Source organism: Streptomyces sp. a15, from assembly GCF_059026085.1.
Genome location: NZ_JBWLKM010000001.1, coordinates 226,176 through 665,553, shown reverse-complemented (window position 1 = coordinate 665,553; position 439,378 = coordinate 226,176). Strand labels below are relative to the sequence as shown.

Annotated in this window: 387 protein-coding genes, 13 pseudogenes and 2 riboswitches (1 of these 402 running past the window's edge); of the genes and pseudogenes, 233 read left to right on the top strand and 167 right to left on the bottom strand. The window is 70.6% G+C overall.

Translation table 11 applies throughout. From position 1 onward, the window contains the following. From AC5P09_RS03035 to truA, 3 genes are all read left to right on the top strand, one after another. Window positions 1-198 (top strand): DNA-directed RNA polymerase subunit alpha C-terminal domain-containing protein (locus tag AC5P09_RS03035; protein WP_386714318.1); only part of this gene is annotated, 198 nt, incomplete at its 5' end. A 116-nt stretch (window positions 199-314) separates the two neighbouring features. Beyond that, complete coding sequence (gene rplQ, locus AC5P09_RS03030) at window positions 315-866, top strand: 50S ribosomal protein L17 (RefSeq protein WP_493872285.1); 552 nt, start codon at window positions 315-317, stop codon at window positions 864-866. 92 nt (window positions 867-958) lie between these two features. Further along, entirely contained in the window at window positions 959-1,822 is an 864-nt protein-coding gene (gene truA, locus AC5P09_RS03025; RefSeq protein ID WP_493872284.1) for a tRNA pseudouridine(38-40) synthase TruA, read from the top strand. A 117-nt stretch (window positions 1,823-1,939) separates the two neighbouring features. On the opposite strand, the gene AC5P09_RS03020 is transcribed toward truA, so the two are convergent. Further along, complete coding sequence (locus AC5P09_RS03020; protein WP_493872283.1) at window positions 1,940-2,824, bottom strand: hypothetical protein; 885 nt, start codon at window positions 2,822-2,824, stop codon at window positions 1,940-1,942. A gap of 847 nt (window positions 2,825-3,671) precedes the next feature. On the opposite strand from AC5P09_RS03020, the gene rplM reads away from it, so the two are divergent. The 3 genes from rplM to glmM all read left to right on the top strand — a co-directional run bounded on the left by rplM (window position 3,672) and on the right by glmM (window position 6,233). Continuing rightward, window positions 3,672-4,115 carry a 50S ribosomal protein L13 gene (rplM, locus tag AC5P09_RS03015; RefSeq protein WP_266434995.1) on the top strand — a complete coding sequence of 148 codons (444 nt, stop codon included), beginning with the start codon at window positions 3,672-3,674 and terminating at the stop codon, window positions 4,113-4,115. A gap of 41 nt (window positions 4,116-4,156) precedes the next feature. Beyond that, window positions 4,157-4,684, top strand: a complete 528-nt coding sequence (rpsI, locus tag AC5P09_RS03010; RefSeq protein ID WP_266434993.1) for a 30S ribosomal protein S9 — start codon at window positions 4,157-4,159, stop codon at window positions 4,682-4,684. A gap of 190 nt (window positions 4,685-4,874) precedes the next feature. After that, a complete protein-coding gene (gene glmM / locus AC5P09_RS03005) occupies window positions 4,875-6,233 on the top strand; it encodes a phosphoglucosamine mutase (protein ID WP_493872282.1) in 1,359 nt (452 codons plus the stop codon). A 135-nt stretch (window positions 6,234-6,368) separates the two neighbouring features. Here glmM and AC5P09_RS03000 read toward each other — a convergent pair whose 3' ends face one another. Then, the gene (locus tag AC5P09_RS03000) at window positions 6,369-7,304 is read right to left on the bottom strand and encodes a DUF389 domain-containing protein (protein WP_493872281.1); all 936 of its coding nucleotides are present in this window, start codon (window positions 7,302-7,304) and stop codon (window positions 6,369-6,371) included. A gap of 31 nt (window positions 7,305-7,335) precedes the next feature. Then, entirely contained in the window at window positions 7,336-8,304 is a 969-nt protein-coding gene (gene coaA / locus AC5P09_RS02995; RefSeq protein ID WP_266434987.1) for a type I pantothenate kinase, read from the bottom strand. 181 nt (window positions 8,305-8,485) lie between these two features. On the opposite strand from coaA, the gene AC5P09_RS02990 reads away from it, so the two are divergent. The 3 genes from AC5P09_RS02990 to glmS all read left to right on the top strand — a co-directional run bounded on the left by AC5P09_RS02990 (window position 8,486) and on the right by glmS (window position 12,257). Then, complete coding sequence (locus AC5P09_RS02990; protein WP_493872280.1) at window positions 8,486-9,493, top strand: ATP-binding cassette domain-containing protein; 1,008 nt, start codon at window positions 8,486-8,488, stop codon at window positions 9,491-9,493. Further along, entirely contained in the window at window positions 9,490-10,299 is an 810-nt protein-coding gene (locus tag AC5P09_RS02985) for an ABC transporter permease (protein WP_307676755.1), read from the top strand. Before AC5P09_RS02990 ends, AC5P09_RS02985 begins: the two co-directional genes overlap by 4 nt. A gap of 110 nt (window positions 10,300-10,409) precedes the next feature. Continuing rightward, on the top strand, window positions 10,410-12,257 hold the full coding sequence (gene glmS, locus AC5P09_RS02980) for a glutamine--fructose-6-phosphate transaminase (isomerizing) (protein WP_493872279.1): 1,848 nt from the start codon (window positions 10,410-10,412) through the stop codon (window positions 12,255-12,257). On the opposite strand, the gene AC5P09_RS02975 is transcribed toward glmS, so the two are convergent. After that, the gene (locus AC5P09_RS02975; protein ID WP_493872278.1) at window positions 12,218-12,439 is read right to left on the bottom strand and encodes a DUF397 domain-containing protein; all 222 of its coding nucleotides are present in this window, start codon (window positions 12,437-12,439) and stop codon (window positions 12,218-12,220) included. The genes glmS and AC5P09_RS02975 overlap by 40 nt on opposite strands. Before the next feature lie 7 nt (window positions 12,440-12,446). Then, window positions 12,447-13,298, bottom strand: a complete 852-nt coding sequence (locus AC5P09_RS02970) for a helix-turn-helix domain-containing protein (protein ID WP_493872277.1) — start codon at window positions 13,296-13,298, stop codon at window positions 12,447-12,449. A gap of 226 nt (window positions 13,299-13,524) precedes the next feature. On the opposite strand from AC5P09_RS02970, the gene AC5P09_RS02965 reads away from it, so the two are divergent. Further along, window positions 13,525-13,938: an ATP-binding protein gene (locus AC5P09_RS02965; protein WP_493872276.1), complete on the top strand. Its 414-nt coding sequence runs from the start codon at window positions 13,525-13,527 to the stop codon at window positions 13,936-13,938. Window positions 13,939-13,948: 10 nt separating this feature from the next. On the opposite strand, the gene AC5P09_RS02960 is transcribed toward AC5P09_RS02965, so the two are convergent. The 3 genes from AC5P09_RS02960 to AC5P09_RS02950 are packed head-to-tail and all read right to left on the bottom strand — an operon-like array spanning window position 13,949 to window position 18,542. Beyond that, on the bottom strand, window positions 13,949-14,812 hold the full coding sequence (locus AC5P09_RS02960; RefSeq protein ID WP_493872275.1) for an immunity 49 family protein: 864 nt from the start codon (window positions 14,810-14,812) through the stop codon (window positions 13,949-13,951). A gap of 27 nt (window positions 14,813-14,839) precedes the next feature. After that, window positions 14,840-15,700 (bottom strand): immunity 49 family protein, encoded by an 861-nt coding sequence (locus AC5P09_RS02955; protein ID WP_493872274.1) that lies wholly within the window; start codon window positions 15,698-15,700, stop codon window positions 14,840-14,842. Between the two features lie 13 nt (window positions 15,701-15,713). After that, complete coding sequence (locus AC5P09_RS02950; protein ID WP_493872273.1) at window positions 15,714-18,542, bottom strand: hypothetical protein; 2,829 nt, start codon at window positions 18,540-18,542, stop codon at window positions 15,714-15,716. 235 nt (window positions 18,543-18,777) lie between these two features. Here AC5P09_RS02950 and AC5P09_RS02945 point away from each other — a divergent pair, with 235 nt between their 5' ends. Then, window positions 18,778-19,149 (top strand): holo-ACP synthase, encoded by a 372-nt coding sequence (locus tag AC5P09_RS02945; RefSeq protein WP_266434963.1) that lies wholly within the window; start codon window positions 18,778-18,780, stop codon window positions 19,147-19,149. Between the two features lie 31 nt (window positions 19,150-19,180). Here AC5P09_RS02945 and AC5P09_RS02940 read toward each other — a convergent pair whose 3' ends face one another. Continuing rightward, a complete protein-coding gene (locus tag AC5P09_RS02940; RefSeq protein WP_493872272.1) occupies window positions 19,181-20,341 on the bottom strand; it encodes a hypothetical protein in 1,161 nt (386 codons plus the stop codon). A gap of 144 nt (window positions 20,342-20,485) precedes the next feature. On the opposite strand from AC5P09_RS02940, the gene AC5P09_RS02935 reads away from it, so the two are divergent. The 6 genes from AC5P09_RS02935 to AC5P09_RS02910 all read left to right on the top strand — a co-directional run bounded on the left by AC5P09_RS02935 (window position 20,486) and on the right by AC5P09_RS02910 (window position 26,526). Beyond that, entirely contained in the window at window positions 20,486-21,958 is a 1,473-nt protein-coding gene (locus AC5P09_RS02935) for an NAD(P)H-hydrate dehydratase (protein WP_493872271.1), read from the top strand. 274 nt (window positions 21,959-22,232) lie between these two features. Further along, the gene (locus AC5P09_RS02930) at window positions 22,233-23,129 is read left to right on the top strand and encodes a L,D-transpeptidase family protein (protein WP_493872270.1); all 897 of its coding nucleotides are present in this window, start codon (window positions 22,233-22,235) and stop codon (window positions 23,127-23,129) included. A 45-nt stretch (window positions 23,130-23,174) separates the two neighbouring features. Continuing rightward, the gene (alr, locus tag AC5P09_RS02925; protein ID WP_493872269.1) at window positions 23,175-24,335 is read left to right on the top strand and encodes an alanine racemase; all 1,161 of its coding nucleotides are present in this window, start codon (window positions 23,175-23,177) and stop codon (window positions 24,333-24,335) included. Between the two features lie 127 nt (window positions 24,336-24,462). After that, window positions 24,463-25,710, top strand: a complete 1,248-nt coding sequence (locus AC5P09_RS02920; RefSeq protein ID WP_493872268.1) for an alpha/beta fold hydrolase — start codon at window positions 24,463-24,465, stop codon at window positions 25,708-25,710. Further along, window positions 25,676-26,221, top strand: a complete 546-nt coding sequence (gene tsaE / locus AC5P09_RS02915; RefSeq protein ID WP_493872267.1) for a tRNA (adenosine(37)-N6)-threonylcarbamoyltransferase complex ATPase subunit type 1 TsaE — start codon at window positions 25,676-25,678, stop codon at window positions 26,219-26,221. The genes AC5P09_RS02920 and tsaE overlap by 35 nt, the downstream gene beginning before the upstream one ends. Before the next feature lie 134 nt (window positions 26,222-26,355). Next, window positions 26,356-26,526, top strand: a complete 171-nt coding sequence (locus AC5P09_RS02910; RefSeq protein ID WP_493872266.1) for a hypothetical protein — start codon at window positions 26,356-26,358, stop codon at window positions 26,524-26,526. A 32-nt stretch (window positions 26,527-26,558) separates the two neighbouring features. Here the strand turns inward: AC5P09_RS02910 and AC5P09_RS02905 are convergent, their stop codons facing one another. Next, window positions 26,559-27,113 (bottom strand): hypothetical protein, encoded by a 555-nt coding sequence (locus AC5P09_RS02905; RefSeq protein ID WP_493872265.1) that lies wholly within the window; start codon window positions 27,111-27,113, stop codon window positions 26,559-26,561. A gap of 113 nt (window positions 27,114-27,226) precedes the next feature. On the opposite strand from AC5P09_RS02905, the gene tsaB reads away from it, so the two are divergent. Genes tsaB through AC5P09_RS02885 form a run of 4 tightly spaced genes read left to right on the top strand, consistent with a single transcriptional unit; the run spans window position 27,227 to window position 29,730 of the window. Beyond that, window positions 27,227-27,883, top strand: a complete 657-nt coding sequence (tsaB, locus tag AC5P09_RS02900) for a tRNA (adenosine(37)-N6)-threonylcarbamoyltransferase complex dimerization subunit type 1 TsaB (RefSeq protein ID WP_493872264.1) — start codon at window positions 27,227-27,229, stop codon at window positions 27,881-27,883. A gap of 20 nt (window positions 27,884-27,903) precedes the next feature. Continuing rightward, window positions 27,904-28,401: a ribosomal protein S18-alanine N-acetyltransferase gene (gene rimI, locus AC5P09_RS02895; RefSeq protein WP_493872314.1), complete on the top strand. Its 498-nt coding sequence runs from the start codon at window positions 27,904-27,906 to the stop codon at window positions 28,399-28,401. Further along, window positions 28,394-29,479 (top strand): tRNA (adenosine(37)-N6)-threonylcarbamoyltransferase complex transferase subunit TsaD, encoded by a 1,086-nt coding sequence (tsaD, locus tag AC5P09_RS02890; protein WP_493872263.1) that lies wholly within the window; start codon window positions 28,394-28,396, stop codon window positions 29,477-29,479. The genes rimI and tsaD overlap by 8 nt, the downstream gene beginning before the upstream one ends. Then, window positions 29,476-29,730: a hypothetical protein gene (locus AC5P09_RS02885; protein ID WP_493872262.1), complete on the top strand. Its 255-nt coding sequence runs from the start codon at window positions 29,476-29,478 to the stop codon at window positions 29,728-29,730. Before tsaD ends, AC5P09_RS02885 begins: the two co-directional genes overlap by 4 nt. Window positions 29,731-29,776: 46 nt before the next feature. Here the strand turns inward: AC5P09_RS02885 and AC5P09_RS02880 are convergent, their stop codons facing one another. The 3 genes from AC5P09_RS02880 to AC5P09_RS02870 all read right to left on the bottom strand — a co-directional run bounded on the left by AC5P09_RS02880 (window position 29,777) and on the right by AC5P09_RS02870 (window position 32,929). Further along, the gene (locus AC5P09_RS02880; protein WP_493872261.1) at window positions 29,777-30,142 is read right to left on the bottom strand and encodes a DUF4253 domain-containing protein; all 366 of its coding nucleotides are present in this window, start codon (window positions 30,140-30,142) and stop codon (window positions 29,777-29,779) included. Between the two features lie 75 nt (window positions 30,143-30,217). After that, window positions 30,218-30,469 (bottom strand): hypothetical protein, encoded by a 252-nt coding sequence (locus AC5P09_RS02875; protein ID WP_493872260.1) that lies wholly within the window; start codon window positions 30,467-30,469, stop codon window positions 30,218-30,220. A gap of 129 nt (window positions 30,470-30,598) precedes the next feature. Next, window positions 30,599-32,929 (bottom strand): beta-xylosidase/alpha-l-arabinosidase, encoded by a 2,331-nt coding sequence (locus tag AC5P09_RS02870; RefSeq protein WP_493872259.1) that lies wholly within the window; start codon window positions 32,927-32,929, stop codon window positions 30,599-30,601. Between the two features lie 122 nt (window positions 32,930-33,051). Here AC5P09_RS02870 and AC5P09_RS02865 point away from each other — a divergent pair, with 122 nt between their 5' ends. The 3 genes from AC5P09_RS02865 (at window position 33,052) to AC5P09_RS02855 (ending at window position 36,721) form a co-directional block, all read left to right on the top strand. After that, the gene (locus AC5P09_RS02865) at window positions 33,052-34,119 is read left to right on the top strand and encodes a LacI family DNA-binding transcriptional regulator (protein WP_493872258.1); all 1,068 of its coding nucleotides are present in this window, start codon (window positions 33,052-33,054) and stop codon (window positions 34,117-34,119) included. Between the two features lie 91 nt (window positions 34,120-34,210). Beyond that, on the top strand, window positions 34,211-35,566 hold the full coding sequence (locus AC5P09_RS02860; protein WP_493872257.1) for a glycoside hydrolase family 10 protein: 1,356 nt from the start codon (window positions 34,211-34,213) through the stop codon (window positions 35,564-35,566). A gap of 93 nt (window positions 35,567-35,659) precedes the next feature. Next, window positions 35,660-36,721, top strand: coding sequence for an LCP family protein (locus tag AC5P09_RS02855; protein WP_493872256.1), 1,062 nt, complete (start codon window positions 35,660-35,662; stop codon window positions 36,719-36,721). Between the two features lie 13 nt (window positions 36,722-36,734). Here AC5P09_RS02855 and AC5P09_RS02850 read toward each other — a convergent pair whose 3' ends face one another. Continuing rightward, window positions 36,735-37,409 (bottom strand): TetR/AcrR family transcriptional regulator, encoded by a 675-nt coding sequence (locus AC5P09_RS02850; protein ID WP_493872255.1) that lies wholly within the window; start codon window positions 37,407-37,409, stop codon window positions 36,735-36,737. 113 nt (window positions 37,410-37,522) lie between these two features. Here AC5P09_RS02850 and AC5P09_RS02845 point away from each other — a divergent pair. From AC5P09_RS02845 to AC5P09_RS02830, 4 genes and pseudogenes are all read left to right on the top strand, one after another. Continuing rightward, window positions 37,523-39,058: pseudogene (locus AC5P09_RS02845) on the top strand (MFS transporter). Window positions 39,059-39,100: 42 nt separating this feature from the next. Then, window positions 39,101-39,457 carry a YciI family protein gene (locus AC5P09_RS02840; protein ID WP_266434923.1) on the top strand — a complete coding sequence of 119 codons (357 nt, stop codon included), beginning with the start codon at window positions 39,101-39,103 and terminating at the stop codon, window positions 39,455-39,457. A 179-nt stretch (window positions 39,458-39,636) separates the two neighbouring features. Next, entirely contained in the window at window positions 39,637-41,334 is a 1,698-nt protein-coding gene (locus AC5P09_RS02835; RefSeq protein WP_493872254.1) for a nuclease/transposase family protein, read from the top strand. 22 nt (window positions 41,335-41,356) lie between these two features. Then, entirely contained in the window at window positions 41,357-42,643 is a 1,287-nt protein-coding gene (locus AC5P09_RS02830) for an RNA polymerase sigma factor (protein ID WP_493872253.1), read from the top strand. Here AC5P09_RS02830 and AC5P09_RS02825 read toward each other — a convergent pair whose 3' ends face one another. Beyond that, window positions 42,644-43,810, bottom strand: a complete 1,167-nt coding sequence (locus AC5P09_RS02825; RefSeq protein ID WP_493872252.1) for a THUMP-like domain-containing protein — start codon at window positions 43,808-43,810, stop codon at window positions 42,644-42,646. 90 nt (window positions 43,811-43,900) lie between these two features. Here AC5P09_RS02825 and AC5P09_RS02820 point away from each other — a divergent pair, with 90 nt between their 5' ends. From AC5P09_RS02820 to groL, 4 genes are all read left to right on the top strand, one after another. After that, the gene (locus AC5P09_RS02820) at window positions 43,901-44,806 is read left to right on the top strand and encodes a polysaccharide deacetylase family protein (RefSeq protein WP_493872251.1); all 906 of its coding nucleotides are present in this window, start codon (window positions 43,901-43,903) and stop codon (window positions 44,804-44,806) included. Then, entirely contained in the window at window positions 44,803-45,804 is a 1,002-nt protein-coding gene (locus AC5P09_RS02815; RefSeq protein WP_493872250.1) for a polysaccharide deacetylase family protein, read from the top strand. Before AC5P09_RS02820 ends, AC5P09_RS02815 begins: the two co-directional genes overlap by 4 nt. 228 nt (window positions 45,805-46,032) lie before the next feature. Then, window positions 46,033-46,341, top strand: a complete 309-nt coding sequence (gene groES, locus AC5P09_RS02810; RefSeq protein WP_003998759.1) for a co-chaperone GroES — start codon at window positions 46,033-46,035, stop codon at window positions 46,339-46,341. Window positions 46,342-46,471: 130 nt separating this feature from the next. Then, window positions 46,472-48,097, top strand: a complete 1,626-nt coding sequence (groL, locus tag AC5P09_RS02805; RefSeq protein ID WP_493872249.1) for a chaperonin GroEL — start codon at window positions 46,472-46,474, stop codon at window positions 48,095-48,097. 110 nt (window positions 48,098-48,207) lie between these two features. Here the strand turns inward: groL and AC5P09_RS02800 are convergent, their stop codons facing one another. Further along, window positions 48,208-48,903, bottom strand: coding sequence for an ester cyclase (locus tag AC5P09_RS02800; RefSeq protein WP_493872248.1), 696 nt, complete (start codon window positions 48,901-48,903; stop codon window positions 48,208-48,210). Between the two features lie 95 nt (window positions 48,904-48,998). On the opposite strand from AC5P09_RS02800, the gene AC5P09_RS02795 reads away from it, so the two are divergent. Then, window positions 48,999-52,586 (top strand): hypothetical protein, encoded by a 3,588-nt coding sequence (locus AC5P09_RS02795; protein ID WP_493872247.1) that lies wholly within the window; start codon window positions 48,999-49,001, stop codon window positions 52,584-52,586. 6 nt (window positions 52,587-52,592) lie between these two features. Here AC5P09_RS02795 and AC5P09_RS02790 read toward each other — a convergent pair whose 3' ends face one another. Both AC5P09_RS02790 and AC5P09_RS02785 read right to left on the bottom strand, forming a co-directional pair. Further along, window positions 52,593-53,366, bottom strand: coding sequence for an SDR family NAD(P)-dependent oxidoreductase (locus tag AC5P09_RS02790; protein ID WP_493872246.1), 774 nt, complete (start codon window positions 53,364-53,366; stop codon window positions 52,593-52,595). A gap of 98 nt (window positions 53,367-53,464) precedes the next feature. Continuing rightward, window positions 53,465-54,133, bottom strand: a complete 669-nt coding sequence (locus tag AC5P09_RS02785) for an MOSC domain-containing protein (RefSeq protein WP_493872245.1) — start codon at window positions 54,131-54,133, stop codon at window positions 53,465-53,467. Window positions 54,134-54,213: 80 nt separating this feature from the next. Between AC5P09_RS02785 and AC5P09_RS02780 the strand changes: the two genes are divergently transcribed. Then, complete coding sequence (locus tag AC5P09_RS02780) at window positions 54,214-55,110, top strand: LysR family transcriptional regulator (RefSeq protein ID WP_493872244.1); 897 nt, start codon at window positions 54,214-54,216, stop codon at window positions 55,108-55,110. A gap of 71 nt (window positions 55,111-55,181) precedes the next feature. Here the strand turns inward: AC5P09_RS02780 and AC5P09_RS02775 are convergent, their stop codons facing one another. Next, a complete protein-coding gene (locus tag AC5P09_RS02775) occupies window positions 55,182-55,511 on the bottom strand; it encodes a WhiB family transcriptional regulator (protein WP_493872243.1) in 330 nt (109 codons plus the stop codon). A 381-nt stretch (window positions 55,512-55,892) separates the two neighbouring features. Between AC5P09_RS02775 and AC5P09_RS02770 the strand changes: the two genes are divergently transcribed. The 4 genes from AC5P09_RS02770 (at window position 55,893) to AC5P09_RS02755 (ending at window position 60,262) form a co-directional block, all read left to right on the top strand. Beyond that, complete coding sequence (locus AC5P09_RS02770; RefSeq protein ID WP_003948568.1) at window positions 55,893-56,504, top strand: response regulator transcription factor; 612 nt, start codon at window positions 55,893-55,895, stop codon at window positions 56,502-56,504. Window positions 56,505-56,770: 266 nt separating this feature from the next. Then, complete coding sequence (locus tag AC5P09_RS02765) at window positions 56,771-57,358, top strand: sigma-70 family RNA polymerase sigma factor (RefSeq protein WP_266434900.1); 588 nt, start codon at window positions 56,771-56,773, stop codon at window positions 57,356-57,358. A gap of 154 nt (window positions 57,359-57,512) precedes the next feature. After that, the gene (guaB, locus tag AC5P09_RS02760) at window positions 57,513-59,021 is read left to right on the top strand and encodes an IMP dehydrogenase (protein WP_493872242.1); all 1,509 of its coding nucleotides are present in this window, start codon (window positions 57,513-57,515) and stop codon (window positions 59,019-59,021) included. Between the two features lie 116 nt (window positions 59,022-59,137). Further along, window positions 59,138-60,262 (top strand): GuaB3 family IMP dehydrogenase-related protein, encoded by a 1,125-nt coding sequence (locus AC5P09_RS02755; RefSeq protein ID WP_217235175.1) that lies wholly within the window; start codon window positions 59,138-59,140, stop codon window positions 60,260-60,262. Window positions 60,263-60,903: 641 nt separating this feature from the next. Here AC5P09_RS02755 and AC5P09_RS02750 read toward each other — a convergent pair. Then, window positions 60,904-62,112 carry a nucleotide sugar dehydrogenase gene (locus tag AC5P09_RS02750; RefSeq protein ID WP_493872241.1) on the bottom strand — a complete coding sequence of 403 codons (1,209 nt, stop codon included), beginning with the start codon at window positions 62,110-62,112 and terminating at the stop codon, window positions 60,904-60,906. Window positions 62,113-62,405: 293 nt separating this feature from the next. Here AC5P09_RS02750 and AC5P09_RS02745 point away from each other — a divergent pair, with 293 nt between their 5' ends. Then, window positions 62,406-64,112, top strand: coding sequence for a glycerol-3-phosphate dehydrogenase/oxidase (locus AC5P09_RS02745; RefSeq protein ID WP_493872240.1), 1,707 nt, complete (start codon window positions 62,406-62,408; stop codon window positions 64,110-64,112). A 95-nt stretch (window positions 64,113-64,207) separates the two neighbouring features. On the opposite strand, the gene AC5P09_RS02740 is transcribed toward AC5P09_RS02745, so the two are convergent. Next, window positions 64,208-65,251: a serine hydrolase domain-containing protein gene (locus AC5P09_RS02740; protein ID WP_493872239.1), complete on the bottom strand. Its 1,044-nt coding sequence runs from the start codon at window positions 65,249-65,251 to the stop codon at window positions 64,208-64,210. 169 nt (window positions 65,252-65,420) lie between these two features. Between AC5P09_RS02740 and AC5P09_RS02735 the strand changes: the two genes are divergently transcribed. From AC5P09_RS02735 to AC5P09_RS02700, 8 genes are all read left to right on the top strand, one after another. Then, window positions 65,421-67,643 carry a serine/threonine-protein kinase gene (locus tag AC5P09_RS02735; RefSeq protein ID WP_493872313.1) on the top strand — a complete coding sequence of 741 codons (2,223 nt, stop codon included), beginning with the start codon at window positions 65,421-65,423 and terminating at the stop codon, window positions 67,641-67,643. 187 nt (window positions 67,644-67,830) lie between these two features. Beyond that, window positions 67,831-70,950 (top strand): serine/threonine kinase C-terminal domain-containing protein, encoded by a 3,120-nt coding sequence (locus AC5P09_RS02730; RefSeq protein ID WP_493872238.1) that lies wholly within the window; start codon window positions 67,831-67,833, stop codon window positions 70,948-70,950. A 177-nt stretch (window positions 70,951-71,127) separates the two neighbouring features. Continuing rightward, on the top strand, window positions 71,128-72,876 hold the full coding sequence (locus AC5P09_RS02725; RefSeq protein ID WP_493872237.1) for a serine/threonine-protein kinase: 1,749 nt from the start codon (window positions 71,128-71,130) through the stop codon (window positions 72,874-72,876). Window positions 72,877-72,945: 69 nt separating this feature from the next. Then, window positions 72,946-74,103, top strand: coding sequence for a serine/threonine-protein kinase (locus tag AC5P09_RS02720; protein WP_493872236.1), 1,158 nt, complete (start codon window positions 72,946-72,948; stop codon window positions 74,101-74,103). 111 nt (window positions 74,104-74,214) lie between these two features. After that, on the top strand, window positions 74,215-75,864 hold the full coding sequence (locus AC5P09_RS02715) for a serine/threonine-protein kinase (RefSeq protein WP_493872235.1): 1,650 nt from the start codon (window positions 74,215-74,217) through the stop codon (window positions 75,862-75,864). A gap of 727 nt (window positions 75,865-76,591) precedes the next feature. Next, a complete protein-coding gene (locus AC5P09_RS02710; protein ID WP_493872234.1) occupies window positions 76,592-78,337 on the top strand; it encodes a serine/threonine-protein kinase in 1,746 nt (581 codons plus the stop codon). A gap of 137 nt (window positions 78,338-78,474) precedes the next feature. After that, a complete protein-coding gene (locus tag AC5P09_RS02705; protein ID WP_493872233.1) occupies window positions 78,475-80,088 on the top strand; it encodes a succinic semialdehyde dehydrogenase in 1,614 nt (537 codons plus the stop codon). Between the two features lie 29 nt (window positions 80,089-80,117). Then, window positions 80,118-81,893 (top strand): GMC oxidoreductase, encoded by a 1,776-nt coding sequence (locus AC5P09_RS02700; protein WP_493872232.1) that lies wholly within the window; start codon window positions 80,118-80,120, stop codon window positions 81,891-81,893. Window positions 81,894-82,043: 150 nt separating this feature from the next. Here AC5P09_RS02700 and AC5P09_RS02695 read toward each other — a convergent pair whose 3' ends face one another. After that, the gene (locus tag AC5P09_RS02695; RefSeq protein WP_493872231.1) at window positions 82,044-83,099 is read right to left on the bottom strand and encodes an LAETG motif-containing sortase-dependent surface protein; all 1,056 of its coding nucleotides are present in this window, start codon (window positions 83,097-83,099) and stop codon (window positions 82,044-82,046) included. Window positions 83,100-83,328: 229 nt separating this feature from the next. On the opposite strand from AC5P09_RS02695, the gene AC5P09_RS02690 reads away from it, so the two are divergent. Further along, window positions 83,329-84,504 (top strand): hypothetical protein, encoded by a 1,176-nt coding sequence (locus AC5P09_RS02690; protein WP_493872230.1) that lies wholly within the window; start codon window positions 83,329-83,331, stop codon window positions 84,502-84,504. A gap of 605 nt (window positions 84,505-85,109) precedes the next feature. Here the strand turns inward: AC5P09_RS02690 and AC5P09_RS02685 are convergent. Further along, a complete protein-coding gene (locus AC5P09_RS02685; RefSeq protein WP_307676814.1) occupies window positions 85,110-85,391 on the bottom strand; it encodes a chorismate mutase in 282 nt (93 codons plus the stop codon). Between the two features lie 305 nt (window positions 85,392-85,696). Here AC5P09_RS02685 and guaA point away from each other — a divergent pair, with 305 nt between their 5' ends. After that, window positions 85,697-87,277 carry a glutamine-hydrolyzing GMP synthase gene (gene guaA / locus AC5P09_RS02680; protein ID WP_493872229.1) on the top strand — a complete coding sequence of 527 codons (1,581 nt, stop codon included), beginning with the start codon at window positions 85,697-85,699 and terminating at the stop codon, window positions 87,275-87,277. 18 nt (window positions 87,278-87,295) lie between these two features. On the opposite strand, the gene AC5P09_RS02675 is transcribed toward guaA, so the two are convergent. Continuing rightward, the gene (locus tag AC5P09_RS02675; protein WP_493872228.1) at window positions 87,296-87,763 is read right to left on the bottom strand and encodes a pyridoxamine 5'-phosphate oxidase family protein; all 468 of its coding nucleotides are present in this window, start codon (window positions 87,761-87,763) and stop codon (window positions 87,296-87,298) included. A gap of 142 nt (window positions 87,764-87,905) precedes the next feature. Between AC5P09_RS02675 and AC5P09_RS02670 the strand changes: the two genes are divergently transcribed. Further along, on the top strand, window positions 87,906-88,715 hold the full coding sequence (locus AC5P09_RS02670) for a class II aldolase/adducin family protein (RefSeq protein WP_383866138.1): 810 nt from the start codon (window positions 87,906-87,908) through the stop codon (window positions 88,713-88,715). Window positions 88,716-88,740: 25 nt separating this feature from the next. Here AC5P09_RS02670 and AC5P09_RS02665 read toward each other — a convergent pair whose 3' ends face one another. Beyond that, window positions 88,741-89,634, bottom strand: coding sequence for a DUF4429 domain-containing protein (locus AC5P09_RS02665; RefSeq protein ID WP_493872227.1), 894 nt, complete (start codon window positions 89,632-89,634; stop codon window positions 88,741-88,743). 154 nt (window positions 89,635-89,788) lie between these two features. Between AC5P09_RS02665 and AC5P09_RS02660 the strand changes: the two genes are divergently transcribed. Both AC5P09_RS02660 and AC5P09_RS02655 read left to right on the top strand, forming a co-directional pair. Further along, complete coding sequence (locus tag AC5P09_RS02660) at window positions 89,789-91,078, top strand: hypothetical protein (protein WP_493872226.1); 1,290 nt, start codon at window positions 89,789-89,791, stop codon at window positions 91,076-91,078. Window positions 91,079-91,303: 225 nt separating this feature from the next. Then, complete coding sequence (locus tag AC5P09_RS02655) at window positions 91,304-91,834, top strand: DoxX family protein (RefSeq protein ID WP_329337922.1); 531 nt, start codon at window positions 91,304-91,306, stop codon at window positions 91,832-91,834. Between the two features lie 120 nt (window positions 91,835-91,954). Here AC5P09_RS02655 and AC5P09_RS02650 read toward each other — a convergent pair whose 3' ends face one another. Both AC5P09_RS02650 and AC5P09_RS02645 read right to left on the bottom strand, forming a co-directional pair. After that, window positions 91,955-92,206, bottom strand: coding sequence for a hypothetical protein (locus AC5P09_RS02650; protein ID WP_493872225.1), 252 nt, complete (start codon window positions 92,204-92,206; stop codon window positions 91,955-91,957). Next, a complete protein-coding gene (locus AC5P09_RS02645) occupies window positions 92,193-93,695 on the bottom strand; it encodes a PspC domain-containing protein (protein WP_493872224.1) in 1,503 nt (500 codons plus the stop codon). Before AC5P09_RS02645 ends, AC5P09_RS02650 begins: the two co-directional genes overlap by 14 nt. Before the next feature lie 179 nt (window positions 93,696-93,874). On the opposite strand from AC5P09_RS02645, the gene AC5P09_RS02640 reads away from it, so the two are divergent. The 5 genes from AC5P09_RS02640 to AC5P09_RS02620 all read left to right on the top strand — a co-directional run bounded on the left by AC5P09_RS02640 (window position 93,875) and on the right by AC5P09_RS02620 (window position 97,480). After that, complete coding sequence (locus tag AC5P09_RS02640) at window positions 93,875-95,167, top strand: ATP-binding protein (protein WP_493872223.1); 1,293 nt, start codon at window positions 93,875-93,877, stop codon at window positions 95,165-95,167. Beyond that, complete coding sequence (locus tag AC5P09_RS02635; RefSeq protein ID WP_307676823.1) at window positions 95,164-95,880, top strand: LuxR C-terminal-related transcriptional regulator; 717 nt, start codon at window positions 95,164-95,166, stop codon at window positions 95,878-95,880. Before AC5P09_RS02640 ends, AC5P09_RS02635 begins: the two co-directional genes overlap by 4 nt. A 189-nt stretch (window positions 95,881-96,069) precedes the next feature. Beyond that, on the top strand, window positions 96,070-96,318 hold the full coding sequence (locus tag AC5P09_RS02630) for a DUF397 domain-containing protein (protein WP_493872222.1): 249 nt from the start codon (window positions 96,070-96,072) through the stop codon (window positions 96,316-96,318). Window positions 96,319-96,608: 290 nt separating this feature from the next. Further along, window positions 96,609-97,208: a hypothetical protein gene (locus AC5P09_RS02625; protein ID WP_493872221.1), complete on the top strand. Its 600-nt coding sequence runs from the start codon at window positions 96,609-96,611 to the stop codon at window positions 97,206-97,208. Further along, window positions 97,205-97,480, top strand: coding sequence for a PIN domain-containing protein (locus AC5P09_RS02620; protein ID WP_493872220.1), 276 nt, complete (start codon window positions 97,205-97,207; stop codon window positions 97,478-97,480). The genes AC5P09_RS02625 and AC5P09_RS02620 overlap by 4 nt, the downstream gene beginning before the upstream one ends. Window positions 97,481-97,505: 25 nt before the next feature. Here AC5P09_RS02620 and AC5P09_RS02615 read toward each other — a convergent pair whose 3' ends face one another. Then, window positions 97,506-98,570, bottom strand: coding sequence for a C40 family peptidase (locus tag AC5P09_RS02615; RefSeq protein WP_493872219.1), 1,065 nt, complete (start codon window positions 98,568-98,570; stop codon window positions 97,506-97,508). 528 nt (window positions 98,571-99,098) lie between these two features. Between AC5P09_RS02615 and AC5P09_RS02610 the strand changes: the two genes are divergently transcribed. Together AC5P09_RS02610 and AC5P09_RS02605 are read left to right on the top strand one after the other, a co-directional pair. Further along, entirely contained in the window at window positions 99,099-99,452 is a 354-nt protein-coding gene (locus tag AC5P09_RS02610; RefSeq protein WP_307676830.1) for a hypothetical protein, read from the top strand. 125 nt (window positions 99,453-99,577) lie between these two features. After that, a complete protein-coding gene (locus AC5P09_RS02605) occupies window positions 99,578-100,186 on the top strand; it encodes a hypothetical protein (RefSeq protein WP_493872218.1) in 609 nt (202 codons plus the stop codon). 34 nt (window positions 100,187-100,220) lie between these two features. Here AC5P09_RS02605 and AC5P09_RS02600 read toward each other — a convergent pair whose 3' ends face one another. Beyond that, window positions 100,221-101,393 (bottom strand): C40 family peptidase, encoded by a 1,173-nt coding sequence (locus AC5P09_RS02600; protein WP_493872217.1) that lies wholly within the window; start codon window positions 101,391-101,393, stop codon window positions 100,221-100,223. A gap of 8 nt (window positions 101,394-101,401) precedes the next feature. Further along, window positions 101,402-101,571, bottom strand: a riboswitch (cyclic di-AMP (ydaO/yuaA leader). 264 nt (window positions 101,572-101,835) lie between these two features. Between AC5P09_RS02600 and AC5P09_RS02595 the strand changes: the two genes are divergently transcribed. Further along, on the top strand, window positions 101,836-102,927 hold the full coding sequence (locus AC5P09_RS02595) for a ScyD/ScyE family protein (protein WP_493872216.1): 1,092 nt from the start codon (window positions 101,836-101,838) through the stop codon (window positions 102,925-102,927). A 94-nt stretch (window positions 102,928-103,021) separates the two neighbouring features. Beyond that, complete coding sequence (gene pcrA, locus AC5P09_RS02590) at window positions 103,022-105,505, top strand: DNA helicase PcrA (RefSeq protein ID WP_493872215.1); 2,484 nt, start codon at window positions 103,022-103,024, stop codon at window positions 105,503-105,505. A gap of 60 nt (window positions 105,506-105,565) precedes the next feature. Here pcrA and AC5P09_RS02585 read toward each other — a convergent pair whose 3' ends face one another. Both AC5P09_RS02585 and AC5P09_RS02580 read right to left on the bottom strand, forming a co-directional pair. Next, the gene (locus tag AC5P09_RS02585) at window positions 105,566-107,107 is read right to left on the bottom strand and encodes a M23 family metallopeptidase (protein WP_493872312.1); all 1,542 of its coding nucleotides are present in this window, start codon (window positions 107,105-107,107) and stop codon (window positions 105,566-105,568) included. 270 nt (window positions 107,108-107,377) lie between these two features. Next, window positions 107,378-108,262, bottom strand: coding sequence for a lipase family alpha/beta hydrolase (locus AC5P09_RS02580; protein WP_493872214.1), 885 nt, complete (start codon window positions 108,260-108,262; stop codon window positions 107,378-107,380). Between the two features lie 479 nt (window positions 108,263-108,741). Here AC5P09_RS02580 and icmB point away from each other — a divergent pair, with 479 nt between their 5' ends. Next, window positions 108,742-109,158 carry a coenzyme B12-dependent isobutyryl CoA mutase small subunit gene (icmB, locus tag AC5P09_RS02575; protein ID WP_493872213.1) on the top strand — a complete coding sequence of 139 codons (417 nt, stop codon included), beginning with the start codon at window positions 108,742-108,744 and terminating at the stop codon, window positions 109,156-109,158. A 155-nt stretch (window positions 109,159-109,313) separates the two neighbouring features. On the opposite strand, the gene AC5P09_RS02570 is transcribed toward icmB, so the two are convergent. Both AC5P09_RS02570 and AC5P09_RS02565 read right to left on the bottom strand, forming a co-directional pair. Then, window positions 109,314-110,936, bottom strand: a complete 1,623-nt coding sequence (locus AC5P09_RS02570; RefSeq protein ID WP_493872212.1) for a DUF5691 domain-containing protein — start codon at window positions 110,934-110,936, stop codon at window positions 109,314-109,316. Window positions 110,937-111,198: 262 nt separating this feature from the next. Then, window positions 111,199-112,554, bottom strand: coding sequence for an SWIM zinc finger family protein (locus AC5P09_RS02565; protein ID WP_493872211.1), 1,356 nt, complete (start codon window positions 112,552-112,554; stop codon window positions 111,199-111,201). A 145-nt stretch (window positions 112,555-112,699) separates the two neighbouring features. Here AC5P09_RS02565 and AC5P09_RS02560 point away from each other — a divergent pair, with 145 nt between their 5' ends. The 8 genes from AC5P09_RS02560 (at window position 112,700) to sucD (ending at window position 123,886) form a co-directional block, all read left to right on the top strand. Further along, window positions 112,700-113,830, top strand: coding sequence for an ATP-binding protein (locus AC5P09_RS02560; RefSeq protein ID WP_493872210.1), 1,131 nt, complete (start codon window positions 112,700-112,702; stop codon window positions 113,828-113,830). Between the two features lie 66 nt (window positions 113,831-113,896). Then, window positions 113,897-116,539 (top strand): DUF5682 family protein, encoded by a 2,643-nt coding sequence (locus tag AC5P09_RS02555; RefSeq protein ID WP_493872209.1) that lies wholly within the window; start codon window positions 113,897-113,899, stop codon window positions 116,537-116,539. Continuing rightward, entirely contained in the window at window positions 116,539-116,712 is a 174-nt protein-coding gene (locus AC5P09_RS02550; protein ID WP_493872208.1) for a hypothetical protein, read from the top strand. The genes AC5P09_RS02555 and AC5P09_RS02550 overlap by 1 nt, the downstream gene beginning before the upstream one ends. 46 nt (window positions 116,713-116,758) lie before the next feature. Continuing rightward, entirely contained in the window at window positions 116,759-117,931 is a 1,173-nt protein-coding gene (locus AC5P09_RS02545) for a VWA domain-containing protein (protein ID WP_493872207.1), read from the top strand. Window positions 117,932-118,134: 203 nt separating this feature from the next. After that, window positions 118,135-119,061, top strand: coding sequence for a hypothetical protein (locus AC5P09_RS02540; protein ID WP_493872206.1), 927 nt, complete (start codon window positions 118,135-118,137; stop codon window positions 119,059-119,061). Between the two features lie 149 nt (window positions 119,062-119,210). Further along, window positions 119,211-121,280, top strand: a complete 2,070-nt coding sequence (locus AC5P09_RS02535) for a hypothetical protein (RefSeq protein WP_493872205.1) — start codon at window positions 119,211-119,213, stop codon at window positions 121,278-121,280. Between the two features lie 521 nt (window positions 121,281-121,801). After that, window positions 121,802-122,980, top strand: coding sequence for an ADP-forming succinate--CoA ligase subunit beta (gene sucC / locus AC5P09_RS02530; protein ID WP_493872204.1), 1,179 nt, complete (start codon window positions 121,802-121,804; stop codon window positions 122,978-122,980). Between the two features lie 21 nt (window positions 122,981-123,001). Next, window positions 123,002-123,886, top strand: a complete 885-nt coding sequence (gene sucD, locus AC5P09_RS02525; RefSeq protein WP_493872203.1) for a succinate--CoA ligase subunit alpha — start codon at window positions 123,002-123,004, stop codon at window positions 123,884-123,886. Window positions 123,887-123,996: 110 nt separating this feature from the next. On the opposite strand, the gene AC5P09_RS02520 is transcribed toward sucD, so the two are convergent. Next, on the bottom strand, window positions 123,997-125,127 hold the full coding sequence (locus AC5P09_RS02520; protein WP_493872202.1) for a helix-turn-helix domain-containing protein: 1,131 nt from the start codon (window positions 125,125-125,127) through the stop codon (window positions 123,997-123,999). Window positions 125,128-125,223: 96 nt separating this feature from the next. On the opposite strand from AC5P09_RS02520, the gene AC5P09_RS02515 reads away from it, so the two are divergent. Beyond that, entirely contained in the window at window positions 125,224-126,918 is a 1,695-nt protein-coding gene (locus tag AC5P09_RS02515) for a cell division protein PerM (RefSeq protein WP_493872201.1), read from the top strand. Window positions 126,919-126,934: 16 nt separating this feature from the next. Here AC5P09_RS02515 and AC5P09_RS02510 read toward each other — a convergent pair whose 3' ends face one another. Next, complete coding sequence (locus tag AC5P09_RS02510; protein WP_493872200.1) at window positions 126,935-127,786, bottom strand: DUF4395 domain-containing protein; 852 nt, start codon at window positions 127,784-127,786, stop codon at window positions 126,935-126,937. Between the two features lie 288 nt (window positions 127,787-128,074). Here AC5P09_RS02510 and purN point away from each other — a divergent pair, with 288 nt between their 5' ends. Beyond that, a complete protein-coding gene (gene purN / locus AC5P09_RS02505) occupies window positions 128,075-128,713 on the top strand; it encodes a phosphoribosylglycinamide formyltransferase (protein WP_493872199.1) in 639 nt (212 codons plus the stop codon). Next, window positions 128,710-130,275, top strand: coding sequence for a bifunctional phosphoribosylaminoimidazolecarboxamide formyltransferase/IMP cyclohydrolase (gene purH / locus AC5P09_RS02500; RefSeq protein ID WP_493872198.1), 1,566 nt, complete (start codon window positions 128,710-128,712; stop codon window positions 130,273-130,275). The genes purN and purH overlap by 4 nt, the downstream gene beginning before the upstream one ends. Before the next feature lie 61 nt (window positions 130,276-130,336). Here the strand turns inward: purH and AC5P09_RS02495 are convergent, their stop codons facing one another. The 4 genes from AC5P09_RS02495 to AC5P09_RS02480 all read right to left on the bottom strand — a co-directional run bounded on the left by AC5P09_RS02495 (window position 130,337) and on the right by AC5P09_RS02480 (window position 136,355). Next, window positions 130,337-132,154: a protein kinase domain-containing protein gene (locus AC5P09_RS02495; protein ID WP_493872197.1), complete on the bottom strand. Its 1,818-nt coding sequence runs from the start codon at window positions 132,152-132,154 to the stop codon at window positions 130,337-130,339. Window positions 132,155-132,567: 413 nt separating this feature from the next. After that, window positions 132,568-133,182 (bottom strand): peptidoglycan-binding domain-containing protein, encoded by a 615-nt coding sequence (locus AC5P09_RS02490; protein WP_493872196.1) that lies wholly within the window; start codon window positions 133,180-133,182, stop codon window positions 132,568-132,570. A gap of 15 nt (window positions 133,183-133,197) precedes the next feature. Beyond that, window positions 133,198-133,875: a hypothetical protein gene (locus tag AC5P09_RS02485; protein WP_493872195.1), complete on the bottom strand. Its 678-nt coding sequence runs from the start codon at window positions 133,873-133,875 to the stop codon at window positions 133,198-133,200. Then, a complete protein-coding gene (locus AC5P09_RS02480) occupies window positions 133,872-136,355 on the bottom strand; it encodes a glycoside hydrolase domain-containing protein (protein WP_493872194.1) in 2,484 nt (827 codons plus the stop codon). Before AC5P09_RS02480 ends, AC5P09_RS02485 begins: the two co-directional genes overlap by 4 nt. 257 nt (window positions 136,356-136,612) lie before the next feature. Between AC5P09_RS02480 and AC5P09_RS02475 the strand changes: the two are divergent. From AC5P09_RS02475 to AC5P09_RS02465, 3 genes and pseudogenes are all read left to right on the top strand, one after another. After that, window positions 136,613-136,930, top strand: a pseudogene (locus AC5P09_RS02475) (helix-turn-helix domain-containing protein); the annotation flags it as partial. A gap of 138 nt (window positions 136,931-137,068) precedes the next feature. Beyond that, window positions 137,069-137,446: pseudogene (locus AC5P09_RS02470) on the top strand (DUF5753 domain-containing protein); the annotation flags it as partial. Then, complete coding sequence (locus tag AC5P09_RS02465; protein WP_493872193.1) at window positions 137,427-137,630, top strand: DUF397 domain-containing protein; 204 nt, start codon at window positions 137,427-137,429, stop codon at window positions 137,628-137,630. The pseudogene AC5P09_RS02470 and the gene AC5P09_RS02465, both read left to right, overlap by 20 nt. Here AC5P09_RS02465 and AC5P09_RS02460 read toward each other — a convergent pair. Beyond that, entirely contained in the window at window positions 137,627-138,049 is a 423-nt protein-coding gene (locus tag AC5P09_RS02460) for a hypothetical protein (RefSeq protein WP_493872192.1), read from the bottom strand. The two genes, AC5P09_RS02465 and AC5P09_RS02460, sit on opposite strands and share 4 nt — an antisense overlap. A gap of 259 nt (window positions 138,050-138,308) precedes the next feature. Between AC5P09_RS02460 and AC5P09_RS02455 the strand changes: the two genes are divergently transcribed. After that, a complete protein-coding gene (locus AC5P09_RS02455) occupies window positions 138,309-139,328 on the top strand; it encodes an ArsR family transcriptional regulator (RefSeq protein ID WP_493872191.1) in 1,020 nt (339 codons plus the stop codon). Between the two features lie 21 nt (window positions 139,329-139,349). Here AC5P09_RS02455 and AC5P09_RS02450 read toward each other — a convergent pair whose 3' ends face one another. The 5 genes from AC5P09_RS02450 to AC5P09_RS02430 all read right to left on the bottom strand — a co-directional run bounded on the left by AC5P09_RS02450 (window position 139,350) and on the right by AC5P09_RS02430 (window position 144,835). Further along, window positions 139,350-140,834 (bottom strand): protein kinase domain-containing protein, encoded by a 1,485-nt coding sequence (locus AC5P09_RS02450; RefSeq protein WP_493872190.1) that lies wholly within the window; start codon window positions 140,832-140,834, stop codon window positions 139,350-139,352. Further along, on the bottom strand, window positions 140,831-141,571 hold the full coding sequence (locus AC5P09_RS02445; protein ID WP_493872189.1) for an FHA domain-containing protein: 741 nt from the start codon (window positions 141,569-141,571) through the stop codon (window positions 140,831-140,833). The genes AC5P09_RS02450 and AC5P09_RS02445 overlap by 4 nt, the downstream gene beginning before the upstream one ends. Before the next feature lie 176 nt (window positions 141,572-141,747). Beyond that, window positions 141,748-143,322, bottom strand: a complete 1,575-nt coding sequence (locus AC5P09_RS02440) for a serine/threonine protein kinase (protein ID WP_493872188.1) — start codon at window positions 143,320-143,322, stop codon at window positions 141,748-141,750. Then, complete coding sequence (locus AC5P09_RS02435) at window positions 143,319-144,065, bottom strand: FHA domain-containing protein (protein ID WP_493872187.1); 747 nt, start codon at window positions 144,063-144,065, stop codon at window positions 143,319-143,321. The genes AC5P09_RS02440 and AC5P09_RS02435 overlap by 4 nt, the downstream gene beginning before the upstream one ends. A gap of 140 nt (window positions 144,066-144,205) precedes the next feature. Next, a complete protein-coding gene (locus AC5P09_RS02430) occupies window positions 144,206-144,835 on the bottom strand; it encodes an RDD family protein (RefSeq protein WP_493872186.1) in 630 nt (209 codons plus the stop codon). A gap of 266 nt (window positions 144,836-145,101) precedes the next feature. Between AC5P09_RS02430 and AC5P09_RS02425 the strand changes: the two genes are divergently transcribed. From AC5P09_RS02425 to AC5P09_RS02390, 8 genes are all read left to right on the top strand, one after another. Further along, window positions 145,102-145,956 carry a bifunctional methylenetetrahydrofolate dehydrogenase/methenyltetrahydrofolate cyclohydrolase gene (locus AC5P09_RS02425; RefSeq protein WP_493872185.1) on the top strand — a complete coding sequence of 285 codons (855 nt, stop codon included), beginning with the start codon at window positions 145,102-145,104 and terminating at the stop codon, window positions 145,954-145,956. 70 nt (window positions 145,957-146,026) lie between these two features. Next, window positions 146,027-146,467: a DUF3017 domain-containing protein gene (locus tag AC5P09_RS02420; protein ID WP_493872311.1), complete on the top strand. Its 441-nt coding sequence runs from the start codon at window positions 146,027-146,029 to the stop codon at window positions 146,465-146,467. A 289-nt stretch (window positions 146,468-146,756) separates the two neighbouring features. Continuing rightward, window positions 146,757-147,257: a helix-turn-helix domain-containing protein gene (locus AC5P09_RS02415; protein WP_493872184.1), complete on the top strand. Its 501-nt coding sequence runs from the start codon at window positions 146,757-146,759 to the stop codon at window positions 147,255-147,257. Window positions 147,258-147,581: 324 nt separating this feature from the next. Beyond that, a complete protein-coding gene (locus tag AC5P09_RS02410; protein ID WP_493872183.1) occupies window positions 147,582-148,874 on the top strand; it encodes a helix-turn-helix domain-containing protein in 1,293 nt (430 codons plus the stop codon). A 366-nt stretch (window positions 148,875-149,240) separates the two neighbouring features. Beyond that, window positions 149,241-150,230 (top strand): malate dehydrogenase, encoded by a 990-nt coding sequence (locus AC5P09_RS02405; RefSeq protein ID WP_493872182.1) that lies wholly within the window; start codon window positions 149,241-149,243, stop codon window positions 150,228-150,230. Window positions 150,231-150,441: 211 nt separating this feature from the next. Then, a complete protein-coding gene (locus tag AC5P09_RS02400; protein ID WP_493872181.1) occupies window positions 150,442-152,157 on the top strand; it encodes an AbeC-like domain-containing protein in 1,716 nt (571 codons plus the stop codon). Next, on the top strand, window positions 152,150-152,527 hold the full coding sequence (locus tag AC5P09_RS02395) for a hypothetical protein (protein WP_493872180.1): 378 nt from the start codon (window positions 152,150-152,152) through the stop codon (window positions 152,525-152,527). Before AC5P09_RS02400 ends, AC5P09_RS02395 begins: the two co-directional genes overlap by 8 nt. A gap of 2 nt (window positions 152,528-152,529) precedes the next feature. Then, window positions 152,530-153,462: a serine/threonine kinase C-terminal domain-containing protein gene (locus AC5P09_RS02390; protein ID WP_493872179.1), complete on the top strand. Its 933-nt coding sequence runs from the start codon at window positions 152,530-152,532 to the stop codon at window positions 153,460-153,462. A gap of 36 nt (window positions 153,463-153,498) precedes the next feature. Here the strand turns inward: AC5P09_RS02390 and AC5P09_RS02385 are convergent, their stop codons facing one another. Next, complete coding sequence (locus AC5P09_RS02385) at window positions 153,499-154,413, bottom strand: GNAT family N-acetyltransferase (RefSeq protein WP_493872178.1); 915 nt, start codon at window positions 154,411-154,413, stop codon at window positions 153,499-153,501. A gap of 421 nt (window positions 154,414-154,834) precedes the next feature. Here AC5P09_RS02385 and AC5P09_RS02380 point away from each other — a divergent pair, with 421 nt between their 5' ends. The 5 genes from AC5P09_RS02380 to AC5P09_RS02360 all read left to right on the top strand — a co-directional run bounded on the left by AC5P09_RS02380 (window position 154,835) and on the right by AC5P09_RS02360 (window position 161,941). After that, entirely contained in the window at window positions 154,835-156,355 is a 1,521-nt protein-coding gene (locus tag AC5P09_RS02380; protein ID WP_493872177.1) for an aldehyde dehydrogenase family protein, read from the top strand. Between the two features lie 88 nt (window positions 156,356-156,443). Beyond that, complete coding sequence (locus AC5P09_RS02375) at window positions 156,444-157,973, top strand: GMC family oxidoreductase (protein ID WP_493872176.1); 1,530 nt, start codon at window positions 156,444-156,446, stop codon at window positions 157,971-157,973. Next, complete coding sequence (locus AC5P09_RS02370; protein WP_493872175.1) at window positions 157,973-159,049, top strand: quaternary amine ABC transporter ATP-binding protein; 1,077 nt, start codon at window positions 157,973-157,975, stop codon at window positions 159,047-159,049. The genes AC5P09_RS02375 and AC5P09_RS02370 overlap by 1 nt, the downstream gene beginning before the upstream one ends. Continuing rightward, complete coding sequence (locus AC5P09_RS02365) at window positions 159,049-160,986, top strand: ABC transporter permease (RefSeq protein ID WP_493872174.1); 1,938 nt, start codon at window positions 159,049-159,051, stop codon at window positions 160,984-160,986. The genes AC5P09_RS02370 and AC5P09_RS02365 overlap by 1 nt, the downstream gene beginning before the upstream one ends. A gap of 1 nt (window position 160,987) precedes the next feature. Beyond that, complete coding sequence (locus tag AC5P09_RS02360; protein ID WP_493872173.1) at window positions 160,988-161,941, top strand: ABC transporter substrate-binding protein; 954 nt, start codon at window positions 160,988-160,990, stop codon at window positions 161,939-161,941. A gap of 3 nt (window positions 161,942-161,944) precedes the next feature. On the opposite strand, the gene AC5P09_RS02355 is transcribed toward AC5P09_RS02360, so the two are convergent. Further along, window positions 161,945-162,670 carry an isocitrate lyase/PEP mutase family protein gene (locus tag AC5P09_RS02355; protein ID WP_493872172.1) on the bottom strand — a complete coding sequence of 242 codons (726 nt, stop codon included), beginning with the start codon at window positions 162,668-162,670 and terminating at the stop codon, window positions 161,945-161,947. Continuing rightward, window positions 162,667-163,176, bottom strand: a complete 510-nt coding sequence (locus tag AC5P09_RS02350) for a carboxymuconolactone decarboxylase family protein (protein WP_493872171.1) — start codon at window positions 163,174-163,176, stop codon at window positions 162,667-162,669. Before AC5P09_RS02350 ends, AC5P09_RS02355 begins: the two co-directional genes overlap by 4 nt. 47 nt (window positions 163,177-163,223) lie before the next feature. On the opposite strand from AC5P09_RS02350, the gene pdxR reads away from it, so the two are divergent. Continuing rightward, entirely contained in the window at window positions 163,224-164,642 is a 1,419-nt protein-coding gene (gene pdxR, locus AC5P09_RS02345; protein WP_493872170.1) for a MocR-like pyridoxine biosynthesis transcription factor PdxR, read from the top strand. Window positions 164,643-164,676: 34 nt separating this feature from the next. On the opposite strand, the gene AC5P09_RS02340 is transcribed toward pdxR, so the two are convergent. Continuing rightward, window positions 164,677-165,960 (bottom strand): tetratricopeptide repeat protein, encoded by a 1,284-nt coding sequence (locus tag AC5P09_RS02340; protein WP_493872169.1) that lies wholly within the window; start codon window positions 165,958-165,960, stop codon window positions 164,677-164,679. A gap of 111 nt (window positions 165,961-166,071) precedes the next feature. On the opposite strand from AC5P09_RS02340, the pseudogene AC5P09_RS02335 reads away from it, so the two are divergent. Next, window positions 166,072-166,608, top strand: a pseudogene (locus tag AC5P09_RS02335) (ATP-binding protein); the annotation flags it as partial. A 1,930-nt stretch (window positions 166,609-168,538) separates the two neighbouring features. Continuing rightward, window positions 168,539-168,943 carry a response regulator transcription factor gene (locus AC5P09_RS02330; RefSeq protein ID WP_493872310.1) on the top strand — a complete coding sequence of 135 codons (405 nt, stop codon included), beginning with the start codon at window positions 168,539-168,541 and terminating at the stop codon, window positions 168,941-168,943. Window positions 168,944-169,395: 452 nt separating this feature from the next. Here the strand turns inward: AC5P09_RS02330 and AC5P09_RS02325 are convergent, their stop codons facing one another. Beyond that, window positions 169,396-170,298 (bottom strand): DMT family protein, encoded by a 903-nt coding sequence (locus AC5P09_RS02325; protein ID WP_493872309.1) that lies wholly within the window; start codon window positions 170,296-170,298, stop codon window positions 169,396-169,398. 136 nt (window positions 170,299-170,434) lie between these two features. Between AC5P09_RS02325 and AC5P09_RS02320 the strand changes: the two genes are divergently transcribed. Both AC5P09_RS02320 and AC5P09_RS02315 read left to right on the top strand, forming a co-directional pair. Then, complete coding sequence (locus AC5P09_RS02320) at window positions 170,435-170,830, top strand: hypothetical protein (RefSeq protein WP_493872168.1); 396 nt, start codon at window positions 170,435-170,437, stop codon at window positions 170,828-170,830. Between the two features lie 42 nt (window positions 170,831-170,872). Further along, window positions 170,873-172,063, top strand: coding sequence for a glutathionylspermidine synthase family protein (locus AC5P09_RS02315; protein ID WP_493872167.1), 1,191 nt, complete (start codon window positions 170,873-170,875; stop codon window positions 172,061-172,063). Window positions 172,064-172,088: 25 nt separating this feature from the next. Here AC5P09_RS02315 and rocD read toward each other — a convergent pair whose 3' ends face one another. Continuing rightward, window positions 172,089-173,285: an ornithine--oxo-acid transaminase gene (rocD, locus tag AC5P09_RS02310; RefSeq protein ID WP_493872308.1), complete on the bottom strand. Its 1,197-nt coding sequence runs from the start codon at window positions 173,283-173,285 to the stop codon at window positions 172,089-172,091. Window positions 173,286-173,386: 101 nt separating this feature from the next. Then, a riboswitch (ZMP/ZTP riboswitch) is annotated at window positions 173,387-173,485 on the top strand. A gap of 32 nt (window positions 173,486-173,517) precedes the next feature. Here rocD and AC5P09_RS02305 point away from each other — a divergent pair. Beyond that, window positions 173,518-174,966 (top strand): glycine hydroxymethyltransferase, encoded by a 1,449-nt coding sequence (locus AC5P09_RS02305; protein WP_493872166.1) that lies wholly within the window; start codon window positions 173,518-173,520, stop codon window positions 174,964-174,966. Between the two features lie 13 nt (window positions 174,967-174,979). Here AC5P09_RS02305 and AC5P09_RS02300 read toward each other — a convergent pair whose 3' ends face one another. The 4 genes from AC5P09_RS02300 to AC5P09_RS02285 form a co-directional block, all read right to left on the bottom strand. Beyond that, window positions 174,980-175,681, bottom strand: a complete 702-nt coding sequence (locus AC5P09_RS02300; protein ID WP_493872165.1) for a hypothetical protein — start codon at window positions 175,679-175,681, stop codon at window positions 174,980-174,982. A 357-nt stretch (window positions 175,682-176,038) separates the two neighbouring features. Continuing rightward, entirely contained in the window at window positions 176,039-176,749 is a 711-nt protein-coding gene (locus tag AC5P09_RS02295) for a hypothetical protein (RefSeq protein ID WP_493872164.1), read from the bottom strand. Window positions 176,750-176,923: 174 nt separating this feature from the next. Then, a complete protein-coding gene (locus tag AC5P09_RS02290) occupies window positions 176,924-177,883 on the bottom strand; it encodes a hypothetical protein (RefSeq protein WP_493872163.1) in 960 nt (319 codons plus the stop codon). Further along, on the bottom strand, window positions 177,870-178,430 hold the full coding sequence (locus tag AC5P09_RS02285) for an RNA polymerase sigma factor (protein ID WP_493872307.1): 561 nt from the start codon (window positions 178,428-178,430) through the stop codon (window positions 177,870-177,872). The genes AC5P09_RS02290 and AC5P09_RS02285 overlap by 14 nt, the downstream gene beginning before the upstream one ends. Before the next feature lie 217 nt (window positions 178,431-178,647). On the opposite strand from AC5P09_RS02285, the gene trpS reads away from it, so the two are divergent. Continuing rightward, entirely contained in the window at window positions 178,648-179,640 is a 993-nt protein-coding gene (trpS, locus tag AC5P09_RS02280) for a tryptophan--tRNA ligase (RefSeq protein ID WP_493872306.1), read from the top strand. A 154-nt stretch (window positions 179,641-179,794) separates the two neighbouring features. Further along, window positions 179,795-180,373, top strand: coding sequence for a 2'-5' RNA ligase family protein (locus AC5P09_RS02275; RefSeq protein ID WP_266434733.1), 579 nt, complete (start codon window positions 179,795-179,797; stop codon window positions 180,371-180,373). 47 nt (window positions 180,374-180,420) lie between these two features. On the opposite strand, the gene dprE2 is transcribed toward AC5P09_RS02275, so the two are convergent. Beyond that, window positions 180,421-181,176 carry a decaprenylphospho-beta-D-erythro-pentofuranosid-2-ulose 2-reductase gene (dprE2, locus tag AC5P09_RS02270; RefSeq protein ID WP_493872162.1) on the bottom strand — a complete coding sequence of 252 codons (756 nt, stop codon included), beginning with the start codon at window positions 181,174-181,176 and terminating at the stop codon, window positions 180,421-180,423. Window positions 181,177-181,214: 38 nt separating this feature from the next. Beyond that, complete coding sequence (gene dprE1 / locus AC5P09_RS02265; protein WP_493872161.1) at window positions 181,215-182,570, bottom strand: decaprenylphosphoryl-beta-D-ribose oxidase; 1,356 nt, start codon at window positions 182,568-182,570, stop codon at window positions 181,215-181,217. A 133-nt stretch (window positions 182,571-182,703) separates the two neighbouring features. On the opposite strand from dprE1, the gene AC5P09_RS02260 reads away from it, so the two are divergent. The 4 genes from AC5P09_RS02260 to AC5P09_RS02245 all read left to right on the top strand — a co-directional run bounded on the left by AC5P09_RS02260 (window position 182,704) and on the right by AC5P09_RS02245 (window position 185,771). Then, the gene (locus AC5P09_RS02260) at window positions 182,704-183,213 is read left to right on the top strand and encodes a phosphatase PAP2 family protein (RefSeq protein ID WP_493872160.1); all 510 of its coding nucleotides are present in this window, start codon (window positions 182,704-182,706) and stop codon (window positions 183,211-183,213) included. After that, entirely contained in the window at window positions 183,206-184,189 is a 984-nt protein-coding gene (locus AC5P09_RS02255) for a decaprenyl-phosphate phosphoribosyltransferase (protein WP_493872159.1), read from the top strand. The genes AC5P09_RS02260 and AC5P09_RS02255 overlap by 8 nt, the downstream gene beginning before the upstream one ends. A gap of 305 nt (window positions 184,190-184,494) precedes the next feature. Then, a complete protein-coding gene (locus tag AC5P09_RS02250; protein ID WP_493872305.1) occupies window positions 184,495-184,875 on the top strand; it encodes a GtrA family protein in 381 nt (126 codons plus the stop codon). Beyond that, window positions 184,863-185,771 carry a YihY/virulence factor BrkB family protein gene (locus AC5P09_RS02245; protein ID WP_493872158.1) on the top strand — a complete coding sequence of 303 codons (909 nt, stop codon included), beginning with the start codon at window positions 184,863-184,865 and terminating at the stop codon, window positions 185,769-185,771. Before AC5P09_RS02250 ends, AC5P09_RS02245 begins: the two co-directional genes overlap by 13 nt. Here AC5P09_RS02245 and AC5P09_RS02240 read toward each other — a convergent pair. Further along, a complete protein-coding gene (locus tag AC5P09_RS02240) occupies window positions 185,719-187,038 on the bottom strand; it encodes a D-alanyl-D-alanine carboxypeptidase family protein (protein ID WP_493872157.1) in 1,320 nt (439 codons plus the stop codon). The two genes, AC5P09_RS02245 and AC5P09_RS02240, sit on opposite strands and share 53 nt — an antisense overlap. Before the next feature lie 91 nt (window positions 187,039-187,129). Here AC5P09_RS02240 and AC5P09_RS02235 point away from each other — a divergent pair, with 91 nt between their 5' ends. The 5 genes from AC5P09_RS02235 to AC5P09_RS02215 all read left to right on the top strand — a co-directional run bounded on the left by AC5P09_RS02235 (window position 187,130) and on the right by AC5P09_RS02215 (window position 191,360). Further along, window positions 187,130-187,369 (top strand): SCO4848 family membrane protein, encoded by a 240-nt coding sequence (locus tag AC5P09_RS02235; protein ID WP_062702372.1) that lies wholly within the window; start codon window positions 187,130-187,132, stop codon window positions 187,367-187,369. Window positions 187,370-187,445: 76 nt separating this feature from the next. Continuing rightward, the gene (locus AC5P09_RS02230; protein ID WP_493872156.1) at window positions 187,446-188,705 is read left to right on the top strand and encodes a metallophosphoesterase; all 1,260 of its coding nucleotides are present in this window, start codon (window positions 187,446-187,448) and stop codon (window positions 188,703-188,705) included. A 38-nt stretch (window positions 188,706-188,743) separates the two neighbouring features. Continuing rightward, on the top strand, window positions 188,744-189,073 hold the full coding sequence (locus tag AC5P09_RS02225) for a hypothetical protein (RefSeq protein WP_493872155.1): 330 nt from the start codon (window positions 188,744-188,746) through the stop codon (window positions 189,071-189,073). Window positions 189,074-189,279: 206 nt separating this feature from the next. After that, a complete protein-coding gene (locus AC5P09_RS02220) occupies window positions 189,280-190,833 on the top strand; it encodes an ABC transporter substrate-binding protein (RefSeq protein ID WP_493872154.1) in 1,554 nt (517 codons plus the stop codon). Window positions 190,834-190,958: 125 nt separating this feature from the next. Next, window positions 190,959-191,360, top strand: a complete 402-nt coding sequence (locus AC5P09_RS02215; protein ID WP_493872153.1) for an ATP-binding protein — start codon at window positions 190,959-190,961, stop codon at window positions 191,358-191,360. 51 nt (window positions 191,361-191,411) lie between these two features. On the opposite strand, the gene AC5P09_RS02210 is transcribed toward AC5P09_RS02215, so the two are convergent. Both AC5P09_RS02210 and AC5P09_RS02205 read right to left on the bottom strand, forming a co-directional pair. Continuing rightward, complete coding sequence (locus tag AC5P09_RS02210; protein ID WP_493872152.1) at window positions 191,412-192,887, bottom strand: sensor histidine kinase; 1,476 nt, start codon at window positions 192,885-192,887, stop codon at window positions 191,412-191,414. After that, the gene (locus AC5P09_RS02205; RefSeq protein WP_493872151.1) at window positions 192,884-193,573 is read right to left on the bottom strand and encodes a response regulator transcription factor; all 690 of its coding nucleotides are present in this window, start codon (window positions 193,571-193,573) and stop codon (window positions 192,884-192,886) included. The genes AC5P09_RS02210 and AC5P09_RS02205 overlap by 4 nt, the downstream gene beginning before the upstream one ends. Window positions 193,574-193,737: 164 nt before the next feature. Between AC5P09_RS02205 and AC5P09_RS02200 the strand changes: the two genes are divergently transcribed. Continuing rightward, window positions 193,738-196,146, top strand: a complete 2,409-nt coding sequence (locus tag AC5P09_RS02200) for an MMPL family transporter (protein ID WP_493872304.1) — start codon at window positions 193,738-193,740, stop codon at window positions 196,144-196,146. Here the strand turns inward: AC5P09_RS02200 and AC5P09_RS02195 are convergent. The 5 genes from AC5P09_RS02195 to AC5P09_RS02175 form a co-directional block, all read right to left on the bottom strand. Further along, complete coding sequence (locus AC5P09_RS02195; protein ID WP_493872150.1) at window positions 196,139-196,747, bottom strand: Uma2 family endonuclease; 609 nt, start codon at window positions 196,745-196,747, stop codon at window positions 196,139-196,141. The genes AC5P09_RS02200 and AC5P09_RS02195 overlap by 8 nt on opposite strands. A gap of 91 nt (window positions 196,748-196,838) precedes the next feature. Beyond that, window positions 196,839-197,585: a TetR/AcrR family transcriptional regulator gene (locus AC5P09_RS02190; protein WP_493872149.1), complete on the bottom strand. Its 747-nt coding sequence runs from the start codon at window positions 197,583-197,585 to the stop codon at window positions 196,839-196,841. Window positions 197,586-197,596: 11 nt separating this feature from the next. After that, window positions 197,597-198,121: a thiol-disulfide oxidoreductase DCC family protein gene (locus AC5P09_RS02185; protein ID WP_493872148.1), complete on the bottom strand. Its 525-nt coding sequence runs from the start codon at window positions 198,119-198,121 to the stop codon at window positions 197,597-197,599. Next, window positions 198,118-198,513 (bottom strand): hypothetical protein, encoded by a 396-nt coding sequence (locus AC5P09_RS02180; protein ID WP_266434697.1) that lies wholly within the window; start codon window positions 198,511-198,513, stop codon window positions 198,118-198,120. Before AC5P09_RS02180 ends, AC5P09_RS02185 begins: the two co-directional genes overlap by 4 nt. Before the next feature lie 105 nt (window positions 198,514-198,618). Beyond that, window positions 198,619-199,029, bottom strand: a complete 411-nt coding sequence (locus AC5P09_RS02175; protein ID WP_493872147.1) for a VOC family protein — start codon at window positions 199,027-199,029, stop codon at window positions 198,619-198,621. A 252-nt stretch (window positions 199,030-199,281) separates the two neighbouring features. Between AC5P09_RS02175 and AC5P09_RS02170 the strand changes: the two genes are divergently transcribed. From AC5P09_RS02170 to AC5P09_RS02155, 4 genes are all read left to right on the top strand, one after another. Beyond that, entirely contained in the window at window positions 199,282-199,620 is a 339-nt protein-coding gene (locus AC5P09_RS02170) for a hypothetical protein (RefSeq protein WP_493872146.1), read from the top strand. Between the two features lie 55 nt (window positions 199,621-199,675). Continuing rightward, window positions 199,676-200,068, top strand: a complete 393-nt coding sequence (locus AC5P09_RS02165; RefSeq protein WP_493872145.1) for a hypothetical protein — start codon at window positions 199,676-199,678, stop codon at window positions 200,066-200,068. After that, window positions 200,068-202,524, top strand: coding sequence for a DUF4132 domain-containing protein (locus AC5P09_RS02160; RefSeq protein ID WP_493872144.1), 2,457 nt, complete (start codon window positions 200,068-200,070; stop codon window positions 202,522-202,524). The genes AC5P09_RS02165 and AC5P09_RS02160 overlap by 1 nt, the downstream gene beginning before the upstream one ends. A gap of 66 nt (window positions 202,525-202,590) precedes the next feature. Continuing rightward, window positions 202,591-203,508 (top strand): hypothetical protein, encoded by a 918-nt coding sequence (locus tag AC5P09_RS02155; protein WP_493872143.1) that lies wholly within the window; start codon window positions 202,591-202,593, stop codon window positions 203,506-203,508. Here AC5P09_RS02155 and AC5P09_RS02150 read toward each other — a convergent pair. From AC5P09_RS02150 to AC5P09_RS02120, 7 genes are all read right to left on the bottom strand, one after another. Further along, on the bottom strand, window positions 203,505-203,798 hold the full coding sequence (locus AC5P09_RS02150; RefSeq protein WP_493872142.1) for a hypothetical protein: 294 nt from the start codon (window positions 203,796-203,798) through the stop codon (window positions 203,505-203,507). The genes AC5P09_RS02155 and AC5P09_RS02150 overlap by 4 nt on opposite strands. Further along, entirely contained in the window at window positions 203,798-204,289 is a 492-nt protein-coding gene (locus tag AC5P09_RS02145; RefSeq protein WP_493872141.1) for a hypothetical protein, read from the bottom strand. The genes AC5P09_RS02150 and AC5P09_RS02145 overlap by 1 nt, the downstream gene beginning before the upstream one ends. A gap of 231 nt (window positions 204,290-204,520) precedes the next feature. Beyond that, on the bottom strand, window positions 204,521-205,300 hold the full coding sequence (locus AC5P09_RS02140) for a succinate dehydrogenase iron-sulfur subunit (protein WP_266434683.1): 780 nt from the start codon (window positions 205,298-205,300) through the stop codon (window positions 204,521-204,523). Continuing rightward, window positions 205,300-207,054, bottom strand: coding sequence for a succinate dehydrogenase flavoprotein subunit (gene sdhA, locus AC5P09_RS02135; protein WP_493872140.1), 1,755 nt, complete (start codon window positions 207,052-207,054; stop codon window positions 205,300-205,302). Before sdhA ends, AC5P09_RS02140 begins: the two co-directional genes overlap by 1 nt. Window positions 207,055-207,078: 24 nt before the next feature. Further along, window positions 207,079-207,561 (bottom strand): succinate dehydrogenase hydrophobic membrane anchor subunit, encoded by a 483-nt coding sequence (locus tag AC5P09_RS02130; protein ID WP_266434679.1) that lies wholly within the window; start codon window positions 207,559-207,561, stop codon window positions 207,079-207,081. 7 nt (window positions 207,562-207,568) lie between these two features. Beyond that, window positions 207,569-207,949 carry a succinate dehydrogenase, cytochrome b556 subunit gene (sdhC, locus tag AC5P09_RS02125; protein ID WP_266434677.1) on the bottom strand — a complete coding sequence of 127 codons (381 nt, stop codon included), beginning with the start codon at window positions 207,947-207,949 and terminating at the stop codon, window positions 207,569-207,571. A 191-nt stretch (window positions 207,950-208,140) separates the two neighbouring features. Beyond that, a complete protein-coding gene (locus tag AC5P09_RS02120) occupies window positions 208,141-208,719 on the bottom strand; it encodes a 2-oxo-4-hydroxy-4-carboxy-5-ureidoimidazoline decarboxylase (protein ID WP_493872139.1) in 579 nt (192 codons plus the stop codon). 198 nt (window positions 208,720-208,917) lie between these two features. Between AC5P09_RS02120 and AC5P09_RS02115 the strand changes: the two genes are divergently transcribed. The 3 genes from AC5P09_RS02115 (at window position 208,918) to AC5P09_RS02105 (ending at window position 211,828) form a co-directional block, all read left to right on the top strand. Then, complete coding sequence (locus tag AC5P09_RS02115; RefSeq protein ID WP_493872138.1) at window positions 208,918-210,534, top strand: beta-N-acetylhexosaminidase; 1,617 nt, start codon at window positions 208,918-208,920, stop codon at window positions 210,532-210,534. Between the two features lie 99 nt (window positions 210,535-210,633). Then, window positions 210,634-211,149, top strand: a complete 516-nt coding sequence (locus AC5P09_RS02110) for a hypothetical protein (protein WP_493872137.1) — start codon at window positions 210,634-210,636, stop codon at window positions 211,147-211,149. A gap of 76 nt (window positions 211,150-211,225) precedes the next feature. After that, window positions 211,226-211,828 (top strand): hypothetical protein, encoded by a 603-nt coding sequence (locus AC5P09_RS02105; RefSeq protein WP_493872136.1) that lies wholly within the window; start codon window positions 211,226-211,228, stop codon window positions 211,826-211,828. A gap of 6 nt (window positions 211,829-211,834) precedes the next feature. Here AC5P09_RS02105 and AC5P09_RS02100 read toward each other — a convergent pair whose 3' ends face one another. Then, entirely contained in the window at window positions 211,835-212,329 is a 495-nt protein-coding gene (locus AC5P09_RS02100; protein ID WP_493872135.1) for a DUF1877 family protein, read from the bottom strand. 198 nt (window positions 212,330-212,527) lie between these two features. On the opposite strand from AC5P09_RS02100, the gene AC5P09_RS02095 reads away from it, so the two are divergent. Then, window positions 212,528-212,914 carry a hypothetical protein gene (locus AC5P09_RS02095; protein WP_266434664.1) on the top strand — a complete coding sequence of 129 codons (387 nt, stop codon included), beginning with the start codon at window positions 212,528-212,530 and terminating at the stop codon, window positions 212,912-212,914. A gap of 65 nt (window positions 212,915-212,979) precedes the next feature. Here AC5P09_RS02095 and AC5P09_RS02090 read toward each other — a convergent pair whose 3' ends face one another. Beyond that, window positions 212,980-215,649, bottom strand: coding sequence for an FG-GAP-like repeat-containing protein (locus AC5P09_RS02090; protein ID WP_493872134.1), 2,670 nt, complete (start codon window positions 215,647-215,649; stop codon window positions 212,980-212,982). Between the two features lie 204 nt (window positions 215,650-215,853). Between AC5P09_RS02090 and AC5P09_RS02085 the strand changes: the two genes are divergently transcribed. From AC5P09_RS02085 to AC5P09_RS02065, 5 genes are all read left to right on the top strand, one after another. Then, window positions 215,854-216,297 carry a hypothetical protein gene (locus AC5P09_RS02085; RefSeq protein ID WP_493872133.1) on the top strand — a complete coding sequence of 148 codons (444 nt, stop codon included), beginning with the start codon at window positions 215,854-215,856 and terminating at the stop codon, window positions 216,295-216,297. Between the two features lie 181 nt (window positions 216,298-216,478). Beyond that, a complete protein-coding gene (locus AC5P09_RS02080) occupies window positions 216,479-217,108 on the top strand; it encodes an RNA polymerase sigma factor (RefSeq protein WP_493872132.1) in 630 nt (209 codons plus the stop codon). Beyond that, window positions 217,105-217,995: a hypothetical protein gene (locus AC5P09_RS02075; RefSeq protein ID WP_493872131.1), complete on the top strand. Its 891-nt coding sequence runs from the start codon at window positions 217,105-217,107 to the stop codon at window positions 217,993-217,995. The genes AC5P09_RS02080 and AC5P09_RS02075 overlap by 4 nt, the downstream gene beginning before the upstream one ends. Window positions 217,996-218,313: 318 nt before the next feature. Continuing rightward, window positions 218,314-218,976: an RNA polymerase sigma factor gene (locus AC5P09_RS02070; RefSeq protein WP_307676917.1), complete on the top strand. Its 663-nt coding sequence runs from the start codon at window positions 218,314-218,316 to the stop codon at window positions 218,974-218,976. Further along, window positions 218,976-220,076 carry a hypothetical protein gene (locus tag AC5P09_RS02065; RefSeq protein ID WP_493872130.1) on the top strand — a complete coding sequence of 367 codons (1,101 nt, stop codon included), beginning with the start codon at window positions 218,976-218,978 and terminating at the stop codon, window positions 220,074-220,076. Before AC5P09_RS02070 ends, AC5P09_RS02065 begins: the two co-directional genes overlap by 1 nt. A gap of 233 nt (window positions 220,077-220,309) precedes the next feature. Here the strand turns inward: AC5P09_RS02065 and AC5P09_RS02060 are convergent, their stop codons facing one another. Further along, complete coding sequence (locus AC5P09_RS02060; RefSeq protein ID WP_493872129.1) at window positions 220,310-221,128, bottom strand: L,D-transpeptidase family protein; 819 nt, start codon at window positions 221,126-221,128, stop codon at window positions 220,310-220,312. Between the two features lie 240 nt (window positions 221,129-221,368). Between AC5P09_RS02060 and AC5P09_RS02055 the strand changes: the two genes are divergently transcribed. Then, window positions 221,369-222,949: an acyl-CoA mutase large subunit family protein gene (locus tag AC5P09_RS02055; RefSeq protein WP_493872128.1), complete on the top strand. Its 1,581-nt coding sequence runs from the start codon at window positions 221,369-221,371 to the stop codon at window positions 222,947-222,949. Window positions 222,950-223,041: 92 nt separating this feature from the next. Beyond that, window positions 223,042-223,617, top strand: coding sequence for a Uma2 family endonuclease (locus AC5P09_RS02050; protein ID WP_493872127.1), 576 nt, complete (start codon window positions 223,042-223,044; stop codon window positions 223,615-223,617). A gap of 54 nt (window positions 223,618-223,671) precedes the next feature. Here AC5P09_RS02050 and AC5P09_RS02045 read toward each other — a convergent pair. After that, window positions 223,672-224,406, bottom strand: a pseudogene (locus AC5P09_RS02045) (FAD-dependent monooxygenase); the annotation flags it as partial. A gap of 85 nt (window positions 224,407-224,491) precedes the next feature. Further along, window positions 224,492-225,607, bottom strand: coding sequence for an acyltransferase family protein (locus tag AC5P09_RS02040; RefSeq protein WP_493872303.1), 1,116 nt, complete (start codon window positions 225,605-225,607; stop codon window positions 224,492-224,494). Between the two features lie 228 nt (window positions 225,608-225,835). Here AC5P09_RS02040 and AC5P09_RS02035 point away from each other — a divergent pair, with 228 nt between their 5' ends. Genes AC5P09_RS02035 through AC5P09_RS02025 form a run of 3 tightly spaced genes read left to right on the top strand, consistent with a single transcriptional unit; the run spans window position 225,836 to window position 229,796 of the window. After that, window positions 225,836-227,305 (top strand): glycosyltransferase family 29 protein, encoded by a 1,470-nt coding sequence (locus AC5P09_RS02035; protein ID WP_493872126.1) that lies wholly within the window; start codon window positions 225,836-225,838, stop codon window positions 227,303-227,305. Then, on the top strand, window positions 227,302-229,635 hold the full coding sequence (locus tag AC5P09_RS02030) for a glycosyltransferase (protein WP_493872125.1): 2,334 nt from the start codon (window positions 227,302-227,304) through the stop codon (window positions 229,633-229,635). Before AC5P09_RS02035 ends, AC5P09_RS02030 begins: the two co-directional genes overlap by 4 nt. A gap of 32 nt (window positions 229,636-229,667) precedes the next feature. Then, window positions 229,668-229,796, top strand: a complete 129-nt coding sequence (locus AC5P09_RS02025; RefSeq protein WP_493872124.1) for a hypothetical protein — start codon at window positions 229,668-229,670, stop codon at window positions 229,794-229,796. A 61-nt stretch (window positions 229,797-229,857) separates the two neighbouring features. On the opposite strand, the gene AC5P09_RS02020 is transcribed toward AC5P09_RS02025, so the two are convergent. Together AC5P09_RS02020 and AC5P09_RS02015 are read right to left on the bottom strand one after the other, a co-directional pair. Further along, window positions 229,858-230,043: a DUF397 domain-containing protein gene (locus tag AC5P09_RS02020; protein ID WP_493872123.1), complete on the bottom strand. Its 186-nt coding sequence runs from the start codon at window positions 230,041-230,043 to the stop codon at window positions 229,858-229,860. 8 nt (window positions 230,044-230,051) lie between these two features. Continuing rightward, complete coding sequence (locus tag AC5P09_RS02015; protein ID WP_493872122.1) at window positions 230,052-230,891, bottom strand: helix-turn-helix domain-containing protein; 840 nt, start codon at window positions 230,889-230,891, stop codon at window positions 230,052-230,054. Window positions 230,892-231,090: 199 nt separating this feature from the next. Here AC5P09_RS02015 and AC5P09_RS02010 point away from each other — a divergent pair, with 199 nt between their 5' ends. Continuing rightward, on the top strand, window positions 231,091-231,504 hold the full coding sequence (locus AC5P09_RS02010; protein WP_493872121.1) for an ATP-binding protein: 414 nt from the start codon (window positions 231,091-231,093) through the stop codon (window positions 231,502-231,504). 36 nt (window positions 231,505-231,540) lie between these two features. Continuing rightward, window positions 231,541-231,829, top strand: a pseudogene (locus tag AC5P09_RS02005) (hypothetical protein); the annotation flags it as partial. A gap of 64 nt (window positions 231,830-231,893) precedes the next feature. On the opposite strand, the gene AC5P09_RS02000 reads toward AC5P09_RS02005, so the two are convergent. Then, a complete protein-coding gene (locus AC5P09_RS02000; protein WP_493872120.1) occupies window positions 231,894-232,217 on the bottom strand; it encodes a hypothetical protein in 324 nt (107 codons plus the stop codon). A gap of 599 nt (window positions 232,218-232,816) precedes the next feature. Here AC5P09_RS02000 and AC5P09_RS01995 point away from each other — a divergent pair. The 3 genes from AC5P09_RS01995 (at window position 232,817) to AC5P09_RS01985 (ending at window position 244,172) form a co-directional block, all read left to right on the top strand. Next, on the top strand, window positions 232,817-237,193 hold the full coding sequence (locus AC5P09_RS01995; protein WP_493872119.1) for a LamG-like jellyroll fold domain-containing protein: 4,377 nt from the start codon (window positions 232,817-232,819) through the stop codon (window positions 237,191-237,193). A 530-nt stretch (window positions 237,194-237,723) separates the two neighbouring features. Continuing rightward, window positions 237,724-243,765 carry a polymorphic toxin type 17 domain-containing protein gene (locus AC5P09_RS01990; protein WP_493872302.1) on the top strand — a complete coding sequence of 2,014 codons (6,042 nt, stop codon included), beginning with the start codon at window positions 237,724-237,726 and terminating at the stop codon, window positions 243,763-243,765. Window positions 243,766-243,779: 14 nt separating this feature from the next. Next, window positions 243,780-244,172 carry a hypothetical protein gene (locus AC5P09_RS01985; RefSeq protein WP_493872118.1) on the top strand — a complete coding sequence of 131 codons (393 nt, stop codon included), beginning with the start codon at window positions 243,780-243,782 and terminating at the stop codon, window positions 244,170-244,172. A 455-nt stretch (window positions 244,173-244,627) separates the two neighbouring features. On the opposite strand, the gene AC5P09_RS01980 is transcribed toward AC5P09_RS01985, so the two are convergent. The 4 genes from AC5P09_RS01980 to AC5P09_RS01965 form a co-directional block, all read right to left on the bottom strand. Beyond that, window positions 244,628-246,322 carry a phospholipid carrier-dependent glycosyltransferase gene (locus AC5P09_RS01980; RefSeq protein WP_493872301.1) on the bottom strand — a complete coding sequence of 565 codons (1,695 nt, stop codon included), beginning with the start codon at window positions 246,320-246,322 and terminating at the stop codon, window positions 244,628-244,630. Window positions 246,323-246,345: 23 nt separating this feature from the next. Then, complete coding sequence (locus tag AC5P09_RS01975) at window positions 246,346-247,332, bottom strand: class I SAM-dependent methyltransferase (RefSeq protein ID WP_493872117.1); 987 nt, start codon at window positions 247,330-247,332, stop codon at window positions 246,346-246,348. A 137-nt stretch (window positions 247,333-247,469) separates the two neighbouring features. Continuing rightward, window positions 247,470-248,804, bottom strand: coding sequence for an alpha-2,8-polysialyltransferase family protein (locus AC5P09_RS01970; protein WP_493872116.1), 1,335 nt, complete (start codon window positions 248,802-248,804; stop codon window positions 247,470-247,472). Further along, window positions 248,804-249,790, bottom strand: a complete 987-nt coding sequence (locus tag AC5P09_RS01965; protein ID WP_493872115.1) for a glycosyltransferase family 2 protein — start codon at window positions 249,788-249,790, stop codon at window positions 248,804-248,806. The genes AC5P09_RS01970 and AC5P09_RS01965 overlap by 1 nt, the downstream gene beginning before the upstream one ends. Window positions 249,791-249,988: 198 nt before the next feature. Between AC5P09_RS01965 and AC5P09_RS01960 the strand changes: the two genes are divergently transcribed. From AC5P09_RS01960 to AC5P09_RS01945, 4 genes are read left to right on the top strand one after another with little or no spacing between them, the layout of a single operon-like run. Next, complete coding sequence (locus AC5P09_RS01960) at window positions 249,989-251,368, top strand: DUF6716 putative glycosyltransferase (protein WP_493872114.1); 1,380 nt, start codon at window positions 249,989-249,991, stop codon at window positions 251,366-251,368. 35 nt (window positions 251,369-251,403) lie between these two features. Next, window positions 251,404-252,657, top strand: coding sequence for a cytidylyltransferase domain-containing protein (locus AC5P09_RS01955; protein ID WP_493872113.1), 1,254 nt, complete (start codon window positions 251,404-251,406; stop codon window positions 252,655-252,657). 13 nt (window positions 252,658-252,670) lie between these two features. After that, complete coding sequence (locus AC5P09_RS01950) at window positions 252,671-253,609, top strand: N-acetylneuraminate synthase family protein (protein WP_493872112.1); 939 nt, start codon at window positions 252,671-252,673, stop codon at window positions 253,607-253,609. Between the two features lie 49 nt (window positions 253,610-253,658). Further along, window positions 253,659-254,723, top strand: a complete 1,065-nt coding sequence (locus AC5P09_RS01945) for a hypothetical protein (RefSeq protein ID WP_493872111.1) — start codon at window positions 253,659-253,661, stop codon at window positions 254,721-254,723. A gap of 6 nt (window positions 254,724-254,729) precedes the next feature. Here AC5P09_RS01945 and AC5P09_RS01940 read toward each other — a convergent pair whose 3' ends face one another. Both AC5P09_RS01940 and AC5P09_RS01935 read right to left on the bottom strand, forming a co-directional pair. Continuing rightward, window positions 254,730-255,392: a class I SAM-dependent DNA methyltransferase gene (locus AC5P09_RS01940; protein ID WP_493872110.1), complete on the bottom strand. Its 663-nt coding sequence runs from the start codon at window positions 255,390-255,392 to the stop codon at window positions 254,730-254,732. Window positions 255,393-255,482: 90 nt separating this feature from the next. Continuing rightward, entirely contained in the window at window positions 255,483-255,758 is a 276-nt protein-coding gene (locus tag AC5P09_RS01935; protein WP_493872109.1) for a hypothetical protein, read from the bottom strand. A 333-nt stretch (window positions 255,759-256,091) separates the two neighbouring features. Here AC5P09_RS01935 and AC5P09_RS01930 point away from each other — a divergent pair, with 333 nt between their 5' ends. The 9 genes from AC5P09_RS01930 to AC5P09_RS01890 all read left to right on the top strand — a co-directional run bounded on the left by AC5P09_RS01930 (window position 256,092) and on the right by AC5P09_RS01890 (window position 266,970). Then, window positions 256,092-257,324 carry a M20 family metallopeptidase gene (locus tag AC5P09_RS01930; RefSeq protein WP_493872108.1) on the top strand — a complete coding sequence of 411 codons (1,233 nt, stop codon included), beginning with the start codon at window positions 256,092-256,094 and terminating at the stop codon, window positions 257,322-257,324. A gap of 302 nt (window positions 257,325-257,626) precedes the next feature. Beyond that, window positions 257,627-258,679, top strand: coding sequence for a BMP family lipoprotein (locus AC5P09_RS01925; RefSeq protein ID WP_493872107.1), 1,053 nt, complete (start codon window positions 257,627-257,629; stop codon window positions 258,677-258,679). 372 nt (window positions 258,680-259,051) lie between these two features. Next, window positions 259,052-260,098, top strand: a complete 1,047-nt coding sequence (locus tag AC5P09_RS01920) for a BMP family lipoprotein (protein ID WP_493872106.1) — start codon at window positions 259,052-259,054, stop codon at window positions 260,096-260,098. 397 nt (window positions 260,099-260,495) lie between these two features. Next, window positions 260,496-262,100, top strand: a complete 1,605-nt coding sequence (locus AC5P09_RS01915) for an ABC transporter ATP-binding protein (protein WP_493872105.1) — start codon at window positions 260,496-260,498, stop codon at window positions 262,098-262,100. Next, window positions 262,100-263,224 (top strand): ABC transporter permease, encoded by a 1,125-nt coding sequence (locus AC5P09_RS01910; protein WP_493872104.1) that lies wholly within the window; start codon window positions 262,100-262,102, stop codon window positions 263,222-263,224. The genes AC5P09_RS01915 and AC5P09_RS01910 overlap by 1 nt, the downstream gene beginning before the upstream one ends. Then, entirely contained in the window at window positions 263,221-264,486 is a 1,266-nt protein-coding gene (locus AC5P09_RS01905) for an ABC transporter permease (protein ID WP_493872103.1), read from the top strand. Before AC5P09_RS01910 ends, AC5P09_RS01905 begins: the two co-directional genes overlap by 4 nt. Further along, window positions 264,483-264,875 (top strand): cytidine deaminase, encoded by a 393-nt coding sequence (locus tag AC5P09_RS01900; RefSeq protein WP_493872102.1) that lies wholly within the window; start codon window positions 264,483-264,485, stop codon window positions 264,873-264,875. Before AC5P09_RS01905 ends, AC5P09_RS01900 begins: the two co-directional genes overlap by 4 nt. 96 nt (window positions 264,876-264,971) lie before the next feature. After that, window positions 264,972-266,255 carry a thymidine phosphorylase gene (locus AC5P09_RS01895; protein WP_493872300.1) on the top strand — a complete coding sequence of 428 codons (1,284 nt, stop codon included), beginning with the start codon at window positions 264,972-264,974 and terminating at the stop codon, window positions 266,253-266,255. A gap of 121 nt (window positions 266,256-266,376) precedes the next feature. Next, window positions 266,377-266,970: a Uma2 family endonuclease gene (locus AC5P09_RS01890; RefSeq protein ID WP_493872101.1), complete on the top strand. Its 594-nt coding sequence runs from the start codon at window positions 266,377-266,379 to the stop codon at window positions 266,968-266,970. 6 nt (window positions 266,971-266,976) lie between these two features. Here AC5P09_RS01890 and AC5P09_RS01885 read toward each other — a convergent pair whose 3' ends face one another. Next, window positions 266,977-267,900 carry an AEC family transporter gene (locus AC5P09_RS01885; RefSeq protein ID WP_493872100.1) on the bottom strand — a complete coding sequence of 308 codons (924 nt, stop codon included), beginning with the start codon at window positions 267,898-267,900 and terminating at the stop codon, window positions 266,977-266,979. 184 nt (window positions 267,901-268,084) lie between these two features. Here AC5P09_RS01885 and AC5P09_RS01880 point away from each other — a divergent pair, with 184 nt between their 5' ends. Beyond that, window positions 268,085-268,429, top strand: coding sequence for an STAS domain-containing protein (locus AC5P09_RS01880; RefSeq protein ID WP_493872099.1), 345 nt, complete (start codon window positions 268,085-268,087; stop codon window positions 268,427-268,429). Here AC5P09_RS01880 and AC5P09_RS01875 read toward each other — a convergent pair. Together AC5P09_RS01875 and AC5P09_RS01870 are read right to left on the bottom strand one after the other, a co-directional pair. Next, window positions 268,313-269,323, bottom strand: a complete 1,011-nt coding sequence (locus tag AC5P09_RS01875; protein ID WP_493872098.1) for a sigma-70 family RNA polymerase sigma factor — start codon at window positions 269,321-269,323, stop codon at window positions 268,313-268,315. The genes AC5P09_RS01880 and AC5P09_RS01875 overlap by 117 nt on opposite strands. A gap of 230 nt (window positions 269,324-269,553) precedes the next feature. Continuing rightward, the gene (locus AC5P09_RS01870; RefSeq protein WP_493872097.1) at window positions 269,554-270,819 is read right to left on the bottom strand and encodes an MFS transporter; all 1,266 of its coding nucleotides are present in this window, start codon (window positions 270,817-270,819) and stop codon (window positions 269,554-269,556) included. Between the two features lie 63 nt (window positions 270,820-270,882). Here AC5P09_RS01870 and AC5P09_RS01865 point away from each other — a divergent pair, with 63 nt between their 5' ends. Further along, window positions 270,883-271,836, top strand: a complete 954-nt coding sequence (locus tag AC5P09_RS01865; protein ID WP_493872096.1) for a LysR family transcriptional regulator — start codon at window positions 270,883-270,885, stop codon at window positions 271,834-271,836. Between the two features lie 68 nt (window positions 271,837-271,904). Here AC5P09_RS01865 and AC5P09_RS01860 read toward each other — a convergent pair whose 3' ends face one another. Next, window positions 271,905-272,660, bottom strand: coding sequence for a prolyl oligopeptidase family serine peptidase (locus tag AC5P09_RS01860; protein ID WP_493872095.1), 756 nt, complete (start codon window positions 272,658-272,660; stop codon window positions 271,905-271,907). Window positions 272,661-272,773: 113 nt separating this feature from the next. Between AC5P09_RS01860 and AC5P09_RS01855 the strand changes: the two genes are divergently transcribed. Continuing rightward, window positions 272,774-273,946, top strand: a complete 1,173-nt coding sequence (locus AC5P09_RS01855; RefSeq protein ID WP_493872094.1) for an adenosine deaminase — start codon at window positions 272,774-272,776, stop codon at window positions 273,944-273,946. A gap of 139 nt (window positions 273,947-274,085) precedes the next feature. Continuing rightward, window positions 274,086-274,445, top strand: a complete 360-nt coding sequence (locus AC5P09_RS01850; RefSeq protein WP_493872093.1) for an ATP-binding protein — start codon at window positions 274,086-274,088, stop codon at window positions 274,443-274,445. A gap of 87 nt (window positions 274,446-274,532) precedes the next feature. Here AC5P09_RS01850 and AC5P09_RS01845 read toward each other — a convergent pair whose 3' ends face one another. From AC5P09_RS01845 to afsQ1, 5 genes are all read right to left on the bottom strand, one after another. Beyond that, window positions 274,533-274,736, bottom strand: coding sequence for a PspC domain-containing protein (locus AC5P09_RS01845; protein ID WP_266434556.1), 204 nt, complete (start codon window positions 274,734-274,736; stop codon window positions 274,533-274,535). A 93-nt stretch (window positions 274,737-274,829) separates the two neighbouring features. Further along, complete coding sequence (locus AC5P09_RS01840) at window positions 274,830-275,381, bottom strand: VanZ family protein (RefSeq protein WP_493872092.1); 552 nt, start codon at window positions 275,379-275,381, stop codon at window positions 274,830-274,832. 92 nt (window positions 275,382-275,473) lie between these two features. Beyond that, window positions 275,474-276,076 carry a hypothetical protein gene (locus AC5P09_RS01835; RefSeq protein ID WP_493872091.1) on the bottom strand — a complete coding sequence of 201 codons (603 nt, stop codon included), beginning with the start codon at window positions 276,074-276,076 and terminating at the stop codon, window positions 275,474-275,476. After that, a complete protein-coding gene (locus tag AC5P09_RS01830; RefSeq protein ID WP_493872090.1) occupies window positions 276,076-277,632 on the bottom strand; it encodes an ATP-binding protein in 1,557 nt (518 codons plus the stop codon). The genes AC5P09_RS01835 and AC5P09_RS01830 overlap by 1 nt, the downstream gene beginning before the upstream one ends. After that, the gene (gene afsQ1, locus AC5P09_RS01825) at window positions 277,629-278,306 is read right to left on the bottom strand and encodes a two-component system response regulator AfsQ1 (protein ID WP_161300939.1); all 678 of its coding nucleotides are present in this window, start codon (window positions 278,304-278,306) and stop codon (window positions 277,629-277,631) included. Before afsQ1 ends, AC5P09_RS01830 begins: the two co-directional genes overlap by 4 nt. A gap of 263 nt (window positions 278,307-278,569) precedes the next feature. On the opposite strand from afsQ1, the gene AC5P09_RS01820 reads away from it, so the two are divergent. Continuing rightward, window positions 278,570-279,337 (top strand): SigE family RNA polymerase sigma factor, encoded by a 768-nt coding sequence (locus AC5P09_RS01820; RefSeq protein WP_493872089.1) that lies wholly within the window; start codon window positions 278,570-278,572, stop codon window positions 279,335-279,337. Window positions 279,338-279,551: 214 nt separating this feature from the next. Here AC5P09_RS01820 and AC5P09_RS01815 read toward each other — a convergent pair whose 3' ends face one another. Beyond that, entirely contained in the window at window positions 279,552-280,262 is a 711-nt protein-coding gene (locus AC5P09_RS01815; RefSeq protein WP_493872088.1) for a uridine kinase family protein, read from the bottom strand. 70 nt (window positions 280,263-280,332) lie between these two features. Between AC5P09_RS01815 and AC5P09_RS01810 the strand changes: the two genes are divergently transcribed. Continuing rightward, a complete protein-coding gene (locus tag AC5P09_RS01810; protein WP_493872087.1) occupies window positions 280,333-280,737 on the top strand; it encodes a hypothetical protein in 405 nt (134 codons plus the stop codon). Window positions 280,738-280,815: 78 nt separating this feature from the next. Here AC5P09_RS01810 and AC5P09_RS01805 read toward each other — a convergent pair whose 3' ends face one another. Genes AC5P09_RS01805 through deoC form a run of 3 tightly spaced genes read right to left on the bottom strand, consistent with a single transcriptional unit; the run spans window position 280,816 to window position 284,100 of the window. After that, window positions 280,816-281,709, bottom strand: coding sequence for an aldehyde dehydrogenase family protein (locus tag AC5P09_RS01805; RefSeq protein WP_307676958.1), 894 nt, complete (start codon window positions 281,707-281,709; stop codon window positions 280,816-280,818). Then, the gene (locus AC5P09_RS01800; protein ID WP_493872086.1) at window positions 281,702-283,138 is read right to left on the bottom strand and encodes an aldehyde dehydrogenase family protein; all 1,437 of its coding nucleotides are present in this window, start codon (window positions 283,136-283,138) and stop codon (window positions 281,702-281,704) included. The genes AC5P09_RS01805 and AC5P09_RS01800 overlap by 8 nt, the downstream gene beginning before the upstream one ends. A gap of 5 nt (window positions 283,139-283,143) precedes the next feature. After that, complete coding sequence (deoC, locus tag AC5P09_RS01795; RefSeq protein ID WP_493872085.1) at window positions 283,144-284,100, bottom strand: deoxyribose-phosphate aldolase; 957 nt, start codon at window positions 284,098-284,100, stop codon at window positions 283,144-283,146. Between the two features lie 118 nt (window positions 284,101-284,218). Between deoC and AC5P09_RS01790 the strand changes: the two genes are divergently transcribed. Continuing rightward, window positions 284,219-284,917 (top strand): PH domain-containing protein, encoded by a 699-nt coding sequence (locus tag AC5P09_RS01790; RefSeq protein ID WP_493872084.1) that lies wholly within the window; start codon window positions 284,219-284,221, stop codon window positions 284,915-284,917. Between the two features lie 25 nt (window positions 284,918-284,942). Here the strand turns inward: AC5P09_RS01790 and AC5P09_RS01785 are convergent, their stop codons facing one another. From AC5P09_RS01785 to AC5P09_RS01770, 4 genes are all read right to left on the bottom strand, one after another. Then, window positions 284,943-285,200, bottom strand: coding sequence for a hypothetical protein (locus tag AC5P09_RS01785; RefSeq protein WP_493872083.1), 258 nt, complete (start codon window positions 285,198-285,200; stop codon window positions 284,943-284,945). A 523-nt stretch (window positions 285,201-285,723) separates the two neighbouring features. Then, the gene (locus AC5P09_RS01780) at window positions 285,724-287,355 is read right to left on the bottom strand and encodes a phospho-sugar mutase (RefSeq protein ID WP_493872082.1); all 1,632 of its coding nucleotides are present in this window, start codon (window positions 287,353-287,355) and stop codon (window positions 285,724-285,726) included. A gap of 320 nt (window positions 287,356-287,675) precedes the next feature. Next, window positions 287,676-288,500: a purine-nucleoside phosphorylase gene (locus tag AC5P09_RS01775; RefSeq protein WP_266434530.1), complete on the bottom strand. Its 825-nt coding sequence runs from the start codon at window positions 288,498-288,500 to the stop codon at window positions 287,676-287,678. Between the two features lie 128 nt (window positions 288,501-288,628). Beyond that, window positions 288,629-289,066 carry a gamma-glutamylcyclotransferase family protein gene (locus AC5P09_RS01770; protein ID WP_493872081.1) on the bottom strand — a complete coding sequence of 146 codons (438 nt, stop codon included), beginning with the start codon at window positions 289,064-289,066 and terminating at the stop codon, window positions 288,629-288,631. 106 nt (window positions 289,067-289,172) lie between these two features. Here AC5P09_RS01770 and AC5P09_RS01765 point away from each other — a divergent pair, with 106 nt between their 5' ends. From AC5P09_RS01765 to AC5P09_RS01755, 3 genes are all read left to right on the top strand, one after another. Next, window positions 289,173-290,621, top strand: coding sequence for an NAD(P)H-quinone dehydrogenase (locus tag AC5P09_RS01765; RefSeq protein ID WP_493872080.1), 1,449 nt, complete (start codon window positions 289,173-289,175; stop codon window positions 290,619-290,621). Window positions 290,622-290,787: 166 nt separating this feature from the next. Further along, window positions 290,788-291,753 (top strand): DeoR/GlpR family DNA-binding transcription regulator, encoded by a 966-nt coding sequence (locus AC5P09_RS01760; protein WP_266434524.1) that lies wholly within the window; start codon window positions 290,788-290,790, stop codon window positions 291,751-291,753. A 152-nt stretch (window positions 291,754-291,905) separates the two neighbouring features. After that, window positions 291,906-292,094: a hypothetical protein gene (locus AC5P09_RS01755; protein WP_493872079.1), complete on the top strand. Its 189-nt coding sequence runs from the start codon at window positions 291,906-291,908 to the stop codon at window positions 292,092-292,094. 232 nt (window positions 292,095-292,326) lie between these two features. Here AC5P09_RS01755 and AC5P09_RS01750 read toward each other — a convergent pair whose 3' ends face one another. Both AC5P09_RS01750 and AC5P09_RS01745 read right to left on the bottom strand, forming a co-directional pair. Then, window positions 292,327-292,728 carry a hypothetical protein gene (locus AC5P09_RS01750; RefSeq protein ID WP_493872078.1) on the bottom strand — a complete coding sequence of 134 codons (402 nt, stop codon included), beginning with the start codon at window positions 292,726-292,728 and terminating at the stop codon, window positions 292,327-292,329. Window positions 292,729-292,863: 135 nt separating this feature from the next. Further along, a complete protein-coding gene (locus AC5P09_RS01745; RefSeq protein WP_493872077.1) occupies window positions 292,864-294,636 on the bottom strand; it encodes an acetyl/propionyl/methylcrotonyl-CoA carboxylase subunit alpha in 1,773 nt (590 codons plus the stop codon). A 381-nt stretch (window positions 294,637-295,017) separates the two neighbouring features. On the opposite strand from AC5P09_RS01745, the gene AC5P09_RS01740 reads away from it, so the two are divergent. Then, window positions 295,018-295,509 (top strand): hypothetical protein, encoded by a 492-nt coding sequence (locus tag AC5P09_RS01740; RefSeq protein WP_493872076.1) that lies wholly within the window; start codon window positions 295,018-295,020, stop codon window positions 295,507-295,509. A gap of 13 nt (window positions 295,510-295,522) precedes the next feature. On the opposite strand, the gene AC5P09_RS01735 is transcribed toward AC5P09_RS01740, so the two are convergent. Both AC5P09_RS01735 and mmpB read right to left on the bottom strand, forming a co-directional pair. After that, window positions 295,523-296,143, bottom strand: coding sequence for a Maf family protein (locus tag AC5P09_RS01735; protein WP_493872075.1), 621 nt, complete (start codon window positions 296,141-296,143; stop codon window positions 295,523-295,525). 33 nt (window positions 296,144-296,176) lie between these two features. Next, window positions 296,177-296,305, bottom strand: coding sequence for a morphogenic membrane protein MmpB (gene mmpB, locus AC5P09_RS01730; RefSeq protein WP_266434514.1), 129 nt, complete (start codon window positions 296,303-296,305; stop codon window positions 296,177-296,179). Window positions 296,306-296,440: 135 nt separating this feature from the next. Between mmpB and AC5P09_RS01725 the strand changes: the two genes are divergently transcribed. After that, a complete protein-coding gene (locus tag AC5P09_RS01725) occupies window positions 296,441-297,565 on the top strand; it encodes an SGNH/GDSL hydrolase family protein (RefSeq protein ID WP_493872074.1) in 1,125 nt (374 codons plus the stop codon). Here the strand turns inward: AC5P09_RS01725 and AC5P09_RS01720 are convergent. Together AC5P09_RS01720 and AC5P09_RS01715 are read right to left on the bottom strand one after the other, a co-directional pair. After that, window positions 297,562-297,771, bottom strand: coding sequence for an acyl-CoA carboxylase epsilon subunit (locus tag AC5P09_RS01720; protein ID WP_307676968.1), 210 nt, complete (start codon window positions 297,769-297,771; stop codon window positions 297,562-297,564). The two genes, AC5P09_RS01725 and AC5P09_RS01720, sit on opposite strands and share 4 nt — an antisense overlap. 23 nt (window positions 297,772-297,794) lie before the next feature. Then, on the bottom strand, window positions 297,795-299,414 hold the full coding sequence (locus AC5P09_RS01715; protein WP_493872073.1) for an acyl-CoA carboxylase subunit beta: 1,620 nt from the start codon (window positions 299,412-299,414) through the stop codon (window positions 297,795-297,797). 252 nt (window positions 299,415-299,666) lie between these two features. Between AC5P09_RS01715 and AC5P09_RS01710 the strand changes: the two genes are divergently transcribed. Further along, window positions 299,667-300,560, top strand: a complete 894-nt coding sequence (locus AC5P09_RS01710; RefSeq protein WP_493872072.1) for a biotin--[acetyl-CoA-carboxylase] ligase — start codon at window positions 299,667-299,669, stop codon at window positions 300,558-300,560. Between the two features lie 124 nt (window positions 300,561-300,684). Next, window positions 300,685-301,815 carry an adenylate/guanylate cyclase domain-containing protein gene (locus AC5P09_RS01705; protein WP_493872071.1) on the top strand — a complete coding sequence of 377 codons (1,131 nt, stop codon included), beginning with the start codon at window positions 300,685-300,687 and terminating at the stop codon, window positions 301,813-301,815. Window positions 301,816-301,830: 15 nt separating this feature from the next. On the opposite strand, the gene AC5P09_RS01700 is transcribed toward AC5P09_RS01705, so the two are convergent. Next, window positions 301,831-302,466, bottom strand: a complete 636-nt coding sequence (locus AC5P09_RS01700; RefSeq protein ID WP_493872070.1) for a hypothetical protein — start codon at window positions 302,464-302,466, stop codon at window positions 301,831-301,833. A gap of 211 nt (window positions 302,467-302,677) precedes the next feature. On the opposite strand from AC5P09_RS01700, the gene AC5P09_RS01695 reads away from it, so the two are divergent. From AC5P09_RS01695 to hutH, 3 genes are all read left to right on the top strand, one after another. Continuing rightward, entirely contained in the window at window positions 302,678-303,496 is an 819-nt protein-coding gene (locus tag AC5P09_RS01695) for an enoyl-CoA hydratase/isomerase family protein (protein WP_493872069.1), read from the top strand. A gap of 149 nt (window positions 303,497-303,645) precedes the next feature. Further along, window positions 303,646-304,794, top strand: coding sequence for a GGDEF domain-containing protein (locus AC5P09_RS01690; RefSeq protein WP_493872068.1), 1,149 nt, complete (start codon window positions 303,646-303,648; stop codon window positions 304,792-304,794). An 82-nt stretch (window positions 304,795-304,876) separates the two neighbouring features. After that, window positions 304,877-306,415, top strand: a complete 1,539-nt coding sequence (gene hutH / locus AC5P09_RS01685; protein ID WP_493872299.1) for a histidine ammonia-lyase — start codon at window positions 304,877-304,879, stop codon at window positions 306,413-306,415. A gap of 62 nt (window positions 306,416-306,477) precedes the next feature. Here hutH and AC5P09_RS01680 read toward each other — a convergent pair whose 3' ends face one another. Then, the gene (locus tag AC5P09_RS01680; protein ID WP_493872067.1) at window positions 306,478-307,278 is read right to left on the bottom strand and encodes a hypothetical protein; all 801 of its coding nucleotides are present in this window, start codon (window positions 307,276-307,278) and stop codon (window positions 306,478-306,480) included. A 43-nt stretch (window positions 307,279-307,321) separates the two neighbouring features. Next, window positions 307,322-307,639 (bottom strand): LAETG motif-containing sortase-dependent surface protein, encoded by a 318-nt coding sequence (locus AC5P09_RS01675; RefSeq protein ID WP_266434495.1) that lies wholly within the window; start codon window positions 307,637-307,639, stop codon window positions 307,322-307,324. Between the two features lie 109 nt (window positions 307,640-307,748). On the opposite strand from AC5P09_RS01675, the gene AC5P09_RS01670 reads away from it, so the two are divergent. The 7 genes from AC5P09_RS01670 to AC5P09_RS01640 all read left to right on the top strand — a co-directional run bounded on the left by AC5P09_RS01670 (window position 307,749) and on the right by AC5P09_RS01640 (window position 318,702). Further along, entirely contained in the window at window positions 307,749-308,159 is a 411-nt protein-coding gene (locus tag AC5P09_RS01670; RefSeq protein WP_493872066.1) for a hypothetical protein, read from the top strand. A 220-nt stretch (window positions 308,160-308,379) separates the two neighbouring features. Next, window positions 308,380-309,633 (top strand): L,D-transpeptidase, encoded by a 1,254-nt coding sequence (locus tag AC5P09_RS01665; RefSeq protein WP_493872065.1) that lies wholly within the window; start codon window positions 308,380-308,382, stop codon window positions 309,631-309,633. 186 nt (window positions 309,634-309,819) lie between these two features. Then, a complete protein-coding gene (locus AC5P09_RS01660; protein WP_493872064.1) occupies window positions 309,820-311,283 on the top strand; it encodes an ABC transporter permease in 1,464 nt (487 codons plus the stop codon). 155 nt (window positions 311,284-311,438) lie between these two features. Beyond that, entirely contained in the window at window positions 311,439-312,122 is a 684-nt protein-coding gene (locus tag AC5P09_RS01655; RefSeq protein ID WP_493872063.1) for an ABC transporter ATP-binding protein, read from the top strand. Window positions 312,123-312,434: 312 nt separating this feature from the next. After that, complete coding sequence (locus AC5P09_RS01650) at window positions 312,435-315,674, top strand: S8 family peptidase (RefSeq protein ID WP_493872298.1); 3,240 nt, start codon at window positions 312,435-312,437, stop codon at window positions 315,672-315,674. A 140-nt stretch (window positions 315,675-315,814) separates the two neighbouring features. Further along, window positions 315,815-316,585: a group II truncated hemoglobin gene (locus tag AC5P09_RS01645; RefSeq protein ID WP_493872062.1), complete on the top strand. Its 771-nt coding sequence runs from the start codon at window positions 315,815-315,817 to the stop codon at window positions 316,583-316,585. A gap of 170 nt (window positions 316,586-316,755) precedes the next feature. Beyond that, window positions 316,756-318,702 (top strand): serine/threonine protein kinase, encoded by a 1,947-nt coding sequence (locus tag AC5P09_RS01640; RefSeq protein ID WP_493872061.1) that lies wholly within the window; start codon window positions 316,756-316,758, stop codon window positions 318,700-318,702. Between the two features lie 36 nt (window positions 318,703-318,738). Here AC5P09_RS01640 and AC5P09_RS01635 read toward each other — a convergent pair whose 3' ends face one another. Continuing rightward, a complete protein-coding gene (locus AC5P09_RS01635) occupies window positions 318,739-319,680 on the bottom strand; it encodes a helix-turn-helix domain-containing protein (protein WP_493872060.1) in 942 nt (313 codons plus the stop codon). A gap of 171 nt (window positions 319,681-319,851) precedes the next feature. Here AC5P09_RS01635 and AC5P09_RS01630 point away from each other — a divergent pair, with 171 nt between their 5' ends. Then, window positions 319,852-320,892, top strand: coding sequence for an NAD(P)-dependent alcohol dehydrogenase (locus AC5P09_RS01630; RefSeq protein WP_493872059.1), 1,041 nt, complete (start codon window positions 319,852-319,854; stop codon window positions 320,890-320,892). A 40-nt stretch (window positions 320,893-320,932) separates the two neighbouring features. Here the strand turns inward: AC5P09_RS01630 and AC5P09_RS01625 are convergent, their stop codons facing one another. The 3 genes from AC5P09_RS01625 to AC5P09_RS01615 all read right to left on the bottom strand — a co-directional run bounded on the left by AC5P09_RS01625 (window position 320,933) and on the right by AC5P09_RS01615 (window position 324,689). Continuing rightward, on the bottom strand, window positions 320,933-322,099 hold the full coding sequence (locus AC5P09_RS01625; RefSeq protein ID WP_493872297.1) for a FecCD family ABC transporter permease: 1,167 nt from the start codon (window positions 322,097-322,099) through the stop codon (window positions 320,933-320,935). Between the two features lie 527 nt (window positions 322,100-322,626). Further along, complete coding sequence (locus AC5P09_RS01620) at window positions 322,627-323,616, bottom strand: FecCD family ABC transporter permease (protein WP_493872058.1); 990 nt, start codon at window positions 323,614-323,616, stop codon at window positions 322,627-322,629. Next, window positions 323,613-324,689: an ABC transporter substrate-binding protein gene (locus tag AC5P09_RS01615; protein ID WP_493872057.1), complete on the bottom strand. Its 1,077-nt coding sequence runs from the start codon at window positions 324,687-324,689 to the stop codon at window positions 323,613-323,615. The genes AC5P09_RS01620 and AC5P09_RS01615 overlap by 4 nt, the downstream gene beginning before the upstream one ends. Window positions 324,690-324,867: 178 nt before the next feature. Between AC5P09_RS01615 and AC5P09_RS01610 the strand changes: the two genes are divergently transcribed. After that, the gene (locus tag AC5P09_RS01610) at window positions 324,868-325,251 is read left to right on the top strand and encodes a VOC family protein (protein WP_493872056.1); all 384 of its coding nucleotides are present in this window, start codon (window positions 324,868-324,870) and stop codon (window positions 325,249-325,251) included. 79 nt (window positions 325,252-325,330) lie between these two features. On the opposite strand, the gene AC5P09_RS01605 is transcribed toward AC5P09_RS01610, so the two are convergent. The 3 genes from AC5P09_RS01605 to AC5P09_RS01595 form a co-directional block, all read right to left on the bottom strand. After that, window positions 325,331-326,239 carry a trypsin-like serine protease gene (locus tag AC5P09_RS01605; RefSeq protein WP_493872055.1) on the bottom strand — a complete coding sequence of 303 codons (909 nt, stop codon included), beginning with the start codon at window positions 326,237-326,239 and terminating at the stop codon, window positions 325,331-325,333. Between the two features lie 145 nt (window positions 326,240-326,384). After that, complete coding sequence (locus AC5P09_RS01600) at window positions 326,385-327,491, bottom strand: serine hydrolase domain-containing protein (protein ID WP_493872054.1); 1,107 nt, start codon at window positions 327,489-327,491, stop codon at window positions 326,385-326,387. Window positions 327,492-327,549: 58 nt separating this feature from the next. After that, window positions 327,550-328,158: a DUF4291 domain-containing protein gene (locus tag AC5P09_RS01595; protein WP_493872053.1), complete on the bottom strand. Its 609-nt coding sequence runs from the start codon at window positions 328,156-328,158 to the stop codon at window positions 327,550-327,552. A 186-nt stretch (window positions 328,159-328,344) separates the two neighbouring features. On the opposite strand from AC5P09_RS01595, the gene msrA (AC5P09_RS01590) reads away from it, so the two are divergent. Further along, window positions 328,345-328,857: a peptide-methionine (S)-S-oxide reductase MsrA gene (msrA, locus tag AC5P09_RS01590; protein ID WP_493872052.1), complete on the top strand. Its 513-nt coding sequence runs from the start codon at window positions 328,345-328,347 to the stop codon at window positions 328,855-328,857. Between the two features lie 33 nt (window positions 328,858-328,890). Here the strand turns inward: msrA (AC5P09_RS01590) and AC5P09_RS01585 are convergent, their stop codons facing one another. The 5 genes from AC5P09_RS01585 to AC5P09_RS01565 all read right to left on the bottom strand — a co-directional run bounded on the left by AC5P09_RS01585 (window position 328,891) and on the right by AC5P09_RS01565 (window position 333,164). Then, a complete protein-coding gene (locus AC5P09_RS01585) occupies window positions 328,891-329,895 on the bottom strand; it encodes a MerR family transcriptional regulator (RefSeq protein WP_493872051.1) in 1,005 nt (334 codons plus the stop codon). A gap of 3 nt (window positions 329,896-329,898) precedes the next feature. Next, on the bottom strand, window positions 329,899-330,570 hold the full coding sequence (locus tag AC5P09_RS01580; protein ID WP_493872050.1) for a HEAT repeat domain-containing protein: 672 nt from the start codon (window positions 330,568-330,570) through the stop codon (window positions 329,899-329,901). A gap of 104 nt (window positions 330,571-330,674) precedes the next feature. Next, a complete protein-coding gene (locus tag AC5P09_RS01575) occupies window positions 330,675-331,271 on the bottom strand; it encodes a DUF3885 domain-containing protein (protein WP_493872049.1) in 597 nt (198 codons plus the stop codon). After that, the gene (gene msrA, locus AC5P09_RS01570) at window positions 331,268-331,933 is read right to left on the bottom strand and encodes a peptide-methionine (S)-S-oxide reductase MsrA (RefSeq protein ID WP_493872048.1); all 666 of its coding nucleotides are present in this window, start codon (window positions 331,931-331,933) and stop codon (window positions 331,268-331,270) included. The genes AC5P09_RS01575 and msrA (AC5P09_RS01570) overlap by 4 nt, the downstream gene beginning before the upstream one ends. A gap of 112 nt (window positions 331,934-332,045) precedes the next feature. Then, window positions 332,046-333,164, bottom strand: a complete 1,119-nt coding sequence (locus AC5P09_RS01565) for a hypothetical protein (protein WP_493872047.1) — start codon at window positions 333,162-333,164, stop codon at window positions 332,046-332,048. A 197-nt stretch (window positions 333,165-333,361) separates the two neighbouring features. On the opposite strand from AC5P09_RS01565, the gene AC5P09_RS01560 reads away from it, so the two are divergent. Next, window positions 333,362-334,516, top strand: coding sequence for a cystathionine gamma-synthase (locus AC5P09_RS01560; RefSeq protein WP_493872046.1), 1,155 nt, complete (start codon window positions 333,362-333,364; stop codon window positions 334,514-334,516). A gap of 30 nt (window positions 334,517-334,546) precedes the next feature. Here AC5P09_RS01560 and AC5P09_RS01555 read toward each other — a convergent pair whose 3' ends face one another. The 3 genes from AC5P09_RS01555 to AC5P09_RS01545 all read right to left on the bottom strand — a co-directional run bounded on the left by AC5P09_RS01555 (window position 334,547) and on the right by AC5P09_RS01545 (window position 336,004). Continuing rightward, a complete protein-coding gene (locus AC5P09_RS01555; RefSeq protein ID WP_493872045.1) occupies window positions 334,547-334,795 on the bottom strand; it encodes a hypothetical protein in 249 nt (82 codons plus the stop codon). Window positions 334,796-334,820: 25 nt separating this feature from the next. Beyond that, window positions 334,821-335,324, bottom strand: a complete 504-nt coding sequence (locus tag AC5P09_RS01550; protein WP_266434417.1) for a sigma factor-like helix-turn-helix DNA-binding protein — start codon at window positions 335,322-335,324, stop codon at window positions 334,821-334,823. A 179-nt stretch (window positions 335,325-335,503) separates the two neighbouring features. Beyond that, window positions 335,504-336,004: a MarR family winged helix-turn-helix transcriptional regulator gene (locus AC5P09_RS01545; protein ID WP_266448123.1), complete on the bottom strand. Its 501-nt coding sequence runs from the start codon at window positions 336,002-336,004 to the stop codon at window positions 335,504-335,506. A gap of 163 nt (window positions 336,005-336,167) precedes the next feature. Here AC5P09_RS01545 and ilvA point away from each other — a divergent pair, with 163 nt between their 5' ends. From ilvA to AC5P09_RS01530, 3 genes are all read left to right on the top strand, one after another. Continuing rightward, complete coding sequence (ilvA, locus tag AC5P09_RS01540; protein WP_493872044.1) at window positions 336,168-337,397, top strand: threonine ammonia-lyase; 1,230 nt, start codon at window positions 336,168-336,170, stop codon at window positions 337,395-337,397. A gap of 137 nt (window positions 337,398-337,534) precedes the next feature. Then, window positions 337,535-338,566 (top strand): ATP-binding cassette domain-containing protein, encoded by a 1,032-nt coding sequence (locus tag AC5P09_RS01535; protein WP_493872043.1) that lies wholly within the window; start codon window positions 337,535-337,537, stop codon window positions 338,564-338,566. Continuing rightward, window positions 338,563-339,408: an ABC transporter permease gene (locus AC5P09_RS01530; RefSeq protein WP_493872042.1), complete on the top strand. Its 846-nt coding sequence runs from the start codon at window positions 338,563-338,565 to the stop codon at window positions 339,406-339,408. The genes AC5P09_RS01535 and AC5P09_RS01530 overlap by 4 nt, the downstream gene beginning before the upstream one ends. A gap of 114 nt (window positions 339,409-339,522) precedes the next feature. On the opposite strand, the gene greA is transcribed toward AC5P09_RS01530, so the two are convergent. Further along, entirely contained in the window at window positions 339,523-340,023 is a 501-nt protein-coding gene (gene greA, locus AC5P09_RS01525; protein ID WP_266434409.1) for a transcription elongation factor GreA, read from the bottom strand. A 168-nt stretch (window positions 340,024-340,191) separates the two neighbouring features. Then, a complete protein-coding gene (locus tag AC5P09_RS01520) occupies window positions 340,192-340,590 on the bottom strand; it encodes a DUF4307 domain-containing protein (RefSeq protein WP_493872041.1) in 399 nt (132 codons plus the stop codon). Window positions 340,591-340,693: 103 nt separating this feature from the next. On the opposite strand from AC5P09_RS01520, the gene mca reads away from it, so the two are divergent. Next, the gene (mca, locus tag AC5P09_RS01515) at window positions 340,694-341,575 is read left to right on the top strand and encodes a mycothiol conjugate amidase Mca (RefSeq protein WP_493872040.1); all 882 of its coding nucleotides are present in this window, start codon (window positions 340,694-340,696) and stop codon (window positions 341,573-341,575) included. Beyond that, the gene (locus tag AC5P09_RS01510; protein WP_345560446.1) at window positions 341,568-341,834 is read left to right on the top strand and encodes a hypothetical protein; all 267 of its coding nucleotides are present in this window, start codon (window positions 341,568-341,570) and stop codon (window positions 341,832-341,834) included. The genes mca and AC5P09_RS01510 overlap by 8 nt, the downstream gene beginning before the upstream one ends. 25 nt (window positions 341,835-341,859) lie before the next feature. Here the strand turns inward: AC5P09_RS01510 and AC5P09_RS01505 are convergent, their stop codons facing one another. The 4 genes from AC5P09_RS01505 to AC5P09_RS01490 are packed head-to-tail and all read right to left on the bottom strand — an operon-like array spanning window position 341,860 to window position 350,734. Further along, a complete protein-coding gene (locus AC5P09_RS01505; protein WP_493872039.1) occupies window positions 341,860-342,999 on the bottom strand; it encodes a hypothetical protein in 1,140 nt (379 codons plus the stop codon). 32 nt (window positions 343,000-343,031) lie between these two features. After that, window positions 343,032-344,333, bottom strand: a complete 1,302-nt coding sequence (locus AC5P09_RS01500; protein ID WP_493872038.1) for a CHAT domain-containing protein — start codon at window positions 344,331-344,333, stop codon at window positions 343,032-343,034. Window positions 344,334-344,335: 2 nt separating this feature from the next. Further along, window positions 344,336-347,485 (bottom strand): AAA family ATPase, encoded by a 3,150-nt coding sequence (locus tag AC5P09_RS01495; RefSeq protein ID WP_493872296.1) that lies wholly within the window; start codon window positions 347,483-347,485, stop codon window positions 344,336-344,338. 48 nt (window positions 347,486-347,533) lie between these two features. Next, on the bottom strand, window positions 347,534-350,734 hold the full coding sequence (locus tag AC5P09_RS01490; RefSeq protein ID WP_493872037.1) for a tetratricopeptide repeat protein: 3,201 nt from the start codon (window positions 350,732-350,734) through the stop codon (window positions 347,534-347,536). 188 nt (window positions 350,735-350,922) lie between these two features. Here AC5P09_RS01490 and AC5P09_RS01485 point away from each other — a divergent pair, with 188 nt between their 5' ends. The 5 genes from AC5P09_RS01485 to AC5P09_RS01465 all read left to right on the top strand — a co-directional run bounded on the left by AC5P09_RS01485 (window position 350,923) and on the right by AC5P09_RS01465 (window position 359,668). Continuing rightward, window positions 350,923-352,953, top strand: a complete 2,031-nt coding sequence (locus tag AC5P09_RS01485; RefSeq protein ID WP_493872036.1) for a thioredoxin domain-containing protein — start codon at window positions 350,923-350,925, stop codon at window positions 352,951-352,953. A gap of 199 nt (window positions 352,954-353,152) precedes the next feature. Next, a complete protein-coding gene (locus tag AC5P09_RS01480) occupies window positions 353,153-354,421 on the top strand; it encodes a glycosyltransferase (RefSeq protein ID WP_493872035.1) in 1,269 nt (422 codons plus the stop codon). Beyond that, window positions 354,418-356,076: an ArnT family glycosyltransferase gene (locus AC5P09_RS01475; protein ID WP_493872034.1), complete on the top strand. Its 1,659-nt coding sequence runs from the start codon at window positions 354,418-354,420 to the stop codon at window positions 356,074-356,076. Before AC5P09_RS01480 ends, AC5P09_RS01475 begins: the two co-directional genes overlap by 4 nt. Continuing rightward, window positions 356,073-357,266, top strand: a complete 1,194-nt coding sequence (locus AC5P09_RS01470; RefSeq protein WP_493872033.1) for a glycosyltransferase — start codon at window positions 356,073-356,075, stop codon at window positions 357,264-357,266. Before AC5P09_RS01475 ends, AC5P09_RS01470 begins: the two co-directional genes overlap by 4 nt. Then, complete coding sequence (locus AC5P09_RS01465; protein WP_493872032.1) at window positions 357,263-359,668, top strand: galactose oxidase family protein; 2,406 nt, start codon at window positions 357,263-357,265, stop codon at window positions 359,666-359,668. Before AC5P09_RS01470 ends, AC5P09_RS01465 begins: the two co-directional genes overlap by 4 nt. A 6-nt stretch (window positions 359,669-359,674) precedes the next feature. Here the strand turns inward: AC5P09_RS01465 and AC5P09_RS01460 are convergent, their stop codons facing one another. The 4 genes from AC5P09_RS01460 to trhA form a co-directional block, all read right to left on the bottom strand. Continuing rightward, complete coding sequence (locus tag AC5P09_RS01460; protein WP_493872031.1) at window positions 359,675-360,409, bottom strand: Mut7-C RNAse domain-containing protein; 735 nt, start codon at window positions 360,407-360,409, stop codon at window positions 359,675-359,677. A gap of 33 nt (window positions 360,410-360,442) precedes the next feature. Further along, entirely contained in the window at window positions 360,443-361,072 is a 630-nt protein-coding gene (locus tag AC5P09_RS01455) for a TetR/AcrR family transcriptional regulator (protein WP_493872030.1), read from the bottom strand. Window positions 361,073-361,076: 4 nt separating this feature from the next. Beyond that, entirely contained in the window at window positions 361,077-362,636 is a 1,560-nt protein-coding gene (locus tag AC5P09_RS01450; RefSeq protein WP_493872029.1) for a DHA2 family efflux MFS transporter permease subunit, read from the bottom strand. Window positions 362,637-362,752: 116 nt separating this feature from the next. After that, a complete protein-coding gene (gene trhA / locus AC5P09_RS01445) occupies window positions 362,753-363,466 on the bottom strand; it encodes a PAQR family membrane homeostasis protein TrhA (RefSeq protein WP_493872028.1) in 714 nt (237 codons plus the stop codon). Between the two features lie 339 nt (window positions 363,467-363,805). Here trhA and AC5P09_RS01440 point away from each other — a divergent pair, with 339 nt between their 5' ends. Continuing rightward, the gene (locus tag AC5P09_RS01440; protein ID WP_493872027.1) at window positions 363,806-365,644 is read left to right on the top strand and encodes a phosphoenolpyruvate carboxykinase (GTP); all 1,839 of its coding nucleotides are present in this window, start codon (window positions 363,806-363,808) and stop codon (window positions 365,642-365,644) included. Window positions 365,645-365,846: 202 nt separating this feature from the next. Here AC5P09_RS01440 and AC5P09_RS01435 read toward each other — a convergent pair whose 3' ends face one another. The 6 genes and pseudogenes from AC5P09_RS01435 to AC5P09_RS01410 form a co-directional block, all read right to left on the bottom strand. Continuing rightward, window positions 365,847-366,449 carry a hypothetical protein gene (locus AC5P09_RS01435; RefSeq protein ID WP_493872026.1) on the bottom strand — a complete coding sequence of 201 codons (603 nt, stop codon included), beginning with the start codon at window positions 366,447-366,449 and terminating at the stop codon, window positions 365,847-365,849. Further along, window positions 366,436-367,107: pseudogene (locus AC5P09_RS01430) on the bottom strand (vWA domain-containing protein); the annotation flags it as partial. The gene AC5P09_RS01435 and the pseudogene AC5P09_RS01430, both read right to left, overlap by 14 nt. Continuing rightward, window positions 367,104-367,295 (bottom strand): annotated as a pseudogene (locus AC5P09_RS01425) (hypothetical protein); the annotation flags it as partial. The pseudogenes AC5P09_RS01425 and AC5P09_RS01430, both read right to left, overlap by 4 nt. 6 nt (window positions 367,296-367,301) lie before the next feature. Continuing rightward, window positions 367,302-368,879 carry an IS200/IS605 family accessory protein TnpB-related protein gene (locus tag AC5P09_RS01420; protein WP_493872025.1) on the bottom strand — a complete coding sequence of 526 codons (1,578 nt, stop codon included), beginning with the start codon at window positions 368,877-368,879 and terminating at the stop codon, window positions 367,302-367,304. Between the two features lie 420 nt (window positions 368,880-369,299). Then, complete coding sequence (locus tag AC5P09_RS01415) at window positions 369,300-369,719, bottom strand: SCO4983 family protein (RefSeq protein ID WP_493872024.1); 420 nt, start codon at window positions 369,717-369,719, stop codon at window positions 369,300-369,302. A 77-nt stretch (window positions 369,720-369,796) separates the two neighbouring features. Continuing rightward, a complete protein-coding gene (locus AC5P09_RS01410) occupies window positions 369,797-371,008 on the bottom strand; it encodes a pyridoxal phosphate-dependent aminotransferase (protein ID WP_493872023.1) in 1,212 nt (403 codons plus the stop codon). Window positions 371,009-371,134: 126 nt separating this feature from the next. On the opposite strand from AC5P09_RS01410, the gene AC5P09_RS01405 reads away from it, so the two are divergent. Next, window positions 371,135-371,881 (top strand): hypothetical protein, encoded by a 747-nt coding sequence (locus AC5P09_RS01405; protein ID WP_493872022.1) that lies wholly within the window; start codon window positions 371,135-371,137, stop codon window positions 371,879-371,881. A gap of 149 nt (window positions 371,882-372,030) precedes the next feature. Continuing rightward, window positions 372,031-372,435: pseudogene (locus AC5P09_RS01400) on the top strand (serine protease); the annotation flags it as partial. A gap of 102 nt (window positions 372,436-372,537) precedes the next feature. On the opposite strand, the gene tnpA reads toward AC5P09_RS01400, so the two are convergent. Further along, complete coding sequence (gene tnpA, locus AC5P09_RS01395; protein WP_493872021.1) at window positions 372,538-372,966, bottom strand: IS200/IS605 family transposase; 429 nt, start codon at window positions 372,964-372,966, stop codon at window positions 372,538-372,540. A gap of 23 nt (window positions 372,967-372,989) precedes the next feature. Between tnpA and AC5P09_RS01390 the strand changes: the two genes are divergently transcribed. Together AC5P09_RS01390 and AC5P09_RS01385 are read left to right on the top strand one after the other, a co-directional pair. Then, window positions 372,990-374,270 (top strand): RNA-guided endonuclease InsQ/TnpB family protein, encoded by a 1,281-nt coding sequence (locus tag AC5P09_RS01390; RefSeq protein WP_493872020.1) that lies wholly within the window; start codon window positions 372,990-372,992, stop codon window positions 374,268-374,270. 38 nt (window positions 374,271-374,308) lie between these two features. After that, a pseudogene (locus tag AC5P09_RS01385) lies at window positions 374,309-374,647 on the top strand (serine protease); the annotation flags it as partial. 43 nt (window positions 374,648-374,690) lie between these two features. Here AC5P09_RS01385 and AC5P09_RS01380 read toward each other — a convergent pair. Next, window positions 374,691-376,298: an N-acyl-D-amino-acid deacylase family protein gene (locus AC5P09_RS01380; RefSeq protein ID WP_493872019.1), complete on the bottom strand. Its 1,608-nt coding sequence runs from the start codon at window positions 376,296-376,298 to the stop codon at window positions 374,691-374,693. Between the two features lie 10 nt (window positions 376,299-376,308). Then, the gene (locus tag AC5P09_RS01375) at window positions 376,309-377,574 is read right to left on the bottom strand and encodes an amino acid deaminase (protein WP_493872018.1); all 1,266 of its coding nucleotides are present in this window, start codon (window positions 377,572-377,574) and stop codon (window positions 376,309-376,311) included. Window positions 377,575-377,711: 137 nt separating this feature from the next. Between AC5P09_RS01375 and AC5P09_RS01370 the strand changes: the two genes are divergently transcribed. The 6 genes from AC5P09_RS01370 (at window position 377,712) to AC5P09_RS01345 (ending at window position 383,154) form a co-directional block, all read left to right on the top strand. Next, on the top strand, window positions 377,712-378,932 hold the full coding sequence (locus AC5P09_RS01370) for a sugar kinase (protein ID WP_493872017.1): 1,221 nt from the start codon (window positions 377,712-377,714) through the stop codon (window positions 378,930-378,932). Further along, on the top strand, window positions 378,929-379,690 hold the full coding sequence (locus AC5P09_RS01365; protein ID WP_493872016.1) for an IclR family transcriptional regulator: 762 nt from the start codon (window positions 378,929-378,931) through the stop codon (window positions 379,688-379,690). The genes AC5P09_RS01370 and AC5P09_RS01365 overlap by 4 nt, the downstream gene beginning before the upstream one ends. Before the next feature lie 8 nt (window positions 379,691-379,698). Continuing rightward, a complete protein-coding gene (locus tag AC5P09_RS01360; protein WP_307677024.1) occupies window positions 379,699-380,109 on the top strand; it encodes a RidA family protein in 411 nt (136 codons plus the stop codon). Between the two features lie 147 nt (window positions 380,110-380,256). Then, complete coding sequence (locus tag AC5P09_RS01355) at window positions 380,257-381,735, top strand: GntP family permease (protein WP_493872015.1); 1,479 nt, start codon at window positions 380,257-380,259, stop codon at window positions 381,733-381,735. A gap of 159 nt (window positions 381,736-381,894) precedes the next feature. After that, a complete protein-coding gene (locus AC5P09_RS01350) occupies window positions 381,895-382,443 on the top strand; it encodes a hypothetical protein (protein WP_493872014.1) in 549 nt (182 codons plus the stop codon). Between the two features lie 78 nt (window positions 382,444-382,521). Further along, a complete protein-coding gene (locus AC5P09_RS01345) occupies window positions 382,522-383,154 on the top strand; it encodes a hypothetical protein (RefSeq protein ID WP_493872013.1) in 633 nt (210 codons plus the stop codon). Window positions 383,155-383,246: 92 nt separating this feature from the next. Here the strand turns inward: AC5P09_RS01345 and AC5P09_RS01340 are convergent, their stop codons facing one another. Beyond that, window positions 383,247-384,596 (bottom strand): M14 family metallopeptidase, encoded by a 1,350-nt coding sequence (locus AC5P09_RS01340; protein WP_493872012.1) that lies wholly within the window; start codon window positions 384,594-384,596, stop codon window positions 383,247-383,249. A gap of 311 nt (window positions 384,597-384,907) precedes the next feature. Here AC5P09_RS01340 and AC5P09_RS01335 point away from each other — a divergent pair, with 311 nt between their 5' ends. The 4 genes from AC5P09_RS01335 to AC5P09_RS01320 all read left to right on the top strand — a co-directional run bounded on the left by AC5P09_RS01335 (window position 384,908) and on the right by AC5P09_RS01320 (window position 390,692). Then, window positions 384,908-387,238, top strand: a complete 2,331-nt coding sequence (locus AC5P09_RS01335; protein WP_493872011.1) for an ATP-binding protein — start codon at window positions 384,908-384,910, stop codon at window positions 387,236-387,238. 467 nt (window positions 387,239-387,705) lie between these two features. Further along, complete coding sequence (locus AC5P09_RS01330; protein ID WP_493872010.1) at window positions 387,706-388,620, top strand: anti-sigma factor RsbA family regulatory protein; 915 nt, start codon at window positions 387,706-387,708, stop codon at window positions 388,618-388,620. Window positions 388,621-388,727: 107 nt separating this feature from the next. Continuing rightward, the gene (locus tag AC5P09_RS01325; protein WP_493872009.1) at window positions 388,728-389,210 is read left to right on the top strand and encodes an ATP-binding protein; all 483 of its coding nucleotides are present in this window, start codon (window positions 388,728-388,730) and stop codon (window positions 389,208-389,210) included. A 168-nt stretch (window positions 389,211-389,378) separates the two neighbouring features. Next, the gene (locus AC5P09_RS01320; protein ID WP_493872008.1) at window positions 389,379-390,692 is read left to right on the top strand and encodes an Nramp family divalent metal transporter; all 1,314 of its coding nucleotides are present in this window, start codon (window positions 389,379-389,381) and stop codon (window positions 390,690-390,692) included. A 4-nt stretch (window positions 390,693-390,696) separates the two neighbouring features. Here AC5P09_RS01320 and AC5P09_RS01315 read toward each other — a convergent pair whose 3' ends face one another. Both AC5P09_RS01315 and AC5P09_RS01310 read right to left on the bottom strand, forming a co-directional pair. Further along, window positions 390,697-391,968, bottom strand: coding sequence for a hypothetical protein (locus AC5P09_RS01315; RefSeq protein ID WP_493872007.1), 1,272 nt, complete (start codon window positions 391,966-391,968; stop codon window positions 390,697-390,699). Window positions 391,969-392,026: 58 nt separating this feature from the next. Next, window positions 392,027-392,536, bottom strand: coding sequence for a SigE family RNA polymerase sigma factor (locus tag AC5P09_RS01310; protein ID WP_493872006.1), 510 nt, complete (start codon window positions 392,534-392,536; stop codon window positions 392,027-392,029). 169 nt (window positions 392,537-392,705) lie between these two features. Between AC5P09_RS01310 and AC5P09_RS01305 the strand changes: the two genes are divergently transcribed. Beyond that, window positions 392,706-393,101, top strand: coding sequence for a hypothetical protein (locus AC5P09_RS01305; protein ID WP_493872005.1), 396 nt, complete (start codon window positions 392,706-392,708; stop codon window positions 393,099-393,101). A 30-nt stretch (window positions 393,102-393,131) separates the two neighbouring features. Here the strand turns inward: AC5P09_RS01305 and AC5P09_RS01300 are convergent, their stop codons facing one another. Both AC5P09_RS01300 and AC5P09_RS01295 read right to left on the bottom strand, forming a co-directional pair. Then, the gene (locus tag AC5P09_RS01300) at window positions 393,132-393,323 is read right to left on the bottom strand and encodes a hypothetical protein (protein ID WP_493872004.1); all 192 of its coding nucleotides are present in this window, start codon (window positions 393,321-393,323) and stop codon (window positions 393,132-393,134) included. An 11-nt stretch (window positions 393,324-393,334) separates the two neighbouring features. Continuing rightward, window positions 393,335-394,186, bottom strand: coding sequence for a helix-turn-helix domain-containing protein (locus AC5P09_RS01295; protein WP_493872003.1), 852 nt, complete (start codon window positions 394,184-394,186; stop codon window positions 393,335-393,337). Window positions 394,187-394,459: 273 nt separating this feature from the next. Here AC5P09_RS01295 and AC5P09_RS01290 point away from each other — a divergent pair, with 273 nt between their 5' ends. The 3 genes and pseudogenes from AC5P09_RS01290 to AC5P09_RS01280 all read left to right on the top strand — a co-directional run. Next, window positions 394,460-394,945: an ATP-binding protein gene (locus AC5P09_RS01290; protein WP_493872002.1), complete on the top strand. Its 486-nt coding sequence runs from the start codon at window positions 394,460-394,462 to the stop codon at window positions 394,943-394,945. A gap of 158 nt (window positions 394,946-395,103) precedes the next feature. Further along, window positions 395,104-395,403: pseudogene (locus tag AC5P09_RS01285) on the top strand (DUF7660 family protein); the annotation flags it as partial. A 3-nt stretch (window positions 395,404-395,406) separates the two neighbouring features. Next, window positions 395,407-395,574 (top strand): annotated as a pseudogene (locus AC5P09_RS01280) (IS3-like element ISRhosp5 family transposase); the annotation flags it as partial. A gap of 63 nt (window positions 395,575-395,637) precedes the next feature. Here AC5P09_RS01280 and AC5P09_RS01275 read toward each other — a convergent pair. Further along, entirely contained in the window at window positions 395,638-397,338 is a 1,701-nt protein-coding gene (locus tag AC5P09_RS01275; RefSeq protein ID WP_493872001.1) for a chitinase, read from the bottom strand. A gap of 324 nt (window positions 397,339-397,662) precedes the next feature. Between AC5P09_RS01275 and AC5P09_RS01270 the strand changes: the two genes are divergently transcribed. The 17 genes from AC5P09_RS01270 to AC5P09_RS01190 all read left to right on the top strand — a co-directional run bounded on the left by AC5P09_RS01270 (window position 397,663) and on the right by AC5P09_RS01190 (window position 410,108). Further along, window positions 397,663-398,583 carry a hypothetical protein gene (locus tag AC5P09_RS01270; protein ID WP_493872000.1) on the top strand — a complete coding sequence of 307 codons (921 nt, stop codon included), beginning with the start codon at window positions 397,663-397,665 and terminating at the stop codon, window positions 398,581-398,583. A 66-nt stretch (window positions 398,584-398,649) separates the two neighbouring features. After that, the gene (gene cpaB, locus AC5P09_RS01265; RefSeq protein WP_493871999.1) at window positions 398,650-399,357 is read left to right on the top strand and encodes a Flp pilus assembly protein CpaB; all 708 of its coding nucleotides are present in this window, start codon (window positions 398,650-398,652) and stop codon (window positions 399,355-399,357) included. 9 nt (window positions 399,358-399,366) lie between these two features. After that, window positions 399,367-400,626 (top strand): CpaE/TadZ family protein, encoded by a 1,260-nt coding sequence (locus tag AC5P09_RS01260; RefSeq protein WP_493871998.1) that lies wholly within the window; start codon window positions 399,367-399,369, stop codon window positions 400,624-400,626. A 2-nt stretch (window positions 400,627-400,628) separates the two neighbouring features. Continuing rightward, a complete protein-coding gene (locus AC5P09_RS01255; RefSeq protein WP_493871997.1) occupies window positions 400,629-401,024 on the top strand; it encodes a TadE/TadG family type IV pilus assembly protein in 396 nt (131 codons plus the stop codon). A 1-nt stretch (window position 401,025) separates the two neighbouring features. Next, the gene (locus tag AC5P09_RS01250; protein ID WP_493871996.1) at window positions 401,026-401,412 is read left to right on the top strand and encodes a TadE/TadG family type IV pilus assembly protein; all 387 of its coding nucleotides are present in this window, start codon (window positions 401,026-401,028) and stop codon (window positions 401,410-401,412) included. Between the two features lie 10 nt (window positions 401,413-401,422). Continuing rightward, window positions 401,423-402,760, top strand: coding sequence for a TadA family conjugal transfer-associated ATPase (locus AC5P09_RS01245; RefSeq protein WP_406495072.1), 1,338 nt, complete (start codon window positions 401,423-401,425; stop codon window positions 402,758-402,760). Between the two features lie 10 nt (window positions 402,761-402,770). Continuing rightward, the gene (locus AC5P09_RS01240) at window positions 402,771-403,715 is read left to right on the top strand and encodes a type II secretion system F family protein (RefSeq protein ID WP_493871995.1); all 945 of its coding nucleotides are present in this window, start codon (window positions 402,771-402,773) and stop codon (window positions 403,713-403,715) included. Between the two features lie 18 nt (window positions 403,716-403,733). After that, the gene (locus AC5P09_RS01235; protein ID WP_493872295.1) at window positions 403,734-404,621 is read left to right on the top strand and encodes a DUF5936 domain-containing protein; all 888 of its coding nucleotides are present in this window, start codon (window positions 403,734-403,736) and stop codon (window positions 404,619-404,621) included. Between the two features lie 4 nt (window positions 404,622-404,625). Further along, on the top strand, window positions 404,626-406,044 hold the full coding sequence (locus AC5P09_RS01230; RefSeq protein WP_493871994.1) for a sensor histidine kinase: 1,419 nt from the start codon (window positions 404,626-404,628) through the stop codon (window positions 406,042-406,044). 14 nt (window positions 406,045-406,058) lie between these two features. Then, window positions 406,059-406,829 (top strand): response regulator transcription factor, encoded by a 771-nt coding sequence (locus AC5P09_RS01225; RefSeq protein ID WP_493871993.1) that lies wholly within the window; start codon window positions 406,059-406,061, stop codon window positions 406,827-406,829. A gap of 100 nt (window positions 406,830-406,929) precedes the next feature. Then, on the top strand, window positions 406,930-407,127 hold the full coding sequence (locus AC5P09_RS01220; RefSeq protein ID WP_493872294.1) for a Flp family type IVb pilin: 198 nt from the start codon (window positions 406,930-406,932) through the stop codon (window positions 407,125-407,127). Further along, window positions 407,127-407,729, top strand: a complete 603-nt coding sequence (locus tag AC5P09_RS01215; protein WP_493871992.1) for a pilus assembly protein TadG-related protein — start codon at window positions 407,127-407,129, stop codon at window positions 407,727-407,729. The genes AC5P09_RS01220 and AC5P09_RS01215 overlap by 1 nt, the downstream gene beginning before the upstream one ends. A 32-nt stretch (window positions 407,730-407,761) precedes the next feature. Then, window positions 407,762-408,340 (top strand): hypothetical protein, encoded by a 579-nt coding sequence (locus AC5P09_RS01210; RefSeq protein WP_493871991.1) that lies wholly within the window; start codon window positions 407,762-407,764, stop codon window positions 408,338-408,340. Window positions 408,341-408,347: 7 nt separating this feature from the next. After that, window positions 408,348-408,980 (top strand): OmpA family protein, encoded by a 633-nt coding sequence (locus tag AC5P09_RS01205; protein ID WP_493871990.1) that lies wholly within the window; start codon window positions 408,348-408,350, stop codon window positions 408,978-408,980. A gap of 36 nt (window positions 408,981-409,016) precedes the next feature. Continuing rightward, the gene (locus AC5P09_RS01200) at window positions 409,017-409,298 is read left to right on the top strand and encodes an Arc family DNA-binding protein (protein ID WP_493871989.1); all 282 of its coding nucleotides are present in this window, start codon (window positions 409,017-409,019) and stop codon (window positions 409,296-409,298) included. 100 nt (window positions 409,299-409,398) lie between these two features. Continuing rightward, window positions 409,399-409,773, top strand: a complete 375-nt coding sequence (locus AC5P09_RS01195) for a type II toxin-antitoxin system RelE/ParE family toxin (protein ID WP_493871988.1) — start codon at window positions 409,399-409,401, stop codon at window positions 409,771-409,773. Beyond that, complete coding sequence (locus AC5P09_RS01190; protein ID WP_493871987.1) at window positions 409,770-410,108, top strand: helix-turn-helix domain-containing protein; 339 nt, start codon at window positions 409,770-409,772, stop codon at window positions 410,106-410,108. Before AC5P09_RS01195 ends, AC5P09_RS01190 begins: the two co-directional genes overlap by 4 nt. 98 nt (window positions 410,109-410,206) lie before the next feature. Here AC5P09_RS01190 and AC5P09_RS01185 read toward each other — a convergent pair whose 3' ends face one another. After that, window positions 410,207-410,398: a hypothetical protein gene (locus tag AC5P09_RS01185; RefSeq protein WP_493871986.1), complete on the bottom strand. Its 192-nt coding sequence runs from the start codon at window positions 410,396-410,398 to the stop codon at window positions 410,207-410,209. 12 nt (window positions 410,399-410,410) lie between these two features. After that, window positions 410,411-411,265 carry a helix-turn-helix domain-containing protein gene (locus AC5P09_RS01180; protein WP_493871985.1) on the bottom strand — a complete coding sequence of 285 codons (855 nt, stop codon included), beginning with the start codon at window positions 411,263-411,265 and terminating at the stop codon, window positions 410,411-410,413. Between the two features lie 276 nt (window positions 411,266-411,541). Here AC5P09_RS01180 and AC5P09_RS01175 point away from each other — a divergent pair, with 276 nt between their 5' ends. From AC5P09_RS01175 to AC5P09_RS01150, 6 genes are all read left to right on the top strand, one after another. Continuing rightward, window positions 411,542-412,036 (top strand): ATP-binding protein, encoded by a 495-nt coding sequence (locus tag AC5P09_RS01175; protein ID WP_493871984.1) that lies wholly within the window; start codon window positions 411,542-411,544, stop codon window positions 412,034-412,036. 93 nt (window positions 412,037-412,129) lie between these two features. Continuing rightward, on the top strand, window positions 412,130-412,924 hold the full coding sequence (locus AC5P09_RS01170) for a PrsW family glutamic-type intramembrane protease (protein WP_493871983.1): 795 nt from the start codon (window positions 412,130-412,132) through the stop codon (window positions 412,922-412,924). After that, complete coding sequence (locus AC5P09_RS01165; RefSeq protein ID WP_493871982.1) at window positions 412,888-414,228, top strand: hypothetical protein; 1,341 nt, start codon at window positions 412,888-412,890, stop codon at window positions 414,226-414,228. Before AC5P09_RS01170 ends, AC5P09_RS01165 begins: the two co-directional genes overlap by 37 nt. A gap of 6 nt (window positions 414,229-414,234) precedes the next feature. Beyond that, window positions 414,235-414,828, top strand: coding sequence for a hypothetical protein (locus tag AC5P09_RS01160; protein ID WP_493871981.1), 594 nt, complete (start codon window positions 414,235-414,237; stop codon window positions 414,826-414,828). A gap of 60 nt (window positions 414,829-414,888) precedes the next feature. Next, a complete protein-coding gene (locus AC5P09_RS01155; protein WP_493871980.1) occupies window positions 414,889-415,254 on the top strand; it encodes a hypothetical protein in 366 nt (121 codons plus the stop codon). Window positions 415,255-415,458: 204 nt separating this feature from the next. Further along, entirely contained in the window at window positions 415,459-416,457 is a 999-nt protein-coding gene (locus AC5P09_RS01150; RefSeq protein WP_493871979.1) for an alpha/beta hydrolase, read from the top strand. A 37-nt stretch (window positions 416,458-416,494) separates the two neighbouring features. On the opposite strand, the gene AC5P09_RS01145 is transcribed toward AC5P09_RS01150, so the two are convergent. After that, the gene (locus tag AC5P09_RS01145) at window positions 416,495-416,866 is read right to left on the bottom strand and encodes a DUF192 domain-containing protein (RefSeq protein WP_493871978.1); all 372 of its coding nucleotides are present in this window, start codon (window positions 416,864-416,866) and stop codon (window positions 416,495-416,497) included. Window positions 416,867-416,925: 59 nt separating this feature from the next. Here AC5P09_RS01145 and AC5P09_RS01140 point away from each other — a divergent pair, with 59 nt between their 5' ends. Next, window positions 416,926-417,144 carry a hypothetical protein gene (locus tag AC5P09_RS01140; RefSeq protein WP_493871977.1) on the top strand — a complete coding sequence of 73 codons (219 nt, stop codon included), beginning with the start codon at window positions 416,926-416,928 and terminating at the stop codon, window positions 417,142-417,144. 67 nt (window positions 417,145-417,211) lie between these two features. Here the strand turns inward: AC5P09_RS01140 and AC5P09_RS01135 are convergent, their stop codons facing one another. Further along, window positions 417,212-417,757, bottom strand: coding sequence for a DinB family protein (locus AC5P09_RS01135; protein WP_493871976.1), 546 nt, complete (start codon window positions 417,755-417,757; stop codon window positions 417,212-417,214). Between the two features lie 50 nt (window positions 417,758-417,807). Between AC5P09_RS01135 and AC5P09_RS01130 the strand changes: the two genes are divergently transcribed. Then, window positions 417,808-418,653, top strand: coding sequence for a methyltransferase domain-containing protein (locus AC5P09_RS01130; RefSeq protein ID WP_493871975.1), 846 nt, complete (start codon window positions 417,808-417,810; stop codon window positions 418,651-418,653). Window positions 418,654-418,669: 16 nt separating this feature from the next. Here AC5P09_RS01130 and AC5P09_RS01125 read toward each other — a convergent pair whose 3' ends face one another. After that, the gene (locus tag AC5P09_RS01125) at window positions 418,670-419,821 is read right to left on the bottom strand and encodes a winged helix DNA-binding domain-containing protein (RefSeq protein ID WP_493871974.1); all 1,152 of its coding nucleotides are present in this window, start codon (window positions 419,819-419,821) and stop codon (window positions 418,670-418,672) included. Between the two features lie 692 nt (window positions 419,822-420,513). Between AC5P09_RS01125 and AC5P09_RS01120 the strand changes: the two genes are divergently transcribed. From AC5P09_RS01120 to AC5P09_RS01100, 5 genes are all read left to right on the top strand, one after another. Next, on the top strand, window positions 420,514-421,287 hold the full coding sequence (locus tag AC5P09_RS01120) for an isoprenyl transferase (protein ID WP_266434295.1): 774 nt from the start codon (window positions 420,514-420,516) through the stop codon (window positions 421,285-421,287). A 349-nt stretch (window positions 421,288-421,636) separates the two neighbouring features. Continuing rightward, the gene (gene phoH2 / locus AC5P09_RS01115) at window positions 421,637-422,962 is read left to right on the top strand and encodes an RNA 5'-3' helicase PhoH2 (protein ID WP_266434293.1); all 1,326 of its coding nucleotides are present in this window, start codon (window positions 421,637-421,639) and stop codon (window positions 422,960-422,962) included. Between the two features lie 416 nt (window positions 422,963-423,378). Further along, the gene (locus AC5P09_RS01110) at window positions 423,379-424,068 is read left to right on the top strand and encodes an aggregation-promoting factor C-terminal-like domain-containing protein (protein WP_493871973.1); all 690 of its coding nucleotides are present in this window, start codon (window positions 423,379-423,381) and stop codon (window positions 424,066-424,068) included. A gap of 123 nt (window positions 424,069-424,191) precedes the next feature. Next, complete coding sequence (locus tag AC5P09_RS01105) at window positions 424,192-425,502, top strand: AI-2E family transporter (RefSeq protein WP_493871972.1); 1,311 nt, start codon at window positions 424,192-424,194, stop codon at window positions 425,500-425,502. 319 nt (window positions 425,503-425,821) lie between these two features. Next, window positions 425,822-426,202 carry a roadblock/LC7 domain-containing protein gene (locus AC5P09_RS01100; protein ID WP_493872293.1) on the top strand — a complete coding sequence of 127 codons (381 nt, stop codon included), beginning with the start codon at window positions 425,822-425,824 and terminating at the stop codon, window positions 426,200-426,202. Between the two features lie 22 nt (window positions 426,203-426,224). On the opposite strand, the gene AC5P09_RS01095 is transcribed toward AC5P09_RS01100, so the two are convergent. The 5 genes from AC5P09_RS01095 to AC5P09_RS01075 form a co-directional block, all read right to left on the bottom strand. Continuing rightward, window positions 426,225-428,564: an ABC transporter permease gene (locus AC5P09_RS01095; protein WP_493871971.1), complete on the bottom strand. Its 2,340-nt coding sequence runs from the start codon at window positions 428,562-428,564 to the stop codon at window positions 426,225-426,227. Further along, window positions 428,561-429,250: an ABC transporter ATP-binding protein gene (locus AC5P09_RS01090; RefSeq protein ID WP_493871970.1), complete on the bottom strand. Its 690-nt coding sequence runs from the start codon at window positions 429,248-429,250 to the stop codon at window positions 428,561-428,563. Before AC5P09_RS01090 ends, AC5P09_RS01095 begins: the two co-directional genes overlap by 4 nt. After that, window positions 429,247-429,771, bottom strand: coding sequence for a PadR family transcriptional regulator (locus tag AC5P09_RS01085; protein ID WP_307677065.1), 525 nt, complete (start codon window positions 429,769-429,771; stop codon window positions 429,247-429,249). Before AC5P09_RS01085 ends, AC5P09_RS01090 begins: the two co-directional genes overlap by 4 nt. Window positions 429,772-429,865: 94 nt before the next feature. Then, window positions 429,866-430,120, bottom strand: a complete 255-nt coding sequence (locus AC5P09_RS01080; protein ID WP_266434282.1) for a type II toxin-antitoxin system antitoxin — start codon at window positions 430,118-430,120, stop codon at window positions 429,866-429,868. Beyond that, window positions 430,117-431,052 carry an SPFH domain-containing protein gene (locus tag AC5P09_RS01075; RefSeq protein ID WP_493871969.1) on the bottom strand — a complete coding sequence of 312 codons (936 nt, stop codon included), beginning with the start codon at window positions 431,050-431,052 and terminating at the stop codon, window positions 430,117-430,119. Before AC5P09_RS01075 ends, AC5P09_RS01080 begins: the two co-directional genes overlap by 4 nt. Window positions 431,053-431,285: 233 nt before the next feature. Between AC5P09_RS01075 and AC5P09_RS01070 the strand changes: the two genes are divergently transcribed. Further along, window positions 431,286-433,589 (top strand): transglycosylase domain-containing protein, encoded by a 2,304-nt coding sequence (locus AC5P09_RS01070; RefSeq protein ID WP_493871968.1) that lies wholly within the window; start codon window positions 431,286-431,288, stop codon window positions 433,587-433,589. Between the two features lie 184 nt (window positions 433,590-433,773). On the opposite strand, the pseudogene AC5P09_RS01065 reads toward AC5P09_RS01070, so the two are convergent. After that, window positions 433,774-433,899, bottom strand: a pseudogene (locus tag AC5P09_RS01065) (ATP-binding protein); the annotation flags it as partial. A 539-nt stretch (window positions 433,900-434,438) separates the two neighbouring features. Here AC5P09_RS01065 and AC5P09_RS01060 point away from each other — a divergent pair. Then, complete coding sequence (locus AC5P09_RS01060) at window positions 434,439-435,002, top strand: hypothetical protein (RefSeq protein WP_493871967.1); 564 nt, start codon at window positions 434,439-434,441, stop codon at window positions 435,000-435,002. An 89-nt stretch (window positions 435,003-435,091) separates the two neighbouring features. Here the strand turns inward: AC5P09_RS01060 and AC5P09_RS01055 are convergent, their stop codons facing one another. From AC5P09_RS01055 to fomD, 4 genes are all read right to left on the bottom strand, one after another. Next, window positions 435,092-435,628, bottom strand: coding sequence for a hypothetical protein (locus tag AC5P09_RS01055; protein ID WP_493871966.1), 537 nt, complete (start codon window positions 435,626-435,628; stop codon window positions 435,092-435,094). 159 nt (window positions 435,629-435,787) lie between these two features. Continuing rightward, entirely contained in the window at window positions 435,788-436,261 is a 474-nt protein-coding gene (locus tag AC5P09_RS01050) for a hypothetical protein (protein ID WP_493871965.1), read from the bottom strand. A gap of 402 nt (window positions 436,262-436,663) precedes the next feature. Further along, a complete protein-coding gene (locus tag AC5P09_RS01045; RefSeq protein WP_493871964.1) occupies window positions 436,664-438,778 on the bottom strand; it encodes a SpoIIE family protein phosphatase in 2,115 nt (704 codons plus the stop codon). 295 nt (window positions 438,779-439,073) lie between these two features. Then, a protein-coding gene (fomD, locus tag AC5P09_RS01040) for a cytidylyl-2-hydroxypropylphosphonate hydrolase (protein WP_493871963.1) crosses the window boundary here: on the bottom strand, window positions 439,074-439,378 show its 3' end. The gene runs 391 nt beyond the window's last position; 305 of the gene's 696 nt are visible here — the last part of the coding sequence; its start codon lies beyond the right edge, outside the window; it ends in the stop codon at window positions 439,074-439,076.

The window sequence follows — 439,378 nt, the reverse complement described above, 5'->3', positions numbered from 1 at the left end:
GTGGCGCGTTCCGAGGCGGACCTGCTCGACATCCGCAACTTCGGTGCGAAGTCGATCGACGAGGTCAAGGCGAAGCTGGCCGGCATGGGCCTGGCCCTGAAGGACAGCCCGCCCGGATTCGACCCGACCGCCGCCGCCGACGCCTTCGGCGCCGACGACGACGTGGACGCGGGCTTCGTGGAGACCGAGCAGTACTGATCGGCACGACCTCCGGGGGTCTCGTAGAGGCCCTCGGATCTTCGACGGGCGACCGCCCGCTCGGATACTGACCCCGGTACCTGACACGGCCGGGGCAGACACCTAGGAGAAACACCATGCCGAAGCCCACCAAGGGTGCCCGTCTGGGCGGCAGTGCCGCGCACGAGAAGCTGCTTCTCGCGAACCTCGCGAAGTCGCTGTTCGAGCACGGCCGTATCACCACCACCGAGGCGAAGGCGCGCAAGCTGCGTCCGTACGCCGAGCGTCTGGTCACCAAGGCGAAGAAGGGCGACCTTCACAACCGCCGTCAGGTGCTCCAGGTGATCACGGACAAGAGCATCGTGCACACGCTCTTCACCGAGATCGGCCCGCGCTACGAGAACCGCCCGGGTGGCTACACCCGCATCACCAAGATCGGTAACCGCCGTGGCGACAACGCGCCCATGGCTGTCATCGAGCTGGTCGAGGCGCTGACGGTCGCTCAGCAGGCGACCGGCGAGGCCGAGGCCGCCACCCAGCGTGCCGCCAAGGACGCCGAGGCTGCCACCGAGGCTCCGGCCGCCGAGGAGACCAAGGTCGACGTGACCAAGGCCGACGAGGCTGTCGAGGACGCGGCTCCGGCCGAGCCCGCCGCGGAAGCGGCTGAGGACAAGGCCAAGGACGCCTGAGGTTGAACCCTCGCGTTGAGCGGGTCCGCCCCCTGCGGGGCGGGCCCGCTTTCACGTTTTTGAAAGCGATGCAGCGCTGAGAGGATCTAGGGGTGAGTGACGAAGTACAGCCCGGGTTCGTACGGGTGCGGATGGACCTCTCGTACGACGGGACCGCGTTCTCCGGGTGGGCCAAGCAGGCCGGGGGCCGGCGGACCGTGCAGGGGGAGATCGAGGACGCGCTGCGGACGGTGACGCGGTCGCGCGACACGGTGTTCGAGCTGACCGTGGCCGGGCGCACCGATGCCGGGGTGCACGCGCGCGGACAGGTCGCCCATGTCGATCTGCCTCGGGAGGTCTGGGCCGAGCAGCACGGGAAGCTGCTCAAGCGGCTCGCCGGGCGGCTGTCCAAGGACGTACGGGTGTGGGCCCTGAGGGAGGCGCCCAGCGGCTTCAACGCCCGCTTCTCCGCGGTCTGGCGGCGGTACGCCTATCGCGTGACCGACAACCCCGGCGGCGTCGACCCGCTTCTGCGGAGCCACGTGCTCTGGCACGACTGGCCCCTCGACGTAGACGCGATGAACGAGGCCGCAGGGCGGCTCCTCGGGGAGCACGACTTCGCCGCCTACTGCAAGAAGCGCGAAGGCGCGACCACCATTCGTACGCTCCAGCAGCTGAGCCTGGAGCGAGGGGCCGACGGGATCATCACCGCCACGGTCCGCGCCGACGCCTTCTGCCACAACATGGTGCGGTCGCTGATCGGGGCGCTGCTGTTCGTGGGGGACGGGCACCGTCCGCCCGACTGGCCGGGCAAGGTGCTCGCCGCCGGCGTACGGGACTCCGCCGTGCATGTCGTACGGCCGCACGGGCTGACGCTGGAGGAAGTCGGCTACCCGGCCGACGAGTTGCTGGCCGCGCGGAACATGGAGGCGCGGAACCGGCGGTCGCTGCCGTCGGGGGGCGGGTGCTGCGGCTAGTGCTCCGGCCGCGCAGGACGGCCGGCCGTCAGCCGGAGGGCACCGCACCCGTCCTGAACGTCTCCTGGGAATCCCGGTGACGGTGACGGTGTCGGGCCGGGTTCCGGGCAGGTCGCGTCACTCGTTGGCCGCTGCCGAAGCCTGGGCCTCGCCGCGTCGCCGGATCTGGCGGAACGTGAACTCGCCGAGGTCGTCGCCGGTGGTGAAGACGGCGGTGTCCTTCGTCGTCACGTCCTTGCCGTTGGTGAAGCCGGCGATCGTGAAGTAGGCGTAGCGGCCGTAGGAGTTGGTGGTCGAGCGGCAGACCGCGGAGTTGCAGAACTCCTTGACGCCGTCGCCGGCCAGGGACGCGACGATGCTCTTGGTGTCGGCGTCCTTCTTGGCCTTGAGTGCCTGTGCTTCGGTGTCGAAGACCGCCACGCCGACCGTGACCGCGACGCCGTCCTTGGTGTACGTGACGCGCATGAGGCGGGTGCAGTCGTTGTCGTTGAGGACCTTCACGAGGGTGCCCTTGGCCGCCGCGGCGCAGCTCTTGGTGTCGGCCGTCGCGCCCTTCTTGTAGACGGTCGAGCCCATGGTCAGCTGCGTGCCCGGGAACAGGATGTTCGGGCCGATCGGGGCCGTGTCCTTGTTCTTGCTGGACACGAACTCCTTCGGGTCCAGCGGCGGCGGGGCGCTGGTCGGCTCGAACGACGGCTCCGCGGTCCCGGTTCCGCTCGGAATGTCGGCACTGTTGGGAAGAGTGGACGGCCGGCCCGATCCCTCGGGGTCGCCGTCCGCCGACACCACGGCCATCGCCACGGCCGTGCCGATCGCCAGCGTGGCCAGTGCGCCGCCGCCGATGAACAGCAGCCGGCGCCGCTTGGCGCGCGTCTCGGAGGCCTCGGCGAGCGCGGCCCAGTCCGGGGCGCCGCCGGAGTCGCCGCCGTTCCACGGCTGCTGGGATTGTGGTGTCCAGGGATCCCACTGGGACTGGGGTCCCCCCTGCTGCCCATAGCTCATGAGCCGCATCTTAGACGGCGAAAGCGGTGCGCCGGTCCGCCTCAAGGGGCTCTGGAACACCTGGCGTTCGCTCGGTGAGCGAGCACAAAGGCGACATCTCCGGGTGGTTGGTGCGAAGGGTGACCCGGCAGCTGTGGGTGATGCCGGCAGCGGTACGGGGTGCCCTCGCGGCGCGTACGGCACCGCTGACCTCGGGCGGCGGGATGAGCGACGCCATCGTCGTCCGGGCCGCGCGCACCTGGCCGGGGGCGTGGGTCTGTGCCCTACGTCTCCATGACCTGATCCTCCTGTCCGACCGGACGGCGACCGCAGCTCTGGCCTGCCGCTCGTCCTGCTGCCGACGGGCCGAGGCCGGTGGGTGGCGGCGGGCGTGCTGGTCGGGCTCGCGGCGGCGATGCCGGTCCCAGCCCGTTGCGGCTGCCCGAGACGGCGGCGGCCCTGATGCCGTCGGGGGTTCGTCGTGCCCAGGCCGCCGTACGGGCTGTGGCTGGCATGCCCGTACCTCGGAGCGGTTCGGTGCAGGGCCTGGAGGATGCCGTCACGCTGTGTGCGCCGGTGTTCACGGTGGCGTACCCCGAGAGAACCCGGGGGTGTGTGGGGCGGGTAGAATCGGTTCGGACGGCTGCAGTCGCCTCGTTTTGACCCGTACGGGCCAGCGCAGGTATCCTGCTTCTTCGTTGTGTATTGGCTTGCTCATTCTCACGGGACGGGCCCTTACACCGGTCCACCGGGCCGATGACCAGCGACCCCACGCACGCGGTATGCGTCGCCGCCGTGGGCCCAGGCTGTCGTGATCGTTTCGGTGACCTTGTTTAGGACCATTCACTCGAAGCGAAGGCTACGAACCGTGCGTACGTACAGCCCCAAGCCCGGCGATGTGACGCGCCAGTGGCACGTCATCGACGCTCAGGACGTTGTCCTGGGTCGTCTCGCCACCACCGCCGCCACGCTTCTGCGGGGCAAGCACAAGCCGATCTACGCCCCTCACGTCGACACCGGTGACTTCGTCATCATCATCAACGCCGACAAGGTGCACCTCTCCGGCAACAAGCGGACCCAGAAGATGGCCTACCGCCACTCGGGCTACCCGGGTGGTCTGCGCTCCGTCCGTTACGACGAGCTGCTCGACAAGAACCCCGAGAAGGCCGTCGAGAAGGCCATCAAGGGCATGCTCCCCAAGAACACTCTGGGCCGTCAGATGCTCTCGAAGCTGAAGGTCTACAAGGGTGACCAGCACCCGCACGCCGCCCAGCAGCCGGTGCCGTTCGAGATCACCCAGGTCGCGCAGTAAGTCCGGCCACCCCTAAGACCGAACAGAATCTGAGGAGAATCGTGGCCGAGACCACCGTTGAGCAGCCGGTCGAAGAGACCGAGACCGAGCTCGTCGACATTGACAGCTACACCACCGAGTCCGAGGTCCCCGTCGAGGGTGAGTACACCTCGGAGTCCCTCGCAGGCCGCTTCGGCGACCCGCAGCCGGCCGCCGGCCTGGGCCGTCGCAAGAACGCCATCGCCCGCGTCCGGATCGTCCCGGGCTCCGGCAAGTGGAAGATCAACGGTCGCACCCTTGAGGACTACTTCCCCAACAAGGTGCACCAGCAGGAAGTCAACGAGCCCTTCAAGGTGCTCGAGCTCGAAGGCCGCTACGACGTCATCGCCCGCATCGCGGGTGGCGGTGTCTCCGGTCAGGCCGGTGCGCTCCGTCTCGGTGTCGCCCGCGCGCTGAACGAGGCCGACGTGGACAACAACCGCGGCGCCCTCAAGAAGGCCGGCTTCCTCCGTCGTGACGACCGTGCGGTCGAGCGCAAGAAGGCCGGTCTCAAGAAGGCCCGCAAGGCCCCGCAGTACAGCAAGCGCTAAGCTTCGCTGCCTGCTCGTACTCGCGGTACTACCAGCAGCAGTACGCAGTACGTCCGAACGCCCCGGCGGCACGCCACAGTGCCGTCGGGGCGTTCGTTTATCACAGCCATGGGCGTATAACGGCACAAGACGTTCAAGGGCTTGTGTGATCGCGTGATCTCCGAAAGTGACGCTTTATCCAGGAGGACAAGTGGGACGACTCTTCGGCACGGACGGCGTGCGCGGTGTCGCCAACGCGGATCTGACGGCCGAGATGGCGCTCGGCCTCTCCGTGGCCGCGGCGCACGTACTGGCCGAGGCGGGCACCTTCGAGGGCCATCGGCCGACGGCCGTGGTCGGACGGGACCCGCGCGCGTCCGGGGAGTTCCTGGAGGCCGCCGTGGTCGCGGGCCTCGCCAGCGCGGGCGTCGACGTCCTGAAGGTGGGCGTGCTGCCCACCCCGGCGGTCGCCTACCTCACGGCCGACCTCGGCGCCGACCTCGGTGTCATGCTCTCCGCCAGCCACAACGCCATGCCCGACAACGGCGTGAAGTTCCTCGCCCGCGGCGGGCACAAGCTCGACGACGAGCTCGAGGAGCGGATCGAGGCCGTCTACGAGGAGCACCGCACCGGCGCCCCCTGGGACCGGCCGACGGGCTCGGGAGTGGGGCGCGTGCGGACGTATGACGAAGGGGCCGAGAAGTACGTCTCCCACCTCGTCGGCGTTCTCCCGAACCGGCTCGACGGGCTGAAGATCGTCCTCGACGAGGCGCACGGCGCGGCCGCCCAGGTCTCGCCCGAGGCGTTCACCCGGGCCGGCGCCGAGGTCATCACCATCGGTGCCGACCCGACCGGGCTCAACATCAACGAGGGCTGCGGCTCCACCCACCTCGGCCTCCTCAAGGCCGCGGTCCTCGAGCACGGTGCCGCGTTCGGCATCGCGCACGACGGGGACGCCGACCGGTGCCTCGCCGTCGACCACACCGGTGAGGAGGTGGACGGCGACCAGATCATGGCCGTACTCGCGCTTGCGATGCGGGAGCGTTCCGCACTGCGCTCCGGCACCGTTGTCGCGACGGTCATGTCGAACCTCGGGTTCAAGCTGGCGCTGGAGCGGGAGGGGCTGAAGCTCATCCAGACGGCGGTGGGTGACCGGTATGTGCTCGAGGAGATGAAGGAGCACGGGTACGCGCTGGGAGGCGAGCAGTCCGGGCACGTGATCATCCTCGATCACGCGACCACCGGGGACGGCACGCTGACCGGGCTGCTGCTGGCCGCGCGGGTCGCGGAGAGCGGGCGGTCGTTGCGGGAGCTGGCGGCTGTGATGGAGCGGTTGCCGCAGGTGCTGATCAATGTGCCGGATGTTGATCGGTCTCGGGTCGGTACGTCTGCGGAGTTGGCGACGGCTGTTGCTGACGCGGAGCGGGAACTCGGGGCTACGGGGCGGGTGCTGTTGCGTCCCTCCGGGACCGAGCCGTTGGTTCGGGTGATGGTCGAGGCGGCTGATATTGATCAGGCTCGGTCTGTGGCCGGGCGGTTGGCCGATGCGGTGAAGTCGGCGCTGGGGTAGGTCTTTCCGGGTTCGGGGTGGGGGGTTCTGTGCTTTGCGGGCTGCGGCTGCGTCGTGGCTTGTCGCGCCCACGCGGCGGAGCCGCATATGGACAGAGCCCCGCGCCCCTGAGGGGCGTAGCCCAACTCCGGCGTTTCAGAGTGCCGTTCGCTTTCGCTGGGTGGACCAGAGCCACTTCTGGAGCAGCAGGGTCAGGGTGCCGGCCAGGATGATGCCCAAGAGGTTCAGCAGGAGCTGTTCCGAGGAGCGCCAGGCCTGGTTGGTGTCGCTGTAGATCAGGGCCACGGCCGCGTTGGCGGCTGCGGGGACCGTCGTCACCGAGATGGCCACGCCCACCAGGGCGCCGGACTTGGCGGAGGTCAGGGAGAGGGTGCCGGCGGCTCCGGCGAGGACGGCCACGACGAACGAGAACCAGTCCGGGGCGTAGATGAAGCCGGTGTTGGGGCGGTCGGCCTCCAACAGGTCCTTGGTGAACAGGCCGACGGCGTCCATGAAGAGGCTGAAGCCGACCGTCACCGCCATCGCCACCGCGAACCCCACCAGCAGGGCGATCAACGAGCGCAGTGCCAGGCGCGGCGCGCGCTGTACCGCGGCCGTGCAGATACCGGCCAGCGGGCCGAACTCCGGGCCGACCGCCATCGCGCCGACGATCAGGATCGCGTTGTCCAGGACCACACCGCAGGCCGCGATCATCGTGGCGAGTGTGATGAACGTGAGGTAGGTGATGGAGAGGGTCGACTCCTCGTGTGTCGCGTCCGTCAGGTGCTCCCACAGGACCGCGTCCGCGCCCTCGCCGGGTGCGTCGTCCTCGGCTCGGTCGGCGCGCTTGGACAGGGACAGGTCGATGTTCTCGACGGCGATGGAGCCGCAGTCCTCGAGGCCCAACCCCTGGAGTCCGGTGAGGAGTTCGTCTCCCGCCTCGCGGGCCACGTCGCACATCACCACGTCTCCGGCCGGGTCGCGGGCGGCGCCCGGCATGACGACGAGGTGGGCGGTGCCGACTGTCTCCTCGATCAGGCGCACCACTTCGTCGGTCTTGCCGGACGGGGTGATCAGACGCAGATGCAGCATGGGGTCTTTCTAACAGGCCCTGGTTACGGCGTCACAGCTTGCGCAGGCTCAGGCGCTGGACCTTGTGGTCCGGGCCCTTGCGGATGATGAGGGTGGCGCGGCCGCGGGTGGGGGCCACGTTCTCGATCAGGTTCGGACGGTTGATGGTCCGCCAGGTCGTGCGGGCGTAGTCGAGGGCCTCCTCCTCGGACACCTGGGTGTACTTGCGGAAGTACGAGGAGGGGTTCTGGAAGGCGGTCGCGCGCAGCTTCTTGAAGCGGTTGAGGTACCAGCGCTCGATGTCCTCGGCGCGGGCGTCGACGTACACGCTGAAGTCGAAGTAGTCGGCGAGACCGACCCGGGTGCGGCCGTCCTTGCCGGGCAGGGCGGGCTGGAGGACGTTCAGGCCCTCGACGATCAGGATGTCGGGGCGGCGGACCGTGAGCCGCTGGTCCGGGACGATGTCGTAGATGAGGTGGGAGTAGACCGGGGCCGTCACCTCGTCCTTGCCCGCCTTGATGTCGGCGACGAAACGGGTCAGGGCGCGGCGGTCGTACGACTCGGGGAAACCTTTCCGCGACATCAGGCCGCGGGCCTGGAGCTCCTTGGTGGGGAGCAGGAAGCCGTCGGTGGTGACCAGTTCGACGCGCGGGTGCTCGGGCCAGCGGGAGAGCAGGGCCTGGAGAAGGCGGGCGACCGTGGACTTTCCCACGGCGACCGAGCCGGCGACTCCTATGACGAACGGGGTGCCGGACTGGGAGCCCTGTTCGCCGAGGAAGGTGTTCAGGGCGCCGCGCAGGCCGTCGGTGGCCCCGATGTAGAGGTTCAGGAGCCGGGACAGCGGGAGGTAGATGTCCCGCACCTCGTCGAGGTCGATGACGTCGCCGAGGCCGCGCAGCTTCTCGACCTCCTCGGCGGTGAGCGGCAGCGGAGTCTTCTCGCGCAGCGCACTCCACTCGGCTCGGGTGAGGTCGACGTAGGGAGTCGCCTCCGGCCTGTGCCGGTGGGCGCTCCGGGGCATCGGGGGGACCGGAGAGATCACAGTCCATTGTTACGGGAGTACGAACGGATGGCGGGGTGGGGTCCGTCACGCATCAGGATTCGGGGCGAACCCGGGCAAGACGGGGAATGTCAGTGCCGTGCGTCACAGTTGTGGGAGAGGTGGGCCCAGGCCGGGGTCCACGAACCCCGAGGGGTGACCCATGACGTATGCGATTGAGGCGGAAGGCCTGGTCAAGCGGTTCAAGGAGACAGAGGCGCTGGCCGGGGTCGACCTGGGGGCCCGCAAGGGCTCGGTGCTCGGGCTGCTGGGTCCCAACGGCGCGGGGAAGACGACCGCGGTGCGGATCTTCGCGACGCTGCTCAGGCCCGACGCGGGCAGGGCCCACGTGGCCGGGCACGACGTGGTCCGCGAGGCCGGGGTCGTGCGCGCCATGATCGGGCTGACCGGGCAGTACGCGGCGGTGGACGAGAACCTGACCGGCACGGAGAATCTGCTGCTCATCGGCCGGTTGCTCGGTCTGCCGCGGCGGGAGGCCAAAGCGAGGGCGGGTGAGCTGCTGGAGCGTTTTCAGCTGACGGACGCGGCCGGGCGGGCCGTCAAGACCTTCTCCGGGGGCATGCGCAGGCGCCTGGACCTGGCGGCCAGCCTCGTGGGCCGGCCCAGCATCCTCTTCCTCGACGAACCGACCACCGGCCTGGACCCGCACAGCCGCGGTGAGCTGTGGAAGATGCTGCGGGGCCTGGTCGCGGACGGCGCGACGGCCTTGCTGACCACGCAGTATCTGAACGAGGCCGATGTGCTCGCCGACGACATCGTGGTGATCGACAAGGGCCGGGTGATCGCCGAGGGCACGCCGGACCAGCTGAAGTCGCAGGTCGGCGGCCAGGTGCTGCAACTGCGGCCGGTGCTGGCGCAGGACCTCACGCGGGTGCACGCGCTCGTCGCCCAGGCGGCCGGTCCGCAGACCCAGATAGAGGGCGAGACCATCACGGCGCCGGTGAAGGACCCCGAGCTGATGCCGGCCGTCGTGCGCACGCTCGACCGGGAGGGCATCTCGGTGGGCGAGCTGGCCCTGCGCCGCTCCTCGCTCGACGAGGTCTTCATGGCCCTGACCGGCCATCGCGCCGAACCCGGCGGGCCGGAGGGCAACGGCGGCGCGGCCGTCCGGGACGACAGCGAGAGGGAGAAGGCGGTGAGCCGGTCATGACCGCCACCACCATCACGGCGCCGGTCACCGAGTCCGGCCGTGTGCGGCCCCTCGACGGACTGCGGCAGACCTTCACCATGGCCTGGCGCAGCCTGGTCGCCGTCAAGCACAACCCGCTCGAGCTGGTCGACTACAGCATCACGCCGATCATGTTCGTGTTCCTCTTCACGTACGTACTGGGCGGGCAGATGGCCGGATCGCCCGAGGCGTATCTGAAGTACGCGCTGCCCGGGATCATCGTGCAGAACACCCTGTTCATGACCATGTACACGGCGATGGCGCTCAACACGGACCTCACCAAGGGCGTCTTCGACCGGCTGCGCAGCCTGCCGATAGCGCGGTCCGCGCCGCTGATCGGGCGGATCACCGCGGACCTGGCCAAGCATGTGTGGGCCCTGCTGCTGATGATCGGGCTCGGTCTGCTGCTCGGCTTCCGGATCACGGGCGGGCTCGACGGTTTCCTGCTCGGCACGCTGCTGGTGGTGGTGTTCGCCGCGGCCGTTTCGTGGAGCGCGGTGCTGATCGGGATGCTCGCCGGCGACGCGGAGAAGGTGCAGGCGTTCGCGTTCACGCTCATCTTCCCGATCACGTTCACCAGCAGCGCGTTCGTCGTCGTGGACACCATGCCCGGCTGGCTCCAGGCGTGGAGCGACGTCAACCCGGTCACCCATCTGTCCGACGCCTTCCGCGGGCTGCTGCTCGGTGGGCCGGTGGCGGAGCCGGTGCTGTGGTCGCTGGTGTGGGCGGCAGGTATCGCGCTCGTGTTCTATCCGCTGGCGATGAGGGCCTATCGGGCGAAGGTATGAGCTCTCGGAGGGTCTCGGAGGCTCTCGGAGGGTCCGTAAGCCGCTGAGAATTTCCGATTTCGGGCAGGAAGTGCTGAGTTCCGGCGGCTGTCGGCCCTTAGGCTGCGGCCATGTGCGGAATCGTGGGATACGTGGGGTCGCAGTCGGCGCTTGATGTCGTGATGGCCGGACTGAAGCGACTGGAGTACCGGGGGTACGACTCGGCAGGCGTCGCCGTGCTCGCGGACGGTGGGCTGGAGGCGGCCAAGAAGGCCGGGAAGCTGCTCAACCTTGAGAAGGAACTGGTCGACCGGCCGCTGCCGACCGGTGTCACGGGCATCGGGCACACACGATGGGCCACCCACGGAGGACCGACGGACGCGAACGCCCATCCGCACCTCGACAACGCGGGGCGGGTCGCGGTCGTCCACAACGGGATCATCGAGAACTTCGCCGCCCTGCGGGCCGAGTTGGAGGAGCGGGGGCATTCGCTGGGCTCCGAGACCGACACCGAGGTCGTCGCCCATCTGCTCGCCGAGGAGTTCTCCGTGACCTCCGATCTGGCGGAGTCGATGCGGCTGGTGTGCCGGCGGCTGGAGGGCGCGTTCACGCTGGTCGCGGTGCATGCGGACGAGCCGGATGTGGTGGTGGGGGCGCGTCGGAACTCACCGCTCGTGGTGGGCGTCGGAGACGGCGAGGCCTTTCTCGCCTCGGACGTCGCCGCGTTCATCGCCCACACGCGGTCGGCGATCGAGCTGGGCCAGGACCAGGTGGTGGAGCTGCGGCGGGACGGCGTGACGGTGACGGGCTTCGACGGTCGCCCGGCGGACGTGCGCTCGTATCACGTCGACTGGGACGCCTCGGCCGCCGAGAAGGGCGGCTACGACTACTTCATGCTCAAGGAGATCGCCGAGCAGCCGAAGGCGGTCGCCGACACGCTGCTGGGTCGCATCGACGCGTCCGGCTCGCTGACGCTGGACGAGGTCCGTATCTCCGCCGGTGAGCTGCGGGAGGTGGACAAGGTCGTCATCGTCGCGTGCGGCACGGCCTTCCACGCCGGGATGATCGCCAAGTACGCCATCGAGCACTGGACGCGGATTCCGTGCGAGGTCGAGCTGGCGAGCGAGTTCCGGTACCGGGATCCGATTCTGGATGCCCGGTCGTTGGTCATCGCCATCTCTCAGTCCGGCGAGACCATGGACACCTTGATGGCCCTACGGCACGCCCGCGAGCAGGGCTCCAAGGTGCTGGCCATCTGCAACACCAACGGGTCGACGATCCCCCGCGAGTCGGACGCGGTGCTCTACACGCATGCGGGGCCGGAGGTCGCCGTTGCTTCCACCAAGGCGTTTCTGACGCAGCTGGTGGCGTGTTATCTCGTCGCCCTGTATCTGGGGCAGGTGCGCGGCACCAAGTGGGGTGACGAGATCAGTGCCGTGATTCGCGACCTGTCGCACATCTCCGGTGAGGTCGACCGAGTGCTGGAGACCATGGAGCCGGTGCGGGCGCTGGCGCGGTCCTTGGCGGGGAAGGGGACGGTGCTGTTCCTTGGGCGGCACGTGGGGTATCCCGTGGCGCTCGAAGGTGCGTTGAAGCTCAAGGAACTCGCCTATATGCACGCCGAGGGCTTCGCCGCGGGTGAGTTGAAGCATGGGCCGATCGCCTTGATCGAGGACGACATGCCGGTGGTGGTCGTTGTGCCGTCGCCTCGGGGGCGGTCCGTACTCCACGACAAGATCGTGTCCAACATCCAGGAGATCCGGGCGCGGGGTGCGCGGACGATCGTCATCGCGGAGGAGGGGGACGAGGCGGTCGTGCCGTACGCCGATCACCTGATCCGGATTCCGGCTACGCCGACGCTGCTTCAGCCGCTGGTGGCGACCGTGCCCTTGCAGGTGTTCGCCTGTGAGCTGGCCACGGCTCGGGGCAACGACGTGGATCAGCCTCGGAACCTGGCGAAGTCGGTGACGGTGGAGTAGGGCAGCTTGAGTGCCTCGATGAAGGTGGTGAAGGCTCCGGCCGGGATGGTGAGGGGTGTCCTGGCCGGGGCCTTTGAATCGCGGATGGCTATGTGGGTGGGGCGCTTTGCTATCTCCACGCAGGCGTTGCCGTCGCCGCCGCCGGAGTAGGACGACTTCTGCCAGTGCTCGGGGGTGGTCATGGGTGCCTCACAGATCCTTCGCCAGCCTGTGGATGAAGTCACGCGATCGTGTGGGTTCGAGGGATACCTCCTCCACTCTACGGAAGTGTGTTCGGAATACGCCGAGCTTGGCTTCGGAGTCGATGAAGACCGTGCCATGCGGGGCGTCGCGGACCACGGTGTCCAGCTTTGGGACCGCGCCGCCCACGTACACCATGGCGCTGCCCAGATCCGCGAAGTCCTCCAGGTCGAAGGGGATGACCCGCACGGCGACGTGATCCGCTTCGGAGAGCTCCAGGATGCGGGCGAGCTGGAGCCGTGAGGTGGCACGACCGCCGACCTTGATACGCAGAGCCGCCTCATGGATCACGGCCTTGTACGGGACCGGCGGCGCGACCTCGAAGACGACGCGCCGCTGCATGCGATGCCGGACGCGCAAGTCGAGTTCGTCCGCCGGGAGTTCGGGGACGCGGCGGGAGAAGAGCGCCCGAGCGTAGTCCTCGGTCTGCAGCAGCCCCGGGATGTGGAGGAAGTCCACGTCCCATCGATAGGCGGCGTGGTACTCCAGCTCGGACAGATCCAGGAAAGAGGTGGGGAGCAGGCCGCGGTACTCCTCCCACCAGCCGCGTGTCCGATCGGTTGCCATCGCCACCAACGCCTCGACCAACTCGGCGTCCGTGCAGGCGTAGTGAGCGGCAATTCGGCGGACCCGCTCGCCGCTCACGCCGGCCGTGCCGAATTCGATCTGACTCACCTGGGCGGAATCCGTCCCGAGTGCGGTCGCCGCGTCCCGTCCCTTGAGCCCGGCGGCCTCGCGCAGTTTGCGCAGTTCGGCGCCTAGGCGCTCCTGCCGAGCGGTGGGCTGTCGTCTGCGTGGCACGGCTTCCTCCTTGCTTCCAACTGCCGTGAGGCAGCGACACGTTCGGGGGAGAGGTTATGGCAACGGCTTGCGCCGTACCAAATTGTGGCCCTACCGTCGGTGATGCGACGCACACGCTGCGAAACCCCGGGGTACCGGAAGCGCACCGCCCCGTCCTGCCATGACGGCCGCGGCACTGCCACCGCCCGGCGTCCTCAACTCCCCATCACCCGAACGGAGTTCACCCATGCCCGAAAACGAAGCCGAACCGTGGGAGTACTGCCTCTACATCCCGAACGACCTGCGCGCTGTCACCGTCAGCCGCCGTACCCTCCGCCTGATCCTCACCATGCACGGACTGATCGGCCTCGTGGACGTCGCCGAACTCCTCGCCGCCGAGTTGGTCTCCAATGCCGTACGGCATACCAAAGGCCCCGCCGCCCTCAGGGTGTGCTGGTCGGCGGGCGTCCTGCGGATCGGGGCGTGGGACGCCGACCCGGAGCCGCCCGAACCTCCGAGGTCACTGGACCAGGGTGCCGAGTCGGAGGAGGGGCGGGGGCTGGCGTTGGTGCGGGCGTGTGCCGACCTGTGGGGGTGGCATCCGCTGCCCAGGCACGGCAACCGCGGCAAGTTCGTGTGGTGCGAGCTTGCCGCGGCGTGAGCGCTTACGGTCAGTACTCGATCTCGCCGATCCAGGCGTAGTCCAGGAGCGCCTTCGGCAGGTACTCGGACTCGACCTCCACAGACAGGCCCTGGTCCCGGGCCAGACAGGCCATGGCCAGCGGACCGAGGGCTACCAGGCTGTCGGCGCTGGTCGCCCGGTCCTCGTCGGCGGTCCAGTACTCCTTGTGCCGGCGCAGCGCGTCACCCAGTGCCTTGTCGAACTCCGCGGAGTCCCGGCGGATGACGCGGTACAGGAGGATGAGCGGCGGGTACAGGACCTTCGCCATCAGATCCACGTCCGCGTACCGCAGGGCCTCCGGGGCGGTGCCGTCGACTGCCGCGACGAGCTTTTCGCCCACGTCCTGCCGGCCGAGCCAGAAGCTCTGCAGCGTCTCCACCCCGGAGTAGATGTACTCGTCGAACACGGCGCCGGAGTCACGCAGCAACGAGACGGGCACCTCGGCCAGGGCGCGCAGGCGGTCGCTGTCGCGGCAGATCATCGCCAGGTAGAAGGCGGTGACCCAGGTGCCCGCGTTCAGATGCGACTCGGGACCGGTGGCGGGCAGCGTGCGCTCCCGCTCCTTGATCCGGCAGGTGACGGTGGTGCCCTCGGGCGTGGTCGCCGCGGCGAACAGCGCGGACCCGGTCTGCATGGCGGTGACCCAGGCCTCCCAGGTCTCGAACTTCACCGCCTGCGGGTCGATCGCACAGTGCTGCTGCGCCAGGCTGAGCGCCGTGCTCAGCGCCTGGGGCCGCAGGACCGGCGAGTCGGCGAACTCGTCGACGATCCATCTCGCCGTCTCGCCGAGGGCGTCGAGAGTGTCCGGCACGTCGTCCGTCGGATACACGTGGCGGGGAACGGTCGTGGCCACGGACGCCTTCCTCCGGTTACGAACGGCTCAGGTGTCGAGCTCGCCGATCCAGGCTCCTTCGACCAGTGCTTGGGGGAGGTAGTCCGACCGAACCTCGGCCGGGAAGTCGGCGTCGTGCCCCAGGCACGCCATGGCCAGCGGGGCGAGTGCCAGGAGTCCCTCGCTGCTGGAAGCGCGGTCCTCGTCCGCGGTCCAGTACTCCTTGTGCCAGCGCACGGCATCGGCGAGTGTCGAGTTGAACTGCTCGCTGTCCTGGCGCAGGTAGCGGTAGAAGAGTTCGAGCGGAGGATAGAGGATCTTCAGCATGAGCTCGGGACTGGCGATCACAGCCGTCTCCGGCTTGGTCCCGTCGACCGCGGCAACCAGCTTTTCGCTCACATTGCCACGGTTGAGCCAGTAGCTCTGCAGGGCGTCGATCCAGTCGTAGATGTACTCGTCGTACTCCGCCCCCGACTCTCTGAGGAGGGAGATCGGAACAGCGCACAGTTGCGTCATCCGATCCTGCTCTCGGCAGATGACGGCGAGCCAGAAAGCCTTGAGCCAGTTTCCGGCATTCGCGCTGTACTGCGGACCTGAGGCGGGGATGGACCTCAATTTTCCGGCAATGCGCGCTTCGATGCGGCCGTCGGACGCAGTGGCTGAGGCGAACAGTGCGGAACCGACCTGCATCGCCGCCACCCACGCTCGCCAAGTCGGAGAGTACTCGGCCAACGGGTCGCGGAGGCATCGCGCTTCTGCTTCGGTGAGTGTCATGAGGAAAGCCTGATCGAAATTCCTCGCATCCGCCTCGAGTTCATCGATGGCCTCGACGGCTCCCTCGTGAAGAAGTTCGCACCATCCTTCGGCGTCATCGGCAGGAAAGTCGTGACGAGTTACGATCAGGGTCACCGTGCAGCTCCCTTTAGCTTATGTCGAAGTGTTTCATGGTGTAGCCGATATGGTGACCTGGATTCTCAGTCGCCTTGACGTATATGTAATCCAGTTTACCAGCAGCCAGCTGCTTCAGAAGCGTCTTCGCCAGCGCGGCCTCGTTGGGGCGCTTCAACATATCGCTGAGGGTTGCCACGACGTATTCACGCGTCCCTTGCTTGACGCGTACGCCACTCCCACCGCCATCCATTCCCTGCACTCGTCCCACGCCGTCACGGTCCTTGAGTTCACCGTTGGGCGCCTTGGATTCGACCAGCAGATGTCGGTCGCCGTTCTCGTATATTTGGTCGAATCGTCGATTTCCGGTACCCGGTGGCGTGACGTCGCGAGCCTCTGGGAAATTATCGGGTATCGCGTGGTATTTGACTACGTCCTCGCCATAGGTCTCGCTGGCGCGAGTGTTGTACTTGTCGGAACCGGATGCCTCCTGTGCCTCTTTAAGGGCGGTGGCATTCTCGGGCGACGGATCCTCCTTGAAGGCGCGCTCGGCGGTGTTCAGATCCATGGAGGCCCGCCTGTGGGCCGCCGAATCATCGAGATGGTCGATGTGGTCAGGGGGGACGGTGTCTCGAGTACCTTCAACAGGTTTGATCGGCTGGTACTTCTCGGGCGCCGCAGGGGGGCGGCCTTCCGGGTTGTACCATTCCCCCGAGTCATTCTGCTTCAGTCGGGTCAGCGGGTGACCGTTCTCGTCCTTTCCATAGATGCTCTTACGCGTACCGTCAGAGTCATAGTGCCGCTGCCGCCATTCCGGATCGGCGTTGGCCTTTTCCACTTGCTGCCGGCTGATCTCCTGCCGCTCGTCGGGGGTGAGCGGACGGTCCTGACCGGTTCCGTCACGGTCCGGGCTGGACCCCGTGTCGTCCGTGCCACGGGCTGTGTCATCCGCGCCCCCGGCCGCGTCGTCCGCACCGCGGGCCACGTCGTCGAGGCCGGCGGGGTGGACGCCACCCGTCGACGGGGGCTCGTGGGTGCCACCGCCGGTGCCCGGGCCGTCGTTGTGGGTGCCGCCGGTGCCCGGGCCGTCGTTGCGAGCGCCGCCGGTGCCTGGACCGTCGTTGCGAGCGCCGCCCGTGGAGGGGGTGTCATCGTTGCCCTGCCGGAGCGGGTCGTTCAGGTCGTTCCTGGGCATGTGGTCGCCCACCTGCCCACTGGGCGTGTGGCCTGCCGTGCCACCCGGGGTGGTGTCGGGGCGGCCCGCGGGCAGGTCGTCGCCGACGCGGCCGATGTCACCCAGGTTGGTGTCGAGGCTGTCGCCCAGGCGGACGTGCTGACCCGCCTGCTCGGCGGCGTTGGCGCCCGCGCCCACCAGCGCGGGCTCCCTGACCGGCGAGTCGACGCGCGGCAGTTCCGCACCGTCGGGGGGGCCGCCTGAGGCCGGTCGGTCGACGGTGTCCGTCGGGCCGGACGCTTTGGCATCCATCAGGACGTTGCCCTGTTCGTCCAGGATGTTGCCGTGGCGGTCGGAGAACAGCATCGGCTCGCCCTCGGGCGTGTTCAGCCGCTCCGCGCCGGCCGGCAGTACCGGGGCGTCGTCGGGCAGCTTGATGTTCCCGCCCGGCAGCTCCATCGCGCCCGCCGGGATCGCCGCCCCCTCCGGCAACCGCACCGTGCCGTCCGGGAGTTTGAGCGCGCCTTCCGGCAGCGTGATCGCGTTCTCCGGGAGGGCGGGGATGTCGATGTTGCCGACGCCCTTGAGCGCCGCGCTGATGTCGCCGATCTTCGACAGGCCCGCACCCGCGCCCTTGGCGATGTAGGTCATCGGGTCGATGACCTTCCCCGCCTTGCCCGCCGCCGACAGCACCTTCGCCACCGCACCGGCCTTGCCCGCACCCGCCACGCCGGCACCGGCGCCGCCCGTGAAGACGGTCGTCAGGACGTTGAAGGTGACCGCTCCGGCCGCACGGCCGGGGTTCCTGCCCCACTCGTCCCACGCCACCAGCGCCTTGCCCGTCTCCTTCATCGCCGTACGCGAATCACGGATCCAGGACGGCAACTTGTCGTCCGACAGCGTCCAGAACAGCGCGCCCGCACCCGGGATCGAGGAGATCACCAGACCGGTCGCCAGCTGCGCGAGGCCCTTCCACGCCTGGCCCATCGCGTCCCAGCCGCCGAAGCCCACCAGCGTGCCCAGACCCTTGATCGTGCCCCAGATGCCGTCCACGATCAGGCCGTCCCAGACGAACGACTTCACCCAGTGGCCGACCTCGTACCAGTGATGCTTCTCGTCGACCGGATCGCCCCACGGCACCTGGGCGTTCTTCATGTCCTCGGCGTTGAACCCGTACTGGTCCGTGCGCTCGGAGCCGTCCCCGGCGACCATCTGGGTGCCGCCCCACAACGCGGTGATCTTGTTGTGGGCGGTGCGTTCCGCCGCCCAGAACGCCGCCACCGTCGCGGTGATGTCGTCCCGGAGCTGGTTGTGCTCCTCGACCTTGTCGCCGTCGTACTCCCACTCGTCGTCGTCCTTGACGGAGTCGACGAACGTCGTCGCCTGGGTCTTCAGTCGCTCCAGCTTGTCGACGAGGGGCCGGATCTCGGTGGCGTAGGACGACAGGGCGGAGGACACCGTCTCGAGGTCGTCGGCGAACGCGTCCGCCCGGTCCTGGACCGGCTTCGTCGTCGCGAAGAGCTGCTCCGCCTCCGGGGCTGTGTAGTACGCCGACAGGCCCTGGAACTGGGAGTGGACGTCCCCGCCGGTCTTGCGGACGTTGCCCGCGTCCTTCTTCAGGTCCGCGTAGTCCGTCTCCAACTGCGGCAGATTGCCAGTGAACTGCGGTATCTCCCCCGGTTTGAGCACGCCGGCCCTCGCCCCCCGTTAATCCCAGACGTCGTCAACTCGAGCATCTGTATCAATGGACGTATCGCGTCCGCAATGCGGTTCCAGCGTAGGAGCTGAACCGCTGTTCCGGGAGGGGTGTTGCTGTTGCGAGAGGTGAGGGGGCTCCGACGTGTGTCAACGTTTGCGTCGGTGACGGCCGGCCGTCGGCAGTGACACGCGTGTCGGCCGAGGCGCCGGTCGTAGGGTGCTCCGCATGAGCATCATCGGGGTCGGGATCGACGTGGCCGAGATCGACCGCTTCGCGGCGGCGCTGGAGCGTACGCCCCACATGGCCCAGCGTCTGTTCCTGCAGAGCGAGTTGCTGCTGCCGAGCGGTGAGCGACGGGGTGTCGCCTCGCTCGCGGCGCGGTTCGCGGCGAAGGAGGCGCTCGCCAAGGCGCTGGGCGCCCCGGCGGGGCTGCACTGGACCGACGCCGAGGTCTACGTCGAGGACAGCGGGCAGCCGCGGCTGCGGGTGACGGGGACGGTGGCGGCGCGGGCGGCGGAACTCGGCGTGCGGTCCTGGCATGTGTCGCTGAGCCATGACGCGGGGGTGGCCTCGGCGGTCGTCGTCGCGGAAGGGTGACGACCGCCGGGGCGTCCTGCCGTACGGGCCGTCAGCAGATCGACTGGCTGCTGTTCACCAGGGTGTTGTTGCGGAACGTGGTGTTCGTGCCGCAGGGGCTTTCCCTGATCGCGGAGTTGGTCACCGTCAGGTTCTGGATGAGGATGTCCGAGTTGTTGGGGAACTCGGAGCGGGCCGCGAGGCGGATCTCGCCGCCGCCGGTGACCGTGCCGCTCTGGGCGGCGAGGTTCACGTTGTAGCAGTTCTCGATCAGGACCGCGTTGTTGCCGGTGTTGGAGAGGGTCACCCTGTCGATGACCGCGCCGCCGCTCTCCGACACGCAGAAGACACCGCGTCCGCCGCCGCGTGCGATGACCTCGCCGACGCGGATGTTGGTGGGGTAGCCGCTGCCGACCCGGCCGTTGCGGTTGGCCATGCGGAAGGCCGCGTAACCGGTGCCCGCGCCCGCGTTGTCCGCGTCGACCTTCGTGACCGTCGCGTTGATGGTCTGGTTCAGCAGCAGGCCCGACTCGCCGACGTTCCGCGCGGTGACCGTACCGACGGTCAGGCCGTCCACGCCGTACGTCTCGACCGCGTGGCTGGAGGCGCCGGAGACGTACGCGTTGTCGATGCGGACGTTGCGGGTCCACTGGCTGGTGTCGCCGCGGTTGTCGATGCGTACGCCGAGGCCCGCGGAGAGGCGCATGTCGAGCTGGCCGAGGACCACGTTCTGGACGTTGCGCAGGAAGATGCCGTAGAGCGGGCTGCCGGTGAGGTTGAGGTGCTGGACCTCGATGTCGCGGGTGCCGCGGGAGTACACCGGGGCCTGGTCGCCGGAGCCGGTGCCGGTGACGTTGATGGTGCCGCAGACGTCGAGGGCGGTGTAGCTCGGGAGCGAGATGCGCGAGCCCGCGGACATGGAGCCCGAGCCGCGCACGACGACCCGCTCCTTGGCGGTGCGGCCGGCCGTGAGGCTGTTGACCGCCGCCTGGACCGCCGCGCGCAGGTCGGTGCCGGTGTAGACGGTCGAGCTGCCGCGGCGGGCGGTCCAGGTGCTGCCGTTGAGGACGGCCTCGGCCTGGTAGGAGCCTTCGCCGCAGGCGGCGGCCGCGGCTGGTGAGGGGGCGGCGGTGGCCGGTGCGGTGAGGGTGCCGACTGCGGTCATGAGTGCGGCTGCGCCGGCGGCGGCGATGAGTGCGGCTCTGCGTCCCATGGGGATGCGTCCTCTCGGGGAACTCTCGTCGAATCGATTCGACTGAATCGATTCATCCGGTGGGGGCCGGTGAGTTTGGCAAAGGGGTGGCAAAGGGTCAATGCCTGTGACGAGGTTGGTGCGGTACGGGGGAGACTCGACGGCATGCGTACTGCGTACAGCGTGGAGACGGTCAGGACAGCCGAACGGGAGCTGATGGCACGGCTCCCCGACGGGGCGTTGATGCAGCGGGCGGCCGCCGGACTCGCCGCCGCCTGCGCGGACTTGCTGGGGCGGATCTACGGCAGCCGGGTCGTGCTGCTGGTCGGCAGCGGCGACAACGGCGGCGACGCGCTGTACGCCGGGGCCCGGCTGGCGCGTCGCGGAGCCGGGGTCACGGCGGTGCTGCTGGCGCCCGAACGGACCCACGCCGGTGGGCTTGCCGCGCTGCGGCGGGCCGGTGGCAGCGTGGCGCCGAGCAGGCAGGCGGACGGCATCCCGGCCTTCCTGCGTGCCGCCGCCGACCTGATCGACCGGGCCGACCTCGTCCTCGACGGGATCGTCGGCATCGGCGCCAAGGGGCCGCTGCGGCCGGACGCGGCGCCCCTCGCCGCGCTGGCCTCGCAGGCCCGGGCCGCCGTCGTCGCCGTCGACCTGCCGAGCGGCGTCGACCCCGACACCGGCGAGGTCGACGGCGAGGCGATCCGGGCCGACCTCACGGTCACCTTCGGGACGCACAAGCCGGGACTGCTGGTCGATCCGGGGCGGGAATACGCCGGTTCGGTCCGGCTCGTCGACATCGGGCTGTCGCTGCCCGGGGAGGCCGCGTTGGAGGCCTTGCAGCACGCGGACGTGGCGCGGTTGCTGCCGGTGCCGGGGGTCGAGAGCGACAAGTACCGGCGAGGGGTCGTCGGGATCGCCGCCGGTTCCGCGCGGTATCCGGGGGCCGCGGTGCTCGCGGTGTCGGGGGCGCTGCGGGGCGGGGCCGGGGCCGTGCGGTACGTCGGGCCCGCGGCGGATGCCGTCATCGCGCGCTTTCCCGAGACGTTGGTGTCGGACCGGGGGCCTCGGAAGGCCGGGCGGGTGCAGGCGTGGGTCGTCGGGCCCGGGGCCGGGGACGATGCGTCGGCGGTGGCGGATGTGCTGGCGGCGGAGGTGCCCGTGCTGATCGACGCGGACGGGCTGCGGCTGGCGGACGTGGATGCGGTGCGGGGGCGTGGCGCGCCGACGCTGATGACTCCGCATGCCGGGGAGGCCGCGGCGCTGCTGGGGGTTGCTCGGGAGGAGGTCGAGAGGGCTCGGCTGGATTCCGTGCGGGAGTTGGCGGGGCGGTACGGGGCGACCGTGCTGCTGAAGGGGTCGACGACGTTGGTGGCCGGGTCGGGGAGTGGGGCGGCGGCAGCGGTGCGGGTGAATGCGACGGGGACGTCCTGGCTGGCCACGGCGGGTAGCGGCGATGTGCTGTCGGGGCTGACGGGGTCTTTGCTGGCGGCGGGGTTGTCGGCGGTCGATGCGGGGAGCGTGGGGGCGTATCTGCATGGGCTGGCGGGGAGGTTGGCGGCGGACGGTGCGCCGGTCGGGGCGCATGATGTGGCGGCGGCTGTGCCTCGGGCGTGGCGGGATGTCGTGCGGGGGTGAAGGGTGCTCGGCGGTGGGGGTGGGCGTCGGGGTGGTTTCGCCCCCTCCGCCCCTTCCCGTCCCGTCCCCGGGGGCTGCGCGCCCCCAGACCCCCGCTTTCGGCCCTGAGGGCCTCGTCCTCAAACGCCGGACGGCTGAGAGATGCGGGCGGGCTGGGAGGTGCGGGCGGTGGATGGGAGAGCCGTGCGGGCTGAGAACACACGCGCTCGGCAATAAGGGTGACCCCACCGCGCGGCAGCGCCCTCGCGTTGTGTCCCCGCGATTCTCTGATCGCATGATCAGCAGACGTATCGCGCCTCGATGTCTTGCCGTGGTCCTCGCCGCAGCCGCAGCCGCCGTCCTCCCCGTCGGTACCGCCTCCGCCGAGCCGGTGCCGCCCGCTTCCGGGGCCGAGGGCGAGCTGGTGCCCGGGGTGGCGCCGGGGCCTGGGTATCAGCCGTGGCAGATCGACACGCCTGATCAGGCGTTGCCGCCGCGGGTGTATGAGCCCAGCGCAGAGGAAGACGCGGTGGAGCCTCGGAGTGCGGTGGCCGGGACGTACGACCTCGTCGAGTTCGTGCCGCTCGCTGATGCTGTCGCTCGGGTTACGTGCACCAAGTCCACCGGGCCGTATCAACGGCAGGTCGAGCGGTGGCTGAAGCGGACGGTGGACGGGAAGCAGTCGGCGGGGGACTGCAAGGCGATCCGGGCGTTCCAGGTCAAGGAGAAGATCAAGCCCGCGATCGGGTTCGCCGGGCCCGTCACCTGGGCGCGGATGCAGCTCATCTCCGCGAGGAAGAACCCGAATGTCGCCGAGAAGTGTCCGGTGCGCTCGTACCGGGTCGCTTGTGTCGATCTCACGCGGCAGCTGACCTGGGTGCAGAAGGGGAAGAAGGTCGTGTACGGGCCGGTGCCGATGAGGAGCGGGCGGGCGGGGTACCGGACCCGGGCCGGGTGGCACACGATCTACTGGCGGCACAAGAACCATGTGTCGACGCTCTACAACCAGCCCATGCCGTACTCCCAGTTCTTCAGCGGCGGGCAGGCCTTCCACGCCGTCTACGGCAGCATCTTCACCACGGTCGGCTCCATGGGCTGCGTCAACCTGCGCCTCGGCGACGCCCGCAAGCTGTGGGGAGTGCTGAAGAAGGGCGACCGGGTGTACGTGTGGGGGCACAGGCCGGGGACGTAGGCGTCCGGCGGTCCTGTCGGACCCCTCTGAGACACTGGGGGCGCGATGAATGAGACAGCACCTGCCCCGACCGCACCGCTGCGTGCCCGCGCCGAGATCGATCTGGCCGCGCTGCGGGCCAACGTGCGGACCCTGCGTGCCCGCGCGGCGGGGGCGGCCGTCATGGCCGTGGTGAAGTCCGACGGGTACGGGCACGGGGCCGTGCCGTGCGCTCGCGCGGCCGCGCAGGCGGGGGCGACCTGGCTGGGTACGGCCACGCCCGAGGAGGCCCTCCAGCTGCGGGCCGCCGGGCTGACCGGGCGCATCATGTGCTGGCTCTGGACGCCCGGCGGGCCCTGGCAGGCGGCCGTCGAGGCCGACCTGGACGTGTCCGTCAGCGGGATGTGGGCCCTCAGGGAGGTCACCGAGGCGGCTCGCCGCGCTCGTACTCCCGCGCGCGTGCAGCTCAAGGCCGACACCGGGCTGGGGCGGAACGGCTGTCAGCCGGGTGCGGACTGGGCCGAGCTCGTCCGGGAGGCACTGAAGGCCGAGGGCGAGGGGCTGGTCCGGATCACCGGGCTCTGGTCGCACTTCGCCTGCGCCGACGAACCCGGGCATCCCTCCATCACCGCCCAGCTCACCCGGTTCCGGGAGATGCTGGCGTACGCGGAGGGGCAGGGGGTGCGGCCCGAGGTGCGGCACATCGCCAACTCGCCCGCCACGCTCACGCTTCCCGAGGCCCGCTTCGACCTCGTACGGACCGGGATCGCGATCTACGGCATCTCGCCGAGCGCCGAGATCGGCGGCCCGGCCGACTTCGGCCTGCGGCCCGTGATGACGCTGTCGGCGTCCGTCGCACTCGTCAAGCAGGTGCCGGGCGGCCACGGCGTCAGTTACGGGCATCACTACGTCACGCCGGGCGAGACCACCCTCGGACTCGTGCCCGTCGGCTACGCGGACGGCATCCCGCGGCACGCCTCCGGGACCGGCCCGGTCCTGGTCGGCGGCAAGTGGCGCACGGTCGCCGGGCGGGTCGCGATGGACCAGTTCGTCGTCGATCTGGGCGGCGACGAGCCGGAACCGGGCGCGGAAGCCGTGCTGTTCGGGCCCGGCGACCGCGGGGAGCCCACCGCCGAGGACTGGGCCCAGGCGGCGGGGACCATCGCGTATGAGATCGTCACCCGGATCGGAACGCGCGTTCCCCGCGTCTATGTGAACGAGGAATGAGGAACGAGCCGGGTAACCGCAAGAGCGCGGAAGCACAGCCGGCCCGGCATCATCCAGCACCATCCGGCAACTCCTGTGTCATCCGGCGCAGCGAACCACCAGTCAGTCCGGCGAAGAGGAGCGGTACGTGAGCGAGAGCAGTGCGGAGGTCGTCGCGGACGCCGCCGCGGCCGTCGCCTCCGCCACGGGGGCGTCCGCCGGGTGGCGCCGGGCGACCGGCATCGCGGGCGCCGCCATAGGAGTGGTCGCCGCGGGCGCGGCCGCCGGAGTCGCCATAGAGCGGCTCACCGTCGGCCGCGGCATGCGCAAGAAGGCGCGGCTCGCGCTCGACTCGACCGGGCCGTACGGCGCGTTGCGCGGCATGCCCGGCAAGGCGTACGCCGACGACGGCACCGAGCTGTACTACGAGGTCGACGACCCGGAGCCGGAAGGCGGCTCGGCACCCCGGCGCAGACGGCTCTTCGGCCGCAAGGCGCCCCTGCCCGTCACCGTCGTCTTCAGCCACGGCTACTGCCTCAGCCAGGACTCCTGGCACTTCCAGCGCGCCGCCCTGCGGGGCGTCGTACGGACCGTGCACTGGGACCAGCGCAGCCACGGCCGGTCCGCGCGGGGCGTGGCCCAGGTGCAGGACGACGTGCCGGTCAGCATCGAGCAGCTCGGCCGCGACCTGAAGGCCGTCATCGACGCCGCCGTGCCGGAGGGGCCGATCGTGCTGGTCGGGCACTCGATGGGCGGCATGACCGTCATGGCCCTCGCCGACCAGTACCCCGAGCTGATCCGCGAGCGGGTGGTGGCGGCCGCCCTGGTCGGCACGTCGTCCGGGCGGCTCGGCGAGGTGAACTTCGGGCTGCCCGTCGCCGGCGTGAACGCCGTACGGCGGGTGCTGCCCGGCGTACTGAGGGCGCTGGGGCAGCAGGCCGCCCTGGTGGAGAAGGGCCGCCGGGCCACCGCCGACCTGTTCGCCGGGGTCATCAAGCGGTACTCCTTCGCCTCCCGGGACGTCGACCCGGCCGTCGTCCGGTTCGCCGAACGGATGATCGAGGGCACGCCGATCGACGTGGTCGCCGAGTACTACCCGGCGTTCAACGACCACGACAAGACCGAGGCCCTCGCCCTCTTCACGGACATGCCGGTGCTCGTGCTGGCCGGAGTGGGGGATCTCGTCACGCCCAGCGAGCACAGCGAGGCGATCGCCGACCTGCTGCCGGACGCCGAGCTGGTGCTCGTGCCGGACGCCGGGCACCTGGTCATGCTGGAACACCCGGAAGTGGTCACCGACCGCCTCGCCGACCTGCTCACCCGGGCGGGTGCCGTACCCGCAGGCGCTACCGTGAATGGTTATGGAAGCACCAGCAGCGCCGCACGACCCGGCTGACACCGAGCTGACCGTCACCTCCCCCGACCAGATGCGCGAGTTGGGGCGCCGCCTCGCCAAACTGCTGCGCGCCGGCGACCTCGTGATGCTCACCGGGGAGCTGGGCGCGGGCAAGACGACGCTGAGCCGGGGGCTCGGCGAGGGGCTCGGCGTCCGCGGGGCCGTGACGTCCCCGACCTTCGTGATCGCCCGTGTGCATCCGTCCCTCGGGGACGGGCCGCCGCTCGTGCACGTCGACGCGTACCGCCTGGGCGGCGGGCTCGACGAGATGGAGGACCTCGACCTCGATGTCTCGCTGCCCGAGTCCGTGATCGTCGTGGAGTGGGGCGAGGGAAAGGTCGAGGAGCTGACCGACGACCGGCTGGAGGTCGTCATCCACCGGACCGTCGGCACTGTGTCTTCCCGGGGGGCGACCCCCGGATCCCCCGAGACGGACGAGGTGCGGCACGTGACGCTGACCGGGCTGGGGGAGCGGTGGGCGGCGGTGGATCTGAGCGTGCTGTCGGCGTGACCGCACGGTTGATGAATGTTCCGACAAGACGTCGGCAAGATGTTGCGTTGCGCGTCTTCGGCGTGGTCACATGGTACCCAGTCCGTAGTTAGGTCTACCTAACTACGCCCGCCCCCGAACTTCAGGAGGCGTCCATGTCGGCCACCGAGAACAAGCCGGAGCCGCGGCCCTCCGCGGTCGTCGCCGGGGTGTCCATGCGCGATCTGCTGGCGTCCTGTGCGGCCGCGAGTGCTGTGTCCACGCCGCCGCGCCTGCCCGATCCCGAAGCGCTGCGGCCGCGGTCGGAGCACCGTAAGGCCGCCTAGCGGATCACGCGTCGGGCCGGCCGTAGGGCCGCCTAGCGGATCACGACGACCCTCACGCCGATCGTCGCGAACTTCCACATCGCGTCGCCGTCCGCCCGGGACTCCCGGACGCCGCCCGCCTTGACCGTCGGTGCGGGCGCCGGCGTGGAGCCGTCCACCGCCGCGCTGAAGCCGACCGGCACGCCGTTCACGGTGGTGAAGCGCACGACGTGCTCGACGGGGATGCCGTCGGTGCCGGTGATCCGGTTGGAGCGGGACGTGACGGCGTAGGTGCCCGGGGCCGGGTCGACGGTGCCGGGGGTGACCTTGAAGGTGCGGCTGACCTTGTCGCCCCGGCCGACCAGCCACACCCGGTCGCCGTCCACCGAGTACACGACCCGTTCACCCGTACCGGAGCGCTCGGGCAGCGCGGCGGGGTCCCGCAGGTCCCGGGGTGCCTTCGAGGCGGCCGCCGCGAGCGCGCCGTCGGCGTCGGGGCTGCCGAGGTCCGCGGGGGCGCCCGCCGAGGCCTGGTAGGCGAGGAAGCCGACCGTCGCCAGCGCCGTCACGGTGAGCCCGGCCACGATTCCCGAGCTGCTGCCTGCCACCGTCGTCCACCTCAGTCTTGTGTAGTACGTCCCGTTTTGCCGCGACGGTAGCAGCAGGTGACGGCCCGATCTGTACGGCCGTGCCCGAGGCGCAGGAGCCGTAGGCTGTTTGCGTGCTCTTGCTCGCTCTGGATACCGCCACCCCCGCCGTCACCGTCGCGCTGTACGACGGCACGGACGTCATCGCCTCGTCGAGTCAGGTGGACGCGCGCCGGCACGGTGAGCTGCTGCTGCCGGCCGTCGACCGTCTGCTCGCCGAGGCCGGTCTCACGCTGGACGCCGTCACCGGTGTCGTCGTCGGCATCGGCCCCGGTCCCTACACCGGGCTGCGTGTCGGCCTGATGACCGCGGACACCTTCGGGCTCGCCCTCGGTGTGCCCGTGCACGGCGTGTGCACGCTCGACGGCCTCGCGTACGCGGCCGACATCGAGAAGGGCCCGTTCGTCGTGGCGACCGACGCCCGGCGCAAGGAGGTCTACTGGGCGAAGTACGCCGACTCCCGCAGCCGCCTCACCGACCCTGCGGTCGACCGGCCCGCCGACATCGCCGACCGGGTCGCCGGACTGCCGGCCGTCGGCGCGGGCGCGCTGCTCTACCCGGACACCTTCCCGGTCGTGCACGAGCCCGAGCACGTGTCCGCCGCGGCGCTCGCGCGGCTGGCCGCCGAGAGACTGGCGGCGGGCGAGGAACTTCCCGCTCCGCGGCCGCTGTACCTGCGCCGCCCCGACGCCCAGGTCCCCAAGAACTACAAGGTGGTCACCCCCAAGTGACCGACACCGTGACCCGCACCATGACTCCTCGACTGCGCGAGATGCGCTGGTGGGACATCGACCCCGTGCTCGAACTGGAGCGGGACCTCTTCCCGGAGGACGCCTGGTCGCGGGGGATGTTCTGGTCGGAGCTGGCCCACTCCAGAGGGCCCGAGGCGACCCGGCGGTACGTCGTCGCCGAGGACACCGGCGGGCGGCTCGTCGGGTACGCGGGACTGGCCGCCTCCGGAGACCTGGCCGACGTACAGACGATCGCCGTCGCCCGCGACCACCAGGGCACCGGCCTCGGCAGCCGGCTGCTGACCGAGCTGCTGCGGGCCGCGACCACCTTCGAGTGCGCCGAAGTGATGCTGGAGTGCCGGGTGGACAATCTCCGCGCCCAGAAGCTCTACCAGCGCTTCGGGTTCGAGCCCATCGGTTTCCGACGCGGCTACTACCAGCCGGGCAATGTGGACGCCCTGGTGATGAAACTGACCGACCCTTCGACTTCCCTGCAAGGAACCGAGATCCATGGCTGACGAACCGCTCGTCCTCGGCATCGAGACCTCCTGTGACGAGACCGGCGTCGGCATCGTCCGGGGCACCACCCTGCTGGCCGACGCCATCGCCTCCAGCGTCGACGAGCACGCCCGCTTCGGCGGGGTCGTGCCGGAGGTGGCCTCCCGAGCCCACCTCGAGGCGATGGTGCCGACCATCGACCGTGCCCTGAAGGAAGCGGGGGTGAGCGCGAAGGACCTGGACGGCATCGCGGTCACCGCCGGTCCGGGGCTCGCCGGCGCCCTGCTCGTCGGGGTCTCGGCGGCGAAGGCGTACGCCTACGCGCTCGGCAAGCCGCTGTACGGCGTCAACCACCTGGCCTCGCACATCTGCGTGGACCAGCTGGAGCACGGGGCGCTGCCGGAGCCGACGATGGCGCTGCTGGTGAGCGGCGGCCACTCGTCCCTGCTGCTCTCCTCGGACATCACCTCCGACGTACGGCCCATGGGCGCGACCATCGACGACGCGGCGGGCGAGGCCTTCGACAAGATCGCGCGGGTGCTGAACCTGGGCTTCCCGGGCGGTCCGGTCATCGACCGGTACGCCAAGGAGGGCGACCCGTCGGCCATCGCGTTCCCGCGCGGTCTGACCGGGCCGCGCGACCCGGCGTACGACTTCTCCTTCTCCGGGCTGAAGACGGCCGTGGCCCGCTGGATCGAGGCGAAGCGGGCGGCGGGGGAGGAGGTGCCGGTGCGGGATGTGGCGGCGTCCTTCCAGGAGGCGGTGGTGGACGTGCTGACCCGCAAGGCGGTCCGGGCCTGTCGCGACGAGGGCGTCGACCACCTGATGATCGGCGGCGGCGTCGCCGCCAACTCCCGGCTGCGGGTGCTGGCCCAGGAACGCTGCGAGGCGGCCGGGATCCGGCTGCGGGTGCCACGGCCCAAGCTGTGCACGGACAACGGCGCGATGGTGGCGGCGCTGGGCGCGGAGATGGTGGCGCGGGGCCGGGCCGCGTCGAGCTGGGACCTGTCGGCGGACTCCTCGCTGCCGGTGACGGAGCCTCATGTGCCGGGGCACGACCATGTGCACGAGGTCAGCAAGGAGAACCTGTACTCGTGACGGTCGCGTTGATGTGGGAGGCGAAGGCGGCCGAGGGGCGGGGCGGGGAACTGCTCGCCTGGGCGCGGGCGCAGGACCTGGCCGAGGCCCCGCTGCGGCGGGAGACCTTCCGGGCGCCGGGGGACCGGGTGCTGGTCATCACCTGGTGGGATGCCGCGTACGACGCCGAGTTGCCCGAACTGCCGGAACCGGACGGCGGGTTGGTCACCCGGGCGGTGCATCGGTGGCGGTTCGAGTCGGTGGGCGACTGATCGGTGCGGGCCAGGCGTGGACGCCGGAACCATGTGCGCCGGGGGCTCAGTCCCACCAGAAGTACCAGTCCCGCCGTGTCATGAGCTCCTCCGGGTACGTGTCCATGTCGACGTCGGGATGGAGGAAGAAGACGTCGGGGCAGGCGAGGTAGTGCTCGGCGGCCAGGACCTGGGCCTCATGCAGGTCTCGCGGGGGCGTGGCGGCCGAGAGGCGCAGGCTGCCGTGTCCGAAGGCCACGACCCGGGCGCCGAAGCGGTCCTCCCAGGAGCGCAGTACCGCCGACAGCTCGTCCGCGCCGATGTGGTTCGCCCCGCCCGTCCAGTGGAGCGCGGCCGGTGCGTCGGAGGCCCGTTCGACCTGGACCAGTGCGAGGCAGTGGGCCAGGTTCTCCCGCACGACGGTGGTCGCCACCTCGGCCGCGCACGTGTCGGGGTCGCGCCCCGTCGTAGCCGGTGTCGCGAGGCCTGGCCACTGTGGGAAGTCCGGTCAGGAGTCGGGCTCCCACCGGCCGCGGAGATGCTCGGTGGCGTCCACCGGAGCGCCCCCTTCGTCCCCGTGGCCGTGCCAGTCCTCGCAGTACTCGAGGAGGACGGGGTACAGGCCGGTCCGGCCCCGCTCGGCGTAGAGGCGTCTCCACCACACGTCCGCGTCCGGCAGCTTGCCGTCGCTCATCCACACCAGGCGGCCTGATCGGCCGTACGAGTCGATGATCCGGCCCGGCGGCAGGGATTCCGGCAACGATGGGTCCTGGCCGGAATCTACGGCCCGCCACTGACAACGGCCCTATGCCTGTGGAGTCGGCTCGGCTCCCGTCGCGCGCCCGGGGTGCCGGTGGCCTCTGGCGCACCGGCACCCCGCAGCCGCGCGTCAGTCACCCGGGACGGCCGCCGACACCTCCGCCGACTCCGTCTCGCACTGCAGCCGGCGCTCCACGCCCAGTTCCCGCACCGGCCCGGTCAGCGTCAGCCGTGCCACATGCCGTACCTCCGTGCTGGACGCCCCCAACCGCAGCTCCAGTGCTCCCGGTTCGACCACGCGACGCCCTTGGCGGTCGGTGAACGCCGACAGGTCGGCGTGGAAGCGGAAGGTCACGCGGCTCGCCTCGCCCGGCTCCAACTCCAGCCGCCGGTAGCCGATCAGCCGTACGTCCGGTCGCGTGACGCTCGCCACCGGGTCGTGCAGATACAGCTGGACGACCTCGGCGCCGGCGCGCTCGCCCGTGTTGCGGACCGTGACCGACACGTCGTACGAACCGTCCGTGTCCACTTCCGTCTGCGGGCCGCCCGTGAAGTCCTCCCAGGTGAACGCCGTGTACGCACGCCCGTGCCCGAACGGGTACAGCGGCGTCGGGTCCAGGTTGCTGACGTCGGCCTTCAGGCCCAGCGGCGGCTGGAGGTACGTCCACGGCTGGCCGCCGGGGACGCGCGGGACGCTCACCGGGAGGCGGCCCGAGGGGTTCACGCGGCCCGACAGCACTCCCGCCACCGCCGGGCCGCCCTCCTCCCCCGGGAAGAACGCCTGGACGACGGCGGCGAGCCGGCCGTCCCAGCGGCCGAGCGCGTAGGGGCGGCCGGTCAGCAGGATCAGGACCACCGGGACGCCCGTCGCCACCAGTGCGTCCAGCAACTCGCCCTGGGCGCCGGGGATGTGCAGGTCCGACGCGTCGCAGCCCTCGCCCGAGGTGCCCCGGCCGAACAGGCCCGCCCGGTCGCCGAGCACGGCCACGCAGACGTCCGCCTCGGCCGTCCGGGCCACCGCCTCCTCGAAGCCCGAGGTGTCCGGGTCCGACACCCCGCAGCCCTCCGCGAACGTGACCTTCGCGTCCGGGAGTTCGGCCCGCAGCGACTCCAGCAGGGTGGGGATCTCCACACCCATCGGCACCTCGGGGTGGTGCGTGAGGACGTGGGACGGGAAGGAGTAGCAGCCGAGCATCGCCAGGGCGTCGTCGGCTCGCGGGCCGACCACCGCGATGCGGGTGTCCGGGGCCAGCGGCAGCAGGCCGTCCGGGTTGTCCAGCAGGACCACCGACTCCTCGGCCAGACGGCGGGCCAGGGCGCGGTTCGCCGCCGAGTCGAGGGTGATCCGCCCGGCCGGCTCCGGGTCCCAGCCCTCGTCCAGCAGGCCCAGTTCGCACTTCTGGAGCAGCACCCGGCGGGCCGCGCGGTCGATCAGGGACTCGGGGACCGAGCCCGCCCTGACCGCCTCCAGCAGTGGTGTGCCGTAGCACTTGAGCGTCGGCAGTTCCACGTCGACGCCCGCCTCCAGCGCCGCGTGCGCCGCCTCCGCCTCGGTCCCCGTCACCCGGTGCAGGGTCTGCAGGAAGCCGATGCCGAAGTAGTCGGAGACCACCGTGCCGGTGAACCCCCACTGCTCCCGCAGGAGTTCGGTCAACAGGCCGGTGTCCGCGTGGGCCGGGACGCCGTCCGTGTCGTTGTACGCCGCCATCACCGAACGGGCGCCTCCCTCGCGCAGGGCCAGCTCGAACGGCGGGAGCGTCACATCGGCGAACTCCCGGATCCCGGCCCGCACCGGGGCCTGGTTGCGGGCGCCCGCCGAGGAGGCGTACCCGGCGAAGTGCTTGAGCGTGGCGATGATCCCGGCCGATTCGAGGCCGCGGACGTAGGCGGCGCCGACCGTGCCGACCAGATACGGGTCCTCGCCGATGGTCTCCTCCACCCGGCCCCAGCGCAGATCCCGTACGACGTCCAGGACCGGGGCGAGGCCCTGGTGGACGCCGACCGAGCGGAGGTCCTGGCCGATGCGGCGGGCCATCTCCTCGACCAGCTCAGGGTCGAAGGTCGCACCCCAGGCCAGCGGGACGGGGTAGGCGGTGGCCTGCCAGGCCGTGAAACCGGCCAGGCACTCCTCGTGGGCGATCGCGGGGATGCCGAAGCGGCCGGCCTCGGCGATACGGCGCTGGGCGCGGGCCAGTGCCTGCGCGCCCAGCACCGGGTCCACAGGGGCCGTGCCGAAGGGGCGGGTGAGCTGGCCCAGGCCGTGGGTGATCAGCTCGTCCCAGTCGTACTCGGCGGTCATCTCGCGCTGGAGGGGCGCGACTTCGCCGCCGTCCGTCGCAGTGGCGCCCACCCACACGCCGTAGAGCTGGGCGGTCTTCTCCTCCAGGGTCATCCGGGAGAGGAGGTCGTCGACGCGGGCGGCGGCGGGCAGGGCGGGGTCACGCCAGGGCGCGGTGGTCATGAAACTCCTGTCGGGGTGAATGGCCCTCTCGCGAATGTTTCGAGATGTAAGTCGAATGTTTTGGGAACCTAGGCCGGTGCGAGGGGTTCGTCAAGAGGTCGCGCAGGGATACGATCGCCGCCATGACACCCCCGGAGCCCGCAGAAACCCGGACGACAAACCCGACGGCCGGACGGTCCGCACAGACCGCGACGCTCGCCGAGATCGCCCGCGAGGCCGGCGTTTCGGCGCCGACAGTTTCGAAGGTCCTGAACGGACGTGCCGATGTCGCCCCGGCGACCCGCAGCCGCGTGGAGGACCTGCTGCGCGCGCACGGCTATCGGCGCCGGCGTGCCGAGGCGAGCCGTTCGCCCCTGATCGACCTGGTCTTCCACGAGTTGGAGAGCGCCTGGGCGATGGAGGTCATCCGGGGTGTGGAGAACGTGGCGCGGGACGCCGGGCTGAGTGTGGTGCTGAGTGAGAGCGCCGGGCGGCTCACCCCCGGGCGGACCTGGGCCGACCAGGTCGCCGCCCGCCGTCCGCACGGCGTGGTCCTCGTGCTGTCCGGGCTCGACGAGTCCCAGCGCGCCCTGCTGGGCAGCCGCTCCATCCCGTTCGTGGTGATGGACCCGGCCGGCGATCCGGGCGCCGACGTGCCCTCGATCGGTGCCACCAACTGGCAGGGCGGCCTCGCCGCGACCCGGCATCTGGTCGAGCTCGGCCACACCCGCATCGGCGCGATCACCGGACCGTCCCGGATGATGTGCAGCCGCGCCCGTGTCGACGGCTACCGGGCCGCCCTGGAGACCGCCGGACTGCCGGTCGACCCCGAGCTGATCGCGGCCGGCGACTTCCACCACGAGGCCGGCTACCGGCGCGGTCTGGAACTGCTGCGCCGCCCGGACCGGCCCACCGCCGTCTTCGCCGGCAACGACCTCCAGGCGCTCGGGCTGTACGAGGCCGCGCGCGAGCTGGGGCTGCGCATCCCGGAGGACCTGAGCGTGGTCGGGTTCGACGATCTGCCGGTGGCGCCCTGGGTCGGGCCGCCGCTGACGACCGTACGACAGCCCCTGACGGAGATGGCCGAGGCGGCCGCCAAGCTGGTGCTCGACCTCGGGCGGGCGGAAGGGACCCCGGCCGCGACCAGGATCGAGCTGGCGACCAGCCTGGTGGTGCGGGCGAGTACAGGGGCGCCGCCGGACAGGCCTTAGTCGTGTTACTGCATTGACGGGTGTGGTGAGGCCCCTCACACTGCTCCGAAGGCAATCGGTTGCACCACCGAAACTTTCGGAGGCACCCGCAATGAGATCTCTGAGAACAGGCTTATCCCTGGCATCCCTGACCTCCCTGGTGAGTGGCGTCGCGATGCTCGGCGCGCTGCTGGTCACCGCCCCAGCCGCGCACGCCGCCGACGCGCCCCTGCGCGACCTCGCCGCCGCCAAGGGCAAGGTCATGGGCACAGCGGTCACCGGGTCCAAGCTGACCGGGACGTACGGCGAGATCGCCGCCCGCGAGTTCAACGCGCTGACCCCCGGCAACGCCATGAAGTGGGGCTCGGTCGAGCCGACCCGGGGCAGCTTCAACTGGACCGAGGCCGACCAGATCGTCGACTTCGCGGAGGCCAACGGGCAGCAGGTACGCGGCCACACCCTGGTCTGGCACAGCCAGAACCCGGGCTGGCTGACGAACGGCACCTGGACGCCGGCCCAGCTGAGCCAGCTGATGAACGACCACATCGCGTTGGAGGTCGGCCGCTACAAGGGCCGGCTGGCCACCTGGGATGTGGTCAACGAGCCGTTCAACGAGGACGGCACCTACCGCCAGACCCTCTGGTACAACGGCCTCGGCGCCGACTACATCGCCCAGGCCCTGACCGCCGCCCGCGCCGCCGACCCGGCCGCCAAGCTGTACATCAACGACTACAACGTCGAGGGCGTCAACGCGAAGAGCACCGCCCTGTACAACCTGGTCAAGTCCCTCAAGGAGCGCGGCGTCCCGATCGACGGGGTCGGACTCCAGGCCCACCTCATCGTCGGCCAGGTGCCGTCCACCCTCCAGCAGAACATCCAGCGCTTCGCCGACCTCGGCGTGGACGTGGCGATCACCGAGCTGGACATCCGGATGCAGCTGCCGTCGGACAGCGCGAAGCTGACCCAGCAGGCCGCCGACTACAAGGCGGTCGTCGGCGCCTGCGTGGCGGTGGCCCGGTGCGTCGGCGTCACGGTGTGGGGCTTCACCGACTCCGACTCCTGGATCCCGGACACCTTCCCGGGACAGGGCGCGGCGACGCCGTACGACGAGAACTACGCGCCGAAACCGGCGTACGAGGCGATCGCACAGGCGCTGGGCGGCAGCCAGTCGACCGAGGGTTGTACGGCGACGTACAGCGTGACCAGTCAGTGGAACACCGGCTTCACGGGGCAGGTGCGGATCGCCTGCTCCGGGGCCGCGCTGTCGTCGTGGAAGGCCGACTGGACGTACGGCGCGGGGCAGCGGATCACGCAGGCCTGGAACGCGACCTGCGCCCAGACGGGAACGGCGGTCAGCTGCTCCAACGCCTCCTACAACGGGACGGTGCCGGACGGCGGATCGGTGACCTTCGGGTTCAACGCGTCGTGGAGCGGGAGCAATCCGGTGCCGGTGGTGACACTGGGGTGAGACGGTCCTGAGAAGGTGAGAATCTCCGAAGAAAACCGTCTCCCACCCCCGTCCCTAACATTCTCCTAATAATTCGGACTTACGTTCCTCCCCGTGACCGGACGTGAAGAGAACGGCGACGAGGGCAGACGAAGAGGCCGGCGGTCTGGAGCGCTCAAGGCCGTCGGTCTCACCCTCGCGGGCGCACTGGTGCTGGGCGCCGCCGCGGCGGGCTGGGCCTACTGGCACCTCAACAGCAACATCAAGAGCGTCGACATCAACAGCGCGCTCGGCGACGACCGCCCGGCGAAGGCGGTGACGACGCCCACCCCGTCCGGTACCGCCTCGGCGTCCGCCGCCCCGCTGCCCACCAAGGCCCTGAACATCCTGGTCCTCGGCTCGGACTCGCGCAGCGGCGAGGAGAACCAGGCGCTCGGCGGCGGCGACAGCTCCGGCGCCCGGTCCGACACGGCGATGGTGGTGCACCTCGACGCGGGCCGTACGACGGCGACCGTGGTCAGCATCCCGCGCGACACGCTCGTCACCCGGCCGTCCTGCCCGCTGTCCTCCGGGGGGTCGACGGCGGTGGCGTACAACTCGATGTTCAACAGCGCGTACTCGGTGGGCGGTCCGGTGTGTGCGGTCAAGACGGTCGAGTCGATCACCGACGTCCGCATGGACCACTACATCGAGATCGACTTCGCCGGCTTCGCGAAGCTCGTGGACGCGCTCGGCGGGGTCACCGTCACCACGGACGAGGACATCGACGACGACGACAGCCACCTGAAGCTGAAGGCCGGCACCCACGAACTCGACGGCGAGCAGGCCCTCGCCCTCGCCCGCACCCGGCACGGCATAGGCGACGGCAGCGACCTCGGCCGCATAGGCCTCCAGCAGAAGCTGGTGAAGGCCCTGCTGGAACAGATCTCCTCGACGAACCTGCTGACCGACCCCGCCAAGCTCTACCGGGTCGCCGACGCCGTCACCGGCAGCCTCACCACGGACACCGGCCTGAACTCCCTGACCGAACTGATGCGCCTCGGCGAGAGCCTGCACGGCCTGTCGGCGGAACAGGTGACAACGGTGACGATGCCGGTGGTGCCGGCACCCTCGAACCAGGACCGGGTGGTGGCGGACGAGCCGGAGGCGGGCGAACTGTGGGAGTCGTTGCGCTGAACACGTGCAGGATCTAACGCCGCTCCCCCAGCAGCCCGTCCACCACCGCCGCCAACTGCTCCTGCACGTCGTACGTCCCCTTCAGGTCCTCCCAGCCGTCCGCCAGGGCGGCCATGCGCGGGAACCTGGCACTGTCCTCCTCGGTGAGGAACGTGGGGAAGAAGGGCCGGCGGTCGGGGGCGGCGGCGCGGCGGGCGTCGGCGCGCTGGAAGACGAGGGCGCCGTAGACGACGTACCAGAGGGTGCGGTAGGCGTGCAGGGCCTGTTGGGGCGTGAGGCCGCAGGCCATGGCCGAGTCGATGATCTCCTCGGGCATCCACAGGGCTTCCTTGTCGGTGAGGTCGCCGAGGCTCAGGACGTCGATGACCCACACCACCTCGCTCAGGATCGCGTGCATGTGGACGGCGGTGGCCAGGACGCGGTCGCGGGGGTCCGTGGGCAGGGCCGGGCGCGGGAAGGTCGCGGCCATGCCGCGCAGCGTGAGCAGCAGCAACTCGTCCTTGTCGCGCACGTGGTGGTAGAGCGCCATCGGGGTGGCGCCGACCTCCTTGGCGACGCGGCGCATGGAGACCGCCTCGACGCCCTCCTCCTGGATGATGCGCCGCGCCACGTCCACGATCTGCTCGGCGGCGATGCGCGGCGGGCGGCCGGCGGTTCGTTTGCGACCTGGGCTCGCGTTCTCTGTCACCCGGGCATTGTCTCCGGGCGCCGCCTCGGGGCTCTTTGCGGGGTTCTTTCGCGGGGTTCTTTTCGCGGAGCACGTCTGGCCAATTTGTGTACGCGTATATTAATCTGCCTGGCATGGTGAACTCCCCTACGCACGCCTCGCGTTGGTTACTGCCGGTGCTGCTCACCGTGCAGTTCCTGGTCTCCCTGGACATGTCCGTCGTCAACGTCGCGCTGCCCGACATCGGCCGCGGCCTCGGTTTCGACGCCGAGTCCCTGACCTAGGTCGTCAACGCGTACGCCCTCACCTTCGGCGGGCTGCTCATGCTCGGCGGACGGCTCGCCGACGTCGTCGGCCGCCGACGGATCCTGGTGGCCGGCTTCGTCGTCTTCGGGCTCGCGAGCCTGGTCGGCGGACTCGCCCAGACGCCGGGCCAGTTGATCGCGGCGCGGGCCGTACAGGGCGCGGGCGCCGCCGCCCTCGCGCCGGTCGCGCTCGCCCTCATCACCGTCACCTACCCGGCCGGTACGGCCCGTTCGCGCGCCCTCGGGCTGTGGGGCGCCTCCGGTGCGGCCGGCGGGGCCGTCGGCGTGCTCGCGGGCGGGCTGCTCACCGACTGGGCCGGCTGGCGGTCGGTCATGCTGGTCAACGTGCCGGTGGTGGTCGCGGTCCTGGCGGTCGTACGGTCCGCCGTGCCCGCCGATCAGAAGGGTGCCGCCCGGGCCCGCCCGCGCCTCGACGCCGTCGGCGCGCTGCTCGTCACCGCGGGGACCTCGCTGCTGGTCCTCGGCCTGGTGCGGACGGAGTCGTACGGCTGGACCGACTGGCGGACGACGGGCGTGCTGGGCGCCGCGGCCGTCCTGCTCGCCCTGTTCGCCGTGACGGAGACGCGCGTACGGCAGCCCCTGCTGCGCCTGGGACTCCTCGCCCAGGGGCCGGTGCTCGCCGCGAACGTCTTCGCGCTGCTGATGTCGGCGGGGCAGTTCGCCGCGTTCTACTTCACCTCCCTGTACATGCAGCAGGTGCTCGGCTACGGGCCGACGGCCGCCGGGAGCGCCTTCCTGCCGTTCTGCGTGGGCGTCGTGGCCGGCTCGGTGATCGCCGCCCGGACGGTGGGGAGGTTCGGATCCGGGACGCTGCTGCTCGTCGGCGGGCTGCTCGGGGCCGCCGGGATCGCCTGGTTCGCGGCGGCGGTGGCGGTGGACGGCGGATTCCTGCTGTCGATCCTCGGACCGTCGGCGGTCGCGAGCGTCGGCATCGGCATGTGCTTCGTGCCGCTCGGGACGGCCGCGACCATGGGGGTCGCGCCGGAGGAGACCGGCATGGCGTCCGGCCTGCTCAACAGTTCGCGGCAGGTGGGCGGGGCGATCGGGCTCGGCGTGCTGGTGACGGTCGCGGCGGGGGCGGGCGGAGAGGGGACCCAGGGGCTCGTCGACGGGTTCTCGGCGGCCTACTGGGTGGCCGCCGGGCTGCTGGCGGTGGCGGCGGTCGCGGCCGGTTCCCTGTACCGGATGGGCGCCCGGCCTGCGGAAACGCAGGACGACGTACAGGACGACGTACAGGACGTCGTACAGGACGTCGTACAGGACGTCGTACAGACGGAGAAAAATTCTTCGAAGACGTCCGTCGAGCATGTCGATCCGGGTGGCTCCCGTTCGACGCTGGGGTGAGAGGCCGGGAAGGACCCGGCCCGCACGGCACGAGGAGCCACCATGCCCCGCTATCTGTCGCTGGTGAAGGTCGACGAGAACACCGCGCCCGCCGAGGGCCCCAGCCCCGAGCTGATGCAGCGGATGGGCGAGCTGATCGAGGAGATGACCAAGGCCGGCGTCCTGCTGGACACCGCCGGGCTGACGCCGACCGCGCAGGGCAACCGGGTGCGGTGGGAGGGCGGGCAGCTGTCCGTCACGGACGGGCCGTTCACGGAGTCCAAGGAGGTCGTCGGCGGTTACGCGATCATCCAGGCCAAGGACAAGGCCGAGGCGATCGAGTGGACCAAGCGCTTCCTGAAGGTGCACGAGGAGCACTGGACGGTGACGTGCGAGGTGCGGGAGATCGCCGAGGGCTGACCTGCTTGGCGGCACGCCCCTCGGGTGAGCAGCCGTTGGTTGGGTTACAGGTCACAGTTGGCCGATGTGTCCCTCGTCCGGGTGAACGGAGCTGGTTCTTCGGATCGGGCGATCACGAGGAACGCATGATCGGTGGTGGTAGCTGAGTTCGGTGTGAGCGGGGAAAGGGGGAGTGGCTGGTGGCACGCAAACGCGGGAGGAAGCGGGAACTGCGCGTGCTGGCGGCTCCGTTCACCGTGGCTGCGCCGTCGGGCGCGCGGATCAGGGACCGGTTGCGCGTGGGGCCGGCCGATGAGGAGGTCCTGCGTCTGGTGGGCGTGCACCTGGGCCGCCACCAGCGGGCCGATCTGGCCGAGCGGGTCAGGGTCGGCCAGATCGCGGCGAAGGACACGAGGCGGGCGGAGCGGAAGAAGCAGCTCACTGCGGTGTCCTCGTCCCGCTGGGCTGGGGCGATGACCCGCGCCGGCGAGGACCAGTACCAGCTGTCAATGCGCTGCCTCTATGACGAGCGCTCAGGGCTGCGCCGGGCCATCGGCGCCATCGGCCGTCGTCTGGCCGCACCCTGCGGGACGAGGCCCAAGAACAGTGTGCGTGGCTACGCCGACCAGAACGAGCGGGCTCAGAAGCAACGCCGGCTGCAGGCGCTTGAGGCTCGGCTTGCCGTGGTGGAGGAACGGATCGCCGCCGGGCGGCCGTCCATCACGGTCGGCGGGCGCCGCCTGGCACGCGTGCGACACCATCTCGCCGATGCGCAGCTGACCGAGGCCGAGTGGCGTGAACGCTGGCAGGCCGAGCGGCTGTTCCTTACCGCGGACGGTGAGTCCGGTGCCCCGCACGGCAACTACACCATCACCGTCGACCCAACCGACGACACGGTGACCCTGGTGCTGCCAGAGCCGCTGCGACACCTGGCCAACGCATCCCGGGGCCGCTACCGGCTGGGCTGCACCGTACGGTTCTCACACCGGCGTGGCGAGTGGCTGGACCGCGTCACGGCCCACCGGGCCGTGCGCTACGACATCGTCCACGAGGCCGCCCGCGGCCGCTGGTACCTCGACGCATCCTGGGCCGCCTCCAAGACCGTGCCGCCCAGCCCGGACGACGTCAGGACGCGCGGTGCGCGGCTGCTCGGGGTCGACCTCAACGCCGACCACCTGGCCGCCTGTGTACTCGACGCGCACGGCAACCCAGTCGGCGAACCGGTCACGATCCCGCTGGACCTGACAGCCTCCGCGGCCACGCGGGACGGACGGCTGCGCGCCGCGATCACCCGGCTGATCACCCTCGCCCGCGAGCATGGGTGCGCGGGGATCGCGATCGAGGACCTGGGCTTCGCCGAAGCCCGTCAGGCAGGCCGGGAGACCATGGGCCGCGGCAGGCGCGGCAAGAGGTTCCGCAAGACGGTGGCGGGCATTCCCACCGCCCGCTTCCGGGAGCGGCTGCGCGGCATGGCCTACCACCGGGACCTGGTCGTCGTCGCGGTGGATCCGGCGTATACCAGCCGCTGGGGCGGGCAGCACTGGACCAAGCCCCTGCAGGACCAGTCCTCTCAGACCACGGTCACCCGGCATCACGCAGCCGGTGTGGCCATCGGACGGCGCGCCCTCGGGCACGGGATCCGGCGTCGGTCAGGTGTGACCGCCCACCACCGGAGGATGGTGGAGCGGAGAGCTACCGGCCAGGCCGCATCCGTACCGAGGGCGTGCGGGACCGCGAGCCCACCCAGGACAGCGGGCACGCCCAACCCGGGCGGCAAGACCCGACTGCGCCGAGGTGACCAGCTCACGCTGTTCCCCGACCCTCAAGACCGTTCGGAGGGTCACCGGACCACCTGTCCGGATCATGGTGAGTTGGCCAACGCTGGCCAACAACCCTAGGGGCGGTGTCTGATGGTGGGTTGTGACACCACAGCCCACCGCCGACCCGCGCGGAGCCGTAGAAGACCCGCGCGGAGCCGTCGAAACCGTCTTCCGTATCGAGTCGCCCCGGATCATCGCCGGCGTCGCCCGTATCGTCCGGGACGTCGGCATCGCCGAGGAACTGGCCCAGGACGCGCTGGTCGCGGCCCTGGAACAGTGGCCGCGCGACGGCGTCCCCGACAACCCGGGCGCCTGGCTCATGGCCACCGCCCGGCACCGCGCCGTCGACCTGATCCGGCGCCGGGAGAACTACGCCCGCAAGCTCGCCGAGATCGGCCGGGACCTGTCGGACGCGGCCCCGCCGGAGGAGCCCGCCGACCCCGAGGACATCGACGACGACCTGCTCCGCCTGGTCTTCACCGCCTGCCACCCGGTCCTGTCCGCCGAGTCCCGCACAGCCCTCACCCTTCGCCTGATCGGCGGCCTGACCACGGCCGAGATCGCCCGCGCGTTCCTGGTCCCGGAACCGACGGTCGCGCAACGCATCGTCCGCGCCAAGCGCACCCTCGCCACGAAGAACATCGCCTTCGAGGTGCCGTACGGCCCCGACCGCGAGGCCCGCCTCGGCTCCGTCCTCGACGTCATCTACCTGATCCACAACGAGGGTTACGCCGCCACCGCCGGCGACGACTGGCTGCGCCCGGGCCTGTGCGAGGACGCCCTGCGCCTGGCCCGCGTCCTGTCCGGCCTGATGCCGAAGGAACCGGAAGTCCACGCCCTGACCGCGCTGTTGGAGTTCCAGACCTCCCGATCGGCGGCGCGCACCGGCCCGTCCGGCGAACCCGTCCTCCTCAAGGACCAGAACCGCCGCCGCTGGAACCGCATGCTCATCGCCCGCGGCATCACCGCCCTCGGCCGCGCCGACGCCACCTCCACCGGCGCCCCGGGCCCGTACGCCCTCCAGGCCGCCATCGCCGCCTGCCACGCGATGGCGTACTCCTACGAGGAGACCGACTGGCGGACCATCACCACCCTGTACACCCTGCTCGCCGCCCGCGCCCCCTCCCCGGTCGTCGAACTCAACCGCGCGGTCGCCCTGTCGATGGCGGACGGTCCGGCCCCGGCGCTGGAGATCGTCGACGCCCTGGCCGCCGAACCGGCGCTGCGCGACTATCACCTGCTCCAGAGCGTGCGGGGCGATCTGCTGCTGCGGCTGGGCCGTACGGCGGAGGCGCGGGCCGAGTTCGTACGGGCGGCGGAGCTGACGCACAACACGCGGGAACGGGAGCTGCTGCTGAGGCGGGCGGCCGAGGCCGAGGCGTCCTGATCAGGCGGGGTGCCCGAGCAGCATGGTCGGCGCCCCCGCCACCCGCGTCAGGAACACGGTCGCCGAGTTCCGTCCGTGCTGCTTGGGGAGGGCCTTGCGGCGCAGCTCCTCCGGCTCCACCGCCGACCCCCGCTTCTTCACGGTCAGGATGCCGACCTCCCGCTCCCGCAGCAGGGCCTTCAACTTCTTGACGTTGAAGGGGAGCCGATCGGTGATCTCGTACGCGGAGGCGTACGGGGTCGGCCGCAGCTCGTCGGCCGTGATGTACGCGATGGTCTCGTCGACCAGCCCGCCGTCGAGGTCCTCGGCGACCTCGGCGACCAGATGGGCGCGGATGACGGCGCCGTCGGGCTCGTACAGGTACCGGCCGACGGACCGGACCCGGGGGTTCGGCAGGCCCCGGCCGAGGAGCGTGCGCGGACCCGGCAGCAGGGTCGCCCGTACGACGCCCGCACCGGTCCCGAACCACAGCACCGCCTCCTTCACGTCCCCGCCGTCCGAGATCCACTCGGCCTCCGCGTCGGCGGGCACGGCCTCGTGCGGGATGCCGGGGGCGACCTTCAGGGCGGCGTGCGGCGCTTTGAGGGCGGTCCCGATCGCCCAGGACAGCGGCGGTGAGTACGCCTCGGGGTCGAAGATCCGGCCGCGCCCGCCGCGCCTCGCCGGGTCGACGAACACGGCGTCGTAGCCGGCGGTGTCCACCTCCGTCACGTCCGCCTCCCGCACCTCGACGAGGTCGGCGAGGCCGAGCACGTCGGCGTTCGCCCGCGCCACCGCCACGGTCGCCGGGTCCCGGTCGACGGCGAGCACCCTGACTCCGGCCCGCGCGAGCGCGATCGCGTCCCCGCCGATCCCGCAGCACAGATCGGCCACGGACCGCACCCCCAGCGCCCGGAAGCGCTCCGCCCGGTACGTCGCCACGCTCGCCCGGGTCGACTGCTCGACCCCGTTCGGCGTGAAGAACATCCGCCCGGCGTCCTCGGCTCCGAACTTCGCCTCCGCCCGCTGCCGCAGCCGCGCCTGTCCGAGCGCCGCCGACACCAGGTCGGCGGGGTGCTCGCGGCGCAGCCGGGTGGCGACGGCGAGTTCGTCGGCGGGGGCGGTGCCGCGCACCGCGTCGAGGAGGGCGCGGCCCTCGGGGGTGAGGAGGGGAGCGAGGTCGTTCACCGGCTCATTGTGGGCCAGTCGGTGGATGGTCTGCCCGCGGTGGAGGTGTCGCCCCGGGTTCGCGGGGGCGTCCTGCGAGGATCCCGCACCATGCGAACAGTAGGACAAAATGACAAAAGTCGGTCATGCGTGACGCTGAGGGGCGGCATCGCCGTGCTCGCCGTGACTGCCCTCGTCTCCGGCTGTGCGCAGGGCGGTGACGGCTCCGACGTCGGGCCCGCCGCCGGCCAGCAAGGCGCGAAGGAGGGGCACGCGGCCGAGCTGCGCGCCGCGCACCAGGCCAGAGTGGCGGCGGCGAAACGCTGGGGCCTGAAGAAGGTCCCGCTCACACCCCCGCGCCCCCCTGCCGCCAAGCCGACGATCACCACCCGCAAGGGCTTCGAGGTGGACGGCCACGGCTACGACAGCCTCCCGCCGGTCTTCACCACCGTCCCCACCAAGCACAAGATCGTGTTCCTCACCATCGACGACGGGGCCGAGAAGGACCCGGCGTTCCTGCGGATGATGAGCGAGCTGAAGATCCCGTACACCGCCTTCCTCAGCGACTACCTGGTCAAGGGGGACTACGGCTACTTCAAGAAGATGCAGGCCGGCGGGGTCGTCCTCAACAACCACACCCTCCGTCACCCCTACCTGCCCGGGCTGTCGTACGCCCGCCAGAAGCGCGAGATCTGCGGCATGCAGAAGGTGATCGAGAAGCGCTACGGCAAGCGCCCCACCCTCTTCCGCCCGCCCTTCGGCAGCTACAACGAGGCCACCCTGCGCGCCGCCAAGTCCTGCGGCATCAAGTACGCGCCCCTGTGGAACGAGGAGGTCTTCGTCGACCGCTGGGAGTACCGCGAGTGGGACCGGAAGATCCGCCCCGGCGACATCGTCCTCAGCCACTTCCGGGGCCGACAGGACTGGAAGGGCACGATGCCCGACATGATCCGCCGCTTCCTGAACAAGGTCACGCGGGAGGGGTACGCCGTGGCCCGCCTGGAGGACTACCTGTGAGGTGGCGGGCACTGGCGTCCGGAGCCCTCACGGCGGCCCTCCTCGCCGGCTGCACGGCCCAGTCCGTCGATCCCGCCGAACGGCCGGGCGGGAAGGCGACCGAGGGCGTGGGGACGTACGGACCGAGCGGGGCGGGGTCGTACGGACCGAGCGGGGCGGGGTCGTACGCTCCGGAGGGCGCGAACTCCTACGCTCCCGAAGGCGTGGGCTCCTACGGTCCGGAGGACACGGGTTCGTACGGTCCGGAAGGCAGGGGCTCCTACGGCCCGGAGGGCGCGAACTCCTACGGTCCGGACGGCGCGAGCTCGTATGGTCCGGAAGGCGCGGGTGAGCGGCCGTACCGCCGCTGGGGGCTCGCGGCCCCACTGGCCCCGGCCCCGAAACCGGCCGCCAGGCCCCCCGCCGCGCGCCCGGGCCTGCCGCCTGTCGTCCACCACGTCCGAACCCGCGACCGGGTCGTCTTCCTCACCTACGACGACGGCGCCGAGAAGGACCCTCGGTTCGTCGACATGGTGCGTGAACTGCGGCTTCCGGTCAGCATGTTCCTCACGGACAGCGTCGTCGGCCCGGGATACGGCCACTTCGCGCGCCTCCAGTCGGTCGGCGCGAGCATCCAGAACCACACGCTCGACCATCCCGCCCTGCGCGGACTGCCGTATGCCGGCCAGCGCGCCGAGATCTGCGGCCAGCAGGACAAACTCCGCTCCCGCTTCGGTATCCGCCCCCGCCTCTTCCGCCCGCCCTACGGCACGTACGACACCACGACCCTGCGCGCCGCCGCCGACTGCGGCCTCTCGGCGGTCGTCCTGTGGCGGGCCTCGGCGGAGAACGGCGACCTGACCTTCACCGAGGGCGAGAGCCGCCTGCGCCCCGGCGACATCGTCTCGGTGCCCTCGCGCGAGCCGACCGGCGCCACGCTCGCCGAACGGACGACACGGCTGCTGCGGGAGATCCAGGGCAGGGGGCTGACGGTGGGGAGGCTGGAGGACTACCTCTAGGTCGGCCTCCGTGCGTGAACGCCAGCTGAAAACCTCACCGCCGCGCCGCACCGCATTGGCACTCCGCTTGACCGAGTGCTAATCACAGTCATAGTCTCGGGTCTGGCACTCCCCCCTGGAGAGTGCCAACTACGCGACGGGCAGGTCCGGCACCCGCGACGACGGATCGACCTGGTCGCCACCTCAGACAGTTAACCCCGTGAGATCTCCGAAGGGGGAGGTCGGATCGTGACGACCACCAGCTCCAAGGTTGCCATCAAGCCGCTCGAGGACCGCATTGTGGTCCAGCCGCTCGACGCCGAGCAGACCACCGCCTCTGGCCTGGTCATCCCGGACACTGCCAAGGAGAAGCCCCAGGAGGGCGTCGTCCTGGCCGTGGGCCCGGGCCGCTTCGAGAACGGCGAGCGTCTTCCGCTCGACGTCAAGACCGGCGACATCGTGCTGTACAGCAAGTACGGCGGCACCGAAGTGAAGTACAACGGCGAGGAATACCTCGTCCTCTCGGCTCGCGACGTTCTCGCGATCATCGAGAAGTAATTCACCTCGCTTCGCTTCACCGCGAAGCACATTGCTTGAGCTGCGCCCCTGGCCCCCCGCGATCACTCATGAGCCGGGCGCCGGGGGCGCGGCTAATTTCACCTAGATTTCCGAGAGGGCTCACGCTCCCATGGCGAAGATCCTGAAGTTCGACGAGGACGCCCGTCGCGCCCTCGAGCGCGGCGTCAACAAGCTCGCCGACACGGTCAAGGTGACGATCGGCCCCAAGGGCCGCAACGTCGTCATCGACAAGAAGTTCGGCGCCCCCACCATCACCAACGACGGCGTCACCATCGCCCGCGAGGTCGAGGTCGACGACCCGTACGAGAACCTCGGCGTCCAGCTGGTGAAGGAGGTGGCGACCAAGACCAACGACGTAGCGGGTGACGGTACGACCACCGCCACCGTGCTGGCCCAGGCGCTCGTCCGCGAGGGCCTGCGGAACGTCGCCGCGGGTGCCTCCCCGGCCGCCCTGAAGAAGGGCATCGACGCCGCGGTCAAGGCGATCTCCGAGGAACTCCTCGCGACCGCCCGCCCCATCGACGAGAAGTCCGACATCGCCGCCGTCGCCGGTCTGTCCGCCCAGGACAGCCAGGTCGGCGAGCTCATCGCCGAGGCGATGGACAAGGTCGGCAAGGACGGTGTCATCACCGTCGAGGAGTCCAACACCTTCGGTCTGGAGCTGGACTTCACCGAGGGCATGGCCTTCGACAAGGGCTACCTGTCTCCGTACATGGTGTCCGACCAGGAGCGTATGGAGGCCGTCCTCGACGACCCGTACATCCTCATCAACCAGGGCAAGATCTCCTCGATCCAGGATCTGCTGCCGCTGCTCGAGAAGGTCATCCAGGCGGGTGCCTCCAAGCCGCTGCTGATCATCGCCGAGGACGTCGAGGGCGAGGCCCTGTCGACCCTGGTCGTGAACAAGATCCGCGGCACCTTCAACGCGGTCGCGGTCAAGGCCCCCGGCTTCGGTGACCGCCGCAAGGCGATGCTGCAGGACCTGGCGGTCCTCACCGGCGCCACGGTCATCTCCGAGGAGGTCGGCCTCAAGCTCGACCAGGTCGGCCTGGACGTGCTCGGCTCCGCCCGCCGCGTCACGGTCACCAAGGACGACACGACCGTCGTCGACGGCGCCGGCGACTCGGCGGACGTCACGGGCCGCGTCAACCAGATCAAGGCCGAGATCGAGAACACCGACTCCGACTGGGACCGCGAGAAGCTCCAGGAGCGCCTCGCGAAGCTGGCCGGCGGCGTGTGCGTGATCAAGGTCGGCGCCGCCACCGAGGTGGAGCTGAAGGAGAAGAAGCACCGCCTGGAGGACGCCATCTCCGCGACCCGCGCCGCGGTCGAGGAGGGCATCGTCTCCGGTGGTGGCTCCGCGCTGGTCCACGCCGCCAAGGTGCTGGAGGGCGGCCTCGGCAAGACCGGCGACGAGGCCACCGGTGTCGCCGTCGTCCGCCGCGCGGTCGTCGAGCCGCTGCGCTGGATCGCGGAGAACGCGGGCCTCGAGGGCTACGTCATCACCGCCAAGGTCGCCGAGCTCGACAAGGGCCAGGGCTTCAACGCCGCGACCGGCGAGTACGGCGACCTGGTCAAGGCCGGCGTCATCGACCCGGTCAAGGTCACCCGCTCCGCCCTGGAGAACGCCGCCTCCATCGCCTCCCTCCTCCTCACGACCGAGACCCTGGTCGTCGAGAAGAAGGAAGAAGAGGAGCCGGCCGCCGGTGGCCACGGCCACGGCCACTCCCACTGAGGCACCAAGGGCACGCACGAAGAAGCCCCCGCTCCCTCTGAGGGAGCGGGGGCTTTCCCCTTCGCGGGTCACGGGGTGTGATGCGCCGGTCATGGGACGTGATGCGCGGGTCACGGGGTCTGAGCGACTGCCCCCAACTGCTCCAGCAGCCCGGCCCGGTCGTACTGCCACCATCCCTCGCAGATGCTTCCGTCCCGGAACCGGTGCCAGGTCGTCCCGGTCATCGTGACCTCCTGCCCGGTGGCCGCGATCCCCAGGAACTCGCCCGTATGCCGCCCGGTCCACGTCCACCGCGTGCACACCCGGTCGCCCTCGGCGACCTGGTCGTCCACCCGGAACGACAAGTCGAAGGACCGCCGCCAGCCGGCGTACTCCTCCCGCGCCCCGCGCAAGCCGAGGTCCTGCGGATTGGCGGGATCATGATCCACGTAGTCGTCCGTGAACCGCTCGAACATGGCCTCCGGCTCGCCCCGCCCTGCCTCCTCGAAGAACTCCCGCGCCACCCCACGGTTGAGCTGCTCGTCCCGCACCACGTCCAGATCGGTGAAGGTCGGCATCCCGTCGCACAGGGCGACCAGCTCCCGGAAGATCCGCTCGGTCTCGGGCAGATTGGAGTTCCGCATCGCCTCCTCGTACGACGGAAACTCCACGATCTCGACGAAGTGCGACGCGTCCGACAGATCCTTCCCGACCACCGCGTGCGTCGCGGTCCGTTTCCCCCGGGTCTGCTCGACCCACCTGTCCATCAGCCGGTTCATCTCGTCGAACCGACTGGTCCTGCAGTCGATGAGCTGTACAAAGGTCATGACACCACCTCCAGACCCCCCTGGGCCCGGCCGAACAGCACCATTCTCCCACCGTGACGCCCCGGCGCCTCCTGTCCGTTTGGCATCATGACGCCATGCGCTGGTGGGGGAAGCAGCGGTCGGTGGCCGCGGGCGGTGACATCGAGGTGGCCGTCACAGGCGACCACAACCGCATCCTGCTGGCCCCGCGCGTGCGCTCGTCGTACTGGGAGCAGGTCCGCCGCATCTCCCCGCCCGAACTGCTGGGCCGCGAGCGCGAGTTGGCCGACCTCGCCGTCTTCTGCACGGCGGACTCCGGCCCGGCGTACGCCTGGTGGCGCGCCGAGGCATGGGCGGGCAAGACGGCCCTCATGTCGTGGTTCGCGCTGCATCCGCCACCGGGTGTGCGGATCGTCCCGTTCTTCGTGACGGCGCGGCTGGGCGCGCAGAACGATGTGGTCGCGTACGTCGACGTCGTACTGGAACAGCTGGCCGAGCTGGCCGGCGAGAGCCTGCCCGCCCACCTGACCGAGTCCACCGGCGAGGCGCATCTCCTGTATCTGTACGGCGCGGCGGCTCACGCATGCGAGCAGCGCGGCGAACGCCTCGTCCTGCTGGTCGACGGCCTGGACGAGGACCGGGGCGTCACGACCGGCCCCGAGGCGCACAGCATCGCCAGCCTGCTGCCGGCCCACCCGCGGGCCGGGATGCGGGTCCTGGTCGCGGGCCGGCTCAACCCACCGCTGCCCGGTGACGTACCGGCGGACCATCCCCTGCGCGACCCGGGGATCGTCCGCACGCTGCCGCACTCCCCGTACGCCGAGGCGATCCGCACCGAGGCGGAACGCGAACTGAAGGAGCTGATCGAGGCCGGCGGTCTGGAGTACGACCTGCTGGCCCTGGTGACGGCCGCGGGCGGCGGCCTGACGGCCGAGGACCTCGCGGCGCTGACCGGGGCGGTGCCGTACCGGGTGCGGGACGTGCTGCGGACGCGGGCCGGGCGGACCTTCGGCGTGCGGGTCGACGTGTATCTGCTGGGCCATGAGGAACTGCAGATCCAGTCGCAGGAGATGCTCGGAGCCGCAGAGCTCGAGCGCTACCGGTGTCAGTTGGACGACTGGGCCGAAGCATGGCGGAAGCGGGGATGGCCGGAGAACACCCCGGAATATCTGCTGCGGGGGTATTTCCGCATGCTGAGCGCGGTGCGCAACCTCGCCCGGGTGGTCGACTGCGCGACGGACGCCGCTCGACACGACCGGATGCTCGACGTGACCGGTGGCGACGCCGCGGCACTCGTCGAGATCCGGATCGCCGAGGACCTCCTCATCGAGGCGGATGTGCCTGACCTGACGGACAGCGTCCGGCTGGCCGTCCGGCGCGAGGAACTCGACGCAAGGAACGCGGCACTGGACCGCACGCTGCCGTGGGCCTGGGCCGCTCTGGGACGCTTTCCTCGGGCGGAAGCCCTCGCGAACAGCATTCCCAGCCTGGACGACAGAGCACTCGCCCTGGTCGACGTGGCGGCTGAGTTCGTCGCATGCGGGGAGCACGAGAACGCGGTACGGCTGCTGCTGGACGCGGAGAGCACCGCCGGCCGATGCCCCTACAACATGGAGAACGAGCGGGATCTGGCCCTGGCGGCGACGAGCCGTGGCTGGGCGAACGTCGGTTTTCTCGAGCGCGCCGGGACACTGATCGCCTCCGTCGACGACACCGGCCTCCGGGCGCGGCTCCTGCAGGACATCGTTCGCGCGTCAGTCCGCTCAGGCGCCTTTGCCCAGGCCGAGGAACTGTGCTCGAACGAGCCGGATGCTCGCGTACGGGCCCTCGGGACAGCGGCGCTGGCGGCCGCTCATGCCGAGGCGGACAACGTGCGGGGGGCCGAGGACCTGGCCCGGAGCGCGGGACCGGAAGCGGCGGCCCTGGTGCTGGCGCACGTCGCGCGCGTCCTGCTGAGCTCCGAACGCTCCGGAAGCAGGGCGGCGGCCGACCGCGTGCTCGCCGCTCTCGACCAGGCTCTGCGCCCTGCTCCGCTGTTGACGGACGTGGCCAAGGCGCTCGCGCAGGCCGGTGAGACAGACCGCGCCCTGACGGCCGCTCTGCTGCACCACGACCCGGAGGACCGGGACCGGGCCCTGGCCGCGGTGGTTCGCGCCCGCGCGCTGTCGGGGGACCACGAAGGGGCGGCAGCCCTTGCCGAGGACATCGAGGATCGGGACGCCAAGGGGGCGGCGGACCGTGGCCTGGTCACCGGACTCGTGCAGGCAGGTGCTCATGGACGGGCCGAAGAGCTCGCCCGGCGCATGGAGCATCCGCAGTTCCGGGTGCTCGCGTTGTGCGAGGTCGTCCGCGCGCTGACCGACGAAGGAGAGTACGACCGGGCCGAGTCCGCAGCATCAGGAGGCACGCACGACGGCATCAACGACGACCCGATGGCCCTGGTGGTCGAGGCGCTGGCCCGCTCGGGGAACTTCGCACGAGCCCGGGAACTCGTCCCTTCCGTCAAGTTCACCGCGGGGTACTGCGCCCTGGTGCGGGGCGCGATCGCCACGGTGACGGACGCCAAATCCACGGAACGCGTCGCGGAGCTGGTGGCCGCGGCGGAGGCCGAACTGCGCGCGGACCCGGGTCACGGCGGCCTGGACGGTGTCCATGCGGCGAAGATGCTCGCCGAGGCGGGACACGTCAGCGCCGCACGCCGACTGCTGGACGGCGTCGAGGCCCGGTTGTTTCCGTCGTCCCGGCCCGGTGCGGATTTCCTGGATGACGTCGACCGGGAGATCTGGGCGGGGATGACGGCCGAAGCGCTGGCATGGGCGGGGGAGTTCGGCCGCGCCGAGAACCTGATGCGCCGTATCGAGTCACGACCTGCCGGATTCATCGCCCAGTTGGCATGCGTCGACAGACTCGCCGAGGCCGGGGAGTTCGACCGGGCCGAAGCCGTGGCGGACCGTGCGCAGCCGGACGGGCGCGACCTGCTGTGGTGCGACATCGTTGGGCCGGCCATGGCCGCCGATGAGACAGACAGAGCCGTGACGCTCGCCGAGAAGGTCGTCGCTCGGAGCTCCCGCGTGCGGTCCTGGGCCCGGATCGCCGCGGCCTTCGCCCGGGCGGGAGACCAGGAGCGGGGGATGGACGCCCTCATGGAGGCGTTGTCGCACTACGAGCCGGCGCCGGACACCTTCTGGGCGATCGCCGACGTGCTGAGCGCGTTCTGCCTGCTCGATGAGGATGAAGCTGCCGAGAATCTGCTCACCCAGATCACGGACGACGTCGAGCCCGCCCCCGGCTTCTTCAACGTGATCGCAGGCGTCCTGGTGGAAGTGGGGCAGAGTGACCGCGCGCAGGAGCTGATCGAGAGCCTGTCCGATCAGCGGGGCGGCGCTCACCGACAGATCGCGCTGGCACGGAAGTTGGTCGAAGCAGGTCAGCGCGACCGGGCGGAGCAGGTCGTCCGGAGCCTCTCGTCCCCTGACGCCGTGCCGAGTGACGAGACGGTCCGGTCCTGGATCACCCTCGCGCCCGCGGTCGACGGTGCCCAAGGCCGTCTGCTCCTCGCACGGGCGCTGCAGCATGACAGGATCCTGGATGTCCTGCCGGCCCTGGTACGGGTCGAAGAGCGGACCATTCCTGTTGTCATCGAGGCCCTGGGCGGACCGGCGGCTTGTGCAAGCTCGGTCAGGCCACAGGGCCTGTGCGAGTGACGGACCCTACTGCGGCCCGTACTTCCGCCCCGTCCGCGAACTGATCCCGCCCAGCAACCCCCGAGGCACCACCTTCACCACCCCCATCATCACCTTGTACCGAGGATCCGGAATCGACACGCTCTTCCCCCGCGCGAGGTCGTTGAGCGCCGCCGCCACCAGCTTGTCCGCGTCCAGCCACATCCACCCCGGGATGTTGTCCGTCCCCATACCGGCCCGCTGGTGGAATTCCGTCCGCACGAAGCCCGGGCAGAGCGCCATCAACCGCACCCCGCTGCCGGCCAGATCCTTCGCCGCCCCCTGGGTGAACTGCACGACCCACGCCTTGGACGCGCCGTACGTCCCGCGCGGTAGGAAGGCGGCCACCGACGCGACGTTGACGACGCCGCCGCGGCCCCGCTCGCGCATCGCCTCGGTCGCCGCCGAGGTCAGTCGGAGGACCGCCTCGCAGTGCACCTTGAGCATCATCAGCTCGTCGGCCATGGACACGTCGAGATAGCGGCCCTTGTTGCCGAAGCCCGCGTTGTTGACCAGCAGGTCGACGGGGTTTCTGCGGTCGGCCAGCCGGGCGGCGACCGTCTCGATGCCGTCGTCGGTGGCCAGGTCGGCGGTGACGACCTCCGCCTCGATGCCGTGCCGGTCGTGCAGTTCGGTCGCCTGTTCCCGCAGCCGCATGGTGTCGCGGGCGACCAGGACGAGGTTGTGCCCGTCCGCCGCCAGCCGTCGCGCGAAGGCGGCACCGATGCCCGCGGTGGAACCCGTGATGAGAGCCGTTGTCATGGCGCAAGGTTAATGACCCGGACTGTGCGCGTCCGCTCCCTGGACGGGGCCTTTTGGTGCCTGAAGGGCGGGCGAGCGGCAGCCACGCTGAGTGTTCGTCAGGCTCCGTGCTTCTGCACGTACTTCCGCGCCCACTCCCGCGCCTCCGAGTGCAGCGCCTCGCCCGCCGCCAGCAGCCGCGGCTGCAGGTACCGCTCGGTGGTGATCGCCCGGAACACCAGGGCCACCGTCACGTCGTGGTCGGGCCGGTGGACGATCTCGACGGGGTCCCCGGCACGGATCTCGCCCGGCTCGATCACCCGCAGGTACGCACCCGAGGCTCCCTTCTGCGTGAACCGCTTCACCCACCGCTGCTCACCCATGTGCCCCTGGAAGGTGAGGCACGGGATCCGCCCGCTGCTGACCTCCAGCACCACCTGCGACCCGACGCGCCAGCGCTCGCCGATCAGCGCGCCGGAGACGTCGATGCCCTCCGTCGTGAGGTTCTCCCCGAAGGCGCCGTTCGCGAGCGTGCGCCCCAGTTCGCGTTCCCAGTCGTCCAGGTCCTCGCGGGCCACCGCGTACACGGCCTGGTCGTTGCCGCCGTGATGCCGGGTGTCGCACACGGTGTCCCCGGCCAGCCCGCTGGCCCCGACGCCCTTGGGCCCGGGCGCGGCCACCTGCACGGGCTCGTCGGTCGGCCGCTTGTCTATGCCGGTCAGACCCTCCGGCTGGTCCGTGTACGGCACGGCCTTCGCGCGGCCGAGATTCACCGAGAGAAGCTTCATGAGCGCACGGTAGGCGAACCCTCCCCAAAGTGTCGACAGAGTTTTCTGCGAGAGCCCCAAGCTCCGCTTATGCTCAAGGGGTGATCGAGGCCCGTCATCTCCGCGTGCTGCGCGCCGTCGCCGCCACCGGCTCCTTCTCGGCGGCGGGGCGCGAACTGGGCTGCACCCAGCCCGCCGTCAGCCAGCAGATGAAGGCCCTGGAGGCGTCCGTCGGCACGCCCTTGCTGATCCGCAGCGGACGCGAGATGCGGCTGACCCAGGCCGGCGAGGCGCTGGTGCGGCATGCCGCCGGGATCCTCGCCGGGCTCACCGCGGCCGAGGAGGAGGTCGCCGCCATCGCGGGCCTGCGCGCCGGGCGGGTCCGGCTCGTCTCCTTTCCCAGCGGCAGCTCCACCCTCGTACCGACGGCGCTGGCGGCCCTGCGCGCCGAACACCCGGGGACTCGTGTCTCGCTGGAGGAGGCTGAACCGCCGCAGTCCGTCGCCCTGTTGCGCGAGGGCGACTGCGACCTGGCACTCGCCTTCCGGTACGAGGGGGCGGCGGGCGCCGAGGAGTGGGACGACCTCGTCGTACGGCCGCTGCTGACCGACCGGCTCGTCGCCCTCGTACCCGAGCGGCACCGGCTCGCGCGCGCGGAATCCGTCGCCATCGGCGAACTCGCCACGGAACCGTGGATCGCGGGCTGCCCGCGCTGCCGCGGCCAGCTCGTCGAGGTGTGCGAGAGCGCCGGCTTCACCCCCCGCATCGACTTCGCGACCGACGACTATCCGGCGGTGGTGGGCCTGGTGGGCGCCGGTCTGGGCGTCGCCGTCCTGCCCCAGCTCGCCGTCGAGTCCGTACGGCCGCGGGGTGCGCGCACGGTGACGCTGGAACCGGCGGTCCGGCGGGAGATCGTCGCGCTCACGCTGCCCGACCTGGCCCAGGTGCCGGCGGTGGCGGCGACGCTCGACCAACTGGCGCGCGCGGCCAACCGTTGACGCGGGGAAAAAATAGGGGCACGCCTGCGCGTGCCCATACTGCAGAAACGTTCCTTCAGTTGGTCAGTTGGTCAGTTGCTCGCAGGGCTGTCCCCGGCTGCCGCCGACGCCGACACCAGCCGGTGGCGGGCCCGCCCCATGAGCTCCTCGCGCTCGTCCTCGGTCAGCCCGCCCCAGACGCCGTACGGCTCTCTCACCGCCAGCGCGTGCGCCGCGCACTGCGCGCGGACCGGGCACCTCATGCAGACCTCCTTGGCCGAGTTCTCGCGAGCGCTCCGGGCCGCGCCACGCTCACCCTCCGGATGGAAGAAGAGCGAGCTGTCCACCCCGCGACAGGCAGCCAGGAGCTGCCAGTCCCACAGGTCCGCGTTCGGTCCGGGAAGGCGGGAGAAATCTGCCATTGCGTGACCCCTTGTAGCCGTTCTGGGCGGATACGGTGTCCACAACCGTACATCTACGATCTAAGGAGATGAAAATATGACTCATTGCGAATCTAGCCTCAGACACCAGCAAATGGGAAGAAATGGGTCTGAATGGGGCACGGCTTGTGGTGAAACGTTGTGGGTCCGCCGCACATGTCTGCACCGTGTCCGCGCCCTCACGTAGAGTGCCGAAGATGGCACACGGCCCCGTAACTCTTTCGAGTGACCGTCGTTGAGAGTGCGGAGGCGGTTGAAACAACAAGAGCTCGGGCAGGCGTCCGAGACGGTCGACCGCACAGGTGACGATTTCGTACCAGCCTGGAGGCTCAAGGTGACGTGCATCAGCTGCGGAGGACGGCCATGACATCCGTCCTCGTCTGCGACGACTCCCCGCTTGCCCGAGAGGCGCTCCGCCGCGCGGTCGCGACCGTGCCCGGCGTCGAGCGCGTGACGACCGCGGCCAACGGCGAGGAAGTCCTCCGCCGCTGGGGCGCCGACCGCTCGGACCTGATTCTGATGGACGTACGCATGCCCGGACTGGGCGGCGTCGAGACCGTCCGGCGGCTGCTGTCCGCCGACCCCGGAGCGCGCATCATCATGCTCACCGTCGCCGAGGATCTGGACGGCGTGGCGCTCGCGGTCGCCGCCGGCGCCCGCGGCTACCTGCACAAGGACGCCTCGCGCGCCGAGTTGCGCGCCACCGTGACGCAGGCCCTCGCCGACCCGACCTGGCGGCTGGCCCCGCGCCGGCTGCGCTCCGCCGAGATGGGCGCCGCGCCGACGCTCACCGCGCGCGAGATCCAGGTCCTCGAAGGCATGAGCCACGGCCGCTCGAACGCCGAGATCGGCCGCGAGCTGTTCCTCTCAGAGGACACCGTCAAGACCCACGCCCGACGGCTCTTCAAGAAGCTCGGCGCCTCGGACCGCGCGCACGCCGTGGCGCTCGGTTTCCGCTGGGGCCTGGTGCGCTAGGTCCCTCGCGTGGGTTGTAGCGGGGGTGCGGAAATCCCCGCCTACCTCATGGTGGGCGGGGGTGACGACAGGGCCCGCCGGGTGCCCGCTGCCCGTTTCGGCGCGGATGCCGCATCCTTGAGGGTGTGGAGTTCCTCGGGGACGAGTCGATCGAGCGGGAGGGGAGGGCGCAAGGGATGAGTTCCGGCGCACCTGCTCATAACGCTTCGGTGCACAACGACCAGGGCGATGCCACGCATCGGACGCCGCCAAGGCACCATGGACCGATGCGCGACGACGAGGCGGGCACTGCCCCAGGGGCGATCGGTGCGCTCGTCCACCGCGCCGTAGACGGGGACGAGCAGGCCACGCACGACCTGCTCGCCCATGTCCACCCCTTGGCGCTGCGCTATTGCCGTACCCGTCTGTCCCGTCTCCCGGGCGACGCCCGGCACTTCGTCGAGGACCTCGCCCAGGAAGTCTGCGTGGCGGTCCTCCTCGCTCTGCCGCGCTACCGGGACACCGGCCGCCCCTTCGAGGCGTTCGTCTTCGCCATCGCCGCGCACAAGGTCGCCGACCTGCAACGGGCGGCGATGCGGCACCCCGGCTCGACGGCCGTCCCCTCGAACGAGATGCCGGAACGGCCGGACGACTCGCTCGGCCCGGAAGAGCGGGCGCTGCTCAGCAGCGACGCCGAATGGGCCAAGAAGCTCCTGGCCAACCTGCCCGAGAACCAGCGGGAGCTGTTGCTGCTGCGGATCGCGGTGGGCCTCACGGCCGAGGAGACCGGCCAGATGTTGGGAATGTCACCCGGAGCGGTCCGGGTCGCCCAGCACCGCGCACTGAGCAGGCTGCGGGCGCTGGCCGAGCAGTAGCCCTCCGCCGGGCGCCGCCGCTGATGAACGGGCGTCCACCGGAGTCCGTACGAACATACGAAGCCCGGAGTCACCCGGCACCGTGGAATTCGGGAGGTGAGCTTCCCGTTAGCATGGACATCCGCACCGATCAAGGCCATTTGGGGAAGGTGTCATGACTGCCAACGTCGACGGAGTGCCCGGAAAATTCGCGACACTCGGGCTGACCTACGACGACGTGCTGCTGCTGCCGGGCCCGTCGGACATGGCACCCGACGAGATCGACACCGCCTCGTACGTCTCCAAGAACGTGCGGGTCAACATCCCGCTCCTGTCCGCCGCCATGGACAAGGTCACCGAGTCGCGCATGGCGATCGCGATGGCCCGCCAGGGCGGCGTCGGCGTTCTGCACCGCAACCTCTCCATCGAGGACCAGGCCAACCAGGTCGACCTGGTGAAGCGCTCCGAGTCCGGCATGGTGGCCGACCCGATCACGATTCACCCGGACGCCACGCTCGGCGAGGCCGACGCCCTGTGCGCCAAGTTCCGCATCAGCGGTGTCCCGGTGACCGACGGCAACAAGAAGCTGCTCGGCATCGTCACCAACCGCGACATGGCCTTCGAGACCGACCGCACCCGCCGGGTGCGCGAGGTCATGACGCCGATGCCGCTGGTCACCGGCAAGGTCGGCATCTCCGGTGTCGAGGCCATGGAGCTGCTGCGCAAGCACAAGATCGAGAAGCTTCCGCTGGTCGACGACGCGGGCGTCCTCAAGGGCCTGATCACGGTCAAGGACTTCGTGAAGGCGGAGAAGTACCCGAACGCCGCGAAGGACGGCGAGGGCCGTCTGCTGGTCGGCGCCGCGGTCGGCGTGGCCGGTGACGCCTTCGAGCGCGCCCAGGCCCTGATCGAGGCGGGCGCCGACTTCATCGTCGTCGACACCGCGCACGGCCACTCCCGCCTGGTCGGCGACATGGTCGCCAAGATCAAGTCGAACTCGACGGGCGTCGACGTCATCGGCGGCAACATCGCCACTCGTGACGGCGCCAAGGCGCTCATCGACGCGGGTGTCGACGGCATCAAGGTCGGCGTGGGCCCCGGCTCCATCTGTACGACCCGTGTCGTCGCCGGCATCGGCGTCCCGCAGGTCACCGCCATCTACGAGGCGGCCCTCGCCGCCAAGGAGGCCGGCGTCCCGGTCATCGGCGACGGCGGCCTGCAGTACTCCGGCGACATCGCCAAGGCCCTGGTCGCGGGTGCCGACACGGTGATGCTGGGCTCGCTGCTCGCGGGCTGCGAGGAGTCGCCGGGCGAGCTGATGTTCATCAACGGCAAGCAGTTCAAGTCGTACCGCGGCATGGGCTCGCTGGGTGCCATGCAGTCCCGCGGTGACCGCAAGTCCTTCTCCAAGGACCGCTACTTCCAGGAGGGCGTCGCCTCCGACGAGCAGCTCGTCCCCGAGGGCATCGAGGGCCAGGTGCCCTACCGCGGCCCGCTCTCCTCGGTCGTCCACCAGCTGGTCGGCGGCCTGCGCCAGTCGATGTTCTACGTCGGCGGCCGGACCGTCCCCGAGCTCCAGGACAACGGCCGGTTCGTCCGGATCACCTCCGCGGGCCTCAAGGAGAGCCACCCGCACGACATCCAGATGACCGTCGAGGCACCGAACTACAGCCGCAGCAAGTGACCCGCACGCGCGCGTGAAGCAGACCGAGGGCGGCTCCGGAGCATCCGGGGCCGCCCTTGTCGTACCCGTCGGCGATACTGGAAGACGCTGAAACGCATCAGGGAAAGGCCACACACGTGACTGAGATCGAGATCGGGCGCGGCAAGCGCGGCCGCCGGGCGTACGCCTTCGACGACATCGCCGTCGTCCCCAGCCGCCGTACGCGGGACCCGAAGGAGGTCTCGATCGCCTGGCAGATCGACGCCTACCGATTCGAGCTGCCGTTCCTGGCCGCCCCCATGGACTCGGTCGTCTCCCCGGCCACCGCGATCCGCATCGGTGAGCTCGGCGGCCTCGGCGTGCTGAACCTCGAGGGCCTGTGGACACGGCACGAGGACCCGCAGCCGCTGCTGGACGAGATCGTCGGCCTGCCGGTCGAGGCCGCGACCCGCCGCCTCCAGGAGATCTACGCCGCTCCCATCAAGGAGGAGCTGATCGGGCAGCGCCTCAAGGAGGTGCGCGACTCGGGCGTCGTCACCGCCGCCGCCCTCTCCCCGCAGCGCACCGCCGAGTTCTCCAAGGTGGTCGTGGACGCGGGCGTGGACATCTTCGTCATCCGCGGTACGACGGTCTCGGCGGAGCACGTCTCCGGTTCGCACGAGCCGCTGAACCTGAAGCAGTTCATCTACGAGCTCGATGTCCCGGTGATCGTCGGCGGCTGCGCCACGTACACCGCGGCCCTGCATCTGATGCGCACCGGCGCGGCCGGCGTCCTGGTCGGCTTCGGCGGCGGCGCGGCGCACACCACGCGCAACGTGCTGGGCATCCAGGTCCCGATGGCGACGGCGGTCGCGGACGTGGCGGCTGCCCGCCGTGACTACATGGACGAGTCCGGCGGCCGGTACGTGCACGTGATCGCCGACGGCGGTGTCGGCTGGTCCGGTGACCTGCCCAAGGCGATCGCCTGCGGCGCCGACGCGGTGATGATGGGCTCCCCGCTGGCCCGCGCCACGGACGCGCCCGGCAAGGGCCACCACTGGGGCATGGAGGCGGTGAACGAGGAGCTGCCGCGCGGCAAGAAGGTCGACCTCGGCACGGTCGGCACCCTCGAGGAGGTCCTCGCGGGCCCGTCCCACACCCCGGACGGCTCGATGAACTTCTTCGGGGCGCTGCGGCGGGCCATGGCCACGACCGGGTACAGCGAGCTGAAGGAGTTCCAGCGCGTTGAGGTGACGGTGGCGGATTCGGTGCATCGGCGGTAGTCGCCGTAGGACGGGAAGGGGCCGGTCGCCTGTATTCGGTGACCGGCCCCTTTTGCATGTCCGGGCGGGCCCGGGGGCGTGAGGTGCGGTGAGGGGGCGCACGGTTGCCTTCGGGGCGAATACGGGCCGGTCAGCGGGGTCGCGGGCGGTAGCGTCCCTGTCGGCGCCCCAGGTTTCTGGAGCGCCCCCTTCCAAGGACATCGTTCCGGACCCCGGCCGTCGGGGCCCGGCCCGAGTTCCAACGGACCGTCCACCGGGCTACTGGGCGGTGTCGTGGAAGGGGGCGCCCATGGGACGCCACCGCAAGCCCACTCGCTGGGATCGGATCCGTCTGTGGACGGTGAAGTGCCGGAGGAGGTGGATCTTGCGGATTTTCGGATGGTGAGCGGCCGCCCCCATGAGACCTAGGGGCGGACACCCGTGATCCATCAGGAGCCTGCCGCAGTGGCCACTGCGGTGGGCTCCACCCATTTCTGATGGTGGGCGGCCGCCCCCACGTAACCTAGGGGCGGACACCCGTGATCCATCAGGAGCCTGCCGCAGTAGCCGCTGCGGTGGGCTCCACCTGCTTCGTACGTTACCGGCGAGCCCTGCCGCACGCCACCAGCCCCCGGAGCCCGGTTCTCCCCGCGCGCCCCGCTTCACAACCGATGCGCCGCCCCCGTAGGCGTGGCCCCCCGCGTGTCCAGCAGCAGCTGGGCCTTCACGGACAGGCCCTGGAGGTCGTACGTGCGGTGCTGCTGGAGGAGGATCGTCAGGTCGGCGTCGGCGGCGGCCTCGTAGAGGGAGTCCGCGCGGGGCACCGGGCGGTCCAGGACGTTCCAGGACGGGATGTGCGGGTCGTGGTAGCTGACGGAGGCGCCGAGCTCCATCAGGCGGGTCGCGATCTCCTGGGCGGGCGTGGACTGCTGGTCGGCGAGGTCGGCCTTGTAAGTGACGCCGAGGAGGAGGACGCGGGCGCCGCGCGCCGACTTGCCGTGCTCGTTGAGGAGGGCGGCGGCGCGCTGGATGACGTATCGCGGCATCTGGTGGTTGACCTGCTGGGCGAGTTCGACCATGCGCAGGGTGCGGCCGGCCTGGGCGGTGAGGTCCTGGGGGACGGCGTGGCCGCCGACGCCGGGGCCGGGGCGGAAGGCCTGGAAGCCGAACGGCTTGGTCTCCGCGCAGCGGATGACGTCCCAGAGGTCGACGCCCAAGTCGTGGCACAGGACGGCCATTTCGTTGACGAGGGCGATGTTGACGTGCCGGTAGTTGGTCTCCAGGAGCTGCACGGTCTCCGCTTCGCGCGGTCCACGCGCGCGTACCACCTTGTCGGTGAGACGGCCGTAGAAGGCGGCGGCGGACTCGGTGCAGGCGGGAGTGAGGCCGCCGATCACCTTGGGGGTGGTGGCCGGGGTGAAGTCGCGGTTGCCGGGGTCGACGCGGCTGGGGGAGTAGGCGAGGTGGAAGTCGCGGCCCGCGCGCAGCCCGGAGCCTTCTTCGAGGAGAGGGCGCAGGAAGTCCTCCGTGGTGCCCGGCTGGACGGGCGACTCAAGGATGACCGTGGTGTGCGGGCGCAGGTGTGCGGCCAGGGTGCGGGCGGCCGCCTCCACCTGGGTGAGGTCGAGTCCGCCGTCCGCTCCCCGTGGGGTGGGGGAGCAGATGACGGCGGTGCGTACCCGGCCGAGTTCGGCGGGGGAGGTGGTCGGCCGGAAGCCCCCCGAGAGCATCCGGCGCAGTTCGGCGGGGCTGAGGGAGCCGGCCTCGGGGCCGGTGCGGTAGCCGAGCGTGGGGATGCCGGCGGCGACGGCGGCCTGGGCCAGGGGCAGTCCGTAGGGGCCGAGTCCGATCACGGCGAGATCTGCGGGCATGGCGTGGGCCGTCCTTCCCAGTAACCGAAGCGGGACAGGTGCGCAAGCCCTGTGGACAGGATGGGCGAGCGCAATGTCAGACTAGGAGTAAATATGACCGATATGCGGGATTGGTGGCGTGTGTCTTTGCGTCGGTCGGTGAGTGTTGTTCCGCGGGTCCGTGAAAGTTGTCCACAGGCTGGGGGCCACTGGTGGCTGAACTCGGGCAAGCCGGTCAGAATTTGGGCATGGGGGAAACGAACCGGGCCACTCCTCAGGGGTGACACCGGCACGACCGACAGCGGGAGGCAGCGGTGAGGACAGCGACACTGGGCCCGGCGCAACGCGCCGAGTCACTCGCATCAATGGCCGAGCGCGAGCTGGACGTGCTGGTGGTGGGCGCGGGAGTGGTCGGCGCGGGCACCGCGCTCGACGCCGTGACCCGGGGCCTGTCCGTCGGCCTGGTCGAGGCGCGTGACTGGGCGTCGGGCACGTCGAGCAGGTCCAGCAAGCTGATCCACGGCGGCCTGCGCTATCTGGAGATGCTCGACTTCGCCCTCGTCCGCGAGGCGCTGAAGGAGCGCGGCCTGCTGCTGGAGCGGCTCGCGCCGCATCTGGTCAAGCCGGTGCCCTTCCTGTACCCGCTTCAGCACCGGGGCTGGGAGCGGCTGTACGCCGGGTCGGGCGTCGCTCTCTACGACGGCATGTCGATGGCCCGCGGACACGGCCGGGGCCTGCCCGTACACCGGCATCTGAGCCGCCGTCACGCCCTGCGGGTCGCGCCCGCCTTGAAGAAGGACGCGCTGGTCGGCGCCTTGCAGTACTACGACGCCCAGATGGACGACGCCCGCTTCGTGGCGACCCTGGTGCGTACGGCGGCGGCCTACGGCGGGAAGGTCGCCAACCGCGCGCGCGTGACCGGATTCCTGCGCGAGGGCGAGCGTGTTGTCGGCGCCCGGGTGCAGGACGTCGAGGCGGGCGGGGAGTACGAGGTCCGCGCCAAGCAGGTCGTGAACGCGACCGGTGTGTGGACCGACGACACCCAGGCGATGGTGGGAGAGCGCGGGCAGTTCCACGTGCGGGCGTCCAAGGGCATCCACCTGGTCGTGCCCAAGGACCGGATCACCTCCTCGAGCGGCCTGATCCTGCGCACCGAGAAGTCCGTCCTGTTCGTCATCCCGTGGGGCCGCCACTGGATCATCGGTACGACGGACACCGACTGGGACCTCGACAAGGCCCACCCGGCCGCGTCCAGCGCCGACATCGACTACCTCCTCGAGCACGTCAACTCGGTGCTCTCGGTGCCGCTGACCAGGGACGACGTCCAGGGCGTGTACGCGGGCCTGAGGCCCCTGCTGGCCGGCGAGTCGGACGCCACCAGCAAGCTGTCGCGCGAACACACCGTGGCGCATCCGGCACCCGGGCTCGTGGTGGTGGCAGGCGGCAAGTACACGACGTACCGGGTGATGGCCAAGGACGCGGTGGACGAGGCGGTGCACGGGCTCGACATGCGCGTCGCCGAGTGCGTGACGGAGGACGTACCGCTGCTCGGCGCCGAGGGGTATCGGGCGCTGTGGAACGCGCGAGCGCGGATCGCCGCGCGGACAGGGCTTCACACGGTGCGCGTGGAACACCTGCTGAATCGGTACGGCGCGATGGCGGAGGAGGTGCTCGACCTCATCGCCTCGGACACCTCGCTCGGCGAACCCCTCCATGCGGCCGACGACTATCTGCGCGCCGAGATCGTGTACGCCGCCTCGCACGAGGGTGCGCGGCACCTGGACGACGTGCTGACCCGGCGCACCCGCATCTCCATCGAGACCTTCGACCGGGGCACCCGCAGCGCCCGCGAGGCCGCCGAACTGATGGCGCCGGTGCTCGGCTGGGACAAGGACCAGATCGAGCGCGAGGTCGAGCACTACGAGAAGCGGGTGGAGGCGGAGCGGGAGTCGCAGCGCCAGCCGGACGACCTGACGGCGGACGCGGCGCGGCTGGGGGCGCCGGACATCGTGCCGCTGTAGGGCTTCCGGCTGGGGTGACTGAGCCCCGGCCCACCGCGCCCATGTCACCCGAACGGGTGTCGCTAACCGGGATCTTCGTTCGGAACCCGGCCGTTCTACGAGGTGCGGGGGCAGAACTCGGCGGCGAGCAGCCGGGGTTCGAGGCCGGGATCTGCCATCGCCGTCGTGTTCACGCGGAAGGTGAGGACACGACGGCCGCCCACCGTGGCTGCGGTGCGCACGTAGCTGCCGGTGATGCGGCCGTTGTGCCCCCACACCGTCGTGCCGCACGGCAGCTTCACCGGGTAGAGGCCCATGCCGTACGAGCCGTGTGCGGTGCGGGTGTCGAGCATCTCGCGCAGCCAGTGCGGGGGCAGAAGCCGGCCGCCGAGCAGGGCGGCGTAGAAGCGGTCCAGGTCGGCGAGCGTGGTCACCAGCTCCCCCGCGGCGCCGGCCACCCGCGGGTCGAGTTCGGTGACGTCGGTTCCGTCGGCGGCGTAGGCGCGGCCGTGCGGGGAGGGGAGAGTCGGGCGAGAGCCAGGGAAGGAGGTGCCCGTCAGACCCAGCGGAGCGATGACGCGGCGCTCGGCCTCGGCGGCGTACGAGCGGCCGGTGACCTGCTTGACGACCAGGCCGAGCAGGACGTAGTTGGTGTTCGAGTAGGAGTAGCGGCCGGGGTCGGCCGGGGGATGGGTGAGTGCGATGCGTACGGCTTGAAGAGGGGCGACGGGGACGACGCCGCCGGTGTCCGCGGTGAAGTCGTACAGGCCGCTGGTGTGGGTGAGCAGGGCGCGCAGGGTCAGCGCGCGGCCGTCGTTGCCCGCTCCCCGCACCAGACCGGGCAGGTGCTGCTCCACGGTGTCGGACAGTTTCAGCCGGTGTTCGGCGGCCAGTTGCAGAACGACCGTCGCGATGAAGGTCTTCGTGATGCTGCCGGCCCGGAAGTGCTGAGCGCGGGCGATGCCCGGACCGCTCTGGACGTAACGGGTGCCCGTCTCCTCGCGGGCCAGCAGAGCCGCGGCGGGGGCGCCACCCCGTGTGACCAGCAGCGGAAGGACGGCGTCCGTGGGCGGGGCGGTGGGTGCCGAGGAGGCCGCGGAACCCAGGGCGAGCAGGACCAGGCACAGGGGCAGGGCCGACAGCGTCCGTAGCGGTGGCATCGCTCGTGTCCTCCCTTGTCGCGGCCCATCATGCAGGGCGGTGGAACAGGAGGTTCACCGGGGCACCGTGTGAAGGCCACAGGTGCGGTCAGGGGCACCCTGGGCGTTGGGCACTTGTCGGGTGAGGGACAATGGAGGCTCTGTCAGGGCGGGTTGCATGAGGGGACGCATGTCGGAGGCGGAGCGGGCGGGGACATCCCGTCAGGAGACTCGTCAGGACAACCACGAGCGTCTCCTCGCAGGGCGGTACCGGCTGGGAGGGGTGCTCGGCCGCGGTGGCATGGGCACGGTGTGGCGCGCCGAGGACGAGACCCTGGGGCGGACGGTCGCCGTCAAGGAGCTGCGGTTCCCGTCGAACATCGACGAGGACGAGAAGCGACGGCTGATCACGCGCACGCTGCGCGAGGCCAAGGCGATCGCGCGGATCCGCAACAAAAGCGCGGTGACGGTCTTCGACGTGGTCGACGAGGACGACCGGCCGTGGATCGTGATGGAGCTCGTCGAGGGCAAGTCGCTCGCCGAGGTCATCCGGGAGGACGGCCTGCTGGAGCCCAGGCGCGCCGCGGAGGTCGGTCTGGCGGTCCTCGACGTCCTGCGGTCCGCGCACCGCGAGGGCATCCTGCACCGTGACGTGAAGCCGTCGAACGTGCTGATCTCCGACGACGGCCGGGTCGTGCTCACCGACTTCGGCATCGCCCAGGTCGAGGGCGACCCGTCCATCACCTCGACCGGCATGCTCGTCGGCGCGCCCTCCTACATCTCCCCGGAGCGGGCCCGTGGGCACAAGCCGGGACCGGCGGCCGACCTGTGGTCGCTGGGCGGGCTGCTGTACGCGTCGGTCGAGGGGGCGCCGCCGTACGACAAGGGGTCGGCGATCGCGACCCTCACCGCGGTGATGACCGAGCCGCTGGAGGAGCCGAAGAACGCCGGGCCGTTGAAGGACGTCATCTACGGCCTGCTCAACAAGGATCCCGCCAAGCGGCTCGACGACGCGGGCGCGCGGGCGATGCTCAACGCCGTGATCCAGGCACCCGAGCCGAAGCCGGCCGAGCCGGAGCCGGCTCCGGACGCGACGAAGGTCGTGCCGCTGCCCCCGCAGCCCGACGAGCGGGCGGACCGGGGCAAGCGGGGCGAGGAGGCGGGCGAGCGGTTGCGCGGGGCCTTGCGCTCCGTGCGGAAGGCCGCCGGGGCGGCGGGTGCCGTGGCTTCCTCCGCGGCCGCGTCCCGGACCAAGTCCGAGGAGGGTACGGCCACTTCGGGCTCGGGTGGCAGCGGGACTGCTGGCCCCGGATCCGTTGGTGGTGCGTCGGGTACGTCGGGAGCCGGGGCGGGTGGCCGAACCGCCGGAACCGGGGCCGGTGGTGGTACGGCGAGCTCTGGGGCCGGTGGCGGTACGGGCGTTTCGGGTGCCGGTGCGGCCGGCTCCTCGGGGAACGCCGCGTCGAGTGGGGCGGCGGGCTCGGGCTCGGCGGCGGGCTCGGCTTCCGGTGGGGTGCCCGGTCCTCGGGACCGGAGTGCGCAGGGGGCCGGTGCGGCCGCGGCCGGCACGGGTGCCGACGCGTCGACGGGTGGGCGTAGTTCCGGGTGGCCCGTGATGACGCCGCCGGATCTGCCGCCGCGGCCCGTGCCGCGGGCGCCGCTCACCGATGTGGTGCCGCGGCGGACGCTGGTGATCATCGCGGTGGTCGTGGCGCTCGCCGTGATCGGCACCGTGCTGGCCCTCACCCTCGGTGACGACGAGGGCTCGGACGGGGCCAAGGGCACTGGCGGCAAGGTGTCGGCCAGTGCGAGCGCGAGTGCCGACACGAAGGAGGACGTGAGCGGCGGTACCCGTGCGGACGCCTCGGCGACCGAGTCCGCGGCGACGGGTCCGGGGGCCGGGAGCACGCAGAGTGCCGACGTGAGCGCGTCCGGGGGCAGTGGCTCGGGCGACGGCTCGTCCGGTTCCGGTGACGGCAACGCGGCGGAGACGACGTACAAGGGGAGTCAGGGGTACTCGATCGGGCTGCCCGCGGGGTGGAAGTTCCAGTTGACGGGGTCGGCGGGGGACCGTTTCACCGGGCCGGACGGACAGAAACTGCTCGTGGCCTGGACGTCCACGCCGCAGGGCGACCCGGTGGCGGACTGGAAGAGCCAGGAGCGCTACATGACGCGCTCCCAGTACAAGAGGATCCGAATAGCGGAGGTGGACTACCGCGGCTGGAACACGGCTGACTGGGAGTTCACCTACTCGGAGGGTGGCACGAAGTACCGGACGATCGACCGGGGGTTCGTCGTCAACGACCATCTCGGGTACGCGCTGATGTACACGGCGAAGGCTGCCGAGTGGAACACCGAACTGCGCAGGAGCACCTGGCAGACGCTGACGAACACGTTCCAGGCGAAGTCGTGAGGCGGCATGAGGGTGATCGACAACCTGTTCGGTTTCTTGTTTGAGGCGTGAGATCTCGAATCCCCTCTTTGCGAGTTGCCTCCGGCACGTATCGTGAGTGCTTGCGGACCGTACGCATCCAGGTTTGCGTACAGAACGGGCCGCGAGGCGAACGGAATTGACCAACCGGGCGGCCGGGGGAGGCAACGTGGACGACTATGCGGGTCGGGTGCTCGCCGACCGCTACCGCCTGCCGTTGCCACCCGCCGACGAGTACGAACTCACCGAGTCCCGCGCCTTCGACACCTACAGCGGGCAGGAAGTCCTGGTCCGGCAGGTGCCGTTGCCCGAGGTCGTCGAGGCGGAGGTGCTCGACGCGGAGGGTCTGCCGGACGGGTTCACGGCGCGGGATCCGCAGGCGGCCCGGGGGCGGGGGGCGCGGCGCGCTCCGACGGGTGCGGCGGCGCGGCGGCCGGCTGATCCGGCCGTACGGCGGGCCGTCGAGGCGGCTCAGGCGGCGGCCCGGATTCCCGATCACCCTCGGCTCGACCAGGTCTTCGACGTGTTCGCCGACGGCGGTTCGCTGTGGATAGTGAGCGAGTTCGTGCCCGCGCGGCCGCTCGCGGCGCTGCTCGCGGAGAAGCCGCTCACGCCGTACCGGGCGGCCGAGGTCGCCTCCGACGTCCTCATGGCACTGCGGGTGCTGCACGCGCACGGCTGGGTGCACCGGAACATCACCGCCCGCACCGTACTCGTCTGCGACGACGGCCGCGTGATGCTGACCGGCCTCGCGGTCGGAGCGGCGGAGGAAGCACTGTGCGGGTACGACCCGGTGCCGGCCGAGGCGGCGGAGTGGGGCGCCGAGGGCGGGGAGCTCGGTGACGCGGCGAAGGCCGGAGGGTCCCGTGGGCGTGGGGTGGCTGGGGGGCCCCGGGACGCGGGTGGAGTGGGGCGCGCGGGTCACGCCGGGGCCCCTGGGGCTGTTGGGGCTGCTGGGGCTCATGGGGCTGCCGGGGGGATCGGCGGGGTCGGCGGGTCCGGTGGTGGTCGTAGTGCCGGTGGCGGCCGTGGAGTCGGCGGAGCCGGTGTGGTTGCCCGGACCGATGGTGGCCGTGGAGTCGGCGGAGGCGGGCCCGTCGGGTCCGGTGGTGTCCGTGGGTCCGGTGGCACCCCTGGTGCCGGTGGTAGTGGGGGCTTCGGTGGCGTAGATCCCGAGGCTGCTCGGCGGGCCGCCATCGAGGCGCGGGAGGCCGAAGGGCTGCCGACGCCCGGAGCTGAGTCGGGGAGCGCGAACAGGTCGGGGACCTCGGCTGCGGTCGCCCGCAGAGATGCCGACGGCGGTACGGACATCAGGGCGGCGCGGGCGGGGGCGATCGCCGCCTATCGCGCCGGGGCGCGGGCCGCTGCCCGGGTGCAGGAGGCTCAGCAGAGCGGGCGGACGGCACTGCCCGGCGCCCGCCCCGTGCCCGAGGGCGACTCGGCCGCCGCACACGCCAACGGGGCGGCGGAGTCGCCGTACCTCGCGGCGAACGGTGGACAGCAGGCGCCGAACCCCGGCGCGGACGGTGCGCAGCAGCCTGCGTACGGTGCCGACAACGGGGGGGAGCAGCAGGCTCGCTACGACGCCGCGAACGGTGCGCAGCAGCCTCCGTACGGCGCCGCGAACGGTGCGCAGTACCCGCCCCACCCTGCCGCCAACGGGTCGGCGCAGGCGTCGTATCCGGGTGCGAGCGGGGTGCGGGAGTCGGGCGGGGGTGTGTCACCGGGGCAGATCGCGGACCCCTATGGGGTGCGGGCCTCGTCCTGGCATGGGGCCGCGCCTCGTGGCGGGGTCGGTGGGGTCAGCGCGCCGGCCGGTGCGACGCACGGTGGCGGTGCGTCGTCCGCCGGGGGTGTTTCGTCCGCGGGGCTCGGTGCGACCGCGGCCGGTGTACCGGCCCGGTCGGCTTACGGCGTTCCGGCCCCCGTCTCTCACGGCTCTCCTGCTCCCACGCTGTCCGGTGATTCCGCCCCCTCGCCCAGCCGTTGGGACGAGTTGGCCGCGGGGGCGCCCGTGCGGCGGGGGCCGGCCACCGCGTTGGCCGCCGAGCGGGCTCGGCACGCGCGGATGGCCGTGGTGGGGCCGGTGACGGAGCGATGGGCGCCGGAGCAGGCCGGACCCGTGCACGAGAACTGGCAGTTGGCGGCGCCGATCGGGCCGCAGACCGACCTGTGGGCGCTCGGGGCGTTGCTGTTCAGGGCCGTACAGGGGCATGCGCCGTATCCGGAGGAGTCGACGGCGGAGCTGGTGCAGTTGGTGTGCGCGGAGCCGCCCGCGTTCGCCGAGGAGTGCGGGCCGCTGAGGCCCGTCGTGGAGTCGCTGCTGCGGCAGGATCCGACCGAGCGGCTGGACTTCGAGGAACTGCGAGGCTGGCTGCGCTCGCTGGTGCGTTCGGCGCCCGAGCCGGAGGCCGGCGTGCACGTCGTCGCCGCACCACCCGCCGGCACCAGCCGGCTGCCCGTCATACGCCGTCGGGGCGAACTGGTGCGCAGGCGGCGGGCCGGGCTGCCCGCGACGAGCGCGCACGGACGGCACAAGCGGGCGCGCGAGGAGGCCCGTTCGCCGAGGAGCCTCGGGCGCACCCTGCTGCTGCTCATCATGCTGGTGCTGGCCGGGGCGATCGCGTACGCCATGTTCTTCATGCCGAAGGCGGACCCGGGCGACCAGGGCGCCGGGGACCGGGCCGGGGCCGCCGGTGGGGCGAGCAGTGCGCCCGAGCAGTCCCCGGAGGCGAGCAGCGAGCCGCGACCCGACCAGACGTCACCCGGGTCGTCCGAGGGCAGTCCCCCGACGTCCGCCGGTTCCACGCAGACCCAGACCGACGGGTCCGAGGTCGCCGACGGCTTCACCCTGCGCAAGGACACGGCGGGCTTCCAGGTCGCCGTCGCCAACGGCTGGGAGCGCACGGCGGAGAACGGGCGCGGGCAGATCGTGTACACGCACGGGAACTTCGAGCTGATCGTCGTACCGGGGCGGGACAGCGCGGCCGAGGACGGCAGCGATCCCATGGTGTACCAGCGGGAGAAGGAGCCCGAGCTGCAGCCCTACCGCGACTCCAGCTGGGCCACCGCGACCGGGCTGAAGACGATCCAGGTCGGCGGACGGACCATGGCCGAGGGGCAGTTCACCTGGACCGGCGACGACGGACGCGAGCTGTTCGTACGCAATCTCGCGATGCTCGTCGACGGGAAGTACCACGTGGTGCAGGTGCGCGGACCGGAGGCCGAGCGGGACGAGGTGACGCGGCTGTACGAGCAGGCGGCGGAGACCTATCAGGTCACCGGCTGAACTCCGGGCCACGAGGGGACGGCTGACGGACGCCTCCGGCTACCCGTTGGTTTACTTTCGCCTCTCGAAGCGACAACCGTCACAGTGCGGTCACCTTGACGCTTCCCTGGTTCCTTTCGGTGCTGACGGGTCCTTAGTCTGACCCTGTCAAGAGCATTGCGGGGCAACGTGAATCAGATGCAGGGGCAGCTCCTCGCGGGGCGTTACCGGCTCGCCGACTCGATAGGCAAGGGCGGCATGGGCCGGGTCTGGCGTGCCCATGACGAGGTGCTGCACCGGGCCGTCGCGATCAAGGAGCTGACCGCCGCGCTCTACGTCTCCGAGAGCGACCGGACCGTCCTCCTCGCCCGCACCCGTGCGGAGGCGCGCGCGGCCGCCCGGATCAACCACTCCGCCGTCGTCACCGTGCACGACGTGCTCGACCACGACGGCCGGCCGTGGATCGTGATGGAGCTGGTCGAGGGCCACTCGCTGGCCGACGCGGTCAAGGAGCAGGGACGGGTCGAGCCGCGGGAGGCCGCCCGTATCGGACTGTGGGTGCTGCGGGCGCTGCGCGCGGCGCACGCGGCCGGCGTCCTGCACCGCGACGTGAAGCCCGGCAACGTCCTGCTCGGCCGGGACGGCCGCGTCCTGCTCACCGACTTCGGCATCGCGCAGGTGGAGGGCGACACCGCGATCACCCGTACGGGAGAGATCGTCGGCTCGGTCGACTACCTCGCCCCCGAGCGGATCCGCGGCCACGACCCGGGAGCGTCCTCCGACCTGTGGGCGCTCGGCGCCACGCTGTACACGGCCGTCGAGGGCAGATCGCCGTTCCGCCGCACCACGCCCCTGACCACCATGCAGGCGGTCGTCGACGAGGAGCCGACCGAGCCTCGGCACGCCGGTCCGCTCGGGCCGGTCATCGCCGCCCTGCTGCACAAGGAACCCGCCCTGCGGCCCGACATGGCCGAGGCCGAGCAGATGCTCGCCGAGGCGGCGGAGGGGCGGCGGCCGAGCGCGGCACAGGCGTACGTGCCGACGCAGCACGTGGGGGTCGGGTCCCGATCCCCGTACGGGACGGGGCCCCACACCGGAGCGGGCGTCGGGGGGTACGGCGCGACGCACGGTGGGGTGTACGGCGGGACGCAAGGTGGCGCGCACGGTGGTGGGCAAGGTGGGGGGAGCACGCCGGTCACCGGGACGCCGTATCCCCCTGCGACCGGGGCGACCAGTGTGACGCCCGTCGGCGGACCGGCGCAGCCTGCCGCCGCCGCGCCGCCGGCCCCGTCCAAGCGCCGTCGGCTGCGCACCCTCGCCCTTGTCGTCGCCCTCGCCGCGATCATCGGCGGGAGCGCGGCGGTGTGGGTGCAGCGGTGGGACGAGGGGCGGCAGCAGGCGGCCGACGTCGGGGCGACCGCCGTGCCGAGCCCCGTCGACACCGGCACGGGTACGACAGCCCCGGAGGGCTCCGGTCCGGAGACCTGGGTCTCCGTCGACGACCCCGCGGGGTTCAGCCTCTCCCTGCCCAAGGGCTGGAAACGGTCGGTCTTCAGCAACAAGGGCGGCATCGAGCAGATCGACTACTCACCCGACGGCGGCAAGCACTTCGTCCGCATCGCCGTCGACGAGTCGCCGGACTTCAGCGACCCGTACGCGCACCAGATCGACCTGGAGGAGCAGATCCTGGATCTGGTCGACTACAAGCGGGTGACGCTGGAGAGGAACCTCTACCGCGACCGCGACGGCTCCCTGTGGGAGTACACGTGGACCGCGCAGGCCAAGGACGCGCCGTTCCCCGGGCCGCGCCGCGCGATCGAGGAGACGTACGTGGCCCGGGACGGTGTCGAGTACGCCATCTACATGTCGTCGCCGGCCAAGAGCTGGGCGAAGACGCGCAAGCAGTTCACGACGGTGCTGCAGGGGTGGCGGCCGGGGACCGGCTGACGGGCGCCCCTGAGGAATGGCCGGTCGCCGACCCGGAAGGGGTCCGTCCGGTGCGGCATCATGAGGCGCATGGGGACCGAGGGGGACAACGTCCGTGTGATCGCGGGCCGTTACCGGCTCGAGGAGCGGCTCGGGCGCGGTGGCATGGGGGTCGTCTGGCGGGCGACCGACCGGTTGCTCGGCCGGCAGGTGGCGGTCAAGGAACTCCCCCTGGACGACACGCTCTCCCAGGACCAGGCCCGTCGGCAGCGCGAAGGCACCCTGCGCGAGGCGCGTGCGGTCGCGCGGTTGGGCCACCCGCACATCATCGTCGTCCACGACGTGGTCGAGGACGACCAGCGCCCGTACATCGTCATGGAGTTGATCGACGGCGTCTCGCTCGCCGACCGGATCGCGGAGCACGGTCCGCTCGATGTCGCCGAGGCCGCCCGGATCGGCATCGCGCTGCTGGGCGCGCTGCGGGCCGCCCACGCGGCGGGGGTCCTGCACCGTGACCTCAAGCCGGCCAACGTCCTGCTGGAGGACGGCGTAGCCCGGGACGGCGTAGCCCAGGACGGCAGCGGCCGCGCCGGTCCCGGCCGGGTCGTCCTCACCGACTTCGGCGTCGCCCAGGTCGCCGGCGCCAGCACGCTCACCGAGACCGGGACCTTCGTCGGCTCGCCCGAGTACACCGCGCCCGAGCGGATCTCCGGGGCGGGGACCGGGCCCGCGTCCGACCTGTGGTCGCTGGGCGCGCTGCTGTGCACGGCCCTGAGCGGTGAATCGCCGTTCCGGCGCGACTCGTTGGGCGGCATCCTGCACGCCGTGGTCTCCGCGGACATACGGCCGCCCGCGCAGGCCGCGCCGATCCTGCCCGTCGTACGAGGGCTGCTGGAGCGGGATCCCCGGCGGCGGCTCGGTGCGGGGGAGGCGGAGCGGATGCTGCGGGACTTCCTGGACACGGGCCGTACGCCGGAAGGGGGCGGCGCGGGGGAGCGCCCCGCGTACTCCATACGCCGCGTCCTGGTCACGGCGATGCTGGTCACCGCGATGGCGGGGGCGGGCGTGTCGGCGGCAGCGCTGCTGATGGAGGGGGGCGGTGACGGGGGTGTGGTGCCTACGAGTTCGGCGCCGGAGGGGCCGGGGACCTCTGTCGGTACGCGTAGTAGGTCCCCCTCGCCCAGCCCTTCCGTCTCCACCTCCGCCGACGCCTCCGCAACCGTCTCCACTCCCACGAACCATGGATAAAGGCACGAACCATGGATAAAGGGGAGATAAGTAACAGCCTGCGTCACGGGTCTGTGACCGGAAAGCATCAGAGGTGGAAGCGGAAGCGCTTGGCGCGATATGGATGGACCCATGAGCAGCAACGGGGGAGCCCCTTACGGGTCCGAAGAGCCAACGAGTTTTGGTCTGCAACCGCCGAACCCGCACGCGGCGCTGCCGCACCCCGGCAACCCGTACGCGGCACCCACGCAAGTCGTGCCGCCGCAGGCCCTGCCCGCCCAGGATCCCGGCACCGGTCGCGTGATCGCCGGTCGTTACCGGTTGCTCGCCAAGCTGGGGCACGGGGGCATGGGGACGGTGTGGCGGGCCAAGGACGAGACGGTGGACCGCGAGGTCGCCGTCAAGGAGCCCCGGATACCGGACCATCTTCCCGAACGCGAACGCGCCAACGCCTTCGAGCGGATGCGCAGGGAGGCGCGTGCGGCGGCCCGGCTCGATCACCCCTCTGTCGTGAATGTGCACGATGTCGCGGTGGTGGACGGCCAGCCGTGGATCGTCATGGAGCTGGTGCAGGGCCGTTCGCTGGGCGACGCGTTGCAGGAGGGCACCCTCGGGGCCCGGGACGCGGCGAGAATCGGCCTCGAGGTGCTGGGCGCGCTGGAGGCCGCGCACGCCGCCGGCATCCTGCACCGTGACGTCAAGCCGGACAACGTCCTGCTCGGCCGGCACGACCGGGTCGTCCTCACCGACTTCGGCATCGCCCAGATCGAGGGCGAGACCAACCTGACCGACACCGGCGGCTTCGTCGGTTCGCCCGAATACATCGCCCCGGAGCGGGTGTTGGGCCAGCGCCCCGGTCCGTCCAGTGACCTGTGGTCCCTCGGCGTGGTCCTGTACGCGGCGACCGAGGGCGTCTCCCCGTTCCGCCGCAGCAACACCCCGGCGACCCTGCAGTCGGTCCTCAACGCGACACCCGCGCCGCCCGCCGCGGCGCAGGGCCCGCTCGCCGAGGCCATCAACGGCCTGCTCCAGAAGGACCCGGCCCGTCGCCCGACCGCCGCGCAGGTCCGCGACCTGCTGGAACGCACCGCGAACCCGCCCGCTCCCGCTCCCACCCAGGTCGTCCAGGTCACCGGTGGCGTGGCCACGGCGGCGGGCGGCATCCGGCTCGGCCGCAAGACCCTGCTCGGCCTCGGTGCCGCGGTCGTCGCGGCGGCGGTGGCGGCGTACCTGGTGATCGCGGATCCCTTCGCCGGGCCGCTGCCGGACGGCTGGAAGACGGAGCAGGTCAAGGACGTGGCCGCGACGCTGTCCGTGCCCAAGGGCTACAAGAAGTCCGTGCCCGACCGGGAGACCGGCAAGGGCCACTGGGTGACGTACACCGATGCGAGCGGCGCCATCTGGATCAGCCTGCGTCTCGAGAAGAAGGCCGAGGACACGAACAGCGAGATCGCCGGGTCCGCGGCCGCCGAGATGTACGACGACGACGGCGAGTTCAAGCAGAGCGGCAGCTACGAGCTGGACATGCCCGCCGAGAAGCTGAAGACCAAGCCTGACGAGACGACGTACCAGGGCAAGAAGGCCGCGGAGAACACCGTCGTCTACACCACCGACGACACCCAGAACCCCCGCCCGCGCGAGCTGCGGATCTTCTACTACAAGACCATCGCCGGCGACATGTACAAGCTCTCCGTCGGCTACCCGGGCAGGGGTGACTTCACGGAGCGCGGGCGCGAGGTGGCCGAGACGGCGATCGCCAACCTGGACGTCGGCAAGCTGTGAGCCGGTTTGCGCCAAGAGCTCGCCCCGGTTGCCGGTGATCGGCGCCGGGGAGGGTTCACCCCGCGTACATGCTCCGTCGACAATCCCTTCACCGGCTGCCGATGAGGGCCGATTTGATCCGTTCCTCAATTACTCACCGCGTGTGGCTGATTCCGTCCCCCAGCACTCTGCGGCGTCCTCGTCGATCAAGCCACTCTTGACGTGTACAGCTAAGGGCGGCTTAAAGTCCTCGCACTTTCTGTGACGGGTGTGACTCCTGGGTGGGGACTGTGGAGTCGGGGGGCGGGGGAAATGAGTGCGTCCAAGGGGCGTTCCGGCAGATCGAGCCGGACGCGTAGACCGTTGCTGGCGGCTGTCGCCGGAGCCGTCCTGGCAGGTGTCGTACAGCCTGCCGCGTTCGCACCGTCCGCAGCCAGAATTGAGGCGACGCTGAATCAACTCAGGGTTTGGCAGCTTGTCGAATCGGATGATGTGGATGAGGATCGACGGGCGCTGGAATTTATTGCCGCATGCATTGCGAAGACTTGGACGGCCGCCTTGTGTGCCGAATTTCCTGACCGGTCTTTCGACGTCCGGGTCATCGACTCCGAGGATGGGCCCGTCGTTACGTTCTCCTCTGGTCCGGAGTAGAAGGTGACCGCTTGCGAAACGGCGTGTCCTGACGACGCGTCCCGCGCACCACTGAGCCGCGTCGACAAGCGGCCACCCCGCACGGTACTCATGGGGCATGAGCAACGACGGTGACTCCGGAGGCGGCAAGGGCCGGATAGTCGGGGGGCGTTACCGGCTGGTCGAGCGGATCGGGTCCGGTGGGATGGGCACCGTGTGGCGGGCCGTCGACGAGCTGGTCGGGCGGGAGGTCGCCGTCAAGCAGCCGCGGCTGCCCGGGGATCCCGAGGACGAGAGTCACCAGCGGGCCGCCCACCGGCTCTACCGCGAGGCTCGCGCCGCCGCCCGCGTCGACCATCCCTCCGCCGTCACCATCCATGACGTCGTCGCGGAGGAAGCGGAGGAAGAGGACGGACTCCCATGGATCGTCATGGAGTTGGTCCGCGGCGAGTCCCTCCACGAAGTGCTCCAGCGCGGGCCGCTCGAACCCGCCGAGTCCGCCCGTATCGGCCTCGCCGTCCTCGGCGCCCTGCGTGCCGCGCACTCCGTCGGCATCGTGCACCGGGACGTCAAGCCCGCGAACGTCCTGCTCGGCCCGCACCATCGGGTCGTCCTCACGGACTTCGGCATCGCCCACATCCAGGGCGAGGAATCCCTCACCGTCAGCGGCGAGTTCGTCGGCTCGCTGGAGTTCATCGCACCCGAGCGGATGTCCGGCCGGGGCGGCCCCGCCGGCCCCGCCTCCGACCTGTGGTCGCTCGGTGTGCTGCTGTACGCCGCCGTGGAGGGCTGGTCCCCCTTCCGCCGTACGACCCTGGAGTCCACCCTCGCCGCGATCCTCGCCGCCGACACGCCGGAGCCCAAGCAGGCCGGTCCGCTCGGTCCGCTCGTCGTGCGGCTGCTGGACAAGGAGCCCGAGCGGCGCCCGGGCGCGGCGGAGGTCGCCGTGGCGCTGGAGGCGGTGGCGGAGGGGTGGCCGGTGCCGGGTCCCTCCGGGGTGGGGGAGCAGGACGCGTCGGGGCTCAGGGAACTGGCGGAGGACACCGGGACGATGGGGCTGGGGATGGCCGTACGGCCGCCTGACGCGACGCCCGAACCACCCGCACCTGAAGCATCCGCATCCGCATCGGCATCCGCACTCACAACTCTCGCACCCGCACCGGAAACCACCGCTGCCCCGAAGCCGGCCTTGAGGTCCAAGCGCCGCTGCCTCCGCCGCCCGGCCCCCGCCGCCCTGCTCGCCGCCCTCCTCGTCGGCGGCATATGGCTGGGCACGTCCACCTACTTCACGGAGACCGAGAGCGGCTCAGCCGCGGAACTGGCCCCCCGCCACAGCCCAAGCACTCCAACCTCCACCCCCACCCCCACCCCCACTCCCACTCCCACCGCCTCCTGGACAACCCACCGCGAGCCGGCCATGAACGCCACACTCGCCCTCCCCGCCGCCTACAAGGAGACCGCCCGCGAAGGCAGCGCAGACGACCCGCCCCGCTTCGTCGTCTACGACCTCGACGGCACCATCCAGCTCCGCCTCACCCAGTGGGACAAGGCCCCCCGATCCCCGATGGCCCAGGCGCAGGCGGCACAGGACACCTGGGGCAGCCGCAACGGGGACGCGAGCACACAGAAGACCCGCACCAGCTTCCACGGCTACGAGGCGGCGCTCGCGGACACCACGTACGACCGGGACGGGCGCCCCACCCGGGTCATGCAGCTGATGATCCGCACCAACGACAGCCGGATGTACGAGCTGCGCGTGGACATGCCCAAGGGAACGCCGGACGAGAAGAAGGGCACGGCCGTGTTCAAGTCGGCCCGTGGCCGCCTCGAGATCGGAAACGACGGAAGCGACGGAAGCAGCTGAGCTTCCGGCGGCAGCCACCGGCCAACGCCCTGATCAGCGCATTTCCTGCCAGCGACCACTGGCGCCGTGTGTGCACTCGGTGAATGCCGATTACCGGCGGGTACACAAAGCCTCCCCGGCGTCATACCCTGCGGCTCATGACCGACGCGCAGGCCCCGGCCAAGACCGGTACGAACCCCATCGCCCCCGCCCCCGAGGGCGCCCGCACCGCAGCGGACGTGGTCACCCCGGAGCTGGTCGCCCAGCTCACCAAGGGCGTGGCCGGCTCCGGCCGGACCGCGAGCCACACCCCGTTCACCGGCGAGAAGCTGGCGGACCTGCCCGAGTCCACGCCCGAGGACGTGCAGAAGGCCTTCGAGGCCGCGCGCAAGGCGCAGGCGGTGTGGGCGCAGACGCCGATACGGCAGCGTGCCGCCGTTCTGCTCCGCTTCCACGACCTGGTCCTCGAACGCCAGGCCGAGATCCTCGATCTGATCCAGCTGGAGACCGGCAAGGCCCGGCTGCACGCCCACGAGGAGGTGCAGGCCGTAGCCGTGGCGGCCCGGCACTACGGCCGCAGGGCCACCGCGTATCTGAAGCCGAAGCGGCACACCGGCGCCGTCCCGACGCTCACCAAGGTCACCGAACTGCGCCACCCGCGCGGCGTCGTCGGCCAGATCGTCCCCTGGAACTATCCCCTGGAGCTGTCGGTCGGCGACGCGATCCCCGCCTTCGTCGCGGGTAACGCGGTCGTCATGAAGCCGGACACGGAGACCTGCCTCACCGCGCTCTGGGCCCGTGATCTGCTCATCGAGGCCGGTCTGCCCGCCGACGTCTTCCAGGTCGTCGTCGGTGACGGCCCGGTCGTCGGCCCGGAGGTGGTCAGGCACGCCGACTACGTCTCCTTCACCGGCTCCACCCGCACCGGCCGCGAGGTCGCCCAGGCCGCCGCCGCCCGCCTGGTCGGCGTCTCCCTCGAACTCGGCGGCAAGAACGCCATGCTGGTCCTGGAGGACGCCGACATCGAGAAGGCGGCCGCGGGCGCGGTCCGCGCCTGCTTCTCCTCCGCGGGCCAGATCTGCATCTCCATCGAGCGGTTGTACGTCCACGAGTCGATCGCCGACGCGTTCGTGGAGCGCTTCGCCGCCCGCACGAAGGCGATGCGGCTCGGTACGTCCCTCGCCTACGGCGCCGACATGGGCTCCCTGGTCGGGGAACGCCAGCTGGAGACCGTCACGCGGCACGTCGAGGAGGCCGTCGCCAAGGGCGCGAAGGTCGTCGCCGGCGGGGTGGCCCGCCCGGACATCGGCCCGTACTTCTTCGAGCCGACCATCCTCGACGGCGTCGAGGCCCCGATGGCCGTCTGCGCGGAGGAGACCTTCGGCCCGGTCGTCTCCATCTACCGCTTCAAGACGGAGGACGAGGCGGTCGAGCGCGCCAACTCAACGGCGTACGGCCTGAATTCCTCCGTCTGGACGAAGGACGGCCGCCGCGGCCGCGACATCGCCGCCCGCCTGCGCACCGGCACGGTCAACGTCAACGAGGGCTACGCCGCCGCCTACGGCAGCCTCCAGTCCCCGATGGGCGGCATGAAGGACTCCGGCCTCGGCCGCCGGCACGGCTCCGAGGGCATCCTCAAGTACACCGAGGCCCAGACGGTGGCCCATCAGCGGCTGCTGCCCCTGGCCCCCTCGCTGGGGATGGACGACGAGAAGTACGCGCAGTTCATGAGCCGCAGTCTCCGCCTGATGAAGGCATTCCGGTTCCGCTAGACACCACCCGTTCTCAACGAGGAGAGCACGTGCCCCAGGACACCTACGACTACGACGTCATCGTCGTCGGATCAGGCTTCGGCGGCTCGGTAACCGCCCTCCGCCTGACGGAAAAGGGCTACACCGTAGGCGTCCTGGAGGCCGGCCGCCGCTTCACCCGCGAAACCCTCCCCAGGAACTCCTGGGACCTGAAGAACTACCTCTGGGCCCCCAGGCTCAACATGTACGGCATCCAGCGCATCCACCTGCTCGGCAACGTCATGGTCCTGGCCGGCGCAGGCGTCGGCGGCGGCTCCCTCAACTACGCCAACACCCTCTACGTACCGCCGAAGCCGTTCTTCGAGGACGCGCAGTGGCGGGACATCACCGACTGGCAGGAGGAGCTGGCGCCGTACTACGACCAGGCGCGGCGCATGCTCGGTGTACGCCTCAACCCGACGATGACCCCGTCCGACGTCCACCTCAAGGCGGCCGCCGAGCGGATGGGCGTGGGCGACAGCTTCCACATGGCGCCGGTCGGCGTGTTCTTCGGGGACGGCGAGGACGCGGACGGCGCCACGAAGGCCGAACCCGGTGAGGAGGTGGCCGACCCCTACTTCGGCGGCGCGGGCCCGGCCCGCAAGGCCTGCAACGAGTGCGGCGAGTGCATGACCGGCTGCCGGCACGGCGCGAAGAACACCCTCAACGAGAACTACCTGTACCTCGCCGAGAAGGCGGGCGCGGTCGTGCACCCGCTGACGACGGTCGTCTCGATCACGGACGACTCGCGGGGCGGCTACGCGATGGCAACGCTTCCGACCGACCGGAAGAAGGGCGAGGGCCGGACCTTCAGGGCCCGCCGGGTGGTCCTCGCGGCCGGCACTTACGGCACGCAGACCCTGCTGCACCGGATGAAGGCGGGCGGCCAACTGCCGTACCTGTCCGAGAAGCTGGGCGAGCTGACCCGTACCAACTCCGAGGCGCTGGTCGGCGCGCAGACCAGCGACCGCCGCTACCGCAAGGTGACGGGCGAGCGGAAGGTCGACTTCACGCGCGGGGTGGCCATCACCTCGTCCATCCACCCGGACGAGAACACCCACATCGAGCCGGTCCGCTACGGCAAGGGCTCCAACTCGATGGGCGGCCTGTCGATCCTCCAGGTCCCGTACGCCGAGGGCTCCTCCCGTGTGCTGGCCTGGCTGCGGAACGCGGCCCGCCACCCGGGACTGGTCCTGCGTTCCCTCTCCAACCGCCGCTGGTCGGAGCGGACCATCATCGGCCTGGTGATGCAGTCGCTGGACAACTCCCTGACGACGTACCTGAAACCGGACGGCGTGGGGAAGGGCCTGCTCACGGCCCGCCAGGGTCACGGCTCCCCGAACCCCAAGCAGATCAGGGCGGCCGCGGAGGGCGCGTCGGCGATCGCCGCCGAGATCAACGGCTTCGCCGGCTCCAACGTGGGCGAACTGATGGGCACCCCGCTCACCGCGCACTTCCTCGGCGGCTGCCCGATCGGGGCCTCCCGCGACACCGGCGTCATCGACCCGTACCACCGCCTCTACGGCCACCCCGGCATCTCGGTCGTCGACGGCTCCGCGGTCTCCGCCAACCTGGGAGTGAACCCCTCCCTCACCATCACCGCCCAGGCCGAGCGCGCGATGTCGTACTGGCCCAACAAGGGCGAGGCGGACCCGCGTCCGGCACAGGGCGAGACGTACGAACGCCTCAAGCCGGTCGAGCCCAAGTCCCCGGCGGTCCCGGCGGACGCCTTCGGCGCGCTGAAGCTGCCGTTCCTGGGGATACCGGCGGTGCCGCCGAAGAAGTAACCCGAGCGGACCGCCGTACACAGAAAGGCCGTACACAGGGAGGCCGTACACAGAGAGAAGGACCTGCACCCCCCTCCGAGCGCAGGTCCTTCTCTGTTTCTTGCGATGAGCCTTGCTGGGCCCTGTTGGGCCTATGGGGCTATGGGGCGCTTACGCCTCGACGCCGGCCTTCCGGCGGCGCACCACGAACACCGCGCCCGCACCGGCGACGACCGCGACGCCGCCCAGGAGGCCGATCATCGGCAGCGTGGAGCTGGAACCGGTCTCGGCGAGGGTGCCGGTGGCGGAGACCTCGTTGACGTCCGTGAGGTCCGTCTTGCCACCCTGCGGCTTGGCGTCGTTCGGGTCACCGGCGTCGGAGCCGGCGGCGAGGATGTCGAAGACGTAGACCCAGCCGTTCGGGTCGTCGGCGACCCAGCAGCCCTCGTCGTCCGCGTACTCGGCGAGACCGCCGGTCAGGCCGAGCGAGTCCGGCACCTTGCCGCTGACACTGAGCCGCAGCTTGTACGAGATCGACTGGCCCGCGCCGAGCGAGAACGAGGGGAACGTGCCGCCCTCGCCCGCGGCGTCCGCGATCGTGTCCCAGGAACCGGTGGACTTGTTGAAGACCTGGACCTTGATCTCGCCGGAGTAGTCCGCCGCGTCGTCCCAGCCGAACGCGGCGACGCCGATGAGCGGCTTGATGTCCTTGATCTCGTCGTCACCGTGGTTGGACACGTTGAACGCGAAGCCGGTCCACCCGCTGCCGGCGACGATCGTCTCGGGCAGCCCGGAAAGGCCGCTGCGGACGTCCTCGCTGAGCTCGGCGGTGCTGTTGCCGTCCTCGTCGACACAGAGCTCCGGGTCCTCGGGCGCGCTGGCGCTGGCGCTCGGCGAGGGGGAGGCGGCCGGGGAGCTCTCGCTGCCGGCCGGGGTGCTCGTGTCCGCGGCGGGGGAGCTGGTGTCCGCGGCCGGGCTGCTGGTGTCCGCGGCGGGGGAGCTGGTGTCCGCGGCCGGGCTGCTGGTGTCCGCGGCGGGGGAGCTCGTGTCCGTCGTGGGGCTGCTGGTGTCCGCGGCGGGAGAGCTGGCGTCCGTGGCCGGGCTGCTCGTCGTCGTGCTCGGAGTCTCGTCGCCGTCCGTCGCGAACGCGGTGGGGGCGGAGAGCAGGGCGAGCGGGGCTATGACGGCCGTCGCGGCCGCTGCGGCCATGGCGCGGCGAAGCTTCATGAAGACCTCGAAAATCCGGTGTGCCGCGGGCGGCAACACGCTTGGGAGGCCTCCGCGTGTGGGGCGCGGGTGTGGCCCTTGGTTCGCATGGTTTGATCCGCGAAGCCTGTGAATGGTTGCCCTCGCCCTCACAGGATTTTTATGTGACCTGGATCACCGGTCGGGCGGATTCGGAACTGACGTACGCTCAGCTGCTCGGGAATCCACTCGCAGAAAGGCGTCCGGCACCGTGGCCGACAGATCGTCCGAAGAGCCGAGATCCGGTTCGGGTGAGGGGGGCGACTCCAGTAACACCAGCAACTCCTCCTCCGTACCCGACGAGGTGTGGGAGAAGTTCGTCCAGGACAGCGAACGCGACATACATGCCGAGGCCCCGAAGGAGCCGTCCGCCCGCGCCCGCATGGTGACCGAGCGGCTGCGGCAGCAGGAGGCGCGGGGTGAGCTGCCCGAGGGCTGGCGCACGGGTCCGGCCTGGCAGGAGACGAACGGTCGTACCACCCGGCGCCGCCGGCTGTGGGCGGTCATCGGCATACCCGTCGCCGTCGCGGTTGCCGTCGTGGCGATGAAGCCGTCACTGCTCCCGGGCGACCCCTTCGGCACGGGGACACCGGACACCGCCGCCGCTTCCCCTCTGGGCGAGGAGACCGCGGCCCCGACCGCACCCCCGGCCGCCGCGGACGCCGAACCCCCCACTCTGGACGAGCCGTTCGCCGGTTCCCCGGCGCTGGAGTGGGCCGACGGTGCCGCCGGCATCGTCCTGCCGGAGGCGAAGGCGGTCGGCGGGATATCGAAGGACCGGGTCGGGACGGCGCTCCGGCTGACCAAGAAACTGCTGGTCGGAGCGAACCTGGACCCGAAGACGCTACGTGGCGAACGCCCCGACGCCGCCCTCGCGGTCCTCGACCCCAAGCAGCCGGAGTTCGTCGACGACCTGAACCGGTCCCTGCGCGCGCCCGACCAGGAGCACGACCCGCTGGACCTGCTCACCCGCTTCGACCCCGCCGAGGTGCGACTCGTCGGCGACGTGATCAAGACGCGCGGCCGGATGACGTTCGAGAAGGGCGACCAGGACGGGGTGGCCGTGCGCGCCGACTACACCTTCGTCTACCCGGTCGTCCGCACCGACGGTTCCACCGAGGTCACCCGCACCATCGTGCGCCGCGTCCTCGAAGTCGAGCTCCTCGACCCCACCCGCTATGTGTCCACCCCCGACCGCCTGAACGTCCTGCGCTACGACCGGGACGTCGGCAACACGGCCTGCGAGATCCACGACGGCTATCTGCACCCGCAGTTCTCCTCGGACACCGCCTCGGACGAACCGTCGAGCGGGCCGCTGGTGGACCCGTACGACCGCAGCCGCGAGATAGGGGCCGACGGGGAGTGCGGGACGGTGTCCCGCACCTGACGCCGGGCGCCGACGGCGGTCCGCTCGACGGCGGCCCGCTCGACGCCGGGCATGCGAAGGGCCCCGCAGGCCGAAGCCGCGGGGCCCTTCTCTCGTCAGCACCGACGTCAGGGCAGCGTCGGTGCCTGGGGAGCGGCGCCGGGGGGTTGCGCCGCTTGCCTGTGTGCTCCGGGTCGGCGCCCCGGCGCATGCGGGGCGCACGGTTGGTCTCGGCCTTTGGCAGTACGGCAGTGCACGTGAATGCAGTTGTCTAAGGGGGGACTTGGGGGCTTTTCAGGCATCGTGCTGGATGGATGCCGCCGCCGCAACCGTTTGAGCTCAGACCTGGACATTTTGACTCGGACATTTTGATGTGGATGTCCCGCCGGTCGGCTCCGGGCGTCCCCGGAGCCGACCGTTCTCTGGGTGACCGGACCAGCTGTCCCCTGCCGTCCGGTCACTTGTCCGGAGCGAGGTCCCACGACGCACAGCACGATCCGTACGTCTCATCGCTCCAGCGAGCCACGCGTGGTTCTTTCGGGCCCGCCCCTGGCTGGCACGGACACCACCACCAACGAAGGGCTTCGCGTCCCGGTCACGCGCCGTACGGGTGAGAGGTGGCGAACTCAGATACGACCCCGGCACAGTTCGAGGAGCGTCATCGCGAGGGACGTACCGGGCTTGCCCAGCGCGTCCCTGTAGTGGCTGAGGACGTCCATCTCACGGGAGAGGTTCACGCGCCGGCCGCCGGAGGAGATCCGCGCCTCCTGGATGACGGCGGACACGGCCATCCGTTCCTGGATCAGACCGATGATCCGGTCGTCCAGCGCGTCGATGCGCTCACGGGCGCCGGAGATCACATCGGCGGCCTCGGGGGTACGGGCGCCGGTCACGTCGGTGGCGGTCATGTCGGGGCTCCTCATTCGGTGTGATGGCGTGGGGACGGGTCGAGGTGCCCCGGAGCGACAGGACCCGGGAAACGACAGGCGCCCCGGGCCTTGTCGGCCCGGGGCGCCTGGGAAGTCGCTTGTCAGTAGCTCAAGCAGCACGACCATGGCAGCCGGCGGGCCGGGTGCCATAGGTAAAGAGGAAGGTCGGGTGCGTGAGCATGGGCCCCAGTATGCCACGGCTTCTTTTCCTCTGACCGAGGTCCCACGTCCACCCCGTTAGACTCGGTAACCACAGACCCCGCCCGACCGCCGGAAGGCACCCCGTGTCATCAGCGACCCCCGCTGCCACCGCCCCCGACACCGTCCTGGTCGTCGACTTCGGCGCGCAGTACGCCCAGCTCATCGCCCGTCGCGTCCGCGAGGCCCGGGTCTACAGCGAGATCGTGCCGAGCACCATGCCGGTGGCGGAGATGCTCGCCAAGAACCCGGCGGCGATCATCCTCTCCGGCGGCCCCTCCTCGGTGTACGCCGACGAGGCCCCCCGCCTCGACCGCGAGATCTTCGAGGCCGGCGTCCCCGTCTTCGGCATGTGCTACGGCTTCCAGCTGATGGCGCAGACCCTCGGCGGCACCGTCGACAACACCGGCGCCCGTGAGTACGGCCGTACGGAGCTGCACGTCTCCAGGTCGTCCTCCACCCTCTTCGAGGGCACCCCGGACGAGCAGTCGGTGTGGATGTCGCACGGCGACGCCTGCTCCGCCGCCCCCGAGGGCTTCTCCGTCACGGCCTCCACGGACGTCGTCCCGGTCGCGGCCTTCGAGAACGACGAGAAGAAGCTGTACGGCGTCCAGTACCACCCCGAGGTCATGCACTCCACGCACGGCCAGCTGGTGCTGGAGCACTTCCTGTACCGGGGCGCCGGCCTGACCCCGAACTGGACCACGGGCAACGTGATCGAGGAGCAGGTCGCAGCCATCCGTGAGCAGGTCGGCGACCGGCGTGCCATCTGCGGTCTGTCCGGCGGCGTGGACTCCGCCGTCGCCGCCGCCCTCGTCCAGAAGGCCATCGGCTCCCAGCTGACCTGCGTGTACGTCGACCACGGCCTGATGCGCAAGGGCGAGACCGAGCAGGTCGAGAAGGACTTCGTGGCCGCGACCGGCGTCCAGCTGAAGGTCGTGGACGCCGAGGAGCGGTTCCTGTCCGCTTTGAAGGGGATCTCCGACCCCGAGGAGAAGCGGAAGATCATCGGCCGGGAGTTCATCCGGGTCTTCGAGCAGGCGCAGGCGGAGATCATCGCCGACGAGGGTCCGGCGGTCGAGTTCCTCGTCCAGGGCACGCTGTACCCCGACGTGGTCGAGTCCGGTGGCGGTACGGGCACCGCCAACATCAAGTCCCACCACAACGTGGGCGGGCTGCCGGAGGACCTCGAGTTCCAGCTGATCGAGCCGCTGCGCAAGCTGTTCAAGGACGAGGTCCGGATGGTCGGCCAGGAGCTCGGCCTGCCGGAGGAGATCGTCCAGCGCCAGCCGTTCCCCGGCCCCGGCCTGGGTATCCGTATCGTCGGCGAGGTCACCAAGGAGCGGCTCGACCTGCTCCGTGACGCCGACGCCATCGCCCGCGAGGAGCTCACCGCGGCCGGCCTCGACCGCGACATCTGGCAGTGCCCGGTGGTCCTGCTCGCGGACGTCCGCAGCGTCGGCGTCCAGGGCGACGGCCGCACCTACGGCCACCCGATCGTCCTGCGGCCCGTCTCCTCCGAGGACGCCATGACGGCCGACTGGTCGCGACTGCCGTACGACGTCCTCGCCAAGATCTCGACGCGGATCACGAACGAGGTCGCGGACGTCAACCGCGTCGTCCTGGACGTGACGAGCAAGCCGCCGGGCACCATCGAGTGGGAGTGAGTCTCCCGTTCTTGAAGGTCAGGTCCGCTTGAGCGTGCGCACCGGCGCTCCCGGCTTCCAGACCTGGACGACCAGGTACGTGTCGTCCTCGATGTAGGTCCGTACGACCTCCGTCAGCTCGGTGCGGAAGAGGTGGAACGGCTCCGGCGGTTCCACCTCTTCGACGTATCCGGCCCTGGTCCGAGGATCGTCCACCTCGATCGCCCGTCCGCTGATCCGGACGTCGCCGCCGCCCATGCCGGTGCCGTCCCCGGGGTTCGCCTGGAGTGCGAACCGCGGGTCGCGGCGCAGGTCGAGCGCCTTGAGCGAGTCCGGCATCATGCCCAGCCACAGCTCACCGTTCAGGAAACGCACCTCCAGGCCGGTGGTGCGCGGCGACCCGTCCTTGCGGAGGGTCGCGAGGATGTGGTGGGTGTAGGCGCCGAAGCGTTCTTCGACGGTTTTCGCCAGGTCGGGTTCCGCGGAGGAGAAAGCTGCCCAGTCCATATCAGCCAGTCTTCCGCCGATACCCGACATCTTCTGTCGGGTATCGGCCGGGTGCGCCATCTTTACCCACCAGCGCTGTTCTCCTGCGCTGACCGACGGTAACTTCCGCCCCGTACACCCACCCAGTGCTGGAGGACGACACATGCACGGGACGCCCGAAGCCGGGCCCACTCCACCCCAGCCGCTCCCCACCGACCGGCTCCGGTTCGCCATGCCGCCGATGCACGAATCGGTCGACGACGAACGCCGGCACCGCAAGGAACGGCTCGCGGGCGCGCTGCGGATCTTCGGGCGGCTGGGCTTCGAGGACGGGGTCTCGGGGCACATCACCGCCCGTGATCCGGAGTACAGCGACTGTTTCTGGGTCAACCCGTTCGGGATGCCGTTCAAGCACGTCACCGTGAGCGACCTGGTCCTCGCCAACTCCGACGGCCAGGTGATCGAGGGCCGCTACCACGTCAACCAGGCGGCCTTCACCGTGCACGTCCAGGTGCACGCCGCCCGCCCCGACGTCGTCGCGGTCGCCCACTGTCACTCGGTGCACGGCCGGGCGCTGTCGGCCCTGGGCGACTTCCTGGACCCGATCACGCAGGAGAGCTGCGCGTTCTACGAGGACCACGCTCTCTACGACGCCTACACCGGCGTCGCCGTCGACGCCGACGAGGGCCGGCGCATCGCCACCGCCCTCGGTACTCGCAAGGCACTCGTGCTGCGCAACCACGGGCTGCTGACGGTCGGCGACTCGGTGGACGCGGCGGCCTGGTGGTTCCTGTCCCTGGAACGGTCCTGCCAGGTCCAGCTCACCGCGAAGGCGGCCGGACGGCCCGTCCTGATCGACCACAAGGCGGCGGTGGCCACCCGCGAGCAACTGGGCGGCGATCTGGTGGCGTGGATCAACTACCAGCCGATGTGGCAGGACATCAGCCGCAGCGAGCCCGATCTGCTGAGCTGACGCCTCAGAACCCTCCCGGATCCTCTCAGAATCCTCGTAGGACGGCGGCCTTCGTCATCGCGAACTCCTCGTCCGTGAGCACCCCGTCCCGGTGCAGCTCGCCCAGCTCCCGCAGTCGCCTCAGGAGGACGTCGTGATGGTCGGCCTGGGGCGGTACGGCCGCCGTCAGCGGGCGCCGGGCGGTCTGCTCGCCGTTCTCGACGGCGACACGGGTGGAGGGGTGCGGCAGGCGGGCCGTGACCGCGGTGGCGACGAGGGCCGTGAGCAGGTCGCGGCGGGCGCTGCCCCACAGGTCCAGGGCGTACGGGTCCTTCTCGGGCGGCAGCTTGGAGAAGGTCGTCTCGCGGGTCACGAAGCGCAGGAAGCCGTCCTCGTAACCGGAGTTGGGCAGCCACTCGACCTGGACGAGATCGCCGAGGTCGATGATGCGGGGGCCGGTCGCCCGCTTGACCCGGTCCGAGGTGTCCGCCCAGTCGATCCGCACCCGGGTGCCGTCGAAGGAGACCGTGCCGTCCGAGGAGCGGACCGAGACCGGGACCGGCGGGCCGGGCAGGAGGTAGGCCTTGGTCGGCTCCGTGGGGATCTGGTCCAGGAGCAGGGAGCGGCGGATCTCCTCGGCCACGTACTCGGCGACTCCCGCCCGGTCCACCTCCACCAGCAGCCGGTACGGATCGGCCGGGTCGGGCAGGCGGCCGCCCGTCGCGTGCAGGAGCGGGTCGGCGCCCTCGCGCAGCCGCATGCGCAGCCGGCCGCGCTTGCGTTCGGGCTCGAAGGCGACGCCCGAGATGGCCTCCAGGGGCACGGCGATCTCGCCGTACGTCTGCCGGAACAGCGGCACGGAGCGGTGGAGTCCCGGCGTGATCCTGACCGTGCTCCCGTCGAAGGCCCAGGTCCCGTCGCGCTGGATGATCTCGGCCATGGGGAAATTCTCGCAGCCGGGTCAACACGGCGAACCGGCCTTCCACCGCCCTGACCGGACCTGCCCCGCACGGGGCGTGTTGCGTAGGGCACAATTCGCTGTCATCGCACGTGAGTTGTGAGGCACAAAAAAGCGGGGAAGGCGGGCGTCGGGCGTGGCGGTGCAGGAGGCGAGACAGGGCGCGGACTCGGGCGCGCACGGGAGCACCCACGGAGGTGGCTGCACCTGCGGGGACTGTCCCCACGGGGCGCGGGCGGGACACCGTAGGGCGGTCGCCGAATTCCTGCTGAAGCGGGACGAGTTCGCGGCCGGGCAGGGGCTGCCGGCGGCGGTGGCCCACTCGGCCTCCGCCTCCCGCCAGTGGGTCTCGGAGGAACTCACCCAGTCCGCGGACCTCGTCGCCGAACGCGGCCGGGCCGAGGGCGAGGCCTGGCTGGCGCGACTGTGGCGGCGGACGGCGGTGGTGGTGTGGGCGCTGGTCGTCCTGCTCCTCCTCGTGCAGTCGCTCACGGCCATCGGCGCGGGCTGGACCTCCGCCCGAACCGCAGGACTGCTCGCCGCCCTGGTGGTGGCCGGCGTGCTGACGGCGGCCTCGTGGTTCCACCGGGCGCGTGGCGGCGCGCTGGCGCCGCTGATCGGCGAGGACAACCGCCTCTCCACGTCCCGGGCGGTCGCGGTCGGCTGGGTGCTGTTCGTCGCCTACGCCGTGCTCGTGCTCGTGGGCCGCCTCGCGGCCGCGTCCGAGCAGGCGGAGCGCGACGCGCTCCTCTCCGGGTTCGAACTCGCCCGGGCGGCGGGCGTGGTGACCGTCCTCGCCGTGGTGTGCGGGATCGCCGTCCTGGTACGGCGCGTGGTCGGGCTGCGGGTGCTGGGCCAGCGGCTGCAGAAGGTGCGGGCCGACCGGCCGAGGGCGGCTGACCTGCTCACGGACGACGCGGGCCGGGGCACCTTCGCCGACATCCAGTACGTCGTCATCAGCACCGTCGCCCTCCTGTTCGCCGCCGTACGGCTGGCCCGGCGCCCCGACCAGCTGCCGGACCTGCCCTGGGGCCTCGCGGTGGTGGTCCTGGTGTCCGCCGCGACCTACCTCGCCGGGAAGTACGCCGAGGGCGGGCGGCCGGTGATCCTCTCCGTCGTGCGCGCCCGGGAGGCCGGCGACCTGGACGGGCCGATCCGCACCGGCGACGACATCGAGATCCGCGGTGCCGGTTTCGTGCCGCCGGGGGCGCAGGGCGCGGACCGGCTGTCCCGGATGGTCGTACGCATCGGCCCGGTCAACGTGCACGTCCCCCTGGTCCCGGTGACCGGAGGCTTCAGCAACCCCACGGACGCCGTACTGACCGTGCCGGTCCCGGCCGATGTGGAGCCGGGCCGGGTGGAGGTGCAGGTGGTGACGGCGGCGGGCGTCGAGACGAACCGGTACGCGATCGACGTCACGGACTGATCCGTGCGGGTGTGCCATCCGTGGCCCTTTCGGTGTCGGTGTCGGTGTCAGTGTCGGTGTCTGTGTTGCTGTCGGTGTCGTGGGCATGGCCGCAGCCGGTCAAGTCGGAGAAACTGGTCGCGACAGGGATACAACCGGTCGCGTCGGGATTGAGCGGGGCCTCCCTGTCGTACGTATCGTCACCTGAGGGGTCACGGCACGGCGGGCGAGAGGCGGCTAGCAGCTATGACTCACGGCATTCGTACGGACATGCACTCCCCTTATGCGAACGGCGGCCCGGACTGGCGCGACACTGCCACCCGCTACGCACTCATTCCGCTCCGCGTCTTCCTCGGCGTCACCTTCATCTACGCCGGCCTGGACAAACTCACCGACAGCGCCTTCATGAGGGATTCCGGCTCCGGCTCGGTCGGCGACCTGATGCGCACCGTGCGCGACTCCTCCGCCATCCCGGAACTGGTCGACCTGTCCCTCAAGAACCCCGTGGGCTTCGGCTACGCCATCGCCTTCGGTGAACTCGCCGTCGGTATCGGCATCCTCATCGGCCTCCTCGCCCGGCTGGCCGCGGTCGGCGGCGCACTGATCTCGCTCAGCCTGTGGCTCACGGTGAGCTGGGCCACCGACCCGTACTACTACGGCAACGACCTCGCCTACCTCATGGCCTGGATCCCCCTCGTCCTCGCCGGCGCCCCTGTCTACTCCCTGGACGCAGCCCTACGGGCACGGCGACGACGGCGGTTCGGGGACTACCGGTAGCTCCCGTACGGAGCGTGGGGTGGTCGTGAGGTACCGGTAGCCCCGACAGGCGCAGGGCGCTGTTTCTGACGGGCGGGGCGGGGCGCGGACGCGGGCGGGGCGCTTGCCGGGCGGCCACCGTCAGCTCGGCCCCACCGGTTCCACCGGTTGCGGCCCGGCGGGCTTCGTACGGCCCACCGCGCGGCGTCTGCGTATGGCCCGGGTCAGGGCCCCGACCGCGCCGGCCAGGCAGAGGCCGACGACGACGACCGGGATGACCACGAACCACGGGGTCTCCCAGGCGCCGCCCGCGTCACCGGCGTAGATGACGCCCGCGAGGATCAGGAAGGACCCGGCGACCAGCTTCCCCGGCTGGAACTCATGACGCAGCACGGCTCACCTCCGCCTGTCCGATGCCGACCCTGAGATCGAGGTCCAGCGTGCCGGTGCCCGTGCCGCCGGTCGTCGGTGCCAGGGTCACCTCCTTGTGCTTGCCCGGTGCCACGTCCACGTCCTTCTCGTCGTCGCCCGGCAACTGGATGTCGCCCACCCCCACGTCGATGCTCAGCTTCACGGTCACGTCCGCGGGCACGATGATCAGCAGTCGGCCCATGCCCACGTCCGCCTCTGTGGCCACCGTCTGCCCCTTCTTCAGGTCCAGCCGGCTCAGGTCCAGGGTGCCGACTCCGGTGCCGACGTTGTAGTTCGGCTGGACGCCCGCCACCGTGGCGGGCCGCCAGTCCGTGCGCTCCCAGTGGGTGTTGATGTCCGCCGGCAGGGCCGCCGACCCGGCGAGCAGACCCGCCGTGACGATCGCCAGGAAGATCGACCCCGCGCCCGTGCGTCCCAGGAACGCGCTGACCGTTATCCCCAGGCCGAGGACGATGAGCGCGCAGGCCAGCCCGGTCTGCAGGCTGGTGCCGAGGGTGTGCTCCTCCCACGTCAGGCGGGTGCCGAGACCGCCCGCGAGCAGAGCGAGCAGGAACACCCACCCGCCGATCCAGCGGGGGCCGCGCGGTTTGGGCGGCGGGGCGTACGGCGTGCGTATGCTCTCGCGGCCGTGCCAGGAGGCGCCCAGGCCGATGTTGACCGCCGCCGAGATGTCCCGGACCCGGGAGTCCTCCGGGCCCCAGAGATAACCGGTGCCGCCCACATGTGTGCCGTCCTTGACGATGGGGTCGCGCCACCAGGATGGGTAGGCGATGGGGACCGGCGGTGCCTGGGCCTCCGGCGGGGCGTCGGCGACGGCCTGGGCGGCCAAAGGGTCGGTGTCGGGGGCACCGCGGTGCCGCGACCAGTACCCGGCGCCCGCGAGGAGCAGGGAGAGGACGACGGCGAAGGCCAGCACCCCGCCGTTGTTCAGCAGCGTCAGGAACACCCCGCAGCCGACCAGCGCGAACAGCACGGCCGTCAGCGCCTGGCCGTCCACGCGGCCCGTCAGCAGCTTGCGCACCTCGTTCTCGTCCTCGTCGGCATACGGGACGAAGAGCCACGCGAAGCCGTAGAAGATGAGGCCTATGCCGCCGGTCGCGGACAGCACCGCGAGGGTGATCCGGAAGATCACCGGATCCATGTCGCACTGCCGCCCCAGCCCGGCACACACCCCGGCGAGCATCTTGTACCGTCGCTCGCGCCGGTACTTGTGGGGCAGCTCGGCCGCGCCCGCCTCCGCCGCGGCGGCCTCTCCTTCTCCCTCCGCGCCCGCCCGCACGTGCGCGCGCGAGGCCGCGCCCGGGCCGGCCGGGGCGTCCGCGTGCGGCTCCGCCCCCGCGGCGGGTGCGGCATCCGCGGCGGGCACGGCATCCTGCGGCCCGGCGCCCGGTCGGGGACGCGGGCCGGAGCCGGGTCCCGGACCCGTCGCGGCGTGCTCGTGATCTGTCATGGCTCCATGGTGACTGCCGCGCCGCCGCCGCGGCAGTCGGAACGACCCTGGCCGGACCCTGATATCTGCCCTGAGCCGGCGCCGGGGAAGTGTTCGACGGACCCGCCCGCCGAAGATCAGGGGAGTCTCGGGGGACAACCCTGATGCCCGCGCCGTGCCGCCGTGTGAACATCGATGGCATGCCGGAAGCCGCAGCAGCGCCACTCGTCGAACCGCGGCCGCCGCGCAAGCTCTACCGCAGCAGTGACGGACGCTGGCTCGGTGGCGTGGCGCGGGGGCTCGCCGGACATCTCGGCCTGCCCGTGATCTGGGTGCGGCTCATGTTCGTCGGCCTGTTCCTGGCGGACGGCCTCGGCGCCCTGCTGTACGCCGCGTTCTGGTTCTTCGTTCCGCTCGGCGTCGGCGGCGTCGGCGGCCAGAAACCCCCGTCCCTCGTTGCCACCGAGACCTCGGCGGACGGCCGCCGCAGACTCGTCACGCGCCGGCCGGACAAGGGCCAGATCGTGGCCCTGCTCCTCATGGTCGTCGTGGCCATGGTCTTCGTCGGCAATGTGAACCTCGGCAACGGCGCCAAGGCCTACCTCTGGCCGGTCGTCCTCGTCGGCGCGGGCGTCGCCCTCGTCTGGCGCCAGGCGGACAACGCCCGCCGGGCCCGCTGGGTCGAGGCCGGCCGCCGCCGGCGCACACTCACCCTGCTGCGCGCTGTGGCCGGCGTCCTGCTGGTCACCGCCGGCGTCTCCGGCATCTTCGTCCTGCAGGGCTCCGCCGCCCACCTCGGCTCGGTCCTGCAGGCGGCCCTCGCGGTCCTCGTCGGCATAACGCTCCTGGCAGGTCCCTACCTGGTGCGCATGACCCAGGACCTCTCCGAGGAGCGCCTGATGCGCATCCGCGCCCAGGAGCGCGCCGAAGTCGCCGCCCATGTCCACGACTCGGTGCTGCACACCCTCACCTTGATCCAGCGCAACGCGGAGAGTCCGGCGGAGGTGCGCCGTCTCGCCCGCGCCCAGGAGCGCGACCTGCGCACCTGGCTGTACAAGCCCGAGGGCACCGGCAAGGACGAGGCCGACGAGCCCACCACCCTTGCCGACGCGGTGCGGCGCAACGCCGCGGAGGTCGAGGACAAGCACGGCGTCCCCATAGAGGTGGTCGTCGTCGGCGACTGCCCCCTCGACGAGAGAATCGGGCCACAGACGCAGGCCGCACGCGAAGCGATGGTGAACGCCGCCAAGTACGGTGGCGAGGGCGGCGCAGTCCAGGTCTACGCCGAAGTCGAGGGAAAGACGGTCTTCGTGTCCGTCCGGGACCGCGGCCCCGGCTTCGACCTCGACTCGATACCCGCCGACCGCATGGGCGTCAGAGAATCGATCATCGGCCGCATGGAGCGCAACGGCGGCACGGCGCGGCTGCGCGCGGTGCCGGACGGCGGCACGGAGGTCGAGCTGGAGATGGAGAGGGCGGAGAAGACGTCATGAGCGACCCGACCGAGGGAACCGGCACCGCGGAGACCTCCGGTGGTGAGGGCGGGCGCCACGTACGCGTGGTCCTCGTCGACGACCACCGCATGTTCCGTACGGGCGTCCAGGCCGAGATCGGCCAGACCGAGCAGACCGGCGTGGAGGTCGTCGGCGAGGCCGCCGACGTGGACCAGGCGGTCACCGTCATCACCGCGACCCGGCCCGAGGTGGTCCTCCTCGACGTCCACCTCCCGGGCGGCGGCGGCGTCGAAGTCCTGCGCCGCTGCGCCCCGTTGATGTCCGACGCCGAGCAGCCCGTCCGCTTCCTCGCCCTGTCCGTGTCGGACGCGGCGGAGGACGTGATCGGCGTGATCCGCGGCGGCGCGCGAGGCTACGTCACGAAGACGATCACAGGCGCCGACCTGATCAACTCCATCTTCCGAGTCCAGGAGGGCGACGCGGTCTTCTCCCCGAGGCTCGCCGGTTTCGTCCTGGACGCCTTCGCGTCGACGGACGCGCCCCCGGTGGACGAGGACCTCGACCGCCTCACCCAGCGGGAGCGGGAGGTGCTGCGGCTGATTGCACGCGGGTACGCGTACAAGGAGATCGCCAAGCAGCTCTTCATCTCGGTGAAGACAGTGGAATCCCATGTGTCGGCGGTGCTGCGGAAGTTGCAGCTCTCCAACCGCCATGAGCTGACTCGGTGGGCGACGGCGCGGAGGCTGGTGTAGGCGGCGGCACCTGGACAGGGAGTTCGAACCCGACCGTCTTCCGATCCCGTGGGGCCGGGGTTCCGCACCCCAGGTGTCCGCGAGTGCGGTCACCAGCGTGAGGCCCCGGCCGGACTCCTCGTCGGGGGAGGTGCAGGCGCTTGGCGTTGAGGAGTCTGCCAGGTTCATCAGGAAGATGGCGGAGGAGCTATGAGCGCCGAACTGACGTGGTTCAAGTCGAGCTATAGCGACTCAGAGGGGAGCGCTTGCCTCGAAGTCGCCTACGCCTGGCGCAAGTCCAGCTACAGCGACTCCCAGGGCGGCGCCTGCCTCGAAGTCGCCGCCTGCCCCCACACCATCCACGTCCGTGACTCGAAGCTCGGAGCTCGAAGCCCTCGCTTCGACGTCCCCGTCGACGTCTGGGCCGCCTTCATCGCGTACGCCGCCCGCGAGGCCTGAGCCCCGGGCTTCGGGTGCCGAGACCCGAGCTTTTTTCCAAGGAAGGGGCGGGAAGAACGAACCCACCCTCCTGCCCTCCCCGTGTGCCAACTGCCGCGCACACCTGCGCACATGACTTTTCGTGATCGGCTTGCGACACACCGTTGCGAACTTCTAGCGTTCGCGACAACAAACAACCCCGGTCGGGTGTTACCAGCACCCGCCGGGGTCTCACCCCAAGATCGAACGGACCCCGATCTCGTGGCTTACGAAACTCTAGCGCTGCCCTGTCCGCACCCGCAGTGCATCCCATGGCCAAGCCCGGTTACGGCAAACGCTCCGCCCCGGACCAGTTGCCGCCCCGCCCCGGCGACTTCGACCATCTCCCAGCCCGCGAGGTGTACCTCGCGAGCTTCCTCGACCAGCTCTGCGAACACGCGGCCATGGACGCCAAGACCATCGCCAAGGCGCAGCCCCTCTACGGCCAGCAGGCCGTCCGCTCGGGGCTCAACGAACTCGGCCGGGCCGGGCACCTGCGGCGCGTACGGCGTCGTATCCCGCCTGCCGAGGGCGAGACCGGCATGCGGTGGGTCTTCCTCACCTACTGGTCCCGCACCGCACGTGACGACGAATGGTGGGCCCGCTTCCTCGAAGGTGACGTGACGTACGAGTCGCTTGCCGAGGCGGCTCCAGTGGACGTACCCAAGGCCGTACCGTCACCGTCCGTCGCGGACGCCCGGCCCTCCACCGCCTACATCATCCTCGCCCGACTCGGTCTTCAGGACCCGCGCTTGGCGCTGTCCTCCGCCGACTGCGCCTCCCTTGAGTCGCTGGCTGCCGACTGGCTGGCCCGGGGTGTGACTTCCGACCACCTGTCCCGGATCCTCGTCGCCGGGCGCTGTACTCGGTGACCGTTCCGGCACTCTGCCTGGCCGAGGCGACGAGGAGTCGCCCGGGCGTCTCGGTCCACCTTGCCCAACTTGCCGCGGTGGAGGTGGCGTCGGTCGACCGGCTCGTCGCCGACACCATGGGGCGGATCGGCGCGACGTTCTTCCCCGGCCAGGGGTGGACGGCTCTGCATGGCGAGGTGGTGAGCATGGCGACCGGTTGGGAGGTGGCCACGACGGAACCCGAGGAGTATCACGGGCTCGGGGTCCTGGTGTTGCCCGTGACGCGAGAGTGAGGCAGCCTTCCGGCCGGCCGCCCCCTCACACCACCCGCGTAGCCCCCGCGAACGGCATTTCGCTGATCGGAGCAATCCGCACCGGCGCCGACGGGTTGGGCGCGTGGACCATCTGGCCGTTGCCGATGTACATGCCGACGTGGCTGATGGCGGAGTAGAAGAACACCAGGTCGCCGGGGAGTAGTTCGGAGCGGGAGACGCGCGTGCCGGTGTCGATCTGCGCGTAGGTGGTGCGGGGGAGGGAGATGCCGGCGGAGCGGTACGCGGCTTGCATGAGGCCCGAGCAGTCGAAGGCGTCCGGGCCGGTCGCGCCCCAGACGTAGGGGCTGCCGAGCTTGGAGTAGGCGTACGAGACGGCGGCCGCGGCGCGGGAGTTGGGGGCCTGAGCGGTGGCTGAGCCGGGGGTCGTCAGGCCGTCCCGGTCGGTCGTCGACGAGCGGGAGGCGCGGGCCGCGTCTCCCTCGCCGAGCCCTGCGCGCTGCTCCGTGGGCAGCTGGGACAGCAGCTGTCGGGCCGCGCCCAGCTTGCCGTTGATCGTCTTCTTGTGGCGTTTCAGCTCCGCCTGGCGGGACTGCAGTGAGGCGAGCTCGATGTGTGCGGCGCCGCGCAGCTGCTCGATCTCCCGGAGCTGTTCGCGGACGCGGGCCACGGACGAGGCCTGGCGGCTGCCGGCCCGTTCGGCGAACTCGGCGCCGTCCAGGTACTGGTCGGGGTCGTCGGAGAGGGCGAGTTGCAGGGCGGGGTCGAGGCCGCCGTCGCGGTACTGGGCGGCGGCCATGGAACCCAGCGCGTCCCGGGCCGAGTTGAGGGTTTCCGTCCTGCGTGCCGCCTCGTCCCGCAGGTTCGACAGCCGCGACTCGGTGGCCTCCGCCTTCTCCTTCGCGCCGTTGTACTTCTCGGTGGCGACCTCCGCCTCCTGGTACAGCTTGTCCACCTTCGCCTTGACCTGCGCCGGCGTGAGCTGAGGCTCGGCGTGTCCGGTCCCGTCGAAGCCGGTCGCGGTCGCCGCGCCCGCGAGGGCGATCGTCGCCGCCGTCCGGGCCTTGGTGCCGCTGACCGAGCGTTGCCGGGGCTTGCGGTGCGCTGCCACGTGGACTGCACGTCCTTTCGTACGACTCGTACGACCGCCCTGTCCGTACGAACGCCAAGCGGAGCGGACGTACGGCCACCCGGGGGCGGTCACGCGTCCGGCGACGACCCGCACAGGGGGAGCGGACCGCCGCCGGACCTTCTCGGCGGTGGTGGCCGACTGCCGCCCCTGGTCCGGGCGGCGGTGGGGAGCCGGTCACCTGAGGGAGGACGCTAAACCTGACCGTGACGGCGGGGTAACGCGATGTGCGGAAGTTCTCCGAGCTGACCACCGGGTGACCGTATGTGACCGTGATCCGCGGTCGGCCCCGTCGACTTCACGCAGAGCGATGACCGATGTGCCGAATCCGGACCAGCGAGGGCGGTCGGGTGCTATGGGCCGCATATATGCAAGATCTGCCGCGGCGAGGCGAGGTGAGGCGAGGCGAGGTGGGTGAGGCGAGGCAGGGGTCGGGGTCGGGGTCGGGAGAGGCGGTTGGGACGGGGCGGTGTCGGAGGGCGCCCGGGGGTCTGATTAGGCTCCGGCCTCATGGACGTACTCATCCATCTCTTCGTCGGCCTGCACATCATCGGCATCGCCTCGCTGCTCGGCGGCTTCCTCACCCAGATGAAGGCGATGGGCCAGGGCACCGCCCGCTTCGTCCCGGCGATGCTGCACGGCGCGCTGACGATGCTGGTCACGGGCGTCATCCTGGTCGGCCTCAACCAGGCCGACGACCAGTCCGTCAACAACATCAAGATCGGCGTGAAGCTGGCCCTGCTGATCGTGATCCTGGGGCTCGTCTACGTCCAGCGGGACGAGGAGACGGTGGACAAGCGGCTGTTCGGGCTGGTCGGCGCGCTGACCACGGCGAACATCTTCATCGCGGTGCTGTGGACCTGAGGGACCCGTCGCCGGCCCGGGCCGAGGTCACCGCGCCCACGGCGACGGTCTGAGTAGTTCCGCTCATGACAACCCGCGCTCCGAGCGGGGAAACTCTGCCCATGCCCTTCAGGCGATCAGCAGCCATGGCCGCAGCCGCTTCCCTCACGGCGATCACCATGACCGCGTGCGGCAGCCAAAAGGGCGGGGCAGCCGATGAGGCCGGCTCCGCGCAGTCGGGCAGCCCGACGCCTTCCTACCCGCCCCCGCCGAAGTGCGCGCAGCCGACCGAGACACCCACGGCGCTGCCTTCCTCACCCGTTCCGAGCACGTCGAGCACGTCGAGCACGTCGAGCCCGGACGGAGGCCGACCGGACGGGCCCGTCGACGCGCCCCCCAACTACGCCGACAACCACGCCTACCGCATGCGGGCGTCCCTGAGCGCGGAGCAGCAGGCCAGTGGGCAGGCGTCGGCCGAGCTCATCCTCACGGAGCTGGCGAAGGTCCGGGAGGAAGGCGGCTCCGGGGAGTTCGGCCGCTTCAGTGACCAGCGCGTGGCGGCGGCACTGCGGCGTGTCGGCTGCGGCGAGGAGCATGGCGTCTTCGTCGGGAACGGGTACTACGCCGTCTACACGGGCGTCGTGTGCGTGTCCGGGCGGGTGACGAAGGACGAGCTGACCAGCGAGGTGCACGGCGTCTACGCCGAGCCCCAGCCGGGAGCGGGGCCCTGTGTCGAGAACCAGGGAGGTCACTGACCAGGGCCCGCGCCCGCGTCCGGGCGGCGTCCTGTCAGGCCGGCCGCACCACGCTGTGGATCGACGACTCGCCGTCGTAGAAAATGGACTCCTCGCGGACGTACGCGCCCGGCTTCGGGGCGTGGATCATCATGCCGTTGCCGATGTAGAGGCCGACGTGGCTGATGTCGTCGTAGAAGAAGACCAGGTCACCGGGCTGGGCGGCGGAGACGGAGACCGTGGTGCCGGCCTTGACCTGGTCGTAGGTGACGCGCGGGATGTCGACGCCGGCGGCCTTCCAGGCGGCCTGGGTGAGGCCGGAGCAGTCGTAGGACTCGGGGCCGGTGGCGCCCCAGACGTACGGCTTGCCGATCTGGGCGCGGACGAAGGCGAGCGCCTTCTCGGCCTTGGTGGCGTACGAGGCGTCCGTGGCGGTGGACGAGTCGGTGGAGGAGGAAGAGCTCGACGAGCCGCTGCTCGCCTCCTGTTGAGCCGCCGCCTCCTCCCGGGCCTTCTGCTCCGCCGCCTGCTGCCGCGCCAGCTCGGCCGCCTTGGCCGCGGCCTCCTGCTGCTTCTTCCGCTCGATCGCCGCGAGCCGGGCCTTCTCCTCGGCGGTCAGCTGCGACAGCAGCGCGCGGGCGTCGGCGAGCTTAGTCTGCACCGTGGCCTTGGCGGTCTTGAGCTCGCCCTGTGACTTGGTGAGCGTCTGAAGGCTCTCGGTGGCCTCCTGGCGCTTCTTCATCGTCGCGGACTGCTCGGTGACGTAGTCGTCGACCGCGCCCTTCTGGCGGTTGGTCAGCCGGCCCATCAGCTGGGTCTGGTCGAAGTAGTCCTGCGGGGAGTCCGCGAGCAGGAAGGTCGCCGTGTCGGGGGCGGAGGCGCCGGTCCGGTACTGGGCGGCGGCGAAGGAACCGAGTTCCTCCCGCGCCTCGTTGAGGCTCTGGGTGCGCTGGGCGACGTCGTCGAGGAGGGTGTCCACGCGCTTGCGCTGCTTCGCGGTCTTCTCCTGGGCCGCGTTGTACTTGTCGGTCGCCGACTCCGCCTGCCGGTACAGGTCGTCGACCTTCTTCTCGACCTCTTCGAGGCTCGGTTTGTCGTCGGCCGACGGGGCGGCGTTGGCCGTCTGGGACAGCAGTGCCACGGAGGTGAGGGCGGCCGTGGCGAGGGCGGGGGTCCATATGCCTGCTACGCGCGTGCCCGAAGGGCGCGACTTGCGGTGCGACGCCAAGGGAGGCGACTCCTTCCACGTTCCGCCTACCGAGTTAGCTGTCGGGTTCGGGCGGGTGGTTAGGAAGGTTTGCCCTACGGCCTTTCCCTGGAAGGGAGTTCGGGCCGATTCACCCCAAGGTCGGTGGGTCCCCGGCTCCGGGCGCGCGGCGGCGCGTCGGACTCGGCGGAGGCCGTGCGGCCCGGCGACGTTCGCCGGTGGGTGTCGTACGGCCTGTCTGGCACGGTAGCCAACTGGTGTGGCCCCTGTGAAGGTTGATGTTCGATATGCCCGATACATTTTCGTGACCTTGGGTCAGGGCATGGCTCGCCGTGGTCGATCCGGAGGGATCTGCCACGACTTGTGCGTATTTTCTCCGGAGTGATGACGTCCGCCCGCTTCGGGGCGCTAGCTTCCACCCAGCCGCGGTCCGGTGCCGTGGCTGGGGAAGAGGGGCACGGCCATGACGAAACGCAGGACACTCGTCGCCACGGGACTCGCGACAGGAGTCGCACTCGCCGCCACCGCGGGCGTCGCGCCCGCCAGTGCGGGCCAGGGAGGCCAGGCGGGCGGCAAACCGGTCGTCCGGGTGATCGCGACCGGCCTCGACAACCCGCGCCAGCTCTCCTACGACCACGGCCGGCTGTACGTCGCCGAGGCCGGCCGGGGCGGCAAGAAGTGCATCGGGGAGGGACCCGAGGGCGAGACGTGCGTCGGCCTCACCTCCGCGCTCACCAAGGTCTACTGGGACGGGGGCGCGTGGAAGCACCACAGGGTGGTGAAGGGGCTGCCCTCGGGCGCCGCCCCGGACGGCGGCTTCGCGACCGGCCTCGACGGTGTCTCCGCCCTGCACGGCAAGGTCTGGGGCGTCGAGACGTACGCCCCGCCGGAGGCCGGAGTCCCGACGGCCCCGCCCTGGAACACCCTCGGCAAGCTGCTGCACCTCGAGCACGGCAAGGCGAGGATCGCCGCGGACATCTCGGCCGTCGAGTTCCGGCACAACCCGCACAAGGCGTCGCTGGAGTCCAACCCGTACGCCGTCCTCGCCCTCCCCGACGGCCGCAAGATCGTCGCGGACGCGGCCGGAAACGACCTGGTCGTCGTCTCGCCCGGCGGCAGGGTCCGCCCCTTCACGGTCTTCCCGGACCACGACGGCAACGAGTCCGTCCCCACCTCCCTCGCCCTCGGCCCCGACGGCACGCTCTACGTCGGCGAGCTGAACGGCGAGGCCGCCAAGCCCACCGCGCGGGTGTGGAAGGTCGACCCCCGGACCGGCAGGATCCTCGGTTGGAAGTCCGGCTTCGGCTCCATCGGCGGCCTGGCCTTCAACGACAAGGGCGACCTGTACGTCAGCCAGCTCTTCGCCGGCCGGGTGACGAAGGTCTCGCACGGCAAACGTACGAGCGTGAAGGTGCCGTTCCCGGCGGGCGTGGCCGTCGACCCGTACGACGGCAAGGTCTATGTCTCGGCCTGGTCGATCGCGGACCGCGACGGCACGATGCTGGAGGGCAGGAAGACACCGGGCGGCCAGCTCTGGAAGATCCTCGGCTTCTGAGCCCTTCCGGAGTCCTTCCGAGAACCCTTCGTACGGGGCGAAGTTCTTGGGGTGGCGGCGGGCTGTCAGTGGGGCGTCCTAGACTCGGAGAGCGATGAGCAGCCTCTTTGATGACAGCTTCCTGGCGAACCTCCAGGGCCCCCGGGCCCACGAGGAAGAACCCCCGCCGCCCGACGACGATCACGCACCGGAGCCCGTTCCGGACGATCTGTTCGGCGGGAAGTTCGACGTGCCGCCGGACCGGGACGCGTACTACCGCGACGGCGCCCCGCGCCCGGCGGTGGACCCGGCCGCGCTCCTGGACGGGCTGAACGAGAACCAGCGCGCCGCGGTCGTGCACCACGGCACCCCGCTGCTCATCGTGGCCGGCGCCGGCTCCGGCAAGACCCGCGTGCTCACCCACCGCATCGCCCACCTGCTCGGCGAGCGGAACGTGCATCCGGGCCAGATCCTCGCGATCACCTTCACCAACAAGGCCGCGGGCGAGATGAAGGAGCGCGTCGAGCACCTCGTCGGACCGCGCGCGAACGCGATGTGGGTGATGACCTTCCACAGCGCGTGCGTGCGCATCCTGCGGCGCGAGAGCAAGAAGCTCGGCTTCACCTCGTCCTTCTCGATCTACGACGCCGCCGACTCCAAGCGCCTGATGGCCCTGGTCTGCCGCGACCTGGACCTCGACCCCAAGCGCTTCCCGCCGAAGTCCTTCAGCGCGAAGATCAGCAACCTGAAGAACGAGCTGATCGACGAGGAGGACTTCGCCGCCCAGGCCACCGACGGCTTCGAGAAGACCCTCGCCCAGGCCTACGCCATGTACCAGTCACGACTGCGCGAGGCGAACGCCCTCGACTTCGACGACCTGATCATGACGACGGTCAACCTGCTGCGCGCCTTCCCGGACGTGGCCGAGCACTACCGCCGCCGCTTCCGGCACGTCCTCGTCGACGAGTACCAGGACACCAACCACGCCCAGTACGCACTGGTCCGGGAACTCGTCGGCACCTCCGAGCACCCGGTGGACGTCCCGCCCAGCGAGGACGACCTCCAGCCCGCCGAACTGTGCGTGGTGGGCGACGCCGACCAGTCGATCTACGCCTTCCGCGGCGCGACCATCCGCAACATCCTCCAGTTCGAGGAGGACTACCCGGACGCGACGACGATCCTCCTGGAGCAGAACTACCGCTCCACCCAGACGATCCTCACCGTCGCCAACGCCGTCATCGAGCGCAACGAGTCCCGCCGCCCCAAGAACCTGTGGACCAACGCGGGCGCGGGCGCGCGCATCACCGGCTATGTCGCCGACACCGAGCACGACGAGGCACAGTTCGTCGCCGACGAGATAGACCGCCTCACGGACGCGGGCGACGCGAAAGCGGGAGACGTCGCCGTCTTCTACCGCACGAACGCCCAGTCCCGTGTCTTCGAAGAGATCTTCATCCGTGTCGGCCTGCCCTACAAGGTCGTCGGCGGCGTCCGCTTCTACGAGCGCAAGGAGGTCCGGGACGTCCTGGCCTACCTGCGGGTGCTGTCCAACCCGGAGGACTCGGTACCGCTGCGCCGGATCCTGAACGTCCCCAAGCGCGGCATCGGCGACCGCGCCGAGGCGATGATCGACGCCCTGTCCCAGCGCGAGAAGATCAGCTTCCCGCAGGCGCTCAAGCGCGTCGACGAGGCGTACGGCATGGCCGCGCGCTCCACGAACGCCGTGAAGCGGTTCAACACGCTGATGGAGGACCTCCGTACGATCGCCGAGTCCGGCGCGAGCCCGGCGACCGTCCTGGAGGCGGTGCTCGAACGCACCGGCTACCTCGCCGAGTTGCAGGCCTCCACCGACCCGCAGGACGAGACCCGGATCGAGAACCTCCAGGAACTCGCCGCCGTGGCCCTGGAGTTCGAGCAGGAGACGGGAGAGGGCGAGGCGTCCGGCTCGCTCTCCGACTTCCTGGAGCGGGTGGCCCTGGTCGCCGACTCCGACCAGATCCCCGACGAGGACGAGGACGGCTCCGGAGTCATCACCCTGATGACCCTGCACACCGCCAAGGGCCTCGAGTTCCCGGTCGTCTTCCTGACCGGCATGGAGGACGGCGTCTTCCCGCACATGCGCGCCCTCGGCCAGGCCAAGGAGCTGGAGGAGGAGCGGCGCCTGGCCTACGTCGGCATCACGCGCGCGCGGGAACGGCTGTATCTGACGCGGTCCTCGATGCGCAGCGCGTGGGGGCAGCCGTCGTACAACCCGCCGTCGCGGTTCCTTGAGGAGATTCCGGCGCAGCACGTGGACTGGAAGCGGACGGGGGCGATGGCGCCGGTGTCCTCCGGTCCGGCGTCCGGGGTGGCGGCCTCGCTGTCGTCGTCCCGCTCCCGCTCGTCGGCCTCCGGCGCGTCCGGCTTCGCCACGCGCCGGACCTCGGAGAAGCCGACCGTGTCGCTGGCGGTCGGGGACCGGGTGACCCACGACCAGTTCGGGCTCGGCACGGTCGTGGGAGTGAAGGGCACGGGCGGCAACGCCGAGGCGACGATCGACTTCGGGGACGAGAAGCCGAAGCGGCTGTTGTTGCGCTACGCGCCGGTGGAGAAACTCTGACCGATGCTGTGAGCCCCTGCTCGACAGGGGCTCACTGAGGTCAGCAGGGGCTCACTGAGGTCAGGTGGGGTCGATCCCGTGGCTGCGCAGCCACGGCAGCGGGTCGATGGCCGAGCCACCCGCGGGCCGTACCTCGAAGTGCAGGTGCGGGCCGGTCGAGTTGCCGGAGTTGCCGGAGTACGCGATCGGGTCGCCGGCCTTGACGGTCGTACCGGAGGCGACGCGGTAGCTGGAGAGGTGGCAGTACCACGTCTCCGTGCCGTCCTTCTCGGTCACGATCATCATGTTGCCGTACGCGCTGTTCCACTGCGTCCGCACGGTGCCGTCGGTCGCGGCCATCACGGTCGTGCCGTAGGAGACCGGGAAGTCGATGCCCGTGTGCACGGACATCCAGTTGATGCCGGACTGGCCGAAGTAGGCGCTGAGCCCGTGCTCGGCGACCGGCAGCGCGTACTTGGGCCGCAGCCGCTCCTTGCGCGCTGCCTCCGCGGCGGCCTTCTTCTTCTCCGCGAGCTGCTGGGCCTTGAGGTCGATACGTTCCTGCGTACGGCTGGCCCGGTCGGCGAAGTCGTCGGCGCCGGCGGAAAGACTCTTAAGCTGGGTGTCCAGCTTGTTGTTCGCGGCGGACGGCTTCACGGCCGTCGCGTCCGACGCGGTCGTCGAGGTGTCGCTGCTGTCGTCGGCCAGGGCACTGACGGACGCGGCGGCGATCCCCGCGACGCCCATCACGCAGGCCGAGGGCACGGCCACCGTCAGCAGCGCGGAGCGCTTGGGGGGCGGACGGCGGCGGGAGCGGGAAGCACCGCGGGCGGCGGCGCGCGAGGACGGGGCGGGTGACCCGGCAGGTGCGGCTGCGGCTGCCGGGGTGACTTCTTCCTGGTCGTCGAGGAGAAGCGCGTCGGCTGCGGCGGGCATGGTGCCGGTGGCGGTCGACTCGGCGTCGTGGGAGGCGGTTTCGTCGTAGAGCTTGTCGTACGACTCGTTGTACGTCTCGCTGTGCGTCTCGTTGTGCGTGACCTGCTCGAAGGTGGCCGTCGCGTGCTGCTCGTACTCTTCGTGGCCGGTCGCGGAGGCGCCGCCGTCGGAGTTCCACTGCGTGGCGTCGTACGCGCCAGTGTCGCAGGCCTGCGAGCCCCATTCCCAGTGCTGGGTCTGGTCGGCCGGGGTGCCGGAATGGTCGGGCTGGAGCCAGGCGCTCGCGTCCCACTGGCCGCTGGCGTCGGGGCTGGTGGCCTGCGGCGGGATCGAGGACAGCTGCTGGTGGCCGGTGTTCCAGGCGGTGGTGTCGTACCCGCCGGTGTCGTAGGCGGCGTGGTGCTGGGCCGCGTACGCGTCGTAGTTCAGCGTCTGGTGACCGCCCGTCGACCAGGTCGAGGAGTCGTACGAGCCGGTGGAGTCGCCGGGCATGCAGCCGAAAAGGGGGTCGGCCTCGAAGGACGCGGTGGCGTGGGCGCCGGTGTCGAAAGCGGTGCCCGACGCCGGGTCGAAACCGGTGGCGTCATAGGTGCCGTACGTGGTGAAGTCGCCGTACTGGGCTTCCTGGGTGCCGTACGACGCGTAGGGCGCCGAGGCGGCTTCGGAAGCCGGAGCCGGGGTGGTCATGGTCCCCGACGAGTGACGGTCGTTCACCAACTTCTCTTTCGCCTCGACAACAGGGGCTGCCAGAGCAGTGCGGTGACTGTACCCGGCGGTATGCGGGCACGACAATCTTCGTCTGGTTTCGGGCGCGCAGGAAACGGGCATTCGGCCGTGTTTCGGGGGACGGCGGGCGTGGGTTTGGCCCTGTGTTCGAAGAGTGTTCGATGATGGTCGGCTTCCGTCGGACTGTCCACGGCTTGTCGAGGGGCTGTCCGCGGGCTGTGTCCGCCGCAATCACGCCACGGTCAGGCCGCCGGCGTGCCCCTCCGCCTCGGTCGCTGTCCGTGCCGTGTCGAGCACATCCCGTATTCCGTTCGCGACCGCGGGGTGCACGGGCAGGGCGAGATGCCCGACGCCGCTCACCCGGACGTTCTGCACGGTCAGGTCGGGGTGGTCGATGCAGGCGGTCTCCAGCGGGTCCATCAGGTGGTCGAGGTCGCTCCAGAAGCTGACGAAGTGCGTACGGCAGCCGGGTGCGGGCCGGGTCAGCTCCTCGAGCAGCTGCGAGCCGGGGCGCATCTGGCGCACGATCGGGTGCGCGTTCGCCAGCGGCACCACGCGGGTGCCGGAGTGCGGTGTGCCGAGTGTCACCAGTGTCCGGACGCGGAGGTCGCCGCCGAGCCGCTGCACGTAGTACCGCCCGATCAGCCCGCCGAGGCTGTGTCCGACGATGTCGACCTGCTCGCTGCCCGTGCGTTCGCAGATCTCCTCTATGTGCCGGCCGAGCAGCTCCGCCGCGGTGCGGATGTCGCAGGTCAGCGGTGAGTAGTTGAGCGACTCGATCTGCTGCCTGCCGTGCTGGGCGAGACTGCGGCGCAGCAGGACGAAGACCGAGCGGTTGTCTATGAAGCCGTGCAGCAGGACGACCGGGGGCTTGGCCTCCCTGGGCAGTTGGGGCGTGTCGGCGTCGTCCGGTGACGGAAGCGGGGGCACGGCGGCCCGGCGCTCCTGGGCGATGCCGGAGGGATAGAGGAGCAGGTGGCCCGCGAGGATCGCGATCTCCAGGGCGGTCGCCTTCAGGAGTGCCAGGGAGAGGCCCGCCAGTTTGCCCGGGAGCATGTCCGGGAGGAGTCGCTGGCAGAGCGGAAGAAAGGGCAGCACTGCCTTGGTGACCTTCATGGCCGACCTCCTGTCGGCACGCAGGGGGACGGCTCTGTCCCCCGGGTGCCCTCATGGGGAGGCGCGGTGGAGGTCCTCGACGGAGCGCGAGTGGGGCACGTGGGGTGAGGATGGTGCGCGGCGCCTGTTTCCGGAGTTGCCGATGGGGCTGCTGCCGGTGATGGTGCTGGTGTTGCGCCGATGACCTGACGAGATTCCCTGTCGGTGTGGCGACGAGGCTCCCCGCTGTCGTGCCTTACCTGCCCTGCGTGCCCTTCGTGCCCTCGTCGAAACGCCTCACCGCCGCGGCGCGCGGCCTGCGGCGCGGCGGTGAGGCGACCTCGTCGCGGCTCCCGAACGTGTCCCACCATGTGATTTCCCCCTCGGTATCCACCGCGAAACTGCCGGTTGCGGGATCCTGGCGATAACGTTCGTTCACTTTCCCGGCCGGTGCGGTACTTATCGGTACGGATGGATGTAGTCGCTTCATGGAGGCAGTGATGGGTGTGGCAGCCGGTCCGATCCGCGTGGTGGTGGCCAAGCCGGGGCTCGACGGCCACGATCGCGGGGCCAAGGTCATCGCGCGGGCGTTGCGCGACGCCGGAATGGAAGTGATCTACACGGGGCTCCACCAGACCCCGGAGCAGATCGTCGACACCGCGATCCAGGAGGACGCCGACGCGATCGGCCTCTCGATTCTGTCCGGGGCGCACAACACGCTCTTCGCGGCCGTGATCGCGCTCCTCAAGGAGCGGGAGGCGGAGGACATCCTGGTCTTCGGCGGCGGGATCATCCCCGAGGCGGACATCGCTCCGCTGAAGGAGAAGGGCGTCGCGGAGATCTTCACGCCGGGGGCGACGACGCAGTCGATCGTGGACTGGGTTCGGGCGAACGTGCGGCAGCCGGCAGGGGCGTAGGCCTCCGGCGGCTGAGCCGTGTTTCCGCCGCGGGTGGTCCAGGGTGACCTTCTCTGGGGGCTTCGCCCCCAGACCCCAGTCGGCCTGAACGGCCTCGTCCTCGAACGCCGGACGGGCTGTTTCCTGCAGACCCGCGCCCTCACGTCGCCCGTCCCCTAGGCCGCCCCCAACTCCTCGGCCATCGCGGCCCGCAACCGCAAGGTGGTCATCAGGCGCTGGAAGGCTTCCGCCCAGTACCCACCGGCCCCTGGACTGGCGTCCTCCGGTTCGTCCGGCACCGCCAGCAGCCCGTCGAGACGGCTCGCCTCGGAGGGGTCGAGGCAGCGTTCCGCCAGCCCCATCACTCCACTGAAACTCCATGGGTAACTCCCCGCATCCCGTGCGATGTTGAGCGCGTCCACCACGGCCCGGCCCAGCGGCCCGGCCCACGGCACGGCGCACACCCCGAGCAGCTGGAACGCCTCGGACAGACCGTGGACCGAGATGAATCCGGCCACCCACTCGGCCCGCTCCGCCGAGCCCAGCGTGCCGAGCAGCTTGGCGCGTTCGGCCAGTGACACCGCGCCGGGGCCGCCGGCCTCGGGTGCCGCGGGCGCCCCGAGCAGGGCCCGTGCCCACTCGGCGTCCCGCTGCCGCACCGCCGCCCGGCACCACGCCGCGTGCAGCTCGCTCTGCCAGTCGTCCGCTACCGGCAGAGCCACGATCTCCCGGGGGGTACGGCCGCCCAGCCGCGCCGACCACGTGGTGAGCGGCGTCGCTTCCACCAACTGGCCGAACCACCACGACCGTTCACCCCGGCCGGCCGGAGCCTTGGCCACCACGCCGTCGCGTTCCATGCTCGGGTCGCATTCGTGCGGCGCCTCGACCACGAGGGTCGGTGCGTTGCCCGTGTGATCGACGGCCACGCAGGCCCCGGCCCGCACCGCCATCCGGGCCGCGAGCGCGGAACCCGGCAGCGCCGACAGCAACTCGGCCGCCGTGGCCCGTACATTGCGGCTCCGGTCGGACAGCGCCTGCTCCAGGAACGGCTCGTCCTCCGCGGCCAGGCCCGTGCGCAGCGAGTCGAGGAACATCAGCCGGTCCTCGGCCCGCTCCGTCGCCCAGGTGGTCGCGATCAGCTCGCGTGCGGCGGCGGGCTCGCGGGCGCGTATCGCGGAGAGGAGGGCGACCCGCTCGGCGAACAGTCCCTCCTGCCACAGCTGGTGGATCTTGTCGGTGTCCTCGGAGGACGGCAGTGCCGCGCCCCCGCCCGGTGTCGCGCGCAGGGCGAACCGCCAGTCCGGGTTCAGCCGGGCCAGCCACATGGCACGCGGTCCCGCGAAGGCCAGCGCCGCCGGGCGCAGGTCCGTACGTCCCCGGGCCGCGTCCAGGAGGGCGGGCAGCATCTCGGGGGGTGCGGCGAAACCGCGGGTGTTCGCCGCCGCCAGCCACTGCGGCAGCAGCTCCATCAGGTCCGGTGCGGTACCTCGGCGGCCGCCGCCGCCGGTGCCGGGGCGGTCGGCCAGGAGCATCGCCAGCCTGCGGGCCGCCGGGGCGGGCAGGGGCGGGCGCGGGTCCCGGGCCGCCGGTTCAGGACGCCGGGCCGCCCGGCCGGGCCGCAGGCCGGCCCGCCGTCGTACGGCCTCCGTGGCCGCCGCGTCCAGCAGCGTCACCGGCGCCTCGCGGCCCGGCGCCGAGCCCGGCGGGGTGCGCCGCTCCGTGCCGAGCAGCGCCGCCGTGACGAGTTCCTCCCAGGCGCCCGGCGCGGGCGAGTCCGCAGGAGCGGAGGTCCTGTTCATTCGGTTCCTTTCCGTGCGGTGCCTGGAAGTGGTTGAAGACTCACTTGATGCGGGTGTCCCACGGGGCGGACCGCATGCCTGGATCGGGTGAGAAAGGGTGGATTGTCGGAGGTGGGTGCGTGGCCTGCGCCTGCCGGGAGCGGTGATGCGACATTCGTTGCGCCGAGTGCGCAACCGGTAACGGTGGGTGTCGTGCGGCAGTCGGGGTCCCGTCGGTCGTGGTCCCGTCGGTCGTGGTCCCGTCGGTCGTGGTCCCTTCGGGTCAGCACAGGGACACCGCCTCGCCCGGCCCCTCCGGCCATGCCGTCAGCGGGGTGAAGCCACGGTGGCCGCACTCGCCGAAGACCTTGACGGGTGCCCCGCCCGAGAGGGCGACGAGGCGCCACAGGCCCGGACGGGAGCGCGCTGCGGGGGTGAGCGGCAGTGCCTCGTCCCCGTCGGCGTCCGCCAGCTGCCAGGAGTCGCCGTCCGGGGCCGGGACGACCCGGTCCAGCGTCACCGGGACCGAGTCCAGCCAGGGATCGTCCCTGAGGGCCTCGCCGTAACGGTCGGCCGCCTGGGCCGGTGTCACTCCCGGCGGCCGGGTCGCCGCGGGAGCGGGCGGGGTGAACTGCTCGCCCAGGGCCGCTCGCGGTTGCCCGGCGCCCGGGTAGGCGGAGACCTCCGCGTCCAGGGCCAGACCAACCGGCAGCGCGAGCTCGGGCGCGCGGCCGGCGGCGCCATAAGAGAGGAGCAGCGCCGTACGGGCCGACTCGGCGCCGTACAGCCATATCCGGCGGGTCGTCAGTCGCGCGTCCGCCGTGTCGTACTGGGCGAGGACCAGCCAGCGGTCCCGCACTGGCGGGCCGTCCGCCGAGGCGGGCAGGCCGATGCGCGAACGGACCGTCGCCGCCAGGCCGTCCGGCAGCCGCTCCCGGCGCAGCCAGCCCTGGTCGAGGAGGTGGAGGAGAGCGCACTCCTCCAGCAGCCGCACCGGCCAGCCGGGACCGGACGACGGGATCGCCCCCAACTCCCGCACCCGCGCGGCCAGTCCGGAGGCCTGGGCGTCCACCATCCGGGCCGCCATCTCCTCCCACAGCCCGTACCCCGCCTGCTCCGCGCCCGCGAGGCCGCCGCGCAGCAGGTCCGCCAGCCGCTGCTCCAACTCCGTGGCGCCCGCGGTGATCCGCTCGGCCCGGCGCTCCGCCCTGCGCCGCGCCGCCTCCGGATCACCGGAACCCGACGAGGAACCGGCCGCACCCGCCGCCCGCTTCTCCGTCGCCCGCTGCCTTCTCCCCTCCATCCACTCCCCGGCCCAGTCCGGCGGCTGCGAGGACGGCACCACGCCGTCCTCGCCCGCCCAGAGCAGCAACAGCCCGAGCGCGTGCTTGCACGGGAACTTGCGGCTCGGACAACTGCACTTGTACGCCGGGCCGGACGCGTCCGCGATGTCGACGACCGTCTGATACGGCTTGCTGCCACTGCCCTTGCACAGCCCCCACACCATCCCCTCGCCGGAACTTCCCGCCTCGGACCACGGCCCGGCCGCACCGAGTTTGCTTCCCGCTTTGCGTGATGAGGCGTCAGGCGCCAGTGCCAGCACCTGATCCGCACTCCAGCGCACCCCCTGCTGAGTCATGACATCGAAGGTAGATCCCCCCACTGACAATCGGTCCGGCGAACGCCTTCGCCAGCACGTTTGCGCAGGTCAGATCGCGTTGTCAGTGCCGTGGTGCACGGTGGGTACCAGATCCGAACCGGCCGAGCTGGAGGGGGCCTCAGCCATGTCTGTGTCCGTGGAACCGATGTCTGTCGAAGTACCTGACGAGGCACCTGCCGTCGCGTTGCGGCCGCACGCCGAGGACGCCTTCGCCCATGAACTCGCCGCACTCGCCGCGCAGGACGACCGGCCGCGCCCAACCCGCTGGAAGCTGTCGCCGTGGGCCGTCGCCACGTATCTGCTCGGCGGCACCCTGCCCGACGGCACGGTGATCACACCGAAGTATGTCGGCCCGCGCCGGCTCGTCGAGGTCGCCGTCACCACCCTCGCCACCGACCGCGCCCTGCTCCTGCTCGGCGTGCCCGGCACCGCCAAGACCTGGGTGTCCGAGCATCTGGCGGCGGCGGTCAGCGGCGACTCGACGCTGCTGGTGCAGGGCACGGCCGGCACACCGGAGGAGGCGATCCGGTACGGCTGGAACTACGCGCAGTTGCTCGCGCACGGCCCCAGCCGCGACGCCCTCGTGCCCAGCCCGGTCATGCGGGCCATGGCGGAGGGGATGACGGCCCGGGTCGAGGAACTGACCCGCATCCCGGCCGACGTGCAGGACACGCTCATCACGATCCTGTCGGAGAAGACCCTGCCGATACCGGAACTGGGCCAGGAGGTGCAGGCGGTCCGCGGCTTCAACCTGATCGCGACCGCCAACGACCGCGACCGCGGGGTCAACGACCTGTCCAGCGCCCTGCGCCGCCGCTTCAACACGGTCGTGCTGCCACTGCCGGAGAGCGTCGAGGCCGAGGTCGACATCGTCTCGCGCCGCGTCGACCAGCTCGGCCGCTCCCTCGACCTGCCCGCCGCACCCGACGGCATGGACGAGATCCGCCGCGTCGTGACCGTCTTCCGCGAACTGCGCGACGGCGTCACGGCCGACGGCCGTACGAAGCTGAAGTCGCCGAGCGGCACCCTCTCGACGGCCGAGGCGATCTCCGTCGTCACCAACGGCCTCGCGCTGGCCGCCCACTTCGGCGACGGCGTGCTGCGGGCTGGTGACGTCGCCGCGGGCATCCTCGGCGCCGTCGTCCGCGATCCCGCGGCCGACCGGGTCATCTGGCAGGAGTACCTGGAGGCGGTCGTCCGCGAGCGCGACGGCTGGAAGGACTTCTACCGGGCCTGCCGGGAGGTGAGCGCGTGAGCGGCATGGGGCGAGGACACCGGGGCGACGACGATTCGGGGCGGACCCGGAGGCGAGGGGGACGGTGTGACAGGCACTGAGGGGGACGGGCACAGGGGGCCCGGAGCGGGGCCATTGCTGCTCGGGGTGCGGCATCACGGGCCCGGGTCCGCGCGGGCCGTGCGGGCGGCGCTGGCCGCGGCCCGGCCGCGGATCGTGCTGATCGAGGGGCCGCCCGAGGCCGACGCGCTGATCCCGCTCGCCGCGGACGAGGACATGCGGCCGCCGGTCGCGCTCCTCGCCCACGCCGTGGACGAGCCCGGCCGCTCGGCGTTCTGGCCGCTGGCCGAGTTCTCCCCGGAGTGGGTCGCGATCCGCTGGGCCCTGGAGCACGACGTCCCGGCCCGCTTCATCGACTTGCCGGCCACGCACACCTTGGCGTGGGGGAGGGACGAGCCGGGAGAGGGGGCGCAGGAACCCGTCGGCGGGGGTGACGGTGAGCCCTCGGCCCGGGCGTCCGGCGGGCCCTCGGGCGGGGAAGAGAGCGAGCCCTCGGAGGAGACGACCGGCGAGCTCCCGGCCGGGGGAGACGGTAAGCCCTCGGAGGGGAACGCGGACGAGCTCTCGGTCGGGGGAGACGGCGAGTTCGCGGCCGGGGGAGACGGTGACTCCGACAGTGACGCAGCCGGTCAGGCTGCTGACGGCGTCGACGTTCGGGTGGATCCGCTCGCGGTGCTTGCCGAGGCTGCCGGTTATGACGATCCGGAGCGCTGGTGGGAGGACGTCGTCGAGCACCGCGGGGTGGGCGAAGGGGACGCGTTCGCGCCCTTCGTCGCGCTCGAAGAGGCCATGGGGGCGCTGCGGGAGACCTACGGGAGCGGGGGCCACGACCGGGATCTCGTGCGGGAGGCGTACATGCGGCTCCAGCTACGGGCGGCACAGCGGGAGTTCGGGGACGGTGTGGCCGTGGTGTGCGGGGCCTGGCATGTGCCCGCGTTGCGGCAGAAGAGCGCCGTCGCCGCCGATCGGGCGCTGCTGAAGGGGCTGCCCAAGGTCAAGGCGGACATGACGTGGGTGCCGTGGACGTACCGCAGGTTGTCGCGCCACAGCGGGTACGGCGCGGGCATCGACTCGCCGGGCTGGTACGGGCATCTGTTCGGCGCGCCGGACCGGCCGGTCGAGCGGTGGCTGACGAAGGTGGCGGGCCTGCTGCGGGACGAGGACCGGCTCGTGTCCTCGGCGCACGTCATCGAGGCGGTGCGGCTGGCGGAGACGCTCGCCGCGATGCGCGGGCGCCCGCTGCCCGGCCTGAGCGAGACGACCGACGCCGTGCGGGCGGTGATGTGCGAGGGCTCGGACGTGCCATTGGCGTTGGTGCACGACCGGCTGGTCGTGGGGGACCTGCTGGGGGAGGTGCCGCGGGCGGCGCCCGCGGTGCCGTTGCAGCGGGACCTCGACCGGATCCAGCGCAGACTGCGGCTCAAGCCAGAGGCGCTGGAGCGGGAGTTGGAGCTCGACCTGCGCAAGGACAACGACGCGGAGCGCAGCAGGCTGCTGCACCGGCTGCGGCTGCTGGGCATCGGGTGGGGCGAGCCGGTGGCCTCGCGCGGGAGCACGGGCACGTTCCGGGAGACGTGGCGGCTGCGGTGGGAGCCGGAGCTGTCGGTGCGGGTCGCGGAGGCGGGGGTGTGGGGTACGACCGTGCTCGGCGCCGCGACCGCCAAGGCCGAGGCCGACGCCGTCTCCGCGCAGGGCCTCGCCGACGTCACCGCCCTCGCCGAGCGCTGCCTGCTGGCCGAACTGCCGGACGCGCTGCCCGTGGTGATGCGCGTCCTCGCCGACCGTGCGGCGCTCGACGCCGACGTCGGCCACCTCGCCCAGGCCCTGCCGGCCCTGGTCCGCTCCCTCCGCTACGGCGACGTACGCGGCACGGACACCGGCGCGCTGACCGAGGTCGCCGCGGGCCTCGCCGAACGGATCTTCGTCGGCCTGCCCCCGGCCTGCGCCGCACTCGACGCCGACGCGGCGGAGGACATGCGACGCCATGTCGACGCGGTGCACGGGGCGGTGGGGTTGCTGGGTGATGCGGTGTTGTCCGCGCAGGGCGCTGCCCGGGCTGACGGTGGACCTGACGACTCCGGCTCCGCCTCAACCGCCGCCCCCGCCCCCGCCCACGCCGATCTGCGCGAGCGCTGGTGCCGCGTGCTTCGGGTGTTGTCCGGGCGGGACACCGTGCCGGGCGTCGTACGGGGGCGGGCCGTGCGATTGCTGCTGGACGAGGGGGTGTTGGCGCAGGGCGAGGCGGCTCGGCTCATGGGGCTCGTGCTGTCGCCGGGGACGCCGCCGGGGGACGCGGCCGCGTGGATCGAGGGCTTCGTCGGCGGGGGCTCCGGGGGCGGAATGCTGCTTGTGCACGACGAGCGGCTGCTCGGGCTGGTCGACGCGTGGCTGACGGGCGTGCCGGCGGAGGCGTTCACGGATGTCCTGCCCCTGCTGCGGCGGACCTTCTCGGCGTATGAACCGGGGGTGCGTCGGACCCTGGGCGAGCTGGTCCGGCGCGGGCCGGGGCAGCGAGGGAGCGGCGCCGCTGCCGGGGTCGGCATACCCGGCTTCGCGGCCGACCTCGACAGCGAGCGCGCGGACGCGGTGCTGCCGGTGGTGCGGCTGCTGCTGGGGCTGGACGGCGACGCGGCGAGCGCCGACGACAACGACCTGGTGGGGGTGGCGTGATGGCGACCATGACGACCGACCGGCTGAGCGAGGCGACGACGATGACGAGGGACAGGGCCGAAGCGGTGGAGGCCGTCAGGGACGGCCACGGGTGCCGGGGGGAGAGCCGTCCGACGACGACCGTGCCGGTGATGCCGCTCTGGGAACGGCTTCGTACGGGGGCGCGCGGATGACGAACGGGTCGGTGGAGCGGGCCTGCGAGCACAGGGGAGTGGCGGGATGACGACGGAGCTGACGGAGCTGACCGACCCGGCGCAGGAGCGGCTGCGGCGCTGGCGGCTCGTCCTCGGGGGCGACGCGGCCGACGGCACCGGATGCGCGCTGTCCGGGCAGGACGCCGCGATGGACGGGGCGCTGGCCGCGCTCTACGGCAAGGCGGACAAGGGGCCCGCGGGGCGGGATCGTTCGGCGGGGCTCGGGGCGTCGGCGCCGGCCGTGGCCCGCTGGCTCGGGGACATCCGGACGTACTTCCCCTCCTCCGTCGTACAGATCATGCAGCGCGACGCCATCGACCGGCTCGGCCTGTCCACGCTGCTGCTGGAACCGGAGATGCTGGAGGCGGTGGAGGCCGACGTGCACCTCGTCGGCACGCTGCTCTCCCTCAACAAGGCGATGCCGGAGACCACGAAGGAGACGGCACGGGCGGTCGTGCGCAAGGTCGTCGAGGACCTGGAGAAGCGGCTGGCCAGCCGTACCCGGGCCACGCTCACCGGCGCCCTCGACCGCAGTGCGCGGATCAACCGGCCCCGCCACCACGACATCGACTGGAACCGCACGATCGCGGCCAACCTCAAGCACTACCTGCCGGAGTACGGGACGATCGTGCCGGAGCGGCTCATCGGGTACGGGCGGGCGTCCCAGTCCGTGAAGAAGGAAGTCATCCTCTGCATCGACCAGTCGGGGTCGATGGCGGCATCCGTCGTCTACGCGTCCGTGTTCGGGGCGGTGCTGGCGTCCATGCGGTCGATCAGCACGCGGCTCGTCGTCTTCGACACGGCGGTCGTCGACCTCACCGACCAGCTCGACGACCCGGTCGACGTCCTCTTCGGCACCCAGCTCGGCGGCGGCACCGACATCAACCGGGCGCTGGCGTACTGCCAGTCGCAGATCACGCGGCCCGCGGAGACGGTGGTCGTGCTGATCAGCGACCTCTACGAAGGGGGCATACGGAACGAGATGCTCAAGCGGGTCGCGGCGATGAAGGCGTCGGGGGTGCAGTTCGTGACGCTGCTGGCGCTGTCGGACGAGGGGGCGCCCGCGTACGACCGGGAACATGCCGCCGCGCTCGCAGGGCTGGGGGCGCCGGCCTTCGCCTGTACACCGGATCTGTTCCCGGAGGTGATGGCGGCGGCGATCGAGAAGCGGCCGTTGCCGATACCGGAGAGTGCGTGAGGGGGCGGGGAGCGTCGTGGCTCGCTGGTGATTTGTCGACCCGTTGACCTGCAATGTCGAGTTACTTGGGCAGGCAAACCGGACATGACTGTCCATCGGTAACAGGGGGCTTGCGCAACCTCGGGAGTCCCGTGCGAGTATCGACGCGCCCGTCGGCGGTGCGTCGCGCTCCGCTTGTTCCGCACGGGAGGACCTTCCCCCTCTTGACCTTGCCGGCCGTTCTTCCCGGTACCGCCCTGCGCATGATGCGTACGGCGGCCGGGCGGCGTGCGCTGCAAGTGGTCCTACTGGTGGGTGGGTTGTTCGCGCTCGGGCTCCTCTGGGGGGAGCAGGCGCATGCGGCGGACGGTGTGCTGTCGACGACGTCGACGAGTTCCGTGACGCGGTCCCTGACCTCGACGGCCTCGACGGCCTCGACGGCCTCAACCGCCTCCGTGGCTCCGACGACCTCCGCGCCCTCGGACGACGTCGTGTCGTCGGATTCGGCGCAGGGCGTCCGGTCGTTGGCGAAGAGTCAGGTCGTCCGGAGCGTGGACGTTCGCGTCGCGCAGCCGGTCGGTCGGCTCGTGGGCACCGTGGTCACAGGGCTGGCCGAGGCGGAGGCGAAGCGGCCGTCGCCGCCCGAGTCCTCCGAGCTGCCCAGCCTCCCGGATCTCTCGGACCTGCCCGGTCTCTCCGAGCTGCCTGGCCCGCCCGGTCTGCCCGCGCTTCCGGGGCAGACCTTGCCGGCGCCGGTCACGTCCACGCCGCAGTCGGGCTCGCCGGGCACGCCGTCGGCGACGAGCGGGCAGGGTACGGAGGGGCGTTCCGCCGCGGCGATGCCCCTGACGTACGGACCGCGGTTCGACGTCGGCGCCGCCGTGAGCGGCGGTGCGGAAGTGGCACACACCTCGGCGCATCGGGCCGGACCCGCCGGGCAGGCCCCCGTGCATCACGCGCCCCCCGGCGATCCGGGCGGCGTCCTGAGCGGCAAGTCGGCGGTCGACAACGGCACGCCGCGGCACGGCGACGCCCATGCCGTCACCGACAACAACCGGGCACCGCTGCGGCTCGTGGCCGGCGCCGCCGCCCGCGCCGTGGCGGACGGTACCCGGGACAGGCACCGGGACATTCCCGTATTCCCCGGTTAGAGCAGGCTCTTCCCCCGAGCCTCCGGAAGCCTCATCCGGCGCCGGAATGTCCCCAAAGCCTGCCCCAAGTCCCGAGGCTCCGAGAGTTCTTCGAACGAGTTCTCGCGCCTGCCTCGGCACTCCCGAGGATCTAAGGATCTGACGTACGCATGAACAAGAACATCCGCCGTTCCATCGTCATAGCCGCCGGCGTCACCGGCGCGTGGGCGCTCGGTTCCACCGTCGCCAGCGCGGACGAACTGCCCGCGTCCGCCCTCTCCGCGCCGGACGCCACCACCACCGACGCGACCACCGACGCGACCACCGACGCGACGACCGACGCGACGACCGGCCTCACCGACACCCTCGGCACGGTCACCGGCACGGTCGACGGCGTCGTCTCCGGCGTGCAGAACACCGTCTCCGGTGTCACGGCCGACGCCAGCACCGCAGACGCCACCGGCACCGCCCAGATCACGGCGTCCACCGACGCCGCAGACCAGGCCCGCCGCTACGTCGACGCGAAGGTCACCGCCCCGAAGGCGTCCAAGATCAAGGGTGCCGCGGCCATCCAGGGCGCGAAGGCCGCCCGCGCGGCCCAGGCCACCGCCGCCGCCACCACCACCACCGCCGCCGCCGCCACCATCCGGGCCACGGTCTCCGACGCGAGCGCTCTCAACGCTCCCGGCGCCCCCAGCGCCCCCCAACCCGAGATCGACTACCTCTTCGGCCCCCTCACCGCCTTCGCACCCGAGCTGGAGCAGGCCCTGGCCGCGGCCCAGACGCGGCTGCAGGGCGTGCAGTCCGCGGCGCGCTCCCAGGCGCAGGGCGTCGACGGCGTCGTACGGACGAAGGCGCAGCACACGGTCGCCGGCGCGGGCCGCACCGCGGCAGGCGTGACCCAGGCCGCGCACGCCACGGTCACCGGCGCCGAGAGCCGCGTCACCGGCGTTGCCGCCATCGCCCGCGGCGAGGCCACCACCGTCACGACCGCCGCCGACGCCACCGTCTCCTCCGTCCCGAGCCACATCACGGGCACGGTCGGCGGCGTCGAGCAGCACGTCGTCGGCACGGTCGCGAGCGTCCCCGGCACGGTCACCCCGGTCGTCGGGCAGACGGCGACCGCGGTCGTCCCGCCCGTGGCGACCGCCGCCGTCGACGGGGTCCAGCCGGTCGCCGGGAACGCGGTGGCGGGTGTCGGGCCGACGGCCGAGCGCGCCGTCGCCGGGGTCGCGCCCGTCGCCGGTCACGCGGTCGATGGCGTGCACCCGGTCGTCACCGGCACGGTCAACGGCGTGACGCCGCTCGTGGGCGGCGCCGTGGCCGGGGTCGAGCAGACCGCCGGGCACACCGTCGACGCCGCGACCGCGCTGGCGTACGGCGTCGTGGCCGATGTCCAGCCCGTCGCGGGCGGTGTCGTGTGGGGCGCGCAGCCGGTCGCCGAGGGCGCGGTCCAGGGCGTGCGGCCGGTCGTCGGCGGGGTCGTCGCGGACGTACCCCAGTACGCCGCGGCCACGGTCGCCGACGCCCGGTCGGTCGTGAACGGCGTCGCCACCGACGTCCCGCCGTACGCCACCGGCCTCGTCGGCCAGGTCGCCGGCGACACCACGGACGCCGTACTGCCCCCCGTCGCGAACACCGGCGTGCACGGCGTGGCGCCTGTCGCCGGGCAGGCCGTCGTGGACGCGAGCACGGTGGCGTACGGCGTCACCCAGGAGGTCCAGCCCTTCGCGTACGGCGTCGCCGGTGCCGTACCGCCCCTCGCGCAGGGCGTGAGCGGGCACGTGAGCGACCTCGGGTACGGCGTGGCCGGTCAGGTGCCGCCGTTCGCGCAGGGCGTCACCGGTGCCGTCCAGCCGGTCCTCGACACCGTCGTGGAGACCGTCCAGCCGGTCGTGCAGGGCGTCGGCGGCAGCGCCACCAGGCTGGCGTACGGCGTCACCCAGGACGTCCACCCCTTCGTGTACGGCGTCACCGGCGAGGTCACCCCGTTCGCGTACGGCGTCGCCGGTCAGGCCGGGTCCTTCGCTGAGGACCTGACCGGGACCGTCCGGGCCACCGCCGGCCCGCTCGCCGGTCACGCCGTCACCGGCGTCGGAGGCGTCGCCGAGTCGGTCACCCCGGGCTACGTGCAGGACGTACAGAACACGCAGGCCGCACAGAACGCGCAGCCCGCACAGAACGCGCAGCCCGCACAGAACCTGCACTACGGCAGCACGTACACCACGTACACAGTCTGACCCCGCCGTACCGGCGCCGTACCGGCGCCCGCGGCGGCCCTCGACAGAGCCGCCGTACGGCGCCCACCACCCGACCCCGTGAGGTCGCAGGACCCGGACGGCCGAAAGCCGTCGGTCTGTCCGGCCGAAGCCTCTCGGACGGGGCGGGGTGATCCCCATTGGGGTGGGGACCACCCGGCCCTGCGCCCCTCAGGGGCTGCTCAAGGGGCCTCACCGGGCCAACCCCAACCCGGTGAGGCCCTTCCCCGGCCCTTCCCCGACACCCGCCCAGTGCCTCACACGCGGCACGCCGTGCCAGTGAGCGCGGCATCATGTGACAGGTATCACCGCTCAGGTGTGACCCGCGATTTAGAGGCCCCCGGCAAGCAGCGATAACCTGCGAGACGGACATGCCGCGCGCTCGGACACCGTGTGCGCCTCCCTTGTGACTGACAGACGGCGGACGTCACGTTGCCCTCGCGGCACGCCCACGCAGAAAGCTGACCGTAGAGCGGCGAGAACACTGATAGGGACGGAAGCGCGTGGACCTGTTCGAGTACCAGGCGAGGGACCTCTTCGCCAAGCACGATGTACCGGTGCTGGCCGGTGAAGTCATCGACACGCCTGAGGCGGCCCGCGCAGCCACTGAGCGTCTTGGTGGCAAGTCCGTCGTCAAGGCCCAGGTGAAGGTCGGCGGCCGTGGCAAGGCCGGTGGCGTGAAGCTGGCCGCCAGCCCGGACGAGGCCGTCGCCCGCGCGACGGACATCCTCGGCATGGACATCAAGGGCCACACGGTCCACAAGGTGATGATCGCCGAGACGGCCCCGGAGATCCTGGAGGAGTACTACGTCTCCTTCCTCCTGGACCGCACCAACCGCACCTTCCTCTCCATCGCGTCCGTCGAGGGCGGCATGGAGATCGAGGAGGTGGCGGCCGAGCGCCCCGAGGCCGTGGCCAAGACGCCGATCGACGCCAACGAGGGCGTGACCCCCGAGAAGGCCCGCGAGATCGTCGAGGCCGCGAAGTTCCCGGCCGAGGTCGCCGACAAGGTCGTCAACGTCCTCGTCACGCTGTGGAAGACGTTCATCGAGGAGGACGCGCTCCTCGTCGAGGTCAACCCGCTGGCGAAGGTCGCCTCCGGTGACGTCATCGCCCTCGACGGCAAGGTCTCCCTGGACGAGAACGCGGACTTCCGCCACCCCGACCACGAGGAGCTCGTCGACCACGCCGCGGCCAACCCCCTCGAGGCCGCGGCCAAGGAGAAGAACCTCAACTACGTCAAGCTCGACGGCGAGGTCGGCATCATCGGCAACGGCGCGGGTCTCGTCATGAGCACCCTCGACGTCGTCGCGTACGCCGGTGAGGCCCACGGCGGCGTCAAGCCCGCCAACTTCCTCGACATCGGCGGCGGCGCCTCCGCCGCGGTCATGGCGAACGGCCTGGAGATCATCCTGGGCGACCCGGACGTCAAGTCCGTGTTCGTCAACGTCTTCGGCGGCATCACCGCCTGCGACGAGGTCGCCAACGGCATCGTGCAGGCGCTGCAGCTGCTCAAGGACAAGGGCGAGGAAGTCACCAAGCCTCTCGTCGTCCGCCTCGACGGCAACAACGCCGAGCTGGGTCGCAAGATCCTCTCCGACGCCAACCACCCGCTGGTCCAGCGCGTGGACACCATGGACGGCGCGGCCGACAAGGCCGCCGAGCTCGCGGCTGCGAAGTAAGGAAGAGGGACAGACACAGCCATGGCTATCTTCCTCAACAAGGACAGCAAGGTCATCGTCCAGGGCATGACCGGTGCCACGGGCATGAAGCACACCAAGCTCATGCTCGCGGACGGCACCAACATCGTCGGTGGCGTGAACCCCCGCAAGGCGGGCACGTCCGTCGACATCGACGGCACCGAGATCCCGGTCTTCGGCACGGTCGCCGAGGCGATCGAGAAGACGGGCGCCAACGTGTCCGTCCTCTTCGTGCCGCCGGCCTTCTCCAAGGCCGCCGTCGTCGAGGCGATCGACGCCGAGATCCCCCTCGCGGTCGTCATCACCGAGGGCATCGCGGTCCACGACTCGGCCGCGTTCTACGCGTACGCCGTGTCGAAGGGCAACAAGACGCGGATCATCGGCCCGAACTGCCCCGGTCTCATCACCCCGGGCCAGTCCAACGCCGGCATCATCCCGGGCGACATCACGAAGCCGGGCCGCATCGGCCTGGTCTCGAAGTCCGGCACGCTGACGTACCAGATGATGTACGAGCTGCGTGACATCGGCTTCTCGTCCGCCGTCGGCATCGGTGGCGACCCGGTCATCGGTACGACCCACATCGACGCGCTCGCCGCGTTCGAGGCCGACCCCGACACCGACCTGATCGTCATGATCGGCGAGATCGGCGGCGACGCCGAGGAGCGTGCGGCGGACTACATCGCGAAGAACGTGACGAAGCCGGTCGTCGGTTACGTGGCGGGCTTCACCGCGCCCGAGGGCAAGACCATGGGCCACGCCGGCGCCATCGTCTCCGGCTCCTCCGGCACGGCCGCCGCCAAGAAGGAGGCCCTCGAGGCCGCCGGCGTCAAGGTCGGCAAGACGCCGACCGAGACGGCGAAGCTGGCGCGGGCCATTCTCGGCAATTAAGTACAGCCTCGCCGGCTGAACCGAGCATCCTGAACCGAGCATCATGGAGAAGGGCCCGCATCCTCGACCGAGGACGCGGGCCCTTCCGCATGCTCAGCCCCTCTCTATGCTCAGCCTCTTTGCGGCACCAGCCGCTGCGGCCCGCTCACCGTCTCCTCCCGCAGCTTCGACCGCAGTTCGCGTTCCGCCTCCGACAGCGGCCCGGGCGCCACCCGGGGCGGCACCCCCTGCACCGTCTCGCCCGACGGCACCGGCGGCTCGTAGTGCCTGGGCGCCGTCCGCAGCGTCAGCGCCGTCGTCCCGATCAGGGCGACCGTGAAGGCGATGGCGGCCCGCGTCCAGAAGCGGGCCCTGCGCTCGCTGCCCGTCCGCACCACCGGCGGCCTGGCGGCCCGCAGCCGCTCCGTGGCGGCCAGTTCGGCCAGCCGCCGGGTGAGCTCCGCGGGGTCCGACAGCTCCGGCAGCCGCGCGGCGACCGCCTCCCGCGCGCGCAGCAGCCGGTTCGCGGCCGCCGGGGTGCTCGCCTCCGTCTCCGCCGCCGTCTCCGGCAGGTCGAGGCCGACACCGTCGTAGAGCAGGAGCGTGCGGCGGTGCGGCGGCGGGAGGTGCAGCAGTACGTCCATCAGCGCGCGGTCGGACGCGTCCGCGGGCGGCGCCTCGGGGTGGCGGTGGCGGGGGCGGAAGCGGTGCCAGGGGGAGAGGGCGTACTCGTACGCCGTCGCCCGCACCCAGCCCGCCGGATCCCGGTCGACCGCCACCTCGGGCCAGTGCTGCCAGGCGAGTTGAAAGGCTCGCTCGACCGACTCGCGGGCGAGCTCACGCCGGCCGGTGAGCAGAAAGGCCTGCCGTACGAGGGCGGGGGCGCAGAACGCGTACAGGGCGTCGAAGGCCTGAGCGGGCGTCAGGGGAGGCGCGGGGACGTCCGGTTCGGGCGCAGGCGCGGGGCTCGGTTCGGGCGTTGACGCGGGACTCGGTGCGGGGGGCGCCTCGGGCTCCGGTGCCGGAGGGGTCTTCGTCCGTACGGGGCTGTCGGCGGCGTCCCTCGCCAGCTCGGCTAGCAGCCTCGCGTACGCCTCCCGTCTCCGGCCGAGCGGTGTCGTACGGCCGTTCTCCCACTTACGTACCGTCTCGCGGGTGACGCCCACCCGTGCCGCGACCTGAGCCTGCGTCAACGACCTGGCCTCACGCAGGCGTCGGCGCTCCTTCGGCGGGGGGAGCGGGGTTGCAGGACTCTGCGTCACCGGGCGCCCCTTCGTGCGAAAAAGTACATAACCATATATTGAGCGACACTTCGGAGGTTCGCCTGTTACGACGAGAAAGCGCGTGTCGTTGGGAGCATGACGGGCGTGATCCAGATGACCGAACGCCGATCGCCGTTGACCTCCCTGCCCACCCGGTTGCGTGACCGGTCGCCCGGACTGGCCGCCGGCCTCCTCGGCGGTGCGGTCGCGGCCGGGCTGGGGCTCGGCTCGTTCGCCGTGCTCGTGATGGTGCTGTGGCTCAGCTCGCCGTACCCCGACAGCGGGCCCGACGGCGCGCTGCACGTCGCCGCGGCGCTGTGGCTGCTGGCCCACGGCGCCGAACTGGTCCGCACCGACACGCTCTCCGGCACCCCCGCGCCCGTCGGCGTCACCCCGCTGCTCCTCCTCGCGCTGCCGCTCTGGCTGGTGCACCGGGCGGCACGGGACGCGACCGACGGCGGTGAGGAGGAGGACGACGGGCCGGCGGCCGTCCCGGGGCGGATCTCCGTCCCGGCGCGGGCAGCTGTCTCGGCGCGGGCAGCTGTCTCGGGGCGGGCGGCTGTCTCGGGGCGGACGGTCTGGGCGGGCGTCGTCCTCGGCTATCTTGCCGTCGGCGCCGCCGCCGCGCTCTACGCGACGGGCGGCGAGCTGCGGCCGTCGTGGCTGTGGACGGGCGTGAGCATGCCGCTGGTCGTGACGGTGGCCGCGGGCACGGGGGTGTGGACGGCGTACGGCCGCCCACGCGCGATGCTGGACGAGGCGCTGATCCTGCTGCCGACCGGCCTGCGACGACTCGTCCTCGGCCCGGACGCGCGGGCCCGCCTCGGCATCGCCGCGCGGGCCGCGGGAGCGGGGACGGCGGTGCTCGTCGGTGGCGGGGCGGTGCTGCTGGCGGCGTCGCTGGTGTGGCACGGCGAGGCGGCCCGGGAGTCGTTCCTCCGGCTCACGGAGGGCTGGTCGGGCCGGTTCGCGGTCCTGCTGCTCTGCCTCACCCTGGTCCCGAACGCGGTGGTGTGGGCGGGGTCGTACGCCCTCGGCCCCGGCTTCACCCTCGGCGTCGGCCACGCCGTGACGCCGCTCGCGTCCGCCCCCACCCCGTTGCTCCCGCCGTTTCCGCTGCTGGCGGCGGTGCCGGACACCGGCACCGGAACGCCGCTGCACTGGGCGGCGGGGGTGGTGCCGGTGGTGGTCGGCGTGACGGTCGGGTGGTTCGTGGGCCGGGCGGCTGATGGGGGAGGAGGGAGCGCGGATGCCTGGTCGCCGGGGCGGACCGCCGGGACCGCCGGGCTGGCGGCCGTACTGTGCGCGGCCCAGGTCAGCGTCCTCGCGGGATTCGCGGGCGGGCCGCTCGGCGTCGGCACGCTGGCCCGGTTCGGGCCGGTGTGGTGGCAGACGGGGGCGGCGGCCCTGGTGTGGACCTCGGTGCTGGGTGTTCCTACCGCGCTGGGGCTGCGGGCGTGGCGGTGCCGGGGGCGCAAGGAGGGAGGGGGCCGGCAGGAAGGCGGGCAGGGCGAGGAGCGGGAGGCGACGATCGGGAAGCCGAGAGTGGCGGTGCCGATGGCCGACGACAGCACCTTCGAACCGTACGACTTCCTGCCCACCGAGGCCGCGCAACCGCTGTGGCACGACGACGACGCGGCACGCGAGGCGCGCTGGGCGGCGCTGAAGCAGGCGTCGGCGGAGCCGGAACCACCGGAGTCACGACTGGCGGAGTCACGACCGGCGGACTCCCGACCGGCGAAGTCACAACCATCGGCGCCACAGCCATCCGCGTCCCCCGACGCACTCTGACGAGCCACCGTCACCGTCAGCTATTGGCCCCCAGCACTCCCCGCAGCTCCTTGGGCAGAAGCTCTGCGCAGGTCTGCTTCGACTCGTTGGTGAGGGCGTCGTTCGTGCAGGTGTAGTAGTCGCTGTAGACCAGCTTCACGGTGAAGCCCGCGGCGACCAGGGCGATGGCCAGGGACGCCGTGACCAGGCCGCTCACCGCGGCGGTCCGCTGCGGGCGGCCGCTCTGCGGGTGCGCCGGGATGTTCGGGTCGGGGGCGGCGGGGGGCTTGGCGCGGAGGGCTGTGATGCCCCAGTACAGGGCCAGCGCACCGAGCATCAGCGCCACGTAGGGCCAGCTGAACAGTGCGAAGAAGAAGGCCCACATGCCGGACAGGAGGGCGTACCGCGCGCGTCGCTGGGCCGGGTCCGTCGGGTCCCAGCGCGGTCCCTGGCCCTGCCCGCCGCCGCCCGCCGGGCCCTCGGGACCGGCACCCGGGCGCTCGCCGAAGCCACCGGGGGAACGGCCGGGCTGCTGGTCGCTCCACTGACTGCCCCACGGGGCCGGGGCGCCACCGCCGGCACCCTCACCCTGCGAACCGTCGCCGCCCTCTTTGCCCTCTTGGCCCGCCGGGTGGTGGCGCGGCTGCCACGGCCGGTCCGGGGTGCCCTCCGGCGGCGGTGCGAACGGGTTTTCGTCCGGAGCCGGGGCCGAGCCAGGAGCCGGAGCCGGAGCCGGGCCGCCCTGCCCCTCCCCGTCCTGCTTGCCCGCGTCGCCCGAGGGCGCGTCGGGCGGTGAGGCGGGGCGCTCCCGCAGAAGCACACCGCTACGCTCCCCTCCCTGCGATGACTGCGGGGGGAGCGTAAGGAGTCGCAGACTGCGGTCCGGCATCAAGTGAGCGTCTTCCCCTAGGTGATACGGCTGTCTGTTAGGTGGTACGGCTGTCTGTCCTGAGCTGTCACAGAGAGAACGCACCGCACGACGACCGCGTTCCCGAGCCTGCTCGTCCCAGACGCTACCTTCCGGCCACGCCCCCGTCCCGTGGGGGCCGCCCGGTGTGCCGGTATCGTTGCTGACGGTCGGCCGCTTCGTAGACTTCCCCGTATCCCGGGGCGCGAAGCATTCGTATGAACACACGAGCCGCCCGCACAAGCCGCTCCCCCGAGAAAGGGCCCCACCGTGGCCGCCAAGCCCGTGGCCAAGCGCCTCGTCGTGCTGGTCTCCGGTTCCGGTACGAACCTGCAGGCGCTCATCGACGCCACCGCGGCCGCCGGCGCCGAGGCCTACGGCGCCGAGATCGTGGCCGTCGGTGCGGACCGCGCGGGCATCGAAGGACTGGCCCGCGCCGAGCGCGCCGGGATCCCCACCTTCGTCTGCCGGGTGAAGGACCACGCCACCCGCGACGAGTGGGACGCGGCCCTCGCCGGGGCGGTGGCCGCGTACGAGCCCGACCTTGTCGTGTCCGCCGGGTTCATGAAGATCGTGGGCAAGGAGTTCCTGGCCCGCTTCGGGGGGCGGTTCGTGAACACCCACCCCGCCCTCCTGCCCAGTTTCCCCGGCGCCCACGGCGTCCGCGACGCTCTCGCGTACGGCGCCAAGGTCACCGGCTGCACCGTCCACTTCGTCGACGACGGGGTCGACACCGGGCCGATCATCGCTCAGGGCGTGGTCGAGGTCCGGGACGAGGACTACGAGGACGAGGGTGCCGCTCTGCACGAGCGCATCAAGGAAGTCGAGCGAAGGCTGCTCGTCGATGTCGTGGGGCGGCTCTGCCGCAACGGCTATCGCATCGAGGGACGAAAGGTAGTTATCCAGTGACCGCCGAGAGCAACAAGCGGGCCATCCGACGGGCGCTCGTCAGCGTCTACGACAAGACGGGCCTCGAAGACCTCGCGCGCGGCCTGCACGAGGCGGGCGTGGAGCTCGTCTCCACCGGGTCGACCGCCTCCCGCATCGCCGCCGCCGGTGTCCCCGTCACCAAGGTCGAGGAGCTCACCGGCTTCCCCGAGTGCCTGGACGGCCGCGTCAAGACGCTGCACCCGAAGGTGCACGCGGGGATCCTCGCGGACCTCCGCCTGGAGGACCACCGGCGCCAGCTCGCCGAGCTGGGCGTGGAGCCGTTCGACCTGGTCGTGGTCAACCTCTACCCGTTCCGCGAGACGGTCGCCTCCGGCGCCTCCCCCGACGAGTGCGTGGAGCAGATCGACATCGGCGGCCCGTCGATGGTGCGCGCGGCGGCGAAGAACCACCCGTCGGTGGCGGTCGTCACCAGCCCGGCGCGGTACGCGGACGTCCTCGGGGCGGTCAAGGACGGCGGCTTCGACCTGTCCACCCGCAAGCGCCTGGCGGCGGAGGCCTTCCAGCACACGGCGTCGTACGACGTGGCGGTGGCGTCCTGGTTCGCCTCCTCCTACGCCCCTGTGGACGAGTCGCGGTTCCCCGACTTCCTGGGCGCGACCTGGGAGCGCAAGAACACCCTCCGCTACGGCGAGAACCCGCACCAGCCGGCCGCGCTCTACGTCGACGGCACGGGTGGCGGTCTGGCCGAGGCCGAGCAGCTGCACGGCAAGGAGATGTCGTACAACAACTACACGGACACGGACGCCGCCCGCCGTGCCGCGTACGACCACGACGAGCCCTGCGTCGCGATCATCAAGCACGCCAACCCCTGCGGTATCGCGATCGGTACGGACGTCGCCGAGGCACACCGCAAGGCGCACGCCTGCGACCCGCTGTCGGCGTTCGGCGGCGTGATCGCCGTCAACCGTCCGGTGTCGAAGGAGATGGCCGAGCAGGTCGCCGAGATCTTCACCGAGGTCATCGTCGCGCCCGACTACGAGGACGGCGCGCTCGAGGCCCTCGCCAAGAAGAAGAACATCCGCGTCCTGAAGGCCCCCGACGGCCCGTCCAACCCGGTCGAGCTCAAGCCGGTCGACGGCGGTGTCCTCCTCCAGGTCACCGACCGCCTCCAGGCCGACGGCGACGACCCGGCCAACTGGACCCTGGCGACGGGCGAGGCGCTGAGCGCGGAGGAGCTGTCCGACCTCGCCTTCGCGTGGAAGGCCTGCCGGGCGGTGAAGTCCAACGCGATCCTCCTCGCCAAGGACGGTGCCTCGGTCGGCGTCGGAATGGGCCAGGTCAACCGGGTCGACTCCTGCAAGCTGGCGGTCGAGCGGGCGGGCGAGGAGCGGGCGCGGGGCTCGTACGTCGCCTCAGACGCCTTCTTCCCCTTCCCCGACAACATCGACGTCCTGAGCGAGGCCGGGGTCAAGGCCATCGTCCAGCCCGGCGGCTCGGTCCGTGACGAACTCGTCGTCGAGGCCGCGGAGAAGGCGGGCATCACGATGTACTTCACTGGGACGCGGCACTTCTTCCACTGAGGGTGCCGGACGTGAACGAGCGAGGGCCCGCCGGTCGGTGACCGGCGGGCCCTCGTCCTGGTCACGTCGAACTGCGCAGTCCCGCCCAGGTATTGGGCCCCACGTCGCCGTCGACCTCCAGTCCCTTGTCGCTCTGGAACAGCCTGACCGCCGACACGGTGTCCTCGCCGAACTGGCCGTCCACGCCCGCGCCGCCGACGCTGTAGCCGCGCTTGGTGAGCATGCACTGCACCTGGACGACGCGTTGGCCCTTGTCGCCGTAGGTGGTGAGTTCGGTGCCGGAGTAGTAGGTGCACTGGGAGATCCAGGGCGGGGTGGCGGGCTTGGCCGCGGTCTTGGTGGGAGTGGGGGTCGGGGTGCTGCCGCCGTTGTTGCTCCCGCTGCCGCCGCCTCCGCTTCCGGAGGTGGCGGTCGGGTCGTCGTCGGGGGCGGGTTGTGCTCCGCCGGTGGATCCGGGCGGGGCGCTGTCGGCCTTCTCCGACTCCTCGTCCGTCACCTCCCCCTTCTCGCCGGTGGTCTCCGTCCCCTTGGTCGCAGAAGGCGAGCCGGAGGAACTGGGGGGAGCCGAGGCCGCTTCGGCGTCGGCGGAGGACGACGTGGAGGCCGTGGGAGAGGCGGAGGCGGTTTCGTCGAGGTCGGGGCGGGTGAGGAAGAAGGCGCCCGCGGCCACGGCGACCACCGCGATGCCGGCTGTGAGGGCGAGGAGAAGCGCCTTTCGCCTGCGTCGGCCGCCGTGCTCGCCGGAGGGGTGTGCGGAGGGCGCGTACTGCACGGGCGTCCCCGGACCGCCGTGCTGCCCCGGTGGTGTCGGCGGCGTCGGCGCCCCGTAGGCCGGGCCGGGCGCGGGAGCCGCCACCCCCCACGTCGGCGGACGGAAGTGCCCGGTGTCCTCGGCGGAGGCGTCTTCCAGCAGCTCACAGCCCTGCTGCCGGGAGAGCAGACGGGTGGCCAGCGGTTCCTGCCAGGGAGCGGCGCGGTCGTACCCGGCGGCCGTGGCCGCGTCGATCAGCTGCTGCGGGGTCGGCCGCCCGGCGGGGTCCTTTTCGAGGCAGGCGGCCAGCAGCGCGGCCAACGCGGGGTCGGCATCCGATAGTTCGGTCATGATCTCGGCCTTGGGCTGCTCGAAGGCGACCCGGTGCATCACGTCGACCCCCGTGCCATCCCCGAAGGGCGCGTGTCCGGTGGCGGCGTACACGAGCGAGCCCGCGAGCGAGAAGACGTCGGAGATCGAGTCGCAGCGGCCCTCGCGCAGGTACTCGGGTGACATGAACGCGGGCGTGCCGACCCGGTTGCCGGTGGTGGTGATCGCGCTGCTGTCGGCGGCCTGCGAGATGCCGAAGTCGATGACGTGGGCGCCCTGCGAAGACAGGACCACGTTGGACGGCTTGAGATCCCGGTGTACGACCCCGGCGGCGGCCAGCGCCGACAGCGCCTGCCCGAGCTCGGCCACCAGCCGCCACATCCCGGGCGGTTCCAGCGGACCGCACTCGCGGACGGCGTCGGCGAGGTTGAGGCCGGGCAGGTACTCGGTGGCCATCCACAGCAGCGAGTCCTCGAAGCCGCTGCCGAGCAGCCGCGGAGCGTGCGGCGCACCGACCCGCCCGTGCACCGCGGCCTCCCGCTCGAACCGCCGCCGGAAATCGGCGTTCTCGGCGTACTCGGGCCGGATCACCTTGACGGCGGCGAGCCCTGGGCTGTCGTCGGCAGGGCGGGCCAGATAGACCCGCCCCATGCCACCGCTGCCGAGCCGCCCGAGCGCGACGTACGGCCCGATGCGGCCGGGATCGGCGGGTTGCAGCGGGGTCGCGCCTGCCTGCTTCAGCGCGGCGTCACCGGACGCCGGGGTGTACGACGGCGTGGGGTGCCGTTCGTCTGTCATGGATCCCCCGTGTGCTGTTCTTCCTCAACGTCCTTATGCACCACTCCAGTTCTCGCGAGGCTATCGTGCCGGGACGGGGGAGTGGCCCAGAGGCGCCAGATATCCAGCCCGACGCCTGTGAGGGCGTCGGCGAGCACCTCATCGTTCACGGCGGTGCACTCGTACAACGGGGGAGACGGGGACAGGCCGCGGTGAGCACCGGAACCGTGCTCACCGCGGCCGTGCGTGGGGACTCTTTCCTGCCGCAGGTACCGCCAGGTCTTCGGGCCGACCGGTCCGTCCTCGACGAGTTCCGCGTCGCGATTGTCGTTGGCGTTCTACCCGATGTGACATGAGTACGTCGCGGCCTCGCCGGTACCGGTACCGGCGACGGCGCCGCTACAGGACGTGATTACGGTTCCGCCGAGTCACGATCACCAGGAACCGGTGACCCGGACGGTGTCCTGGTGGAACTGGATGCGGGTGCCCCCGCCGAACCAACGTCCGTGGGAACCTCGGTGCATGCCGGTGATGCGGTAGGCACCACCATCCGCCGGATCCGTGTACGAGTAGCTGTTGCCCCGCTCGAAGGAGACTGTGCCGTCACCGGTGGCGTCGTAGGTGGCTGTCTCACGCCATTCCAAGCCGTGCCACTCCATACGGTCGTCCGCCTCGCGCCAGGTGTCGTTGCCGACCCATCCGTCGGCGGTCAGGCCGTAGCGGGTCTGCCACTGCCTGGTGGCAGTGGCGGTGGCGGGACCGAACTGTCCGTCGATCCCGGACAGGCTGATGAGCCCCTCCGCGGCCAGAATGGACTGCCACATCAGCACGATGTCGGTGTTCGAGTCGGCGCATCCGTTGCACAGGGAGTGGCCGAGCTCCGAGAAATGGTCACCGAAGTCGTCCGTGAGGACCCCGTCCCCGTCCACGAACGTGGTGCCGTAGACCCCCGAGTTGGCCGGAACAGCGAGTGCCGGGGTGGCGGCCAGGACTGTCGACAAGCCTGCGGCAAGGAGGCCGAGGCCGAGCTTCCATCGTCTATTGGACATGACGTTTCCTTTCGCTCAGGGCGTGCTCTGGGCGTGCTTGAGTCGTCGTGCTTTCGCCCTCCGGGCGGGGGCCGCGGGATCTGCTACCGCGCCGGGTCCCTGGCCCGGCTTCAGTTCCCAGGTGCGAAACCTCTGCGTAAGACGGGCCAACTCCTTTGAGGATGGCGGCACGTCGATGTGGAAGTGGGACTGCTTCACCGGGTCCAGGTCACCGCCCCACCTCACGACGCCTTCGCAGTCGGCGAGTATGTCCCGCACGATGGCTTCCTGGTGGGGCCACAGACCATCCCCGCCGCCGAGGGGGAATGATCCCGTGTGCAGTGTGATCGCCGTTCCGGACAGATGGTTCGACTCGAAGCCGAGGTCCGACGTGCGGTCCGTGCTGTGGCCGATCACGGTGTCTGTTCCCTCGGTGAGGGGGAGAATTTCGTAGTGCCAGCGGCGTGCGATGTACAGCAGCACCGGGGCAGCGTCGGAATGCAGGGGGACGTTCTTTCCCGAGCCCGAGACGGTGAAGGTGGCGATGGCGTCGGAGGAGATGGCCCAGCCGTTGGCGGACTTGCTCCCCTTCGCGCCGGAGACCGCTCCTTGTACCGGTGCGGAGTACGCAGGGCTTGTGATACCCAGGCCGGCGAGAGCTGCGGCACCGGTGATTCCAGCCGCCCCACCGAGAAGTCGTCTGCGTGTGATCATGGTTGATTCGGCTCCGCTTTGAGGTCGGCTATGAGCTTGTCCGTGTACCCGCTGACGAAACTATCCAGTTCGCTTCCCGGGATCATCCCCGGAAGATTGCCGTCAAATATCAGATCTCTTCCGAGGATGAGATGTCCGATGTTCATGGCCAAGCTCGAGTCGATTCCCAGCAGGGCGTTCTTGACGCGAGTGGTCAGGGCAGCGCGCGTGCCACCGAAACGACCTGCGTACAAGGAGTTGAAGCGGCGCTGGCACAGGCGGAATTCGATGTCATTCAGGTTTGGCGTGAGGAAGTAGGTGCGCAGTGCCTGGGAAACTGTCAGGCTGCTCGAATCGTGCAGTCGGCTTGCGAGGTTGAAAGCGTCGGCGTCAGCCTTCCAGTCGTCGTCGCCGTAGGCGCTGGTGGTGTGAAGGTTGGCGAGGTAGCGCGAGCAGAACTCCTCGCCGCTCAAGTCGCTGTAGTCGTTGCGCCACTCGGCGTAGAAGGTGAGGAGGTCGCCGAGCCACCCGGTGCCGTCACCGATATCCGTGCGGTCGCCGGACTCGTAGTATTTGAGATGCCCTTGACAGGCCGCCAGTGTGTGTTCCATGTCCAACGGCAGGTGTGATACCGGGTCTCGAGGGCTGCGGAAAGGCGCCTCCAGCTTCAGACCTTTCCCTGCGGCGAAGTCGATGAAGTTCGTATCGATTCCCCCGAAGACATTCCACTGCTTGTCGTCGTACTTGTGCTGGCGGAAGAAGGTCAGGATGACGTTGCGGATGAGTTCCACATTGTCGGCGTTCGGGCCGTGGTACTCCCTGGCCGCATCCTCAAGAGCAGCGACGAAGCCCACCAGCTGGGATATTTCGTCGTAACGGCCATCCTGATCGAGTGCAGTGACCCCCGGGTCCGAGTCGATGCGCCAGACATTCCTGTCCAGCCCCATCGGGGCAATGATGCCGTCTGTGAAACCGTTGGGCGGGACCGCGTCGGGATCGTGCTGGAATATCTGGTTCATCGACCAGTTCACGGGCAGGGGGAAACCGAGATTTCCAGAGTATCCCCAGGACATGCCGGCGACGAACGACCAGCGGGCACCTGCCTCGAGCGAGACGCGCGAACACACGTTGCGTGTTCCGTAAACGCCGAACTGATAGCGACCTCCGAGCTCCCCCAGCGCGGTGCGGACTCCGTTGAAGTAGGGGATTACATTGCTGGTGATCTCGTGGTCCTGTGCGTCGTAGTCGACTGCGAAGTAGATACAGGAGCCGGGCGGTATGCCGTGCTCTCGCGCCTTGTTGTGGGCTGCTGTGCCCTGGGCGTAGCCACGTTCGTAGTCGAAGTTCCAGACCTGGGTCCCGTTGTACTGGAACAGCGGTACGAGTGCCAGCCCGGCGTCGACGATCCTCTTGGCCTCCCCGTCCTTCAGGGCTTTGCCGAGGTAGTACGGATCGCTCTCGTCCAGATGCTCGTCGAGGTACCGGCCTACTGCCTTGAATCCTTCGCTGCGCAGTGCCGTGGCACGATCCGGAGTGATCGCCTCGATCGTGTCGCTTGCTGTCGCGCTGCGGGAGCTGTCGCCCATGGAGACGAGGAGCTGTGCCCATGTCTGAAACGTCGCCACCCCGTGCACTGCGTTCTGGGTGAAATCCTGGAAAGCGCGCAGCCAGCCCTCGGTCTCCGTGGTTACCTTGTATCCGTTGCCGTCGGAGCGGATGCTGTCCCAGGGGAAGCGGATCTTGGAGTACCCGTCATAAGTCGGTGAGTTGAAATGGCATGCCGCGTGCAAAAGGTAGGCGAGATCTGACTGGTCGCCCGCTCGGAGGGCGTTTGCCGTGAGGCCGGCCTTCGTCTTCTCTCCGAAGTATCCGTTGATGTCCGCCGAGCTGATGCCGATCTCCCTTTGGATCGCCATCATCAGACCCTGCTGGGTAACCCGGTCGTAATTGCCGTCACAGGGCACGATCTCCATGGCCGGGATCCGGTACTGGTTCACATAGCGGGAGTTCAGGTACTGCTGGAAATGACGTGTGGTCGAGTTCCCGCCGGCGATCAGTCGGAACTGGTCCATCCGGAGCATGGACTTCGTGATCCGGGCCCACAGATCCGCGTCAGGGTTCGTGGTGAGGCTGTTCCTCTCGCCCCCCATGTCCTGGCCGAGCGCGAACAATGACGCTTCTGCCGTGCTGTCCCAGGTGTCGGGCGTGGCCGAGCCGTAGTAGCCCTTGCACCACAGGGCGAAGTTGTAGATCTGGACGATGTCCTTGTTCGTCTCCGCACCGGGTCTGAGGTTGCGCGCCTTGACCCTGGCGAACGTGCCCGGCCCGAAGTTCTGCGTGGTCGGTGAGATCCCCAGCTCGTGCTGGAGCCCCTGGGTGAGGCTGAGCACCGTGGCCCAGCCGGTACTGCCGTCTTCCGAGCATTTGATGTACCCGGTGGCCACGCCGGCGTAGGTCGCGTTCACCCACTTCTGGGCCGCGAGCACATTGGGATCGGCCATGGAATCGTCTCCTGGGGCTTTCGGATCCTGGGGCTTTCGGACATGTCCGGGGATTGTGCGCACTGCTGGGATCCAGGCGGTACCTGAAACCTTCCAGGGTCCAGGCGCTCCGGCGGTGGGGCACGGCGGGCGGTGCGGGGGTGGACCGTGCCGCCCGCTGTGTGCCGGAGAGAGCATCTGATGGGCGCGGAGCGGAGCGCCAGCGGGCTCCGGGGGGTGGGGTGATGATGGGACGGGGGCGGCTCTGAGCTGCGGGGATGTTGTCCCGGGTGGGGTTGGGGTGGGACGCGGGAGCGGTGATCGTCGGGGTCTGGCATCCTTGGGCGGCGCTTTTCGAACACGCATGGGGGGTGGACATGTCCCGGTGGAAGGACCTTCCGGAATCGCTTGATCCGCGGTTGCGGCAGCTGGTTGTGCAACTGCGTGAGCACAAGGACCGCAGCGGGTTGAGCATTGCGGCGCTCGCGTCCAGGACCGGGTTCGGGAAGTCCTCCTGGGACCGGTATCTGAACGGGCGGGTGCTTCCGCCGGAGGAGGCCGTCGAGGCGCTTGCGCGGGTGTGTGATGCGGAGGCCGCGCCGCTGCTGGAGCTGAGGGAGCTGGCGGTGGGGGCGGCGGGGTCGTCGGCGTCGGTGGACGGGGAGGGCGAGGGCATACGGGCGCCCGTCCCGCGTCAGCCCGTTCCCTGGGTGGCGATTCTGCTCTCCAGCGTTACCACGTCCTACTGGGTGATCCTGCCCGAGGTGTTGCTGCGCAACCCGATCATCTCGCCGGAGGAGATGGCCGTACAGCTGGAGAGCATCGCGGCGCTGGCGCGGCGGCGCCGGATCACCCCACAGATCCTTCCGTGGAACTGCGGACCACACCCGCTCATGCTGGGCACAGTCATGGTCATGTGCTTCCCGGCTGCCCCGCCCCTCGTCTACACGGAGTCGTCGTACAGCGGTGACACCATCGACGACCCGGCCCTCGTGAAGAGCTACCGCAAGGCATACGATCGGCTCAGGGCCGCCGCACTGCCGCCTGAGGCGTCCCTCGCCATGATCGAGGCAGCGGCAGAGGACTACCGAAATGGCAAGCAACCGGACTGACTTGAGCACTGCTGTGTGGCGCAAGAGCAGCTACAGCAACGGCGACGGCGGGAACTGCGTCGAGGTCGCTCACAACGTCCCCGGCACGGTCCCCGTCCGCGACTCCAAGACCCCCCAGGGCCCGGCGCTCGTGTTCCCCCACCACGCCTGGGCCCTGTTCCTCGACTCGCTCCGGACGTCTTAGTGTCCTGAGTCGGCGGCGGCCACGCAGGACACGGTCACGAGGTAGATGCCGACCCACCCGAGCAGGACGATGATGTCGTGCCGGCCGAACGACGGCATGGACGCGAGTTCCGCGTTCTCCGCGTTGGCCGGGTCCTGTGGGTCGTAGACGATCCTGATCTCCTCGCCGATCCGGGGGATACGCTCGCGTGTCTGGACGACGACGGTGTACTCCCCCTTGTGCTCGGGGGAGAGGCGGAAGCCGCATCGGACCCGTATCGGGCCGTCGCCCTCCGCGTTGAGGTGGTCGCGGCAGATCGCTGTCGTACGGCGGCCGTGTCTGCGAAGGCGCCGCTCGCGTTGCGACCGGTCGGCGAAGACCAGGGCGGTCAGGACGCCGAACACTCCGCAGAAGATGCCCCATTCCAGCAGCACTGTCATCCCCGCCGATCCAGCCGGCCCCGCGCTCCGGGGTGAAACCCCCGTACAGCCTCTTCCTCCGGGTCGGCGGACCCCGCCGTTCTCCGGGTGGTGCCTGCGGCCACAGCGGCGGAGGCGGAGAACGGCAGGACCCGAAACCCTTCAGGCGGCGTGGCGCATACGCGCCATGCCCGGTGCGCCAACTGTTGCCCACAGGCGCCGCGCCCGGCCATCCTGTTGCGGCTGAACGCAAAAGCTGAGTTCAACGGGGGAGAACGAGATGCTCCGCGTCCACTTCAGCGAAACCGACCTTGCCCGCACCCGGTTGTGTCCCGCGCCGGATCCGCTCTGGGACATCGCCGTCAGCCTGCACCGCCTGCAGACCCGGCAGGGCCGCTCGGCGTACGCGGAGTGGTACCGCACCACCCGCGGGCGGTTGCGGGAGCGGGGACTGGAGCGTGCGGTGCGGAGTGTGTTGCTGCCGCTCTTTCCGAGGGCCGCCTACTTTCCGGACTTCCTGACGCCCTTCCAGGCTGCCGGCGGGCTCGACGCCGGGCTGGATGCCATCCTGGCGACACCGTCCCGCCGGGTCCGCGAGGAAGTCGCCATCCTCGACCGGGTCGTCGGAGCGCCCCCGTGGGCCTCGCGGCTGGCCGAGTTGCCGGCCCGCAGGGAGTTGGTGCGGGTGCTGCGCGCCTATCACGACGCCGCCATCGCCCCGTACGGGGAACGGATCCACGCCCGCGTCGAAGCCGAGCGCGCGGCCCGCTGCCGCGGGCTCATGGACGGCGGTGTCGAGGGCATGCTCGCGGGGCTCGGCCCCTCGATGCGCTGGGAACGGCCCGTTCTGCACGTCGACTACCACCCCTCCGTGGACCGGGACTTACGGCTGGACGGCCGCGGCATGCTCCTCGTGCCGTCGTACTTCCTCCTGGAGCGTCCGATCACCTTCGCCGACCCCACCCTGCCGCCGGTGCTGGTCTATCCGCTGGTCCACGAACCGGCCGGGGCCGACGAGGGCGGTTCGCCCGCCGCGTCTCTGACCGCCCTGCTCGGGCGTGCCCGGGCCGCCGCCCTGAGCGCCGTCGTCGTCGGCGCCACGACCGGTGAGATCGCCCGTGCGGCAGGGGTGAGCGCGTCCTCGGCCAGCCGGCACGCCACCGCACTGCGCGACGCCGGACTCATCACCACCCAGCGGCGCGGCCCGACCGTGCTGCACACCCTGACCCCCGCGGGGGCGTCCCTGCTCCGGGCCGCCGCCGCGCGGAGGTCCGGCGGCGACGGCCGGACCTCCGCGTGAAGCAACGGGGTTCGGGAGGGCTCACCAGAACAACGACAGCAGTGTCCCCAGCAGCGGCTCGGACTCACACGTGTCGACCAGTTCGTGCGACCGCGGCGCGTAGGTGCCCGCCAGGTTGCCCATGCCGTTCACCTTGGTGCAGCCGGTCCGCTGGGCTTCCCGGCGGCGGTCGTAGCCGGCCGGGCTGAAGTCGGTGCCGCGGTAGTACGCCACGTCGTGACGCTCCCGCTGCTCCGAGATGTTGTTGACGATCGACCGGACCGGCCGCTCGGCGGCCCACCCGCAGGTCTTCCCGCCCGACTGCCAGTCCGGGTCGTCGCCCCGCCAACTGCACATCTCGCCGTTGCCGTTGTGCTCGCTGAAGAAGCAGAGGCTGTCCTCGGGGCAGCGGTGGTAGCCGTAGACCATCTCGCCGTCCGGTCCGGTGGGGAAGCGGGCCTCCCTCGCCAGGGTCGCGTACATGGGCGCGTCGGCCCCGTGGACGTACACGTATCCCGCGGTCGCCGTTCCCGCCGAAGCCAGCAGCACGGTCGCGAGCGCCGCCGCCAGCACCCGATGCCGGCGCCACGCGCGAGGCCGCAACCGCGGCAGGCGTGCCGAACGTGCCACGTCCGCGGCTCGCTGCACGCGATGCAGGAGTGTGGCCGTGCTGTGCGCGGCGCGCTCCTCGTGGGTACGCGCCAGACAGTCGGCGATGATCTCCCGCCAGACGGGCGGGAGTTCGGGGGACAGCCGGAGCTCCTCCGTGCCGCGTGCGTACCGCGTCGCGGCGTCGCAGCGGGCCTCCGTCGTGGCGCCCGGCAGCGGGAACGTTCCTGTCAGGACGACGTGGGCGAGGACGCCGAAGGCCCAGATGTCGGTGGAGGGACGGACCCGGGTGCCCCGCTCGTCCATTTCGGGCCAGAGGAGTTCCGGTGGTGCGTAGTCCGGGGTGGCGAAAGCAGGTGCGTACGCATGCGTGCCCTCCAGCTCCGCCGCCAGGTTGAAGTCGGCGAGCCGTACCGAACCGTCCGCCATCAGTAGGACGTTGGCCGGCTTCAGGTCCCCGTGCACCCAGCCCGCGTGGTGCAGTTGGTGCAGGCCCTCGCAGATCTGGGCGAGCAGGGCGGGCCCCGCCTCCGGCTTCGGGGTGTGGTCCAGTACGGCGTCCAGGGAGCCCTCGGCCTGCTCCAGTACGAGAACCGTGGCGCCGTCGAGTTCCGGGTGCTCGGCGTCGTCGACCGTCAGGGTGTCGTACATGCGGATCAGGTGGGGTGCGCGCAGCCGACGTAGCAACTCCACCTCGCGGTCGGCCAGTTCCCGCAGGTGGTGCAGCTGGCGCGGGGTCCGGGTGCCGGTGGGCAGGAACTTCAGGGCGGCCCGGCGGGGGAGGTCCGGCAGTGCGTCGCCGACGCGTCTGGCCGCGTAGACGGTGGCGAAGGCCCCGGACGCGAGAGGTTCGCGTATCTCCCAGGGGCCGATCCGGTACCCCTTCGGCACGGTGACGGCGTACGACTGCCCGGTCACCGGCCCACCCCGCTCGGAGCGGGGGCCAGCACCACCAGGTCGTCCTCGCGCACCAGGTCGAAGCGGAGGGCGAGGGAGACGAGGGACTCCTTCTTGCCGTTGACGCGCCGGCCGGGCTCGGCCGTGTCGGGGCCGGGCCGCAGGCGCAGCTTGAGGGCCAGGTAGTCGATGTTCCAGTAGACGGCGGAGCGGCTGACCGCCGGCCACACCGGGCGTAGGCGTTCCACCAGCTGGTCGACCGCCGGCAGCGGAACGTGCAGGTCGCCGCGCAGGCGGGGTTCGCACAGCGCGGTCAGGACCGCGAAGTACCGCTTGGTGCGGTCGAGAGTGAACGCCGGTGCGGTGACGGCCCCGGAGAGCGCGTGGCGGTCGACGCTGCGGAAGGTGTGGCGCGGTGCCCAGACGTCGAAGGTGAGCAGGTCGCCCGCGGCGGGCAGGACCACGCGCGCGAACTCGAACGGCACGGGCGCGTCCAGGCGGCCCGGCCCGACCTTGATGTGCTCGCCCGCGCCCTCCGGGTTCTCCACCACGTAGGTCTGGTCCGCGCTGAGGTTGCTCAGCAGCCAGAAGGTGCGGTGTGCGGTGATCTCGCCGGCGACCCGCGGCACTCCCTCGTGCCCGATGGTGAGGCCGCCGCCCTTCGCGGCCCTGCCGAAGGTGAGCTGCTCACCCGTGGCGATCCTGATCTGACCGTCCGGTCTCGTGCCGGCCGGCGGCACGACGATGACGCTGTACATGGATTCGTCCCCTCGCCCGATCCATGAGGGCCACCCTCCCCCAGTCCAACTAAGGGGAGACTAAGGGACGTTCCTGAGAGAGCACGAAGCATTGACCCTGATACGGCGCGTCTGGTGAAGGTTTTGGGGAGTGTGCGGGCGACCGTGCCGGCCGCGGTACCTCAGAACTCCCAGGGTCACGTCTTCCCCGGCGGCGTGTACTCCTTGAGGTAGTGGGCGACGCGGGTGGCGTAGGCACGGTACTTCGGGGGAACGCCACCCGCGGCGTTCACGACCTTGGTCGAGGTCCGGTAGGCGGCCGCCAGCAGCACCCGGCGGTCGCCGGACAACCCGGTCTGTTCCAGGCGCGGTTCCATGAAGCAGAGGTAGCGGCCCACGGCCGGGATGGACTCGGCGGGGGTGAGGGGAGGCCGTGGCGTCTCGGTCGCGGGGACGCCGTCCGCGCGGATGTACCAGCGCAGCAGGCTCGGGGTCCAGCGGGCGATGCCGTACTCGCCCTCCTCGCCCGCGGTGGGGTCGGACAGGTCGGCGTCGAAGTTGCTCTCCGCCTTCAGCAGCGCGGCGATCAGCGCGGGCGTGACCTCCGGCTGGACGCAGTCGTGGGCCGAGTCGACGATCAGCCGGCGGTAGGCCACCGGGACGCCCTTGTCGGTACGGAGTTCGGAGGCGCCGTAGGTGGCGGGCGTGACCTTCTCGGTCCCGGCGCCGGCCGTGCCCTTGCCGTCCGCGCCGGAGCCGGCCCAGCTGCTGATGCCGTAGCCGAGGACCGCGACCGCCGCGGTGGCGGCCGTGGCGGCCAGGACCGTCGTACGGCGGGAGCGGCGGCGGGGGAGCAGGGCCCGGGGCAGCCGGGGCGAGCGGCCGGTGCCCGCGGCCGCCTCGACCCGCCTCAGCAGGTCGTCGGTGGCGATGCGGTCCTCGTGCGTGCGGGTCAGGCACTGCCGGACGATCTCCCGCCAGCCGTCCGGCAGTTCGGGCGACAGCCGCAGCTCGTCGGTGCCGCGCGCGTAGGCGGCGGCCGCGTCACGGCGGGCCGTCGGGGTTCCGCCGGGCAGCGGGAAGGAGTCGGTGAGCAGCAGGTGTGCGAGCACACCGAACGCCCAGACGTCGGCCGACGGGCGGATCCTGCGGCCCCGTTCGCCGATCTCCGACCACAGGAGCTCCGGCGGGGTGTAGTCCGGGGTGGAGAAGGCGGGCGTGTAGGCGTGGGTGCCCTCCAGCTCCGCGGCCATGTTGAAGTCGGCGAGCCGGGCCGAACCGTCCTTCATCAACAGGACGTTGGCGGGTTTGAGATCACCGTGCACCCAGCCCGCCCGGTGCAGTTGGTGCAGCCCCTCGCAGATCTGCGCGAGCAGGGCGGGACCCGCGGGCGGGCGGGGGGAGGAGGCGAGCAGGGCGGACAGGGAGCCTTCCGCCTTCTCCAGTACGAGGACGGTGGCGCCGTCGAGACGGGGCCGGTCGGGGTCGTCGACGACGAGGGTGTCGTACATCCGGATCAGCCGCGGACGCCTGAGTCTGCGGTGCAACTCCACTTCCCGGTCGATCAGTTCCCGCAGGTGCGCGAGCTGGCGGGGGGTGCCGGTGCCGGTGGGCAGGAACTTCAGGGCCGCCGTCCTCGGCAGTTCCTCGCCGCCGTCCGTGCGACGCGCCTCGTACACGCTCCCGAACGCCCCCGTCGCGATCGGCTCGCGCACCTCCCAGACGCCGAGCCGGTACCCGCGGGGGACCTGCACGGCGTAGGGCTCGGTCACCGTGCCTCCCGGGCGGCCGGGGCCGCGAGGACGACCAGGTCTTCCTCCCGGACCAGGTCGAAGCGGAGCGCCAGCGAGACCAGCGACTCCTTCTTGCCGTTGAGGCGCGGACCCGTGTCCGCCGTCTCCGGGCCGGGCTTGAGGCGCAGCTTCACGGCCAGGTAGTCGATGTTCCACTGGACGGAGGTGCGGGACGCGGCCGGCCAGTTGGGGCGCAGCCGGTCCGCGACCTGGTCGACCGTGGGCAGCGCGGCGTGCGGTTCGCCGCGCAGCCGCGGTTCGCACAGGGCGGCCAGCACCGAGAAGTAGCGCTTGGTGCGGTCGACGGAGAAGGCGGGCGCGGTGGTGTCGCCGTCGAGTCCGGCCTCGGCGCGCAGATGGTCGTGGCGCGGCGCCCAGACGTCGAAGGCGAGCAGGTCGCCCGCGGCCGGCAGCACGATCCGCGAGAACTCGAACGGCACCGGCGCGTCCAGCCGGCCCGGCCCGACCTTGATGTGCTCGCCCGCGCCCTCCGGGTTCTCCACGACGTACGTCTGGTGGGCGCTGAGGTTGCTCAGCAGCCAGAAGGTGCTCTGCGCGGTGATCGCACCCGCCCTGCGGGACACCCCGTCGTGCGGAACGATCAGGTCGTTGTCGCCCGCGGCGCGGCCGAAGGCCAGCCGTTCGCCGGGCGCCAGCCGCAGCTGCGTGCGGTCCGGCTCGTCCTCCGTGGTCGGCGGAGGTACCACGATGATGCTGTACACGGTGCGTCTCCCCGTCCCCGCGTGTCTACGAGTCAGGGTGGGCGACGCCCAGGGGCCGTGTCACGACGTGACACGGCCCCTGGGAAAGGTTGGCGAGAAGGCGCCGTAGCGATCCGCCGTCAGTTGTGGTGAATCCGTGCTCAATTCGAGCGGATCACGATGGACGAGCAGACCTTGTCGGCGAACGTCTGACGCTTGGCGTCCCAGGCCGGCCACAGCCAGCCGAGGTAGCACGCCAGGCTGTCCAGGAAGTGCGCGAGCCGGCGCACGAAGGCCATGCCGACGCCGAGAGGCTGTCCGTCGCTCTCCCGCACCAGGCGGATGCCCAGCGCCTTCTTGCCGATCGTCTGGCCGGTGCGGCCCTCCTGGATCAGCATCCAGATCGCGATGCCGAAGAGGCCGAGGACGCCGATGATCGACAGGATGCCGGTCTGCGCGCTGATGTCGATGGCGACGAGGATGTACGGGACCATGAGGACGAGGCCATCCACCAGGGTGCCGAGGAACCGCTGTCCCCAGTTCGCGTACGACGGCGGCATGCCGTAACCCGGCTGCTGCGGGTAGCCGTAACCGGCCGGGGCCTGCGGCGCCTGCGGGTAGCCGTAGCCCTGCTGCGGCGGGACGCCCTGCGGGGCCTGCTGCGGGTAGCCGTAGGGCTGCTGCTGGCCGCCCTGCTGGGGATAGCCGTAACCCGGCTGCTGCGGCGGCTGCTGGGGGTTCTGGGGGTTCTGCGGCTGACCATAGGGGTTGTTGGGCGAGCCGAAACTCATGGCGGGATTCCTCCGTTGCGCAAACTGGGGACACTGCGGACTGTGCGGAGGAACGTCATGATCTGAGCGGTTCTCCCCCCGAACATCAACCGCGAGACTGCGCCCCACATGGTTCTAGGAGAGGCGAGTCGTTGTCCAGCCGCATTCGGTATGTGTTGTGCAAGTGCAACACAGCTGATCATGGGCGGGTTGCGGCGGACGGGCGCCGTGCTGTCCGGTGGCCCCCGGATTGGAACCGGGACCGGGTCATCCGCGAGGATGGGGGTATGACCGCCCAGATTCTCGATGGCAAGGCCACCGCAGCCGCGATCAAGTCCGATCTGACCGCCCGCGTGGCGGCGCTGAAGGAGAAGGGCGTCACGCCCGGCCTCGGCACGATCCTCGTCGGGGAGGACCCCGGCAGCCAGAAGTACGTCGCCGGCAAGCACCGCGACTGCGCCCAGGTGGGCTTCGCCTCCATCCAGCGCCAACTGCCGGCCACGGCGACGCAGGAGGAGATCGAGGCGGTCGTCCGCGAACTGAACGAGGACCCGGCCTGCACCGGCTACATCGTCCAGCTGCCGCTCCCCAAGGGCATCGACGAGAACCGGATCCTGGAGCTCATGGACCCGGACAAGGACGCCGACGGCCTGCACCCGATGAACCTCGGCCGCCTCGTCCTGAACGAGCCGGCCCCGCTGCCCTGCACCCCGAACGGCGTGCTGACCCTGCTGCGCCGCTACGGCGTCGAGATCAAGGGCGCCGAGGTCGTCGTCGTCGGCCGGGGCGTGACCATCGGCCGGCCGATGCCGCTGCTGCTGACCCGGCGCAGCGAGAACGCGACGGTGACCCAGTGCCACACGGGGACGCGTGATCTCGCCTCGCACTTGAAGCGCGCCGACATCATCGTCGCCGCCGCCGGTTCCGCCCACCTGATCCGCGCCGAGGACGTGAAGCCGGGCGCCGCCGTCCTCGACGTCGGTGTCTCCCGCAGCGCCGAGGGCAAGATCGTGGGCGACGTCCACCCGGACGTCGCCGAGGTGGCCGGCTTCATCTCCCCGAACCCGGGCGGCGTCGGCCCCATGACCCGGGCCCAGCTGCTCGTCAACGTGGTCGAGGCGGCGGAGCGCAGTGTCGGCTGACGGCAGGTCCGGCAAGGCAGGCACGTCCGGGAAGGCAGAGGACGCCGGGACCGTCGACGGCACCGACGAGATCGAGGTGCGGGACCCCGTCAGCGCTCCCGACGCCGAGGGGAAGCCGCGCCGGGCGACCCGTCGCTTCCCGCTGTTCACGCGGGACACCGCGCGCCCCGAGGGCGGCGGCCGGGCCGCACCGAGCGACGCCCCGGCACCCGCCCGGCAGTGGCCGGTCCTCGCCGTCCTGGCGATGGCCGGGCTCGGACTGTTGCTGACCGCCTTGGACCTGTTCCGCGTCGGCATTCTCCTGCTCGGCGTCGCCCTGCTCGGCGGCGGTGTGCTGCGCTGGCTGCTGCCGGACGTCGGCATGCTCGCGGTGCGCTCCCGCTTCACCGACATCGTCACGTACGGCGGGCTCGGACTCGTGATCGTCCTGCTGGCGATGATGGTGCAGCCGAATCCCTGGCTGGTGATCCCGTTCCTGAAGGACACGCTGCACTTCACGGTCAGCAGCTGACCGGGTTCAGCAGTTGACCCGGTTCAGCAGTTGACCGGTTTCGTACGGCTGCGGCCCGTCCCCTCCCCCGAGCAAGGACGGGCCGCCGCCGGGCACCAGACTCCTGCACGGTGAACCGCCTGTTCAATGGCTGTCAGTGCGCTGTGGCACGGAGGTGACCGTTCCGGCACGGTGTCCGCGCTGTGCCACAGTCGCGCCCGTCGCGGGAACCGATCAGCCCTCTGACGTCGTCACTCGCTCAGAAGCGAGGTCCCAAGAGGGCCCCAGGGGTCCCAAGGGGAGGTGGCCGATGGGCGGCTGGCAGCCGTTGCCGGACGATCTGCCGCCGGAGGTGCGGCACTTCGTGGAACAGCTGCGGCTCCTGAAGGACCGCACGGGACTCAGTCTGGTCGCCCTCGGCGCCCGGACCGCCTACAGCAAGTCCTCCTGGCACCGCTATCTCAACGCCACCCAGCCCCCGCCCCGGCAGGCCGTCGCCGCGCTGTGCCGGATCGCGGGCCTCGGCGGCACGGACGCCGAGCGCTTCGGCGTGCGCTGGGAACTGGCGGTCCAGGCGTGGCCCCGCCCCGCGACGGTGCCGGCCCCGTCCGCCGGGAGCGACGCGGGCGGCAGGGGGAGCGACGAGCACGGCGGGGGCGGCGAGTACGAGGACGATCCCACCCTGCCGTGGTGGGACGCGCCCCCCGAGCAGAGCGGTCGCGGGCGGAGCGGACGGCTGCTGCTGTCGGCCGTGCTGCTGCTCCTTGTGACGCTGCTGATCGGCGTCGTCGGGACCGTTGCGTTTGGGTGAGCCGAACACTTGCGTGACAGGCGGTATTTCCGGTGTGTGACACTCGTGTCGATGTATTGAGACGTTCGCGGATTTGACCCGAAGTCGTTCGACATGGGCGCTAGCGTGTCTCCTTCTGCCGTCGGCGTACTGGACCTCTGACCGGTGGGCGTGCAACGGTGCATGCCCGCGGCCACGATGCATCCGTGCGCCCCCACCCCGGGAACTGAGATCCTGACTGGGCGCATCCCTGTGGGTAGCCACAACGGGGACTCGGCAGAGGGCACCACGCATGGGGAAAAGCGGGGAACAACCAGCACAACCCGGGGGAAGAGGGGGGTAGCAATGCCTCGTTGGAAGGACTTGCCCGACGAGCTCGATCCGCAGGTCAGAGAGTTCGCGAGCCAAGTACGGCGGCTCGTGGACCGCAGCGGTCTGAGCGTCGCAGCGGTGGCCGACCGCACGGGCTACAGCAAGACGTCCTGGGAGCGTTATCTCAACGGCCGACTGCTCGCGCCCAAGGGCGCGATCGTCGCCCTGGCCGAGGTCACCGGCACCAATCCCATTCATCTGACGACCATGTGGGAGCTCGCCGAGCGCGCCTGGAGCCGCTCGGAGATGCGCCACGACATGACCATGGAGGCCATCCGGATCTCCCAGGCGCGTGCCGCACTGGGCGAGTTCGGCGCGCCCGCGGCGGACGTCAAGGGCAGCAGCAGGACGGCCCGCAAGAGCGGCAGCGCCACCGCCACGCCCGGAATCGCCGGACCGGCCGGTGTGGTCCCGTCGGTGCCGCCGCAGCCGACGGCACCGCAGGCGCGGGACTCGGCGGGCGACGTACGGGAGGTACTCCCTTCGAGTGGTGCCTCGGGCGGTTCGTCCGGCGGGTCTTCAGGGGGCTCCTCGGGTGCTTCTTCGAGTGGCGCCTCGGGCGGCAACTCGTGGGGGCTGTCGGGGTACCAGCGGCCGGCGCCGACCGGCGGTCGGGGGTCCGGTGCCAGTGCGGGGTCTCCGGCCTCCGCATCGGCTTCGGCTTCGGCTTCGGCTTCGGCCGACGGTCCCGTGCGGACTCCGGCGCCTTCGACCCCGTACGGCGAACCCCCGCAGGGTCCCCGTCCGGGCGGCGGGTCCTCCGGCGGGTCGGGCGGCAAGCGGCGGCTGACGATGTTCCTCGCGGGCGTCTTCGGCGTGCTCGTGGTGGTCGTGGCCGCCTACTTCCTCACCCAGGGCGGGGACGGCGGCAAGAAGGAGGACGCCGCCGCCTCGGCGTCGCCGTCGGCCAGTACGAACCCCGACCTGCCGGCCGGGGTGAAGTGCAGCGGTGACTCCTGCACCGGCAAGGACGCGGAGAGCATGGGGTGCAGCGGCGACCTCGTGACCACCGCCAAGACGACGACCGTCGCCGCGACCGTCGTCGAGGTCCGCTACAGCGAGACCTGCGGCGCGGCATGGGGGCGCATCACGCAGGCCGAGCAGGGCGACGAGGTGCGGGTGACCGTGGGGAAGGCCGAGCAGACCGGGAACATCACGGTGGCCGGGGACACGATCGCGTACACGCCGATGGTGGCGGTGAAGGACGCGGGAGAGGCGGAGGCCTGCGTGACGCTGGCCTCGGGCCAGGAGGGCTGCACGAAGTAACGGAAAAGAATCCGGGGGAGACGCGCATGCCCACCTGAATCGCGGGCACGCGAACGTTACCCCCACGGGAGTCCGGCAATCGGTACCCCCGAACGGCGGCCGCCTTCGTCCCCCCTCTCCCGGACAGGCGGCCGCCTCTTTTTGTGGCACGCGCTTGTGGGGGTTCGTGAGACCGGGCATCCGGAGGGGCGGGGCTCTGTGGGCGGGCCTCTGCGGGCGGGCGTTGTGGGCTGGGCCACACAACCCGGGACGTCCGGCATCCCGGATGCGCGATAGCCTGACCGCTGGATCTCTCTTGACGCCAAGAGATCGATCAAACGTCCGGGGCAGGGACGCCCCACCGCCAGCTGTCATACGGAGAACGCCATGACCCGCACTCCCGTGAACGTCACCGTCACCGGCGCGGCCGGCCAGATCGGTTACGCCCTGCTCTTCCGCATCGCCTCCGGCCAGCTGCTCGGCGCGGACGTGCCGGTCAAGCTGCGCCTCCTGGAGATCACCCCCGCGCTGAAGGCCGCCGAGGGCACCGCCATGGAGCTGGACGACTGCGCGTTCCCCCTCCTGCAGGGCATCGACATCACGGACGACCCGAACGTCGCCTTCGCCGGCGCCAACGTCGCCCTCCTCGTGGGCGCCCGCCCGCGCACCAAGGGCATGGAGCGCGGTGACCTCCTGGAGGCCAACGGCGGCATCTTCAAGCCGCAGGGCAAGGCCATCAACGACAACGCCGCGGACGACATCAAGGTCCTCGTCGTCGGCAACCCGGCCAACACCAACGCGCTGATCGCCCAGGCCGCCGCCCCGGACGTACCGGCCGAGCGCTTCACCGCGATGACCCGCCTGGACCACAACCGCGCGCTGACCCAGCTCGCGAAGAAGACGGGCTCGACGGTCGCCGACATCAGGCGCCTGACCATCTGGGGCAACCACTCCGCCACCCAGTACCCCGACATCTTCCACGCCACGGTCGGCGGCAAGAACGCCGCCGAGGTCGTCAGCGACGAGAAGTGGCTGGCCGAGGACTTCATCCCGACCGTCGCCAAGCGCGGCGCCGCGATCATCGAGGCCCGTGGCGCGTCCTCCGCGGCCTCCGCCGCCAACGCTGCCATCGACCACGTGCACACCTGGGTCAACGGCACCGCCGAGGGCGACTGGACCTCCATGGGCATCCCGTCGGACGGCTCCTACGGCGTCCCGGAGGGCCTGATCTCCTCCTTCCCGGTCACCACCAAGGACGGCAAGTACGAGATCGTCCAGGGCCTGGACATCAACGAGTTCTCCCGCGCCCGCATCGACGCCTCGGTGCAGGAGCTGGCGGAGGAGCGCGACGCGGTCCGCGGTCTCGGCCTCATCTGAGCCGATCGGCCACCATCGGGCGCAGGCCCCGGTCCGGGTTTCCCGGCCGGGGCCTGCGGCGTTTCCGAGGGGTTCCTGTGGCGTATGTGGGGGACCGGTGCACAGATGGCGACTAACCGTCACCAGTGCCGGTCTCCGTCCCCTATGCTCTGCTGTCGCGCACGGCAATCGGCTTGTGACGCACGGTGGTTGGAGTCCCGGAGGAACAGCGTTGACACAGACGTCCCAGTTACCGCAGCAGCCGCACACCGGTGCGCCGGACGGGCCCGTCGTACGGCCCGGCGCGAGCGAGGCGACCCGGCTGCTGTGCGCGGGCACCTACCTCGACGCGGCGTACCGTGACGCGGTCATCGAGGAGTTGTACGTCCACGAGGAGCGCATCGCCGCCCCTTCGCTCGGTTATGACGCGGCGCGCGTCCTGGCCCATGCCCTGCGGGCCCGCCGGATCGAACTCTGCTGGGCGGGCGGGATCCTCGGGTTGTGGGTGGTGGGTCTGGTGGCTTCCCAAGGCCTGCTGGTCGCTTTCCTGATGCCCTGGCTGCTGCTCACCGCGGCCTCCTGGATCCGCGGTCCACAGGAGCATCCCCCGTGGTATCGGCGATGGTCCGCCTGGTGGGTGCGCCTGTGGGGGTGGCTCTGGCTGCTCTCCGCTCTGCTCCTGATCGTGCAGGTGGCCTTCGCCGCGGGCGGCGAGCTCGCCAAGATCATCGGCTTCCTTCTGCCCGATGCCTTTGCCGGGCCGGTGAACGCGTCGGCCGGCATCACGACCGAGTCGCTGCGCGCCTGGGCAGCGTTGCTGTTCCAGTTGCTGGTGGTGGGGTGTGTCGCGGGGCAGCGCCACCAGTTCGCCCGGATGCTGGCGGAGGAGCTGCACCCGACGCGGTTCGGCGACATGACCGCCGACCCGGCCGAGCAGTTCGCCGGGCGGCGCTTCCAGCGGCTTCGGCAGCGCATCCGCGCCGAGCAGCACTCGTCGCTGATGATGTACCACGCGGCGCGTCCCTTCTGCGGTGCCGGGCAGGCGCATGACACCTGGACCCTCGCCGTCGAGCTGAGGGCGGACCCGGACCGCTCCGAGCCGCCGCGTCCGGTCAACAACCGGGTGATCCTCGACAAGATCCATGAGCTGCTCGCACAGCTGCGGAACCCCTCGCCGCAGGCCGGGGACGCGGTCCGGGACCGGCTGCGCCGCCTGGAGATCGACGAGTGCGTGTTCCTGCCGGTCACCGGGCTGCCGCGCCGGGACCTGGCGCCGTACGACCCGGACGCGTTCCTCGTGCACCGCACCGAGTCGGTCGAGGAGGGAGGCGAGTCCCGGCGGCACTTCCTGCGGGCCCGGGTGGGCGGCTGGGAGGAGGAGGTCGTCACGACGGTCTTCGTCCGCGTGCACACGCAGGGCGGCATGCTGATGCTGGAGATCGCCCCGCACGTCCTGCTGCCCGTGCGCGCCGACTTCGAGAACGCGGACCGGACAGCGCACCAGTACCGGCACAACACTCCGCTGGGCCAGGCGGTCCTGGCCCTGGCAGGCATGCCTCGTTCGGTGGTCATGGCCTTCGTGACGCTGGGCCGCGGCATCGTCCTGTCCTGGCGGGTCCTCACCGCGGGCTACGGCTCGGCGTTGCCCGACGGGCCCGCGCGCTCGGTCCGCGAGCTGGGGTCGGGGGACACGGCCTCGCTCTTCCAGGACATGGACGTCAGTCGCTATCTGAAGTCGATCCAGGACCGGGTCGCGCAGGGCGTGCGGCAGGTGTTGAAGGAAGCGGGCTACCGGACGGACGAGTTCGCCCAGAAGATCGTCAACGTGAGCGGCGGCAGCACCCTGATCGAGAACGTGCAGGGGGCGTTCGCCGTCGGAGACAACAACGTCATCACCAACAAGGTGCCGAGTGCGTCGCATACGGCGGGAGCGGATGGGAATGGCTGACGAGCGGAGCGCCGAGAGTGGCGGCATCCACATCAGCAACGTCCAGGGGGCGTTCGCGATCGGCGACGGCAACAGCGTGATCAACCGACCGGGCTCCGCCGCGCCGGGACGCGACCCCGCGCAGGAGGAGCTGCTGCGGGCCGTTCTCGAACTCCGCGCCGATCTCGGCCGGTTGGTCGGCAGTGAACAGACAGCGGCCCTGGACGCGGAGCTTGCCGGAGCTCAGGCCGAGATCGAGGAGTCGGGCCGGGCCGCAGGGGGTCGGCTCGTCCGGATCCGGCAGGCCCTCGCGGACGCGGGCGCGCTGACCGGTCTGCTGGCCTCGGCCGCCGCGGTCGCCCAGGCGGTCGGCGCGCTGACGGGGAGCTGAGCGTGGCCGGCGAGGAAGAGGTGCGCTGGAACCCCGAGACGCAGCGCTGGGACACCGGTGCTCCGCCGGGTCCGTTCACCCCGCCGCCTCCGCCCGGGCCCGAGTTCGCACCGACGCCCGCGCAGGGTGCCGTCTCCGGCTCCGGTCTCGATCCCGACTCCGTTTCCAGTCCCGGCTCCGTCACCGCTTCCCGACCCGGTCCCGGCTTCCGCGGAGATCCGCGCCTGCCGGCGAGGAGGGTGGTCGCCGCGCTGACGGCCGCCGCGCTGATCGGTGCCGGGGCGGGAATCGGCGGCTGGTTCGCGTGGGGCCGCGACGACGACGGCACCCGCCGGGACGACGCCCGGCCCACGGTGTCAACCGGGCCCACGACCGGCGGCGCCTCGCCGTCGGAGTCCGCGGAGACGGCTCAGGAGACCTCCCCGTCCCCTTCGCCGAGCGGCCCTCCGCCGGGCTACCGGACCGCATCGGACGGGGAGTTCGACATCGTCGTACCGGAGGACTGGCAGGTGCGGACCGATCTGGGCCAGAACAAGAACGAGCTGGGCCAGAACGAGAGCGTCACGATCTACTTCTACGAGGAAGCGGGCGGCGGACCTCACTTCGTCCAGGTCTTCAAAGTGACCGAGCGGAACGCCACCCCGCTGAGCACGCTCGCGGCGGCCGAGAAGGACCTGGAGCGGTCGCCCGGCTACCGGCGCAACAGCCGGGAGGCGGTTCCCGACGAGCGGGGCGAGGCCGCCGAGCTGGACTACTCGTACCGCAGCGAGACATGGGGCACGGAACTGCGCATCCTGGAGCGCGTCATCCATGCCGATGAGGATGAGCTGTACGCCATCCTGTCCTCCGGGCCTGCCGACGACTGGCCCCGGACACGGGACGTCCTTCGGACGGCGGTCGAATCCTTCTGCCTCGATGGGGCGTGTTCGCCGTAAGCGGGCGGCTGCGTAAGGGGGTTGCCGGCGGAGCGGTCAGCGGGGCGCGCCGCCCGGTAGCCGCTTCTCGAACCAGAGGGCGGCGTAGACGTTGTCGTCGTACCGGGGGATCTCCGTGTATCCGCAGGCCCGGTACATCGCCTGCGCCTCGGTGAGCGCGGCGTGCGTGTCGAGTCGTACGACCGTCAACTCCCGTGCGGCAGCCTCCTGTTCGAGCGCGTCGAGCAGACGGCGGGCGAGGCCGAGGCGGCGGGCCTCCGGGTGGACCCAGACGTGGCGGATCTCGCCGACGCCGGGTTCCAGACGCCGTAGCGCACCGCAGCCCACCGGGCGGTCCTCCTCGTACGCGACGAAGAACGCGCCCGCGTCGCCGGACACCTCCTCCGGCCGTACGAGAGCGGACGTGTCGAACCCCTCCGGGAACCGCTCGTCGATGTCGGCGGCGTAGGCGTCCAGGCAGGCCCGGGCGTCCGGTGAGTGACCATCGACGAGCCGGACGATGACCCCCGCCAGCCGCAGCAGCCGCTGTGCGGTGGCCATCGCGTCCGTCAGCTGCTCCTGTTGGGAGGGGCTCAGCCGCTCCAGCATCCCGGCCGCGAGCGCGTTGGCCCGCCGGTTCTGCTCCTTGAGCTCGACGCGCCCGGCCGGGGTGAGCTCGATCATCCGCAGCCGGTTGTCGTGGGGGTGGACGGTGATCCGGACCATTCCCTGCGCCTCCAGCGCCTTCGCCATCCGGCTCAGATACCCGGCGTCAAGACCGAGCCGGTTCCTCAGCTCGCGCAGGGAGACTCTGTCCCCGATCTCGAAGAGGAGGCGGGCCTCGCCGAGGGGGCGGTTCTGGCCGAGGTAGTGGTCGTCGAGGGCGCCGATGCGGCGCGTGAAGTCGCGGTTGAAGCGGCGGAAGGCCGTCACGTGGTCCGTCGACACCGGCTCCGTGTTTCCTGGCTCCATGTTCTTTGACTTTAGTCAAAGGATTCGGAGGTGGCTACGTCATCGACGGCCCGGGTGAGGCGCTGTCCGAGCGCCCGGACGGTTTCCCGGCCTCACGGGGGTCGTCTACGTGAGTGAGTCCTGGCGGGCGTGGCTCGTGCTCGGCGTGCTGGTGCTGCTCACGCGAGCACGCTCCGTACGACGCCTATCGCCGCCGCGCAGATCAACGCTTTCGACGCCATGCCTGACTCCGTGGTGCGCAGCACCCGCACACCCCTCAGCGTACGGTTCGCCCCATTTGGGCGCATGCTCAGTGATGCGGCGCACTTTCGGCCATGGATTGCGCATGCAATCGAGGGGTTCGGGCATGCGCTAACGGTCCCGGTGAGTGACACGACTGTGACACAGGGGCACTGAACAGGAACGGAAGGCAAAACCGATCATGGCGGACACACCAGAACTCCAGGCGCGGAAGACCATCCACGCGGACGGGGAGTGGCTCGAAGCCGTCTCCGGCGCCACGCGCGAGATCATCGACCCCGCGGACGCCCTGCCGTTCGCCCTGATCGCGGAGGGCGACGAGAAGGACACCGACCTGGCGGTCGCGGCCGCCCGGCGGGCCTTCGACCACGGCGACTGGCCGCGCACCCCCGCCGCCGAACGCGCCGCACTGCTGCGCCGCGTCGCCGATCTCCTGATACGCGACCGCGAAGAGCTCGGCCTGCTGGAGAGCCGTGACGCGGGCAAGACCATCGAGGAGGGCCGCGTCGACATCGACTGTGTCGCGGACGCCTTCCGTTACTTCGCCGACCTCGTCGCCGCTGAGTCCCCCGGCCGGGTGGTCGACGCGGGCTCGCCCGACATCCACAGCGTGGTCGTGCACGAGCCCCTCGGTGTGTGCGCGCTGATCACGCCCTGGAACTACCCGCTGCTCCAGGCCAGTTGGAAGATCGCCCCGGCGCTCGCGGCCGGCAACACCTTCGTGGTCAAGCCGAGCGAGATCACCCCGCTGACGACGGTCGCCCTCATCGACCTCCTCACCGAGGCCGGACTCCCCGCCGGCGTCGCCAACATCGTCACCGGCCCCGGCCACTCGGTCGGCGCCCGCCTCGCCGAGCACCCCGACGTCGACCTGGTCTCCTTCACCGGCGGCCTGGTCAGCGGCACGAAGGTGGCCCAGGCCGCCGCCCCGGGCGTCAAGAAGGTCGCCCTCGAACTCGGCGGCAAGAACCCCAACGTCGTCTTCGCCGACGCCTGCGCCACCGAGGAGGCCTTCGACACCGCCGTCGACCAGGCCCTCAACGCGGCCTTCATCCACAGCGGCCAGGTCTGCTCGGCGGGCGCCCGCCTCATCGTCGAGGAGTCGGTCCGGGACCGCTTCGTCGCCGAACTCGCCCGCAGGGCGGACCGTATCCGCCTCGGCCGCGGCACCGAGGACGGCGTCGAGTGCGGCCCGCTCGTCTCCGAGCAGCAGCGCGCCAAGGTGGAGTCGTACGTCGAATCCGCGCTCGCCGAGGGCGCGGTGCTGCGCTCCGGCGGCAAGCGGCCCGCGCCGTCGGCCGAACGCCCCGCCGCCGGCTACTTCTACGAGCCGACCGTCCTCGACCACTGCCACCGCGAGATGAGGGTCGTACGGGAGGAGGTCTTCGGACCCGTGCTCACCGTCGAGACCTTCCGCACCGAGGACGAGGCGGTCGCCCTCGCCAACGACACCGAGTACGGCCTCGCGGGCGGTGTCTGGACCGCCGACGCGGGCCGGGCCCGCAGGGTCGCGGGCCGGCTGCGCCACGGCACGGTCTGGATCAACGACTTCCACCCCTACCTCCCCCAGGCGGAGTGGGGCGGCTTCGGCAAGAGCGGGACGGGCCGCGAGCTCGGCCCCGCCGGCCTCGCCGAGTACCGCGAGACCAAGCACGTCTACCAGAACCTCGCGCCGAAGCCCGTCCGCTGGTTCGCCGGCTGACCTGCCGCTCCGATTCCCACGCCCCGCCCGGCTCCCCCCAACCCCCCCTGCTCTCCCCGCTCCCTCGCAAGCCCCTGGAGTACCCCCCATGTCCGAGAACAGCCATGTCTACGACTACGTCGTGATCGGCGGCGGCACCGCAGGATCCGTCATCGCCTCGCGCCTCACCGAGAACCCCGACGTCACCGTCGCCGTCATCGAGGGCGGCCCCAGTGACGTCGGCAGAGACGACGTCCTGACCCTGCGCCGCTGGATGGGTCTGCTCGGCGGCGAGCTCGACTACGACTACCCGACCACCGAGCAGCCGCGCGGTAACTCCCACATCCGGCACAGCCGCGCCCGCGTCCTCGGCGGGTGTTCCTCCCACAACACCTTGATCGCCTTCAAGCCGCTGCCGTCCGACTGGGACGAGTGGGAGGCGGCCGGCGCCAAGGGCTGGGGCGCGGTGCCGATGGAGGCGTATTTCGCGCGGCTGAAGAACAACATCGTCCCGGTCGACGAGAAGGACCGGAACGCCATCGCCCGCGACTTCGTCGACGCCGCGCAGAAGGCGCTCGACGTTCCCCGCGTCGAGGGCTTCAACAAGAAGCCGTTCGACGACGGCGTCGGCTTCTTCGACCTCGCCTACCACCCCGAGAACAACAAGCGCTCCTCGGCGTCGGTGGCGTACCTGCACCCGGTGATGGATGAGCGGCCCAACCTCCACATCATGCTGGAGACCTGGGCGTACAAGCTGGAGCTGAACGGCACCCGCGCCGAGGGCGTGCACGTCCGCACGAAGGACGGCGAGGAGATCCTCGTACAGGCGCGGGGCGAGGTCCTGCTGTGCGCGGGCGCCGTCGACTCGCCCCGTCTGCTGCTGCACTCCGGCATCGGCCCGAAGGCCGACCTGGAGGCGCTCGGCATCCCCGTCGTGCACGACCTGCCCGGCGTCGGCGAGAACCTGCTCGACCACCCCGAGTCGGTGATCGTCTGGGAGACCAACGGCCCCATCCCGGAGAACTCCGCGATGGACTCCGACGCGGGCCTGTTCGTGCGCCGGGACCCCGAACACGCGGGCCCGGACCTGATGTTCCACTTCTACCAGATCCCGTTCACGGACAATCCGGAGCGCCTGGGCTACGAACGCCCGCCGTACGGCGTCTCGATGACCCCGAACATCCCCAAGCCCAAGAGCCGCGGCCGGCTGTTCCTGACCAGCGCCGACCCCTCGGTCAAGCCGGCCCTCGACTTCCGCTACTTCACCGACGAGGACGACTACGACGGCCGCACCCTCGTCGACGGCATCAAGATCGCCCGCGAGATCGCCAAGGCCGAGCCGCTCGCCGGCTGGCTCAGGCGCGAGGTGGCCCCCGGACCGCACGTCACGGGGGACGAGGAGCTGGGCGAGTACGCCCGCAAGGTCGCGCACACCGTGTACCACCCGGCCGGGACCTGCCGGATGGGCGCCGCCGACGACCGGTCGGCCGTCGTCGACCCCGAGTTGAGGATCCGCGGACTGGACGGCATCCGCATCGCCGACGCGTCCGTCTTCCCGACCATGCCGGCCGTGAACCCGATGATCGGGGTGTTGATGGTCGGGGAACGGGCCGTCGACCTCCTTGGAGGTGGTGCGTGATGAGTACGACCACTACTGCGACTCCTACCGAGACCACGACTCCCGTGTTCTCCGTCGAGGGCCTGTGGAAGGTCTTCGGCCCCAAGGCCGACAGCGTCCCCGCCGACCCCGATCTGGCCGCCCTCCCGCCCGCCGAGCTGCGTGCCCGCACCGGCTGCACCGCCGCCGTCCAGGACGTCTCCTTCGACGTGCGCAAGGGTGAGGTCTTCGTCGTCATGGGCCTGTCCGGCTCCGGCAAGTCCACGCTGGTGCGCTGTCTGACCCGGCTGATCGAACCGACCGCCGGCACGATCGTCATCGACGGCGAGGACGTCCGCGCCATGGACAAGTCCCGGCTGCGCGAACTGCGCCGCCACCGCGCCGCGATGGTCTTCCAGCACTTCGGCCTGCTCCCGCACCGCACGGTCCTCGACAACGTGGCCTACGGCCTGGAGATCCAGGGCATGGGCAAGGCCGAGCGCCGCGAGCGGGCCAAGAAGGTCGTCGAGAAGGTCGGCCTGGAAGGCATGGAGCAGCGCAGGCCCGGCCAGCTGTCCGGCGGCCAGCAGCAGCGCGTCGGGCTGGCCCGGGCGCTCGCCGTCGACCCCGAAGTCCTGCTCTTCGACGAGCCGTTCAGTGCGCTCGACCCGCTGATCCGGCGCGACATGCAGGAGGAGGTCGTCCGGCTGCACCGCGAGGAGGGCCGCACCATGGTCTTCATCACGCACGACCTCAGCGAGGCCCTGAAGCTGGGCGACCGCATCGCGCTGATGCGCGACGGCCGCGTGGTGCAACTGGGCACGCCGGAGGAGATCGTGGGCTCGCCCGCCGACGACTACGTCCGCGAGTTCGTCCGTGACGTCCCGCGCGAGCAGGTCATGACGGTCCGCACCGCCATGCGCGCCGGGGACTGTGAGGGCCCGGAGCACCCGGGTGCGATCGCCGCCGACGCGGTGGTCGCCGAGGCGATCAAGGTCGTCTCCCGCAGCCGCAAGCCCGCGTGTGTCGTGGAGGACGGCCGGTGTCTGGGGGTCGTCGATCACGAACGGCTCCTGGATGTCGTAGCCGGAACGGAGCTCCGCAAGGAGGCGGTCTGATGGCAACGGTCACCGCACCCGCCCCCCGGATCGCCCTCCCCGGCCTCCTCAGGCACCGGGCCGTCCACAAGCTCCTGCTGCTCGCCGTCGCTGCGGCGATTCTCGTTCCCCTGGCGAACGCCCGCTGGGCCAGCGGCAGTTGGCCGAGCGCTCTCACCGTCGACCTCACCGAGCCGCTGACGAAGACCAGCGACTGGATCATCGACAACCGCGACAGCCACCCGCTGTTCCTGTACTTCTTCGGCTACGTCAGCAACGCGGTCGTGCTCTCCGTACGGGCTGTGTACCTGGTGCTTCTCGCCGCCGGGTGGGCCGGCGTCACCGCCTTCGCCGGGCTCGTCGCCTGGCGGGTCGCCGGAGTGAAGCTGGCCCTGGGCACCGCCGCCGCCTTCCTCGCCTGCGGCCTGCTCGGCATGTGGGTGCCGACCATGCAGACGCTCGCGCTGATGGTCGTGGCGGTGCTGGCGTCGGTCGTCGTGGGCGCCCTGCTGGGGCTCGCCGCCGGGCTGTCGGACCGGATGGACCGGATCCTGCGCCCGATCCTGGACACCATGCAGGTCCTGCCCGCCTTCGCCTACCTGCTCCCGGTGGTCCTCGTCTTCGGTATCGGCGTCCCCGCGGCCGTCCTCGCCACGGTCGTCTACGCCGCCCCGCCCATGGCCCGCCTCACCTCGCTCGGCCTGCGCGGCGCCGACAAGGAGGTGCTGGAGGCGGTCGAGTCGCTGGGATCCACCGCCCGGCAACGCCTGCTGACCGCGCGTATCCCGCTGGCCCGCAAGGAACTCCTCCTCGGCCTCAACCAGACGATCATGATGGCGCTGTCCATGGCGGTCATCGCGTCGGTGATCGGCGCGGGCGGCCTCGGTGACCGCGTCTACCAGGCGCTGGCCTCGGTCGACGTGGGCGCGGCGCTGGCCGCCGGTATCCCGATCGTGCTCCTGGCCGTCGTACTGGACCGCGTCACCGGCGCGGCGGGCGACGGTACCGAGGGGTCGGGCCGCGCGGGATGGGCGTACGCGCTTCTCGCCGCCGTGGCCGTCGCGGTGGCCGGACGTCTCCTGGGCCGTCTCGACTGGCCCGACGCCTGGACGCTGGACATCGCCGAGCCGGTCAACCGGGCCGTCGGCTGGATGACGGACCACCTCTACTCCGGCGTCCCCATCGTCGGCGGCACCGCCGAATGGGCAGGCCACTTCACCACCTGGGTCCTCGACCCGGTCCGGGACGGTCTGCAGGGGCTGCCCTGGTGGTCGGTCCTGCTCATCGTGGCCGCCCTCGCCTGGCTGATCGGCACCTGGCAGACCGCGCTCACCGCGGTCCTCGCCATGGCCGCGATCGGCGTACTCGGCGTGTGGCAGCCCTCGCTGGACACGCTCTCGCAGGTCCTCGCGGCGGTCGCCGTCACCCTCGTGCTGGGTTTCGCCATCGGTATCGCGGCCGCCCGCAGCGACCGCGTCGAGCGGATGCTGCGGCCCGTCCTGGACGTCTTCCAGACCATGCCGCAGTTCGTGTACCTGATCCCGGTCGTCGCGCTGTTCGGCGTCGGACGCGCACCCGCTGTCGCCGCGGCGGTCGTCTACGCGCTGCCCGCCGTCGTCCGCATCACCACCCAGGGCCTGCGCCAGGTCGACCAGGCCTCCCTGGAGTCCGCCCGTTCGCTCGGCGCGACCAGCGGCCAGCAGATCCGGCAGGTCCAACTCCCGCTCGCCCGGCCCGCCCTGCTGCTCGCCGTCAACCAGGGCGTGGTCCTGGTCCTCGCCGTCGTCATCATCGGCGGCCTGGTCGGCGGCGGCGCCCTCGGCTACGACGTCGTCTTCGGCCTCGCCCAGGGCGACCTCGCGACCGGTCTGGTGGCCGGCGCGGCGATCGTCTGCCTCGGCCTGATGCTCGACCGGGTGACCCAGCCGACCGAACGCCGCACCAAGAAGGGAGCGTGACATGCGACTTCGTACGACTGCCGTAGTGGGCTCTCTTCTGCTGCTGACCGTGACCGGCTGCGGCGCCGCCGACATGACCAAGCAGGCCTCGCCCTTCGCCAACGCGCAGGGCGCGAAGACGGTGACCCTGTCCACCCAGTCCTGGGTGGGAGCGCAGGCGAACGTCGCCGTGGCCCAGTACCTCCTCGAGCACAAGCTCGGCTACCGCGTCGACACCGTCCAGGTCGACGAGGTGCCGGCCTGGGACGCGCTCGGCCAGGGCCGCGTCGACGCGATCCTGGAGGACTGGGGCCACCCCGAGGAGGAACAGCGGTACGTCCAGGACAAGAAGACGATCACGCGGGGCGGCGACCTCGGCGTGACCGGGCACATCGGCTGGTACGTCCCGACGTACTTCGCCAAGCAGCACCCGGACGTCACGAACTGGAAGAACCTCGACAAGTACGCCTCGCAGATGCGCACGCCGGAGAGCGGCGCCAAGGGCCAGCTCATGGACGGCTCACCCTCCTACGTCACCAACGACAAGGCGCTGGTGAAGAACCTGAAGCTCGACTACCAGGTCGTCTTCGCCGGTTCGGAGGCCGCCCAGATCACGCAGATGCAGCAGTTCGCCAAGGAGAAGAAGCCCTTCCTCACCTACTGGTACACCCCGCAGTGGCTCTTCAAGAAGGTCCCGATGACCGAGGTGAAGCTGCCGGCGTACAAGGAGGGCTGCGACGCGGACCCGGAGAAGGTGGCCTGCGCCTATCCGCACACCCCGCTGCAGAAGTACCTCAACACGGACTTCGCCCGGTCCGGCGGTGAAGCGGCGGCCTTCCTGAAGAAGTTCAAGTGGACGACCGAGGACCAGAACGAGGTCTCCCTGATGATCGCCGACCAGAAGCTGTCGCCGGAGGAGGCGGCGAAGAAGTGGGTGGACAGCCACGCGTCGACGTGGAAGGCGTGGCTGTCCTGATGCTCACTTCAGCTCTGCGGTGATCTCCCGCAGGGCGGTGGTGGCCCGGCGTTGCAGCCCCGGCCCGAACGTGACGCGAGTGGCCCCGAGTTCACCGAGTTCGGTGGGCGAGGGGCCCTCGCCCACCTTCGCGAACACGTTGACCGGTCCCTCGATCCCGGACCGCAGCAACGGCAGTACGGTCGTCGGGGCGCCGATCGGATAGACGCAGTCGGCGCCTGCTGCGACGTACAACGCGGCGCGATGGATGGCCTGTTCGGGATCGGTGACGCCTCTGACGAAGGTGTCGACGCGGGCGTTGACGAAGAGCGAGTCCCCGGCGGCGTACCGCACCTGGGCGAGCCAGTCGGCGTGCCCGTGCGGGTCCTTGAGGGCGCCACCGGTGGAGTCCTCGAGGTTGCAGCCCACGGCGCCCGCCTCCAGCAGCCGTTCCACCAGCTCCTTCGGCGCGAGCCCGTACCCGTCCTCGATGTCGGCGGACACCGGTACGTCCACGGCCCGTACGATCCGCGCGACCGCCGCGAACATCTCGTCCGCCGGGGTCGCCCCGTCCTCGTAGCCGAGGGAGGCGGCGACCCCGGCGCTGGGCGTGGCGAGCGCCGGGAACCCGGCCTCTTCCAGGGCCCGCGCACTGGCCGCGTCCCAAGGGCCGGGGAGGACGAGGGGGCGGTCGGGGGTCCGGCCGTGGTGGAGCCTCCGGAAGGTCTCGACCTGCGTCGTACGGCTCACTTGTGCTGCCCCGGCTCGTAGTGCCCCGGTACCAGGCGGCAGGTCACTCCGAACCTGTTCCACGCGTTGATCACCGTGATCGCGGCGATCAGCTGGGCCAGCTCGGCCTCCTCGAAGTGCTTGGCAGCCTGCTCGTACACCGCGTCCGGCACGAACCCGTCCGTCAGGACGGTCACCGCCTCCGTGAGCGCGAGCGCCGCGAGCTCCTTCTCGGTGTAGAAGTGCTCCGACTCCTCCCACGCGCTGAGCTGGACGATCCGCTCGACGCTCTCGCCCCCGGCGAGCGCGTCCTTGCTGTGCATGTCGATGCAGAGCGCGCAGCGGTTGAGCTGCGAGGCGCGGATCTTCACCAGCTCCAGCAGCTTCGGGTCGAGGCCCTTACGGGCGGCGGCGTCCAGCCGGACCATCGCCTTGTAGACCTCGGGGACGTGCTCGGTCCAGCGCAGGCGGGGGGTGTGTTCGGGGGCGTACTCCAAGGTTGTGGTCTGGGTGGTCTCGTTGGTCATGACATCGACCCTAGGAGGGAGGCAGCCCAGGGGTATGGTCCATTTCCATGGCGAAACCGTGGGCCACTCTGGGCATCGACCTCCACCTCGAACCGACCGGCCCGGGCGTCCGCCGCGGCCTCACCGACGCCCTGCGCGAAGCCGTACAGTCCGGCCGACTCGCCCCCGGCACCCGGCTGCCATCCTCCCGCGCACTCGCCGTCGACCTGGGCATCGCCCGCAACACGGTCGCCGACGCCTACGCCGACCTGGTCGCCGAGGGCTGGCTGACCGCCCGCCAGGGCTCGGGCACGAGGGTCGCCATGGGGGCACCTCCCACGCCTTCAAGGCAGTGGGGGAGAGCGATCGCCTCTCCGGTCCACGCGGCCCCACCCCGCAGGGAGCGCCACCGGCCCAGGTACGACCTCCGCGCCGGCACCCCCGACCTCGCCTCCTTCCCCCGCGCCGAGTGGCTCAAGGCCGCCCGCCGGGCCTTCTCCGCCGCCCCGAACGACGCCCTCGGCTACGGCGACCCCCGCGGCCGGGTCGAACTGCGCACCGCCCTCGCCGGCTACCTCGCCCGCTCCCGGGGCGTCCGCACGGACCCCGACCGGATCCTCGTGGTCGCCGGCTTCGTCCACGGCCTGAAGGTGCTGGGCACGGTGCTGCGGGCGCGCGGAGTACGCACGGTCGCGGTCGAGTCGTACGGACTGAAGGTCCACGAGGACCAGCTGAGGACGGCGGGCCTGCGCACCTCACCCCTCCCCTTCGACGAACTGGGCACCGACCCCTCGCACTTGACCGACGAAGGGGCGGTACTGCTCACCCCCGCCCACCAGTTCCCCATGGGCGTCCCCCTGCACCGGGACCGGCGGGCGGTCGTCCTGGACTGGGCGCGGCGCACCGGCGGGCTGGTCCTGGAGGACGACTACGACGGCGAGTTCCGCTACGACCGCCAGCCGGTCGGCGCCCTCCAGGGCCTCGACCCGGACCACGTGGTCTACCTCGGCACGGCGAGCAAGTCCCTCGCCCCCGGCCTGCGGCTGGCCTGGATGGTGCTGCCGCCGGACCTCGCGGAGGCGGCGGTCTCGGCGAAGGGCGGCATCGACACCTGCGGCGTCCTCGACCAGCTGACCCTGGCCGAGTTCATCGCCTCCGGCGCCCACGACCGCCACGTACGCGCCGCCCGCCTCCGCTACCGGCGCCGCCGGGACGCCCTGGTCGACGCCGTCGCGACCGAGGCCCCCGACATCCACGTGACCGGCATCGCCGCCGGCCTCCACGCCGTCCTGACCCTCCCCGCGGGCACCGAACAGTCGGTCGTCCAGGCCGCCAACTGGCAGGGCCTGGCCGTCCACGGCCTGTCCTTCTTCCGCCACGAGTCGGCCGCCGCCGAGCAGCTGGACGCGCTGGTGGTGGGGTACGGGACACCGCCGGACCATGCGTGGGCGGGGGCGCTGGGGGCGTTGTGCGGGGTGTTGCCCTAGGGGGCGCCTTGCAGCCACTTGATCCACCGGGCCCCTAGGCCGACGACCCGCCGCCCCCGCCCGCTCCGGTGAGGATGCCCAAGATGCCGGCGACCGCGCTCACCTTCTGCAGTACCTCCCAGACCCGTTTGCCCCAGTCGGTCTGGCCGGCCTCCGGCCGGGAGGTCGCGAGCAGCGTGGCGAGCTGCCGAGTCAGCTCGCTGCTCGCGTCGAGGGCGGCCAAGCGGTTCAGATCGCCCAGGGCGCGCTCGGCGGCGCCGGTCATGGCACAGGCCATGCCGTGCGCCCACAGGGACAGCATGTCCTGCGGGTTCTTCTCCAGCGCCACCGACGCGTCCTCCAGCGCCGCACCCCAGCGCTCGTGGCGCAGATGCACGACCCCGCGCACCGATCGTGCCCGGAACTCGTCGGGGTGCCGCAGCAGCACGGCCTGTGCGTCACGCAGCGCCCCCTCCTCGTCGTCCGCCACCAGCAGCAGCCAGCAGCGCAGGTCGAGGGAGGCCACGTGCCACGGCTGCGACGCCAGTGCGGAGTCGAGCAGCCGCCGGGACTCGTCCAGCGCGTCGAGGTGGAAGTGGCTCACGGCCTGGAAGTAGCGGAGGTCCGTGCGGACGGAGGGGCGGCAGGACAGCGGGCCGTCGGGCAGCAGGGCCAGGGCCGCCCGCGGATCGGACCGGATCTCGGCGAGGGCCCGCACGCCGGCGACCTTGGGGTTGCCGGGCGCGGCCCGCACCGCGCGGTCGAGCACCCGGCGGGCCTTGTGGTCCTCGTCCCGCATGAAGTGCACCATCCCCTCGACCACCAGCGACCCCGCGCATTTCGGGGCCAGTCGCACGGCCGACCTGGCGCTGTCGAGGGCCTGGTCCGTCCGGTCCGTCGAAGCGAGCAGTACGGCCCGGAAGGCCAGGGCCAGTACATGCTGGGGGAACCGGGTGAGCACGATCTCCACGTCTTTCAGGCCCTCCTCCTCGCGGTCCAGCTGCGACAGCTGGGCGGCCCGGGCGAGCCGCAGGTCCGCAGCGAACGGTTGACGGCGGACGGCTTCCGAGAGCAGGGCGACCGCCTCCTCGTACTGTCCGTGCTCCCCCTGGAGTTCGGCCAGCAGGATGTACGTCAGCGGCTCGTCCGGGGCCAGCTTCTGCGCGTACTCGGCCTCGTCCCAAGCCGCCCCGAGGTCTCCCGCTTCCAACTGGGCCAGACCCCGCATCGCGCGTGCGGCGGGCAGCGCCGGATCCCGCTTCACGGCCTCGGACGCCAGCTCAGCGGCGGCGTCCGTGTGCTCCATGTCCCACAGAGTGTGCGCCCGTGCCACCAACATCTCCGCCGACAGGGCGCCGACCGGGCCCCGTGCTGCCGCGAGCGCCGCAGAAACCCTGCCCTGTTGTCGTAATTCCTCGGCTTTCACCGTATTCCCCCGTCGTCTGCATGGATGCTGGACTCGAGCCAACGTACGGACACGGCCCCCGGCACCACCTCCGGTGACTCCTCAGGGATGTCCCCGGGATGCACCGCTGGCCGTGGCCTCGGGGGAGGGGCTGCCATGCACGCTGCCATGCCCGAGGGACGCGGCAACGGGGCGGCGTTCCTCGGACGCACGAGCGAACTCGCCGAGCTGCGCCGGCTGTACGGGGAGGCGTCCGCGGGGCGGCCCCGGCTGGTCGTCCTCGAAGGGCCCGCCGGCATCGGCAAGACGGCGCTCGTCCGGCGCTTCGTCACCGACACCGCCCGGGGGCACGTGCTCACGGCGGCCGGCGAGGAGAACGAGGCGGACCTGCCGTACGGCGTGCTGAGCCGGCTCCTCGGCCGGGCCGTGCTCACCGACCCTCTCACCGCCGGGGCCGAACTCCTCGAATCCTTGGGCGAGTTACAGCACGACGAGCCCGTCGTGCTGGTCGTGGACGACACACACTGGGCGGACACGCCCTCCCTGCGCGCCCTCACCTTCGCCCTGCGCCGACTGCGCGCCGACCACGTCCTGTGCCTGCTCACCCTGCGTGACCTCGACGACCGGCGGATACCCGGCGGGCTGCGCCGGATCCTCACCGACGACACCGCCGTACGGCTGCGCCTGGCCGGGCTCGCGGCAGCCGACCTCGTCGGACTCAGCGCCCGGTTCCTGACCGAGCCGCTGCCGGCGGACGCGGCCCGGCGCCTGCACACCCACACCCAGGGCAACCCGCTGCACTGCCGGGCCCTGCTCGAGGAGGTGCCCGCGGCCGCGCTCCGGTCCGCCGCGGCCACGCTGCCCGCCCCGCAGTCGTACACCCGCTTCGTCCTGGACCGGCTCGCCCGCTGCGGCCCGCCCGCAAGGGACCTCGTGCAGGCCGCGGCCGTGCTCGGCATGCGCTGCACCCTGGCCCGGGCCGCCGACCTGGGCGAGGTCGCCGAGCCGCTGGCCGCCCTGGGCGAGACCTTGGCCCACGGCCTGCTCCAGGAGACCCCGCACGCCACGGTGACGGGCATCGCGTTCACGCACCCCCTGGTCCGCGCGGCCGTCTACCACGGGCTCGGCCCGGTGCGCCGAACGGAGCTGCACACCAGGGCCGCCGCGGCCGAGGAGGGCGAGTTCACGCGGCTGCACCACCGGGCCCTCGCCGCCCACGGCCCCGACGACCGGCTGGCCGCCGAACTCGCCGACTGCGCCCGGCGGCGTGGCGCCGTCGGCCGCTGGGTGGAGGCCGCACCCCTCCTGCGGTACGCGGCCCGGCTGTCGACCCGGGCCCGGGAGCGGGGCCGGCTGGACTGCGAGGCCGTCGAGGCCTATCTGTTCGACGGCAGGGAGGAGGAGGCCGCCGGTGTCGCGGCCGCACTCCCGGAGGCGACCGACGAGGCCGTACGGTGCTGCGCCCGGGGCCATCTCGCGCTGCTCGCCGGACGCATCACCGAGGCACGGGCGCTGCTGGATGAGGCATGGCGGCTGCGCACGCCCGGGGCGGACCCCGGACTCGAGGCGCGGATCGCGGAACAGTGCGTGATCGTCCACATGATGAGCGGTCGCGCGTCACAGGCGTGCCAGTGGGCCGAGCGGGCCCGGCAGGACGGCGGCCGGGCGCGCTCCGGAGGGACCCTGCGCTACATCCACCTCGCCGCGCTCGCGCAGCTGGGGGCCTTCGAGGAGGGGTTCCGGCTGGCCGAAGCGCTGCCCGAGGCCCCGCTGGTGGGGCCTCAGGACATCGAACTCCTCATGGGCCGGGCCGCGTTGTACGTGTACACGGACCGCACGACACAGGCACGCCACGACCTGGAGCGGGCTGTGGAACTCGTCCGCCAGGGGCCCGTGCCCCTGCGGGTGATCGCCCTGGCCATCCTGGCGAAGACCGAATTCCTCTGCGGATCCTGGGACTTGGCCATGACGCACTGGGAGACGGCGTCCTCGGTCGCCGCGGACCTCGGCCAGCGGTGGATCGCCCCCCTGGTGCACGCCGAGGCCGCGCTTCCGCTCGCGGCCCGGGGCGAGTACGAGCGTGCCGAGGAGCACCTGCGGATCGCGCGCGCCAACCCGGTCATCCAGGAGTCCGCGATAGTCGAGATCTACGTGACCTTCGGCTGCGCCTTCCTGGCCTTCGTCCGCGGCGAGCACTCGGCGGCCGTCGGCCTGCTCCGGGCTCTCCTCGCCCACGAGCACCCGGACTTCACCGCGATACCCTCCGTCGTCGCCTGGCGGGACCTGCTGGCCGACGCCCTGGTGGCGGCCGGCCGGCTCGACGAGGCCGAGGAGGTGCTGACCGCGCTGGAGCGGCGGGCCGTGGGCCCCTCGCGCGCGTCCACACTGGCGGCCCTCTGCCGGGTGCGCGGCACCCTGTACGCGGCCCGTCGCGAGCCGAAACCCGCCCGGGACGCCTTCGCCGAGGCCCTCGACCGCGCCGCCCGCGTCGGCCTGCCCTTCGAACACGCCCGTGTCGAGCTCGACTTCGGCTCCTTCCTGCGCCGCACGGGGCCGCCGCACCCCGGCCGTGGAACACCTGCGGGCGGCCCGGGCCCGCTTCGCGGAGCTGGGTGCCGTCCCCTTCCTGCGACACTGCGACCGGGAGCTGACCGCCTGCGGGGCCGCTCCCGACGGTGCCCCCGCCCCCGCGGCTCTCCCGTGGGCGCGGGAACGGCTGACGCCGCAGGAGCACGCCGTGGCCCAACTCGCGGCGACCGGGCTGACCAACCGCCAGATCGCCCGCGAGCTGGTCCTCAGCGCGAAGACCGTCGAGTACCACCTGAGCCATGCCTACGCGAAGCTGGGCATTCGGTCCCGGGTGGAGCTCGTCGCCCGCGTCGGCGCGCCTACGGAAGGATCTGGAACGGCTGGCTGACGGCGATGGTCGCGCCGGGTTTGTCGTTGCCGTACACCACCGATCCGTATGCCTGGGCCAGGTGGCCCCGGTGCTTCTTGAGGTCGGCGCTGCTCAGCACGAACCCGAAACTGGCCGGGAGGTCCACCCAGTTGGTGCCCCTGAAGCGACCCTTCACCTCGCCGGGCTTCGGTGCGTTCGGCACCTGCGCGGGAATGGCGGTGCCGTCGCTGAGGTCGCGCACGACGAGCGTGACGAGGTAGTCCCCGCCGGTGTCGTGCAGTGCCTCCCCGGCCTCGGCCTCCAGCACGACCTCGCCCTCGCTGTTCGGGTTCAGAGTGATGTCCGCGATGGCTCCCTTGAGCCCGCGGCTGAACACCCGGACGATCTGAGCGTCGTTCGGTCCCATGACTACTACCCCCTGTTTGTCCTGGCCGGCTTTCCGGCCGTACAGCTGAACGTTAGGGATCCCGTCAGGGACCTGGCCTCCGGGAAGGACCTGGGGAAATCCCCGGGTTGGCCAGGGGCGGGGGCTGCCGCAGCGAGGTCTCCCGGGGCGGCGTGTCCTGGGCCACCTCCCCGAACCGCGCCAGCGCCAACGCACCGGCCACAGCCACGACAAACCCCAGCACCGCCACCCAGGCCAGCCCTTCCCGCGTACGGTCCCCCAGCCACACCACACCCACCGCCGCCGGCCCGACCGTCTCCCCGATCACCATCGCCGCGGTGGCCGTGGTCACCGAGCCGCGCTGCAAGGCCGAGGTCAGCGACAGGAACGCGGCACCGCCGCCCAGCAGCAGCGCGTACGTCGCCGGATTCGCGAGCAGCCCCGAGGGCGCGAGCGAGTCGATCAGCCGTACGGCCACCTCCACCACCCCGAACCCGAACCCGGCCCCCAGCCCGAGCACCGACGCCCGCGCCCGCTCCGGCAGTCGCCCGCCGCCCAGTCCGAGCAGCAGCACGGCCACGGCGGTGGCGAGCATCGCGTACTTCAGCGCCGACGATCCGCCCCGGTCCCCTTCCGTCCCCGACGCGACCCCGAGCAGCGCCAGCCCGGCACACACGACCCCCACCGCGCCCCGTTCGCTCCCGCTCAGCCGCACGCGCAGCAGCCGCGCCGCGACCACCGCCGTCACCGCGAGACTCGACGCCAGCGCCGCGCCGACCGCGTAGATCGGGACCGACCTCAGCGCGGCGACCTGCAACAGGAACCCCAGCCCGTCCAGCGCCAGCCCGGCCAGGTACCGCCACTGCCGGACCGCCCGCAGCAGCAGCGCCGCCTCGCCGCCCCCGCCGGTGTCCGCCGCCCGCGCCGCCATCGCCTGCAAGACCGTCGCCGTGCCGAAGCAGACCGCGGCACCAAGGGCGCACACCATTCCAAAGAACACAAAGCGACTGTAGGGAAAGGTCATGACGGACGGGCCGCCCGCACGCCTGTTCTTACCGATCTCTAGGCTGTCCGCCGGAACACGCACACCGGGCCGAAGGCCCGACCAACGGGGAGACAAGAACATGGCAGACGCACGCCGACAACTCCGCTCGGGCACGGTCGCACTCGGCGGCGTGGGCCTGCTCGCCGCCGCCCTGACGGCCTGCTCCTCGGACCCGGACAAGCGCTGCGTCGACCGCGACAGCTACACCGCCGGCAAGGGCTACCAGGTCGTCGGCGACAAGAACTGCAAGTCCGTCACCACCGTCGACGGCGCCTACTACTACGGCGGCAAGAAGAAGAGCGGCTGGGTCAAGGGCGGCTCCTTCACCAAGTCCGGCAAGAGGTCGGGCAGTTCGAGCAGTAGCGGCAGCAGCAGTGGCAGTAGCGGCGGCAGCGGCGGCGTCGACCGGGGCGGCTTCGGCAGCGGCGGCAGCGGGGACAGCGGAGGCGTCGGCAAGGGCAGCTCCGGCGGCTGACCGACCCACCCCTCCGGAACCCCGCCCTCAGGAACCCCTCCCATGAAACGCCACACCATCGAGCCCCGCCCCGGCTGGCAGCAGACCGTCGAGGAGCAGGGGCTCATCTACCCGCTCACCCGCTATCCCGACGACTCCCTGCGCCCCTACTGGGACGAGAGCGCCTACTACTCCTTCACCCTCCCCGAGGTCGAGGCCCTGGAGGAGGTCGTCGAGGAACTCCACCGGATGTGCCTGACGGCAGCCGAGCACATCGTCGCCACCGACCGCTTCGCCGACCTCGGCATCACCGACCCCCGCGTGGCCGAGTCGGTCGCCGAGGCCTGGCGCCGCCGCGCCGAACTACCCTCCGTCTACGGCCGTTTCGACCTCCGCCACGACGGCACGGGCCCGGCGAAACTCCTGGAGTACAACGCCGACACCCCCACTTCACTCGTCGAGGCCGCCTCCCCGCAGTGGTTCTGGATGGAGGAGCGCTTCCCCGGCGCCGACCAGTGGAACTCCCTCCACGAACGCCTCGTCGCCGCCTGGAAGAACCAGGCCGCCCTCCTCCCGCCCGGCAGCCCTCTGTACTTCGCCCACTCCTCGGCCGACGAACTCGGCGAGGACCTCATGACGGTCGCCTACCTCAAGGAGACCGCGGACCAGGCCGGCCTCGACACCGACTGGATCTCCATGGAGGAGATCGGCTGGGACCTCCTCTCCGGCCGTTTCGTCGACAACCAACTCCGCTTCATCCGCAGCTGCTTCAAGCTCTATCCCTGGGAATGGCTCACCACCGACCGCTTCGCCGACCACGTCCTCGGCACCCTCGACAACGGCGGCGGCACGGGCAGCACCCTGTGGATCGAACCGGCCTGGAAGATGCTGCTCAGCAACAAGGCCCTGCTGGCGATCCTCTGGGAGCTGTTTCCAGGCCACGCGAACCTCCTCCCCGCCTACCTGGACGGTCCCCGCGAGCTGGCGACGACGACCGGCTACGTCGCCAAGCCTCTGCTCGGCCGGGAGGGCGCAGGAGTGACGGTCCACGAGCCCGGCGCCGACCCGGTACCGGTGGTACGCCAAGAAGCCTGCTGCTACCAGGAATTGGCCCCCCTTCCCGACTTCGACGGCAACCGGGTCGTCCTCGGCGCCTGGGTCGTGGAGAACGAGTCCGCGGGCCTCGGCATCCGCGAGTCCTCCGGCCTGGTCACCGACGAGTACGCCCGCTTCCTGCCGCACGTGATCCTCTGAGAAACCCCTGCAGTCCGCGGAATCCCTACAGCCCCAGTACCGCACGCAGCTGGGCCAGCCCCCAGTCCAGATCCTCCTCTCCGATCACGAGGGGCGGCGCGATCCGGATCGTCGCCCCGTGCGTGTCCTTCACCAGCACCCCCAGGTCCATCAGCCTCTCGGAGACCTCCCGTCCCGTGCCGTACGACGGCTCGATGTCGACGCCCGCCCACAGCCCACGCCCGCGCACTCCCGTCAGCCGCCCCGTCCCGGCCAGCGCTCCCAACTCCCGGTGCAGCCGCTCGCCGAGCTCCGCCGCCCGCGCCTGGTACTCGCCTGTCCGCAGCATCGCGATCACCTCCAGCGCCACCGCACAGGCCAGCGGATTCCCGCCGAACGTCGACCCGTGCTCCCCGGCCCGGAACACCCCGAGCACCGCCGCGCTCGACACCACCGCCGATACCGGCACGATCCCGCCGCCGAGCGCCTTCCCCAGCACATACACGTCCGGCACCACGCCCTCGTGCTCGCACGCGAACGTCCGCCCCGTCCGCCCCAGCCCCGACTGGATCTCGTCCGCCACGAACAGCACGTTCCGCTCCCGCGTCAGCTCCCGCACCCCCGGCAGATAACCGGCCGGCGGCACCAGCACCCCCGCCTCGCCCTGGATCGGCTCCAGCAACACCGCCACCGTGTTCTCGGTCAGTGCGGAGCGCATCGCCGTCAGATCCCCGTACGGCACGATCTCGAAGCCCGGCGTGTACGGCCCGAAGTCCGCCCGCGCCTCCGGGTCCGTGGAGAAGCTGATGACCGTCGTCGTACGCCCGTGGAAGTTGTTGCCGGCGACCACGATCTTCGCCATCTCCGACGGCACGCCCTTGACCCGGTACCCCCACTTCCGGGCCGTCTTCACCGCCGTCTCCACCGCCTCGGCACCGGTGTTCATCGGCAGCACCATCTCCATACCGCACAGCTCGGCGAGTTCCTCGCAGAACGCGGCGAACCGGTCGTGATGGAACGCCCGCGACGTCAGCGTCACCCGCTCCAACTGCGCCTTCGCCGCCTCGACGAGCCGCCGGTTGCAGTGCCCGAAGTTGAGCGCCGAGTAACCGGCCAGCAGATCCAGATACCGGCGCCCCTCCACGTCCGTCATCCAGGCACCGTCCGCGGTGGCGATCACCACCGGCAGCGGGTGGTAGGTGTGCGCACTGTGGGCTTCGGCCGCGGCGACGAGCCCCTCCATAGCGTTCACGCGATCTCCCTGAGGTGGCGGTGGCCTCCTTCCTATCGTCGCTCGGATGGTGGACGCGGGACCTGGGCGACGCGGCGTGCCCGGTAGGCTGACCGGCGGGCCGTGACTGGCGCGCTGGGATGGGATGAACCATCGGGGAGCGGCCCCTGGACTGTGTCCAGCACCGAGTGCCGTGCGCCTGGGCCGTACCGTGAACGCTGAAACACGACGTCCGGAGGTCCCCATGCCAGCCGAACCCCTCTCCCACGAGTCCACCGCCTTCCGTGCCGCCCTCGACGTGATCCGCGCCGTCGAGCCGCGCGTGGCCGACGCCATCGGCCAGGAGGTCGCCGACCAGCGCGAGATGCTCAAGCTGATCGCCTCCGAGAACTACGCCTCCCCGGCCACCCTCCTCGCGATGGGCAACTGGTTCAGCGACAAGTACGCCGAGGGCACCATCGGCCGCCGCTTCTACGCCGGCTGTCGCAACGTCGACACCGTCGAGTCCCTCGCCGCCGAGCACGCGCGCGAGCTCTTCGGCGCCCGCCACGCCTACGTCCAGCCGCACTCCGGCATCGACGCCAACCTCGTCGCCTTCTGGTCGGTCCTCGCCCAGCGCGTCGAGGTCCCCGCCCTGGAGAAGGCCGGCGTCCGCCAGGTCAACGACCTCTCCGAGGCCGACTGGGCCGAGCTCCGCCAGGCCTTCGGCAACCAGCGCATGCTCGGCATGTCCCTGGACGCCGGCGGCCACCTCACCCACGGCTTCCGCCCGAACATCTCCGGCAAGATGTTCGACCAGCGCTCCTACGGCACCGACCCCACCACCGGTCTCCTCGACTACGAGGCCCTGCGTGCCACGGCCCGCGAGTTCAAGCCGCTGATCATCGTGGCCGGCTACTCCGCCTACCCCCGTCTCGTGAACTTCCGGATCATGCGCGAGATCGCCGACGAGGTCGGCGCCACGCTCATGGTGGACATGGCCCACTTCGCCGGTCTCGTCGCCGGCAAGGTCCTCACCGGCGACTTCGACCCGGTCCCGCACGCCCAGATCGTCACCACCACCACCCACAAGTCGCTGCGCGGCCCGCGCGGCGGCATGGTCCTGTGCGACGACTCCCTCAAGGACCAGGTCGACCGCGGCTGCCCGATGGTCCTCGGCGGCCCGCTCCCGCACGTCATGGCCGCCAAGGCCGTCGCCCTCGCCGAGGCCCGCCGGCCCTCCTTCCAGGACTACGCCCAGCGCATCGTCGACAACTCCCGCGCGCTGGCCGAAGGCCTGATGCGCCGGGGCGCGACCCTGGTGACCGGCGGCACGGACAACCACCTCAACCTGATCGACGTCGCCTCCTCCTACGGCCTCACCGGCCGCCAGGCCGAGGCCGCCCTGCTCGACTCGGGCATCGTCACCAACCGCAACTCCATCCCCTCCGACCCCAACGGAGCCTGGTACACCTCCGGTATTCGCATCGGCACCCCCGCCCTGACCACGCGGGGTCTCGGCACCGCCGAGATGGACGAGGTCGCGGCCCTCATCGACCGCGTCCTCACCTCCACCGAGCCCGGCACCACCGGCAAGGGCGCCCCCTCCAAGGCCCAGCACGTCCTCGACCCGAAGATCGCGGACGAGGTCGCCCACCGAGCCACCGACCTCGTGGCCGGTTTCCCGCTGTACCCGGAGATCGACCTGGGCTGACGCCCGGCCCGCATCAGAGATCGATCAGCTCCTGTCGTGGTTCCTCCCGCGGCGGTCCGGTTCCCGGCCGGGCCGCCGCGCGGCGTATCAGCAGCGTGCCGCCGACCCCGGCCGCTAACCCGGCCGCGAGGCCCGGTATCGCCCACCAGGCGCCGCTCGCCGCCGACCCGGGCCCGCCGCCCGGCACGCCGGCATCGCCCAGACTCTCGGCCGCCGCCCTCTCGTCGGGCTCGCCGAGCAACTCGGCCCAGCTCATCCGCTCGAAGACCGAGCGCGGAGCCCGATGCCAGCGGATGTCGTCGTCATCCACGTCCGGCGCGGCATCCGAGCGCACCCATGGCGTGCCGTCCTCGGCCACGAACAACTGGTCCTGCCGCTCCATCGCCACGTCACCACCCGGCGCCGCGTCTGTCTGCGGCCAGCCCCCGATCCCCGTCAGCCCCCACACCACGGTGATCCGCACCGGTGGATACCGGCCCTCGTCCCACGCCTGAGACACCCGCTCCGTCCCCGCGTACATCGGCTCCAGCAGTTGCCAGAGGCGGGCGAAGTCCGGCTCGCCCGAGCGCACCGCCGTCGTCCGGCCCGTACCGCCCGCGACGACCACCGCCACATTCGGGGCGTCCCGGCCCGGCCCGTGGGGGACCGCGTCCGCGGCCGCCATCCCGCACAGGGCGGCGGCCACCGACATCGGCACGAAGACTGCGAGCCGCATGCCCGCACGTCTGCACTGGGCTGTCACGTGCACGCCTGCACGTTCGCAGGTGGCCCTCGCCCCCATGCCCGCACGTCTGCACCGGGCCGTCACCCGCGTGCCCGCGCCGACGTCCTGGACCGCCATCCGTGCCCTCGCCGGTGTGCCGGCCCTCATCCTGGCCCTCATCCTGGCCCTCATCCGTGCCCCCCTCATCCGTGCCCCCCTCACCCGTGCCCTCGCGCGTGTACTCCGGGTCCTCACCCGCGCCCCCGCCCGCGTCCGCCACGCCATCATCCGTAGCCCCGCGCGTTTGGTCCCGATCGCCATCCGTCCCCCTCCACGTCGCTCATGGCAGCCGTCGCCCCTGCGGCCGTCTCACACGTCCCGCAATTCCTGCCGCGGCCCCGGCTCCCGTCGCGGTCGGTCCCACGGCCTCCACCGCATCCGCGTGGCGGAGGGCCGCAGCACCAGCGCCAGGGCGGCTCCGGCAGCCGCGCCGGGCAGCACCCACCACCAGTCGGTGCCATCGCCTGGCCGTGCTTGCGCAGTCGGCGCGACAGCCGCGTCGGTCGCTGCGTCCGTGGTGCCGGCGTCGGCGTCGGCGCCCGTGCCGGTCTCGCCGCCGACGCCGGACTCGCCCGTCTCCCAAGGTGCCGGGAAGATCCCGGAGCGGCCCTCGTCCGACGTCTTGCCCATCACCCCAAGGTCCTTGAGCAGCGCACGCAGTTGGCCGGGGCGCTGGGCGCGGTGCCATTGGCCGTTCACCGTTTCCGGGAGGTTCGCGGCCGTGTGTATCCAGACGTCGTCGCCGTCCGCCAGCGGGAAGACCCGGTCGAGGCGCCAGGGCGACACGTCGTGCACCATCCACGTGACGTTGATCTGCCGGGCGGCCGTCAGATTGGCCTCCGGCGGCTTGTCGCGGACGCCGGTGCCGGGGGCGCCCAGCAGCTGTTCCAGTTCTCCGTACTCCTCGTCGGAGTAGTACAGCGCCGCTGTCTCCGTGCTCTGCGGCGAGACCACGAGCACGCTCGTCGGTCCGCCCGCCGACGCGGAGGAAGCCCCCCACAGCATCAGCGCCGACGTCATCACCAACACTCCTGCCAGCGCCGTCAGTTCACGACACCGGCCGCTCCACCCGACCCCGAGCCTGCGCATCCGAACCCCCATACAAAGCCAGACGATCCCCGGGCGGCCCGTCCGCGAGCCGCTTGTCACTTCTGGTACACCGCCCGACCCGCCGGGGTTCCCACCCCGCGCGCACTATTTCGGGGACTCCTCCGGTGCCCCGTCGAGGGACTTCGCGATCTCCACCGCCCGCCCCTTCGACGCGACCCCCTCCAGCCGCAGCGTCACGTCCGTACCGCCGGAGCCGTGCATCCACAGCAGCGTCGGCCCGGCGGTCCGCTCCTCGCGGGTGTAGCGGGAGCCGTGTGCGTCCACCAGCCAGAAGCTGAGCAGGTGCGGCCGGGGGAACCACAGGGCCGTGTTGCTCGGCGTGCCGACGTCCGCGGGATCCGTGCTCAGCGAGATCCACACGGGCTGCTCGGACACGCTCTTGGCGAAGCCGATGTCCAGGCCGGCCCGGTACTGGTCCAGCCGGACCGTGCGCCCCTGCTCGCGCCAGCACAGGCTGACCAGGAACCGACCCTGCGGCTCGTCGGTCACCGACACCGCGTCCGGCGCGCCCAGTGCCGGCGGAACCAGCGGCTCGAAGCCGGCCTCGTGCTCCGCCCCCGCGAGCGACAGCGACCCCTCGCAGCCGGGCACCTCGGCGCTGGTCGAGGGCGCCGCCGACGGGTCGTACCGCACCTCGACCCCGCCGAAGTCGAACCAGTCGAGGACCGCGGCCCGCACCGGGGGCGTGAGCGCGAGGACCGTCAGCAGGCCGCACAGCGCAGCGGTCAGCGACCGCCACCGCGCCCGCGTCCAGTACCGGGCCGCACGCAGTCGCTCACCGGCCGCCGTCGGCTCGGCCACCGGGGCCGGGATGTGCTCGGCGATTATCTGCTGCAACACCCGCTCGACCATCGAGTCGGACCCGGCGCCGCCCGGGGGATCCAGCGAACGCCCCAGCGCCCGCAGCTCCTCCGGCAGCCGGGCGGGCTCGCCACGTCGGCGCCCCTCACCCAGGTCACTGTCACCACGGCGTCCCTCACCCACGTCAGCGGGGCCGCCCTCACCGTCGTACGCACCCCGCTCCGGCTCCTCACTCACGCTCATCACCCCCTTCCCGAGGCTGAAAATCCGGCAACAGCCGGCTCATCTTCCGCAGGGCGCGGTTGAGCCGTGATTTCACGGTCCCCCGGGGCCAGCCCAGGGCCTGGGCCGTCTCGGACTCGTCCATCTCCAGCAGATAGCGATAGGTGACGACCAGGCGGTGTTCCTCGCTCAGCTTCTCCAGGGCGGTCAGCAGGGCGGCGCGGCGCTCCGTCTCCAGCGTGGCCACCGCTGGGTCGGCCGATTCCGGTATCAGCGGCTCCGCTTCCGCGAAGGCCGCCTCGCGACCGGCGAGCGTCCGCTGCCGGGCCGCCGTCCGCACTGTGTTCCTCGTCTCATTGGCCACGATCGACAGCAGCCACGGCTTGAACGACGCGCCGTCCTCGAACCGGCCCAGCGCGCAGTACGCCTTGACGAAGGCCTGCTGCACCACGTCCTCCGCGTCCGCACCCGCCCCGAGCGCGGCGGCCGCCCTGAGCGCGAGGCCCGTATGGGCTCGCACCAGCTCCGCGTACGCCTCCGGCTCTCCGGCGCGTACGCGGGCGATCACCGCGGCCTCATCGACGATGCGGCCCCCCTCCCGCGTCCTCACACGATTGGTACACCGCTCGGCGCGGATCGGTTCCCACCCGTGTCCCATCTGTTTCCGACCAGTTCCGGATCGCCCCCCGGGACCTGAGAGAATGGTGTGCATGGCCTCTGATCGCCCACCCGTCGCCCACCACAGCCCTCAAACGGGGCGCTCCGCGCCGCTGCCTAAATTCCGAGTGCTCTCCGGAATCCAGCCCACCGCAGGCTCGTTCCACCTCGGCAACTACCTCGGCGCCGTCCGCCAGTGGGTGGCCCTGCAGGAGTCCCACGACGCGTTCTACATGGTCGTCGACCTGCACGCGATCACGCTCCCGCAGGACCCCGCGGACCTGCGGGCCAACACTCGCCTGGCCGCCGCCCAGCTCCTCGCGGCCGGTCTCGACCCGGAGCGCTGCACGCTCTTCGTCCAGAGCCATGTCCCCGAGCACGCCCAGCTCGCCTGGGTCATGAACTGCCTCACCGGCTTCGGCGAGGCGTCCCGCATGACCCAGTTCAAGGACAAGTCCGCCAAGCAGGGCGCCGACCGCGCCAGCGTCGGCCTGTTCACGTACCCGGTCCTCCAGGTCGCGGACATCCTGCTGTACCAGGCGAACGAGGTCCCGGTGGGTGAGGACCAGCGCCAGCACATCGAGCTCACCCGCGATCTCGCCGAGCGCTTCAACGGCCGCTTCGGCGAGACCTTCACCATCCCGAAGCCGTACATCCTCAGGGAGACGGCCAAGATCTACGACCTTCAGGACCCGTCGATCAAGATGAGCAAGTCGGCGTCCACCCCGAAGGGGCTCATCAACCTCCTCGACGATCCCAAGGCCACCGCCAAGAAGGTCAAGAGCGCGGTCACCGACACGGACACCGTCATCCGCTTCGACGCGGAGCACAAGCCGGGCGTCAGCAACCTGCTCACCATCTACTCGACCCTCACGGGCGAGGGAATCGCCGACCTCGAGCAGAAGTACGAGGGCAAGGGCTACGGCGCGCTCAAGACGGACCTCGCCGAGATCATGGTCGAGTTCGTGACGCCGTTCCGCGAGCGCACCCAGCAGTACCTCGACGACCCGGAGACGCTGGACTCGATCCTCGCCAAGGGCGCGGAGAAGGCGCGCGCCGTCGCCGCGGAGACCCTGTCCCAGGCGTACGACAGGGTGGGCTTCCTGCCCGCCAAACACTGAGCCGTACCACCACAGGCGCACCACCGCACAGGCGTACCACTGCGCAGAGCGCTGCACATCACTACGGTTGCGCCTGCCCACCAACACAGCCGTGGCCGTACAGTCGATAGCCGGACGGCTGGGAACGAACTCGAACAGGACGACAGGAGACGACGTGGGGACCGTAACGATCGGCGTGTCGATCGCGGTCCCGGAGCCTCACGGCAGCCTGCTCCAACAGCTGCGCGCGGGCTTCGGCGACGCGGCGGCCCACGGCATTCCCACGCACGTCACGCTGCTGCCGCCGACGGAGATCGACGAGGCCATGCTGCCGGCGGTCGAGATGCACCTGACCGAGGTCGCGGCGGCCGGCCGGCCGTTCCCCATGCGGCTGTCCGGCACGGGTACGTTCCGGCCGCTGTCGCCCGTCGTCTACGTCCAGGTCGCCGAGGGCGCGGAGGCCTGCACCTGGCTGCAGAAGCAGGTCCGGGACGCCTCGGGCCCGGTGGCGCGCGACCTGCAGTTCCCGTACCACCCGCACGTCACGGTCGCCCACGGCATCGACGACGAGGCCATGGACCGCGCCTTCGAGGAACTCGCCGACTACCACGCCGAGTGGCCCTGCACCGGTTTCGCGCTCTACGAACAGGGCGCCGACGGCGAGTGGCGCAAGCTGCGCGAGTACGTCTTCGGGGGCGCGGTCGTGCCGCCGCAGGCGGCCCGCGTGGAGCGCGGCTCGATCCCCGCCCCGTGACCCCGGCCTCCTAGAGCGGCAGCTGCGATCTCCGTGACCCGGGCCTCCTAGACCGGCAGCCGCCGGAAGATCCCTCGCGGCACATGCCGCAGTGCCGACATCACCACCCGCAGCGCCCCCGGCACCCACACCGTCTCCGAGCGGCGGCGCAGTCCCAGCTCGATGGCCGTGGCGACGGCTTCGGGCGTGGTCGCCAGGGGCGTCTCCTCAAGGCCCGCGGTCATCTTCGAGCGGACGAAGCCGGGGCGTACGACCATGACGTGCACGCCGGTGCCGTGCAGGGCGTCGCCCAGGCCTTGGGCGAAGGCGTCGAGGCCGGCCTTGCTGGAGCCGTAGATGAAGTTGGAGCGGCGGGCGCGTTCGCCGGCCACGGAGGAGAGCACCACGAGCGAGCCGTGGCCCTGGGTCTGCAACGCGCGCGCGGCGACCAAGCTCGCAGACACCGCTCCCGTGTAATTGGTCTGGGCGACGCGCACCGCGCTCGCCGGTTCGCGCTCATCGTGCGCCTGATCGCCGAGGATCCCGAAGGCGAGCAGGACCATGTCGACGTCGCCCTCGGAGAAGACCTTGCCGAGGGTCGTCTCGTGGGAGTCGGGGTCGAGCGCGTCGAAGGCGACGGTGTGCACGTCGGCCCCCAGGGCGCGCAGTTCCGCAGCGGCCGTCTCCAGGGCGGGTGTCGGGCGTCCGGCCAGCCACACCGTGCGGGTGCGGCGGGCGATCAGCCGGCGTGCGGTGGCGAGCGCGATCTCCGACGTGCCGCCGAGGACGAGCAGGGACTGCGGGGTACCGAAGGCGTCCTTCACGAACAGCTCCTAACGAAGGCCCGGGGGCCTGAGGTTGCCTAGAGGTCGAGACGGCGGGCCAGGTCCGACACGAACACCCCGTGCGGGTCCAGCTCCGCCCGCAGCGCGCGGAAGTCGGCCAGGCGCGGGTACATCGCGGTGAGCAGTTCGGGCCGCAGACGGGAGTCCTTGGCGAGGTAGACGCGCCCGCCGGCCGCGGCGACCTCCTCGTCCAGTTCGTCGAGGAAGGCGCCGAGACCGGGCAGGTGGGCCGGGATGTCCAGGGCCAGCGTCCAGCCGGGCACGGGGAAGGAGAGCCAGCCCGGGTCGGCGTCCCCGAAGCGCTTGAGGACGGCGAGGAAGGACGGGCACCGGCGCTGCGAGATACGGCGCACGATCCGGCGTACGGCGTCCTCCTGGCCGTGTCCGACGACGAACTGGTACTGCACGAAGCCGCCGCGGCCGTAGACCCGGTTCCAGTGGGGCACCCCGTCCAGGGGATGGAAGAAGGTGGAGAGCCTCTGGAGTTCGCCGGTACGCGCGCGTGGGGCCTTCCGGTACCAGAGCTCGTTGAAGAGGCCCACGGTCGTCCGGCTGAGCAGGCCCTCGGGGAGGAAGGCGGGGGCGGACGGGAGCCGGGAGGTACGGAAGGCAAGCGGGTCCCTCCGCGCGCGCGTGCGCTCCGGAAGCGCCTCCAGGGGGGCGTGGTCGCCCCGGGTCAGCACCGCGCGGCCCGTCGCCGCGCCGCGCGCCAACAGGTCGATCCACGCGACCGAGTAGCGGTACTGGTGGTCGGTGGCCGTCAGACGGGCCATCAGGTCGTCGAGGTCCCGCGCGCGCTCGGTGTCGACGGACATGAGCGAGGTCTCGACCGGCTGGAGCCGGACCGTCGCGGTCAGGATCACGCCGGTCAGGCCCATGCCGCCGGCCGTCGCGTCGAACAGGGGCGTGCCCGGGCCGACCGCGCGGACCCCGCCGTCGGCGGTGAGGAGTTCGAGCGAGAGGACGTGCCGGGAGAAGGAACCCGACACGTGATGGTTCTTGCCGTGGATGTCCGCGCCGATCGCGCCGCCGACAGTGACATAGCGCGTGCCGGGTGTCACCGGCACGAACCAGCCGAGCGGCAGCAGCACTTCCGTCAGCCGGTGCAGGGAGATGCCCGCGTCGCACAGCACGATGCCCTCGTCGGCATCGATCGCGTGGATGCGGTCGAGGCCCGTCATGTCGAGCACGGACCCGCCGGCGTTCTGTGCCGCGTCCCCGTAGGCCCGCCCCAGGCCCCTTGGGATGCCTCCGCGGGCCCCGCAGTCCCGGACGGCGGCCGCGGCCTCCTCGTACGTCCGTGGGCGGATCAGGCGGGCGGTGGTGGGAGCGGTGCGTCCCCAGCCGGTGACGGAAGCGGTGTCGGCAGGCATGTCGGTGACCGTATCGCCCCTTTGTGAGTGATTGGTTTTGAAACATTCACCTCATACCCGAAATGGGTGATTAATGGGATGTCGACCTATATTGCCGGAGTTCCCGCGGTGCTGACGTGAACAGTGAGTCCACATGGACGATTTCGACGACATCGACCACCGAATCCTTTCGGCGCTGCGGGCGTACGGCCGCGACCCACGCGTCGCGAACGCCGCGCGCGCCCTGTCCTGGGCGGGTGAGCACGGTGCGCTGTGGCTCGCGGCGGGTCTCGCGGGAGCTGTCGCGGACGGTCCGCGCCGCGGTGCGTGGCTGCGCGGGACGGCGCTCACCGCGGGCGCGCACCTCGTCAGCATGGGCGTGAAGAGGGTCGTGCGCCGTCCGCGTCCGGCGCATGTCGAGCCCCTGGTGAGCACCGTCGGTCGGCACTCCTTCCCGAGCTCGCACGCGACGTCCGCCGTGGCCGCCGCGGTCGCCTTCGGCGCGTTGGGGGCGTACGCCGTCCCGCCGCTGGCCGCCGCGATGTGTGTGTCCCGTCTGGTCGTCGGCGTGCACTACCCCTCCGACGTGGCGGCGGGCGCGGCCCTGGGGGCGCTCACGGCGCGCATCGGAGTGCGCTGGACGAGAGGGAGCGCGCATGACTGAGACCGCGCCGATGACGGGCGGCGCGCGCATCCGCGAGGCCACGCTGCTGGAACAGCGCACGCCCCTCCGGCAGTCCGCACCACCACTCCCTGAGGGCAGCCTCCTGGTAGGGCTCTTCACGACCGCGCGCCCCAAGCAGTGGGCCAAGAACGTCCTCGTCATCGCCGCCCCGGCCGCCGCCGGTCAGCTCTTCTCCCGGCACGCCCTCACCCAACTCGTGCTCGTCTTCGTCCTCTTCACTGCCTGCGCGGCCGCCGTCTACCTCGTCAACGACGCCCGGGACGCCGACGCCGACCGCGCCCACCCCACCAAGCGCCGCCGCCCGGTCGCCGCCGGACAGGTCCCCGTACCCGTCGCGTACGCCGTAGGAGCCGCTCTCGGCGTCCTCGCGCCGGCTGTTGCGGCCTGGCTGGTCTCGCCGGCCGTCGCGGCGCTTCTGGCGGCGTACCTGGGCATGCAACTGGCGTACTGCGTCAGCCTCAAGCACATCCTGGTCATCGACCTCGTCGTCGTCACGACCGGATTCCTGATGCGGGCCGTGGTCGGTGGCCTCGCGCTCGGCATCCCGCTGTCGCGGTGGTTCCTCATCACGACCGGGTTCGGCGCGCTGTTCATGGTGTCGGCCAAGCGCTACTCCGAAGCCGTCCAGATGGCCGGGAAGGCGGGCGCCACGCGCGCGTTGCTCACCGAGTACACCACCGGCTACCTGCGCTTCGTGTGGCAGCTCGCGGCCGGCGTCGCCGTCCTCGGCTACTGCCTGTGGGCCCTGGAGGAGGGTGGCGTCCCGCACACCAGCCTCCTGCCCTGGCGGCAGCTCTCCATGGTCGCCTTCATCCTCGCGATCCTCAGGTACGCCGGCTTCGCCGACCGCGGCACGGCAGGCGAACCCGAGGACGTCGTCCTGCGCGACCGGGCCCTCGCCCTGATCGGCTTGCTGTGGATCGCGATGTACGCCCTGGCGGTGGCCAATTGGTGAGGACGCGCGCGTGGACGAGCCGCGGCGAACGGCTGAGCAGGCGCGCGTCGGCACATGGTGGCGAGCAGCCGGGCACGCGCGCGTCGGCACATGGTGGCGAACAGCCGGGCACGCGCGCGTACGCGAGCCGGAACGGACCGCTGAGGACGCGCGCGTGGACGAGCCGCGGCGAACGGCTGAGCACGCGCGCGTCGGCACATGGTGGCGAACAGCCGGGCACGCGCGCGTCGGCACGTCGCAGCGAACGCTCGGCCACGCGCGCGTGGACGAGCCGCCGGGAACTCCTCGGCTTCGCCGCCGTCGGCCTGCTCGCCTACGCCGCCGACCTCGCCCTCTTCACCTACCTGCGCGGCCCGGCCGGTCTCGACCCGCTCACCGCCAAGGTGCTCTCCTTCGTCGTGGGCTGCTCGGTGGCGTACGCAGGCAACGCGCTGGGCACGTACCGGGACACCAGAGCGAAGGGGCTGCGCCCTTATGCCGTCTTCTTCGCGGTGAACGTCGCCGGTGCCCTGGTGCAGCTCCTGTGCCTCGCCGTCAGTCACTACGGCCTCGGCCTCACCTCGCAGCGCGCGGACACCGTCTCCGGCGCCGGAATCGGCATGGCCCTGGCCACCATCCTGCGGTTTTGGGGCACCAGGACATTGGTCTTCCGCAGCGAGGGCAGAGTCGGATCATGGACTGGCTGAAAAAACTCCCCGGCGTCGGGCCGCTCGTCGCCCGGCTGACCGCCACGCACGCGTGGCGGTCGTACGAGCGGCTGGACCGGGTGAAGTGGACACGGCTGGCCGCCGCGATGACGTTCACCAGCTTCGTGGCGCTCTTCCCGCTGCTCACCGTCGTGGCCGCGGTCGCCGCGGCCACGCTCAGCAAGGAGCGGCAGAACACGCTGGAGGACAAGATCGCCGAGCAGGTGCCCGGCATCTCCGACCAGCTCAACATCGACGGCCTGGTGCAGAACGCGGGCACCGTCGGCCTCATCGCGGGCGCCGCCCTGCTGTTCACCGGCATCGGCTGGGCGGGCTCGATGCGCGAGTGCCTGCGGGCCGTGTGGGAGCTGCCCGACGACGAGGAGAACCCGGTCCTGCGCAAGGCCAAGGACCTCGGCATCCTCGTCGGCCTCGGCGGCGCCGTCCTCGTCACGCTCGCCGCCTCCACCGTGGCCTCCGCGATGGTCGGCTGGATCACCGGCCAACTGGGCATCGACAGGGAGGGCTGGGGCAGCGTCCTGCTGCAGATCGCCGCGTTCCTCGTCGCCGTACTCGCGGACTTCCTGCTGCTCCTCTACGTCCTGACACAGCTTCCGGGAGTCGAGCCGAAGCGCCGCCGGCTGATCGTGGCGGCGCTGACCGGCGCGGTCGGCTTCGAGCTGCTGAAGCTGCTGCTCAGCGGCTATATGCAGGGTGTGGCCGCGAAGAGCATGTACGGCGCGTTCGGCGTCCCCGTCGCCCTGCTGCTGTGGATCAACTTCACGGCGAAACTGGTCCTGTTCTGCGCGGCCTGGACGGCCACGCAGAGCAAGGAGGGCGAACCTACGGGCGAGGCCGACGACGTACCAGATCCGGCAGCGGCCAACGGCGGTTGACCAGGAACGCGGCGCCCGCGAGCACCACCAGCAGCCCGCCGGTGATCGCGAGCGCGATCCCCATGCCGCCGGAGGCGGTCTCGGCCGTGGCGGACGCCACCGGCTTCGACGAGGTCCCGGCGCCGCCCGCGTCGGTACCCCCGGCCTCCCCGGAGGCGTTCGCCCCCGGCTGGGCGCTGGCCTGCGCGGCGCTCTTCGGCGGCACCAGCTCACCCACCGGCTCCACCTTGCCGGCCGCCTTGAAGCCCCAGTCGAAGAGCTGGGCGGTCTCCTTGTAGACCTCGTTGCGCTCGTCCTTCTGCGGGTTCATGACGGTGACGAGCAGCACCTTGCCGCCCTGCTCGGCGACGCCGGTGAAGGTGGCGCCGGCGTTGGTGGTGTTGCCGTTCTTGACGCCCGCGATGCCCGGGTAGACGGAGATGTCGGAGTCGCCGGTCAGCAGCCGGTTGGTGTTCTGGATCTCGAAGGACCCGCGGGTCGTCTTGCCCTTCTTCTTCGTCGTCTCGCCCGGGAACTTCGCGGAGACGGTCGAGCTGTACTCGCGGAAGTCCTTCTTCTGCAGCCCGGAACGGGCGATCAGGGTCAGGTCGTACGCGGAGGAGACCTGGCCGGGCTCGTCGTAGCCGTCGGGGCTGACCGCGTGCGTGTCGAGGGCCTGGAGCTCCTCGGCGTGCGCGTTCATCTCCTTGACGGTGTTGTCGATGCCGTCGTTCATCTGCGACAGCACGTGCACGGCGTCGTTGCCGGACCGCAGGAAGACGCCGAGCCACAGGTCGTGGACGGTGTACGTCTCGCCCTCCTTTATCCCGACCATGCTGGAGCCGGAACCGATGCCGGCCAGGTCGGAGGGGACGGCCTTGTGCTTCTGGGTCTTCGCGAACTTCGGCAGCACCGTGTCCGCGAACAGCATCTTCAGGGTGCTCGCCGGGGGCAGCCGCCAGTGCGCGTTGTTGGCGGCCAGTACGTCCCCGGACTCGGCGTCGGCGACGATCCACGACCGCGCGCTCAGGCCCTTGGGCAGCACCGGCACCCCGCTCGCCAGATTGGCCTGCGCCCCGGGCCGGCCGAGGCGTTCGCCGCCGACGGTCGACATGTTCGCCGGGGGAGTGACCGACGGGCTCGCGGACGGGCTCGCGGACGTGCTCGGCGACGGGCTCGGCGCCGCCAGGGAGACGGGCGCGGTCAACACGAGCGAGGACAGGGCGGACGACAGGACAACGGAAATGACCAGCAGGGATCGCCTGGCGGTCTTCTTGGGTGCGGGCACGGTCAGGAACGTACATGGCACAGGGCGTGAAGTCCCGTCTCCCTCCCCACCCCGGCCAAGGAACCGGACACCCGGCGGCGATACTGGACGCATGAAGCTCAGCCGCCCCGTCTCCTGGTTCCTGCTCGCCTTCGGGGTGTGGAGCTGGGTCATCTGGGTCACTTTCGTCAAAAACCTGATCAAGGACAGCAGTGGGCTCGCGTTCGACGACGGTCACCCGACGGCGTACTTCTGGGTGCACCTGCTGCTCGCCGTCGTCTCCTTCGTATTGGGGACGGTCGTCGGGGTCATCGGGTTGCGCGGAGTGCGCGCATTGCGCCGGACGTCATAACCGACAGCCCTAACAGCCCTGACAGCCGTAACAGCCCTGACAGCCCTGACAGCCCACAACGGGGGGACACGAGACCGTGGTCATACTCTTCGTACTGCTCGTCCTGGCCGTGCTGGTCACGGCCAACTGGTACCTGTGGAGACGCCTGTTCCGCGACACGACCCAGGCCCCCGGCCTGGTGCGCCGCGCGGGCGCGGTGCTGATCGCGGGCGGTTGGGTGCTCACCGTCACGGCCCTCGTCGCCGAGCGCACCGGCGCGCCCTTCTGGCTCCAGCGCGTCCTGGCCTGGCCGGGCTTCCTGTGGTTGGCCCTGTCGATCTACCTGCTGCTGGCCGTGGTGGCGGGTGAGGTCGTACGACCGCTGCTGCGACGGTTCCTGGAACGGCGGGCGGGCGCCGAGACGGCCGTACGACAGCCGGAGCCCGAGCCGGTCCCGGCGGGAACGGCACCCACGCCGGACCACGACCCGGAACAGGATGCGGAGCCCCCGGCCGCCGTCCCGCCGTCCCTCCCCTCCCGCCGCCTCTTCGTCTCCCGGGTCGTCGGGGGCGCCGCCGCGGCGGCCGCCGTCGGGACCGTCGGCTACGGCACGTACGGCGTCCTGAACGGCCCCACCGTCAAGCGGGTCACCGTCCCGCTGGCCAAGCTCCCGCGCGCGGCGCACGGTTACCGGATCGCCGTGGTCAGCGACATCCACCTGGGCCCGGTGCTCGGGCGCGGCTTCGCCCAGAAGGTCGTCGACACGATCAACGGCACCCAGCCGGACCTGATCGCGGTCGTCGGCGACCTGGTCGACGGCAGCGTGAAGAACCTGGGCCCGGCCGCGGCACCGCTGGCCGGGCTGCGGGCGCGCCACGGGTCGTACTTCGTCACCGGCAACCACGAGTACTTCTCCGGCGCCGAGCAGTGGATCGAGGAGGTACGACGGCTGGGCCTGCGCCCGCTGGAGAACGCCCGTACCGAACTGGCCCACTTCGATCTCGCCGGCGTCAACGACGTGTCGGGCGAGGACGAGGGCCAGGGCCCCGACTACGCCAAGGCGCTCGGGGACCGCGACACGGCACGCGCGTGCGTGCTGCTCGCCCACCAGCCGGTCCAGATCCACGACGCCGTCGAGCACGGCGTCGACCTCCAGCTCTCCGGCCACACCCACGGCGGCCAGCTCTGGCCGGGCAACTTCATCGCCTCGGCCGCGAACCCGACCCTCGCCGGCCTGGAGCGCTACGGTGACACGCAGTTGTACGTCAGCCGCGGCGCCGGCGCGTGGGGCCCGCCGACCCGGGTCGGGGCCGAATCGGACATCACGGTGATCGAACTGGCGTCGACGCAGGCCTGAACGCCGTGGGCGGACAGGACCGGGGGAGGAGACTCCACATGACCGGAACGCCCGTCCTACGCCTCGCGCGCACCCGTCCGACGCTGTTCGCGCTGTTCGAGACCGCCCTCACGGGATCCTGCGCCCTTGTCTGTTATGTCTTCGCGGGACTCCTCCACCTGGAGAACCAGGGCCGCCAGACCTGGGACCCCTCCCGGCCCCTCTTCCTGCTCGCGTACGCCGCGGTGCTCTCGCTGCCGCTCACGTGGGCGTTGCGGTGTGTCCCGGTCGCGCCGCTGCGGCGGATCGTGGACCGGGTGATCCTGGCCCGCGCGGTCGCCTCGATCGCGGTGTGCGTCGGCGTGTTCGCCTGGGCGGTGGCCTACTGAGCCGGTCTGCGGAGGCGGGCTGCCGCGGGGCCGCCGGACAGACTGTGAGGGCACTGTGAAACGTCGCAGAAGCCCCTTGCGGTAATGTCTTTCCCAACTCCCCAAATCCCTCTTCCCCCAGGTGAAACGCGTGTGGGAAGGTGAGCCGCGCCGCTAGGGGAGTGGCATTTGCGCACGGCCCCGAGGGGCCTGGGGAGGGCAAACCGATGCGTTCGGTTCGCACGCGGATACTCGCGACGCTGCTGGTGCTGGCGGCCGCCGGAGTGGGCGCCTGGCAGTTGCTGCCGTCGCAGAACGACAACCGGACCATCACGGTCGGTACGACGGACGCCGTCACGTCGCTCGACCCGGCCGGCGCCTACGACGCCGGCTCCTGGGCGCTGTTCAGCAACGTCTTCCAGTCACTGCTGACCTTCGAGCCCGGCGGCGCCACGCCCGTACCGGACGCCGCCAAGAGCTGCGCGTTCGTCGGCAGCGGTCTGCGCACCTACCGTTGCGAACTGCGCGAGGGCCTCACCTTCCCGAGCGGCCGTGAGATGACCGCGGAGGACGTGAAGTACTCCTTCGAGCGGGTCAAGAAGATCAACTCCGAGGTCGGTCCCGCGTCCCTGCTGAGCACCCTCCGCTCGGTCAGCGCGAAGAACCTCACCGTCACCTTCCGGCTCTCCTCGCCCGACGCCACCTTCCCGTTCAAGGTGGCCACCGGAGCCGGCTCGATCGTCGACCGCACCAAGTACCCGGCGAACAGCCTGCGCACCGGCACCGGCGCCGACGGCACCGGACCGTACGACCTGACCACGTATACGAAGGAGAAGAAGGCCGACCTCGCGCCCAACGAGCGCTACAAGGGCGCTCTCAAGGACACCGGCCGGCCCGTCGAACTGCGCTACTACGGCGACGCCGACAAGCTCGACGCCGCCTGGAAGGCCAAGCAGATCGACGTCGCCACCCAGCAGCTGCCGCCCGAGGTCCTCTCCGGGCTGAACGCCAGCGACCCCGACCAGCGCGTGTCCGTGGCGGACAGCTCCGAGACCCGCAACCTGTACCTCAACACCCGCGCCGGTTCGCCGCTGCACGACACCCGCGTACGGCAGGCCATGGCCTGGCTGATCGACCGCGACCGGCTGGCCGCCACGGTGTACGACGGGACCGTCGACCCGCTCTACTCGCTGATCCCGACCGGCATCACCGGCCACACCACGTCGTTCTTCGACCTCTACCCCAAGCTGGACCCGGGCAGGGCGAAGCACCTGCTCACCGAGGCCGGCGTGAGCCTGCCGGTCCGCTTCACCTACGGCTACGCCACGGGCCGCGGCGCCGCCGCCGAGGAGGCCGCGGAACTCAAGCGGGAGCTGGAGGCGAGCGGCCTGTTCCAGGTGACCGTCAAGGGCTACGAGTGGACCGACTTCCAGAAGCGCTGGGTGTCCGGGAAGCTGGACGCGTACGCCGTCGGCTGGGTGGCCGACTACCCCGACCCGGACACCTTCGGCTCCCCGCTCGTCGGCTCCGGCGCCACCATGAACACCGGCTACCGCAGCAAGGCCGTCGACCAGCTGATTCAGGACAGCCAGAGGTACGCCGACCGCACCGAGGCCACCGATGACTTCCGCGATCTGCAGCAGGCCGTCGCCCGTGATGTTCCGGTCATCCCGTTGTGGCAGGCCAAGGAGTACGTCGTCACCAGTGAGGCCGTGGGCGGCGGCCAGTACCTCTCGGACGGCACCGGCGGATTCCGCCTCTGGCGTCTCACCTGGATCTGACGGCTCCGAAGCCGGATTGGCGGATCTGACGCGATCTCGCGGTAGTGACCTTCGCCCAAGTGACGCCGGACGGCCACCCGACGCAGCACCATGTGAGGGAGGTGTGGGCGGGGTGAGGAGCAGACGTGCTGAGACGCAACTCCTTCCGGTTGCCCCGGCATCCGGCCTCCGTCGGTCTCGCCCGGCGCCGGGTCAGGGACCATCTGGCCGACTGGGGCCACGCCCCGGACGGCCAGGCGCTGGCCGACGCGGTGCTCCTCGTGTCCGAGCCGGCCACCAACGTCGTACGCCACGGCCCGCTCGTGGAGCGGGAGTTCGAGGTGGCGGTGACCGCCCTCGCCGACGGCTCCTGTCTGATCGAGGTCTCCGACGAGGGCCGGGTGGAGCCCCGGCTGCGCGTGGTGGGCGAGTGGGAGGAGACCGGCCGCGGCCTGCACATGGTGGAGCACATCGCCGCGGCCTGGGGGGTGTGGAGCAGGGGCCGGCACGGCAAGACGGTGTGGGCACTCGTGCCGGCCAACGCCTGAGGCGGGACACGGGTCGGGACACCTGCAGGGCCGTCCTCGCGGGACACGGCGTTACGACCGTACGGCCCCCGCCGGCAGGGTGACCGTCACCGCCAGCCCCTCGCCCGGCGCCGTCCGCACCGCCACCTCACCCCCGTGCGCGTGCACCACGCCCTGCACGATCGCCATGCCGAGCCCGCTGCCCGCGCCCCGGCCGGCCCGGAAGAAGCGGTCGAAGACGCGCACCGCGTCCTGCGGGCCGAGCCCCGGCCCCTTGTCCGCGACACACAGCCGTACGATCCCGTCCGCGCGCTCCACGCCGAGCCGCACCGGCACGTCGGCGGGCGTGTGCGTGCGCACGTTGCCCACCAGGTTGCCGAGCACCTGGCGCAGCCCGGACTCGTCGGCGTGCACCAGCAGGGAGCCGTCGGCGTCGACCGTGAGGGGCCGCTGCGGCTGCTGGACGCGCAGATCCTCGGCCGCGTCCCGGACCAGGCGGGTGAGGTCGACGTTCCGGAACCGGAGTTCGGGCCGCTGGTCGAGGCGGGCCAGGGTCAGCAGCTCGTCGACGAGGCGGCCCATGCGGTCGACCTCGCCGTTCATCCGGTCCCAGGCGCGCTTGCGCTGACTCGGGTCGGTGAGCATGCCCTTGTCGTACAGCTGGAGATAGCCGCGTATCGCGGACAGCGGGGTGCGCAGCTCGTGCGAGGCGTCGCCGACGAAGCGGCGCAGCTGGGCTGCGCTGTGTTCGCGGGTGCGGTACGCCGACTCGACCTGGTGGAGCATCGAGTTGAGGGCGACGCGGAGCTGTTCGACCTCCAGGGTGGCCTCGCGGCTGGAGGGGACGCGCCGGGTCAGATCGCCCTCGGCGATCGCCGACGAGGTCTCCACCATGTCCTCCAGCGGCCGCATCCGGCGCCGGACGCTGAACATCGTCAGACAGGCCAGCACCGCGAGCAGCAGCGTGCCGATGGCGAGGTCGAGCCTGACGGCTTTGGCGACGCCCTTGTGGAGGCCGTCGGTGGAGGTGGCGAGCAGGATGTAGGTGCCGTCGGCGAGCTGCGTCGCGGATGCCCGGTAGTCGGCGTCCTGCACGCGGATGTCGTGCGGTTCGGGGTCCTCGATCAGCGTGCGCGGGTCGTCGACCGCCTTCGCGAAAGCGCGCTGGGCGTCGGTCGGCTCGAAGCCGAGGAGGCCGACGGGCTTGCCCCGCTTGTCCACGGCGGCGAAGAGCGAGTCCGGTCGTGGCTGGTCGTCCGACTGCTGCTGGACGAGCCGGTCGCGGACGAAACCCAGCATGCTCAGCGAGTCGATCTCCCGCAGGGTGAGCTGTGAACCGCCCAGGGAGTCCCGGGTCTTGGTGAGCTCCGCGTCGATCTGGTCGAGCAGGTAGTACCGCATGCCCATCACGCTCACGACGGTCGCCGCGACGATGCCGAGCGCGAGCAGCGCCACGTTCGCCAGCGTGAGCTTGGCGCGCAGGGAGTGGATGCCGCGCTTGCGGCGGGATCGCGGGACGGGCTTGAGCAGCCTGACGGGGAGCCTCATGCCAGCCCGTATCCCACACCACGCCGGGTGGTGATCACCGGCGGTCCCAGTGCGTCGAGTTTGCGCCGCAGATAGCTGATGTAGGTCTCGACGACGGTCGACTCGGGCGGCGTGTGCTCGTACTGCCAGACGTGGCGCAGGAGTTGCTCCTTGGACACGACCCGGCCGCCGTTGCGCACCAGGAAGCGCAGCAGGGCGTACTCGGTGGGGGTGAGCTCGACGGAGCGGCCCGCGCAGTGCACCGAGTACGTCGTCTCGTCCAGTTCCAGGTCGCCGTAGCGCAGCGGCGGGCGCTGCGGCAGAACGTCGGCCGGGCGGGTGCGGCGCAGCACCGCGGTGATCCGCGCGACGACCTCGTCGATGTTGAACGGCTTGGTGATGTAGTCGTCGCCGAAGCCGAGCGCGCCGACCACCTCCGCGGGCGCGTCGCGGGCGGTGAGGAAGACGAGCGCCAGGTCGGGACGCCGGTCGCGCAGTTCGCGCCCCAGGGCCCGCCCGTCACCGTCCGGCAGCATGACGTCGAGCAGCGCGGCGTCGGGCCTGGTCCGGTCGGCGAGCGTGAGCGCCTCGCGGACGGTGCCCGCCACCATCACCTCGAACCGGTGGTAGCGCAGCGCGATGGCGAGGACGTCCGCGATGCTCTCCTCGTCCTCCACGACCAGCACGGTGCCTGGAGCCGTCGTCATGCTCCCCAGTATCGGGGCGAGCACTGACAGTCGGGCCGGTTCCTGCTTTGGAGTTCCTTGAGAGTCACGCCCGTTGCATGTCCACGCACGCGTGCCGCGGCCAATTCTGTTGGCCAGGACCTGGGGGACCGACCGGACTATGAGGGGATTTTGGCGTGGCGACATTGGCACGCTGGTGCTACCGGCACCGGCTGGTGGTCCTGTTGCTGTGGGTGGGAGCGCTGTTCGGCCTGGGCGCGGCGAGTTCGAGCGCGGGCACGAACTACGCGGAGGTCTTCTCCCTGCCCAACACGGACTCCAAGCGCGCGTACGACCTGATGGCGAAGGCCTTCCCGGAGCGCGCGGGCGACACCGACACGGTGGTATGGAAGGTCGACGAGGGCTCCGTACGGGACGACTCCGTACGGTCCCGGATAGAACCCGCGCTGCGGGAGATCGGCGGCATGAAGGGGGTCGGCGAGGTCACCGACCCGTACGGTGAGCGGGGCGCCACCCAGATCAGCGAGGACGGGCGGATCGCGTACGCCCAGGTCACCTTTGCCGCGCAGGCGGACGCCGTACCCAAGGACCTGGTCGAAAACGTCGTCGACACCGCGCAGGACGCCGGCGGCGACGGCCTCCAGGTCGAGCTGGGCGGCCAGGCCATCACGCGCGTGCAGGAGCCGCCGACCGGCACCGCCGAGATCGTCGGCATCCTCGCGGCGGCCGTCGTGCTGTTCCTGGCCTTCGGCTCGGTGTTCGCGATGCTGCTGCCGATCCTGGTGGCGCTGTTCGGCGTGGGCACCGGACTGTTCGGGACGCAGCTCCTCAGCCACGTCACCAACGTGCCCGAACTGGCTTCCCTGCTCTCCACGTTGATCGGTCTGGGCGTCGGCATCGACTACGCCCTGTTCATCGTCACCCGGCACCGCAAGGGCATCCAACGCGGCCTGGATCCCGAGGAGGCGGCGGTCACCGCCCTCAACACCTCCGGGCGGGCCGTGCTGTTCGCGGGCGGCACGGTGTGCATCGCGCTCGCCGGGATGCTCGTGACGAACCTGCGCTTCCTGGACGGCGTGGTCATCGGCACCTCGCTCACCGTCGTCCTGAGCGTGCTCGCGGCCGTCACCCTGCTGCCCGCGATGCTCGGCCTCCTGGGCCACCGTGTGCTCAGTCGCCGCCAGCGGCGCCGGCTGGCGGCCCACGGCCCCGAGGAGGAGCGCACGAGCGGCCTCGCAGCCCGATGGTCGGCCACCGTCGAGCGCCGCCCGCGTGCGGTCGCCGCCCTGGCCGTCGTCGTGATGGCCGTCCTCGCCCTGCCCCTGCTCTCCCTGCGGCTGGGCACCGTCGACCAGGGCAACGACGACGCGTCGACGACGACCAGGCAGGCCTATGACCTGCTCGCCGAGGGCTTCGGCCCCGGCTTCAACGGCCCGCTCCAGGTGGTCGTGAACGGCGACGCGGGGGACAGCCTGGTCGCGACCATCCGGGACACGGAGGGCGTCGCGCAGGCTGTCTCGGCGCCTCCCGCGAACGGCGTCACCGTCATCCAGGTCGTCCCGACCACCTCACCGCAGGCCGAGGAGACCGACCGCCTCATCGACACCCTGCGCGACCAGGTGATCCCGGAGGCGGGCGTCCAGGCCCACGTGGGCGGCGTGACAGCGGTCTCGAAGGACTTCGCCTCGGTCACGGCCGACCGGCTGCCGTACTTCATTGCGACGATCATCGGCCTCGGTTTCGTCCTGCTGCTGATCGCCTTCCGCTCCGTCGTGGTCCCCTTGACGGCCGCGCTGATGAACCTGGTCGCGGCGGCGGCCTCCTTCGGCGTCCTGGTGGCGATCTTCCAGTGGGGCTGGGGCCTGGACCTGCTGGGTCTCGGCCAGGAGGGCCCGATCGCGGCCTTCCTGCCGATCATCATGCTGTCCCTGCTCTTCGGCCTCTCCATGGACTACCAGGTGTTCCTGGTCAGCCGGATGCACGAGGAGTGGGTGCACACGCGCGACAACGCCCGAGCGGTGCGGGTGGGGCTGGCGGAGACCAGCCGCGTCATCAACTCCGCGGCGCTGATCATGGTGTGCGTCTTCATGGCGTTCGTGCTCAGCGGCGACTACGGGGCGGCGATGGCCGGCGTGGGACTGGCCGCCGCGGTCGCCCTGGACGCGTTCATCCTGCGTACGGCCCTGGTGCCGGCCGCGATGCACCTGCTCGGCAACTCCAACTGGTGGCTGCCCGGGTGGCTGGACAAGCGGCTGCCGCATCTGGCGGTGGAACCGAAGGAGGAAGCGGCTGCTTCGGAAGCCCTTGCCGCAGAGGGCCCCGCCTCGGTCGTCCACGGCTTCGTCCGTACGGCGGACGGCGAGCCGGTCCCGGAGGCGGCGGTGACGCTGCTGTCGGCGGGCGGACGTCAGCTGGACCGGGTGGTGTCCCTCGCGGACGGCTCGTACATCGTGTCGGTGCCGGGTCCGGGGACGTATCTGCTGGCGACGACGGCTCCGTCGTACGGGTCGCGGGCGCGGCAGGTGGCGGTCGGGGACGGGCCGCTGGTGTGTGACGTGGAGCTGGCAGAGGGCGAGGTGGACGCGGTCAACTAGCCTTCGACTGCCCGGCTTTGAGGATTTCGTCCACGTCGAGGCTGACCTTGGCGCCGAGGGAGTCGGGGAGGGTGACGATCTCGCCGGGGGCGTGGACGCGGTGGTTGGCGTACGTGTTCCCGGCGGGTTCGGTCAGGACGTGGAGGCGCTGGTACTGGCGGTCGACGATGACGTAGACGGGGATCTTTGCCTGGGCGTATGCGGTGACCTTGCCGCGGAGATCGTTCTGGTAGTTGCTGGACGTGACCTCCAGGACGAGACGGAAGGCGATCGGGTCGTAACAGTTGTTCTCGACGAGGTGATCTTCGATGTCGCCGTCGACGACTGCAAGGTCGGGGATCGCGTAGTCCTCGACACCGGCGGGGAGCCAAAGCCCGACTCCTTCGAGCACTTCCGTTTCGCCGCCGTCCAGACCTGCGGCGTAGAAGGGTCGCCTCAACCTGGACAGAGCGCGGGCGTGAGCGACGTTGGGGGGCGGGGACACGATGAGCAGGCCTCCGATGATCTCGACGCGGTACCCCGGAAGGCGGTCCATGATTCGGTTCGCCTCCGCGATCTGCGGACGGTCGCCGTGGGGCCGCTCGACGGATGCTGCGGACATCACGTGCCTCCTGTGGGCCGGTATCGAGAGCATCATCGTAGGCAGGTCGGATACGAGGTGTCCCGTTCGATCCCTTTCACCCGATCGTGGATCACTCCGCCCGCCCCCTCGCCCCCGCCCCCGGATCCGGCATCATCTTCGTCATCCCCGGCAGGAAGTCCGTGAACAGCTCGTGCACCTCCCGCACCAGCGGCCGCAGCACCCGGAACCGGGCCAGTGACACGCCCCGCGCGGTGAGCCGCGCCCCCCGCTCGGCGAGCCGGTAACTCCGCTCGCGGCCCTCCGTGCGATCGAAGATCCAATACAGCACGAGTCCCATCTGGGAGAGCCACATCAACTCGGGGAGAATGTCCCGCAGTTCCTCCGGCACCTTGGTCTTCGCCCCGGCGAGCACCTGCCGGTGGATGCTGATGGCCTCCACGCGCGCGTGCTCCGACTCGGGGGAGAAGGGGCTGAGCGGGCTGTCCGGGTCGGCGGCGTTCTTGAAGAACTGCACCGCGAACTCGTGGTACGGGGTCGCGATGTCCAGCCACACCCTCAGGACGCCCGCGAGCCGCGCCTCCAGGTCGGTCTCCCGGGCCAGGACCTCCCGGACCGCCACCTGGTGCTCGGCGGCGATCCGGTCGTAGAAGCCCTGGATCAGGTGCTCCTTGCCCTCGAAGTAGTAGTACGCGTTGCCCACGGAGACCCCGGCCTCCTTGGCGATGGCCCGCATGGTCGTCTTGTCGTAGCCGCGCTCCTGGAACAGTCGCATCGCCGTCTCGAGGATGAGCGCGCGGGTCTGCTCGGACTTGCTCGGGTTACCGCCCTCGTCGGGGCCGTCGTTGTTCGCAGGCACGGAACGAGAGCCTAACGAGTGGCGCAGGTACCGCTGTCGCAGGCAGGGGGGCTGTACGTCCATCCCCGGGCGGAGTCGTAGGCCCACCCGTCCGCGCGGCGGTACACCTTGCCGCTCCACTGGCCCGCGTTCGCCCGCTGTCCGTGCCACTGCGCCCCGCGCCACTTGGCCGCGGCGAGCACCGCGCCCTTGGCGAGCCTCGCCCCGGACGCCGTGCTCAGACGGTGCGCGAGCGGCCGGTGCGCGCGCAGGGCCCACAGGGTGACGATCCAGGCGGCGGCGTCGCGGTAGACCTGGCCCGCGTCCCCCACGACGGTGATCTCGTCCAGGGTGGCCCGGTGGTCGAGCCCCGGAAAGCGCCGCCGGGCCTCGTCCGACCCCGCGGGAACCAGCTCCAGCGGCACCAGCTGCGGCTGCCGTACGAGCCAGTCGCGCAGGAAGGCGCACAGGGAGCACTCGGCGTCGTACAGGACGGTGAGCCGGCGGACCGGGACACGCGTGGTGCCCCGGCCCTCGGCGGGCGTCGCGGTGCTCATGCCCGGACCCAGTCCTGCGGCGCGACCGGCGGCACCTGCTCCCGCTCCATGACGCTCCGCCGCCGGATCCGGTTGAGCACGTACACGTTGCCCAGGTGCATGACGCCGAGCACCAGCAGCACCACGCCCAGCTTGGTCGACAGGGCCTCGAAGATCTGGCGGGTGTCCTGGATGGTCTCGTCGCCGCTCAGGTAGAGCGCGACGAAGCCGAGGTTGACGAGGTAGAAGCCGACCACCAGGAGGTGGTTGACGGCGTCGGCGAGGCTCTCGTTGCCGCGCAGCACGTCGGCGAGGAAGACGCGTCCGTTGCGGCTGAGCGTGCGGGCCACCCAGACGGTCAGCCCGATGCTGACCAGCAGGTAGATGACGTAGGCGATGACGGTGCGGTCCATGCCCCACCCCTTCTTGAACGCGTTCAAAACGCTGACGGGAGAGACTGTAGTCCCGTATCTGAACGTGTTCAACTCCCTTGTCGGGGAGGGGGCATGGGATCTGCGTCACGCCCTGCGCGCGAGCGCCGGCCGCTTGCTGTAGTCCGTGAACCCGATGACGTTCCCCCACGGATCGGCGATCTCGACAGTCCAGCCGGTGGCGATCGAGAGGGGCTCGTCGAGCGGGGTGATGCCCGCGGTGGCCAGTTCCTTGGCGGCGCGGCGCGCGTCCGGTACCTCCAGCCACGCGCGCGTGCAGGGCCAAGGAGGCGGTCGGTGCCCGAACCCCTCCTCCTCTTTGAGCAGGATCCCGGGCGTCTCGCCCCCGACCTTGAGCAGCGCGATCCCGCCCTCGTCGAACCGGAAACCCACCGTGAACCCGGCGCGCTCGTAGAACCCGACGGCCTCCGCGAGGTTCCCGACGGGCAGGAGGAGGTTGTCGAAACCGAGCAGTTCGTACGACTCGTCATCTGACATGCCATCAGATTAGGTGCGGAGACGCCGCTCACCGGGCGGGCTGACCGCGGGGTCACTCATTGGGCCCAGACGCCGCCCCTTCCGCCGCTACGCTGAAGCGTCGTCAGGGCTGCGGCGCGGGGGCGTGGATGGTTCCAGCGGGGGGCGTGAATGGTTCCAGGGGTCAAGGTCTTCTTCGCGGAGGTGCGTGAGACCTGTGCCGGCGTCGCGGAGAGACTGGGTCTCGAGGGTCCGGGCGAACGGGAGTCGGGTATGCCCGTCGCCGTCGCGACCTACACCGGTTCCGGCGTGAAGTACGAGGTCGTCCTGGGGCTGTGGGACGGCTACGTCGAGATCCACGCGTGCCGCGAGACGCCCTCCACCCTGTGCAAGGTGAGCGTCGAGAAGCTGGCGGTCGCCGCGGGCGCCGTCGAGAAGCCCGGCGGTGTCTCGTTCAGCGCCCGCAGCCTCAAGCAGATGCGGAAGTCCCTGGCCGGCCAGCTCCGTTACGTCGAACTCGTGCATCCGCTGGTGACCGAAGACGCGGAGGCGGCGGTGGAGCTGATGCGCAGGGCGGATGCGCGGGAGTGGAGCAGGCCTCTTCTGAAGTGACCGTGGCATGCCGTGTCCGGGGGCGTTGTCAGTGGTGCCTCGTACTGTCGACGGCATGGGAATCGTGACGTTCGTCGACGAGACGACAAGCGGGAGCCGCACTGACGGCTGGGGGCTCGAGATCGCCGAGGAGCGGCTCACCGTGCGCGAGTTGATCCGGCGCCGGGTGTTCCAGGAGGTCGCCGAGTACAACGCGCGTACGCCGGGGGTGTTCCAGGGGCTGGTGCAGCCCGAGAACGCCGAGCGGGTGCTGAACGGGTACGCGCTGCGGACGCCGCGGCGGATAGACCCCGAGGCGCAGACCGAGCTGGCGCTGAAGGCCTTCGCCGGCAACGGCTTCCTCGTGCTGGTCGGAGACCGCCAGGCCACGGACCCGGACGAGGAGATCGAGCTCGCACTCGGCACCGAGGTCACGTTCCTGAAGCTCGTCCCCCTGGTGGGTGGCTGATGCACAGCCCTCGAGTGCGTCTGCTGCGTCGGCACATCGCCGCCGAAGACATGGACCGGGTCGCCGACGAGGCGATGAAGGCGCTGGTCGACAACCAGGCCTACTGGACCGGAGGCTGGGAAGAGGTGCTCCGCGAACTGCGGGAGCTGCCCGCCGAGCGGCGCCGCGAACTGGTGCACGCGGTGGCCGAGCGCTTCCCATCGGTCGGTGACGAGACGGAGAACCGGTGCAACGCCCTGACCTTGTACGCCCTCGCCGCCGACGGCCTGGACGACGATCCCTTGGCGGCCGAGCGTCGCAAGACCCTCGACGACCTGGGCCGGCAGCACTCGCTCTGGTCCGCGACGCTCTTCGATCTCCTGGCCGAGGCGGAGTGGGCCGCCGGCCGGGCACTGTCTCCCGCCGTCGTGGCCGTCGTCCGCCGCTCCGCCCAGGACAGATACTGCCTGGACGAACTGGTCTCCCTGGCGAAGAAGCTGACCGAGCCCGTCCTCAACGTGGGTGAGGCGTGGGCCGAGCAGGCCATGCGGGACACCGCCGATGCCGACTGGCAGGCCCTGCTCGCCCATGCCGCCACCGCCACCGCGTCCAAACCCACGGCCAGGTGGGACAAGCGGGCCGCCGCCCTCGTCGACGCCCTCGGCCCCGACCGCGTCCGCGAGACCGTGCTGTCCTGGCTCACCCTCGTCGGCCGCCCCCGCACTTTCCCGCTGGACCTGCGGGCGTACGAGGCGAACCTCAACAACGCCTACGACCCCTACAACGCCAACGCCCTGCGCGGCCTGACCTGGCTGCTCTCCGTCCTGCCCCCACACCCCGACACGCCCCGTGCCCTCGGCGCCCTCGTCGAGACCTCGCTGAAGAAGGTCGCCGCGCTCGGCCCGCGCAACCCCAAGGTCGCCAACGCCGGCGTCATCTCGCTCGCCCGCATCGACAGCGAGCCCGCCCTCGCCGAACTCGCCCGCCTGGCCACCCGGGTGACGTACAAGAACACCGCCAAGCTCCTCGACTCGGCCCTGGAGGAACGGGCCGTCGCGCTGGGCCTCGGCCGCGAGGAGATCGAGGAACTGGCCGTACCGATGTACGGGCTCACCGAGGTCGGCCGCGCCGAGTACCGGTTGGGAGAGGCGACCGCTCTGCTAGAAGTGCAGGGCTCCAAAGCCCTGTTGACCTGGCGCAACGCCACCGGCAAGCCGGTCAGGAGCGTGCCCGCGTCCGTCCGGCGCGACCACCCGGACGAGCTCGCGGAACTCAAGGCCGCCGTCAAGGACGTCGACAAGATGCTCTCGGCCCAGACCGAGCGCCTGGACCGCCAGTTCCTGGCCCGCCGGACGTGGCCGTACGCCACCTGGCGCGAGCGCTACCTCGACCATCCCCTGGTCGGCACCCTGGCCCGCCGTCTCCTGTGGACCGTGGACGGCGTCACGGTCGGCCACGCCGACGGCGAACTGCGCACCCTCACCGACGACCCGGTCCGCACCGGCCACGAGGTCCGGCTCTGGCACCCCGTCGGGCACGAACCCGCCGAGATCGTCGCCTGGCGCGACTGGCTGGAACGCCACGAGATCACCCAGCCGTTCAAGCAGGCCCACCGCGAGGTGTACCTCCTCACGGACGCCGAGCGCACCACAGCCACCTACTCGAACCGCTTCGCGGCCCACTTCCTCCGCCAGCACCAGTTCCACTCCCTGGCGGCGGTCCGCGGCTGGCGCAACAAACTCCGCCTGTGCGTCGACGACGAGGCACCACCGGCCACCCGCGAACTACCGCAGTGGGGCCTGCGCGCCGAGTACTGGATCGAGGGCGACGGCGAGGAGTACGGCATGGACACCACCGACTCCGGCAGCTACCTCCGCCTGCGCACCGACCAGGTCCGCTTCTACCCGATCGACGCCCCGCACAACTCCGCGCACTGCTACGGCGGCGAGTACCGCATGTGGCTGCGCGACCGGTCGGACCCGGTGGACCCACTGCCCCTGGATACGATCCCACCCCTGGTCCTCTCCGAAGTCCTGCGCGACGTCGACCTCTTCGTCGGCGTGGCCAGCGTCGGCAACGACCCGACCTGGCAGGACGGCGGCCCCGACGGCCGCTTCCGCGAGTACTGGACGTCGTACGGCTTCGGCGACCTCAACCAGAGCGCCGAGACCCGCCGACTCCTCCTCGACCGCCTCGTCCCCCGCCTCGCGATAGCCGACCGCTGCACCCTGGAGGGCCGCTTCCTCCACGTGAAGGGCGAACGCCACACCTACAAGATCCACCTCGGCTCGGGGAACATCCTGATGACCCCGGACGACCGCTACCTGTGCATCGTCCCGAAGTCCAACGGGGGTTCACCGCCGGGCGGTTACCTGCCGTACGAGGGGGACCGGATGCTGGCGGTCATCCTCAGCAAGGCGATGATGCTGGCCGACGACACGGAGATCACGGATCCGACGATCCTGAGTCAGCTGTAGGGAAGGCGAAATCCCCAAGCCCCCATACTGAAGAGCGCTGAGGGGCGTTTGGGGAGGACGGGCTTCGTGCGACGGGTGCTGTCGGTGCAGTTCGCGCCGTGCGCGCTGTTCGTCGCCGGGGTGCTCGCGCTGGTGCGGGCGGGGAGTTTCTCCGGGCGCAGCGACTGGAACGCCGTATGGCCGCAGCGGCCTGGCACGGCGGTCGGCGTCATCGCGACGATCACCGTCTGTGCGTCCCTGCTCGGTCTGCTGCTGCAGCCGTTCCAGGTGCGTGCGGTGCGTGTTCTGGAGGGCTACTGGGACCGCTGGTCGCTGACGGCCGGGCTGGCCGGGATGCTGGCACGGGTCCAGCACAGACGCTGGCAGGCGTTGCGTCGGCGGACTCAGCGGTCGGCGGCCGGGGACAGCGGCCTACGCGTACAGGCCGACGCACGCCGCCGCCTGGCCGCCCGGCCGCCGGCCGAGGTCCTGCTGCCGACGGCTCTGGGCAACGCCCTGCGCGCCGGAGAGTTGAGCGCCGGAGAACGCTACGGCCTCACCACGCTGACCTCCTGGCCACGCATATACCTCCAGGTCTCCGACCGCATGGCCGAGGTGCTCCGCTCCACCCGCGACGCCCTCGACACAGCCGTCAACCTCTGCTGGTCCTTCCTCGCCCTCACGCTCACGGGTGTCACCGCCCTGTACGACGAGCCGTCCGCCTGGTGGCTGTGCGGTGCCGGTGTGCTGCTGGCGGCGGTCGCGTACAAGGGGGCGGTGACAGCGGCGCAGGCGTACTCGGGGCTGATGCATGTGGTGTACGACCTGCATCGCTTCGATCTGCTCGACGCACTGCACTATCCGCTGCCCCGTGACCGGACGAGCGAGGAGGAGGTGTTCTCCGAGGTATCGGATCTGTTCGCCGGGCTCCGGCACCAGGACCGTACCTACGATCACCCAGGGGTGAGGGCCCGGCCGGAGAGAGGCGACTCCGCAGCGCCCTAGCTGTCGCCGAGGACCGCTCGAGTCTTGTAGTAGTGCGCCACGAGTTCTTCGCGCGGGCAGAGGGCGAGGACGGCGAGCGGCAGACCCTTGAAGTCGCACACGGCCGCATGGGCCAACGCCAGGGCTCCGGATCGCTCGAGGTATGCCCGCGCCGTGGCCTCCCCCTGCTCGACGGCCGCGCTCCAATCGTCGATCTGCTTGCGCCGGAAGGAGCCTCCAAAGGGCCGCTCGCAGCCGGGACACAGATGCGTCACAGGTGCCTCACCCGGCAGCGTCACGTCGTAAAGCATCAGTTCGTGCCTCCGTCCAGCGACTTGGGTTTGTCCTTCTGCCTGAACTCCCGGTGGAGGTGGAACATCCACCAGGCCTCGACGAGAGCTGCCGCCAACGCCAGGCCCGTGGCAATCCAGTGCCACACGGCGTGATCATCGCCGGAAGGAATCAGTGCCGACGAAACGGCGAAGACCAGCAGCATCGTTCCGCTGTTGAAGGCGATCACCGCACGCTGATTGCGCACTTTCCACACGATGAAGTGCGCTTCTTGTTGGACTTGCGCTCTGGGCCCCCGGTCCAGTTCCTCCGGGGTGTACCAGGCCTCGAGCGTCTGCCTGTTGTACAGGAACCGGCGGGCGTCCGCACCGAGCTGGATGCTCGCGATCAACGAGATGGAGGCCGTGACCACGAGGAGCAGCGTCGCCCCGGGCCACCGGAAATCGTTGCCGTCCACGAGCACCACGCCGAGCAGGGACAGCGACGCCGCGGTGAGCAGTGGCGCGGCCACCGTCTGCGTCGAGACCGACGCTTCCGCGTATCCGAGCGGATACGGAACACGCGGCCATGTGCTCGGTTCTTTCCTGTGTTCCATGAACCGCCCCCCACCCGTTGGGCTTTGTGCCCGGAGTGTGACAGACGGAATCACTTATTCAGTAGAGGGCGAAATTGCGCCAGAAATGCATGAGGGCTCTGTTTCCAGAGATACGGAAACAGAGCCCTCATGCAAATGCGAAAAAGATCAGTAGCGACGCGTAATAAGCGCCCTCTTCACTTCCTGGATCGCCTTCGTGACCTCGATGCCGCGCGGGCAGGCGTCCGTGCAGTTGAACGTGGTGCGGCAGCGCCAGACGCCGTCGCGGTCGTTCAGGATCTCCAGTCGCTGCTCCGCCGCGTCGTCGCGCGAGTCGAAGATGAAGCGGTGGGCGTTGACGATGGCGGCCGGGCCGAAGTACTGGCCGTCGTTCCAGAAGACCGGGCACGAGCTGGTGCAGGCCGCGCACAGGATGCACTTCGTCGTGTCGTCGAAGCGTTCGCGGTCCTCGGCCGTCTGGAGACGCTCGCGCGTGGGCTCGTTCGTCTCCTTCGTGATGAGGAAGGGCATCACGTCGCGGTACGCCTGGAAGAACGGGTCCATGTCCACGACCAGGTCCTTCAGTACCGTCAGGCCCTTGATGGCCTCCACCGTGATCGGCTTCTCGGGGTTGAGGTCCTTGATCAGGGTCTTGCAGGCGAGGCGGTTCTTGCCGTTGATCCGCATGGCGTCGGAGCCGCAGATGCCGTGCGCGCAGGAGCGGCGGAAGGTCAGAGTGCCGTCCAGCTCCCACTTGATCTTGTGGAGGGCGTCGAGGACACGCTCCTTCGGGTCGATCTCCACCTGGAAGTCTTCCCAGGTCGCCTCGGCCGAGACCTCGGAGTTGAAGCGACGGATGCGGAAGGTCGCCGTGATGTACGGGGAGTCGGCGAAGCCGGGCTCGGGCGTGCCGGCCGCGTCCGCCTTGTCCAGGGTCGGGGTTGCCATCAGTACTTACGCTCCATCGGCTGGTAGCGGGTCTGGACGACCGGCTTGTAGTCGAGACGGATGGACTCGGTGCCGTCGTCGCCCACCTCGCGGTACGCCATGGTGTGGCGCATGAAGTTGACGTCGTCGCGGTTGGGGTAGTCCTCGCGGTAGTGACCGCCGCGGGACTCCTTGCGCGCCAGGGCGGACACGGCCATGACCTCGGCCAGGTCCAGGAGGTTGCCGAGTTCGACGGCCTCCAGCAGGTCCGTGTTGAACCGCTTGCCCTTGTCCTGGATCGAGACGTTCAGGTAGCGCTCGCGGAGCTCCGCGATCTTCTCCACGGCCGTCTTGATGGTCTGCTCGGTGCGGAACACCATGACGTTCGCGTCCATGGTCTCCTGCAGCTCGCGGCGCAGGACCGAGACCCGCTCGGTGCCGGTGGCGCTGCGCAGGCGCTCGACCTGCGCGACCACGAGCTCGGCCGGGTTCTCGGGCAGCTCGACGTAGTCCGCCTTCTGCGAGTAGTCAGCCGCCGCGATGCCCGCCCGCTTGCCGAAGACGTTGATGTCGAGCAGCGAGTTGGTGCCGAGGCGGTTCGCCCCGTGGACGGAGACGCAGGCGACCTCGCCGGCCGCGTACAGGCCCGGGACGACCGTCGTGTTGTCCGCGAGGACCTCGCCCTCGACGTTCGTCGGGATGCCGCCCATCGCGTAGTGCGCGGTGGGCTGGATCGGGATCGGGTCCGTGTACGGCTCGATGCCCAGGTAGGTGCGGGCGAACTCCGTGATGTCGGGCAGCTTGGCGTCCAGCTGCTCCGGCGGGAGGTGCGTGAGGTCCAGGTAGACGTGGTCGCCTTCCGGGCCGCAGCCGCGGCCTTCCCGGATCTCCGTGTAGATGGAGCGGGACACGACGTCTCGCGACGCCAGGTCCTTCATCACCGGCGCGTACTTCTCCATGAAGCGCTCGCCGTCCTTGTTGCGGAGGATGCCGCCCTCACCACGGGCGCCCTCCGTCAGCAGGATGCCCATGCGCCAGATGCCGGTCGGGTGGAACTGGAAGAACTCCATGTCCTCCAGCGGCAGCCCACGGCGGTAGACGGCCGCCTGGCCGTCACCCGTCAGCGTGTGCGCGTTCGACGTCACCTTGAAGAACTTGCCGCAGCCGCCGGACGCGTAGATCACGGCCTTCGCCTGGAAGACGTGGATCTCGCCGGTCGCCAGTTCGTAGGCGACAACACCGGCCGAGCGCTTGACGCCGTCGACCTCGGTGATCAGCTGGTCCAGGACGTAGAACTCGTTGAAGAACTCCACGCCCTCCTTGACGCAGTTCTGGTACAGCGTCTGGAGGATCATGTGGCCGGTGCGGTCGGCCGCGTAGCAGGAGCGGCGGACCGGGGCCTCACCGTGGTTCCGGCTGTGACCGCCGAAGCGGCGCTGGTCGATGGTGCCGTTCGGGGTGCGGTTGAACGGCAGGCCCATCTTCTCCAGGTCGAGGACCGAGTCGATGGCCTCCTTCGCCAGGATCTCGGCGGCGTCCTGGTCGACCAGGTAGTCACCGCCCTTGACCGTGTCGAAGGTGTGCCACTCCCAGTTGTCCTCCTCCACGTTGGCCAGCGCGGCGGCCATGCCGCCCTGCGCGGCGCCGGTGTGGGAGCGGGTGGGGTAGAGCTTGGTCAGCACGGCGGTGCGGCTGCGCTTCGTCGACTCGATGGCGGCGCGCATACCGGCGCCGCCGGCGCCGACGATGACGGTGTCGTACTTGTGGATCTTCATGGGTGGATTACCTCAGCCCCGTGCCTAGCGGATGTTCGGGTCGAAGGTGAAGATCACCAGCGTGCCCAGCAGGATGGTGAACACCGTGGCGGTGTAGAGCAGGCCCTTCAGCCACAGGCGGGTGTTCGCGCGCTCCGCGTAGTCGTTGATGACCGTGCGCAGGCCGTTGGCGCCGTGCAGCATCGCCAGCCACAGCATCAGCAGGTCCCAGACCTGCCAGAACGGGGACGCCCAGCGGCCCGCCACGAAGGCGAAGCCGATCTTGGAGACGCCGCCGTCCAGCACCAGCTGGATCAGCAGGTGGCCGATGACCAGGACGACCAGGACGATGCCCGACAGCCGCATGAACAGCCACGCGGCCATCTCGAAGTTGCCCCGCGTGGACTTCGGGGTCTTCCTCGTGCGCTGGCGCGGGGCCTCGATGAGGGGGGCCGGGTTGTCGACGCTGTAGAGGGACTCGCCCTCGACAGGGCCGATACCGGACGCGGCGGTTTCGGTGGTGGACATATGCGCGTCAGCTCCCGAACAGTTCACGGTAGGCGTGGCCGAGGACGGGGTAGATCGCCCCGATCATCAGCACGACCCACACGCCCACGACGGTCCAGAGCATCTGCTTCTGGTAGCGCGGGCCCTTCGACCAGAAGTCGACGGCGATGACACGCAGGCCGTTGAGCGCGTGGAAGAGGATGGCGGCGACGAGGCCGTACTCCAACACGGCCACGAGCGGCGTCTTGTAGGTGGCTACGACGTTGTCGTAGTCCTCGGGGGAGACACGGACGAGCGCAGTGTCCAGCACATGAACGAACAGGAAGAAGAAGATGAGGACGCCGGTGACTCGATGAGCCACCCAGGACCACATTCCTTCCCGGCCGCGGTACAGCGTTCCAGCCGGCACGGAAGAACCCTCCGGGAGCGGGGATTGGGGCCGCGCCGGCTTCTGTGTCGGACGGGCCCGGCCGGGTACGGTCCACCGGCCCCCAGCATCGTAGCGATGCGCTGCCGCTGGGCTGAGCCGGGGTGTGAGGGTGTGATCAAAGTGGCACGCGTATGGGTTAGCGTTTGCGGGTTATGGGGTGGAGCGTCCTGTTATGTGCCGGGTGCGGTGCCGTTGTGGCTGGTCGCGCAGTTCCCCGCGCCCCTGAGCGTCTCGGTCAATCGGCCCCTTGCGAGGCGCCGGAGTTCCTCCGCCGTCACGACTCGTTCCTCTTCGGGATCGTTTGTCAATCGTGACCGGATGGCCGCCAGTACGTGGTCGACGGCCTCCTCGGGGGCCAGGCCGTCCAGGCAGATGACGAACCGGTGTCCGAACCGGGCCTCGTACGCCGCCTGCGCCGCCCCCAGCGCCATGTGTGCCGCCCCGTACGCGCCGTCCGGCAGTACCGGCAGCGTCTCGGCTGCCAGCGCCTCGGCCAGGTCGCCCGGTGTCAGGTCGTACGCCGCCTCGTCGGATGCGGCGAGGAGGGAGTCCGGGTTCGGGTAGGGGCGGTGGGTGGCGACGCGGGTGGCCCAGCGGAGGCTGTGGAGGCAGGTGAGGAGAGTGTGGCGGATCTCGTCGGCGGGGGCGGTGTTGAAGTGCTCCAGCGGGGCAGGCGTGCCGGGCGTGTCCCGGGTCTGTTCGGGCAGCGAGGGTATGGCCACTCGGCCAGGAAGGTGTGGGGGCGTCACGTGGGTTTCGGCAGAGGATGATGTGAGATATGTGGCGCCACGCTATCGAGGGCGGACATCGCGTGTCCGACCGATGCCCGCATTTCATCCGAACGGGAGAGTTTCAGAACGTGTGGTGGACGCGATCGGGTCACCCCAGGGCCTAGCGTTGGCGCTGTGAGTCAGCACAGGCGGAGTCAGCACAGTCGCAGGACACCGGTGAAGAACGCGTTGAAGCAGACGTGGGTGCTGATCGTCGCGGTGGTGGTCGTGACGGTCGCGGCCGGGGTGGGCCTCGGCCTGCTGGCCACCGGCGACGACGGCGACGGCGGTGAGCCCGTGGGGTCGGCACAGCAGCAGCCGTCCCCCACCGCCTCGAAGACCCCGAGTCCTTCCCCCACCCGCTCCTACCCGCTGTCGCAGCCGCCCCGCACCATTCCCGCCGTCCGCGCCCACACCCCCGCGCGCGGGCCCGGCTGGACGCCGGGCAAGGGCGAGCGGGTCGTGGTCAGCGACGGGGACCTCGCCGACGAGGGGCGGCTGCTCGCCGGTGAGCTGGGGCTGACGTACGCGGGGCAGCAGGGCGACGTGCGGGCCGGGGACGTACGGCTGGCGCTCAATGACGACGAGGGCGCGGATCCGGAGTCGTACACGATGACCGTGCGCGGTGGGCGGGTGACCATCAGCGGGTCCGCGGACGCGGGGGTGTTCTACGGCACGCGCACGCTCAAGCAGGAGGTGCACGGCGGCGGTACGGCGCCGGAGGGCGTCGTGCGGGACGAGCCGGCCAAGCCGGTGCGCGGGTTCCAGCTGGACATCGCGCGCAAGCACTTCACCGCGGACTGGATCGAGGACCGGGTCCGGGAGCTGGGCGATCTGAAGATCAACCAGCTGGGGCTGCACTTCTCCGACGACCAGGGGTTCCGGATCGAGTCCGACTCCCACCCGGAGGTCGTGTCCCAGGAGCATCTGACGAAGGCGCAGGTCAGGGAGATCGTCGCGCTCGCGGCGAGCCGGCACATCACCGTGGTGCCCGAGATCGACTCGCCGGGGCATCTGGGCGCCGTGATCGCCGCCCACCCGGACCTCCAGCTGCGCAACACGCAGGGCGTGGCCACGCGCGGGGCGGTGGACATCTCCGATCCGGACTCCGCCGAGATCGTCGACGACCTGCTGAACGAGTACGCCGATCTCTTCCCCGGCGACCAGTGGCACCTCGGCGGCGACGAGTACCAGGCGCTGGTGGTGTCCGACCCCGAGGCGTCCTATCCGCAGCTCGCCTCCGCCGCCCGCGAGGCGTACGGCTCCGGCGCGGGCGTCGAGGACCTCACCACCGGCTGGCTCAACGACCGCGCCGACACGGTCCGCGCCCACGACAAGACCCCCCGCGCCTGGAACGACGGGTTCTTCGCCGGTACGTCCGTCAAGGCGGACGCGGACATCCAGGTCGCGTACTGGACGGGCAAGGAGATCGGGGCGCGGCTGCCGACCGCGTATCTGAGCGAGGGGCGGAAGCTGATCAACTACAACGACGAGTTTCTGTACTACGTCCTCGGGGAGCCGCTGACCTTCGTCTATCCGACCGGGCAGCGGATCTACGAGCAGTGGACGCCGCTCGTCGTGCGCGGCACGCAGCCGGTTCCGGCGAAGTACGACGACCAGATCCTCGGCGGGGCCTTCGCGGTGTGGGGCGACCTGCCGAACTCGCAGACCCAGGCGCAGGTCGCGGCCGGGATCCGGATGCCGCTCAGGGCGATGGTCCAGAAGCTGTGGGACCCGGGGAAGCCGGAGCTGTCGTGGTCGCAGTTCAAGGCGCTCGCGGACCGGCTCGGCTGAACCCGGATCGGGGCGGATTGTCCCGTCCGGCTGCGAACGGCCGTACGAATGTGGTGTATTCGGGCGGAGCCGTACGGAGAGCAGCCGGGGGGAACCGGAATGGGTTACTGGGGGTATTTCGTCGTCGGCCGCGGGGAGCGGCCGCTCGCGGAACTGGAGGCGTTGTCCGGCGTCAAGGGCCTGTCGTTACGGGCGTCGGCGCCGGGCGGGTGGCAGGTGTGGGAGTACCCGAGCGGTGACGGCGACGTCGGGAGCATGAACGGGCTCGCCGTGGAGACCGGCGCGCCCGCGCTCTTCGGGTACGTCATGGACAGCGCGACCGTGGTCGTGGAGGCGGCGGGGCCCGAGAGCGGGGCGTGGACGAGCTGTCTGGGCCGGGCTGCCATGGCCACGTATCTCGGCGCCGACCGGGAGGGGCTGACCCTGGAGGACTACTTCCTGGAGCCCCGGGACGCCGCCGAGCGGGCCGTCGCGTGGGCGCTGGAGGCGGGGCACGAGGTCGCCGCCGAGCCGGTGGTCGACGTGCTGACCGCCGACTCCGACCCCGCGTCGGGCCTGTTGGCCGAAAACCTGTTCTTCCGGCTGCTCGACCGGCTTGGCGTGGTGCCCCTGTGACACTCCCGGGCCGTCGCGCGCAGTAAGGGGAAGTGCGGGCTCCGTTAGGGATGGCCGCCTGGCGAGGGAGCGTGGAATGAGCCTGGTGGAACTGCTCGCTCAGGCCGACGAACGCGGACTGGCGGCCAGTGGGCTGGCTTGTTTGGATCGGTGTCTGCCCCTGCTGGGCGGGGACGACGAGGTGCTGCGGCCGCTGTGGGCCGACCTCGCAGACGGCGGTGACGGCGGTGACGGCGGTGACGGCGGTGACGGCGGTGACGTCGGCGACTGGGGCGTGCGTATCGCCCAGGTGCGCGACAAGCTCGCCGGCGCCGGCCCCGCGGAGTCCGGCGGGGACGAGGCCGCGCTGCTGGCCCGCCGGATGCTCGAGGCCGCCCCGGCCGAACGGTCCGCCGCCGAGGTGCGGGTGTGGGCCGACGGCTGCTCCGTCGCCGCCCTGCGCATCCACCGCCTCCTCGACCCCTCCGCCGACCTGGCGTCCTCGGTCGACGCTCCCCGCAAGGGCCGTACGGAGGGCATGTCGCCCCTCGTCGCCGCCGAACTGCGCCGCCAGATCACCGTCCTGGAACTGCTCGCCGAACACGGCGCGGGCGGCGTACGGCGGGCGCTGGAGGTGTCGACCGAGGGGCGGCGCGTGCTGCGCGCGGTGGTGTCGCGGCGGTCCCGGAAGCGGCGTTGACGCCGCTCAGCGCATCAGCCACTTGACCACCGCGTCCCCGTACAGGGCCGTCTGCTTGTAGAACGCGGTCAGGTCCCGGTGGGTCGCGGCGAAGGCGGCCCGCACTTCGGGCTCCGCGTCCGGCTCGGCGTACGGCTGCAGGAGTTTCTCGCGTGTGCCCTGCCACAGGTCGTCGAAGTCGGCCGACGTGAGGTATGCGGCGACCCGGGCCGTGTGGGCCGCGGTGAGCAGCAGGAACGGTGGCTGGGCCGCGTCGGGGTGGCACACCGGACGGCCGCCCAGGACCACTTGGCAGGGAGGGCCGTCCGGCGCGTGGTTCGGGGGGATGCCGGAGTAGAGGAACTCGTGGTCGAGGTACCGCTTGTCCAGCACCTCCTCCCGGTGTCGGCCGATCCGCTCCCGCACGGAGTCCCAGTCGTCGTCGAACAGTCGTTGGAACCAGGTCGCGCTGTTGCGCAGGGCCGGGGGCGGCACCGCGCGGAAATGGAAGTACGTGTTCATCAGAGAGAGGAGCGCGCGGCAGCGGCGGATTGTCACTCCTGCTGTCACTGCCGGGCAAACCTCATTCCTGAGAGAGTCCTGTGACTGTCGTGGGGCGGCGGTGGGGCCGCCGTGCGAGGGTCCTGCACCGGTTGCGGAAACACTCCTGATCCGCGTGACGAAACACCGCCCGACCACGCTTTTCCCGATGTGACGACTGTGACGACCAATCAGGAGACCAGGCCCTCCGCCGCGACCAAGCCCGTGCGGTGGGCGGCGGACGTGGTGGCCACCCTGCGCGAGGGGGCGCGGCTGCGGCTCGACTACTCGGCGCAGAGTCTGTGGAGCGTCGACCGGATGATCGAGGAGATACGGCGGGACGGGGCGCCGTACGCCGCCGTGGAGACCGTGCTGCGCGGACTCGGGGCCTATGCCGGTGAGGTGGTCGTCCGTCAGACCGGTGCCGAGTGGTGGGCCTCGGGCGGCGACCACTGGATCCGCACCCCCGACAACCGGCTGTGGGACCCGATGGACGAGGCGCGGCGGTGCTTCGCCGGGGACGGGTCGCTGCGGTTGCTGTGCCGGGACGCGACGGCAGGGAAGTGACGGCAGGGAAGTGACCGTCCGGCCGGGACGCGGCGGCCGGACGGTCACTTGTCTCGAACCGGCGGCTACGGCGTCAGGGTCTGGCCCAGACGGCCGTCGGTCGGTGTGCCCAGTGTGGTCTTGCTGTAGATGACGGAGTCGGCGTAGCCGAGGCCCGTGCTGTTGCTCGGCAGGTGCAGGAGGATGCCGTCGGTGCCGTCCTCGCCGTCCGCGCCGAACGTCAGGTCCGCGCGGCCGTAGCCGGTCAGGTCCGCGAGGGTCACGGACGAGCCGAGGCGGTCGCCGGTCTCCGTGGCGCCCGGGATGACGGACGTGTCCTGGGAGACGCCGACCGAGCCGGAACCGGTGAGGCCGGAGGCGCTGCCCTTGACGAGGATCGCGTTGCCCGCGTCGGCACGGTTCACGCCGTCGCGGGAGAGGTCCTCGCCGGGGGCGCCGGCGAGGGCGTCCGCGTAACCGTCGGCGTTGTAGTCGCCGACCGAGACCGAGGCGCCGAAGGTGTCGCCGGACTCGTTGCCGCCGGGGACGCCCGTCGTGTCCTGGTGGATCGTCGTCATGCCGGTCGTCGTGAAGCCCGTCGACGTGCCCGGGACCATGGTGATCTGGCCGCCCGAGATGCCGCCCGACTCGGACGCCACGGGCTGGCCGATGACGATGTCGTCGTAGCCGTTGCCGTTGACGTCGCCCGCGGCGATGGAGCGGCCGCCCCTGACGGAGATCACCCCGGCCTTGGTCAGGCCGGTCGCCGAGCCCGCGAAGCGGACCACGCGGCCGATGCCGCCGGTGTCGCGGTAGTTGAGGGCGACGTCCGCGTAGCCGTCCCGGTTGAAGTCGCCGGTCGCGGCGTCCAGGTAGGCGACCGAGCCGGTGGCGGAGGTGAGCGCGCCGTACTGGTACTTGCCGCTGCCCAGCCGGACGTTCCAGTTGCCGCCCTTGCCGCTGCCGGCCGCGAAGACGTCCGCCTTGCCGTCGCCGTTGAAGTCGCCGACGGTGACGGCCGAGCCGAGCTTGGCGCCGGTCGCCGTGATCCCTGAAGTGCTGTACGAGAAGCCGGTGTTGAGGGCCGGGCCGTACATGACGGCGACCGAGCCGCGGTCCGTGCCGAGGGTGTCGTCCTCGCCGGGGGAGCCGATGGCGAGGTCGGCGTAGCCGTCGCCGTTGACGTCGCCCCAGGCGGTGGAGGTTCCGAAGCCGTCACCCGTCTCGGTGGCACCGGGGACACCGGGGCTGTTCTGGGAGAGCGCGACCTTCGCGGCGGGGACCGGGCCGTCGACGCCGCCGGGGATCACCTTCACCGCGTCCGCCCGGGGGACGCCCGCGACCAGGTCGGTGACGCCGTCCCGGTTGTAGTCGGAGGTGGCCAGGGCGTGCGAGATGCCCGGGGTCTTGGCGAGCGTGGCGATGCGGGAGAGCTTCGGGTAGAGGTTGGCGCCGGGGCAGGCCGTGGCGTTGGTGTCCCGGTGGCCGAAGACGCGCGGCAGCGTGACCTGCTGGCCCAGCGGGATCTTGTTGCCGCTGTAGTCCTTCTCTGCGCCGGACGTCAGCGTCACCTTGCCGGTCGGGTCGATGCCGTACATCCCGAACTTCCAGGCGACGACCCGGGCGATCGCGTCGAGGGCGGCCTTGCTGGGCTTCGCCGACTCGAAGTTGCCGATGTAGGAGATGCCGAGCGTGTTGGTGTTGAAGCCGGCGTCGTGCGCGCCGATCACCGGCAGGTCCATGCCGCCGCTGCGGCCCTCGAAGATCTGGCCGCACCTGTCGACGACGAAGTTGTAGCCGATGTCGAAGTAGCCGCGGGCGAAGTGGTCCTGCTGGATGGACCGCAGCCGGGAGGCGGACTTCGCGCAGGACAGGGTGTTGTCGCTGTCCACGCCGGTGTGGTGGATGACGGCGGCCTTGATCTCGGTGCCGTAGCCCGGAGTGCCGTCGTAGTCCGTCGAGGCGCCCCACTGGGCCTGGGTGATGACCGGCGGTTTGACGACGGTCGAGGGGCGGGGGGCCGGAACGGTGGGGGTGGGGGTCGGGGAGGCCGTCACCGACGGGGAAGCCGAAGTCGACGCAGACGCAGACGCCGAGGCCGAGGCCGACGCAGACGGAGAGGCGGAGGCGGAGTCGGTGGGCGTAACGGTCACCGAGTCGGTGGGCGTCGGCGTGGTGGTCTCCGCCGCGAACGCGGCCGGCTCCAGGCCGGACGCCGCGGTCCGCTTCGGATCGGTCCCCGGATCCAGCAGCCGCACGTCCATGCCGGCCGGCTGCCCGCCCGCCTCCGTGCCGTCCGCCGTCACGACGCGCACCTCGATGCCGTCGGCGTCACCGGTCCACATCGATTCCGTGCCGCCGCGCAGGGCCGCCCGCTCGCCCTCCGCGCCGTCCGCCTGGCTCGGCTCGGCCGTCAGCTTCTGCCAGCCGGACCACTTGCCGGTCTCCAGGTCCCGGGTGCGCACCTCGGGCGTGCCCTTGGCGCCGGCTTCCGGGTCGTCCCAGGTCACCAGGACCGCGCTGAAACGGTTCGTCTCCTGCTTGGCGAGCCCCTTGCGGCCTCCGCCCTCGTTCCTGAGCTTCAGGGTATGGACGGCCGGTGCACGCCCCTGGCCCTTGGCGTCGGACCGCGCGGGCTGATCGGCCATCGCGTACGTGACGACGCCCGCACCGCTCAGGACGACGGCTCCGACCGTCAGCCAGGCTCTTCGCCGCAGACTCAACGGCCTGTACGCATGGGTCTTGCGAGGACTCAACTACCCCACCCCTACACAAATGGACATAAAAAAGGCACCTGTCACACAGGTCGCACTTAGACAGCGCACAGATCCCGCCGGACGTCACCGAACAGCTGAGACGGAAGTGGCCAGTGATGTTTGTGAGGCGGTATCCGCTTGGTCAAGCGGGGGGAGTGGCCGGAGGCGGGAGCTCCCGAGACCGACCGACCGAAGGGGGCCGACATGGACAAGCGAATGGACAAGAGAGACGAACCCGGGCCGTGCGCACGGGAGATGAGGCGGCACGCGACGGCCTTCGTCGCCCGCGTCACCGCACGCAACCGCCTGCCGCTCGACTACTCCGTGGCCAGCCTGCGCGTCGTCGACTTCCTGATCGACGGACTGCGCAAGGGCGGCGCCGACCGGGAGCGGGCGCGCGAGACGCTGCTCGGGCTCGGGGCGTACGTCGGTGAGGTGCTCGTCCGCCGCGCGGGGGCGGTGTGGGTGGACCTCGACGCCGACCAGCGCGGGTACTTCGCCCAGCCGGTCGGCGTACGCATGCCGGACGGGCGGGTCTGGAACCCGCTCGGCAGGGTCCGCAACCGTTTCGACACCGGCGGTCCCGAGGAGTCGCTGCGGACCTTCTACCTCACACTGCACGGCCGGTCACGGAGGGTCGTGGCGTGAGATGCCCACACCACCCGGGCCGCTGAGGACCGTGGGGCGGACGGTGAGGACCGTGGGGCGGACGGGCGGCTGTGACACTTCGGTGCGGCCCGGCGCTGATCACCGTGGGGGGCAAGGACAAGGGCGGCGGGATCGGCTTCGTGCGGATCCGCCGCCGACCGGGTACGGACGAGGACGGTTCTTGGGCCAAGGAGGGGAACCCCGCCGGGTGCAGGCGTACGACGGGGAACTGGGCGCGGCCGTCGCGCGGGCCCAGCAGGGTGACGAGGCCGCCTTCGCGGTCGCCTACCGGCTGGTGCAGCCCGGCCTGCTCGGGTATGTGCGCGGTCTCGTCGGCGACGACGCCGAGGACGTGGCGTCCGACGCCTGGCTGGAGATCTCCCGGGACCTTGGCCGGTTCAAGGGCGACGGGGCCGGGTTCCGCGGCTGGAGCGCGACCATCGCCCGGCACCGGGCCCTGGACCATCTGCGCCGCCAGAAGGTACGGCCCCGGCCGTCGGCGCTCGAACAGGACGTACTGGATCTGCCCGGTCCGCACAGCACCCACGACCAGGCGCTGGAGGCCATCTCCACGGAGTACGCCCTGGCGCTGGTCCGCGGGCTGCCGCGCGACCAGGCCGAGGCCGTACTGCTGCGGGTCGTCGTCGGCCTCGACGGCCCCGCGGCCGCCCGCGTCCTCGGCAAGCGCCCGGGCGCGGTGCGCACCGCCGCCTACCGGGGGCTGAAGCGGCTGGCCCGCCAGCTGGGCGGCGAGAGCACGGACAAAGGTGTGACGGATGACGGTCCCCGGACGCTGGGGGAGTCGACATGACGGGCGACGGTGACAACTGGACGCCGGACGGCCCGATCCGACGGGACGGTCCGGCCGGACCGGACGACGGGAACGGACACGGTATGGGTGAGCGGCAGAACGGCATCGGGGGCCCCGACCGCCGACGCGTACGCCCTGAGGATCGGCTTCCGGGCGGCCCTGCGGCCGACCCCGCCGCGTTGGAGACCCTGCTCGCCGCCGCCATGCGAGCCGGCGCGGTCGACGCCGACGCCGAGCAGCGGGCCGTGGCCGCCTTCCGGGTCGCCCGGGACGCGGGTGCGCACCGGGCGCGCACCCGGCGCCGGGACGACTGGCGGCCCCGGGAGCAGCGGAGTGCGGCGCGTTCGCTGCGGACCACGCTGTCCGTGTTCCTCGCCAGCCTCGCGCTGGGCGGTGTCGCGTATGCCGCGATCGGCTCGTCGGGGGACTCCTCCTCGGGCGACGTTGGGGACGACCGCGGCCGTGCCACCGCCTCCGCGAGCGACGAGGCCCGGCCGGGCGGTCCGACCGCCGCGCCGGGGTCCGGTCCCACGGACCGGCCGGGCACCGCGCAGGACACCGAGGCCCACTGCCGTGCGTACGAGCAGGTCCAGGGCCGCGGCAAGGCACTCGACTCGACGGCGTGGCAGCGGCTGGTGGCGGCCGCGGGCGGTGAGGCGAAGGTGCGTGCCTACTGCGCCGAGCAGCTGGCGCGGGCGACGGCCGAAAACAAGCCGGCCAACCCTGGCAATCCGGTCAAGACGGTCAAACCGAGCAAGTCCGCCAAGGGCGGCGCGGATTCCGGATCGGCCGGTGACAACGCCGGCAACGGTCAGGCCGACACCAATGCCGACAGCAATGCCGATAACAATCAGGAAAAGGCCGACAAGGCCAAGGGAAAGAACTAGCCGACATGGCAACGGCCCGCCACGGCGGGGAAGAAGCAGCAGCCACGGCAACGGCCGGGGCCGCCACCCCCCACAGGAGAGGCCCCGGCCGTCGCGCGGCACGGGCCGCGCGGCGGCCCGTACTTCCTACAGCGCCATCGGTGCGTTTTGTGTCACACCCCCGGTGTCACTCGCCCCGTCCGAGGTAGTTGCACCTTGTACGGACATGGACGGGCAGCGGTTTCAGGTCGTAACGTGCCTTTCGCGCCGGGCGCGGAAGGTGCAGGACCACCGCAACCATCGGCGGCTCGAAGCCGCGACCATCGACTGAGGAACACTGTGCTGGGGGACGACGCGGAGCTGACGGCCGCCGTGCTTGCCGCGCAGGACGGGGACGAGACCGCGTTCCGGACTGTGTACCGCACGGTGCACCCGCGGCTGCTCGGGTACGTACGGACACTGGTCGGCGATCCCGACGCCGAGGACGTGGCGTCCGAGGCGTGGCTGCAGATAGCCCGTGACCTGGACCGGTTCAGCGGCGACGCGGACCGCTTCCGCGGCTGGGCCGCCCGGATAGCCAGGAACCGCGCGCTGGACCACATACGCATGCGCGGCCGCCGCCCCGCGATCGGCGGCGACGAGACCGAGCTGACCGGCAGACCCGCCGACTCCGACACCGCGGGCGAGGCCATGGAGTTGCTGGCCACCGACAGCACCCTCTCCCTCATCGCCCGGCTGCCGCAGGACCAGGCCGAGGCGGTCGTGCTGCGGGTGGTCGTGGGCCTGGACGCCAAGACCGCCGCCGAGACGCTCGGCAAGCGGCCGGGTGCCGTACGGACGGCCGCGCACCGCGGTCTGAAACGGCTCGCCGAACTCATCGACGGCGATCCGGAATCGGCGGGCGGCCTCGACGCCCTGCCGCCCCCGCGAGAACCGCGCGGACGGGCGGTGACGTCCGCGAGTGTGACGGATACACGTGCGCGGACGCAGAAGGACATGTGATGGCCGACGAGCACTATAGGTGGCTGGACCGCGAAACGGCGGAGCGTCTGCTGAGCGGGGAGTCCCTCGATGCTGTCGACGCGGCCGACCGCGACCAGGCCGAACGGCTCGCCAAGACCCTCGGCGCACTCTCCGTCGGCTCGCCTGCCGGTGCCGAACTCCCTGGTGAGGCGGCCGCGTTGGCCGCTTTCCGCAAGGCGCGCACGGACCGCGTGGACGACTGGGTCGGCGACCGGGCTGTTGACGGCAGCGGTACGCGAGCCTCCCGGGACCGCCGCTCCCGGCCCCGTTCCTCCGACGCCGGCCTGGTCCGCATCGGCGGCCCGGACCCGGACGCCCCGCGCCGCCGCCGCACCCGCCCCGTGCGCCTCGGGCTGGCCGCCGCGCTGGCCGTCGGCATGGCCGGCGGGGTCGCGTACGCGGCCGGAACCGGAGCGCTGCCGTTCGGCGACTCCGAACCGGAACCCGCCGCCTCCGTCTCGGCTGCGGTGACCCCGGACCGCCCGCTGGTGACGCCCTCGCCGAAGGGCCCGGAGAGCGAGCCCACCCCCGACGGCGCCACCGGCGACACCGGGCAGGGCTCCTCCCGCGACACCGCACGCGGCGGCTCGGCCACACCGGACGACGGCCCGCACACCGGCACCGGCAACGGCGCCGACGGCCAGGAAGGCCGCTCCGGCGGCGAGTGGAGCGGGGCCGTCTCGGCCTGCCGTGCCGTGCGCGACGGCGAGGAGCTGAACTCCGAGCGCAAGCGCGCCCTGGAGGGCGCGGCCGGCGGCTCCGCGAAGGTGTGGAAGTACTGCGCCGGCGTGCTCGCCTCCGGTTCCTCCGAGGAGGACGCCCACAGCGACGACAAGGGCGGCAAGGGCGGACAGGGCGTGCAGGACGGCCAGGAAGACAACGAAGTCAAGGGCGACCGCGGCGACGGGGACGGCCGGAACGCGGGCGAGGGCCACACCGGCGGCGACAACGGCACCGGCGGCAACGGCCACCACACGAACGGCGGCCTGGCCACGCCGTCGGCCACCGCGTCCCCGGAGCCGGAGCGGGCGACGCCCTCGAACGGATCGACGCCCAGCCCGACGTACAGCGCGCTCTGATCACAAAAGACGTCACTGACCTGCGGTTTCATGGGTCGCGCGAGCTCCGTCGAAATTCTTCCGCGGTGAGTGTGACGTTTTCGGCCGCCGTGACGCAGTAATGAGTGAGCCGACTGGTCATCGGCCGTCGCACAGAGCCGGGGTTCCCCCCGTACTCGCGGCTCGTGCACCTAGGCGCGGGCGGGACACGTTCCCCCGGTCCCGCCCGCGCCCCATACCTCTCTCCTCGCGCCTCACCAGTGGACGACGACCTTGTCGCCGTTCCGCACCTGCGCGAACAGGTCCGCGATCGCCGCCTCGTCCCGTACGTTGACGCAGCCGTGCGAGGCGCCCGCGTATCCCTGGGCCGCGAAGTCCGAGGAGTAGTGCACCGCCTGGCCGCCGCTGAAGAACATCGCGTACGGCATCGGCGAGTCGTACAGCGTCGACACGTGGTGCCGGGACTTCCAGTAGACGCTGAACACGCCCTCGCGGGTGGGCGTGTACTGCGAACCGAAGCGGACCTCCACGGTGCTGACCGTCCGCCCGTCGATCATCCAGCGCAGGGTCCGGCTCGACTTGCTGATGCACAGCACCCGCCCGGTCAGGCAGCGCGGATCCGGTGCGTCGGCCTGCTGCCCGCCCATCAGGTAGAGGTCCCACTTGCCCGGCTCCCGCGTCATCCTCAGCAGCCGCTGCCAGGTGACGGTGTCGGTCTCGCCGGTCTTCGGCAGCCCGCGCTTGCCCTGGAAGCCCTCGACCGCCCGCTCGGTCAGTTCGTCGTACGACCCCGTCGGCCCGTCGAAGAGCCAGGCGACCTGCCGCAGCCGGGCCTGGAGCTCACGGACGTCCCGGCCGGTGTCGCCCCGGGACCAGAGGACTTGGGGCGCGGGCTCGGTCTCCTTCTCGGTGGGTGCGGAGCTCGGCTTGTCGTCCTTCGGAGTGGCCGAGGGACTGCTGCCGGGACGTTCGATGCGTACCGGCGAGCCCTGCTTGCCGTCCCCGTCGGCGGCCCGCACCGTACAGGCGCTCAGCGCGGCCAGGGCCAGCAGTGCGGCGAACCATCTCCCCATGCCCTCAGTACGCACAGCGACCCCCCGTCGTCTCACCGATGTGCACCGATGCCACCTGAGATGTCTGCCCCCGGATGACTGGTTGCGAACGGCGCGGCATTGTTGTGACCGGGACCGCAAAAGGCCTGTGAGCAAGGTCCCAGCGTGCTCCCCTCCACCGGGTGCACGCCCACCGCTACAGTCCGTCGAAGGGTCGGACCGTAACCGGCGAGTAACAGCTCAGCGGGAGGCACACACACCATGGCGCGCGAGTCGGAGTCCGGACTGCCCATCGAGCCGGTGTACGGTCCCGAGGCTCTTCAGGGCTGGGACCCGGCGGAGAAGCTGGGCGAGCCGGGGAAGTATCCCTTCACCCGGGGCGTGTACCCCTCGATGTACACCGGCCGCCCCTGGACCATGCGCCAGTACGCCGGTTTCGGTACGGCGACGGAGTCCAACGCCCGTTACAAGCAGCTGATCGCCAACGGCACGATGGGTCTGTCGGTCGCCTTCGACCTGCCCACCCAGATGGGCCACGACTCCGACGCTCCGATCGCGAGCGGTGAGGTCGGCAAGGTGGGCGTGGCGATCGACTCGATCGACGACATGCGGGTGCTGTTCGGCGGGATCCCGCTGGACAAGGTCTCCACGTCGATGACGATCAACGCGCCGGCGGCGCTGCTGCTGCTCATGTACCAGCTGGTCGGCGAGGAGCAGGGCGTCACCGCCGACCGGCTCACGGGCACGATCCAGAACGACGTGCTCAAGGAGTACATCGCGCGCGGGACGTACATCTTCCCCCCGAAGCCCTCCCTGCGTCTGATCGCCGACATCTTCAAGTACTGCAAGGCCGAGATCCCGAAGTGGAACACCATCTCGATCTCCGGCTACCACATGGCCGAGGCGGGTGCCTCGCCCGCGCAGGAGATCGCGTTCACGCTCGCGGACGGCATCGAGTACGTCCGTACGGCGGTCGCGGCCGGCATGGACGTCGACGACTTCGCGCCCCGTCTGTCCTTCTTCTTCGTGGCCCGTACGACGATCCTGGAGGAGGTCGCGAAGTTCCGCGCCGCCCGCCGGATCTGGGCGAAGGTGATGCGGGAGGAGTTCGGCGCGAAGAACCCCAAGTCGCTGATGCTGCGCTTCCACACGCAGACCGCGGGCGTGCAGCTGACCGCCCAGCAGCCGGAGGTGAACCTGGTCCGGGTGGCGGTCCAGGGCCTGGGCGCGGTGCTGGGCGGCACGCAGTCGCTGCACACGAACTCCTTCGACGAGGCGATCGCGCTGCCGACGGACAAGAGCGCGCGGCTGGCGCTGCGCACTCAGCAGGTCCTTGCCTACGAGACGGACGTGACGGCGACGGTCGACCCCTTCGCGGGCTCCTACGTCATCGAGAAGATGACCGACGACGTGGAGGCCGCGGCGATCGAGCTGATGGCCAAGGTCGAGGAGCTGGGCGGCGCGGTCGACGCCATCGAGCACGGCTTCCAGAAGGGCGAGATCGAGCGGTCCGCCTACCGCATCGCGCTGGAGACCGACTCCGGCGAGCGGGTCGTGGTCGGCGTCAACCGCTACCAGCTCGACGAGGAGGAGCCGTACGAGCCGCTCCGCGTCGACCCCGCGATCGAGGCACAGCAGGCGGAGCGCCTGGCGAAGCTGCGTGCGGAGCGGGACCAGGCGGCGGTGGACGCCGCGTTGGACGCCCTCAAGAAGGCCGCCGAGGGCGAGGACAACGTCCTGTACCCGATGAAGGACGCGCTGCGGGCTCGGGCGACGGTGGGCGAGGTCTGCAACGCGCTGCGGGGGGTTTGGGGGACTTATGTGCCGTCGGATGCATTCTGACCTGTGCGATTACTCCGTATAAGTGATCGCGGGCAGAAGTCACACGTCCCCGGTTACGCTCGTGGAGAGTGAGCCCCGAAAAGGAGGACGCCATGGCCGTACTGCAGCAGGAGCTGACCCTGGGCGAGGCTGCCGACCAGCTTGCCCGTGCACTGCCTGGCCACCGCGTGGAGATTCTCCAGGGGAGGCTCACTGTGACACCGCCGCCGGATGGCACGCACCAGCTGTCGCTGACGAAACTGGGCAGGGCTTTCGACCGGGCGGGGATCGTTGAGGCAGGGCATGAGTACGTTCAGGGGGTTGGCCTCTGGCTTCCCATGCTGCCTGAGGACTTCGCGATCCCTGACTTCTCCATCGTCGACGAGGACTTCCGCGACGCCCACGTCAAGAAGAACTACTACGCACCCAACGTCTTCCGTATGGTCGTCGAAGTAACGTCGTCGAACTGGTCCGACGACCTCGGCCCCAAGGTCGAGTGCTACGCCGAGGCCGGCATCCCGGCGTACCTCATCGCCGACCGCAAGCATGGCGAGGTCCTCCTCTACACCGACCCGGTCGACGGAAAGTATCCCGGCCTTCAGCGCTTCAAGCGGGGCCAGAGCGTGCCCGTTCCGGAATCCGTCGGCGTTCGCGTCGAACTCTCCGTTGACACCCTCCTCGGCGGGTGACATTCATGGACAAGGTTGTCCCCCTGCTGTCCGTCGGCTTCCGCGGGGCGCCGGTCAGGCCCGGCTCAGGCTCAGCCGCGTGACGTAGTCCCCGAGCCCGGCCGTCGAGCTGCCCGCCCAGCCGATGTAGCCGTCCGGCCGTACGAGGAACAGGCCCGTCCCATACGGCTCCTGGGCCGGTCCGCGCACGATGTGCAGCGACCCCGCACCCGGCTCGGGCGGCGCCTCCGTACCCAGCACCAGCAGCGTCCAGTGCGGCCCTCGGAACGCGTCGAAGAGCCGTACGCCCGCCACCACCGCGTCCGGTGCGCGGTCGCCGGCGCGCACTCGGCCCACGTCGGCCGTCCGCGTCTCCTCCGTCAGTGACGACTCCCGGTAGCCCAGGCCGAGTTGGCGGGTTGCCTTGCCTCGCCGTACCTCTCCCCGGTGCACGCCCGTCGAAAGGCCCAGCATGTCGGCGGCGACGGGGCGGCGTTCCTCCTCGTAGGCGTCGAGGAGCGCGGCCGGGGTCCCGGCCCGCAGTACCGCGCCCAGCTTCCAGCCCAGGTTGTAGGCGTCCTGGACGCTGGTGTTGAGGCCCTGGCCCCTGGCGGGCGAGTGGATGTGTGCCGCGTCCCCGGTGAGGAAGACCCGGCCGGAGCGGAAGCGGTCCGCGAGGGCCGCGCGCGGGCGGAAGTCCGAGGCCCAGCGCACCTCGGTGACGTCCTCGGGGGCGAGGTGGGAGCGGCCGGCGACGACCTTGCGGATGCCGTCGAGGGAGAGGTCCACCGTGCTGCCCTCGGGAAACCGAGGGGCTGGCCCTGCTGATCGCGGGGATCGAGGCGCGGTACCGCGCCGGGTGAGGACCGGGGTTCAGCGCATCCTGGACCGGGGTTCAGCGCACCCTGGCCAGCGCCGCCCGCAGCCTCGGCGTCAACGGCTTCTCCACGTACCGGTTCAGCAGCCACGCCAGCAGCAGCATCGCCCCGATCGTCAGGGCGAAGGTCTCCGCCGAGGGCAGGCCGAGCCGGATGTGCAGGGTGTGGATCACCACCCAGCCGAGATGCTCGTGGACGAGGTAGAAGGGGTAGGTCAGCGCCCCGGCGACCGTCAGCCAGCGCCAGTTCGCCCAGTTGAACCAGCCCAGCGCGATCGCCGTGACCGCCACGAAGCCGAAGGCGACGACGAGGACGATGCCGAGCGAGGTGCGGTGGGCGAAGGCGTTCGGGTCGGCGGCGTTCCACAGGCTGCGCACCGCGTAGTGCTGCCCGATCAGGAAGCTCACGGCGACGATGCCCCAGCCGTAGACGTCCCGCCGGTCGCGGTGGACGAGGTAGATGCCGACACCGCCGATGAAGAACGGGGCGTACTCCGGCATGAACACGATGTCGAGCGGCGGCTGGTTGGCGCCCTGGGTGATCGCCGCCGCCAGTGTCCAGCCCGCGCAGAACATGATCACGCGCCGCCGCGACGCCCCGGGCAGTACGACACACAGCGCGAACAGCGCGTAGAAGCGGACCTCCGCCCACAGCGTCCAGTCCACGCCGAGCACCCGGTCCACGCCCAGCGGTTCCTGGAGCAACGTCAGGTTCACCAGCGCGTCGCTCGGCGACACCGCCTTGTAGAAGACCACCGGCAGCGCGAACACCGCCGTCACGAGCACCACCGCCGCCCAGTACGCCGGCATCAAGCGGGAGACGCGGGACGCGAAGAACGACTTCAAGGGCCGGCCCCAGCCGCTCATGCAGATCACGAACCCGCTGATCACGAAGAAGATCTGGACACCGAGAGGGCCGTACGCGAAATAGGTGTGCAGCGTGGGGAACTGCTCTTTCGGCGAACTCTCCCAGGCCCGGGTGATCTCGCCGCCCCGGCCGCCGTAGTGATAGGCCGCCACCATCAGCGCCGCGATCAGCCGCAGTCCGTCGAGCGCGCGCAACCGGGATTCCCGGCGGACCGGCCGCTCCGGGGGAGAGGCCACGGGCGCGTCGGGCGCCGGCCGGACGGTCATGCTGGTCACGAATTTCCCCTTGGTCGACGCGCCGGGCGCTCCTGCGGTACCCGGAGCACATTAGTCCGAATCACCGGGATTTCTGGGGCCGAGGGGTGACGGTTGTCCGGGTGGTCTCTGCGAATTCACCTGGACTTTGCCTTGGTTTCCTAACTTTCTCTCAACCTCCCCCCACGTGCTAATAAAGAGCGAATCGCGCAACACAGACGCGGCAAAATCAGGAGTGCCATGACGAGGGTCCAGAACAGACGGGCACGTGTGCGCGGAGGGGAGCTGGACGACTGTTTGCGCGCCTGTGCGGTGCACAGCGGCAAACTCGTCGGCAGCATCGACCGTCGCCGCGTCGAACTCGCCGAACAGCTCAGGAAGTTGCTCGTCGTATGGGGCACCACCTCCACCGGTACCCCCGCGTCCGCCCCGGCCGGCGCCACCGCCCTGCTCAAGCGGGCGGTCAAGGGCGCCGCGGCCCCCTCCGCCGGTCTCGGCAACGAGCTCCTCGACGCCCTGCTCGCCGTCGCCAACAAGGCACTGGAGTGCGGCTACGACGACGAGTTGAACCTCGCGCTGGTCATAAGCGACACCGTGCTCGCCCAGCGCAAGAACTCCCGCGCCGGCTGGCGACTGCGCGCCCGCCTCCTGGAGGCGCTCGGCGAGGAGAAGGAGGCGGTGGAGGCGTACGAGCGGTATCTCGCCCTCACCGAGGACGACGGCTTCGGCGTCCGCGCCCGGATCGCCGGCCTGCGCGCGGCGGGGGACAAGGAGCGGGAGCTGCTGAGCCTGCTCCGGCGCCAGTGTCCGCGCGCCGAGCAGTTCACCAGCGGCCCCGCCACCGACATATGGGCCGAAGGCCTGGCCGCGCACGCCGTCGGCGACTGGCAGGCCGCCGAGCCCCGGCTCGTGGGAGCGCTCCTGAGCCTGGCCGCCGAGGACGCCCCGGCCACCGACCGGCAGGACCTCCTCAGCCAGTACCTCGACCTGCGCACCGCCGAGTCCACCGGGAGCGGGGACCTGCCCGCGCTCACCGAGGCGATCGCCCTCTACGCAGAGCAGCGCCGCATGCGGATGCGCGGCCCGGTCGAGGACCCCACCGTCGGCGGGGTGCAGTGGATCAGCCTCGGCGAGTTCCGCAACCGGATCGCCGGCAAGTCGGTCTGCCTGATCGCCAACTCCGGCCGTGTCGGCGCGAGTTCCATGGGCGCGGAGATCGACGCGTACGACCTCGTGGTGCGCTTCAACTCGTACAAGATCGAGCCGAAGCACACCGGCAGCCGCACCGACCTGCACGCCACGATCCACAAGCACGGCTTCAACTGGGAGAAGCCGGTCGACACCCGGCTCGTCTTCGGCGGGGTCTCCGGCGACTGGAAGCACTCGTTGCGCAACCGCCTGGTGCCCGGCGCCCAGACGTATCTCGGCGACGAGTCCCTGCGCTGGCCCGTGCGCAACATCGGCAAGCTCGGCACCGACGTCTGGTCGGGCATCCCGACCACCGGCTTCAACATGCTGTACCTGCTGGACTTCCTCGACGTCAGCCCGACCCTCGACCTGATCGGCTTCGACTTCTACGAGAGCGGCGCCTACCGCGTCCAGGAAGCGATGAAGCTGGCCATCACCTCCGTGCACGAATACACCAGCGAGAAGGCATGGGTCATGCAGCGGGCCCAGAGCGTGACCGACATGAGGATCTCCCTGCGATGACCACGACCTCCCCGACCGGGACTGCCGCCCCCCTGGCCCCGGCCACCGACGCGCACGCCCTCACCGGCAAGCGCCGCATAGCCTTCGCCAGCTACGTCGACGAGAACTACCTCCCCGGCTTCCTCGTCCTGCTGCGCAGCCTCGCCCTGTCCAACCCGGGCGTGTGCGAGGACTTCGTCGTCCTCTACGACGACCTGCGCCCCGGTTCGATCGCCAGGATCCGCGACCTGCACCCGCGGATCGTGCTGCGCCGGGTCAACGCCGAGCACTACGACTCGTACAAGAAGGGCGACCAGGACAACTACCTGGTCCGCAAGGCGTACTTCATCCTCGACGTCTTCCGGCTGCGCGAGTACGACACCATCATCACCCTCGACACCGACATGGTCGTCCTCGGTGACCTGGGCGAACTGCTCAGGCTGCGCGAGGGACTCGCGGCCGTGTCGCAGTTCTTCTACGGGCAGCACAAGCTCAACTCCGGTCTGCTGGTCATCCAGCGCGAGTACCTGAGCGACGCGTTCTGCGCCAAGCTCGACGCCACCGGACGCAGCGGCGACTACGAGCTGGACAAGCACGACCAGGGCATCCTGAACGCGGTCCTCGACGGCGACTTCATCCGCCTCGACGCGCGCTACAACTTCGTCAAGCGGCGCCTGTCCGGCGACCTCCCGGTCCCCGAGGACACCGCGATCCTGCACTTCACCGGCCGCCACAAGCCGTGGCAGGGCGGCGAGGCCGGCTACAGCCAGGCCGAGGACCGCTGGCGCGAGTTCGAGCTGGACGACGCCGACTTCCACGCCGAGTACCTCTCGAAGTCGGGCGGCCTCCACCACGACCTGCTCGTCCACTTCGGCACCCCGCACGTCAAGCGCACCTCAGACGTGGAGGCCGCCCGCAAGGTCGCCGCCGCGCACATCTCGACCGGCGACTACCAGGACGCCGTGGACATCCTGAGCAGCGTGCGCATCCCGCTGGACGCGGCCTGGCCGCACGAGGTGCTCGGGCACGCCCTGATGAGCGTCTCGCGCTACGACGAGGCCAAGGCGCAGCTGCTGCTCGCCACCGCCGCCCCCAACCGGGCCGCCACCGCCTACGCCCGCCTTGCCCAGATGGCCTGGGTGCACGGCGACAACGCCGAGGCACTGCGGCACGCCACGGCCGGCCTGTCCGTCGACATCACCCACCGCTCCAGCCGGCTGTGGGCACAGCGCGCCTCCGGCCTGCCCGCCCAGGAGCAGGGCGCCGCCGAGGAACAGCTCGCGCACGTCGCCTTCTACATGGACCGGCAGGGCAACGCGGGCGACAAGCTCCTCCCGGAGACCGTCCGCCTCGCCTTCGGCCCGGACACCGGCTCCCGCCGCTGGCACTCCGTGCACGCCCACCGCCTGTTCGACGAGGCGGCCCTGGAGCGCGTCAACGCCCGGCGCGGCCTGGTCATCGGCGGCGGCGGCCTGTTCATCCCGGACACCATGCCCAACGGCAACAGCGCCTGGCAGTGGAACGTCCCGGACGAGCTGCTGAACCGTATCGACGTGCCGATCGCGGTCTTCGCCGTGGGCTTCAACGCCTTCGACGGCCAGTCGTACCGGGCGGGCCGGTTCCGCGAGTCGCTGCGTCTGCTCGTCGAGAAGTCCTCCTTCTTCGGGCTGCGCAACCATGGGTCGATCGAGAAGGTGCGGGCGATGATCCCGGCGCACCTGCACGACAAGGTGCGTTTCCAGCCGTGTCCGACGACGGTCATGCGGCAGTTGGTGGCGGACTGGCAAGACCCGTTGACGCGCGACGACACCATCCTGATCAACGCCGCCTACGACCGCGCGGGCCTGCGCTTCGGCCACGACTACGACTACTTCCTGGCCCAGATGGCCCAGGCGGTCCGCGACCTGGGCGAGCTCGCCGAGGTGAAGTGCGTGGCCCACTCGCTCGACGACGAGAAGATCGCCTTCGACCTGCGCCGCAAGCACGGCATCTCGATGCCCGTCATCCCGATGTACGACTTCGACAACGACGGGATCCGCGACCTGTACGCCCGCACCAAGCTGGTGATCGGCATGCGAGGCCACGCCGGCATGATCCCGTTCGGCGTCGGCACGCCCATCATCAGCCTGATCTCGCACCCGAAGATGGCGTACTTCCTGCGGGACATCGAGCGTCCCGAGTGGGGCGTCTCCGTGCACGACCGCCACCTCGCCGCGCGGCTGGTGGAGCGCGCGAAGGACCTCCTCGCGGACCACGCGGCGACGGTCGCCGACGTGCACGGCCGGCAGCAGGAGCTGTGGAAGGTCACGGAGGCGAACGCGGCCGACCTCCGCGCCATTCTGGGCGGATGACGGCTGGCGCCTGACGTCTGCCCTGGCCGACGGTGCCTCCCCGGGGCGGCCACCGGTCACCGTACTGGTGGCTGGTGGTCGCCCTGCCTGCCGTGGCGGCCGTGGTGCCCCCCGTACTCACCTGGCGGCTGACCAGCGACCTTCACTACGTCCGGCTGTAGAGAGGTGGTGCCGAGTCCGGAATGCCGCCCTTGTCTCCGGTGAGGTTGCGACGGAGTTGGGTCACTCGTAGGGCGTCTGGGCGGTGGCCTTTACGAAGGTGGAGAAGGCGTCGGCCTTGAAGGTGAGGGTGGCTCGGGTGGGGGCCTTGGAGTCGCGGACGGCGACTTGGGTGGGGGAGTTTGCTATCTCCACGCAGTTGTTGCCGTCGCCTTCGCCGGAGTAGGACGACTTACGCCAGTTGTCCATGGAGTGCCTCACAGCTCTTTCGTCAGCCGGTGGATGAAGTCACGAGACCGGTCGGGTTCCAGTGATACGACCTCCACCTTACGGAAGCGCGTTCGATAAGCGTTGAGCTGAGCCTCGGAGTCGATAAAGATCGAGCCATATGGGGCATCGCGCGCCACTGTGTCCAGCTTGGGCACGGGGCCACCCGTGTAGGTCATCGTGCTCGAGGCTCTGGCGAAGCCGTTCAGGGCGAAGGGGATGACGCGCAAGGTGATCCGGTCCGCTTCGGAAAGCTCAAGGAGACGGGTGAGTTGAGCCCGGGTGGCAACGCGGTCGCCGACCCTGATTCGTAGGGCGGCCTCGTGGATCACGATCTCGTGCGGGAAGGTGACCTCGCGCTGACGTGCCATGCGGTGACGGACGCGCAACTCAAGTTCCTCGTAGGTGAGTTCGGGCACCCTGGCGGAAAAGACGGCGCGGGCGTAATCCTCGGTCTGCAGTAGGCCCGGTACGTACAGGATGGCTACGTCTTGTTGGAACACGGCGTGGTGATCCAACTCCGCCAGATCCAGGAAGGACGTGGGCAGCAGCCCTCGGTACTCCTCCCACCAGCCGCTTGTCCGGTCGGTGGCCACGGCGACCAGGGCGTCGATGAACTCGCCGTCTGTGCAGGCGTAGTGGGACGCGAGGCGACGCAAACGTTCCTCGCTCACGCCCGCGAGCCCGGATTCGATGTGGCTCATCTGGGCGCGATTCGCTCCGAGCAGCGCTGCCGCCTCGATGGCGGTGAGCCCTGCCGCCTCGCGGAGCCTGCGCAGTTCGATCCCCAACCGCATCTGACGTGCGGTTGGTTCGCGCCTCAGGACCATGAGTTGCTCCTCGTTCGGGGGTTGGAATATGCGATCGGGTTGCCCCGGTCCACATGTTAGCCCTACCGTCGGTGACGCGACGCACACTCTGCGGAACGCCGGGACTCTCGGAAGCGCACCACTCCGTCCTGCCATGACGGCTGGGGCAATGCCACCGCCCGCTGATCGCAACCCCCCAGCAGCCGAACGGAGTTCACGCATGCCCGAAACCAGCAAGGAACCCTGGGAGTACTCGCTCTACATCCCGAACGACCCCCGAGCCGTCACCGTAAGCCGCCGTACCCTCCGACTGATCCTGACGATGCACGGCCTGATCGGCGTGGTGGACGTGGCAGAACTCCTCGCGACGGAGCTGGTCTCCAACGCCGTACGCCACACGAAGGGGCCTGCCGCACTGCGCGTGCGCTGGTCGGCGGGCGTGCTGCGGCTCGGCGTGTGGGACGCGAACCCGGAGCCGCCCGAGCCGCCGGGACAGCTGGAGCAACTCGCGGACATGGAGGAGGGGCGGGGCTTGGCCCTGGTGCGGGCGTGCGCCGATGTGTGGGGCTGGCAGCCGTTGGCGAGGGAGGGGAACCGGGGGAAGTGCGTGTGGTGTGAGCTCGCCACGGCTTGAGTCCTCGACGATGACGACGGACACAGATATTGGCTCGGCGAGATCGACTCCGAGGGCGCCGAGCGCGACGTACCGGAGTCGGTTTGGGTGCTGTTGGGTGCGCGGACTCCGTCCTCGTACGTCGAGCACGAGGAGCTCGTCGTCGATGACGTGGGGATCGACTGGCGGCACAAAAGAGACCCCGTCCTGCACGCGTCCACCCTGTAGGACGTCTCTGCGGGGCTCACATAGGCGGCGGGTCAGCGGCCGCGGCGCTTCGAGGTCGCGACGCTGCCGGAGGATCCGTCGCGGATGGGGACTGGCGCGGGACCGCTGGTTCGGCTGAGTCCACCCGACAACGAACGGTCGCCCTACTGTGGAGGTCCAGGTGGGCGGCCGTCCTGTACCGCTTAGTCGGCTTCCCGCTCGGCCAGGAAGTCGAGCAACAGCGCGAACAGGTGCTCCACGGCAAGCAGTTGCTGTTCCTCGGTCAGGGACCCCCAGTGCCGCACGCCGGCGTCCGGGAAGGCGTCTTCGAGGACGAGCCGCGTCCAGACGAAACTGCTCTCCTCGCCCTTGCGTCGAACGAGCCACTCGCGGAACCCGTCGAGCAGCCTCATCGAGGTGCCGAGGTCGAGGCCGGTGAGGAACATGGCCGTCGGGTAGTACGAGCCGTCCAGACCGAACAACCCGGGCCGGTCGCGGACCTTCTCGATCAGCTTTCTGTCAGTCATGGTCCGCCTCAGAATCCGAAAACTGCTCGGCCGATGTCATGCCGTTCTCCTCGGCCGCCACGGCGGCCTTGCGGCGGGCCTCCTCCTCTTCCCGGTACTTGGTGACCGCGGCGGTGAAGGCCTCGATGGCCGCCTTGACCGCGGCGGTCTGGACGGTTTCCGAGGATCGACTCGCCGACGCGACGGCATTCCCGTGAAGCCGACGGGCAGCGGCCGGACTGATGGGTGGTGAGTATATGAGGGTGCTGTCCCTGGACCGCGGTGGGCCCTTTGTGTGCGTACGATCCGCCTCCTTCCGGCCCGCCGACTCTAGGCGCCCGGTGCCGAGTTAGGGGCTCCAGCGTTTCCGCTGGAGGGTTCGGTGGAGGTGGCCGGGGGCGCTAATGCGGTAGCGACTTGACCCAGTGGACGCCGCGAATTTGTCTGTACTGCTTCAAACTTTCACTTGTGATGCTAATCACTGCCTGGGCTTTGTGAGCGCATGGGGCGTCAGCGATTGTTTGTCCGGTTTGAGTGATCTGGACGGCCGCATTGGCCCCACCTAGATTCCCCTCCGGTGTGTCTTGAGGGATACGTGAGAAAACGGGGGAGGGAACGTGATGGGGAGACGTCTGTCCAGACGTCCGTCGTTGCGTGGTTTCGGGGGACTGCTCGGTGCTCTGCTGGTCGCCGGACTGCTCACTTCGCCATCGCAGGCGGTAGCCAATGTCGCCGCGGCGGAATCAAAGTCCACGGCCTCCGACACCGACGTCGGGAACGGCGCGGAGGACGCGGCCCTGGCCGAGGCCGCGCGGACCGGCAAGGAGGTCGAGGTCGCTGCCTTGCGGAGCGAGACGGCCGAGGTGTTCGCGAAGCCGGACGGCACGCTGGAAGCCATCGAGCATCTGCGTCCGGTGCGGACGCGCGTCGATGGGGCGTGGAAAGACATTGACACCACTCTTGAGCGGCGGTCGGACGGATCGGTGACGCCAAAGGTGGCGGCGACCGGGATCGTTTTCTCGGGCGGCGGGGACCAGCCGCTGATCCGGTTGGAGCAGGCGGGGCGGGCGCTGTCACTGTCGTGGCCGGGCAAGCTGCCGGAGCCGGTGCTCGACGGCGCCACGGCCACGTACCCGTCGGTCCTGCCGGATGTGGACCTCCAAGTGCGCGCCGACATCGACGGCATCTCGCAGGTGCTGGTGGTCAAGTCGGCCGAGGCGGCGGCCAATCCGAAGCTGGCCGAGCTGCGGCTGGCGATGGACGCCGACGGCATGACCGTGGGCGAGACCGCGGACGGCGGCTTGGCTGCCACCGACTCCGGTGCCGGCGGCACGGTGTTCGAGGCGCCGCGGCCACTGATGTGGGACTCCAGCAAGGGCACCGACACAGCCACCGCCAAGACGGCCTCGCTGCGCACCACCGACGCGGCAGCCGCGGCCGACGGCGAGGTACCGGGCCCGGGCGAGTCCGCCCGGGTCGCCCCGCTCGGGGTCGAGGTCACCACGGGCGGTGACGAACTGGTGCTGACCCCGGACCAGAAGCTGCTGAAGGACGCCACGTACCCGGTCTACATCGACCCGCAGTGGTACTCGCCGAAGGCCGGCAACTGGACGATGGTCTCGAAGTACTGGGCGTCCTCCCCGCAATGGCGGTTCAACGGCGACCCCGACGCGGGCATGGGGTACTGCGCGGGTGACACGCGGTGTGCGCCGCAGGACGTCAAGCGGCTGTTCTACGCCGTGCCGACCTCCAGGTTCGCGGGCAAGACGATCCTGTCGGCGGAGTTCGTGGTGAAGGAGACCCACTCCTACAGCTGTGACAAGAAGGACGTGCAGCTGTACCGGACGAAGGGCATTTCCTCCTCGACCACGTGGAACTCCCAGGACAACGACGCCTTCTGGGCCGACCTGCTGCAGACACGCAGCGAGGCCAAGGGCTGGAGCGGCGACTGCCCGGGCGGCAACGTGGAGTTCTGGGCGTTGCGGGCGGTGCAGCAGGCGGCGGCCAACGGCTGGGCGACGACCACGTTCGGCCTGCGGGCCAGGAGCGAGACCGACCCGTATGCGTGGAAGCGGTTCGCCGACGACGCGTGGCTGCGGGTGCAGTACAACCGGCCGCCGGGACAGATCAAGATGTCCCAGCTCAGCCAGAAGCCGGGCGGCACATGCTCGTCCACCGCCAAGCGCGTCCGGATTCTGCCGACGCTGCGGGCCAACAACGTGACCGACCCCGACGGGGACAGCGTGGCGGTGCAGTTCCAGGCCTCGTGGGACACCGGGGACAGCAAGGGCTTCGCGGCACGCTGGACATCGGCACGGTCGACATACAAGAAGTCGGGTTCCGACTTCTCGATCACGCTGCCGTCCAGCATCCCCAAGAACAAGTTGATCGGCTGGCATGCACGCTCCTACGACGGCGCGCAATGGTCGCCGTGGTCGTACACGGGTTCGGCGACGGACTGTGTGACGGTCTACGACACCAGCGTGCCGGCGGAGCCGAGGATCACCTCAGCGCAGTATCCCGAGTCGGACGCGGAGAACCCGGACGATCCCTGGTTGGACGGGGTGGGACGCTACGGCACCTTCACCATCGACTCCACGGCCACCGATGTCACGAAGTACTGGTTCGGGGTCAACACGCAGCCAAGCAGTGCCCACACGCTGACCACCTCGGGCGGCGGGGCGAAGACGATGAAGTTCATGCCGACCAAGTCCGGCGTCAATTTCATCACCGCGCAGGCCTTCGACACCGCTGGCAACGGCAGCAGCATCGGCGTGTACTACTTCCGGGTACGCGCCGGGCAGCCCGACCGGGTCACCTGGGACCTGGACGAGAGCGCGGGCTCGGACACGGTGAACGGCCAGGGCGGTGACTGGCCGGCCACCCTCTCGGCGAGCGGCGCCACCGTCGGGGGCGAGGGCGTCCTGGGCAGCGGGCTGCACCTCGACGGCACCCAGGGCCATGCGGCGACCGTCTCGCCGGTACTCGACACGGCCAAGAACTTCACCGTGTCAGTGTGGGCGAAAGTGGGCGACATCCCGGCCACCGCCCCGGAGGGTGCGGTGGCCGTCTCTCAAGTCGGCAGTGCGCGTAGCGCCTTCGAGCTGTACTACTCGCCGTCCCGCGCCGGCTGGGTGTTCGTGCGCCATGCGACGGACACCGAAGGATCGACCGGGTCCCGCGCCATGCAGCCCGCCTGCGCGAGCGGCGACACGGCCTGCGTGCAATCCCGGACCAACACGTGGACGCACCTGGTGGGCGCCTTCAACGGCATCGAGTCCGTGGTCAAGCTGTACGTCAACGGAGAGCTGGTCGGCACCGCGCCCTTCAGCGGGCCGTGGGACGCCCGTGGCCAGACCCTGCTCGGCGCCACTCGCAAGGGCGGCGTGCTGGGCGGATTCTTCAAGGGGAACCTCGACGAAGCGCAGTTCTTCGACTATCAGCTGACCGACGCCCAGGTCCGGACGCTGGCTGCCAAGCAGCCTGTGGACAATGCCAGGCCCGCGAAACTGGTCTTCCCACTGGACGAGGAGCCCGCCCCGGCGCCGCTCGCGGTGATCGGCCGAGGCCAGAAAGTGCTGGCCGCGCTGCACGGCGGACCCATCCTGGGCAGCGCGGGTGCCGGGGGCACTGCGCTCGCTCTGGACGGCACCGACGACTACGCCCAGACGAGCCGACCCGTGCTGGACACATCCCAGAGCTTCTCGGTATCGATGTGGGCGCGGCTGCCCAAGGACAAGGCCGTGCGGCCAATGACAGCGATCAGGCAGACCGGTTCCCTCGCCCCCGGGCTCGAGCTCTACCACTCATCGAATCTGGGCGGCTGGGTGTTCGCCCGCGAGACGTCCAACTCCGCCGACGCCACCATCGTGCGCGCAACACAGAACGCCTGCCCCGCAAATGAGAACTGCGCTGCTGCGGGGCTCGGCGAGTGGAACCACGTGGTTGGGGTCTACGACCACGACACCGACCAGATCAGGCTCTACATCAACGGCGTTCTGAAGGACACCGCGGCGTTCACCACCCCCTGGGTGGCAACCGGCAAGGTGACGCTCGGCGCAGCGGGCGACGGCACTGGTGCCTTGTCGAACTTCCTCAAGGGCGACATGGACGACGTACGAATGTACGACCGGGTGGTCTCGGGCGACGAGGTGAAGAACCTCTTCAAGCAGCACCCGGTCGTCAAGGGCCGGTGGAAGCTGGAGTCCGCCTCCGGCACCCCGTCGGTCTCGCCGGACGCCATGGCGGGAGGCCGCCCGGTGACCCTCTACAACGGCGCGAAGACCGGCGGCGGCTGGGTCGACTCCGGCGCCCTGGTCCTGGACGGCGTCAACGACTACGCGGCGACCGGGTCGGTGCCCATCGACACCAGCCAGAGCTTCACGGTCACCGCTTGGGCGATCGCCCCCGCAGGACGTCCACAGGAAGCGGGCACGATTCTCAGCCAGGAAGGAGCTCTCAACAGCGCGTTCACAGTCGGCTACGAACCGGGCCCGGACGACGGTGACCCGTCGACACCGATCGTCACCGGGCGATGGCGGATCATGATGACGGATGTGGACGATTCCGACCCCGCGGACGACGACACCGAGGTGGGTGAGTCGACGGCAAGCAGCACGCTCTTCGACGACTACAGCGCAAACGGTTGGAATCACCTGGCTCTCGTCTATGACGCATTTGCTGACCAGATGATGCTCTACGTCAACGGCCAGCTGGAGCAGTACGTCTGCGCCGACGCCGACGCGAACGGCACCCAGGACGACCCGGCCTGCACCGATCACATCTCCTGGGCCGACAACACACTCGGTTTCAACGCCACCCGGTCCCTCCAACTGGGCCGGGCCAAGACCGAGGGCGTGTGGGGCGACAACTGGTCCGGCGCCATCGACGACGTCTGGACCTTCCAAGGCGCCTTGGAGCAGGAGCAGGTCCAGCAACTGGCGCTTGGCACCGCCGACCTGCCGACCACGGTTCCCGGAAGCGGGTCCGCGGGTTGATGGCGGCGGAAGGACGGCACAGCGGCAGCACCAGGGCGGACAGCGGCAGATCGAGGGGTGGGGCAGTGAACAGGCAGTGGTGGCGGCGTGCCCGCAGACGCACAGCGCTCGCGGTGTCTGCGGTGCTGGTGGGCACCTTGGTCCAGGCGGTGACGACCCAGCCCGCCGCGGCGGACGACCCGAGCAAGGAGCGTCCGGCGGTCGTCCAGGCGGACAAGCCCGTCACCGGGCACGACCGCAAAGTGAAGCCGCGCAAGCACACCACGGCACCCCTGACCCCGCAGGGCGACCCGGCCGCGGCATGGCCACCCTCCGGTGAGGCGGTCGCCACGGTGCCCGTCGCGCGCACGACGGGGAAGGGCGCGGCAGCGCGGACCCGGGCCGGGAAACTGCCGGTCGCGCTGCGCGCGCCCAAGATGCCTAAGTCGGCCAAGACGGCCAAGACGGCGCAAACTTCGGCGGACCGCGTTGCCAAGGCCCGCGTCCGGGTCCTCGACCACAAGCAGGCGGAACGTGCCGGAGTGGACGGCATGCTGCTGGCCGTCGACCGGGCCGACACCGGTACCCGCGCGGGTACGGTCGGCCTGGAGATCGACTACAGCCGTTACGCCGAGGCGTACGGCGGCGGCTACGGCTCCCGCCTCCACCTGGTACGGCTGCCCGCCTGCGCCCTGACCACCCCCGACCGGCCGTCCTGCCGTACCACCGAGCCTGTCGCCACCGCGAACGACACCGAGCACCACACTCTGAGCGCGGACGCCGTGAGCCTCCCCGCGAAGCCCAGCTCGGCGCCGCTCTCGGCCACCACGTCGTCGGCGACCGTCCTCGCCGTCACCGCCGCCGCTTCCGGCAGTCAGGGTGACTACAAGGCCACCGGCCTCGCTCCGTCGGCGACCTGGCAGACCTCGCTGAACACCGGCGACTTCGCCTGGTCGTACGCCATGGAGGTGCCGGACGTGCCCGGCGGCCTCTTCCCCAAGGTGGGTCTGTCCTACTCCTCGGGTTCCATCGACGGCAGGACGACCACCACGAACAACCAGGCGTCCTGGGTCGGCGACGGCTTCGACCTGTGGCCCGGCTCCATCGAGCGGTCGTACAAGTCCTGCGAGGACGACGGCATCACCATCGACGGAGAAGACTCCGGCGACCTGTGCTGGGGTTACGACAACGCCACCCTCAGCCTGAATGGCCGCGGCGGCGAGCTGATCCGGTCCTCTGACGGCACATGGCACCTGCAGAACGACGACGGCACCCGCGTCGAGAAGCTGACCGGCACCACCGCGGCCCCGCGTGACAACGGCGACGACGACCAGGAGTACTGGAAGGTCACCACGACCGACGGTACCCAGTACTTCTTCGGCTACCACAAACTGCCCGGCTGGAGTTCGGGCAAGGAGACCACCGACTCCACCTGGACAGCGCCGGTCTTCGGCGACGACGAGAACGAACCCTGCCACAAGAGTTCTTTCGCCGACTCCTGGTGCCAGCAGGCCTGGCGCTGGAATCTCGACTATGTCGTCGACACTCATGGCAACGCCATCGCGTACTACTACGACAAGGAGACCAACAACTACGGCCGTGCCTTCAAGGCCGCCGACGACACGCCGTACGTGCGCGGCGGCACCCTGGACCGCATCGAGTACGGCCTGAACAAGGACACCGTCTACACCGCCAAGGCCCTGGCCAAGGTCGACTTCACCTCCACCCAGCGGTGCATCCCCCAGACCGGGGTGACCTGCGCGGCGGACACGATCGACGACAAGTCGTTCTACTGGTACGACACGCCATGGGACCTCAACTGCAAGGCGGGCACGGACTGCGCCGGCCTGTACTCGCCGACGTTCTGGACCCGGATGCGGCTGGCCGACGTCACCACCCAGAAACTCAAGTCGGACGGCACCTACACGGACGTCGACTCCTGGGGCCTGGCACAGCGCTGGGGCATGGCGGACATCGACTACTCGCTGCTGCTGGACTCGATCCAGCACACCGGCCGGTCGGCCACGCCTGCCATCACCCTGCCGAAGGTCACTTTCGACTACCACCAAGATGCCAACCGCCTGGACAAGACCGGCGACGGCACTGCGCCCTTCATCAAGCACCGCCTGTCGACCGTCGCGGACGAGTCGGGCGGACAGATTGACGTCAACTACACGGCGGAGGCCTGCTCGTGGGACAGCCTGCCCACGCCGGAGACCAACATCACCCGCTGCTATCCGCAGTACTACACGGCCTCCGGTGACGCGAACCCGTCCCTGCAGTGGTTCAACAAGTACGTGGTGATGTCGGTGACCCAGACCGACCGCACCGACCAGTCCCCGGACATGATCACCCAGTACGACTACCTCGACGGGGCGGCCTGGCACTACGACGATGACGACGGCCTGACCAAGGAGAAGTACAAGACCTGGTCGCAGTGGCGCGGTTACCGCCACGTGCGGGTACGCACCGGCGGCACCTCCGGTATGGAGACGCAGACTGACCGCTACTTCCTGCGCGGTATGCACGGTGACCGGCTTAACAAGGACGGCGGCACCAAGACGGTCACCCTGGACGACGGCGAGGGCGCCACGCTCAGTGACTGGGAGGCGCTCCAGGGCTTCGAGTACCGCACCGAGAACTACTCCGGCCCGGGTGGCAAGATCCTTCAGAAGGCGGTGAGCCACGGCTGGTTCCACGAGACCGCCAAGCGCACCCGATCCTGGGGTACCACGACCGCCAACCACCGCGGCACCGCATCGCACCACGCGTACACCTCGCTGGACGGCGGGGCCGGCACCAAGTGGCGCGAGACCACCGCCTACACGACGTTCGACGATGCCAGCGGCCGCGTCACCCAGGTCAACGACCTCGGGGAGACCGGTGTCGACATTGACAACCGGTGCATCCGTACGACCTACGCGGACAAGGCGTCCGCCAACCTCTACGCCCTGGTCTCCCGCGTCGAGACGGTCTCGGTCGACTGCGCCACGACCCCCGCGCGGGACAAGCAGGTCGTCTCCGACGTGCGCACCGCCTATGACGGCAGCGACTACAGCGCGACCCCGTCCAAGGGCGAGGTTCGCTACGTCGCCTCGCTGAAGTCCCACGACGGGACGACCGCGAAGTACCTGGAGGCGGGGACCACGTACGACGGCTACGGCCGTGTGGCCACTTCCACGGATCTCACCGCCGACATCACGGTCGGCGCCTCCGGATCGCTGACCCGTACTGCACGCGCCGACGGCCGGACCACCATGACCACGTACACCCCGGCCTCCGGAATCCCGACCAGCACCAAGGTCACCGGCCCGCCGGCCAAGGCCGGCGACAGCACCACCGCCCAGAGCGTCACCACGACGCTGGACCCGGTACGCGGTGATCCCACGGCCGTGGTGGACACCAACCTCAAGCGCACGGACTACACCTACGACGCCCTCGGCCGCTCCCTCAAGACCTGGCTGCCCAACCGTTCCAAGGCCAACAGCCAGACGCCGAACTACGAGTTCACCTACGTCGTGGCCGAGGCGGCGGCGCCCGCGGTCGGAACCAAGACCCTGAGGAATGACGGCAGCCAGGAGGCCGCCTACTCCCTGTACGACGGTTTCCTGCGGCCCACCCAGACGCAGACGCCGGGCCCGGATGGCGGACGGCTGCTGACCGACGTCTTCTACAACGCCCGCGGCCTGACCGCCAAGAGCTTCGCGAGCTACTACAACACCGAGCCGCCCTCGCCCGTCCCGCTGGACCTGGACGACGCGCTGAGCGTGGAGACCCAGACCTGGTTCGGGTACGACGGCCTCGGCCGGGAGATCCAGCGCAAGGATGTCGCCGGGAACGGCGACGGCGGGGCCGTGCTGGCGACGACCACCACCGTCCACTCCGGTGACCGCGTCACCGTCACTCCGCCCAAGGGCTCCCCGGCCACCACCACGGTGAGCGACGCCCGCGGCAACGTCCGGGAGCTGTGGCAGTACCACGGCAACGCGCCCACCGGCGCCCACGACGTCACTGCCTACGCGTACACGCCGTCGGGTCAGCTGTCCAAGGTCACCGACCCGGCCGGGAACAGGTGGACGTACGAGTACGACCAGCTCGGTCGCACGGCGCGTACCACGGACCCCGACAAGGGCACAGTGGTCTCCGCCTACGACGACCGCGGCCAGCTCCTCTCCACGAAGGACGACCGGACGAAGGACGCCGACAAGGTCACGCTCGCCCATGTCTACGACGGCCTCGGCCGCGAGACGGAGCTGCGCTCTGGAGGCACCACCGGCCCGCTCCTGGCCAAGTGGACCTACGACACGGTCACCAACGCCAAGGGGCAGCTCGGCTCCGCCACGCGCTACGACGGCACCAATGAGTACACGACCACGGTCAACGCCTACGACGGCCTGTACCGGGCGACGCGCACTACCACCACGATCCCCGCGGCCGAGGGAGCCCTGCAGGGCTCCTACCAGGTCAACAACCAGTACAACCTCGACGGCACACCGGCCGGCACGTCCTACCCTGCCGCTGGCTCATTGCCCGGCGAGTCGCTGGCCTACGGCTACGACGCCACCCACCGTCCGATCAAGGCGACCGGCACCAGCACGTACCTGACGAACGTCGTCTACAGCTTCACCGGCAAGCCGATGGTGACCGACGTGGCCACCACCGGAGGCAAGTCCACCCGAGTGTCCGACACGTACGAGTGGGGCACGCAGCGGCTGAAGACCTCCCGGGTGGACCGCGAGGAGGTGACCGGCGTCGACCGCTCCACCACCTACTCCTACGACGAGACCGGCAACGTCCTGTCCATCGCGGACACCGCGCGGGACGGCACGGACAACCAGTGCTTCCAGTACGACTACCTGCGGAGGCTCACCGAGGCGTGGGCCCAGGGCACGACGGCCTGTGCCACGGCACCGGCGGCCTCATTGTTGGGCGGGCCGGCTCCGTACTGGCACTCGTACACGTACGACAAGGAAACCAACGGTGCCTCCGTCGGCAACCGGGCCACCGAGGTCCTGCACGATCCGGCCGGTGACACCGCCAAGGACGTTAAGCGCGGTTACAGCTACCCGTCCGCCGGGTCGACGCAGCCCCACGCGCTGAAGGCGGTCGGCACCGTCGGTCCGAATGGCAGCACGGCCCAGACCGCCTACACCTACGACGAGACCGGGAACACCGACACCAGAACCGTCGTCGGCGGCACCCAGAACCTGGACTGGGACGCGGAGGGCAACCTGGCCAAGGTCACCGAGCCGAACGGCAGCGGCGGCACCAGGACCACGTCGTACCTGTACGACCCGGATGGCAACCGGCTCATCCAGCGCACCGACACCGAGACCACGCTCTACCTCGGCGACAGCGAGATCGTGCTGCCCAAGGGCGCGACGAAGGCCAAAGCCACCCGCTACTACGACCTCGGCGACGGCATCCAGGCCGTCCGCACGGACGACAACAAAATCACCTTCATCCTTCCCGACCACCAGGGAACCGGCCAACTGGCCGTGGACGCCGCCACCCAGGCGCTACAGCAGCGCCGAACGACACCCTTCGGCGCGGTCCGTGGCAAGCAGCCGGCCGCATGGCCGGGCACGAAGGGCTTCGTCGGGGGCACGAACGACACCGCGACCGGTCTGACCCACCTGGGTGCCCGGGAGTACGACCAGGCGACCGGACGGTTCGTCAGCGTCGACCCGGTCATGGATCTGGCCGATCCCCAGCAGATCAACGGGTACGCCTACAGCCAGAACAACCCGGTCACCATGGCCGACCCCAGCGGTCTCATGGCGTGCGCGACGCCCGACGAGTGCGGAGGCGGAGCCCAGTACGGCAACAACACCCCCACGAAGAACAGTGGCGGCAGGCCGCTGAACGACCCGTCCTGGGGGTGTAACGGCTGCGACGGGAACAGCTACGACGACAACTGGTGGACGACGAGCGGCTACAGCGACTCCGCGGTAAGCCCGACCTTCATCCCCGGCACCGTCATGGTATTCCCCGGCGTCCACGTTCCGAAGGACTGGAACCGGGCGGCGGAGTTCAAGAGCAAGCTCAGCGAGAATCTGACGAGCGGGGGCTTGAAGCTGGACGACCTGGCCCGCTGGGTGATGAACCCGGAGTTTCCCGAACAGCCTGGTTACGCAGCCCAGGAATTCAGCCTGGCAAAGCTGAGGATCTGCGGGCCGCTGGACTGCCCGAAGAGCGTTTTCCGACTCGGCGAGGCGTTCAGCGCGGCCGCGGCGATGGGGTTGGCGGCGGCCGGCGGAGGCGTCCGGGGACTAAGCGGCGCTGGCACCAAGTCCGTGGTGCGGACCGGCATGAAGGGTCTAATTAAAGAGGCAAATCTCCCGATAACGGGGAAGATTCGCTATGTGCCGCCCCCTGGAACTTCGGTCAACACCGGCTTGCCGAGGGCGCCGCAAGGTGGGTACTTCGATAGGTTTGGTAACGTGTGGAAAAAAGGTCCGTCCCGAACTAAGGGTGAAGATTTCGAATGGGATGTCCAGCTGAGTCGTCAAGGTCGGGCTCAACTCGGCTGGATGACTCGCGATGGATCCCATCTGAATGTTTCACTCAAGGGGCGAGTTACTCATAAGTAAGGAACTGGGCGAAAATGGGAGTCGAGGCGGAGCTCCATGTTTTTCTGCGCGCGTCGAACAAAAAGAGGCTAGAGCGGATCATTTCAGTCATTCGGCGGTCTTTTCCTCTGGAACTAGGTGAGGAAGTATCCGAAAAATACTGGAAGGATCCAGGCCTTTTCGATGTTCGTTTTCCGATTACTGTTCCGCCTGGTGTGCTGGAGTCCGCGGTCTTCGATTTGTTGAAGGCTGCGTGGACCCTCGGAGGCCCGTGGCTTGTTGCTGGGATCGGTAAGCCGGGTAATCCCGGATGGGAGTTCGAGGCTATCGCTGATCATCGGAGTGCACGTATTTCAGTTCCCGGTTTGGAGTGGGCGAGGATTTCTCTTCTACTTCTCCCTGCCGCTTCTGATGGCGCGGATGTGTAGTTGGCTCAAAGGGGACGGGACGGGTAAGGGCGCGGCAGCCTCGCCGCCCCCCGGCTCAGACCTCCTCGAACGGCGCGCACAACCGCCGCAGCACTGCTCCTCACGGCCATGGTGCCTTGAGGTCTTCGTAGGGTGTAGGCAGGCGCCCGCCCGGACTGGCCGCGATCCGGAGTACTTTTGTCAGCGTCTCGGTCAACTGAAATGCCAGCAGGTGCGGTTCGCCCAGCGCCCATTGGCGTCCGTCCAGAACGCGTTGTGCCTCTGAGGAGTTCACGGGCCAGACTTCGAGCTCGCCGACTGCACGTTGTCGCCGAGCCGGGAGAGGTATCCGGTCGCCTCGCCCGCGAGTAAGTATGGCCTGCCCGTCGGCTCGGCCCAGGGCAGCAGGCACACCTGACCCCATGGGTTCATCATGGGTGCGCCCACCGGCGAGATCATGGACTACAGCCGGAGCATCAGGGCCGGCGATAGATCGTGATCGAGTGCCCGAGCTCGTCAACCGCCCTGCTGCTGTCAATCAGCGCCTCCAGCGGGCCCTCTGCCGTGGCGACCGCGGAATCCGACACGACGAGCAGGCCGCGGACCTTGTCCGGCGGGACCGTCAGCGGGTCGGAGGCGTGGATGCCGTAGTACGAGGGCTCGCCGCTGCCCTTGTAGACCAGCCAGACCGTCTCGTGCGGGTAGCGCTGCCGCAGGCGGTCGGCGAGGCGGCCGAGGTCCTGGCCCCAGTCGACGTTCGAGTCGTGCAGCCACAGGTGGGTCTTCGCGGGCCCGCCGAACGCCTCGTTCGCGTACGGCAGGTAATACGGGTACGTGCTGAGCGAACTGACGCCGACGAACGCGACGAGCACCGCCGTCACGGCGTACGCCCATCGCCGCCGGACTGCGATCACGGCTGCGGCCGCGACGGCGAGGAAGAGCGGCATGAAGATCGCGTACCGGACGCCGAGGTCGCGGTCGCCGGTCATGGCCGAGGCGAGCAGAACGGCCGTGGGAAGCAGCACGTACGGGACCGCGGGCCGCAGTGGCCGGATCGCACACAGTGCCACGGCACCGGCAGCCCACAGGGCTAGCATGCCGAGCGGCGTCTTCACCAGCAGGGCGGCGGGCAGGTAGTACCAGAGCGCGCCGTAGTAGGGCCGGCCGTAGAGGAAGCCGGCCCGCACCACGACCTCCTCCTTGCCGAACTGGATCAGCATCCCGTCCCGGTACTCGCGGGGGAGCGGCAGCCAGTCGGCGGCAATGGCCCGCAGACCGTGTACGTCCGGCATGTCGGTGGGCGCGGTCCAGTGCAGCCGCGGGTCGACGACGAGGTAGGAGGCCCACACCACGGCGACCGCGATCAGCGTCATCCCGGCCGCCCACGTGATGCCGAGCGCGAGCGGCCGTGCCAGGCGGCGCGGGCCGGTGTGCCGGGCCGCCAGAACGGACAGCACGGCGAGGAGGAGAACCACGGGAACAGCCGGCAAGGTGTTCATCTTGGTGGCCAGGGCCGCACCGAGCGCTGCCCCCGCCAGTGGCAGGTACACCCCCGGCCGCCGACGCGCCCGCCAGGTCAGCCAGACCGACGTCAGCACGAAGCCCGCCGCGGGCACGTCGAGGGCGGCCAGTGACCCGTGGGCGATGACGTCGGGCGAGAAGGCGTACAGCGCGAGCGCCGCCAGGGCACCCACGCGGCCGGTGAGGTCGCGGGCGAACGCGCAGACGACCAGCCCGAACAGCAGCGTCAGCACGATCATCGGCAGGCGGGCCCACAGCATCAGATGCCCCGGGTCGTTGCCGGTCTCGTACAGCAGTTTGCGTCCGAGCCTGCTCTGGTGGGCGGGGAGTTCGCTTCCGAGGTGCGGGGCGGCGATGACCACACCGGTCGCGATGATGAGCTTGCCCAGCGGCGGATGCTCCGGGTTGTACCGCAGGCTGTGCTCTTTCAGGTAGACCGTGGCCGTGCCGACGTACACCGGTTCGTCGATGGTCGGGGTCTGCTCCACGGCCGTCGTGACCATAGCCACCGCCATCTGGGCGAGGAGCACCACGACGGCGAGCGCGAATACCGGCCGACGGTGTCGGCGCAGCGCCGCGAGGCGGTCCGGGCGTCTTCGGCGGCGCCCGATCTTCCCAGGGGCGCTGTCCGCAACGGTCTCCGTCCGCACAGCACCCACGTCCGGTCCTGACGTCACCCTCTGCGGACCAGCCGCTTGAGCCGGGTCACCGGCGACACCCGGGACGCCGACCCGCGGTCGGTCTCGTACGCCTTCTTGAGCTGCTCGAAATGGTCCGCCCGAGTCCTGCTCAGGTACTCGTCCGACAGCAGCGGCCTCGCAATGGACCAGGCCCGCTTGTGCTGGCCGTCGTAGTGGGCGACGTACGCCTTGGACAGTTCCAGGACGGACTTGAAGGGGATGCCGCCGGTGTGGTCGCGGTCGATGCGGTCCTGGACGGCGGAGATGAGGGCGAGTTTCTCGTCGACCGTGTACGTGTCCTCGGTGATGGACTTCAGGACGTCCTCGGGGATCGGTTTCGTCACCTCGAAGGCCAGCGTGGAGCGGATCGGGGGACCCGCGATCTCGATGTAGGGGAGCAGCGCGCCGGTGCTCCAGTGCAGCCACGGCAGGCGCGGGCCGGCGAAGTCCTGGTGGAGGACGACCGAGCCGGGGCGCATGCGGGTCAGGAAGCGTTCGGAGACGCAGCGGAAGACCCTGGCCGTCTTGGCGATGTCGATGTGGAGGAACTCGACGGGCGTGGTGTCGTTCGGGTCGGAGGTCTGCCAGAGGTCGCCGGCGTGGATCTCCAGGAACGGGAGGAAGGGCTCCAGGCGGCCGCGGAAGTCGTTCAGGAAGGAGTTGTCGTCCTCCGGCTTGTGGCCGGAGGTGAAGAACTTCTCCGTGGCGAAGGTGCCCTTTCCGACGCGGAAGAAGTCGTACGCGTGCAGCCGCCCCGTCTTCTCGTCGAAGACCGGGCTCTCCTTCAGGCCCATGGCCAGGGCGTACGTCGATCCGCCGCCACCGGAACCCAGTTCGACGATGTGGCCCTCGCCCGACAAGGTGTGGCGCCCGACGAGGTACAGGAATTGCAATTCCCAGGTGCTGCACTGGGTATAGGGCAGGTTGTCGGGCAGCTGGACGCTGTCGAACATCGAGTAGAGCCGGCCGAGCTTCGTCATGAGTTCCTCACGGGATTCGGTAAGCGGTGTCCGTGATCCTAGAGTCACGGACACCACCTAGCCATGGAATCCACGGAGACACTCGATCGTGTGCCGCTGTTTCTTCGGTCTAATCCCCAGGTTCACCCGTGATTCGCTCAGCGCTTCACGGCCTTCTTCAACGCCCGTGCCCGCCGCACCACCCGCCGCGCCGTCGCGTTGCGCGGCAGAAACGCCAGCCGCTCCGGAATTCCCCCCGGCAACCCCAGCGACGTGAGCCGCTTGCGCTTGAAGTAGCGCTGGGTGCGCGGCCCGAAGTGCTTCGAGAGGTAGCGTTCCGCGGCCGGGCGCAGCCGGTGGTAGATCTGCGGCTGCATCGTGAAGCCGACCGCGGTGACGAGGCCGTTCAGGTCCTCGGCGGGGATCGGCTCCTCGCCCGCCCGGGACTCCAGGTCCGCCAGCACCGCGTCGGCCAGCACCGCCGGCACCCGGTTGCTGTTCTGGTACGGGGTGAGCCGGTCCAGCAGCGGCTCGGTGCCGATGCGGGCGACAGGGAGGTCGTAGAACACGGCCGCCGTGAACAGGGCCGTGGAGAAGCAGCCGACCACCAGTCCCGGTCGCGCCTTCTCGAAGAGAACCTCGGCAAGCACCGGAGTGTCCAGCACCGTGAGGTCGACGCCCAGTTTCTCGGCCTCGGTCTCCAGGAGGCGGCTGTAGCGGGCCGGTGCGGTGGGGTGCGGTTTGAAGACGATGGTCCGGTGCCCGCGCTCTACCGCGCCGCGCATCATCCGCACGTGCAGGTCCTCCTCCTCCTTGGCGGAGAGGATGTTCAGCGCGGACAGGTACTGGCCGAGCAGCAGCGCCGCGTTGTCCGGCAGGACCGGCAGCTCCGGGACGGCGGCCGTGAGTTCGCCCATCACCTTCCGGAAGGCGTCCGTGGGCACCACCTGCGCCGGCACCTCGAACTCGGTCAGCAGCATCGGCCTGAGCCCCGGCACCAGGTCCAGGTGCAGCAGCCGGCGCACCCGCGTGCCGACCAGCGGGTCGAGCTTGTTGCGCGTGGGGCCGTAGCTCATCAGGCCGTCGGCGTAGACGTCGACGGGCGCGCCGGTGAACAGCTGGGCCACCGTGAGGGCGGGGGTGACCTGGATGGATTCCAGGACCAGCTCGACACGGTCCTCGCCGAGGCCCCACAGAAGGCGCAGATAGCGCTCGAAGAGCGGGACGTCGTCCGGGCGCGGGGTCCAGGAGCCGGGGTGGAAGGGGTGGATGGCCTCGTTCCAGGACAGCACCTCGTCGAAGTGGCTGCGCAGCGGCTCGAAGCCCGGCATCTCGTCGAGAGCCGGAGTGGTCTCCGGGGTGGTCGAGTTGTTGAAGACCAGCAGCACCCGGCGGTCCGGCTCGGCGAACAGGTCGGAGTCGATCGCGGCGGCCAGGGTGGCGGCGCCGTACAGCGTCGAGGCGCAGAAGATCTGCACGGTACGGGAGGACATCAGGCGGCCGCCTTCGCTGTGGTGACCCGGCGCCGCAGCCGCCGCAGCTTGGAGGAGCGGCGCATGTCCATGGTCTCGAGTACGTCACCGAGCGCGTCCTGCGGCATGCGCTGTATCGCCGCCGCGCTCATCGCCCGCAGTTGCTTGGCCACGGCCGGTTCCCACTTGGACTCGTCCGCGAGGTGGTGGGCGATGATCGCGCAGTAGGTGCGCACCGCCTTGGGGAGCAGGGTGCCGGCGTCCGGGTCCGCCGCCGTCTCCTCGATCACCTGGTCGAAGGCGCGGATGAAGTCGAGCTGGCGGGCGTCACCGATCTGGGTCAGCGAGGAGGCGACCCCGCGCCGGTAGAACACGCCCAGCAAGCTCACCACGGCGAACGACTCGGCCTCGCGGTGCAGCTTCCAGATCCACGGCCGGTCCTCGGCCGTCCGCAGCCCGTCGGTGAAGTGCAGCAGCCCCTTGTCGAGGAGGCGGCGGTGGTAGGCGCCGGCCCAGGCGTAGGCGTAGTCCACCGAGGTCGTCCGGTCCGCGGGCAGGATCGCCTCGCGCGGGTCCAGCACCTCGCCGCGTCTGCCGACCGGCGCCCGGTGCACGGTCCGGGCGCGGGCGGTGGCCTGCACATGGTCGGTGCGGACGAAGTCGCATCCCAACTGCTCGATCGACGACACCAGTTCGGCGAGGTAACCGCGGGCCAGCCAGTCGTCGCCGTCCAGGAACGTCAGGTACTCGCCCTGCGCGGCGTCCAGGCCGGTGTTGCGCGCGGTGGCGAGGCCGCCGTTCACCTCATGGCGGATGTAACGCACCTGGGCGACGTCCGAGAGCTCGTCGGCGGCGCGTTCGAGAATGGCCGGGGTTTCGTCCGTCGATCTGTCGTCGATCAGCACGAACTCGAAGTCACGCCGAGCGTTCATTCGAAGGCTTCTGAGGGTGTCCGGGGCGAATTGCTGCACGTTGTAGAACGGCACGATCACGGAAAGCTTTGGCACCTGCAAAACCCTAGGAGCCGGTCCGGCAGCTGAACCGTACGGTGCCCATACAGGGGGTGAACTCCATGTGTCGGAATGGTGCACCCCGTGTACTTTCCGCTTTTCCACGGGCCAGTTCGGCTCCAGGGGGGCTGTTGTTAACTTTTCGTTGATTCCTGGTTGGGCCGCACCTAGAAATTGCTTCCTAGCGTCTTCCTCGTGCCACCAAGTACAGGACCAAGTACAAGGAACACCCCGCGAATCGCCGTCCTCGCGGACTCGGACACCCGCTGGAAATGGGGTGCGCTGACCGCGGACCGCATCACGCCGGGCCCGTCCATGGAAACCGCATCGCGTGACGACGCGCAAGCGGGCCTCGCGCTGAGCGGGTTCCTGCTGCGCGGCCGGGCCACGCCCACGCCCCGCCAGCTGGAAGAGGTGGGGGTGCGTGCCGACTCGCTGCGCGAGGTCACCGCGGTCGAGTTCCTGCGGGCCATGGCCGAGGAGGAGTACGACGTCGTAGTCATCGCCCTCGTCGGCGGCGGCGTCCAGGCGATGCTGCACGGACTCAAGCGGGTCTGGGAGGGCCGTCAGAAGCGTCCCGTCGTCGTCACCGGCTATGTCGGCGTCGTCTACGAGAAGCTCGCCGACGGCCTGCTGCTGCGGCACGGCGCCGACCTCGTCCTCGCCAACTCCCGCCAGGACGCGGACCGTTTCCGCGCGGTGTACGAGGGAGTGGGCGCCGACGCCTCGTCGGTGACCGAGGTGGCGCTCCCGTTCCTCGGCGGGGCCCCCTACACGGGGGAGCACGACCCCTCTGCGGAGCAAGGGCGCAGGCCCTACACGGTGGTCTTCGCGGTCCAGCCGTCCGTCCCGGACAGCCGCAAGGACCGTACGTACCTGCTGGAGCGGCTCGTCAGGCACGCACGGATGTTCCCCGAGCGCGAGGTGCTGCTCAAGCTGCGCTCCAAGCCGGGCGAACACACCACGCACATCGAGGAGTTGCCCTACCAGAAGCTGGCGCAGCGCTCCGACCTGCCGCCCAACTTCCGTCTGGTCTACGGCCACATGGGCGAGGTCCTCGACCGCACCGACCTGCTGGTCACGGTCAGCTCGACGGCCGCCCTGGAATCCCTGCACCGCCGCATCCCGACCGTCGTGCTGACCGACCTCGGCGTCCGCGAGGTGCTCGGCAACCACCACTTCGTCGGCTCCGGGTGCCTGGCCTCCTGGGACCAGCTCGACGCCGGTCACCGGCCGGCGCCCGACGAGGAGTGGGTGGCCCGCCAGGGCGTCGCCGCGGACGGCTCGTACGCGACGGCCTTCGACGCGGCCCGCGAGCGGATCGCCAAGCTGCTGGCCGCGCCCGAACTGCCCCCGCTGACGCCGTACTACACACCCGCGACCGCGCCCGGCTATCTGCCCGGCATCCTCGCCCGCCACCACCTCGGCCCCGACGGCAGCCCGCTGCCCGGCGCCCCCGCCGCCGACAAGGAGCCGGGCCCGGTCCGGCAGATCGTGCGCCGGGCGGCGCGCGGCGCCTACCGGCACGGCGTGCAGCGGGTCGCCCCCGTCATCCGGCGGATGGGCGAGCTGTGAGCGGCGCCCCGATCCCTTCCCTAGGAGTACAGGCCATGTCCAACCCGGAAGCGGGCCAAGGCGCTTCGGTGCGCCGGGTGCTCGCGGTGATCCCCGCGCGCGGCGGCTCCAAGGGCGTACCCGCGAAGAACCTCGCCCCCGTCGGCGGTGTCCCGCTGGTGGTCCGGGCCGTGCGCGAGTGCCGCGCCACCCGGCTGGTGACGGACGTCGTCGTCTCCACCGACGACCAGGCCATCGCCGCCGCGGCCCGCCAGGCCGGCGCGGAGGTCGTCCTGCGGCCCGCCGCCATCGCCGGGGACACGGCGACCTCCGAGGCCGCGGTCCTGCACGCCATGGAGGCCCACGAGGCCCTGCACGGGGCGGCCGTCGACGTGGTGCTGCTCGTGCAGTGCACCAGCCCGTTCATCGTGCGCGAGGACATCGACGGGGTGGCCGGCGCGGTCGTCGAGAACGGCGCCGACACCGCGGTGACGGTCGCGCCCTTCCACGGGTTCATCTGGCGCGACGCGGACTACGCCGACGACGAGGCCGGGTCCGGTGAGGTGACCGGCGGTTACGGCGTCAACCACGACAAGTCCTTCCGCCCCCGCCGCCAGGACCGCCCCCAGGACCTCCTGGAGACCGGCGCCGCCTACGCGATGGACGCGGCCGGCTTCCGCAAGCACCAGCACCGCTTCTTCGGGCACACGGAGCTGATCCGCACCGACCCGGCCCGCGTGCTGGAGATCGACGACCCGCACGACCTCGCCCGCGCCCGCGCGCTGGCCCCCCTCTTCGACGCGGACCGCCCCGGTTCGCTGCCGGCCGCCGACGACATCGACGCGGTCGTACTGGACTTCGACGGCACCCAGACCGACGACCGGGTGCTGATCGACGCCGATGGAAAGGAGTTCGTCTCCGTGCACCGCGGAGACGGCCTCGGCATCGCCGCCCTGCGCAGGAGCGGCCTGAACATGCTGATCCTCTCCACGGAGCAGAACCCGGTCGTCGCCGCCCGGGCCCGGAAGCTCAGGATCCCGGTCCTGCACGGCATCGACCGCAAGGACCTCGCACTGAAGCAGTGGTGCGAGGAGCAGGGCATCGCGCCTGAGCGCGTGCTCTACGTCGGCAACGACGTCAACGACCTCCCGTGCTTCGCCCTCGTCGGCTGGCCCGTGGCGGTCGCGAGCGCCCACGACGTCGTGCGCGGCGCCGCACGCGCGGTCACCACCGTGCCCGGTGGCGACGGCGCGATCCGAGAGATCGCCAGCTGGATCCTCGGCCCCTCTCTCGACTCCCTCAACAGTTAAGGAACGTTCTGCCATGAGCACCAACTCCCGTCTGCGTCAGTTCGGTTCGAAGACGGCCGGCCCCGGCCGGCCGGTCTACATCACCGGCGAGATCGGCATCAACCACAACGGTGAGCTGGAGAACGCCTTCAAGCTGATCGACGCCGCCGCCGAGGCCGGCTGCGACGCCGTCAAGTTCCAGAAGCGCACCCCCGAGATCTGCACCCCGCGCGACCAGTGGGACATCGAGCGCGACACCCCCTGGGGCCGGATGACGTACATCGACTACCGCCACCGCGTGGAGTTCGGCGAGGACGAGTACCGCCAGATCGACGACTACTGCAAGAGCAAGAACATCGACTGGTTCGCCTCCCCGTGGGACACCGAGGCCGTCGCCTTCCTGGAGAAGTTCGACGTCCCCGCCCACAAGGTGGCCTCCGCCTCCCTGACCGACGACGAGCTGCTGCGCGAGCTGCGCGCCACGGGCCGTACGGTCATCCTCTCCACCGGCATGTCCACCCCGAAGCAGATCCGGCACGCGGTCGAGGTCCTGGGCAGCGACAACATCCTGCTCTGCCACGCCACCTCCACCTACCCGGCCAAGGCCGAGGAGCTCAACCTGCGCGTGATCAACACGCTCCAGGGCGAGTACCCGAACGTCCCGATCGGCTACTCCGGTCACGAGACCGGCCTGCAGACCACCCTCGCAGCGGTCGCCCTCGGCGCCACCTTCGTCGAGCGCCACATCACCCTCGACCGCGCCATGTGGGGCTCCGACCAGGCCGCCTCCGTCGAGCCGCAGGGCCTCACCCGCCTGGTCCGCGACATCCGCACCATCGAGGCCTCGCTCGGCGACGGCATCAAGAAGGTCTACGAGTCCGAGCTCGGCCCGATGAAGAAGCTGCGCCGCGTCAGCGGTGTCGTCGCCGAGGCGGAGATCGCGGCGGCGGCGGGCGAGCCGGTCTCGGTCTGAGCCACCCCACCCCCCACAGAATCGGTTACGACGGGACGGTCGTACGTAGATGAACCGCCGCGCCGGGTCCGCCGGCCCCCGCACTCTCGCCTTCGTGGAGAGTCCGGTACAGCTGCTGAACGTGCTGGAGTGGGCGCATGAGCATGCGCCCGGCGCGGGGTTCACCCTCGTCGTGCTGTCCCCTCTCGACCCCATGACCCGCGGCCAGCTGCGCCGCATGTCCGAGCTCGCCCGCGAGGAGGGCCACCAGGTCCGCTGGGAGGAGGCCCGGGGCGGTGCCATGGCCCCGTTCCAGACCATCGGCGGCCTGACCGGCATGCTCCGCAAGGCGGAACGGGTGGTCCTGGGCGACCCCTTCTCGCGCTACGTCCAGCTGCTGCTGACGATCACCAGGGCCCGCGACCTCGTCGTCGTCGACGACGGCACGGCGACCATGGAGTTCGTCGCCCAGCTGGCCCGCGGCGAGCGCCTGGTCCGCTGGCACCGCAAGGGCGGCCGCCCCGGACCCCGGGATCTGCTCTTCGCGCCGGTGTCGTCCGTCGCCCGGCGCCGGCTGACGCCGCACGAGAACCGGACGGTGGAGATCTTCTCCTCCATGCCGATGGAGGAGACCCCGGCCGGCGTCACGGTCACCGCGAACGCCTTCGCCTGGACCCGGTCCCGCTTCGGCCCGCCCCGCATCACCAAGGGCGCCGACATGGTCGGCACCTCGCTGGTGGAGACGGGCGTCGTCGACGGCGACCGCTACCTGGAGGCCGTCCGCTCCCTGGCCAAGACGCACGGCGCGACCCGCTACTTCGCCCACCGCCGGGAGGCCACGGAGAAACTCCACCGCCTCGCCGTGGAGACCGGCCTGGAGATCGTCCGCCCCGACCTGCCCCTCGAACTGATCGCCCGCCGCGGCCCGGTCGGCCGTACGATCCTCAGCTTCCCCTCGACCGTCGTCCACACCCTCCCGCTCGCCCTCGTCGGCACGGACGTCCGCGTCTCGGTCTGCGACATCGACCCCGAATGGCTCACCCGGAACGCCTCACCGCGCGCGCAGGGCTTCCTGTCCGGCGTGACGGGCTCGGCGCGGGACGTGACCCGGCTGTCGACGGTCACCGCGGTGTGACAGTTCTTACGCCGGCTTCCTCGCCAGCACGAAGGCCCGCGGCAGCTTCTCGTCCTCGTACGGCTCACGCAGCAGCCGGGCCTGAACGCGCAGGCCCGCCTTGGTGAGGTGGTCGGCGACCGTCTCCGGCGTACGCCAGTAGTAGTCGAGCGAGATGTCCTGGCCGAAGCGCTCCGCCAGATGCATCCGCCCGTCCTCGTCCCCGGACTGGAAGAGGAGCAGCACGTGCCCGCCGGGCACCAGGACCCGGTGGAACTCGGCGAACGCCGTCGCCAGGTGCTCGTCGGGCACGTGGATGATCGAGTACAGGGCGACGATCCCGCCCAGCGTCCCGTCCGGCAGGTCCAGGGACGTGAGAGAACCCACATGGAAACGCAGGTCGGGATGGGCCTCGCGGGCCAGCTCCACCATCCGGGGCGAGAGGTCGACCCCGAAGACCGGCAGCCCCATGGCGTGCAGCCGGGCGGTGACGTACCCGGTGCCGCAGCCGAGGTCGGCGACGGGGGCCGACCCGTTGCCGCGCACCAGCTCCGCGAAGGCGGTGACCTGGGCGCGGTCCACCGGTCTGTCGGCGAGCCCGTCGCCGGGGAAGCGTTCGTCGTAGGCGTCGGCGATCTTGTCGTAGGAGGTGCGGGTGGCCTCTATGAATCCCGGATCCTGTGCGCTCACGCTGCCGCACCCTAGCCGCCGTCCGGCCCCGGTGCCGGGCAGTTCACCGGGGCCGCACGCGAAGTTTCCGGGGCGGGGCGCTACGCCGTGTCAGGGATCCTCGGCGGTCCAGGTGAAGCCGCTCAGCGGCCCCGGCGGGGGCTTGACGGGCGTGGAGTCAGCGGCCGCGCCCCGCGCCCGTTCGCTCCTTCGGCGCAGCAGCCACACCGTCGTCGACAGCAGCCAGCCCGCCAGGATCATCAGGACGAGCACGGTCAGGGCCAGGCCCACCGTGCCGAACAGGCCGAGCTTCGCCAGCAGCCCGGGAATCTGGTCCTCGCCGCAGCCGCAGGCCTGCCAGGGAGCCGTCGCCAGGGTGGTCGTCATGGGGACAGGCTGCCCGCGCGGAGCGTCGCCTGTACGCAGCGTGGCGCAACCGTCGCCCGGTGGTGATGCTTCCGGGATCCCGGCCCGCTTCCGTGCCGGCGCGGTCCCGACAGATGAACAGATCGGCCTCTTCTCCGCCCGGCGTGGTATCCGTGGAGGAAGGGGTGGGTGCCTACGGCAGCCACCCGGCCGCAAAGTCGGCCGAGTGTACCCACCCCGAACGGTACATATGCGTTCGGCGGTCAGATTTTCTTCCCCTATGGGGCTGATCTTTTGTTGATCGTGGTCAGCTGACCGGTCGGGCGTCCTACCCTTCAGAGGGTGAAGCCATTGATGTCACTTGAGCCCGAGGCCGATCTTGCCGGGGAAGCGCTGATTCCGGGTGCGCTTCCCGGTGCGCTGCCCGAGGCGCTCCGTGCCGAGCTCGTCGCCTTCCGTCGCGACCTGCACATGCACCCCGAGCTCGGCAACCAGGAGTTCCGCACCACCGCGGCGATCAAGGAGCGGCTCGAGCAGGCCGGCCTGAAGCCGCGCGTGCTCGCCGTCGGCACCGGACTCGTCTGTGACATCGGCGAGTGGGACGGCGGCCGGCCCATGCTCGCCCTGCGTGCCGACATCGACGGCCTGCCCATCCCGGACATGAAGACCGAGTGCTCGTACCGCTCCACCGTGCCCGACCGCGCGCACGCCTGCGGTCACGACGTGCACACCACCGTGGTGCTGGGCGCCGGGCTGGTCCTCGCCGACCTGCACCGGCAGGGGCGGCTGCCCAGACCGGTACGGCTGCTCTTCCAGCCCGCGGAGGAGGTCCTGCCCGGCGGCGCCGCCGACGCCATCGACTGCGGGGTGCTCGAAGGGGTCGGGCGGATGATCGCCGTGCACTGCGACCCCCGCGTCGACGCCGGGCGGATCGGGCTGCGGCAGGGCGCCATCACCTCCGCCTGCGACCGGCTGGAGATCTCCCTCGACGGGCCCGGCGGCCACACCGCACGGCCCCACCTCACGACCGACCTCGTGACGGCCGCCGCCCGCGTCGTCACCGACGTGCCCGCGCTCGTCGCCCGCCGCGTCGACACCCGCGCCGGGCTCGCCGTGACCTGGGGCCGCATCGAGTCGGGCCACGCACCGAACGTGATCCCGCAGCACGCCGAGCTCTCCGGGACCGTACGGTGCCTGGACATCGACGCGTGGCGGCAGGCCCCCGACATCGTGGTCGCCGCGATCGACGAGGTCGCCAATCTGCACCGCGCCAAGTCGGAGATCAACTACGTGCGCGGGGTCCCGCCGGTCGTCAACGACCCGGACGTCACCGACCTGGTCCGGGACGCGATGATCGCCCGCCGGGGCATCGACTCCGTCGAGAGCACCGAGCAGAGCCTCGGCGGCGAGGACTTCTCCTGGTACCTCCAGCACCTCCCCGGCGCCATGGCCCGCCTCGGCGTCCGCACCCCGGGCGAGCGCACGGTGCGTGACCTCCACCAGGGCGACTTCGACGCCGACGAGTCGGCGATCACGGTCGGCGTGGAGCTGTTCACGGCCGCCGCGCTCATGGACGCCGGCCTGTAGCCATACCCCGAGACCCCCGTTCCGGTTGCGGCCGGGGCGGGGCAGAGGGAGTCTGAGCGCGTGGCGTTCAACAGGTGCGCCATCACGCTGGAGGCACCCCGGAGGCACGGAGAGTCACGGAACTTGAGGGTGCTGTGTCCTGAGGCATCCCATTCGATCCGGTGGTTCACAGGGACGTAACCGGCCATCGGCACGAATGGATAACGGCCACACGAAACCCCGTTCCCAGGAGTGTCTACGCGCGTTACTCTGCGCCGAACTCAGCACCCACTGCGGGGCTTTGGAGAATGGGGAACTTCGAGATGCGTCGGATATCCAAACTGACCCGTGTCGCGGTGGGGGTCGCGTCGCTCGCGCTCGCCGCAACCGCCTGTGGCGGTACCAGCACTGACAACGGCGGCAGCGACAGCGAGACGAAGGAAAAGCTCGGCCTCGCCATCGCGTACGACATCGGCGGCAAGGGCGACCAGTCCTTCAACGACGCCGCCTACGCGGGCCTGGAGAAGGCCCAGAAGGAGTTCGGCTACAAGACGGCCGACCTGGAGCCCACCGAGGGCGAGACCGACGCCGACAAGGAACAGCGCCTGTCGTCGCTCGCCAAGCAGGGCTACAACCCGGTCATCGGCGTGGGCTTCGCCTACGGCCCCGCGATGGAGGCCGTGGCCGCGAAGTACCCGAAGACCACCTTCGGCATCGTCGACTCCGTGGTCGAGGGCGACAACGTGGCGTCCCTCGTCTTCGCCGAGGAGCAGGCCTCCTACCTCGCCGGTGTCGCCGCGGCCAAGGCCACCAAGACCAACACCGTCGGCTTCGTGGGCGGCGTGGACATTCCGCTGATCCACAAGTTCGAGGCCGGCTACAAGCAGGGCGTCGCGGAGACCAACCCCAAGGTCAAGGTCATCTCGCAGTACCTGACGCAGACCGCGGAGGAGGGCGGCTTCTCCAGCCCCGACAAGGGCAAGGCCGCCGCCGAGGGCCAGATCGAGAAGAAGGCCGACGTCCTCTACCAGGCGGCCGGTCTGTCCGGTCAGGGTGTGATCGAGGCCGCCGCCAAGGCGAAGGTCTGGGCGATCGGCGTCGACTCCGACCAGTACAACCAGGCTGCCCTGGCGTCGTACAAGAACTACATCCTCACCTCCGCCCTGAAGGACGTCGGCGGCGCGGTGTACTCCCTGGCCAAGTCGGTCGAGGACGGCAAGCCGCTGACCGGCGTCCAGACCTTCGACCTGAAGGTGAACGGCGTCGGCCTGGCCGAGAGCAACCCGGAGTTCGCGAAGATCGCGGGTCTGTCCGACGCGGTGGCCAAGGCCAAGGAAGAGATCATCGACGGCACCATCAAGGTCAAGACCGAGTAGTTCCGTCCGAACGGACCAACCCGGTCGGATCGGTACGAAGCGGGCGTGGACTTCTGAGTCCCCGCCCGCTTCGGCGTGTCCGGCCGAGGTCACCCACCGCCACGTTCTCTTTGCGGTCGGCAATCCTTGGGTCAAGGGCGAGTTGCGTTGGGGCACGGGCGGATAACAAGGTGGACAGAAGGGGTTTTCACGGTGGTCTACGCGCGTTAATCTGCGGCGAAGCCAAGCATCGAAGCCGAACCGTCCGGCGCTTGGTGACCCCAGGGAAGCGCGAGCACGCCCCCCGCGCCGCCCGGCACGCACTCCCGCCGCGAACGACGCAGGAACGCAGCCGCACTTCCCCGGATCCGCTATACGACAGGAGCACCACACATGCGCCGGATTTCCCGGATCACGGTCGCAGGCGCAGCGACCGCCTCCTTGGCCCTCGCGCTCTCCGCCTGCGGCGGGACCTCGACCGACAGCTCGTCGGACTCGAAGGGCGACAAGGGTCTGGCCATCGCGTACGACGTCGGCGGCAAGGGCGACCAGTCCTTCAACGACGCGGCGTACGCGGGCCTGGAAGAGGCGAAGAAGGAGTTCGGCTACCAGACGGCCGACCTGGAGCCCACCGAGGGCGAGACCGACGCCGACAAGCAGCAGCGTCTGGAGTCGCTCGCCAAGCAGGGCTACGACCCGGTCATCGGCATCGGCTACGCGTACGCGCCGGCCGTCAAGGAGGCCGCGGCCAAGTTCCCGGACACCACCTTCGGCATCGTGGACGACTCCACCGTCGAGGCGGACAACGTGGCGGACCTGGTCTTCTCCGAGGAGGAGGCCTCATACCTCGCGGGTGTCGCCGCGGCCAAGAGCACCAAGACGGACGTGGTCGGCTTCGTGGGCGGCGTGGACATCCCGCTGATCCACAAGTTCCAGGCGGGCTTCGCGCAGGGCGTCAAGGACACCGACTCCAAGGTCAAGGTCCTCTCGCAGTACCTGACGCAGACCGCGGAGGAGGGCGGCTTCTCCAGCCCCGACAAGGGCAAGACGGCCGCCGAGGGCCAGATCGAGAAGAAGGCGGACGTCGTCTACGCGGCCGCCGGTCTCTCCGGCCAGGGCGTGATCGAGGCCGCCGCCGCCAACAAGATCTGGGCGATCGGCGTCGACTCCGACCAGTACCGGCAGGAAGCCCTCACGAAGTACAAGGACTCCATCCTCACCTCGGCGATGAAGGACGTCGCCAAGGCGGTGTACAACCTGGCGAAGTCGGTCGAGGACGGCAAGCCCGAGGCCGGTATCGTCAGGGGCGATCTGAAGACCGGCGAGGTGGGCCTGTCGAACTCCAACCCGAAGTTCGCGGACAACACCGAGCTGCAGGACGCCATCAAGACGGCCAAGGAGAAGATCATCAGCGGCGAGATCAAGGTCAAGAGCAGCTGAAGAGCAGGGGGTGTCTCATGGATCAGGCCGGCCCCGACCGGCGGTGCCTTGTGGCCGAGTCGAGCGGGGTCTGGTGCGCGTGCAGCTGCAAGGCGGAGGAGGGAGTCGACGCGGAGCGTCGGCGACCGACGACAACGCCGCAGATGTGCGTGCCAGGGCCCGCGACACCGGCAGGATCCATGAGACACCCCCTCAAACCCTGAGCAGCGTGTAACCGCGGGGTTACGTCCGCTCAACGGGGTACGGGGAGGCTGTCTCCCCGTACCCCGTTGTCACGGACGTCGGGCCCCTTTCGATGCCGTAGGGGCGCTACGCGCGTAGACGACCCCCTTTCCCAGGAGAGTGCGCCATCAACGCGTCCAGCAGCCCTCCGGCCGACGCGGCGGTCAACGGTCAGGTGACCGCCGTCGAACTCGCCGGGATCACAAAGCGATTCCCGGGCGTCGTGGCCAACCACGACATCCATCTCACCGTCCGCAAGGGCACCGTCCATGCCCTCGTCGGTGAGAACGGCGCCGGCAAGTCGACGCTGATGAAGATCCTCTACGGCATGCAGAAGCCGGACGAGGGCACCATCGCGGTCGATGGCGAGCAGGTCGCCTTCTCGTCCCCGGCCGACGCCATCGTCCGCGGCATCGGCATGGTGCACCAGCACTTCATGCTCGCCGACAACCTCACGGTGCTCGAGAACGTGGTGCTGGGCAGCGAGAAGCTGTACGGCATCGGCGGCAAGGCCCGCCGCAAGATCAAGGAGCTCTCCGAGCGCTACGGCCTCGGCGTGCGCCCCGACGTCCTGGTCGAGGAACTCGGCGTCGCCGCCCGCCAGCGCGTGGAGATCCTCAAGGTCCTCTACCGCGGCGCCCGCACCCTGATCCTGGACGAGCCGACGGCCGTCCTCGTGCCGCAGGAGGTGGACGCGCTCTTCGACAACCTCCGCGAGCTCAGGTCCGAGGGCCTGTCGGTCATCTTCATCTCCCACAAGCTGGGCGAGGTCCTCTCCGTCGCCGACGAGATCACGGTCATCCGACGCGGTACGACCGTCGGCACCGCGGTCCCCGCCGAGACCACCCCGCGCCAGCTCGCCGAGATGATGGTCGGCAGCGAGCTGCCCACCCCGGAGACCGCCGAGTCGACGGTCACCGACCGCCCGGTCATCACCGTCGAGAAACTGCGCCTGGAAGCCATGGGCGGCAAGGCCCTCCTCGACGACATCAGCTTCACCATCCACGCCGGCGAGGTCCTGGGCATCGCCGGCGTCGAGGGCAACGGCCAGACCGAGCTGGTCGACGCGCTCATCGGCCTCAAGGGCGCCGACTCCGGCACGATCGCGCTGATCGACGAGGAGATCACCGCCTGGCCCACCCGCAGGCGCCGCGAGCAGGGCATCGGCTACATCCCCGAGGACCGCCACCGCCACGGCCTGCTCCTGGAAGCCCCCCTCTGGGAGAACCGCATCCTCGGCCATGTCACCGAGAAGCCCAACGCCAAGGGCGTCTGGCTGGACCCGAAGGGCGCCCAGGAGGACACCCGCCGGATCGTCGCGGACTACGACGTGCGCACCCCCGGCATCGACGTCACCGCCGCCTCCCTGTCCGGCGGCAACCAGCAGAAGCTGATCGTCGGCCGCGAGATGAGCAGCAAGCCGCGCTTCCTCATCGCCGCCCACCCCACCCGGGGTGTGGACGTCGGCGCGCAGGCCGCGATCTGGGACCACATCCGCGAGGCCCGCCGCGAGGGCCTGGCCGTGCTGCTGATCTCCGCCGACCTCGACGAGCTGATCGGCCTGTCCGACACCCTGCGCGTGATCTACAACGGCAAACTGGTCGCCGACGCCGACCCGGCCACCATCACCCCGGAGGAACTGGGCTCGGCCATGACCGGTGCCGCCACCGGTCACCTCGAACACGAAGAGACCCCCGAGCCCCCGGCAGACACCCCCGAGACTCCCGAGACTCCCGACCTTGGCAAGTCTCCCGAGTCTCCGGAAGACGAGGCCCGCTGATGAAGAAGTTCGACAAGGAGCGCGTGCTCCTCGCGGTGGCCGGACCGGTCATCGCGCTCGCCGTGGCCTTCGTGCTCAGCGCGATCGTGCTGATCGCCTCGGGCAAGAGCCCGGTCGAGCCGTTCGCGATCATGTTCGAGCAGGCCACGTTCTCCGACATCCAGGTCCTGATCATCAACCAGGCCTCGATGTACTACATCGCGGCTCTGGCGGTGGCCATCGGCTTCCGGATGAACCTGTTCAACATCGGCGTCGACGGCCAGTACCAGCTCGCCGCCATGATGGCCGCGATCGTCGGCGCCCACGCGAACCTGCCGGCGGTCCTGCAGATCCCGCTGCTCCTCCTGACCGCCGTCTGCACCGGCGCCTTCTGGTCCGGCATCGCCGGTGTCCTCAAGGTCACCCGCGGGGTCAGCGAGGTCGTCGCGACGATCATGCTCAACGCGATCGCGACCTCCGTGATCGCCTACCTGTGGCTGCCCAGCGTCTTCGGCGTCAAGGTCGGCAACAACAACACCACCGGCGAGATGCACGAGTCCGGCTGGGTGCCCGGAATCGACATGGGCGACGCCGGCGAGATCTACGGCCTGGTATTCCTCGCCGTGCTGCTCGGCATCGGCTACTGGGTCGTCCTCAACCGCACCCGCTTCGGCTTCGACCTGCGCGCCTCCGGCGCCTCCGAGTCCGCCGCGGCGGCCAGCGGTGTCGACCCCAAGCGCATGGTGCTCACCGCGATGCTGATCTCCGGCGGTCTCGCCGGTCTCGCGGGCCTGCCGATCCTGCTCGGCGACTCGCACACCTACAACCTCAACTTCCCCACCGGCATCGGCTTCCTCGGCATCGGCATCGCCCTGCTCGGCCGTAACAACCCCACCGGTATCGCCTTCGCCGCCCTGCTGTGGGCCTGGCTCGACAAGGCCTCGCCCGAGCTGGACTTCCACGACTACGACAAGGAGATCGCGGTCATCATGCAGGGCCTGATCGTGCTCTCCGTCGTCGTCTCGTACGAGGCCGTCCGCGAGTGGGGTCTGCGCCGCCAGCAGCGCCGGGTCGGCGCAGAGCTGGCCGCCGGACACGTCCTCGGCGCCACCGACAACGTCAAGAAGGAGGTGGCCGGCCGATGACCACCGTGACCGACCTCAACCAGCCCAAGCTCCAGCCCTCGGCGCCGACCGGGCGCCGGGTGTCGGTGCAGGTGCTGCTGCTGGTCATCGCCGGCGCTCTGGCACTGACCTCGATCGTGCGCATCATCACCGGCGCCGACGGCATCACCAACGTCAGCCAGATGTCCACCGCGCTCCAGCTCGCCGTCCCGATCGGCCTCGCCGGTCTCGGCGGTCTGTGGGCCGAGCGCGCGGGCGTCGTCAACATCGGCCTCGAGGGCATGATGATCCTCGGCACCTGGTTCGGTGCCTGGGCCGGCTTCCAGTGGGGTCCCTGGACGGGCGTCCTGGTCGGCATCCTCGGCGGCGCGATCGGCGGTCTGCTGCACGCGATCGTCACCGTCTCCTTCAACGTCAACCACATCGTCTCCGGTGTGGCCATCAACATCCTCGCCCTCGGCGCCACCCGCTACCTCGCCCCGCTCGCCTTCGAGGGCCACACGGGCGGCTCGGCCAAGCAGTCCCCGCCGGTGGACGCCCTCGGCAACTTCACGGTGCCCGGGCTCTCCGACGGACTCAGGGATCTCAACGAGAAGGGCTGGTTCTTCGTCTCCGACATCGCCGGCCTGCTCGGCGGTCTGATCACCAACGTCTCCTGGCTGACCCTGCTGGCCGTCGCACTGGTCCCCGGCACCTGGTGGGTGCTGTGGCGCACCGCGTTCGGTCTGCGGCTGCGGTCCTGCGGCGAGAACCCGGTCGCGGCCGAGTCCCTCGGCGTGAACGTCTACAAGTACAAGTACATCGCCGTGATCATCTCCGGCGGCCTGGCCGGCCTCGGCGGTGCCTTCCTGTCCATCGTGGCCAACCCCTTCTACCTGGAGGGCCAGGTCAGCGGTCGCGGCTTCATCGGTCTCGCCGCGATGATCTTCGGCAACTGGATGCCGGGCGGACTCGCCCTCGGCGCGGGCCTGTTCGGCTACACCGACAGCCTCAACCTGCGCGGCGGCTCCGAGAACGTCCACGCGCTGCTGCTGCTCGGCGCCCTGCTGCTGATCATCGGCTCCATCTGGCTGGCGTTCCGGAAGAAGTACACCTCGTCCGTCATCACCCTGCTCATCGGCGGCCTGGTGCTCGCCTGGTACCTGGGCACCAACGAGGTCCCGAACCAGGTCGTCTCCGCCACGCCGTACGTCATCACGCTCGTCGTCCTCGCTCTGTCGGCCCAGCGCCTCAGGATGCCGAAGGCGGACGGCATGCCGTACCGGAAGGGACAGGGCAAGTGACCGACGTCGACTGGGAGCAGCTGCGTGCGGTGGCCCGGGACGCCATGGCGCGGGCCTACGCCCCGTACTCCGGCTACCCGGTCGGCGTGGCCGCCCTGGTCGACGACGGGCGCACGGTCTCCGGCTGCAACGTCGAGAACGCCTCGTACGGCCTCGGCCTGTGCGCCGAGTGCGGACTGGTGTCGGAGCTGCAGAACACGGGGGGTGGTCGGCTCACGCACTTCACCTGCGTGGACGGCCACGGCGAGATCCTCGTGCCGTGCGGCCGCTGTCGCCAGCTGCTGTACGAGTTCGGCGGCCCCGGCCTGCTCCTGGAGACCCCGGCGGGCATCCTGCCGCTGTCCGAGATGCTGCCGCAGGCCTTCGGGCCGGGCCATCTCACCAAGTAACTCCCGTGCGGCCCCTCCGAGTTGCCCGCTCCGGCCGCTCGGGGGGCCGCGCAGTTTCTGAATGCTTTTCGGAAGGAAGGCCAAGCCATGGCGTTGTTGTCGATGGATGTCATCTCCGTCATCCGCACCAAGCGGGACCGTGGTGAGCTCAGCGACCAGCAGATCGACTGGGTCATCGACGCGTACACCCGCGGGGAGGTCGCCGACGAGCAGATGTCCGCACTCGCGATGGCCATCCTGCTCAACGGCATGAACCGCCGGGAGATCGCCCGCTGGACGGCCGCGATGATCGCCTCCGGCGAGCGCATGGACTTCTCGGCCCTGTCCCGCCCGACCGCGGACAAGCACTCCACGGGCGGCGTCGGCGACAAGATCACGCTGCCCCTGGCCCCCTTGGTCGCCGCCTGCGGCGCGGCCGTCCCCCAGCTGTCGGGCCGCGGCCTCGGCCACACCGGCGGCACCCTGGACAAGCTGGAGTCGATCCCGGGCTGGCGGGCGCTGCTCTCCAACGAGGAGATGCTGTCCGTCCTCGAAGGGACGGGCGCGGTGATCTGCGCGGCGGGCGACGGCCTGGCCCCGGCGGACAAGAAGCTTTACGCCCTGCGTGACGTGACCGGCACGGTCGAGGCGATCCCGCTGATCGCCTCCTCGATCATGTCGAAGAAGATCGCCGAGGGCACCGGCTCCCTGGTCCTGGACGTGAAGGTCGGCACGGGCGCCTTCATGAAGACCCTTCAGGACGCCCGCGAGCTGGCCTCCACGATGGTGGGCCTGGGCACCGACCACGGCGTGAAGACGGTCGCGCTTCTCACGGACATGTCGACCCCCCTCGGCCTGACGGCGGGCAACGCGCTGGAGGTCCGCGAGTCGGTGGAGGTCCTGGCGGGCGGCGGCCCGTCGGACGTCGTGGAACTGACCCTGGCGCTGTCCCGCGAAATGCTGGACGCGGCCGGAGTGAAGGACGCCGACCCGGCGAAGGCCCTGGCCGACGGCTCCGCGATGGACGTCTGGCGCCGCATGATCGCGGCCCAGGGCGGCGACCCGGACGCCGAGTTGCCGGTGGCGCGCGAGCAGCACGTGATCAAGGCCCCGGCCTCGGGCGTCCTGACCCGCCTCGACGCCTACGGCATCGGCGTCGCCGCCTGGCGCCTGGGCGCCGGACGCGCCCGCAAGGAGGACCCGGTGCAGGCGGGCGCGGGCGTGGAGATGCACGCCAAGCCCGGCGACACGGTCACCGAGGGCCAGCCCCTGCTGACCCTGCACACGGACACGCCCGAGCGCTTCGAGTACGCGTTGCAGGCGGTGGAAGGGGCGTACGACATCGCGGCGCCGGGCACGGAGTTCTCGGCTTCGCCGGTGGTTCTGGAGCGGATCGCCTGACCTGCGCCCGCGGCCGGAGGCCGCTGGTGTCACGGCTCTTTCGGGTGAACGGGATCGGTGGACCTGCGCCGGTCCCGTTCGGCATGCTGGGATCGGTGACGCACCGATTGGAGACACCGCCATGAGCGCACTCACCGTCGACCACTCGACGGCCAGCGGCCACGAGTGGGAAGAACTCGTCCGGATCTGGCAGGAGACGGACGCACCCGAGGGCTGCAAGGTGGAGATCATCGAGGGGATCGTCACCGTGGCACCACCACCGTCCAACGCGCACAACGACATTGCGGACCTCGTGCAGCGCAGCCTGTACGAGGTGATCCCGAAAGACTGGGGCATCTACCAGACGCTGGGCACAGCCGTGCCGTCCCGCATTGGGCTGTACATTCCGGACCTCGCTGTGGCGCCGAGGCAGGTGCTGCGCACTGAGAAGGGCTGTTACATCCCCGCTGACGCGGCGGAACTTATCGTCGAGATCACCTCCAAGTCCAACGCGAGCAACGACCGGATCAAGAAGGCGGCAGGGTACGCACAGGCAGGCGTCCCTCTGTACCTCCTCATCGACAATTGGGCCCCCGGAGGCCCAACGATCACGCTGTACGGCGAACCTCACGGTGACGTCTACCGCGTCCTGCGGGCGGGCAAGTTCGGTGCCACCATCCCCTTGCCGAAGCCCTTCGACCTCGACCTCGACACCAGCGACTTTCCCCATAGTTGATGCAGGTCACCCCAACAACGCCGCCACCGCCACCAACACCGGCACCGACAACACCGTCGACACCAGGATCGAGTCCCGCGCCAGCCGCTCGCCCACGCCATAGCTGGACGCGTACGTGAACAGGTTCTGTGCCGTCGGGAGAGCCGACGTCACCACCACGTCGAGCAGCGGCGCCCCGCGCAGTCCGAACACCCCCACCGCCAGTGCCCAGGCCACCACCGGCTGGCCCACCGTCTTCAACGCGACCGAGAGCAGCACGAGCGGGCGGTCCGGGCCCCGGCCCGGCATCGCGCTGCCGCACAGGGAGATGCCGAAGGCGAGCAGGACCGCCGGGACGGACATGTTGCCGATCAGAGTGACGGGGTCCATGACGAAGGACGGGATGTCGATACCGGATGCCGAGACCGCCACTCCGGCCAGCGACCCCACCGCGATCGGATTGCGCAACGGTGTGAGCAGCCGGTGCCACAGCGGGCCCTTCTCACCGTCCCTGCCCGACAGGTCCAGGACCGTCAGCGCGACCGGCGTGATCAGGAGGAGCTGGAACAGCAGGACCGGCGCCACCAGCGAGGCGTCGCCCAGCACGTACACGGCGATCGGGATACCGAGGTTGCCCGAGTTGACGTAACCGGAGCACAGCGCGCCGATCGTCGTACGGCCCACCCCCCAGCCGCGTACGACACCCACCGCGACGAAGACGCCCGCTGCCGCCGCCGTGCTCAGCGCGGTCACGATCAGGCGGCTGGAGAAGATCAGCGACAGGTCGGTGCGGGCGAGCGTGGTGAACAGCAGAGCCGGTGAGGCCACGTGGAACGCGAGCTTCGTCAGGACGTCGCGGCCGTGCTCGCCGAGGTGGCCGCCCCGCCCGATCGCATAGCCGACGCCGATCACGACGGCGATCACCGCGAAGCCGGTCAGCACTCCCTGCACGGGGCCTCCTCAGAGGTGAGGAAGGCGTGCGGTCTCCAGGGCGGTGCCGATATGTGGCGCATACAGGCAACCCTCCGGGGAAGGAGGGCGGCGGGTCAATCCGGTCCCGGTCGGCGGACAGCAGGGGAACGCGCCGGCCGCGATGAGTTACGCCCGCCCCGCCGGTCTACCGATCGTGGACGCCATGACACCCGCTGTACTCGTGCTCACCGGCCCCGTCACCAAGGACGAGGTGACCGGGCTCTGCGACGACGTGCGGGCACTGCTGGAGACCAGTGGCGCGAGGACCGTGGTGTGCGATGTCGCAGGGCTCGGACCGCCGGGGCTCGGCACCGTCGACCTGCTGGCGCGGCTGGAGCTCACCGCCCGGCGGGCCGGCGGCCGGATCCGGCTGCGGGACCCCGCCCCGGCCCTACACGCCCTCCTCGACCTGGTCGGCCTCCACTTCGAGACGGAGGGGCAGCCCGAACAGCGGGAACCAGCGCTGGGTGTCGAGGAAGCAGTGGAACCCCGTGATCCGCCCGTCTGAGATCTCCAGGACCTGCACCGCCCAGGGAACGAAACCGCCCTTCTCCGGGTCCGGCTTGTACTGGGCGAACCCCGGCAGGCCGTTGACCTGGACCGGCACCAGACGCGAACCCGCGCAGGGGGCGCCGAGTGTCGTCATGAAGCCGGTGATGTCCGACTGGCCGGTCAGCCACAGGTCGAACGGCGGCATCGTCATGACCGCGTCCTCGTGCAGCAGGGCCGTCAGTGCGGTCATGTCGTAGCCCTCGAACGCTGCCACATAGCGGTCGAGCAGCTTCTGCTGGTCGTCGTCCAGAGGGTCGGACACGGCGGCGTCGGCGCCGCGCTGCTCCCGCTCGGCGAGCGTCGCCCGGGCCCGCTGCAGGGCGCTGTTGACCGACGCGACCGAGGTGTCGAGCAGTTCGGCGACCTCGCTCGCCTTCCAGGCCAGCACCTCGCGCAGGATCAGCACCGCGCGCTGCTTGGCCGGGAGCTGCTGGAGGGCGGCCATGAACGCGAGCCGCACGGACTCCTTGGCCACGGCCGCCTCCGCCGGGTCTTCGGTCGTGGGCAGCACGCGCGCGTCCGGCATCGGCTCCAGCCAGGTGTTGTCAGGGCGGGGGGAGAGGGCGGCCTGGGCGAGGGGGGTGGAATCCGTGAGGTCCATCGGCCTGGCGCGTTTGTTGCCGGCCGTCAGCATGTCCAGGCACACGTTCGTCGCGATCCGGTAGAGCCAGGAGCGGAGGCTGGAGCGGCCCTCGAACTTCTCGTAGCTCCGCCAGGCCCGGACCATCGTGTCCTGCACCGCGTCCTCGGCCTCGAAGGACGAGCCGAGCATGCGGTAGCAGTACCCCGTCAGCTCGGTCCGGTGTTTCTCCAGCCTGACGTCGAGATCCGTCGTCACCGTGTCACTCATCGTCCACCCACCCCTGTGGCGTTCCTGTCGCGCGCCTTCGCGCCCAGCACTTCGGAAGCTACCGCACGGCACTGACAATGGCCTGGGGAGTGGGGAAAGGCGCAGGTCGGTGGGGGTGCGCGCCCCTGGGGACTCCGCCCCCGGACCTGTGCCCACCCATGACCCGTCTCGGTGGGTCGAGAGGCGAAGGCCGGGGGTCCAGGGGGCGGAGCCCCCCAGGTACGGCGAGCTCAGTGAGCCGGCACCGGCGACCGCCGCGCCGCCCGGGTCCCGAACACCGTGATCGTCACGACGCCGAGCACCGCCAGCAGTCCGACGCTCACCGTCCCGGCCCAGCCGCCCGCGTGGAACGCGACCGCGCCGACCGTACTGCCCGCGCTGGAGCCGACGTAGTACGCGGACTGGTACAGGGCCGAGGCCTGCGCCCGCCCCTTCGTCGCCGTCTTGCTCACGGCCGACGACGCGACCGCATGCCCCGCGAAGAACCCCGCGGTGATCAGCACCAGGCCCAGCAGGACCAGCGGGAGGGAGTCGGCCAGGGACAACACCAGCCCCGCCGCCGTCGTACCGCCCCCCGCGTACAGCGCCCCGCGCCGGCCCAGCCGACCGACCAGCCGCCCCGCCGTGGACGCCGACACCGTACCCACCAGGTACACCAGGAAGATCGACCCGATGATGCCCTGGGGCAGCCCGAACGGCGCCTCGGTCAGCCGGTACCCGATCACCGTGTAGACCCCGCCGAAGACGGTCATGAACAGCGCGCCGATCGCGTACAGCCGGCACAGCAGCGGGTTGGACAGATGATCGCGCACCGTACGCGCCAGCACCCGCGGCCGCAGCGAGCCCGGCACGAAGTTCTTCGGTGCCGGCAGCAGCAGCCGGAAGGCCACCGCGCACGCCACCGCGAGCGCACCGATCACGCCGACCGCGACCCGCCAGCCCCACTCCTGCGCGACCCAGCCGGTGATGACCCGGCCGCTCATCCCGCCGACGCTGTTGCCCGCGACGAACAGACCGATCGCGGTGACCAGCGCCTTGGGCGTGACCTCCTCCGCGAGGTAGGCCGTCGCCGAGGCCGGCAGACCCGCCAGCGCCGCACCCTGCACCGCCCGCAGCACGACCAGCGCCGTCAGCGACGGAGCGAAGGGGACCAGCAGCCCGACCGTCACCGCGACCGCCAGCGAGGCCGTCATCACCGTACGCCGGCCGAATCGTTCCGACAGGGCGCTCATCGGCAGGACGAACACCGCAAGGCCACCGGTCGCGGCCGCCACCGTCCAGCTCGCCTCGCTCGCCGCCACCCCGAAGTCGCCGGAGATCAGTGGCAGCAGGGCCTGGGTCGAGTAGAGGAGGGCGAAGGTCGCGACACCGGCGAGGAAGAGGGCGAAGCTCATCCGGCGGTAACCGGGGCCGCCCGGGGCGACACGGGAATCGACGACTGGGGCAGAGGCTGCGGCGCCCACGACGGTGGACGCCCCGGTACTGGCGGGAGACATGCCTCGAAAGTACGTACGTTCCCGATCATCCGTCCAATGCATGGAATCGGCATAATCGTTCCCATGGAGCATCAACAGAGGTCACAGCCGCGCCTGTCACAGTCCAGTGACACAGAAGACATGGTGATGTTGCTGGCCCCGCGCCTCGCCTACTTCGCCGGCGTCGCCCGTACCGAGCACGTCACGCGCGCCGCCCAGGAGATGCAGGTCCCGCAGTCCACCCTGTCCCGAGCGATGGTCCGCCTCGAACAGGATCTGGGCGTCGACCTGTTCGCCCGCCGCGGCCGTACGGTCTCCCTCACCCCCGCCGGACGCACCTTCCTCGCCTCCGTCGAGCGTGCCCTCGCCGAGGTCGGTCGCGCCGCCGACGAGGTCCGCGCCGACGCCGACCCCACCACCGGCAAGGTCGCCTTCGGCTTCCTGCACACCATGGGAGCCGAGACGGTCCCGGGGCTGATCCACGCCTTCCGCGCCGACCACCCCCGCGTCCGCTTCAGCCTCGTCCAGAACTACGGCGAGGCGATGATCGAGCGCCTGCGCGCAGGAGAGCTGGACCTCTGCCTCACCTCACCCGTCCCGGACGCCCCCGACCTCGTCGCCCGCCGCCTCGACGAACAGAAACTCCGCCTGGTCGTCCCGGCCGACCACCGCCTCGCCGCCCGCCGCCGCATCCGCCTCGCCGAGGCCGCCGACGAAACCTTCGTCACCCTCGAACCCGGCTACGGCCTCCGCCGCATCACCGACGACCTCTGCCAGGAGGCCGGCTTCAAGCCGAGGGTCGCCTTCGAAGGCGAGGAAGCGGAAACCCTGAGGGGCCTCGTGGCAGCGGGCCTGGGGGTAGCCCTCCTACCCCCACCCGTCTTCCCCCGCCCGGGAGTCGTGGAACTGACGGTCACAGCTCCACGGGCGGCACGCGAGATCGGCGTGGCCTGGCTCGACGGCCACCCGGACACACCCCCCGTGGCCGCCTTCAAGAAGTTCCTGCTCTCAAGAAAGGGCAACCTGCTGCCGGGTTAGGGGCGCGGGGAACTGCGCGAGCAACCACAACGAACCCGCAGTCCGCAGACAACCGAAAGCCCCCGCACCTACCGCCGCCGCCCGAAGCCGGAGGCAAGCGGCATCCGCAACCCCAACGGCGGAGGCGCCGCCAAGGCATCCCGCACCGGCCGCGACAACGCCCGCCCGAACAACGCCCCCATCACGAAGTCCTCGGCCAGCGCGTGCACTTCCTCCCGGTGCTGATGCAACCCGTGCCCGTCGGAGTGCACTTCGAACCGGCACACATCCCGGTTCGCCTTCTTCGCCCGCGTCGCCAGCCGGAACGACAACTCCGGATCCGTACGTTCGTCGTTCGTGCCGTGCACGATCAGCACCCGGCGCCCCACGAGCTGCTTCACCGGTTCGGGTGGCGCGGCCACGTCCTCCTCGGGCAGCCAAGGGGCCAGCGCCACCACGGAGTTGACGGCCTCGTGCCCGCTCGCGTGCAGCGCCGCGCGGCCGCCCATGTCGACGCCGATGAGGCAGACGGGGACGTCGCCGTAGCGCCGTACGGTCTCGTCGACCGCCCAGGAGGCGTCGTGGGCCAGCCGGGCCTCGCTGCCGTTCCAGCCGCGGTAGCGGTAGTGGACGACGTGTGCGGCCAGGCCGTCCTCGCGGCCCGCTCGGGTCAGGCGCCGTCCCAACGCCCTTACGGACGCGGTCGCCATCATGGGTGAAGGTCTGCGGGCGGAGACCTCGTCGCCACCGGGGAGCAGCAGTACCACCCCGCTCACCGCTGTCGGCTCCGGTCCCCGTGCCCGTCCCAGCCGGGGCGTGCGAACCGGCGTCGCTTGCTGTGCCATGACAGAACAGTGTCAGAAGCGTGGGTGTACGACACTGGTCCGTGCGGTCACCGTTACGTATCGACGATTTCGTACAGCGAGCGATCTACGCGCGTAGGCGTTAGAGTGCGGAAATGACGAGCCAGACTGCCCCGAAGGGAACCACGCCGAACTCGGACCAGATCCGCCGGGCGCCCAAGGTTCTGCTGCACGACCACCTCGACGGCGGGCTGCGCCCCGGCACGATCGTCGACCTCGCCCGGGAGACCGGGTACTCCCACCTCCCGGAGACCGACCCCGACAAGCTCGGCGTCTGGTTCCGCGAGGCCGCCGACTCCGGTTCCCTGGAACGGTACTTGGAGACCTTCTCGCACACCGTCGGCGTGATGCAGACCCGCGACGCGCTCGTCCGGGTCGCCGCCGAGTGCGCCGAGGACCTCGCCGAGGACGGGGTCGTGTACGCGGAGGTGCGGTACGCCCCCGAGCAGCACCTGAGCGGCGGACTGAGCCTCGAAGAGGTCGTCGAGGCCGTCAACGAGGGCTTCCGGGAAGGGGAGCGCCGAGCCCGCGCGAACGGCCACCGCATCCGCGTCGGCGCCCTGCTCACCGCCATGCGGCACGCGGCCCGCGCCCTGGAGATCGCCGAACTCGCCAACCGTTACCGCGACCTGGCGGGCGGCGGTGTTGTCGGATTCGACATCGCGGGCGCCGAGGCCGGGTTCCCGCCCACCCGGCACCTCGACGCCTTCGAGTACCTCAAGCGCGAGAACAACCACTTCACCATCCATGCCGGCGAGGCCTTCGGGCTGCCGTCCATCTGGCAGGCCCTCCAGTGGTGCGGCGCCGACCGGCTCGGCCACGGCGTGCGCATCATCGATGACATCCAGGTCCAGGCGGACGGCTCGGTGAAGCTCGGCCGGCTCGCCTCCTACGTACGGGACAAGCGCATCCCGCTGGAGCTGTGCCCCAGCTCCAACCTCCAGACCGGAGCCGCGGCCTCGTACGCCGAGCACCCGATCGGGCTGCTGCGCCGGCTGCACTTCCGGGCGACTGTGAACACGGACAACCGCCTGATGTCCGGCACCAGCATGAGCCGGGAATTCGAGCACCTTGTCGAGGCATTCGGTTACACGCTCGACGACATGCAGTGGTTCTCCGTCAATGCGATGAAATCAGCTTTCATTCCTTTCGATGAACGACTCGCGATGATCAATGACGTCGTCAAGCCCGGATATGCCGAGCTGAAGTCCGAATGGCTGTTCCAGCAGACCGCTTCCACCAGCGGTTCTGTGGCCGCGGAAGGCTGATCCGGGGGAAACCGGGGATCCGGAATGCGGGCGGGCTTTCACGAGCCGTCCGCATTTCGATGTTTGCGGCGGGTGCCTTCGCGTGTTTACGGTCGTGGACCGCTCACGTTCCCGTCATCCCATTCAAGGACGCGTTTTCATGAAGCAGTCTGCTGCCAAGACCCTCGGTGTCGCCGCTCTCGGTGCCGCCTTCGCCGCCGCCGGTGCGGGTGCCGCGAATGCCGCCCCGGCCGTCCCGGACGCCACCGAGGCGCTGGGCACCGTCACCCAGACGCTGCCGGCGGAGAACGTCACCTCGGCGCTGCCCGGGGCCGGTGAGGCGGTGTCCCAGGCGCAGCCGGCGCTCACCACGAGCCCGGCCGCCGCGCAGCCGGTCGCGCAGAAGGTGCTCTCCCAGGGCCCGACCGCACCGGTCGCCGGTCTGCTCGGCGGTCTGCCGATCGGTGACACCGGGCTGCCCACGCAGGGCCTGCCGGGGAACGGGATCCCGCTCGGCTGACCCCGCTCGGCTGATCCGCACCGCCTCCGTACGCGCCGGTGGGGCGCACCCTTGGACACGGGGTGCGCCCCACCGGCGTACGTGCGCCTACCAGGCCGTGCGCGCGGCCTTGTCCTCCGACGGGAAGAGGATCCACAGCGCGATGTAGAGCAGGAACTGCGGGCCGGGCAACAGGCACGAGACCACGAAGATGACCCGCATCGTCGTGGCGGAGGTGCCGAAGCGCCGAGCCAGCGCTGCGCACACTCCGCCGATCATGCGGCCGTTGGTGGGGCGGGCAAGGCGGTTCATGTTCGGCTCCTTCGTGAGCGTCGGTCGAAGGCGGCTCTGTCGGCTGCCTCATCTACAACCACGGTACGGAGACGAAGAGGACAAAGCGTCGCTCTACGGTGCGATGCCGACCCTGGGAATCGTCGGGGTCCGACCCTGAGGAGCCTCCTCCTGGCGGACGGAGCGGCTCTGTACGCGCTCGGTCCTGCGGCGGAGCAGGGCGCGGGCCGCGGGCACCAGCGCCGCGTGCGCGAGGGCGACGCCCACCGTGTTCAGGAGCAGTGAGTCGATGTCGACGACCTGTCCGGGCACGCCGGTCTGGAGCAGTTCGATGCCCAGCGAGATCAGGGCGCCGGCGGCCGTCGTACGGAGCAGGGAGGCGAGCGGGGAGACCGCGAGCCTGCCGTGCACCATCGGGAGCAGCACACCCAGCGGGGCCAGCAGCGCGAGCCCCTCGGCGATGCGCCGGGCGCCCTCCTGCCAGCCGAGCGCGGCATCCGCCCGGATACCGGCCAGCGGATGCAGATTGGGCGGCATCACCCAGGGAACGTCCAGCGGACGCAGCGTGAACCAGGCGACGAACGCGAGGTGTGCGACGAGGAGGACACCTCCCGTCACACGGATGCGAATCGCGGCACTGCCGCCGATGGAGCCTTGACGCTGCACGCCCCCCTAGACGCGGCCTCCGGCACGATCGGTTCCGGGACACCCAGAGGTACGTGCATGAGGCTTGCGCCACACGCCCCTCTTGGGAGGCATCACCCGCCCGCCACCTCGCTCGACGGCGGCTCCTTGCTGCCCGGGCGGGAGCGGACCTCGTCGGTGCACTCGTAGCGCCGCAGGGGCCCGCCGACGGGGCCGCCGAGGATGACGGAGCCGTCGCCCTCCGCGGCCGCCGAGTCGGAGAAGGTGCACACCAGCTGGGCGAGGGAGTAGGAGGTCAGGTCGTTGGGCGGGGTGCTCAGGCGCAGGGCGTCCGCGGGGTCCGCGGGACGCGGTCCGCTCACCGTCATGCCGCCGCGCACGTCGGTGGTGTAGCCGGCCTCCTTCTCCGCGGGCGACGGCGTCGCGGCGAGCTCGTCCAGCAGCCCCTGGGCGACCAGCACACGCCGCTCGGAGTCCGCCGTACCGTCCGGCACGCGCACGGTCCGGTCGACGGCCACCAGCGACGAACCGCACAGCAGGAACACCTGCACCGGCAGCCCGCGCGAGGCCTGCGTGGAGATGTCCGGCTCGGCGAGGGAGCAGCGCACCCGGGAGGGCGCGGGGCCGAAGTCGGTCGGCACCTCGGTGGCCCGGATGCCGCACCCGGCGAGGAGCAGGGCGAGCACGGGGAGCGCCAGCACGCGGCGTACGTTCATCAGGCGTCCCCCTTGGCCTTCTCACCTTCGTCGGGCTCCTCCGTGAGCGGCGACGAGTCCCGTGGCAGCCGCAGTGTGAACACCGCGCCCCCCTCGGCGGAGTTGGCGGCGGTGATCCCGCCGCCGTGGATGTGGGCGTTCTCCAGGGCGATGGACAGGCCCAGGCCGCTGCCCTCGGAGCGCGGCCGGGAGGCGCTGGCCTTGTAGAACCGGTCGAAGACGTGCGGCAGGACGTCCTCGGGGATGCCGGGCCCGTGGTCCCGTACCTCGATGACGACCTCCTCGTCGGCCTCCCGCACGACGATCCGCACCGGCGACCCCCCGTGCTTGAGCGCGTTGCCGACGAGGTTCGCGAGGATCACGTCCAGGCGGCGCGGGTCGAGGCGGGCGTGGATGCCGCGTTCGGCGTCCAGCTCCACCGCGTCGAGCCAGGCCCGCGCGTCGATGCACGCGGTGATCTGGTCGGCGACGTCGACGTCGTCGAGGACCAGCCGGGCCGTACCCGCGTCGAAGCGGGTGACCTCCATGAGGTTCTCGACCAGCTCGTTGAGCCGCCGGGTCTCGCTGACCACGAGCCGTACCGCCGGATCGACCATGGGGTCGATGCCGCCCGACTCCAGCTCCTCCTCCAGCACCTCCGTGACGGCGGTGATGGCGGTGAGCGGCGTCCGCAGCTCGTGCGACATGTCCGCCACGAACCGCCGGGACGCGTTGTCCCGGGCGGCCATGTCGTCCACCCGCTTCTCCAGCGCCGCGGCGGCGTTGTTGAATGTCCGCGACAGATCGGCGAGTTCGTCGGTCCCGGACACCTGCAGCCGTGTGTCCAGTTTCCCCTCGCCGAGCCGCCGGGCGGCGACCCCCAGCCGGTGCACCGGCTTCAGCACGGTCGTGGAGGCCGCCTGCGCGAGCAGCGCGGAGCCGAGCAGCGCCAGGCCGGTGGCGATACCGAGCGACCAGGCGAGCGAGTTGAGGTCCTTGGCCTCCGGCTCCAGCGACTTGAGCATGTAACCGGTCGGGCCGCCGCCGATCACCTTGGTGCCGGCCACCAGATACGGCGTGCCGTCGCTGACTATCCGCTGCCAGTACAGGTGGTACGCGTACTTGTTGGCCGAGGTGACCTTCTGCTCCTTGTTCACCGCCTCGCGCAGGGAGGCGGGCACGTCCTGGAGCGAGAACCCGTTCAGGGCACCGGAGTTGCCGTACACCGTCTTGCCGCTCTCGTCCGCGGCGACCAGCAGCACGCTGAAGCGCTGGCTGCTGTTCGCCATCTGGCCCGCCGTGTGCTGCAGTTCGTCCTGCGTGGGGCTCTGGGGCAGCGTGCCCGCGCGGTTCTGCATCTCCTGCTCGAAGTCGCGCAGCACCGCGTCCTGGGTGCGGGTGAGCACCGCCTCGCGGTTGAGCCAGTAGGCGATGCCGGACGCCGACACGGCGGCGGTCAGCGCCACCAGACCGAACACGACGACCAGCCGCAGCCGCAGGCTGGTGAAACGCAGCCGTGACCAGGTTCCCCTGCGAGCCGCGGCCCAGCCGCGAACGCCCCCTTGCGCTTCGGTCACTGAGGACTGTCCAGCCGATAACCCACGCCCCGCACGGTACGGATCAGCGTCGGGGACGACGGCACGTCCTCGACCTTGGCGCGCAGCCGCTGGACACAGGCGTCCACCAGCCGCGAGTCGCCCAGGTAGTCGTGTTCCCACACCAGCCGCAGCAACTGCTGCCGGGACAGGGCCTGTCCGGGCCGCCGGCTCAGTTCGAGCAGCAGCCTGAGCTCGGTCGGGGTCAGCTGGAGGTCCTCGCCGTTCTTGGTCACGGTCATCGCCGCGCGGTCGATGACGAGCGAACCGAACGAGGCCGCGTCGTTCGCCTCCCGCTCGCCGCGCCGCAGCACGGCCCGGATCCGGGCGTCGAGGACCCGCCCCTGAACAGGCTTGACGACATAGTCGTCGGCACCGGACTCCAGTCCGACCACCACGTCGATGTCGTCGCTGCGCGCGGTCAGCAGAATGATCGGCAGCTGGTCGGTGCGCCGGATGCGCCGGCACACCTCGAACCCGTCGATACCGGGCAGCATCACGTCCAGCACGATCAGATCCGGCCGCTGCTCACGCAGCAGCTTCAGGCCGTCCTCGCCGGTGGCAGCGGTGGCAACCCGGTGTCCCTGGCGCGTCAGAGACAGCTCCAGGGCCGTACGGATGGCGTCGTCGTCCTCGATCAGCAACAGGGAAGGCACGGGGGTCATTCTGGCCCATGGCGGGGTGGGGCTGCGACACCTGTATTTCTCCGACCTCAACCTGTATCTCTACGCGCCGGTAACCCTCTTGTCTGTGTGGGGACTGTGCCACGTCCGGGAGCGGCATCCGAAGGTGGCCCTGTGACAGGTCTGTGACAGTCGGCGGACACGGCCATGAAGTGGCCCGGGCAAGATTTTGGTCACAGGCAAGGAAGCGGGACGCACAACCGAAACACCGGGAAGTCCACGACGGGGGGCGCGAGATGAACACGCTGCACGGCACCAGCACGAGCGCAGTGATCACGCGTCTGCACGACGTGAACGGGGGCCGGGGTTCCGAGAAGTCCGGTGCTGTGAGCGGGCGGGGGTGCGCTCGCGGCACCGGGCGTCAGCACACCGGTTACATGACGGTGGTTGACGGCTTCACGGGGGAACCCGCGGCGGTAGCCGCTGTGGGCACTGTCGGGGGAAGCGCGTACAGGGAGGACACGGGGGAGCGTCGTTCGCTGTCGGAGGCGGAGTTCACCGCCTACGTCCAGGAGCGCCGCGCCTCCCTGTACGCAACCGCCTATCACCTCACCGGTGACCGCTTCGAGGCCGAGGACCTGCTGCAGAGCGCACTGTTCTCGACCTACCGGGCGTGGGACCGGATCAGTGACAAGGCCGCGGTCGGGGGCTACCTCCGCCGCACCATGACCAACCTGCACATCAGCGCGTGGCGCCGCCGCAAGCTGAACGAGTACCCGACCGAGGAACTGCCGGAGACGCCCGGCGACACGGACGCGATGCGCGGCACGGAACTGCGCGCGGTCCTGTGGCAGGCGCTCGCCCGGCTGCCGGAACTCCAGCGCACCATGCTGGTCCTGCGCTACTACGAGGGCCGCACGGACCCGGAGATCGCCGAGATCCTCGACATCAGTGTCGGCACGGTGAAGTCCAGCATCTGGCGGTCGCTCCGCCGGCTGCGCGAGGACGAGGTCCTCAGCTTCGGCCGTGACGAGGAAAGCGCCTTCGGGGAGCTCGTCGCCTGAAGGTTGGGGGGAAGCAAGTAACGGGGGAGCAGTAACCGGGGAGGGGCCAACGGGGGTCACGGGGGACCCACGGGGGTCACGGGGGACCCACGGGGGTCATGGGGGACCCACGGGGGTGGGGGAAAGCACGGGGGAGCACCAAGGGAGCGGGACTGGAGGGCCGGGGGGTCCATCCAGTCCCGTTTTCGCGTGTACGGCGGTCAGGGGGCCGAGATCAGCCCTGCGAGGCCGAAGTCGCCGCCGGGCGGCGGCCCGCCGCGGCCGAGGCGAGGCGGCCCAGGGCCTCGTCCTTGTCGCAGGCGTGGGCGCCCAGGGCCGTCTGGCGGGCCACGATGGAGCGTTCGGCGCGCATCAGGCGCCAGCCGCGGCGCAGAAGGAAGGGCACCGACTTGCGGCCTTCCCGCAGGTCGCGGAGGAAGCGGCGGCGGAACGTGCGGACCGGACCGCGGCTCAGGCACAGGGCGTCGGCGAGCACTCCGAGCTCCCGGCAACGGATGACGATCTCGGCCGCGAAGATGCCCTCCGCGATGAACAGCGGCGTGCGGCCCACCTCCACCGACTCCTCGCCGGTGCGGGCGCTCAGCGAGATGTCGTAGAACGGGATCTTCGTCCGGCCCGTGCGGCACAGGTCCACGATCGCGGTGATCGCCGTGTCCGCGTCCCAGGAGTCCGGGTGGTCCCAGTCGATGTCGGAGCTCCCGGCCACCAGCGGCAGCGTCGGGTCGTCGCCCTCCTTGTAGAAGTCGTCGAGCCGCAGGACCGGCAGGCCGGAGCGGGCGGCGAGGAGGGACTTGCCGGAGCCGGAAGGGCCGCAGAGCAGCACGACTCGCGTCGGTATGGGTGGATGGGAGCTCACGGGACACCAGTGTGAGGCATCCGGCGGCTCCCGAACGACCCCGCGGGTCGGCTTTGATGCGCGCGTCACACCTCAACTACCCTTCGTATCGACCTGATTACCCTGTGCAAGTCGAAGCAAGCAGAAGGTGGCAGAAACGATGGTCCGACACGCGTCCTCCCAGAACACGATCGCCCAGCGCGCCCTGGTCGCCCTCGCGACCGCCGGCGTGGCGCTGGGGGCAGGCACGGCGACGGCCGCCGCGGACGCCGAGCCGGTCATCGACGGGGTGCGCAGCCGCCCCACCTCGCTCGGCAACGTCGACCCGCAGGCCGGCCTCCAGGCCCTCACCGGCACCGTCGGCTACGTCACCGGCCCGGTCGCGGGCCTCAAGCCCAACCCGCTCGCCGGCACCGGCGTAGACCCGCTCGACAACGGCATCGGCGCCCAGGGCGCCGGCTTCAAGCCGCTGACCTCGCAGGCGCTGACCCAGCCGGTCGCGCAGGCGCAGTCCATCGGGAGCATGCCGGTGGTCGGGCAGGTGACGGGGCTGCTGAACCACTGAGGACGGCAGGCGAAGAGCCGCGCCTCCCCCGGACGGAGGGGAAGCGCGGCTCTTCAGTCTGCGGAGACGGCCGGCCGGTCAGTACCCCGAGCCGGACGCGCCCAGTGAACCCGTCGGGTGCCAGACCGTCTTCGTCTCCAGGAACGCCGTCATGCGGTCGATGCCGGGCGTCGCCGACCAGTCGTCCACAGGCTGTGGACGAAGGACGCGCTTCAGGTTGTCGGCCGCCGCGATCTCCAGTTCCTTCGCCAGGCCATCGTCGGTGCCGGCGCCGGCCAGATCGATCGCGTTGACGTCCTGGTGCGCCGCGAGGGGCGTCGCGATCTCCGCCGTACGGCCGGAGAGGACGTTGACGACTCCGCCGGGCAGATCGGAGGTGGCCAGCACCTCGCCCAGGGACAGGGCCGGGAGCGGGGACTTCTCGCTCGCGATGACGATCGCCGTGTTGCCGGTCGCGATGACCGGGGCGAGGACCGAGACCAGACCCAGGAAGGACGACTTCTGGGGGGCCAGCACGGTGACCACGCCCGTCGGCTCGGGGGACGAGAGGTTGAAGTACGGGCCCGCCACCGGGTTGCCGCCACCGACCACCTGGGCGATCTTGTCGGTCCAGCCCGCGTACCAGACCCAGCGGTCGATCGCCGCGTCCACCTGCTCGGTGGCCTTCGACTTCGACAGGCCCTCGGCGTCGGCGACCTCGTGGACGAACTGCGCCCTGCGGCCCTCCAGCATCTCCGCGATGCGGTAGAGGATCTGGCCGCGGTTGTACGCGGTCGCGCCGGACCAGCCGCCGAACGCCTTGCGGGCCGCCACGACGGCGTCCCGGGCGTCCTTGCGGGAGGAGAGCGGCGCGTTCGCCAGCCACTTGCCTTTCGAGTCCGTCACCTCGTACACCCGGCCGCTCTCGGAACGCGGGAACTTCCCGCCGACGTACAGCTTGTAGGTCTTGAACACACTGAGACGGTCAGACATCGAGGTACGCCTCCAGGCCGTGGCGACCGCCCTCGCGGCCGAAGCCCGACTCCTTGTAGCCGCCGAACGGCGAGGTCGGATCGAACTTGTTGAACGTGTTGGACCAGACGACGCCCGCGCGGAGCTTGTTCGCCACCGCGAGGATGCGGGAGCCCTTCTCGCTCCAGATGCCGGCGGAGAGGCCGTACTGCGAGTTGTTGGCCTTGGCGACGGCCTCGTCCGGCGTGCGGAAGGTGAGGACGGACAGCACCGGGCCGAAGATCTCGTCGCGGGCGATGGTGTGCGCCTGGGTGACGTTCGTGAAGAGCGTCGGGGCGAACCAGTAGCCAGAGGACGGGAGTTCGCAGGCCGCGGACCAGCGCTCGGCGCCCTCCGCCTCGCCCTGCTCGACGAGCGTCGTGATCCGGGACAGCTGCTCGGCGGAGTTGATCGCGCCGATGTCCGTGTTCTTGTCCAGGGGGTCGCCGAGGCGGAGGGTCGACAGGCGGCGCTTGAGGGAGTCCAGCAGCTCGTCCTGGATCGACTCCTGGACCAGGAGCCGGGAGCCGGCGCAGCAGACCTGGCCCTGGTTGAAGAAGATGCCGCTCACGATGCCCTCGACGGCCTGGTCGATCGGGGCGTCGTCGAAGACGATGTTGGCGCCCTTGCCGCCGAGTTCGAGGGTGACCTTCTTCTTCGTACCCGCCACCTGGCGCGCGATGGCCTTGCCGACCGCCGTGGAGCCGGTGAAGGCCACCTTGTTCACGTCCGGGTGCTCGACGAGCGCCGCGCCCGTGGCGCCGTATCCCGGAAGGATGTTCACGACGCCCTTGGGCAGGCCCGCCTGGCGGCAGATGTCCGCGAAGAACAGGGCGGACAGGGGGGTCGTCTCGGCGGGCTTCAACACCACGGTGTTGCCGGTCGCGAGCGCCGGGGCGATCTTCCAGGCCAGCATCAGGAGCGGGAAGTTCCAGGGGATGACCTGGCCCGCCACGCCGAGCGGCCTCGGGTTCGTGCCGAAGCCGGCGTGGTCGAGCTTGTCGGCCCAGCCCGCGTAGTAGAAGAAGTGCGCGGCGACCAGGGGGAGGTCGGCGTCGCGGGTCTCCTTGATGGGCTTGCCGTTGTCCAGGGTCTCCAGGACGGCCAGTTCGCGGCTGCGTTCCTGGATGATCCGGGCGATGCGGAACAGGTACTTCGCGCGCTCGGCGCCCGGCAGCGCCGACCACTTCTCGAAGGCCTTGCGGGCGGCCCTGACCGCGCGGTCGACGTCCTCGGTGCCGGCCTGGGCGATCTCGGACAGCACTTCCTCAGTGCTCGGCGAGACCGTCTTGAAGACCTTGCCGTCGGCGGCCTCGGTGAACTCGCCGTCGATGAACAGGCCGTAGGAGGGCGCGATGTCGACGACGGAGCGGGACTCGGGTGCGGGTGCGTAGTCGAATACGGGTGCCATGGTGATCAGTCCACCGTCACGTAGTCGGGGCCGGAGTAGCGGCCGGTGGCCAGCTTCTGACGCTGCATCAGCAGGTCGTTCAGGAGCGAGGAGGCGCCGAAGCGGAACCAGTGGTTGTCCAGCCAGTCCTCGCCCGCGGTCTCGTTGACCAGCACGAGAAATTTGATGGCGTCCTTGGACGTCCGGATCCCGCCGGCCGGCTTCACGCCGACCTGTACCCCGGTCTGGGCACGGAAGTCACGCACGGCCTCCAGCATCAGGAGGGTGTTCGCCGGCGTCGCGTTGACGGCGACCTTGCCGGTCGACGTCTTGATGAAGTCGGCACCGGCGATCATGCCGAGCCAGCTGGCGCGGCGGATGTTGTCGTACGTCGACAGCTCGCCCGTCTCGAAGATGACCTTCAGGCGGGCGGACGCCCCGCAGGCCTCCTTCACGGCGACGATCTCGTCGTACACCTTCATGTAGTTCCCCGCGAGGAACGCCCCGCGGTCGATGACCATGTCGATCTCGTCGGCGCCCGCCGCGACCGCGTCCAGGACGTCCGCCAGCTTCACGGAGAGCGCGGCGCGGCCGGCCGGGAAGGCGGTGGCGACCGAGGCGACCTTCACCGAGGAGCCGGCGACGGCCTCCTTGGCGGTGGCCACCATGTCGGGATACACGCAGACCGCGGCCGTGGCGGGGGTCGTACGGTCGGTCGGGTCGGGGCGGACCGCCTTGGCGCCGAGCGCCCGGACCTTGCCCGGGGTGTCCGCGCCTTCCAGCGTCGTCAGATCGACCATCGAGATCGCGAGGTCGATCGCGTACGCCTTCGCGGTCGTCTTGATGGAACGGGTGCCGAGCGAGGCGGCGCGCGCCTCCAGGCCGACCGCGTCGACGCCGGGCAGCCCGTGGAGGAAGCGGCGCAGCGTGCTGTCGGAGGCCGCCACGTCCGTGAGCGTGTGTGCAGTGGTGGGCATGGTCACCAGACGAGCATATCTACGCGCGTAGCAGCTGTACACCCCGGCAGACATATCAGGTGCTCATCCGGTACGGCGGCACCGCGTACGAGTCCCGCCGGGGGCTTCGGGCAGAATCGGGCCCATGACGACTCCGGAACCCCAGTCATCGGCGCCGCAGCCCTCGGCGCCCCAGTCGCCGGACCGGATCTATCGGTCGCCCGCGGCCATGGCCGGCGGTTTCCTGCTGCTCGGCATCGCCGGCTGGCTCGGCATCGACGCGATCGTCTCCGGGGAGGGGCGCACGCCCTGGCTGGCGCTCGCCGCGCTGATCCTCCTGGTGCCGCTGGTGGTGGCCTTCACGTTGCGGCCCGCCGTGTTCGCCAACCAGGAACGGCTGCGCATCCGGAACCCGTTCCGGGTGATCGTGCTGCCGTGGGGTGAGATCGAGGCGCTGCGCTCGGGCTACTCGAACGAGGCGGTCGCCGCCGGCAGGAAGTTCCAGCTGTGGGCCGTTCCCGTGTCGCTGCGGGGCCGGAAGAAGGCGGCTCGGCGGGAGGAGCGGCGCGGTGCGGACGGCGCCGGGCGGGGTGGTGCGTTCGGCGGCGGGCTGTCCGGGCTGTCCGGGGCCGGGGGGATGCGGGGCGGCGGCCGGACCGCGGTGCCGGACGGACCCGTGCGGGCCGAGACCGACCGGATCATGGACGAGCTGCGGGAGCTGCAGGAGGCCCAGGCCAAGTCGGAGGCGGCGCAGGGCGAGGTGACCGTGCGGTGGGCCTACGAGGTCATGGCGCCGGCGGTGGCCGGGGCGGTGCTGCTGGCGATTCTGATCGCGACGGGGTGAAGGGCCTGTGGGACCTCGCTGACGCTCAGGGCGCCGCGTGCCACGCCAGGGCCGTGCACGCCGCGCTCAGGGCGCCGCGTGCCACGCCAGGGCCGTGCACGCCCTGGCGTGCGCCGAGCCCGTCACCGTCGTTCGGTGGGGCGAGGGCGCGGTAGCGGCGGGATGTGCGGCGCTCACGCCCCTCGCGCCGCACCAGGGCCATGCACGCCCCGACGTGCGCCGAGCCCGTCACCGCCGTTCGGCGGGGCGAGGGCGCGGTAGCGGCGGGATGTGCGGCGCTCACGCCCCTCGTGCCACGCCAGGGCCGTGCAGGCCCTGGCGTGCGCCGAGCCCGTCACCGTCGTTCGGTGGGGCGAGGGCGCGGTAGCGGCGGGATGCGCGGCGCTCACGCCCCCCGGCCGCGCCACACCAGGGCCGTGCACGCCCTGGCGTAGGCCGAGCCCGCCACCGCCGCCGGCAGGGCGAGGGCGCTGTAAAGGCGGGATGAGCGGGGCAGGTGCCGGGCCAGAAGGAGGAGCCAGGGGGAAGGCGGGAAGCGGAAGCGAGCCCGGGGGGAAGCGCCCGGCTGCCCGGCACGATCGCCGGCAGGACCTCCGTGAACGGCGGCGGGGCGGCTCCAGGCCGGCTCGGTGGGGGCGAATCCGGTGAATCCGGTCCGCCGTTGCCCGGAGGGCGGGGCGGGGTGCGGGGACCGCGTCGAGCCGCCTGGGGAAATCAGCCGATGGGGTGCCCCGGGTTTCCTCCGGAGCACCCCGCCGTGTGGGTCACATCAGTCGCGCACCGGTCGCGTACCGGTCGCGTACGGCTCAGATGCCCGCCGCCGCCGACAGGTCCCGCTTGATCGTCGCCAGCAGGTCCGTCGCCTTCGCGCGGGCCGCCGGGAGATCGGCGTGCGCGGCGACCGGGACGACGACCTCCAGGTAGCACTTCAGCTTCGGCTCCGTGCCGCTGGGGCGGACGATGACCCGGGCGCCGTCGAGCGTGTAGCGCAGGCCGTCGGTGGGCGGGAGGGTGTCCGTGCCCTGCGTGAGGTCCTCGGACCTGGTGATCGGCAGGTCCGCGAGCCGGGTCGGGGGCTGCTCGCGCAGGCGTTGCATCGCGGCGGCGATGACCGACAGGTCCTCCACGCGGACCGAGAGCTGGTCGGTGGCGTGCAGGCCGTGCTCGACCGCGATGTCGTCCAGGAGGTCGAGGAGGGTGCGGTTCTCTGTTTTGAGGACCGACGCGAGTTCCGTCATCAGGAGGGCGGCCGTGATGCCGTCCTTGTCCCGTACGCCGTCCGGGTCCACGCAGTAGCCGAGGGCCTCCTCGTAGCCGTAGCGCAGGCCCTCGACGCGGGCGATCCACTTGAAGCCGGTGAGGGTCTCCTCGTACGGCAGGTTCGCCTTCTCGGCGATCCGGCCGAGGAGGGACGAGGAGACGATCGACTCCGCGAAGGTGCCGCGGGCTCCGCGGGCGACCAGGTGGCTGGCGAGGAGGGCGCCGACCTCGTCGCCGCGGAGCATCCGCCAGTCGCCGGCGTCCTTGACCGCGACCGCCAGGCGGTCCGCGTCCGGGTCGTTGGCGATGATCAGGTCCGGGTCGGTCTCGCGGGCCTTCGCGAAGGCGAGGTCCATCGCGCCGGGCTCTTCCGGGTTGGGGAACGCGACGGTCGGGAAGTCCGGGTCCGGGTCGGCCTGCTCGGCGACGAGGACGGGCTGCGGGAAGCCGGCCCGGGCGAAGGCGGCGAGGAGGGTCTCCTTGCCGACGCCGTGCATCGCCGTGTAGACCGTGCGGGCCGTGCGGGGGGAGCCGGGGGCGAGGACGGCGTCCGTGCGGGCGAGGTAGGCGTCGAGGACGGCGTCGTCGAGGATCTCCCAGCCGGTGGTGGGGCGGCGGACGGTGGTGAGGGACGCGACGGCGTCGATCTCGGCCGCGATCTCGGCGTCCGCCGGGGGCACGATCTGGGAGCCGTCGCCGAGGTACACCTTGTAGCCGTTGTCGCGGGGCGGGTTGTGGCTGGCGGTGACCTCCACGCCGGCGATCGCGCCGAGGTGCCTTATGGCGAACGCCAGGACGGGGGTGGGGAGGGGGCGGGGGAGGACGGCCGCGCGCAGGCCCGCTCCCGTCATCACGGCGGCGGTGTCCTCGGCGAAGGCGGCGGACTTGTGGCGGGCGTCGTAGCCGATGACGACGACTCCGTCGGTGTGGCCGTTCTTCTTCAAGTACGCGGCGAGACCGGCGGCGGCGCGGATGACGACCGTGCGGTTCATGCGCATGGGGCCGGCACCGAGCTCGCCTCTGAGGCCCGCCGTGCCGAACTGGAGGGTGCCGCTGAACCGTTCGGCGAGTTCGGCGACGTCCTTGGCGTCGATCAGCTCGGCGAGTTCCGCACGGGTGTCCGTGTCGGGGTCCTCGGTCAGCCATGCCTTGGCTCGCGCGATGAGATCGTCGTGCACGTTCGGTCAGCCTCTCGTTTCGGTTCGCTTGTGGCTGCGGGACGGGTTTCTCGCCCCCGCCGCCCCTACCCGTCCCACCCCCAGGGGCTCCGCCCTTTCGACCCCGCTGGGGGCTGCGCCCCCAGACCCCCATCGGCCCGAAAGGCCTCGTCCTCAAACTCCCCCAGAGGGGGGACCCCCAGACGGGCTGAGTGATGCGGGCCGGTGCTTGATTGTGTACGCCGGACGGGCTGCGTGGTCCCGCACCTCTTGAGTGACCGAGTCGGGAGGTGGGTGGGCGAAGGCCGAAGGTCAGGGGGCGGAGCCCCCTGGTGCGGTCACTACAGCCGGCCCAGGACCTGGGCCAGCAGGGAGCCCATCCGTGTGGCCGAGTCGCGGCCCGCCTGGAGGACCTCCTCGTGGTTCAGGGGCTCGCCGGTCATGCCGGCCGCGAGGTTCGTCACCAGGGAGATGCCCAGGATCTCGGCGCCCGCCTCACGTGCCGCGATGGCTTCGAGGACCGTCGACATGCCCACCAGGTCCGCGCCGATGACCCGGGCCATGCGGATCTCCGCGGGGGTCTCGTAGTGCGGGCCGGGGAACTGGGCGTAGACGCCCTCCTCCAGCGTGGGGTCGATCTCCTTGCACAGGGCGCGCAGGCGCGGGGAGTACAGGTCGGTGAGGTCGACGAAGTTCGCGCCGATGATGGGGGACGTCGCCGTGAGGTTGATGTGGTCGCTGATCAGCACCGGCTGGCCGGGACGCATGCCTTCGCGCAGGCCGCCGCAGCCGTTGGTGAGGACGATCGTCTTGCAGCCGGCGGCGACGGCGGTACGGACGCCGTGCGCGACGGCGGCGACACCGCGGCCCTCGTAATAGTGGGTGCGGCCCAGGAAGACCAGGGCCCGCTTCGCACCGATCCGGTACGAGCGGATCTTGCCGCCGTGGCCCTCGACCGCCGGCGGCGGGAAGCCGGGCAGCTCGGTGACCTGGAACTCGGCGTCGGGAGCACCGAGGGCGTCGACGGCCGGCGCCCAGCCGGAGCCCATCACGAGGGCGACGTCGTGGGTCTCGGCGCCGGTCAGTTCGCGCAGGCGCGCGGCGGCGGCGTCGGCGGCGGCATGGGGGTCGCCCTGGATGTCGTCCGGAAGAAGAGATGCGTTCACGCCGATGAGGGTAGCCGGTCGAGGCCTACGCGCGTAGATGACAGAGCTCACGGGATGGCGATCGTTGTCTTGTCGTTTCCGACCGGTCCGCGCCCCCGGGTCCGACGAATCGGGCGCCGCCGGCGGGCTCAGCAGGGGCGCTTCCGCAGCTCCATCACATAGTCGTGCGGCGCGCCCGCCGACTCCGCCGCGTCGGCGATCTCGCCCAGATAGCGGGCCGAGGGCAGACCGCCCTCGTAGCCGTTGAGGACGTACACCCAGGCCGGCTCTTCGCCCTCCAGGGTCTGCACGCGCACCCGCATCCGGCGGTAGATGTCGAGGCCGACGCCCTCCCAGCGGTCCATCGAGTCCTCGTCCAGGGGCGCGAGGTCGTACAGCGCGACGAAGACCTGGGCGCCCGGCGCCTCGACGATCGTCGCGAGTGCGCCCTCCCAGCCCAGGTGCTCGCCGCCGAAGGTCAGCCGCCACCCGTTCAGCCAGCCCGTCGCGCGCAGCGGCGAGTGCGGGGCGCGGCGGGTCATCAGCCGCGCGTCGAGGTTGCCGGCGTACGCGGCGTAGAGCGACATGCGTCGAGGGTACGGCAGCCGTTTCGCGTGCATCTCCGGTCACGGACGTAACAGATGGGCCTCCCTGTCGCCCCCGGGGCGGTGGCATCGCCGGGCGTGCGGGACAATGGAGTACGTGACTCGGATCGTGATCATCGGTGGCGGACCCGGCGGATACGAGGCGGCCCTGGTGGCCGCCCAACTCGGCGCGGAGGTGACCGTCGTGGACTGCGACGGTCTGGGCGGGGCGTCGGTGCTCACCGACTGCGTCCCGTCGAAGACTCTTATCGCCACGGCCGAGGTGATGACCACCTTCGATTCGTCGTACGAAGAGCTGGGGATCATCGTCGCCGACGACACCCCGCCCCTGGAGCGGAGCGCCCGGGTGGTGGGGGTGGATCTGGGGAAGGTCAACCGGCGTGTGAAGCGGCTCGCTCTCGCGCAGTCGCACGACATCACCGCCTCCGTGACCCGGGCCGGCGCCCGGGTGCTGCGCGGGCGCGGGCGTCTCGAGGGCATGCAGGCCCTCGACGGCTCGCGGAAGGTCGTCGTGCGTGCCGTCGACGGGAGTGAGGAGACCCTCGTCGCGGACGCGGTGCTCATCGCCACCGGCGGTCACCCCCGCGAGCTGGAGGACGCCCAGCCCGACGGCGAGCGCATCCTCAACTGGACCCAGGTCTACGACCTCGACGAACTCCCCGAGGAGCTCATCGTCGTCGGTTCCGGTGTCACCGGTGCCGAGTTCGCCGGTGCCTACCAGGCCCTCGGCTCCAAGGTCACCCTCGTCTCCTCCCGCGACCGGGTCCTGCCCGGCGAGGACCCGGACGCCGCCGCCGTACTGGAAGAGGTCTTCCGGCGCCGCGGCATGAACGTCCTGGCCCGCTCCCGCGCCCAGTCCGCCAAGCGCGTCGGCGACCGGGTCGAGGTCACCCTCGCCGACGGACGGGTCATCAGCGGCTCGCACTGTCTGATGGCCGTCGGCGCCATCCCGAACAGCGCGGGCATGGGCCTGGAGGACGCCGGGGTCAAGCTCCGCGAGTCCGGGCACATCTGGACCGACAAGGTCTCCCGGACCACCGCCCCCGGCGTGTACGCCGCCGGTGACGTGACCGGCATCTTCGCCCTCGCCTCCGTCGCGGCGATGCAGGGACGTATCGCCATGTACCACTTCCTCGGCGACGCGGTGGCCCCGCTGAACCTGAAGACGGTCTCCTCGAACGTCTTCACCGACCCCGAGATCGCCACCGTCGGCTACAGCCAGTCCGACGTGGACTCCGGCAAGATCGATGCCCGGGCGGTGAAGCTGCCCCTGCTGCGCAACCCGCGCGCGAAGATGCAGGGCATCCGGGACGGCTTCGTCAAGATCTTCTGCCGGCCGGGCACGGGGATCGTCGTCGGCGGAGTGGTGGTCGCTCCCCGCGCCTCGGAACTGATCCACCCCATCTCGCTCGCCGTCGACAACAATCTGACGGTCGAACAGATCGCGAACGCGTTCACCGTCTATCCCTCCCTTTCGGGGTCGATCGCCGAGGTCGCGCGGCAGCTGCACACGCGTAAGGCGGGCGACGAAGGCTGACGGCCGAAAGCGATTCCTCGCTGGTCACGGGGAGTTGTCGCGCATGCGGGCGGCATAGGCTCCGCGATTAGGCCCTATACCACTTCCCGCCCTGGTGTGCGAACAACTTCTGTAATTCGGCGCAAACTGCTGAAACCAGACGGTCGTTGGGGTTACTGTCAGTTTCGTGTTCGCTGCAGAACGTCGCCAATTGATCCTCGAAATGGTGCGAGCGAACGGGGCCGTGTCGCTCCGTGAGCTCGCCCGCGTCGTCCAGACCTCCGAAGTGACCGTACGGCGGGACGTGCGCGCACTGGAGGCAGAAGGACTCCTCGACCGCCGGCACGGCGGTGCGGTATTGCCGGGCGGGTTCACGCGAGAATCCGGCTTTCCGCAGAAATCCCATCTCGCGACCGCCGAGAAGACGGCCATCGCCGATCTCGCCGCGAGCTTCGTCGAAGAGGGCGAAGCCATCGTGGTCGGTGCGGGAACCACCACACAGGAGCTGGCCCGCCGGCTCGCCCGGGTGCCCGGGCTGACCGTCGTCACCAACTCACTGCTGGTGGCCCAGGCCTTGGCCCATGCCAACCGCGTGGAGGTCGTCATGACCGGCGGCACCCTCCGCGGGTCCAACTACGCCCTCGTCGGCAGCGGTGCCGAACAGTCCCTCCAGGGGCTCAGAGTGTCGCGGGCCTTCCTCTCCGGGAGCGGACTGACCGCCGAGCGCGGGCTCTCCACGTCCAACATGCTCTCCGCGTCCGTCGACCGCGCGCTGGTGCAGGCCGCCTCCGAGGTCGTGGTCCTCGCCGACCACACCAAACTCGGCACCGACACCATGTTCCAGACCGTGCCGACGGACCTCATCACCCGCCTCGTGACGGACGAACCGCCCGTCCACGACGACCGCGCGGCCACCGAACTCCAGGCCCTCGCCGACCAGGGGGTGCAGATCGCCGTCGCCGGGGCGTCGGAGCAGCCGGGGGGTGATCAGGTCCCGGCGCGCCGACAGCACCAGCGCCGGGACGTGCCCCTGCCGGGCCCGCGTCGCGGCCAGGTCCCGGGCGGCGCTCCGGGACTGCGCTCCGCGACGGCCCTGGGTGAGCAGACGCCGGGCACCGAACGGGCGCGGGTCGCGGACCTCCGCCGCCGCTGACGGCACGCCCGTGAGCAGGGGCGGGCCGGTGTGGCCCGGCGGGACCCCGCCGTCCCCGTGAGGATGCGCGGGAGGGGTTCCCGGGGCCGGTCGCCGCCGTACCGTCTTCTCATGGGCCGGTCCTGATCGAGGGGATGCTCGGGGGAGTGCGCATGGAGATCACCGGTGCGGACGCGCGCCGCGTGCTGGAGCTGACCCGCGAACTGGACGACGCCGCCCGGCTGGAGGAGCTGTGGGAGCGGGCCCTGAGCGAGCTACTGACTGGTCATGACCTGGGCGTCACCCGAAAACGAACCCGTGCGCGGTTTATCCTCAACTTCGGTGAATCTGCCGTCTGTTAGCCAGGGTATGGAGTGTGACGGCGATAGTGTCACGTTGTCCGACAACCGAGTTGGCGGACCTACCGCCGGGCGGGCGGAAAGTGACGCCTGTGGAGGCCCACGTAAGACCAACTCCCCCTGGGGAGCGGCGAGGGCCCGTGAAGCAGGCACCCAGGGTGGCGCCGGATACCGGCGCGGACCGAAATCGCCCGCGTTCGCGCAGGTGAGGGCGTCAGAACCTGGACTTCCGGCCTCAGATATCCCGGAAGCCCCGCCCCCGCCGGGGCTTGTCGTGCTCGGCACCGGCTGGATGGCGATCGCGACCACGCCGTCCATGGACCAGGGCGTGCTGGGCGGCCTCGACGAGGGCGTGAGCCGGGTGGCGCTGGTCGACGTCACGGACGGCACGTTCGCGCTCGCGGTGAACGCGATTCCGTCCTTCTACTTCGTCGCCGCCCACGTCATCGGCGCGATCCTGCTCGGCGCCGCCCTGCTGCGAGGCCGGACGGTCCCGGTCTGGGCGGCCTGGCTGCTGATCCTGTCCATGCCGCTGAACGTCGTCGGCTTCGCGAGCGGTCTGCTCCCGGTGACCATCCTGTCGTTCCTGATGATGGCCGCCGCCTTCGGCGCCGCGGGCCTCGTCGTCGCCCGCCACGGCACCGGCTGGGTGCGGGCGCGACAGACCGACCGCAAGGAACCTGACCGACGGGGGAACGGAGAAAACGAGGCGCCCGGCGGACTGATCGCTTCAGTCCGCCGGGCGCCTCGGGACGTCGTACCGGAAAGGCCGTCAGTCCTTGATCTCGCAGATCGCCGCGCCGGACGTGATCGACGCGCCGACGTCGGCGGACAGGCCCTTGATGGTGCCGGCCTTGTGCGCGTTCAGCGGCTGTTCCATCTTCATCGCTTCGAGGACGACGATCAGGTCGCCCTCCTGGACCTCCTGGCCCTCCTCGACCGCGATCTTGACGATCGTGCCCTGCATCGGAGAGGCGAGGGTGTCGCCGGAGGCGGCCGGGCCGGACTTCTTGGCCGCGCGGCGCTTGGGCTTGGCGCCCGCCGCGAGGCCGGTGCGGGCCAGGGACATGCCCAGCGAGATGGGGAGGGAGACCTCCAGGCGCTTGCCGCCGACCTCGACGACCACCGTCTCGCGGCCCGCTTCCTCGTCGACCTCGATGTCCGTGAGGGCGGCGAAGGGCTTGATCTCGTTGACGAACTCGGTCTCGATCCAGCGGGTGTGGACCGTGAACGGGTCGGCGGAGCCGGTCAGCTCGGGGGCGAACGCCGGGTCCTTGACGACCGCGCGATGGAACGGGATGGCGGTGGCCATGCCCTCGACCTGGAACTCCTCCAGGGCGCGGGCGGCCCGCTGGAGGGCCTGCTCGCGGGTGGCGCCAGTGACGATCAGCTTGGCCAGCAGCGAGTCCCAGGCCGGGCCGATGACCGAGCCGGACTCGACGCCCGCGTCCAGGCGGACGCCCGGGCCGGACGGCGGGGCGAACGTGGTGACCGTGCCGGGGGCAGGGAGGAAGCCCCGGCCCGGGTCCTCGCCGTTGATGCGGAACTCGAAGGAGTGGCCGCGCAGCTCGGGGTCGCCGTAGCCGAGTTCCTCGCCGTCGGCGATGCGGAACATCTCGCGGACGAGGTCGATGCCGGAGACCTCCTCGGTGACCGGGTGCTCCACCTGGAGGCGGGTGTTGACCTCCAGGAAGGAGATCGTGCCGTCGACGCCGACCAGGAACTCCACCGTGCCGGCGCCGACGTAGCCGGCCTCCTTGAGGATGGCCTTGGAGGAGGCGTACAGCTCGGCGACCTGCGCGTCGGAGAGGAAGGGCGCCGGGGCCTCCTCGACCAGCTTCTGGTGGCGGCGCTGGAGGGAGCAGTCGCGGGTGGAGACCACGACCACGTTGCCGTGCTGGTCGGCCAGGCACTGGGTCTCGACGTGCCGGGGCTTGTCCAGGTAGCGCTCGACGAAGCACTCGCCGCGCCCGAAGGCGGCGACCGCCTCGCGGACCGCCGAGTCGTACAGTTCGGGCACCTCTTCGAGGGTGCGGGCGACCTTCAGACCGCGCCCGCCACCGCCGAAGGCGGCCTTGATCGCGATGGGCAGGCCGTGCTCCCGGGCGAAGGCGACGACCTCCTCGGCACCGCTCACCGGGTCCGGCGTGCCGGCCACCAGCGGGGCGCCGGCGCGCTGGGCGATGTGCCGGGCGGCCACCTTGTCGCCGAGGTCGCGGATGGCCTGCGGCGGCGGGCCGATCCAGATCAGCCCCGCGTCCCCGACCGCCTGGGCGAAGTCGGCGTTCTCGGAGAGGAATCCGTAGCCGGGATGGATGGCGTCGGCGCCGGACTCACGCGCCGCGTTCAGCACCTTCTCGATGTCGAGATAGCTGGTCGCGGGAGTGTCACCGCCCAGGGCGAACGCCTCATCCGCGGCGCGGACATGCAGAGCGTCCCGGTCCGGGTCGGCGTAGACGGCCACGCTCGCGATACCGGCATCCCGGCAGGCCCGGGCCACGCGGACAGCGATTTCGCCACGGTTGGCGATGAGCACCTTGCGCACGATTGAGGCTCCCTCCTTGAAACAAGCCGAGTTTAGGGACTGCCGACACGGCACTTCGACCCGTCCCGACTGGTGAGCTTGCCCACACGGAGCGTGATGTGGGGCCGGCCCGACCGTGAAATCCCTTGTCGCACCTAGGAACGCAGGACTTCTGTCGAAACCCTAGCCCTCCTTTGTGGCCAAGGTCTCTATGAGAGCGTGCTGCGGGCCACAGGGTTTCTTTGTGGAGTCCCTACGAATGGCCCAATGATTCTTTGCCCTCCGCCGGACTCTTGTCCGTGGGTTTACCCGTTAGTAGCGTTCGGTCTGTCCCGAACGTACTTCGGGTAACGGCAGCCTTGCTCGAGTGGTACTCGAACAGCTCGGAAGTGGGTGGGACCGGTGGTGCGCAGACCGGTGGCGTGGATCGTGGCGGTCGTGCTCTTCGTCGAGGCGCTCGGGGTCGTCGGGCTGAACTGGCTCCTGGGGACCGTCGTCGACAACCAGCAGATGTCCCTGGCCGGCCTCGACCCGGACGTGATGTCCACGTCGTCGAAGATCAGCGGCTTCGTCTTCGGCCTCTACTTCGTGCTGTGCGGCGTGGTCGCGCTCCTGGTCGCCCTGCGCAACCGCCCGCCGGCCGGCCTCGGCCGCGTCCTGCTGATCAGCGCGGCCGTGGTGCACGCCCTGCTGGGCGCGTTCGCGTGGGGGCTGATGGGCCGGCCCGAGTTCGTGTTCATGATGATCGTGCTGGCGCTCATCGTGCTGCTGCTGATGACGTACGACAGGCAGGGTGAATCCGGGTCCGGGCCCGAGCCCGCCGACGAGGCGCCGGACGGCACCAAGGGCGGCGGCTCGCCGCTCACGCCCCCGCAGGCGCCCAGCACCCCCTGATCGCCTCTCCCGGTCACTTGTCTCCGGGCGTCCACAGCTCCGTGATGCCGACGCCCAGTTGGGCCAGCAGCCGCCGTACGAGGGGCAGGCTGATGCCGATCACGTTGCCGTGGTCGCCGTCGATGCCGTCGATGAAGGGGGCCGAGCGGCCGTCGAGGGTGAAGGCCCCGGCGACGTAGAGGGGTTCCCCCGAGGCGACGTACGCGGCGATCTCCTCGTCGGTCGGCTCGCCGAAGCGGACGACGGTGGAGGCGGTGGCGGAGGCGTACCGGCCGCTGCGCGTGTCGTAGATGCAGTGCCCGGTCTGGAGCGTGCCGGCGCGGCCGCGCATGGACTTCCAGCGGGCGGTGGCCTCCTCGGCGTCCGCCGGCTTGCCCAGGGCCTCGCCGTCCAGGTCGAGCACCGAGTCGCAGCCGATCACCAGGGCGCCCTTGACCTCGGGCTTCGCCGCCACCACGGAGGCCTTCGCCTCGGCCAGGGCGAGGGCCAGCTCGGCGGGGGTCGGCGCGCTGACGGCGTCCTCGTCGACGCCGCTCACGATCACCTCGGGGTCGAGTCCGGCCTGGCGGAGCAGACCGAGCCTGGCGGGGGACTGGGAGGCGAGGACGAGTCGGCGGCGCGGCTGATCAGTCATGCGGCCAGGGTATCGGCGGCCGTTCCAGGGGGCTCACCTCACCCCGAGCACGATCATCGCCAGCACCATGGCCAGCGCCATGAGGACACCCAGCCGCCGCAGCATGGCCTGCGTGTCACGCAGTTCCTTCGGCGGCTCGTTCTCGGGGTCGGACCACAGCATGGTTTCCAGCGTGCGGGGGTTTCGTGGAGGGCGCCTGAGTACGGGTACTCAACTTCCCACCGGCCGGGGTTGCTAAAAGGGTCTGTCGTTCCGTTAGTCTAAAGGAACTTCAGTCCCGTTTGGAGAGGGCGTGTCATGTTCACCGCTGCCTGGACCGCGTCACCCCAACTGCCCGCCGAGGGCTTCACCCCCAACTGGTCCCGGGAGGGCTTCTGGCGCCAGTCCGTCCGTCAGGTCGTACGGCTGACCGCGGGCGGCGGCCGGGTCCGGATCCGGCTCTCGAACGCGTACGGCACCTCGGCGGTCCGGGTCGCGGGGGCCACGGTCGGCCGGGCGGCCGCCGGTGCCGCGGTGGAGTCGCCGACGCGGCTCACCTTCGAGGGGGCGTACGACGTTTCGCTTCCGGCGCGCGGGCACGCCGTCAGTGACGCCGCCGAACTCGCCGTGGCGGCCGGGGAGCCGGTGACGGTCACGCTGTACTTCGATGCGACGACCGGCCCCGCGACCTTCCACGCCCAGGCCTTCACGACCAGCTACCGGGGCGAGGGGGACCTGCTCGCGGACCCGGACGGCGAGGGGTTCGACGCGAGCACCGAGTCCTGGTACTTCCTGTCCGCCGTCGAGGTCGACGCCGGCCGCACCGACGGCATCGCCCTCTTCGGCGACTCGATCACCGACGGGTTCGGCTCCACGCCCGGCGCCGACCGCCGCTGGTCCGACGCGCTGGCGCGGCGCACCGGGCGGCCGGTCCTGAATGCTGGGATCGGCGGGAACCTGCTGCTCAACGACTCCGCGTGGTACGGGGAGAAGGGCGTTCACCGGTTGCGGCGGGATGCGCTGGCGCCGGCAGGGGTGGACACGCTGGTCGTGCTCATCGGGCTGAACGACATCGGGTTCGGCGAGACCGACGAACAGCCGACGTACAAGCCGGCGCCGGTGGTGGAGGCGACGGAAGTCGTCGCCGGCCACCGGGAGTTGATACGGCAGGGCAAGGAGCGCGGGCTTCGGATGATCGGCTGCACGCTGCTGCCGTTCGCGGGGTCGGACCACTGGGGGGAGCATGCGGCCAAGGTGAGCCACGAGGTCGACGAGTGGATCCGGTGCGCGGGGGAGTACGACGCGGTGGTGGATCTGCGGCGTGCCCTGGCCGATCCGGCGGACCCGGATCGGCTGCGGGCGTCGTACGACTTCGGCGATCACCTGCACCCGAACGACGTCGGGTACGAGGTGATGGCCGAAGTGCTGTCGACGGTTCTCTAACCGGGCCAGTAGGTGCGGCCCCACGCCGTCGGCCCCGGCTGCGGGAGCCGGTGTGCCGCGATGCGGGCCGGGTCCGCCCAGGCGTCCTGGGAGTCGGGTGCGCCGGGCGGGGTCGCTGCCGCCGCCGCGGCGCGGGCGCGGACCACCGCCAGGGCGGCGGCCAGCTCCTCCGGGGTCGGGTTGCCCCGTACCACCTTGATCGTCATGACGGCTCCCAAGGGTTTTCGGGCTAGAGGGGGATGTTGCCGTGCTTCTTCGGGGGCAGGGTTTCCCGCTTGGTACGCAGCTGACGCAGGCCCCGTACGACGTGCCGGCGGGTGTCGGACGGCATGATCACGGAGTCGATGTAGCCGCGCTCGGCCGCGATGTAGGGGTTGAGGAGGGCGTCCTCGTACTCCTGGATGAGCCGCGCCCGGGTCGCCTCCAGGTCCCCGGCGGCCTCGGCCTCGGCGATGGTGCGGCGGTGCAGGATGTTGACCGCGCCCTGGGCGCCCATCACGGCGATCTGGGCGGTCGGCCAGGCGAGGTTGAGGTCGGCGCCGAGGTGCTTGGAGCCCATGACGTCGTAGGCGCCGCCGAAGGCCTTGCGGGTGATGACGGTGATGAGCGGGACCGTCGCCTCCGCGTAGGCGTAGATCAGCTTGGCGCCGCGGCGGATGATGCCGTCGTGCTCCTGGTCGACGCCCGGCAGGAAGCCGGGGACGTCCACGAAGGTGATGACCGGGACGTTGAACGCGTCACAGGTGCGCACGAAGCGGGCCGCCTTCTCGCTGGCTCTGATGTCGAGACAACCGGCGTACTGCATCGGCTGGTTGGCGACGATGCCGACGGGACGGCCCTCCACCCGCCCGAAGCCGGTGATGATGTTCGGCGCGAACAGCGGCTGCGTCTCGAAGAACTCGGCGTCGTCCAGGACGTGCTCGATCACCGTGTGCATGTCGTACGGCTGGTTCGCGCTGTCCGGGACGATCGCGTCCAGTTCGCGGTCCTCGTCGGTGACGGCGAGGTCCGCCTCCTCCGGGAACGCCGGGGCCTCGCTGAGGTTGTTGGACGGCAGGTACGACAGCAGCTGCTTGACGTACTCGATGGCGTCCTTCTCGTCCCCGGCCATGTGATGCGCCACACCCGAGGCGGAGTTGTGGGTGCGGGCGCCGCCCAGCTCCTCCATGCCGACGTCCTCGCCGGTGACCGTCTTGATGACGTCCGGGCCGGTGATGAACATGTGCGAGGTCTGGTCGACCATGACGGTGAAGTCGGTGATCGCCGGGGAGTAGACCGCGCCGCCCGCACAGGGGCCGACCACGAGGCTGATCTGCGGGATCACGCCGGACGCGTGGGTGTTGCGGCGGAAGATCTCGCCGTAGGCGCCGAGGGAGGCCACGCCCTCCTGGATGCGGGCGCCGCCGGAGTCGTTGATGCCGATGACCGGGCAGCCGGTCTTCAGCGCGAAGTCCATCACCTTGACGATCTTCTGGCCGTAGACCTCGCCCAGGGCGCCGCCGAAGACGGTGAAGTCCTGGGAGAACACGGCGACGGGGCGGCCGTCGACGGTTCCGCACCCGGTGACCACGCCGTCGCCGTACGGGCGGTTCTGGTCGAGGCCGAAGTTGGTGGAGCGGTGCCGGGCGAACTCGTCGAGCTCGACGAAGGAGTCCTCGTCGAGCAGCAGCTCGATCCGCTCCCGGGCCGTCAACTTGCCCTTGGCGTGCTGCTTTTCGACGGCGCGTGCGGAGCCGGCGTGCGTCGCTTCCTCGATGCGGCGCTGGAGATCCGCGAGCTTGCCCGCGGTGGTGTGGATGTCGATCCCTTGGGTCTCGTGGATCGCGTGACGCTCTTCCGGCTCGGACATCGGGATGCGGCTCCCTGCCTGCTCAAAAGGGGGGACGGTTACTCATCCGTAGAGTAGTGGGGTGCCCATCGATCGGCAGTGCGGCGTTTACCACACTCCCCACCCCTTCCGGTTGTACGATCAGTGCGTCGCGGCGGGACACGCCGGAGGGGTGACATCACGAGAGTGATCGAGCGCCCGTGAACCTCAGCCTTTCACCGGGTTGGAATCCACCTCTGCGGGGTGGAGGATGTCAAACCTAGGGTGGGTTGCATGACGACGCCACCAGGTGCAGAAGGAAACCCGCTCAACGGGCCCCACGAGCCGGGGCCGGACCGATGGTCCGACCTCGGCCGCCCACCCCTTAACGCCGCCGCTTTGCGGCGAGGGCTGGTGCGCGAGGGCAGGCTGTGGTGCGACGTGGAGGTCGTGCAGCACACCGGCTCCACCAATTCCGACCTGGTGGCCCTGGCGGCCGAGGGCAAGGCGGCCGAGGGGGCGGTCCTGGTGGCGGAGGAGCAGTCGGCCGGGCGGGGCCGTCTCGACCGCCGGTGGACGGCACCGCCCCGCTCGGGGCTGTTCTTCTCCGTCCTGCTGAAGCCGAGCGGGATCCCGGTGGCCCGCTGGGGCTGGCTGCCGCTGCTCACCGGGGTGGCGGTGGCGACGGGGCTGTCGCGGGTGGCGGGCGTCGACACGGCACTCAAGTGGCCCAACGACCTGCTGGTGACCGTGGGCGGCGAGGAACGCAAGGCCGGCGGCATCCTCGCCGAGCGGGCCGGGGACGACGGAGTGGTCGTCGGGATCGGCATCAACGTCAGCCTGCGCGCGGACGAGCTGCCGGTGCCGCAGGCGGGGTCGCTGGCGCTGGCGGGAGCCGTGAACACGGACCGGGATCCGCTGCTGCGGGGAGTGCTGCGGTCGCTGGAGGAGTGGTACGGGCGCTGGCGGGCGGCCGGGGGTGATCCGGCGACGAGCGGGTTGCAGGAGACGTATGCGGCGGGATGCGCGACGTTGGGAAGGGTGGTGCGGGCGGAGCTGCCGGGAAATCGGTCGGTGGTCGGCGAGGCGGTGGCGGTCGACGAGGACGGGCGGCTCGTGATCGCCACGGAGGAGGGAGTGCAGGAGCCGGTGGGGGCGGGGGACGTCGTGCACCTGCGGCCCGCGTAGGGGGCTGGGGGTTCCGGCCCCGGACGTGAAGCCCCTCTCTCCTCCCGGAGTGAGCTGGCGCACACCTGCCGTAGAGTTGAGGCCGGTCGATACCTGACCGTGACAGATCGGAAGGGCAGCAGGCGTGACCGTCGACGACACGGGCTCCGGCGCGGACGCGGACGGCCGGGCAGACCCCGATGCCGCCGAGTCCGGCGAGGGCGAGGACCCGCTCGCCCTCCGCATCGAACAGCTCATTCTGGGCGCCGAGCGGCGCTACACCCCCTTTCAGGCGGCGCGCAGCGCGGGCGTCTCCGTGGAGCTGGCCACCCGCTTCTGGCGGGCCATGGGCTTCGCCGACATCGGACAGGCCAAGGCCCTCACGGAGGCCGACGTGCTCGCGCTGCGCCGGCTCTCCGGTCTCGTGGAGGCGGGGCTGCTGAGCGAGGCGATGGCCGTGCAGGTGGCGCGGTCCACGGGGCAGACCACCGCCCGGTTGGCGGAGTGGCAGATGGACTCGTTCCTGGAGGGGCTGACCGAGCCGCCCGAGCCCGGCATGACCCGCACCGAGGTGACGTACCCGATCATCGAGCTGCTCCTGCCGGAGCTGGAGGAGTTCCTCGTCTACGTCTGGCGCCGCCAGCTCGCCGCCTCGGCCGGCCGGGTCGTCCAGACCGCCGACGACGAGGAGATGGTCGACCGGCGTCTGGCCGTGGGCTTCGCCGACCTCGTCGGGTTCACGCGGCTGACCCGGCGGATGGAGGAGGAGGAGCTCGGCGAGCTCGTCGAGGCCTTCGAGACCACCGCCGCCGACCTGGTCGCCGCGCGCGGCGGACGGCTCGTCAAGACGCTCGGCGACGAGGTGCTGTACGCGGCGGACGACGCCGGGATCGCCGCCGACATCGCCCTGAGGCTCGTCGAGACCATGGCGAACGACGAGACGATGCCCGAGCTGCGGGTCGGCATCGCCTTCGGCACGGTCACCACTCGTATGGGCGATGTCTTCGGTACGACGGTGAACCTCGCCTCCCGGCTGACGTCGATAGCCCCGCGCGACGCCGTCCTCGTCGACAGCGCCTTCGCGGAGGAACTGATCCGCACCGGCGAGGCCCCCGCCTCCGAGGCGGAGGCGGCCGAGGCCGCGGCGACCGCCGAGAAGGAGGGCGAGGAGCCGCCGACCTACCGCTTCGCGCTGCAGCCGATGTGGCAGCGGCCGGTGCGCGGGCTCGGCGTGGTCGAGCCGTGGCTGCTGACGCGGCGGGCCGGGGCGTCGTAGTCCCCGGCAGCCCTTTCAGTGACGCCGGGCCGCCAGCGGGTCCACGCACACGGCGATAACCGGCAGGCACAGGCCCGGCCGGTCCGGGTGGTCCGGCTGCGGGGCCGGCGGAGTCGTCGTGCCGCTCGGCGTGGGGGCCGGGGTGCCGGCGGCGGACGTCGAGGGCGGCCGGGGTGTGGCGGGCGCCGCGCTGCCGGTCGGCTTCGGTGCGTCCGGGACGGTCGTGGGCGTCTGCCGGGACGACCCCGCGGTCGGGGCGGGGGTCGCGAGGGACACGCCCCTGGTGGGCAGCGCGCTCGGACCGCCCAGGACGGTGGTCGCCGACGGGCTCACCTCGGGGGTGACGGCCGCCACCGTGGCGGCTGCGTCGGCCGACCGTTCCGGGCCGGCCTCCGGGTCGGGACGGGGTTCCACCTCCGCGCTGCCGAGGCCGCCGACGCCCGCGTCGGGGGTCAGCCGTACGAAGCTCAGCGCGCCCGCCGCCAGGGCCAGGCCGCCCGCCGCCAGCAGCACCTTGCGGGGGCGGGGGCGGCGGTGCCGGCCGCGGGGCGTCCAGAGCCGGGTTCCGGTGCCGTACGACTCCGGCGGTACGGCCGCGTCCTCCGCGCTGCCTCTTTCCGCCCGCGCCGCCGGTGTGTCCCTCGTCGTCATCGCGATCCCTCCCCGTGCGCCCGCGCCCCCTGTGCGCTGTGGCGGACGCACGTTATGCGCTCCCTTGTGCGGTGGAACGGGAGTCGGGCGGGATGTCACTCGAACGGGGTGTCGGGCGCGGAAGCGGGAACCGGCCCGCCCTTTCCCCGGCGGGGCCCGGCTGCGATGATCGGAGCGTAGGGCGTTAACCGTCGTTAACCGGGAGGGTGTCATGAGCGAGGAGCGGTTCGGGGAGTTCGTGCTGGTACGGCGACACCCGGAGGGGGCTGACGGGGCTGACGGGCATGTCGCGGAGCTGGCCCTGGACCGGCCCAAGGCCATGAACGCCGTCTCGACCGAGATGGCCCGGTCGCTCGCCGGGGCGTGCGCGGCGCTGGGCGCGGATCGTGAGGTTCGGGTGGTCGTGGTGACCTCCACCCATGAGCGGGCCTTCTGTGTCGGCGCCGACCTCAAGGAGCGGAACTCCCTCACCGACGCGGATCTGGTGCGGCAGCGGCCGGTGGCGCGCGGGGCGTACACCGGGGTCCTGGAGCTGCCGGTCCCGACGATCGCGGCCGTGCACGGGTTCGCGCTGGGCGGGGGCTTCGAGCTGGCGCTCGCCTGCGACCTGATCGTGGCGGACCGTACGGCCGTGGTGGGACTGCCCGAGGTGTCGGTCGGCGTGATCCCCGGCGGCGGCGGCACGCAGTTGCTGCCGCGGCGGGTGGGGGCCGCCCGGGCGGCCGAGCTGATCTTCACGGCGCGGCGGGTGGAGGCCGGGGAGGCGGCCTCGCTGGGCCTCGTCGATGTGCTGGTGGAGGAGGGGCGGGACCGCGAGGAGGCGTTGGCCCTGGCGTCCCGGATCGCGGGGAACTCGCCGGTGGGGCTGCGGGCGGCGAAGAAGGCGCTGCGGCTGGGGCAGGGGCTGGATCTGCGGGCGGGGCTGGAGGTCGAGGACGCGGCGTGGCGGGCGGTGGCGTTCTCGGGGGACCGGGCGGAGGGGGTGGCGGCGTTCAACGAGAAACGGCGTCCTTCTTGGCCGGGGGAGTAGAGGCACCGCTCCTTCGCCCGAGGTACCAGAGGGCTCCGCCCCCTGGGCCCTGGGCAAAGGCCGGGGGTCTGGGGCGGAGCCCCCAGGGGCGGTCACCCCTGCGGCGCGGAAAGTGACCGGTTCGCCCCGAAACTCCCTAGCCTGGTGTGATGGGTGAGGACAGTCGGCTCGCGGGCGTCGTCGCGTTGGCTCAGGGCATGGCCGCGGCGCACAGCTCGCGGGAGGCGTGGTGGGCTGCCGCGAGCGGAGCGTGCCGCGCGCTCGGCGGGAGCTTCGCCGCGCTGTCGGTGTGGGAGCGGGAGCTCGGCCGGCTGCGGGTGCTGGTGAACGTGGGGGAGCGGGCCGAGGATGAGGAGGAGTTCCCGGACGACGAGGCCTACCCGGTGCACCAGTTCGCCGAGATCACCGAGTTCCTGCACGAGCGCTGGGCCGGCGGCGGCGAACCCAACGCCTGGGTGGAGACCGCTCAGGGCCCGGCCGCCGGCCGCCGCCCCGGTTACGTCCACCAGCGCGTCGCCGCCCTGCGGCGCAGAGGCCGCGGCTGCTGCGTCGTCGCGCCGATCGTGCTGCACGGCCGGGCCTGGGGCGAGCTGTATGTGGCCCGTCCCGTCGGCGGGCCGGTCTTCGGTCGTGAGGACGCCGACTTCGCCACCGTGCTGGCCTCCGTCGTCGCCGCGGGCATCGCCCAGACCGAGCGGCTGGAGGAGGTGCGGCGGCTGGCGTTCACCGACGCGCTCACCGGCCTCGCCAACCGCCGGGCCGTCGACGCCCGCCTGGACGAGGCCGTCGAGCGGCACCGCAGGGACGGGGCGGTCGTCAGTCTCGTGGTCTGCGACCTCAACGGGCTCAAGCGCGTCAACGACACCCGCGGCCACGCCGTCGGCGACCGTCTCCTCGAACGCTTCGGGTCGGTCCTCTCCCTCTGCGGCGCCATGCTCCCCGGCACCCTCGCCGCCCGCCTCGGCGGTGACGAGTTCTGTCTGCTCGCGGTCGGACCGCCCGCCGACGAGGTCGTCAAGGCGGCCGACGAACTGTGCCGCAGGGCCGCCGAGCTGGAGCTGGGGGAGGGGGTCGCCTGCGGGGTCGCGTCCACCGAGGATGCCATCGGACCGGTGGGCTCCGCCCGCCGGCTGTTCCGGCTGGCCGACGCGGCCCAGTACCGGGCCAAGGCCGAACGGGCCACCCGCCCGGTCGTCGCCGGACGGCAGGGCCCCGACGACCCCGTCGTACGACTGGCCGACGAGCCCTCCGCCGAGCAGCCGCCCGGCGAGCGCCGCCGCTTTCGCGGGCGTGGCTGAAGTGTGACCCATCGGTAAGGGGCAAACCCGGCCCCCACTGGTGACATCCTCGAATTCACTGCGTACGCTCCTGAATATGGATATGCACACTGTGGTGGTGGGGACGTCCGGGGTCACCGCGTCCGACGTCCTCGCCGTGGCGCGCGCCGGCGCCCGGGTCGAGCTCTCCGCGCAGGCGGTCACGGCCCTGGCCGCGGCCCGCGGCATCGTGGACGCGCTGGCGGCCAAGCCCGAACCCGTCTACGGCGTGAGCACCGGCTTCGGCGCCCTGGCGACCCGGCACATCAGCCAGGAACTGCGGGCCCAGTTGCAGCGCAACATCGTCCGCTCGCACGCCGCCGGCATGGGGCCGCGGGTCGAGCGGGAGGTCGTACGGGCCCTGATGTTCCTGCGGCTGAAGACCGTCTGCTCGGGACACACCGGCGTCCGCCCCGAGGTCGCGCAGACCATGGCCGACGTCCTGAACGCCGGCATCACCCCGGTCGTCCACGAGTACGGCTCCCTCGGCTGCTCCGGAGACCTCGCCCCCCTGTCGCACTGCGCGCTGACCCTCATGGGCGAGGGCGACGCCGAGGGCCCGGACGGCGCCGTACGGCCCGCCGGCGAACTCCTCGCCGAGCACGGGATCGCCCCCGTCGAACTGCGCGAGAAGGAGGGCCTCGCCCTCCTCAACGGCACCGACGGCATGCTCGGCATGCTGGTCATGGCCCTCGCCGACCTGGACACCCTCTACAAGTCCGCCGACATCACCGCGGCCCTCTCCCTGGAGGGCCTGCTCGGCACCGACAAGGTCCTCGCCCCCGAGCTGCACGCCATCCGCCCGCACCCCGGGCAGGGCGCCAGCGCCGCCAACATGCTCGCCGTACTGAAGGGTTCGGAGCTCACCGGGCACCACCAGGACGACGCCCCCCGCGTCCAGGACGCCTACTCCGTGCGCTGCGCGCCGCAGGTCGCCGGCGCCGGACGGGACACGCTCGCGCACGCCCGTATGGTCGCCGAGCGGGAGCTGGCGTCAGCCGTCGACAACCCGGTGGTGCTGCCCGACGGGCGCGTCGAGTCCAACGGCAACTTCCACGGCGCCCCGGTCGCGTACGTCCTCGACTTCCTGGCCATCGCCGCCGCCGACCTCGCCTCCATCGCCGAGCGCCGCACCGACCGGCTGCTCGACAAGAACCGCAGCCACGGGCTGCCGCCGTTCCTCGCCGACGACCCGGGCGTCGACTCCGGGCTGATGATCGCCCAGTACACGCAGGCCGCGCTGGTCAGCGAGATGAAGCGGCTCGCCGTACCGGCGTCGGCGGACTCGATCCCGTCCTCCGCGATGCAGGAGGACCACGTCTCCATGGGCTGGTCGGCCGCCCGCAAGCTGCGCACGGCCGTCGACAACCTCACTCGGGTCATCGCCATCGAGCTGTACGCCGCCACGCGCGCCGTCGAGCTGCGCGCGGGGCTGACCCCGGCGCCGGCGTCCCGGGCGGTCATCGACGCCGTACGGAAGGCGGGGGTCGAGGGTCCGGGGCCGGACCGCTTCCTGTCGCCCGACCTCGCGGCGGCGGACGCGTTCGTACGCGCCGGGCAGCTGGTCGCGGCGGCGGAGACGGTCACCGGACCGCTGCAGTAGGCGAGCCGCAAGGCAGAAAAAGGTGCCCTGCCGGTCGTCACGACCGGCAGGGCACCGGTGGATCACTTGAGCTTGGCCGCCTGCGCGTCGATCACGGCCGCCGGAACGTCGTACGGCTTGCCGGAGGCGAGCAGGGCGAAGTTCACCGTGTAGTACGAGGCGATGGTGCTGCCGTGCCGCACCACCTCGGTGTGGAAGACGCCCGTGCCGTCGCCGTCCATAGCGGAGCTGGCTGCGAACGCCACGGACTCGTCACCGGCGCCCGAGGCCTTCTCGGGGGCGATCTTGGTGATCTTCGTGTCCGTGCCGTCGGCGGTGAAGCCGAAGCCGCCGGAGCAGGCCTCGACCCCGTCGGAGACGGCCTTGAAGGCCTTCTCGGCGCCGTCGCCCTCGTACGAGGACAGGCCCACGTAGGTCGCGGTCAGGTTGAAGGCCTCGGCGAAGTCCCCCTCGGTCAGCTCGTCCGGGGACTTGGACGGGTCGTCCGTCGGGGGTGCCTCGGTGACGGTGTTGCTCGCCTGCGCGTCCGTGTCGCCCGGCGGCAGCGCGGCCATGGCGTAGGCGACCGGCTCGCACTCGGCCTTGTCGATGTTCTTCAGCACGCTCTTGGACTTCGGCAGGGTGTCGTCGCCCGAGGTGACCTTGTACCCCTTGATCTCGCCCTCCGCGAGCAGCAGCTTCTCCAGCTCCGCCGCGTTGTACGCCTTCGCGGCCGCGGTCGGCGACGAGGACGAGGAGGATCCGGAGTTCGCGGAGTCCTTGGAGTCGTCCGACCCGTCGTCGGAACAGCCAGTGACAAGGGCGAGCGCCAGCACGCTCACGGCAACCGTGGCGCCCATGCGCGCGCCCGATGATCTCTTCATGAGGCGGACTATGAAGGTTTGCTGAAGAACGCGTCAAGCGGGTTTAAAAACCGAGGCGTTCGCGACGTACCGAATAGACGACAAACCCGGCACCCAGCGTCAGGAAGACGGTCCCGCCGGCGATGTACGGCGTGGTGTCGAAGCTGCCGGTGTCGGCGAGCCGGGTGGCCTCGCCGGTCGTGCTGCTGGTGTCCGTGGACGCGGCCCGTGCCTGGGTCGTGACCTGCGACGTCGGGGTCGCGGAAGGCTCTGTTCTCGCCGGCTGGTCCCCTGACGCGTTAGCAGAGGGGACGAACCACAGGGCGCCCAGAAGGGTCCCCGCGGCGGTGGCGGTCAGCAACGGACGGCGAGCGGATGACACGGAATATCGATCCCCTTGTGGCGCTGGTGAATTGGCCGTGTGGTGCGATGTTAGTGAAAGGCGCGGGTCACGGGAAAGTCACGGGAGGCAAGCGCCGTACGCTCCGGGCATGAGTACTCCAGAGACATCACGATTTGTACGGCTTCGCGTCGAGCTGGTCCTCGAGGTCGACGATGCCGAGGCCGTCACCGAGGCCGCGCTGGGGCGGATCGCGGGCGACACCGACATGCCGGCCGACGAGCGGGCCCATGCCGAGACCGCTGTGACACAGGACACGGCGGAGGGTCTCGCGTATCTCGTCGACCCGTTCGACCTGGTCAGCGAGATCCCGGGGGTCGAACTCGCGCAGGCATCCTGGTCCAGCGAGCGGATCGACTACGACCCCGATTCGCCCGACTGGGACCTCGACGAGGATGATGTCGACGAAGAAGAAGACGAAGACGACGCGGCGACGGACGAAGACGAGTACGACGGCGACGGCGGTGCCGCGGACGACCACGAGGACGAGCGGGTCGGCTGACGTCCTTGGGGAAATCGTGACCCCGGACGGCAACCGCTGTCCGGGGTTTCGTCGTCTCATGGGGCGCACAGACCGACACCGACACCACTCGCCTCCGCGAACGTGGTGTGCCCCACACCTGCGGAGCATGTGGAACGGGACGAACCGGTCGTAGCGTTGAAGGTTCTTGACGGGGACTCTCTGGGGTTTTGGGGATTCGGCAACGATGGAGAAGCGTGTGATGACCAACAGTAGGCGGCGCAAGGGCCTGACGGTCGCGTCCGCACTGCTCGGCGGTGTGCTGGTGCTTTCGGCCTGTTCCAGCGGCGGCGACGACGCCTCCGCGGGCGACGGCGGCAAGGACACCTCACAGGCCAAGGTCGACGAGGCCGCGGCCGAGAAGACGTCCGAGGCCCAGATCAAGATCACGCCGAAGGACGGTTCGGACAACGCCTCCATCAACAACTCCGCCGCCGTCACCGTGAGCAAGGGCACGCTCACCGACGTGTCGATGACGACCGCCGACGGCACCGCGGTCACCGGCGAGATATCCGCCGACAAGACCAGCTGGAAGCCCAGCGTCCAGCTGGAGCGGTCCACCACCTACAAACTGGCGGCGGAGGCGAAGGACGCGGACGGCCGCGTCGCGCACGAGAACGCCTCGTTCACCACGGTCTCCCCGACCAACAGCTTCATCGGCAACTTCACGCCGGACGACGGCACCACCGTCGGCGTCGGGATGCCCGTGTCGATCAACTTCGACAAGGCGATCACCAACAAGGCGGCCGTCCAGAAGGGCATCACCGTCTCCTCCACCAGCGGCCAGGAAGTCGTCTGCCACTGGTTCAACGCCAACCGCATGGACTGCCGGCCCGACGACTACTGGCAGGAGAACTCCACCGTCACGCTGAAGCTCGCGCTCGACGGTGTCGAGGGCGCGGACGGGGTCTACGGCGTCCAGCAGAAGACGGTCACCTTCAAGATCGGCCGCAACCAGGTCACGTACGTCGACGCGAAGACCAAGCAGATGAAGGTCACGCAGGACGGCAAGACCGTCAGGACCATCCCGATCTCCGCCGGTTCGCCCGACAACAAGACGTACGAAGGCCAGATGGTGATCTCCGAGAAGTTCAAGGAGACCCGGATGAACGGCGCGACGGTCGGCTTCACCGACGACGACGGCAAGGGCGAGTACGACATCAAGGACGTACCGCACGCCATGCGTCTGACCACCTCCGGCACCTTCGTGCACGGCAACTACTGGGGCGCCAAGTCCATCTTCGGCAGTGTGAACACCAGCCACGGCTGTGTGGGCCTGTCGGACACCAAGGGCGCGAACGACCCGAACACCCCGGGCGCGTGGTTCTATAACAGCTCGATCATCGGTGACGTCGTGGTCGTCCAGAACACCGGCGACAAGACGGTCTCGCCGGACAACGGTCTCAACGGCTGGAACATGAGCTGGGCCGACTGGAAGGCCGGTTCGGAGGTCTGAGCCTCGCGGCCCGACCGACTCCCATCGACCCGGAATTCACAGCTTTCCGATGCCGCCCCCAGGGGCGGCATCGGTGTTTCCGGGGCCGATCACGGCGTTCTCAGCGTTCTCGGCGTTCTCGGCGTTCTCATCCTTCTCTTATTTCTGCCTTATCCCTTCATCACACGCCGTACCTACCTTGCGGCCATGTTCTTCACCTACCTGAGGCGCGAGTTGCGCCGCCGCAGAAAAGCGGCCCTCGTCGTCGCCTCCGGCCTCGCGCTCGGTATCGCGCTGGTCATCGTGGTCAATTCCGTGTCCTCCGGCATGGGCAAGGCCCAGGACAAGGTCCTCCAGTCCCTCTACGGCCTGGGCACGGACATGACCGTCACCAAGGCGGCCCAGCCGCAGGCGAACGCCTCCGAGCGTCCGCGCTTCCAGTTCGACGCACAGGAGGACGGCTCCGACGCGGAGCAGAGCACCGACCGCGTCCTGGTGCAGGGCTTCCAGACCCTCTCCACCGCCACCGTCGCCAAGGTCGGCGAGCAGACCGGCGTCTCGGACGCGGTGGGCGGCCTCAGCCTGCAAGTCATCAAGGTCAGCGGCCAGTTCACCCGCGGCCAGTTCCAGCAGGGCGAGGGCGGCGGCCAGGAGGGCGGCGCCCCCGGCGGCCAGGGCGGCGGCACCGGCCAGCCACAGGGCGAAGTACAGGGCGGCGGCGCCGACTTCGACGTCAACAACTACTCCGTCTACGGCACCGACGTCACCGAGCCGGCCCTCGGCCCGCTGACGTCCTCGAAGATCACCAGTGGCCGTACGTTCACGTCGTCCGAGAAGAACGCCAAGGTGGCCGTCGTCGACTCGGCGTACGCCAAGGAGAAGAAGCTCAAGGTCGGCAGCACGGTCACCGTCAAGAGCGTCAAGTACAAGGTGATCGGCATCGCCACGGCCGACAGCGGTGACGCGGCGGCCAACGTCTACATCCCGCTGACCCAGGCACAGACCCTCAGCGACTCCAAGGACAAGGTCACCACGATCTACGTCCGGGCGACCGACTCCCAGAAGATCGACAGCGTCAAGTCGGCCATCCAGAAGAACATCTCGGGTACGACGGTCACGACCTCCGCGGACCTCGCGGACACCGTGTCCGGCTCCCTCTCCACGGCCTCCTCCCTCGCCACCAGCGTCGGCAAGTGGCTGTCGATCGCGGTGCTCATCGCCGCGTTCCTGGTCGCCGGTCTGCTGACCTCCTCCGCGGTGTCCCGCCGGGTGCGTGAGTTCGGCACGCTGAAGGCGCTCGGCTGGAAGTCGGGGCGGGTGACCCGGCAGGTCGTGGGCGAGGCGATGGTCAACGGGTTGCTGGGCGGTGCGCTGGGTATCGCGCTCGGGCTGGCGGGAGCGTACGTGGTGACGGCCATCAGTCCCACGCTGCAGGCGCAGTTGGGCGGGGGCGCCGGCACGGGCGGTCCCGGCGGGGGCGGTGGCTTCGGCGGTCCCGGCCGCCAGGCGGCGGCCCGGACCCTGGACGTGGCCCTGACGGCACCGGTGAGCGCGACGACGGTGGCGATCGCGGTGGGCCTGGCGGTGGCGGGCGGCCTGATCGCGGGCGCGTTCGGTGGCTGGCGGGCGTCGAGGCTGCGGCCGGCGGATGCGCTGCGGCGCGTCGAGTAACCCGGGTTCGGTTGCAGCCGACGGGAGTTGTCCCACCCAGGGGCGCGGGGCTGTGTCCATGTGCGGCTCCGCCGCGTGGGCGCGACCAGCCCCCACGCGCCCGCAGCCAAACAACAGCCGTACCACCCCCGAACCCATCCCAGGAGTCACCCACCATGTACGAACTAAGAAGCGTCACCAAGCGCTACACCCGCGGCAAGGAAACCGTCCTCGCCCTCGACGCCGTAGACCTCACGATCGCCGACGGGGACCGCCTCGTCATTCAGGGCCCCACCGGCGGCGGCAAGTCCACGCTGCTCCAGATGCTCGGCGGGCTCGACCGGCCGACGTCCGGCGAAGTCGTCCTCGACGGCACGGACATGGCCAGACTGTCCGAGGCCCGGCTCACCACGGTGCGCAGCGAGAACATCGGCTTCGTCTTCCAGAGCTTCAACCTGATCCCGACGCTCACCGCGCAGGAGAACGTCGAGACCGCCCTCGTACCGCTCGGCGTGAAGGTGAAGGCGCGGCGCGAACGGGCCGCCGAGGCGCTGCGGTCGGTCGGGCTCGGCGAGCGGCTCGGGCATCTGCCGGGCGAGATGTCCGGCGGCCAGCAGCAGCGCGTCGCCATCGCCCGTGCGCTGGTCAAGCAGCCGAAGGTGCTGCTGGCCGACGAACCCACCGGAAACCTCGACGAGTCGATGCGCGACGAGATCATGGACGTCCTCGAGACCATGTGGAAGGAGCTGGGGCTGACCTTCATCATGGTCACCCACGACTCCTCGATCGCGAAGAAGGCCCCGCGGCTGGCGACGATCCGCAAGGGGAGGATCACGGTGAAGGAGAACGCCGCGTCGTAACTCCGCGTCGTAACCCCGCCTCGTAACCCCGCCTCGTAGCGACGAGTTTCGGAAATGGCCGAGGATGTTCGTTTACCCGACGATCGTGTAACAGACCCTTTCTGTCAGGCACCTGTGTATTGAGGTGGCTGATCACCCCCCGGCATACTGCGAGTTCCGGGGGGTGCGCGGTCACGCGTGCGAGACCACCCCCGGCCGGGTGAACGGGGAATTCACCCGGTACATCGGCAAGGGGGAAACTTGCGCAGACAAGTGAAAAGAGCATGCGCGGCCACGGTCGCCACCGCGGCCGCCGTGGCCCTGGCGGCGGGCATGACCAGCCCGGCGTCGGCGAAGCCCGAGCAGCGCGAGACCGGCGCCGCCCAGCTCTCGTCCCACCATCGCATCACCCTGATCACGGGTGACCGCGTCTCCGTCGACTCCAAGGGCCGCGTCGTCGGCCTGGAGCGGGCGAAGGGGCGCGAGCACATACCCGTACAGATCCGCAAGGTCGACGGACACACGCTCGTGATCCCGGCCGACGCGGCCCGCCTGGTCTCCACCGGCAAGCTCGACCAGCGGCTCTTCGACATCACCGAGCTCAACAAGTCGGCCACCCGCACCTCCCAGAAGAACGGTCTGAAGGTGATCGTCGGCTACAAGGGAGCCGCGGCCGCCACCAAGGCCGACGTCCGTGACGCGGGCACCCTGCGCCAGAGCCTGAAGTCCCTGAACGCCGACGCGGTGCAGACCCCGCACGAGGACGCGCCCGACCTGTGGGACGCGGTCACCAACGGCGACAAGACGGCCTCCGGCGTCGCGCACGTCTGGCTCGACGGCGTCCGCAAGGCCAGTCTCGACAAGTCCGTGCCGCAGATCGGCGCCCCCAAGGCGTGGGCCGCCGGCTACAACGGCAAGGGCGTCAAGATCGCCGTCCTGGACACCGGTGTCGACGCCACCCACCCGGACCTGAAGAACCAGGTCGTCGCGGCCAAGAACTTCACCCCGGCCGCCGACGCCACCGACAAGGTCGGGCACGGCACGCACGTCGCGTCCATCGCGGCGGGCACCGGCGCCAAGTCCGGCGGCAAGTACAAGGGCGTCGCGCCCGGCGCCGCGATCCTCAACGGCAAGGTCCTCGACGACACCGGCTCCGGCGACGACTCCGGCATCCTCGCCGGCATGGAGTGGGCGGCCGCGGAGGGCGCCCAGGTCGTCAACCTCAGCCTCGGCGGCACGGACACGCCGGAGGAGGACCCGCTGGAGGCGGCGGTCAACAAGCTGTCCGCCGAGAAGGGCATCCTCTTCGCGATCGCGGCCGGCAACTCCGGTCCGGAGTCGGTCGGTTCGCCGGGCAGCGCGGAAGCCGCCCTCACGGTCGGCGCCGTCGACGACAAGGACGTCCTCGCACCCTGGTCCAGCACCGGCCCGCGCCTCGGCGACGGCGCGATCAAGCCGGACGTCACCGCGCCGGGCGTGGACATCACGGCCGCTTCGGGTGTCGGCAACGACATCGCCAAGGAGGTCGGCGAGAAGCCCGCCGGCTACATGAGCATCTCGGGTACGTCGATGGCGACCCCGCACGTCGCGGGCGCCGCCGCGATCCTCAAGCAGCAGCACCCGGACTGGACGTACGCCGAGCTGAAGGGCGCGCTGACCGCGTCCACCAAGGGCGGCAAGTACAACCCGTTCCAGCAGGGTTCGGGCCGGATCCAGGTCGACAAGGCCATCAAGCAGACCGTCATCGCCGACCCGGTGTCGGTGAGCTTCGGCACGCAGCAGTGGCCGCACACCGACGACACGCCGGAGACCAAGCAGCTGACGTACCGCAACCTCGGTACGAAGGACGTCACGCTCACCCTGTCGGCGACCGCCACCAACCCCAAGGGCGCGGCGGCTCCGGCCGGCTTCTTCAAGCTCGGCGCGACCAAGGTGACCGTCCCGGCGAACGGCGGCAAGGCGTCCGTGGACGTCACCGTCAACACCAAGCTGGGCGGCACGCTCGACGGCGCGTACTCCGCGTACGTGACGGCGACGGGCGGCGGACAGAGCGTCCGTACGGCCGCGGCCGTCAACCGTGAGGTGCAGTCGTACGACGTCACCGTCAAGCACATCGGCCGCGACGGCAAGCCGACGGACCAGTACAACTCCGTGCTCCTCGGCTACTCGGGCCTGGGCGACGGCCGGGCCTACCAGATCCCGACGGCCGCCTCCGGCACCACGACCATGCGGGTACCCAAGGGCACGTACCTGCTGGACGCCTGGATCGTGAAGGACTTCGTGAACCTGGAGGGCGGCCTCGACTGGCTGGTCCAGCCGAAGCTGAGCGTCACCAAGGACACCTCGGTGACGATCGACGCCCGCAAGACCAAGGCCGCCGACATCACGGTGCCGGATGCGCAGGCCAAGCAGACGGCCGCGATGAGCAACTACTTCTTCGAGCCGGCCGGTATCGGCATCGGCTTCGGCCTCGAGTCCTTCGCCGACCTGCGCATGGCCCACCTGGGCGGGGAGGTCACCGGCCTCTCGCAGACCTGGAACGGCCAGTGGACCAAGGGCGCGAACGCCGAGTACGACGTGGCCACCACCGCCAAGGTCAAGAAGATCCAGGGCGACAAGGTCCGGCACTTCAAGGCGAGTGAACTCGCCACGGTGAAGAACAACCTCGGCGCCGCCGCCCCCGGCAAGTCCGGCGGACTCGTCACCTGGGGCGAGTTCCCCGAGGACTTCGTGATCGGCTTCCCGGTGGAGCAGAAGCTGCCGGGTGCGCGCACGGTGTACCTCTCGACGGCCGACAAGGTCAAGTGGACCTTCGACCTCGAGCAGTACAGCGGCAAGGACGCGGACGGCTTCCCGATCGTCGACGCGTTCTACACGATGGGCGCCGCGCAGACCTTCAAGGCGGGCCAGAAGTACACGAAGACCTTCAACACGGCGGTCTTCGGCCCGCATCTGAACGCGGACTACGGGCTCTTCCGCGAGGGCAACAACATGTACGGCCTGCTGCCGCTGTTCGCCGACGGGGCCGGGCACGCCGGTTCGTCGGACTTCACGTCGGTGGCCACCTCGCTGTACCGCAACGGCACCAAGGTCGGCACCAACGCCGACCCGCTGTTCGGCGAGGGGATCTTCAAGGTCCCGTCCGGTGACGCCGAGTACAAGCTGACCACCTCGGTCAAGCGGAGCGTCAAGGTCGCGGCCGCCTCCACCCGGATCGACGCGAGCTGGACCTTCCGCTCGAAGAAGCCGACCGGCGAGGACGCGGTCAAGCTCCCGGCCTCCATGGTCCGCTTCAACGCCAAGACCGGCCTGGACAGCAAGGTCGAGGCGGGTAAGACGGTGTCGATCCCGGTCACCGTCGAGGGCGCGGCCAAGGGCTCCAACCTGAAGTCGCTGTCGGTGTACGTGTCGTACGACTACGGCCAGACCTGGAAGAAGGTCACCGTCAAGAACGGCAAGATCACCGCGAAGAACCCGGCGAAGGGCAAGGCCATCTCCTTCCACGCCAAGATCGCCGACAAGAAGGGCAACAAGTCGACGATCTCGATCTACAACGCGTACTACGGCAAGTGAGCCGTACGACGGGTGAGTACGACGGGTGAGTACGACGAGTGGGTACGACGAGTGGGTACGACGGGTGGGTGAGTAGGCCCTGAGCGAAAGGCCCGCCGGAGGCACAGCTTCCGGCGGGCCTCTCGTGTTTCTGTGGGCGCATGACGACTCAGACGGTCGAGTACATCCGGTACCGCATCCCTGAAGACCGGTCGGCGGAGTTCCTGTCCGCCTACACCAAGGCCGCCGCCCTGCTGGCCGCGGCGCCGCAGTGCGTCGACTTCGAACTGGCGCGCTGCGAGGACGACTTCGAGCACTACGTCCTGCGCATCACCTGGACCTCGACCGAGGACCACCTGGAGGGCTTCCGCGAGTCGGAGCTGTTCGCCGACTTCCTCGCCGAGATCCAGCCGTACATCCCCTACATCGACGAGATGCGGCACTACAAGCCGACCACCGTCCGCGGCACGGGTTCCGCCGTGCCCACGCTCTACGAGTGGGCGGGCGGCGCGGAGGCCTTCGCCCGGCTGACCTCGGTCTTCTACGAGAAGGTCCTCGCGGACGAGCTCCTCGCCCCCGTCTTCGCGGGGCTGGACCCCGAGCACGCCGAGCATGTGGCGCTGTGGCTCGCCGAGGTGTTCGGCGGGCCGCCCGCCTACTCCGAGACGCAGGGCGGGCACGGTCACATGGTCGCCAAGCACATGGGGCGGGGGATCACCGAGCCGCAGCGCCGCCGCTGGGTGAACCTGATCCAGGACGCGGCGGACGAGGCGGGGCTGCCGACGGACGCCGAGTTCCGTTCGGCGTTCCTCGCGTATGTGGAGTGGGGCACGCGGCTGGCCGTGTACTTCTCGAGCCCGGACGCGAAGCCGCCGGCCGAACAGCCGGTGCCCAGGTGGAACTGGGGGGCCGCGCCGCCGTATCAGGGCTGACGGCAGGCATCTTCCTCTGATGAGCGCGGTCAGCGGTCGGGTCGGGCGGTGGTGGAGCGTCACGTGGAACTATCATCACTCCTTCGACTGACAGCGCTTACTTCAACGGACCGCGGATCAGGGACCGTTGGGCGGATCCCCGATCCGAAGTGGCGGAAAGGAACACCACGGTGTCCGACGAAGGACGGCTGATCGCCGACCGGTACTGCGTTCTCGACCGCATCGGCCGAGGCGGTATGGGCACCGTCTGGCGCGCCCACGACACCCTTCTCGGCCGCCAGGTCGCCGTGAAGAAGCTCCACCCCCAGCCCCACCTCTCCGCGGACGAGCTCGCCACTCTCTTCGAGCGCACCCGCCGAGAGGCCCGCAGCGCCGCGCGGATCAGCCACCCCAATGTCGTCGTCGTCCACGACGTGGTGGACGACGAGGGCCTGCCCGCCATCGTCATGGAGTACGTGCCTTCCACCACCCTCGCCGACCTGATCGAAGCGCACGGCCCGGTCCCGCCCGAAGAGGCCGCCAGGATCGGCCTCGGCGTGCTTGCCGCGTTGCGGGCGGCGCACCGGGCCGGGGTCCTGCACCGGGACGTGAAACCCGCCAACGTGCTGCTCGCCGAGGACGACCGGGTGGTCCTGACCGACTTCGGTATCGCCCAGGCCTCCGACACCTCGACGCTCACCGTCACCGGCCAGCTGGTGGGGTCGGTCGACTTCATCGCACCCGAGCGCCTCGCCGGCGGCAGACAGGGCCCGGAGTCCGACTTATGGGCACTGGGCGCCACGCTCTTCCAGGCGGTGGAAGGCCGGTCCCCGTACCGTCGGGACACGGTGACGGAGACCATGTACGCCATCGCCATGGGGCCGATGCCCGAGATCCGACGTGCCGGGCCACTTACCCCGGTGATCCAGGGGCTGCTCGCCAACAGGCCCGACGAGCGGCCGCCGGCCGAGGAGGCCGAGCGCCTGCTGCGGATGGCAGCCGCCGAAGGGCACTCCTCCGGCGCCGTGCCTGCTGTGCCTGTCGTGCCCGCCGTATCTGCCGTGCCTGCCGCGCCTGCGGAGCCTGGCCTGCCTGGTGTGCGTGCGGTGCCTGCCGCGCCTGCCGCGCCTGCGGAGCCTGGCCTGCCTGGTGTGCGTGCGGTGCCTGCCGCGCCTGCGGAGCCTGGTGTGCGTGCGGTGCCCGCGGAGCCTGCGGTGCCTGGCGTGCCTGCGGAACCCGCGGCGCCCGGCGCGCTCGTGGAGTCCGCCGTGCCCGGTGGGATCGCGGTGCCCGGCGGCACTCCGGAAGCGCGGGAACCGACGCCGACGCCGGATCACGGAAAGCGTGAGGCATCCGCTGCCGGGGCGCCCCCGGACGGCCCGCCGACCACCTCAGCCGGCCGGCGGGCGCGGCCGCGCCCGGGCCGGTGGAGGAAGAAGCCGGTCGTGCTCGGCACGGCAGCCGCCGCGGTGGTACTGATCGCGGTACCGCTGCTGGTCACACTGACGCCGGAGAAGGGCAGCACCGGCGCTGCGGCATCGGACCGCACGCCCGTGGCCGGCGACACAACCGCCCCGGGGATCCCGGGCACGTCCACATCCCCGACGCCCTCGGCCGTCTCCTCCCCGTCGACCTCCCCGAGTTCCGGCGCCACGCCGCCCGCCCCGGCCTCCTCGCCGTCGCCGTCCGAGCTCGCGGCAGAAGACACCGAGGCGAGTCCCGGATCCGAGGACACACCGACGCAGAGCGGCTCCGGCTCGCCGGCCGCCACGACCGGCCGTGCCCTGGTCGTCGCCGCCTCCCAGAAGTGCCTGAGCAGGGGCGACGGAACCGAGGGGACACAGCTGTTCCAGGACACGTGCGACGGCTCGGCGGCGCAGCAATGGCAGATCGGATCCGGGACCGTCCGGTCATCGGGGAAGTGCATGACCGTGGCTGGGGGAGCGACCGCCGACCGCACCGCGATCCAACTGGCCGGCTGTGACGGCAGGGGCAGCCAGCGGTTCCGCCTCGACGGTACGGAACTGGTGGCTGAGCAGTCGCAGAAGTGCGTCGACATTTTCGGGGGCGCGTCCGGAACGGATGCGGTCCTTTGGGAGTGCAACGGGAGGGACAACCAGATCTGGACGCTTGGCTGACCGAAGCACCCTGAGACATCACGGAGTGCTGAAACTTCAGGGCGCCGGCGTCGAAGTCCCCGTACCCGTACCCGTACCCGCGCGCGTCGCGTCCGTGCCCCAGCTCGCCAGCAGGCGCAGGGCCTCGGCCGACGGGGAGCCCGGTTCGGCGTGGTAGGTGATCAGTGACTGCTCCTGGTCGTCGATCAGCCGGAACGTCTCGAAGGAGAGTTCCAGGCGACCGACCAGCGGATGCTGCATCCGCTTGACGCCGTGGCTCTTCTCCTTGACGTCGTGGGTGGCCCACAGCCGCCTGAACTCCTCGCTCTTCACGGAGAGTTCGCCCACCAGCGCGGACAGTCGGGGGTCGTCCGGGTGGCAGCCCGCGTCCATGCGCAGATAGCTGACGATGTCGGTCGCCTTCTGCTCCCACTCGACGAACAGCTCGCGGTACTCCGGTTTCAGGAACGTCATCCGGGCCCAGTTCCGCTCCTGCGGCGGCAGCAACGCCCAGTCACCGAAGACCGCCGCGGCCATCCGGTTCCAGACGAGGATGTCGGAGCGCCGGCCCACGACGTACGCGGGAATGCCGTCCATCGTGTCCAGCAGCTGCCGCAGCGCGCTCCGCACCTGCTGGGTGGGGGCGGCCTGCTTCTTCTTGTGCTGCTTGGGCTTCGCCAGATGTGTGAGGTGGGCGTGCTCGGCGTCGGTCAGCCTGAGCGCGCGGGCGATGGCGTCGAGGACCTCCGCCGACACGTTCCGCCCGTTGCCCTGCTCCAGGCGTGTGTAGTACGCCACGGACACCCCGGCCAGCTGGGCCAGCTCCTCCCGGCGCAGCCCCGGCACCCGGCGGTGCCGCCCGAAGTCCGGCAGCCCCACGTCCTCGGGCTTCAGCCGGGCCCGCCGGGTGCGCAGGAACTCGCTGAGTTCGGCGCGCCGGTCCAGGGACCCGCCGGCCTCGACGGAGGGGCCCTGTGCGGGTTCGGGCTGTTCGTCCATGCGTCCAGTATTCACGGTCGTACGCACACCAGCCTGACCCCGCCAGTGGTAGGACCAGCGGACGTAGGCCGAACCGTGCCCTGGGTGAATGCCGGTCCGTAGGGCAGGCTGATCTCCGTGCCCGGCCGGAAGGCAGCCGGGCACGACACCATCGCTAGGAGAACCCCCGGCATGACCACTGTTGCTGCATACGCCGCACCCGCCGCCAAGGCTCCGCTGGAGCGCACCACCATCGAGCGCCGCGCGGTCCGCGAGTTCGATGTGCTGATCGACGTCAAGTTCGCCGGTATCTGTCACTCCGACATCCACCAGGTCCGTGAGGGCTGGGGCGAGGCGATCTTCCCGATGGTCCCCGGCCACGAGATCGCGGGTGTCGTCTCCGAGGTCGGCCCCGGGGTGACCAAGTACAAGGTCGGCGACCGCGTGGGCGTCGGCTGTCTGGTGGACTCCTGCCGCGAGTGCGACAACTGCAAGGCGGGCCTGGAGCAGTACTGCACCGGCGGCAGCGTCGGCACGTACAACGCCCTCGACAAGAACGGCGAGCCCACCTACGGCGGCTACTCCGAGAAGATCGTCGTGGACGAGAACTTCGTCCTCCGCATCCCGGACGGACTGTCCCTCGACGTGGCCGCGCCGCTGCTGTGCGCCGGCATCACCACGTACTCGCCCCTGAGGCACTGGAACGCCGGCCCGGGCAAGAAGGTCGCCGTCCTCGGCATGGGCGGCCTCGGCCACATGGCCGTCAAGATCGCGCACGCCCTCGGCGCGGAGGTCACGGTCCTCTCGCAGTCCCTGCGCAAGAAGGACGACGGCCTGAAGCTGGGCGCCGACCACTACTACGCCACCAGCGACGAGAGCACCTTCCAGGAGCTGGCGGGCACCTTCGACCTGATCATCTCGACGGTCTCGGCCCCGCTGGACTTCGGCGCGTTCCTCTCCCTGCTGCGGACGGACGGCGCGCTGGTGAACGTGGGCGCCCCCGAGGAGCCGGTCGCCCTCAACCTCTTCACGCTGATCATGGGCCGCAAGACCCTCGGCGGCTCCGGCATCGGCGGCATCCAGGAGACCCAGGAGATGCTGGACTTCTGCGCCGAGCACGGCATCGGCGCGGAGATCGAGCTGATCGGCGCGTCCGAGATCAACGACGCGTACGAGCGGGTGCTGAGCAGCGATGTGCGGTACCGGTTCGTGATCGACACGGCGACGATCTGATCCTCCCCGTGAAGGGCCTCGGGTGTTGACCCGAGGCCCTTCATCGTGTCGCCGTACGACGCCCCAGCAGCCACAGCAGATACGGCCCGCCGACCAGGGACGTGAGCGCGCCCACCGGGATCTCCAGCGGGGGCAGCAGGGTGCGGGCCGCCAGGTCGGCGGCGACCAGGACGAACGCGCCGGTCAACGCCGAGCAGAGCAGCGGCAGTTGAGGCGTCCGGGTGATCCGGCGGGCCAGTTGGGGTGCGGTCAGGGCGACGAACCCGATCGGTCCCGCGGCGCCGGTCGCCGTGGCGGCGAGGACGACGCCCAGCACGGTGAGGCCGAGCCGGGCCCGGTCCACCCGTACGCCGAGCGCGGCCGCCGTGTCCGGGTCCAGCCCCAGCGGCCGTACGGCCCGGCTCGCCCACACCAGCGCGGGCAGACACAGCAGCATGACGGTGGCCAGGGGCCCCGCCTGCTCCCAGCCCCGCCCGTTGAGGCTGCCGGTCAGCCACAGCTTGACCTGCTCGGCGGCCTCCAGCTCGCTGTCGGTGAGATACAGCTGGACGACGGCCGACAACGCGACACCGATCCCCACACCGGTGAGCACGAACCGACTCGGCTGCATCCCGCGCCGCCACGCCAGGACGTAGACCAGCGCGGCGGCGCCGAGCCCGCCCGCGACGGACACGGCGGGCATCGCACCGGGCGCACTTACGGTCCCGGTCGCCAGGGCGAGCACGGTCGCGGCGGCGGCGCCGTGCCCGACACCGATCACGTCCGGGCTGGCGAGCGGATTCCGGGTGACGGTCTGCACCAACGCCCCCGACACCCCGAGCGCCGCCCCCACGAGCGCCCCCAGCACGATCCGCGGCACCCGCAACTCCCCGACGACCAGGTCGTACGGCCCGGCCCCGGTGCGCAGAGTGCGCCAGACCTCGACGGGCGAGACGTACCACTGCCCCAGACAGGCCGCGGCGAGCATGACGGCCGCGAGGAGGACGAGCAGGGTTACGGCGGCCGCGGCGGAGCGGCGGTGGAGGAGGAGGGAGATGCGGGGGTGGGGGCGCAGGACCGCCACCCCGGGGGCGGTGGAGCGCGCGTTCTCGGGGGCGGCCGCCCCCGCGGTCCCGCGGCCACTCCTGCCCGCTGCCCCAGGGTCGACTGACTTCGCCCTCCCGGGGGTGAGGGACTCCGCGATCCCGTGGGCGGCTGACTCTGTCATCTCGTCGGCGGTTGACTCCGCTGTCCCGTGGTCGGTGGACTCCGCTATCCCGCGGGCGGTCGGCTCTGTCCTCCCGGGGGTGAGGGACTCCGTGATCCCGTGGGCGGCCGACTCCGTCATCTCGTGGTCGGTTGACTCCGCGATCCCGCGGGCGGTCGGCTCTGTCCTCCCGGGGGTGAGGGACTCCGTGATCCCGTGGGCGGCCGACCCGGCTATCCCGTGGTCGGTTGACTCCGCTTTCCCGTGGGCGGTCGGCTTTGCCCTCCCGGGGGTGAGGGACTCCGTGATCCCGTGGGCGGCCGACCCGGCCATCCCGTGGTCGGTTGACTCCGCTATCCCGCCGGTGGTCGACTCCGCGATCCCGTCGGCGTCCGACCCCGCCATCCCGCGGGCAGTCGTGCCGCTGGGGCGATGGGGGTCCCCCCGCTCGAGCGAAGCCGAGAGTGGGGGAGGGTGGGCGCGGGCGGCACCCCGTAGGCGCCGGGCTGCGCGACCCACGCCCGCCCAGCACCAGCGCAGGGTCCCCTTCACGCGACGGCTCCCTTACGCCGTACGAGCACCACCAGCACCGGCACCCCCACCAAAGCGGTCATCACCCCGGCCGGCACCTCCGCAGGAGCCCGCACCACCCGCCCCGCCACATCCGCGCCCAGCAACAACGCCGCGCCCAGCAGGGCGGAGAGCGGCAGCACAGCGCGATGCCCTCCGGAGACCAGCCGCCGCGCCAGATGCGGCACCGCGAGCCCCACGAACGCGATCGGCCCGGCCGCGGCGACCGCGGCGGCCGTCAGCAGGGTCGCCCCCAGCGCCGCCACCCCCCGCACCAGCTGAACCCGATGCCCCAGCGCCCGCGCCGTCTCGTCGCCCAGGGCCAGCGCGTCCAGCCCCCGCGCACACGCCAGCACCAGCACCGCACCGCCCGCCAGGAACGGCAGCATGCGGACGACCGTGTCGGCATCCCGCCCGCTCAGCGCGCCCACCTGCCAGAACCGGAACTGGTCGAGCGTGGCGGAGTTGGAGGTGAGGACGACGGTCGTGGCCCCGGCGGTCATCGCGGAGAGCGCCGTCCCCGCCAGCGCCAGCTTGACCGGCGACGCCCCGTCCCGACCCCGCGCGGCGATTCCGTACACCAGACACGCGGCGACGACGGCACCGGCGAAGGCGTACCAGACGTACCCGCCGAAGCCGTTCGCCAGCCCGAACCCGATCGCGAGGACGACCCCGGCCGCGGCGCCCTGGCTCAGCCCGAGGATGCCGGGATCGGCGAGCGGATTGCGGGTCACGGCCTGGAGCGCCGCGCCCGCGACGCCGAGCGCGGCACCGGCCGTCAGCCCGACCTCGGTGCGCGGCACCCGCAGCGACCGTACGACCAGGGCGTCCGGCGAACCCCCGCCGTGCAGCAGGGCGTCGAACACGGCCGACAGCGGCACCGCGCGGGTGCCGACGGCGAGGCTGAGCAGGCCGACGGCGGCCACCGCGAGGACGGCCGCCGGCCAGGCCAGGCGTTTCGGGCTCACTTGCCGATGTGCTCGGCGAGCTGTCGTATCACCAGACGCGCGGCGCTCGGACCGGCGTTGAGGTACCAGGGGTCGTCGTCGACCTTCACGGCCTGCCCCGCCTCGACCGCCTTCATCGACTTCCACAGCGGCGCGGCGACCACTCCCCCAGAGGGGGGACCCCCAGCGGCGTCGGTCTCGGACGCGTCGCCCTGGACGGAGTAGAAGATCCAGTCACCGTCGGCGGTGTCGACGCTCTCCGGGCCGATGTCCTCGGAAATCGCGTTGAACTGCTGCGACTTGGGGCGCGACAGCCCCATGTCGACGGCGATGGACCCGGTGAAGGAGGAGACGCCGAACATGCGGGTGCGGTCCGGCGTGAACCGGACCATGGAAACGGTGGGGTCGCCGAGGTCCGCACCCTGCTCGGCGGCGTCGGCGGTGATGTCGTCCAGCATCTTCCGGGCCGCCTCGCCCTTGCCGACGGCTTCGCCGACGAGGAGCAGGTCGCGCTTCCAGTTGATGCCGTTGCCCGCGGTGATCACGGTGGGCGCGATCTTCGACAGCTTCGGGTAGAGGTCGCCGAGCGAGTCGTTGGCGAGGATCAGATCCGGCTCGGCCGCGGCGAGGGACTCCAGGTTGGGTGCCTGCCGGGTGCCCGCGTCGGTCATGCCGGCGAGCCGCGACTTGTACGCCGGGAAGGCGTCCGCGAGGTAGTCGGGCACGAGGCCGGCGTTGTCGGCGCGGGTGCCGGCCGTCGGGACGATCCCGAGGGACAGCAGGTCGTCGAGCTGCCCCGTGCTCAGCACGGCTATCTTCTTCGGCTCGGCCTTCAGGGTCGTCTTCCCCTGGAAGTGGGTCACGGTCCGCGGGAACGTCCCGTCGGTGTCCGGGTCGGCGCCCATGCCGTCGGCGAGCGCGCTCGGCGCGGCGGAGGGCCCTTCGGTGGCCCCCTCCGAGGCGCCCATCACGGGGTTCCGCGCCGCGTCCGCCTTCTCCGCGCTCCCGTCACCCCCGTCCGAGGACGAGCAGCCGACGAGCAGCCCTCCGGCAACGGTCGCGGCCAGAACGGCCTTCACTGCTACTGCGCGCACGACGCCTCCGACGTGGTGTGGTTGGCCCACCGATGTACTGGCACCGTTGCGCTGATTGAGCGATGAACCGGTTTGCTAAGGCAAGGCTTACCTTAACCGGTCGCGGAGTATGGTCGGTACGGAAGAGGCTCCACTCGGTACGGAAGAGGCCCGCACTCGGCGCGAGGAGGCCCGCACGATGACCGTCCAGCTGAACCACACCATCGTCGCCGCACACGACAAGCACGCCTCGGCCCGTTTCCTCGCCGACATCCTGGGGCTGGAAGTGAGCCCGCAGTACGGCCCCTTCATCCCCGTCGACATCCCGAACGGCGTGACCCTCGACTACCTGGACACCCCCGGCCCCATCACCCCGCAGCACTACGCCTTCCTCGTCTCCGAGGACGACTTCGACACCATCTTCGCCCGCGTCCGGGCCGCCGGCCTGACGTACTGGGCGGACCCGTTCCATCGCCGGGTCGGCGAGATCAACCACAACGACGGCGGCCGGGGCGCGTACTTCGACGACCCGAACGGGCACAACCTGGAGATCCTCACGCGGCCGTACGGCAGCGGCAGTTGACGCCTTGCGGCCGCGGCCGGCCCGTCCGCCGGCCCGCGGTGTCCCGCGGACCGGGGGACGGAGGGGAACCGCACTGCCGCTAGGGCAGTGTGACGAACGGCGACAGGAAGGCCCGGGCACCGGGAGTGTCGAGGCGGTAGGTCACGTTGGTGGCGTAGCACGGTGTGTCGCCGGTGATCGTGGTCGCGGCGAGGATGTTCCTGCCGCCGACGACCGCGAAGTTGGGGCCGCCCGAATCGCCGTAACAGGCACCGCCGTTGCCCTGTGGCGCGGTCATGGCCAGCCGTATCCAGGCGTTGTTGAGGGCGTCGAAGGTCACGGGTGCCTTCATGCGGACGCCACCGCCGGGGTGGGTCTGCCCGCCCGGTCCGTTGACGGCTTCCTGGGTGCCGTACCCGGCGACGAACCAGTCGGTGGCGTTGAGCCCTTGAGGGCCGAGCGCGCCGAACTGGTCGGCGGTCGGGAGGGTCGCGGGGGTGAACGTCCAGCGGGACTTCAGCTGTTGGGCGGGCAGATCGATCACCGCGATGTCGTGCGGGTCGGAGGCGGGACCGGGGTAGGCGGGGTCGGTGTGAGCGGTGCCCTGGACGCCGACGGCCTTGGCCTGCGCGGTCGGATCGCCGGGGTACTTCGTGGCAGCGGCGTCGAGTCCGGCCTGGACGTCCTGGTCCAGGGAGACGTAGAACTTCACGTTCGCCGGCCAGTCCGTGGTGCAGTGGGCGGCGGTCAGGAAGGTGTTCCCGTCGATCATGGTGCCGGAGCAGACCCAGTCGACGCGGTCCGGGGTGGCCGGGTTCGCGTCGTTGTCCCAGGTGGCGACCAGGGCGCCGACCTCGGTGCGCTCCGGCGCCGGGGTCGCGTTGTAGGAGTTGATCGCGGACGAGGGCAGCGCGGTCGCGAGCACGGCGGCGCAGGCGGCCGCGGTGACGGCGGTGATGCGGGCCAGGGTGGTGGTGCGGGCCATGGTGGTGGCACGTCTGTCGGTCAAGAGAAGACCCTTCGACTGGGTGGGACGGGTGTTCTCCTGTGGGGGGCGAGCAGCGATCAGTGAAGCGCCTGGAACCGATCACGGCAAGAGGGCGACTGGAGCTGCATGAGCAACTGGAGCTACTTGAGCGACTGGAGTGTCTGGATCAGGCACGCAGACCCTTGAGGCCGTCGTACGCGGACATGACGATCTCCAACCCGCGCTGGTCCTCAGCCGGTTCGCGCATCTGGTTCGTCACGTACGCCACCGCCATGCGCGCCTCGGGTTCGATCATCACCACTGAGCCACCCCAGCCGCCCCACCCGTAGGTACTGCCGAACAGCCCGTAGCCCAGGCCGTAGCGCACCGGCATGCCCAGGATCCGGTCCTCGCCGCTGAACTGCTCCACCCACGCCCGGTCACAGCCGCCCTGCGACAGCAACCGCACCCCGCGCACCGCTCCTCCGCACGCCATCACCGACTGCACGAGGGCGACCGAGCGGGCATTGCCGAATCCGCTCGCCGCGGGGATCTGCGCACGGCGCCACGCCACACTGTTCCCGTCGCTGACCCGGAGCGCGGTCCCGGCGGACGCGTTCGCGTCGCTCCGGGCCGCGCTCGCGGTGTAGTCCTCGTCCCGGGACGGTGGCGGGACCGTGAGCGCCACGCGGTGGTCGTGCTCGGCGGACAGCCCGATGTGGAAGTCCGCGCCCAGCGGCCCGGCCACCTCCTCGGCGAAGTACTCGCCCACGCTCCGGCCGGTGATCCGGCGTACGACCTCGCCCACGAGGAAGCCCTGGGTGACCGAGTGGTACCCCGCCGCGCTGCCCGGCTCCCACTGCGGTGCCTGCCCGGCCAGCCGCGCCGTGGCGGACGGCCAGTGGTAGAGCTCGTCGACCGGCCCCTCCCAGTCGGGCAGGCCCGCGGTGTGCGCGAGCAGATGCCGCACCAGCACCCCGTCCTTGGCCGCCGCCGCGAACTCCGGCCAGTACCGGGCGACCGGCGCCTCCAGGTCGAGCTCCCCGCGGTCGGCCAGGACCAGCGCGCACAACGCCGTCATCGTCTTCGTCACGGACCAGACATTGACGATCGTGTCCCGCCCCCACGGAACCGTACGACCCGCGTCGACGAACCCACCCCAGACGTCCACCACCGGCTCACCGTCCACGAAGACCGCCACCGAGCCGCCCACGTCCCCCTCGTCCAGCAGCGCGGCCAGCGCACTGGGCACGGCAGTGAACAGGTCGTCGTACGAGCCCTGAATGTCAGCCATGCGTGGCATTAGCCCGCATCCGGCGACGAGAGGCAACCGAATTCCCGGCCGGACAGGCCTACTGGGCGCGAACTGAGGGCGGGCCACTTCTCAGCAGTTCGTCCGAGGCGGGATAAGGCCGTTCCCGCGGCAACAGCCGGGCCGCGGAGTCGAGGTCACCGCTGGTCACCAGGGCGTGGATCTCATGTGCGAGTGGGGTGACGTCCTTGATGGTGACCGTCCACTCGTCCGCATAGCGCCGTGCCGCCTCACCGGAGAGGCCGAGCTGCAGAGACCGGTACGGCAGGGGGCGCAGATGCAGATCCCGCTCCGGATCCCACTGGATGCGAGTGGGCGCGCGCTTCAGCTGACGCTGCCAGGTGGAGCGGTCGGGATGCACCCCGCGGTCGTAGCTCGACAGACAGGCATGACGCAACGCCCACTCGAAGCCGTCACGCGCGACCTCGACAGCCAGGACGGTCTCCTGCCCTGCCTTGGTGGCCCAGCCGCAGCGGTACATCATCCACAGGAACGACGGCTTGATCCATGTCATCCGGTCCCGCTTCCACGCAGCGGGAAATCGGCCTTCGCGAGCGGCGGGCAGGCCGATTTCGGGGGAGTACGCCTGGTAGACGGTGATCGTGGATTCCGCGTAGACCGCACGGATCCCGAGCTGTGGCTGTTCCATGGCGTACAGCGTGCGGCCGACCGGTCCGGGCAACCACTGATTTTCGACGGCAGCGACGGCAGCGACGGTCGGACAGGTACGGAATCGCGTGGACCCCTCGCGCGTTGAGCAGGTGGGCGTGGGATGCCGGTGGTGTGTGAGCCGAGTGGCCCGAGTGACCGAGCTGACAGATATGGGAGGACCGCAATGGCTGCGCAGACGCAGAGGGCCGTACTGGCGGGCGGATGTTTCTGGGGGATGGAGGAGCTGATCCGCCGGCTTCCGGGCGTGACGGCGACCCGGGTGGGATACACCGGGGGTGACGTGCCGAACGCGACGTACCGTAACCACGGCACGCACGCGGAGGCCATCGAGATCCTCTTCGACCCCGAGAAGACCGACTACCGCGCGCTCCTGGAGTTCTTCTTCCAGATCCACGACCCGAGCACCAAGAACCGCCAGGGCAACGACATCGGCCTCAGCTACCGCTCGGCGATCTACTACGTGGACGACGAGCAGAAGCGGATCGCCGAGGACACGATCGCGGACGTGGACGCCTCTGGCCTGTGGCCGGGCAAGGTCGTCACCGAGGTGGAGCCGGTGGGCCCCTTCTGGGAGGCCGAGCCCGAGCACCAGGACTACCTGCAGCGTTACCCGAACGGCTACACCTGCCACTTCCCGCGCCCGGGATGGCGGCTGCCCGCCCGCACTGAGGGCTGACTGGCTGACCGCGACGCGGCCAGGAGAGATCCGTCACCGTGCGTCGCGCAGCTGAAGAAGGTACGCCGCAGTCAGCGCAACGGCACGGTCCCGGTCCTGCGACAGCTCCACGAGGGCACATGAAGCCGTAGTCCCCGGGATGTCCGCCAGCGCCTGGGTCAGCCGTACGCGTGCAGGCGCGTCAGTGGTGTGTTGGGCGAGGCGGTCGACGAGCCCGGTGGCGATCTGGTCGGCCGTCGCGGTGTCGCTCGACAGCATGCTCAGCGCATCGGCCGCATCGGTGTCGTTCTGTCCCGCCACGATCATGTCGATGAGTGCAGGGACCGTATCGGTGACTCCACGTGTCCCGAGCGCCAGAGCCGCATGGCCGCGGACCACGGCATCGGGGTGCGCGAGGGCGTCCCGCAGGCGGGCCGTGGCCTCATCACCGGGCATCTCCGCGAGGGACCGAACGGCACGCTCCCGCACCGCGGCCACCGGTGAGCCGAGGCCCTCCGCCAACAGTGGCGTGCCGCCGTCGCCCGATCGCGCCAGCGCCCACCGCAGGGCTCCGGCGACGTTCGGCTCCGACTCCCTGAGTACCGCCTCGACCAGGGCCTCCACCGGCACCGGAACCTCGCCGACCGAGGAAAGGGCCGCGCGCTGGCGCGCGGCAGCGCTCTTCGACCCCAGCGCCTGGAGGAAGGCGACGGCCTGGAGGACGTCCTCCCAGCCGGCGGGTTCCGCGGCATCGATCCGGCGGAGCCGCGTGAGCAGCTCCGTCTCGGCCGCGATGCGTTCGCGCGTCTGACGGATGAGGTCGTCGACGAGCGCCGAGGGCGTGAAGCCGGGATCGTCGAGCGCGCGTCCGATCTCACGCAGCGACAGTCCCAGCGACCTCAGGCTCTCGATGTGGAAGATCCGCCGGATGTCCTCGCCGGAGTACTCCCGATAGCCGGAGCCCGTACGACCCGAAGGCCGCATCAGGCCGAGCGACTCGTAATGCCTGAGCATGCGGGCGCTGACACCGGACCGTCGCGCCACCTCACCGATCAACACTGCCTATCGTCCCTCCTGGCCGGAACCGCCGAGGGCCACGACGCGCTTCGCCTCCTCGATGGCGAACTCGAATCCGGCATCCGGGTCGCGCAGCAGCCGTTCCGTGGCGAGCGCGTGCGTGCGCACGCGCCGGTCAGGGGCCGTCGTCGCAGCCCGCAGAGCCGGCAGAACGACCTCACCCAGCGCGACCATCGCCCGACTGAGACTCAGCTGCGTTTCCCGCTCACCGCGCCCGAGCTGCGTCGCCAGCACCGCGGCCAACCCGGACTCCTCGCCTTCCGGCACGAGCACGACCGCGGCCCGCCAGGCGCTCCGCGCCACCTCGTCGTCGGCATCGGACAGGAGCCCCCGTGTGATCGCCGGCCACGCACGCCGGTCCCCGATCTTGGACAGCGTGTGCAGCGCCTGGCTCCGTGCCTGCGCACGCTCCGAGCGGACTTCGCGGAGCATCGCGGGGAGCGTCAGGAACACCGGATGGCGGGTGAGCGCCCAGGTCAGCATGTCGCGGACGAAGAACTCGGGCTCGATCGCGCATCGCTCGACGATCTTGTCGACGAAGCGCGGATCCGGCGTCGTGCCGACCGCCAGAGCCGCCCGCAGTCGCACGGACGAACAGCCGTCCTCCAGGCCCCGGAGCGCTCGTATCGCATTCGCGTCCTGTCTCGTCATGGCCATCGAGACCACCTCCTCGGCAAGCAGTGAAGGCCTTGTCACCGTGTCAAGGTCAAAGGCTCACCGGGAGACGCGGACCTCCAGCGCGGCTTCGCCCGAGTGCATGGTCAGAGACCGGACGGGTGGCTGGAGAGCCAGTCGGTGTGCCGGCCGCGCAGTCGGTCTCGCTCCTCGGGCGTGGCGAGGATGACGTCTGCGCCTCCGTCGTAGGGATGGTGGATGCGCCGGAGTTCCGTGTCGGTGATGAACACTCCGGCGAGTGCCTCGTCCGCGACGGCGCGCAGCAGTTCATCGATGCAGCCGCGGTCCCACGGGCGCCGGTCGGCGTACAGGCGCGTGTGGGTGTGGAACTCCGGGTCGGGGTCGTTCTGCTCGGACTCGGTCCACCAGTGGATGCCGTTCGGGTGCAGCTTCTCTCGTGGTGTCGGGTAGCCGGCGGGCCCGGTCGGTGTGTCCGACCAGTCCATGGTCACCACGAACACGTCGGTGCCCGCGAACAGTTCGTCGAGCACCGTGTTGTACCGGTCCAGCAGGATCGCGTACTCGTCCTCGGACTCCGGGTAGCGCTTCGAGCCGGGGAGGCTGTGGAAGCGGACCCAGCGGTCCGCGTACGTACTGCGGAACGTGTGGGCGACGGGCGGTCCCGACGGCCGCCGTTCCCGCCACAGCCTCGCCGACAGCGCGGGGGTGACCCCAGTGCTCACCCGTCGGCCTTCGCCACACCGATCGGGCAGGACACGCCCGTCCCGCCGATCCCGCAGTACCCCGCCGGGTTCTTGTCGAGGTACTGCTGGTGGTACCCCTCCGCCGGATAGAAGGTGCGCCCCTGCACCGGCAGGATCTCCGTCGTGATCGTGCCGTAGCCCGAGCCCGTCATGACCTGCTGGTAGGACTCGCGGGAGGCCTCGGCGGCAGCCGTCTGCTCAGGGGTGTGGGTGTAGATCGCGGAGCGGTACTGGGTGCCGACGTCGTTGCCCTGGCGGAAGCCCTGGGTGGGGTCGTGGGACTCCCAGAAGGTCTTCAGGAGGCGCTCGTAGGAGATCAGCGCGGGGTCGTGGACCACTCGGACGGCCTCGGTGTGGCCGGTGAGGCCTGAGCAGACCTCCTCGTAGGTCGGGTGCTCGGTGTGGCCGCCCTGGTAGCCGACGAGGGTCGTCCAGACGCGGGCCGGGAGCTGCCAGAACGTGCGCTCGGCGCCCCAGAAGCAGCCGAGGCCGAAGTCGGCGATCTGGTAGCCCTCGGGGTAGGGGCCGAGCAGCGGGGTGCCGAGGACCGTGTGGCGGTCGGGGACCGAGAACATCGGCTCCGGACGGCCCTGGAGCGCCTGGTCGGGGTTGGGCAGGACCGGCGTACGGCCGAACAGCATGGCGCGGGCTCCTTCATCCGTCGATGTGCGGGGCGGCGGGCGGCGGGCGGCGGGGCGGCACCGGAGCAACGGTTCCGTGCCGCCCCGGATTCCTGCCGGTGCGTGCCCGCCGTCAGTGCGGCAGCGTCGCCGGGCTGCCTCCGTTCGCCTCGTAGCCCGCCACCGCCAGCGCCCGGTAGACCGCGAACTCCGCGGCCGGGTCGGGGGACAGGGTCCAGGGGAGGGCGCCGACATGGCCGTCGATGTGCACGAGCTGGCTCATCGCCTCCGCCCAGCGCTCGGCGCGGACCAGGAAGAAGACCAGCAGATGGCGGACGTGCGCCAGCATCGGGTCGTCGGCGCGGGCCGAGTGCACGGCGTGCAGTGCTCCGTGTATCGCCTTGGTGACGACCTCGCTGTGGTAGAAGCCGCTGACCAGGTTCACCTCGGGGAGGTGCTCGAAGACCGCGAACAGGGGCATGGCCGCGAGGAGGGAGCCCCGGGGGGCCCGCGCCGCCGCCGCTTCCGCGAAGCCGTACGCCTGCTCGCGCGAGCCGTGCCACTTCTCGCACCAGTAGTGCAGGGCCGCCAGATGCGCGCCCATGTGGTTCGGGGCGCGGTCCAGGATCTTCAGCCAGAGCTGCTCGAACTCCGGCTGGGAGTACGCCAGTCCGCGCGCCACCGAGAGCTCGACGATGTACGGGATCGGGTCACCCGGGGCCAGCAGGGCCGCGTCGCCGACCGCCGCCTTCGCCTCCTCCATGATGATCCGGAACTCGTCCGTGCCCGGCGTCGACGTCCGCCACGCCTGCTGGACCAGGAACTCCGCGTGCACCGCCGCGCCGCCCGCGTCCTTGGGTGCCTCGGCCCGCCACACCCGCAGCCACTGCCCGCCCGGCGTCTCGCTCACCCCGCCGGGCCGCTGCCGCAGCTCCAGCGAGGCGGCGCCCGCGAAGGCCTGCACGCGCTGCCAGCGCAGTTCGCCCTCGGCCTCCGTGCCGGCGAGGAGCTGGGCCGCCGCCCGGTGGTCCTGGGTGCGCTGCACGAGATCCAGGACATCCACCAGGTCCTGGTCGGGACCGGGCATCCGCACGTCCAGCTCCTCCTGCTGTGCGAAGCCGTAGTTCGCCGGGTCCGCGGCGTCCGGGTGGCCCGGCGGGACCTGCTCGATCATGCCGCGCCTGCGCCGCAGGAAGGGGAGCAGCACGAAGCCGAGCAGGACCAGCGCCATCAGGAGCCAGAGAATTTCCATGCCTCAAGGGTTCCAGACGCCGCCGACAATTGGCCAACGCGGTCGGCGCCCTGTGGAAAACTCCCGCCGACGGCCTGTGGAAAACACCTGCGGCCCCCTCCACGGCCCCTCCGCCGCCTCCCTCTGCCGTCCCCGCCGGCCCCCCGCCGACCTCGGCGTCCGGCACCTTCCCCGCGAGCGCACTACGCTCGGTGCCCATGAGCGACAGGCACATCAGTCAGCACTTCGAGACCCTCGCGATCCACGCGGGCAACACCGCGGATCCCCTCACCGGCGCGGTCGTCCCGCCGATCTACCAGGTCTCGACCTACAAGCAGGACGGCGTCGGCGGCCTGCGCGGCGGCTACGAGTACAGCCGCAGCGCCAACCCGACCAGGACGGCCCTTGAGGAGAACCTCGCGGCCCTGGAGGGCGGCCGCCGCGGCCTCGCGTTCGCGTCCGGACTGGCGGCCGAGGACTGCCTGTTGCGTACGCTGCTCAGCCCCGGCGACCACGTGGTCATCCCGAACGACGCGTACGGCGGCACGTTCCGTCTCTTCGCGAAGGTCGTCTCCCGGTGGGGTGTGGAATGGTCGGTCGCCGACACCGGCGACGCGTCCGCGGTACGGGCCGCCATCACCCCGAAGACCAAGGCGGTGTGGGTGGAGACCCCCTCCAACCCGCTGCTCGGCATCACCGACATCGCCGCCGTCGCGCAGGTCGCCCGGGACGCGGGCGCGCGGCTCGTCGTCGACAACACCTTCGCCACGCCGTACCTGCAGCAGCCGCTGTCGCTCGGCGCGGATGTCGTGGTGCACTCGCTGACCAAGTACATGGGCGGCCACTCGGACGTCGTCGGCGGCGCCCTGATCGTCGGCGACCCGGAGCTGGGCGAGGAGCTGGCGTACCACCAGAACGCCATGGGCGCGGTCGCCGGGCCCTTCGACTCGTGGCTGGTGCTGCGCGGCACGAAGACGCTGTCGGTGCGCATGGACCGGCACAGCGAGAACGCCACCAAGGTCGCCGACATGCTGACCCGGCACGCGCGCGTGACGAACGTCCTGTACCCGGGTCTGCCCGAGCACCCCGGTCACGAGGTCGCCGCCAAGCAGATGCGGGCGTTCGGCGGCATGATCTCGTTCCAGGTCGCGGGCGGCGAGGAGGCGGCCGTCGAGGTCTGCAACCGCGCCCAGGTGTTCACGCTCGGCGAGTCCCTGGGCGGCGTCGAGTCGCTCATCGAGCACCCCGGACGCATGACGCACGCCTCCACGGCCGGATCCCTCCTGGAGGTGCCCGCCGACCTCGTACGCCTGTCCGTGGGAATCGAGAACGTCGAGGACCTCCTGGAGGACCTCCAGCACGCGCTCGGCTAGTCCTTCGGCCCGCGCGCGTGTCTGCCGCTCTCACCAGTCCGTGAGGGGTGGAGTCGTCTCCGACGGCGGCTCCACCCAGGGCTGGACCAGCAGCGCCCACACGACGAACGCGACGGTCACGGTGGCGAGCAGCAGCCACAGCAGACGCCGGGCGGCCCTTCTGCGGCGCAGCATGCGTCCGCCGCGCCGCACGGCCTCCGCGTACAGCCCGGGCGGCACGGGCGGCACGGACCGCTCCATGATCCGCCGCACGGCGGCCTCCCGCTCGGGCCGGTTCACACCCGCCCCCGGCTCATGACGGTGCTCATGACGGCGCCACCCTCGGCCCCGCCACCGCTGGTGCCGGGCCCCGTGGCGGATGCAGCAGGGTCGCCGTCGCCCGGTCGCAGAGGGTGCGGACGCGTTCCAGGGGGAGGCCGAGGAGGGCCGCCGCCTGCTCCTCGGCGACACCTTCGTACAACCTGAGGACGAGGATCAGACGTTCCTGAGGGGTGAGCCGGGCCAGGGCGCCGGCCGGTTGCCGACGCGCCCGGACCAGGCCGCCGTACTGGTGCCACGCCCCGCGCGCGAAGCGGGTGGCCAGGTACTGGCGCGTCCGGTCGTACGGGTCCTCGCCGCGCAGCCGGTCCCAGGACGCGTACGTGTGCGCCAGGGCCAGCGTCAGCAGGCGTCGCGCGCGCGGGTTGTCGTGCGGCTCCTCCGCCGTGAGGAGCGTGGCGGCGTGCAGCAGCCGCCCGGCCGCGCCCGCGACGAACGCCTCGAACTCCCGGGCCCGACGGGCGCCCTGGGCCACTTGCCGTTGCCGCACCGCGCCTCCCGCCTGAGGGCGATCCTGAGGGACGGGTCCGGTCGCACACGGAATGCGAAACGGTGTGCGACGGGGACCCGGTCTCATATGAGGCCAGGCGCGGCCCGTAGGTCAAGAGCCGCGCACAGCCGAGAGCAGCGCGCCGGTGAGCGTCGAGCCGGTGAGCGTCGAGCCGTCGATCAGGAGGCCGACGGCCCGTCCGGTACTTCCTGGGTCGCCATCCGGGCGGAGAGGGCGGTGTTGAAGCGCGTGAGGAGCGTGCAGAACGCCTCGCGCTCCTCGGGCGCCCAGTCGTGTGTCAGCTCGGCCATCAACTGACGCCGCGACGAGCGCACTTCCTCAAGACGCGACAGCCCGCGCGGGGACAACTGGAGCACCACCGCCCGCCCGTCCTCGGGGTGCGAGGTCCGCTTGACGAGGCCGGTGTCGACGAGCGGAGCCACCTGCCGGGTGACCGTCGACGAGTCGATCCCCATGCTCGCGGCGAGCGCCTTGACGCCCATCGGGCCTTCCTTGTCGAGCCGGTTGAGCAGCAGGTACGCGGCGCGGTCCATGGAGTTGCGCACCTGCCCCACCCCGCCGAGCCGGGTCTGTTCGGCACGTCGGGCGAACACCGCCACCTCGTGCTGCAGCGTGTCGAGGAGACCGCTGTCACCGACGGTCGTCATGTCCATCGACATTTCAGGTGTTGTGGGCATGGCCGGGGGCTCACTTCGTGAAGGGGGTGCTGGATTGGGGGACAGGGTACGCGGCCCGGAGGCGGGCCGTACCGGGGCTGCGCAAACCAGTCTCGGAGGTTGGTCACAGCGGCGGTCCGCGCGTGTGAACTGCGAGACTTGAGTCATGAACTACCGTGAGGCCCCCTCCGTGCCGCCGGTGACGCTCGACGACGTGCGCGGTGCCCAGAAGATGCTCTCGGGCGTGGCGCGGGTGACCGCGATGGAGGGCAGCCGCCACCTGACCCAGCTGGTCGGCGCGCCGGTCCACTTCAAGTGCGAGAACCTTCAGCGGACCGGATCGTTCAAGCTGCGCGGCGCGTACGTCCGTATCGCCGGACTGCTGCCCGAGGAGCGGGCCGCCGGTGTCGTCGCCGCGAGCGCGGGCAACCACGCCCAGGGCGTGGCGCTGGCGTCGTCGCTGCTCGGTGTGCGGTCCACGGTGTTCATGCCGAAGGGTGCCCCGCTGCCGAAGATCAGTGCCACGAAGGAGTACGGCGCCGAGGTGCGCCTGCACGGGCACGTGGTCGACGAGACGCTGGCCGCCGCGCAGGAGTACGCGGAGGCGACCGGCGCGGTGTTCATTCACCCGTTCGACCACCCTGACATTATCGCCGGTCAGGGCACGGTCGGCCTGGAGATCCTGGAGCAGTGCCCCGAGGTGCGCACGATCGTCGTGGGCATCGGCGGGGGCGGGCTCGCGGCCGGCGTCGCGGTCGCGGTGAAGACACTGCGGCCGGACGTGCGGATCGTGGGCGTGCAGGCGGCGGGCGCTGCCGCGTATCCGCCCTCGCTGGCGGCCGGGCGGCCGGTGGCGATCGAGAATCCGGCGACGATGGCCGACGGCATCAAGGTCGGGCGGCCCGGCGACGTGCCCTTCGGGATCATCGGCGAGCTGGTGGACGAGGTGCGCACGGTGACGGAGGACGAGCTGTCCACCGGTCTGCTGCTGTGCCTGGAGCGGGCCAAGCTGGTCGTCGAACCGGCCGGGGCGAGCCCGGTCGCCGCGCTGCTGAGCGACCCCGGTTCCTTCGAGGGGCCGGTCGTGGCGCTGCTGTCCGGCGGCAACGTCGACCCGCTGCTGATGCAGCGCGTGCTGACCCACGGCCTGGCCGCGCAGGGCCGCTACCTGGCCGTACGCCTGCGGCTGACGGACCGCCCGGGCGCTCTTGCGACGCTTCTCGGCGTGTTGTCAGTGGTGGACGCTAACGTCCTCGATGTGGGCCACGTCCGGACCGATCCACGGCTCGGGCTCACGGAGGCGGAGGTCGAGCTGCACCTGGAGACGAAGGGGCCGGCGCACTGCGTCGAGGTCGGCCAGGCCCTGCGCGACGCGGGCTACACGGTCATCGGCTGAGGTCAGGCGCCTCTTTGTCACCCGATCTCACCCGATCGGGTAAGTCCATTGAGAGACGCGATACATCGCGTTATGGTGTGTCTCGTGCCACCCGTACCCAGACTTTCAGAAGATTCCCCAACGACGTGGAGATTTATATGCCAGGCGCCATCTATGCCGAAGGCCTGGTCAAAACCTTCGGTGACGTAAGGGCTCTGGACGGCGTCGACCTCGATGTCCCCGAGGGCACCGTGCTGGGCCTGCTCGGGCCGAACGGCGCGGGCAAGACGACCACCGTCCGCTGTCTGACGACCCTGCTGCGCCCCGACAGCGGCAAGGCCGTCGTCGCCGGCCTCGACGTGCTGAAGCAGCCCAACGAGGTGCGGCGCTCGATCGGCCTGTCCGGCCAGTTCGCCGCGGTCGACGAATACCTGACCGGCCGCGAGAACATCCAGATGGTCGGCCAGCTCTACCAGATGAAGGCCAAGGCCGCGAAGGCCCGGGCCGAGGAACTGCTCGAGCAGTTCAACCTCGCGGACGCCGCCGACCGCCCCGCGAAGACCTACTCGGGCGGCATGCGCCGACGGCTCGACCTCGCCGCGGCGCTCGTCGTGTCCCCGCCCGTGATGTTCATGGACGAGCCGACGACCGGCCTCGACCCGCGCAACCGCCAGCAGCTGTGGGAGGTCATCAAACAGCTGGTCTTGGGCGGTACGACCCTGCTGCTGACCACCCAGTACCTCGAAGAGGCCGACCACCTCGCCCACGACATCGCCGTCGTCGACCACGGCCGGGTCATCGCCCGCGGCACCTCCGACCAGCTCAAGGCCCGCACCGGCGGCGAGCGCGTCGAGGTCGTCGTGCACGAGCGGGAGCACATCCCGACCGCCCGGGAGGTGCTGGCCGGCTTCGGCAAGGGCGAGACCACCGTCGAGGAACACACCCGCAAGCTCACCGTGCCCGTCACCGGCGGCGCGAAGCTCCTCGCCGAGGTCATCCGGGAACTGGACGTCCGAGGCATCGAGATAGACGACATCGGCCTGCGCCGCCCGACCCTGGACGACGTCTTCCTCTCCCTGACGGGCCATGTGGCCGAGGTCAAGGACGAGGAGAACGGCGCGAACGGCGCGGCCGCCAAGGCCGCCAAGGACGCCAAGGACCGCCGGCAGAAGAAGGAGACCACCAAGTGAGTGCCGTCACCGACGCCGTGCGGATCACGGCGCCCGCCAACCCCGTCACCCAGTCGATCCGCGACTCGCTGGTCGTCGCCAAACGCAATCTGATCCGGATGTCCCGCATCCCGGAGATGGTCATCTTCGGACTCATCCAGCCGATCATGTTCGTGGTGCTGTTCAGCTACGTCTTCGGCGGATCGATGAACATCGGCGGCACCACCGACCCCGGCGTCTACCGCGAGTTCCTGATGGCGGGCATCTTCGCGCAGACGGTCACGTTCGCCACCGCGGGTGCCGGCGCGGGCATCGCCGACGACATGCACAAGGGGCTCATCGACCGGTTCCGCTCGCTGCCCATGGCGCGGGGCGCGGTCCTGACCGGTCGGACGCTCGCCGACCTGGTGCAGACCGCGCTCACCCTGTTCGTGCTGGCCGTGGTCGCCCTGCTGGTCGGCTGGCGCACCCACACCAGTTTCGGCGAGGTGCTGGGCGCCTTCGGCCTGCTGCTGCTGACCGGGTACGCCTTCACCTGGATCGGTGCGGTGATCGGCCTGTCCGTGCGCACACCGGAAGCGGCCACTTCGGGCGGACTGATCTGGCTCTTCCCGGTGACGTTCGTCTCGAACGCGTTCGTGGACTCCGCCCAGATGACGCCCTGGCTGCGGCACGTCGCCGACTGGAACCCGTTCAGCGCCACCGTCCAGGCCTGCCGCGAGCTCTTCGGGAATCCCGGGGTCTCGACCTCGGACGCCTGGCCGATGCAGCACCCCGTGTGGGCCTCGCTGATCTACTCGATCCTGATCATCGCCATATTCAGGACTCTGGCGGTGCGGAAGTACCGCTCCGCGACGGCCTGAGGCAACGTGTCGATGGTCGATGCCTGAGACGCCATGACGACACCCCCGGCGTCAGCAGACGCCGGGGGTTCGCCAAGGACGTGCAAGGACGTGCAAGGACGTGCGGGAGCGGGGTCAGCCGCTGTAGGGCTCGGCCTTGAGGATCGTCACCGAGGCCTTCTTGCCGTTCGGCAGCTCGTACTGCGCGTCCTCGCCGACCTTGTGGCCGATCACGCCGGAGCCCAGCGGGGACTGCGGGGAGTACGTCTCCACGTCGGCGCTCGCGTACTCGCGCGAGGCCAGCAGGAAGGTCATCGTGTCGTCCTCGTCGCCGTCGAAGGCGATCGTCACGACCATGCCGGGCGCCACCGCACCGTCGGCGGAGACCGGGGCCTCGCCGACCTTGGCATTGTCCAGGAGCTGGGTCAGCTGGCGCACCCGGAGCTCCTGCTTGCCCTGCTCCTCCTTGGCCGCGTGGTACCCGCCGTTCTCGCGCAGGTCGCCCTCCTCGCGCGCGGCCGCGATCTTGGCGGCGATCTCCGTGCGCGCAGGACCAGACAGGTACTCCAGCTCGGCCTTGAGCTGGTTGTACGCCTCCTGGGTCAGCCAGGTGACGTTCTCGCTGGTCTGGGTCACAGGTGCTCCTCGTAGGTACTGGGAATACAAAGCATCGCCCTACCCAGAAGGATGTTCCTCCATGGAAGGGCGAAACCACGAGCCTAACAATTCAGCGACGGAAGGGGGAGGACATAAGCCATCAGAATTACGTCGACGCAGGTCAGCGGCAATGTATTCGGGCTGAGGTCAGTCAGCGTGGCAGCCGAGCAGCTCCGCCGTCGTGCCCGGCGACGTCGTGCGCAGGGTGAGGACCTTGTCGATGCGGGTGGCGTTCCCGTCGAAGCGGAAGTCGGCGCGGCCCACCTCGGCGCCGTCCTCCGCCTGGGAGCGCAGGGTGCAGTAGCCGCTCGCACCGGAGTCCTTGCGGACCTCCAGATGCACCTGCACCGCGTCCTTCCCGGGCTCGAACGTGATCACCTCGGCGCTGATCTTGTTCTGGCCGACGTAGTGGTACGCGAAGTAGCCGACGAGGGCGAGGAGCAGAGCGGCGAGAACAGCACCGGCGATCTTGAGCCGGTGGTCGGCGCGCTCGTCCGAGGAGCGGCCGTAGCGGCCCTCGGGCAGTCGCGTGCTCGCCGTACTCATGATCGTCCTCTCGCCCCGGAATTATTGGCCCTCCAGTTCGGTCACTATAGAAGCGCCGATCGCACCCGCTCACACCGGGCGCCGACATTACGAGGATTGAGTCTTGACTGACCAGCTGCGACTGATGGCCGTCCACGCCCACCCCGACGACGAGTCGAGCAAGGGCGCGGCCACCATGGCGAAGTACGTGTCCGAGGGGGTGGACGTGCTGGTCGTGACCTGCACGGGCGGGGAGCGCGGCTCCATCCTCAACCCGAAGCTCCTGGGCGACAAGTACATCGAGGAGCACATCCACGAGGTGCGCAAGAAGGAGATGGACGAGGCCCGCGAGATCCTCGGCGTGGGGCAGGAGTGGCTCGGTTTCGTCGACTCCGGCCTGCCCGAGGGCGACCCGCTGCCGCCGCTGCCCGAGGGCTGCTTCGCCCTGGAGGACGTCGACACCGCGGCCGGCGAGCTGGTGAAGAAGATCCGCTCCTTCCGTCCGCAGGTCATCACGACGTACGACGAGAACGGCGGCTACCCGCACCCCGACCACATCATGACCCACAAGATCTCGATGGTGGCGTTCGAGGGCGCGGCGGACACCGAGAAGTACCCGGAGGCGGAGTTCGGCCCGGCCTACCAGCCGCTGAAGCTGTACTACAACCAGGGCTTCAACCGCCCGCGCACCGAGGCGCTGCACCAGGCCATGCTGGACCGCGGCCTGGAGTCCCCGTACGGGGACTGGCTCAAGCGCTGGGACGAGTTCCAGCGCGAGGAGCGGACCCTGACCACGCATGTCCCGTGCGCCGACTTCTACGAGATCCGCGACAAGGCCCTGATCGCGCACGCCACGCAGATCGACCCCGACGGCGGCTGGTTCCGCGTCCCGATGGACGTCCAGAAGAAGGTCTGGCCGACGGAGGAGTACGAGCTCGCGAAGTCCCTCGTCGATACCTCCCTCCCCGAGGACGACCTCTTTGCGGGCATCCGCGACAATGCCTGATATGAGCGCAAGCGCAAGCCTGGCAATGACGCACCTCGCGACCCTCGCCAAGGAGGTCGACGAGGACAAGGTCACCCCCGGCGTCCTCGGCTTCATCGTCTTCGCGGCGATGGCCCTGGCCGTGTGGGCCCTGATGAAGTCGATGAGCCGCCACATGGGCAAGGTCGACTTCAAGGAGACCTCGGACCCGAAGGCGGAGCCCGCGGACGGCTCGGCCTCCGCCTCCGCCTCGGCCGAGCCCGGGGCGAAGCAGGGCTGACGGTCCGCCCACCGGTTTCCGTCCCTCACCGGCAGTGGTCGGCCAGGGACAGCAGCAGGTGGGCGGACTCCGCCCGCAGATGGTCCGAGTGGGCACCCGCCGGACCGCGCCCGCGTACGAAGACTTCGCTCGCGTCGACGCTCACGAAGCGGTGGTCGAGGGCGGCGAGCGGGTACGGCTCGTGCGGCGGCAGCATCCGGATCGCGGAGACCGGGGCGGGGGCGGTGCCGATACCGGCGTACCCGATGCCCGCCCGTTTCTCCGCCCGCAGATGCCAGAAGCCGGTGGCCCGGTCGTGCTGCGAGTACGTCGCGACGACCGGCCCGCGCAGTGGCGCCTCGCCGAGAGCCGTGAAGGTGGCGGCGAAGGCGTCGCGGGGCGCCGCCATCTGCAACAGCAGCATCGAGTCGACGGTGAAGGGCCGGCCGGGCGGCTTCGGCGTACTCCACCCAAGGGTGCGCGGCTGCTCGCCCGCCGCCCACTGCACCGCCTCGCACAGCAGTCGGCAGCCGAAGGAGTGGCCCACCAGGTGCAGGTACTGACCGGTCCGGGTGCGCAGGACCGGCGCCGGATCGCCGCGGCGGGCGTCCAGAAGGCCGAGCAGCTGACCGATGACGCGGGCCGCGTGGCCCCGCGTGGACATGGCGTGCGCCCGCTCGCGGATCCGCCGGTAGCCCGCGAGCGAGGGGAGCGACCGGGAGGGCCAGCGCACCAGCACCGGCCACGGGGCGAACCGTCGTACGCCCGACGACAGCCCGGGATACAGCGTCTGCCGTTCGGCCAGCTGCCGTTCGACCAGAGTGAGCAGAGTGCGCAGCGCCGCGACGGAGGACTCCGGCGAGGTCTGCCACCCGTGCACGTACACGACGATGTCCGTCGCCCAGGGCGGCGGAGTCAGATGCTCCGCGAAGTGGGCGTCCAGGCGGGCGGCCGGGACGGGGACCGGGCCGTGCGGGGTGGCCCGCGTGAGCCAGCCGTCCTGGTTCAGGTCCACGGCCCGCACGGCGTCCGGGTCGGTCATGTCTTTCGGCCCGGATACGCGATGCCGGCCGGTCATGTCGTCCGGCTCGGTCACGCGATGCCGGCCGGTCATGTCGTCCGGCTCGGTCACGCGATGCCGGCCCGCCATGTCGTCCGGTCCCGTCACGTCCTCCGGCCCGGTCATGTGATCCCGGCCCGTCGCATCGTCCCGGCCCGTCACGTCACCCGCTCCAGCCTGCGGTCCATGCCGCAGTGCAGTGCGTAGGTGAAACCCAGGGGGTTGCGGAACGTGTCCGCGAAGTACCGCGCCAGGCCGTGCGCGATCTCGCCCGCTGTCAGGGTGCCGGGCAGATAGCGGGTGACGAAGGCGTACGCGTACTCGGCGGCGAACATCTGCGGGATCTCGATCTGGGGCCCGAGCACCCCGCCCGCCCCGGCCCGGATCAGTGCCCCGCCGAGGTGGGTGAGATCGGCGGAACCGGGCAGCCCGGCGTAGCAGGCGTTGAGGAGTACCACGGGCCGGTACGGGAACAGGGGGCCCAAGGCCGCCGCTCGCCGTGCCAGCAGGGTGTGCGCGTCGATGTCCCGGTGGTCGCTCAGCTGCACGACGAACAGGGGTGACCCGGACTCGTCGGGCGAGCGGAAGTGGCCGTGGCACCAGAAGTACATCAACTGCTCGTCCAGCCGGTCCGACTTGAGGGCCGTGAGGAGTTCATGGCGCCGGGTGCGTTCGATGCGGACGGTGCCGTCGGCGAGGGCGGCGGCGACCTCGGCCGCCCGGGTCCGGCCCTCGGGGTCGATGCCCTTGTCATGGTTGAGGCTGACCACCGGGACCGGGGGCGGCAGCGCCGACTCCTCCTCGTCGGGGAAGGCGGGGTGCCGGCCGCCGGTCTGCTCGATCTGGTGCCGATAGCCGAGGAAGCGGGCGAGGAGCCCCTCGGGGCCGTCCTTGCCCGGGGGATCCTGCTGCTCGGCGGGCAGACACAGCATCGGCCAGGGCAGGAACAGGTTGGAGTCCACCCGGATCCGCAGCGGCCCGGGTCCGGCCAGCGCGTCGAGCACCACCTTGCGCAGCCGCTCGGCCCCCGGCCCGCCCGCTCCGAGGAGCTCCTCGCACAGCAGGTAGCTGCCCTGCTCGACGAGTTCGTCGAGGATGTCGCGCAGTTCCTCCTCGGGCTCGGCGGTGAGGTCCGGGCGGACCGCGTACGGCAGGCGCGGACGGCCGGGCAGGGGTACACCACGGTCGTCGACGGGTTCGTACGCCACCAGCTCCCGCTTCCACAGTGCGCGCAGCCGGGCCGCCGAGGCACGCAGGGCGGCGGGCGCGACCTCCAGCTTCGCCGTGTACTCGGCGAACGCGGCGGGCACCGCACCGCCGTACACCCGGGCCCGCACGTGGTCGTCCGCGTAGGCGTCCAGGACCAGCACCAGGTCAGGGTGGCGGACGCTGGGGGCCGGCCGGCGGGTGAAGCCCTGGCTGGGGTCCTGCATGATGCGGACCGGCAGGTCACGGGCCACGGTCACCTCCCGCGCAGCGGCTCGGTCAGCGGCGGAGCGGCCGACGGCACGCTGCCCCTGGTGTCGGTGACGTCGATCTCCGTCTCGACCTCCTGGAGCACGGTGCCCGTGTCGTGGTGCTCCACGACGAAGCGGATGCGGTGCCGGCCCGGCCTCCTCGGCGTGAACCGGAACTCGGCGCCCGCGTCCGGGTCGTCGGCGGCGGACGGCCGGATGGTGACGGCGTGCTCGGGCTGGACGTCGGCGGAGGTGAGCGGGACCGCCCGGGCCGACAGCCACGGCAGCGCGGGCCCGGCGGCCCCGGCCCAGGGATGGTGCACGCCCGGGACCAGGCGCAGGGCGATGCGTGCCGCGTCGTCCGCGACCGGGGCGTCGTCGAGCAGAGTGAGGCGGATGCGGGACTCGGTGGTCGGGAAGCGGGCGAGGCCGTCGTGGCGGGGCTCGGGGATGGTGTGGCGGGCGGCGCGGGGGATGCGGAACCGGCCGTGTTCCTCCGGCCATTCGATGCCGGCGAGCAGCTGCGGCGCATAGCGGCGCGAGAGCTCCCACAGCACACCGCGGGGAGGGGGCTCGCCGTCGAGGACCGCCTGGGCGAGGTCGGTCCAGGCTTTGCCCGCCTCGTCGCCGAGGGACTCGAAGAGGGCGCGGGCGCGGGCCAGGGCGTGCCGGCTCGGGCCGTGCTCGGGCTGCCGGATGCCCAGTTCCAGGGCGCTCCAGGCCTGGCCGTGCGGGCAGCCGGTGTCGCCGAAGGCCTTGGCGGCGGCCTCGAGATACGTCCGGCGGTCCTCGCGGATCCCCAGGCAGTGGGTGTGCCAGGCCCCGCCGACGGGATCCACCGCGTTGTCGAGCCGCTGGAGGGCGGCGAAAGGCGTGGGGCCGGGCCCCACGAAGGACCTCGCGTCGGGTCCCGCGTCGGGTCCCGCGGCGGGTTCTGTGTCGGGTCCCGCGGCGGGTTCTGTGTCGGATTCCGCGGCGGGTTCTGTGTCGGATTCCGCGACGGGTTCTGCGTCGGATCCCGCCTCGGGCCCCGTGTCGGGTCCCGCGGCGGGTTCTGTGTCGGGTCCCGCGACGGGTTCTGCGTCGGATCCCGCCTCGGGCCCCGTGTCGGGTTCCACGACGGGCCCCGTGTCGGGTCCCACGTCGGGTCCCGCGTCTGACCCCCCGAGGGGTCCCACGTCGGATCCCGAGACGGAACCCATGTCGGATCCCACGACGGACCTCGTGACGGATCCCACGACGGACCTTGTGATGGACCCCTCGACCGCCCCCGAAACGGACCCCTCGACCACCCCCACGGCGGACCCCTCGACCAACCCCATGGCGGACCCCGCGACCGCCCCCACGACGGTCCCCTCCGCCAGCATCGCGGCGTGCAGAGCGCGCCAGGCCACCGCCCAGCTACGGACCGGCGGTTGCCACAGCGCGCGCACGTCGGAGCTCTGCCAGTCGGCGACCGGCCGCCCGTTGGCCCGCGAGACGACGGACAGCCTGAGCAGTTCGACGTCCGCGCAGTCCCTCCCGTACGCGTCCTTGATGTCGAGGAACATCACGCGCGCGGCACTGAGCCGCTTGACCGCGTCCTCGAAGTCCCCGCGCAGCAGGCACCAGCGCCCGTACTCCAGTACGGCCCAGGCCTCGCCGCGCAGGTCCCCCGCGACCTGGTGCGCCTCGATCGCGCGCCGCAGCAGTGGCCCCACCCCGCGCAGATCCCCGCGGTCGCAGGCGACGGCGGCCTTGGTGTGCAGCACCCAGCCGTCGGCTCCGCGTCCGGCCGACAGACCGGCGAGGAGCCTTTCGGCCTCGTGCAGACGCCCCAGGTCGCGCTCCAGGAGGGCCAGTTGCAGCAGCTCGGACGGCGCCGGGACGTCGCGCGACAGCACGACCCGGGCCAGGCCCGGTTCCTCGCACCGCCGCAGGGCGAGGGCCGGCGCGGCCGCGAGGTCCGCGTCCGCTTCCGCGTCCTCGCCGGGCGTGTGCCGTACGCACTGGCGCAGCGCGAGCAGCTCGAAGACCTTTCCCCGGTGGGCCAGTTCTCCGGCCAGGTAGGCGCTGAAGCCGCGGGCCTCCGGGTCCTCGGTGGGCAGTACCCGGGTGAGCAGCAGGAGGTACGTCGTGGCGTGGTCGGCGACGAGGGCGGGGGAGCGCCGGGCCTCGCGCAGCAACGGCAGGGCCGCGGCGACCGCCCGGTCGGCGACCTGTTCGGGCGACCAGTGCCGGGTGACCTGCTCGGTGACCGCCCTGTGCAGCCGTACGCCCCTCTTGTCGCGTTCCAGCAGCCGCAGTTCCCGGAGCTCGGCCGTGGCGTTGCGCGCGCGGTGGCCGTCCGAGGAGTCCGCGCCCGGCAGAAGGTGCGCGACCAGCTCGTCCGGCAGCCACAGCCCGCCCGGGGCGGTCAACGCCGCCAGCGCGTCGCACAGTCGGGCCGCATCTCCGTGCAGCCGCGCCAGCGCCAGATCGACCAGGCGGGGGAGTGTGTCCGGGAGCTCGCCGACCTCGCCCCCGGTACCGGCCAGCGCCCCGCCGATGCGCAGCGCGAGCGGAGTGAGTGCGGGCCGGTCGAGGGTCGCGGGCCGCACCAGCCGGTCGCCCGCCGCTTCGCCGGTCGCGGCGGACGAGTACAAGTACCCGGACGCGTACAAGTACCCGGTCGTGTCACCGACCAGCCGCCGTGCCGCCGGCAGCGCGAGGTCCCCCAGCTCGTAGGTGTACGCGGCGGGCGGGATGCCCTCCTCCTCGGCGACGGCGAGCACCTGGCAGTCGGTGCCGTCGAGCACCGACTGCAGCGCGTCGAGGAGCGGGCCGCGCGCGCCGTCCACGACGAGCACGGGCCGGATCCGGTCGGCCAGTTCCCGCCGGCAGATCTCGATCACCGGTTCGAGCAGGCCGTCGGCCGGCGCGCCGATCGCGGCCGTCAGCCGTCCGGGCCGCGCGCCCAGGCTTTCGAGCAGCCGCAGCAGCGTCACCTCCGGCCGTTCCCGGAGGCCGATGTCCTCGACCCGGAACACCTGGGGCGAGCTCGACCCCCTGGGCGTCACGTGCCGTGCCAACGCGGACTTCCCGCTGCCGGGCGGCCCCGTGAGCACGACGATCCGGCGGGGCGCCAGTGCCTCGCGCAGCTCCCGCAGCTCTTCCTCGCGCCCCACGAACGGCACGCCGTCCAACCAGGACACCCCCTGTACAGCCGCAGACCCTACGACGCCCTACGCTCTCGACGGCACCGCCACCCCCATGACCTCCCGCGCATGCCTCCCCGGCACCATCCCCAACCGCCAGGCCTGCCAACCCGCTTCGAGGTTCACCCCGCGTTCCAGCAGCAGCTGGTACGCCTCGACGTAGTCGTCCAGCTTCTCGTCCCGGGCCGGATGTCCCGCCCGGGACAGCTGGGCCAGCTCCTCCTGCGCCACAGCGGTACCGACCTCCACGCCGCCCGGGGCGGCGTACGGCAGCAGCGTGCAGCGCAGGAAGCGCGCCCAGTCCTCGCCGCGGCGATCGCCGTACGACGTGAACAGCCCGATCGCCTCGTCGCACAACTCCAGCGCCTGGGGCGTACGGGCGTTGCCCGCGTCCACCACCGCGAGCTCCAGGCAGGTCCAGGCCTCCCCGTGGGCGACGCCGATGCGCCGGAAGTCGGCGCGGGCGTCCACCAGCAGTTGGCGGGCGAAGCCGGAGTTGCGCAACGACCCCGTCTGCGCGGCCCGTTGGTCGCGGGTCGCGCGTGCCGAGTGGTGCCGGGCGCAGGCCAGGCCGTAGACGTCCCGGATCCGGGAGAACATCGTGCGGGAGCGTTCCAGCTCGCGGACCGCCAGGGTCAGGTTGCCGGTCTCCTCCAGGGCCTGGCCGAGGTAGTACACCGTCCACGCCTCGCCGCGCGCGTCCTCGTTGTCACGGTGCCGCGACGCCGCCTGGCGCAGGCCGTCGACCGCCGCCGACGGGTCGCCGGCGATCAGGCGGGCGCGGGCCAACTGGGTCAGGGCCCAGGCCTCGCCGCGGGCGTCGCGGGTGCGGCCGTACAGGTCGAGGGCCGTGCGCAACTCCTCTTCGGCGCGCGGGACGTCGCCCATGCGCAGGCCCAGTTGGCCGAGCTGGAAGTGGGCCCAGGCCTCGCCGTGGACCGATTCGCCGGCGCGGTGCAGGAGGAGGGACTGGGTCAGCAGCTCCATCGCCTCGGACAGGTGGGCCCGGTCGCGTTCCACGGCCGCCAGCGCGTGCATCGTCCACGCGCGGTCCGTCGCCAGCTCGGGGGCGGCCTGGAGATCGAGGGCCTCCCTCAGCTTCGCCGCCGCCTCCGTCAGGTTGCCCTGGTGGTGGAGCGTGATGCCCAGCGAGCACAGGGCCCGGGCCGCGCCCGCGTCGTGGTGCGCCTCCATATAGAGGTCCACCACCGATGTCAGCGTCGTCCGTGCCTTGTCCAGCTCGCCCAGCTGCCGCGCCGCGATGCCCGTACGCCACTGCACCGAGCGGACGAGCAGGCCCTGGTCGACGGCCTGTGCCAGCTCGCTGATCTCGCCGAGGCGGTAGAGGTCGCCGCGCAGCAGGCAGTAGTCGCACAGGGCGCCGAGCAGGTTCAGTACGGCCGCCTGGTTCACGCCCTCCGCGTGCCGGAGCGCCGCCGTGATGAAGCTCGACTCGTCGTCGAGCCAGCGCAGCGCCTCGTCCAGGGAGTGGAAGCCGTGCGGGCTGAAGCGGTCCGAGCGGGTCGACATGTTGCCGTCGACCAGGCGCAGCACCGAGTCGGCGAGGTCGGCGTAGTTCACGATCAGGCGTTCCTGCGCCGCCGTACGCTCGGAGGGCTCCTCCTCGTCCAGGAGGCGGGCGTGGGCGAAGGCGCGGACCACGTCGTGCAGTCGGTAGCGGCTGCCGCGGACGTGGTCGATGAGGCCCGCCCGGGCCAGGGCGACCAGGTGGCGGGTCGCCTCCGTCTCGTCCGTGGCCAGCAGGGCGGCGGCCGCGGCGGCGCCGAGGGAGGCGCGGCCGGCCAGGGCGAGGCGGCGCAGCAGCCGGCGGGCGGTGTCCGACTGGTCGGTGTAGCGCAGCCAGAGCACTCTCTCGGCGGGCTCGACCGGGCCGTACGCGTCGAGGTCCGTGGCGAGCTGTCGGGGTGAGCGCGGGCCGAGCGAGGAGCCCGCGATGCGCAGCGCGAGCGGCAGGCCGCCGCACAGCCGGCCGATCCGGTCGGTGGATTCGGCGTCGTAGGGGCCGGCGGTCTCCTGTGCGGCCGCGCCCAGCAGCTCCTCCGATCCGGCCGGGCCCAGGGCCTCGACGGACAGCTCGTGCACCCAGGCGGCCACGTCGGCCGGCAGGTCGAGCAGGCCGCGGGCGGTGACCAGGACGAGGCTGTCGGAGCGCTCGGGAATGAGGGTGCGGACCTGCTCCGGGTCCGAGGCGTCGTCCAGGACGATCGTGACGGGCAGCCCGGTCAGATGCTGGTGGTACAGCTCGCTCAGCCGCTTGACCTGCTGGTCCGCGGAGGAACGCTCACGGAACAGGAGCTGCTCGCGGGGGGCGCCGAGGCGGTTGAGGAGGTGCAGCAGCGCGTCGCGGGTGGACAGGGGCTGCTCCTCCGGGGTGTAGCCGCGCAGGTCGACCACGCACGCGCCGCGGAAGTAGTCCCTCAGGTCGTGGGCGGCGCGCACCGCGAGTGTCGTACGACCGCTGCCGGGCGCCCCGTGCAGGACGACGACCGTCGGCCGGGTCTCGGTGCTCGCGCGGGCCGCCTGCACCCACTGCCGGATCCGCGCCATCTCCTGCCGGCGGCCCGCGAACGGGCCCACCGGCTCGGGCAGTTGACCGAACGACTGCTCCAGCACGTTCCGGCCCCGGGCCGCCGCGCTCTTGTCCCTGCCCTTCAGCCGCGGACCCGTCTGCTTCGGTCCGGTCGAGGCGTTCCGTACCCGCTGCTGGTCGAGGTAGGGGCGGATGCCGCGCACCTCCAGAGCCGTCAGCCACTGCAGCCGCAGCTGCTCCGGGCCGCCGGGCTGGCCGAGCGCGCCCGCGCGGTGGTGGGCGGCGGGCAGATGCGAGCCGGCCACCTTCACGACCGTCGCCGCGGCGCCCACCACTCCCACGGTCACCCCGGCGCCGAGCGCCGTACCCGCGCCGGTGCCGAGCGCCAGGTCGGCGACGGTGGCCGCGACCGCCGCGACGCCCGCCACCAGCAGCGGAGTACCGCCGCCCTCGCGCGCGTACCGCTGCCCGAACGTGAGCTGACCGGCCTCCGCCTCCTCCAGGGCGCGCCGGTACGCCTCGTACTCCTCCGCGGCGGTCTGCGCCATCGAGTCCAGCGCCCCGCGCGCCCGCGACAGCAGCACGGTCCCGTCGGTACGCCCGCCCGACCGCCGTACCTCTTCCTCCACGGCCCGCGTCAGCAACCGCTCGGCCTCCGCGCGATGACTGTCCCGCATGTCACGTCCCCCTCCGGCGGCAACGGCTCTTTCTCAGTGCTTCCTTGGTGGTCCTTGATGGTTCCTTGGTCAAGTGTGCTGCGGACGGCGCATTGGTGCGAGGGGGCGGTGGGTCCGGAAAACTCAAGGTCACTGTCCGGGAGACGCCTGCCGCGTGACAGGCGGGGTACTGCGGCAGGATGGACCCCATGCCGAACCGACTGGCCCATGAGACGTCCCCCTACCTCCTCCAGCACGCCGAGAACCCCGTCGACTGGTGGCCGTGGTCGGCTGAGGCCTTCGAGGAGGCGCGCAAGCGGGGCGTGCCCGTGCTGCTGAGCGTCGGGTACAGCAGCTGTCACTGGTGTCACGTCATGGCGCACGAGTCCTTCGAGGACCAGGAGACCGCCGACTACCTCAACGCCCACTTCGTCAGCGTCAAGGTCGACCGCGAGGAACGCCCCGACGTGGACGCCGTCTACATGGAGGCCGTCCAGGCCGCCACCGGGCAGGGCGGCTGGCCCATGACGGTGTTCCTGACGCCGGACGCCGAGCCCTTCTACTTCGGCACCTACTTCCCGCCCGCCCCGCGCCACGGCATGCCGTCCTTCCGGCAGGTGCTGGAGGGCGTCCGCAGCGCCTGGACCGACCGGCGGGAGGAGGTCGCCGACGTCGCCGGGAAGATCGTGCGTGACCTGGCGGGGCGGGAGATCTCCTACGGCGACAGCCAGGCGCCCGGCGAGGAGCAGCTGGCCGCGGCCCTTCTCGGGCTCACCCGGGAGTACGATCCGCAGCGCGGCGGGTTCGGCGGGGCGCCCAAGTTCCCGCCGTCGATGGTGGTCGAGTTCCTGCTGCGCCACCACGCGCGGACCGGCGCGGAGGGCGCCCTCCAGATGGCGCAGGACACCTGTGAGCGCATGGCCCGCGGCGGGATCTACGACCAGCTCGGCGGCGGGTTCGCCCGGTACTCCGTCGACCGCGACTGGATCGTGCCGCACTTCGAGAAGATGCTGTACGACAACGCGCTGCTGTGCCGCGTCTACGCCCACCTGTGGCGGGCGACCGGCTCCGAGCTGGCCCGCCGGGTCGCCCTGGAGACCGCCGACTTCATGGTGCGGGAACTGCGCACGAACGAGGGCGGGTTCTCCTCCGCGCTCGACGCCGACAGCGACGACGGGACCGGAAAGCACGTCGAGGGCGCCTACTACGTGTGGACGCCCGAGCAACTCCGCGAGGCGCTCGGGGACGAGGACGCCGAGCTCGCCGCCCAGTACTTCGGCGTCACCGAGGAGGGCACGTTCGAGCACGGCTCGTCCGTCCTGCAACTCCCGCAGCAGGACGTGTTCTTCGACGCCGAGCGCATCGCCTCCGTCCGAGAGCGGCTGCTGCACAAGCGGAGTGAGCGTTCCGCGCCCGGCCGTGACGACAAGGTCGTCGCCGCCTGGAACGGGCTGGCGATCGCCGCGCTCGCCGAGACCGGCGCCTACTTCGACCGTCCCGACCTGGTCGAGGCCGCGCTGGGCGCCGCCGACCTCCTCGTACGGCTGCACCTGGACGACCATGCCCGCCTCGCCCGCACCAGCAAGGACGGCCAGGTCGGCGCCAACGCCGGGGTGCTGGAGGACTACGCCGATGTGGCGGAGGGCTTCCTCGCGCTGGCCTCCGTGACCGGCGAGGGCGTGTGGCTCGACTTCGCCGGGTTCCTCCTCGACCACGTCCTCACGCGGTTCGCCGACGACTCCGGCAGCCTCTACGACACCGCCGCCGACGCCGAGAAGCTGATCCGCCGGCCGCAGGACCCCACCGACAACGCCGCCCCCTCCGGCTGGAGCGCCGCCGCCGGCGCCCTGTTGAGCTACGCGGCCCAGACCGGCGCCGAACCCCATCGCACCGCCGCCGAGAAGGCGCTCGGCGTCGTCAAGGCCCTCGGCCCGCGCGTCCCCCGCTTCATCGGCTGGGGGCTCGCCGTCGCCGAGGCGCTGCTCGACGGGCCGCGCGAGGTGGCGGTCGTGGGTCCGAGCCTGGACGACGAGGGCACAAGGACCCTGCACCGTACGGCTCTTCTCGGCACCGCCCCCGGTGCGGTCGTCGCCGTCGGCACCCCCGACAGTGACGAACTGCCCCTCCTCGCCGACCGTCCCCTGAGTAACGGTGAACCAACCGCGTACGTCTGCCGTAACTTCACTTGTGACGCTCCGACGACCGATCCCGATCGGTTGCGCACGGCGCTGAGCGGCTGAAACGGAAGAGGAGTACACCCTTCCGTAGCTGAGATGCGCCCACGTGTTCGGATAAGTCCCAGAAGTCACATCACTGTTACGAAACACGCTATTTATCAGAAGAGTTCCCACACTTCACAGTTCCCCCTTAATCTCTGCACAGTGACGCGACGGGGGTGACTCACCGTCGCGACAGGGGGTTTGGGGCCTGGGGGGTCTGTTGCTGACGTCTGTAGTTATCGCTGCCGTTTCGCTTGCCTTGTTCTGGATGGCGGCCTTCACCTTGTGGTGGCAGATGCACGCGTGGCGTACGCCCGAGGTGCTCGCCTCCACCCGATTCCACCGACCGGACGGCGGGGAGAGTCTGTCCTTCTCGCTGCTGCTTCCGGCGCGCCACGAGCAGGCGGTGCTCGACCACACCATCCAGCGGTTGCTGGAGTCGAGCCACACCGACTTCGAGATCATCGTGATCGTCGGGCACGACGACCCGGAGACCACGGCGGTCGCCTGCGACGCCGCGGAGCGCGACCCGCGCGTGCGGGTCGTCGTCGACACCCACGAGAAGAAGAACAAGCCGAAGGCCATGAACACGGCGCTGCCGCACTGCCGCGGCGACGTGGTCGGGGTCTTCGACGCCGAGGACCAGGTCCACCCGGAGCTGCTCGCCCACGTCGACCACGCGTTCCGGACGACCAAGGCGGATGTCGTGCAGGGCGGCGTCCAGCTGATCAACTTCCACTCCAGCTGGTACAGCCTGCGCAACTGCCTGGAGTACTTCTTCTGGTTCCGCTCCCGGCTGCACCTGCACGCGCAGAAAGGATTCATCCCGCTCGGCGGCAACACCGTCTTCGTACGGACCGACGTCCTGCGGGAAGCCGACGGCTGGGACCCCGACTGCCTCGCCGAGGACTGCGACCTGGGCGTGCGGCTCTCCAGCATCGGCAAGAAGGTCGTCGTCGCCTACGACTCCGACATGGTGACCAAGGAGGAGACCCCCGGTTCGCTGATGTCGCTGCTGAAGCAGCGCACCCGCTGGAACCAGGGCTTCCTCCAGGTTTACCGCAAGAAGGACTGGAAGCAACTGCCCGGCTTCGGGCAGCGGTTGCTCGCCCGCTACACCCTCATGACGCCGTTCATGCAGGCCTTCACCGGCGTCATCATCCCGCTCAACGTGGCGATCGCACTCTTCCTCGACGTGCCTGTTGGCATCGCCTTCATCACCTTCCTGCCGCTCGTCACCGCCATGGTGACCTTCGTCTTCGAGCTCGTCGGACTGCACGACTTCGGCAAGCAGTACGGGCTCCGCGTCCGCTTCGTCCACTACGTCAAGCTCGTCGTGGGCGGCCCCTTCTACCAGGTCCTCCTCGCCGGGGCCGCGATCCGCGCCGTCTGGCGCGAGCAGCGCGGCCGCAACGACTGGGAGCTGACCACTCATGTCGGCGCGCATCTCACACCGTCCGAAGTGACCCGAGAGGACGTCCCTGCGTGACCTCCACCCTTCCCGCGGTGACCACTCCCCAGGTCCCCGCGCAGCGGCAGCCTGCGCCTGATACCGGTTCGGCCGGTCGAACGGCCCCGCCGAGCCGGCTGCGTTCCTCCCGCACCGACCTCCTGCTGTGCGGCGCGCTCCTCGTCGCCATCCTGGTCGTGCAGGGCTGGAACATCGCCGACTACCCGACGCTCAGTGACGACGAGGGCACCTACCTCGCCCAGGCCTGGGCGGTCCAGGAGGGCAGGGGCCTGGCCCACTACACCTACTGGTACGACCACCCGCCCCTCGGCTGGATCCAGATAGCCCTGCTGACCTGGATACCCTCGATGATCAGCCCCGAGTCGATGACCGTCGGCTCGATGCGCGCGACGATGCTGGTGATCAGCGGCATCAGCGCGGTGCTGGTCTACGTCCTCGGCCGGCGCCTCTCCCTGCCCCGCTGGGCCGCCGGGCTCGGCATGGTCCTCTTCGGACTCTCGCCGCTCTCCGTCGTCCTCCAGCGGGAGATCTTCCTCGACAACCTCGCGGTGATGTGGACGCTGGTCGCGTTCACCCTCGCCGCCTCCCCGAGCCGCCACCTGTGGCACCACTTCGGAGCGGGCATCGCGGCCGCCACGGCCGTGCTCACCAAGGAGACGATGCTCGTCATCCTGCCCGCGCTGCTGGTCACCATGTGGCGGCACAGCCACAAGGACACCCGGAAGTTCGCGGTCACCGGCGCCATCACCGCCTGCGTGCTGATCGGCTTCTCGTACCCCCTCTTCGCCCTCCTCAAGGGCGAGCTGCTGCCCGGCGGCGGCCACGTCTCCCTCTGGGACGGCGTCAAGTACCAGATGACCAGGCCGGGTTCGGGCTTCATCCTCGACCAGGGCTCCGGCTCCTGGGGCGTCTTCCAGTCCTGGCTCTACTACGACCGGGTCCTGCCCCTCGGCGGCCTGGCCGGCGCGCTTCTGCTCCAGGCCACCTGGCGCTGGTCGGTCACCGCCCGGGCGCTGGCCGGTCCGGCCCTGACCGTGGCGATCCTCGCCGCGCTGGCCCTGCGCCCCAACGGCTACCTGCCCGCCATGTACGTCATCCAGGCGCTGCCCTTCCTCGCCCTGGTCCTCGCCGGAGGCACCGCGTCCGTCGCCCACGCCGTGCTGCGCAGATGGCGTGACCCCGACGAGCGGCGGTGGCAGACCGGCGGCCGGTACACCCTCGCCGTGGTCCTCGCCATCTCCGCCGGCGCCTATGTCGTACCGCGCTGGTACGACGGTGCCCGCACCGCCGTCACCGTCGACGCCAACGCGCCCTACGAGGCCGCCTCGAAGTGGCTGAGCACCGAGGTGGCAGACCCCGAGGACACCCGGGTACTCGTCGACGACGCGATGTGGCTGGACCTGGTGCACGCCGGGTACCGGCCCGGACTCGGCGTCATCTGGTTCTACAAGGCCGACCTCGACCCGGCGGTGACCAAGACGATGCCGGGCGGCTGGCGGGACATCGACTACGTCGTCGCCTCCCCGACGGTGCGGCGCGACGCGGTCGACCTGCCCAACGTCAAGGCGGCCATCCAGCACTCGAAACCGGTGGCCGTCTTCGGCACCGGTGAGGACCGGATCGAGATCCGGCAGATCCAGACCACCGGCACCGCCGCGGGAGGCGCCCGATGAGCCAGGAATCCACCGTCCCCGGAGAGCTCGACGATCCGGCCGTACGCGCGGCGGAGGTCCCGGAACCGGGCGCCGTCACCATCGTCGTACCGACGTTCAACGAGTCCGCCAACATCCGCGAACTCCTGCACCAGATCACCGAGTCGGTGCCGTCCCGGCTGCCCTGCGAGGTCGTCTTCGTGGACGACTCGACCGACGACACCCCCGAGGTCATCCGCGAGGCCGCGAAGGACTGCCCCTTCCCGGTGACCGTCCTGCACCGGGACGAGCCGGTCGGCGGGCTCGGCGGCGCGGTCGTCGAGGGCATCAAGGCGGCCGGGTCGGACTGGATCGTCGTCATGGACGGCGACTGCCAGCATCCGCCCTCGCTGGTACCGGAGCTGGTGGCCACCGGCGAGCGGGCGGGCGCCGGCCTGGTCGTCGCCTCCCGCTACATCAAGGGCGGCAGCCGCGCCGGACTCGCGGGCAACTACCGGGTCGCCGTCTCACGCGGCGCGACCTGGCTGACCAAGTCGCTCTTCCCGCGCAAACTGCACGGCATCAGCGACCCGATGAGCGGCTTCTTCGCCATCCGGCGCAGCGCGGTCACCGCCGACGCGCTCCAGCCCTTCGGCTACAAGATCCTGCTCGAACTGGCGGTGCGCAACCGCCCGCGCCAGGTCACCGAGGTCCCGTTCGTCTTCCAGGAACGGTTCGCGGGCGAGTCCAAGTCCAGCGCCCAGGAGGGCTTCCGCTTCCTGCGCCACCTGAGCGGACTGCGCACCGCGTCCCCGGTCGCCCGCATGGTCGGCTTCGGGCTGATCGGCGCGACCGGGTTCGTGCCGAACCTGCTCGGCCTGTGGGCGCTGACCGCGGCCGGCATGCACTACCTGCCGGCGGAGGTCCTCGCCAACCAGCTCGGCGTCGCCTGGAACTTCGTGCTCATCGAGCACCTGCTGTTCCGCGACCGCCGCCGGCACCGGCAGTGGTGGGACCGCGTAGGCAGGTTCGCGCTGCTCGCCAACGCCGACCTGGTGCTGCGGATCCCCTTGATCGCGTTGTTCGTCCACCGGTTCGGCATGGGCGCGCTGTCCGCGACCGCGCTCGCACTGGTGACGACCTTCGTCGTGCGCTTCGCGGGGACCGAAGCGCTGGTCTATCTCCCGCGCAGGGGGCTGCGCGGGAGCTCTACAGCAGGGAGAGCCGCGTGAACAGACACCGCAGGAGATCCGCCCTCCTGGCCGTGACAGGCCTGACAGCAGGCCTGCTCCTCACCGCACCACAGCCCGCGTCCGCCGCCAACCTCATCAAGAACCCCGGCTTCGAGACCGCCGGCACCGACGGCATGCCGTACTGCTGGGAGAAGTCCGGCTGGGGCGACAACGACTTCACCTTCACCACGACCGCCGACGCCCACTCCGGCACCAAGGCCATGAAGGTCGAGCTGACCCGCCGGGCCTCCGGCGACCGCAAGGCGCTGATCACCGAGTCGACGGCGTGCGCGCCGGTCGTGACGGCGGGCAAGCAGTACGACCTGGGGCTCTGGTACAAGACCACCACCCCGGACGCGTCCCTCACCCTCTTCCGGCACGACACCACGGCGGGCTGGCAGTACTGGACCGACCTCAAGACGCTGGAGCTGGCGGGCGCCTGGACCCAGGCGTCGGTCCGCACCCCCGAGGTCCCGGCCGGCACCGACCGCATCTCGTGGGGCGTCTCGGTCTACGGCACCGGCTCGGCCACCACCGACGACTACACGATGGACCAGGTCGCCGACCCGGTACCCCAGCCCGTGTGCACGGGCACGGCAGCGGAGTGCGCCAACGGCAGGTGGGACGTACTGCCCACCAAGAACCCGGTGCGCTCCATGCACTCCGTCGTCCTCAACAACGGCAAGGTGCTGCTGATCGCGGGCTCCGGAAACAGCGAGGAGCAGTTCAAGGCGGGCACGTTCACCTCGGCGGTGTACAACCCGGCCACCGGCACCTACAAGGTCATCCCCACGCCGAAGGACATGTTCTGCGCCGGGCACGTCCAGCTCCAGGACGGGCGCGTGCTGGTGATGAGCGGCAACAAGGGCTATCCGTCCGCGGACGGCACGATCGGCTACCAGGGCTACAAGGACTCGTACATCTTCGACCCGGTCACCGAGACGTACATCAAGACCAACAACATGAACGACGGCCACTGGTACCCGTCGGCGACCGCCCTCGGCAACGGTGACGTCATCTCCTTCGGCGGGCTGAAAGAGGACTCGACCGGCTCGGTGACCGCCGAGCTGTGGTCGGACGCCGAACAGCAGTGGCTGCCGACGTGGAAGGTCAACCAGACCTGGTCGTACTGGGGTCTGTACCCGTCGATGATCCTGATGCAGGACGGCCGCCTCTTCTACTCGGGCAGCCACACCTTCGGCAACAACATCCCGGGCACCGGATCGGCGATCTACGACTACGACGCCAACACGATCACGCAGACGCCGGGCCTGCAGAGCAAGGACGAGCGCGACCAGTCGGCGAGCGTGCTGCTGCCCCCGGCGCAGGACCAGAAGGTCCTCACCCTCGGCGGCGGCAACATCGACTCCAACCCGGACGCCAACCGGCTGACCGACGTCATCGACCTCAAGTCCGCCAACCCGGCCTACGTGGCAGGTCCGCCGATCCCGCAGGGCACGGTCGACCTCGGCAACGGCAAGGTGGCGCAGACCGGCAACCAGGGCAAGATGTACGTCTCCGCCGTACTCCTGCCCGACGGCAAGGTGCTGGAGACCGGCGGCGCGCTGCACAACCGGGCCGACCCGGTCTTCGAGTCGTCGATCTACGACCCGGCGTCGAACACCTTCGACCCGGTGGCCGCCGACCCGCAGGCGCGCGGCTACCACTCGTCCTCGTTCCTGCTGCCCGACGGCCGGGTGATGTCGACCGGCGACAACCCGGGCAACGGCACCTGGAACCACAACGTGTCGATCTACACCCCGCCCTATCTGCTCAAGGGCACGCGTCCGTCGATCACGTCGGTGATCGACACCGAGTGGAACTACGGCGACACCCAGCGGATCACCGTCGACCGCCCCATCGCCAAGGCCGAACTGATCCGCCCGGCCGCGGTGACCCACTCCTCCGACCCGAACCAGCGGTTCGTGGACCTGCCGCTGTCGGTGGACGGCAACAACATCGACCTGAACGTGACGAGCAACCCCAACATCGCCCCGCCCGGCTGGTACATGCTCTTCGCGGTCGATGCCAACGGCGTGCCGTCGGTGGCCAAGTGGGTGCACCTCCAGGGCCCGCAGGCCCTGAGCGCCACCGACGCCTCGGCCCACGTCCACTCCTTCGCCGACTCCCTGGAGGGCACGGTCCAGGAGCCCGGCAAGAAGAAGACCTCGCAGAAGGTCAGCCCCACCGTCTCCGGCTGCGACCCGCACTACGGCTCGATCAACGTCTGCGTGCCGACCGCCTTCCCGGACGAGGTCAAGAAGACCACGGCCGCCCGCTGTGCCTGGCTGAAGAAGAACGACTACGGCCGCCTCAAGATCAACGGAAAGGACGACCCGCTGAAGCTCGACCGCAACAAGGACGGCATCGCCTGCGGAAAGGCTGATGTGAAGAAGCGTTAGCCCCGGTCAGTTCCGGTCGGCGAACTCTTCGAGGGCGCGCTCCACGATGGCTTCCAGCTGCTCGTGGTGCGCGCCCTTCCAGTACGCCCGGCCGCACTCCCGGCACTGCGCGAAGACGTCGTACGACCGCTGCGTCCCGCCCTGCAGCTGGTCGGCCACCTCTTCCTTCGTGGCCTCCCGCAGCAGGCCGTTGCAGGCGATGCACCGGGTCCACGGGTGCAGCTCGGGGCGGAACCGGTCCAGGACGTCCCGGAGCTGGGCCTCGGGGCGGGTGCTGTAGATGAACGCGCCCGCCCACAGTTCCCGGCGGCGCAGGAGGCCGCGGTCGCGGCTGAGCATGACGCGCCGCTCGGCGGCCGAGCGGGTGGCGAGGGCCGGGTCGCCGATGTCGGTCGACTCGTACGCCGTGTCCACGCCGAGCAGGCGCAGCCGGCGGGCCAGGGTGCCGAGGTGGACGTCGAGGAGGAAGCGCAGGGGAGCGCCGGGGACCCGCTGGGGGCGCTCGACCGGGCGTACCCGCACCGACTCGCCCGCCGCCGGGAGGTGCGACACGGTGACCTCGCGGCCGTCCACGACCAGGGCGCCGACCTCGGTGAGCGGGACGCCGAGGGACTCCACGACATGGCCGAGGGTGGAGACACCGTCGGTGGCGACCGGGGTGGTGCCGGACCGTCGTCCGTGGGGGACGAACAGGGCGAGTTCGGGGGCGAATTCGACGTGGATCTCCGGTGCTGCGGTCACCGGGTCAGGATGTCACGGCCGCGGGCACCGGCCTCAGGAGATTTCCGGGGAGAGGCCGTGTTCGATGACGTCCAGGGCCCGGTCGAGCAGCTCGGTCAGGTCGTCCCGGAAGTCGTTCTCGGCCCAGTACAGGGAGATCTCCGCCAGTCCGCCGATCAGGGACATCGCGTAGACCCGCACCTCCAGGCTGTCCTGAGGGCGGCCGGTGCGGGCCGCGACGGCCGAGGCGAGCAGCCTGCCGGTGACCGACATGCTCTCCATCATCCGGGAGCGCACCGCGGGCACCTGGACCATCAGGTGTGCGCGCAGCCGGGTGACCTCGGGCTCCTCCGCCCTTGCGAGACCGATGGCCCGGCGCATGACGTACCGCAGGGAGTCCGCCCACGGCTCGTCCGCCGGCCGGGACCGCAGCTCGTCCAGGAGCATCGCGTCGTACTCGTCCGTGAGGACGATGTCCTCCTTGGTCGGGAAGTACCGGAAGACCGTGGACGGCGACACCTCGGCGCGCTCGGCGATCTGCTCGATCGTCGTGGCGTCGTACCCCTGCTCCTCGATCAGCGCGTACGTCGCGTCGCGGATCGCCGTCCGGGTCTTGATCTTCTTCCGCTCACGAAGTCCCAGCTGGGGGAGGTCGGTGGGGGGAGAGGTTCGTGCGGGCGTCATGAGGTCATTGTCGGGCATCGACCTGCGCGGGAGCCATGTCCGGGGTCTCGGAGCTCGTGGTCACGGGGGTGTTCGGCAGGAACGCCGCCGCCAGCAGTGCGGAGACGAGGGCCGCGACCCCGCACACCAGGAGCACGACGCCCATGCCGTGGACGTACGCGCTGTTCGCGGAGGCCGCCAGATCGGCCGCGCCGCTCTGCCGGGCGACCAGGTGCGCGGCGACCACGGAGTCCCCGGCGGTGTCGGCGGCCCGCGCGGACAGCCCCGTGACGTCGAGCCGGTCGCGATAGGTCTCGGCGAGCAGGCTGCCGAGCAGGGCGATGCCGATCGCGGCACCGACCTGGCGGAGCGTCATGATCAGCCCGGAGCCGCTGCCGGCCCGGTCGCGGGGCAGCGCGCCCAGGGCGCCGTTCATCGCCGGGACGACCGAGAAACCGAAGCCGACGCCGGCGATCGAGAGCCACAGCGCGGTGAAGCCGTAGCCGGAGTCGACGGTCGTACGGCTGCCGAGCAGCGCGGCGAAGGCCAGCACCACCAGGCCCGCGCTGACGGCGGCCCGCGCGCCGAACCGCTCGACCACCGGCTGTGCGGTCCTCGCGGCGACCATCAGTCCGCCCATCATCGGCAGCAGACGCAGACCGGTGCCGAAGGCGTCATGCCCGAGCACGGCCTGGAGGTAGGGCGGCAGGACGAACAGCAGGCCCGACAGGACGAACATCACCAGGGTCGCGGCGAGCGTGTTGAACAGGAAGCCGCGCTGGGCGAGCAGCGTCATGTCCAGCATGGGCCGCACCATCCGCCGCTCGCGCAGCACCAGCCCGGCGAGCAGGGCCACGGCCGCACCGAACATCCCCAGCACCAGCGGGTCGCCCCAGCCGCGGGTGGGCGCCTCGATGATCGCGTAGATGAGCGCGCCCAGCCCGCTCGCGGTGAGCGCGGTGGAGACGGTGTCGACCTTGGGGGAGGACGGGTCACGGGTCTCGGGCAGTAGGAAGACGCAGGCGGCGATGCCGATCGCGGCCATCGGGACGTTGACCAGGAAGACCGAGCCCCACCAGAAGTGGTCGAGCAGCCAGCCGCCGATGATCGGGCCGAGCGGCAGGCCGAGCGCGGAGGCGGCGGAGATGATGCCGACGGCCTTGGTGCGCTCCTCGGGCCCGAACAGCGAGGGCAGGACGGAGAGCGCGAGCGGGGTGACCAGCGCGCCGCCGACGCCCATCACGGCGCGGGCGACGATCACCGCGTTCACGTCCCCGGCGAGGGCTCCGACCACGGAACCGGCCAGGAAGACGCCCAGCCCGGCGATCAGCATCAGCCGCCGCCCGAACCGGTCGCCCAGCAGGCCCGCCGGGAGCATCAGCGCCGCGAAGACGACGACGTACGCGTCCGCCATCCACTGCTGTTCGCCGGTGGTGGCGCCGAGGTCGCCGGCCATCGTCGGCAGCGCCACGTTGAGGATCGTCATGTCGAAGCCGAGGGTCAGCATGCTGGCGACGAGGGCGGCGAGCGCCCACCAGCGGCGGGGATCGGGCTGCGCCTCGGAGGAGGGAGTGACAGTAGCCATGAAATGAGAGTAGCTCTCAATATCTAGTGACTGTCAATCTCTGGAGCGGCCGGAGGCTCTCGGGCACGCAAAGAGGGCCACGGCTCGAAAGCCGTGGCCCTGAGGCGAGAGGGTGCCTAGGCGTGCTGGTACGCCACCAGCGAGATCCCGACGTAGTGCGCGATGAACGCCGCCAGCGTGAGGGAGTGGAACACCTCGTGGAAGCCGAACCAGCGCGGTGACGGGTTCGGGCGCTTGATGCCGTAGATCACTCCGCCCGCGCTGTAGAGCAGGCCGCCCACGATGACCAGCACGAGGACGGTGATGCCGCCCGAGCGCATGAAGTCGGGCAGGAAGAAGACGGCCGCCCAGCCCATCGCGATGTAGCAGGGCGTGTACAGCCAGCGCGGGGCGCCGACCCAGAAGACGCGGAAGATGATGCCCGCGGCGGCCGCCGCCCAGATGCCCCACAGCAGCCACTGACCCTTGGCGCCCGGCAGGAGCAGCATCGTCAGCGGGGTGTAGGTGCCGGCGATGATCAGGAAGATGTTGGCGTGATCCAGCCGTCGCAGGATCCCGTCCATGCGAGGGCTCCAGTTGCCCCGGTGGTAGAGCGCGCTGACGCCGAAGAGCAGGCAGGCCGTCAGGGCGAAGATCCCGCAGGCGAGGCGGCCTCTGGGGGAGTCCGCGAGGGCCGTGAGTACCAGGCCCGCGATGAGTACGGCCGGAAACATGCCCAGGTGCAGCCAACCGCGGAGCATGGGTTTGACCGGATGCGGCAGGGAGGTCGCGACCGGACCGCGGCCTGCGGCCGAGGTGTCCGTGGTCGCGTCGGGGACGGACGCATTCATGCGGGGCATCGTACCTACGGAACCGTAAGTTGCGGGTCGGTGCGACCCGTTGACCGATGAAGAGTGGCCATCATCTCACGGGGGTTTGACGGGAGTCTCGTCGATGTCGATTCAAAGATGCTTCAGCTGAATCCCAAGTAGACGCAAAGTGGCGATTTTACACGTGGTGATCCTCACTCCGCTCATCTGTACGTCCCTCTGGACAGATGGGCGTACTCGTCGGATGATCAAATGAGTGCGGTCGACACCGGATGAGCGCCAGAGGGAATCGACGCGAAGCATCCGGGTCGCGGCCCCCACGGGGCAACAAAGGACAAAATCCCTCACTTAGGAGCAATCGTGGCGCGCGACATCGCGGCTCCCCCCGTCATCCCCACCACCCACAAGGAACTGGTCTCGTGGGTGAACGAGATCGCAGAACTGACGCAGCCGGACAGCGTGGTCTGGTGTGACGGATCCGAGGCCGAGTACGAGCGCCTGTGCGAGGAGCTCGTGGCGAAGGGCACCTTCAAGAAACTCGACCCGATCAAGCGGCCCAACTCGTACTACGCCGCCTCCGACCCGACCGACGTCGCCCGCGTCGAGGACCGGACCTTCATCTGTTCCGAGAAGGAAGAGGACGCGGGCCCGACCAACCACTGGAAGGCCCCCGCGGAGATGCGGGAGATATTCCAGGGCGAGAAGGGCGTCTTCCGCGGCTCGATGCGCGGCCGGACGATGTACGTCGTCCCGTTCTGCATGGGCCCGCTCGGCTCGGACCTCTCCGCGATCGGCGTCGAGATCACCGACTCCGCCTATGTCGCGGTGTCCATGCGCACCATGACCCGCATGGGTCAGCCGGTCCTCGACGAGCTCGGCTCCGACGGCTTCTTCGTGCGTGCTGTGCACACGCTCGGGGCGCCGCTGGAGGAGGGCCAGGAGGACGTCCCGTGGCCGTGCAACAGCACCAAGTACATCTCGCACTTCCCGGAAACCCGCGAGATCTGGTCCTACGGCTCCGGCTACGGCGGCAACGCCCTGCTCGGGAAGAAGTGCTACGCCCTGCGCATCGCCTCCGTCATGGCCCGCGACGAGGGCTGGCTCGCCGAGCACATGCTGATCCTCAAGCTGACCCCGCCCCCCTCTGCTTCCAGCCAGGTTGAGTCCAAGTACGTCGCCGCCGCTTTCCCGAGCGCCTGCGGCAAGACCAACCTCGCCATGCTGGAGCCGACCACCCGAGGCTGGACGGTCGAGACCATCGGTGACGACATCGCGTGGATGCGGTTCGGCGAGGACGGCCGCCTGTACGCGATCAACCCCGAGGCCGGCTTCTTCGGCGTCGCGCCCGGCACCGGCGAGCACACCAACGCCAACGCGATGAAGACGCTGTGGGGCAACTCCGTCTTCACCAACGTGGCATTGACCGACGACAACGACATCTGGTGGGAGGGCATGACGGAGGAGACTCCGGCCCACCTCACCGACTGGAAGGGCAACGACTGGACGCCCCAGTCCGAGACCCCGGCCGCCCACCCGAACGCCCGCTTCACCGTGCCCGCCTCGCAGTGCCCGATCATCGCGCCCGAGTGGGAGGACCCCAAGGGCGTGCCGATCTCGGCGATCCTCTTCGGCGGGCGCCGCGCCACCGCCGTACCGCTGGTGACGGAGTCCTTCGACTGGAACCACGGCGTCTTCCTCGGTGCCAACGTGGCCTCCGAGAAGACCGCCGCCGCCGAGGGCAAGGTCGGCGAGCTGCGCCGCGACCCGTTCGCCATGCTGCCGTTCTGCGGCTACAACATGGGCGACTACATGGGCCACTGGGTCGACGTCGCCAAGGGCAAGGACCCGGCGAAGCTCCCGAAGATCTACTACGTCAACTGGTTCCGCAAGAACGACGAGGGCAAGTTCGTCTGGCCCGGCTTCGGCGAGAACTCCCGCGTCCTGAAGTGGATCGTGGAGCGCCTGGAGGGCAAGGGCGAGGGCATCGAGACCCCGATCGGCATCCTGCCGGCCAAGGGCGCCCTCGACACCGACGGCCTCGACCTCTCCGAGTCCGACCTGGACTTCCTGCTCACGGTCGACAAGGAGGTCTGGCGCGAGGAGGCCGCCCTGGTCCCCGAGCACCTCAACACCTTCGGTGAGCACACGCCCAAGGAGCTGTGGGACGAGTACCGCGCCCTGGTGCAGCGCCTGGGCTGAACCGGCCCTCACAAGACGCCGCGGCCGGCTCCGATCGTGCCCTGACCAGCAACATCGTCACGGGCCGGCCGCGGTGGCGGCACCCCGGACCGGCGAGACTTCGTACAACGGCGTGCGGGGTCCTGGGCCTGTTGTCGCGCGGTCCCGTCTGCCCCGACGGGCGGAGCGCGACGACAGGCCTTCGCCTGTGCTCACTCTGTGCTCACTTGGAGCGGTCCTCCAGGTACCGCGTGTGCGACTCCTGCCGCCGGGCCTCCGTCTCCCGCAGGCCCGTGGCCAGCCGCTCGGCCTCCTCGTGCAGCAGTGTCAGCTGCCGCTCCAGGTGCCGTTCCGGCGACTCCTGACCCGGCGCGAGCCGCGTCCACCACCGGGTCCGTACGAACGTGTCGACGGCCTCGGGCACGTCCTGCCGTACGGCCCGCGACAGCGTGTGCACGCCCTCCGGGTCCTGGACTAGCACCTCGGTGACCCAGCCGGGATCCAGCAACGCGGCCAGCAGCTCGGTCAGTTCGGTGAGCCGGCCCGCGGCGGCGGGCGGCAGCTCGACGTCCGCGAGATAGTCCTTGAGCCGGTCGAAGTCGTTCCGGATCTCGTCGAGCTGGGCGGACGGGTCCGGGAAGTCGGGCAGCGCCGGCCGTTCCGGCGGGGCGATCAGGGCCCCCGCCCCGTACAGACCGCCCACGACCACGGGCCAGTACGGGCCCTCGACCCCCACGAAGGTCAGCGCCAGGCCGGCCAGCCCGCCCGCGCTCCCGGCGATGTTCTTGCGGGACTCGAGATAGCCGAGCAGCTTATTGGTAGCCACGGATCTCCTCGAAGGCGCCGTCCAGCGAGCCCTGCTGGGCGTCGAAGAGGCGGCCGCCGGTCAGTTCGGCGATGTGCTCCAGTTCGGAGCGGTCGGAGTCGCCGAAGAGGATGGGGAAGACGGGCGTCTCCCGCTGCGCGGCGCCGAGCCCCGCGTAGAAGTCGTCGAACTCCTCCGCCTTCGCGCCCGCGGTGTTCTCGCCGTCCGTCATCAGCACGATGGACGTGAAGGTGTCCCGGCCGGCGTCGAGATGCTCGTACGCCTTCTCCAGCGAGGTGTAGATCGCGGTGTCGCCCTCGGCGGTGAGCGCCTCGGTGTCCTCGCGGATGGCGTCGAGGCCGGCCTGCGGATCCGCCGGGTCCACCACATGCGTGCGTACGCTCTTCACGCCCGACCCGAACGGCATCAGCGTGACCTCCTCGCGCTCCCGGAAGTCCCCGGTGAGGTCGGCGAGCGCGTCCTTGAGCCCTGCCAGCCGGTCGCCCTCCATCGAGCCCGAGGTGTCGAGGACGTAGACCGTCCTGGACGGGCGGCGCAGCTCGTTCTGGTACGAGTCGAGGAGGCCGTCGGCGACGGAACGACTGCCGGGGAAGGGCAGTTCGCGTCGGCGGGTCGTGTCGAGGCCGGACGCGGGCCGCACGGAGGCGACGACCGGGCGGCTATCTTCAGGGTGCCGCGGTTCTTGTCGAGGACGGCGAGCCCGTTGGCGGCCAACACCTCGGCGGCGCCGCGGTGGGCCACGACGACGAGCGGCGAGCACAAGGGCACCGGCAGTGGCTGCCTGGCCCTGTACTTCGCGGCGAGCTCGTCGGCCGTCGCCTGACTGGACGGGAAGGCGAGGTCGTACCGTTCCTAAAGACTGAGCGGGAGTGAGTCCTGTTGCCAGGATTCATGCTCAGCCGAACGTCCCGAACGGTGTTGGGCGTTCTGGTTGCCCGCATTCGCTCCGCAGTCCGGCGGCACGCATCTGGTGCGTGGTCCGGGAACGGGAGGGCGGGGTCCCTCACGCCCAAGAACACACCGGTCGGCCTGGACGGTCCGATGCCCCACACGATCGCTCCGGTCGCGTGGGGGCGGTGTCGTCCGTCGCCGGATCGGGTGTCCTTGGGCGCGCCGTCCGATCGCCACGGCGGCAACGTCGTGGCGAGTCGTCTTACGGGTCTTGCTGGTGAGGGGCTTCTGCCAGTGCTGGGCGCCCCACTTGGAGGTGTAGGCCGGATCGACCGCGATGATCGCGATACCGGTCTGGTCGGCCATCGAGGTCAGGCGGGCGCGGAGCCTGCCGGTGGGCATGCCGGAGATCAGCTGCCGGAACCGCTTCTTGCGGCCGTGTTTCTCGCGGGTCTTCTCCGCGGTGAAGTCGAGGTCTTCGACAGCGATCGCCTTGACGCCGCCACCTTTCGCCCAGTGCAGCAGCCGGGTGAGGGCGTGGCGAACCTGGGCATCGCGGTGGTCGGCGGGTCCGGACAGGTCGAAGGCGAAGCGGCGCGGGTTTCCGATGGGGTTGCCGTGGGCGTCGAGGCGCCAGGCGGCGAGGTGGTCGGCGTTCATGTCGACGCCGATCACGCCATCGGCCAGGGCCGCGACCATCGGGATGATCCGGGATGCCGGGATCTGCCAGGAAGCCGTCAAGTACCAGCGCCCGCGGCCCGTGTCCAGGTGGATGCTGTAGGCCACCGCCCGGTTCGCCTCGACCCGGTCCGCCCACTCCTGCCCCCGGTGCGGGAAGCCGACCCGGCAAGCCAGGACGTACCGGCCGTGCGGGGCGTTGGCCAGGTCGGCGAGCGGGGCCGGGAGCTTGATGCTGACCTTGCCGTCCGGGCTGACGCGGAGGGTCTCGTTGCCGTACCTCTTGCCGGATTCGCCGTCGGCCTGCAGGAACCAGCGCCCGGCTTCCCACTGCTGGCGCCACTGGGCTTCGGTGAGCTGCGCGGCATGCAGATGGTGGCGGGTGCGGGCCAGCCGTTTCCCGCCCCGCACCACGTGCACGGTTCCGGCGTCGCGGTCGGCGCGCTCGCGCTCCAGCCGGTCCTCCAGGACGTGCAGGCGGCGGGACTTGGCGTGCCACTCCTGCCTGCTGCGGTAGCCGCCGGGCGCCTTCTTCGAGCCCTTCGCGCCGACCGGCAGCGACAGCCGGTGCGCGAGGGTGCGGATCCCCGCCTCAAGGGACTGGATGTGGGCGAGCTGGCAGCGGCGGGCGAGCGCCCACTGATCGTGCGTGGCCTTGGTGATCGACCCGGCCCAGCGGGACGACGACACAGCCGTCAGAGCCCGCTTACGGGTCGCCCAGGTGTCCGCGGAGTGCTCCAGACCATCCGCGCACCGCGCCTTCAAGTCCCGGGAGGCGAGCGCGCCGAGGTGCGCGCCCACCAGGGCGAGGACCTTCTCATCGGCGGGCGTGAGCTGCTTCAACCGGGTACGGACCGCCACCCCCGCAGGACCGGGCACGACAAACGACGCCGCAAGCTCCCGCAACCCGCCCACCCCCACACCCCCCAAACGGCCCGTCGAAAAGCCGGTCATCACACCCAACGAGCACCACCCGGAAAGGTCACACATTCGACGGACGAACTCTGATTCCCATCCGGGAAGAGCAGCGCCCAGCCGACGACCGAGAGCGTCAGTGTTCACTCACACGCCTCAGAACGCACTCGTACTCAGTCAAACCCCAGCCGTTCCCAACCCCTGCGGCGACGCACCGCATCCGACCGGCACTTCACAACCGGCGAGAACAACAACCGCCGCTCAAGTCAACGCAGTGCATGGCACCCGGTCCGCGCCTCGCTAAGGGTGCACGCGGACCGGGGCCGTCATGGGGAGCCCGACGAGGGCTCAGCGCTCGGCGACGGCTCAGCGCGCCGCGAGTTTCCGCGGCTCCAGCGCCGCCGCATGCGCGTCCATCCGCTCGGCGGACAGGATCGCCGCCGCGGTGTCGGCACGGGACGCGGCCACCACCAGCGCCCGGCCCGCGAGCGTGTGCGCCCGCCGGTGCAAGGGCGCGAGGTCGGTCCGGCCGGCCGCCGTGAGCGGCGCTCGGGCCGGCGCACGGCCTCCCCGCAGCCGGGTCACCTGCTCGGCGAGCCGGTCGGCCGCGGTGTCCAGGTCGGCGGACGGTGCCAGCGCGCGCAGCTCGTCCGTGACGGTGAGCAGCGCGGCGAGATGGCCCGCGAGCTGGATGTCCAGCTCTTCCTCACGGGAACGGTGCGGGAAGTCCGAGGTGGTGCCGGCCATCGTGCTGTGGACCGACTTGGTGCGGATCGGCTCGTACATGGATGGCCTCCTGTGCTGTCAGGAAACCATCCTAGCTTAGATCTCGTCTAAAGTTGAGCGTCGCACAAAAAACTCGGTCAGGGCTGGCTGTAACCGTCCAGGAAGTTCCCGATCCGGGTGATCGCCGATCGCAGATCGCCCGCCGTCGGCAGGGTCACCACCCGGAAGTGGTCCGGCTCGGGCCAGTTGAAGCCGGTGCCCTGGACGACCATGATCTTCTCCTGCCGGAGCAGGTCCAGGACCATCCGCCGGTCGTCCTTGATCTTGAAGACCTTGGGGTCGAGGCGCGGGAAGAGATACAGCGCCCCCTTCGGCTTCACGCAGCTCACCCCCGGGATCTGGGTCAGCAGCTCGTACGCCACGTCCCGCTGCTCCCGCAGCCGCCCGCCCGGCAGCACCAGGTCGTTGATGGTCTGCCGGCCGCTGAGCGCGGCCACGACCCCGTGCTGGCCCGGCATGTTCGCGCACAGCCGCATGTTCGCCAGGATCGTCAGGCCCTCGATGTAGGAGTCGGCGTGCGCGCGCGGCCCGGAGATCGCCATCCAGCCGACCCGGTAACCGGCGACCCGGTACGCCTTCGACATGCCGTTGAAGGTGAGGGTGAGCAGGTCGGGGGCGACCTTGGCGGTCGGGGTGTGCGTGGCCTCGTCGTACAGGATCTTGTCGTAGATCTCGTCGGAGCAGACCAGCAGGTTGTGCCGGCGGGCGATGTCCGTCAGCCCGCGCAGCATCGCCTCGTCGTACACCGCGCCCGTCGGGTTGTTCGGGTTGATGATGACGATCGCCTTGGTGCGGTCGGTGACCTTCCGCTCCACGTCCGCGAGGTCGGGCATCCAGTCGGCCTGCTCGTCGCACCGGTAGTGCACGGCGGTGCCGCCGGAGAGCGAGACGGCCGCGGTCCACAGCGGATAGTCGGGGGCCGGTACGAGGACCTCGTCCCCGTCGTCCAGCAGCCCCTGCATCGCCATCACGATCAGCTCGGAGACGCCGTTGCCGATGAAGACGTGCTCGACGTCCGTCTCGATGCCGAGGGTCTGGTTGTGCATCACGACGGCCCGGCGTGCGGCCAGCAGGCCCTTCGCGTCGCCGTAGCCGTGCGCCGACGAGACGTTGCGGAGGATGTCCTCCAGGATCTCGGGTGGGCACTCGAAACCGAACGCGGCCGGATTGCCGGTGTTCAGCTTGAGGATGCGGTGACCTGCCGCTTCCAGGCGCATCGCCTCCTCGAGAACCGGGCCCCGGATCTCGTAACAGACGTTGGCGAGCTTGGTCGACTGGATCACCTGCATGTCTGGGAGCTTACGGCCCGGTAACGCTTCGTGGGCCGTGTTTTCCGCCACGTGAGACGCGGTGGTTTGGGTGGATATCGCCGACGGCTGTCCCATGGGCCCCTCCCGTCTCTACAATGCGCGGTCATGTCCAGGCCACCTCAGTACGACAACGGGGCGTACGGCGCCGACGGTGCGACCGGCGTCCACGGCACGGGTGCGGGCGGCGAGCCGCAGGAGGTACCGAAGGTGTACCTTCCGCGGGCCGAGCCGACGCCCCCGTACGAGGCGTACGTCGATCCGGCCGTCGCGCACGGCTGGCAGAACGCCTACGACGAGACGGCCGAGCTGCCCCCGGTGGCGGTCGCCGGGCCGGTGCCGGGCGGCGGGCCGGTGGTCGGTGCCGAACTGGTGCCGGTCCGCGGTTCCGGCCAGGGGCACCGGCGGTCACGGCGGAAGCCGAGCCGGTGGCGGTCGCGCCGCGTGGTGGTCGCCGCCGGTGCGGCCGGCGCGGTGTCCGCGGCGGCGCTGATCGCCGGGTTCTCGTTCTCGGGGTCCTCCTCGGACGGACCGCAGGGCAAGGGTGACGGGACGAGATCCGCGCGGGACGACGCCGCCGATCCGACGGGCTCGTCCCCTTCGGACGGCCCGGCGTCTTCCGGTTCCCCGGACACCGCGGGGCCGGGCGGTACGGCGACGGACGGGTCGGACGCCTCGAAGGGCGCCTCGCCGGACGAGAAGAAGTCCGGCGGGCCCTCGGCCACGTCGTCGTCCACGGACCCGGCCACCACCTCCACCCCCACGGCCACCTCCACCGCCTCCCCGGGCGACTCGGCTCCGGGCAACTCCGACGGCAAGGGACGCGGGCCGGGGAGCACGAAAGGGCCGAAGTAGCCGCCAAGCCGGGGAGGCGTTTTCGGCCCCGTCCCCAGGCCGAAAACGCCTCCTTGCCCCCAGCACCCCTCCATTCACAATGCGCATGACAAAACAGCGGGTGACCGGAAGATCTCCGGTCACCCTCGTCATGCAGAGGGGACCCCCACATGAGAAAGCCTCTCGTCGCCGCACTCTTCGCCCTGGTGATCGCCGGGGCGGGCGCGGCACCCGCTGTCGCGGCACCCGCGCCCACCGCACCCGCGGCCAAGGCGGACACGAAGACGGCCGCGTCGCCCACGCTCCAGGCCGTGACCCTCGCCGGGACCGTCGCGCTGAGCAACTGTTCCGGCTCGGTCGTCCGCTTCCCGAACTCCCTGGACACCGCCCCCGCGCTGGTGCTCACCAACGGCCACTGCCTGGAGAGCGGCTTCCCGGAGCCCGGCGAGGTGATCGTCAACCGGGCGTCGACCCGCACCTTCGGCCTGCTGAACTCCGCCGGTACCCGCGTCGCGACCCTGCGGGCCAGCAAGATCGCCTACTCGACGATGACCGACACGGACGCCACGATCTACCTCTGATCTTGGCCAGTGCTCCGCCCTTCAGGGCGGGGGTGAAGGTCATCCTTGGGTCGGAGGCGCGGAGCGCCGGAGTGCTCTGCGCCTCCGGGGTGGCGGTCAGACGGGGCGCTGTTGGTTTTCGATGTACTGCTTGACGACGGTCAGGGGTGCTCCGCCGCACGATCCGGCGAAGTAGGAGCCGGACCAGAAGTGTCCGCCCCACAGGTACCGGCGGACGTGGCTGTCGTACTCCTGGCGCAGCCTGCGGGAGCTGACGCCCTTGAGGGAGTTGACCAGCTTGGAAAGCTGCACCTTCGGCGGGTAGTGCACGAGCAGGTGCACGTGGTCCTGTTCGCCGTTGAACTGTTTCAGCTCGGCTTCGAAGTCGGCGCAGACCTCCCGCATGATCTCTTCGGTGCGGGTCAGCATGGCGTCGGTGAACGCCTTCCGCCTGTACTTGGTGACGAAAACCAAGTGAACGTGCAGGTTGTAGACAACATGGCGCCCGGTTCTGACATCGGGATTAGGCTTCCAGCGCGGTGACATGAACCAATGCTAGGTTCTCGATTGTGAGTCAAGACACCCTGGTCAAGCGGCAGTTCGGGCACCGTGCCCGGCTTGTGCTGTCTCCTGCCGGGGTTCGCGCAGCGGATGATCAGGCGCACGCGGCCCGCACCATGTGGAACCTGCTGCACGCCTGGTGGCGGATGATGCCGAAGGAAAAACGGACTCTTGCGAACGCGGATGCCGCCATACGCCAGGCCCGCGAGGACATCGACTTTCTCGCCGTCCTGCCCGCGCAGGCCGCGCAAGCGGTGCTCAAGACGTATTTCCAGGCGTGGAAGAACTGCTGGGACGGCCGTGCCGACGCCCCGAACTTCAAGGGCCGGTTCCGCACGGTGATGTCCGTGGACATTCCGCAGGGCCGGGACCTGAACATCACCCGTGTGCACCGCCGGTGGGGCATGGCCAACATTCCCAAGGTGGGCCGGGTCCGGTTCCGGTGGACCAAGGACCTGCCCGTGGGTAAGCACGCCAGCACGGAGAACCGGGTCACCGGGGCGCGGCTGATCAAGGACGCGCTCGGCTGGCACATCGCCTTCCGTGTCCAGACCCTGGAGGTCAGGCCCGGGCCCCACCAGGGGCCGGACATCGGCATCGACGTGGGCGTCACCGTGCCCATCGCCCTCTCGGACGGTGAGACGTACGAGCACGGCGAATGGCTGACCGGCAAGGAGAAGGCGAAGCTCCTGCACTTGGAGCAGCGCGCCGCGCGGCGTAAGCAGTACCGCAGGCCCGGCGAGCGCGCCAGCCGCAAGCTGCACCACACCTACGACCAGATCGCAGGACTGCGCGCGAAAGCCAAGCGCCGGGCCCTGGACTGGCAGCACCAGACGACCACCGCCATCGCCCGCACCTACGGCACAGTCGTGGTCGAAGCACTCACCATCACGAACATGGTCAAGTCGGCCAAGGGAACCATCGAAGAGCCGGGGAAGAACGTCGCCCAGAAATCCGGGCTGAACCGCTCCATCAGCGGGGAGGCATGGGGCCGCACGGTCACCATGCTGGCGTACAAGACCGCCCGGCACGGCGGCGCCCTGCACAAGGTCCCGGCCCCCAATACTTCCCGGCGCTGCTCCGCATGCGGCTTCATCACGCCCGGCAGCCGGGAGTCCCAGGCCGTGTTCGTGTGCAAGAACCCGGACTGCGGCTGGTCGGGCAACGCCGACTGGAACGCGGCCCGGAACGTGTTGCATCTGTACCGGATGGGCCACGCGCTCATCCCGGCTGCCGGGAGGGCAGTCGTCAGGCGCGCGCAGCGCGTCAAGCCCGCTGCCGCAAGGTAGGCAGGAATCTCCCGGCTTCAGCCGGGAGAGCACTTCAAAGCTGCAGCATCGACGGGTTCGTGCACACCATGAAGGAGGGCGACTGGACCTGGAAGGACTCGGTCCGCTACACCTCCGCCTGCGACACCATCGGCGGCACCTCGGGCTCGCCGGTCGTCGACCAGGCCACCGGCAAGGTCGTCGCCGTCAACAACACCGGCAACGAGGACGGCGAGCGCTGCACGGTGAACAACCCGTGCGAGGTCGACGCGAGCGGCAACGTCACCGTCCGCCAGGGCATCAACTACGCCCAGGAGACGTACCAGTTCCCGGCCTGCTTCACGACCGGCAACCAGCTCAGCCTGAGCGCGAGCGGCTGCGTCCTGCCCAAGCCGTAGAGCCGTAGAGCCGTAGAGCCGTAGAGCCGTAGAGCCGTAAGGGTCAGGGCGTCCTCCGCACCGCCCGCCCCGCCAGTACGTCCGTCCGCCGGCCGTCATCGATCACGAAACGGCCGTCGATCAGCACGTACGGGAGGCCCGTGGGCAGCACGCGCGGGTTCTCGAAGGTCGAGCCCGCCGCGACCGTGGCCGGGTCGAACAGCACGAGGTCCGCCCTGTACCCCTCGCGGACCAGCCCGCGGTCCGGCAGTCGCAGCCGGGCCGCCGGGCGTGCGGTGAGATGGGCGACGCACTCCTCCAGGGACAGCACGCCCAACTCCCGTACGTACCGGCCGAGATACTGCGGGAAGGTGCCGTACGCCCGCGGGTGCGGCTTGGCGCCCTGGAGGATGCCGTCCGAGCCGCCGGTGTGCACGGTGTGTCGCATGATCGCCCGGACGTTCTCCTCGTGGCCGACGTGCTGGAGGATCGTCGTGCCGAGCCGGTCGTCGAGGAGGAGCCGGCGGGCGGTGACCCAAGGGGCCTCACTGCGCAGCTCGGCGGACTCCTGGACCGTACGGCCGACGAAGTCCGCGAGCCCCGGATCCGTCACGCCGGAGATCTCGATCGTGTCCCACTCGACGGGCACCCCGTGACAGCCGTCCGCGCCGACGACCTCCAGATGGTGCCGGATGCGTTCGGCGCTCTCCTCGTCGGTCAGCCGCTTGAGGATCTCCTCCGGGCCGCCCTCGCTCGCCCAGCTCGGCAGCAGCGCCACCAGCGTCGTACTGCCGGGCGTGTAGGGATACGTGTCGAGGCTGATGTCGGCTCCGGCGGCCAGCGCGTCGTCCAGGAGGGTCAGCAACTCGGGCGCGCGGCCCTTGTTCACGCCGAAGTTCATGGTGGCGTGCGCGAGATGCAGCGGGCAGCCGGCCTCGCGCGTGAGGTCCACCATCTCCTCGTACGCCTGCAGCGCCCCGGCCCCGTACGAGCGGTGGTGCGGGCAGTAGTAGCCGCCGTACGAGGCCACCACCCGGCACAGTTCGGTGAGTTCGGCGTCCTTGGCGTACATGCCGGGGGTGTACGTGAGCCCGGACGACATGCCGACCGCGCCCTGCTCCATGCCCTCCGCGACCAACTGCCGCATGCGGTCCAGCTCTTCGGGCGTCGCCTCCCGGTCCTCCCACCCGACGGCGAGCGCGCGGACCGTGCTCTGGGGAATGAGATAGGCCGCGTTCACGGCGATCCCGCGATCCAGCCGGTCGAGGTACTCGCCGACCGACCGCCAGTCGAAGTCGACGTCGTCGCCGTGGCCGTTCCAGCCGGTGATCGCGCGGCGGACCTCGGCGAGTGTGCGGTCGTCGACGGGCGCGTACGACAGCCCGTCCTGGCCGAGGACTTCGAGGGTGACGCCCTGCGCGGCCTTGGCGCTGTGGTCGGGGTCGCGGAGGAGGGCGAGGTCGCTGTGGGCGTGCATGTCGATGAAGCCGGGGGAGAGGACGAGCCCTTCGGCGTCCAGCTCCCTGACCGCCTTCGGCCGTTGGCAGCCGGCCGCCGCGGCCTCCTGGACGATCGACACGATGCGGCCGTGGTCGATCACCACGTCGGCGCGGTACGAGGGACCGCCGGAGCCGTCCACGACGTCCGCGTCCCGGATGACGAGCTCTTCCACGCCGGACCTCCTAGAAGAACGTACGGATGTAGTCGACGACCGTGCCGTCCGCCTCCGCGACCGGGATCAGCGGCCACTTGTCGAAGGACGTGCACGGGTGGGACAGGCCGAGGCCGAGCCAGTCGCCGACCTCCAGGTCCGCCTCCGGGGCGGTGCGCAGCCAGGCGTGCTGGTCGGACAGGCCCGTCACCTCGATGCCGGTGGCCGGACGCTCGACGCCGTCCCGGCGGACCACCTGGGCGAAGGGCAGGTCGAGGTCGTACGCCGCGTCCCGCTTGCCCGCGTTGGTGAAGGCCTGCTCGGCGGAGGGCCGGGACACCACCTGCGTCCAGAGCCGGAAGGCGGGCTCCAGGGCGCCCTCCTCGGGGACGCGGTTGAAGGGGGTGATCTTGCGGTAGTGGCCGTCGTCGTGCGAGACGTAGGCGCCCGAGCGCAGCAACTTCAGTACCGGCACGGAGAGTTCGGGGATCTCGGCGAAGACGTCGGCGACCGCGTCGAACCAGGCGCTGCCGCCGGCGCTGACGACGATCTCGTCGGTGTGCGCGAACCGCCCCGCCTTGTCGAAGTCGACGGCGAGCGCGATCAGCCGCCGCAGCCAGGCGTGCACCCGCTCGGGGTCCGCTCGGGGGACCTCGCCCTCGTAACCGGCGACGCCGACGAGGCGTAGTGCCCCCGCCCCCGCGACCGCGTCCGCGACCGCCGCGCACTCCGCCTCCGTACGGACACCGGTGCGGGCGCCCTCCCCGGCGGCGAGCTCGACGACGACGTCCAGGGGGCGGCGGGCGCCGTGCAGGGCGGCGTCCATCAGCTCGACGCCGCGCACGGAGTCGACGTAGCACAGGAAGCGGAAGTCGTCGTCGGAATCGAGCTGCCCGGAGATCCAGCGCAGGGCGGCCGCGTCGACCAGCTCGTTGGCGAGGAAGACCCGCCGGACGCCGAAGGCCCGGGCCACCCGTACCTGGTGCGGCACCGCGAGCGTGATGCCCCACGCCCCGTGCTCGATCTGGCGCCGGAAGAGCTGGGGGGCCATGGAGGTCTTGCCGTGCGGGGCGAAGGCGAGTCCGTGGCGGGCCGCGTACGTCTCCATGAGCCGGAGGTTGTGCTCCAGGCGCTCGGCGGAGAGGGCGAGCACGGGGGTCGCGAAGCCGTCGGTGAAGAGGTTGCGGCGCTGGGCGGCCAGCTCGCCGACGGTGAGGCCGTCGGTGTCCGGGGGGAGGCCCTTGAAACGGTGGTCGACGCGTTCCTCCGCCAGGCGGGCAAGCGCTTCGCTGGCCATGGAGCCTCCCTGATCAGGTGCGTTGCGCTAACTGCAACGCTCATTGCATATATCGCTTACTGCTGTCTAACATCTCGGCCAACGCGGGGTCAACGGAGCCGCCGCCCCCCGCACAAGGTTCAGGAGCTACGACGATCGTGACCATCAGCGGACCCTGCAATGCCCCCGACGTCGTGGACGTCGTCGCGCTCGGCGAGTCCATGGTCACGTTCCTGCCCTCCCGGCCGGGCCGCCTCGCCGATGTTCCGTCCTTCGAGCGGGGGATCGGGGGCGCGGAGTCGAACGTGGCCTGCGTGCTGGCCGCCGCGGGGCACTCCGTGCGGTGGGTCAGCCGGGTCGGCACGGACGGCTTCGGCGACCACCTGGTCGAGATGATCGGAGGCTACGGCGTCGACGTCTCCACCGTGCACCGGGACCCGACCCGTCCGACGGGCATCTACTTCCGCACGGCGGGCGACCGCTCCACCGACGCCCACGAGGTGGCGTACTACCGGGCGGGATCGGCGGCCTCGGCGATGTCGGTGGGCAACGTGGACCCGGGGGCGGTGCGGGCGGGCCGGGTGCTGCATCTGTCGGGGATCACGGCGGCCCTGTCCGAAGGCTGCCTGGACCTCCTGCGCGAGCTCACCGCCCGGCGCCCGGACCGCCCCCTGGTCTCCTTCGACGTCAACCACCGCGCCGGCCTGTGGCAGGACACCGACGGACCGAGGGTGCTGCTGGAGTTGGCACGCGGCGCCGACATCGTGTTCGTCGGGGAGGACGAGGCGGAGGAGGCGTGGGGGGTCGCGGGCGGACCGGAGGCGATACGGGAGGCGCTGCCGGAGCCGGAGGTGCTGGTAGTGAAGGAGGGGGCGCAGGGGGCAACGGTCTTCGAGGCCGCGGGCGCGGACGGCGCCCAGCCACGCCGCCCATCCGCGGGCAGTCGTGCCGCTGGGGCGATGGGGGTCCCCCCGCTCGAGCGAAGCCGAGAGTGGGGGAGGGTGGGCGCGGACGGCACCCCGCAAGCGCCGGGCCGCGCGACCCACCCCCCGGCAGCAACCCCGGGTGCCGAACAGCCCACTACCTTCGTCCCGGCCCTGAACGTCGACGTGGTCGCACCCGTCGGCGCCGGTGACGCCTTCGCCGCCGGTTTCCTCTCCGCCACCCTCCGCGGACTCCCCGTGCGGGACAGAATCCGCCACGGCCACCTCTGGGCCGCCGCCGCCCTCACGGCCCCCGGCGACCTGGCGACGCCCCCCACCCGCCCCCACGCCGACCGCCTCGCCGCCCTCGACGACGACGCGTGGGGGAGACTTCGACTCGGCCCCGGCTGGACACAGGCCGCACAGCGGGCCGAGGAGGAGGTACGTACGCCATGAGCCAGACCGTCGACCGCGCGCTGAACATCCTGCCGCTGCTCGCCGAGGGCCCCGCCGACCTGGGGCAGGTCGCCGACCGCCTCGGGGTGCACAAGTCCACCGCGCTGCGCCTCCTCCGCACCCTGCATGAGCACGGCATGGTCTACCGCCAGTCCGACCAGCGCTACCGCCTCGGCGCCCGCCTCATCGCCCTCGCCCAGGAGGCGATGGAGAACCTCGACATCCGCGAGATCGCCCACCCCCACCTCGTCCGCCTCAACCAACAGTGCGGACACACCGTCCACCTTGCCGTCCACGAGGAGGACGAGGTTCTCTACATCGACAAGGTGGAGAGCCGGTACCCGGTGCGGATGTACTCCCGGATCGGCAAGCCCGTCGCCATCACCGTCGCCGCGGTCGCGAAGCTCCTCCTCGCCGACCTGCCCGAACCCGAGCGCCGCGCCCGCGCCGACAAGCTCGACTACCCCATGTACACGGCCCGTTCGACCCCCAACGCCCCCGCGTTCCTGCGGGAGCTGGACAAGGTGCGCGAACAGGGCTGGGCCACCGACCTCGGTGGCCACGAGGAGTCCATCAACTGCGTCGCCGCGCCGATCCGCGGGGCCGACGGCCGGGTCGTCGCCGCGATGTCGGTCTCCGCGCCGAACGTCGTCGTCACCGCGGACGAACTCCTCACCCTGTTGCCGCTGGTCCGCCGCACCGCGGACACGATCAGCGGCGAGTACTCCGGCAGAACCCCCGTCAAGGAAGCCACCTGATGACCGACATGACCGAGAAGACCGCGCTCACTCCGAAGACCCACACCACCCCGCCCGCGAAGTTCTCCCACGGCGTGAAGAAGGGCAACATCCTTCAGGTCGCCGGCCAGGTCGGCTTCCTCCCCGCCGAGGAGGGCAAGCCGCCCACGCCCGCCGGGCCGACCCTGCGCGAGCAGACCCTCCAGACCCTCGCCAACGTCAAGGCGATCCTGGAGGAGGGCGGCGCGAGCTGGGACGACGTGATGATGATCCGCGTCTACCTCACGGACGTGGACCACTTCGCCGAGATGAACGCCATCTACAACACGTACTTCGAGGAGCAGGCCCTCACCGCGCCCCCGGCCGCCCGCACGACGGTCTACGTCGGCCTTCCCGCCGGGCTCCTCGTCGAGATCGACGCACTCGCCGTCCTGGGCTGAGCCCGGCTGACGCCCCCTCAACTCCCGCACGCCGTACCCGGCACGGCGCCCTCCGGGGTGCCGTGCCGCGATCCCCCCTGCCCGGCTGTGCCCTCTGGGGGGAGACCCCCAGACCCCCTGAGTATGTGCTTACGCAGAGGACCCCCAATGTCCTATCCGCTCGCGGCGACCCCCACCCCCGAGACCCCACCCCACACCGGAGGCCTGCTCCTCTGGATCGACGGCACCGCAGGTCTCCTGACCGTCGCAGCCCTCGGCATCGCCCTCCTGCTGTTCCTGATCATCAAGGCCCGCCTCCAGCCCTTCGTCGCCCTCCTCGCCGTCTCCATAGCCGTCGGCCTGCTCGCCGGGCTGTCCGTCACCGAACTCTTCGGCACGGTCCAGCGGTCGGACGCCGTCTCCACCATCGAGTCGGGCATGGGCGGCATCCTCGGCCATGTCGCGATCATCATCGGCCTCGGCACGATGCTCGGCGCGATCCTCGAAGTCAGCGGCGGGGCGGAGGTGTTGGCGTCGAGGCTGCTCAATCTCTTCGGCGAGAAGCGAGCCCCCCTCGCGATGGGCCTGACCGGCCTGATCTTCGGTATCCCGGTCTTCTTCGACGTCGGCATCTTCGTCCTGGCACCGATCGTGTACGCCGCCGCCAAGCGCTCGGGCAAGTCGATCCTGCTCTACTGCCTGCCGTTGCTCGCGGGCCTGTCGATGACCCACGCGTTCCTGCCCCCGCACCCCGGCCCGGTCGCGGCTGCCGGTCTCCTGCACGTGGACCTCGGCTGGGTCATCCTCATGGGTATCGTCTGCGGCATCCCGGCCGTGCTGGCCGCCTGGGCGTTCTCGGCGTGGATCGGCCGGCGGATCTTCGTCGCCGTACCGCAGGACATGGTGGAGGCGGCGGCGGAGGCCAGGCTCGCCGTCGTCAACGAGCAGCGGGAGACGGGCGTGGAGCCCCGGGAGACCCCCGTACCGCTCGGCACGGTCCTCGGCATCATCGGTACGCCGCTGATCCTGATCCTCGCCGCCACCTTCTCGTCGATCGCCCTGGACCCCTCCACCGGTCGCTCGGTGATCGAGTTCTTCGGCCACCCGTTCGTGGCCCTCACGATCGCCCTGCTGCTGGCGTACTACCTTCTCGGCATCCGCCGCGGCTGGTCCCGCAAGTCCCTGGAGACGGTGTCGACGGCCTCGTTGAAGCCCGTCGGCAACATCCTGTTGGTCGTCGGCGCGGGCGGCGTCTTCGGCGCCGTCCTCAAGGCCAGCGGCGTCGCCCAGGCCCTCTCCGACACCTTCAACGACGTCGGCCTCCCGGTGATCGCGCTGTCGTACCTGATCTCGGTGGTCCTGCGGGTCGCGCAGGGCTCGGCGACCGTGGCGATCGTGACGACGGCCGGCATCGTGCCCCCCCTCCTCGCCGAGGGCGACCACTCCCAGGCCTTCGTCGCCCTGGTCATCATGGCCATCTCGGCGGGCTCGATCTTCGCCTCGCACGTCAATGACGGCGGCTTCTGGATGGTGGCGAAGTACTTCGGCATCAGCGAGCGGGACACGTTGAAGACGTGGACCGTGCTGGAGACGGTGCTGTCGGTGGTGGGCTTCGTGGTGGCGGCGGTGCTGAGCCTGTTCGTGTAGCGGTCGTGCGGTGGGCCCACGCCTCGCACGGGCCGGGCCCACCACTCGAACGTGCGTAACAGAATGTGCTCATGTGAACACGTACTGTTTCACTGGCGCCGAGGTCGTCGAACGAAGGCGCCTTCTCCGAACGCGTGACCGAGGGAGAGAAGAAACAGTATGAAGATCGAGCGCAACACCCTGAAGCGAGCGGCCGCACCGGCTCTGGTCGCGGGCTTCCTCCTGCCCGTGTTCGCCACCCCCGCCGTCGCCCAGGAGCCGCCCGGCTCCACGGCGGCCCGCTTCAACGGCAGCGTTCAGCTCAACGCCCGTTGGGGTGTGCCGAACGCCGTCACGGTCCGCGTCGAAAACAATCGCCTGATCATCACGGACAGCGCAGGTGTCGCGGCCGGCCCGGGCTGCACGCGGCCGAACCCCAACGACAACACCATTGTCGACTGCGGCCCCCTCCCCGTCACCCGCCTCAACGTCGCCCTGCGCGACCAAGGGGACAGCATCTTCGTCGACGCCCCGGTCAACACCAGCGTCGACGCCGGGACGGGCGACGACACCGTACGGACCGGCAGCGGCAACGACTCGGTCAACGTCCGCGACGGCAACCCGCGCGACACGGTCGACTGCGGCGAAGCCCCCGGCGACTTCGACAGGGCGACCGGCGACCCCGGAGACGGCATCGTCGCGACCTGCGAGCAGCGGGCCACCTTCTAGGCCGCCGGTTGTAGTCGTCTGATAACGAAGTGGGGGCTGGCTGTGTACGACACAGGATTGTCGACCATACTGCCCGCTGTGGAGCAGCGCATAGGTTCGAGCAGCCAGCCCCTGGAAGGCGCCGGATTCGATCCGGCTTTCGTCCCCGGGCTCACCTCACCCGTGTCCGGCGAGAAGCCGGCGGACGCCAAACCGGAAGAGGCCGAGGAGGTCGCTTCGGAGGAAGCCGTCGCAGAGGAGGCCGCCCCCGAGGCGCCGGAGGCGTCGGACGACTCCGACGAGATTGACGGGGCCGACGAGGAGGAGACCCCCGGCGGCCCTGTCTTCGAGGCGTCCGACCGCCGCGCGAAGTTCGTCGCCGACCACAAGGGCGTACGACTGTCCCTGGACGACCAGAGTTGCGAGTTCCGCTGGGACGAGATCGGCGCGGTCGAGACGGAGTCCCCCCGCTTCGGCAAGCGGTTCACCATCACGGTGCACACCCCCGACCGCCGCTGGTACCCGATCGAGATCGAGGCGGCGGCCAGGGCACGTTTCGCCGAGTGGGAAGCGCAGTTGGACGCGGTCCTCGACGCGTACTTCGAGGACGACGCGGAAGCCACCCCCGAACCGGACGCGGAAGCCGACGTCGAAGCGGACGCGGAAGCCGACGTCGAAACGGAAGCGGAGCAGGCGGACGAGGCGAAGAAGGCGGACAAGGACGCCGACTGAGTACGGGTACTCAGGCACGGCCCGGCGCGGCCCGCGCCGGGCGTGAGCACGCCCGGCGCGGACCCTGCGGCCGGCACGTCAGAGCGACGCACTCAACTGCAGTACTGCGCTTCCTTCCCGATGGACCGGTACATGCAGTCGGCGTTCTCCAGCAACTGCAACACCGCATCCCGGTTCCGAGAGGTCTCCCGCTCGATCACCTCGTCGGGCGGGTAGAACCCCCCGCCCCCACTGGACGACGGATACATCTCGAACGTGTACCCGAAGATCTTCTGGTTGCCCCACAGCCAGTCGTCGATCGACCCGTCGGTGATGTACAGGTCGCTCGACTGCTCCGGCGTATAGCCGTTGCTCGCGGCCATCTTCCCGCCGACGGTCGCGAAGGCGTTCCGGTCGTCCGCGGTCATCCCGGTCGTCGTGTCGGCGGTGGTGTACCCGAACGGCCACAGCACCAGCTCGCTGTAGGTGTGGAAGTCGATGGCCGCCGTGATCTGCTGCGTGCCCCCGACCACCCGGCTGCGCACGAAGTCGGCGACGACCTTGACCTCCGGCGCCGACTCGGCGGCGGTGCCCCGGTAGGTGTCGGAGGACGGTGACCCCGAGGACCCGCCGCAGCAGCCCCACCGGTAGTTCCAGTTCCGGTTCATGTCCGTACCGACGTACGAGGAACCGCTGTTGGGCTGCCGGTTCTTGCGCCACGACCGGTACGACCCGCTGGCGATGTCGTACTCGCCGCCGTCCGGGTTGAGGTCGGGCACGATCCAGATCTCGCGGTTGTTGACCATGCTGGTGACCCGGGAGTCGGAGCCGTAGCCCGCGCCGAGCTCGCGGATCAGGTAGAGCGCCATCTCCACCGTCAGGTGCTCGCGGGCGTGCTGGTGGTGGGTGAACAGCACCTCGGGCTCGGACTCGTCCGTCGTCACGTTGTCGCTGATCTTGATGGCGACGATGTCCCGGCCCTGGTACGACTTCCCGATCACGCGCCTGCTCATGATGTTCGGGTACGCCGAGAGCCGCGTGGTGATCTCCGCGTTCATCTCGGTGTAGTTGTGGTAGCGCGAGTCGGCCGAGGGGAAGTCGAGGAGCCGTACGTCGTCCTCGCCGTTCGACCGGTCCGGCACCGCGCCCATCGGCGTGACGTCGTAGCCGAGTTGCTTCAGCTTCTTCACCTGGTCCGCGCGGCCGGAGATGTAGACCGATTCGTCGTCGGCGTCGTCCACGGTCACGCCGGACTGCTGAAGCGCCGTACGGGACTTGGAGTCCGAGTGCATGTGCACCTCGTACTGGCGGATGTCGTCGGCCGACGGGGCCGCCTTCGGGGCGCTGTCGGCGTTCGCGGAGAGCGGGGCCGCGAGGGCGAGGGCCATCAGCGAGGCGACGGCGGCGACGGCGGCGCGCCGTCTGCCGGGGCGGGCGCCCGAGCCGCGTATGCGAAGTCGCATGAAGTCTCCTAGTTTCTCCAGGACTTCCGGGATCTCCGGAAGGGGGGAGTGGAGCGGGGGGTGGTTCAGCGACGAACTGGTGCGGGTGTGCCGCTCATCGTCTGCGTATGGCATGAGCAGGTCAAGGGTGAATAAAGACACGATGGCGTGAAGTGTTCGGTAGGAAAAGTTCGGTAGGAAAAGCCGTGCAGTGTACGCGCGTTGGCGCCCCGGGGTGCGGTCCTCGGTGAAGTGCACTCGCGGGTGTGACCCCCGCGTGCATATATGCCGGACTCCGGAGAAAGTGAGGATTCGGCAACGGGAGGCTGATCATGGGCGGATCAGCGCCAGGACGGGACGGTCAGCTGCCGGTCGAGACCACCAGCTTCGTCGACCGGCGCCGCGAACAGGCCGACGGCCGCGAGCTGTTGGCCCGGGCGCGGCTGGTCACGCTGACCGGACCCGGCGGCGTCGGCAAGACACGCCTCGCCGCGCGCATCGCGGCCCGCGTCGAGCGCGCCTTCCCCGACGGCGTGCGCTTCGTGCACCTGGCCGACCTGTACGACCCGGCGCTCGTCCCGCTCGCCGCCGCCGACGCCCTCGGCCTGCACGACCACTCCGACCGGCCGCCGCTGGACGCCCTCGTCGCACACGTACGGGACCGGCGCCTCCTCCTCGTCGTCGACAACTGCGAACACCTGCTGCCCGCCTGCGCCGAACTCGCCGCCGCCCTGCTGCGCGGCACCACCGGCGTCCGCGTCCTCGCCACCAGCCGGCACCGCCTCGGCCTCACCGAGGAACACCTCCTGGACGTACGGCCGTTGCCGGACCCCGACCCGGACGGCGACCTCTCCGCCGCCCACGGCTACCCGGCCCTCGCCCTCTTCGCCGACCGCGCCGCCGCCGTCGCCCCCGGCTTCCGGCTCACCGCCGGCAACCGGGCCGCCGTGGCCCGCCTGTGCCACCGCCTCGACGGCCTCCCGCTCGCCATCGAACTCGCCGCCGTCCGCATGCGCGTCCTCGGCGTCGAACAGCTCCTGGAACGCCTCGACGACCGCTACCGCCTCCTGTCCGCCGGCAGCCCCGCCGTCCTGCCCCGCCACCAGACACTGCGTGCGGCCGTCGACTGGAGCCACGACCTGTGCACCGCGCGCGAACAGCTGGTCTGGGCCCGGCTGTCGGTCTGCGCCGGCGGCTTCGACCTGGAGACGGCCGAGGTGGTCTGCGCCGACGGCGAGCGGATCCGGTCCTACGACGTCCTGGAGGCCGTCGCCGGCCTGGTCGACAAGTCCGTCCTGTGCCGCGAGCCCGGCCCGGACGGTGTGCGCTACCGGCTCCTGGACACCCTGCGCCACTACGGCCTGGACCGACTACGGCAGCTGCCGGGCGAGGAACCCGCCACCCGCCGCCGCCACACCGACCGCATGCAGGCCCTCGCCACCGCCTGCGAACGCGCCTGGTTCGGCCCCGGCCAACGGGAGATCGTGGCCCGGCTGCGGGCCGACCAGGACAACCTGAGGGCGGCGCTGGACTTCAGCCTCACAGCGCGGGGGGAGGCCCTGGCCGGACTCCGTCTCGCCGGCACCCTCTGGTTCTACTGGCATGCCTGCGGCGCCCCCCGCGAGGGCCGTTACTGGCTCGACCGCGCCCTCGACGCCAACCCCGAGCCCACCCGCGAGCGCGCCCGGGGCCTGTGGGTGGCCGGGCTGCTCGCCGGGTGCCCCGAGGACCTCACCCGGGGCCGCCGCAGAGCCGAGGAGGCCCGCGCCCTGGCCAGACGCCTGGGTGACACGGCCGAGGCCGCCCACGCCGACTACGTCATCGGCGTCATCCGGCTCTTCGCCGACGACCTCCCCGCCGCGCTGGCCCACTTCGAGGCGGGCGTCGCCCGCGGCCGCGGTCCCGGCCAGCACCTCAGCCTCGTCGGCCTCGGCCAGGTCGAACTCGCCTGCGCCCTCGGCTTCCTGGGGCAGGCGGACCGGGCCGTCGACGTCTGCCGCCAGGCCCTGCGTCTCTGCGATGAACACGGCGAGGAATGGGTGCGCTCCTACGTCCTGCGGATGCTCGCCCTCGCCCACACCGTGAAGCGGGACTGGCCGCGCGCCGAACGGCACGCCCGCGAGGCCCTCCGCCTCAAACTCGCCGTCCACGACCTCATCGGCATCGCCCTCACTCTCGATCTGGCCGCCCTCATCGCCACCCAGGGCGGCGCCCACGAACGCGCGGCCGTCCTGCTCGGCGGCGCCGACCGCGTCTGGACCGCCGTCGACCGCGACCGCTGGGGCTCGCCCGCCCTGAGCACCATCCGCCTCGACAGCGAACGCCGCGCCCTCGACGCGGTCGGCCGGTCCTCCTTCCAGCAGGCCTACGACCAAGGCGCCGCCCTCGGCCTCACCGAGATCGTCGGCTACGCCCTCCAGGAACCCGACCTCCCCGAACACCCCTCCGCCCGCACCCCGTCGAACGCCACCCCCGAAGTCCGCCTGACCCGCCGAGAGGCCCAGGTCGCCGAACTCGTCGCCGAAGGCCTCGCCAACCAACAGATCGCCGACCGCCTGGTGATCGCCCGCCGCACCGCCGAAGGCCATGTGGAACGCATCCTCACCAAACTCGGCTTCAACAACCGCAGCCAGATCGCCGCCTGGGTAACAGCCCAACGCTGACGATCCGCAGCCGCCGCAGCCGGCATGGGCTGCGGGCCGTCGCAGCCGTCGTAGCGGCCGTAGCTGCGGACGGTCGCGGCCGTCGTAGCGGCCGGAGCTGTGGGCTGCGGTAGCCCGCAGTAGTCGCCATGGCTGCGGACGGTCGTAGCCGCCGCAGCCGCCGTAGCTGCGGGCAGTCGTGCCGCTGGGGCGGCTCCCGACCCAAAGAGGCGCGGCACCCCGCAAGCGCCGGGCCGCGCGACCCACCCCCGCCCAGCCCCCGCCCCGCGCACCGTCACACCCACCGCACGGGTGGCCGCACCGGCGCGCACCCGCAGCGCCGGGCCGCGACACCAACCCTCACCCCCCCCACACCGTCACACCCACCGCACGGGTGGCCGCACCGGCGCGCACCCGCAGCGCCGGGCCGCGCCACCCACCCTCACCCCCCACACCGTCACACCCACCCCACGAAAGGGACGACCCACGTGACCCACCAACCCGCTCCCGCCCCCACCCCCCACACCTTCGACCACCGCATGACAGTCTTCGGCGCCGACGACGACTTCCTGGCCACCGCCCTCCCCTTCCTCACCGAAGGCCTCGCCGCAACCAACGAATCCCCACCCGTAGCCATCGCCGCCCCCGACAAGCTGGACCTCCTGCACAACGCCCTCGGCCCCGACGCCAAGGACGTCGCTCTCGTCCCGCACACCGACTGGTACACGGGATCCGCCGCCAACGCGGTAGCGCAAGGCGCCGGTTACCTCGCCGCACACGCCGCCCCCGCCGGCCGCATCCACCTCCTCATGGAACCCGTATGGAACGGCCGAGCCGGCCGCTCCCCGCGCGAGTCCGCCGAGTGGATCCGCTACGAGGCCCTCGCCAACCTCCTCTTCGCCCCGTTCGCCACCACCGCCCTGTGCGCCTACGACACCCGCACCGCCGGCCCCGCCATCATCGACGCGGCCCGCCGCACGCACCCCGACACCGGCGTGTACGAGGACCCGGCCCGCATCGCCGCCGAGCTGGACGCCGTACCCCTGCCACCACCCCCGGCCGACGCGGAACCGCTCGCACGGCCGGACGCCGAAGGGGTACGCCGACGGGCCCGGGCACGTGGACTCGCCGTCGCGGACGCGGAGCTCTTCGCCGAGTCGGTCACCGCCGCGGCGGCCTCCGTCGGCCCGGTCACCGGCACGCTCCTGTGGGGCGAGGCCCCGTCCTGCGTCTGCGAACTGCGCATGGCCCGCCGCGTCGACGATCCCCTCGCCGGCTTCGTCCCGCCGCCCACCGACGAACTCGACCCCGCACAGGGACTGTGGTTCGCCCGCCAGGTGTGCGCGTACGTCGACGTCCGCGACGAGGGCGCCGGGTCGACGGTCCGCCTCCAGTACGCGTAGCCGTACCCACGCAACCGCGTAGCCGTACCCACGGAATCAGCCGTACAGGTACGGAATCGGGTAGTCCTCCCCGTGTCCGACCAGCCCGGGGAGGCCACCCTGAAAGCATGCTGCAACTCTCCGGGGGATCCCTCCCGGACCCCGACCCCAGATACGGCGCCTACCCCCAGCCTCCCCTGGGAGCAGGCCATCTGAGCGTCGAGTACGACCCCCGCCCCTCCGCCGTCCGCGAGGCCCGCGCCGAGGTCCGCAGGCAGTTGGAACGATGGGGACTGGCGGACCGCGAGGAGGTGCTGGACGCGGCGGAGCTCCTGGTCAGCGAGTTGGCCACCAACGCCCTGCTGCACTCCGCGAGCCGCTTCAGGCTCACCCTGACCGCCGCCCACGGCGTCCTGCGCTGCGAGGTCGCGGACTCCGGCCGCCGCACTCCCCAGGTGCTCGCGGCGGGCGCCTCGGAGAGCGGCCGGGGGATGTTCCTGGTGGATGCGCTCGCCCTGCGCTGGGGCTGCCACCAGGACGGGCCGGGCAAGACCGTCTGGTTCGAGCTCGGCACGTGCGGGTCCGACGGCTGCGGTCGGCGACAGCCGTAGCATCCGCGAGTTCCGGACGCCCGGGACAACCGTGCCGGGCTGCCCACCCCGGAGCCACAGACCGGGCCCCGGCGGCACGCCCAGCCTCCGGGGCCCGTCCCGGACCACCCTTTTCCTTCACCGCACGCCCCCTTGTGTCCTCGTCCGCTTTGCGCTTTCTTGATCGGCATGGCGGACACCACGGACAACACAGCGACAGGGACGGCAGCCACCCCAGCCCCCCGCAAGTCCAGTTGGAAATACATCGGCCCCGGAATCGTCGTCGCCGCCACGGGCGTAGGCGCCGGCGACCTCGTGGCCACCCTCATCGCGGGCAGCAACTTCGGCTACACCCTCCTGTGGGCCGCCGTCATCGGCTGCCTCGTCAAGATCTCCCTCGCCGAGGCGGCGGGCCGCTGGCACCTGTCCACCGGCCGCACCCTCTTCGAAGGCTGGGCGAGCCTCGGCCGCTGGACGACCTGGTTCTTCGTCGTCTACGTCGTGATCTGGGGCTTCGTCTACGGCGCCGCGGCGATGTCGTCCAGCGCGCTGCCGCTCCAGGCGCTGTTCCCGGACGTGATGGACCTCAAGTGGTGGGGCATCGCCTGCGGCCTGGTAGGCCTGGTCTTCGTCTGGTTCAACAAGTACGCGGTCTTCGAGAAGGTCATGACGGTCCTGGTGGGCGTCATGTTCGTGGTGACGGTCTACCTGGCGATCCGCGTCACCCCGAACCTGGGCGACGCCTTCGCCGGCCTCCTCCCCGTCCTCCCCGACGAGAAGGACTCCATCCTCAACACCCTCGGCCTGATCGGCGGCGTCGGCGGCACCATCACGCTGGCCGCGTACGGCTACTGGGTCAACGCCAAGGGCTGGACCAACACGGGGTGGATGAAGGTGATGCGCCTCGACAACCGCGTCGCCTACGCCACCACCGGCATCTTCGTCGTCTCGATGCTCTTCGTGGGCGCGGAACTCCTCCACTCCGCCAACGTCGCCATCGCCAGCGGGGACAAGGGCCTGATCCAGCTCAGCGACATCCTGGAGGACGAGTACGGCACGGCGACCGCCAAGTTCTTCCTGATCGGCTTCTTCGCCACCTCCTTCACGTCCCTGATCGGTGTCTGGCACGGCGTGAGCCTGATGTTCGCGGACTTCGTGGCGCGCTATCAGAAGCGCGGCGAGGTGAAGGGCGAGGAGGTCGCGTCCGGGGCGCGGGAGAAGTCGTGGCCCTTCCGTGCGTACCTGCTCTGGCTGACTTTCCCGCCGATCATCCTCCTCTTCCAGGGCCAGCCGTTCCGCCTGATCATCCTGTACGGCGTACTCGGCGCCGCCTTCCTCCCCTTCCTGGCCGGCACGCTGATGTGGCTGCTGAACTCGGCCCGCACCCCGCGCGAGTGGCGCAACGGCGCCCTGAGCAACGCGATGCTGGCGACCGCGGGCCTGCTGTTCCTGGTCCTGTGCGTGAAGCAGGTCTGGGACCAGCCGTGGTCGGAGTTCTTCTGAGCCCTTAACGCAGCGCGTCCCACTTCGGGCTGAGGGCGATCTCCCGAAGCTGCGCGATGGTGAGGGCGGGCGTCTCGCGGGTCGCGTCGCTGTTCTGGCCACCGGCGTTGAAGGCGCTGATCACGACGCGGAAACCGTCCGCCCGCATGGTGTCGGCGGTCCACATGACGACACCTGACCCGGCCTTGTCGTCGCCCGGGCCCTGCCGGATGGTCACCCGCGTACCGTCGGGCAGCGTCTCGGAGCCGGAGCCGTAGAGCTGGTCCGCGACGTCCCGCATGTCGGGTTGGACGTTGACCTGGACGAAGCTCTTGCCCTTGCCGTCATCGACGACGAGATAGGCGTACTCGGTGTCCTGCCCGCCCTTGGCGAGCACCTCCACTCCCTTCGGAAGCAGAGCGGCGAGGGTCTTCCTGATGGCGGCTCCGTCGGCACCCGCCGGAGCGGTCTCCGTCACCGAGGGATCCGGCTTCGTGGAGTCCGCAGGCATCGCGTCGACGACCTGCCGCCACACACCGGCCGACACCAGGGCCTTCAACTGCGCCTTCGACAGCGGCGGGTTGGGCCTGCTGACCGGCGCGTCCTTCTCGGCCGCCGCGTTCCACTCGCTCACGCCGACGTAGTGCCCGTCCGGCGTCACGAGATCAGCGGTCCACAGCTTGGTGTCGACGCGCCGGTCGGGATACTCGTACCCCTGGAAGATCTTGAGCAGCGAGCCGTCCGCCAGCCTGCTGGAGCTGCAACTGTCGTACGGCGTCAGCACCTTGTCCGGACACTCGGCGATCTGCCGGGCGTGATCGCTCCCCGGCTCGACCCGGTCGAGGCTCATGGAAATGCTCGCGGCGCCCTTGCCGTCGTCGAACACGACACGTGCGTACGGCGGCAGCTCCTCGCCCGTGCCGCGCGCGTCGGATTCGCCGAACTGGCCCTCGGGGAGCAGCTCCTGGAACGTACGGATCATGTCGGCCCGGGAAAGGGACAGAGGCGTGGCGGTCGGTGTCGGGGCGGCGGTCGTCCCGGAGGCCACGGAGCGCTGCTGCGGCTCCTGGGAGTCGTCACCGGGCAGGAGCAGTGCCCCGCCGACCCCGATGAGCGCGAGACTCGCGGCCCCGCCCGCGACCGCGGCCCGGCGCCGCCGCAGCCGGAGCCTGCGGCCGCGGGCATGTCCGGCGGCGGCGAGCGCGGCGCCGTCGTCGGGGTCGAAGGTGTGTCCGGCCTGACGCAGCGCGGTGCCGAGCCGGTCCTCGAAGGGGTCGCTGTGCTGTTCTACGGGCATGACAAACCACCGTTTCGGCGTGGTTGGAGGCTGGAGAAGGTCGTTGGTGAACTGTGGGTCAGGGACTGACGTACTCGGCGAGGTCCTCGCCGAGGAGCTCGCGCAGTCTCCCCAGGGCACGGGTGCAACGGGTCCGTACGGCGGCCGAGCTGGCGTCCATCGCGTCGGCGGTCTCCTCGATGGACCGGTCCTCCCAGTACCGCAGGACGACCACCGCCCGGTCCTTGGCGGGCAGCCGCGCCAGCGCCTCCATCAGCGTCAGCCGCAGCGAGACGTCGCCGTGGGCACCGTCGGCCCGCTCGGGCAGCACGTCCGTGGCCCGCTCGGTGCTGCTGCGGCGCCGCTGGTGGGTGAGGAAGGTCCGGGTGAGGACGGTCTGCGCGTACCCGGCGGGGTTGCCGACGCGGGCCACCCGGTGCCAGCTGATGTAGAGCCTGCCCAGGGTCTCCTGCACCAGGTCCTCGGCGAGATGCGTGTCCCCCGCGGTGAGCAGACACGCGGACCGGTACAGATGCGCCGCGCGCGCCGCGGCGAACTCCGCGTACTGATCCGCCAGGACCTTCCTCATGTGCTCCCCCTGCGCTGTGCCCCGACTGTGCTCTCACCCCTATTGATGCGGTGGGCCCCCGGAAATGTTTCACGACGACTTCACGGGCTGCTCGGCGGGAGGGTCCGGCGGGCGACGGGAGGGTAGGTTGCGTCCGAACCATCGGTGAGGCGCGAGGAGCGGACAGACCATGAACGACGGGGCGACGAACGGACCGCAGCCGCCGTACGGCCACCAGCCCCCGCCGGGTTTCGGCCCACCGCCCCCGCAGTACGCGTACGCGCCGCCGCCCCAACCCGTCGTAACGGGTCCGGAGTTCCTCGCGGTCGACCGCCACAGCTCGATCGCGATCGAGGCCTCGGGCGTCGTCTTCGAGATCAACGGCCACGAGGCCGAGTTCCCCTGGCCGGAGGTCCGCAGCGTCCACTACAAGGCGAGCCCTTCGGGCAAGTCCCTCATGATGGCGGTCGTCCACGTCGACGGCGGCGTGTACGAGTGCGTTGTGGACGCGAAACCGAGGGAGCTGCTGGGGGAGTGGTTCGGGCAGCTGCCGGCGGTGCTGGGGTATTACCGGCCGATGGGGTAGGTCGGGGCGGGCGGGTCGGAGGGGGCGCGGTCAGAGGAGGTGGTCTGCCTTCCCTGCCTTGATGTCGAGGATCATGGTGCGGAGCGCTTCGCGGGAGTCGGTGAGGTAGGTGTCCTCGGAGCCGGCTATGGCGATGTAGGCGTTGCCTTGGGGGTCGGTGCCGAGGCGGAAGCAGGAGTTTCCCTCACCGCAGAACGGCTCCTCCCACGTGATCTCGATCATCGGGCTTCTCCTCACAGGTCGGTGGCGATGCCCCGGATGAAGTCGCGCGATGCTGCAGGCGACAGGGCGATGCCCTCCATCCAGTCCAGGTGGGCACGGTACTTCGCCAACTGGGCCTCCGCGTACAGGAAATCGGGTCCGTGAGAGTTGTCGATCTGAACGGTGTCCAGCTGCGGCACGGGTCCCTCCGCGTACAGCACGGTCTGCCCGGCCCCGGGAAACGCACCTGCCTCGAACGGGATGACCAGCAGCGTCACGTTGTCCTGCTCGGACTTCTTGACCAGATAGTCGAGTTGAGCTCTGGCAACCTCCGGTCCGCCGAACCGCATCCGGAGCGCGGCCTCATGCACGATGGCGACGAAGTCGGGCGCGTTGTCGCCGTCCAGCACCTGCTGCCGTTCCACGCGGTGAGCAAGACGCAGGGCGACCTCGTGGTGCGGCAGCTCCGGAATGACCACCCGGAAGATGGCGAGTGCGTGGTCGGAAGTCTGCAACAGCCCCGGGATGTGCACGGAGTAGGCGGCCCGCATCCGGACGGCGTTCGCCTCCAACTCGGCGATGTCCAGCAGCCCTTTGGGAAGCGCTCCGCGGTACTTGTCCCACCAGCCTCGCTGGCCGGTGCGGGCCATCTCGACCAGTGCATCGACGTACCGCTCGTCCTGGCAGTCGCAGTTGCAGGCGAGGGTACGCACGCGCTCCCCGCTGATGCCGCGGATACCCGTCTCGATGTTGGAGATCTTGGCCCGGTCCACTCCAAGCAGCCCGGCGGCGTACTCCGCCGTCATGCCCGCTGACATGCGCAGTCTGCGCAACTCGGCGCCAAGTCGCTTCTGACGCTCCGTCGGTGAAGTCCTCGCTGCCATGCCGATCCCTCCGCGTGCGGTCGTAGGAAGTCTGCCGCCTGACCGCGCGGCGGAAGCACGGAAGGATCCAACTTTCACCATCAGGGAACAAAATAGCCCCCGCCTTCGGTGCATTGAGTAGCGCGTCAGCTACACCTGGCAACCGGAAGCGCATCGCGCGAGCCTGCCCGCAACCTCCTTCCCTGGGAGGGGTGGGCCCGCGCCAGGGAGACAAGCCACCGGCCGCCGTCATCACCGCACGACAGTCCCCGCACACATTCGAGGAGTCCCGCCATGCCCATTTCCCGCTGCCCCGTGGCCCCCACCTTCGCGGCCGACCCCACCGCCCCCGTTGCCGAAACCCTGTCCTACAGCTTCACGCTCCCGGCCGCGTTGGCCAGCCCCGCGCTGGCGAGAGCGGCGACGAGGGAGATCCTCAGGGCTCACAACCTGCAAGACATGTTGGACCCGGCCCTACGAGCAGTAGGCGAACTCACCGCAACGGCCGCCCAGTTCACGGAGTCCCCAACCTTCTACCTCTCCCTCCGCTACCGCTCCTCCACCCTCCGCCTGATCGCCTACGACAGCCACCCGCGCCACACCCAGCCCCACCTCGCCACCGCCTGCGACACCCGCCGCCGCGCAGCCCTCCGCGTCCTGGCCTGCGTCTGCCGCGCCTGCGACGGTATGTGGGGCTTCGGCGAGGCACGAGAACCCGGCGGCGGGACGCGGATGTGGGCGACCCTGCCAAGGGCGAGTGCCGTGTTGTACGGAGCGTAGGCTGGACGCCGGCCCTACCTTCCGCCCCGGGCAACGGGGCCACGATTGGAGGGTTTGGGCCATCAGCGCGTTTCATAGCGCCTGCTCAACGGCCTCTCGCAGCCGCACGCCTGGCCCAAACCCGCCAATCTCCCAGGACGACCGGGTGGGCGTTGAGCATGTCGGTGTACCAGTCCGCGAAATCCTCATCTCGCGCACATCTATCGTGGTTCAGGGGGAAGCGAATGAGTTTGGATGAACAGGCAGATCTCGTGAGAACGCGCGAGGACTTCGCCCGATTCCTCGCCGATGCTCTGGCTGATCTCCAGAATCGACCTAAGGATCGGGAGAACGGCACGCTCGAAGGGTTCCTCGAAGCGTGGGCTGCCTGGGTGGTGGACATGCCCGGCTGGTACAAGAACCGTGATGAGCGGGTTCCGGACCAGCCGGACTGGAACCTCCTGGCGAACATGGTCATGGCGGCTCGAATATGCCGCGAACTCGGCGTGACCAGGTCACGGGGAGCGGTTGGCGCGAGCGCGGACAACGCCGCCGCGGAATCATTTAATGCGGCCCGGAAACGGAAGACCCTGCAGGTCAGCTCGATCACCTTCGAGCAGCGAACGGATACGCTGGCCACTGCCGCATAGCAAAACGGTGTCCACCACGCAGGGTGAAGCCCCGGGTGCCGCTCCGAAGAATCCTGCGACAGTCTACGGCAGCGCGTGCACGTGCGGCCCCACCGCGTTGGACCACGCATTCCCCGCAGCCGCATCCCAGTTCGTCGACCACGTCATGGCGCCCCGCAGCTCCGGGTAGGTCCTGGCCGGCTTGAAGGTTCCGCACCCCGTGCCCTTCGCCAGGCAGTCCAGCGCGTTGTTCACCACGGACGGAGACACATACCCGCTCCCCGCTCCACTCGGCGAAGCCGGCACCCCCAGCCCCACCTGTGACGGAGCCAGCCCGCCCTCCAGCTGGATGCACGCGAGGGCCGTCAGGAAGTCCACCGATCCCTGGCTGTACACCTTGCCGTCGCAGCCCAGCATCGAGCCGCTGTTGTAGTACTGCATGTTGACGACCGTGAGGATGTCCTTCACGTTCAGGGCGGTCTGGAAGTACGCGTTGGACGTGGACTGCATGTCGATGGTCTGCGGTGCCATCGTCAGGATCAACGACGGGCCGGCCTTTGCGGACAACGCCCGCAGCGCCTGGGTCATGTAGGTCGCGTTGAGCCCGTTCTCCAGGTCGATGTCGACGCCGTCGAAGCCGTACGTCTGCATCAGCGCGTACACCGAGTTCGCGAAGTTCGTCGCCGAGGCCGAGTCGTTGATCGACACCGTCCCCCGCTCGCCGCCCACCGAGACGATGACCTTCTTCCCGGCGGCCTGCTTCGCCTTCACGTCCGCCTTGAACTGGTCGACCGTGTAGCCGCCCAGCCCGGCGGAGTCGAGGTTGAAGGTCACGGCGCCCGGTGTGGTCGTCGCGTCGGCGAAGGCCACCGCGATGATGTCGTACTGGGACTGGACGTCGGACAGCTTCTGGACCGTCGCTCCGTTGTTGAAGTTCTGCCAGTAGCCCGTCACCGCGTGTTTTGGCAGCGAGACATCACCACCGCCCGGAGACGCCGTGGTCGTCCCCGTCACCGCCGCCGACTTCGCCGACTCGCCCGCCGCGTTCGTCGCCGTGACCTGGAAGGAGTACGACGTCGACGCCGCGAGGCCCGTCACGGTCGCCGACGTTCCCGTCACCGCCGTCACCTTCGTGCCGTTGCGGTAGACGTGGTAGCCGGTCGCGCCCGGGACCGTGCCCCATGACAGGGAGACCGACGACGCCGAGGTTCCTGCCACCAACAGACCGCTCGGTGTCGCCGGGATCGTCGGGGCCGGGTCGCCGCCCCCGCCGCCGTCCGGGCCGTACACCGACACGTCGTCCGCGAAGTACGCCGCCTGCCCGTACCAGCCGTGCGTGTACACCGTCACCGAAGTTGTGGACGCGCCCGTCTTGAAGGTCGTCGTCAGCTGCTTCCAGGAGGTGGAGTCCGGCGTCCACGTCGACACGTCCGTCGTGCCCGTGCCCGTCGCGCCCAGATAGGCGTACCCGCCCTGCACCCACGCGCTCAGCGTGTACGTCGAGTTCGGTTTCACCGCCACCGTCTGGGCGCACCGCGCGTTGTCCTGCCCGGCCGGCGTCGCCTTCAGCGCGGTCGAGCCGCCGTGCACCGGCGAGGGGACCGTCGTACCGCTGCCCGCGGAACAGGTCCAGTTGGTCAGTCCCGACTCGAAGCCGGCGTTCTTCGCGTTGTTGACGTCCGCGGCGGACGCCGGGCCCGCGCCGGCCACGGCCAGTGCGAGGGAGAGGGCTCCGGAAAGGAGCAGCAGCCGGGTGCGTCTGGGTATGCCTGGTACGGGGTCCACTTGGGCCTCCGGTGGGGGAGAGGGGCGGAGAGGAGAGGACGACGGTGGCCACCGCTGGCGTACAAGTTGGTCCAGACCAATTCACCTGTCAAGAGCTCGGGAGGGGTAGGGGTGCTTTTGCGGGGTCAACTCCCCCCGCAGTAAAAGATCACGTGGCACATGCGCCCCATCTGGACTGAAATAGCCCCCTTTTGTGCTCCCAACAGGACCAGGAAGTCACAGAAACGCTGTTCTCCGGTCACAGGGGCGTGGATACAGTGCTCAGGTAGTCACGCAGTGAAGTCGACTGGGTGCGCCGGGGTAGGGCCGGGCGGGCCGACGGGCATGGGATTCGGGGAGCTGCGCGTGCCAACTGCCATCGCCGTGACCAGTGCCGACATGGCGCTGCCACCGCAGGATCAACGGACCATGCCCGCCGTGGTCCTGCCGGACCTGGACAGCGAGCCGCTCGACCGGTCGCTGGCCGTCCTGCAGTCACTGATCGACCAGCACGGACATGTGATCGTCGTCTGCTCGCAGGCGGTGTCACAGCAGACCGAACGGCGGCTGCACACCGTACGGTCCCTGCTGGAGAGCGACCGTATCGCCCTGTTCCGTCCCGAACTGCCGCCCCTCGGACTCGCCGTCCTGGCACGTCAGTTGAGGCAGCTCGCCTCCTGCGACCTCGGTCCGGGCGTGCTCGCCTCGGCCGGCCGGCTGCTCACCCACTACATCCACGCGGGCGCGCTCCTCGGCACCGTCACCAAGCTCGACCGGGTGCCCGTGGGCCTGAAGTCGCACGCCAAGTCCTGGGTGCCGGGCAGCCAGTTCGCGGTGCTCGCCCATCCGCAGCCGCAGCTCGAGCGCATCGGGCCCGGGGCCACCCTCGCGGGCCCGGAGTTCGCCACGTCGATGCTGGTGGCCAGAGGCCAGCTCCAGTCCGACTGGGTCAACGACTCGCTGGCCAAGGCGTGGAACGTACAAGGGCTGCGCGAGTGCCCGCTGCCGGCCGAGTCCGCGCGGTGGTGGGGGACCGGCAGGCTGATCGAGTTCTGCAGTTTCCTGCCCGACCTGTCGGTGCTTTACCAACTGGTCACCTCGGTACGGCAGAACATCTGTCACTGGTGCGGAATCGACCTCATCGGCGACCGCTGCGTCTTCTGCTCCGCGACGGCCCCCGCACCGGCAGGACCACACGCATCACCGACGTCAGCTGTGTCACCCCGGTACCAGAACCGGAACCAGAACCAACTTCCCGCTGGGTAACCCCCCGAAGGCCGCCCGCACCCACCGACTCCGCTCGACCGAACCCCCAATGAGGTTGCACGGTTCATGAACTCCCGTCAGCGCCGCGGCGTGATACTCCTGCTTCTGTCGGTCCTGTGCGCCCTCGGCGCCTTCGCCGGCGTGCTGTCCGTCATCAACGACGTGAAGTCCAAGGTCGGCCCCGAGGTCACGGCGTACCGGCTGAAGTCCGACGTGCAGCCCTACACCAGCCTCAGCGCGGGCCAGTTCGAGAAGACCGAGATGCCCGAGCGCTGGCTCTCCGAGACCGCCGTCACCGATCTCTCCCAGATCCGCGGCAAGATCGCCGTCACCACGCTGAAGACGGGCTCCCTGCTGCAGAGCGACATGATCGTCGACCAGCCCGCCCTGCAGCCCGGCCAGCAGGAGGTCGCCATCATGATCGACGCGGCGACCGGAGTGGCGGGAAAGATCACGCCGGGTTCCTCGGTCAACGTGTACGCCACCTTCGAGGGGCAGCGCGAGGGTGACCCGGCCCAGTCGAAGATTATCGTGACGAACGCCAAGGTCCTCGACGTCGGCAAGCTGACCGCCCTCAAGCCCGACGAGAGCGACAACACCCGGCAGGAGACGGACGCCGTCCCGATCACCTTCGCGCTCACCACCGTCGACGCCCAGCGCATCACGTACGCGGAGTCGTTCGCCGAGGAGGTCCGGCTCGCGCTCGTCGCGCCCGGCACCGACACCACCGTCCCGGAGCAGGACCGCACCTACGAACTCGCCAAGGACAAGTGAGAGGCCGCCATGCCCACGAGGATCCTCCCGGCTGTCGGCGACGCGGACGCGGTCCGGTCCATCACCACACTCCTCAGCCAGCTCCCGGACGCCGAGCCGGTGGCCCCGGTGACCGACTCCACGCAGCTCATCGACACCCTCGCCCGCCTCGCCGCCGAGTCGATCGACGAGCTGCCCGAGGTCGTCGTCGTCCACGAGCGCATCGGACCGGTTCCCGCCCTGGAGCTGATCCGCGAGGTCGCCCTCCGCTTCCCGGCCGTCGGCGTCATCCTCGTCACCTCCGACGCCAGCCCCGGCCTCTTCCAGGCCGCCATGGACTACGGCGCCCGGGGCCTGATCGCCCTGCCGCTCGGGTACGAGGAGCTGGCCATCCGCGTCCAGGCGGTCGCCCAGTGGTCGGTGGGCGTACGGCGTCACCTCGGCGCGGGCGGCGACGTGTTCACCGGCGTCGGCGGCACCGTCGTCACGGTCAGCGGGGCCAAGGGAGGCGTGGGCGCGACCCTCACCTCCATCCAACTCGCCCTCGCCGCCCAGGCGTCCGGCCGCAGCACCGCCCTGGTCGACATGGACCTCCAGACCGGGGACATCGCCTCGTTCCTGGACGTCCAGTTCCGCCGCTCGGTCGTCGACCTGGCCACCATCACCGACATCTCGCCCCGCGTCCTCGCCGACGCCGTCTTCCGCCACGACACCGGCCTCGCCCTGCTGCTCGCCCCCGGCGAGGGCGAACGCGGCGAGGAGGTCACCGACCGCGCCGCCCGCCAGATCGTCAGCGCCCTGCGCTCCCGCTACGAGATCGTCGTCGTCGACTGCGGCTCCCAGCTCAGCGGCGCGGGCGCGGCCGCCGTGGAGATGGCCGACACCGCGCTGCTGGTCACGACACCGGACGTGGTGGCGGTCCGGGGCGCCAAGCGCACGGTACGGATGTGGGACCGGCTGCAGATCCGCAAGGCCGAGGAGACGACGGTCGTCGTCAACCGCCACAGCCGCGGTACGGAGATCCAGCCCCCGCTGATCCAGAAGATCACCGGCACGGCCGTCGCCGGCACCGCGATCCCCGCCAACTTCAAGGAACTCCAGAGCGCGGTGGACGCCGGCCGCGTCCACGAACTCGACAACCGCAGCACCGTGAAACAGGCCCTGTGGGGCCTCGCGGGCGAACTGGGCCTGGTCAAGGGGGCCGAGTCGCCCGGCCACCGCGCCGGCCGGCTGCGGAACGGCGACCGGTCGGCGATCGGCTTTCGGCGGCGCAGAGAGCTGGGGAGGTAGGGATGCGTCATCCCGGGCGGAGGCGCTTCGCCGGTCGGAGGGACGACGGCCAGGTCACCATCGAGTTCCTCGGCATGACCCCGCTGATCATCCTCACGCTGGTGCTGATGTGGCAGTTCGTGCTGCTGGGATACACGTACACGCTCGCGGGGAATGCTGCGGACGAGGCGGTACGGGCGGCGACGGCGGCGGACCCGGGTGCACGGCAGGGCGCGTGTCAGCAGGCGGGCCTGGACAAGCTGCCGGACGCGTGGAGCGGCACGGTGGAGTGCGACACGGCGGGCGGCTATGTCACGGCCGACGTCACGCTCGAGGTCCCCGTCCTCTTCCCGGGCTCCATCGGCTTCCCGTTCGAGGTCGAGGGTCACGCGGGTGCCGTGGAGGAGGAGAAGGACTGAGATGTCGTACGACGGGACAGGACGCCTCCGTACAGGACGCCTCCGCACAGGCCGCGACCGCGGTCAGGTCGCCCTGGAGTACCTCGGTTTCATCCCGATCCTGATCCTCGTCGCGCTGGCGGGGGTACAGATCGGGCTGATCGCCTACACCGCCCAGCAGGCCGGGACCGCCGCCCGGGCCGGAGCGCGCGCCGCCTCGCTGGACCTGGGCGCCCAGGACGGCTGCCAGAACGCGGTCAGCGACTGGCTGGCGGACGGAACCACGTGCACGGAGGCGCGCGGCGCCGACGAGGTCACCGTCACGGCCACCGTCGACATCCCGTCCGTCGTCCCCGGCTGGGACTTCGACCCCGCCCGGAAGACCGCCACCATGCCGCTCGACCACTGAGGACGCACCCATGAGCCTGCGGTCACGCATCAACACCCCGGAAGAGAACGGCAGCCGGGGCGAGGACGGCCACCTGGTCGCCTCCTACCGGGCCAAACTCCTGGAGGAGATCGACCTCGCGGAGATGAGTTCGCTCGCGGCGGCCGAGCGCCGGGCGCGGCTGGAGCGGGTGCTCGGGCACATCATCAGCCGTGAGGGTCCGGTCCTGTCGACGGTGGAGCGCTCCCAGCTGATCCGCAGGGTCGTCGACGAGGCGCTCGGACTCGGCATCCTGGAGCCGCTGCTCGAAGACGCGTCGATCACCGAGATCATGGTGAACGGCCCGGACGCGATCTTCGTCGAACGCGGCGGCCGGGTCGAGCAGTTGCCGCTGCGCTTCCCCTCCCACGACCAGCTGATGCAGACGATCGAGCGGATCGTCTCGACGGTGAACCGGCGGGTGGACGAGTCGAACCCGATGGTCGACGCCCGCCTCCCCTCCGGCGAGCGCGTGAACGTGATCATCCCGCCGCTGTCCCTGACCGGCGCCATCCTCACCATCCGCCGCTTCCCCCGCTCCTTCACGCTCCAGGAGCTGGCGGGCTTCGGCTCCCTCGACGACCACATGCTGTATCTGCTGGCGGGCCTGGTGCAGGCGAGGTTCAACATCATCGTCTCGGGCGCCACGGGCACCGGGAAGACCACGCTCCTGAACGCCCTGTCCGGTCTCATCCCCGACACCGACCGCATCATCACCATCGAGGACTCGGCCGAACTCCAGCTCCAGCAGCGGCACGTGGTCCGCCTGGAGTCTCGCCCGCCGAACGTGGAGGGCCAGGGCCGGGTCACCATCCGCGACCTGGTCCGCAACTCCCTGCGGATGCGCCCCGACCGCATAGTCGTCGGTGAGGTCCGCGGCGGCGAGTCCCTCGACATGCTCCAGGCGATGTCGACCGGCCACGACGGCTCGCTGGCCACCGTGCACGCCAACAGCGCCGAGGACGCGCTGATGCGGCTCAAGACCCTGGCGTCGATGTCCGAGGTCGAGATCCCCTTCGAGGCGCTGCACGACCAGATCAACAGCGCGATCGACGTGATCATCCAGCTGACCCGGTTCGCCGACGGCGTCCGCCGCATCACCGAGATCGCCCTGCTCGACAGCCACGGCAGCGAGCCGTACCGCATCGCCACGGTCGCCCGCTTCAACGCCCAGCCGATGGCGGCCGACGGCCGGATCTACGGCCGCTTCGAGTACTTCCCGATCCCGCGCCGCACCGCCGACCGCCTCTACATGGCGAGCCAGCCCACGCCCCAGGCCTTCGGCGTGGCCCAGTCCGCAGACCAGCTAGCCACCCGAGTAGCCAGGTAGGAACGACCCCATGGATCTCGAGACCCTCGTCACCCTCACCACCGGCATCGCGCTGCTGACCTGCGTCCTCGCCGTGATCGGCGTCCACACCTACGCCAAGGGCAAGGCGCAGCGGGCCGCACTCGTCGAACGCCTGTCGGCCGCCGGCCAGATACCGCTCACCGGCCGCCGGCGCCGCTTCCGCAACCTGGACCGCAGGCTGCGCGGCACCAATCTCGGCCGGAAGCTGGAACTCCGCCTGGCGGCGACCGGCCTGGACATCACCCCCGGCGAGTTCTTCGCCGCGATGCTCGCCGCGGTCGCCGGCCTCTGGCTGGTCGGCCAGGCCACCCTGGCCCCCTTCTTCGGCCCGATCGCCGGGCTGCTCGGCATCTGGGCGGCGGTCCAGTTCCTCAACTGGCAACGCCAGAAACGCATCGAGAAGTTCATCAACCAACTCCCCGAAATGTCCCGCATCCTGGCCAACGCGACCCACGCGGGACTGGCCCTGCGGACGGCCATCGGTATGGCGGCGGAGGAACTGGAGGCCCCGGCGGGGGAGGAACTCGCCAAGGTCGCCAACCAGTTGGCGGTGGGCGCGACGATGGACGACGCGCTGGGCGAGATGGCCGAACGCCTGCCCTCCCGCGAACTGGTCGTCCTCGTCACGACCCTGGTCCTGTCCAACCGGGCGGGCGGCCAGGTGGTCAGCGCCCTGCGGAACCTGACCGAGACGCTGGAGGAGCGGAAGGAGACCAGGCGCGAGGTCCGTACGCAGCTGTCCCAGGTGAGCATGACGTCGTACGCCGTCCCGGTCCTGGGCGTCGGCTCGCTCTTCCTCATGAACGGCGTGAAGGACGGCGCGCTGGACCGCATGACGGGCTCACCGGTCGGCCAAGGGGCGGTGATCATCGCGTTCGCGCTCTACGCGGTGGGTTTCATCCTCATCCGCCGCCTGTCCCGCATCGACGTCTGAGCAGCGGGGGATCACATGATGGCACTCTTGCTCGCCCTGCTGATGGGCCTCAGCGTCTGGGGCATCTTCGCCGGCATCCGCATGTACCGGGCCGACGCGAAGCTCCCCAGCGACCTGGCGCTGGCCCTGGAGGTCGGCTCCACCCGCACCGGCGCGGTCGACTCCCTCATCGACCGCATGGGCATGCGCTACGCCCCCGCGGTGCTACGGCTGATGGGCCCCAAGCAGGTCGCGAAGTACCGCCGCAAGATCGACCTCGCGGGCAACCCCGGCGGCCTGACCATCGACCGCTACGCGGCCCGCCGGGCGGTCTACGGCTTCCTGGGCGCCGTCGGCTTCCTGGTCTTCCTGCTCCGGGGCGACCTCCTGGTGGCCCTCCTGCTGCTGGCCTTCGGCGCGTTCTGGACGGAGGTCGGCATCTGGTCGGCGATCCGGATCAGGAAGGACGTCATCGAGCGGACCCTGCCGGACTTCCTGGACGTACTCGCGGTGGTGGTGAGCGCAGGGCTGGGCTTCCGGCAGGCACTCGATCGGGTGGCGTCGAAGTACGAGGGCCCCTGGGCGGACGAACTCCGCATCACCCTCCGCCAGATGGACCTCGGCATGAGCCGCCGCCAGGCCTTCGCGGAACTGCGCCGACGCAACGACTCCGAGCAGGTCGCCATGTTCGTGACGGCGTTGCAGCAGGGGGAGGAACTGGGCGCCCCGATCGTCGACACGCTGGTGTCCCTGGCGAAGGACATGCGCCGGACCGACGCCCAGAACGCCCGCCGCAAGGCGGCCCGGGCGGTCCCCAAGGCCACGATGATGATCACGACGTTCATGGTCCCGGCCACGATGATCCTGCTGGGGGCGGGGTTGCTGCTGGGCTCGGGGACGGACTTCGGGTCGATTACGGGGGAGTAGGGCCATGTTGAGGGTGAAAGGACGCGCAGCCGCCGACGGCGGTCGGCCCCCACAGGGGCCACCCGCACCCGACGACGAAAGCAGTACGGGTGGTGCGGGTGGGAACCCCAAAAACCCGGCCGAAGGCCGGGTGCACCCAAACGCTCCCGCACCCGCACCGGCACCCGCACCCGCACCCGCCCTGTCGGTCCAGGTGAACGCCTTACAGGCAATGTGCCGCCAGGTCTTCGGCTTCCGCCTGGCGATGATCGCCGTAGCCGCCCCCGCCGCGCTCCTCAACGCCAACCCCGGCCTGGGCGTCCGTCTGGTCGGCGCGGCCGTAGTGGTCACCTTCATGACCTCCTACGTCCTCTTCAGAGACTGGGAACGCTTCGGCCCCCTACTCCTCCGCCACCCCACTCTCCTCGCCGCGGACACCCTCCTGGGCTCCCTGCTCCTGATCTCCGCGGGCCCGGACACCACCCTGGCCTACGTCAGCGTCTGTACACCCCTCCTCGCCGGCATCGTCTACGGCTGGCGCGGCGCCGCCGTCTTCGCCTCGCTCCAGTCCCTGATCCTCCTGCTGGTCCACGCGACCCTGAAGGACGGACCCGATGTCGGCCTGGCGGAGCGACTCCTCCTCCCCGGCCTGTGCGTCATCACCGGCGCCGTGGGCTCCACCCTGCGCAACCTGATGCTCCGCTTCGGTACGGCGACGCAGGCGCTGGCCACCGTCAGGGCCCGCCTCGCCGTCACGGAGGCGGTTGGCGCCGAACGGGCCCGCCTGGCCCGCGAGATGCACGACTCCGTGGCCAAGACCCTGCACGGCGTGGCCCTCGCGGCGGACGGCCTGGCCCACACGGCGGGGTCGCCGGACCTGGACCCGGCCCGCGTGAAGCAGCAGGCCGAACTCGTCGCCCGAGCCGCCCGCCGCGCCGCCGCCGAGTCCCGCGAACTCCTCACCGACCTGCGCCGCGAGTCGGACCCGGCCCACGCCACGGACGTACTGTCCGAACTGGCCGCCAGCACCAAGGACTTCACCGCCCGTACGACCCTCCCGGCGACGTACCACCCCACCGGCGAGACCACCGAGCCACCCCTCGTCCCGCCCGCCGTGGCCCGCCAACTCCTCGCCATCGCCACGGAAGCGATGGAGAACGCCCACCGCCACGCGTCCGCGACACACGTGGACGTCCACGCGGGCGTCGTCCAGGGCGACCTGCTCCGCATCAGCGTGTACGACGACGGCCGTGGCCTCCCGCCCGACACCACCCTCGAAGACCTCCGCAGATCGGGCCACTTCGGTCTGGTCGGCATGGTCGAGCGCGCGGCGTCCGTGGGCGCCCGCATCGAGATCGGCCGGGTGGGCCACGCGAAGGGCACGGAGGTCCGAGTGGAACTGCCCCTGGCTGCCGTAACACCCACCCCACCCCCCACTCCTTGAGAGGAGGCCGAAAGATGCCGGACCAGCAAACGCCGCCCCGCACCCACCTACGGGTCGTAGTGGCGGACGACAACCCGGTCGTACGCGCAGGCCTCACCGCCCTGCTCTCCGGCCGCCCGGACATCACCGTCGTCGCGGAGGCCACCAACGGCCAGGAGGCCTGCGAGGCGGCCCGCGACCACCGCCCCGACGTGGTCCTCCTGGACGTCCGCATGCCCGGCATGGACGGCATCTCGGCACTCCCGTACCTGGTGAAGATCGCCCCGGTCCTGATGCTGACCTACAGCGCGGAGCCGGAGACCGTCCGCGAGGCGATGCGCCGAGGTGCCGGGGGCTACCTGGTCCATGGCGAGTTCACGGTGACGGAGCTTGTCAGGGCCGTACGAGCGGCGGCTGCGGCGACCCATGAGAGTGCTACTGCATACGAAAATGTGGACGCGCTCATTCCGCAAGTGAATGATGAACTACCAGCTCCACCAGGCGATGTCGCCCTGCGAGCCATCCCGGCCCCCCGCAATTTCCCCAAAGTGCTTTCGCAACTGCAACCAACTGTGGGACAGTCGTCGAGGTCGCGGTTCCAGCTGAGTACGAGGGAGGCGGAGATCATGGACCTCATCGCGTCGGGGATGAACAACCAGCAGATCGCCGCCGCCTGCTTCATCAGCGAGAAGACGGTCAAGAACCACATCAACCGCATCTTCGCCAAGCTCCACAGCACCAGCCGCTCCCAGGCCGCCGCGAAGTGGCTCGGTACGGCACCGAGTTCGTACCGGGAACTGGGGTGAGCTGTGTTGACGGGGAATTGGGCCCAGGGGCCCTCGGCAGGGCGGGGTGTTCCGGCTTACGGTTCGCATGTCGATGGCGACGACAGCGGAGGGGAACACCATGAGCAACTGGATCAACACGACCATCGCGTACCTTCAGGCCCGCGCCGCCCGCGACGACAGGGGGCAGACCGCGGTGGAGTACCTGGGGATCATCGCGGTGGTGGTGGCGATCGTGTTGGCGATCACGGGGACGAGCATCGGGCAGACGATCTTCGACGCGATCACGGACAAGATCACCGAAGTCACCGGTGGTTGATGTGGTCACCGCCCCATAGGTGCACTGACGCAGGGCAGGCCTTTCCCATCTACATCATGGTGGTGGCGGGTCTGCTCTTTCTCGCGTTCGCCTACCTAGCCGTCGGCCAGGCCGCGGCGAATCGGAACGGTGCCCAGACTGCTGCCGACGCGGCGGCGCTGGCAGCGGCCCTGGACACCCGGGACCAACTCGCGGGTCAGTGGGTCGAGGACGTACTCGATCCCGCTCAGTGGCAGGACATTTTCGACGGTGAGGTACCGGGGCTCGTCGACTCCTGCTTGCGTGCTGACCAGCTTGCCGCGCAGAACGATGCCGTCGTGAACGACTGCTGGTCGCCGACGCCTCTGGAGTACACGGTCGAGGTGCAGACCAACAAGCCCGTCGGGGACTCGATCGTTCCTGGTACGGATGATCTGAAGTCCACGGAGTCCGCCTCCGCGGTGATCGAGGCGCTGTGCACGTTCGAACTTCCCGGGGAGGATGCCGGGGACGACGTGCTACCAGAGCTCTCGTGCAAGGACGCGAACTGGGAGCTGGACCCGGACGACCTCACCGTTCTGCCGGAACCCGAGGACCTCTTCGACGTCCATCTGGCCGACTGACGCGAACGACGAGTGATGAAGGAAGCGGAGAGATGAGCATTCGGTTCACTACGAGGGCCCGCAGGAGGATGGTCGCGTTGACCGTTGCGGCCGGTCTGGCCATCGGCGTGGCCGGCTGCGGTGGAGGCGGGGACGACAAGAAGCCGGAGTCGTCGCCATCGGCTCCTCAGGGCAACGGTTCCCAGCCGAGCGCTCAGGAAGGGCAGTCGGATTCCCCCATGGCCGAATTGAAGGGGCCCAACGGGTTGGTGCTCGAGATCACCTCGGCCAATCGCGATTCCGGCGGCTTCGTCACGGTGGGTGGCAACCTCAACAACGACGGTGACAAGTCACTGACCATCCCCTCGACGTTGAGTGGCAATGAGACCGAGATCCTGAGGAACGGCCGTTCCTTCGGCGGAGCGACGTTGGTGGACTCGAAAGGCAAGAAGCGCTATTACGTCCTGCGCGACACCGACGGTCGCCCTCTCACGACGACCGGAGTCTCGACCATCAAGTCGGGCGAGACCATCCCCGTGTTCATGCAGTTCCCCGCGCCGCCGGCCGATGCGTCCGAGGTGTCCTTCCAACTCCCCATGTTCGCACCCGCGGACATCACGATCTCTGGGTGAGGCCTACATGAACCCCACGGCCCCCCGCCTCGCCCTGACCCTCACCGCCGCCTCCCTCATGGTCGCCGCGAACCTCCTCACCGTCACAACCGCCCACGCCGACGACTCGCCCAGCGTCCCCCCTGGCACCGAACCCTCCGCCTCCGCCCCCGTCAACGTCGACGCCAACGACCCCGACCTCAAGCTCCCCGAGGGCGCCACCCTCGCCGAGGCCAAGGTTCTCGACATCAAGCAGGTCGTCGAAGACCAGAGCGGTGACGAACGCCGCGAGGACACCAACGCGGACGTGAAGTTCGCGCTCCAGGCGGAGGTGCTGTTCGGCAAGGACAGCGCGAAGCTGAGCGCGGAGGCGAGGGCCCGTATCTCCGCGATCGCCGAAGAGATCAACACCCAGAACGCGACGAAGATCCGCGTCTTCGGCTTCACGGACAACCTCGGCTCCTCCGCCCACGGCGACGTCCTGTCCAGGCAGCGCGCCAACGCCGTACAGGCAGTCCTGGACCAGGAACTGAACGACCCGAACGTCACCTTCGAGGTGCGCGGCTACGGCGAGCAGTACCCGATCTCCTCGAACGCGACGGAGTCCGGCCGTAAGAAGAACCGACGGGTGGAGGTTTCCTTCCCGCGAACGGAGAGCTGAGAAGCGCCTGGCGTGTCCGCCATGCATACTCACGGCATGCCCGACGTCATGATTCGCGTGCCCGCCGAAGTACGTGACCAGCTCGCCGCCGTGGCGGAGGCTCGTGGGATCAGTCTCCGTGCCCTGATGCAGGAGATAGCCGCTCAGACCTTGACCCCCGAGCAGATCGGGGAGCGGGCCGACCGCACCCGTGCCCTCCTCGCCGAGCTGTTCGGGCACGAGGTGACGGACGAGGAATCCGCAGTGATGCGGCGCAGGATGCGGGAAGCCGCCGCCGCTCACCGGGCCGCTCTCGCGGAGGCGAAGTCGCCCCGTTGAACCAGACCGAACCGATCCACCCGGCTGCGGATCTCCTCGTTCGAGTGACCATGCTCCAGAGACGAGGCGCGTGCTTCGAAGGACTGCTTACGTTCGATGGGTGATCGAACCGTACGTGATCGAGTTGGAGCCGGAAGTCAAGGGCTGGCTGGAAGGTCTCTCCCCGCAGCACTACCGCCAAGCGGAAGAGAAGGCCGAGCTTCTCACCCGGGCTCCGACGACCCTGGGCGAGCCTCACTCTCGTAATCTGGGAGAGGGAGTGCGCGAACTGCGGTTCGTCCTGAGCGGTAATGCCACACGGGTGACGTACTGGCTGGCGCCCGGTCGGCGGATCGTCCTGCTCACGGTCTTCCGGAAGACCAGAATGCGTGAGGAGGCGGAGGTCAAACGTGCCAAGCTGGCGAAGGAGCTGTGCGAGGCACAGCATGGACCAGCGCATGATGAGTTCAGTCGTGATTTCCGGGAGGTGTTGTGAACCACACCCGCTGGAAGCTGTCGCGGGACCGCGGAGCCGATGAGGACTGCGTCGAGCCCTCAGAGGTGGTTGCGGAGCGTGAGCAGATTCGTCTGGCGCTCGCACTGGGGCAGCTGGTGTACGACCGTCGTGTGGCCCTTGGGCTGACGCAGTCGGCCTTGGGTGAGCGCCTTGGGATGACCGCCGACGAAGTGGAAGCCGTTGAACTGGGTGGCTTGCTCCCGATCACCGCGGATCTGCTGGTCAGGCTGGCGGCGGCACTCGACGTCACGGTCGACCTGCATGTGGTCTCCGACGGGAGCAACACCGTGGCGTTCGAAGAACACGCGGCCTGAGTGGGGGTCGGCGCCGCGGCCTGCGTCACCAGCACGTGCAGCGAGCGCAACGGTGTCATTCCCAGGTGGTCCGTCCGAACTGACGTCGCCATGACGTGTCAGAGCAGGTGATCCACCTTGCCGGCCTTGATGTCCCGGATGAGCGTACGGAGGGCATCGCGGCTGTCGGTCAGGTGGTGCTCCTCCTGTCCGGCGACGGCGATATAGGCGTTGTCGTCGGCGTCGGTGCCTATGCGGAAGCAGTTGTTGCCCTCGGCGCAGAAGGGCTCTTCCCAGGTGATGTCGGCCATGGTGGTGACTCCTCAGATTTGGCGGGCGATGGCGTGGATGAAGTCCCGTGATGCCTGCGGGTCCTGCGAGTTGGCGTGCCACCAGTCCATGTGCGCACGGTACTTGGACAGCTGTGCCTCGGCGTGAGTGAACTCTCCGCCATGTGCTGAGTCCAGTTGCACGGTGTCGAGTTGGGGTACGGCACCGCGGGCGTACAGCACCGCATGGCCGGCTCCTGGGAAGGCTCCCACTTCGACTGGCAGTACCCGCACGTCGATGTTCTCCCGTTCGGACATCTCGCACAGGTGCTGAAGCTGCTCCCGGGTCGCACGTCGCCCGCCGAACTGCATGCGCAGCGCCCACTCGTGGATGTACGCGACGTACGAGACGGGGTCGTCGTTCCGTTCCAGGACCTGCTGCCGCTGCATGCGCTGCGCCACCCGTAGCTCGACCTCCGATTGGGGCAACGGCGGCAACGCGGAGTCGAAGATGGCGCGGGCGTACCCGCTCAACTGCAACAGTCCGGGTACGTGCACGGTCTGCAAGGTCCGCAGCTGCGTGGCGAACCACTCCAACTCGGCGACGTCCAGAAGCCCCTGGGGGAGGTTCCCCCGGTACTGCTCCCACCAGCCCCTCTTGCGTGAGTCGGCCATGGCGACCAGAGCGTCGATGTAGGCCTGGTCCGGGCAGTCGTAATTGCTGGCGAGTATCCGGATGCGTTCGGGTGAGATGGCGCGAATGCCCGACTCCATGTTGGAGACCTTCGTACGGTCCAGCCCGAGCAGCCCCGCGGCGTACTCCGTGGTCTTGCCCGCCGCGAGCCGCATCCTGCGCAACTCCGCGCCCAGACGCCGCTGTCGCTCGGTCGGTGTGGGCCGTGTCGGCATTCTGCACCTTCCTCCCCGCTTGGTGGGAGGTCAGTCTGCCCTGGCGCCCTCCACCGGTCCAACCTGATGGAGGCAATGTTCTGAAGTGTGTGGCACACGTGCCACAAAATCACGTACAGTCGGTGACGGGTCGGCTACGACCCGCTGTCAAACCGGAAGCGCATCGCGCGAGCCTGCCCGCAACCTCCTCCCCTGGGAGGGATGGGCCCGTGCCAGGGAGACAGGCCACCGGCCGCAGCAGTCCCAAACCACCGCCACACCAAAGGAGTTGCTGCCATGCCGCCCACCACGTTCACGTCCTGCCCGCCCTCGACTGCGACGGAGGGCCTGCCCCTCATCCCGCCCACCCCCGAATCCCTCGCTTACAGCCTCACGCTCCCCGCCTCCGCACAGAGTCCGGCGATCGCCCGTGCAGCGACCCGCACGATCCTGCTGGCGCACGACCTCGACGACGTGACGGATGCGGCCGTGCAGGTGGTCAGCGAACTGGCGTCCTGCGCCTGCCGTTTCACACCGACCACCGATGTCTACGTATCCCTCCGCTATCGGGACGGGGCCCTCCGAGTGATCCTCTATGACGGCCACGCCCGCCACACCCACCCCCGCCTCGCCTCCGCCTGCGAGTCCCGCCGTCGCGCGGCCCTGCGCGTACTGGCGTGCGTGGTCAAGGCGTGCGGCGGCGACTGGGGTTTCGGAGACGCGCGTGAACCGGGCGGCGGTACGCGGATGTGGGCGGTCCTGCCGAGGGAGGGAGCGCAGGCGTACGTCTGAGGGTTCGGGTAAGCGAACTCAAGAGGCGAAAGTCGTTGAGGGTGCAGCCGTGAAGGGCTAATCTTGCCTTCGCGTTAGCGAACACATTCTTGCATGGGGGAACCGGGGGCCCGCGTGACCGTACTGATGGCGGCTGCCGCGCTGTACGGAGTCGTCCAGCTCTGCGTGCTCTCCTGGCTCACACGCTCCGTACGCCTCTCCACTGTGCTGCTGGCCGTCCTCGTGGGTATGTACGCCTGCGGAACGGCCACGGCGCTCCTGGAACTCGCCTACACGCGAACGATCGCCGCCCAAACCGGCCGCTCACTGACCGAGGTCGTGAACACCACCGCCTACACCACAGCACCGTGGGTGGAGGAACTGCTGAAGGTGTCGCCTCTCCTGCTGGCAGGCCTGTACGCAAAGGTCCGTCGTCAGTGGGGCCTGACGGACTTCACCGTCCTGGGAGCCGCACTCGGTGCCGGCTTCGGCCTGCTGGAAGCACTCCTGCGCTACTCCCTGGACGCGGACCGCGCCCTCTCCCGCCACGGCGGTTGGCTGGTCCCCGACAGCCTGTCCCCTCCGTACATCCCGGGCCCCGGCGAGGTGTTCACGTCCTGGCTCCCGTCCCCTGCGGCCACACTGCAGCTCGGCCGGACAGGCGAGGTCACGGTGGCGACCTTCACGCACCTGACGTGGAGCGCCTTGGGAGGACTGGCAGTTGGCGTCATGTGGCGAGCCCGGAGCCGGTGGAAACCATTGGCGGCCGTCCCCTTCGCCGCAGCGGTGGCCCACCACACGCTGAACAACTACGTCGCCGCGCACCCGGTCGGCGACGCCGACAAGTGGCTGGAAACGCTCAGCGGCCACTTATGGGCGGCACCCTGCTGGCACTGCTCGTCGCGATGACGGCAGACCTGACCTGCCTGCACCGGGGAAAGCGAAGACTCCCCGGCGTACTACTGGCGCGGGAGCGGACGGACGGCGACACCGCAGCCACACTGATTCGCTACGCGGCCTGGCGCCTTCCCTGGACCCCGCTGATAGCTGTGCGCTTCATACGCCTACGCCGAGCCCTCTGCTATGCGGCACCCGCGACGCCATTTCCCGACCTCGACCCCCTGCACCGGGCAGTGGCCGACACAGCCGCCCGGATCGACGCCACCGACCGTCCACAGCCTTGGCATGCGGCCGACATACGCGCGCACATCAGAGCCGCCCGAGCCGGCACCGTCCGCCGCAGAAGACGCCTCCTGAACCTGATCCCCTTCCTCCTGCTGCTCCCGTCCGTCCTCTTCCTGGGCGTCGGTTCGTTCAAGTCCACGGCCGAACTCCAGGAGTACTTCACGACGGGCGCCGGCCCGAAGATTCTCCAGGCCTGCGCGGCAGCCGCCCTGGCCTGGACGGCCTGGCTGTTGACGATGTTGCTCCGCACCTGGCGCCAAGCAGCCGCCCAACCCCTGGCCGAACCCCTCGCCGCCCACCGCTTCCGCTTCTCCTCGGCGGTGGCCTCCGCGACCACCGGAACGCTCCTGCTCTGGCGAAGCGCAGGCCCAGTCGGCCTCGACGGCCGGATCATCCCCACCACTCACCTCCTCGAAGCCCTCGACCACTTCCTCGCCTACCTCGGCTTCGCCCTGCTCCTCCTCTCCCTCCTGGCGCTCTTTCCGCCAGGAGCCGGCCTCGCCCTCGCCGGAGGCGGCACCGTGGGCGGACTCACTGCGCAGGGCGTCCTGTTGGCCACGCGCCTCGGTGTCGCGGGGATCGCCCTGATGGTTGCGGGATCTGCTGGTGCGGGAATCGAACCACCCGACGGAGGAGCGTCATCGTCCAGGGACAAGCGGACGCACTCAACAGATCCCGAGCGCGCGGAGCGCATTGGGGCCGCCCGTGAACAGAAGGTCGCGGAACTGACCGACGGCACGATTCCTTCCGGAGCTCCGGGCAAGCCCGGCATGAAGGTGACCAAGCCGGGCGCCGGTACGACCGACGTCGATGTCATCGGTGGAGACGGGTCGTATATTGCCGTGGGTGGACCGGCCAAGGCCAGGAACCTCGCCAAGTTCGGGGAGAAGTGCCACATCCTGAAATACGCGGCGGAACAGCAAGGCGTACGGGCTCAGGTCTATCTCGAAGAAGGGACGCCGGAGCCTGCTCTTCGACTCGCCAGAAAGATACTGGGTGATGGAAATGTGCACACGTTCACGAGGTGAGTCGATGTGAGTGACGGTTTCTACTACTGGTACCGAGCGGCTCGACCTGCCATCGGCGTGGAGCGCCTCGTGGAAACGCTTGAGGGCAACGGTGTTGTGCTCGCCAACCCGTCGACCGGTGCAATTACCGCCATCACCAATGGGCCCGAGTCATGGGGGGAACAGGTTCCGGTCGAACGATCCGAGCTGTTCGCTTCTCTGGCACTGCATACTGCCAGAGAAGTCAATTTCCAGCTGTGGCTCGATGGCGATACGGATGTTTTCACGAGATTCCGCAGCCTGGGAGACGAGGCGACCGTCGTCGAGTTCGGGCTCGACGGAATGACAGCGGCGGAAAGGGAAACGGTGATCTTCGCCGTCTCGCAGGCCGTTGAGGCCGACCGAAAGGACACGATCGGCCTGGTGGTCGACCGGCGTGGCGGCACCGAAGACGCGGACTGGGACGCCCTGGTGATGGGTGCTGCAACGCTGCTGGAGAACTGGCCCGATCTTCTGGGGGTACGCCCTGAGGTGGCGGCTCGACACCCGCAGCTGGCTCGGTTGCGGGGCCAGATGAAGCCCCCCTTGGTTGTTTTCTCGACTGACGCGGGCAAGTTCTGACGCCCTCAGGGGGATCGTGATCGTGACCTCCGCTGCGAAATCCCGGAATACCGGCCCGAGATGAGCACGCATCATCAGGTGTTCATCAGTCCCGGACACCCGCGCCGACGCCTTCTCCATGACATCGGTGCGGCGTGCGGGGCCGCTCTGGAGTCGGTGGCCTACGAGTTCACCGACTACGCGGCGAACCTCGGGCACGCGGCGGTCGAGGTGGAACTCTCTCATGAGTACGAAGAAGACCACGGCATGCCGTTCGAGCGGTACGACTCGCTGCTCACCGTCCGCGATCTCGACTCGAACCCGGAACGCCAGGAGGCGACAGCGAGACAGATCTTCGAGCATCTGTCCGCCCTCGGCCGCTACGACCTGATCCTCGTGCGGGACCTGCAAGAACTGCTCGCCTCGTCCGGGCCGTCGTCGGAGTGAGGGCCGGAAACCCGTACACCGATCATCCGGTTCTTCGGTAAATACTGGGTTTCGAGGCGACGCCCACCGGCCGGCCGTCGACGTGGAGCGAGCCCTCGTGGAATCTGCCGGGCCTGCCATCCGGCCGGGGTGTCGGCAAGTACACCGTCGGCCGGGTGGGCAGAGCCATGGTGAGGCGACCAGGGTGTTCGTAGCCTCGTCGGCATGGCAGACAACGTGACTCACAACGACAGGCCCACGCGGCGCCACACGCTTCGGCTCGCCGCATCGGCCGGCGGTGCCGCCCTCGCGGTCGGCGTTGGCGCGGGTACGGCGCGGGCGACCGACTTAGGCCGCACGACGGAACGTACGCACCGTGCCGTCCGTACGTACGTCCTCGTCCACGGCACCCACAGCGCGGGCGCGTTCTGGACGGCGATCGGCAGGGAGCTGGCGCTGCGCGGGCACCGCGTCGTCGCGGTGGACCAACCGCTGCACGGCACCGAGAAGTTCATCCCGAAGGCCTACCAGGCACAGGACCTGCGGGCCCTCGCGACGGAACCCTCCCCGGTCGCCGCGCTCACCCTGGATGACTTCGAGCGGCGGGTGACGGGCGCCGTACGCCGTGCCGCGCGTCTGGGCGGTCCGGTCGTGCTGGTCGGGCACAGCCTGGGCGGCGTCTCGGTCAGCAGGGTCGCGGACGCCGTACCCGAACTCCTGGCGCACCTCTGCTACCTGGCCGCCTTCTGCCCGAGCCGCAGCATGCCGTCCCCGGACGCGTGCACGGCGTCCCCCGAGGGGCAGCGCTCCATCACCCCGCTGGAGCAGATGGTCGGCGACTCGGAGAAGCTCGGTGTACTGCGCCTCAACTGGCGTACGTCCAATCCCCGCGACCTCGCCGTGTTCAAAGAGATGATCTGCGCGGACTACACGGACGCCGAGTTCCTGCGGGTGCTGGAAGGCATGCAGACGGACGAGTCGGTGACGGCGTACGCGGGCCGGGCGGTGGGCCGCGCGCACACGTGGGGCCGGGTTCCCCGCACGTACATCCGGTGTGGCAAGGACAGGACCGTGTCCCCGGAGCTCCAGGACCGCATGATCGCGGAAGCCGACGAACTCACCCCGGACAACCGCTTCACGGTCCACAACTTCCCGAACGCCAGCCATCTCGGCCCTTCGGACCCGACGCGGGTGACGGACCTTCTGCACGGCCTGCTGCCGTAGTGCTCCCAGGTGCTCCCATCGAACCAGTTGCCGGCTCCTACTCCGCCTTCACCTCAACCGCCACCCGAACCCCGACCCGCAGCCCCCACCCCGCCATCACCCCGGCCTCCGCCTCCAGCACATGCCGGGCCCGTACCCTCGGCAGGCCCAGTCGCCCCGGCTCCATCGTGCGTACGGCGATGACCTTGAGCGTTCGGTCCAGGTACGCGACATCGATGGGCATGCGCATCCGGAAGGTGTGGACGCTGCCGGCGGGGGAGAGGAGCATCGCCCCGTCGACAGAGTCCCGGCCGAGCAGGCCCTTCGTACGGGCCCGGTACGACGCGGCGATCTCCAGCGGCACCCTGACGACGGCCCCGCCCTCGCCGGGTACGACCAGCTCCCCCCGCCCGTTACGCCACCGACCCATCGCGAGCCACCCACCTCTCCCTCTGCGCCTCCCTATTCATACGCGACACAGCGACTACGGTGGTCGCCGATTGCCGCGACGAAGAAGAACTGCACCGGCACTTCAACGACCTGCTCCCGCACATGGGCGCCATCCTGTACGGCCGGGTGACCTACGAGGTCATGACCGCGTTCTGGCCCACCGCCGACTCCGACCCCGAGGCCACTGAGGCCACCGTCGAGTTCGCCCGTGTCTGGCGGGACATCCCGAAGGAGCGCGACCGCACCGCCGACCAATGATCGGGCGTCGACAGCCGCCCCTGCTGCACCTCCGACCGCCGGGGAACACCCTTGGTCAGCTCCTTGGTCAGCCCGGCCGGTGATCCCCCGTAGCCCCGTCGATGAGCTCCCGCAGGATGTCCATGTGGCCCGCGTGTCTCGCGGTCTCCTCGATCATGTGGACCAGGACCCAGCGCAGGGACATGGAGTCCCCCTCGCGCCAGGCCGGACGGCCCAGCTCGTCCAGGGGCAGGGCGGAGATCATGCGGTCGGCGGCGGTGCGGGCGCGGCCGTAGAAGTCGACGATCCGGGACGTCGGCTCGTCCTCGCCCACCACCATGTCCTCGTACGGGTCGAACCACAGTGGCTCGACCTCGCCGCCGAAGGCCTCCACGAACCAGCCGTACTCCACCGACCCCAGATGCTTCACCAGGCCGAGCAGGTTCGTGCCGGACGGGGTGACCGGCCGGCGCAGCTGCTCGTCGTCCAGCCCCTCCAGCTTCCACAGCACCGCGTCCCGGTGGCGGTCCAGGCTCGCGCGCAGGGTCTCCTTCTCCCCGCCCGCGTACGGCGTGCCCGAAGCGTCCTGTACTCCCAGTACTTCTGGTACTCCCTGAACACCCTGACTCGTCATGGTGTGAAAATTAACAGCGGCCACTGACAACGCCCTGGGACCATCTCCCCATGGCAGAGCAGCACGGCACGACGGACCCCGCCACGACGGTCCACGGCACGCCGAAGCACGGGCGGCGGCGACGCGGCTTCGAGGAGCTCCTCGAAGAGGGTGTCGCCGTCCCCACCGAGGGCTGGGACTTCTCCTGGTTCGAGGGGCGGGCCAGCGAGGCGCGGCCCTCCTGGGGCTACGCGCGCTCGGCGGCCGCCCGGCTCGCCGCCGCGACCGCCGCGCTCGACCTCCAGACCGGCGGCGGCGAGGTCCTGGACTTCGCCCTCGGCACAGCCGCCCCGGAAGCACCCGCGCTCACCGTCGCGACCGAGGGCTGGCCGCCGAACCTCACCAAGGCCACCGAGCTCCTCCGCCCGCGCGGCGTCGCCGTCGTGGCCTCGCCGGAGGACGCGCCGCTGCCCTTCGCGGACGCGGCCTTCGACCTCGTGGTGAGCCGGCATCCCGTGAACCCCAACTGGCCCGAAATCGTCCGTGTGCTGGAGCCGGGCGGCACCTACTTCGCCCAGCACGTCGGCTCCCGCAGCGTGTTCGAGCTCGTCGAGTACTTCCTCGGCCCCCTGCCGCCGGAGATCAGCGCTGACCGCCACCCCGATCGCGAACGCGCCGCCGCCGAGGCCGCCGGCCTGGAGGTCGTCGACCTGCGCGCCGAGCGCCTCCGTATGGAGTTCCACGACATCGCGGCCGTCGTCCACTTCCTGCGCAAGGTCGTCTGGATGGTCCCCGGCTTCACCGTCGAGGCGTACGAACCCCGACTTCGCGCCCTGCACGAGCGAATCGAGTCCGAGGGCCCCTTTGTCGCCCACAGCACCCGGCACCTCTTCGACGCCCGAAAGCCGAAGCCATGAACCCGACGCCGTTGCGTCACGCGTGCGGCCCCGCCGTAACCTCACCCACCACCAACTCCGCCTTCGCCTCCAGCACTTCCCCCACCCGCTCCGCCTGCTCCCCCAACTCCCGCTCCTGCCGTGCCGTCAGACGCCCGAGCGGCTCCACCGTGACGGTCGTACGCCGTCCCCGGCGCCGCTGGTGCCACACCCCCGCCACCACCCCGTCGACGAGCAGCACGGGGAAGTTCCCCGCCTGGCCGCCCGCCAGCGCCCGCCGGTACGCGGCTCCCGGGAACAGCAGCTCACGGGGCTGCACGGCGATGCCGTACGCGTCGAAGTAGGGCAGCAGCCGTACGCCCCGGACCGGCCCGTCGGGGAAGGCGGTGTCGCCGGCCGCCACCCACCCCGGTGCGCCCTCGAAGGCGACCTCCTCGATCTCGCCCGCCTCCGCCAGCTCCCGGAACAGCCCGCCGGCCCAACCGCCCGGTGCGGCGAGCCACTTGGCGAAATACGCCGGTGTCGAGGGGCCGTAGGCGCGCAGATAGCGCCGTACGAGCTCACGCACCGCCGCCTGGGCCGGCAGCGGGGCGAAGTGCGGCGGGCGGGTGTACGTCACCTTGCGGCCCCGGTTCGGGCCGAAGCACAGGGCGCCGGACTGGCCCGCCCGGTGCATCACCTGCCGCCAGCGCGGCCACATGTCCTGGAAGGCGGGCATCACCGGGTCGCCGGCCCAGGGGCCGGTACGGGCGACGACCTCCTCGCTCAGCTCGTCGATGGTCAGACACACGCCGTCCAGGGCGTCCCCGATCGCCGCCACGATCTGCCCCGCCTGCTCCTCGGTGACCCGGGCGTCCGGTGCGAAGGGACTCGCCCCGGACGGTACGGCCGTCAGCGCGGCACTCCACAGCGGCAGTTCCCGCGCGGCGAGCAGATGGACGGTCCCGCGCGGACCGTGCGTCTTCACCAGCGAACGGTCCTCCCACAGTGCGGCCCGTACGTCCGCCCGGGTCGTCCCCGTGCTCCGTACGCCCACCGACGCCTCCGCCGCGGACAGCACCTGCGCATGCGCGGCGAGCATCGCACCCACGATGTCGGCGGCCGAGGTGCCCTCCTTGGCAGGACTGGCCAGGAACTGACGTTCCAGCCGCCGTGCACTCGCCTGGTCCCACGTGATTCTCACGGTCATGCGGCGAGGGTAGGACGGTACGAGGTCAGATCCTGTCCTAGTTCGGAGTGTCCGAGTCCTCCATAAATGCTCAGTCGGGCTGTGCGCCCCGTATATCCATGCCTCCACAGGGTTTCCACATTGTTATCGCAGGCGGCTCGCCCCTACCTCACATCTCACGTAAGTTCAGACCAAGGTAATTCGCGTGAGCAAAGCTGCGCGGGCGGTACCGTGCAGTGGAGGGGGCTGAGCGGTGCCGCGGCCACCGCCGACACTCCCGGCGTCAAAGACGCGCTCACCACGGCGTCACCCGGAAGAGGGAAGCGCACCGAACCTCCCGGATCTCCCCGCAACCTTCCGATTCCCCTGAGAATCCGCTGTGTTCCGGCCATGAACCCGCCTCTGAGAGGCCCTCGAACGGCCACCGGGCCGTCGCTGCGCGACTCCGGAGAGTAGTTGTGGCACGCCGATGCACGCAGCATCACTTACGAAGGGTTATGGTGGAAACCCCCCCTCGGGCCGGTCCGTATCCCCCCCACGGACCGGCCCGTTTTTTGTTCTCACAGGGGGCACCCGTAGGAGATGCGGGGCCACCTCCCCAGGGGGCGAGCCCGCCGCCACAGGCGCCGCAACCCTCCCGCACCCCACACCACACGCCCGCGATACCCTTCGCTCCGCGGGGACCGCCACCGTACGGAGGGGCTGACAATCACGTGAACCTGCGCGACAAGCTGCGCAGCCTGCTCGTCAGGCTGTACGCACGCCGGGTGGAAGGCCACCTGGACCACGCCCAGGTGCCCAAGCACATCGGTGTCGTCATGGACGGCAACCGGCGCTGGGCGAAGGCCGCGGGTTCCACCACAGCCCAGGGTCACCGCGCCGGTGCGGACAAGATCGAGGAGTTCCTCGGCTGGTGCACCGAGACGGACGTCGAGGTCGTCACCCTCTGGCTGTTCTCGACGGACAACTTCGACCGGCCGCAGGAAGAGCTCGTCCCGCTCTTCGGGATCATCGAGGACGTCGTCCGCTCCCTCGCCGCCGACGGCCGCTGGCGCGTGCACCACGTCGGCACGCTCGACCTGCTGCCGCAGGGCATGCAGCGCACCATCAAGGAGGCCGAGGAGGCCACCGAGAAGGTCGACGGAATACTGGTCAACGTCGCCATCGGCTACGGCGGTCGCCAGGAGATCGCCGACGCGGTCCGCTCGATGATCCTCGACGCCGCCGACAAGGGCACCTCGATGGAGGACCTCGCCGAGTCCGTCGACGTCGACATGATCGGCCGCCACCTCTACACCGGCGACCAGCCCGACCCCGACCTGGTGATCCGTACCAGCGGCGAGCAGCGGCTGTCCGGATTCATGCTCTGGCAGACGGCCCACTCGGAGTACTACTTCTGTGAGGTCTTCTGGCCGGCCTTCCGCAAGGTCGACTTCCTGCGCGCCCTGCGCGACTACGCAGCGCGCCACCGCCGTTACGGCGGCTAGCCGACCGCGTTCCGGCAGTCGGGGCGGCCAACCCGTCGAAGGGCGCCCGAATACCCCGTTTGGGGCGGAAGTAACAAGGAGTTCACCAGCGCGCCGTCATATGCACTGGCATGGCGGCGCATGTTCGAGGGCATAAGCCAAGCAGGTCGACGCCCGAACCACGGGTGTCGTATCTCAGCGGACGGCACGGGGCCGTCCGCCCGGGAGGCCCTTTGCACCAGCCCGACCGTGCGGTCACAGCGCGGACGACAAGGCGGAGGGCCGGTTCTCGGTCCGTGCAGAGCGGCCGACGACCGGTCCAGCTCCACTCCGTCGCTCCCCGACCTCATCCGAGGGGGTACGTCCTTCCGTGGTGACCAGCACAAAGCGCCACAAGCCAGACCGGCGCACTTATGTTCTCGACACCAGCGTCCTGCTGGCCGACCCGCACGCCCTGAACCGCTTCGACGAGCATGAAGTCGTGCTGCCGATCGTCGTGGTCACGGAACTGGAGGCCAAGCGGCACCATCCCGAACTCGGCTACTTCGCCCGGCAGGCCCTGCGCCTGCTCGACGAGTTCCGCGTCCAGCACGGCCGCCTTGATGCTCCCATCCCGATCGGGGATCTCGGCGGGACCGTCCGTGTCGAGCTCAACCACTCGGACCCCAGCGTCCTGCCCAGCGGCTACCGCCTCGGGGACAACGACTCCCGCATCCTCGCGGTCGCCCGCAATCTGCAGGCCGAGGGATTCGACGTCACGGTTGTGTCGAAGGATCTCCCGCTCAGGATCAAGGCCTCGTCCGTGGGGCTCCTCGCCGAGGAGTACCGCGCCGAGCTCGCGATCACGGACGCCTCCGGCTGGACCGGAATGTCCGAACTGACCCTGCCCGGCGAGCAGGTCGACATCCTCTTCGAGGAGGGGCAGGTCTACGTCCCCGAGGCCGCGGACATGCCCGTGCACACGGGGCTGATGATCCAGTCGGAGCGCGGCAAGGCGCTCGGCCGGGTCACGCCCGAGGGCAACGTCCGGGTGGTGCGCGGGGATCGCGAGGTCTTCGGCATCAAGGGCAGGAGCGCCGAGCAGCGCATCGCGCTCGATCTGCTCCTCGACCCGGACGTCGGGATCGTGTCCATGGGCGGCCGGGCCGGCACCGGCAAGTCGGCGCTCGCGCTGTGCGCGGGGCTCGAGGCGGTCCTGGAGCGCCGTCAGCACAAGAAGGTGATGGTCTTCCGGCCGCTGTACGCGGTGGGCGGGCAGGAGCTCGGCTATCTGCCCGGCTCCGAGTCCGAGAAGATGAGCCCCTGGGCGCAGGCGGTCTTCGACACGCTGTCCGCGGTCACCAGCCGCGAGGTCATCGAGGAGATCAGCGCGCGCGGGATGCTGGAGGTGCTCCCGCTCACCCACATCCGCGGCCGCTCCCTGCACGACGCGTTCGTGATCGTGGACGAGGCGCAGTCGCTGGAACGGAACGTCCTGCTGACCGTTCTGTCCCGGATCGGCGCGAATTCACGGGTGGTTCTGACCCACGATGTGGCGCAAAGGGACAATCTGCGAGTCGGCCGCTACGACGGTGTCGTCGCCGTCGTCGAGAAACTGAAGGGGCATCCGCTCTTCGCCCATGTCACGCTGACGCGGTCCGAGAGGTCCCAGATCGCGGCCCTTGTGACCGAAATGCTGGAGGATGGGCACATCTGAGAAGCTCGGTCCAATTAGGGCCGGTTACGCGGTAGTTGGCGCCGTTCGGAAAGGCAGTGAGCCTAGCCGGGCGGCGCCTTCGCGCGTGGAGCTTTCTCGGAATCCCCTGGCCCAAACGAGATGTGAGCTTTCACACGCAACTCAGAATTGCCTTGCGGCGTCCGGTTACGGCAGAGTCTCACTCCTGTCAGGCCCCGCATACGGCACACCTGTACCCCCAGCGGTACGGCACTACAGAAGCACCACATCAACTCCATACCGTCGCCGTATGCCGCCCGCTCACCACGCGGCGCTCCCCCCAAGGGAGTTGCCCACCGGGCCCGCGCCTCCGTGACCCCGCAGTTGGGAGGCCAGTGCCAGGGGCACGATTGCGTCCGCCAGGGTCACCGAAGCGGGCGGTGCTGGAAGGAAACCGTGTGAGCCCGATTTCGGTCCGGGGATTCGCAGTGGCCTCTGCCACGGCGGTCACCGCTGTCGGAAGCGTTGTTGGAGTTGCCTCGGGCAGCACCGCGCAGAACAACGACGCCGAGGCGACTGCAGCCGACTCGACGCTCCTCGCAGACATCCCCGCGGGTCAGCAGGCCCAGGTGCAGACCGCCTCGCTGACACAGCAGGCGGACGTACAGGCCATCGCCGCGGACGCGAGCGCCAAGAAGGTGGCGGAGGAAGCGGCCCGCAAGGCTGCCGCCCAGACCGCGATAGAGAAGAAGGAAGCTGCCGAGAAGGCTGCCCAGGAGGCCAAGGAACGCGCCGAGGCGGAGGCCAAGGCCAAGGCCAGCCGGGACTCCTCCAGCTTCCCCGTCCAGAACTCCTACACCATCGGGCAGATCCAGGCGATGGCGCAGGCGATGGTGCCGAGCGGCCAGTGGCAGTGCTTCAGCAACATCGTGGACCACGAGTCCGACTGGAACTATCGGGCGGTCAACCCCTCCTCCGGGGCCTACGGTCTCTTCCAGGCCCTGCCGGGCTCCAAGATGTCGTCGGTCGGCTCCGACTGGCAGACCAACCCGGCCACCCAGATCAAGTGGGGCCTCAACTACATGGACAGCCGCTACGGCAGCCCCTGTGAGGCCTGGTCCTTCTGGCAGGCCAACAACTGGTACTGAGCCCGCAACGCTCAACCCCGCGCAGCCCCTCCCCGTCCTAGGGGGAGGGGCTTTCGCCATGTACGGTCGGTGCGGACGACGCCAGGGGGAGTGGTGGGGACAGACGGGGAAAAGGGACGGATCATGTCACCAGTGCCAGGGTGGCTCGGTCGGATCGGCGCCAAACTGACCGACATGGGTGAGCGGTTCGGCGAGCGCCGGGCCGAGGCGGAGCGCGAGCACGCGGAGGCGGAGGAGCGCGACCTGCCGCCCGACCACCGTCCGCCGCCCGCCGATCCCACGCCCCCGGTCGCCGCGGACCGCCCGGATCCCGCCCTCGCCGTGCCCTGGGGCGTCCGGGTCGCCGCCGAGGCCGGCTGGCGCCTGCTCGTCCTCGCCGGCACCCTCTGGGTCCTCATGCGGGTCATCAGCGCCGTACAACTCGTCGTGCTGGCGTTCGTGGCGGCGCTGCTCATCACCGCGCTGCTCCAGCCGACGGTGGAACGGCTGCGGCGGCTCGGTTTCCCCCGCGGCCTCGCCACCGCCCTCACCGCGATCCTCGGCTTCGTCGTCATGGGCCTGATCGGGTGGTTCGTGACCTGGCAGGTCATGGAGAACATCGACAACCTCTCCGACCAGGTCCAGGACGGCATCGACGAGCTGCGCAAGTGGCTCCTCAACAGCCCCTTCCACGTCACCGACAAGCAGATCAACGACATCGCCGAGAACCTGCGCGAAGCGGTCGGCGCGAACACCGACCAGATCACCTCGGCGGGCCTGGAGGGCGTGACGGTCGTGGTCGAGGCGCTGACCGGCATACTGCTGGCGGCCTTCTCGACGCTGTTCCTGCTGTACGACGGCCGGCGCATCTGGGAGTGGACGCTGAAGCTGGTGCCGGCGGCGGCCCGGCCGGGTGTGGCGGGCGCCGGCCCGCGGGCCTGGCGGACACTGACGGCGTACGTCCGCGGCACGGTGATAGTGGCCCTGATCGACGCCATCTTCATCGGCCTCGGCATCTACTTCCTCGACGTCCCGATGGCCGTCCCGCTCGCCGTCTTCATCTTCCTGTTCGCCTTCATCCCGCTCGTCGGCGCGGTCGTGTCCGGGGCGTTGGCGGTCGTGGTCGCGCTGGTGACGCAAGGCGTCTTCACGGCGGTCATGGTGCTGGCGGTGGTCCTGGCGGTCCAGCAGATCGAGGGCCACATCCTGCAGCCGTTCATCCTGGGCCGGGCGGTCCGGGTGCACCCGTTGGCGGTGGTGCTGTCGGTCGCCGCGGGCGGCATGATCGCCGGTATCGGGGGTGCGGTGGTGGCGGTGCCGTTGGTGGCGGTCACGAACACGGTGGTCGGCTATCTGCGCTCGTACTCCCACGAGGCCGCGCTGAAGCAGTCGCCGAGGCCGAGGGGCGCCACGGCGGTGGAGACGGCGCCGACGGAACCGCCCCCGGCGTCGTAGTCCGCGCACCACCCGTCTCGGCGGGGTGAGAGCCGAGGTCTTGGGCCACTTCTTGTCCGACCGAGACGGGTGGTGGGTGGGCACAGGCCCGGGGGTCTGGGGGGGGGGGCAGAGCCCCCAGCCGACGGCAACGACAACGCCGGTAGTTGTCAAATGGGCGCTGTGCAAAGCCAGTTGGGCAACCGGAAGGCTCAACTAACGCCAGTCGGCGACAGCTCGGAATACCGCGTCCGGAATATGCGCCCGGCCTGATACACATGCCTCCCTCGGTGATGCTCACAGAGATAGGGGAGTCGGACACATGGACCACATGGATCACATGGACCACAAAGCCCTGGCGCTGGAAATGCGCGGCCTGCGCGAACAGGTCACCGGGATCACCGACACCGCCGTCGCCGCCGCCGACGGACTGCTGATCGTCGCCGACACCGCCGACTCCATCGACCCGGAGGGCCTCGCCGCCCTCGCCGCGGCCGGCCTCGGTCTCGCCCGCCGTACCGCCGAGGCCACCGCCCGCGGCAGCCTGCGCCGGACGGTGACGTACGGCAGCCACGGTTGCGCCGCGGTGTACGCCGTCGGCGACACCGCGCTGATGGTCGTCCTGGGCGACGAGGGGATCGACGTGGACGAGCTCCACCGCGCGACCCAGCCGACTCTGCGCCGTATCGGCTCGATCCTCACCGACCGGGAAACAGCCTGAAGGAACCGGCGGGCCGCGCGGGCTACTCCGTGCGCAGCCCGTCCGGCCGCATCAGCCTCAGCAGCGGCGGCAGACTGAGCAGCGTCACCACCAGGACGACCGCGGCACCGACGCCGGTCATCGACAGCACGCTCGGCCAGTCCACGCGCACCCCGGTGCCCGCCATCCGCAGCAGGACCGCGCCCAGCGTCAGCCCCACCACCGAGGCCAGCAGCAGGCCGAGCGCGATCGGGATCGCCGTCTGCCACAGCACCGACAGGCTCAGTGTGCGCCGCCGGGTGCCGAAGGCGACCAGCGCCGACAACAGCCGCTTGCGCTCGCGGAGTTGCTCCAGCTGCGAGACCAGGAGGCTCGCGCCGATGAGGGCGAGCACGCAGGCGGCGCCGACGAACAGGCCGGTGCGGATCGCGGTGTAGCGGTCGGCCCGCTGGACCGACTGCCAGACCATGGGCTCCTTCAGCGGGTCGATGGTCGCCGCCGTGTTCCGCACCAGGTCGCGGACGTCCGGCACGGACTCGTCGAGCTTGAGGTAGAGCTGTCCCTCCAGGACCGCGCCGGCCGCGGCCGGCAGCGCCTTCGGGGTGATCAGGAAGCCGCCCCGCTCCGACCCGGTGGGGTCCGGGCGGGTCTGTGCCTGCTTCATACCCGACGGCACCACCCAGGGCACCTCCGAGTTCTTCACGTCGCCCTCGTAGGACGGGTCGAGGTACAGCGTCTGTCCGGCCTTCGCCAGCTTCAGCGTGTCGGTGTCGTAGTCGGCACCCCGTACGGCGAACACGTCGCCGTCCCGGCACGAGGGCAGCGTGGCCACCTCCCGCAGTGACGCGCAGTCCGCGACGGTCACCTGGGTGCCGAGGACCGGATCCGTGCGCCGCTCGCCGAGGTATCCGTCGGAGTACGCGTAGACCTGGCGCACGCCCTCGGTCCGCCGGAACTTCTCGACGGAGGGGCCGAGCGGTTCCCCGTCCCCGAGAGTCACCTGCATCTGCGCCAGCGAGACGTCGTAGCCGGTGTTCTTCGTGTAGTCGCTCTCCACCCCGGCGAACAGCATCTGCAGCGCGATCGCCCCGGCCACCGCCACCGCGATGCCGTTGACCATGCGGGCGGCCGTACCGCTGCTCATCTGGAGCCTGCGCACGGCCAGTTGCCAGGCCACGCCGCCCGAACCCAGCCGGGCCACGACGGCCTCGACGATCCACGGCAGCAGCGCGGTCACGCCGACGAGCAGGAGGACGACACCGCCGGTGACGAGGTACTGGTTGAAGTCGCCCTCGTCGCGGCCCTGTCCGACCATCGGGTAGAGCATCGCGAGCCCGCCCAGCGGCAGCAGCAGCCGCCACCACAGCCGGCGCCGCGCGGGCTTCGCCGTACGCACCACACCGAGCGGCTCGATGACCACCCCGCGCAGCGCGAACAGCGTCACCAGCACGGCGGCCGCCGGCACGGCGAGGCCGACCAGCAGGGCGAGCGCCGGGGACGGGTTGAGGTAACTCGGGTACACGCTGATGTCGAAGACCTCAACAGAGCCCGCCACTTGACGGCCGATCAGGAAGAAGCCCGCCCCGAAGACCAGCCCGAGCACCGTGCCCGCGAGCGCCTCGCCGGCGGCGATCCGCCGGGTGGACCGGCTGTCGGAGCCCACCAGCCTGAGCGCCGCGAGGCGCCGATCGCGCCGCTCGCCACCGAACCGTACGGCCGCGGCGATGAAGACGGCGACCGGCATCAGCAGGACGACGAAGACGACGAGGATCAGGAGGAGCAGGACGGGGTCCATGTCCTCGGAGGCCCCCCGGGAGAGTCCGAACTGTTCGATCCGCGCCGCCCCGCCTCCGCCGAGCCGCTCGGCGAGGCCCTGGCCGCCCCGGTAGAAGGCGAGCTCGGCCGAGCCGATCAGCCCGCTCTCGCCGATCGTGCCGACGATCCGCTGCGGCAGCCGCTCCCGCAGCAGCTTCCCGGAGTCGGACTCCAGGAGGTCCTTCAGGGCGGGGGAGACCACCATCTCGCCCCGCGCCGGGAACTTCTCCACCCCCGGCGGCAGCGGCGCCCGCGGCCCCTCCGGCTCCAGCTCCCGCCCCCGGACGTTCTTGTCGCGGAAGGTCGTACCGGCGTTCGCGATCAGGAGGGAGTGGTCCGACCTGGACACCTTGGTGTCGGTGTCGCCGTAGTAGAGGTCGTTGCGCGCGGCCTCCCGGTCGTCCCGGACGGCCAGTGCGTTCGGCAGCGCGGTCGTCAGCAGCAGCAACGCCACCCCGAGCCCCACGCCGACGGCCGTCAGCACCGCCCGCGTCCACCCCTCGCGCCCCCCGGCGAACGCGAACCTGACCCCCATGGCCAGGTCCCGCCCCCACTGCCTCACCTTCATACGACGCGCTCCATGTCCCGCGACTTCCCGTCCCGTACGACGATCTCGCGGTCGGAGTACGCGGCCACCCGCGCCTCGTGCGTGACCAGCACGACGGCGGCGTTGGTGGACCGGGCGGCGTCCGTGAGCAGCTCCATCACCCGCTCGCCGTTGAGGGAGTCGAGCGCGCCGGTCGGCTCGTCGGCGAACAGCACCCGCGGGTTGGTGACCAGCGACCGCGCGACGGCGACCCGCTGCCCCTGCCCGCCGGACACCTCGCCGGGCCGCTTCTTCCTCAGGTCGTCGACCTCCAGCCGCTCCATCCACCCGAGCGCGGTCCGCTCGGCCTCCTTGCGGGAGATGCCGTTCAGCCTGAGCGGCAGAGCGACGTTCTCCACACAGGTCAACTCGGGCACCAGCTGCCCGAACTGGAAGACGAACCCGAAGTCGCTGCGCCGGAGCGCACTGCGCTGGGCGTCGTTCATGGTGGCCATCTCGCGCCCGTTGTACGTGATCGACCCGGAGTCGGGCGGCACGATCCCGGCGAGACAGTGCAGCAGGGTCGACTTGCCGGACCCGGACGGGCCCATCACGGCGACGACCTCACCGGGGTGGATGGAGAACTCGGCGCCGTCGAGGGCGACGGTCGGGCCGTACGCCTTGCGCAGCTCGTCGGCCGCGAGCAGGGAACCGGCGGGGGCGGTCACTTGGTCACCACCTCGGCAAGCTTCTCCAGCCGCGCGGCCGTCAGTTCCAGCCAGCGCAGATCGGCCTCCAGATGGAACAGCGCGTGGTCGCAGATCAGCTGGTCGGCCAGATCGCCCCTGCGCTTGCGGTCGGTGAGGATCCGCATCATGCGCAGGTGCTCGGCACGCTGGGTGTCGAGGATGTCGCCCGCGTCGCGCCGGGTGAGCAGCGCGAGGACGACCTTGGTGTACAGCGTCGACTGGAGGTACGGCTCGGGTTTCTCCGGGGTGGCGAGCCACCGCTGTACGTCGGTGACGCCGGCCTCGGTGATGGCGTACCGCTTGCGCTCGGGCCCGCCGCCGGGTTCGATCCCGTCGACCTCGACGAGCCCGTTCTTCAGCAGGCGGGACATCGTCGAGTAGACCTGGCCGTAGTGCAGCGGCCGGTCGTGACCGAACTTCTCGTCGAAGGCCCGCTTCAGGTCGTAACCATGACAGGGGCCGGACTCCAGGAGTCCCAGGAGGGTGTGACCGATGGACATGGGTGGGACTGTACATGGGGTGTATACCCCGCATGTATACCTGGAGTGTGTACGTCATGGCGGGGTGTACGGCGGCGCAGGTGGGAGCCGATTGTCACGGTTCTGCGACAGGCCCCGAACCCCCGGGCGGACGCCCCCGGCGGGGCAGGGGCCCGGTCTCCTTCGGCAGCCGCCCCGCGTCGGCCAGCGCCTTCCGCAGGAGGAACTCGATCTGCGCGTTCGCCGAGCGCAGCTCGTCCCCGGCCCACCGGGCGAGCGCCTCGTACACCGACGGGTCCAGCCGCAGCAGCACCTGCTTGCGCTGCTGCGGCCGACGCTGAGGGGCCGAGCCCTCGGAGGGATCCGTCACTGGTAGAGCGTCCCCGTGTTGAGGACCGGCTGCGGAGCCCGGTCGCCGCACAGCACCACCATCAGGTTGGACACCATCGCCGCCTTCCGTTCGTCGTCCAGCTCCACGATGCCCCGCTCGGAGATCCGGGCGAGTGCCGCCTCGACCATGCCCACCGCTCCGTCCACGATTTCCCGCCGTGCCGCGACGACCGCCCCGGCCTGCTGCCGCTGGAGCATCGCCGAGGCGATCTCGGGGGCGTAGGCGAGGTGCGTGAAGCGGGACTCGATGATGGAGACGCCGGCCGCCTCCACGCGCGCGTGCAGTTCGACGGCGAGCTTCTCGGTGATCTCCTCGGCGTTGCCGCGCAGCGAGAGGCCGTCCTCGTCATGGGCGTCGTATGGGTACTCGATGGCGATGTGCCGGACGGCCGCCTCGGTCTGGGTGGAGACGAACTCCAGGAAGTCGTCCACCTCGAAGGTGGCCTGCGCGGTGTCCTCGACCCGCCACACCACGACCGCGGCGAGCTCGATCGGGTTGCCGTAGGCGTCGTTGACCTTGAGGACGGCGGTCTCGTGGTTGCGGACGCGGGTGGAGATCTTCTCGCGGGAGGTGAGGGGGTTCACCCAGCGCAGCCCGTCCTCGCGGATCGTCCCCCGGTAGCGCCCGAAGAGCTGGACCACCCGGGCCTCGCCCGGCGCCACCGTGTTCAGACCGCACATCGCGATGAAGGCGGCGAGGGCGATCACGATGCCGACGACGATCAGAGCGGCCTTGGCGCCGGTCGCGGCGACCGCCGTGGCGGTGACGACCATGCCGATGCCGAGCAGCAGGCCTATCAGGCCCAGCAGCAGCGCGAGCGCGCCGCCGATGCTGTGCGCGGCGAACTCGCGCACGCGTGGACCGGGCATGCGGGGCACGTCGGAGGTGGGTGCGGAGTCGTGTGTGGACATGGGGTCCCCCCGTTTGTCTAGCGTCGTTCTAGCTAAGTGATATCACTTTACCCCGTCACGACAACCCTGACCCCCTCTCAGTGGTCAGGTTCCATGGACTCGGGTGCTGATTCTCACGTCCGTAAAAGACCGGATCGAAGGCCCTTTGTCACAGAGAGCGGTGTTAGCTTTCTGAGCTGACTCGGGCCAGCAACCTGTGTGACAGCCGAGAACGAAGCGGAGCGAGCGGACTCATGGGACGAGCGGAAGAGAGACGAGCGCGGCAGCGCGGTGGTCGCCGCGCGGCGCCCAAGAGCCGCCACTCGTCGGCCGCCGCGGGCGGCAAGCCCGGGAAGAGCGGCATACGCAGGTTGTTCACCTGGAAGAAGATCCTCGGCACCTTCTTCGGCCTGTGCCTGCTCGGCATCGGCGCCTTCATCGCGCTGTACATGATGGTCGGCATACCCAAGGGCAACGCGGCCGCTCAGCAGCAGAGCAACGTCTACGAGTACAGCGACGGCACGATCCTGGCCCGCGTCGGCGAGACCAACCGCGAGATCGTGGAGCTCAGTGAGGTCCCCAAGTCCGTCCAGCACACCTTCGTCGCGGCGGAGAACAAGACCTTCTACACGGACGCCGGCGTCGACCTCAAGGGCACCGCTCGCGGCCTGCTCAACACGCTGTCCGGCAAGGGCAAGCAGGGTGGCTCGACGATCACCCAGCAGTACGTCAAGAACTACTACCTCAACCAGGACCAGACCGTCACGCGCAAGCTGAAGGAACTGGTCATCTCGTTGAAGGTGGACCGCACGACGTCCAAGGACGACATCCTCGCGGGCTACATCAACACCAGCTACTACGGCCGCAGCGCCTACGGCATCCAGGCCGCCGCCCAGGCCTACTACCGCGTCGACGCCAAGGAACTCAGCGTCGCGCAGGGCGCCTACCTCGCCGCGCTGCTCCAGGCGCCGAGCCAGTACGACTGGCAGGCCGCGACCGACACCGGCAAGGCACTGGTGAAGGAGCGCTGGAACTACGTCCTGAACAACATGGTCGAGGAGGGCTGGCTCACCAAGGCCAAGCGCGACGCCATGGAGTTCCCGGTGCCGAAGGAGCCGAAGGGCGCCCCCGGCCTGGACGGGCAGAAGGGCTACCTGGTCAACCTGGCCAACACGCAGCTCGAGGACCAGCTCATGAAGGAGCAGGGCATCTCGCGGGACGAGGCCGAGGCGCAGGTCGAGAACCAGGGCTGGACCATCACCCTGAACATCGACAAGAAGAAGCAGGCCGAGCTGGAGCAGGCGGCCAAGACCCAGCTGACCAGCAAGCTGGACCCCGAGAAGCGGTCGGTCGACAAGACCATCCAGGCCGGCGCGGTCTCCGTGGACCCCAAGACGGGGAAGGTCGTCGCCCTGTACGGCGGCGTCGACTACTACAAGCACTTCCGCAGCAACGCGACCCGCGCCGACTACCAGCCCGCGTCGACGTTCAAGCCGGTGATCCTCGCCGCCGCGCTGGAGGAGAACGCGAAGACGCAGGACGGCAAGCCGATCACCGCGAGCACCATCTACGACGGCACCAGCAAGCGCCCGGTCGTGGACAACGGCACCAAGGTCGGGTTCGCCCCCGAGAACGAGGACGACCAGGACTACGGCGACGTCACGGTCCAGACCGCGATGAACAAGTCCATCAACTCCGTCTTCGCGCAACTCGGTGTCGACGTCGGCATGGACAACGTCCTCGAGGTGGCCGGCAAGCTCGGCATGGACACCACCGACCTCAAGGCGGTCCCCGCGCAGACCCTCGGCACCATGGGGGCCAGCCCGCTGCAGATGGCCGGCGTCTACGCCACCCTCGACAACCACGGCAAGAAGGTCACGCCGACCATCCTCAAGTCGGCCGAGCACAACACCCGCACGGTGGAGCTGCCCGACCCGATCGGCGACCAGGTGCTCAGCCGCGAGACCGCCGACACGGTCACCTCGGTCCTGACCGGCGTGGTCGACGACGGTACGGCCCGCACCTCGGTCCGCGACAACTCCGAGCGCGACGGCCAGCAGGTCGCCGGCAAGACGGGCACCTCCGACGACAACAAGTCGGCCTGGTTCACCGGCTACACGCCCGACCTGGTCACCTCGGTCGGCCTGTTCGGCGAGGACGCGAAGACCGGCGCGCAGACCAAGATGTACGGGGCGGGCGGCGAGGAGCGAGTCAACGGCGGCGGCTTCCCGGCGCAGATCTGGGCGGCGTACACCTTCGGCGTCTCGGCCAAGAACTCCAAGTTCGACCTGGACACCGACCAGGGCGCGGCGGTCCAGCCGACCAAGTCGGTGACCCCGAGCCGGACTCCCAGCCGGACCCCGACGCAGGAGCCGACCACGGAGCCCCCGACGACGGAGCCCGAGACCTCGGAACCGGCGACGACCGAGCCGCCGACGCAGACCCCGACGACCACTCCGACGACCAGACCGCCGACGCAGACCCCGACGACGTCACCTCCGGCGGACGCCACGACCCCCGAGGACCCACTGAATCCAGCGGACGACGACAACCTGTAGCAACGGCAAGGGGCGCCCGGTAATCACCGGGCGCCTCTTCAGCCTTTAGGGGGCGCGGGGCTGTGACATATGCGGCTCCGCCGCGTGGGCGCGACAAGCGCCACCGGACCCGCAGCCGCCCTACGCCCAAACCCCCGCGGCGAAGGCGAGAGAACCCCCGCCCCACCGCCGGAGGCATCAGGCATCAGCTGCTGTTCAGCTCGAACCAGACGACCTTCCCCGTGCTCAGCCGCGTCGCCCCCCACCGCCGGGCCAGCCGGTTCACCAGGTACAGCCCGCGCCCGCCCTCGTCCGTGGCACGGAGCGCGCGAGCGCCCACCGGGCCAGCCGCCGGGCCAGGCCGGGAAGGGCGTCCGGCCACGTTGTGTTCGCCTACTGTTCACTCGAATGTCGCTCTGAAGAGCCTGATCGGCGGTATCGGCCTATGGTTGTGCCATGTTTTGACCCTATTTCCCGGCGGCGCCGTCCGGCGCGCACCATGAAAGGTGGCACGAGCATGGACAGTTCTCTTCGAGAGCTCGCCGAGTGCAAGGTCGGCACACGTGACTTCAGCGTCGGCCTCGCACACGACCCGGAGAACACCCTCGCTCGTCTCGACCGCGCCACCGGGGTTTCGGGATCCGAATCAAGGCAGGAGTCTCCCGCTGAACGCTGCGCTTCGCTGTACGACGCCATACGCGACATGAGCGCGTACGGATCGGTCATAGAAATGGATCGGTCATAGAAGTGGAAAGGTACAGGAACAACGGTGACGACCTCCTGCGTAGCCGGCGGGAGGGTGAGGTGCCGAGGAAATGAGCCGCATGAACGCGGCTCAGTGAAAGTGGCTGCCGACGGGTGGGGGCTTTCATGAACAGAGAAAACCCGAACGCTTTTGACTCCCACCCGGAGGAGCCCAGTGGACGCACCCTGGGGGACAAGTACTTCAAGGAGTTCATGAGGCTTGTGCACGTGAGCCTGAGGAGCGGGTGGTGGGGCGAGCCGCTGAGTGCGTCCTGCGGCGCGGCGGGGGGCGCCTGGCTGGGGCATGACGGCGACCTGCCGATAGAGGAGGCGCTGGGAGTCGCAGTCTCCATGGTGGGTATCGTCATCGGGTCCGTATTCGCCATCCTGGCGATGATCACGCGAGCCTGTGACAACAACTTTCTGAAGAAGGCAAGAAAAGCCCGCATCTTGCCCATCGTCAATTACTTGTGGCCGTTCTTCACCATTATCGCCATGGGAATTCTGTCCACTGTGTTCCTGTTGGTCGTGGCCGGAGTTTCCGAGGATGCCCCGAGAGTGTTGCCCATGGCGGCCGGGGCGGCAGCGGGATTCTTTGTCCTGTGGACCCTGGCCAGCCTTCCTCCCGCAATGGGGGCCCTCATCGTTTTCACTCGACTCATCGAGAAAACCTCTGGAATAAGCGACTGAAGGACTGAAGGCGGCGAAAAGGGCGGCGGAAAAGGCGCCGGTGCAGGGACGCGTACGGCGTCTCCTGCACCGGCGTGGTATGCCCCGCGTCATTCGTCGACGTTGAGCTCCAGGTGGACGCACCGACCATCCAGGGTGATGTAGCCGTCACCATAGGCGGAGCGGTAATGGCCGGTGCCGCCGATGATGGCGGTCTTGGCCGTCACGGGCTTGTGCGGGTTGTAAGTGATCATGTCGCTGAGCGTCAGTGTCCCCTTCTTCAGGCGCAGAACACGTGTGCACTGCGTGGTCACCTCGTGGTGCCGGACGTGGATCGCGCTGCACTCCGACTCACCGGCACCGGCGCGCAACGGCTTCCGGCTCGACTTCTTCGTCGTCTTCTCGTTCTTCGGCTTCTTCTTTTCGCTCTTCGTCTTGTTCTCGGTGTAGAGCTCCAGTCGGGTCAGCCAGCGGTCACCGGTCCGGATGTGCCGGGGCGAGGTGTCGAACGCGGTGACGCCCGTCAGCTCCACCCTCTCGATCTCGTTGTCCTTGTCCGACCCCTCGGCCTGTGCCAGCGACGGGAGAAGGGCGATCGCGGTGGTGAGGGCGGTGACGACGACGCCACGGGCAGCCGATTTGATCACGAAACCTCCAGGCCGAACAGGGTGCCCCAGGCGTTCCGGAGCATGGGCGAGTCATTCCACGCAGTGTGTTCCTGCAGTGCGACGGGCCCCGCGTGGCCGGACCGAACGCACCGCTCGGCCGGCGGGACATCCGTCCCGCGGCCAGCCGCGGTGTGCCGGTCAGTCATCGACGTAGAGGTCGAAGTGGACGCTGTCGCCCGTCAGGGTGATGTAGCCCTCTCCTTCGGCGTCGTTGTAGATGCCCGTGCCGCCCGCGATGGCGGTCTTGGCCGTCACGGGCTGCCTGCCCTCCCGGGTGATCAGGTCGTGGAGGGTGATCTCCCCGTTCTTCAGACGCAGCACCCGCGTGCACTGGGTGGTCACCCGGTTCTCGTGGGCCTCTACGGCGCTGCACCGCGAACTGGCGTCGCCGGCGAACTTGTGCTTGGGGGTGTACAGGTTCAGGTAGGTGACCCAGCTGTCGCCCGGAGCGATGAACCTGGGGCTCATGTCGAGTGCGGTGACGCCGGTGTACTTGACGCGCACGATGTCCTCGTCCCCGGCATCCGCCGAGGCTTGTGCGGACAGCGAAAGAGTCAATGCGGTGGTCAAGGCGCCGACGGTCACGGCGCGGCGGACGGTGGCAGAGGGCATGCATCCTCCTGGGGGTGACTGCGGGCGCTCGGACCTTGGGAGCACCGGCGAGTCATTCCAAGCTCAGGAACCCTGCCACGCAACGCGCCATGCGCGGCGGTGCCGCACATGCCACCCGAACAGGGGAACGACCGGCACCACTTCCGTGGTCGTCCGCACCAAGCGGACGACCAGGAAGCAGTACTAGCTAGTGCCGTGGCAGGCAACGTTCGCCCCGTCGCGACGCCCGGCACGCTCCACCACTGCCTTAAGGGCGTGGGAGGGGCCCCCACTCGCCGCACCGGCCGAAGACCCAAGTACGTCCAGTACGAGGGCCCCCGGCCGGCACTCCCCCAGAGGGGGGACCCCCAGAGCACGCACCGGACGCCGCTCCTTCACGGGCAAACGTCGCCTGCCACGGCACTAGGAAGCGGACGGCACCCCGAGCTCGAACCAGACCACCTTGCCGGTGGAAAGCCGGGTCGCCCCCCACCTCCTGGCAACCTTGTTCACCAGGAACAGCCCACGACCGCCCTCGTCCGTGGCGCGAGCCTGCCTGAGCCTCGGCAGCTGCGGAACGTCGTCCCCGACCTCGCAGCGCAGCACATCCGTCCGCAGCAGCCGGAGCGTGATCGGCCGGGTCGCATAGCGCACGGCGTTCGTCACGACCTCGCTGACCAGCAGTTCCACGGAGTCGGTGATCTCCTCCATGCCCCAGCGGGCGAGCGCCCGCCGGGCCAGCCGCCGGGCCCGGCCGGGGGCCGCGTCCTCCGGCTCCAGGAACCAGTACGCCACGTCGCTCGGCGCGATCCCGTCGAAGCGGGCGGCGAGCAGGGCGATGTCGTCGTCCCGGTCGCCGGGGCCGAGCATGTCGAGCACCTCGTCGCACAGCGCTTCGAGGGGCGGCGGATGATCGGGTCCGGTCAGCTGCGCGGTGGCGGCGAGCTTCTCGCGCAGCTGCTCTATCCCGGTCCACACGTCCCGCAGACGCGACTCGACGAGCCCGTCCGTGTAGAGGAGCAGGGTCGCTCCGGCCGGTGCGTCCAGCTCCACGGCCTCGAAGTCGACACCGCCGACCCCGATCGGCGCGCCCGGCGGCACCCGCAGTACCTCGGCGCGGCCGCCCAGGTGCAGCAGGACCGGCGGGGGATGGCCGGCGTTGGCGATGGTGATGCGGTGCGAGACCGGGTCGTAGACGGCGTACAGGCAGGTCGCCATGCGGTCGGTGCCGAGCCGCTGGGCCTGTTCGTCGAGGTGGTGCAGGACCTCCTGCGGCGGCAGGTCGAGCCCGGCGAGGGTCTGTGCGGTGGTCCGCAGCTGGCCCATGATCGCGGCGGACGTCATGGAGTGCCCCATGACGTCGCCCACCACCAGCGCCACGCGGCTGCCCGGCAGCGGGATCGCGTCGTACCAGTCGCCGCCGACCCGGGCGGTCTCGGCCGCCGGCAGGTAGCGGGACGCCAGCCGTACGCCCGTGGGCCGCGGCAGCGTCTCCGGCAGCATGGTGCGCTGCAACTCGTCGGCGATGTACGCCTCACGGCCGTACAGCACCGCCTTGTCGATGCCGAGCGCGCTGTGTGTGGCGAGCTGGGCGGCGACCAGCAGGTCGTCCGGCTCGAAGGCGATGCGCTCCGGGCGGCGCAGGAACAGCGCGGCACCGATCACCCGGCGCCGGCCGCGCAGCGGGGCGAGGATCGCCCGCTGTCCGGCGGGTACGGTGAACTCGCCGCCCTCGCCGAGAAGTTCGGTCAGTGCGGCGCGTACGTCCGAGGTGTCCGTGAACACGGGACGCACCCCGCGCAGCACCTCGGCGAGCGCGCTGCCGGGCCGTACCTCGCACAGCTCCGTGCCGATCGTGTCCAACTCGGGCTGATCCGGGACCGGCACCGGCAGGATCCCGTCCTCCAGGTCCCGCTCCTGCGGGATCCGGTCGGTCCGGCGCAGCCGCAGCACGAGGGGCCCGGTGGGCCGCTCGTCGCCGACCGGCAGCGGGTCTCGCAGATAGACGAGGATCGCGTCGGAGAAGGTCGGCACGGTCGCCCGGCACAGCCCCATCACGATCTCGTCGAGGTCGATGCCGCGGGCGATCCGCCGGGTCGCGGCGCCCACGAACCGCAGCCGGTCGCCGTCCCGCCGCATCGGCGTGGGCCGGCCGGGCGGCAGCCCCTGCCCGGTACGGCGTTCCTGGCTCTTGGCGCTCTCGGTGCCCGGCTGGGCCGGGATCGCCTCGGGCACCGGCCGGGGACGGTGCGTGTCCGGCTCGGCGGAGACGGCGGGCTGGGAGTGCTCGGGGTCGGTACCTACGGCTCTGGTGTCCTTACCGCTCGATGTCGTCGTGCCGGGACCGGCGGGCGGCGTCTCGCCGGCGCGCGCCTGTGCCGGTAAGGCTCCCGCGCCGGGCGCGTGCGACGGCGTGTCCGAGCCATGCTCGGCACTGTGCGGGTGCGACGGCGCCGAGGTACGCAGGAGCGCCCCGCGGGGATCCGCGGGGTCGGCGCCCGGCTGGGGCCGTTCGAAGGAGGTCGGCTGCTCCGTCACGCGTGTCGAATCCGTCCGTCCGGCGCTGGGTACCGCGCGTGCAGTTGGTCCCGCCGAAAACCCGATACCCGGAATACATGTCCCAGGAACGGATTTCCGGCGTGGCCAGAGGCTGTTTCTGTGCCACCGGCGGGGGCGTTGCCGTCCACACCGGTGTTGCCCTCGTACCTCTCGCTCACGTCCTGCCGCCCCTCGGTGACGATCGGTCAAGCCCAGCGCGTACCCCGCTAGTTGTCACTGCGCGCCCTTGCGGAGGACGATCCTACGTTTCTTGCCCGGGGGCGCATCAAGGGTCTCATGAGGACATGTGCGCGGGCGTACGATCCCAGTCCTCCGGCAGGGTAGGGACACTCCAGGACGGATCGGGACGCCAGTGCTGCCAGCCGTCCGAGAACGGCGGCCCCCAGGCCCGGATCACCTCCACGGCGGACCGTCCCGCCTCCCGTACTTGTTCGGCCAGTTGAGCATCCATCAGCCCGTCCCGCTGGGCCTGCGCGAACTCGTCCTCGTCCCGCCAGTGCCAACTTCGGTCGGGATGTACGGAGATGTCCAGGAAGTGGTCCTCGGAATCAACCCCGCCGTCCCAACGCGTCAGTGGCT

What these genes read in the sequence shown, in the direction of transcription:
- AC5P09_RS01375 (WP_493872018.1), bottom strand. Translation starts at nt 377,574, where the DNA reads ATGGCCAGCGAAGCGCTTGCCCGCCTGGCGGAGGAACGCGTCGACCAC.
- AC5P09_RS01975 (WP_493872117.1), bottom strand. Translation starts at nt 247,332, where the DNA reads ATGACGAAGCTCGGCCGGCTCTACTCGATGTTCGACAGCGTCCAGCTG.
- AC5P09_RS01645 (WP_493872062.1), top strand. Translation starts at nt 315,815, where the DNA reads ATGACGACTCAGACGGTCGAGTACATCCGGTACCGCATCCCTGAAGAC.
- AC5P09_RS02205 (WP_493872151.1), bottom strand. Translation starts at nt 193,573, where the DNA reads ATGACGACGGCTCCAGGCACCGTGCTGGTCGTGGAGGACGAGGAGAGC.
- AC5P09_RS02565 (WP_493872211.1), bottom strand. Translation starts at nt 112,554, where the DNA reads ATGACTCAGCAGGGGGTGCGCTGGAGTGCGGATCAGGTGCTGGCACTG.
- AC5P09_RS02150 (WP_493872142.1), bottom strand. Translation starts at nt 203,798, where the DNA reads ATGCTTTACGACGTGACGCTGCCGGGTGAGGCACCTGTGACGCATCTG.
- AC5P09_RS02865 (WP_493872258.1), top strand. Translation starts at nt 33,052, where the DNA reads ATGACACCCCCGGAGCCCGCAGAAACCCGGACGACAAACCCGACGGCC.
- AC5P09_RS02495 (WP_493872197.1), bottom strand. Translation starts at nt 132,154, where the DNA reads ATGACAGACGAACGGCACCCCACGCCGTCGTACACCCCGGCGTCCGGT.
- AC5P09_RS02765 (WP_266434900.1), top strand. Translation starts at nt 56,771, where the DNA reads ATGCGCGACGACGAGGCGGGCACTGCCCCAGGGGCGATCGGTGCGCTC.
- AC5P09_RS02050 (WP_493872127.1), top strand. Translation starts at nt 223,042, where the DNA reads ATGGCCGTACTGCAGCAGGAGCTGACCCTGGGCGAGGCTGCCGACCAG.
- AC5P09_RS01695 (WP_493872069.1), top strand. Translation starts at nt 302,678, where the DNA reads ATGAGCGAGGAGCGGTTCGGGGAGTTCGTGCTGGTACGGCGACACCCG.
- AC5P09_RS02610 (WP_307676830.1), top strand. Translation starts at nt 99,099, where the DNA reads ATGGACGTACTCATCCATCTCTTCGTCGGCCTGCACATCATCGGCATC.
- msrA (WP_493872052.1), top strand. Translation starts at nt 328,345, where the DNA reads ATGGCTGCGCAGACGCAGAGGGCCGTACTGGCGGGCGGATGTTTCTGG.
- AC5P09_RS01710 (WP_493872072.1), top strand. Translation starts at nt 299,667, where the DNA reads ATGACGACGCCACCAGGTGCAGAAGGAAACCCGCTCAACGGGCCCCAC.
- AC5P09_RS02175 (WP_493872147.1), bottom strand. Translation starts at nt 199,029, where the DNA reads ATGTCAGATGACGAGTCGTACGAACTGCTCGGTTTCGACAACCTCCTC.
- AC5P09_RS02055 (WP_493872128.1), top strand. Translation starts at nt 221,369, where the DNA reads ATGGCGCGCGAGTCGGAGTCCGGACTGCCCATCGAGCCGGTGTACGGT.
- AC5P09_RS02800 (WP_493872248.1), bottom strand. Translation starts at nt 48,903, where the DNA reads ATGACCTTTGTACAGCTCATCGACTGCAGGACCAGTCGGTTCGACGAG.
- AC5P09_RS02000 (WP_493872120.1), bottom strand. Translation starts at nt 232,217, where the DNA reads ATGACTGACAGAAAGCTGATCGAGAAGGTCCGCGACCGGCCCGGGTTG.
- AC5P09_RS01205 (WP_493871990.1), top strand. Translation starts at nt 408,348, where the DNA reads ATGAACCCCACGGCCCCCCGCCTCGCCCTGACCCTCACCGCCGCCTCC.
- AC5P09_RS01210 (WP_493871991.1), top strand. Translation starts at nt 407,762, where the DNA reads ATGAGCATTCGGTTCACTACGAGGGCCCGCAGGAGGATGGTCGCGTTG.
- AC5P09_RS02235 (WP_062702372.1), top strand. Translation starts at nt 187,130, where the DNA reads ATGAAGCTCAGCCGCCCCGTCTCCTGGTTCCTGCTCGCCTTCGGGGTG.
- AC5P09_RS02455 (WP_493872191.1), top strand. Translation starts at nt 138,309, where the DNA reads ATGCTCCGCGTCCACTTCAGCGAAACCGACCTTGCCCGCACCCGGTTG.
- AC5P09_RS02305 (WP_493872166.1), top strand. Translation starts at nt 173,518, where the DNA reads ATGCCAGCCGAACCCCTCTCCCACGAGTCCACCGCCTTCCGTGCCGCC.
- AC5P09_RS02375 (WP_493872176.1), top strand. Translation starts at nt 156,444, where the DNA reads ATGTCCGAGAACAGCCATGTCTACGACTACGTCGTGATCGGCGGCGGC.
- tsaD (WP_493872263.1), top strand. Translation starts at nt 28,394, where the DNA reads ATGGCTGACGAACCGCTCGTCCTCGGCATCGAGACCTCCTGTGACGAG.
- icmB (WP_493872213.1), top strand. Translation starts at nt 108,742, where the DNA reads ATGGGTGTGGCAGCCGGTCCGATCCGCGTGGTGGTGGCCAAGCCGGGG.
- AC5P09_RS02075 (WP_493872131.1), top strand. Translation starts at nt 217,105, where the DNA reads ATGACGGGCGACGGTGACAACTGGACGCCGGACGGCCCGATCCGACGG.
- AC5P09_RS01845 (WP_266434556.1), bottom strand. Translation starts at nt 274,736, where the DNA reads ATGAACCGCCTTGCCCGCCCCACCAACGGCCGCATGATCGGCGGAGTG.
- AC5P09_RS02640 (WP_493872223.1), top strand. Translation starts at nt 93,875, where the DNA reads ATGCCGGAAGCCGCAGCAGCGCCACTCGTCGAACCGCGGCCGCCGCGC.
- AC5P09_RS02705 (WP_493872233.1), top strand. Translation starts at nt 78,475, where the DNA reads ATGACCGACGCGCAGGCCCCGGCCAAGACCGGTACGAACCCCATCGCC.
- AC5P09_RS02380 (WP_493872177.1), top strand. Translation starts at nt 154,835, where the DNA reads ATGGCGGACACACCAGAACTCCAGGCGCGGAAGACCATCCACGCGGAC.
- AC5P09_RS01220 (WP_493872294.1), top strand. Translation starts at nt 406,930, where the DNA reads ATGAGCAACTGGATCAACACGACCATCGCGTACCTTCAGGCCCGCGCC.
- AC5P09_RS01360 (WP_307677024.1), top strand. Translation starts at nt 379,699, where the DNA reads ATGACCGAGAAGACCGCGCTCACTCCGAAGACCCACACCACCCCGCCC.
- AC5P09_RS01505 (WP_493872039.1), bottom strand. Translation starts at nt 342,999, where the DNA reads ATGACCGGGCCGGAGGACGTGACGGGACCGGACGACATGGCGGGCCGG.
- AC5P09_RS02395 (WP_493872180.1), top strand. Translation starts at nt 152,150, where the DNA reads ATGGCTGACGAGCGGAGCGCCGAGAGTGGCGGCATCCACATCAGCAAC.
- AC5P09_RS02560 (WP_493872210.1), top strand. Translation starts at nt 112,700, where the DNA reads ATGTCTGTGTCCGTGGAACCGATGTCTGTCGAAGTACCTGACGAGGCA.
- AC5P09_RS02300 (WP_493872165.1), bottom strand. Translation starts at nt 175,681, where the DNA reads ATGCGGCTCGCAGTCTTCGTGCCGATGTCGGTGGCCGCCGCCCTGTGC.
- guaB (WP_493872242.1), top strand. Translation starts at nt 57,513, where the DNA reads ATGACTGCCAACGTCGACGGAGTGCCCGGAAAATTCGCGACACTCGGG.
- AC5P09_RS02940 (WP_493872272.1), bottom strand. Translation starts at nt 20,341, where the DNA reads ATGGGACGCAGAGCCGCACTCATCGCCGCCGCCGGCGCAGCCGCACTC.
- pdxR (WP_493872170.1), top strand. Translation starts at nt 163,224, where the DNA reads ATGGCGAAACCGTGGGCCACTCTGGGCATCGACCTCCACCTCGAACCG.
- AC5P09_RS02795 (WP_493872247.1), top strand. Translation starts at nt 48,999, where the DNA reads ATGCGCTGGTGGGGGAAGCAGCGGTCGGTGGCCGCGGGCGGTGACATC.
- AC5P09_RS02110 (WP_493872137.1), top strand. Translation starts at nt 210,634, where the DNA reads ATGGGTTACTGGGGGTATTTCGTCGTCGGCCGCGGGGAGCGGCCGCTC.
- coaA (WP_266434987.1), bottom strand. Translation starts at nt 8,304, where the DNA reads ATGCCCCGGAGCGCCCACCGGCACAGGCCGGAGGCGACTCCCTACGTC.
- AC5P09_RS01335 (WP_493872011.1), top strand. Translation starts at nt 384,908, where the DNA reads ATGGGCGGATCAGCGCCAGGACGGGACGGTCAGCTGCCGGTCGAGACC.
- AC5P09_RS02360 (WP_493872173.1), top strand. Translation starts at nt 160,988, where the DNA reads ATGCGACTTCGTACGACTGCCGTAGTGGGCTCTCTTCTGCTGCTGACC.
- AC5P09_RS02210 (WP_493872152.1), bottom strand. Translation starts at nt 192,887, where the DNA reads ATGAGGCTCCCCGTCAGGCTGCTCAAGCCCGTCCCGCGATCCCGCCGC.
- AC5P09_RS01810 (WP_493872087.1), top strand. Translation starts at nt 280,333, where the DNA reads ATGGTCCGACACGCGTCCTCCCAGAACACGATCGCCCAGCGCGCCCTG.
- AC5P09_RS02720 (WP_493872236.1), top strand. Translation starts at nt 72,946, where the DNA reads ATGGGGACCGAGGGGGACAACGTCCGTGTGATCGCGGGCCGTTACCGG.
- AC5P09_RS02715 (WP_493872235.1), top strand. Translation starts at nt 74,215, where the DNA reads ATGAGCAGCAACGGGGGAGCCCCTTACGGGTCCGAAGAGCCAACGAGT.
- AC5P09_RS02630 (WP_493872222.1), top strand. Translation starts at nt 96,070, where the DNA reads ATGAGCGCCGAACTGACGTGGTTCAAGTCGAGCTATAGCGACTCAGAG.
- AC5P09_RS02550 (WP_493872208.1), top strand. Translation starts at nt 116,539, where the DNA reads ATGGCGACCATGACGACCGACCGGCTGAGCGAGGCGACGACGATGACG.
- AC5P09_RS01350 (WP_493872014.1), top strand. Translation starts at nt 381,895, where the DNA reads ATGAAGATCGAGCGCAACACCCTGAAGCGAGCGGCCGCACCGGCTCTG.
- cpaB (WP_493871999.1), top strand. Translation starts at nt 398,650, where the DNA reads ATGAACTCCCGTCAGCGCCGCGGCGTGATACTCCTGCTTCTGTCGGTC.
- AC5P09_RS02325 (WP_493872309.1), bottom strand. Translation starts at nt 170,298, where the DNA reads ATGGTGTGCGCCCTTGGTGCCGCGGTCTGCTTCGGCACGGCGACGGTC.
- mmpB (WP_266434514.1), bottom strand. Translation starts at nt 296,305, where the DNA reads ATGCTGTGGTCCGACCCCGAGAACGAGCCGCCGAAGGAACTGCGTGAC.
- AC5P09_RS01655 (WP_493872063.1), top strand. Translation starts at nt 311,439, where the DNA reads ATGTACGAACTAAGAAGCGTCACCAAGCGCTACACCCGCGGCAAGGAA.
- AC5P09_RS01735 (WP_493872075.1), bottom strand. Translation starts at nt 296,143, where the DNA reads ATGACTGATCAGCCGCGCCGCCGACTCGTCCTCGCCTCCCAGTCCCCC.
- AC5P09_RS02170 (WP_493872146.1), top strand. Translation starts at nt 199,282, where the DNA reads ATGCCCGTCGCCGTCGCGACCTACACCGGTTCCGGCGTGAAGTACGAG.
- AC5P09_RS01600 (WP_493872054.1), bottom strand. Translation starts at nt 327,491, where the DNA reads ATGGCTGACATTCAGGGCTCGTACGACGACCTGTTCACTGCCGTGCCC.
- AC5P09_RS02245 (WP_493872158.1), top strand. Translation starts at nt 184,863, where the DNA reads ATGGACTGGCTGAAAAAACTCCCCGGCGTCGGGCCGCTCGTCGCCCGG.
- AC5P09_RS01865 (WP_493872096.1), top strand. Translation starts at nt 270,883, where the DNA reads ATGGAGCATCAACAGAGGTCACAGCCGCGCCTGTCACAGTCCAGTGAC.
- AC5P09_RS01910 (WP_493872104.1), top strand. Translation starts at nt 262,100, where the DNA reads ATGAAGAAGTTCGACAAGGAGCGCGTGCTCCTCGCGGTGGCCGGACCG.
- AC5P09_RS01105 (WP_493871972.1), top strand. Translation starts at nt 424,192, where the DNA reads ATGTCACCAGTGCCAGGGTGGCTCGGTCGGATCGGCGCCAAACTGACC.
- AC5P09_RS02740 (WP_493872239.1), bottom strand. Translation starts at nt 65,251, where the DNA reads ATGCCACCGCTACGGACGCTGTCGGCCCTGCCCCTGTGCCTGGTCCTG.
- AC5P09_RS01235 (WP_493872295.1), top strand. Translation starts at nt 403,734, where the DNA reads ATGGCACTCTTGCTCGCCCTGCTGATGGGCCTCAGCGTCTGGGGCATC.
- AC5P09_RS01770 (WP_493872081.1), bottom strand. Translation starts at nt 289,066, where the DNA reads ATGTCGCTCTACGCCGCGTACGCCGGCAACCTCGACGCGCGGCTGATG.
- AC5P09_RS02870 (WP_493872259.1), bottom strand. Translation starts at nt 32,929, where the DNA reads ATGACCACCGCGCCCTGGCGTGACCCCGCCCTGCCCGCCGCCGCCCGC.
- AC5P09_RS03020 (WP_493872283.1), bottom strand. Translation starts at nt 2,824, where the DNA reads ATGAGCTATGGGCAGCAGGGGGGACCCCAGTCCCAGTGGGATCCCTGG.
- AC5P09_RS01060 (WP_493871967.1), top strand. Translation starts at nt 434,439, where the DNA reads ATGAACAGAGAAAACCCGAACGCTTTTGACTCCCACCCGGAGGAGCCC.
- AC5P09_RS02195 (WP_493872150.1), bottom strand. Translation starts at nt 196,747, where the DNA reads ATGTCCGCAGCATCCGTCGAGCGGCCCCACGGCGACCGTCCGCAGATC.
- AC5P09_RS02385 (WP_493872178.1), bottom strand. Translation starts at nt 154,413, where the DNA reads ATGGAGCCAGGAAACACGGAGCCGGTGTCGACGGACCACGTGACGGCC.
- AC5P09_RS01610 (WP_493872056.1), top strand. Translation starts at nt 324,868, where the DNA reads ATGACCGTCCAGCTGAACCACACCATCGTCGCCGCACACGACAAGCAC.
- AC5P09_RS01180 (WP_493871985.1), bottom strand. Translation starts at nt 411,265, where the DNA reads ATGCCGACACGGCCCACACCGACCGAGCGACAGCGGCGTCTGGGCGCG.
- AC5P09_RS01295 (WP_493872003.1), bottom strand. Translation starts at nt 394,186, where the DNA reads ATGGCAGCGAGGACTTCACCGACGGAGCGTCAGAAGCGACTTGGCGCC.
- AC5P09_RS02990 (WP_493872280.1), top strand. Translation starts at nt 8,486, where the DNA reads ATGACGTATGCGATTGAGGCGGAAGGCCTGGTCAAGCGGTTCAAGGAG.
- AC5P09_RS02675 (WP_493872228.1), bottom strand. Translation starts at nt 87,763, where the DNA reads ATGGACTGGGCAGCTTTCTCCTCCGCGGAACCCGACCTGGCGAAAACC.
- AC5P09_RS02655 (WP_329337922.1), top strand. Translation starts at nt 91,304, where the DNA reads ATGACTCACGGCATTCGTACGGACATGCACTCCCCTTATGCGAACGGC.
- AC5P09_RS01325 (WP_493872009.1), top strand. Translation starts at nt 388,728, where the DNA reads ATGCTGCAACTCTCCGGGGGATCCCTCCCGGACCCCGACCCCAGATAC.
- AC5P09_RS02430 (WP_493872186.1), bottom strand. Translation starts at nt 144,835, where the DNA reads ATGAGTTTCGGCTCGCCCAACAACCCCTATGGTCAGCCGCAGAACCCC.
- AC5P09_RS02820 (WP_493872251.1), top strand. Translation starts at nt 43,901, where the DNA reads ATGCGAACAGTAGGACAAAATGACAAAAGTCGGTCATGCGTGACGCTG.
- AC5P09_RS01860 (WP_493872095.1), bottom strand. Translation starts at nt 272,660, where the DNA reads ATGGCACAGCAAGCGACGCCGGTTCGCACGCCCCGGCTGGGACGGGCA.
- AC5P09_RS02585 (WP_493872312.1), bottom strand. Translation starts at nt 107,107, where the DNA reads ATGACCACCCCGGCTCCGGCTTCCGAAGCCGCCTCGGCGCCCTACGCG.
- AC5P09_RS02030 (WP_493872125.1), top strand. Translation starts at nt 227,302, where the DNA reads ATGACCACGACCTCCCCGACCGGGACTGCCGCCCCCCTGGCCCCGGCC.
- AC5P09_RS02665 (WP_493872227.1), bottom strand. Translation starts at nt 89,634, where the DNA reads ATGGCCGAGATCATCCAGCGCGACGGGACCTGGGCCTTCGACGGGAGC.
- AC5P09_RS02315 (WP_493872167.1), top strand. Translation starts at nt 170,873, where the DNA reads ATGAAACGCCACACCATCGAGCCCCGCCCCGGCTGGCAGCAGACCGTC.
- AC5P09_RS01100 (WP_493872293.1), top strand. Translation starts at nt 425,822, where the DNA reads ATGGACCACAAAGCCCTGGCGCTGGAAATGCGCGGCCTGCGCGAACAG.
- AC5P09_RS01255 (WP_493871997.1), top strand. Translation starts at nt 400,629, where the DNA reads ATGCGTCATCCCGGGCGGAGGCGCTTCGCCGGTCGGAGGGACGACGGC.
- AC5P09_RS01125 (WP_493871974.1), bottom strand. Translation starts at nt 419,821, where the DNA reads ATGACCGTGAGAATCACGTGGGACCAGGCGAGTGCACGGCGGCTGGAA.
- AC5P09_RS02480 (WP_493872194.1), bottom strand. Translation starts at nt 136,355, where the DNA reads ATGGCCGATCCCAATGTGCTCGCGGCCCAGAAGTGGGTGAACGCGACC.
- AC5P09_RS02770 (WP_003948568.1), top strand. Translation starts at nt 55,893, where the DNA reads ATGACATCCGTCCTCGTCTGCGACGACTCCCCGCTTGCCCGAGAGGCG.
- AC5P09_RS02790 (WP_493872246.1), bottom strand. Translation starts at nt 53,366, where the DNA reads ATGACAACGGCTCTCATCACGGGTTCCACCGCGGGCATCGGTGCCGCC.
- AC5P09_RS01580 (WP_493872050.1), bottom strand. Translation starts at nt 330,570, where the DNA reads ATGGCCATGACGAGACAGGACGCGAATGCGATACGAGCGCTCCGGGGC.
- AC5P09_RS02180 (WP_266434697.1), bottom strand. Translation starts at nt 198,513, where the DNA reads ATGGACCGCACCGTCATCGCCTACGTCATCTACCTGCTGGTCAGCATC.
- AC5P09_RS02510 (WP_493872200.1), bottom strand. Translation starts at nt 127,786, where the DNA reads ATGCCGGACCGCAGTCTGCGACTCCTTACGCTCCCCCCGCAGTCATCG.
- AC5P09_RS01870 (WP_493872097.1), bottom strand. Translation starts at nt 270,819, where the DNA reads ATGTCTCCCGCCAGTACCGGGGCGTCCACCGTCGTGGGCGCCGCAGCC.
- AC5P09_RS02225 (WP_493872155.1), top strand. Translation starts at nt 188,744, where the DNA reads ATGACCGGAACGCCCGTCCTACGCCTCGCGCGCACCCGTCCGACGCTG.
- AC5P09_RS01130 (WP_493871975.1), top strand. Translation starts at nt 417,808, where the DNA reads ATGGCAGAGCAGCACGGCACGACGGACCCCGCCACGACGGTCCACGGC.
- AC5P09_RS01225 (WP_493871993.1), top strand. Translation starts at nt 406,059, where the DNA reads ATGCCGGACCAGCAAACGCCGCCCCGCACCCACCTACGGGTCGTAGTG.
- AC5P09_RS01455 (WP_493872030.1), bottom strand. Translation starts at nt 361,072, where the DNA reads ATGACGCCCGCACGAACCTCTCCCCCCACCGACCTCCCCCAGCTGGGA.
- rocD (WP_493872308.1), bottom strand. Translation starts at nt 173,285, where the DNA reads ATGGAGGGGCTCGTCGCCGCGGCCGAAGCCCACAGTGCGCACACCTAC.
- AC5P09_RS01855 (WP_493872094.1), top strand. Translation starts at nt 272,774, where the DNA reads ATGACGAGCCAGACTGCCCCGAAGGGAACCACGCCGAACTCGGACCAG.
- AC5P09_RS01270 (WP_493872000.1), top strand. Translation starts at nt 397,663, where the DNA reads ATGGGATTCGGGGAGCTGCGCGTGCCAACTGCCATCGCCGTGACCAGT.
- AC5P09_RS01875 (WP_493872098.1), bottom strand. Translation starts at nt 269,323, where the DNA reads ATGAGTGACACGGTGACGACGGATCTCGACGTCAGGCTGGAGAAACAC.
- AC5P09_RS01670 (WP_493872066.1), top strand. Translation starts at nt 307,749, where the DNA reads ATGAGTACTCCAGAGACATCACGATTTGTACGGCTTCGCGTCGAGCTG.
- AC5P09_RS01720 (WP_307676968.1), bottom strand. Translation starts at nt 297,771, where the DNA reads ATGACGATCAAGGTGGTACGGGGCAACCCGACCCCGGAGGAGCTGGCC.
- AC5P09_RS01560 (WP_493872046.1), top strand. Translation starts at nt 333,362, where the DNA reads ATGAGCGACAGGCACATCAGTCAGCACTTCGAGACCCTCGCGATCCAC.
- AC5P09_RS01095 (WP_493871971.1), bottom strand. Translation starts at nt 428,564, where the DNA reads ATGAAGGTGAGGCAGTGGGGGCGGGACCTGGCCATGGGGGTCAGGTTC.
- AC5P09_RS02035 (WP_493872126.1), top strand. Translation starts at nt 225,836, where the DNA reads ATGACGAGGGTCCAGAACAGACGGGCACGTGTGCGCGGAGGGGAGCTG.
- AC5P09_RS01135 (WP_493871976.1), bottom strand. Translation starts at nt 417,757, where the DNA reads ATGACGAGTCAGGGTGTTCAGGGAGTACCAGAAGTACTGGGAGTACAG.
- AC5P09_RS01155 (WP_493871980.1), top strand. Translation starts at nt 414,889, where the DNA reads ATGAGCACGCATCATCAGGTGTTCATCAGTCCCGGACACCCGCGCCGA.
- AC5P09_RS01935 (WP_493872109.1), bottom strand. Translation starts at nt 255,758, where the DNA reads ATGACGACCACCCTGGCGACGGCTCCCTGGCAGGCCTGCGGCTGCGGC.
- AC5P09_RS01340 (WP_493872012.1), bottom strand. Translation starts at nt 384,596, where the DNA reads ATGCGACTTCGCATACGCGGCTCGGGCGCCCGCCCCGGCAGACGGCGC.
- ilvA (WP_493872044.1), top strand. Translation starts at nt 336,168, where the DNA reads ATGAACTACCGTGAGGCCCCCTCCGTGCCGCCGGTGACGCTCGACGAC.
- AC5P09_RS01930 (WP_493872108.1), top strand. Translation starts at nt 256,092, where the DNA reads ATGTCACTTGAGCCCGAGGCCGATCTTGCCGGGGAAGCGCTGATTCCG.
- AC5P09_RS02535 (WP_493872205.1), top strand. Translation starts at nt 119,211, where the DNA reads ATGAACAAGAACATCCGCCGTTCCATCGTCATAGCCGCCGGCGTCACC.
- AC5P09_RS01415 (WP_493872024.1), bottom strand. Translation starts at nt 369,719, where the DNA reads ATGTACGAGCCGATCCGCACCAAGTCGGTCCACAGCACGATGGCCGGC.
- AC5P09_RS01835 (WP_493872091.1), bottom strand. Translation starts at nt 276,076, where the DNA reads ATGAACGTACGCCGCGTGCTGGCGCTCCCCGTGCTCGCCCTGCTCCTC.
- AC5P09_RS02100 (WP_493872135.1), bottom strand. Translation starts at nt 212,329, where the DNA reads ATGAACACGTACTTCCATTTCCGCGCGGTGCCGCCCCCGGCCCTGCGC.
- AC5P09_RS02735 (WP_493872313.1), top strand. Translation starts at nt 65,421, where the DNA reads ATGTCGGAGGCGGAGCGGGCGGGGACATCCCGTCAGGAGACTCGTCAG.
- AC5P09_RS01715 (WP_493872073.1), bottom strand. Translation starts at nt 299,414, where the DNA reads ATGTCCGAGCCGGAAGAGCGTCACGCGATCCACGAGACCCAAGGGATC.
- AC5P09_RS01630 (WP_493872059.1), top strand. Translation starts at nt 319,852, where the DNA reads ATGACCACTGTTGCTGCATACGCCGCACCCGCCGCCAAGGCTCCGCTG.
- AC5P09_RS01820 (WP_493872089.1), top strand. Translation starts at nt 278,570, where the DNA reads ATGAACACGCTGCACGGCACCAGCACGAGCGCAGTGATCACGCGTCTG.
- AC5P09_RS01920 (WP_493872106.1), top strand. Translation starts at nt 259,052, where the DNA reads ATGCGCCGGATTTCCCGGATCACGGTCGCAGGCGCAGCGACCGCCTCC.
- AC5P09_RS01175 (WP_493871984.1), top strand. Translation starts at nt 411,542, where the DNA reads ATGCCGCCCACCACGTTCACGTCCTGCCCGCCCTCGACTGCGACGGAG.
- AC5P09_RS02645 (WP_493872224.1), bottom strand. Translation starts at nt 93,695, where the DNA reads ATGACAGATCACGAGCACGCCGCGACGGGTCCGGGACCCGGCTCCGGC.
- AC5P09_RS02130 (WP_266434679.1), bottom strand. Translation starts at nt 207,561, where the DNA reads ATGTCCACCACCGAAACCGCCGCGTCCGGTATCGGCCCTGTCGAGGGC.
- AC5P09_RS01355 (WP_493872015.1), top strand. Translation starts at nt 380,257, where the DNA reads ATGTCCTATCCGCTCGCGGCGACCCCCACCCCCGAGACCCCACCCCAC.
- AC5P09_RS02580 (WP_493872214.1), bottom strand. Translation starts at nt 108,262, where the DNA reads ATGAAGGTCACCAAGGCAGTGCTGCCCTTTCTTCCGCTCTGCCAGCGA.
- tsaE (WP_493872267.1), top strand. Translation starts at nt 25,676, where the DNA reads ATGGAAGCACCAGCAGCGCCGCACGACCCGGCTGACACCGAGCTGACC.
- AC5P09_RS02290 (WP_493872163.1), bottom strand. Translation starts at nt 177,883, where the DNA reads ATGAGCGTGAGTGAGGAGCCGGAGCGGGGTGCGTACGACGGTGAGGGC.
- AC5P09_RS01050 (WP_493871965.1), bottom strand. Translation starts at nt 436,261, where the DNA reads ATGCCCTCTGCCACCGTCCGCCGCGCCGTGACCGTCGGCGCCTTGACC.
- msrA (WP_493872048.1), bottom strand. Translation starts at nt 331,933, where the DNA reads ATGCTGTTCGGCCGTACGCCGGTCCTGCCCAACCCCGACCAGGCGCTC.
- AC5P09_RS02840 (WP_266434923.1), top strand. Translation starts at nt 39,101, where the DNA reads ATGCCCCGCTATCTGTCGCTGGTGAAGGTCGACGAGAACACCGCGCCC.
- AC5P09_RS01075 (WP_493871969.1), bottom strand. Translation starts at nt 431,052, where the DNA reads ATGTCCACACACGACTCCGCACCCACCTCCGACGTGCCCCGCATGCCC.
- AC5P09_RS01690 (WP_493872068.1), top strand. Translation starts at nt 303,646, where the DNA reads ATGGGTGAGGACAGTCGGCTCGCGGGCGTCGTCGCGTTGGCTCAGGGC.
- AC5P09_RS02020 (WP_493872123.1), bottom strand. Translation starts at nt 230,043, where the DNA reads ATGGACAACTGGCGTAAGTCGTCCTACTCCGGCGAAGGCGACGGCAAC.
- AC5P09_RS01635 (WP_493872060.1), bottom strand. Translation starts at nt 319,680, where the DNA reads ATGGACGAACAGCCCGAACCCGCACAGGGCCCCTCCGTCGAGGCCGGC.
- AC5P09_RS02085 (WP_493872133.1), top strand. Translation starts at nt 215,854, where the DNA reads ATGGACAAGCGAATGGACAAGAGAGACGAACCCGGGCCGTGCGCACGG.
- glmS (WP_493872279.1), top strand. Translation starts at nt 10,410, where the DNA reads ATGTGCGGAATCGTGGGATACGTGGGGTCGCAGTCGGCGCTTGATGTC.
- AC5P09_RS02965 (WP_493872276.1), top strand. Translation starts at nt 13,525, where the DNA reads ATGCCCGAAAACGAAGCCGAACCGTGGGAGTACTGCCTCTACATCCCG.
- AC5P09_RS02410 (WP_493872183.1), top strand. Translation starts at nt 147,582, where the DNA reads ATGCCTCGTTGGAAGGACTTGCCCGACGAGCTCGATCCGCAGGTCAGA.
- AC5P09_RS02065 (WP_493872130.1), top strand. Translation starts at nt 218,976, where the DNA reads ATGGCCGACGAGCACTATAGGTGGCTGGACCGCGAAACGGCGGAGCGT.
- AC5P09_RS01800 (WP_493872086.1), bottom strand. Translation starts at nt 283,138, where the DNA reads ATGGCACCCGTATTCGACTACGCACCCGCACCCGAGTCCCGCTCCGTC.
- AC5P09_RS02570 (WP_493872212.1), bottom strand. Translation starts at nt 110,936, where the DNA reads ATGAACAGGACCTCCGCTCCTGCGGACTCGCCCGCGCCGGGCGCCTGG.
- sucD (WP_493872203.1), top strand. Translation starts at nt 123,002, where the DNA reads ATGGCTATCTTCCTCAACAAGGACAGCAAGGTCATCGTCCAGGGCATG.
- hutH (WP_493872299.1), top strand. Translation starts at nt 304,877, where the DNA reads ATGCACACTGTGGTGGTGGGGACGTCCGGGGTCACCGCGTCCGACGTC.
- AC5P09_RS02460 (WP_493872192.1), bottom strand. Translation starts at nt 138,049, where the DNA reads ATGACAGTGCTGCTGGAATGGGGCATCTTCTGCGGAGTGTTCGGCGTC.
- AC5P09_RS01765 (WP_493872080.1), top strand. Translation starts at nt 289,173, where the DNA reads ATGGAGTACGTGACTCGGATCGTGATCATCGGTGGCGGACCCGGCGGA.
- AC5P09_RS01490 (WP_493872037.1), bottom strand. Translation starts at nt 350,734, where the DNA reads ATGCGGGACAGTCATCGCGCGGAGGCCGAGCGGTTGCTGACGCGGGCC.
- AC5P09_RS01595 (WP_493872053.1), bottom strand. Translation starts at nt 328,158, where the DNA reads ATGGAACAGCCACAGCTCGGGATCCGTGCGGTCTACGCGGAATCCACG.
- AC5P09_RS01260 (WP_493871998.1), top strand. Translation starts at nt 399,367, where the DNA reads ATGCCCACGAGGATCCTCCCGGCTGTCGGCGACGCGGACGCGGTCCGG.
- AC5P09_RS02040 (WP_493872303.1), bottom strand. Translation starts at nt 225,607, where the DNA reads ATGACCGTCCGGCCGGCGCCCGACGCGCCCGTGGCCTCTCCCCCGGAG.
- AC5P09_RS02605 (WP_493872218.1), top strand. Translation starts at nt 99,578, where the DNA reads ATGGCCGCAGCCGCTTCCCTCACGGCGATCACCATGACCGCGTGCGGC.
- AC5P09_RS01250 (WP_493871996.1), top strand. Translation starts at nt 401,026, where the DNA reads ATGTCGTACGACGGGACAGGACGCCTCCGTACAGGACGCCTCCGCACA.
- AC5P09_RS02725 (WP_493872237.1), top strand. Translation starts at nt 71,128, where the DNA reads ATGCAGGGGCAGCTCCTCGCGGGGCGTTACCGGCTCGCCGACTCGATA.
- AC5P09_RS01085 (WP_307677065.1), bottom strand. Translation starts at nt 429,771, where the DNA reads ATGTCCATCGGTCACACCCTCCTGGGACTCCTGGAGTCCGGCCCCTGT.
- AC5P09_RS02545 (WP_493872207.1), top strand. Translation starts at nt 116,759, where the DNA reads ATGACGACGGAGCTGACGGAGCTGACCGACCCGGCGCAGGAGCGGCTG.
- alr (WP_493872269.1), top strand. Translation starts at nt 23,175, where the DNA reads ATGAATGAGACAGCACCTGCCCCGACCGCACCGCTGCGTGCCCGCGCC.
- AC5P09_RS02935 (WP_493872271.1), top strand. Translation starts at nt 20,486, where the DNA reads ATGCGTACTGCGTACAGCGTGGAGACGGTCAGGACAGCCGAACGGGAG.
- AC5P09_RS02415 (WP_493872184.1), top strand. Translation starts at nt 146,757, where the DNA reads ATGGGCGGCTGGCAGCCGTTGCCGGACGATCTGCCGCCGGAGGTGCGG.
- AC5P09_RS02445 (WP_493872189.1), bottom strand. Translation starts at nt 141,571, where the DNA reads ATGTACAGCGTCATCGTCGTGCCGCCGGCCGGCACGAGACCGGACGGT.
- AC5P09_RS02340 (WP_493872169.1), bottom strand. Translation starts at nt 165,960, where the DNA reads ATGTTGGTGGCACGGGCGCACACTCTGTGGGACATGGAGCACACGGAC.
- AC5P09_RS02260 (WP_493872160.1), top strand. Translation starts at nt 182,704, where the DNA reads ATGGACGATTTCGACGACATCGACCACCGAATCCTTTCGGCGCTGCGG.
- AC5P09_RS01365 (WP_493872016.1), top strand. Translation starts at nt 378,929, where the DNA reads ATGAGCCAGACCGTCGACCGCGCGCTGAACATCCTGCCGCTGCTCGCC.
- dprE1 (WP_493872161.1), bottom strand. Translation starts at nt 182,570, where the DNA reads ATGCCTGCCGACACCGCTTCCGTCACCGGCTGGGGACGCACCGCTCCC.
- AC5P09_RS01305 (WP_493872005.1), top strand. Translation starts at nt 392,706, where the DNA reads ATGAACGACGGGGCGACGAACGGACCGCAGCCGCCGTACGGCCACCAG.
- rplQ (WP_493872285.1), top strand. Translation starts at nt 315, where the DNA reads ATGCCGAAGCCCACCAAGGGTGCCCGTCTGGGCGGCAGTGCCGCGCAC.
- AC5P09_RS01565 (WP_493872047.1), bottom strand. Translation starts at nt 333,164, where the DNA reads ATGGAAATTCTCTGGCTCCTGATGGCGCTGGTCCTGCTCGGCTTCGTG.
- AC5P09_RS01985 (WP_493872118.1), top strand. Translation starts at nt 243,780, where the DNA reads ATGGGAGTCGAGGCGGAGCTCCATGTTTTTCTGCGCGCGTCGAACAAA.
- AC5P09_RS02140 (WP_266434683.1), bottom strand. Translation starts at nt 205,300, where the DNA reads ATGGCAACCCCGACCCTGGACAAGGCGGACGCGGCCGGCACGCCCGAG.
- AC5P09_RS01150 (WP_493871979.1), top strand. Translation starts at nt 415,459, where the DNA reads ATGGCAGACAACGTGACTCACAACGACAGGCCCACGCGGCGCCACACG.
- AC5P09_RS02515 (WP_493872201.1), top strand. Translation starts at nt 125,224, where the DNA reads ATGACGGGCGTGATCCAGATGACCGAACGCCGATCGCCGTTGACCTCC.
- pcrA (WP_493872215.1), top strand. Translation starts at nt 103,022, where the DNA reads ATGAGCAGCCTCTTTGATGACAGCTTCCTGGCGAACCTCCAGGGCCCC.
- AC5P09_RS02625 (WP_493872221.1), top strand. Translation starts at nt 96,609, where the DNA reads ATGGCCAAGCCCGGTTACGGCAAACGCTCCGCCCCGGACCAGTTGCCG.
- AC5P09_RS01170 (WP_493871983.1), top strand. Translation starts at nt 412,130, where the DNA reads ATGGGGGAACCGGGGGCCCGCGTGACCGTACTGATGGCGGCTGCCGCG.
- AC5P09_RS01905 (WP_493872103.1), top strand. Translation starts at nt 263,221, where the DNA reads ATGACCACCGTGACCGACCTCAACCAGCCCAAGCTCCAGCCCTCGGCG.
- AC5P09_RS01850 (WP_493872093.1), top strand. Translation starts at nt 274,086, where the DNA reads ATGAAGCAGTCTGCTGCCAAGACCCTCGGTGTCGCCGCTCTCGGTGCC.
- AC5P09_RS01725 (WP_493872074.1), top strand. Translation starts at nt 296,441, where the DNA reads ATGTTCACCGCTGCCTGGACCGCGTCACCCCAACTGCCCGCCGAGGGC.
- AC5P09_RS02750 (WP_493872241.1), bottom strand. Translation starts at nt 62,112, where the DNA reads ATGCCCGCAGATCTCGCCGTGATCGGACTCGGCCCCTACGGACTGCCC.
- groL (WP_493872249.1), top strand. Translation starts at nt 46,472, where the DNA reads ATGGCGAAGATCCTGAAGTTCGACGAGGACGCCCGTCGCGCCCTCGAG.
- AC5P09_RS02860 (WP_493872257.1), top strand. Translation starts at nt 34,211, where the DNA reads ATGAGATCTCTGAGAACAGGCTTATCCCTGGCATCCCTGACCTCCCTG.
- AC5P09_RS02635 (WP_307676823.1), top strand. Translation starts at nt 95,164, where the DNA reads ATGAGCGACCCGACCGAGGGAACCGGCACCGCGGAGACCTCCGGTGGT.
- AC5P09_RS02670 (WP_383866138.1), top strand. Translation starts at nt 87,906, where the DNA reads ATGCACGGGACGCCCGAAGCCGGGCCCACTCCACCCCAGCCGCTCCCC.
- AC5P09_RS01510 (WP_345560446.1), top strand. Translation starts at nt 341,568, where the DNA reads ATGCCTGATATGAGCGCAAGCGCAAGCCTGGCAATGACGCACCTCGCG.
- AC5P09_RS02975 (WP_493872278.1), bottom strand. Translation starts at nt 12,439, where the DNA reads ATGACCACCCCCGAGCACTGGCAGAAGTCGTCCTACTCCGGCGGCGGC.
- AC5P09_RS01070 (WP_493871968.1), top strand. Translation starts at nt 431,286, where the DNA reads ATGGGACGAGCGGAAGAGAGACGAGCGCGGCAGCGCGGTGGTCGCCGC.
- AC5P09_RS01290 (WP_493872002.1), top strand. Translation starts at nt 394,460, where the DNA reads ATGCCCATTTCCCGCTGCCCCGTGGCCCCCACCTTCGCGGCCGACCCC.
- AC5P09_RS01240 (WP_493871995.1), top strand. Translation starts at nt 402,771, where the DNA reads ATGGATCTCGAGACCCTCGTCACCCTCACCACCGGCATCGCGCTGCTG.
- AC5P09_RS01625 (WP_493872297.1), bottom strand. Translation starts at nt 322,099, where the DNA reads ATGACAGAGTCAGCCGCCCACGGGATCGCGGAGTCCCTCACCCCCGGG.
- AC5P09_RS02350 (WP_493872171.1), bottom strand. Translation starts at nt 163,176, where the DNA reads ATGACCAACGAGACCACCCAGACCACAACCTTGGAGTACGCCCCCGAA.
- AC5P09_RS02295 (WP_493872164.1), bottom strand. Translation starts at nt 176,749, where the DNA reads ATGACGTCGGCGCTGATGCTGTGGGGGGCTTCCTCCGCGTCGGCGGGC.
- AC5P09_RS01805 (WP_307676958.1), bottom strand. Translation starts at nt 281,709, where the DNA reads ATGTCTGACCGTCTCAGTGTGTTCAAGACCTACAAGCTGTACGTCGGC.
- trhA (WP_493872028.1), bottom strand. Translation starts at nt 363,466, where the DNA reads ATGAATGCGTCCGTCCCCGACGCGACCACGGACACCTCGGCCGCAGGC.
- AC5P09_RS01890 (WP_493872101.1), top strand. Translation starts at nt 266,377, where the DNA reads ATGAGCGCACTCACCGTCGACCACTCGACGGCCAGCGGCCACGAGTGG.
- AC5P09_RS01315 (WP_493872007.1), bottom strand. Translation starts at nt 391,968, where the DNA reads ATGCCCGTAGAACAGCACAGCGACCCCTTCGAGGACCGGCTCGGCACC.
- AC5P09_RS01410 (WP_493872023.1), bottom strand. Translation starts at nt 371,008, where the DNA reads ATGCAGGTGATCCAGTCGACCAAGCTCGCCAACGTCTGTTACGAGATC.
- AC5P09_RS01955 (WP_493872113.1), top strand. Translation starts at nt 251,404, where the DNA reads ATGTCCAACCCGGAAGCGGGCCAAGGCGCTTCGGTGCGCCGGGTGCTC.
- AC5P09_RS01300 (WP_493872004.1), bottom strand. Translation starts at nt 393,323, where the DNA reads ATGATCGAGATCACGTGGGAGGAGCCGTTCTGCGGTGAGGGAAACTCC.
- AC5P09_RS02710 (WP_493872234.1), top strand. Translation starts at nt 76,592, where the DNA reads ATGAGCAACGACGGTGACTCCGGAGGCGGCAAGGGCCGGATAGTCGGG.
- AC5P09_RS02945 (WP_266434963.1), top strand. Translation starts at nt 18,778, where the DNA reads ATGAGCATCATCGGGGTCGGGATCGACGTGGCCGAGATCGACCGCTTC.
- AC5P09_RS01790 (WP_493872084.1), top strand. Translation starts at nt 284,219, where the DNA reads ATGACGACTCCGGAACCCCAGTCATCGGCGCCGCAGCCCTCGGCGCCC.
- AC5P09_RS02490 (WP_493872196.1), bottom strand. Translation starts at nt 133,182, where the DNA reads ATGTCCAATAGACGATGGAAGCTCGGCCTCGGCCTCCTTGCCGCAGGC.
- AC5P09_RS02255 (WP_493872159.1), top strand. Translation starts at nt 183,206, where the DNA reads ATGACTGAGACCGCGCCGATGACGGGCGGCGCGCGCATCCGCGAGGCC.
- AC5P09_RS01485 (WP_493872036.1), top strand. Translation starts at nt 350,923, where the DNA reads ATGCCGAACCGACTGGCCCATGAGACGTCCCCCTACCTCCTCCAGCAC.
- AC5P09_RS01650 (WP_493872298.1), top strand. Translation starts at nt 312,435, where the DNA reads ATGACCAGCCCGGCGTCGGCGAAGCCCGAGCAGCGCGAGACCGGCGCC.
- AC5P09_RS01950 (WP_493872112.1), top strand. Translation starts at nt 252,671, where the DNA reads ATGAGCACCAACTCCCGTCTGCGTCAGTTCGGTTCGAAGACGGCCGGC.
- AC5P09_RS01970 (WP_493872116.1), bottom strand. Translation starts at nt 248,804, where the DNA reads ATGTCCTCCCGTACCGTGCAGATCTTCTGCGCCTCGACGCTGTACGGC.
- AC5P09_RS01405 (WP_493872022.1), top strand. Translation starts at nt 371,135, where the DNA reads ATGTCCAGGCCACCTCAGTACGACAACGGGGCGTACGGCGCCGACGGT.
- AC5P09_RS01310 (WP_493872006.1), bottom strand. Translation starts at nt 392,536, where the DNA reads ATGAGGAAGGTCCTGGCGGATCAGTACGCGGAGTTCGCCGCGGCGCGC.
- AC5P09_RS02775 (WP_493872243.1), bottom strand. Translation starts at nt 55,511, where the DNA reads ATGGCAGATTTCTCCCGCCTTCCCGGACCGAACGCGGACCTGTGGGAC.
- AC5P09_RS01470 (WP_493872033.1), top strand. Translation starts at nt 356,073, where the DNA reads ATGAGCCAGGAATCCACCGTCCCCGGAGAGCTCGACGATCCGGCCGTA.
- AC5P09_RS01945 (WP_493872111.1), top strand. Translation starts at nt 253,659, where the DNA reads ATGAACCGCCGCGCCGGGTCCGCCGGCCCCCGCACTCTCGCCTTCGTG.
- AC5P09_RS01680 (WP_493872067.1), bottom strand. Translation starts at nt 307,278, where the DNA reads ATGAAGAGATCATCGGGCGCGCGCATGGGCGCCACGGTTGCCGTGAGC.
- AC5P09_RS02985 (WP_307676755.1), top strand. Translation starts at nt 9,490, where the DNA reads ATGACCGCCACCACCATCACGGCGCCGGTCACCGAGTCCGGCCGTGTG.
- AC5P09_RS02010 (WP_493872121.1), top strand. Translation starts at nt 231,091, where the DNA reads ATGCCCGAAACCAGCAAGGAACCCTGGGAGTACTCGCTCTACATCCCG.
- AC5P09_RS02060 (WP_493872129.1), bottom strand. Translation starts at nt 221,128, where the DNA reads ATGGGGAGATGGTTCGCCGCACTGCTGGCCCTGGCCGCGCTGAGCGCC.
- AC5P09_RS01200 (WP_493871989.1), top strand. Translation starts at nt 409,017, where the DNA reads ATGCCCGACGTCATGATTCGCGTGCCCGCCGAAGTACGTGACCAGCTC.
- AC5P09_RS02930 (WP_493872270.1), top strand. Translation starts at nt 22,233, where the DNA reads ATGATCAGCAGACGTATCGCGCCTCGATGTCTTGCCGTGGTCCTCGCC.
- AC5P09_RS01145 (WP_493871978.1), bottom strand. Translation starts at nt 416,866, where the DNA reads ATGGGTCGGTGGCGTAACGGGCGGGGGGAGCTGGTCGTACCCGGCGAG.
- AC5P09_RS01700 (WP_493872070.1), bottom strand. Translation starts at nt 302,466, where the DNA reads ATGACGACGAGGGACACACCGGCGGCGCGGGCGGAAAGAGGCAGCGCG.
- AC5P09_RS02220 (WP_493872154.1), top strand. Translation starts at nt 189,280, where the DNA reads ATGCGTTCGGTTCGCACGCGGATACTCGCGACGCTGCTGGTGCTGGCG.
- AC5P09_RS02365 (WP_493872174.1), top strand. Translation starts at nt 159,049, where the DNA reads ATGGCAACGGTCACCGCACCCGCCCCCCGGATCGCCCTCCCCGGCCTC.
- AC5P09_RS01520 (WP_493872041.1), bottom strand. Translation starts at nt 340,590, where the DNA reads ATGAGTACGGCGAGCACGCGACTGCCCGAGGGCCGCTACGGCCGCTCC.
- AC5P09_RS02465 (WP_493872193.1), top strand. Translation starts at nt 137,427, where the DNA reads ATGGCAAGCAACCGGACTGACTTGAGCACTGCTGTGTGGCGCAAGAGC.
- AC5P09_RS01925 (WP_493872107.1), top strand. Translation starts at nt 257,627, where the DNA reads ATGCGTCGGATATCCAAACTGACCCGTGTCGCGGTGGGGGTCGCGTCG.
- AC5P09_RS03000 (WP_493872281.1), bottom strand. Translation starts at nt 7,304, where the DNA reads ATGCTGCATCTGCGTCTGATCACCCCGTCCGGCAAGACCGACGAAGTG.
- AC5P09_RS01660 (WP_493872064.1), top strand. Translation starts at nt 309,820, where the DNA reads ATGTTCTTCACCTACCTGAGGCGCGAGTTGCGCCGCCGCAGAAAAGCG.
- AC5P09_RS01880 (WP_493872099.1), top strand. Translation starts at nt 268,085, where the DNA reads ATGACACCCGCTGTACTCGTGCTCACCGGCCCCGTCACCAAGGACGAG.
- AC5P09_RS02595 (WP_493872216.1), top strand. Translation starts at nt 101,836, where the DNA reads ATGACGAAACGCAGGACACTCGTCGCCACGGGACTCGCGACAGGAGTC.
- tnpA (WP_493872021.1), bottom strand. Translation starts at nt 372,966, where the DNA reads ATGTCACCGCGCTGGAAGCCTAATCCCGATGTCAGAACCGGGCGCCAT.
- AC5P09_RS01665 (WP_493872065.1), top strand. Translation starts at nt 308,380, where the DNA reads ATGACCAACAGTAGGCGGCGCAAGGGCCTGACGGTCGCGTCCGCACTG.
- AC5P09_RS02015 (WP_493872122.1), bottom strand. Translation starts at nt 230,891, where the DNA reads ATGGTCCTGAGGCGCGAACCAACCGCACGTCAGATGCGGTTGGGGATC.
- AC5P09_RS01165 (WP_493871982.1), top strand. Translation starts at nt 412,888, where the DNA reads ATGGGCGGCACCCTGCTGGCACTGCTCGTCGCGATGACGGCAGACCTG.
- AC5P09_RS01535 (WP_493872043.1), top strand. Translation starts at nt 337,535, where the DNA reads ATGCCAGGCGCCATCTATGCCGAAGGCCTGGTCAAAACCTTCGGTGAC.
- AC5P09_RS01215 (WP_493871992.1), top strand. Translation starts at nt 407,127, where the DNA reads ATGTGGTCACCGCCCCATAGGTGCACTGACGCAGGGCAGGCCTTTCCC.
- AC5P09_RS02910 (WP_493872266.1), top strand. Translation starts at nt 26,356, where the DNA reads ATGTCGGCCACCGAGAACAAGCCGGAGCCGCGGCCCTCCGCGGTCGTC.
- AC5P09_RS02485 (WP_493872195.1), bottom strand. Translation starts at nt 133,875, where the DNA reads ATGATCACACGCAGACGACTTCTCGGTGGGGCGGCTGGAATCACCGGT.
- rimI (WP_493872314.1), top strand. Translation starts at nt 27,904, where the DNA reads ATGACTCCTCGACTGCGCGAGATGCGCTGGTGGGACATCGACCCCGTG.
- AC5P09_RS02165 (WP_493872145.1), top strand. Translation starts at nt 199,676, where the DNA reads ATGGGAATCGTGACGTTCGTCGACGAGACGACAAGCGGGAGCCGCACT.
- AC5P09_RS01245 (WP_406495072.1), top strand. Translation starts at nt 401,423, where the DNA reads ATGAGCCTGCGGTCACGCATCAACACCCCGGAAGAGAACGGCAGCCGG.
- AC5P09_RS02320 (WP_493872168.1), top strand. Translation starts at nt 170,435, where the DNA reads ATGGCAGACGCACGCCGACAACTCCGCTCGGGCACGGTCGCACTCGGC.
- sdhA (WP_493872140.1), bottom strand. Translation starts at nt 207,054, where the DNA reads ATGAAGATCCACAAGTACGACACCGTCATCGTCGGCGCCGGCGGCGCC.
- AC5P09_RS02370 (WP_493872175.1), top strand. Translation starts at nt 157,973, where the DNA reads ATGAGTACGACCACTACTGCGACTCCTACCGAGACCACGACTCCCGTG.
- AC5P09_RS01185 (WP_493871986.1), bottom strand. Translation starts at nt 410,398, where the DNA reads ATGGCCGACATCACCTGGGAAGAGCCCTTCTGCGCCGAGGGCAACAAC.
- AC5P09_RS02695 (WP_493872231.1), bottom strand. Translation starts at nt 83,099, where the DNA reads ATGAAGCTTCGCCGCGCCATGGCCGCAGCGGCCGCGACGGCCGTCATA.
- AC5P09_RS02685 (WP_307676814.1), bottom strand. Translation starts at nt 85,391, where the DNA reads ATGACCGCCACCGACGTGACCGGCGCCCGTACCCCCGAGGCCGCCGAT.
- AC5P09_RS01320 (WP_493872008.1), top strand. Translation starts at nt 389,379, where the DNA reads ATGGCGGACACCACGGACAACACAGCGACAGGGACGGCAGCCACCCCA.
- AC5P09_RS01990 (WP_493872302.1), top strand. Translation starts at nt 237,724, where the DNA reads ATGCTGCTGGCCGTCGACCGGGCCGACACCGGTACCCGCGCGGGTACG.
- AC5P09_RS02785 (WP_493872245.1), bottom strand. Translation starts at nt 54,133, where the DNA reads ATGAAGCTTCTCTCGGTGAATCTCGGCCGCGCGAAGGCCGTGCCGTAC.
- AC5P09_RS01755 (WP_493872079.1), top strand. Translation starts at nt 291,906, where the DNA reads ATGGAGATCACCGGTGCGGACGCGCGCCGCGTGCTGGAGCTGACCCGC.
- AC5P09_RS02160 (WP_493872144.1), top strand. Translation starts at nt 200,068, where the DNA reads ATGCACAGCCCTCGAGTGCGTCTGCTGCGTCGGCACATCGCCGCCGAA.
- AC5P09_RS02405 (WP_493872182.1), top strand. Translation starts at nt 149,241, where the DNA reads ATGACCCGCACTCCCGTGAACGTCACCGTCACCGGCGCGGCCGGCCAG.
- AC5P09_RS02425 (WP_493872185.1), top strand. Translation starts at nt 145,102, where the DNA reads ATGACCGCCCAGATTCTCGATGGCAAGGCCACCGCAGCCGCGATCAAG.
- AC5P09_RS02185 (WP_493872148.1), bottom strand. Translation starts at nt 198,121, where the DNA reads ATGAGCACCGCGACGCCCGCCGAGGGCCGGGGCACCACGCGTGTCCCG.
- AC5P09_RS01450 (WP_493872029.1), bottom strand. Translation starts at nt 362,636, where the DNA reads ATGGCTACTGTCACTCCCTCCTCCGAGGCGCAGCCCGATCCCCGCCGC.
- AC5P09_RS01995 (WP_493872119.1), top strand. Translation starts at nt 232,817, where the DNA reads ATGGGGAGACGTCTGTCCAGACGTCCGTCGTTGCGTGGTTTCGGGGGA.
- AC5P09_RS01545 (WP_266448123.1), bottom strand. Translation starts at nt 336,004, where the DNA reads ATGTCGATGGACATGACGACCGTCGGTGACAGCGGTCTCCTCGACACG.
- AC5P09_RS01230 (WP_493871994.1), top strand. Translation starts at nt 404,626, where the DNA reads ATGTTGAGGGTGAAAGGACGCGCAGCCGCCGACGGCGGTCGGCCCCCA.
- AC5P09_RS02105 (WP_493872136.1), top strand. Translation starts at nt 211,226, where the DNA reads ATGAGCCTGGTGGAACTGCTCGCTCAGGCCGACGAACGCGGACTGGCG.